This is a genomic window from Acinetobacter sp. TGL-Y2 (assembly GCF_001612555.1).
Classification (GTDB): Bacteria; Pseudomonadota; Gammaproteobacteria; order Pseudomonadales; family Moraxellaceae; genus Acinetobacter.
Genome location: NZ_CP015110.1, coordinates 2,881,149 through 3,342,521, shown reverse-complemented (window position 1 = coordinate 3,342,521; position 461,373 = coordinate 2,881,149). Strand labels below are relative to the sequence as shown.

At 40.8% G+C, this 461,373-nt stretch carries 419 protein-coding genes, 9 tRNA genes, 24 pseudogenes and 1 riboswitch (2 of these 453 running past the window's edge); of the genes and pseudogenes, 236 read left to right on the top strand and 216 right to left on the bottom strand.

Translation table 11 applies throughout. The annotated features are described in order from the left end of the window. From AMD27_RS15970 to AMD27_RS15915, 12 genes are all read left to right on the top strand, one after another. On the top strand, positions 1–571 hold the 3' portion of the coding sequence (locus tag AMD27_RS15970; RefSeq protein WP_228140683.1) for a hypothetical protein. 92 nt of this gene lie to the left of the window's left edge; 571 of the gene's 663 nt are visible here — the last part of the coding sequence; the start codon falls outside the window, past its left edge; its stop codon occupies positions 569–571. Between the two features lie 30 nt (positions 572–601). Beyond that, on the top strand, positions 602–1,114 hold the full coding sequence (gene tssB / locus AMD27_RS15965) for a type VI secretion system contractile sheath small subunit (protein WP_067662501.1): 513 nt from the start codon (positions 602–604) through the stop codon (positions 1,112–1,114). Continuing rightward, positions 1,107–2,588 (top strand): type VI secretion system contractile sheath large subunit, encoded by a 1,482-nt coding sequence (gene tssC, locus AMD27_RS15960; RefSeq protein WP_067662498.1) that lies wholly within the window; start codon positions 1,107–1,109, stop codon positions 2,586–2,588. Before tssB ends, tssC begins: the two co-directional genes overlap by 8 nt. Positions 2,589–2,634: 46 nt before the next feature. Continuing rightward, a complete protein-coding gene (locus AMD27_RS15955; RefSeq protein WP_067662494.1) occupies positions 2,635–3,138 on the top strand; it encodes an Hcp family type VI secretion system effector in 504 nt (167 codons plus the stop codon). A 76-nt stretch (positions 3,139–3,214) separates the two neighbouring features. After that, complete coding sequence (gene tssE / locus AMD27_RS15950; RefSeq protein ID WP_067662491.1) at positions 3,215–3,688, top strand: type VI secretion system baseplate subunit TssE; 474 nt, start codon at positions 3,215–3,217, stop codon at positions 3,686–3,688. A 15-nt stretch (positions 3,689–3,703) separates the two neighbouring features. After that, a complete protein-coding gene (gene tssF / locus AMD27_RS15945; RefSeq protein WP_067662487.1) occupies positions 3,704–5,512 on the top strand; it encodes a type VI secretion system baseplate subunit TssF in 1,809 nt (602 codons plus the stop codon). Next, entirely contained in the window at positions 5,476–6,471 is a 996-nt protein-coding gene (gene tssG, locus AMD27_RS15940) for a type VI secretion system baseplate subunit TssG (protein WP_067662484.1), read from the top strand. The genes tssF and tssG overlap by 37 nt, the downstream gene beginning before the upstream one ends. After that, positions 6,468–7,883, top strand: a complete 1,416-nt coding sequence (locus AMD27_RS15935) for a hypothetical protein (protein WP_067662481.1) — start codon at positions 6,468–6,470, stop codon at positions 7,881–7,883. Before tssG ends, AMD27_RS15935 begins: the two co-directional genes overlap by 4 nt. A 42-nt stretch (positions 7,884–7,925) precedes the next feature. Continuing rightward, positions 7,926–11,786: a type VI secretion system membrane subunit TssM gene (gene tssM, locus AMD27_RS15930; RefSeq protein WP_067662478.1), complete on the top strand. Its 3,861-nt coding sequence runs from the start codon at positions 7,926–7,928 to the stop codon at positions 11,784–11,786. Positions 11,787–11,835: 49 nt separating this feature from the next. Then, on the top strand, positions 11,836–12,798 hold the full coding sequence (tagF, locus tag AMD27_RS15925) for a type VI secretion system-associated protein TagF (RefSeq protein WP_067662475.1): 963 nt from the start codon (positions 11,836–11,838) through the stop codon (positions 12,796–12,798). Then, a complete protein-coding gene (locus AMD27_RS15920; RefSeq protein ID WP_067662472.1) occupies positions 12,798–13,568 on the top strand; it encodes an OmpA family protein in 771 nt (256 codons plus the stop codon). The genes tagF and AMD27_RS15920 overlap by 1 nt, the downstream gene beginning before the upstream one ends. A 34-nt stretch (positions 13,569–13,602) precedes the next feature. Beyond that, positions 13,603–13,869: a PAAR domain-containing protein gene (locus AMD27_RS15915; RefSeq protein ID WP_067662469.1), complete on the top strand. Its 267-nt coding sequence runs from the start codon at positions 13,603–13,605 to the stop codon at positions 13,867–13,869. 151 nt (positions 13,870–14,020) lie between these two features. On the opposite strand, the gene AMD27_RS15910 is transcribed toward AMD27_RS15915, so the two are convergent. Further along, positions 14,021–14,968, bottom strand: a complete 948-nt coding sequence (locus AMD27_RS15910; protein WP_067656902.1) for an IS30 family transposase — start codon at positions 14,966–14,968, stop codon at positions 14,021–14,023. A 128-nt stretch (positions 14,969–15,096) separates the two neighbouring features. On the opposite strand from AMD27_RS15910, the gene AMD27_RS15905 reads away from it, so the two are divergent. Beyond that, positions 15,097–16,395, top strand: a complete 1,299-nt coding sequence (locus AMD27_RS15905; protein ID WP_228140682.1) for a glutamate carboxypeptidase — start codon at positions 15,097–15,099, stop codon at positions 16,393–16,395. 314 nt (positions 16,396–16,709) lie between these two features. On the opposite strand, the gene AMD27_RS15900 is transcribed toward AMD27_RS15905, so the two are convergent. The 5 genes from AMD27_RS15900 to ribF all read right to left on the bottom strand — a co-directional run bounded on the left by AMD27_RS15900 (position 16,710) and on the right by ribF (position 22,296). Then, a complete protein-coding gene (locus AMD27_RS15900; protein WP_067662463.1) occupies positions 16,710–17,252 on the bottom strand; it encodes an NADPH-dependent FMN reductase in 543 nt (180 codons plus the stop codon). A gap of 125 nt (positions 17,253–17,377) precedes the next feature. Beyond that, positions 17,378–17,860, bottom strand: a complete 483-nt coding sequence (locus tag AMD27_RS15895; RefSeq protein ID WP_067662460.1) for an FKBP-type peptidyl-prolyl cis-trans isomerase — start codon at positions 17,858–17,860, stop codon at positions 17,378–17,380. Then, positions 17,853–18,392, bottom strand: a complete 540-nt coding sequence (gene lspA, locus AMD27_RS15890; protein WP_067662457.1) for a signal peptidase II — start codon at positions 18,390–18,392, stop codon at positions 17,853–17,855. Before lspA ends, AMD27_RS15895 begins: the two co-directional genes overlap by 8 nt. Next, positions 18,385–21,231, bottom strand: coding sequence for an isoleucine--tRNA ligase (gene ileS, locus AMD27_RS15885; protein ID WP_067662454.1), 2,847 nt, complete (start codon positions 21,229–21,231; stop codon positions 18,385–18,387). The genes lspA and ileS overlap by 8 nt, the downstream gene beginning before the upstream one ends. Positions 21,232–21,294: 63 nt before the next feature. Further along, positions 21,295–22,296, bottom strand: coding sequence for a riboflavin biosynthesis protein RibF (ribF, locus tag AMD27_RS15880; protein WP_067662451.1), 1,002 nt, complete (start codon positions 22,294–22,296; stop codon positions 21,295–21,297). Positions 22,297–22,504: 208 nt separating this feature from the next. On the opposite strand from ribF, the pseudogene AMD27_RS15875 reads away from it, so the two are divergent. Then, positions 22,505–23,630: pseudogene (locus AMD27_RS15875) on the top strand (TDT family transporter). A gap of 12 nt (positions 23,631–23,642) precedes the next feature. Next, positions 23,643–23,848, top strand: a pseudogene (locus AMD27_RS18350) (5'-nucleosidase); the annotation flags it as partial. Positions 23,849–23,979: 131 nt separating this feature from the next. Here AMD27_RS18350 and AMD27_RS15870 read toward each other — a convergent pair. From AMD27_RS15870 to AMD27_RS18805, 10 genes are all read right to left on the bottom strand, one after another. Continuing rightward, positions 23,980–24,597: a TetR/AcrR family transcriptional regulator gene (locus AMD27_RS15870; RefSeq protein WP_067662448.1), complete on the bottom strand. Its 618-nt coding sequence runs from the start codon at positions 24,595–24,597 to the stop codon at positions 23,980–23,982. A 361-nt stretch (positions 24,598–24,958) separates the two neighbouring features. After that, positions 24,959–25,768 (bottom strand): ABC transporter ATP-binding protein, encoded by an 810-nt coding sequence (locus AMD27_RS15865; RefSeq protein ID WP_067662445.1) that lies wholly within the window; start codon positions 25,766–25,768, stop codon positions 24,959–24,961. A 9-nt stretch (positions 25,769–25,777) separates the two neighbouring features. Continuing rightward, entirely contained in the window at positions 25,778–26,632 is an 855-nt protein-coding gene (gene ssuC / locus AMD27_RS15860) for an aliphatic sulfonate ABC transporter permease SsuC (RefSeq protein WP_416202798.1), read from the bottom strand. After that, positions 26,629–27,804 carry an FMNH2-dependent alkanesulfonate monooxygenase gene (gene ssuD, locus AMD27_RS15855; RefSeq protein WP_067662442.1) on the bottom strand — a complete coding sequence of 392 codons (1,176 nt, stop codon included), beginning with the start codon at positions 27,802–27,804 and terminating at the stop codon, positions 26,629–26,631. The genes ssuC and ssuD overlap by 4 nt, the downstream gene beginning before the upstream one ends. A gap of 30 nt (positions 27,805–27,834) precedes the next feature. Then, complete coding sequence (locus AMD27_RS15850; protein ID WP_067663098.1) at positions 27,835–28,833, bottom strand: aliphatic sulfonate ABC transporter substrate-binding protein; 999 nt, start codon at positions 28,831–28,833, stop codon at positions 27,835–27,837. Between the two features lie 24 nt (positions 28,834–28,857). Next, complete coding sequence (locus tag AMD27_RS15845; protein WP_067662439.1) at positions 28,858–29,832, bottom strand: sulfonate ABC transporter substrate-binding protein; 975 nt, start codon at positions 29,830–29,832, stop codon at positions 28,858–28,860. Between the two features lie 343 nt (positions 29,833–30,175). Next, complete coding sequence (argA, locus tag AMD27_RS15840; protein ID WP_067662436.1) at positions 30,176–31,528, bottom strand: amino-acid N-acetyltransferase; 1,353 nt, start codon at positions 31,526–31,528, stop codon at positions 30,176–30,178. Positions 31,529–31,662: 134 nt separating this feature from the next. After that, complete coding sequence (locus AMD27_RS15835; RefSeq protein WP_067662433.1) at positions 31,663–32,058, bottom strand: RcnB family protein; 396 nt, start codon at positions 32,056–32,058, stop codon at positions 31,663–31,665. Between the two features lie 244 nt (positions 32,059–32,302). Beyond that, on the bottom strand, positions 32,303–32,701 hold the full coding sequence (locus AMD27_RS15830) for an RcnB family protein (protein WP_067662430.1): 399 nt from the start codon (positions 32,699–32,701) through the stop codon (positions 32,303–32,305). A gap of 333 nt (positions 32,702–33,034) precedes the next feature. Beyond that, positions 33,035–33,190 carry a hypothetical protein gene (locus AMD27_RS18805; protein WP_171254815.1) on the bottom strand — a complete coding sequence of 52 codons (156 nt, stop codon included), beginning with the start codon at positions 33,188–33,190 and terminating at the stop codon, positions 33,035–33,037. Between the two features lie 237 nt (positions 33,191–33,427). On the opposite strand from AMD27_RS18805, the gene dapB reads away from it, so the two are divergent. Together dapB and AMD27_RS15820 are read left to right on the top strand one after the other, a co-directional pair. After that, entirely contained in the window at positions 33,428–34,249 is an 822-nt protein-coding gene (dapB, locus tag AMD27_RS15825) for a 4-hydroxy-tetrahydrodipicolinate reductase (protein ID WP_067662426.1), read from the top strand. Positions 34,250–34,345: 96 nt separating this feature from the next. Further along, on the top strand, positions 34,346–35,002 hold the full coding sequence (locus AMD27_RS15820; protein ID WP_067662423.1) for an START domain-containing protein: 657 nt from the start codon (positions 34,346–34,348) through the stop codon (positions 35,000–35,002). An 88-nt stretch (positions 35,003–35,090) separates the two neighbouring features. Here AMD27_RS15820 and AMD27_RS15815 read toward each other — a convergent pair whose 3' ends face one another. Continuing rightward, on the bottom strand, positions 35,091–36,251 hold the full coding sequence (locus AMD27_RS15815) for an MFS transporter (RefSeq protein WP_067662420.1): 1,161 nt from the start codon (positions 36,249–36,251) through the stop codon (positions 35,091–35,093). A 146-nt stretch (positions 36,252–36,397) separates the two neighbouring features. Between AMD27_RS15815 and AMD27_RS15810 the strand changes: the two genes are divergently transcribed. Then, entirely contained in the window at positions 36,398–37,288 is an 891-nt protein-coding gene (locus tag AMD27_RS15810) for a LysR family transcriptional regulator (RefSeq protein ID WP_067662417.1), read from the top strand. Here AMD27_RS15810 and AMD27_RS15805 read toward each other — a convergent pair. Further along, entirely contained in the window at positions 37,248–37,700 is a 453-nt protein-coding gene (locus tag AMD27_RS15805; RefSeq protein WP_067662413.1) for a hypothetical protein, read from the bottom strand. The two genes, AMD27_RS15810 and AMD27_RS15805, sit on opposite strands and share 41 nt — an antisense overlap. Positions 37,701–37,792: 92 nt before the next feature. On the opposite strand from AMD27_RS15805, the gene AMD27_RS15800 reads away from it, so the two are divergent. Further along, positions 37,793–39,220 (top strand): PLP-dependent aminotransferase family protein, encoded by a 1,428-nt coding sequence (locus tag AMD27_RS15800; protein WP_067662410.1) that lies wholly within the window; start codon positions 37,793–37,795, stop codon positions 39,218–39,220. 161 nt (positions 39,221–39,381) lie between these two features. On the opposite strand, the gene AMD27_RS15795 is transcribed toward AMD27_RS15800, so the two are convergent. The 7 genes from AMD27_RS15795 to AMD27_RS18345 form a co-directional block, all read right to left on the bottom strand. After that, the gene (locus tag AMD27_RS15795; protein ID WP_067662407.1) at positions 39,382–39,936 is read right to left on the bottom strand and encodes a DNA-3-methyladenine glycosylase I; all 555 of its coding nucleotides are present in this window, start codon (positions 39,934–39,936) and stop codon (positions 39,382–39,384) included. 39 nt (positions 39,937–39,975) lie between these two features. Beyond that, positions 39,976–40,221: a hypothetical protein gene (locus AMD27_RS15790; protein WP_067662404.1), complete on the bottom strand. Its 246-nt coding sequence runs from the start codon at positions 40,219–40,221 to the stop codon at positions 39,976–39,978. Positions 40,222–40,259: 38 nt separating this feature from the next. After that, entirely contained in the window at positions 40,260–40,790 is a 531-nt protein-coding gene (locus AMD27_RS15785) for a M23 family metallopeptidase (RefSeq protein WP_067662401.1), read from the bottom strand. 55 nt (positions 40,791–40,845) lie between these two features. Continuing rightward, entirely contained in the window at positions 40,846–41,883 is a 1,038-nt protein-coding gene (gene mutY, locus AMD27_RS15780; RefSeq protein ID WP_067662398.1) for an A/G-specific adenine glycosylase, read from the bottom strand. Positions 41,884–42,023: 140 nt separating this feature from the next. Further along, positions 42,024–42,389: an HIT family protein gene (locus tag AMD27_RS15775; protein ID WP_067662395.1), complete on the bottom strand. Its 366-nt coding sequence runs from the start codon at positions 42,387–42,389 to the stop codon at positions 42,024–42,026. A gap of 67 nt (positions 42,390–42,456) precedes the next feature. Continuing rightward, complete coding sequence (locus AMD27_RS15770) at positions 42,457–43,194, bottom strand: dienelactone hydrolase family protein (protein WP_067662391.1); 738 nt, start codon at positions 43,192–43,194, stop codon at positions 42,457–42,459. A 246-nt stretch (positions 43,195–43,440) separates the two neighbouring features. After that, positions 43,441–43,599 (bottom strand): DUF1328 domain-containing protein, encoded by a 159-nt coding sequence (locus AMD27_RS18345; RefSeq protein ID WP_081405992.1) that lies wholly within the window; start codon positions 43,597–43,599, stop codon positions 43,441–43,443. 190 nt (positions 43,600–43,789) lie between these two features. Between AMD27_RS18345 and AMD27_RS15765 the strand changes: the two genes are divergently transcribed. The 3 genes from AMD27_RS15765 to AMD27_RS15755 all read left to right on the top strand — a co-directional run bounded on the left by AMD27_RS15765 (position 43,790) and on the right by AMD27_RS15755 (position 47,016). Further along, on the top strand, positions 43,790–44,242 hold the full coding sequence (locus AMD27_RS15765; RefSeq protein ID WP_067663095.1) for a YcgN family cysteine cluster protein: 453 nt from the start codon (positions 43,790–43,792) through the stop codon (positions 44,240–44,242). A 174-nt stretch (positions 44,243–44,416) separates the two neighbouring features. Then, entirely contained in the window at positions 44,417–45,619 is a 1,203-nt protein-coding gene (locus AMD27_RS15760) for a PQQ-dependent sugar dehydrogenase (protein ID WP_067662388.1), read from the top strand. Between the two features lie 122 nt (positions 45,620–45,741). Beyond that, positions 45,742–47,016, top strand: coding sequence for a replication-associated recombination protein A (locus tag AMD27_RS15755; protein WP_067662385.1), 1,275 nt, complete (start codon positions 45,742–45,744; stop codon positions 47,014–47,016). 551 nt (positions 47,017–47,567) lie between these two features. Here the strand turns inward: AMD27_RS15755 and purC are convergent. The 3 genes from purC to dapA are packed head-to-tail and all read right to left on the bottom strand — an operon-like array spanning position 47,568 to position 49,843. Beyond that, positions 47,568–48,287: a phosphoribosylaminoimidazolesuccinocarboxamide synthase gene (gene purC, locus AMD27_RS15750; RefSeq protein ID WP_067662382.1), complete on the bottom strand. Its 720-nt coding sequence runs from the start codon at positions 48,285–48,287 to the stop codon at positions 47,568–47,570. Positions 48,288–48,324: 37 nt separating this feature from the next. Continuing rightward, positions 48,325–48,930 carry a lipoprotein-34 precursor (NlpB) gene (locus tag AMD27_RS15745; RefSeq protein WP_067662379.1) on the bottom strand — a complete coding sequence of 202 codons (606 nt, stop codon included), beginning with the start codon at positions 48,928–48,930 and terminating at the stop codon, positions 48,325–48,327. A gap of 16 nt (positions 48,931–48,946) precedes the next feature. Beyond that, the gene (gene dapA, locus AMD27_RS15740) at positions 48,947–49,843 is read right to left on the bottom strand and encodes a 4-hydroxy-tetrahydrodipicolinate synthase (RefSeq protein WP_067663092.1); all 897 of its coding nucleotides are present in this window, start codon (positions 49,841–49,843) and stop codon (positions 48,947–48,949) included. 435 nt (positions 49,844–50,278) lie between these two features. Between dapA and pncA the strand changes: the two genes are divergently transcribed. Then, on the top strand, positions 50,279–50,956 hold the full coding sequence (gene pncA / locus AMD27_RS15735; RefSeq protein ID WP_067662376.1) for a bifunctional nicotinamidase/pyrazinamidase: 678 nt from the start codon (positions 50,279–50,281) through the stop codon (positions 50,954–50,956). A gap of 41 nt (positions 50,957–50,997) precedes the next feature. Continuing rightward, positions 50,998–51,951 (top strand): bile acid:sodium symporter family protein, encoded by a 954-nt coding sequence (locus AMD27_RS15730; RefSeq protein ID WP_067662373.1) that lies wholly within the window; start codon positions 50,998–51,000, stop codon positions 51,949–51,951. A 353-nt stretch (positions 51,952–52,304) separates the two neighbouring features. On the opposite strand, the gene AMD27_RS15725 is transcribed toward AMD27_RS15730, so the two are convergent. The 3 genes from AMD27_RS15725 to AMD27_RS15715 are packed head-to-tail and all read right to left on the bottom strand — an operon-like array spanning position 52,305 to position 54,900. Continuing rightward, complete coding sequence (locus AMD27_RS15725; protein ID WP_067662370.1) at positions 52,305–53,582, bottom strand: type VI immunity family protein; 1,278 nt, start codon at positions 53,580–53,582, stop codon at positions 52,305–52,307. Positions 53,583–53,594: 12 nt separating this feature from the next. Further along, positions 53,595–54,506 (bottom strand): VRR-NUC domain-containing protein, encoded by a 912-nt coding sequence (locus AMD27_RS15720; RefSeq protein WP_067662367.1) that lies wholly within the window; start codon positions 54,504–54,506, stop codon positions 53,595–53,597. Then, positions 54,499–54,900 carry a hypothetical protein gene (locus tag AMD27_RS15715; protein ID WP_067662364.1) on the bottom strand — a complete coding sequence of 134 codons (402 nt, stop codon included), beginning with the start codon at positions 54,898–54,900 and terminating at the stop codon, positions 54,499–54,501. Before AMD27_RS15715 ends, AMD27_RS15720 begins: the two co-directional genes overlap by 8 nt. Before the next feature lie 95 nt (positions 54,901–54,995). Between AMD27_RS15715 and AMD27_RS15710 the strand changes: the two genes are divergently transcribed. After that, entirely contained in the window at positions 54,996–55,625 is a 630-nt protein-coding gene (locus AMD27_RS15710; RefSeq protein WP_067662361.1) for a hypothetical protein, read from the top strand. A gap of 110 nt (positions 55,626–55,735) precedes the next feature. On the opposite strand, the gene AMD27_RS18340 is transcribed toward AMD27_RS15710, so the two are convergent. From AMD27_RS18340 to AMD27_RS15695, 3 genes are read right to left on the bottom strand one after another with little or no spacing between them, the layout of a single operon-like run. Further along, positions 55,736–56,284, bottom strand: coding sequence for an IS630 family transposase (locus tag AMD27_RS18340; protein ID WP_081405901.1), 549 nt, complete (start codon positions 56,282–56,284; stop codon positions 55,736–55,738). Beyond that, positions 56,281–56,655, bottom strand: coding sequence for an IS630 transposase-related protein (locus tag AMD27_RS15700; protein ID WP_067655598.1), 375 nt, complete (start codon positions 56,653–56,655; stop codon positions 56,281–56,283). Before AMD27_RS15700 ends, AMD27_RS18340 begins: the two co-directional genes overlap by 4 nt. A gap of 51 nt (positions 56,656–56,706) precedes the next feature. After that, positions 56,707–57,147, bottom strand: a complete 441-nt coding sequence (locus AMD27_RS15695) for a hypothetical protein (RefSeq protein ID WP_067662358.1) — start codon at positions 57,145–57,147, stop codon at positions 56,707–56,709. Positions 57,148–57,236: 89 nt separating this feature from the next. Here AMD27_RS15695 and AMD27_RS15690 point away from each other — a divergent pair, with 89 nt between their 5' ends. From AMD27_RS15690 to AMD27_RS15665, 6 genes are all read left to right on the top strand, one after another. After that, complete coding sequence (locus AMD27_RS15690) at positions 57,237–57,458, top strand: helix-turn-helix domain-containing protein (RefSeq protein ID WP_067662355.1); 222 nt, start codon at positions 57,237–57,239, stop codon at positions 57,456–57,458. Positions 57,459–57,493: 35 nt separating this feature from the next. Then, positions 57,494–60,553 carry a type I restriction endonuclease subunit R gene (locus tag AMD27_RS15685; protein WP_067662352.1) on the top strand — a complete coding sequence of 1,020 codons (3,060 nt, stop codon included), beginning with the start codon at positions 57,494–57,496 and terminating at the stop codon, positions 60,551–60,553. Further along, positions 60,547–62,184 (top strand): HsdM family class I SAM-dependent methyltransferase, encoded by a 1,638-nt coding sequence (locus AMD27_RS15680; protein WP_067662349.1) that lies wholly within the window; start codon positions 60,547–60,549, stop codon positions 62,182–62,184. Before AMD27_RS15685 ends, AMD27_RS15680 begins: the two co-directional genes overlap by 7 nt. Further along, the gene (locus AMD27_RS18335) at positions 62,174–63,523 is read left to right on the top strand and encodes a restriction endonuclease subunit S (RefSeq protein WP_171254814.1); all 1,350 of its coding nucleotides are present in this window, start codon (positions 62,174–62,176) and stop codon (positions 63,521–63,523) included. The genes AMD27_RS15680 and AMD27_RS18335 overlap by 11 nt, the downstream gene beginning before the upstream one ends. Positions 63,524–63,618: 95 nt before the next feature. Continuing rightward, the gene (locus AMD27_RS15670; protein ID WP_067662346.1) at positions 63,619–64,245 is read left to right on the top strand and encodes a hypothetical protein; all 627 of its coding nucleotides are present in this window, start codon (positions 63,619–63,621) and stop codon (positions 64,243–64,245) included. A 9-nt stretch (positions 64,246–64,254) separates the two neighbouring features. Continuing rightward, entirely contained in the window at positions 64,255–65,079 is an 825-nt protein-coding gene (locus tag AMD27_RS15665) for a hypothetical protein (RefSeq protein WP_067662343.1), read from the top strand. A 12-nt stretch (positions 65,080–65,091) separates the two neighbouring features. Here AMD27_RS15665 and AMD27_RS15660 read toward each other — a convergent pair whose 3' ends face one another. From AMD27_RS15660 to AMD27_RS15600, 14 genes are all read right to left on the bottom strand, one after another. After that, positions 65,092–66,405 carry a Tn7-like element transposition protein TnsE gene (locus tag AMD27_RS15660; protein ID WP_228140680.1) on the bottom strand — a complete coding sequence of 438 codons (1,314 nt, stop codon included), beginning with the start codon at positions 66,403–66,405 and terminating at the stop codon, positions 65,092–65,094. A gap of 11 nt (positions 66,406–66,416) precedes the next feature. After that, positions 66,417–66,707: a hypothetical protein gene (locus tag AMD27_RS19230; protein ID WP_228140679.1), complete on the bottom strand. Its 291-nt coding sequence runs from the start codon at positions 66,705–66,707 to the stop codon at positions 66,417–66,419. Beyond that, positions 66,700–68,223: a TnsD family Tn7-like transposition protein gene (locus tag AMD27_RS15655; RefSeq protein WP_067662340.1), complete on the bottom strand. Its 1,524-nt coding sequence runs from the start codon at positions 68,221–68,223 to the stop codon at positions 66,700–66,702. Before AMD27_RS15655 ends, AMD27_RS19230 begins: the two co-directional genes overlap by 8 nt. 12 nt (positions 68,224–68,235) lie before the next feature. After that, a complete protein-coding gene (locus AMD27_RS15650; RefSeq protein WP_067663085.1) occupies positions 68,236–69,894 on the bottom strand; it encodes an AAA family ATPase in 1,659 nt (552 codons plus the stop codon). Between the two features lies 1 nt (position 69,895). Further along, positions 69,896–71,983: a DDE-type integrase/transposase/recombinase gene (locus AMD27_RS15645; RefSeq protein WP_067662337.1), complete on the bottom strand. Its 2,088-nt coding sequence runs from the start codon at positions 71,981–71,983 to the stop codon at positions 69,896–69,898. Beyond that, positions 71,967–72,800: a heteromeric transposase endonuclease subunit TnsA gene (locus tag AMD27_RS15640; protein WP_067662334.1), complete on the bottom strand. Its 834-nt coding sequence runs from the start codon at positions 72,798–72,800 to the stop codon at positions 71,967–71,969. Before AMD27_RS15640 ends, AMD27_RS15645 begins: the two co-directional genes overlap by 17 nt. Before the next feature lie 152 nt (positions 72,801–72,952). Beyond that, positions 72,953–74,791 carry a glutamine--fructose-6-phosphate transaminase (isomerizing) gene (gene glmS / locus AMD27_RS15635; protein ID WP_067662331.1) on the bottom strand — a complete coding sequence of 613 codons (1,839 nt, stop codon included), beginning with the start codon at positions 74,789–74,791 and terminating at the stop codon, positions 72,953–72,955. Positions 74,792–74,803: 12 nt separating this feature from the next. Next, positions 74,804–76,168 (bottom strand): bifunctional UDP-N-acetylglucosamine diphosphorylase/glucosamine-1-phosphate N-acetyltransferase GlmU, encoded by a 1,365-nt coding sequence (gene glmU, locus AMD27_RS15630; protein ID WP_067662328.1) that lies wholly within the window; start codon positions 76,166–76,168, stop codon positions 74,804–74,806. A gap of 20 nt (positions 76,169–76,188) precedes the next feature. Then, entirely contained in the window at positions 76,189–76,710 is a 522-nt protein-coding gene (locus AMD27_RS15625) for a phosphatidylglycerophosphatase A (RefSeq protein ID WP_067662325.1), read from the bottom strand. Further along, positions 76,688–77,605, bottom strand: a complete 918-nt coding sequence (gene thiL / locus AMD27_RS15620) for a thiamine-phosphate kinase (protein ID WP_067662322.1) — start codon at positions 77,603–77,605, stop codon at positions 76,688–76,690. The genes AMD27_RS15625 and thiL overlap by 23 nt, the downstream gene beginning before the upstream one ends. Before the next feature lie 9 nt (positions 77,606–77,614). After that, positions 77,615–78,064, bottom strand: coding sequence for a transcription antitermination factor NusB (gene nusB, locus AMD27_RS15615; protein WP_067662320.1), 450 nt, complete (start codon positions 78,062–78,064; stop codon positions 77,615–77,617). Between the two features lie 3 nt (positions 78,065–78,067). Then, entirely contained in the window at positions 78,068–78,538 is a 471-nt protein-coding gene (gene ribE, locus AMD27_RS15610; protein ID WP_067662316.1) for a 6,7-dimethyl-8-ribityllumazine synthase, read from the bottom strand. A gap of 24 nt (positions 78,539–78,562) precedes the next feature. Next, positions 78,563–79,684, bottom strand: coding sequence for a bifunctional 3,4-dihydroxy-2-butanone-4-phosphate synthase/GTP cyclohydrolase II (gene ribBA / locus AMD27_RS15605; RefSeq protein WP_067662313.1), 1,122 nt, complete (start codon positions 79,682–79,684; stop codon positions 78,563–78,565). A gap of 288 nt (positions 79,685–79,972) precedes the next feature. Continuing rightward, positions 79,973–81,268 (bottom strand): hypothetical protein, encoded by a 1,296-nt coding sequence (locus AMD27_RS15600; RefSeq protein ID WP_416202823.1) that lies wholly within the window; start codon positions 81,266–81,268, stop codon positions 79,973–79,975. A gap of 53 nt (positions 81,269–81,321) precedes the next feature. On the opposite strand from AMD27_RS15600, the gene serB reads away from it, so the two are divergent. The 3 genes from serB (at position 81,322) to AMD27_RS15580 (ending at position 83,944) form a co-directional block, all read left to right on the top strand. Then, positions 81,322–82,542 (top strand): phosphoserine phosphatase SerB, encoded by a 1,221-nt coding sequence (serB, locus tag AMD27_RS15595; protein ID WP_067662308.1) that lies wholly within the window; start codon positions 81,322–81,324, stop codon positions 82,540–82,542. Positions 82,543–82,960: 418 nt separating this feature from the next. After that, the gene (gene aciT, locus AMD27_RS15585; protein ID WP_067662302.1) at positions 82,961–83,275 is read left to right on the top strand and encodes a ciprofloxacin tolerance protein AciT; all 315 of its coding nucleotides are present in this window, start codon (positions 82,961–82,963) and stop codon (positions 83,273–83,275) included. A gap of 189 nt (positions 83,276–83,464) precedes the next feature. Beyond that, positions 83,465–83,944: an SCP-2 sterol transfer family protein gene (locus AMD27_RS15580; protein WP_067662299.1), complete on the top strand. Its 480-nt coding sequence runs from the start codon at positions 83,465–83,467 to the stop codon at positions 83,942–83,944. Between the two features lie 67 nt (positions 83,945–84,011). Here the strand turns inward: AMD27_RS15580 and dtd are convergent, their stop codons facing one another. After that, positions 84,012–84,452, bottom strand: coding sequence for a D-aminoacyl-tRNA deacylase (dtd, locus tag AMD27_RS15575; protein ID WP_067662297.1), 441 nt, complete (start codon positions 84,450–84,452; stop codon positions 84,012–84,014). A gap of 230 nt (positions 84,453–84,682) precedes the next feature. Between dtd and AMD27_RS15570 the strand changes: the two genes are divergently transcribed. From AMD27_RS15570 to asd, 5 genes are all read left to right on the top strand, one after another. Beyond that, on the top strand, positions 84,683–86,200 hold the full coding sequence (locus AMD27_RS15570; RefSeq protein ID WP_067662294.1) for a catalase: 1,518 nt from the start codon (positions 84,683–84,685) through the stop codon (positions 86,198–86,200). A gap of 174 nt (positions 86,201–86,374) precedes the next feature. After that, positions 86,375–86,887, top strand: coding sequence for an ankyrin repeat domain-containing protein (locus AMD27_RS15565; RefSeq protein ID WP_067662289.1), 513 nt, complete (start codon positions 86,375–86,377; stop codon positions 86,885–86,887). 143 nt (positions 86,888–87,030) lie between these two features. Further along, positions 87,031–88,239: a nicotinate phosphoribosyltransferase gene (gene pncB / locus AMD27_RS15560; RefSeq protein WP_067662286.1), complete on the top strand. Its 1,209-nt coding sequence runs from the start codon at positions 87,031–87,033 to the stop codon at positions 88,237–88,239. Positions 88,240–88,348: 109 nt separating this feature from the next. Continuing rightward, positions 88,349–89,197, top strand: coding sequence for a sulfurtransferase (locus AMD27_RS15555; protein WP_067663082.1), 849 nt, complete (start codon positions 88,349–88,351; stop codon positions 89,195–89,197). Further along, complete coding sequence (asd, locus tag AMD27_RS15550) at positions 89,194–90,042, top strand: archaetidylserine decarboxylase (protein ID WP_067662283.1); 849 nt, start codon at positions 89,194–89,196, stop codon at positions 90,040–90,042. The genes AMD27_RS15555 and asd overlap by 4 nt, the downstream gene beginning before the upstream one ends. A gap of 237 nt (positions 90,043–90,279) precedes the next feature. On the opposite strand, the gene phoR is transcribed toward asd, so the two are convergent. From phoR to AMD27_RS15535, 3 genes are all read right to left on the bottom strand, one after another. Continuing rightward, the gene (phoR, locus tag AMD27_RS15545; protein ID WP_067662280.1) at positions 90,280–91,638 is read right to left on the bottom strand and encodes a phosphate regulon sensor histidine kinase PhoR; all 1,359 of its coding nucleotides are present in this window, start codon (positions 91,636–91,638) and stop codon (positions 90,280–90,282) included. Between the two features lie 38 nt (positions 91,639–91,676). After that, entirely contained in the window at positions 91,677–92,387 is a 711-nt protein-coding gene (gene phoB / locus AMD27_RS15540) for a phosphate regulon transcriptional regulator PhoB (RefSeq protein ID WP_067662277.1), read from the bottom strand. A gap of 202 nt (positions 92,388–92,589) precedes the next feature. After that, positions 92,590–93,312, bottom strand: a complete 723-nt coding sequence (locus AMD27_RS15535; RefSeq protein ID WP_067662274.1) for a TetR/AcrR family transcriptional regulator — start codon at positions 93,310–93,312, stop codon at positions 92,590–92,592. Between the two features lie 199 nt (positions 93,313–93,511). On the opposite strand from AMD27_RS15535, the gene AMD27_RS15530 reads away from it, so the two are divergent. Further along, positions 93,512–94,357: an SDR family NAD(P)-dependent oxidoreductase gene (locus AMD27_RS15530; RefSeq protein ID WP_067662271.1), complete on the top strand. Its 846-nt coding sequence runs from the start codon at positions 93,512–93,514 to the stop codon at positions 94,355–94,357. A 318-nt stretch (positions 94,358–94,675) separates the two neighbouring features. On the opposite strand, the gene AMD27_RS15525 is transcribed toward AMD27_RS15530, so the two are convergent. The 3 genes from AMD27_RS15525 to AMD27_RS15515 all read right to left on the bottom strand — a co-directional run bounded on the left by AMD27_RS15525 (position 94,676) and on the right by AMD27_RS15515 (position 98,860). Next, complete coding sequence (locus AMD27_RS15525) at positions 94,676–96,043, bottom strand: MATE family efflux transporter (protein ID WP_067662268.1); 1,368 nt, start codon at positions 96,041–96,043, stop codon at positions 94,676–94,678. A gap of 139 nt (positions 96,044–96,182) precedes the next feature. Then, a complete protein-coding gene (locus AMD27_RS15520; RefSeq protein WP_067662265.1) occupies positions 96,183–97,337 on the bottom strand; it encodes a methionine aminotransferase in 1,155 nt (384 codons plus the stop codon). 791 nt (positions 97,338–98,128) lie between these two features. Then, the gene (locus AMD27_RS15515; RefSeq protein WP_067662262.1) at positions 98,129–98,860 is read right to left on the bottom strand and encodes a hypothetical protein; all 732 of its coding nucleotides are present in this window, start codon (positions 98,858–98,860) and stop codon (positions 98,129–98,131) included. Positions 98,861–98,932: 72 nt separating this feature from the next. Here AMD27_RS15515 and AMD27_RS18800 point away from each other — a divergent pair, with 72 nt between their 5' ends. Together AMD27_RS18800 and AMD27_RS15505 are read left to right on the top strand one after the other, a co-directional pair. Beyond that, entirely contained in the window at positions 98,933–99,409 is a 477-nt protein-coding gene (locus tag AMD27_RS18800; RefSeq protein WP_067662259.1) for a hypothetical protein, read from the top strand. An 8-nt stretch (positions 99,410–99,417) separates the two neighbouring features. After that, positions 99,418–100,386, top strand: coding sequence for a hypothetical protein (locus AMD27_RS15505; protein WP_067662256.1), 969 nt, complete (start codon positions 99,418–99,420; stop codon positions 100,384–100,386). A gap of 1 nt (position 100,387) precedes the next feature. Here AMD27_RS15505 and AMD27_RS18330 read toward each other — a convergent pair whose 3' ends face one another. Next, positions 100,388–100,936: an IS630 family transposase gene (locus AMD27_RS18330; protein WP_081405901.1), complete on the bottom strand. Its 549-nt coding sequence runs from the start codon at positions 100,934–100,936 to the stop codon at positions 100,388–100,390. After that, positions 100,933–101,307, bottom strand: a complete 375-nt coding sequence (locus AMD27_RS15495; protein ID WP_067655598.1) for an IS630 transposase-related protein — start codon at positions 101,305–101,307, stop codon at positions 100,933–100,935. The genes AMD27_RS18330 and AMD27_RS15495 overlap by 4 nt, the downstream gene beginning before the upstream one ends. 91 nt (positions 101,308–101,398) lie before the next feature. Between AMD27_RS15495 and AMD27_RS15490 the strand changes: the two genes are divergently transcribed. Next, positions 101,399–101,926, top strand: coding sequence for an N-acetylmuramidase family protein (locus AMD27_RS15490; protein WP_081405989.1), 528 nt, complete (start codon positions 101,399–101,401; stop codon positions 101,924–101,926). A gap of 12 nt (positions 101,927–101,938) precedes the next feature. Continuing rightward, positions 101,939–102,580, top strand: a complete 642-nt coding sequence (locus AMD27_RS15485; RefSeq protein WP_067662253.1) for a hypothetical protein — start codon at positions 101,939–101,941, stop codon at positions 102,578–102,580. A 73-nt stretch (positions 102,581–102,653) separates the two neighbouring features. On the opposite strand, the gene AMD27_RS19435 is transcribed toward AMD27_RS15485, so the two are convergent. From AMD27_RS19435 to AMD27_RS15465, 6 genes and pseudogenes are all read right to left on the bottom strand, one after another. Next, positions 102,654–102,962 carry an MbeD/MobD family mobilization/exclusion protein gene (locus AMD27_RS19435; RefSeq protein ID WP_416202797.1) on the bottom strand — a complete coding sequence of 103 codons (309 nt, stop codon included), beginning with the start codon at positions 102,960–102,962 and terminating at the stop codon, positions 102,654–102,656. A gap of 3 nt (positions 102,963–102,965) precedes the next feature. After that, positions 102,966–103,424, bottom strand: coding sequence for an MbeB family mobilization protein (locus AMD27_RS19430; protein ID WP_416202796.1), 459 nt, complete (start codon positions 103,422–103,424; stop codon positions 102,966–102,968). Positions 103,425–103,692: 268 nt separating this feature from the next. Further along, positions 103,693–103,995 (bottom strand): annotated as a pseudogene (locus AMD27_RS19425) (relaxase/mobilization nuclease domain-containing protein); the annotation flags it as partial. Between the two features lie 32 nt (positions 103,996–104,027). Further along, positions 104,028–105,335, bottom strand: coding sequence for a DUF445 domain-containing protein (locus tag AMD27_RS15475; protein ID WP_067662247.1), 1,308 nt, complete (start codon positions 105,333–105,335; stop codon positions 104,028–104,030). A 13-nt stretch (positions 105,336–105,348) separates the two neighbouring features. Further along, the gene (locus tag AMD27_RS15470; RefSeq protein ID WP_067662244.1) at positions 105,349–105,912 is read right to left on the bottom strand and encodes a CC0125/CC1285 family lipoprotein; all 564 of its coding nucleotides are present in this window, start codon (positions 105,910–105,912) and stop codon (positions 105,349–105,351) included. Positions 105,913–105,960: 48 nt separating this feature from the next. After that, entirely contained in the window at positions 105,961–106,500 is a 540-nt protein-coding gene (locus AMD27_RS15465) for a DUF924 family protein (RefSeq protein ID WP_067662241.1), read from the bottom strand. Positions 106,501–106,710: 210 nt separating this feature from the next. On the opposite strand from AMD27_RS15465, the gene gshA reads away from it, so the two are divergent. The 3 genes from gshA (at position 106,711) to AMD27_RS15450 (ending at position 109,463) form a co-directional block, all read left to right on the top strand. Continuing rightward, complete coding sequence (gshA, locus tag AMD27_RS15460; protein WP_067662238.1) at positions 106,711–108,288, top strand: glutamate--cysteine ligase; 1,578 nt, start codon at positions 106,711–106,713, stop codon at positions 108,286–108,288. A gap of 17 nt (positions 108,289–108,305) precedes the next feature. Next, positions 108,306–108,803: a disulfide bond formation protein B gene (locus tag AMD27_RS15455; protein WP_067662235.1), complete on the top strand. Its 498-nt coding sequence runs from the start codon at positions 108,306–108,308 to the stop codon at positions 108,801–108,803. 162 nt (positions 108,804–108,965) lie between these two features. After that, positions 108,966–109,463: a metal-dependent hydrolase gene (locus tag AMD27_RS15450; protein WP_067662232.1), complete on the top strand. Its 498-nt coding sequence runs from the start codon at positions 108,966–108,968 to the stop codon at positions 109,461–109,463. Positions 109,464–109,587: 124 nt separating this feature from the next. On the opposite strand, the gene AMD27_RS15445 is transcribed toward AMD27_RS15450, so the two are convergent. Further along, complete coding sequence (locus tag AMD27_RS15445; protein ID WP_067662229.1) at positions 109,588–110,919, bottom strand: hypothetical protein; 1,332 nt, start codon at positions 110,917–110,919, stop codon at positions 109,588–109,590. 250 nt (positions 110,920–111,169) lie between these two features. Here AMD27_RS15445 and AMD27_RS15440 point away from each other — a divergent pair, with 250 nt between their 5' ends. The 7 genes from AMD27_RS15440 (at position 111,170) to urtE (ending at position 119,663) form a co-directional block, all read left to right on the top strand. Further along, positions 111,170–111,754: a YqiA/YcfP family alpha/beta fold hydrolase gene (locus AMD27_RS15440; protein ID WP_067662226.1), complete on the top strand. Its 585-nt coding sequence runs from the start codon at positions 111,170–111,172 to the stop codon at positions 111,752–111,754. A 14-nt stretch (positions 111,755–111,768) separates the two neighbouring features. Next, positions 111,769–113,649: a DNA topoisomerase IV subunit B gene (gene parE / locus AMD27_RS15435; RefSeq protein ID WP_067662223.1), complete on the top strand. Its 1,881-nt coding sequence runs from the start codon at positions 111,769–111,771 to the stop codon at positions 113,647–113,649. A gap of 369 nt (positions 113,650–114,018) precedes the next feature. Then, a complete protein-coding gene (gene urtA / locus AMD27_RS15430) occupies positions 114,019–115,302 on the top strand; it encodes an urea ABC transporter substrate-binding protein (protein WP_067662220.1) in 1,284 nt (427 codons plus the stop codon). Between the two features lie 88 nt (positions 115,303–115,390). After that, positions 115,391–117,052 carry an urea ABC transporter permease subunit UrtB gene (urtB, locus tag AMD27_RS15425; protein ID WP_067662217.1) on the top strand — a complete coding sequence of 554 codons (1,662 nt, stop codon included), beginning with the start codon at positions 115,391–115,393 and terminating at the stop codon, positions 117,050–117,052. A gap of 4 nt (positions 117,053–117,056) precedes the next feature. Continuing rightward, positions 117,057–118,127, top strand: coding sequence for an urea ABC transporter permease subunit UrtC (urtC, locus tag AMD27_RS15420; RefSeq protein ID WP_067662214.1), 1,071 nt, complete (start codon positions 117,057–117,059; stop codon positions 118,125–118,127). Continuing rightward, positions 118,128–118,955 (top strand): urea ABC transporter ATP-binding protein UrtD, encoded by an 828-nt coding sequence (gene urtD, locus AMD27_RS15415; protein ID WP_067662211.1) that lies wholly within the window; start codon positions 118,128–118,130, stop codon positions 118,953–118,955. It abuts the gene before it with no gap. A 9-nt stretch (positions 118,956–118,964) separates the two neighbouring features. Further along, positions 118,965–119,663, top strand: coding sequence for an urea ABC transporter ATP-binding subunit UrtE (gene urtE / locus AMD27_RS15410; RefSeq protein ID WP_067662208.1), 699 nt, complete (start codon positions 118,965–118,967; stop codon positions 119,661–119,663). Positions 119,664–119,737: 74 nt separating this feature from the next. Here urtE and AMD27_RS15405 read toward each other — a convergent pair. After that, positions 119,738–120,115 (bottom strand): annotated as a pseudogene (locus AMD27_RS15405) (DNA repair protein); the annotation flags it as partial. 141 nt (positions 120,116–120,256) lie between these two features. On the opposite strand from AMD27_RS15405, the gene AMD27_RS15400 reads away from it, so the two are divergent. Next, on the top strand, positions 120,257–120,778 hold the full coding sequence (locus AMD27_RS15400) for a YfbM family protein (protein ID WP_067662202.1): 522 nt from the start codon (positions 120,257–120,259) through the stop codon (positions 120,776–120,778). Between the two features lie 37 nt (positions 120,779–120,815). Here AMD27_RS15400 and AMD27_RS15395 read toward each other — a convergent pair whose 3' ends face one another. The 4 genes and pseudogenes from AMD27_RS15395 to AMD27_RS18640 all read right to left on the bottom strand — a co-directional run. Continuing rightward, positions 120,816–121,334, bottom strand: coding sequence for a GNAT family N-acetyltransferase (locus AMD27_RS15395; RefSeq protein WP_067662199.1), 519 nt, complete (start codon positions 121,332–121,334; stop codon positions 120,816–120,818). Positions 121,335–121,422: 88 nt separating this feature from the next. Next, the gene (locus tag AMD27_RS15390; protein WP_067662196.1) at positions 121,423–122,154 is read right to left on the bottom strand and encodes an outer membrane protein OmpK; all 732 of its coding nucleotides are present in this window, start codon (positions 122,152–122,154) and stop codon (positions 121,423–121,425) included. A gap of 221 nt (positions 122,155–122,375) precedes the next feature. Next, positions 122,376–122,468 (bottom strand): annotated as a pseudogene (locus tag AMD27_RS19420) (hypothetical protein); the annotation flags it as partial. A 36-nt stretch (positions 122,469–122,504) separates the two neighbouring features. Beyond that, a pseudogene (locus AMD27_RS18640) lies at positions 122,505–122,641 on the bottom strand (allantoinase); the annotation flags it as partial. 337 nt (positions 122,642–122,978) lie between these two features. Between AMD27_RS18640 and AMD27_RS15380 the strand changes: the two are divergent. The 3 genes from AMD27_RS15380 to AMD27_RS15370 all read left to right on the top strand — a co-directional run bounded on the left by AMD27_RS15380 (position 122,979) and on the right by AMD27_RS15370 (position 124,857). Further along, positions 122,979–123,368, top strand: coding sequence for an HPF/RaiA family ribosome-associated protein (locus AMD27_RS15380; RefSeq protein WP_067662190.1), 390 nt, complete (start codon positions 122,979–122,981; stop codon positions 123,366–123,368). Positions 123,369–123,528: 160 nt separating this feature from the next. Then, entirely contained in the window at positions 123,529–124,071 is a 543-nt protein-coding gene (locus AMD27_RS15375; RefSeq protein WP_067662187.1) for an ankyrin repeat domain-containing protein, read from the top strand. Between the two features lie 12 nt (positions 124,072–124,083). Further along, on the top strand, positions 124,084–124,857 hold the full coding sequence (locus AMD27_RS15370) for a transporter (RefSeq protein ID WP_067662184.1): 774 nt from the start codon (positions 124,084–124,086) through the stop codon (positions 124,855–124,857). Positions 124,858–124,992: 135 nt separating this feature from the next. Here the strand turns inward: AMD27_RS15370 and AMD27_RS15365 are convergent, their stop codons facing one another. Next, positions 124,993–125,595, bottom strand: a complete 603-nt coding sequence (locus AMD27_RS15365) for a GGDEF domain-containing protein (protein ID WP_067662181.1) — start codon at positions 125,593–125,595, stop codon at positions 124,993–124,995. Between the two features lie 256 nt (positions 125,596–125,851). Continuing rightward, entirely contained in the window at positions 125,852–126,766 is a 915-nt protein-coding gene (locus AMD27_RS15360; RefSeq protein ID WP_067662177.1) for an alpha/beta hydrolase, read from the bottom strand. 144 nt (positions 126,767–126,910) lie between these two features. Here AMD27_RS15360 and AMD27_RS15355 point away from each other — a divergent pair, with 144 nt between their 5' ends. Then, positions 126,911–127,348 (top strand): DUF2147 domain-containing protein, encoded by a 438-nt coding sequence (locus tag AMD27_RS15355; protein WP_067662174.1) that lies wholly within the window; start codon positions 126,911–126,913, stop codon positions 127,346–127,348. A 100-nt stretch (positions 127,349–127,448) separates the two neighbouring features. Here AMD27_RS15355 and AMD27_RS15350 read toward each other — a convergent pair whose 3' ends face one another. Beyond that, the gene (locus tag AMD27_RS15350; RefSeq protein WP_067662171.1) at positions 127,449–127,796 is read right to left on the bottom strand and encodes a Spx/MgsR family RNA polymerase-binding regulatory protein; all 348 of its coding nucleotides are present in this window, start codon (positions 127,794–127,796) and stop codon (positions 127,449–127,451) included. A gap of 571 nt (positions 127,797–128,367) precedes the next feature. After that, on the bottom strand, positions 128,368–129,186 hold the full coding sequence (locus AMD27_RS15345; RefSeq protein ID WP_067662168.1) for an exodeoxyribonuclease III: 819 nt from the start codon (positions 129,184–129,186) through the stop codon (positions 128,368–128,370). Between the two features lie 40 nt (positions 129,187–129,226). Between AMD27_RS15345 and pyrE the strand changes: the two genes are divergently transcribed. Then, on the top strand, positions 129,227–129,877 hold the full coding sequence (gene pyrE, locus AMD27_RS15340; RefSeq protein WP_067662165.1) for an orotate phosphoribosyltransferase: 651 nt from the start codon (positions 129,227–129,229) through the stop codon (positions 129,875–129,877). Positions 129,878–130,642: 765 nt separating this feature from the next. Here pyrE and AMD27_RS15335 read toward each other — a convergent pair. Next, positions 130,643–130,831 (bottom strand): DUF3565 domain-containing protein, encoded by a 189-nt coding sequence (locus AMD27_RS15335; RefSeq protein WP_067662162.1) that lies wholly within the window; start codon positions 130,829–130,831, stop codon positions 130,643–130,645. Positions 130,832–130,963: 132 nt separating this feature from the next. On the opposite strand from AMD27_RS15335, the gene gshB reads away from it, so the two are divergent. From gshB to lpxC, 8 genes are all read left to right on the top strand, one after another. Continuing rightward, the gene (gene gshB / locus AMD27_RS15330; protein ID WP_067662157.1) at positions 130,964–131,908 is read left to right on the top strand and encodes a glutathione synthase; all 945 of its coding nucleotides are present in this window, start codon (positions 130,964–130,966) and stop codon (positions 131,906–131,908) included. Between the two features lie 321 nt (positions 131,909–132,229). Beyond that, positions 132,230–133,291 carry an undecaprenyldiphospho-muramoylpentapeptide beta-N-acetylglucosaminyltransferase gene (gene murG, locus AMD27_RS15325; RefSeq protein WP_067663080.1) on the top strand — a complete coding sequence of 354 codons (1,062 nt, stop codon included), beginning with the start codon at positions 132,230–132,232 and terminating at the stop codon, positions 133,289–133,291. 15 nt (positions 133,292–133,306) lie between these two features. Continuing rightward, a complete protein-coding gene (gene murC / locus AMD27_RS15320) occupies positions 133,307–134,755 on the top strand; it encodes a UDP-N-acetylmuramate--L-alanine ligase (protein WP_067662154.1) in 1,449 nt (482 codons plus the stop codon). 72 nt (positions 134,756–134,827) lie between these two features. Next, complete coding sequence (locus AMD27_RS15315; protein WP_067662152.1) at positions 134,828–135,757, top strand: D-alanine--D-alanine ligase; 930 nt, start codon at positions 134,828–134,830, stop codon at positions 135,755–135,757. A 3-nt stretch (positions 135,758–135,760) separates the two neighbouring features. Then, positions 135,761–136,615: a cell division protein FtsQ/DivIB gene (locus AMD27_RS15310; RefSeq protein ID WP_067662151.1), complete on the top strand. Its 855-nt coding sequence runs from the start codon at positions 135,761–135,763 to the stop codon at positions 136,613–136,615. 59 nt (positions 136,616–136,674) lie between these two features. Then, positions 136,675–137,940: a cell division protein FtsA gene (gene ftsA / locus AMD27_RS15305; RefSeq protein WP_171254812.1), complete on the top strand. Its 1,266-nt coding sequence runs from the start codon at positions 136,675–136,677 to the stop codon at positions 137,938–137,940. Positions 137,941–138,100: 160 nt separating this feature from the next. Then, complete coding sequence (ftsZ, locus tag AMD27_RS15300; RefSeq protein ID WP_067662148.1) at positions 138,101–139,285, top strand: cell division protein FtsZ; 1,185 nt, start codon at positions 138,101–138,103, stop codon at positions 139,283–139,285. A gap of 123 nt (positions 139,286–139,408) precedes the next feature. Continuing rightward, complete coding sequence (gene lpxC / locus AMD27_RS15295; protein WP_067662145.1) at positions 139,409–140,311, top strand: UDP-3-O-acyl-N-acetylglucosamine deacetylase; 903 nt, start codon at positions 139,409–139,411, stop codon at positions 140,309–140,311. A 98-nt stretch (positions 140,312–140,409) separates the two neighbouring features. On the opposite strand, the gene AMD27_RS15290 is transcribed toward lpxC, so the two are convergent. Beyond that, positions 140,410–140,850, bottom strand: coding sequence for a DciA family protein (locus AMD27_RS15290; protein ID WP_067662142.1), 441 nt, complete (start codon positions 140,848–140,850; stop codon positions 140,410–140,412). A 106-nt stretch (positions 140,851–140,956) separates the two neighbouring features. Here AMD27_RS15290 and AMD27_RS15285 point away from each other — a divergent pair, with 106 nt between their 5' ends. The 9 genes from AMD27_RS15285 to recJ all read left to right on the top strand — a co-directional run bounded on the left by AMD27_RS15285 (position 140,957) and on the right by recJ (position 153,924). Further along, positions 140,957–141,649, top strand: a complete 693-nt coding sequence (locus AMD27_RS15285; protein ID WP_067662139.1) for a M23 family metallopeptidase — start codon at positions 140,957–140,959, stop codon at positions 141,647–141,649. A gap of 240 nt (positions 141,650–141,889) precedes the next feature. Then, positions 141,890–144,592 (top strand): pyruvate dehydrogenase (acetyl-transferring), homodimeric type, encoded by a 2,703-nt coding sequence (gene aceE, locus AMD27_RS15280; RefSeq protein ID WP_067662136.1) that lies wholly within the window; start codon positions 141,890–141,892, stop codon positions 144,590–144,592. A 2-nt stretch (positions 144,593–144,594) separates the two neighbouring features. Continuing rightward, the gene (locus tag AMD27_RS15275; protein ID WP_067662132.1) at positions 144,595–146,577 is read left to right on the top strand and encodes a 2-oxo acid dehydrogenase subunit E2; all 1,983 of its coding nucleotides are present in this window, start codon (positions 144,595–144,597) and stop codon (positions 146,575–146,577) included. 124 nt (positions 146,578–146,701) lie between these two features. After that, a riboswitch (yybP-ykoY riboswitch) is annotated at positions 146,702–146,843 on the top strand. Between the two features lie 75 nt (positions 146,844–146,918). Next, entirely contained in the window at positions 146,919–147,494 is a 576-nt protein-coding gene (locus AMD27_RS15270) for a TMEM165/GDT1 family protein (RefSeq protein ID WP_067662129.1), read from the top strand. A gap of 332 nt (positions 147,495–147,826) precedes the next feature. Then, positions 147,827–148,192, top strand: coding sequence for a YkgJ family cysteine cluster protein (locus tag AMD27_RS15265; RefSeq protein WP_081405988.1), 366 nt, complete (start codon positions 147,827–147,829; stop codon positions 148,190–148,192). Between the two features lie 424 nt (positions 148,193–148,616). Continuing rightward, complete coding sequence (gene guaB / locus AMD27_RS15260; RefSeq protein ID WP_067662122.1) at positions 148,617–150,083, top strand: IMP dehydrogenase; 1,467 nt, start codon at positions 148,617–148,619, stop codon at positions 150,081–150,083. A gap of 139 nt (positions 150,084–150,222) precedes the next feature. Continuing rightward, entirely contained in the window at positions 150,223–151,554 is a 1,332-nt protein-coding gene (gene glmM, locus AMD27_RS15255; protein WP_067662120.1) for a phosphoglucosamine mutase, read from the top strand. 9 nt (positions 151,555–151,563) lie between these two features. Then, positions 151,564–152,220, top strand: coding sequence for a pyridoxamine 5'-phosphate oxidase (pdxH, locus tag AMD27_RS15250; protein ID WP_067662118.1), 657 nt, complete (start codon positions 151,564–151,566; stop codon positions 152,218–152,220). After that, entirely contained in the window at positions 152,221–153,924 is a 1,704-nt protein-coding gene (recJ, locus tag AMD27_RS15245) for a single-stranded-DNA-specific exonuclease RecJ (protein ID WP_067662116.1), read from the top strand. A gap of 47 nt (positions 153,925–153,971) precedes the next feature. Here recJ and AMD27_RS15240 read toward each other — a convergent pair whose 3' ends face one another. The 4 genes from AMD27_RS15240 to AMD27_RS15225 form a co-directional block, all read right to left on the bottom strand. Next, positions 153,972–154,733, bottom strand: a complete 762-nt coding sequence (locus tag AMD27_RS15240; protein ID WP_067662109.1) for a putative porin — start codon at positions 154,731–154,733, stop codon at positions 153,972–153,974. Positions 154,734–154,902: 169 nt separating this feature from the next. After that, positions 154,903–155,679 (bottom strand): putative porin, encoded by a 777-nt coding sequence (locus AMD27_RS15235; RefSeq protein ID WP_067662107.1) that lies wholly within the window; start codon positions 155,677–155,679, stop codon positions 154,903–154,905. Between the two features lie 394 nt (positions 155,680–156,073). Then, positions 156,074–156,544, bottom strand: coding sequence for a transposase family protein (locus AMD27_RS15230; RefSeq protein ID WP_067655823.1), 471 nt, complete (start codon positions 156,542–156,544; stop codon positions 156,074–156,076). After that, entirely contained in the window at positions 156,492–156,887 is a 396-nt protein-coding gene (locus AMD27_RS15225; RefSeq protein ID WP_067655826.1) for a transposase family protein, read from the bottom strand. The genes AMD27_RS15230 and AMD27_RS15225 overlap by 53 nt, the downstream gene beginning before the upstream one ends. A 377-nt stretch (positions 156,888–157,264) precedes the next feature. On the opposite strand from AMD27_RS15225, the gene prfB reads away from it, so the two are divergent. The 5 genes from prfB (at position 157,265) to AMD27_RS15200 (ending at position 162,328) form a co-directional block, all read left to right on the top strand. Next, a protein-coding gene (gene prfB / locus AMD27_RS15220) for a peptide chain release factor 2 (protein ID WP_150115789.1) occupies positions 157,265–158,360 on the top strand; the annotation gives its coding sequence in 2 pieces (ribosomal slippage) (positions 157,265–157,336 and positions 157,338–158,360; 1,095 coding nt in all). A 259-nt stretch (positions 158,361–158,619) separates the two neighbouring features. Next, the gene (locus tag AMD27_RS15215) at positions 158,620–158,922 is read left to right on the top strand and encodes an ArsR/SmtB family transcription factor (RefSeq protein ID WP_067662095.1); all 303 of its coding nucleotides are present in this window, start codon (positions 158,620–158,622) and stop codon (positions 158,920–158,922) included. 31 nt (positions 158,923–158,953) lie between these two features. Next, positions 158,954–160,033, top strand: a complete 1,080-nt coding sequence (locus AMD27_RS15210; protein WP_067662092.1) for an alkene reductase — start codon at positions 158,954–158,956, stop codon at positions 160,031–160,033. Between the two features lie 104 nt (positions 160,034–160,137). Then, complete coding sequence (locus AMD27_RS15205; protein ID WP_067662089.1) at positions 160,138–161,418, top strand: 3-deoxy-D-manno-octulosonic acid transferase; 1,281 nt, start codon at positions 160,138–160,140, stop codon at positions 161,416–161,418. Between the two features lie 193 nt (positions 161,419–161,611). Beyond that, positions 161,612–162,328: a 16S rRNA (uracil(1498)-N(3))-methyltransferase gene (locus AMD27_RS15200; protein WP_067662086.1), complete on the top strand. Its 717-nt coding sequence runs from the start codon at positions 161,612–161,614 to the stop codon at positions 162,326–162,328. 27 nt (positions 162,329–162,355) lie between these two features. On the opposite strand, the gene AMD27_RS15195 is transcribed toward AMD27_RS15200, so the two are convergent. Continuing rightward, positions 162,356–163,342 (bottom strand): mechanosensitive ion channel family protein, encoded by a 987-nt coding sequence (locus tag AMD27_RS15195; protein ID WP_067663074.1) that lies wholly within the window; start codon positions 163,340–163,342, stop codon positions 162,356–162,358. Between the two features lie 501 nt (positions 163,343–163,843). Here AMD27_RS15195 and acs point away from each other — a divergent pair. Next, on the top strand, positions 163,844–165,790 hold the full coding sequence (acs, locus tag AMD27_RS15190; protein WP_067662083.1) for an acetate--CoA ligase: 1,947 nt from the start codon (positions 163,844–163,846) through the stop codon (positions 165,788–165,790). A 140-nt stretch (positions 165,791–165,930) separates the two neighbouring features. Next, positions 165,931–167,112, top strand: coding sequence for an acyl-CoA dehydrogenase family protein (locus AMD27_RS15185; protein ID WP_067662080.1), 1,182 nt, complete (start codon positions 165,931–165,933; stop codon positions 167,110–167,112). Between the two features lie 63 nt (positions 167,113–167,175). Here AMD27_RS15185 and AMD27_RS15180 read toward each other — a convergent pair. Continuing rightward, a pseudogene (locus AMD27_RS15180) lies at positions 167,176–167,991 on the bottom strand (MFS transporter); the annotation flags it as partial. A 70-nt stretch (positions 167,992–168,061) separates the two neighbouring features. Between AMD27_RS15180 and AMD27_RS15175 the strand changes: the two are divergent. Together AMD27_RS15175 and AMD27_RS15170 are read left to right on the top strand one after the other, a co-directional pair. Further along, complete coding sequence (locus AMD27_RS15175; RefSeq protein ID WP_067661965.1) at positions 168,062–168,343, top strand: transposase-like zinc-binding domain-containing protein; 282 nt, start codon at positions 168,062–168,064, stop codon at positions 168,341–168,343. Further along, positions 168,336–168,764, top strand: coding sequence for an IS1 family transposase (locus AMD27_RS15170; protein WP_067662078.1), 429 nt, complete (start codon positions 168,336–168,338; stop codon positions 168,762–168,764). Before AMD27_RS15175 ends, AMD27_RS15170 begins: the two co-directional genes overlap by 8 nt. Positions 168,765–169,145: 381 nt before the next feature. Here the strand turns inward: AMD27_RS15170 and AMD27_RS18925 are convergent, their stop codons facing one another. The 8 genes from AMD27_RS18925 to AMD27_RS15130 form a co-directional block, all read right to left on the bottom strand. Next, positions 169,146–169,616 (bottom strand): transposase family protein, encoded by a 471-nt coding sequence (locus tag AMD27_RS18925; RefSeq protein WP_067662076.1) that lies wholly within the window; start codon positions 169,614–169,616, stop codon positions 169,146–169,148. Further along, positions 169,564–169,959 (bottom strand): transposase family protein, encoded by a 396-nt coding sequence (locus AMD27_RS18320; protein ID WP_081405987.1) that lies wholly within the window; start codon positions 169,957–169,959, stop codon positions 169,564–169,566. Before AMD27_RS18320 ends, AMD27_RS18925 begins: the two co-directional genes overlap by 53 nt. Before the next feature lie 363 nt (positions 169,960–170,322). Further along, the gene (locus AMD27_RS15160; RefSeq protein ID WP_067662072.1) at positions 170,323–171,063 is read right to left on the bottom strand and encodes a TSUP family transporter; all 741 of its coding nucleotides are present in this window, start codon (positions 171,061–171,063) and stop codon (positions 170,323–170,325) included. Between the two features lie 10 nt (positions 171,064–171,073). Then, on the bottom strand, positions 171,074–172,582 hold the full coding sequence (locus AMD27_RS15155; RefSeq protein ID WP_067662067.1) for an FAD/NAD(P)-binding protein: 1,509 nt from the start codon (positions 172,580–172,582) through the stop codon (positions 171,074–171,076). Between the two features lie 201 nt (positions 172,583–172,783). After that, positions 172,784–173,974: a CoA-transferase gene (locus tag AMD27_RS15145; RefSeq protein ID WP_067662063.1), complete on the bottom strand. Its 1,191-nt coding sequence runs from the start codon at positions 173,972–173,974 to the stop codon at positions 172,784–172,786. Positions 173,975–173,981: 7 nt separating this feature from the next. Then, positions 173,982–174,368 carry a cupin domain-containing protein gene (locus AMD27_RS15140; protein ID WP_067662059.1) on the bottom strand — a complete coding sequence of 129 codons (387 nt, stop codon included), beginning with the start codon at positions 174,366–174,368 and terminating at the stop codon, positions 173,982–173,984. Positions 174,369–174,375: 7 nt separating this feature from the next. Continuing rightward, positions 174,376–174,768, bottom strand: a complete 393-nt coding sequence (locus AMD27_RS15135) for a hypothetical protein (RefSeq protein WP_150115788.1) — start codon at positions 174,766–174,768, stop codon at positions 174,376–174,378. Positions 174,769–174,811: 43 nt separating this feature from the next. After that, positions 174,812–175,342: an HPP family protein gene (locus AMD27_RS15130; protein ID WP_067662055.1), complete on the bottom strand. Its 531-nt coding sequence runs from the start codon at positions 175,340–175,342 to the stop codon at positions 174,812–174,814. 75 nt (positions 175,343–175,417) lie between these two features. Here AMD27_RS15130 and AMD27_RS15125 point away from each other — a divergent pair, with 75 nt between their 5' ends. Then, on the top strand, positions 175,418–175,990 hold the full coding sequence (locus AMD27_RS15125; RefSeq protein ID WP_067662053.1) for a TetR/AcrR family transcriptional regulator: 573 nt from the start codon (positions 175,418–175,420) through the stop codon (positions 175,988–175,990). Between the two features lie 22 nt (positions 175,991–176,012). On the opposite strand, the pseudogene AMD27_RS15120 reads toward AMD27_RS15125, so the two are convergent. The 5 genes and pseudogenes from AMD27_RS15120 to AMD27_RS18310 form a co-directional block, all read right to left on the bottom strand. After that, positions 176,013–176,459: pseudogene (locus tag AMD27_RS15120) on the bottom strand (DNA helicase); the annotation flags it as partial. Between the two features lies 1 nt (position 176,460). Beyond that, a pseudogene (locus AMD27_RS19225) lies at positions 176,461–176,923 on the bottom strand (type IIL restriction-modification enzyme MmeI); the annotation flags it as partial. A gap of 227 nt (positions 176,924–177,150) precedes the next feature. Then, positions 177,151–177,621, bottom strand: a complete 471-nt coding sequence (locus AMD27_RS15105) for a transposase family protein (RefSeq protein WP_067662044.1) — start codon at positions 177,619–177,621, stop codon at positions 177,151–177,153. Next, a complete protein-coding gene (locus AMD27_RS15100) occupies positions 177,569–177,964 on the bottom strand; it encodes a transposase family protein (RefSeq protein ID WP_067662039.1) in 396 nt (131 codons plus the stop codon). The genes AMD27_RS15105 and AMD27_RS15100 overlap by 53 nt, the downstream gene beginning before the upstream one ends. An 87-nt stretch (positions 177,965–178,051) precedes the next feature. After that, positions 178,052–178,230, bottom strand: a pseudogene (locus AMD27_RS18310) (IS5/IS1182 family transposase); the annotation flags it as partial. A gap of 153 nt (positions 178,231–178,383) precedes the next feature. Between AMD27_RS18310 and AMD27_RS19340 the strand changes: the two are divergent. Then, positions 178,384–179,215 (top strand): annotated as a pseudogene (locus tag AMD27_RS19340) (KAP family P-loop NTPase fold protein); the annotation flags it as partial. Here AMD27_RS19340 and AMD27_RS15090 read toward each other — a convergent pair. From AMD27_RS15090 to msuE, 5 genes and pseudogenes are all read right to left on the bottom strand, one after another. Then, a pseudogene (locus AMD27_RS15090) lies at positions 179,211–179,977 on the bottom strand (IS982 family transposase); the annotation flags it as partial. The pseudogenes AMD27_RS19340 and AMD27_RS15090 sit on opposite strands and share 5 nt — an antisense overlap. 106 nt (positions 179,978–180,083) lie before the next feature. Next, a pseudogene (locus AMD27_RS15085) lies at positions 180,084–180,476 on the bottom strand (MFS transporter); the annotation flags it as partial. 170 nt (positions 180,477–180,646) lie between these two features. Continuing rightward, positions 180,647–181,264, bottom strand: a complete 618-nt coding sequence (locus tag AMD27_RS15080; RefSeq protein WP_067662032.1) for a riboflavin synthase — start codon at positions 181,262–181,264, stop codon at positions 180,647–180,649. 284 nt (positions 181,265–181,548) lie between these two features. Beyond that, entirely contained in the window at positions 181,549–182,658 is a 1,110-nt protein-coding gene (gene sfnG, locus AMD27_RS15075) for a dimethylsulfone monooxygenase SfnG (RefSeq protein WP_067662029.1), read from the bottom strand. Between the two features lie 24 nt (positions 182,659–182,682). After that, on the bottom strand, positions 182,683–183,417 hold the full coding sequence (msuE, locus tag AMD27_RS15070) for an FMN reductase (protein ID WP_067662027.1): 735 nt from the start codon (positions 183,415–183,417) through the stop codon (positions 182,683–182,685). Between the two features lie 377 nt (positions 183,418–183,794). On the opposite strand from msuE, the gene AMD27_RS15065 reads away from it, so the two are divergent. Further along, positions 183,795–184,445, top strand: coding sequence for a response regulator (locus tag AMD27_RS15065; protein WP_067662024.1), 651 nt, complete (start codon positions 183,795–183,797; stop codon positions 184,443–184,445). A gap of 84 nt (positions 184,446–184,529) precedes the next feature. Here AMD27_RS15065 and AMD27_RS15060 read toward each other — a convergent pair whose 3' ends face one another. Both AMD27_RS15060 and AMD27_RS15055 read right to left on the bottom strand, forming a co-directional pair. After that, positions 184,530–185,297, bottom strand: coding sequence for a hypothetical protein (locus AMD27_RS15060; RefSeq protein ID WP_067662022.1), 768 nt, complete (start codon positions 185,295–185,297; stop codon positions 184,530–184,532). Between the two features lie 485 nt (positions 185,298–185,782). Next, positions 185,783–189,277 (bottom strand): PAS domain-containing hybrid sensor histidine kinase/response regulator, encoded by a 3,495-nt coding sequence (locus AMD27_RS15055; RefSeq protein WP_067662014.1) that lies wholly within the window; start codon positions 189,275–189,277, stop codon positions 185,783–185,785. 180 nt (positions 189,278–189,457) lie between these two features. Between AMD27_RS15055 and AMD27_RS15050 the strand changes: the two genes are divergently transcribed. Continuing rightward, positions 189,458–189,790, top strand: coding sequence for a DUF485 domain-containing protein (locus tag AMD27_RS15050; RefSeq protein ID WP_067662012.1), 333 nt, complete (start codon positions 189,458–189,460; stop codon positions 189,788–189,790). 1 nt (position 189,791) lies between these two features. Then, positions 189,792–191,507 (top strand): cation acetate symporter, encoded by a 1,716-nt coding sequence (locus AMD27_RS15045; RefSeq protein ID WP_067662010.1) that lies wholly within the window; start codon positions 189,792–189,794, stop codon positions 191,505–191,507. 99 nt (positions 191,508–191,606) lie between these two features. Here the strand turns inward: AMD27_RS15045 and AMD27_RS15040 are convergent, their stop codons facing one another. The 3 genes from AMD27_RS15040 to AMD27_RS15035 are packed head-to-tail and all read right to left on the bottom strand — an operon-like array spanning position 191,607 to position 193,046. Beyond that, entirely contained in the window at positions 191,607–192,257 is a 651-nt protein-coding gene (locus AMD27_RS15040) for a hypothetical protein (protein WP_228140675.1), read from the bottom strand. Between the two features lie 6 nt (positions 192,258–192,263). After that, entirely contained in the window at positions 192,264–192,506 is a 243-nt protein-coding gene (locus AMD27_RS19205; protein WP_228140674.1) for a hypothetical protein, read from the bottom strand. A gap of 3 nt (positions 192,507–192,509) precedes the next feature. Beyond that, positions 192,510–193,046: a DUF697 domain-containing protein gene (locus AMD27_RS15035; protein WP_067662007.1), complete on the bottom strand. Its 537-nt coding sequence runs from the start codon at positions 193,044–193,046 to the stop codon at positions 192,510–192,512. 148 nt (positions 193,047–193,194) lie between these two features. Here AMD27_RS15035 and AMD27_RS15030 point away from each other — a divergent pair, with 148 nt between their 5' ends. Both AMD27_RS15030 and AMD27_RS15025 read left to right on the top strand, forming a co-directional pair. Continuing rightward, the gene (locus AMD27_RS15030) at positions 193,195–193,887 is read left to right on the top strand and encodes an ion channel (protein WP_067663071.1); all 693 of its coding nucleotides are present in this window, start codon (positions 193,195–193,197) and stop codon (positions 193,885–193,887) included. 173 nt (positions 193,888–194,060) lie between these two features. Then, positions 194,061–196,029: pseudogene (locus tag AMD27_RS15025) on the top strand (BCCT family transporter). A gap of 71 nt (positions 196,030–196,100) precedes the next feature. Here AMD27_RS15025 and omp33-36 read toward each other — a convergent pair. Beyond that, positions 196,101–196,976, bottom strand: coding sequence for a porin Omp33-36 (gene omp33-36, locus AMD27_RS15020; RefSeq protein WP_067662005.1), 876 nt, complete (start codon positions 196,974–196,976; stop codon positions 196,101–196,103). Between the two features lie 941 nt (positions 196,977–197,917). Here omp33-36 and blaOXA point away from each other — a divergent pair. Continuing rightward, on the top strand, positions 197,918–198,778 hold the full coding sequence (blaOXA, locus tag AMD27_RS15015; RefSeq protein WP_081405986.1) for a class D beta-lactamase: 861 nt from the start codon (positions 197,918–197,920) through the stop codon (positions 198,776–198,778). Between the two features lie 599 nt (positions 198,779–199,377). On the opposite strand, the gene AMD27_RS15010 is transcribed toward blaOXA, so the two are convergent. Beyond that, entirely contained in the window at positions 199,378–200,202 is an 825-nt protein-coding gene (locus AMD27_RS15010) for a toxin-antitoxin system YwqK family antitoxin (protein ID WP_067661999.1), read from the bottom strand. Positions 200,203–200,325: 123 nt separating this feature from the next. Between AMD27_RS15010 and AMD27_RS18625 the strand changes: the two are divergent. The 3 genes and pseudogenes from AMD27_RS18625 to AMD27_RS18305 all read left to right on the top strand — a co-directional run. Beyond that, positions 200,326–200,475 (top strand): annotated as a pseudogene (locus tag AMD27_RS18625) (IS982 family transposase); the annotation flags it as partial. Between the two features lie 95 nt (positions 200,476–200,570). Further along, a complete protein-coding gene (locus AMD27_RS15005; RefSeq protein ID WP_067661994.1) occupies positions 200,571–201,434 on the top strand; it encodes an IS982 family transposase in 864 nt (287 codons plus the stop codon). 29 nt (positions 201,435–201,463) lie between these two features. After that, a pseudogene (locus AMD27_RS18305) lies at positions 201,464–202,060 on the top strand (transposase); the annotation flags it as partial. On the opposite strand, the gene AMD27_RS14995 reads toward AMD27_RS18305, so the two are convergent. Then, positions 202,049–202,519 (bottom strand): winged helix-turn-helix transcriptional regulator, encoded by a 471-nt coding sequence (locus tag AMD27_RS14995; protein WP_067661987.1) that lies wholly within the window; start codon positions 202,517–202,519, stop codon positions 202,049–202,051. The pseudogene AMD27_RS18305 and the gene AMD27_RS14995 overlap by 12 nt on opposite strands. A 124-nt stretch (positions 202,520–202,643) precedes the next feature. Between AMD27_RS14995 and AMD27_RS14990 the strand changes: the two genes are divergently transcribed. From AMD27_RS14990 to AMD27_RS18300, 4 genes and pseudogenes are all read left to right on the top strand, one after another. Beyond that, entirely contained in the window at positions 202,644–203,942 is a 1,299-nt protein-coding gene (locus AMD27_RS14990; protein WP_067661985.1) for an MFS transporter, read from the top strand. Positions 203,943–204,211: 269 nt separating this feature from the next. Beyond that, positions 204,212–204,376 (top strand): 2Fe-2S iron-sulfur cluster-binding protein, encoded by a 165-nt coding sequence (locus AMD27_RS14985; protein WP_212846451.1) that lies wholly within the window; start codon positions 204,212–204,214, stop codon positions 204,374–204,376. Between the two features lie 455 nt (positions 204,377–204,831). Continuing rightward, complete coding sequence (locus AMD27_RS14980) at positions 204,832–205,737, top strand: EamA family transporter (RefSeq protein ID WP_067661983.1); 906 nt, start codon at positions 204,832–204,834, stop codon at positions 205,735–205,737. A gap of 31 nt (positions 205,738–205,768) precedes the next feature. After that, a pseudogene (locus tag AMD27_RS18300) lies at positions 205,769–206,064 on the top strand (transposase); the annotation flags it as partial. A 62-nt stretch (positions 206,065–206,126) separates the two neighbouring features. On the opposite strand, the gene AMD27_RS14975 reads toward AMD27_RS18300, so the two are convergent. Further along, positions 206,127–206,549 (bottom strand): hypothetical protein, encoded by a 423-nt coding sequence (locus AMD27_RS14975; protein ID WP_067661981.1) that lies wholly within the window; start codon positions 206,547–206,549, stop codon positions 206,127–206,129. A gap of 127 nt (positions 206,550–206,676) precedes the next feature. Beyond that, positions 206,677–209,508, bottom strand: a complete 2,832-nt coding sequence (gene uvrA, locus AMD27_RS14970) for an excinuclease ABC subunit UvrA (protein WP_067661980.1) — start codon at positions 209,506–209,508, stop codon at positions 206,677–206,679. A 336-nt stretch (positions 209,509–209,844) separates the two neighbouring features. On the opposite strand from uvrA, the gene AMD27_RS14965 reads away from it, so the two are divergent. Then, positions 209,845–210,198 (top strand): DUF1304 domain-containing protein, encoded by a 354-nt coding sequence (locus AMD27_RS14965; protein ID WP_067663068.1) that lies wholly within the window; start codon positions 209,845–209,847, stop codon positions 210,196–210,198. 41 nt (positions 210,199–210,239) lie between these two features. Here AMD27_RS14965 and AMD27_RS14960 read toward each other — a convergent pair whose 3' ends face one another. Further along, a complete protein-coding gene (locus AMD27_RS14960; protein ID WP_067661977.1) occupies positions 210,240–210,635 on the bottom strand; it encodes a hypothetical protein in 396 nt (131 codons plus the stop codon). Positions 210,636–210,862: 227 nt separating this feature from the next. Then, positions 210,863–211,531, bottom strand: a complete 669-nt coding sequence (gene tenA / locus AMD27_RS14955) for a thiaminase II (RefSeq protein WP_067661976.1) — start codon at positions 211,529–211,531, stop codon at positions 210,863–210,865. A 339-nt stretch (positions 211,532–211,870) separates the two neighbouring features. On the opposite strand from tenA, the gene AMD27_RS14950 reads away from it, so the two are divergent. The 4 genes from AMD27_RS14950 to ahpC all read left to right on the top strand — a co-directional run bounded on the left by AMD27_RS14950 (position 211,871) and on the right by ahpC (position 215,950). Then, positions 211,871–212,950: a DUF475 domain-containing protein gene (locus tag AMD27_RS14950; RefSeq protein ID WP_067663065.1), complete on the top strand. Its 1,080-nt coding sequence runs from the start codon at positions 211,871–211,873 to the stop codon at positions 212,948–212,950. 149 nt (positions 212,951–213,099) lie between these two features. Further along, positions 213,100–214,464 carry an MFS transporter gene (locus AMD27_RS14945; RefSeq protein WP_067661975.1) on the top strand — a complete coding sequence of 455 codons (1,365 nt, stop codon included), beginning with the start codon at positions 213,100–213,102 and terminating at the stop codon, positions 214,462–214,464. A gap of 51 nt (positions 214,465–214,515) precedes the next feature. Beyond that, entirely contained in the window at positions 214,516–215,103 is a 588-nt protein-coding gene (ssb, locus tag AMD27_RS14940) for a single-stranded DNA-binding protein (protein WP_067661973.1), read from the top strand. Between the two features lie 283 nt (positions 215,104–215,386). Continuing rightward, on the top strand, positions 215,387–215,950 hold the full coding sequence (gene ahpC, locus AMD27_RS14935; protein ID WP_067661971.1) for an alkyl hydroperoxide reductase subunit C: 564 nt from the start codon (positions 215,387–215,389) through the stop codon (positions 215,948–215,950). 140 nt (positions 215,951–216,090) lie between these two features. Here the strand turns inward: ahpC and AMD27_RS14930 are convergent. Beyond that, a pseudogene (locus AMD27_RS14930) lies at positions 216,091–216,408 on the bottom strand (LysR substrate-binding domain-containing protein); the annotation flags it as partial. Between the two features lie 3 nt (positions 216,409–216,411). Between AMD27_RS14930 and AMD27_RS18295 the strand changes: the two are divergent. The 3 genes and pseudogenes from AMD27_RS18295 to AMD27_RS14920 form a co-directional block, all read left to right on the top strand. Continuing rightward, positions 216,412–216,585: pseudogene (locus tag AMD27_RS18295) on the top strand (pirin-like C-terminal cupin domain-containing protein); the annotation flags it as partial. A gap of 545 nt (positions 216,586–217,130) precedes the next feature. After that, positions 217,131–218,429: an NAD(P)-binding protein gene (locus AMD27_RS14925; RefSeq protein ID WP_067661969.1), complete on the top strand. Its 1,299-nt coding sequence runs from the start codon at positions 217,131–217,133 to the stop codon at positions 218,427–218,429. Positions 218,430–218,432: 3 nt separating this feature from the next. Beyond that, positions 218,433–219,326: an SAM-dependent methyltransferase gene (locus tag AMD27_RS14920; protein ID WP_067661967.1), complete on the top strand. Its 894-nt coding sequence runs from the start codon at positions 218,433–218,435 to the stop codon at positions 219,324–219,326. Between the two features lie 21 nt (positions 219,327–219,347). Here the strand turns inward: AMD27_RS14920 and AMD27_RS14915 are convergent. After that, positions 219,348–219,423: transfer RNA gene (locus tag AMD27_RS14915), tRNA-Thr, on the bottom strand. A 195-nt stretch (positions 219,424–219,618) separates the two neighbouring features. Between AMD27_RS14915 and AMD27_RS14910 the strand changes: the two genes are divergently transcribed. Both AMD27_RS14910 and AMD27_RS14905 read left to right on the top strand, forming a co-directional pair. Beyond that, a complete protein-coding gene (locus AMD27_RS14910) occupies positions 219,619–219,900 on the top strand; it encodes a transposase-like zinc-binding domain-containing protein (RefSeq protein WP_067661965.1) in 282 nt (93 codons plus the stop codon). Continuing rightward, a complete protein-coding gene (locus AMD27_RS14905; protein ID WP_067661963.1) occupies positions 219,893–220,357 on the top strand; it encodes an IS1 family transposase in 465 nt (154 codons plus the stop codon). The genes AMD27_RS14910 and AMD27_RS14905 overlap by 8 nt, the downstream gene beginning before the upstream one ends. 48 nt (positions 220,358–220,405) lie before the next feature. Here the strand turns inward: AMD27_RS14905 and AMD27_RS18290 are convergent, their stop codons facing one another. Together AMD27_RS18290 and AMD27_RS14900 are read right to left on the bottom strand one after the other, a co-directional pair. Then, positions 220,406–220,669 (bottom strand): transposase, encoded by a 264-nt coding sequence (locus tag AMD27_RS18290; RefSeq protein ID WP_212846450.1) that lies wholly within the window; start codon positions 220,667–220,669, stop codon positions 220,406–220,408. Beyond that, positions 220,617–220,931 carry a transposase family protein gene (locus AMD27_RS14900; RefSeq protein WP_228140758.1) on the bottom strand — a complete coding sequence of 105 codons (315 nt, stop codon included), beginning with the start codon at positions 220,929–220,931 and terminating at the stop codon, positions 220,617–220,619. Before AMD27_RS14900 ends, AMD27_RS18290 begins: the two co-directional genes overlap by 53 nt. 470 nt (positions 220,932–221,401) lie before the next feature. Here AMD27_RS14900 and AMD27_RS18795 point away from each other — a divergent pair, with 470 nt between their 5' ends. Both AMD27_RS18795 and AMD27_RS14890 read left to right on the top strand, forming a co-directional pair. Continuing rightward, complete coding sequence (locus AMD27_RS18795) at positions 221,402–230,266, top strand: ESPR-type extended signal peptide-containing protein (protein ID WP_171254811.1); 8,865 nt, start codon at positions 221,402–221,404, stop codon at positions 230,264–230,266. A 63-nt stretch (positions 230,267–230,329) separates the two neighbouring features. Beyond that, complete coding sequence (locus tag AMD27_RS14890) at positions 230,330–231,118, top strand: OmpA family protein (protein WP_067661957.1); 789 nt, start codon at positions 230,330–230,332, stop codon at positions 231,116–231,118. Between the two features lie 150 nt (positions 231,119–231,268). Here the strand turns inward: AMD27_RS14890 and AMD27_RS14885 are convergent, their stop codons facing one another. Both AMD27_RS14885 and AMD27_RS14880 read right to left on the bottom strand, forming a co-directional pair. Further along, complete coding sequence (locus AMD27_RS14885; RefSeq protein ID WP_067661955.1) at positions 231,269–232,471, bottom strand: tyrosine-type recombinase/integrase; 1,203 nt, start codon at positions 232,469–232,471, stop codon at positions 231,269–231,271. A 184-nt stretch (positions 232,472–232,655) separates the two neighbouring features. Beyond that, positions 232,656–232,745: transfer RNA gene (locus AMD27_RS14880), tRNA-Ser, on the bottom strand. A gap of 124 nt (positions 232,746–232,869) precedes the next feature. On the opposite strand from AMD27_RS14880, the gene AMD27_RS14875 reads away from it, so the two are divergent. Next, the gene (locus AMD27_RS14875; RefSeq protein ID WP_067661951.1) at positions 232,870–234,750 is read left to right on the top strand and encodes a potassium transporter Kup; all 1,881 of its coding nucleotides are present in this window, start codon (positions 232,870–232,872) and stop codon (positions 234,748–234,750) included. Between the two features lie 141 nt (positions 234,751–234,891). Here the strand turns inward: AMD27_RS14875 and AMD27_RS14870 are convergent, their stop codons facing one another. After that, positions 234,892–235,227: a hypothetical protein gene (locus tag AMD27_RS14870; RefSeq protein ID WP_067661949.1), complete on the bottom strand. Its 336-nt coding sequence runs from the start codon at positions 235,225–235,227 to the stop codon at positions 234,892–234,894. 112 nt (positions 235,228–235,339) lie between these two features. Beyond that, positions 235,340–235,498 carry a hypothetical protein gene (locus AMD27_RS18790; protein ID WP_171254810.1) on the bottom strand — a complete coding sequence of 53 codons (159 nt, stop codon included), beginning with the start codon at positions 235,496–235,498 and terminating at the stop codon, positions 235,340–235,342. 4 nt (positions 235,499–235,502) lie between these two features. On the opposite strand from AMD27_RS18790, the gene AMD27_RS14865 reads away from it, so the two are divergent. Continuing rightward, positions 235,503–236,579: a DNA/RNA non-specific endonuclease gene (locus AMD27_RS14865; protein WP_416202795.1), complete on the top strand. Its 1,077-nt coding sequence runs from the start codon at positions 235,503–235,505 to the stop codon at positions 236,577–236,579. 71 nt (positions 236,580–236,650) lie between these two features. Further along, a complete protein-coding gene (locus AMD27_RS14860) occupies positions 236,651–236,896 on the top strand; it encodes a hypothetical protein (protein ID WP_067661946.1) in 246 nt (81 codons plus the stop codon). An 89-nt stretch (positions 236,897–236,985) separates the two neighbouring features. Here the strand turns inward: AMD27_RS14860 and aqpZ are convergent, their stop codons facing one another. Beyond that, positions 236,986–237,702: an aquaporin Z gene (gene aqpZ, locus AMD27_RS14855; protein WP_067661940.1), complete on the bottom strand. Its 717-nt coding sequence runs from the start codon at positions 237,700–237,702 to the stop codon at positions 236,986–236,988. Between the two features lie 474 nt (positions 237,703–238,176). On the opposite strand from aqpZ, the gene AMD27_RS14850 reads away from it, so the two are divergent. Next, complete coding sequence (locus AMD27_RS14850) at positions 238,177–238,776, top strand: sterol desaturase family protein (RefSeq protein ID WP_067661938.1); 600 nt, start codon at positions 238,177–238,179, stop codon at positions 238,774–238,776. 407 nt (positions 238,777–239,183) lie between these two features. Here AMD27_RS14850 and hisF read toward each other — a convergent pair whose 3' ends face one another. Next, the gene (gene hisF / locus AMD27_RS14845; RefSeq protein ID WP_322843242.1) at positions 239,184–239,945 is read right to left on the bottom strand and encodes an imidazole glycerol phosphate synthase subunit HisF; all 762 of its coding nucleotides are present in this window, start codon (positions 239,943–239,945) and stop codon (positions 239,184–239,186) included. Positions 239,946–240,055: 110 nt separating this feature from the next. On the opposite strand from hisF, the gene AMD27_RS14840 reads away from it, so the two are divergent. Genes AMD27_RS14840 through AMD27_RS14825 form a run of 4 tightly spaced genes read left to right on the top strand, consistent with a single transcriptional unit; the run spans position 240,056 to position 242,464 of the window. Then, positions 240,056–241,006 (top strand): homoserine kinase, encoded by a 951-nt coding sequence (locus AMD27_RS14840; protein WP_067661932.1) that lies wholly within the window; start codon positions 240,056–240,058, stop codon positions 241,004–241,006. A gap of 16 nt (positions 241,007–241,022) precedes the next feature. After that, on the top strand, positions 241,023–241,652 hold the full coding sequence (locus tag AMD27_RS14835; RefSeq protein WP_067661930.1) for a DUF1294 domain-containing protein: 630 nt from the start codon (positions 241,023–241,025) through the stop codon (positions 241,650–241,652). 55 nt (positions 241,653–241,707) lie between these two features. Beyond that, positions 241,708–242,100, top strand: a complete 393-nt coding sequence (locus tag AMD27_RS14830) for a DUF4870 family protein (RefSeq protein WP_067661928.1) — start codon at positions 241,708–241,710, stop codon at positions 242,098–242,100. A gap of 58 nt (positions 242,101–242,158) precedes the next feature. After that, entirely contained in the window at positions 242,159–242,464 is a 306-nt protein-coding gene (locus AMD27_RS14825; protein WP_067661926.1) for an antibiotic biosynthesis monooxygenase family protein, read from the top strand. A 30-nt stretch (positions 242,465–242,494) separates the two neighbouring features. Here the strand turns inward: AMD27_RS14825 and AMD27_RS14820 are convergent. From AMD27_RS14820 to AMD27_RS14810, 3 genes and pseudogenes are all read right to left on the bottom strand, one after another. After that, positions 242,495–243,376, bottom strand: a pseudogene (locus tag AMD27_RS14820) (DMT family transporter); the annotation flags it as partial. A gap of 131 nt (positions 243,377–243,507) precedes the next feature. Then, positions 243,508–244,239, bottom strand: coding sequence for a 1-(5-phosphoribosyl)-5-[(5-phosphoribosylamino)methylideneamino]imidazole-4-carboxamide isomerase (hisA, locus tag AMD27_RS14815; protein ID WP_067661924.1), 732 nt, complete (start codon positions 244,237–244,239; stop codon positions 243,508–243,510). Between the two features lie 498 nt (positions 244,240–244,737). Then, positions 244,738–245,409, bottom strand: coding sequence for a 3'-5' exonuclease (locus tag AMD27_RS14810; protein WP_228140672.1), 672 nt, complete (start codon positions 245,407–245,409; stop codon positions 244,738–244,740). Positions 245,410–245,509: 100 nt separating this feature from the next. Between AMD27_RS14810 and AMD27_RS14805 the strand changes: the two genes are divergently transcribed. Beyond that, on the top strand, positions 245,510–245,917 hold the full coding sequence (locus AMD27_RS14805) for a helix-turn-helix domain-containing protein (protein WP_067661921.1): 408 nt from the start codon (positions 245,510–245,512) through the stop codon (positions 245,915–245,917). Positions 245,918–245,948: 31 nt separating this feature from the next. Here AMD27_RS14805 and AMD27_RS14800 read toward each other — a convergent pair whose 3' ends face one another. The 3 genes from AMD27_RS14800 to hisB all read right to left on the bottom strand — a co-directional run bounded on the left by AMD27_RS14800 (position 245,949) and on the right by hisB (position 247,839). Then, a complete protein-coding gene (locus tag AMD27_RS14800; protein ID WP_067661919.1) occupies positions 245,949–246,497 on the bottom strand; it encodes a DUF805 domain-containing protein in 549 nt (182 codons plus the stop codon). Positions 246,498–246,628: 131 nt separating this feature from the next. Continuing rightward, positions 246,629–247,246, bottom strand: a complete 618-nt coding sequence (gene hisH / locus AMD27_RS14795) for an imidazole glycerol phosphate synthase subunit HisH (RefSeq protein ID WP_067661917.1) — start codon at positions 247,244–247,246, stop codon at positions 246,629–246,631. Beyond that, positions 247,246–247,839 (bottom strand): imidazoleglycerol-phosphate dehydratase HisB, encoded by a 594-nt coding sequence (gene hisB / locus AMD27_RS14790; protein ID WP_067661914.1) that lies wholly within the window; start codon positions 247,837–247,839, stop codon positions 247,246–247,248. Before hisB ends, hisH begins: the two co-directional genes overlap by 1 nt. Before the next feature lie 94 nt (positions 247,840–247,933). Between hisB and AMD27_RS14785 the strand changes: the two genes are divergently transcribed. The 4 genes from AMD27_RS14785 to AMD27_RS14770 all read left to right on the top strand — a co-directional run bounded on the left by AMD27_RS14785 (position 247,934) and on the right by AMD27_RS14770 (position 249,874). Then, positions 247,934–248,311, top strand: coding sequence for a GNAT family N-acetyltransferase (locus tag AMD27_RS14785; protein WP_067661912.1), 378 nt, complete (start codon positions 247,934–247,936; stop codon positions 248,309–248,311). A gap of 199 nt (positions 248,312–248,510) precedes the next feature. Next, positions 248,511–248,586, top strand: a tRNA-Phe gene (locus AMD27_RS14780). A 134-nt stretch (positions 248,587–248,720) separates the two neighbouring features. Further along, positions 248,721–248,796, top strand: a tRNA-Phe gene (locus AMD27_RS14775). A 232-nt stretch (positions 248,797–249,028) separates the two neighbouring features. Continuing rightward, positions 249,029–249,874: a class I SAM-dependent methyltransferase gene (locus AMD27_RS14770; RefSeq protein WP_081405983.1), complete on the top strand. Its 846-nt coding sequence runs from the start codon at positions 249,029–249,031 to the stop codon at positions 249,872–249,874. Positions 249,875–249,879: 5 nt separating this feature from the next. Here AMD27_RS14770 and AMD27_RS14765 read toward each other — a convergent pair whose 3' ends face one another. The 4 genes from AMD27_RS14765 to ompR all read right to left on the bottom strand — a co-directional run bounded on the left by AMD27_RS14765 (position 249,880) and on the right by ompR (position 254,764). Then, positions 249,880–250,305 carry a GNAT family acetyltransferase gene (locus tag AMD27_RS14765; RefSeq protein WP_067661910.1) on the bottom strand — a complete coding sequence of 142 codons (426 nt, stop codon included), beginning with the start codon at positions 250,303–250,305 and terminating at the stop codon, positions 249,880–249,882. 218 nt (positions 250,306–250,523) lie between these two features. Next, entirely contained in the window at positions 250,524–252,041 is a 1,518-nt protein-coding gene (locus AMD27_RS14760; protein WP_067661908.1) for an acetyl-CoA hydrolase/transferase family protein, read from the bottom strand. Between the two features lie 204 nt (positions 252,042–252,245). Further along, a complete protein-coding gene (locus AMD27_RS14755; protein WP_067661906.1) occupies positions 252,246–253,706 on the bottom strand; it encodes an ATP-binding protein in 1,461 nt (486 codons plus the stop codon). A gap of 293 nt (positions 253,707–253,999) precedes the next feature. Further along, entirely contained in the window at positions 254,000–254,764 is a 765-nt protein-coding gene (gene ompR / locus AMD27_RS14750) for a two-component system response regulator OmpR (RefSeq protein ID WP_067661904.1), read from the bottom strand. 532 nt (positions 254,765–255,296) lie between these two features. On the opposite strand from ompR, the gene AMD27_RS14745 reads away from it, so the two are divergent. Next, entirely contained in the window at positions 255,297–257,648 is a 2,352-nt protein-coding gene (locus tag AMD27_RS14745; protein ID WP_067661902.1) for a Tex family protein, read from the top strand. Positions 257,649–257,700: 52 nt separating this feature from the next. Here AMD27_RS14745 and AMD27_RS14740 read toward each other — a convergent pair whose 3' ends face one another. From AMD27_RS14740 to AMD27_RS14725, 4 genes are all read right to left on the bottom strand, one after another. Then, positions 257,701–258,015 carry a hypothetical protein gene (locus tag AMD27_RS14740; protein WP_067661901.1) on the bottom strand — a complete coding sequence of 105 codons (315 nt, stop codon included), beginning with the start codon at positions 258,013–258,015 and terminating at the stop codon, positions 257,701–257,703. A gap of 233 nt (positions 258,016–258,248) precedes the next feature. Beyond that, the gene (locus AMD27_RS14735; protein WP_067661900.1) at positions 258,249–258,482 is read right to left on the bottom strand and encodes a hypothetical protein; all 234 of its coding nucleotides are present in this window, start codon (positions 258,480–258,482) and stop codon (positions 258,249–258,251) included. A gap of 170 nt (positions 258,483–258,652) precedes the next feature. Next, positions 258,653–259,540: an SDR family NAD(P)-dependent oxidoreductase gene (locus tag AMD27_RS14730; protein ID WP_067661898.1), complete on the bottom strand. Its 888-nt coding sequence runs from the start codon at positions 259,538–259,540 to the stop codon at positions 258,653–258,655. A gap of 308 nt (positions 259,541–259,848) precedes the next feature. After that, the gene (locus AMD27_RS14725) at positions 259,849–261,126 is read right to left on the bottom strand and encodes an O-acetylhomoserine aminocarboxypropyltransferase/cysteine synthase family protein (RefSeq protein ID WP_067661896.1); all 1,278 of its coding nucleotides are present in this window, start codon (positions 261,124–261,126) and stop codon (positions 259,849–259,851) included. A gap of 293 nt (positions 261,127–261,419) precedes the next feature. Between AMD27_RS14725 and ettA the strand changes: the two genes are divergently transcribed. Beyond that, positions 261,420–263,081 carry an energy-dependent translational throttle protein EttA gene (gene ettA / locus AMD27_RS14720; protein WP_067661894.1) on the top strand — a complete coding sequence of 554 codons (1,662 nt, stop codon included), beginning with the start codon at positions 261,420–261,422 and terminating at the stop codon, positions 263,079–263,081. A gap of 95 nt (positions 263,082–263,176) precedes the next feature. On the opposite strand, the gene AMD27_RS19200 is transcribed toward ettA, so the two are convergent. From AMD27_RS19200 to AMD27_RS14695, 5 genes are all read right to left on the bottom strand, one after another. Next, on the bottom strand, positions 263,177–263,560 hold the full coding sequence (locus AMD27_RS19200; protein ID WP_081405982.1) for a tetratricopeptide repeat protein: 384 nt from the start codon (positions 263,558–263,560) through the stop codon (positions 263,177–263,179). Between the two features lie 335 nt (positions 263,561–263,895). Next, positions 263,896–264,237 carry a hypothetical protein gene (locus tag AMD27_RS14710; RefSeq protein ID WP_067661893.1) on the bottom strand — a complete coding sequence of 114 codons (342 nt, stop codon included), beginning with the start codon at positions 264,235–264,237 and terminating at the stop codon, positions 263,896–263,898. Between the two features lie 103 nt (positions 264,238–264,340). Continuing rightward, a tRNA-Glu gene (locus AMD27_RS14705) sits at positions 264,341–264,416 on the bottom strand. A gap of 114 nt (positions 264,417–264,530) precedes the next feature. Next, on the bottom strand, positions 264,531–266,039 hold the full coding sequence (gene gltX / locus AMD27_RS14700) for a glutamate--tRNA ligase (RefSeq protein ID WP_067661890.1): 1,509 nt from the start codon (positions 266,037–266,039) through the stop codon (positions 264,531–264,533). A gap of 213 nt (positions 266,040–266,252) precedes the next feature. Continuing rightward, entirely contained in the window at positions 266,253–266,558 is a 306-nt protein-coding gene (locus AMD27_RS14695; protein WP_067661888.1) for a hypothetical protein, read from the bottom strand. 384 nt (positions 266,559–266,942) lie between these two features. On the opposite strand from AMD27_RS14695, the gene AMD27_RS14690 reads away from it, so the two are divergent. The 9 genes and pseudogenes from AMD27_RS14690 to AMD27_RS14650 all read left to right on the top strand — a co-directional run bounded on the left by AMD27_RS14690 (position 266,943) and on the right by AMD27_RS14650 (position 277,352). After that, on the top strand, positions 266,943–267,932 hold the full coding sequence (locus AMD27_RS14690) for a sulfate ABC transporter substrate-binding protein (protein ID WP_416202822.1): 990 nt from the start codon (positions 266,943–266,945) through the stop codon (positions 267,930–267,932). A 223-nt stretch (positions 267,933–268,155) separates the two neighbouring features. After that, positions 268,156–269,151, top strand: coding sequence for a sulfate ABC transporter substrate-binding protein (locus AMD27_RS14685; protein ID WP_416202821.1), 996 nt, complete (start codon positions 268,156–268,158; stop codon positions 269,149–269,151). Positions 269,152–269,336: 185 nt separating this feature from the next. Next, the gene (rsmH, locus tag AMD27_RS14680; protein ID WP_067661882.1) at positions 269,337–270,263 is read left to right on the top strand and encodes a 16S rRNA (cytosine(1402)-N(4))-methyltransferase RsmH; all 927 of its coding nucleotides are present in this window, start codon (positions 269,337–269,339) and stop codon (positions 270,261–270,263) included. Then, positions 270,260–270,595: a cell division protein FtsL gene (gene ftsL, locus AMD27_RS14675; RefSeq protein WP_067661881.1), complete on the top strand. Its 336-nt coding sequence runs from the start codon at positions 270,260–270,262 to the stop codon at positions 270,593–270,595. The genes rsmH and ftsL overlap by 4 nt, the downstream gene beginning before the upstream one ends. A gap of 9 nt (positions 270,596–270,604) precedes the next feature. Further along, positions 270,605–272,439: pseudogene (ftsI, locus tag AMD27_RS14670) on the top strand (penicillin-binding protein PBP3). 3 nt (positions 272,440–272,442) lie between these two features. Further along, positions 272,443–273,939 carry a UDP-N-acetylmuramoyl-L-alanyl-D-glutamate--2,6-diaminopimelate ligase gene (locus AMD27_RS14665; protein WP_067661877.1) on the top strand — a complete coding sequence of 499 codons (1,497 nt, stop codon included), beginning with the start codon at positions 272,443–272,445 and terminating at the stop codon, positions 273,937–273,939. Between the two features lie 9 nt (positions 273,940–273,948). Continuing rightward, a complete protein-coding gene (locus tag AMD27_RS14660) occupies positions 273,949–275,358 on the top strand; it encodes a UDP-N-acetylmuramoyl-tripeptide--D-alanyl-D-alanine ligase (protein WP_067661876.1) in 1,410 nt (469 codons plus the stop codon). After that, on the top strand, positions 275,359–276,477 hold the full coding sequence (gene mraY, locus AMD27_RS14655) for a phospho-N-acetylmuramoyl-pentapeptide-transferase (protein ID WP_067661872.1): 1,119 nt from the start codon (positions 275,359–275,361) through the stop codon (positions 276,475–276,477). A 68-nt stretch (positions 276,478–276,545) separates the two neighbouring features. Further along, entirely contained in the window at positions 276,546–277,352 is an 807-nt protein-coding gene (locus tag AMD27_RS14650) for a putative RNA methyltransferase (protein WP_067661870.1), read from the top strand. A gap of 71 nt (positions 277,353–277,423) precedes the next feature. Here the strand turns inward: AMD27_RS14650 and ponA are convergent, their stop codons facing one another. Continuing rightward, complete coding sequence (ponA, locus tag AMD27_RS14645) at positions 277,424–279,979, bottom strand: penicillin-binding protein PBP1a (protein ID WP_067661867.1); 2,556 nt, start codon at positions 279,977–279,979, stop codon at positions 277,424–277,426. Between the two features lie 159 nt (positions 279,980–280,138). On the opposite strand from ponA, the gene AMD27_RS14640 reads away from it, so the two are divergent. From AMD27_RS14640 to AMD27_RS14590, 11 genes are all read left to right on the top strand, one after another. Further along, the gene (locus AMD27_RS14640; RefSeq protein WP_067661866.1) at positions 280,139–281,197 is read left to right on the top strand and encodes a pilus assembly protein PilM; all 1,059 of its coding nucleotides are present in this window, start codon (positions 280,139–280,141) and stop codon (positions 281,195–281,197) included. Continuing rightward, positions 281,197–281,820, top strand: a complete 624-nt coding sequence (locus tag AMD27_RS14635; protein WP_067661864.1) for a PilN domain-containing protein — start codon at positions 281,197–281,199, stop codon at positions 281,818–281,820. The genes AMD27_RS14640 and AMD27_RS14635 overlap by 1 nt, the downstream gene beginning before the upstream one ends. Next, positions 281,817–282,548, top strand: a complete 732-nt coding sequence (locus AMD27_RS14630; RefSeq protein WP_067661862.1) for a type 4a pilus biogenesis protein PilO — start codon at positions 281,817–281,819, stop codon at positions 282,546–282,548. Before AMD27_RS14635 ends, AMD27_RS14630 begins: the two co-directional genes overlap by 4 nt. 32 nt (positions 282,549–282,580) lie before the next feature. Further along, positions 282,581–283,075, top strand: coding sequence for a pilus assembly protein PilP (locus tag AMD27_RS14625; RefSeq protein WP_067661861.1), 495 nt, complete (start codon positions 282,581–282,583; stop codon positions 283,073–283,075). 19 nt (positions 283,076–283,094) lie between these two features. Then, a complete protein-coding gene (gene pilQ / locus AMD27_RS14620) occupies positions 283,095–285,272 on the top strand; it encodes a type IV pilus secretin PilQ (protein WP_067661859.1) in 2,178 nt (725 codons plus the stop codon). A gap of 36 nt (positions 285,273–285,308) precedes the next feature. After that, positions 285,309–285,851, top strand: coding sequence for a shikimate kinase AroK (aroK, locus tag AMD27_RS14615; RefSeq protein WP_067661857.1), 543 nt, complete (start codon positions 285,309–285,311; stop codon positions 285,849–285,851). Between the two features lie 25 nt (positions 285,852–285,876). Beyond that, a complete protein-coding gene (gene aroB / locus AMD27_RS14610; protein ID WP_067661855.1) occupies positions 285,877–286,956 on the top strand; it encodes a 3-dehydroquinate synthase in 1,080 nt (359 codons plus the stop codon). Positions 286,957–286,966: 10 nt separating this feature from the next. Then, complete coding sequence (locus tag AMD27_RS14605; RefSeq protein WP_067661853.1) at positions 286,967–287,824, top strand: hypothetical protein; 858 nt, start codon at positions 286,967–286,969, stop codon at positions 287,822–287,824. 429 nt (positions 287,825–288,253) lie between these two features. Further along, positions 288,254–292,729, top strand: coding sequence for a glutamate synthase large subunit (gene gltB, locus AMD27_RS14600; RefSeq protein WP_150115785.1), 4,476 nt, complete (start codon positions 288,254–288,256; stop codon positions 292,727–292,729). 70 nt (positions 292,730–292,799) lie between these two features. Beyond that, positions 292,800–294,221: an FAD-dependent oxidoreductase gene (locus AMD27_RS14595; protein WP_067661847.1), complete on the top strand. Its 1,422-nt coding sequence runs from the start codon at positions 292,800–292,802 to the stop codon at positions 294,219–294,221. 289 nt (positions 294,222–294,510) lie between these two features. Then, on the top strand, positions 294,511–295,398 hold the full coding sequence (locus AMD27_RS14590) for a metal-dependent hydrolase (protein WP_067661845.1): 888 nt from the start codon (positions 294,511–294,513) through the stop codon (positions 295,396–295,398). Between the two features lie 71 nt (positions 295,399–295,469). Here the strand turns inward: AMD27_RS14590 and AMD27_RS14585 are convergent, their stop codons facing one another. From AMD27_RS14585 to AMD27_RS14520, 14 genes are all read right to left on the bottom strand, one after another. Then, positions 295,470–295,856 (bottom strand): Na+/H+ antiporter subunit G, encoded by a 387-nt coding sequence (locus tag AMD27_RS14585; protein ID WP_067661843.1) that lies wholly within the window; start codon positions 295,854–295,856, stop codon positions 295,470–295,472. Positions 295,857–295,866: 10 nt separating this feature from the next. Then, positions 295,867–296,142: a monovalent cation/H+ antiporter subunit F gene (locus tag AMD27_RS14580; protein WP_067661841.1), complete on the bottom strand. Its 276-nt coding sequence runs from the start codon at positions 296,140–296,142 to the stop codon at positions 295,867–295,869. Then, complete coding sequence (locus AMD27_RS14575; RefSeq protein WP_067661839.1) at positions 296,139–296,663, bottom strand: Na+/H+ antiporter subunit E; 525 nt, start codon at positions 296,661–296,663, stop codon at positions 296,139–296,141. The genes AMD27_RS14580 and AMD27_RS14575 overlap by 4 nt, the downstream gene beginning before the upstream one ends. Beyond that, positions 296,664–298,469, bottom strand: coding sequence for a monovalent cation/H+ antiporter subunit D (locus AMD27_RS14570; RefSeq protein WP_416202794.1), 1,806 nt, complete (start codon positions 298,467–298,469; stop codon positions 296,664–296,666). 2 nt (positions 298,470–298,471) lie between these two features. Further along, a complete protein-coding gene (locus AMD27_RS14565; RefSeq protein WP_067661835.1) occupies positions 298,472–298,837 on the bottom strand; it encodes a Na+/H+ antiporter subunit C in 366 nt (121 codons plus the stop codon). 3 nt (positions 298,838–298,840) lie between these two features. Next, positions 298,841–301,678, bottom strand: coding sequence for a monovalent cation/H+ antiporter subunit A (locus AMD27_RS14560; protein WP_067661833.1), 2,838 nt, complete (start codon positions 301,676–301,678; stop codon positions 298,841–298,843). A gap of 325 nt (positions 301,679–302,003) precedes the next feature. Next, positions 302,004–303,383, bottom strand: a complete 1,380-nt coding sequence (locus AMD27_RS14555) for an AAA family ATPase (protein ID WP_067661831.1) — start codon at positions 303,381–303,383, stop codon at positions 302,004–302,006. A gap of 27 nt (positions 303,384–303,410) precedes the next feature. Next, positions 303,411–304,904 carry a UvrD-helicase domain-containing protein gene (locus AMD27_RS14550; protein ID WP_067661829.1) on the bottom strand — a complete coding sequence of 498 codons (1,494 nt, stop codon included), beginning with the start codon at positions 304,902–304,904 and terminating at the stop codon, positions 303,411–303,413. A gap of 219 nt (positions 304,905–305,123) precedes the next feature. Further along, positions 305,124–305,906, bottom strand: a complete 783-nt coding sequence (gene hisIE, locus AMD27_RS14545; RefSeq protein ID WP_067661827.1) for a bifunctional phosphoribosyl-AMP cyclohydrolase/phosphoribosyl-ATP diphosphatase HisIE — start codon at positions 305,904–305,906, stop codon at positions 305,124–305,126. Positions 305,907–306,086: 180 nt separating this feature from the next. After that, a complete protein-coding gene (locus tag AMD27_RS14540) occupies positions 306,087–307,361 on the bottom strand; it encodes an FAD-dependent oxidoreductase (protein WP_067661825.1) in 1,275 nt (424 codons plus the stop codon). A gap of 163 nt (positions 307,362–307,524) precedes the next feature. Next, positions 307,525–309,144: an ABC1 kinase family protein gene (locus AMD27_RS14535; protein ID WP_067661823.1), complete on the bottom strand. Its 1,620-nt coding sequence runs from the start codon at positions 309,142–309,144 to the stop codon at positions 307,525–307,527. Between the two features lie 20 nt (positions 309,145–309,164). Beyond that, positions 309,165–309,821 carry a ubiquinone biosynthesis accessory factor UbiJ gene (locus AMD27_RS14530; RefSeq protein WP_067661821.1) on the bottom strand — a complete coding sequence of 219 codons (657 nt, stop codon included), beginning with the start codon at positions 309,819–309,821 and terminating at the stop codon, positions 309,165–309,167. 21 nt (positions 309,822–309,842) lie between these two features. Beyond that, the gene (gene ubiE / locus AMD27_RS14525; protein ID WP_067661820.1) at positions 309,843–310,787 is read right to left on the bottom strand and encodes a bifunctional demethylmenaquinone methyltransferase/2-methoxy-6-polyprenyl-1,4-benzoquinol methylase UbiE; all 945 of its coding nucleotides are present in this window, start codon (positions 310,785–310,787) and stop codon (positions 309,843–309,845) included. A gap of 331 nt (positions 310,788–311,118) precedes the next feature. After that, positions 311,119–311,826 (bottom strand): FFLEELY motif protein, encoded by a 708-nt coding sequence (locus AMD27_RS14520; RefSeq protein ID WP_067661817.1) that lies wholly within the window; start codon positions 311,824–311,826, stop codon positions 311,119–311,121. 221 nt (positions 311,827–312,047) lie between these two features. On the opposite strand from AMD27_RS14520, the gene AMD27_RS14515 reads away from it, so the two are divergent. Next, positions 312,048–313,463, top strand: coding sequence for a phosphate--AMP phosphotransferase (locus tag AMD27_RS14515; protein WP_067661815.1), 1,416 nt, complete (start codon positions 312,048–312,050; stop codon positions 313,461–313,463). Between the two features lie 98 nt (positions 313,464–313,561). Here AMD27_RS14515 and AMD27_RS14510 read toward each other — a convergent pair whose 3' ends face one another. Then, a complete protein-coding gene (locus tag AMD27_RS14510) occupies positions 313,562–314,068 on the bottom strand; it encodes a hypothetical protein (RefSeq protein WP_067661813.1) in 507 nt (168 codons plus the stop codon). A gap of 185 nt (positions 314,069–314,253) precedes the next feature. Here AMD27_RS14510 and AMD27_RS14505 point away from each other — a divergent pair, with 185 nt between their 5' ends. The 3 genes from AMD27_RS14505 to recD all read left to right on the top strand — a co-directional run bounded on the left by AMD27_RS14505 (position 314,254) and on the right by recD (position 323,535). Then, on the top strand, positions 314,254–317,937 hold the full coding sequence (locus AMD27_RS14505) for an exodeoxyribonuclease V subunit gamma (RefSeq protein WP_067661812.1): 3,684 nt from the start codon (positions 314,254–314,256) through the stop codon (positions 317,935–317,937). Between the two features lie 3 nt (positions 317,938–317,940). Next, the gene (locus AMD27_RS14500) at positions 317,941–321,666 is read left to right on the top strand and encodes a UvrD-helicase domain-containing protein (RefSeq protein WP_067661810.1); all 3,726 of its coding nucleotides are present in this window, start codon (positions 317,941–317,943) and stop codon (positions 321,664–321,666) included. 87 nt (positions 321,667–321,753) lie between these two features. Further along, entirely contained in the window at positions 321,754–323,535 is a 1,782-nt protein-coding gene (recD, locus tag AMD27_RS14495) for an exodeoxyribonuclease V subunit alpha (protein ID WP_067661808.1), read from the top strand. 550 nt (positions 323,536–324,085) lie between these two features. Here recD and AMD27_RS14490 read toward each other — a convergent pair. Next, a complete protein-coding gene (locus tag AMD27_RS14490) occupies positions 324,086–325,399 on the bottom strand; it encodes a serine hydrolase domain-containing protein (RefSeq protein WP_067661806.1) in 1,314 nt (437 codons plus the stop codon). Positions 325,400–325,651: 252 nt separating this feature from the next. Here AMD27_RS14490 and rpsO point away from each other — a divergent pair, with 252 nt between their 5' ends. The 3 genes from rpsO (at position 325,652) to AMD27_RS14475 (ending at position 329,614) form a co-directional block, all read left to right on the top strand. Next, positions 325,652–325,921, top strand: coding sequence for a 30S ribosomal protein S15 (rpsO, locus tag AMD27_RS14485; protein ID WP_067661804.1), 270 nt, complete (start codon positions 325,652–325,654; stop codon positions 325,919–325,921). A 274-nt stretch (positions 325,922–326,195) separates the two neighbouring features. Further along, positions 326,196–328,289: a polyribonucleotide nucleotidyltransferase gene (gene pnp, locus AMD27_RS14480; RefSeq protein ID WP_171254869.1), complete on the top strand. Its 2,094-nt coding sequence runs from the start codon at positions 326,196–326,198 to the stop codon at positions 328,287–328,289. 89 nt (positions 328,290–328,378) lie between these two features. After that, positions 328,379–329,614, top strand: a complete 1,236-nt coding sequence (locus AMD27_RS14475; protein WP_067663056.1) for a magnesium transporter CorA family protein — start codon at positions 328,379–328,381, stop codon at positions 329,612–329,614. Between the two features lie 23 nt (positions 329,615–329,637). Here the strand turns inward: AMD27_RS14475 and AMD27_RS14470 are convergent, their stop codons facing one another. From AMD27_RS14470 to AMD27_RS14440, 7 genes are all read right to left on the bottom strand, one after another. Further along, positions 329,638–330,087, bottom strand: coding sequence for a DUF2147 domain-containing protein (locus AMD27_RS14470; protein ID WP_067661800.1), 450 nt, complete (start codon positions 330,085–330,087; stop codon positions 329,638–329,640). A 157-nt stretch (positions 330,088–330,244) separates the two neighbouring features. Beyond that, entirely contained in the window at positions 330,245–330,511 is a 267-nt protein-coding gene (locus AMD27_RS14465; protein ID WP_067661798.1) for a YdcH family protein, read from the bottom strand. A 112-nt stretch (positions 330,512–330,623) separates the two neighbouring features. Beyond that, entirely contained in the window at positions 330,624–330,962 is a 339-nt protein-coding gene (locus tag AMD27_RS14460) for a chaperone modulator CbpM (RefSeq protein ID WP_067661796.1), read from the bottom strand. A 12-nt stretch (positions 330,963–330,974) separates the two neighbouring features. Beyond that, entirely contained in the window at positions 330,975–331,943 is a 969-nt protein-coding gene (locus AMD27_RS14455; protein ID WP_067661794.1) for a DnaJ C-terminal domain-containing protein, read from the bottom strand. Positions 331,944–332,282: 339 nt separating this feature from the next. Further along, positions 332,283–333,158: an Hsp33 family molecular chaperone HslO gene (locus AMD27_RS14450; protein WP_067661792.1), complete on the bottom strand. Its 876-nt coding sequence runs from the start codon at positions 333,156–333,158 to the stop codon at positions 332,283–332,285. Between the two features lie 50 nt (positions 333,159–333,208). After that, complete coding sequence (locus tag AMD27_RS14445) at positions 333,209–335,089, bottom strand: monovalent cation:proton antiporter-2 (CPA2) family protein (protein WP_067661791.1); 1,881 nt, start codon at positions 335,087–335,089, stop codon at positions 333,209–333,211. 202 nt (positions 335,090–335,291) lie between these two features. Continuing rightward, positions 335,292–337,514 carry a primosomal protein N' gene (locus AMD27_RS14440; RefSeq protein ID WP_067661789.1) on the bottom strand — a complete coding sequence of 741 codons (2,223 nt, stop codon included), beginning with the start codon at positions 337,512–337,514 and terminating at the stop codon, positions 335,292–335,294. 152 nt (positions 337,515–337,666) lie between these two features. On the opposite strand from AMD27_RS14440, the gene gspF reads away from it, so the two are divergent. From gspF to AMD27_RS14425, 3 genes are all read left to right on the top strand, one after another. After that, on the top strand, positions 337,667–338,872 hold the full coding sequence (gene gspF / locus AMD27_RS14435) for a type II secretion system inner membrane protein GspF (RefSeq protein ID WP_067661787.1): 1,206 nt from the start codon (positions 337,667–337,669) through the stop codon (positions 338,870–338,872). A gap of 42 nt (positions 338,873–338,914) precedes the next feature. After that, entirely contained in the window at positions 338,915–339,352 is a 438-nt protein-coding gene (gene gspG / locus AMD27_RS14430; protein ID WP_067661784.1) for a type II secretion system major pseudopilin GspG, read from the top strand. Between the two features lie 292 nt (positions 339,353–339,644). Next, the gene (locus AMD27_RS14425) at positions 339,645–339,980 is read left to right on the top strand and encodes a hypothetical protein (RefSeq protein ID WP_067661782.1); all 336 of its coding nucleotides are present in this window, start codon (positions 339,645–339,647) and stop codon (positions 339,978–339,980) included. Between the two features lie 104 nt (positions 339,981–340,084). Here the strand turns inward: AMD27_RS14425 and lnt are convergent, their stop codons facing one another. Together lnt and AMD27_RS14415 are read right to left on the bottom strand one after the other, a co-directional pair. Next, the gene (gene lnt / locus AMD27_RS14420; RefSeq protein ID WP_067661780.1) at positions 340,085–341,644 is read right to left on the bottom strand and encodes an apolipoprotein N-acyltransferase; all 1,560 of its coding nucleotides are present in this window, start codon (positions 341,642–341,644) and stop codon (positions 340,085–340,087) included. Beyond that, entirely contained in the window at positions 341,641–342,480 is an 840-nt protein-coding gene (locus AMD27_RS14415; protein WP_067661778.1) for an HlyC/CorC family transporter, read from the bottom strand. The genes lnt and AMD27_RS14415 overlap by 4 nt, the downstream gene beginning before the upstream one ends. A gap of 224 nt (positions 342,481–342,704) precedes the next feature. Between AMD27_RS14415 and tusA the strand changes: the two genes are divergently transcribed. The 4 genes from tusA to AMD27_RS14395 all read left to right on the top strand — a co-directional run bounded on the left by tusA (position 342,705) and on the right by AMD27_RS14395 (position 347,231). Continuing rightward, positions 342,705–342,962 (top strand): sulfurtransferase TusA, encoded by a 258-nt coding sequence (gene tusA / locus AMD27_RS14410; RefSeq protein WP_067663053.1) that lies wholly within the window; start codon positions 342,705–342,707, stop codon positions 342,960–342,962. A 141-nt stretch (positions 342,963–343,103) separates the two neighbouring features. Beyond that, complete coding sequence (locus AMD27_RS14405; RefSeq protein ID WP_081405981.1) at positions 343,104–345,911, top strand: type VI secretion system Vgr family protein; 2,808 nt, start codon at positions 343,104–343,106, stop codon at positions 345,909–345,911. Between the two features lie 3 nt (positions 345,912–345,914). Further along, positions 345,915–346,811 (top strand): hypothetical protein, encoded by an 897-nt coding sequence (locus AMD27_RS14400; RefSeq protein ID WP_067661774.1) that lies wholly within the window; start codon positions 345,915–345,917, stop codon positions 346,809–346,811. Positions 346,812–346,814: 3 nt separating this feature from the next. Continuing rightward, complete coding sequence (locus AMD27_RS14395; RefSeq protein ID WP_067661772.1) at positions 346,815–347,231, top strand: hypothetical protein; 417 nt, start codon at positions 346,815–346,817, stop codon at positions 347,229–347,231. 277 nt (positions 347,232–347,508) lie between these two features. Here the strand turns inward: AMD27_RS14395 and AMD27_RS14390 are convergent, their stop codons facing one another. After that, on the bottom strand, positions 347,509–349,221 hold the full coding sequence (locus AMD27_RS14390; RefSeq protein WP_067661770.1) for an electron transfer flavoprotein-ubiquinone oxidoreductase: 1,713 nt from the start codon (positions 349,219–349,221) through the stop codon (positions 347,509–347,511). Between the two features lie 204 nt (positions 349,222–349,425). Here AMD27_RS14390 and AMD27_RS14385 point away from each other — a divergent pair, with 204 nt between their 5' ends. The 5 genes from AMD27_RS14385 to AMD27_RS14365 all read left to right on the top strand — a co-directional run bounded on the left by AMD27_RS14385 (position 349,426) and on the right by AMD27_RS14365 (position 353,778). Beyond that, positions 349,426–350,037: a DUF1285 domain-containing protein gene (locus AMD27_RS14385; protein WP_067661768.1), complete on the top strand. Its 612-nt coding sequence runs from the start codon at positions 349,426–349,428 to the stop codon at positions 350,035–350,037. A 47-nt stretch (positions 350,038–350,084) separates the two neighbouring features. Beyond that, the gene (gene murI, locus AMD27_RS14380) at positions 350,085–350,963 is read left to right on the top strand and encodes a glutamate racemase (RefSeq protein ID WP_067661766.1); all 879 of its coding nucleotides are present in this window, start codon (positions 350,085–350,087) and stop codon (positions 350,961–350,963) included. Positions 350,964–351,004: 41 nt separating this feature from the next. Beyond that, a complete protein-coding gene (locus AMD27_RS14375; protein ID WP_067661764.1) occupies positions 351,005–352,021 on the top strand; it encodes a DUF4062 domain-containing protein in 1,017 nt (338 codons plus the stop codon). Positions 352,022–352,103: 82 nt separating this feature from the next. After that, positions 352,104–353,123 (top strand): ferrochelatase, encoded by a 1,020-nt coding sequence (hemH, locus tag AMD27_RS14370; protein WP_067661762.1) that lies wholly within the window; start codon positions 352,104–352,106, stop codon positions 353,121–353,123. 10 nt (positions 353,124–353,133) lie between these two features. Further along, complete coding sequence (locus AMD27_RS14365) at positions 353,134–353,778, top strand: MBL fold metallo-hydrolase (protein WP_067661760.1); 645 nt, start codon at positions 353,134–353,136, stop codon at positions 353,776–353,778. Between the two features lie 357 nt (positions 353,779–354,135). On the opposite strand, the gene AMD27_RS14355 is transcribed toward AMD27_RS14365, so the two are convergent. After that, complete coding sequence (locus AMD27_RS14355; RefSeq protein WP_067661756.1) at positions 354,136–354,315, bottom strand: hypothetical protein; 180 nt, start codon at positions 354,313–354,315, stop codon at positions 354,136–354,138. Positions 354,316–354,440: 125 nt separating this feature from the next. Then, the gene (locus AMD27_RS14350; protein ID WP_067661754.1) at positions 354,441–354,620 is read right to left on the bottom strand and encodes a DNA gyrase inhibitor YacG; all 180 of its coding nucleotides are present in this window, start codon (positions 354,618–354,620) and stop codon (positions 354,441–354,443) included. An 83-nt stretch (positions 354,621–354,703) separates the two neighbouring features. Here AMD27_RS14350 and AMD27_RS14345 point away from each other — a divergent pair, with 83 nt between their 5' ends. From AMD27_RS14345 to AMD27_RS14335, 3 genes are all read left to right on the top strand, one after another. Further along, positions 354,704–355,372 (top strand): SAM-dependent methyltransferase, encoded by a 669-nt coding sequence (locus tag AMD27_RS14345; RefSeq protein ID WP_171254867.1) that lies wholly within the window; start codon positions 354,704–354,706, stop codon positions 355,370–355,372. A 34-nt stretch (positions 355,373–355,406) separates the two neighbouring features. Continuing rightward, positions 355,407–356,618, top strand: coding sequence for a TIGR03862 family flavoprotein (locus AMD27_RS14340; protein ID WP_067663050.1), 1,212 nt, complete (start codon positions 355,407–355,409; stop codon positions 356,616–356,618). A 73-nt stretch (positions 356,619–356,691) separates the two neighbouring features. Beyond that, entirely contained in the window at positions 356,692–357,099 is a 408-nt protein-coding gene (locus AMD27_RS14335) for a GFA family protein (RefSeq protein WP_067661749.1), read from the top strand. Positions 357,100–357,210: 111 nt separating this feature from the next. On the opposite strand, the gene AMD27_RS14330 is transcribed toward AMD27_RS14335, so the two are convergent. After that, on the bottom strand, positions 357,211–357,543 hold the full coding sequence (locus AMD27_RS14330) for a HopJ type III effector protein (protein WP_067661747.1): 333 nt from the start codon (positions 357,541–357,543) through the stop codon (positions 357,211–357,213). A gap of 156 nt (positions 357,544–357,699) precedes the next feature. Here AMD27_RS14330 and crcB point away from each other — a divergent pair, with 156 nt between their 5' ends. Next, the gene (gene crcB / locus AMD27_RS14325) at positions 357,700–358,080 is read left to right on the top strand and encodes a fluoride efflux transporter CrcB (protein ID WP_067661745.1); all 381 of its coding nucleotides are present in this window, start codon (positions 357,700–357,702) and stop codon (positions 358,078–358,080) included. A 116-nt stretch (positions 358,081–358,196) separates the two neighbouring features. Here the strand turns inward: crcB and AMD27_RS14320 are convergent, their stop codons facing one another. Further along, positions 358,197–358,445 (bottom strand): type B 50S ribosomal protein L31, encoded by a 249-nt coding sequence (locus AMD27_RS14320; protein ID WP_067661744.1) that lies wholly within the window; start codon positions 358,443–358,445, stop codon positions 358,197–358,199. A gap of 153 nt (positions 358,446–358,598) precedes the next feature. Beyond that, entirely contained in the window at positions 358,599–359,897 is a 1,299-nt protein-coding gene (locus AMD27_RS14315) for an ABC1 kinase family protein (protein WP_067661742.1), read from the bottom strand. A gap of 240 nt (positions 359,898–360,137) precedes the next feature. Between AMD27_RS14315 and AMD27_RS14310 the strand changes: the two genes are divergently transcribed. Both AMD27_RS14310 and AMD27_RS14305 read left to right on the top strand, forming a co-directional pair. Next, a complete protein-coding gene (locus AMD27_RS14310; RefSeq protein ID WP_067661740.1) occupies positions 360,138–361,394 on the top strand; it encodes an SfnB family sulfur acquisition oxidoreductase in 1,257 nt (418 codons plus the stop codon). Positions 361,395–361,505: 111 nt separating this feature from the next. Beyond that, positions 361,506–362,780, top strand: coding sequence for an acyl-CoA dehydrogenase family protein (locus AMD27_RS14305; protein WP_067661738.1), 1,275 nt, complete (start codon positions 361,506–361,508; stop codon positions 362,778–362,780). Positions 362,781–363,233: 453 nt separating this feature from the next. Here AMD27_RS14305 and AMD27_RS14300 read toward each other — a convergent pair whose 3' ends face one another. The 6 genes from AMD27_RS14300 to AMD27_RS14275 are packed head-to-tail and all read right to left on the bottom strand — an operon-like array spanning position 363,234 to position 369,517. Continuing rightward, positions 363,234–363,977: an ABC transporter ATP-binding protein gene (locus AMD27_RS14300; protein WP_067661736.1), complete on the bottom strand. Its 744-nt coding sequence runs from the start codon at positions 363,975–363,977 to the stop codon at positions 363,234–363,236. An 11-nt stretch (positions 363,978–363,988) separates the two neighbouring features. After that, positions 363,989–365,416: an ABC transporter substrate-binding protein gene (locus tag AMD27_RS14295; RefSeq protein WP_067661735.1), complete on the bottom strand. Its 1,428-nt coding sequence runs from the start codon at positions 365,414–365,416 to the stop codon at positions 363,989–363,991. Between the two features lie 26 nt (positions 365,417–365,442). Further along, a complete protein-coding gene (locus AMD27_RS14290) occupies positions 365,443–366,513 on the bottom strand; it encodes a branched-chain amino acid ABC transporter permease (protein WP_067661733.1) in 1,071 nt (356 codons plus the stop codon). A gap of 2 nt (positions 366,514–366,515) precedes the next feature. Further along, the gene (locus AMD27_RS14285) at positions 366,516–367,397 is read right to left on the bottom strand and encodes a branched-chain amino acid ABC transporter permease (RefSeq protein ID WP_067661731.1); all 882 of its coding nucleotides are present in this window, start codon (positions 367,395–367,397) and stop codon (positions 366,516–366,518) included. Positions 367,398–367,455: 58 nt separating this feature from the next. Then, complete coding sequence (locus AMD27_RS14280) at positions 367,456–368,253, bottom strand: ABC transporter ATP-binding protein (RefSeq protein WP_067661729.1); 798 nt, start codon at positions 368,251–368,253, stop codon at positions 367,456–367,458. Then, positions 368,231–369,517: a hypothetical protein gene (locus AMD27_RS14275; RefSeq protein ID WP_067661728.1), complete on the bottom strand. Its 1,287-nt coding sequence runs from the start codon at positions 369,515–369,517 to the stop codon at positions 368,231–368,233. Before AMD27_RS14275 ends, AMD27_RS14280 begins: the two co-directional genes overlap by 23 nt. Positions 369,518–370,067: 550 nt before the next feature. Between AMD27_RS14275 and AMD27_RS14270 the strand changes: the two genes are divergently transcribed. Then, positions 370,068–370,934 carry a transporter gene (locus tag AMD27_RS14270; RefSeq protein ID WP_067661726.1) on the top strand — a complete coding sequence of 289 codons (867 nt, stop codon included), beginning with the start codon at positions 370,068–370,070 and terminating at the stop codon, positions 370,932–370,934. Between the two features lie 111 nt (positions 370,935–371,045). Here the strand turns inward: AMD27_RS14270 and AMD27_RS14265 are convergent, their stop codons facing one another. The 3 genes from AMD27_RS14265 to AMD27_RS14255 all read right to left on the bottom strand — a co-directional run bounded on the left by AMD27_RS14265 (position 371,046) and on the right by AMD27_RS14255 (position 374,275). Then, the gene (locus tag AMD27_RS14265; protein ID WP_067661724.1) at positions 371,046–372,158 is read right to left on the bottom strand and encodes a sigma-54 interaction domain-containing protein; all 1,113 of its coding nucleotides are present in this window, start codon (positions 372,156–372,158) and stop codon (positions 371,046–371,048) included. Between the two features lie 256 nt (positions 372,159–372,414). Then, on the bottom strand, positions 372,415–373,788 hold the full coding sequence (locus AMD27_RS14260; RefSeq protein ID WP_067661722.1) for an MATE family efflux transporter: 1,374 nt from the start codon (positions 373,786–373,788) through the stop codon (positions 372,415–372,417). Between the two features lie 25 nt (positions 373,789–373,813). After that, entirely contained in the window at positions 373,814–374,275 is a 462-nt protein-coding gene (locus AMD27_RS14255) for a DMT family transporter (protein ID WP_067661720.1), read from the bottom strand. 113 nt (positions 374,276–374,388) lie between these two features. Here AMD27_RS14255 and hemW point away from each other — a divergent pair, with 113 nt between their 5' ends. After that, positions 374,389–375,543 carry a radical SAM family heme chaperone HemW gene (hemW, locus tag AMD27_RS14250; RefSeq protein WP_067661718.1) on the top strand — a complete coding sequence of 385 codons (1,155 nt, stop codon included), beginning with the start codon at positions 374,389–374,391 and terminating at the stop codon, positions 375,541–375,543. Positions 375,544–375,797: 254 nt separating this feature from the next. Then, positions 375,798–376,220 carry a hypothetical protein gene (locus tag AMD27_RS14245; protein WP_067661716.1) on the top strand — a complete coding sequence of 141 codons (423 nt, stop codon included), beginning with the start codon at positions 375,798–375,800 and terminating at the stop codon, positions 376,218–376,220. A gap of 91 nt (positions 376,221–376,311) precedes the next feature. Here AMD27_RS14245 and AMD27_RS14240 read toward each other — a convergent pair whose 3' ends face one another. Continuing rightward, on the bottom strand, positions 376,312–376,911 hold the full coding sequence (locus tag AMD27_RS14240) for an SRPBCC family protein (RefSeq protein WP_067661714.1): 600 nt from the start codon (positions 376,909–376,911) through the stop codon (positions 376,312–376,314). Positions 376,912–377,137: 226 nt separating this feature from the next. After that, positions 377,138–378,961, bottom strand: a complete 1,824-nt coding sequence (locus tag AMD27_RS14235; RefSeq protein WP_067661712.1) for an acyl-CoA dehydrogenase C-terminal domain-containing protein — start codon at positions 378,959–378,961, stop codon at positions 377,138–377,140. Positions 378,962–379,189: 228 nt separating this feature from the next. Here AMD27_RS14235 and AMD27_RS14230 point away from each other — a divergent pair, with 228 nt between their 5' ends. Continuing rightward, a complete protein-coding gene (locus AMD27_RS14230; protein WP_067661710.1) occupies positions 379,190–381,565 on the top strand; it encodes a hypothetical protein in 2,376 nt (791 codons plus the stop codon). A 50-nt stretch (positions 381,566–381,615) separates the two neighbouring features. On the opposite strand, the gene aroE is transcribed toward AMD27_RS14230, so the two are convergent. The 4 genes from aroE to ribA form a co-directional block, all read right to left on the bottom strand. Further along, positions 381,616–382,404, bottom strand: coding sequence for a shikimate dehydrogenase (gene aroE / locus AMD27_RS14225; protein ID WP_067661708.1), 789 nt, complete (start codon positions 382,402–382,404; stop codon positions 381,616–381,618). A 120-nt stretch (positions 382,405–382,524) separates the two neighbouring features. Next, positions 382,525–382,737 (bottom strand): hypothetical protein, encoded by a 213-nt coding sequence (locus AMD27_RS14220; RefSeq protein WP_067661706.1) that lies wholly within the window; start codon positions 382,735–382,737, stop codon positions 382,525–382,527. Between the two features lie 276 nt (positions 382,738–383,013). Next, entirely contained in the window at positions 383,014–383,961 is a 948-nt protein-coding gene (gene hemF, locus AMD27_RS14215; RefSeq protein ID WP_067661704.1) for an oxygen-dependent coproporphyrinogen oxidase, read from the bottom strand. A gap of 174 nt (positions 383,962–384,135) precedes the next feature. After that, positions 384,136–384,738, bottom strand: a complete 603-nt coding sequence (ribA, locus tag AMD27_RS14210; protein WP_067663047.1) for a GTP cyclohydrolase II — start codon at positions 384,736–384,738, stop codon at positions 384,136–384,138. A gap of 318 nt (positions 384,739–385,056) precedes the next feature. On the opposite strand from ribA, the gene dxs reads away from it, so the two are divergent. From dxs to AMD27_RS14170, 8 genes are all read left to right on the top strand, one after another. Beyond that, a complete protein-coding gene (gene dxs, locus AMD27_RS14205; RefSeq protein WP_067661702.1) occupies positions 385,057–386,961 on the top strand; it encodes a 1-deoxy-D-xylulose-5-phosphate synthase in 1,905 nt (634 codons plus the stop codon). A 121-nt stretch (positions 386,962–387,082) separates the two neighbouring features. Next, positions 387,083–387,913, top strand: a complete 831-nt coding sequence (locus tag AMD27_RS14200) for an inositol monophosphatase family protein (protein WP_067661700.1) — start codon at positions 387,083–387,085, stop codon at positions 387,911–387,913. A 415-nt stretch (positions 387,914–388,328) separates the two neighbouring features. Continuing rightward, the gene (locus AMD27_RS14195) at positions 388,329–390,260 is read left to right on the top strand and encodes a DEAD/DEAH box helicase (protein WP_067661697.1); all 1,932 of its coding nucleotides are present in this window, start codon (positions 388,329–388,331) and stop codon (positions 390,258–390,260) included. 440 nt (positions 390,261–390,700) lie between these two features. Further along, positions 390,701–391,519 carry an ABC transporter ATP-binding protein gene (locus tag AMD27_RS14190; RefSeq protein WP_067661695.1) on the top strand — a complete coding sequence of 273 codons (819 nt, stop codon included), beginning with the start codon at positions 390,701–390,703 and terminating at the stop codon, positions 391,517–391,519. Continuing rightward, positions 391,516–392,295: a lipid asymmetry maintenance ABC transporter permease subunit MlaE gene (gene mlaE, locus AMD27_RS14185; protein ID WP_067661693.1), complete on the top strand. Its 780-nt coding sequence runs from the start codon at positions 391,516–391,518 to the stop codon at positions 392,293–392,295. Before AMD27_RS14190 ends, mlaE begins: the two co-directional genes overlap by 4 nt. Beyond that, entirely contained in the window at positions 392,295–392,966 is a 672-nt protein-coding gene (locus AMD27_RS14180) for an outer membrane lipid asymmetry maintenance protein MlaD (protein WP_067661691.1), read from the top strand. Before mlaE ends, AMD27_RS14180 begins: the two co-directional genes overlap by 1 nt. 18 nt (positions 392,967–392,984) lie before the next feature. Further along, on the top strand, positions 392,985–393,617 hold the full coding sequence (locus AMD27_RS14175) for an MlaC/ttg2D family ABC transporter substrate-binding protein (protein WP_067661689.1): 633 nt from the start codon (positions 392,985–392,987) through the stop codon (positions 393,615–393,617). A gap of 17 nt (positions 393,618–393,634) precedes the next feature. Further along, the gene (locus tag AMD27_RS14170; protein WP_067661687.1) at positions 393,635–393,922 is read left to right on the top strand and encodes an STAS domain-containing protein; all 288 of its coding nucleotides are present in this window, start codon (positions 393,635–393,637) and stop codon (positions 393,920–393,922) included. Between the two features lie 140 nt (positions 393,923–394,062). Here the strand turns inward: AMD27_RS14170 and AMD27_RS14165 are convergent, their stop codons facing one another. Next, positions 394,063–395,076 carry a CorA family divalent cation transporter gene (locus AMD27_RS14165; RefSeq protein ID WP_067661685.1) on the bottom strand — a complete coding sequence of 338 codons (1,014 nt, stop codon included), beginning with the start codon at positions 395,074–395,076 and terminating at the stop codon, positions 394,063–394,065. A 158-nt stretch (positions 395,077–395,234) separates the two neighbouring features. Between AMD27_RS14165 and AMD27_RS14160 the strand changes: the two genes are divergently transcribed. Next, a complete protein-coding gene (locus tag AMD27_RS14160; protein WP_067661683.1) occupies positions 395,235–395,834 on the top strand; it encodes a TIGR00730 family Rossman fold protein in 600 nt (199 codons plus the stop codon). Then, the gene (locus tag AMD27_RS14155) at positions 395,831–396,256 is read left to right on the top strand and encodes an NUDIX hydrolase (RefSeq protein ID WP_067661681.1); all 426 of its coding nucleotides are present in this window, start codon (positions 395,831–395,833) and stop codon (positions 396,254–396,256) included. Before AMD27_RS14160 ends, AMD27_RS14155 begins: the two co-directional genes overlap by 4 nt. Positions 396,257–396,353: 97 nt before the next feature. Here AMD27_RS14155 and AMD27_RS14150 read toward each other — a convergent pair whose 3' ends face one another. Continuing rightward, positions 396,354–396,986, bottom strand: a complete 633-nt coding sequence (locus AMD27_RS14150; RefSeq protein WP_067661680.1) for a ComF family protein — start codon at positions 396,984–396,986, stop codon at positions 396,354–396,356. A gap of 244 nt (positions 396,987–397,230) precedes the next feature. After that, the gene (gene recG, locus AMD27_RS14145) at positions 397,231–399,276 is read right to left on the bottom strand and encodes an ATP-dependent DNA helicase RecG (RefSeq protein WP_067661678.1); all 2,046 of its coding nucleotides are present in this window, start codon (positions 399,274–399,276) and stop codon (positions 397,231–397,233) included. Between the two features lie 52 nt (positions 399,277–399,328). Between recG and AMD27_RS14140 the strand changes: the two genes are divergently transcribed. Then, the gene (locus tag AMD27_RS14140) at positions 399,329–400,114 is read left to right on the top strand and encodes an NAD-dependent epimerase/dehydratase family protein (protein ID WP_067661676.1); all 786 of its coding nucleotides are present in this window, start codon (positions 399,329–399,331) and stop codon (positions 400,112–400,114) included. A gap of 571 nt (positions 400,115–400,685) precedes the next feature. On the opposite strand, the gene plsB is transcribed toward AMD27_RS14140, so the two are convergent. Further along, positions 400,686–403,259: a glycerol-3-phosphate 1-O-acyltransferase PlsB gene (gene plsB / locus AMD27_RS14135; protein ID WP_067661674.1), complete on the bottom strand. Its 2,574-nt coding sequence runs from the start codon at positions 403,257–403,259 to the stop codon at positions 400,686–400,688. Between the two features lie 305 nt (positions 403,260–403,564). Between plsB and AMD27_RS14130 the strand changes: the two genes are divergently transcribed. Then, positions 403,565–404,440, top strand: coding sequence for an acyl-CoA thioesterase (locus AMD27_RS14130; RefSeq protein ID WP_067661672.1), 876 nt, complete (start codon positions 403,565–403,567; stop codon positions 404,438–404,440). Positions 404,441–404,513: 73 nt separating this feature from the next. Here AMD27_RS14130 and AMD27_RS19300 read toward each other — a convergent pair whose 3' ends face one another. Beyond that, on the bottom strand, positions 404,514–404,642 hold the full coding sequence (locus AMD27_RS19300) for a hypothetical protein (protein WP_265733170.1): 129 nt from the start codon (positions 404,640–404,642) through the stop codon (positions 404,514–404,516). A gap of 200 nt (positions 404,643–404,842) precedes the next feature. Between AMD27_RS19300 and AMD27_RS14125 the strand changes: the two genes are divergently transcribed. Next, on the top strand, positions 404,843–406,096 hold the full coding sequence (locus tag AMD27_RS14125) for a dicarboxylate/amino acid:cation symporter (RefSeq protein ID WP_067661670.1): 1,254 nt from the start codon (positions 404,843–404,845) through the stop codon (positions 406,094–406,096). A gap of 78 nt (positions 406,097–406,174) precedes the next feature. Here the strand turns inward: AMD27_RS14125 and AMD27_RS14120 are convergent, their stop codons facing one another. From AMD27_RS14120 to AMD27_RS14090, 7 genes are all read right to left on the bottom strand, one after another. Then, positions 406,175–406,711 (bottom strand): hemerythrin domain-containing protein, encoded by a 537-nt coding sequence (locus AMD27_RS14120; protein WP_067661668.1) that lies wholly within the window; start codon positions 406,709–406,711, stop codon positions 406,175–406,177. 115 nt (positions 406,712–406,826) lie between these two features. Next, positions 406,827–407,771 (bottom strand): metal-dependent hydrolase, encoded by a 945-nt coding sequence (locus AMD27_RS14115; protein WP_067661666.1) that lies wholly within the window; start codon positions 407,769–407,771, stop codon positions 406,827–406,829. Positions 407,772–407,894: 123 nt separating this feature from the next. Then, the gene (gene yihA, locus AMD27_RS14110) at positions 407,895–408,758 is read right to left on the bottom strand and encodes a ribosome biogenesis GTP-binding protein YihA/YsxC (RefSeq protein WP_067661664.1); all 864 of its coding nucleotides are present in this window, start codon (positions 408,756–408,758) and stop codon (positions 407,895–407,897) included. A gap of 111 nt (positions 408,759–408,869) precedes the next feature. Beyond that, positions 408,870–409,313, bottom strand: coding sequence for an RrF2 family transcriptional regulator (locus tag AMD27_RS14105; RefSeq protein WP_067661662.1), 444 nt, complete (start codon positions 409,311–409,313; stop codon positions 408,870–408,872). A gap of 93 nt (positions 409,314–409,406) precedes the next feature. Beyond that, positions 409,407–410,171, bottom strand: a complete 765-nt coding sequence (locus AMD27_RS14100; RefSeq protein WP_067661660.1) for a globin domain-containing protein — start codon at positions 410,169–410,171, stop codon at positions 409,407–409,409. A 150-nt stretch (positions 410,172–410,321) separates the two neighbouring features. Continuing rightward, the gene (locus AMD27_RS14095) at positions 410,322–411,905 is read right to left on the bottom strand and encodes a helicase HerA-like domain-containing protein (RefSeq protein WP_067661658.1); all 1,584 of its coding nucleotides are present in this window, start codon (positions 411,903–411,905) and stop codon (positions 410,322–410,324) included. A gap of 18 nt (positions 411,906–411,923) precedes the next feature. Continuing rightward, positions 411,924–413,126 carry a PLP-dependent transferase gene (locus AMD27_RS14090; RefSeq protein WP_067661656.1) on the bottom strand — a complete coding sequence of 401 codons (1,203 nt, stop codon included), beginning with the start codon at positions 413,124–413,126 and terminating at the stop codon, positions 411,924–411,926. Between the two features lie 152 nt (positions 413,127–413,278). Between AMD27_RS14090 and AMD27_RS14085 the strand changes: the two genes are divergently transcribed. The 30 genes and pseudogenes from AMD27_RS14085 (at position 413,279) to AMD27_RS13940 (ending at position 429,515) form a co-directional block, all read left to right on the top strand. Next, complete coding sequence (locus AMD27_RS14085; RefSeq protein WP_067661654.1) at positions 413,279–414,007, top strand: type 1 glutamine amidotransferase; 729 nt, start codon at positions 413,279–413,281, stop codon at positions 414,005–414,007. Between the two features lie 273 nt (positions 414,008–414,280). Further along, positions 414,281–414,592 carry a 30S ribosomal protein S10 gene (gene rpsJ / locus AMD27_RS14080; protein ID WP_004725677.1) on the top strand — a complete coding sequence of 104 codons (312 nt, stop codon included), beginning with the start codon at positions 414,281–414,283 and terminating at the stop codon, positions 414,590–414,592. Between the two features lie 62 nt (positions 414,593–414,654). Then, entirely contained in the window at positions 414,655–415,293 is a 639-nt protein-coding gene (gene rplC, locus AMD27_RS14075) for a 50S ribosomal protein L3 (RefSeq protein ID WP_067661652.1), read from the top strand. An 11-nt stretch (positions 415,294–415,304) separates the two neighbouring features. Beyond that, positions 415,305–415,907, top strand: a complete 603-nt coding sequence (gene rplD / locus AMD27_RS14070; RefSeq protein WP_067661650.1) for a 50S ribosomal protein L4 — start codon at positions 415,305–415,307, stop codon at positions 415,905–415,907. Then, complete coding sequence (gene rplW, locus AMD27_RS14065) at positions 415,904–416,224, top strand: 50S ribosomal protein L23 (RefSeq protein WP_067661648.1); 321 nt, start codon at positions 415,904–415,906, stop codon at positions 416,222–416,224. The genes rplD and rplW overlap by 4 nt, the downstream gene beginning before the upstream one ends. Before the next feature lie 11 nt (positions 416,225–416,235). Next, entirely contained in the window at positions 416,236–417,060 is an 825-nt protein-coding gene (gene rplB, locus AMD27_RS14060; RefSeq protein WP_067661646.1) for a 50S ribosomal protein L2, read from the top strand. Between the two features lie 19 nt (positions 417,061–417,079). Continuing rightward, positions 417,080–417,355 (top strand): 30S ribosomal protein S19, encoded by a 276-nt coding sequence (gene rpsS / locus AMD27_RS14055; RefSeq protein WP_004281508.1) that lies wholly within the window; start codon positions 417,080–417,082, stop codon positions 417,353–417,355. 9 nt (positions 417,356–417,364) lie between these two features. Further along, entirely contained in the window at positions 417,365–417,694 is a 330-nt protein-coding gene (gene rplV / locus AMD27_RS14050) for a 50S ribosomal protein L22 (RefSeq protein WP_067661644.1), read from the top strand. A 1-nt stretch (position 417,695) separates the two neighbouring features. Further along, positions 417,696–418,512: pseudogene (gene rpsC, locus AMD27_RS14045) on the top strand (30S ribosomal protein S3). Then, a complete protein-coding gene (gene rplP / locus AMD27_RS14040; protein WP_067661640.1) occupies positions 418,452–418,865 on the top strand; it encodes a 50S ribosomal protein L16 in 414 nt (137 codons plus the stop codon). The pseudogene rpsC and the gene rplP overlap by 61 nt, the downstream one beginning before the upstream one ends. Next, positions 418,865–419,062 carry a 50S ribosomal protein L29 gene (gene rpmC / locus AMD27_RS14035; protein ID WP_067661638.1) on the top strand — a complete coding sequence of 66 codons (198 nt, stop codon included), beginning with the start codon at positions 418,865–418,867 and terminating at the stop codon, positions 419,060–419,062. Before rplP ends, rpmC begins: the two co-directional genes overlap by 1 nt. Further along, entirely contained in the window at positions 419,059–419,316 is a 258-nt protein-coding gene (gene rpsQ / locus AMD27_RS14030) for a 30S ribosomal protein S17 (protein WP_067661636.1), read from the top strand. Before rpmC ends, rpsQ begins: the two co-directional genes overlap by 4 nt. A 92-nt stretch (positions 419,317–419,408) precedes the next feature. Continuing rightward, the gene (gene rplN, locus AMD27_RS14025; RefSeq protein WP_067661634.1) at positions 419,409–419,777 is read left to right on the top strand and encodes a 50S ribosomal protein L14; all 369 of its coding nucleotides are present in this window, start codon (positions 419,409–419,411) and stop codon (positions 419,775–419,777) included. Positions 419,778–419,788: 11 nt separating this feature from the next. Then, positions 419,789–420,106, top strand: a complete 318-nt coding sequence (gene rplX, locus AMD27_RS14020) for a 50S ribosomal protein L24 (RefSeq protein ID WP_067661632.1) — start codon at positions 419,789–419,791, stop codon at positions 420,104–420,106. 16 nt (positions 420,107–420,122) lie between these two features. Beyond that, on the top strand, positions 420,123–420,659 hold the full coding sequence (rplE, locus tag AMD27_RS14015) for a 50S ribosomal protein L5 (RefSeq protein WP_067661630.1): 537 nt from the start codon (positions 420,123–420,125) through the stop codon (positions 420,657–420,659). Positions 420,660–420,668: 9 nt separating this feature from the next. Further along, on the top strand, positions 420,669–420,974 hold the full coding sequence (rpsN, locus tag AMD27_RS14010; protein ID WP_067661628.1) for a 30S ribosomal protein S14: 306 nt from the start codon (positions 420,669–420,671) through the stop codon (positions 420,972–420,974). An 11-nt stretch (positions 420,975–420,985) separates the two neighbouring features. Continuing rightward, positions 420,986–421,381, top strand: a complete 396-nt coding sequence (gene rpsH, locus AMD27_RS14005; protein ID WP_067661626.1) for a 30S ribosomal protein S8 — start codon at positions 420,986–420,988, stop codon at positions 421,379–421,381. 13 nt (positions 421,382–421,394) lie between these two features. Next, on the top strand, positions 421,395–421,928 hold the full coding sequence (rplF, locus tag AMD27_RS14000) for a 50S ribosomal protein L6 (protein ID WP_067661624.1): 534 nt from the start codon (positions 421,395–421,397) through the stop codon (positions 421,926–421,928). Positions 421,929–421,942: 14 nt separating this feature from the next. Then, positions 421,943–422,293, top strand: coding sequence for a 50S ribosomal protein L18 (rplR, locus tag AMD27_RS13995; protein ID WP_067661622.1), 351 nt, complete (start codon positions 421,943–421,945; stop codon positions 422,291–422,293). Between the two features lie 2 nt (positions 422,294–422,295). After that, positions 422,296–422,793: a 30S ribosomal protein S5 gene (gene rpsE / locus AMD27_RS13990; RefSeq protein ID WP_067661617.1), complete on the top strand. Its 498-nt coding sequence runs from the start codon at positions 422,296–422,298 to the stop codon at positions 422,791–422,793. Between the two features lie 6 nt (positions 422,794–422,799). Next, positions 422,800–422,976, top strand: a complete 177-nt coding sequence (gene rpmD / locus AMD27_RS13985; RefSeq protein ID WP_067661615.1) for a 50S ribosomal protein L30 — start codon at positions 422,800–422,802, stop codon at positions 422,974–422,976. A 3-nt stretch (positions 422,977–422,979) separates the two neighbouring features. Further along, positions 422,980–423,420, top strand: a complete 441-nt coding sequence (gene rplO, locus AMD27_RS13980) for a 50S ribosomal protein L15 (protein WP_067661613.1) — start codon at positions 422,980–422,982, stop codon at positions 423,418–423,420. Between the two features lie 45 nt (positions 423,421–423,465). Then, positions 423,466–424,785 (top strand): preprotein translocase subunit SecY, encoded by a 1,320-nt coding sequence (secY, locus tag AMD27_RS13975; protein ID WP_171254865.1) that lies wholly within the window; start codon positions 423,466–423,468, stop codon positions 424,783–424,785. A gap of 20 nt (positions 424,786–424,805) precedes the next feature. Then, positions 424,806–424,922, top strand: a complete 117-nt coding sequence (rpmJ, locus tag AMD27_RS13970; protein ID WP_039619814.1) for a 50S ribosomal protein L36 — start codon at positions 424,806–424,808, stop codon at positions 424,920–424,922. 105 nt (positions 424,923–425,027) lie between these two features. Beyond that, positions 425,028–425,384: a 30S ribosomal protein S13 gene (rpsM, locus tag AMD27_RS13965; RefSeq protein WP_067661608.1), complete on the top strand. Its 357-nt coding sequence runs from the start codon at positions 425,028–425,030 to the stop codon at positions 425,382–425,384. A gap of 19 nt (positions 425,385–425,403) precedes the next feature. Continuing rightward, positions 425,404–425,790: a 30S ribosomal protein S11 gene (rpsK, locus tag AMD27_RS13960; protein ID WP_004281491.1), complete on the top strand. Its 387-nt coding sequence runs from the start codon at positions 425,404–425,406 to the stop codon at positions 425,788–425,790. A gap of 12 nt (positions 425,791–425,802) precedes the next feature. Further along, positions 425,803–426,429, top strand: coding sequence for a 30S ribosomal protein S4 (gene rpsD, locus AMD27_RS13955; RefSeq protein ID WP_067661606.1), 627 nt, complete (start codon positions 425,803–425,805; stop codon positions 426,427–426,429). Between the two features lie 17 nt (positions 426,430–426,446). Then, positions 426,447–427,454, top strand: a complete 1,008-nt coding sequence (locus AMD27_RS13950; RefSeq protein WP_067661604.1) for a DNA-directed RNA polymerase subunit alpha — start codon at positions 426,447–426,449, stop codon at positions 427,452–427,454. Positions 427,455–427,472: 18 nt separating this feature from the next. Next, on the top strand, positions 427,473–427,838 hold the full coding sequence (rplQ, locus tag AMD27_RS13945) for a 50S ribosomal protein L17 (RefSeq protein WP_067661602.1): 366 nt from the start codon (positions 427,473–427,475) through the stop codon (positions 427,836–427,838). Positions 427,839–428,024: 186 nt separating this feature from the next. After that, on the top strand, positions 428,025–429,515 hold the full coding sequence (locus tag AMD27_RS13940) for a flavin-containing monooxygenase (RefSeq protein WP_067661600.1): 1,491 nt from the start codon (positions 428,025–428,027) through the stop codon (positions 429,513–429,515). A gap of 106 nt (positions 429,516–429,621) precedes the next feature. Here AMD27_RS13940 and AMD27_RS13935 read toward each other — a convergent pair whose 3' ends face one another. After that, complete coding sequence (locus AMD27_RS13935) at positions 429,622–430,794, bottom strand: acyl-CoA dehydrogenase family protein (protein ID WP_067663044.1); 1,173 nt, start codon at positions 430,792–430,794, stop codon at positions 429,622–429,624. A 208-nt stretch (positions 430,795–431,002) separates the two neighbouring features. Between AMD27_RS13935 and AMD27_RS13930 the strand changes: the two genes are divergently transcribed. The 6 genes and pseudogenes from AMD27_RS13930 to AMD27_RS19415 form a co-directional block, all read left to right on the top strand. Continuing rightward, a complete protein-coding gene (locus AMD27_RS13930) occupies positions 431,003–431,263 on the top strand; it encodes a succinate dehydrogenase assembly factor 2 (RefSeq protein ID WP_067661598.1) in 261 nt (86 codons plus the stop codon). A 106-nt stretch (positions 431,264–431,369) separates the two neighbouring features. Next, positions 431,370–431,639 carry a hypothetical protein gene (locus AMD27_RS13925; RefSeq protein WP_150115784.1) on the top strand — a complete coding sequence of 90 codons (270 nt, stop codon included), beginning with the start codon at positions 431,370–431,372 and terminating at the stop codon, positions 431,637–431,639. Between the two features lie 954 nt (positions 431,640–432,593). Then, entirely contained in the window at positions 432,594–433,682 is a 1,089-nt protein-coding gene (locus AMD27_RS13920; protein ID WP_067661593.1) for a hypothetical protein, read from the top strand. Positions 433,683–433,809: 127 nt separating this feature from the next. Then, a complete protein-coding gene (rrtA, locus tag AMD27_RS13915) occupies positions 433,810–434,397 on the top strand; it encodes a rhombosortase (RefSeq protein ID WP_067661591.1) in 588 nt (195 codons plus the stop codon). 382 nt (positions 434,398–434,779) lie between these two features. Next, positions 434,780–436,378, top strand: a pseudogene (locus tag AMD27_RS13910) (hypothetical protein); the annotation flags it as partial. A 93-nt stretch (positions 436,379–436,471) separates the two neighbouring features. Further along, positions 436,472–437,023, top strand: a pseudogene (locus AMD27_RS19415) (TRAP transporter large permease subunit); the annotation flags it as partial. Positions 437,024–437,275: 252 nt separating this feature from the next. Here AMD27_RS19415 and AMD27_RS13905 read toward each other — a convergent pair. The 4 genes from AMD27_RS13905 to rnr all read right to left on the bottom strand — a co-directional run bounded on the left by AMD27_RS13905 (position 437,276) and on the right by rnr (position 442,728). Then, positions 437,276–437,725, bottom strand: a complete 450-nt coding sequence (locus AMD27_RS13905; protein ID WP_067661587.1) for a hypothetical protein — start codon at positions 437,723–437,725, stop codon at positions 437,276–437,278. A gap of 14 nt (positions 437,726–437,739) precedes the next feature. Then, positions 437,740–437,949, bottom strand: a complete 210-nt coding sequence (locus AMD27_RS13900; protein ID WP_171254864.1) for a YheV family putative zinc ribbon protein — start codon at positions 437,947–437,949, stop codon at positions 437,740–437,742. 38 nt (positions 437,950–437,987) lie between these two features. Further along, the gene (locus AMD27_RS13895; protein WP_171254863.1) at positions 437,988–440,042 is read right to left on the bottom strand and encodes a M3 family metallopeptidase; all 2,055 of its coding nucleotides are present in this window, start codon (positions 440,040–440,042) and stop codon (positions 437,988–437,990) included. Positions 440,043–440,280: 238 nt separating this feature from the next. After that, entirely contained in the window at positions 440,281–442,728 is a 2,448-nt protein-coding gene (gene rnr / locus AMD27_RS13890) for a ribonuclease R (RefSeq protein ID WP_212846470.1), read from the bottom strand. 263 nt (positions 442,729–442,991) lie between these two features. On the opposite strand from rnr, the gene AMD27_RS13885 reads away from it, so the two are divergent. The 3 genes from AMD27_RS13885 to AMD27_RS13875 all read left to right on the top strand — a co-directional run bounded on the left by AMD27_RS13885 (position 442,992) and on the right by AMD27_RS13875 (position 443,299). Further along, positions 442,992–443,083, top strand: a tRNA-Ser gene (locus tag AMD27_RS13885). 16 nt (positions 443,084–443,099) lie between these two features. Further along, a tRNA-Arg gene (locus tag AMD27_RS13880) sits at positions 443,100–443,176 on the top strand. Between the two features lie 46 nt (positions 443,177–443,222). Next, positions 443,223–443,299, top strand: a tRNA-Arg gene (locus AMD27_RS13875). Between the two features lie 135 nt (positions 443,300–443,434). Here AMD27_RS13875 and AMD27_RS13870 read toward each other — a convergent pair. Next, positions 443,435–443,989 carry a hypothetical protein gene (locus AMD27_RS13870; protein ID WP_150115783.1) on the bottom strand — a complete coding sequence of 185 codons (555 nt, stop codon included), beginning with the start codon at positions 443,987–443,989 and terminating at the stop codon, positions 443,435–443,437. 136 nt (positions 443,990–444,125) lie between these two features. On the opposite strand from AMD27_RS13870, the gene AMD27_RS13865 reads away from it, so the two are divergent. Next, a tRNA-Arg gene (locus AMD27_RS13865) sits at positions 444,126–444,202 on the top strand. A gap of 97 nt (positions 444,203–444,299) precedes the next feature. On the opposite strand, the gene AMD27_RS13860 is transcribed toward AMD27_RS13865, so the two are convergent. Further along, the gene (locus AMD27_RS13860) at positions 444,300–445,577 is read right to left on the bottom strand and encodes a hypothetical protein (protein ID WP_067661577.1); all 1,278 of its coding nucleotides are present in this window, start codon (positions 445,575–445,577) and stop codon (positions 444,300–444,302) included. 224 nt (positions 445,578–445,801) lie between these two features. On the opposite strand from AMD27_RS13860, the gene AMD27_RS13855 reads away from it, so the two are divergent. The 3 genes from AMD27_RS13855 (at position 445,802) to yddG (ending at position 448,133) form a co-directional block, all read left to right on the top strand. After that, positions 445,802–446,302 (top strand): YcxB family protein, encoded by a 501-nt coding sequence (locus tag AMD27_RS13855; RefSeq protein WP_067661575.1) that lies wholly within the window; start codon positions 445,802–445,804, stop codon positions 446,300–446,302. A gap of 66 nt (positions 446,303–446,368) precedes the next feature. Next, positions 446,369–447,010, top strand: coding sequence for a fumarylacetoacetate hydrolase family protein (locus tag AMD27_RS13850; protein ID WP_067661573.1), 642 nt, complete (start codon positions 446,369–446,371; stop codon positions 447,008–447,010). A gap of 238 nt (positions 447,011–447,248) precedes the next feature. Then, the gene (yddG, locus tag AMD27_RS13845; RefSeq protein ID WP_067661571.1) at positions 447,249–448,133 is read left to right on the top strand and encodes an aromatic amino acid DMT transporter YddG; all 885 of its coding nucleotides are present in this window, start codon (positions 447,249–447,251) and stop codon (positions 448,131–448,133) included. A gap of 73 nt (positions 448,134–448,206) precedes the next feature. Here yddG and AMD27_RS13840 read toward each other — a convergent pair whose 3' ends face one another. Beyond that, positions 448,207–449,451: a YihY family inner membrane protein gene (locus tag AMD27_RS13840; protein ID WP_067661569.1), complete on the bottom strand. Its 1,245-nt coding sequence runs from the start codon at positions 449,449–449,451 to the stop codon at positions 448,207–448,209. Between the two features lie 114 nt (positions 449,452–449,565). On the opposite strand from AMD27_RS13840, the gene wrbA reads away from it, so the two are divergent. Beyond that, on the top strand, positions 449,566–450,162 hold the full coding sequence (gene wrbA, locus AMD27_RS13835) for an NAD(P)H:quinone oxidoreductase (protein WP_067661567.1): 597 nt from the start codon (positions 449,566–449,568) through the stop codon (positions 450,160–450,162). 107 nt (positions 450,163–450,269) lie between these two features. On the opposite strand, the gene AMD27_RS13830 is transcribed toward wrbA, so the two are convergent. The 4 genes from AMD27_RS13830 to AMD27_RS13815 all read right to left on the bottom strand — a co-directional run bounded on the left by AMD27_RS13830 (position 450,270) and on the right by AMD27_RS13815 (position 453,141). Continuing rightward, positions 450,270–450,644, bottom strand: a complete 375-nt coding sequence (locus AMD27_RS13830) for a hypothetical protein (protein WP_067661565.1) — start codon at positions 450,642–450,644, stop codon at positions 450,270–450,272. 316 nt (positions 450,645–450,960) lie between these two features. Next, a complete protein-coding gene (locus AMD27_RS13825; RefSeq protein ID WP_067661563.1) occupies positions 450,961–451,536 on the bottom strand; it encodes a xanthine phosphoribosyltransferase in 576 nt (191 codons plus the stop codon). Positions 451,537–451,618: 82 nt separating this feature from the next. Next, the gene (locus AMD27_RS13820) at positions 451,619–452,332 is read right to left on the bottom strand and encodes a DUF3108 domain-containing protein (RefSeq protein WP_067661561.1); all 714 of its coding nucleotides are present in this window, start codon (positions 452,330–452,332) and stop codon (positions 451,619–451,621) included. Between the two features lie 128 nt (positions 452,333–452,460). Further along, complete coding sequence (locus AMD27_RS13815; RefSeq protein ID WP_067661559.1) at positions 452,461–453,141, bottom strand: hypothetical protein; 681 nt, start codon at positions 453,139–453,141, stop codon at positions 452,461–452,463. Positions 453,142–453,373: 232 nt separating this feature from the next. On the opposite strand from AMD27_RS13815, the gene AMD27_RS13810 reads away from it, so the two are divergent. Beyond that, positions 453,374–454,255, top strand: a complete 882-nt coding sequence (locus AMD27_RS13810) for an energy transducer TonB (RefSeq protein ID WP_067661557.1) — start codon at positions 453,374–453,376, stop codon at positions 454,253–454,255. A gap of 161 nt (positions 454,256–454,416) precedes the next feature. Here the strand turns inward: AMD27_RS13810 and AMD27_RS13805 are convergent, their stop codons facing one another. The 5 genes from AMD27_RS13805 to miaB form a co-directional block, all read right to left on the bottom strand. Continuing rightward, the gene (locus AMD27_RS13805; protein WP_067661555.1) at positions 454,417–454,719 is read right to left on the bottom strand and encodes an antibiotic biosynthesis monooxygenase family protein; all 303 of its coding nucleotides are present in this window, start codon (positions 454,717–454,719) and stop codon (positions 454,417–454,419) included. Beyond that, positions 454,719–455,822, bottom strand: a complete 1,104-nt coding sequence (locus AMD27_RS13800) for a mechanosensitive ion channel family protein (RefSeq protein ID WP_067661553.1) — start codon at positions 455,820–455,822, stop codon at positions 454,719–454,721. The genes AMD27_RS13805 and AMD27_RS13800 overlap by 1 nt, the downstream gene beginning before the upstream one ends. A 289-nt stretch (positions 455,823–456,111) precedes the next feature. Continuing rightward, positions 456,112–456,597 (bottom strand): rRNA maturation RNase YbeY, encoded by a 486-nt coding sequence (gene ybeY, locus AMD27_RS13795; RefSeq protein WP_067661551.1) that lies wholly within the window; start codon positions 456,595–456,597, stop codon positions 456,112–456,114. Positions 456,598–456,614: 17 nt separating this feature from the next. Beyond that, the gene (locus AMD27_RS13790) at positions 456,615–457,703 is read right to left on the bottom strand and encodes a PhoH family protein (protein ID WP_067661550.1); all 1,089 of its coding nucleotides are present in this window, start codon (positions 457,701–457,703) and stop codon (positions 456,615–456,617) included. 39 nt (positions 457,704–457,742) lie between these two features. Continuing rightward, complete coding sequence (gene miaB / locus AMD27_RS13785; RefSeq protein WP_067661548.1) at positions 457,743–459,200, bottom strand: tRNA (N6-isopentenyl adenosine(37)-C2)-methylthiotransferase MiaB; 1,458 nt, start codon at positions 459,198–459,200, stop codon at positions 457,743–457,745. Positions 459,201–459,561: 361 nt separating this feature from the next. On the opposite strand from miaB, the gene AMD27_RS13780 reads away from it, so the two are divergent. Beyond that, positions 459,562–461,373 carry the 5' portion of a lytic transglycosylase domain-containing protein gene (locus AMD27_RS13780; RefSeq protein ID WP_228140757.1) on the top strand. 102 nt of this gene lie beyond the right edge of the window, so only the first 1,812 of its 1,914 coding nucleotides appear in the window; its start codon is at positions 459,562–459,564; the stop codon falls past the right edge of the window.

Genomic DNA, 461,373 nt, shown 5'->3' with positions numbered 1-461,373 from the left:
TGTGAAAGATAATCCTTTGGTGGCTGGGGAAACAGACGCGACGCTGTTGCAAATTTATGCTCAAGTTTGTGATAAAAAAAATAAAGACAATAAAAATGGTTATTTGGCCCAAGCCGCACAGCAATTCCAAAAAATTGGCAGAAACGATAAAGCTCTTCGATTGGTCAATGAATTGAATGCTAATAATATTCAACACTCGACCTTAACGGATGTGAAATTTTTAGCGGGCATTGGTATTGCTAATGAGGCACTAACTCAAATGCGTGGTGCTGAAGTTCGTTATTTGACAGATGAAACCTATGCGCACGCGATTGCGCTCAATGATGCTGTGAAAAAAGCAAAACCATTAACGGTGATTGAAGCTAAAGTCGAAGAGCCGCCAAAGCCTGTCGAAGTGCGTAGAACACGGACAACACAACGTGCAGCAACAACGCAGCGCCGTAATATAGCAGCAACACGTACGCGTCAAACTCAGCGTAACACCACGCCTGTGCGTACTCAGGCTCCGGCAGCGAAACCAGCTACACAGCCTCAGCGTGCTAATCCATTTGGGTCTTTGTCACAGAAATAAGAAACGAATAATTTAATTTAGGAAAATATTATGGCTAAGCGTGAAAGTGTACAAAAAAAATTACAACGCATCCGACCACCGCGTGTGCAATTGACCTATGACGTTGAAATTGGCGACGGTAAAGAAGTGAAAGAGTTGCCATTTGTGGTCGGTGTTTTAGGGGATTTCTCTGCAGCATCCGAGCTTGAAAAAACCAAACTCAAAGACAAAAAATTTATCAATGTTGATTTAGAGAATATTGATGAAGTGATGGAGTCTTTAGCACCGCGAGCTTCATTTCAAGTTGAAAACACGATTTCTGAAGAAGGCGGTCGCATGGGGGTTGATTTAACGTTTAACTCTATGGCGGACTTCCGACCTGAAAATGTGGTTCAGCAGGTGGATCCACTGCGTAAACTCGTAGATGCACGTGAACGTTTATCGGATTTGCGTAACAAAATTTCGAATAGCGAACGTTTAGAAGATTTACTGGATGAAGTGCTTAAAAACACGGATCAAATTCGTAAAATGAGCGCTGAAGCAGGAGCAGATGATCATGAGTAATCTACAAGCTGCTACAGCATCTAATGTTGCTACTGAAGAATCGAGTTTATTAGACTCGATTGTGGAACAAAGTCGTATTGCACGTAATGATGATGAGCATGTTCGTGCCAAAAGCTTAATTGGTGAGCTTGCCAAAGAAGTCATGGCTGGAACCATTACGGTTTCTGAAAATATGACGGTGTCAATCGATAAGCGTATTGCTGAAATTGATGCCATGATTTCAGCTCAGCTTAGCAAAATCATGCACCATGAACAATTTCAAAAAATTGAGTCGACTTGGCGCGGTCTGTATTATTTCTGCCAAGAAACACCATCAAATCCGCTCATTAAAATTCGGATGTTAAATACAACAAAAAAAGAGTTGGTGAAAGATTTCCAGGGTGCAACGGACTTTGACCAAAGCACACTGTTCAAAAAAGTCTATGAAGAAGAATTTGGCTCATTCGGTGGTGCACCGTATGCCACCTTAATTGGTGACTTCGAGTTTGATCGTACCCCATCAGATATGTATTTGCTTGAGCAAATCTCACATGTAGCCGCTGCGTCACATGCGCCGTTTATTTCGGCTGCGAGTCCATCAATCTTGGGGCTTGAGTCTTTCACCGATATTGACCGTCCACGTGATGTGTCTAAGATTTTCGAGACTGCAGAATACGTGCAATGGCGCTCGTTCCGTGAAAGTGCTGATTCGCGCTATGTTGCATTGACATTGCCACGCGTACTCGGTCGTTTGCCTTATGATCCCAAAGAGGGCTGGGCAACTGAAGGCTTTAACTTTGTAGAGTCAGTGACCGGCGAAAATCATGATGAATATCTATGGATGAACGCAGCCTATGGTTTTGGTACACGCTTAACCAATGCATTTGATATGCATGGCTGGTGTGCTGCTATTCGTGGTGTCGAAGGTGGTGGATTGGTTGAAGGTTTACCAGTTCATACCTTTAAAACCAACGATGGTGAAGTCGTCTTCAAATGCCCAACAGAAGTTGCGATCACCGACCGCCGTGAAAAAGAATTAAGTGACCTTGGTTTTATTCCTTTGGTTCACTGTAAAAATACAGATTATGCAGCCTTCTTTGGTGCGCAATCTGCTCAAAAACCGAAGAAATACGACAGTGATACAGCCAATGCCAACTCTGCATTGTCGAGCCAAATTCAATACATTATGGCTGTTTCACGAATTGCGCATTATTTAAAAGCCATGATGCGTGACAAAGTCGGAAGCTTTGCTTCAGCAGGTAATGTGGAAACATTCTTAAATGAATGGTTATCACAATATGTGTTGCTGGATGATGGTGCTTCACAAGAAGCCAAAGCACAATACCCGCTTCGTGAAGCATCGGTAAAAGTTGTAGAAGACCCAGCACAACCGGGTCACTACAAATCGGTCGTTTTCTTAAGACCACACTTCCAGTTGGATGAGTTGTCTGTTTCTCTGCGACTTGTCACTGAGCTCCCTCAGTCCTCTACTTAAAATAGGGCAACTTTATAATAATGTTAAATAAAACAGGAAATCTTCAATGAAAGATATATATGTTCAATTTCGAGGAAAATACAAAGTTGATGGCGAATCTCGTGACACTGAGCACAAAGATTGGCTTGAAGTAAATTCTTGGTCTCACAACATTCGTCAGCCTAAATCAGCGACTTCTTCAAGCGTTGGTGGTCATACTGCGGAACGTGTTGAACATTCTGACATGATTTTTGTCAAAGATTTGGATGCAACAAGTCCTAAACTTTGGGAAGCATGTTCAGCAGGTTACACATTTGATGAAGTTCAGATTGATTACTACCGTGCAAACGGCGATAAGCGTATCAAGTATTTACAAATCAAATTGAAACACGTTCTTGTTTCAAGCGTAACACCGACTGTAAATGAAGAAGGCGTACCAACTGAAGCATTCGGTCTGAAGTATGCTGCGGTTGAGTGGACCTATAATCAACAAGATATTAACGGTACTGCAAAAGGTGCTGTTACTAAAAAATGGTCACTTTCGAATAACACAGCGTCTTACGCTGCGTAATTTTAGATTGTGGTTCGAGATAGAGGTTAACGTCAAGTTAGCCTCTATTTCTCATGAATTGATGTTTTAAAATAGAATGAATTTAGATCATTTATATCCTTTTGGTTTCAGGTCGACTTTATTTGATCGCTTGATTACCAATGATGACGAACAGCTCAAGGGTTTATCCATACAAGAGCTGCGAGAATCTGTCGCTCACGATTTAGAAGATTTACTCAATAGCCGGATGGCAAAATTAGAACAAATCGATGATTTTCCTTTGGTGAAGAAATCCATTTTACAGTTTGGCATTATTGATTTTGTGGGTCTTTCCACCGCCAACCCCGCCGATCGGGACAAAATCTGTCAATCGATTGAACAATCGATTGCCGCGCATGAACCTCGTTTAACCCAGATTAAAGTAGAGATGTTATTGGATGGACATAATATGGGGTCGTTATGTCTAAGCATTCAAGCCTATTTAAACATCCATCCCTTATATGAACCTGTTGTCTTTGATGCCTTATTAAAACCTACTACACAACAATATGTAATTTCTGCAAGATCTTAAACGATTGGGGATCCCGTGATAGAAGAACTTTTACCGTATTATGAGAAACAGTTACAAGAGTTTGGTCAGCAGTCCCGTGAGTTTGCACAAAAATATCCAAAAATAGCGCAGCGACTGTCACTGAACCAAGAGCAAATTGACGATCCTCATATCGAACGGTTGATTCAAGCATTTTCGCTCATTGCTGCACGAGTCGATAAAAAACTCGCAGACAGCTATGACGTGTTTACACGTGCTTTATTTGAAGTGATGTTTCCTCAGTATCTGCGCCATTTTCCTGGCTGTACGGTGGTGAGCTTTGAAGACCTGAATAAAGTCAAACAGCTGACAGAAGCGCATTTCATTCCGCAACAGACCACGTTGAAGTCGCGGAGTTTTAAGGGTGTGCAATGTGAATTTAACACCACGCAAGACGTCAAACTTTTACCCATTTCACTTAGTCATTTAAACTTTAAGACCAATCCTACGGCGCATATGCATTTGAATCAAAATGCAACTTTGGTTTTGGGTTTTGAAATTTTTAACCAAGCACAGACCTGGCTGGTCAATGAAAAATTGCCCATTTATCTAGATGCAATTTCAAATTTTCCACTGCAAGTTTTAGACAGTATTTTTAAATCCAGCACGGGCTTTTCAATTAAAGTCGGCAATCGTGCAGTTGAAATTAACAACCCATTTACAGTCATGGGTTTTGATGAAACACAAAGTCTATTACCCATTGATCAGCATACTCATCACGCTTATCGGTTATTGATGGAGTATTTCTGTTTTTCTGAAAAATATAATTTTTTAAATCTTGATTTGAGTGTGCTCAAAGGCATCATTAAAGAGCAATCAAACTTCGAAATTCAGATTCATTTTAAATTGAATTTAAATGATCAAGCAGTGATTCGAAACTATTCGGAACTCAACATTGCCAACTTTAAGCTGTTTAGCACACCCGCCATCAATTTATTTGAAAAAAGTGCAGAACCCCAGAAAATTAATCATAAACAGCTCGAATATCCGCTGTTAACAGACGCCCATCATCCTGAGTTTTATCAAGTCTATTCGATCATTGAGATGAACATGATCCGTGAGAAAACCAATCAGGATCAAGTGTTCTTTCCTATTTTGCCTTTTTTTGCGATGAGTCATTATCATGATGAAAAAGTGCAATTTTTTTATGCTTTGAATCCCGCACAATTGCACAGCAAATATGTCGAGACGGGTTATTCGATTATCTCAAAACATTTAACCCCGTATGACACCAAATCTGATTTTATCAGTACCAAATTACTCTGTTCTAACCGTAATCTGCCGCATGAAGCGTTGAGTCAATCCAATAATATTTTGAACTTAAATGACAGTAGCCTTGCGCGCCGTGCTTTGGTGCTTAAGCGTCCGAGCTTACCGCATCAGTTTGAACAAAATCAAAAAGAACAGTGGCGCATTATTTCACATCTATCGCTGAACACTTTGGCACTGATGAAAGGTGATGCGGTCAGTCACGTTAAAGAATTACTCGAGCTATATAACCTGCCTAAAACCAAAGAAAATCATTTGCTGATTGATGCGATTAAACAAGTCGAATTTGGCTTAACGCATAAATTGGTCGAAGCCAAACCTTTCCCGATGTTTGTCCGCGGGGTCAAAGTGAGCTTACATATTGATGAGCAGGTTTTCCGCGGTCACAGTTTATATATTTTTAGTCAGTTATTGAGCCATGTGTTTAATTTGAAAGTTCAAATGAACAGTTTTGTCGATGTGGTAATTTTTGATGTTCATTCTCAGCAGGAGTTATACCAATGCGTTCAGAACGTTGGTGGCAAGAAGCTTCTGTAACGGATGAGTTATTCAAAGTCCCGACAGCATTTGAGCTGGTTCAAAGTACGCGAGTTTTGCGTCATGTGCCTTATCAGCAGCATTTAAAATATTGGGCAGACGAATTTAGCTTTGAGTCCTCACTAGAGCTGAATTTTCCGAAAACTGAGATTGAATCGCTATCGATTGTAGATGAGCGAGTACATTTGACCAACTTAATGGTTGGTCTGACGGGTATGCAAGGTGCTTTACCTTATACCTATACCAACAAAGTCAAACAAGCCTCACGTATCCAGCGTAAAGAAACAGTCAAGTTTTTAGGTCTATTTAATCATAAGCTCACGGCGCAATATGTTGACTCGTGTATGACCTATAACTTGCCTGTTCGATATGAAATTGAAAATGAAAACCATTATTTAAATATTTTACATGCACTCAATGGCTATGTGAGCGAGCAACACCAGCAAGTTGAGTTAGATGATTATTTCGCCGAATTTGCAGGTTTAATGCAGGGACAAAACAATACCGCACATGCGTTGAAAACCATGTTAACCCGTGTATTTAATCAAAATGTGGCTGTGCAGGAGTTCATCGAAGAAAAGTTTAAGTTGGCAGACGAGCAGCGTACCGTTTTAGGCGGCAAAAATCCAAGTTTGCTGGGGATCAATACCTTCTGTGGGGAAAGCATTAAACAGATTGATGGCAAGATTGAAATTCAAATTGGACCCTTAAGCCGCAAAGCCTATTTGGATTTTCTGCCGAACCAAAAAGCCAGTAAAAAGTTGAAAAGTTTGTTGCAGAGCTGGTGTAGTCCAACACTCTTGGTTGATGTGCGTTTAATTTTAGATCAGAAAGAAGTTCAACCGATTTGTTTAAGTTCATCGCAATTCTTTGGTTTAAATCAAGGGGCTTTTTTAATGCTGGATACGCCAAAAGATAATGGTGAAACTCGTTATGCACTACTTGGGGTGGCATCATGATCAAAATTATTTTAGGCGTTTTTGCCACTGTTTTTATTTTAGTGTCCAGCATAGTGGTGTTGTATTGGCGTGATGTCAATTATGACCCCGCGACCCAAGATTTATTGATTTTTTTTGGTTTAATTCCTTTTGCACTGACCTTCCTCATGGTCATGCCATTTCTGATTAAAAAGTGGTATCAAGAACAACAAGAAAAGAAAAATAATCCGACACTGGCAAGTGAACAAGATGACACCGTGCAGCTTGCGCCAGAGCAAATTGAGTGGTTACATTTAAATGTGTTTTCCAGCGGTGCATTGAGTGCTTTAGGTGAGAATGACTCAATTTGGGATGAAATCAAAAACTTTAAAAGTGCTGAATTGGATCAAAAGCTACAAAACGGCTATGGTTTGCCTATTTTAAGTTATCGGATTGCAGATTTAGACGATTTACTGGGTGATGAGAACGAAGACGACTTTACATCGCTTAGCGCTCGTCAATGTCGCATCAGCGCGCTCATAAAACAGCAATTAGAACATCAGAGCCAAACCTTGTGGCAGGTGGCAGAACATCTAAAAAAATCTTCCCTATTTTATGAAGGTCAGTTGGTGCAAGAGTATCGTATGCATCCCGCTTGGATTGATCCTCATGCAGAAGTCGATGATGAGCCGACTTTAGACAGAAGGGCAGAGCAGGTTGCGCGCTTGAACCAGCTGCAGATTCATTTGATTTTAGCTGAAGATGTTTTACATACTTGGGATGAGAGTGATACCCAAGAGCAAATTGAGCAGTTCTTAATTAGCTTGGGTTATATTCCGCAGAAGTTCCACGTGGAGTTTCATTATTGGGGTAAAGAAACCGCCTATAAAAACTGGTTGGACTTGTTACAGCAGATTGAAAAGAGCCCAGATACGGTCAGCTTGATATTGGCGGTGGACTCAGAAATTGATCAAGACATAGTGGATGAAAAAACATGGGTGTCTGAGCATTATATTCCGTCTGAATTTATTGGAAGTTGTTGTCTAGCCGCGACATCAGTGTTAATAAATGAATTGTTGCCACAAAAAATGATAAAAATAGCGTTGAATGAAGCTCAGCTTTCCAATACGTTGCAACACCTAAATTATGAAAAGCTTGAACAATATCAACAAGAACAGCCTTTTGTGATGCAACTGGACGATATCACAGATTTAAAAGTGGTAAAGCATTTAGAGCACAATTTTGCACAAACCCCGATAGAACAGCACCATTATTTATTTATGAAGCAAAGTCTTGGTCAGACGGAAAATATCGCCAAAGTTTTTGGATTTATGCTCGCCCTGCAAGCCCCAGATGACCTCGTCACATTGGTGTATTGCTGTGAACAACAGCATACCCAAAGCTTCATTGAAAAAATAGAAGGTGACATAGAAGGTGACGAAGTTGCTGTTTGATCTAACCTATTTTGTAAAGTTTAATAAAAGAATGAGAAACTCATGTATATAATTTTAGGCTATGTATGGCAGTACGTGACCAATCCAAAGGCAATCATTGCATTGTCTTTGTTTGTTGCGTTGGTCTCTGCCTATAACACCATTCCAAGACAGTATTTTTGGCCTTTGGCGGCCGCTTATGTGATCGGTTTGATCGCTTATGGCATCTATTGGTTTATTCAACGTCGTCGTAATGAACAGCAAGGTGAAGAACTGGCTGAAGCCATTGAGAAAGATACCCAAGCTGAATACGGAAAACAAAAAGATAAAGATGAACTTTCATTAGTCAATCAACAAATGAAAGAATCAATTCAGCTGATTCGAAAGTCAAAACTGGGCGATAAAAAAGGCAACGCAGCCTTATATGAATTGCCATGGTATATGGTCATTGGTAACCCAGCTGCAGGTAAAAGTTCTGCCATTTATAACTCAGGTTTAAAATTCCCTTTTGAAGAGACGCATCAAAGCGCAGTATCTTCTGGTTTAAGTGGTACACGTAACTGTGACTGGTTTTTCTCCACGGAAGGTGTATTGCTGGATACTGCAGGGCGTTATTCTGTGTATTCAGAAGATCATTCAGAGTGGATCGGCTTTTTAAACTTATTGAAAAAAAATCGTTCTAAAGCACCGATTAACGGTTTAATTGTCACGGTCAGTATTGCTGAATTAATCAGTCAAAGTCCTGAAAAATCACTCAAGCTGGCAAAGAACTTACGCGCACGTATTCAAGATTTAACTGAACGCTTAGAGATTTTTGCACCGGTGTATTTGGTCTTTTCTAAAATGGACTTAATTGCAGGGTTCACCGAATTTTTTGACTGTTATGATCAAGACGAGTTTGATCAGGTGTGGGGCGCAACACTTCCTTATAATCCAGATTCATCCAACAATGCGGTAGAGCTGTTCGAGCAGCATTACAATATTTTATATGATGGCTTGAAGAGCGTCAGTACCACGCATTTAAGTCGTCGCCATGCACAAAATATCTCACCGAGTGTGATGACCTTTCCTTTAGAGTTTAAGACGCTTAAACCTGCGCTAAAAACCTTTATTGGGACTTTGTTTGAAGAAAATCCTTATCAGTTTAAACCGGTTTTCCGTGGCTTTTATTTTACCAGTGCACTGCAAGAAGGCGTGATTGAAAGTCCAATGACTGAGCAAATTGCTCAAGAGTTTAATTTAAATAAAATCCCGAACAGTGAACACGGCATCCCGAAAAATTCGGTATCGCAAAACCATGGTTATTTCTTAAAAGGTCTGTTTTCGGATGTGATCTTAAAAGACAAAAACTTGGTCAAGCAGCATATTAATCCGGGCAAAAAGCGTCAGCGTTATTTGAGCTTTATTGCAGCGTTATTGGGCGTGTCGGTGATTTTGGGACTGTGGGTATGGTCCTACCGAAATAACCAGCAACTGATTGCAGACGTTCAAGCAGATTTAAATAAAGTCGTACAAATGGAACAAGCATCGGGTCAAAATCTCTCGACTCAATTGGATGCATTGTTGGTGCTTCAGCAGCGTTTAGAGCAGCTCGATGGTTTTGATGAAAATCGTCCATTGAAATTTGGTTTTGGTTTATATCAAGGCAATGATTTACGCGAAAAATTAAAAACCGAATACTTAAATGGTATTCGTCAAATAGTTTTAGAGCCATCGCAACAAAATATAGCGCAGTTTTTACAACGCGTGAAAGGCAATGAAGCGACCTTAAGATCGAATCACGTGAATGTAGATGTACAACAGGTGGCAGGCGCACGTCCTGCGCAAACCAATCTTGAGCCTTCAGATGCCAATCCGCAAGATGCCTACAATGCTCTAAAAGCTTACTTGATGATGAGTAATCCTCAATATATGGAAGCAGGGCATTTAAGTGATCAAGTCACCCGTTTTTGGCGTTCATGGCTCGATGCCAATCGGGGTCAAATGCCACGCGGTGAAATGATTCAAAAAGCTGAGCAAGTGCTGACCTATGCGATGACCTTAGCCAATGATCAAAAATTCCCGAAACTAGACTCAGATTCGCAATTGGTCGACCAAAGCCGTCAAGTGTTACTTGCTGTGATGAAAGGGATGCCTGCGCGTGATCGTGTTTATAATGAAATTAAAATGCGTGCAGCAGTGCGTTACCCAGCGGTCACTACAGCGCAAATTGTGGGTGAGCCTAACCGCGCTGTGGTGCTGGGTTCATACGCTTTACCGGGCGTATTCACACAAAAAGCATGGAGTGAATACGTTGAAAAAGCGATTGATGAAGCAGCAAACAGCCCAACCGATTCACGTGATTGGGTACTGAACAGCAATCAATCGGATGACTTAACCTTCAGCGGCAGCCCTGATCAGATTCGTCGTCAATTGACCGATGTTTATAAAAAAGAATATATTGCTGAATGGCGTAAATTTTTAAATGGCATTTACTATGCCAAACAAGCTGATTTTGCGCAGCAGCATAAATCGATTGATTTGTTGGGTGAACCGCAAAATTCACCGATTCGTATTTTGATTGAACGCACAGCCAAAGAAACCAGTTGGGATAATCCTGTGGTGTTGGCAGAGCTGGCAGCGCCACAAACCGGCTTTGTGGCTTGGTTTAAGCGCAAAGTCCTGCGTCAAGATGCCGCCAATGTCGCCGAGCGTGCAGCAACCCAAGCGCAAGGTCCAATTTCGAAAGAATTTAATGTGTTCTATCAGTTGGTGCGTAAACGTGATGACCAAGAAAACAAATCACTATTAGATGAATACTTGGCAAGTTTGGCGCAAGTGCGTAGTAAGTTTAATGACTTACGTAATGCCGGTGATATTGGTCCAAATGCGATGGCATTGGTCAAGCAAACCATCAATGAACAAACCTCTGTATTTAATACCACGCAGAAATTGGTCGATGAAAAGTTATCTGTAGGTCTGAATAATATTGACAATAAAATGGTGCAAAAACTGTTGGTGAGCCCACTGACGGCATCTTTTGAAAGTCTCATTCCACCGACGCAAGACGAAATTAATAAATTGTGGACGATGCAAGCGTATCAACCCTTTACGCAAACGTTAAGCCAAAAAGTGCCGTTTAATTCGTCAGCAAGCATTCAAGCCACCAGTGGTGAAATTGGTCAAATCTTCGGTGAGGGCGGTAGCATTGCCAACTTTATTAAAGAGACACTGGATCCCTTTGTGATTCGTCGTGGTTATACCTTGACCTCTAAAACATGGAAAGAGCAAGGGATTATCTTAAATCCACAGTTTGTAATGAATTTTCAGCGCTATGTTGCACCACTCAATGGTGTGGCGACTGGAACATTGGGTCAAGGTACGACACCTGCACCAGCGGCTGCGAATCAGTCTAACTTCCAGTTCTATCCATTGCCTAACCCGCAATTACTGTCTTACACCATTGATATTGATGGACAGCGTTTGGTCTTTGAAAATGGGATTCAACAGTGGGTGAATTTTGTTTGGCCAAATGCAGGTGCAATTCCAGGTGCACGTATTACCGCCGTTGATTTAGAAGGTAAAACGCATACGATTTTTGATGCACCTGGTGAATACGGCATTAACCGCCTAATCGATTCTTCACAGCGCCGCGAGCAAGGTGGCGTGGTCGAGATGACATGGGCCAGTGCACAGCAGCCGTCCGTTGCAGTGAAGGTCAACTTCCGTCTGATCAGTGGCAATTCAGGTCAAGGTGGCACGGGTGTCGGTTCCAACCGTGATTTAAACGGCGTGCAATTGGTGGATAAAGTCACCACCAACAAAGCCACAGTACGTGTGGTATCGGCGCAGCAAGCACCGACCCCAACACCTGCGGCACCTGTTGCCAATCCAAATACAACCGCAGCGCTTCAAAATGCAACACGAGGAGCTGCGAACCCATGATTCAATACCCAGCAGTGACGCGAATGTTGAACCCCAATGGAGTAGCCCTATGCACGTGCTAAAAACCACGCCTTTATATTATGGCAAAAGCCCTGCACGAGGTGACTTCCTCAAAACCAAAGGTCAGTATGCACTGATTCAAGTGATTGATCAGTGGATTACGGAAGCCTTAGAACATGCCATGAAGCATCCTGAATTTGATCAGCGCTATCGTTCATTGGCATCTTTGGATTTCTTTATTGCTAATCCCAAAGAAAATATGTTCTTAACGGCAAACTTAATTACCAGTCAAGACAGCTCAGGTCGTCAATTTCCGATGGTGCTGAGCCACTTAATTGAAGTTAAGTCGCCGTTTCAAAACCTGTTGTTTGCACCTTATAGTTATAAACCTGTATTGATCGATTTATTTCAAAAAAATCGTATCCTTCGCACGGTCAGTGACCCAGATATTTTGCTGGATAAATTGGCCAAGCTCAAAGGTGAAATTCAGGTTTTAGATGCTCAAGAGACCAGTGGATTTTTTGAAAATCACACCATGCATTCTTTTGCGCAGCTGATGAAAATCAGTGTTTATGAGCTTGCCCAAAGCATGATTGGTTTGGGCTTACTGCTGCAACCTGTGCTTAAACATGGCACTGAAAAACTCAATAAAGTGCTGATTTTACCGATTAACAATCCAAGCTATTGTTATGAGTTGGCGGCCTTCTGGGTGAGCTTGATTTCTAGATTCTTGTCTAAACACAATACTGAAGTGTTGATCGGGATTTTGCATTCAGATAATCCCGTCCTGTTGTTTGGTTTTCAAGGTGCAGACATTGAAGCTTTGAGTGATATTTTTACCCAAAATATGCAAAATGAGCATTGGGTGTCTTTGGTTCAAGCACAGTGGATCGATCCGTATTTGGAGCAAAATGCAGGCTTGGCAGCGCTCGAACAAGGTCTGTGCGAACGACAACTCAGTCTGAATCAGGGCATGAAACTGTTTAGACAAACCTTTATAGAAGAATCATAATGAAGATAAATACAAAAATGATCACTGCTTTGAAGCTGAGCAGTCTATGTTTCGCCTTGAGTCTGAGCAGTTTAAGCTTTGCTAGAGATATCGTGGTTGAAGGGGTCGTGCCGAATGAAACCAGTAAACAAGCGATCTTGGTGAAAATGCGTTCGGTGTATAACGAAGACCAAATCATTGACAAGATTCAGGTCAGACCCGTTGCTGCGCCCAATGGTTGGAGTGATTCAGTCACGCGGGTGATTACACCAGATTTGAAAAAAGTGTCTCAAGGTAAACTCAGTGTGCGTGGTACGCAGGTAGATTTGTCTGGAAAAATGTTGAATCAAGCGGAGATTCAGCCCTTTACCAGCAATTTTCAAAGCTTGGTGACGGCGCCTTATCGTTTTAGTTCGCAACTGTCGGTCAACCAAGCTGAGCAGGCGGTGATTGATAATGCATTGAAGAATCGTATTATTGAATTTGAATCAGGCAGTGCTGTACTTTTACCTGCAGGCACACAAATCTTAGACGAGATGGTGGTTGCGTTAAATCGGGTTCAGGGCAAAAATGTCAAAATTATTGGGCATACCGACAGTCAAGGTAATCCTGATAAAAATAAAATGTTGAGTCAACAGCGTGCAGATGCAGTGAAACAATATTTAATTTCTAAAAGCATTGCAGCGACACGTTTGAGTACCGAAGGTTTAGGTGCAGATAAACCTGTTGCAGATAATGCAAGTCCTGAAGGACGTAAGAAAAATCGCCGTATTGAATTTGAGGTGTTATAAGCCCCAATTCATTTATAACAATAAGGAAAATTTGATGGCATTTCCGTATATTACGATGGGTTCGCCCACAACGGGTGGTGGCAAAGTAATTACCGCCAATCAATCTTTTTTGATTGAAGGTAAACCCGTGGCCTGTGTGGGTGATCAAGCTACTTGTCCAAAGCACAAGACCACAGCGACCATTGTAGCAGGTGACAACAAAATGGTCGTAATGGGCAAACCAGCTGCACAGCACAACTCTCCGCTGTCTTGTGGCTGTAAATGTATTGGTAATCAGTCCTTAACCGTTGGACAGAACTAAATAATTCCTAAATGGGTAAATTAAAACTCTAAGTTGAACTTGGAGTTTTTTTTGCACATTTTTTGCATGTTTCTTAACGATGACAGCTTTACATTAAAGTTGAGATTATTGGTTGATTCATACTGCTTTTTGCACGACATTAAATACAGACTTAGATTAGCACTTGAAGTGCAACACCATGTTCTTGGAGTAATACCTGACTCGGACTTTTAAATCCGAGTCTTTTTCTTGGGCGATGATTCAAACGCTTAGTAATCTCTGAAATATATTCATCCGTGTAGTTATTTAGATCACTTCCTTTTCTGATGTATTGCCTGATCAGACCATTCGTATTCTCATTTGTGCCTCTCTGCCATGCACTGTAAGGATCTGCAAAGTAGAATTCTATTTCCAGTTCATTCGCGATTTGTTCATGTAGGCTAAATTCCTTGCCATTATCAGCAGTAATCGTCTTTAACTTCTCTTTGATTGGAGCCAGCAAGTCAACAGTGGCTTCACAAACCGCCTGACTCTTGCGAGTGCTACATTTCTTTAACCAAAGATAGCCTGTTTTCCTATCTACAATTGAAACTAAAGACTGCTGCTGATTTTTGCCCACAATCGTATCTATTTCTAAATCACCAAAACGTGATCGCTTCTCAATGATGTGTGGCCTATCGTGAATGCTTTTACGGTTACTGAGCATCCCACGAGTTTCTGGTTGTCCATACTTTCTTTTTCGTTGATTTCTAAAACGTAAATGAAGATAAAGACTGCCTCCTTTGAGTTTATCTTGCTGAATATATCGATAGATTGAATGCATACTGATAGCTACGTGAGAAGCGATTTGTTCGGGACTCCATTGCAAAGCAAGATAGCTTTCGATCTGTTGCAATAGGGAGGAACTTACAGTTCTATGATTCGAGATATGGCGTCTTTTAGCCAGTTTATGAGCATGTTTAGCAAAGTAGCCATTTCTATTACGATTACGTTTGATCTCTCTACAAATTGTAGAGGGAGCACGAGCCAATCTGAGGGCAATATGACGCGTAGAAAAACCTTCGCGTAGTAATGTATAAATCTGATATCTTTCTTCTTGGGTAAGATGAGTATAGTTCATGATGCAACTTTGACTTTGGTCGGTCTGGAAGCAGAATGCTATCTCATTTTACTTCCTACCTAAAATTAATCTCTGTTGCACTTCGTTTGAGAATCTAAGAGAAATGAAAATAACAACAGGACGTTAGCATGATGAAAAAAGTACCGACCCATATTCAATTGAACAAGCCTTCACTACCACGATTCATTGCCCTGAGTTTGATCAGTGGTTTGTCATCTGTGAGCGTGATGGCTGCAGCCCCTGATCAAGTTAAAAAAGTCATTGAGGCGGAAAAGCCAATCTACTTAAACACCTTAAAAGACTTGGTTCAGATTGAATCAGGCAGTAAGGATATCGCAGGTTTAAACCAGATTGCTCAAATGGTTGCTACACGTTTAAAGCAGGCAGGTGCAGAGGTCAGCGTTAAAAATAGCGAAAATATTTATCGAATGGATGACACGCCAGAGCAGATGGGCCCCATGGTCAAAGCCGTGCTGAAAGGCAAGGGTAAAAGCAAAATCATGTTGATCGCACACATGGATACAGTCTATGAAAAAGGCATGTTAAAAGATCAACCTTTTAAAGTTGAAGGCGATAAAGCTTATGGTTTAGGTATTATTGACGACAAGCAAGGCGTGGCTGCAATCTTGCATGTCATCGATAGTTTAAAGAAATTGAACTATCAAAATTACGGTACGATTACCGTATTACTGAATTCCGATGAAGAAATTAGCTCACCTGCTTCACGTCAACTCATCACTGAGACTGGGCAAGATCAAGATATTGTGCTGTCATTTGAAGGGGGCGGTAAGGAGGGTCATTTAAGACTGGCGACCAGTGGAATCGGCGCGGCTTATTTAGACATTAAAGGCAAGGCTTCACATGCTGGAGTCAAGCCTGAGGCAGGGGTCAATGCATTGACTGAGCTGTCCCATCAAATTGCACAGCTACAAAATTTATCCAATCCTCAAACGGGTTTAAAGCTGAATTGGACGGTTGCACAAGCAGGGAAAACCCGTAATGTGATTCCAGATTCAGCCAGTGCGCAAGCAGACGTTCGTGCGATTCGCGTGGAAGATTTTACTGCTGTTGAGAAAACACTGATTGAAAAGGTCAAAAATAAAAAGCTTTCTGACAGTCAGGTGAACGTGAAATTTGAAGTCCGTCGTCCGCCACTCACGGCAAATGATGCTTCAAAGAAACTCGCAGAAAAGGCCCAACAAATTTATAAAAATGAGCTAAACATACCTTTGACTGTGTCAAGTCAACCAACAGGCGGTGGCACAGATGCAGCCTTTGCAGGTTTGAAGTCTAAGGCAGCCGTTTTAGAAGGTGTGGGACTCTCTGGCGATGGTGCGCATTCAAGCAATGCAGAATACATTTTAATCGACAGTATTGTGCCGCGGTTATATCTTGCAACGCGCTTAATTATTGAAGCCTCTAAGTAAGTAATCGTGATCGTATTTAAGTAGTCATGACCGTTGAGAAGCTGTATTAGACTTATGTTCAATACAGCTTCTTCATAGCGCGACTCAAAATACAATAGACAATAAAAAAAGCCCGAACATCCTGTTCGGGCTTTTTTAGATTCGTTATGTCGGTATAACTCCTGTTGTACCTATTTGCTTCCTGCAATTTTATTTTTTATTCGATGTTGAGACATCCTGTCTCTGTATGTCTTTACTATAGTTCGATCATTAAGTGCTGCATAGTCAATAAATGCACCATAGTGTGTACGCCAAAGCGTACATCGCCACTGAATTTAAGCACTCACATATTGAATCAGTTTTTTGAATGCACTTTCTAAGGCTTTTTCATCAAATTGATTGGCACTAAATTCAGGTTCAGCACAGCGTGTGAAAATATCCCGAATTTCAATCACAGCATTGGTATCCACCAAGCCAAGCTGAGTTGCCACTTGACGAATTTGATCAATCGAACGCGAACCATTGGTACCGCCATAACTGACATAAGCAGCAGGTTTACCATTCCACTCTTTACCTAAGTAATCCAAAGCATTTTTAAGCGCAGGGCTATAACCATGGTTATATTCAGGACTAATGAAAATAAAGGCATCGCCTTGTGCGATTTTATCTGCCCAATCTTGCTGTTTGGGTTGATCATAAATGTCGGTAAGGGGTGGATTTACTCCAGCAAAAATAGGCAAATCCCATGTTTTTAGATCGACAATTTCAACCTGTAGAGTGCTGAAATCATATTGTTTGATACTGCTTTCAATCCAACGTGCCACTTTAATGGCAGTACGACCTTCACGCACACTGCCGACAATAATGTGAATTTTCATTCTATGATCCTGATTTTTCTTGTGGTTTTAAATTAACACTGTAAAAATAATTGCATAGAGATAAATTGTATCTTGCATCAAAAAAGCTCCCGAAGGAGCTTTTAAAAATTCAATTTAAATCACATTTAGCGAAGTTGAATACCTTGCTGACCTGCTGGAGTTACCTTGAAGATTTCCACTTCAAAGGTAATGTTTTTACCTGCGAGTGGATGATTAAAGTCTACTTCAGTAATGTCATCACCCACAGTTTTAATCACACCAAATAAGCTCTGTTTAGCTTTGTCTTCAAACTCAATCATATGACCGACTACGGGTGCTGGGTCAAATTTAACAGTATCAAATTTTTGGACGTTCTCTTCGTTCCAAGGACCAAAAGCATCTTCAGGGGGAAGGCTGACCGTACGACGGTCGCCCGCACGTAGACCAAACAATGCTTTTTCAAAGCCGGGTAACAAACTACCATCACCCATCACAAGGCTGACAGGCTCTTCACGGCTACGGGTATTGTCAATTTCTACACCGTCTTCAATCGCAACAGAAAAGTGTAGATCAACTTTAGAACCCGCTTCAATACGAGTATCTTCATTTGGATTAATAAAATCAGTCATTTTGCGCTTCCGCACGTTGAATTCGACCTTTCTCTAAGAAAAAAGTATCGATAAGCATCAAGATAGTTCCGAGTGTAATGGCACTATCTGCAATATTAAATGCAGGAAAGTGACTGTTGTTGTAATACACATGAATAAAATCGACCACGTAGCCCAGTGCCACACGATCGATTAAATTCCCAATAGCACCGCCTAAGATGAGTGCAATTGCGAGCGGTAATACTTTGCTGTATTTCGGCATACGCATCAGCCAAAAGACAAAAATCACAGATACTAAACCTGCCAGTGCGGTAAAGAAATAACGTTGCCAACCACCAGCATCGGACAAGAAACTAAAGGCTGCGCCGTAGTTATGAAGTAATGTCCAATTTAAAAAGGGCAGCACCGGAACAGGATCTGCATAGTTCAGATGTGTCGTTGCAATCCATTTGGTCCATTGGTCGAGAATAATTGCCACAATGGAGAGTCCAAGCCACATTAAATTATGCGGATAGAACTGGAATAAACCCTTTTTAGCGTGTGGATTAGGCATATTTTCTCTCTTCGCCTTGACCTGTAGGAAGGTTAATAATACAACGAGAACAAAGACCTGGATGTGCAAGATGTGTATTTACATCTGGCAGCACATGCCAGCAGCGCGCACATTTATCACCGTCCGCTGCAGAGACTTTGACACGTAGACCATCTACATCTGTCGCTTCACCTTGGGTTTCATCCAATGCATTGACATACACAGTTGAGGTAATGAGAACGAAACGTAATTCATCGCTCAATTGATCAAGTACTGTTTTGAGTTCAGCATTCGCCCAGAGTTCAACTTTTGCAGACAAGTTTGAACCAATCAATTTCGCGTTACGAGCCGCTTCAATTTGCTTGTTAACTGCAGATTTAACCGAAATCATGGTTTGCCAGTCAGCTTCCGAGATCAAGTTGGCTTTTGATGCCACAGGAATGTCATACCACTCAGTGGTAAATACATATTTCTCAGTTTGACCTGGAATTAAAGGCCAAGCTTCTTGCGCAGTGAAGCTGAGGATTGGCGCCATCCAGCGAACGAAAGCTTGTACCAAATGATACAGCGCAGTCTGAGCCGAACGACGTGCTTGTGAGTCTGCCTTGGTGGTGTACTGACGATCTTTAATGATATCGAGGTAGAAGCCACCCAAGTCATTGATACAGAAGTTGGTCAATGAACTTGCCACAATATGGAAGTTCATATCTTCATAGGCTTGTTGAATGGTTTTTTGAACATCGCTTGCACGTTGTAAAATGTACTGATCCAGTGCAATCAAGTCATCAATCGCTAAGCAATCTGTTTCAGGTTTAAAGCCATTTAAGTTCGCAAGCAAGAAACGCAGCGTGTTACGAATACGGCGATAACCGTCGGACGCACGACTAAAGATTTCTTTACCCGCGGTCATTTCATAACGGTAATCTGCAGATGCGATCCAGAAACGTAAACCATCAGCCCCCATATCTTTAATGATATCTTGTGGCGTGATCACATTACCAATCGACTTCGACATCTTACGGCCTTTTTCATCGACCACGAAACCGTGAGTCAATAAGCCTTTATATGGCGCACGTTTGTTGATCGCGATAGAGGTCAAGAGTGATGATTGGAACCAACCACGATGTTGATCTGAACCTTCAAGGTACAAATCTGCAGGGTCAGTCAGGTCTTCACGTTCACGAAGCACTGCATAATGGGTTGTGCCTGAGTCGAACCACACATCAAGTGTGTCACGAACCGCATTGTAGTGTTCAGCATCCGCACCGATAAACTCAGATGCATCACGGTTATACCAACCATCAATGCCTTCTTGTTCAATCAGTTTCGCAACTTCTTCAATGAGTTCAGGTGTGCGCGGATGTAATTCGTTGCTGTCTTTGTGCACGAAGAATGGAATAGGTACACCCCAAGTACGTTGACGCGAAATACACCAGTCTGGACGACCTTCAATCATCGACTGAATACGGTTTTTACCCCAATCTGGGACAAAGCTGATGTCATTTTCAATCGCGTTTAATGCGTCTTGGCGTAAGCCTTTGGCATCCATGCTAATGAACCATTGTGGGGTTGCACGGAAAATGATCGGTGTTTTATGACGCCAGCAATGCGGGTAGCTATGTTTAATAGGGATGTGTGCCCAAAGCTTATTGTTGTCAGCCAACGCTGCAATAATTTTTGGATTGGCTTTATAAATGTGCTCGCCTGCAAATAGGGGCGAGGTAGGTAAATACACCCCATTACCACCGACAGGATTGTCGACTTTTAAGTTATAGAGTAAGCCAACTTTATAATCGTCTACACCATGGCCCGGTGCAGTATGTACTGCGCCTGTACCACTGGTTGCAATCACGTGCTCACCTAAAATCACAGGCACTTGGCGTTCAGTAATTAAAGGATGCTGTAATTGTAAATGTTCAAGCTTAGCGCCTGTAAACTCTGCCAAGACTTCAACCGTCGTAAATCCATAGCGTTCAATCGCAGATTCAACCAAATCTTTTGCAAGAATGAAGTTTTGATCGGCTTTTTCGTCGCCACGCGCTTTGACCAATTGATATTCGATATCGGTATGGACCGAAACCGCTTGGTTGGCAGGAATAGTCCAAGGGGTGGTAGTCCAAATCACGATATCGGTTGAATCTGTTACGCTGACGCCTAAACGTGCAGACAAATCTGCAAGGTCAATGACGTTGAAGCCAACATCAATCGCATCCGATTTTTTATCTTCATATTCAACTTCAGCTTCAGCAAGCGCTGAACCACAGTCTAAACACCAGTTCACAGGTTTAAGACCCGGCTCAATATGACCCGCTTTGGCAATTTCACCGAGTGAACGAACGATATTTGCTTCTTGAGCAAAGTTCATGGTCAGGTACGGATTGTCCCAATCCCCAAACACACCCATGCGCACGAAGTCTTTCTTTTGCAGTTCGACTTGGGTGTAGGCATATTCACGGCAATGTTTACGGAAAGTGGCAGCATCGACTTTAACGCCGACTTTACCGACTTTTTCTTCAACTTTAAGCTCAATAGGCAGACCGTGACAGTCCCAACCTGGAACATACGGTGCATCAAAACCATCCATCACCCGGCTTTTGATGATGATGTCTTTTAAGACTTTATTGACTGCATGACCCAAATGGATTTGTCCATTTGCATATGGAGGGCCGTCATGAAGTACATACTTTTTCTTGCCAATACGCGACGCACGAATCTGCTGATAAATGTTGTCGGCATACCACTCTTCTAACCATTTCGCTTCACGTACTGCCAAATTTGCTTTCATTGCAAATTCAGTACCGGGGAGGTTTAGCGTGGCTTTGTAATCCACTGCATTTTCAGGAGTTTGCTTATCGCTCATGCAAGTTTTCTTCCAATTTAATCAGTCTGATGCTGACGCGTTTTACGTTAAAATTCGGGATATTTAAAAGGGAAATTTGGGGGTGTTTTGACGAAACTCAAGCAGTTTCTCAACATCATCATCTATTCCCGCTTTGAGTGCTTCAAGCGAAGAATAGTTCTTTTCACCATGCAAATAGTTCAAGAATGTGACCCGCATTAACAGGCCATACAGATTAGCAGAAACATCGGGAAAATGTACTTCTAATCGCCACTCGGGATGATCTTGTTGAATGGCTGGGCGCGTCCCCACATGACCTGCACCAAATAGCCCCGTTGAGTCATAGGCCGCGATACCTGGTTGACCTGAAGCGCTTTGTTTCACTTTGTCTTTTAAAGATTCTGTTTCACAAATCACTTCGACGCCATAAATCCCATGTAAACACGGCTTATGACGACTCATACGCACATTAATAGTGGGGAAATTAATAGTTCGCCCAATTTGATCGCCGTATTGCACACGACCCGTAATACTATATGGACGACCCAATAATTGGGCAGCGCGCGCTAAATTTCCAGCTTGTAAGGTTTCACGAATCAAGGTGGAGCTGACCCGTTCACCATCAACTTCGATATTTTGTAAATCGGTCACATGAAAGCCATAATCCCGTAGAAATTGGCTGTTGCCCTGACGGTTTTTACCAAAGTGATGGTCTTCGCCCAACACTAAGCTTTTGGTGTTGAGTTTGTATTTTAAAATATCGGCAAAGGCTTCAGCGCTTAAGCTACGAAATGTATTATCAAACTTGGCAATCGCAATGTAATCGACGCCGAGCTCCGTTAAATATTCGACTTTTTCACGTAGTGAACTGATACGTGGAGGGGCATCGTAACTTTTGAAGAATTCCAGTGGTTGTGGCTCAAAAATCATCACCACTGTTTTTAGATTTTGTTCTGCAGCGAGATCTTTAAGCTGGTTAATCATCGCCTGATGACCCAAATGAACACCGTCAAAATTACCAATCGTGACAGCGGTTTCGGGCAATTTAAAATTTGGCGCTAAAGCATTCAGGCGGAGCAGCTTCATGGGCGATTTTGTGACTAAAATGAATTTGGGCTATATATTGCCATAATCTCGTCGTTACGTCTTGTTGTTGTGTTTTCAACCAAGTTTTTTTACAAATGAATCAATTTTAATATCATTTAAATTTATACTTAAAATAAATATTAATCAATTTTTCTGATTAATGGATTGGTTTATGATCATTTCACAGCCAATATATGAGCTATATGTGATGAATAGACCCTTTAAGCAGTTAGATCGTAAGCAAGACCTGATCCGTCATTTTACCCCAAACTGGTTTACCGTGACCATGGGAACTGGTGTAATTGCATTAATCTTGGCTGAGTTTGGGACTTTTTCATCGCTTTTTTGGCAATTGGGTGTGGGCTTATGGCTATTTAACACCGCACTATTTGTATTTTTCTGTGTGCTTTATAGCTTGAGATGGATGTTGTTTCCGCAAGAAGCCAAACAAATTTTTAGTCATCCCAGCATGTCTTTGTTCTTGGGTGCAATTCCCATGGCATTGGCGACCATTATTAATGGATGTCTCAAATTTGGTATTGAATTCAATGCTGATGTTTTCATTCAAGTTGCACAGATGCTTTGGTATGCCGATGTCCTATTGGCAGTGGGCATCACTTGGGCTGTTGCCCATTTGTATGTATAGCATCCAAAAGCATGCACTTAAAGATATGTCTGCACTGTGGCTACTACCGATTGTGGCCTGTGAAGTGGCAGCGAGTTCAGGTGGATTGCTATTACAGCACATTGCAATGGGGCAGCAGGCAGTGGGTATATTGTTCGGAAGTTATATGTTGCTGGGTATGTCTATTTTACCTGCCTTTGCCATTTTAACGATTTTGATGTTGCGTCTAGCTTTGCATCAGCTTTTACCCAAAGAGCTTGCCATCAGTTGTTGGTTGGCTTTGGGGCCCATTGGCACAGGTGCACTGGCGCTATTGGTTTTAGGTGCAGAAGCACCACAGGTTTTAGCCACTCTTGCCCTGCAAGATTTGGGTGTGTTTTTTTATCACACCGGTATTTTCGGAAGTCTGATTTTACTTGGCTTTGGACTCTGGTGGTGGGGCATCGCGGTTTTAAATACCTTAAAACATATCAAAGACTTACCTTTTAATTTAGGCTGGTGGGGCTTAACCTTTCCATTTGGGGTATTTACATTAGCATTTTTTAATCTTGCCCATCAGACTCACTTTGTAGGATTAAGCCATGTGGCGTTCGGTTTTGCCAGCATATTGATCATGCTGTGGATGCTGGTCATGAGCAAAACCATGCAAGGGTTTTATCAAGGGCACTTATTTTTTTCGCCTTGCCTAAAAGTCTATTTAGACAAGTAAATTTGCCTTTTTAAAGGGATTTTGGGCACAGGTGATCAGTTTGAGACAGGCATGCCCAAATTTCCGTGCAACTTAGTGAATACAGAAGATTATGCTCTCGCTAAAATATGCAAAAACTTAAGTTGAGGCTGATTTCTGTTCAATATATTACAGATAGTGCAAATGACACTGCATATTTGGATTGGGATGAAAACGGCGTATTGGGCGTTCAAAAATGATTGTCATTATAGAGAAGTATTTAATTTTTTTGGATATGATGTGATTTGAGGGTTGGCGACCATAGCATTCTATGGTCGTATGCCAAAATACATATTTAAATGAAAATATCTATTTATTAATGCAATGAGGTTTATTCAGGACGCGGCAAAATGCCATACAAAATCATATGGACTGTATGTTCAATCGTACGTTGGTACATACTGCGATTACGTAAAGTTTTGCCTGTGACCATTTCAATTTGCGTACTAAAGTCCGCATAGTTTTGGGTAATACCCCAAAGGTTAATGATCAGCACTTCAGCATCAATTTTATCTGAAAGCTTACCTTCTTCTTGCCATGTTGAAATCACTTTCGACTTGCGTTTAAAAAGCTTGCGCAGTGGACCTTTCAAAATAGGTAAAATGTGCGGTGCACCTTGAATAATCTCTAAAGCAAATAGCTTTGACGCTTTCGGTTGAGTACGTGACACTTCTATTTTTTGCATCAAATACTGAGTAATGGCTTCTGCAGGTTCAAGCTCTGCCTCCAGCATTTGCAAAGGGGCTAACCACTTTTGCATGACTGTCGTTAAAACTTCAACGTAAAGTGCTTCTTTATTTTCGTAATAATAGAAAATATTCGATTTGTGCATTTCTGCCAATTGCGCAATTTCATCTAGACTTGCACCACTGAATCCATACACAGAAAAAACATCGAGAGCGGCAGCCAAAAGTTGCTGTCGTTTTTGCGTACTTTTTTTCTGTTCCATCTGGTCATTTAACAATAAAAAGGATCTATAAATTGTACGGTAAAATGCATGATTTGTGCACAAGGATTGTCGGATTTCAAGAAGTTTATGAGGATTAATTGTGTTCTTAAGTGATTAAATTGATATAAGCGATTCAATTAAATGCTTTTTATAAACAAGGCTTCAGTTTTACCTGACAAAAAATATGCAGCAAATTTATTTCAATGTTTAATCTTTATACCATTTGAATGCGTGTCAGTCTCCATTACGTAATTTTGAAATATAAAAACTGGATAATTACCTGCAAAATGCTTTCAAAAAAGCACAGTAGGCAACAACTTTTCGATAGGCCATATATACCTTAAAAGTTGCTGCTTAGGATTTAGGTGGATAAAACTGCCTGCAATACTTGCTGTTCTAATGCTGCAAATTGACTATTTTTCTGACGTGGACGTGCAAGATCGACCTTGAATTGTTGTGCGATGCGACCTTTGTCCAGCAAAATAATACGATCTGCCAATTGCACTGCTTCGCTGACATCATGCGTCACCAAAATCGTAGTAAAGCCTTGTTCCAACCATAAACGCTCAATCAATGCCTGCATATCTAAACGCGTGAGCGCATCCAATGCACCTAAGGGTTCATCGAGTAATAAGATGCGCGGTGTATGCGATAATGCACGTGCTAAAGCTGCACGTTGACGCTGGCCACCAGAGAGTTGTGCAGGCCAAAGCTCGGCTTTTTCATCTAAACCCACTTTGCTCAGTAGGTTTTTGGCTTTGTCATGCTGTGAGTTGTCTAAACCCAATTGTACATTTTTCAGTACGCTTTTCCAAGGCAACAGGCGAGGATCTTGGAACATCACACGAATGTCATCTGAGGTAATGCCTTCACGGAAGTTCAGTGCAGACTTAAATTTGATTTCGCCATAACTGGGTTGCTCTAAATCGGCAATTAAACGCAGTAGGGTACTTTTACCACAGCCGCTACGCCCGACAATGGCGACAAATTCACCTGGCGCAATCTGTAAGTCTAAATCTTCAAGCACAGTGACTTTGTCATAAAATTTATACAGCTGCTCAATATTAATTTCCGCACCTATGATTGGGGTGTTGTCCACTGCATTCGATTCATTTATATGGTGATCTGGATACGGGTCTTTCGCGTATTGTTGAATACTTAAATCAGTCATGAGCAGCTCCTATTTTTGATAGCCGGGATGCCAGCGCAGTAAATATTTTTCGAGTGAAACGGCAAGTACGTCTGCGAGTTTTCCAAGCAAGGCATACAATAAAATACCGACCAGTACGACATCTGTTTGTAAAAATTCACGCGCATTCATGGTCATATAACCTATGCCTGCCTGTGCAGAAATGGTTTCAGCCACAATCAGCAGCACCCACACCAGACCCAGTGCAAAACGTAACCCCACCAAAATAGAGGGTAATGCGCCCGGTAAAATAATGTTTTTGTACAATTGCCAGCGGGTAAGTCCGTAGCTTTTTCCCATTTCAATCAATTGCGGATCAACTGAGCGAATCCCATGGTAGGTATTGATATAAATAGGAAAAAACACCCCAATTGCCACCAAGAATAATTTGGCAGTTTCATCTATCCCAAACCATAAAATCACCAATGGAATCAGTGCCAAGGCAGGTATATTACGAATCATCTGTAGGGTGGTGTCGAGTAGGGTCGAGGCAACTTTGGATGAACCATTCAGTAGTCCCAAGAACAGGCCCAGTCCCCCCCCAATCAATAATCCGATGAGGGCACGACCAGCACTGACCTGAACATGTTTCCACAGTTCACCACTCATCAGTAATCCCCAAAATGCCGTCACGACTGCGGTGGGCGCTGGCAGTACGCGACTTTCTAAAATACCCGTTGATGAAGCCATCTGCCAAAGCGCGATGAGAAAAATCGGCACCAACCAAGGCAGCAACTGCTGGCCGAGTTGTTTTGATCCACGTGAAACCAAACTTTGAGTGTGCTGAGTGTGGGTTTTGCTGATAACGATTGAAGTTCTCGTCGGTGTTTCTGAGCGCGTGGTCATGCTGGCTCCTGTTTTTTATCACCCTTTTTGTTCTCTTCTGGGGCGTAATTATTTGCGACGATTTCACCAAAAGGTCCAGTTAAATTGGGCTGCGCCAATTTTTGACGTGTCTCAAGCGGAAGAAGAGGGAACACCAATTCAGCGAAACGAATCGATTCTTCTAAATGTGGATAACCCGAGAAAATAAAGGTATCAATGCCCAAGTCAGCATATTCTTGAATCCGATCTGCCACCGTTTGTGGATCACCCACCAATGCTGTTCCTGCACCGCCACGGACTAGACCGACACCTGCCCAAAGGTTAGGCGACACTTCGAGTTTAGAGCGGTCGCCGTTATGCAGCTCAGCCATACGGCGCTGACCAATCGAATCCATGCTTTTAAACTTGGCTTGTGCAGCGGCAATGGTCGCATCGTCTACATATTGAATCAGCTCTTCAGCAGCGGCCCAAGCTTGTTCATGGGTTTCACGCACAATCACATGCAAACGAATACCATAACTTAAAGTACGACCGCGTGCGGCGGCTTTAACCCGGACATTTTCAAGTTTTTCTTTAACTGCTGCAGGTGGTTCACCCCAAGTCAGGTAGGTATCGACCTGTTCGGTGGCAAGCTCGACCGCATCATCTGATGAGCCGCCAAACCATAGCGGTGGATACGGTTTTTGAATCGGTGGATACAATAATTTTGCATCATCGACATGTAAGCGCTCGCCATGAAAGGTCACGCTTTCACCTGTATGTGAACGGGTTAAAATTTCACGCCAAATTTTGGTGTATTCAGCGGCAGTTTTATATCGCGTCGAGTGATCCTCATAAACCCCGTCACCTTTTAACTCTTCTTCATCTCCGCCAGTCACTAAGTTCAGCAAAACACGACCACCCGATAAACGGTCAAAAGTAGCCGCCATACGTGCTGCCAGTGCAGGTGTGGTCACCCCTGGGCGAAGTGCCACGAGGAATTTTAAGTTTTTGGTGGCATCAATTAAGCTTGCTGCGGTAATCCAAGGGTCTTCACATGAGCGACCCGTTGGAATGAGTACGCCTTCATAGCCTAAATTATCGACCGCTACCGCTATCTGCTTCATGTAGGCATGATCAACTTGGCGCGCGCCTTTACTGGTACCTAAATAGCGACTGTCACCGTGTGTCGGAATAAACCAAAAAATTTTCATCTCAAATGTCCTTGCTGAATAGCTCAAAAATTACTTATGAACGACTGTATGTGGGATGGCATCTTGAATATTGATTTTTTTGGGAATCAATTTCTCTGCATAAAATAAATCTGCAATTTTCTGCTGTGATTGAATATTTTCATCGCTTAATGCACGAATGGGTGAAGGTTTCAAACGACGATCAATCGCTGATTTTGCAACGTCCTTGGTTAACCCAGTACTACTCGAATACAGATCTACCGCTAAGCTTTGGTTGTTTACAATCCACGTGTCTGCCTGATTTAAGCTTTTTAAAATTTTGTCTAAAGCTTGCGGGTGAGCGGTGGTGAATTTTGGATTGGCAATGTAATACGAATAGGTTTTGGGGAAGTCATTTCCATCAATGAGCACATCCACTTTACCCGTCAGTTGTACTGCAGAGAGGTAAGGGTCCCAGATAGACCAAGCATCAATTGAGCCTTTATCCAGTGCCGCACGAGCATCTGCAGGCGGTAACCAAATCGGTTGGATGTCTTGCCAAGTCAAGCCAGCTTTTTGTAAAACTTTGGCTAAAAGTTCATGTGCGCTTGAACCTTTTTGTAGTGCAATACGCTTACCTTTTAAGTCTTCAATGCTTTTAATCTTAGAATGCTTCGGTAAAACCACAGCTAAGGCATGCGCAGGGTAAACTTCATAGCCTGCATAGCTGAGATCTTTGTCAGCTGCTTGTGCAAATATGGGCGGTGTATTGCCAACATAGCCAAGATCTACCGCACCGACTGCAAGTGCTTCTAACATTTGCGGGCCAGCAGGGAATTCGCGCCATTCAATTTTTGCTGTTGGAAATTCTTTTTCAATCAGTTTTTGTTCACGCGCTACCAACAGATTCAATGATGATTTTTGAAACCCAATTGAAATATTGTCGACCGCTTGCTCAGTCGTTTTAGCTTGGCTTTTCTCTGTATTCGTCTGTTCAGTTTTTTGACACGCTGTAAGTCCCAAAGTAAGGGCTGTGAATCCTGAAATAGCGATTGTTTTATAAGTGTTCAGTGTGGTTCTCATTGACTATTCTCATTATTTTTCAGAAGTTGTGCTGAGGATGGCAGCTTGAATATTGATTTGGTTTGGAATGAGTTTTTGCTGATAAAAGGCATCGGCAACGTATTGTTGCTCTTTAGCCACCTGTGCTGAAATTGGGCTCACGCCAAAGCCCATGCGTGAAATCGATGATTTAAGAACATTGAAAGATAAGCCGGTGGGTTTTTCTAAGAGTGTGCTGGCTTGATCTGGGTTTTTTGCCACCCATGCTGTGGTGCTGTTCAGTTCATTGACCACAGTTTTTAAGACTTGAGGATTTTGTTCAGCAAACTTACGATCCACCAAATAAAATTGATGGTTGCTGACTAGATTTTCACCTGTTGCAATTACACGTGCACCAATTTGATCTTCAGCCGCGGCAAAGAACGGATCCCAAATGACCCATGCATCGACTGCACCACGCTCAAAAGCTGCACGCGCATCAGCGGGCGGCAAATACACCGCTTCAATGTCACTCAGTTTTAAATTATTTTTCTCAAGTAATTTGAGCAGCAGATAATGAACGTTAGAGCCTTTATTTAAGGCAACCCGTTTGCCTTTTAAGTCTTGTACGGTTTGGATGTTTGAATCTTTTTGTACAATCAAGGCTTCTGCTTTTGGCGCTGCAGGTTGATTGGCAATGTAGACCAAATTGGAATTTGCTGCTTGCGCAAAAATAGGCGGTGCTTCACCAGCCTCACCAAACACCACACTGCCAACATTTAGACCTTCAAGCAACTGCGGCCCTGCGGGAAACTCCACCCAGCGGACATTGACACCTTGTTCTTTTAACGCAGTTTCAAGCGTACCGCGCTCTTTTACAATGGGCAAAACACCATATTTTTGAAAACCGATATTTAAGGTTAGTGTTTCGGCTTCTTTTTTGCTGCATCCTGAAAGCATCATCACACCAACAACCATTGAAGAGAGGATCAATGTGTTTTTTAAAGATTTTAAATGGCTGGTGTTCATGATTGGTCGCATCCCTAAAGAAAAACAAAATTAAAAAAAGTTGAACAAGTAGATGCATACGCTAATGAATTTTCTTTTGCGGAAAAAATAACAATTGAGGGATTCCTAATGAAGAAAAAAGATAAAATCAAAACAGAAAAGCTTGTCTGATTATCTGAAATAGTATTTGGAATGCTTTATAAATTTTATTTTTTTAAGTTATTGATTTTAAATATTTAAAATTTATTTTCACTGGAGTGTATATGCTTAGTCGATTTTTTGAAAAAGAAAAAAAGAGTAATTTTCTGAGTAGCGTGGAATAAGTTAATGCAAAATAAAGATATAGCCATAAAAAAGTCACGGTTTAAAGTGACTTTTTGCAGACCAAAGAATTTCTTTGAAAATTATACAGGGCTTGTCTCGCTTGAGGCAGATCATCGACACTGGCATGTTCAAAACCCTGTTCTAAGAACCAGTGCGCAGTGCGTGTGGTCAAAATAAACAATTGTTGAATACCTAAGCTTTTGGCTTTTTCTTCTAAATAATGCAGAATTTGACTGCCGCGATTGGACTTTCGATAACTTGGATGGACTGCAACACAAGCGATCTCAGCAGATTTTTGCTCATCTGATGAGGTCGGAATAGGGTAGAGCGCAGCACAAGCCAAAATCATTCCGTCCCGCTCAATCACAGCAAAGCGTTCAATTTCATTTTCTAAACGCTCACGAGACCGATAAACCAAAATCCCTTCTTGTTCCAAAGGACGCAGTAAGCTCATCAGTCCGCCCACGTCTTGAATATTGGCAGTACGTACGTCTTCATAATGCGCATCCGTGATCATGGTGCCATGACCATCACGGGTGAACAGTTCCTCAATCAAAGCACCGTCATGTGCATAAGAAATGAGATGCACCCGATTGACCCCTTTCAGTGAAGCCAATTTTGCATTCTGTAAATGAATCGACAGTTCAAAGTGTGTGTCTTGATATTTGGTAATATGTTGATCGAGTTGATGCGGGGTAATTTCACGCAGCAATTTGCCATATTCATTCAGTAGACCTTGCTGACTGCCCAAGAAAATCAATTTGTCCGCTTGTAAATCAATCGCGGTTTTGGTGGCCACTTCTTCTGCCAGTAAATTATACACTTCACCTGTGGTTGAATAGCCTGAAGGGCCAAGCAAGACAATATTGTGATTATCTAAATGTTTTTGAATCGCCTCGGTATCAATACTGCGCACTTCGCCAGTCAGTTGGTAGTCAATACCACTGCGAATCCCATACGGTTTTGCCGTGACGAAATTACCCGACACTACATCTATACGTGCGCCGTACATCGGTGAGTTGGCCAGGCCCATAGATAACAGGGCTTCAATTTGTAAACGAATAGCGCCGACGGCTTGCATGACAGAGGCTAGCGACTCGCGTGTGGTAATCCGGCGATGATTATGAAATGGCGTCTCTAGATTTTTTTCTTGTAAATTGACATTAATTTGAGGACGAGCACCATGCACCAAAATTAAGCGAATGCCCAAAGAGTGGAGGAGCGCAATGTCATGGATAATATGCTGAAAATTATCATCCAAAACCGCGTCGCCACTAAACATCAGCACGAAAGTTTTATTGCGATGAGCATTGATATAAGGCGCAGAGTTTCGAAACCAATGCACATATTGCTGAGCAGTGCCTTGTGTTGTTTCTTGTGAATCTGGTTGCATACGTCTACCAATGTCAGAAATCGTCTATGTAAAGTCGATTCTAAACAAAAAAAACCAATTCCACACCTTTGATCATGATGCAGCATAAAAAAAGCCCAAAGGAACTTTGGGCTTTGTGCAGGAAAGGTAGAATATTAGCCGATGATTTTCACGATACGATCGTTACGCTCATTGACGAGCACATAGTCACCGCCAACTTTGTACCACTGTTGGTTACGACCTGCTTTTGGCAGACGTTTGACTTGGTCACGATTTGCTTCGAAACGCGCTGAGCTGTATTGGCGAGGCAGGGTTTGTCCTGTGCGCCATTCACGACTTGGATTAATAGACGGTTTATTGCGGTCATTACGCTCGAAACGATCGTCACGATCGAAGCGATGATCCTGCTGTTTGTTGTTCCAATGCGGTGCAGGTTTAGACGATTGATAGCGGCTGTCACGATGCTCTTGATAATGTTGTGGAGCAGCCATGGCAGCAGTCGCCATCAAGGCACTCATAGAAATCGCAATTGCAGTGAATACTTTTTTCATGTCGGTTACCTCTAAGCTTTTATTGCTATATTTCGATAGTTCAAAGGTACGCAATCATTTGAGATAAACCGTGGAGAGATTTAGTTGATTTGTGAAATATGTGGAGACTCTATGGAGGTGAAATTTCAGCACACGCCAATATAGACAATGCTTTGGCTAGAAATTAATCAGGGCTTTACCGATGCATCATTGATATGACATAAAAAAGCCCAAATCGAGTTTGGGCTTTTTAAACAAAAGAATTTTAGTCTTCTTGGATTTTTAAAATGCTGTTGCTTTCAGAGTCGACCAAAATGTAATCATTGTTAATTTTGTACCACTGCTGATTACGAGAGGGTTTAGGCAAATTATGCTCTTTATACTCAGTTTTATAGCTGTTACCACGATAATGCTGCGGCATCACATAACCCGTTTGCCATTTATGCTCTTGTAGACGTTTTACACCGCGTTCTTCTCTGTATTTACGACGGTCTTGATGCTGTTGCTCCGAATCAAAATCACGTTGCGCACGTTTTTCATGGCCTTTACCACGCTCACGGTTGTCATTATTCTGATATTCATTTGAATGAGGTGCGGCGGCAGCAAAGTTTGCAGCAAACATTGTACTGAAAGATAATGTCACAACGGTCAAAATCTTTTTCATATTGCGCCCTCATTTACCTTTAGTGTTTTCATTTTCATACTTTACTGAAACAATGCAGAGAAACTGTGAAGATCAAATGTAAATTCGATTAAAAATGCAGAGATAATAAGAACATATTTTGATATAAAGATAAACCAAGTCAGTGCAAATGCCGTTGTCATCTATATTTCAGTGGTTTTAAGGCTCAGACAGCCCAAAGTAGAAAAGTGTAAATCTTTATTTAAAATACACCATTAAAGTAAAGTATTTTCCAAAGTGCCCTCCTTTAGCCAAGCTGAATGCTATCTAAACCCAAAGGTCTACCGCTCTTGAAGTGAACTGCTTAGTTCCAATTTAGTTCCAATGTTCAGCATAACGCATCAATTCATTGACTGCATTTTCAACAGAAGCCGCAGTTTTTGCATGATCGAGTGCTAAAATCAGTGCATTGGAGAGTTGAAGGTCTTGAATCGAGCGAATCATTGCATTTTTACGCTGTTGATCTGACATGAGAAATCCTTTTTTAATCTTACTTTAAAGATGCATAGATCATAGTCTAAATTTTGTAATCTGAAAAACCGAATAAAATAATAATTATAATTTGTATTTACGATTTATTGGTACTCACAAAGTGCTATATTCGATGAGATGAGGATATTTTATTTGAATTTTAAAGGCGGAAACTTAGCGTCTGATCTTAGTTTTGCTATAGTAAGGACAATTTTAAGGCAACATTAGGAATATGTTATGTCAGCAGCTCCACGCATTGGTGTACTAGGTGCAGGCGGTCGTATGGGACGCATCCTCATTCAAGCGGTTAAAGAAGCAGGATATCAACTGGCAGCAGCGGTTGAACGTCCAGAAAGCAGCTTGGTGGGTGCAGATGCAGGCGAACTTGCAGGCATTGGTCATGTTGGCGTAAAAGTGGTTGGCGACTTAAAAGAAGTTTTGAAAGATTGTGATGTGGTGATTGATTTCACGGCTCCAGAAGCAACACAGCAGCATTTAAAACTCTGCCGTGAAGCGGGTGTTGCGATTGTCATTGGTACAACGGGCATGAATGATGAACAAAAAGCCTTCCTCGATGAGTCTGCAACTGAAACGCCAGTGGTCTACGCTGCAAACTATTCGGTGGGTGTAAACGTTTCAATCAAACTGTTAGAGCTTGCGTCTAAAGTCTTTGGCGACACGGTGGATATTGAAGTGATTGAAGCGCATCACCGTCATAAAGTAGATGCGCCATCCGGTACAGCCTTAATGATGGGCGAGGCGATTGCAGATACTTTAGGTCGTGACTTAAAGAAAGTCGCGGTGTATAGCCGTGAAGGGCATACTGGTCCTCGTGAGCGTCAAAGTATTGGCTTTCAAACCATTCGTGGTGGTGACATTGTCGGTGAGCACACGGCGATGTTTATTGGTGAAGGCGAGCGCGTTGAAATTACCCATAAAGCCACCAACCGTATGAATTTTGCGTCTGGCGCTGTTCGTGCTGCGGCTTGGGTCGTCGGAAAAGAAGCAAAAAAATATGACATGAAAGATGTTTTAGGTTTTAATGATATTCAGATTTAATCTGTCCATCTAAACATGAGATGCGAGTATTCAGCCTCGGCATCTCGATCATGGTTATGATCATTGATAAAATAATTAAAAAAGCAGATTCAGTATATGGAAAATAAAAATACAGTGATGGCAATTGTTGTCAGTGGGTTATGCCTGACCACCGCTGCTATCGCAGCCGATACCGCTAAACTCCGTATCGATAAAAACAACATCAAAGTCTGGACGGTACAAGACCCACAAAATCCAGTTGTTTCCTATCGGGCAGAAACCACACTAAATACCAGCTTAGAACGTGCGGTTGGGATTGTCTTAGATGTGGAAAATGCCAAAACATGGATTCCCAACGTTGCATCGACCCAAGTGCTGTCTCAGGACTTAAGCAAAGGGGAGTTCAAATTGTATATGGTGCTTGATTTTCCATTTCCCTTAAAAGATCGAGATTTGATTATTCAAGGTACACTGCGTAAAGATGCCAATGGTCATATTCAAATTAAAAATAAAGCCATTCAACAAGGCAAAGCCAAAAATCCAACTTATATTCGTTTGCAAAAATACCAAGGAGATTGGGTATTTAGCCCAGTGGGTGAGGGAAAAGTCAAAGTGGTGACTACAGGCTATGCGGATCCTGAAGGGGTAATCCCGCAAAGTGTGACCAATATGTTTGTGCAACAACAGCCTTATCAAATGCTACAAAAAATGAAAGTGGAACTCGCAAAGCCCAGTAGAAAAAATCCTCAGTTACCTGCGATTTTGAAAGAATAATAAAACCAAGTATAGGCAAATAAAAAACCTGCAAATATGCAGGTTTTTTATTTTAAGATGGGAATAATGAATGATTCACAGCCAAGTCTTAAGCCACTTTAGTTACTGTACTCAGTTTAATTTGAATCAAAACCAAGATGAGTCCTAGTGCTGAGAGTACTGCACCTGTGATTGAGACTGCAGCATAAGTCATACCCATGCTCAAGACCGCACCACCGGCTGCTGCCCCTAAAGCATTGCCCAGATTAAATGCACCAATATTGACGGATGAAGCCAGTCCCGGCGCTTCATGTGCAACCGACATCACCCGCATCTGTAAGGGAGGCACTACAGCAAATGCTGCGGCGCCCCAGACCACTAACGCAATCCCTGCACCAAGTGCAGTTTTAGCCAAAATAGGGAACAGCAACATCATCAGCATCAGCAAGATTAAAAAACCGATTAGCGTTTTGTTTAAGGATAGATCGGCAAACTTGCCACCAAAATGATTACCGATGGAGAAACCAACACCAATCAAAACCAGCATGAAGGTAATCGTCGTCGGCGTGGCCTGTGTGATATTTTGCAAAGTCGGTGCAATATAAGTATAGAGCGTAAACATGGCGCCAGCGCTCATGACGGTGGTGAGTAAGGCTAAAACCACGGGCAAACGTGCCAAGACTTTGAGTTCAGCTCTAACATCAGGTTTTTGATTGAGCTTGTCTTCTGGAAGCGCTTTCCACAGTGAGAGCATGGTTATGATACCCAGCACCGCAATCAAAGCAAATGCCATACGCCAACCAATATTTTGTCCAATCCATGTCGCGAGAGGCACGCCACCAATATTGGCAAGGGTCAGTCCCATAAACATCATAGCAACTGCACTGGCTTGTTTATCTTTAGCGACCACACTGGTTGCAACAATTGAACCAATCCCAAAGAATGCACCGTGATTTAAACTGGTGATCACTCGCGCAGCCATCAACCCCCAGTAATTGGGCGCAATCGCAGCCAATAGATTTCCTAAGGTAAAAATTGCCATCAAAATAATGAGTGCTTTACGTCTTGAAAAACGTCCAAACCCTAATGTGATGAAGGGTGCGCCAATCATCACACCCAAAGCATAGGCAGTGATGAGCATGCCCGCAGTTGGAATTGAGATGGCTAAATTTTCTGCGATTTGGGGGAGAAACCCCATTGGAGAGAATTCTGTGGTACCAATGGCAAATGCACCGATAGCCAGTGCCAGTAATGGAAAATTTATTTTCATGATGGTGTCTCTTTTTGGGACATATCAGAGTCTTCGCTACTAAATGATGATTGGGGTTATTGTGTGTTTTTAAGGGTTGTCTAAACAGCCTAAAACTTGCAAAATATTATTGAATAAAAATCAAGAATTGCAGTGAGATAATAACTTTGAAATCAACATTTGACGAATTAAAAAATTTTGTCAGCATCGTAGATAGTGGTTCAATTGTTGCAGCAGCCGAGCATCTTTCTCAAACCAATTCAGCTATAAGTCGATCTTTAAGCCGTCTAGAAAGTAAGTTAAATGTGACCTTGCTTGAGCGGACTACACGTTCCTTGAAACTGACACAAGAAGGAGAACTGTTTTTAGACAAAACGCGTAAAATCTTAAATGATCTGAATGAAGCTGAAGAAAGTTTACTCAAATCGGATCGTGATCTTTCAGGAGTTATTCGGATAGATTCAGCCACGCCTTTCGTATTGCATGTGATTGCCCCATTAATGAAAGAATTCAATCAGCTTTATCCAAAGATTGAAATTGAATTAAACAGCCATGATCAGGTGATTGATCTGTTACAACATAAAACAGATATTGCGTTTCGTTTTGGTGAACTCACAGATTCAAGCCTACATGCTAAATTGATCTGTAAAAGCCGTCTTTATATCGTGGCAAGTCCAGATTATTTAGCCAACAATGGTCATCCTCAGCATCCGCAAGACATTCAAAATCATTGTGTCATTGGTTTTAGTAAGGTACAACACCTCAATACGTGGCCACTTCATATCGCTGATGAACCACTTAGGGTGCAACCAAAACTCAAGGCCTCAAATGGCGAAACGGTTCGGCGCTTGGCACTTGAGGGCTTAGGCATTACCTGTTTGTCTGCTTTTATGATTGCTCAAGATCTTAAAAAAAATCGTTTGGTTGCTTTGTTTGAGGATCAAATTGAGCACGATTACCAAAGTATTCATGCGGTGTACTATCAGCAAGAGCATCTACCCAAACGTGTTCGGATTTTTATTGATTTTTTAGCGCAAAAGCTGTCAGTGTTTGAATAGTGTTTTGCGTTGGAAGATCAAGACTGATCAAGTTTTCTGAGCGTTGATGTTCTGGGTTAAACAACTGCACTGTATAGCGTTGAGTACCCTCATATTGACAGTTAAACTTGAGCTTTTGCTGACGAGGAACGTTTAGTTTCATTAAGTAATCATCTGCTACAGCGTAGACATATGCTCGTTCTGTCGCTGTATCATTCAGTGTGGGTTGAATTTTTTGTAGCGTATAGTGTCCTAAATTTCCCGCTTTAAGAAACCCATCAATTAAAGACTTGCAAACAAAGTGCTGTTGTTGCGCTTGTTGATTCGTTTGCTGTACATCACAAGCACTCAGTAAACCGATCACCAGAACCAAAAATGTGCATAAAATTGTATTTGTTGGATATGCATTTTTTTCTTTAAAATCGTGTTGCATCGTATTCTCCTTATCTGTTTGATCGTGCCAAAGAGCATAAATCTGTTATGCTGATAGATACAGATACACAATATTTAAAAAAATGAGTACAGATGATGTTCCATTATCAAAGTTTGGCCGAATCGATAAAAGATAAAATCGTTCAAGGGGAGTTGAGTGCCGGTCAAAAACTGATTTCTTTACGTCAATTTGCCAAGCTCAATCACGTCAGTCTAAACACAGCAACACGTTGCTACGAATTACTCGAAGCACAAGGATTTGTTTCAGTAAAAAATAAATCAGGCTATTTCGTGAATCTGCTTAAGAAACATCAGCATGATGCTGATTTGCCACAGCATCCAGATTTTAATGCCTCACCCAGAGAAATTAGTAACTTAGAATTACAGATGGAAATTCAACAAGCGTCCATCAACAGCCGTCTGATTCATTTAGGCTCAGTCCAGATCTCGCCGAATCATGTACCTGTCCAGGCTATTCGAAAATCTATTCAACGTGCGTTAAAAAACAGTAAACCTGAGGATTTTTTATATAGTGATAAACAAGGACATTTGCATTTAAGACAGGCATTGTCGGATCATTGGGCGGAAGATGGTTTTTATCTGAGTCCTGAAGATATTTACATTAGCAATGGCTGTATGCCTGCATTGTCCGTTATGGTACAAACCTTGACGGAGGTGGGGGACAGTGTGATTGTCCCTACACCCAACTTTAATGGACAGTTGCAATTGCTGGGCAGTCTCAAGCGAAAAATTGTTGAAATTCCTGCTGATACTCAAGGGATTGATTTAGACAGTTTAGAGCGAGCGATGCAACAATCAGAAGCCAAAGCCTGCTTGATTACAGCGAATTTTCAGAATCCTTTGGGATTTTGTTTGAGCCATGCTGAAAAAGAAAAAATTGCGCAATTGGCTGCCAAATACCAATGTTATGTGATTGAAGATGATATTTATGCAGAATGTAGTTTTAGTTTACAACGCCCCTTACCCATTAAACATTGGGATCAAGACGGTTATGTGATTTTTTGTGGATCAGTGTCTAAGTCATTGTCTTCAGCATATCGGGTAGGATGGTTCTGTATACCCAAATCATTAAACGCCCTTAAAGCGCAGTTAATTTCTAAAAATGTCAGTGTCAATACACCCTTGCAACTTGGTTTGGCAGATTTGATATACAGCAGAGCCTATCGTGACCATTTGCTTAAATTGAAACCCAAGATCAGTCTTCAGGTTGAGCAGTATCGGGATTATTTATTTAAAGCATTTGAGGGCATTAAAATTGGCTTAAGCCAACCACAAGGGGGCTATGCACTTTGGATGCAAATGCCTACTCATATTGATGGCTTAGCGCTGTATTACTATGCGAAACAGCAGGGAATCAATATTGTGCCGGGTGAAGTGTTTGGTGAAGAAAGTCGCTACAAAAACTGTATTCGTTTAAATGCAGGTCATGAGCTTTCTGAGGAATTAAAAAAAGCCATTGATGTTTTGGCAGACTGGGTGAGGGCTCAATGCGTGGTTTAGATCAAACTGAGAGCGCTTTCATGCATCGCTTTTATTTCTCGCTTAAGAGGAGAATAAATAGGGGGTATATCATTATAAAAGAGCGCTATGAAAAATTAAAATTCTAGACCAAGCGCTTAAAAATATGAGCAGAGCATAATGTTAAAGATAGAGCATAATTTTTATTTTTGAGCGCAATGGTTTTCATGGTCATTGACCATACCCACGGCTTGCATAAATGAATAGACGGTGGTTGGACCGACAAATTTAAAGCCATTTTTTTTTAAGGTTTTGGAAAGCTTAAGGCTTAATTCGGTTTGAGCAGGGGCAGTTTTATAATCAGCTACATGATTACACATGGTTTTTTGTTCAACAAAATCCCAAAGCCAGTTGACTGGATGGATGCCTTGGCTTTTCATTGCTTCCCAAGCAATCGCATTGTCACGAATGGCTTTTAGTTTTCCGATATGACGGATCAAACCCGTATCTAAACATTTTTCAGCCAAATCTTCATCTGAAAAGCCTGCAATGTCCGCAATCGGATACTTAAAAAATTGCTTGCGATAAGCATCCCGTTTTTTTAATACCGTAATCCAAGACAATCCTGCTTGCTGACCTTCTAGGCAGAGCATTTCAAATAAGTGCTGTTCATCGAAACTCGGTTTGCCCCATTCCATATCATGGTAAGCGATATAAATCGGATCGTTGGAGCACCAACCGCAGCGCTGTATTGTCAAGTTAGTACTCCAGTATTTTCATGTTCATAGACAAAAAATCTATATTTTAAATTCAACCCATAGATCGTTCTGATTGTCCCAGAAATACAGTTCAGCTTGGGTTAAATCTTCAAATTTAAGCCATGCATCATGGCCTGATTTTTCTGCAAAGCCGGTACTGATCATGAGGGCTTCCTCACTAATTTCCATGATCCAGCCTTGATGGGTGACTCCATTGAGTACAATCCTTTGCTGATTGCCGGACTCTGCAAACTCAACGAGACGATTGATCAACGCTTCTGACATGAATATTTCCTAAAACTAAAAATGAATGAACGAACACATTAACGTAAATACGGGTAAGGATTGACTGCGCCGCGCCCCCGACCTGAGAGATAAAGACCATAGTGCAGATGAGGTGCAGTATGACGTGCATTTCCCGTATTGCCAACATAACCGATATGCGCGCCTTTTTTGACAAAATCGCCTTCTTTTAAGCCACGTTTGTGACCCTCTAAATGCGCATAATAATGCCAAGTGCCTGCAGGTCCCAAAATCCAAATGACTGTGCCACCCAGATTATTGTTTTTCATACTGCCAATCAGACCATCGGTTGTACTATAAACCTTTGTGCCTTTCGGTGCCAAAATATCAATGCCTTCATGAATACGACCACTGCTCCGAGACGCACCCCAGGTATCTTTCAGCTGTTTGTTTTTAACTTGATCTACAGGAATGGGTAAGCGAGCAGGTAATGGCATGCTTTTCAAGCGTTGCGTGATATTTGGATCTAGGGGCTGAGACTTTTTGGGTGCTGTGGTACACGCCGAGATCAAAAGTACAAAAAAACTGATGAAACAAAAGCGGAATAACATAGTCAGCACTCAATCCTTAAATTAGACAATACAAAAAATTTCTCACTTGAATATGTCACAGATCAACAGCTGAGATCAATTTTTTCATCGCGGTGGGAATCCCTAAATCTGCCGCATTTTGCGATGTAATCCATTCACCACCCAATTCGGTTTGAATAAATTCTTGTTCATCTGCATCAATGCTAAAAATATATACCTCTAAAATCCAGGTGAAATGGGTAAAGCTATGTGAGATTTGCACAGGTTTGAGCTGTGTTTTAAGTTTAAACTCTTGAACCTGACGCTCAAATTCTAGATCATTTTCGATAATAGGCAATGTCCACAAACCACCCCAAAGTCCCGAATGCGGTCGTTGTTGCCATAACCAGCTACGGTCTGGCGCTTGGATTAAAAGTACTTTCGCATGTTTGATTGGCACCGCTTTTTTGGGCTTCTTAAAAGGCAGCTCTAGCGTTAAACCCTGTTGAAAGGCTTTACAGTGCTGTTGCATAGGGCAATACAGACACAGCGGTTTTTTCGGGGTGCAAATGGTGGCACCCAAATCCATAATCGCTTGGGTATAGTCATGATTACGCAGGGTCGGGCAGAGCTGTTCTGCAAGTTGCCACATCACACGTTCATGTATCGGTTTACTTAAATCATCTTCAATGGCGAAAAAACGTGACAACACCCGTTTAACATTGCCATCCATAATCACGCCGTATTGGCGTAAACCGAGTGACATCAGCGCACCGCCTGTTGACGGGCCAATACCCGGCAGTTCTATCCATTCAGCCAGTGTTTGAGGAAATGCGCCTTTTTGGCTGACTAGGCCTGCCGCTTTATGCAGATTACGTGCGCGAGCGTAATAGCCTAAACCTGCCCAATAGGGTGCAACATCATCCCAACGAGCTTGACCCAAATCATGGACGGTTGGGAAGCGCTGAATAAATCGTTCATAATATTGCAGCACTGTTTTCACTTGAGTCTGTTGCAACATAATCTCTGAAACCCAAACCTTATACGGATCATCAGCAATTTGCCAAGGCAGATCATGGCGTCCGTGTTGATCAAACCAAGTTAAAAGCGCATCAGAAAAAGAAAATGGGGACATGAGAACTCAGGAAAATATGAAGGCGTCTAGTATAACCAATCCCATCTATGAGCATGGCAATAAAGTCGATACATAAAATGATGCAGATAAAAAAAGATGCCAAAGCATCTTTTTTTAACAAGTATTCGATTTGAATAAACTTATTCGCTGACCACGCCCCAACGCCCATCCAGCTTCAAGGTTTGGTTTTCATAGCGCGGAATAATGTGAATATGCAAGTGATCAGAACCCTCTTCACCAAACACATGACCATCATTAAATGAAACATGAAAACCCGCAGGTTGATGGCGAAGTTGCAATTCATTGCGTGCCAATTCCAGTAAAGACTGCAAACTCTTGCGTTCTTTATCGGTAATTTCGAAGAAAGAACTCACATGTCTGAGTGGAACAATGACAGAGTGTCCTTTAGTCAATGGTTTCTGCTCAGGCAAAATTACGCCAAAATCATTTTTATCAATGACATCATATTCATCATGATCGCAGTAGACACAAGTAGCTTCAGTCATTATCTTATCCTCATTATTTATTTATGTTTCTCAATTGATTTTAACCAATTTTTGTGTGAAAAGTATATTAGTCTAAATGACGAGCCAGTAATGCATACATTGCCGCCAAGCTGTGCTGTTCTGCTTCTGCGTTATAACCTAAATCAACGTCATTGGCTTTGGCACGTTCGTCAGCCAAAGGGTTGCTAAAGCCATGTTTGGCATCTTCAAAAACAATCACATCATGCTCGGCTTGAGCAGCAAACATTTCATCCTTAAAGCTTGCGACATCATCTAAACTGACCATCGTGTCCAGTTCACCATGTAAGACTAAAATTTCAGCTTTCACAGCCCCTACTTGGGCAGGCGCTTTAGGACTCAAGGTGGCATGAAAGGTCGCTACAGCTTTTAAGTCTGCACCAGAACGTGCCAAATCAAGCACCACTTTACCGCCATAGCAAAAGCCAATTGCGGCTAAACGGGTAGTATCTACCTCAGGCTGTGCTGCAAGGGTGGCTAAAGCTGCTTTAGAGCGGGTATCGATCGTTTCAGCATCTCCAAAAGTTTGCATCATCCATTCATAGGCTTGTTTGGCATCTGTGGTAACTCTTTTGTCGCCGTACATATCGATTGCAAGTGCCGCATAACCATGATCAGCAAGCTCACGTGCGCGCTGTTCAGTATATTCATTACGTCCCCACCATTCAGGCGCCACAATAACACCAGCAACCGCTTGCGAGTTTTCAGGCGCTGCAAAATAACCGATCAGGCTTGATCCATCTGCTGCAGTGTATTGAATCTCTCTGGTTTGAATTGCTTGAGTCATGTGTGGATTTCCCTTTATTAAATGAATGAACGTTTTTAAATGAATAAGATTTTTAATGTAAGGTGAGCAAAGATTAAAACATAAAAATTTAAACAAGGAGAATTTCAGTAAAATAAATGTCAATTGAAGTGTGAGGAATTATGAATACGTCAATCTATGTAATCGACGTAAAAGTACGAGACGTAAAAAAAAGAAGGACGTATCCTTCTTTTTAAGTATTTGGTTCATCTAGTTTTAAACTAGAATTTAAACTTTCCCGCGTGAAATAAAACCAATAATTGCCAAAATAACCGCAATTACCAATAATATCACTGCAAAGTCTTTAGACAAACCTGCCACACCACCAAAACCTAGTAAACTGGCAATAAGTGCGATCACCGCAAAGATAATAGCCCAACGGAACATTTTCATTCTCCAAGTGTTTTTATAAGTGTTGAATCAGTATAGAAAATAAAATAGCCGATTATGTATGCAATGAGTGTGGATAAGTTATGTATTGATAGTTTTAGGTAAATGCATTGTAACCTAATAATGCTTAAATTTTGTCATAAATATTAATGTTATAATGGACTATTGCCCTGTTGAAATTGTTGCTATGAGTCAGTCTTTACGTCCCCGTTTTTGGGAAAATTATTCACTTGAGCAAATGACTCCAGCAGAGTGGGAAGCAGTATGTGATGGCTGTGGGCTGTGTTGTTTAGTGAAACTTGAAGACGAAGATACTGGAGAAGTCTGCTATACCAAGGTGTCCTGCAAATTGTTAGACTGTGAAACAGCAGCGTGTTCAGATTATTCCAATCGAATGGTACATGTTCCAGATTGTATTCAACTGACCTATGAAAGCTTGCAAAAAATTAACTGGTTGCCTTCAAGCTGTGGCTATAAACGCTTGAACGAAGGCAAGAAATTGCCCACTTGGCATCATTTAAATACAGGATCACGTCGCAGTGTTCGTGAAGCGAGGAAATCAGCGGCAGGCAGATGTATTTCAGAACTTGAAGTCAATGAAGAAGAGATTGATGAATATGTGGTGCGCTGGGTGCGCTAATCGTCTTCATTTTATAGGCTGATATAGATAAATTATAAGTTGACGTGGATAAGCCCTCGCAACAATAACCAAATTCCTTGTCATATTTGGCAATAGAAAAATACAATTTAGCCAAGCTGTAATGCACAATTATGCCTATGATTAATGATATATCAGAATAATCATAGGCATAAAATGATCAATAAAACAGGGATGTTGAATCTTTGCTGTATTGCCCTGATGCAAATGGCGTGTTCTTCTAACTCAGCTCAGTCTGCAAAAGACAGTGAGCGAATAGCTGACTCTCATGCTAAGCCTCATGCATCTGCTTCATCGTCTGTTGCCAGACACGATCATAAAATTGATCAGCGTTACGAAGTAGAAAAAATAGCTCAGTTTGATGAGCCATGGGCATTGGCATCTTTAGCGGACGGGCGGTTATTAATTACTGAAAAATCAGGAAAGCTAAAGCTTTTTGATCCCAAATCTAAAAAAACCACATTGGTACAAGGTCTACCTACAGTTGCCTATGGCGGTCAAGGCGGTTTAGGAGATATTGTCTTACATCCTGATTATTCAAAGAATAAATGGATCTATTTAAGCTATGCTGAAAAAGGTCAAGGTGGAAATGGTGCTGTGGTGATTCGTGGCGAACTCGATTTGACACAGCCTGATCGCCCTCAGTTAAAAAATATCAAAAGAATCTGGGAGCAAGTGCCTAAAGTTTCGGGTGAGGGGCATTATGCACATCGAATTGTTTTTGATCAGCATAATAAGCTTTGGATCAGTTCAGGGGAAAGACAACAGTTTGACCCTGCACAGGACATGAATTCCAATTTAGGTAAAATCGTTCATCTCAATGATGACGGCACAGCATCTAAGGACAATCCTTTGTTTGACAAGGGAGGAGTAGCGGCGCAGATTTGGTCATTGGGACATCGTAATCCGCTGGGCTTAGCATTTGATGCAAGTCAAAAGCTCTGGGTGGTAGAAATGGGACCGAAGGGCGGAGATGAGCTTAATCTTGTGCTTAAAGGCCAAAACTATGGTTATCCACTGGTTTCAAATGGAGATCATTATGATGGTAAACCCATACCCGATCACGCCACTCGCCCTGAGTTTAAGTCACCTGAACTCGATTGGACACCAGTCATTTCCCCTTCAAGCATGATGATTTATCAATCTGATGTATTTCCTGCATGGAAACATAAAGCACTGATTGGCGGGCTTTCATCTCAAGCCATTATTGTAGTCGATCTTTCACAAAAGCCTGTGCGCGAAGTACAGCGCTTGCAGATGGGAAAACGGATTCGTGATCTGTTGCAGGCAGCAGATGGTACCATTTGGGTAATCGAAGATGAAAAAGGCGCCAATTTATTAAAATTAAAACCTGAATAAATAGACCGCAATTCTTGTTATTTTAAAATGCCACAAAATTCCATCTCACCCGCCTTAAAATAATTTGATTTGTGCTATTCCATAGTAGACTATGAAATAGCATTTTAAGACGCCCTAAGCCTATGTCCGAAACTCAAATTCCACTTCCTGAACGCTTACGTCCACGAGATTTGTCTGAGATTATAGGACAAGATCATCTGCTGGGTGAGCAAGCACCCTTACGTCAAATGATTGATCAGGGTCACCTGCCTTCTGTGATTTTTTGGGGGCCGCCAGGTGTGGGTAAAACCACGATTGCCTTATTGCTTGCACAAGCGGTAGATCGTCCTTTTATCAGTTTGTCTGCACTGAATACTGGCGTGAAAGAATTACGTGAAATTATTGCTGAAAGTGGGGATTTGATCGTTCCTGTGGTGTTTATTGACGAGATTCATCGCTTCAATAAATCGCAGCAAGATGCACTGCTCAATGCGGTTGAAAAAGGCAAAATTACTTTAATTGGCGCAACCACGGAAAACCCCTCTTTTGAGGTGAATAATGCACTGTTATCTCGCTGTCAGGTCTATACCTTAAATGGTTTAAATGAAGCGGACATTCAGCATTTGTTGCAGCGCGCGCTACGCCAAGATCATTTTCTACAAGAGCGAAATATCCTGATTCAAGACTATGATGCGATCATTCAGTTTGCAGCAGGGGATGCCCGTAAAGCGCTTAATTTATTGGATTTAATTGCCAGTACTTTTGAGACTGATGTTGAAAATATGATTACCAATGCCATTGTGGTTAAGGTTGCTCAGCAAAATATTGCCCGCTACGACAAGTCTGGTGAACAACATTACGATCTTGTGTCAGCATTTATCAAATCGATTCGCGGCAGTGATCCAGATGCAAGTTTGTACTGGATGGCAAGAATGCTTAAAGGTGGAGAAGATCCAGTCTTCATTGCACGTCGTATGCTGATCGCAGCCTCTGAAGATATTGGTAACTCGAATCCGAATGCTTTGCTTTTGGCAGGGGAATGCTTCCGTTCTGTACAAGCGGTGGGTATGCCTGAATGTCGAATTATTTTAGGGCAGTGCGCGGTGTATTTGGCAACCAGTGCCAAAAGTAACAGTACTTATTTGGCCATCAATAAGGCTTTAGATTTGGCCGATAAAACCTCGAATTTGCCTGTACCCTTACATTTAAGAAATGCACCGACCAAGCTGATGAAAGAGCAAGGCTATGGCGTAGATTATCTGTATCCGCACAATTATCCAGAGCATTTTGTGACTCAAGACTATTTGCCGCCTGAGTTAAAAGGCACCAAGTTGTATGAGTCTGCGCGCAATAAGCGAGAAGTTGAAGGGGAGCGCTTACAACAACGCCGTTGGCAACAGGAGCAACAGCAGCAGTAATCCAGACCCTAAGATGAATCGCCTGTAAAAATTAAAGCAAAAAAAAGCCCAATTCTATGTGTGTGAACTGGGTAGAAAAGGGTCTTGCAAATTTGGTCGGCAACTACAGTCTCTCTCTTGAGCCACCAACTCCTGTAGTTGCCTGGTATGGAGTAATCATAATCACAATTTTTATATATGTAAAAGTGATCATTTAAATAAGAATTATTCATAAAAGCGATTAAAATTAAAAAATCTAGAGCATTAAAATTAAGACATTGAAGTTATTTATATAATATTCATAGCACTAAAGCTCTATTTGAGAAAATTTAATCTGAAATAATGAAAAATTTTCAAATTAATGGCAATGGTGTCATAAAAGATTCATCTCGAATGCTTATATTGGGTCTATTGCCAAGCTTGAGAGCGCTTGCAATATCAAAATTAAAACAATGATATAAATAATAAATAACTCATAAATAGAAGCAGAATAAAAATAAATAAACAATATTGAAAATCATAACAATAAAAAAGCCGAGTCATTTTGACTCGGCTTTTTTTATGTAGACGGCTTAGATCTCAGACAGATCAACACCAATACGTGTTGCAACTTCTTCATAAGCTTCAACCACGCCACCTAAACCTTGGCGGAAACGGTCTTTGTCTAATTTTTTCTTGGTGTCCTTGTCCCATAAACGGCAACCATCTGGAGAGAATTCATCACCCAATACGATACGGTCGTGGAATACACCAAATTCTAGTTTGAAGTCGACCAAAAGCATGTTGCCTTCAGCAAACAAATCTTTCAGTACCACGTTCACTTGATGCGTTAATTCTTTCATACGTTGAAGTTGATCTGCAGTCGCCCAACCTAAAGCAATCGCTTGAGATTCGTTCACCATTGGATCACCCAGTGCATCGTCTTTATAGAACAATTCGAATGTTGGAGGCGTTAGCTCTAAGCCTTCTTCAACACCTAAACGGCGACATAATGAACCCGCAGCGTAGTTGCGAATCACACACTCAACAGGAATCATATTCAACTTTTTAACCAAAACTTCATTTTGATTGAGTAATTTTTCAAAATGCGTTTCGATGCCAGCTGCAGCAAGTTTTTCCATGATAAAGGCGTTAAAACGGTTGTTCACCTTCCCTTTACGATCTAGCTGTTCGATTTTTTCGCCATTGAATGCAGATGCATCATCACGAAAGACTAAAATCAGGTGGTCTGCACTATCGGTTTCATAAACGGATTTAGCTTTACCAGTATAGAGCAAGGTTTGTTTTAACATGGTGGAACCTTTTTCAGAGAGAATATGCCTAGAACAACTAGGCTGGCCAGTTTTGATAAATCTGGGATAACAATTCTGCAGCTTTTTCTTTGTCTGCAAAATTGCTATTGGTGTCGAACACAGCCAAGGTATGACTTGAACCAACTGATGTGAGCTTTAATACGAATGTCTGTCCATCCACTTTAAGGGTGGCTTCGGTCGCATTTTTTGCCTGACCCACGAGAGTATGATTTAAGCTACTCAGGGTTGCCATCGTATACTGCCAAATTGTAGCAGAATTTCCATCAATTTTAATCAGAGGATTGCCATTTCCATCTCTCAAAAGTTGTGGGCGTCCTGCTTGATTTGATTCAGTAACTTCTACGGTATTTGCTGAACTTTGAACAGCGGTTGGACGAGGCATCGCGAAACGATTTCCACGTTTATTTTCAAGTTTAGGTGCATGTTCAATCGCAAGCGGATCGATGGTAGGTGCAGGATACAATGGCGTTGCTGGTCTAACCATCGAACCTTCAGGATATTTAAGTGGTTCTTGCGCAGTTGAGTTCTGATAATCTAAAGAACCGTTGTCGATACCAATCGTATTACAACCCGCTAAACTTAAAGCTGAAAGGGCAAGGGTTAAACCAAAACGTAATTGCATAATTTTAAACTCTTATTTAAATGATACTCGCTGCTTTGAGTTCTTCACGCAGGGATGCTCGGTATTGTTCTGCAAGTGGCGTTAATGGTAGACGGATGCCCGTGCCAATTAAGCCCATTTCATGCAACGCCCATTTGACAGGAATTGGGTTAGATTCACAAAATAGAATATTGTGTAAATTTGCAACTTGATCGTTAGCAGCAATTGCTGCATTTGCATCACCTGCAATTGCTGCAGCACACACTTCACTCATTTGCTTTGGTGCGACATTGGCAGTCACAGAGATATTGCCTTTAGCGCCGTTTGCCATGAGCTGATAAGCGGTTGCATCATCACCTGAATAGACCACCATACTTTTGCCGTTTAACCCCGCGAGCAATTCTGCACCGCGTGGCACATCACCCGTGGCATCTTTAATACCGACAATTTGTGGAATATCTGCAAGACGAAGCACTGTTTCATTCAGCAAGTCTACTCCAGTACGCCCCGGAACATTATATAAAATTTGTGGTAGATCAACTGCTTCTGCAATGGCTTTATAGTGCTGGAACAGACCTTCTTGGGTCGGTTTATTGTAATACGGCGTCACCAAAAGTGCGGCATCTGCACCGAGCTCTTTAGCTTCTTTGGTGAGTTGAATCGCTTCGTGGGTGGAATTTGCCCCCGTACCAGCAATAATTGGAATACGTTTATTGGCAACACGAATGATTTCTTTGATCACTTGCGTGTGTTCAGTCATGCTCAAGGTAGAAGCTTCACCTGTCGTACCCACAGCCACAATACTGTTGGTCCCTTGTGCAATATGCCATTCAACAAGCTTCTCTAGACCCTTCCAATCTACAGCACCATCTTCGAACATGGGAGTAACGATTGCGACAATTGAGCCTTGAATAATCTGAGCTTGCTGAGTAATCATTTTAAAAAAAATCCTATTTTTCCATCCGATGAAGGTGAGGAATCTAGAGTGTGGATGGGTTTGTATTTTAATTTATAGCATGTCCAATATAACAAGCATATTGGATAGTGCGTATGCAAATTATGACCGAACAAACGATGAAGAACAATATGCTTTAGTCAAAGCTTAGAAAAAGTTTAGTTAAAACAACTGAGTTTTTTACAAGAAACAAGCAAGTGCAGCCATTTTGACAGAAAAGAATAGCGTTTCCTCCACGATCTAAAACGATAAATATGGATGAATTAAAATCAAGCCTATGATTTTGTATTTAAATCTAAAATATAGTTAAATTTGGACTTAACAAAAGCTGTGTAATTTAACCCATTGTGATGGCTCAATTCCTGTGTAATATACAAAGAAAATTTAAATCATTTTCAATTGGGAGTAGGGAAGATGTTCCAATCTGAACGTAGCGCACTAATTGTGGTTGATGTACAAAATGGATTTACCCCCGGCGGGAATTTAGCCGTTGCTGAGGCAGATCAAATCATTCCTCGCATCAATGAAATTGCGCAGTATTTTGATAATATTGTCCTGACGCAAGATTGGCATCCCGAGAATCATGTCTCTTTTGCGGATAACCACGCCAATGCAAAACCTTTTGATACGATTCAACTCAGCTATGGAAAACAAGTATTGTGGCCCGTTCACTGTGTACAAGGCACATCAGATGCAGCGCTGCATCCAGATTTAAATATTCCTCAAGCGCAGCTAGTGATTCGCAAAGGATTTCATCGTCATATTGATAGTTATTCTGCTTTTATGGAAGCTGATCATAAAACCACGACGGGTTTAGCGGGCTACTTAAAAGAGCGCGGAATTGATTCCGTTTTTGTGGTGGGCATTGCAACCGACTTCTGCGTCGCATGGACGGCCATAGACGCTGCAAAAATGGGCTTTAAAAGCTTTGTGATCTCGGATGCTACCAAAGGCATAGATTTGGATGGTTCTTTACAAAATGCCTGGCAAGACATGACCGCACATGGTGTGCAACGCATTTATGCCAAAGATGTATTACCCATTGAACAAGATATTTGCAGCAACCCAGTCGAATATCTGTTAAACCAATAATATAAACTTCTGGGTTTTTCAAAACCTCACATGTGATGCATATGCTTAATTTTTTAAGGTTTAGCCAGTTTATTCAAAAAACCTTTGCATTTTGGGTGGTGCTGTTTGCAGCCCTTGCAATGTGGGTGCCTGAAGCTTTTGTTTGGCTCAAAGTCTATATTACCTGGATGCTCGGGATCATCATGTTTGGTATGGGGATGACCATGAAAGTCAGTGACTTTAAAGGTGTGCTGAAAAGTCCCAAAGCGGTTTTAATTGGTGTAATTGCACAGTTTTTAGTCATGCCAGGTTTGGCTTATGCCCTGTGTAAATTGCTACAACTGCCAGCAGAGATTGCAATTGGAGTGATTTTAGTCGGTTGCTGTCCGGGAGGCACGGCCTCGAATGTGATTACTTATATGGCCAAAGGCAATGTTGCTTTGTCGGTTGCTTGTACATCGGTTTCGACGCTGATTGCGCCACTACTCACCCCAGCGATTTTTTATCTTTTAGCAAGTCAATGGATTGAAATCGATGCGCTATCGATGCTCAGTTCCATCTTACAAGTGGTGCTATTTCCAATTATTTTAGGTTTAATTGTACGTGCATTATTCAAAAACAAAGTCGAATCTTATATCACGCTCATGCCTTTCATTTCTGTGGTCGCGATTGTATTGATTGTTGCCGCGATTATTGGGGGCAGTAAGGCGCAAATTTTGGAATCGGGGTTACTCATTTTGGCGGTGGTGATTTTGCATAATGGGCTGGGTTATCTCATTGGTTTTTGGGCAGCGCGTTGGTTCCAGCTCCCTTATGCAGACAGTAAAGCGGTTGCAATTGAAGTGGGAATGCAAAATTCAGGTTTAGGTGTGGCATTGGCTGCGGTACATTTTGCAGCTTCGCCGATTACAGCAGTGCCAAGTGCAATTTTTAGCTTGTGGCACAATATTTCTGGACCTGCTTTGGCCACGTATTGGGCGTCTCGTAAAGATCCCGATCTAAGGAATAAAGATTAAGAACCCTAAAATCTAACTTTATAAAAGAGCAGTTCAGTTATAACCCGTGCTCCTGTATGGGGAGTGAACATTCACTTTATTCATCTTAAACGTTGAATATTTTCTTTAAATGCACATACAAAAAAAGCCGATCAGGAATGATCGGCTTTTAAATAATGAGATGATTTCACTCAGTATATTTTTATTACTCTCATGTACGAGAGTAATAAAGTTTCATACTGATCGAACCTTATCTCATTGATATTTGGACTTAACAATCAATGGAAGAAAAAATAAAGTTTCATACTCAGTTCTATCTTTTCTTCCATTTTTACTCTTTATCGAGTAATAAAGTTTCATACCCAAATAAGAGATCAATAGTTAAATTCTTCAAAGAGAGTCCATTCGATTTCCATTGTTTCTACAAGCTGGCCATGCTGACCTAATTTTAAATAATATGGTGCAATATCGCCTTTATTCAAAATAATGTAACTTCGGTGATCGTTTTCTCTACTGTCTGGCTCTTCAAAAGGCATAGGCTCATTTCGGACATAATCATAATCATCTTCATATCGATATCGGCCAGAAATCTCACATATGTGATTCGTGGATAGCTTTACTATGAATTTAGATTTTCTAGATTTAGCTGTTGACTCTAAATCATTCCATACTCGTTCATGGTCAAAGCGACGCATCCATAAATCAGTCAATGGAATATCAAAACTTTGGCTTCGATCATTATCGCCCAGATAAGTTGCGTCACCCATTGAACCATAATTACCATCTCGTAATGGTCTAAGAATATGATTTAGTTTTAAGTAGCTCTCAGGATCTGGTGTGCCATTAGGTATGAGTTCAGGGTAATCAGATGCTTGAACAAGTACACCATTATCAATAGTTTGAAATCGAAGTTTTGCTTTTCTTAGGGTATCTTGAAGCTTTAATACACCCCCAATTTTTTCTGAAAGATCATTACTCACGAAGGTAAGCCAATCAAAACTGCGTATACCGTATGGCATTCTCATAGTATCCCAAGAGTCTTCAATATAGATCCCTTTAAAGTCCCTAGCCTGAGATACAAGATCTATTTTTACGCCTTCATCACTAAAAGGTGTAGCAGCTTGCATCCCACTCACCATATACCACGGTCTAAGCTGTTGTATGCAGTATTGATTGAATCTTAAAATTTCCTCTTGTGTGGTTTGATTGAAAAAAAGATCCCTAGGTAACCTGAAATACAAAATATTTCCGTGTTGAATTTGCCAAGCTCGATTAGTCAAAAATGAAAATACGTATCTATTTGCATATTCAATTTCGACATCTTCAAAGCCCCCATCTGCGACATACCATTCAATAATGTCATCTGGATCCGCACGTTTAGTTATTACATCTTGAAGTGATGGAAGATTGCTTATTTTTTTTTGCTTCCAACCAGTTAATGGATCAAAGCCCCATGTGATATGACTTCCCCAGAGTTCTATATATTTCGTATAACAGTTTAGGATTGCTTGGCGGATTTCAGGAGTATGTCCATTCCAAAAGTAAAAACAAGATTGGAAATGCACTGAAAGTACAGTTTCTCCATGATCTCCATAGTCATAATTGATATATTCTGCATCATCTACAATTTTTTCAAATTCTAAACTGTTCATTATTCTCTCTAATCAAGAAGTAGCTAATACATATCCACCCAAAGCACCAGCACCTGCTACAGTCGCACTTACGGGAAGGAGAACGATCGAACCTACAACAACTACTGTAATCCCAACACCTACTGCAATTTCATACAAAGGTGCTTTATCTAAAAAATCTGCGATTGGGCTAGGCGTACTTAACGGGGGATGTTGTATACCTGGGTGCTGTTTAATTTTAATCGCCACTAACATGTTTTGAATATAAGTGTATTTAGAGCCAACAGTTGCAGAACTACCATTTGCATTATTGTCTCTAAGTTCACATGAGCAATCTATATCTTCAAGTAACTTGAAATTATTTCTGTTACCTGCAATTTGTATATAGGCATTTCTTTGTTCTCTAGATAACTTATCTTTGCCAAATTTGATTTCAATCACTTTAGAAATATTTTTTTGAACTGGGATAAGTTTACTCCAGTCCGCTTGTCCTTGAACTCTCATATTAATGAGTTCTTGATCAGTCACTTTTAAAACAATGACATCAGGGATTCTTAAACGGCCTTTAGCACTTTGTTCTAGTTCTGAAAGCTTAAACATTCCTTCACGTGCTGCTACTCCTAATGGAAAACGGCTTGCTCTCTGAGGTTGCTTTTCACTCATAATGGGTGTCGGAAAGCGATCTCTCATTCGGTAGCCCACTTCAGCTTTATAGCGCCAAATTAATTCATTCGCTTCTTCTTGTTTCCATATGGCGTATGTACATGCTCTTTGATTTAGAAACTGACCAGCTTTGCCTTTAATAGGATTTTTTTTTGCAAAACAAATGTGAGCACAGAGGTAATCTTTTTCTTTACCTGGTTCTAATTTAACAACTTTGCCATTTGTCTGAGGTTGAGTAGACGAGGAAGACGTCTGACCAGAACCCTTGGTAGCTTTAGCCATAAAAATCCTCCTTAAAGTTATGATATTGAGGATCATTGCGTTCTAGAAGTTCGATCTTTACAGCTTTAGGTTTCATAGATTTAAACGTTTTTGTATGACCATTTTTATCAGTATAGCCTTCAATTTTAGAACCATCTTCATCAGTCATAATATAGTGTTGATTGTGAATGGCTTTGCCATTTTCATCAGTAATCACAAAAAATTCTTGATGAGGTATCCAAGTGGGAAGACTAGGAAGATTCATTGGGATTTTTGCCCCACTTTTAAATATATGTTGTCCAGCTTTAACTTCAAACTTCGCTGGTGTGATAATAGTGATCCCATTTTTATTGATGATTACTTGAGAACCACCAGCACTAGCAATAGTATTTTTGGGATTGAGCTCTAAATTCATCTTTTATTAATATTATGAATAGTATTTTGCAAAATATATCACAGAATAAGATAGGTGATGTAACATTGAGACTTAAGTTTCTTTACTAATTTAACATGACTTTAATTATTGGAATCCAACTAAAAGATAGCGTAATTATTGCTGCGGATCAGCGATTAACCCAAGAGACAGATGATTTAAAATTTTCAATAATTTCCGATTCTTATAAAAAAATCACCTATCTGGAGCCTATTGTTTTCTCTGGTAGTGGAGATGCCTTAATTATCAGAAGATTGAAAGAAGAGCTTTTAGACAAAACTACATCTGAGATGCTGTCCAACAGTTTTTTTAAAGAAATTCAAAGAAGAAAAACAGAAATAGGTGAACATGAACAAATTGGAAAAACAAAGTTGTTTTTTTCTTCAAGGAAAAACAATCGTTTAATTTTAGAAATATTTTCAACTGATCAAGTCGGAAATATCTATTCAAATATCGTGGAACCTATGACCATTCAATTGACAATCAGATCTGAAAATATGAATAAATTAAGTAGCTTGTTAATTGATCTTCATGCGAATTTGAAGAATATGGATCAGTTCCAATCTAAAGAAGAATGGATGAATTTTTATATAAAAAAATTAAAAAAAATTTTTCATGTTTGTAATAGTTTTGATGAAACTGTTAGCTCTTCTTTTGATATATGTGCTCATACAACTTTTGGAATATTCTATGAATGCTGTGACTAAATTAGAATCTAAAACTGTATGAGCATATTTCTTTTAAAAGTTCGAAATCAGTCGGTTGATAAATGATGAGTAAGCTTCTAATTGCTCTATAGCTGGATTTAAATTTTAAGCTACATTGCCTTCAAGCCTAAATCGAGCGCTTCTTCTATGTTTTTGTCAAAACGGACAGCGATACTTTTAACTTTGGATTTTAGCACTGACCATGCTTTTTCAATTGGATTTAAATCTGGACTGTAAGCAGGCAAGTACATGATTCTACAGTTAAAGTCTTTGGCTAGTTTTTTGATATCTCCGTTCTTATGAATCGAAGCGTTATCTAGAATCAGCAGATGTCTTTTGGTCTTATCTTGATTATCTTTGGTTAAATTTTCAAGTAGATATCTCAACCATCCCGTGAACATTGCTCGATCGCATGAACCTTGAAAAATCAAAGGGTAAAGGAACTGATACGCTGAATTAGACCTCACAGCACTGATGATACTTAATCTTTTACCATGACCACCCAATTTTAAAGCAGCGCAACGACTGCCTAGTTTAGACCAACCATATTGCGCTGTATCTGTGGTGTTTATCCCAGACTCATCAATATAAAGAATCTGATCTTCCCCAAACTCCTCTTTCCATTGCGGAAGAAACCAGTTGAATACAGCCCTTGTTATTTTGTCGGCTTGCTTATAGAGAAAACTCTTTTTTTACGTGTCCAACCAAGTCTATGAATGGCTTTTAACAGGGTTGAGTAAAGGATTGGATACCCAAACTTTTGTTCAAATAAAGGGATGAGATCTTTCACTTGAGAAAATTCAGTAGTTTCAATAAAGTGTTTGAAAGCATCCATATCCTTGATTTTAGTGGGTCGACCTGCATTGATTTTAGGCTGTTTCAATTCTCCAGTGGTGTTTTGAAGAAGAATCCAATCATCCAAAGTGGTTCTAGATATTTTAAAGGTTTTACATGTATATGATTTGTGATTATTTTCTTCATAAAACTGCATGACTTTTTCACGTAAATCCACTGAATATACTTTAGGCATGATCTTGAACAAATTAATTTTTTATCATTGTATCCCAAAATAAGATTGCAGCTATACATCTTTTTGTAAATCTTTTCTTTTACGCAAAATTTCAGATTTCAATTCTGGAAAATCTTCAAGGGCTTGTTCAGAAGCTTTGATTTGGTTTTCGTAAATCTTTTGCTTTTCTTTTAATTCTTTAGTTTTTAATTCAAGTTTTTCTGAATCATGTGTCACGATATGATTTTCGAATTGTTTTTTGAAAGAATCCATACTTTTTGTTTCAACAAATGTAGAAAGTCTTCGATTGTCTAAGTGAATGTTTTTAATCAAGTAGCCTTGCTGTACAAGTTTTCTAAGGATCCTATAAAGCTGCTGTTGGTTGATACGTTGCCTTTCATCTTTAGAAAGATTCAAGTTGTTCCAAATTTTATTTGTTGTCCATCCATCAATTTGATTGTGGGAGAGAAGTACTAGAAAAGATTGAAAGATAGGCGAAGCAATTTGTTTCATGACGAAAGACTAGAAAATTTAAAAAGAGGATTATAATCCGTGGATATATAGTCCTCAAATAGTGATAGTTCTGTTTTTTAAGCATTTGAATGTTTATGTCAGAACTTACTATTCAATTTGGGCAATTGGTTCGCAAATATAGAAAAGAAAGAAATATGTCACAAGAACAATTGGCATTGCTCTGTAACATGGATCGGAGTTATTTAGGACGGATCGAAAGAGGTGAGGTGAATCCTACACTTGAAAAAATATATGAATTAGCTACTGCTTTAGGTGTAGCGGCAAAATATTTATTACCTAATAATATATGATAAACAAAAATTTATATTAATTTTATGAGGGTTCCATGAAGTTCAATGAAGATGCTCGTGTAAAAATTCCAACAATTCTTCATTTAACAAGGCTTGGTTATAAGTATCTTTCTTTAAAAGAACATATATGGGATATGGAGTCTAATATTTTCCCTGAAATATTCTTGGAATCAGTAAGACGAATTAATCCTTCATTTGAAAAAGATGATATTCAAAGAGAATTACAAGATTTAAAGCTAACTTTAGACAATGATGATTTAGGGAAAGTATTCTTCAGCAAGTTAGTCAATCGTTCTGGTATCAAACTCATTGATTTTGAAAATATCAATAACAATACATTCAATGTTGTTACGGAGCTTACTTGTCAAAATGGAGATGATGAATTCCGTCCTGATATTACGATCCTAGTCAATGGTATGCCTTTAGTTTTTATTGAGGTGAAGAAACCAAATAATAAAGATGGTGTCTTAGCAGAAAGAGACCGAATAAATAAGCGTTTCCAAAACTCTAAATTTAAAAGATTTATCAACATTACTCAGTTCATGATCTTCTCAAACAATATGGAATACGACGATGAGGCTATTCAGCCAATCATGGGCGCTTTTTATGCTACTCCGTCGTATCACAAGCCAAGTTTTAATTACTTCCGAGAAGAAGAAATTTTTAATCTAACTTATTTACTTAGTCCTTTAGCTGAATCAGAAGAAATTCGTATTCTTAAAGATAATAATTTTGAAGTGATTAGAAATAGCCCTGAATTTATTACCAATAAAGATCCTAATAGACCTACTAACCGAATTTGTACTTCTTTGTTAAGCCGAGAGCGTTTAGCATTTATGTTACGTTATTCAATTGCTTATGTGGAAACAGAAGATGGTGTGCAAAAACATATCATGCGCTATCCACAACTGTTTGCAACTAAGGCAATTGAAAGAAAGTTAGATGAAGGCATCCGTAAAGGAATTATTTGGCATACTCAAGGTAGTGGTAAAACAGCATTAACGTACTATAACGTCAAATTTTTGACGGATTATTATCAACGAAATAGTGTAATTCCTAAGTTTTATTTCATTGTGGATCGACTTGATTTACTACAGCAAGCACAGAGTGAATTTGCAAGCCGTGGCCTAGTTGTACATACGATTAACTCTAGAGATGAATTTACTAAAGATATTAAGGCAACTAAGGCCATCCACAATAACAGTGGCAAACCAGAGATTACTGTAATCAATATCCAGAAGTTCGCAGATGATCCAACCATTGTCTCAACAAAGGATTACAGTGTTGATATTCAGCGGGTTTACTTCTTAGATGAGGTACATCGTAGCTATAATCCTAAAGGTAGCTTTCTTGCAAATTTAGATGTTTCTGATCGTAATGCAATCAAAATTGGTCTGACAGGAACTCCGCTATTAGGAACAGACTACAATTCAAGATCACTGTTTGGAGATTACATTCATAAGTATTACTACAATGCTTCAATTGCTGATGGATATACATTACGTTTGATTCGAGAAGATATTCAAACCAACTATAAAATTGCTTTACAAGAGGCATTAGCACAAGCAGAGGTTAAGCAGGGAGATGTCGATAAAAAAATTATTTATGCACATCCAACTTTTGTAGAACCAATGCTGGATTACATTGTTCAAGATTTTGAAAATAGTCGTGGTGCTTGCAATGATTCGACTATAGGTGGAATGGTCATCTGTGATAGCTCAGAGCAAGCGAAACAGATGTTTGAAATTTTTAATGCAAAATATAAAAAAGACAATGATGTTACTAAGACAGATACATCTTATATAGAGCATTTAAAAGAAAAAAACAAAGTTAAATCTGCTGCACTCATTTTACATGATGTAGGTGACAAACAAGCGCGTAAAGGTTGGATTGATGCTTTTAAAGCAGGAAAAATTGATTTTCTCTTTGTTTATAACATGTTGCTGACTGGTTTTGATGCTCCTCGGTTAAAGAAGCTTTATATTGGCCGTGTGATTCGAGAGCATAACTTGCTTCAGGCATTAACTCGTGTGAACCGCACGTATAAAGATTTTAGGTATGGTTACGTTGTTGACTTTGCAGATATTCGAAAAGAATTTGATGCAACAAACAAAGCCTATTTTGAGGAATTGCAGGCAGAGTTAGGCGATGAGATGGATAGCTATTCTCATCTCTTCAAATCTAAAGAAGAAATTGATCAGGAAATTATTCAATTAAAAGATGTGTTATTCCGTTTTGATACGGACAACATGGAACATTTCTCAGAGCAAATCCAACAAATTGCTGACCGTAAAAAAGTATTGGAATTGAAGAAAAGCTTAGCTGATGCAAAAAGCTTATATAACCTCATGAGGTTACAGGGCGATTATGAGCAACTTCGATCTTTAGATTTTGTAAAGATCAACATTATGTTCCGAGAAATAAGCAATCATTTAGATATGCTGAATTTAAAGGAAAGTATTGAAAGTGGTGAAGACACTACAAATTTACTTAATTTAGCTCTTGAAGATGTAATTTTTAAATTTAAGAAAATTGCGGAAGAAGAATTAGTTCTAGCTGATCAACTCAAAGATACATTACGTAAAACGAGAGAGGCTCTAGCGAGTAATTTTGACCAGCAAGATGAGAAATTTATCAGCTTAAAAGAAGAGCTCGAACGTTTGTTCAAAAAGAAGAGATTGAGCGAAGTTAGTCAGCAAGAGATGGTTGCTAATATTGGTACTTTGCAACAAATTCATGAGCGGATAAAAGAATTGAATCGTGCGAATAAGCAACTCAGTGATAAGTATAAAGGGGATATTAAGTTCACGCGTGTGCATAAGAGACTGCATGAGCAAGGAGATATTTCAAAATCTGAGAGACAGATTTATGAAGCTTTGATCGGACTCAAACAGGATGCAGATGAGCGTGTGCTAGACAGTGAAAATGTATTAGATAACGAAGCTTACTTTGCTCGAGTGATGATGCCGAATATTATCAAACGCTTTAAAAATGAACAGAACATTGCATTAAATCCAACGACTACACGGTATATTAACCAGCTTGTGGTAAATGAGTACCTCAAAGAGTTCAATGGTGGTTCAGGGCAATGGTAGAAATTCAGTTTCAGCAAAAAGTAAGAGAACTTATTGATGGTTTAAAAGCTATCTGTGCTAACTATGGACTTGGTAATGATGGTAATGAATTTAAAATTATCACGCAGGCTTTTTTATATAAATTTTTGAATGATAAATTTGCTTATGAAGCAAAAAAAGTGGAACCAAGTTTAGCTGAAGCTGAAAAATGGGAAGATGTGCTCTCTAAAATGTCGGATGATGAGTTAGAGATGCTTGCTTTACAGATGCCAGCAGATACAGCAATTCTCAAACCACAGCACTTTATTAGTTACCTATTCAGCCAGCAAAATGAACCTGATTTTTCAAAACTTTTTGATGATACATTAAGAGATATTTCTATTCAGAATAATGAGATTTTTGCGGTTCAAACTGATGGCCATGCAAAAATTAAGCTATTTGATGAGCTTAGCCAGTTTATTAGTGATCCTTCTAAGCGAGATGAATTTTGTAAAGCGATCATTAATGAATTAGTAGAGTTTAGTTTTGAACGAATTTTTGATCAGAAATTCGATTTTTATGCTTCTATCTTTGAATATTTAGTTAAAGACTATAATTCGAATAGTGGAGGTAAATACGCAGAATATTATACACCACATGCCGTTGCACGTATTATGGCAGAGATCCTTGTACCCAAGGATCAACAGGGACAAGTAAAGAATGTAACTTGTTATGATCCTGCTGCGGGGTCAGGAACTCTGTTAATGAATGTGGCTCATGTTATTGGTGAAAAGCGTTGTGCTATCTACACACAAGATATTTCTCAAAAGTCATCAAATTTATTACGTTTGAACTTAATTCTGAATAACTTAGTTCACTCTATTCCGAATGTAGTACAAGGCAATACCATGCTTCATCCATACCATAAGGATGGGGCTGAGCTTAAAAAGTTTGACTATATTGTTTCCAACCCACCCTTTAAACTAGATTTTAGTGATTTTAGAGATGATTTGGACACAAAGGCGAACAAAGAGCGTTTCTTTGGCGGTATTCCAAAAATTAAGCCAAAAGAAAAGGACAAGATGGAAATTTACCAATTGTTCTTGCAACATATCATTTCTTCTTTAAAAGAGGATGGGAAAGCCGCGATAGTTGTCCCAACTGGCTTTATATCAGCAGCATCAGGTATTGATAAGAAAATTCGGCAACATTTAGTGGATAATAAAATTTTAGCAGGCGTAATTTCTATGCCTTCCAATATTTTTGCTACGACTGGAACAAGTGTTTCAATTATTTTTGTCGATGCTAATAATAAAGATAAAGTGATGCTAATCGATGCATCAGAACTTGGAGAAAAAATTAAAGATGGTAAAAATCAGAGAACTATCTTAAGTGACTCAGATGAGCAAAGAATAATTGAATGCTTTAACCAGAAGAGAGAAGAAAATAAATTTTCTATAGCTGTAGAGTATGAAGATCTTGTTAACAAGGATTATTCTTTTAATGCAGGGCAGTATTTTTTATCAAAAATAGAGCATATTGATTTAAGTACCGAAGACTTTACAACAATCATGTTGGATTATACTAATAGCTTATCTGATTTATTCCTTGAGTCTAGGAAATTAGAAACTGAAATTCAAAATTTATTAGGGGGATTAAATTTTGAAGAGTAATGATTGGAAACGGATAAAAATTTCAGAATTATGTGATCTCATTGTGGATTGTGTTAATAAAACAGCGCCGAATGTTGATTATGAAACTCCTTATAAGATGATTAGAACTCCTAACATTAAGAATGGGAGAGTAAATCTGTCTGGTTGTCGTTACGTAGAAGAAGCGACTTTTGAGGCTTGGACTAAAAGGGCTAAAGTTAAAAAAAATGATGTGTTATTAACACGAGAAGCTCCTCTAGGTGAGGCAGGTATTGTAGATTTTAAAGATACTGTATTTCTTGGACAACGCATTATGCAGTACAGACCAAACCCTCAAAAATTAGATAGTAATTTTTTACTATATTCTTTTCTTTCTCCTGACTTACAAGCTCAATTTAGAAGGTATGATAGTTCTGGATCTATTGTTAGTCATATACGAGTGCCAGATTGTTTGAATTTTGAAATACCTACACCGAGTTTAACTTTACAAAAGAGTATTGCTAGAGTTCTTAGAGCTTTAGATGAAAAAATAGATATTAATAATAAAATCCTTAATAAATACGAAGATATAGAAGGACTTCTCTTTGATAGATGGTTCCTTCAATATGATTTTCCTAATATAAATGGAAAACCATATAAAAATAACTGTGGAGTAATGGTCTATAATGAGATTCTTGCTAAAGATGTTCCTGAAGGTTGGAAAATTAGCAATTTAGTTTCTCTAATTGAATCTACAAAAACAGGTGATTGGGGTAAAGATACTCAACAAGATAAATATAATTTAGGTGTTAATTGTATTAGAGGTGCAGATATTAACGGATTGAATGGAAAGGGAAAAGTAGAAACTCCATTAAGGTTTATCAATAGTAAAAACAAAAATAAGATATTAAAACCTTTTGATATTATTATTGAAATCTCAGGTGGTAGTCCTATTCAATCAACTGGGCGCTTAACCTCTCTAATAGATGAATCGTTTAAAAGATTTAGTAATCCATTAATTTGCTCTAATTTTTGTAAGGCAATTTCTTTAGTGGATAATTCATATTTTTACTATTTTATTGGTTTATGGAATAAATTATATAAACATAATGTTTTCTTTGGATGGGAAGGGAAAACTAGTGGTATTAAAAACTTTTTATTTGATGCTTTCATAGGGAAGTATTATGTGGCTATTCCACCCAAAGTGGTAGTACAAGAGTTTTATAAAAAAATACATCCTCTCAACCGAAGTAAGCAAAATATTATGCTTCAAAATAGAAATTTACAGAGCCTGCGTGATTGGCTCTTGCCTATGCTGATGAATGGTCAGATTTCGATTCGAGATGCGGAAGAGCAGATAGCGAAAATTTTTGAGCAATAAGAATAAAATTTTATGCGTCAAGTTGTGTCTCTTTATGCTATGAAATGGGATGAAAATTAAGCACAATAGACTTTGATTGCAGATGGAGATTTAGCATGAAACATGCATTACATATAGTTTTGACTGCTATCTCCATCGCCTTAGCCGGATTAATTTTTCTTATTTCTCATGAAGAGACAGTTTGGTTGAGGTGGGAGTGGGTCAAGTACCTAATCTCACTTTTAATAAGCATTGAAAATTTTAGATTTAGTGAAAAATTTATCACTGAGTCAGTCACGTATGTTGCTTATGTGATTTATTTTATAGCTTTGCTGTTTCTTTCATTTTTTTCGATTAGATTTAGCTTAAAGTATTTAGATCAGGATGTTATAGAGAGAAAAAAAGTAAAAGAATTTGAGCAGGCAAATGACTTTTATCTTCCAATTTATTTAGGTTATGCATTTGTTGCCATTAGTTTACCTACATTGAAGTCATTCTTACTTTTCTTTGTATTAATGCTAATAGTCCTAGCTAGGACTCGATTTTTTTACTTTAATCCAATCTTTTTAGTATTGGGATATAGATTTTATTTTATAAAAAATATAGATGATTCAAAATTTTTGGTGATTTCTAAGAGGGAAATAAAAACTATTGATGAGCTTTTTGAAGATGGTAATGGTGATATGCGAAGTTATATTGCTCTTACAAAAGTGAATGAATATACATTTTTAATTTTAGACTAAGGGGTGGTAATGAATTTTCTGTATTCACGAAATAATGCAAAGTTTCATATCGTTTTGTCGGGTCAGAATTGTCCTGATTTTTATGCTGGTTTATTACCGACTACTTTAAATACTATTTCTTATACACCAACAGCAATAGCTCAAAATGGTGATTGGTTTAAAGTGGACTTAAACACGTTGACTGATATAACAAACCCTATTCTGGAATTAGAAAAAAAAGTAAATACTTCATTGCCTACGATCAATGGTACTCAGTACAAAGATATTAAGTATTTAATTTTCAAGCGTCAGACCGATGATTTTTACTATATCCAAAAAGTTTTACCTAGCGCAAAAATTTATAGAAAGACTCTAAGTTTTTCAAATCAGCCTGAAGTATTGGATAATCCTATTGTAGTTTTAGCAGACTCTCCAGATGCAATCTTTGATAAAAGCACAGGGTATTTATATTTTAAAAGCTTAAGTGCCATGAATAGTATTTTTAAAGGATTGAATACGCTTTATAGAGCTGCTACAACAGCGGAAGTAACACAGTTCTTTCAGTTAGGTGGTCTACTAGCTGTTGATCCTTCATATACCGTAGATAAAGTAGGCATTCCGAATCGGAAGAATATTGCTAAAGCATTAGATACTTACAATGCATATAGTACTCAAGTTCAAAAAAACTTACATATCTATATTCAAACCTTGGGCTTACCTATGGATGCAAATGGTAAATACACGATTACAGACGAAGAATCTTTAAAGAATTTTGTATATGCCACCCAAGAGCGTTTCTACACAACACAGGCTTCCACAGAAAAGCGTTTAGCTCAGGCTTATGTTCCTGTTTAAGTAGGATCGAGTCTAAATGGTTGTATCTGGGTACATTGTTCTAGATAAACGTGATGCCCACCCAATCAACTCTTGATTAGAAATTTGCTGGTTTTTAATGTCCATTCTAGGATGGTTTAATGCGCTATTTTTAAAGCTAATATGCTTAAAGATCCCTTTGGGCCAACGTAAACATTGAGTAACTACTAACTCAAGTACTTTTGCTCGATCAACGGTATTCCATTGATTTGTATCTTTAATCGATAAAACACGAGTTGAGAGAGGTTTCTTATTGTCAGAAGTATCTACTTCTAAGATCACAATATTTTGACCATTAAATTGAAAACTGACTTCTGCGACACATCTAGGATTACCATCAGTCTTTATATGTTTGGAGTGGCCTTGAATGTTAGGTAATTTGTGAAGTTGAAAGTTAAAATTTTTAATAGAGTTTTCTTTGCAAAACAAATCAATCATTTGTTGAAATGCAGAGAAACGATCAAGATAAAGATGAAGATCTTCAGTTTCATCCTCAACACCATTAAATTCAGCCGAGGGGACAGCGCCCTCAGAAATAGGTTCATTAGTGCTAACACCTGACGGTTCTTTGGTAGATGGTAATTCCTGATCTTTCGTACCATGGTTTCTATGCCTAGTTTTTTTAGATGTTTTCCTTGTTTCAATGGCTTCTAGGAAGTCGAAGTGTGTCGGTACAACATCAATGATTTGAACATCATCGCTATTGCCATCTTCCTCATCTTTGATGGTCGGTTCCTTTCCATTATTTTTAGTTCCTGAAGAGTTTTGACCTTTCCCACCTGATTTAGACTCAATTAATTTATCGCTATAGAACTCGACTTCTTTTGAAATACGACTTGAGATTCTTTTGAAACCTGATATTTCATTTACAAAAAATTCTGATGTTTCAGCTTTGTAATAGCCATATGTATCAAAGATCACTCCATTGAGTTGGGGCGGATTAAAACAAAAACTCCATATACGGTATTGGTCAGCGTCATAGCCATATTGCGTACAAAACTGACTAATACTTTCAAAAGATTGTCGAATATCAGGATCAAGAAGAATCCAAGATAAGATCCGTCGTATGCCTGCATCGTTGAAATGCGAAATTGGGTATGAGCAGGCTGGCAAAATATTGATGAGGAAGTGATCTCGATTTGAAACGATATCGAAATCAATACTCAAACTATTCTCTATTATTGCTGATCTTGCTAAATATGGAGTGTAGAAAAAAAGAGATCGAGCAAGTTCGAATTGTGGAAGTTTAATTTTGATGGTTTCGGACATAGGCTGACCGAATTGATCCACACGAACTGCATCAAACAAGAAATAATGTTCTACAAACTTTCCTTTGGGTAAGTTTGAATTATTGACAGAGGATAGCCAATCTTGAATTGAACTAATTTTAAAGCGTAAATTGTAGCCTTTAGGATATTCTTGGGTAGGGTTGATGTGACTTTTTTTCTTAATAACTTTGCATTAGAAAAGTTAGTGGAAGTTGTCTCAGGTACTTTATTTTCATCTTCCAAAGCTAGATTTATTGCCCAACTGCCTGAGTTATGTTTTTTAAACAAAGAGCCAATCTTTTTTATTTTCATATTCTTAGCGATGTGACTTATCTTAGCCATGATTAATCCTTTTAATTTGATTTAGGAATTTGAGTGCTTCATCTGTTAGTCTTTCTTCACTTAATCCTGAATGTCGTAATAATTGCCAACCAGCTTGGCATTGATTATTTTTTTCAAATTGAATAATCGTTCGAGTAATTCTACGGATTTGATAACTGCTAATATCTTCTGAAAAAGTGCTCAGAAATTTATGTGTTAAGGGAAGCTGATATAGATTTTTTTCTACGGTGGCGTGTTGCGGTAGTTGCCTTAGATACCAGTTTCTAGATTGCCTAGGTAAACTCAAATCGTCTAATGATTGATAGAATATTTTGAATAATCGCCTCACCATCAGCCAATCCCTCAGAGGCCAATCTACTTTCTTGGAAATGCTTGTGGGCAAAGCGTGAAAGCTTCTATTTTTTGTTAGTAACCAAGTTTTATCATTGCGATAAAGCCATGCATATAAAGCAGCATTTTTGACTCTAGACGGTTTTATTCCAAAATTTTGAATCAAACACAGCCATTCATTACGTTTTTCTTTGAGTATCAATATGTCTTTGTACTTAGTTCTTTGAATAGGTGTATCAGTATTAGTGGGCTTAGCAGGCAATTGATGAATTTCATCCAGAATGGCTACCCATGTCCAGCCTTTAGGGGAAAACGTCTCTAAGACAATAATATGTTCAAGATAACTGAATGACTTACGATGCTTTCTAAAGATAGCTCTAAGCCAACATGTTTCAGATTTCAGTTCATCTAGGTGATGTTGCTGTAACCATTTTAGATCCCATTTTTTTATAACTACTACATCAATTTTTGAATAATCAATGTGTTTAGAACCTTTGTTGAAACCTAATCGCTTTGCAATACGTTGATAAAATTGACTCCATTGATGGAACGTAGGTGATTTTGTGGGAGGAAGCTTTAACAGCTCATCAACACGCCTACTCACGATTAGATCTAATTCATGAGCAGGGTTATGAGGTTGCTTGCGATCCAGGATAAAACTTGCAGGAATAAATTGATGTCGTCCATTCAAATGGGCTGGTTGTAAAAATTCTGACAATTTAACTTTATGTTTGCTACAGCAATTTGCACCTTGAATGTACCAAAGTCTTGACCAAAAAAATTCTCCATATTGGTGATATTGTTCTTCTAAGCAATGGCGACAATATCGATGCGTTGTTATCTGCTTAACTTTGGATGCCGCAACTCCTAATGCTAAATGAATAGAACCTTTTGACTGGCTCCCCATCCATTTAAGGCAACGCAGACGTGTACTTTCTGAAGAGAACAGTGCATATATTGGAAAAAGGGTGTTTTCGTAAATTAGTTCTTCAAGTGTATAGCTAGGGGATAGATGTTTCAAAATGCATAAAAGATGGTTCGGTAGATCGATCGTGGCTATGACTTTTCGATTATTAAATACTTCATCAAGTAGTTGTTTAGGACTTGTAATGGCATGGTGAACTCCAGCTCTTGCAATGGTGCTGTACATGAGTTCATTCGGATAGGGATTAGGAAAGTTCAACATGCAAGTCTTCTACTACATTGACTGTAACCAAGTTTGAGTATCAAAAATTAGATTGCTTGATTCCAGAATGTCATAAAGATCTTGTCCTTTTTCTTTTTGAGAAAATTTAAACCTCAAGTCATCTGAGGGTAAGCTCATCCATTCATCTTGTTTTAATCTCTTACGAGTGTTTGTTGCAGGTGAGGTATTGCTAAGGCTGTTATCTAATTTTATTTCCATAAGCCAATTAGACACAATCGGCATCAATTCTTGCATGTTTAAATGAGGAAAATCATTAAAAGCTTTTTTGATTGAAGCAATAACTTTTTGTTCTGTATAACCTGTAGCAACAAGCAAGTGATGCAGCCTTTGCGCTTGCTGGTTACCGCTATATGTTTCAATTTTTTCTTGTTCTTCTTCTATTTTTTGCTGTAATAAAAGTAAGGTTTTATCAACATGAGGAATCGTTAAATCTGAGTAGAGTGCAATTCGATTGGGATCTCCTGATTTAAGTGCTTCAATCATAGGATGGACAAATTTGAGTTCATCCTCATAGACTTGTCTAAGTAAACTTGGGGTAATTCTTTCCAATCGTGTCATGATCGTTCGACCTTGAGCTAAAACAAAAAGTTTGACCACAATATCAAGCACACCTTGAGATAGCTCATACCAACAGTTTCTAATTTCATCACTTAGATGCTGTTCTTTGTTGGTCAGCCATTGGTATTTCCAAAGAGCATTGGTAAAGGCTGTCCATTCTGCTCTGTTCGAAGTATTTGAAGAAGGAACGGTATTCTTCATTGGTTCCCATATATCAGCTCCAAATCCTGCTCCACGACGAGCTGAGCGTAAATCACCGTCAAAGATAAATTTGGCTTTAGGTGTACCCACCATGACTACGGGTAGACCTACTACATTGATTAAAGTGACAAAAAAATTAAGCATTTTCTCTGCACCACCCGAATTCTTGACACTTAAATGCTGGATTTCATCAATGACGAGTACCCCAATCGCATAGGTATTTGTAATTTGACGCATATAATTTAAAAGAGCTTCGATTCCTAATCTTTTTAGAGCAACTTTTCTTTCAAAATCTGTTCCTAATGCAACATCAATCGCTTTGAAGAAATGTAAACATAGATTTTTAAGTGAACCATCATGAGGGCAGTCTATTTTGAGATAAACGAGCTGTGTAAAATTATATTTTTCATGATAAATCACTTGAGGGTAAAGGTTCAAAATGCGGTGTAGCGTTGTACTTTTACCACTTCCAGAACATCCAATGAGAGAGTAACTTAAAGCTGTTGACTGAGGTGCTTCAAAGCGAAAAGCATTAATCTCACCAGACATGATACGTTCATAGCCGTTTTGCAAATGTTGATGTAATTTCCCATCAGCAATGTTACGTCCTATATAGCCCTTGCGTATCAATATAGATATTTTTGATTCTAAAGAGATATGTCGTGTTATTGGCTGAAAAAATTGATGAAGGAGTTGGGCTGTAAGATGAATCCTTTCATTTTTAGATCTAAGAATATCTTCAGGATCATAATCCACTTTTCCAATCAGATTTTCTTTGATATCTGAAACTTCCTGCATAATTGGTGGAAGTGCTTCGATAAATGGATTTCCCTCATATTCGCCAAAGCTAGGGGTGTAAGTTGCTCTAATAAAATTCAACGGTAAATTCATTTTAGTCATCTTCACCAAATAATTCATCTGTAAGATCGGGGTAGTGAACAGCTTCAGTGTCTTGTGGGATGCTAGATATTTTTGCTTTAGGCATTGGAATAATGTTCGTATTTATTATTTTTTGCTGTTGTACTTTACCTTTACGCTCAATACTTTTTTCTTTTGCTTTATTTATAGATATTTCAGAAATACGTTGAGAAGGTTTAAGTGGACTTTTCGCAGTCTTGGTTTTAAGTTTCGTGCTTATAACTGTTTCAAGTTCCCTTCGCTTTTTCGATGCTTCGAGCTCATATTCGACTAGATTTTCTTTTTGAGCTTTTTGTTTTTCTTTGATTTCCCAAAAAGAACAATCTATAAATTCTCGTGATCGAGAAGAAATACTGCCTATCCAGTACTCAAGGCTATTGCTATGCGGAAAAATATAAATTTTGTTCATAGAGTAAGGGTCATATGCTGCTTCGAGGTTTTGAGGACGAGAACGCTCTGTTTTTCGATGTAACCAACCAAGGTCAAGTATTTCTTTGGCTAGATAAAAAACTCCAAATGCTTTGATACCTAAATCAGATATTGTAATTTTAGTCCGTGGTAACAATGCAATTTTGAGAGCTTCTTCAGAAACACTTCGTAATTTCCCAGTTCTATTTTGAATGCCCCAATTCCATAAATGTAAGGGAATAGTTGGTACACTATTTGGAATATCTGCTTCACGATCATATGTTTTTAAAACATGAAATTGATTATGCGAGATGATGCAGGCAAGAATAATTTCAGTAAATTCATGGATGTTTAGCGTTGCATCTTGACGGTAATCTCTACCACCTGTCTTTTTTACGATAGTACCTTCGACTACACCTTTTCCTTTACCTTCTTTTTTAAAATAAGCCTGATAAGTATTGAATGCTTGTTCTACGATGCCTTTTGCATCTCCTCGTCTTGCAGGTGCATTCTCAATCCTTACAGCAAATGTTTTTTCTAAAGCTTCAACCTGATAGCCAAGTAATTCACCTCGATCAGCAAGTAGTGCATCAGGTAAACCAATTGCTGGCCAGTCTTCTGACTGAATGTTGATACCATATTCAGCACAATATTTAACTTTATCGGTCATCGCCAGATTAAGTGCTTGAATGGCTGCTAAGTAAGATGGAGATTCAAAACCAATGTAAAAACCAGTAACGAGGCGGCTAAATACATCGATAACAAAATAAATAGTGGGTCTTCCAACAATACTATTGGGATTGGTATTAGAAACGAGGTAAATATCTGCGATCGTTGCATCAATTTCATAACGAGAACCAGGTCCTAAGGCCTGAGAAGTTGATGTCGATTGTAATGGACGATGGTCTTTACGATAGTTAGAAGTGCTAATACGAGCCTTAATGCTCTCAATTTTTTTAAATTCCTTTTCGTAATAATATTTAAATTGCCATATGGTAGGAATATCTGCCTCAATTGTATCGGGATACAGATTTTTATATGTGGTTTGAAATTTTCGATAAACAAAGGGGAGTGAATGCTGATTGTCTTTCAAGAAGAATAATTTAATTGTGCGATAAAAGAGCTTTTCAATATCTTCAGTGACATTAATGCCTTGTTCATTATTATAGATACGTGGTCGTCCTAGTTTTTTGTCTTTAGGTGTTCTTTTTTGCCCTTTAGCGCCACTATTCCTATAGTCTGGAAGCAGAGCATTAGGCGTTTGTCCTCTTTGCCAATATCTTCGAATTAAGCGATAAATTGTTTGTTTAGTTACTCGATGCTGAGACATAATTTCATCAATTATTTTGCCTCTTTGAGCTGGGATAAAAAATAATTCATGAGAAATTAAAGGATGAATAAGAGCATAGTTTTGGTCACGTTTAGTTTCTTGTATTGATCCCTTCTCTGATTGAATAAAAGCAATTGATTGGTGCGGGTCAGATTCTCTTTGAATACTTAAATCTTCTAAGCCTTTCAGTATCTCAGTTTTACTTACTTCGATAGGAAAAGCATTCTCTAGGTCGAGATTAATCCAAATCACAGAATGGGGTAGAATAGTTAAAACTCTAAATGACGATTCCTCAAAGCTTAATACTTCATTGATTTTCAGCATGAAGCACCTCATTCCAAATATTGATCTGGCCTGATTGAATGTGATCAGTTTTCAAATCTTTAAAAGAAATATTAAGATCAAATGTGAAATAACGTTGAGCGAGTAAATCTCTAATTTCTCTTAGAGATCGCCCCATTTCAAATTGATATTTTTGATCAATAAATCTTGCCAATTCATTAATTTTTTTAGACTTATTATTTTTGAAAATATCAGAATAGAAGTTAAGTTTATGTAATGTATCTTGACCACTAAGTTCTAAAGTACTTAGAGAACTGTACAACCATTGAATATTTTGACTGACAATTAAAGGGACTTGATGTTCAGTGAAAATATAAAAGGGAACATTTTGTTGTTTCCAATACTGTCGTTCAATTTCTATTTTTTCGATTGTGCGTGGGTCATTGAGAGCATTTGAATATTTTACTTGGACTGCAAATTTAGGAGATTTTGAATTATTTGTATCTACCAAGAAATCACTAGTCATTATTTGATAGTGTTTTCCAAGTTTAGGATGGGGGATTCTAATTGATTCAGCAATTTCTAAGGTATGTTCAAGGTCTAAAGGATACTGCTCCCTAATATCGATAGTACTGAAATGCCATTCTAGTAATAAAAAAGCAGAAAGTTCTAAATCAGATAACAGATGATGAGTTCTTTGGCTCTTATGACCAAAAACTCGGTGAGATCGTCCTTCTGAACTCACATCTCGAATTGTGATCCAAGGCTTATAGTTATTTCCAAAACCCTGTCCTCGTCCTTCTTTAATCCACTTTTGAATTTTGAGTTCATGATTTTGTATGTTCTTAAAGTTAGCCATAAAAAAATCCACACATCATGCTGTTTAGAGCATAGCTTGTGTGGATTTTTTGAGCAATTCAGTATTACACTTTATTACTCAGTATGAGACTTTATTACTTAGTATGAAACTTTATTACTCTCATACAAAAATAAATTAATAAAAACAATAACTTATTCAACTGTCACCGATTTTGCGAGGTTTCTTGGTTGGTCTACATCCGTACCACGTAACACCGCCACGTGGTAAGACAACAGCTGTACTGGAATGCTGTACACGATTGGCGCAAGCAGAGCACCCACATTCGGCACTAATACCACGTGTTGGCGGTCTTTTTCTTTAATGCCACTGGTTTCATCTGCAAAGACAAACAGTTCACCGCCACGTGCTTGAACTTCTTCCATGTTCGATTTAAGTTTATCGAGCATATCGTCTTTTGGCGCAAGAATGACCACTGGCATATCGTTATCCACCAATGCCAATGGGCCATGTTTAAGTTCACCCGCAGCATAACCTTCAGCATGGATGTATGAGATTTCTTTAAGTTTCAATGCGCCTTCAAGTGCGATTGGGAACTCAGTACCACGACCTAAGAATAAGCAATGGTTCTTTTCAACAAATAACTCAGACAAACGCAGAATTTCTTTGTCTTTTTGCAATGTATCTAAAATAACCTTAGGGAGATGCCACAAGTCAGAAATAATTTCAGAAACTGTTGTTTCAAAAATACTTTGCTTGACCTGACCCACTTTAAGGACCAATAGCATCAGTGCTGCAAGCTGCGTGGTAAAGGCTTTGGTTGATGCTACACCAATTTCAGGACCTGCCAATGTCAAGAGACTGTGGTTGGTTTCACGGACCATTGACGAGGTTGCAACGTTACAAATGGTCAATGTTGTAATATTAATGTTTTTAGCAAGCGCACGTTTTTGTGTATCCCGTAAAGCCGCTAAAGTGTCCGCTGTTTCACCTGATTGAGAGATACATACATAAAGCGTATTGTTCACAATTACAGGGGTACGGTAGCGGAATTCACTCGCAATTTCGACTTGGCAAGGCAAATTGATCAGCTGTTCAAACCAATATTTTGCAATCATGCCGGCATGGTAACTGGTACCGCAGGCAATGATTTGCACATTTTGGATTTGACTGAAATCTGCATCGGCATTTTTTAAGAAGTCATCGCGCAGTTGATTGCCATTTAATGCTTGAGAAATTGTTTGCTGAATCGCTTCAGGTTGCTCATAGATTTCTTTGAGCATGTAATGCTTATATTCACCTTTTGAGGCATTGCTGACCGTTGCATCGAGTTCTTTTACAGGACGATCAACCCTTTTTCCACCGACAAAGACTTCAATCGAATCACGGGTTAAACGTGCAATATCGCCTTCTTCAAGGTAAATAAAGCGATTGGTAATAGGCAGTAAAGCCAATTGATCTGAACTGATAAAGTTCTCGCCAATACCGACCCCAATCACCAAAGGCGAACCTTCACGCACCGTGATCAACTCATTTGGATAATCAGTATGTACGATACCCAGAGCATAAGCACCTTTAAGCTGAGGAACCACTTGTTCAACAGCGTGCATCAAATCGGGGCTTGATTTCAGCGCATCATTGACCAAATGCGCCACCACTTCAGTGTCTGTCTGCGAGGTAAAGACATAGCCCAAAGCTTCGAGGTCATCTTTGAGCTCTTGGTAGTTTTCAATAATACCGTTATGTACCACGGCCACCTGACCTGAAATATGCGGATGCGCATTGTCTTCAGTTGGTTTGCCATGTGTTGCCCAGCGCGTATGTGCAATGCCCAAAGAACCGATCAGTTCTGCGCCATTCACCGCTTCTTCAAGGTTTACAACCTTACCGACACGACGTTCACGTAACACTTGACCTTGATTGATCAGGGCAAGTCCTGCAGAGTCATAACCACGATATTCAAGGCGTTTTAGACCTTCAATTAAAATATTTGTAATGCTTCGTTCAGCAACGCCACCAACAATACCGCACATAGTAATAACCTCTTAATTCTTAGTCTTTTGGGGACGTTGATAATTTTCTTTAGAAATTTGTTTAGCACGCTCAACAGCTAGACTGTTGTTTGCAACATCATGGGTAATGACAGAACCTGCACCTGTGGTCGCACCATGCCCAATTTTTACTGGCGCAACCAATGAGTTGTTGGTGCCAATAAAGGCGTTATCACCAATCACTGTTTTATGCTTATTTGCGCCGTCATAGTTACAGGTAATTGTACCTGCACCAATATTTGACCCAGCACCGATTTCAGCATCACCTAAATAACTAAAGTGATTGGCTTTAGAGCCGAGTCCAATGCTTGAGTTTTTGACTTCAACAAAGTTGCCAATATGAACGTCAGCCGCTAAGTTTGCACCTGGACGCAAACGCGCAAAAGGGCCAATCTGAACATTTTCACCAATCACTGCATTGTCAAAAATGCTATAGGCTTGAACTTTGGTTCCTGCCGCAATATGGGTATTTTTAATGATACAACCTGCGCCAATGTCGACATTATCACCGAAGCTACATTCACCTTCAATGATCACATTGATATCGATACGGACATCTTGACCGACCTGAAGCTGACCACGTAAATCAAAACGTGCAGGGTCAATCAGGTGTACACCTTGTTTCATCAATTCTTTGGCTTGATAACTTTGAAATTCACGTTCCAGTGCTGCAAGTTGTACGCGATCATTGACGCCTTCTACTTCAAAAGCCATTTCAGGTTGGATCGACGCGATCTCTAAACCATCTTCTAACGCCATCGCAATGATGTCAGTCAGGTAATATTCACCTTGTGCATTGTTATTATTCAGTTTAGGTAGCCATTCATGCAATTTGGCATTACTGACACAGTAAATTCCAGTATTGATTTCTTTAATTTGATGTTGTTCAGGGGTTGCATCTTTGTGTTCAACAATCGCTTGGATTTTATTGTTGCTACGTACAATACGACCATAGCCGGTTGAATCAGCTAGAGTTAAGGTGACGATTCCAATCCCTGTTTCTGTTGAAACCTCAACCAAACGTTGCAAGGTACTCTGTTGAACACAAGGCACGTCGCCAGACAAAATAAGTGACATACCGTCTTTGGGCAATACAGGCAACGTTACTTTAACGGCATGACCTGTACCGAGCTGTTCAGTTTGTTCAACCCATTGAATATCTTCATGAGAAAAGGCGTTTTGAACTAAATGGCCTCCGTGACCAAAAATGGTAATAATATTTTGAGCGTGTATTTTTTTTGCGGTTTCAATTACATGACCAAGAAGTGGTCGTCCTGCTAATGGCTGCAACACTTTCGGTAGCTTTGAACGCATGCGCGTTCCTTTGCCTGCAGCAAGAATGACGACAGTGGTTGACATAAAACACCCTGAAACTTGGCTTAAGCCATATCAATATATAAGTAAATTATAATGCAAATTGCTGCCCATAAGCCGGCAATTAAATCATCAAACATAATCCCAAAGCCACCATCAACCTGACGATCAATGACACGAATCGGCCAAGGTTTCCACACATCAAACAGACGAAATAAACCAAAACCCACCAATAACCAGACCCAATTCATGAGTCCCAAATAAATGAGGGGTAAGAAGGTAATCGATTGTCCTGCAAATTCATCCCAGACAATTCGTCCATCGTCATGCACACCCATAATATCGGCGGTACGACCGCAAATATAAATACCCATAAGTGACATAATCATGATTGCGATCACGCTTGCGTTAAAACCTATCGCCATAAACACAGGCACAAACAAAAGTGCAAAGGCTGAACCAAAAGTACCTGGCGCTTTAGGCAGTAATCCAGAACCAAAACCCACGCCACAGAACACAATACAGCGCTCTGACACTGTCATGTTTTTAAAATTAATAGGCGGTTTAGACAAAGTGTTGGTATCCATGGAAATGAAGGGCGTGGTCTAAGCCATCTTTTTGCAAACGCAAACCTAATTCTGGTTGAATATGCCCGATGATTGTAGTTGGCGTATGAGGATTATTCTGCAACAACGTCGCGTAGTTTTGAGGACTTATTGTAAAACATAACTCGTAGTCATCACCACCTGCCAAAGCGTATTGCCATTTTTGCTCATTTTGTAGCGATTGCAAGGTCTTACTTAAAGGTAGCTGATCCAGCTCGAGTGTGGCACCTATTTTCGATGCTTTTAAAATATGCCCTAAATCTTGGGCTAAACCGTCAGAGACATCAATCATACTTGAGGCAAGATTTTTTAGCGCTTGACCCAATTCACAGCGCGGTGTGGGATAATCCAAACGTGTCTGTAAGGGATGCCCTAAATGTTGTAAAGCAAAAGCTGCATCACCTACTGTGCCACTGACCACCACTAAGTCACCCACTTGAGCACCTGAGCGTGGAATGGCTTTACCGTGTTCAATCCAACCTAAAGCGGTGACTGACAAGGTGAGATGCGGGCTTTGGGTGGTATCTCCACCAATTAAACTCACGCCAAATTGATCGCAACAATCATATAAACCCTGACTAAAGCCTTTTAGCCAGTCATGATCAATTTGGGGTAAGCTTAAGGCGAGTAAAATACTATGTGGCTTTGCGCCCATAGCAGCAATATCAGATAAGTTTACGGCAACACATTTCCAACCAATTGCATGGGGAGATGTATCAAGCGGAAAATGTCGTCCTGCAACAAGGGTATCTGCACAAATGACCAATTGTTGGTTTGAAGGGGGGGTGAGCAGGGCTGAGTCATCACCGACACCTAAATCGACTGAATTTAAACTCGGTCGGTTGAAATAGGAATCAATGATAGAAAACTCAGCCATATTCGCAACTTACTTCGCTTGTTGCTTTTCTGCTTCACGTAGGCTTTGCGCTAAACGGTCTAATACACCATTGATGTATTTGTGACTGTCGGCTCCACCAAAGTGTTTCGCTAATTCAATAGCTTCGTCCAATACAACACGATACGGAATTTCAAGATGCTCTTTCAATTCGTATGCGCCAAGGCGCAAGGTTGCAAGTTCAACACCGTCCAGTGCACTGATCTCGCGATCAAGTACTGGCATTAATAACGCATCCAATGCTTCATGATCTGCAATCACTTGCGTGAGCAATTCATGATAATAGCTTAGATCCACTTTATGCATGGCATTTTCAGCACGCGTGCGGGCTTCGATTTCGTGCATCGGGTTGTGGCTCATTTGCCATTCATAAATCCCTTGTACAGCAAAACGACGTGCTTTGCGTTTAGCTGCATAAGTAGCTTGGAGTGTCTGCGACATGCTTTAGATCGCCTTTAGCAAATTAACCATTTCAATTGCAGTAAGGGCAGCTTCACCACCTTTATTGCCTGCTTTTGTACCAGAGCGTTCAATCGCCTGTTCAATACTGTCCGTAGTCAATACACCATTGATTACCGGTAAGCCAGTATCTAAACCAACTACACCTAAACCTTTGGCACATTCGCCTGCAACGAAGTCAAAGTGTGGAGTGCTTCCACGAATGACTGCGCCTAGAGCGATGACGGCATCGAAGTTGCCTGAATTTGCGAGTTTCTTTGCAACTACAGGAAGCTCCCATGCGCCTGGTGCATGAACGACAGTGATATTATCGTCGGATACACCATGACGATGCAACGTATCAATTGCACCTTCTAATAAATGTTCTACAACAAAGCTGTTAAAACGACCAACTAAAATCGCGTAACGATCTTCGCTCGCGAGATGTAGTAAACCTTCAATACGGCGAATTGCCATAGCAACCTCAATATGTAATAAGAGTTATAGAACAGAACTTTGATCAGCAGTGATATATTCCACCACTTCTAAGTTAAAACCAGACAATGCATTAAAACGTAATGGAGAGCTTAACAGCTTCATTTTTTCAACACCCAGATCACGCAAGATCTGTGCGCCTACACCAATCGTTTGATATTGCTGTGACAGTGCCGAGTTTGATTTGGTTGGTTTTGGTGTGGTCAGTGCTTCAAGTGCAGTACCCAAGTCATTTAAGTGACGTTGACCAATCCAAACCAGAACGCCACGGTCGCTGTTGGCAATGGTTTTAAGTGCTTTGTCCAAATTCCATGCCGCTTCGCCGTCTACTTTATTCAGTTTGAGCAAATCACGGGTCGGATTAAAACCATGTACGCGAACAGTCGTAATGCCATCTTTCGGCTGACCTTTGACCAAGGCCAAATGAATATCTGGGTTACCCAGTTCACGGTAGCGATACAAATCGAAACGACCATATTCGGTATCGATACTTTGCTGATCAATACGTTCAACGGTTTGTTCATTGGTCATACGGTAATGAATCAGGTCTGCAATGGTGCCAATTTTCAAACCATGTTTTTCTGCAAAGACTTCAAGGTCTGGACGACGTGCCATGCTGCCGTCTTCGTTAATGATTTCACAGATCACCGATGCAGGTTCTAAACCTGCCAGGCGGGATAAATCACAGCCTGCTTCAGTGTGACCGGCACGGTGCAATACGCCACCGGGCTGCGCCATCAATGGGAAAATATGACCTGGTTGAACAATATCAGCAGGTTTAGCATGTGCTGCAACCGCAGTTTGAATCGTGTGTGCACGTTCAGCAGGTGAAATGCCTGTGGTAATACCGTTGGTTGCTTCAATCGAAAGCGTGAAATTTGTGCCGTGCTGTGCACCATTTGCATCGACCATCAGCGGTAAATTCAACTGTTGGCAACGCTCACGACTCAACGTTAAGCAGACCAAACCGCGCGCATGGGTAATCATAAAGTTGATGTCTTCAGGGCGCACGTGCGTGGCAGCGATCACTAAATCGCCTTCATTTTCGCGGTCTTCATCATCCATTAGGATAACCATTTTACCTGCACGGATATCTGCTACAAGCTCTTCAACTGTATTGAGCGGCATCAACCTTCACCTTCTTGTTCTGTCAGTGATGACATTTTCATTGAATTCATTTGTGGCATAGTCTAACGCTTTTTTACGCGTTTTGCCTATGCTTATCACGTTCCCTTTGCCTAGACTGTTATACACACTTTATGAAGGTATTGAAAAGCCATCAAAAATTGAAAAATTCAAATTTAGATTAAGTTGTGATCAATTACCTCAAATAATCAATCAAAAAAAAGTCTCGAACATAAAAAACCAGACTTAATAGTGAATTAAATCTGGTTTGATTCAGCAGTTAAATGCGAGTTAGGACGCAGGCGCTACTGGATCTGCTGTTTTAACTTTACCTTTGAGAATTTCAGTACGAATCCGCTGAGCCAAGTCAGCACAACTTTCATTCATGCCATTAATCATAAAGGCATGACGCGTTAATACACTACTTGGATTTGGCATCGGCACCAGCTGGTAACAATCACCAATCTGTTTGAGTTGTTCATTGTTCAAATACAATGCCATTTCTTTGGCAATTAAGTGATGCGTCAAGCGTTCAGCGGCTTGTAGCGCATCAAGTTGCATCGCTTCAACAGCTGAGCTGACCGAGCAGCGGGTTTGCAATACAAAACGCTTGTCTTCACGATAACGCTTATACAGCACGTCCGACAGCAACTGGAACACGGAACCAATCATCAATAAACACTGTGAGGCATTGTTTTGTAGCGCTGAGGTACTCACCACAGCGCCTTGCTGATCAAACTCACGATTGATCACAAAATCTTCTGTGTCCAATTGATAATGCTGAGCACACAGCTGAATGCTTTTGTTCAAAAAAATCTGACACAAATTAAAATACGGTAAGGATACCGACTGATTGACCGTACTGATCAATTGTTTTGGATCATAAAATTGGATATTGAGAGCCAAGCTATCGTCACTCAATGTCAGTGGACGTTTCACCTTAGTCGTCTCGACAGGCTTAGCCGCTTGCTTGGCTTGATCTTGAGCAAGTTTAGCATTGGCTTTTTCAAGCTCTAAGGCGTCAGTCAGCAACTGAATCTCATGTTTTAAACGCGATTCGTTGTTCAAGCGCGCCAAATACTCGGTGCGTGTTGGACGGGCAATCGCGCGATAAGCCAACCACAATAAACTGTGGATGATCAGAGAAACTAGAGTCGCTAACCACTGCGTTCTTAAAATTTCACCAATACTGGGTTTAACCAAAGTGATCTCAATACTGCCGACTTTCTTTTCATTTTGCAGTGCATCACGGACAAAGACTTCGCCTTGACGTGTTTTAGAAAGCCCTGCAGTTGCCAAGACTTGATTGCTTGAACTCAAAATTCGAATATAGGCCACGCTTGGATTGGTCGCATAACGATTGGCCAACAGTGCAAGAGATACCGTATTCGCAGGTTCAAGTTCAGACAAACTGTCTGCCACCAATTGACTGGTCATCAGTTGACCTTGGCTGGCACGGTTTTCATTGAGTTGATGGGTCGTTGCAATTACCAATAAAAAGGTATGCAAGGCAAAACTAACTATAAGTAGGCTAGCAAATAGCCCTTGTCTAGGCGCATTCAACGTAAACTTCCAAAGAAAATATATTCAATTTCGATTATGATTCTTCCAATTGTTGTAGCTCAGAACCGAGTCAATTCATGCGAGAAATCATTCTTATTTCATTTTTAGGTCCTGACCAACCGAATCAGTTTACTCGATTGATGCAGGTGTTGTCCGTACATTCTTTGCAAATTTTAGATGTAGGACAAGCGGTTATTCATAATCAGTTGACTTTGGGGATTGTAGTTGCGTCAGATGACCAAACTGCAACCGCTTTAGCCATGAAAGATATCTTGATTTTAGCCCATGATATTGGACTAACTGTGCGCTTTAAACCCATCGCGGCAAGTGATTATGAGCAGTGGGTGACTGAAGGGGGGCGTACCCGTTATATCGTAACGGCATTGGCCCCAGAGTTGACCCCTGCACATTTGCAAGCAGTGACACATATTGTTTCAAATCAAGGTTTTAATATTGAAACCGTGACTCGTCTGTCGGGTCGCCCACAGCTTGATGGGAACAAAAATGAACCGAAACGCGCCTGTGTGGAGTTTGGTTTAAAAGGTCAGATGCTTGATGCCGCTGCCATGCGTGCAGCGTGCTTAAAGCTTTCTAGTGAGCTGAATGTCGATGTTGCGGTTCAAGAAGACAATGCTTATCGACGTAACCGCCGTTTGGTGTGTTTCGATATGGACTCGACCCTGATCGAACAAGAAGTGATTGATGAACTTGCGATTGAAGCTGGTGTTGGCGAGCAAGTGGCTGAAATTACCGAACGTGCGATGCAAGGTGAACTCGATTTTCAAGCAAGTTTCCGTGCGCGCGTCGCATTACTGAAAGGTTTAGATGCCGCTGTACTGCCTAAAATTGCAGAACGTCTGACAGTCACCGAAGGGGCGGAGCGTTTAATCTCCACTTTAAAAGCATTGGGCTATCGCACAGCGATTCTATCGGGTGGATTTCAGTATTTTGCCGAATATCTACAAGAAAAACTCGGCATTGATGAAGTCCATGCCAATGTTCTGGATGTGCAAGACGGCCTAGTCACAGGTGAAGTCAAAGGGCATATTGTTGATGGTGCTCGCAAAGCTTTGTTGTTGGGGCAAATAGCCGATGAAATGGGTATTTCGCTTGAACAAGCCATTGCAGTGGGGGATGGTGCAAATGACTTACCTATGCTCTCTATAGCAGGTTTAGGGGTCGCATTTCGGGCCAAACCGTTAGTTCGTCAAAATGCAAATCAAGCGATTTCAAGTGTCGGTTTAGATGGTGTGTTGTATCTTTTAGGTGTACACGACAAGGATTTAAATCGCGCTTAATTGTGTCAAAAATGTGACAAAAAAAGCGATCATGAGGTCGCTTTTTTTAGTTGTAAATGAATCATAATTAAGCAGTTTTTTCAATAAAGAAAATCGATTTAAAAAGAGATGCTCAGCATCGAAAAAAAGATAAATTTGCAAAAAAACACGACGTATTTTTTTGTAATGACACGCCATGATCGGTCATGATTAGATTCCACTAAGAACGGATAAAAGAAAAGCTGTAATGACAAAAGAGTGTTGCGACAATGTGTGTCGCTTAGAAAAGCATATGGTCTTTTTTTCTGAGAAAAAAACACCATAATGCATCCATAGGCTCCAATAAAATGACTCGAAAACAATTTGAGGGCCTTATTTTTTTGTTCTGGAAACACCCTTGGGCGGTAATTGAAACATTCATATTTTGACGGAGGTTTTTATGGTCACAGCAACTTTTGCAACGATAATCGGATTTGTTCTGATCGCTGTAGCGTTGGCGACTGTTTTCTTTTCCCCTTACCGTCACTGGTTAGGTTTCATGTTGGCGGGTATGGCTTTTTGGGGATTGTTAGAAACCCTTCGTTTTGGTGTACAAAACATCTTTGATATGTCTGTGGCTTACAGTTACTTAACGGCGATCAGCTTAGCCATGGTTGCGCTGACTGGGTTTTTACTACGTGAAGATCATCGTGCTCAAAAAGCACTAGAAAATCGTCAATATATTGAGCATACGCCTGTTTATGAAGAAGAATAAACCTGTGTAAGATGTGTTCGACGGCGTCAGAAAACTGCTCAGTTATATTTAAATATTTAAAGGTGTATCAAAATGATATACCTTTTTTTTATCTTATACTTTTGTTATACAAAGCTCGCCTCTGTTTGAAATAAGGTATGCTAGGATGAACAAATTCTCTTTGAAATTAAAACAACAGGCTTAAATGTCATGAAATTTTCTTCAATTCCAGTCGTGAAACTTCCGATTGTCGACGCTAGTACAGATCCGCTAGATCTCCTTGTTTTAGGTCTTTCATTTCGTATGAAGCAGCTTGCACGTACCAGTCCTAAATTTATTGAGCTGATTCATGACCGTGAATTCCGTATCCAAATTGGTACGGATTTGGGTGTGGCACGTCAGATTATTGTTAATCATGGACAAATCGACACCGTGTCTGGAGATGCTGAAAAAGCAGACTTCATTTTGCAGTTTGCAGACAGCGAGCAAGGCGTGAAAACCTTAATAAAGGGTGATCCCACTGCTTTTATGACGGGTATGCAAAATGGCACCATTAAAATGGAAGGTGATTTTAGTCTGCTGGTGTGGTTTAACCAAGTGGCGCGTTTAATTCCACCGAAAGTGCCAAAATCGGTCAAAGATAAATTTAAAATTGCACGCCAGTTTTTAAAAGATAAAACAGGCAAGTAAATTAAAAGTTATGAATGTATGTTTAAAAAGCCCTGATCTCAGGGCTTTTTATGATCTCAACTTCTGATTATTCTATTTCTAAGTTAAAGGTCACGGGACCGTCATTGACCAAATGCACTTTCATATCTGCTGCAAAAATGCCTGTTTGCACATGGTCAAATTGGGATTTGGCATACTCCACCAATTGCTCATACAGTACTTTTGCTTCACTTGGCGGCATAGCAGGTCCAAAATCTGGACGTAGACCCTTTTGTGTTTGAGCCATCAGGGTAAACTGAGAAACCAATAAAATTCCACCGTTTGCTTGACGGATATTCCAGCCCATTTTGCCTTGTTCATCATCAAAGAAACGGTATTTTAAAATTTTATCAATCAGCTTTTTGCCTTTTTCAAGGGTGTCTTCCTTAGCGAGGCCAATGAAAACCAAAATACCAGTTCCAATCTCACCGGCGATGTCGCCATCTACCACCACTTTTGCCTCTAACACCCGTTGCAACAACGCACGCATAACTCAACCAAATTTGTCGTTTATTAAATCAAATAGATTGTAACAAAAATGTAGATTGATAAATTTCAATTTTGATCAATTAAACTAAATTATTATAATTCAAATAATTAAGTCTAAATCAACCTTTTAATTCAATAAAACGATTAAAATGATAAAAATTATCCGTTTTAACCATTAAGTCAAAGCCGTTATCTTAGCGCGTGCAGGAAAGGTAAATTAGAGAGATCATCATGTTTAAGCGTTCATTACTTGTTGCAATGCTTGCAACAGTCACAGCAGCGACTCAAGCTGCTGCTTTAACAAAAGACAATGGTGCACCTGTAGGTGACAACCAGAACTCGATCACAGCAGGTGAGCACGGTTCAGTTTTATTACAAGACGTTCAGTTGGTACAAAAATTACAACGTTTCGGTCGTGAGCGTATTCCTGAGCGTGTGGTTCATGCGCGTGGTACAGGGGCATATGGTGAGTTCGTAACAACGAAAGATTTATCTGATCTTACTGTTGCATCTATGTTCAAAGCAGGGACGAAAACGCCAGTATTCTTACGTTTTTCAACTGTCATTCACGGTAAACATTCTCCAGAAACTTTACGTGACCCGCATGGTTTCGCGATCAAGTTCTATACTCAAGAAGGGAACTGGGATTTAGTCGGTAACCAAACACCAGTATTCTTTATTCGTGATGCGATTAAGTTCCCTGACTTCATTCATGCAATGAAGCCAAGCCCAATTGACAACGTTCAAGACGCGAATCGTGTATTTGATTTCTTGTCTAGCCAACCATGGTCAACCAATATGTTGACTTATGTGTATGCTAACCAAGGTGTTCCAACCAGCTACCGCGAACAAGACGGTTTCGGTGTACACGCATTCAAGTTGTACAACGACAAAGGCGAATACAAATACGTTAAATTTAACTTCCGCTCTAAACAAGGTGTGAAGGGTCTTAACGTTAAACAAGCAGCTGAGCAACAGGCTAAAGACTTCAACCACTTAACCAATGATCTTTACAAAAACATCAATGCAGGTAACTTCCCTAAATGGGATCTTTACATCCAAGTCTTGGATCCAAAAGATCTAAACAGCTTCGATTTCGACCCGCTTGATCCAACGAAAATCTGGCCGACAGATTTAGTGAAAGAAACCAAAGTGGGTACTTTGACACTGAACCGTATGCCGAATAACTTCTTCCAAGAAACGGAACAAGTGGCATTGGCTCCAGGTAACTTAGTCCCAGGGATCGAGCCATCAGAAGATCGTCTATTACAAGGTCGTATCTTCTCTTACTCAGATACGCAAATGTACCGTTTGGGTGCAAACCACCAACAGATCCCAGTAAACCGTCCACTCGTTGCTGTGAATAACAACAACCAAGATGGTTATATGAACGTTGGTGGTACGTCATCTAATGTGAACTACGAACCAAGTCGTATGGAGCCAAAACCAGCAACTGCGAAAGCACGTGCGGTCGAAACGCCACTTTCTGGCACAGTTCAACAACGTGCTGTGAAAGAGCAAAACTTCAAGCAAGCGGGTGAACTTTACCGTTCATACTCTGCGAAAGAGAAAGACGATTTAATCATGAACTTGGCGGCTGATCTTGGTAACGTGAAAGATTCAGAAACCAAACACATCATGTTGTCTTACTTCTATAAAGCAGATGCGGATTACGGTACACGCATGACGCAAGCGGTAAATGGCAACATCGCAACTGTGAAAGCAAAAGCTGCTCAGTTAAAAGACTAATTCTTTTAGATGAGATGATGTTTGTAGGATCAATTGTGATTGATCTGCTGAAATGGGTGGCTAGGGCAACAGGAGTCACCTCAAAAAAGTCCTGTAAAACTCAATTCCTTTCCTGCAACCCTAGGCGAGTTTTACAGGCATTTTTTAAATGCGTTCATATTCAGGAGCGGCAAGATGAAAATTTTAGTAAAGAGTTTGATGATTGCTGTCATGAGTCTGGGTTCATTCTCTGTATATGCACAGACATCAGCGCAAATGACTAAAGCAGAGAGTTCAAATGCCCAACAAGATGCGCAAAAAGAACTGACTGATTTGTTTTTCGCGGCTGCACGTACAGGCAATGATGAAGTGATTCGTGAATTTTTAAAACATGGTTTCCCAGTCAATATTAAAAACCATGCAGGTTTTACGCCCTTAATGATGGCAACTTATTATGGTCATCAAAATGTCGTCAGCACCTTACTTGAACAAGGTGCAGATCGCTGTGCACGTGACAATAAAGGCAATACGGCACTCATGGGTGCAATCTTTAAATTGGAGTGGTCAATTGCCAAACAACTGCGTAAAGTAGATTGTGACGCCAATGCCAAACATACCGGTCAAAAGACCACAGCAGAATTTGCCAAAATCATTGGTCAAGATGAGAAGTTTAATCAAATGTTAATCGAGCAAGCTCAAAAGCAATGATACGGGCTCGGACGTGAGAATTTGAGTAAAAATGGTCATTTTTGATGAATTAGTCGAATAGTCTACGCAATTACCAAAACATGACTTTGAAATGTGACAAAATATGCTTTAATGCAATAAGTTACTAAAAACCGAAAAATAATATGTCTGCCATCATTCATTCTTTATTAGATACTGATCTGTACAAATTTACGATGCTTCAGGTCGTATTGCATAAGTTTCCTCAAACCGACAGTGTTTATCAATTCCGTTGTCGTAATTTAGACGACACGGTCTATCCACTGGTCGAGATCTTGGATGATTTAAATCAACAGCTGGACTATTTATGCCAGCTCAACTTTAAAGAAGACGAACTGCAGTATTTGCGTAGCTTACGTTTTATCAAAAGTGATTTTGTTGATTATCTAGAGTTATTTCAACTCAAACGTCGTTTTATTAAAGCCAGCGTTGATGAGCAAGGTCGTTTGGACATTCGCATTGAAGGTCCGATGGTTCAAGCCATGATGTTTGAAATCTTTGTACTTGCGATTGTGAATGAGCTGTACTTCCGCCGTATTCGTAGTGACGAAGTGTATGTCGAAGGTGAACGCCGTTTAAGTGCCAAAGTGGAACTGCTGAAAAAATACCAGCAACAACAACACCCAAATGATCCGCCATTTTTAGTTTCTGATTTTGGTACACGTCGCCGTTATAGTTTTGCGTGGCAAAAGCATGTGATTCAAGAGTTTCATAAAGCCGCGCCGCATATTTTCCGCGGAACCAGTAATGTACTGATTGCCAAACAATTGGGGATTACCCCTATTGGAACGATGGCACATGAATTTTTACAAGCCTTCCAAGCACTCGATGTTCGTTTAAGTGACTTCCAAAAGTCTGCGCTAGAAACATGGGTTCAAGAGTACCGCGGTGACCTCGGTATTGCCTTGACCGATGTGGTTGGCATGGATGCATTCTTGCGTGATTTCGACTTGTACTTTGCTAAGCTGTTTGATGGTTTACGTCATGACAGTGGTGATCCCTATGTGTGGGGGGACAAAGCTTATGCACATTATAAAAAACTGAAAATTGACAGCAAAACCAAAATGTTGACCTTTAGCGATGGTTTGAACTTGGAAAAAGCATGGGATCTACATCAATACTTTAAAGATCGGTTCCAAGTCAGTTTTGGTATAGGCACCAACTTAACCAATGATATGGGACAAACGCCGTTAAATATCGTGTTGAAATTAGTCGAGTGCAATGGTCAGTCTGTGGCAAAACTCTCCGATAGTCCGGGTAAAACCATGACAGACAATGACACTTACTTGGCGTATTTACGTCAGGTGTTTAAAGTGGAAGAGCTAAAATCTTAATCAATTGACTTATCTGATTTTTTGCTAATACCATGCAAAAAATCAGAATAATATTGAAAAAGTCTTATGCTAAGATCAATGTCAATATTCAAAATAAAACATGAAAATGATGACTACAGATCGATTGAATCTTGACTTACTGATTGAGGCCGAGCAACTTGTACCGCATTTGGGCAATGACAAATTGCGTATTGTGGACTTGACCCGTAGTTCGGTGTATGAGCAGTTGCACATCCCACATGCGATTCATGTTAAACCCAAGTACTTGGTTCGTCAGGAAGAAGAGGCTTCAGGTCTATTGCCCGATGAAGCAGGTTTAAAACAACTGATTGAGATACTGAATATCTCTGCCGATCATCACGTGGTGGTCTATGACGATGAAGGTGGGGCATGGGCTGGGCGTCTGATTTGGAATTTACATTGTTTAGGGTTTTATAACACCAGTTTACTCAATGGTGGGATTCATGCTTGGCTCGGGGCAAATTTCCCCACTTCATCTGAGGTTGAAGAAATTGTGCGTGTAGAGAATCTTTTAACAGTGGAAACAGAAAATATTCAGCAACCTCGGATTGAATATTCAAAACTTTTGCAACAAGTCAAAGCAGATCAGGTGCAAATTTGGGACTGTAGAACGGCGGAAGAGTATACAGGGCAACGCTTGGCGGCACGTCGCGGTGGTCATATTCCGGCAGCACGCCATTTTGAGTGGAGTACTGCACTTAATCGTCAAAATCATTTAAAATTACATCCCTTAGAACGCACTCAAAAACGTTTAGAACAATTGGGCTTTCAATTCGACCAACCTGTCGTGGTGTACTGTCAATCGCATCATCGTTCAGGTCTTGCTTATATTATTGGTCGGTTACTCGGTTGGGATATCCAAGCTTATGATGGTGCGTGGAGCGAATGGGGCAACCGCCTCGACAGTCCAATCATTACTGGAGAATCACCTTCGTGAGTCTGACAAATTTAAAAAAGAAAATATTTATTCAAGCTCAACGTGTCGTGCCGCAACAAAAACTAAGCCGTGTGGTGGGCAAAGTTGCAGCCAGTGAAAATCCACTTTTAAAAAATATTGTCATTCAAGCATTCAAAGCTAAATATGGCATTGATATGTCGATTGCCGAACAACAAAATGCCTTGAAATTTAAATCGTTTAACGAATTTTTTACCCGCTCACTCAAAGATGGGGTACGGGCCATTGATTCAAACCCAAACAGTATCGTTTCACCTGCGGATGGGGCAATTTCGCAGTTGGGTAAAATTAACGACGGCGATATTTTCCAAGCCAAAGGTCAAAGCTTCTCAGTTGAAAAACTCATTGGCGACCCACAGTTGGCTGAACCGTTTAAACAGGGTGAATTTGCCACGGTTTATTTGTCCCCTAAAGATTATCACCGTGTGCATATGCCGTATGCAGGTACTTTGACTGAAACTTTGTATATTCCGGGTGAACTGTTCTCTGTGAATCAAATCACGGCTGAAAATATTCCAGGTTTGTTTGCACGCAATGAACGTATGGTGTGCTTATTTGATACTGATCTTGGTCGTATGGCAGTTGTGCTTGTGGGTGCGATGATTGTGGCGGGAATTGAAACGGTTGCAACAGGCAAAGTAAAACCGACTGGACGTTTAGAGCTAAATCATCATGATTTGAAGATTGAAAAAGGCGCTGAACTGGGTCGTTTCTATCTGGGTTCAACCGCCGTGGTTTTATTTGAAAAAGACAAAATGCAGTGGGATACCGCATTTAAAGCCAATTCTTTGGTGGTGATGGGCGAAGCTTTGGGTCAAACGATTTAATGACTGATTCCCTCATCCTCGCTTTCTCCTAAAGGTAGAAGGTAATTCCTCCTTTTCGAAATTGACTGTATTTTAAGCATGAGAAGCGCCTCTGTTTTTAAAGTAAAGAGGGATTAAAGTGCGCTTTGCCTTCACTCTTGAAATTACGTCTTAAAACTGCTTCTTAAAATAGTGTTGATAGTTAAAAAGAGAAAATTAAAAAAAGCGCCATCAGGCGCTTTATTAATATGTGAATATTTAATGCATTCGATATAAACGTTCTTTTGGAAAGACTGCAATAAAGGTTGAACCTTGATTTTCTTTAGAATCAATTTCAATATGTGCGCCGTGTTGCATCAAGACATGCTTCACAATCGCAAGTCCTAAACCCGTCCCGCCTGTCGCACGGCTTCGCGCACTATCTACACGGTAAAAACGTTCGGTCAAACGAGGTAAATGTTTAAGGTCAATTCCAATCCCCGTATCTTGTACTGAAAAATAACCTTGTTCGCCGTCATCATGCCAACCTATAGTAATCGTACCGCCTTTGGGGGTGTATTTAATGGCATTGGTGATTAAGTTGCTAAACGCGCTTGCCAGCTCCATGTCAGAGCCAATCAAGTCACAATGACTGTCAATATCCAAATTTAAGGTATGACCATAATCAATATTGTAGGCCTGCGCATCATCAAATAAATGATTCATTAAATTCGGCATTTCAATGATTTGATTTTTGGCAATTTGCTTTTCATTTTCCAAACGTGAAAGGAGCAGTAAATCATTGACCAAGGCATTCATACGCTTGGTTTGAGATTGCATTTGATCGAATGCGCGTTTCCAACGTGGATTAATATCTTCTTGATCTTTAAAGGTTTCTATATAACCGCTGAGTACAGTCAGCGGTGTACGTAACTCATGCGAAATATTGTCGACAAAGTCAGAACGCATTTGTTCTAAATTCTTCATCCGTGTGATGTCATGTGCGACCAAGAGACGACTTTCATTGCCAAAACGAGTCAGTTTAATCTGTGCATATTTATTTTCATCTGCGGTAAGTTTGATCTTAATCCCATCTTGTGCCGCATGAATATTATGAAAGTACTCAACAAAATCAGGCTGACGAATAATGGTCAATACATTACGCCCACGATCCACTGTTTGAATCCCAAAAAGTGCTTCCGCAGCTGGGTTCCACCATTCAATTTGATGTAAGTCATCCGTTAAAATAATCGCTTCAGAGAGTGCAACCAGAGAGGATTGGGTACGGTCGATAAGCCCCACCATTTCGGATTGAACAATACGTTCTTGGCGCTGTGCACGGTAAACATTGAACAGCAATGCGCCCCAAATCCCATTCAAATTGGGTGGAACATCATAGGGACGGTTTGAGATCCAGTCATTGACCAAATACAGAGATCTGAGCTGTAGGGCAAAAAAAATAGCACTGGCAATGCCCAAACAGATCCATAAATAACCAATCCCTAACCCAATTAAACCGCCAATAATGATTAAGAATGCCAGAATTCGTAAGTCTTGTTTGGCAAATGTCCATAAACTGCTATAGAGGAATTTTTTATGTTCACGGGCGAGTTTAGGAACGGGATAAGGTTCATACATAAAGATTTAATTTACCTAAAAACATAGGCTAAACAGGATTAGCCTAGAGCGACATCTGCACGGGTAGAGAAACGATAACCTGTTCCACGAACGGTTTGTACATATCGGTCAGCTCCATAAGGTTCTAAGACTTTACGGAGACGTCGAATATGTACGTCAATGGTACGATCTTCAATATACACGTTGCCACCCCAGACTTGGTCAAGAAGCTGCGCACGTGTATATGCGCGTTCGGGATGTGTCATAAAGAATGCCAATAAACGGTATTCTGTTGGGCCCATCTCCAAAATGCTTTGATTATAACTGACGCGCTGACTGACAGGGTCTAAAACAAGACCATTTGCATCAATGGTTTTTTCACCGTTCAAGGCATTGGCACGTCTGAGCACCGCTTTGATGCGCGAAACCAATTCACGGGTGGAAAATGGCTTGGTCATATAGTCATCGGCACCCGCGTCGAGACCTTGAACTTTATGATCTTCTTCACCACGTGCGGTCAACATAATTACTGGAATTTCAGACAGCGTTTCATCACGTTTAAGACGGCGACATAAATCTACGCCACTGACGCCACCCGGCAACATCCAATCGAGCAAGACCAGTATAGGCCGTTGATCCACAATCATTTGATGTGCTTGTTTAGCATCTTCCGCTTCTAAGCATTGAAAACCTGCCATATCTAATGAGGTATGGATCATTTCGCGAATGGGTAGCTCGTCGTCGACAATTAAAATGTAGTCATCTTTCACAACGCAATATCCTATGATGAACGGTGAACCGTTTTATATTTATGACAGGCTTATTACAAAGATTAATTATGACAGTATCATTGCAGAAGGGCAGAACAACTTCAAGAGAGCAATGTTTTGTGACAAAATGATGATGCTTGTATGATTATTTAACGACCTCTTTGTTTTAATTAAGTTAATAAAATCAATATATTAAAAATTATTAATCATCATTCGCATGGTGTTTAAAATATATCGGATTATTTTTTGTCATGTCACTTAATAAAGCTAAAAACACAGTTTTACAGGCATGTACCACATCTGCACGCGGTAATTTGAAGCCACCGACCACCCAGCGCACCGCTACTTGTGTGACATAACCATTTAAACCAGTGGCAATCAGTGAAATTTCTTTTTCAGTCCAATGTGTTTGCGGCATCATTAAGGTCACAAAAGCATGAATCATGCGGTCAAAACGCCCCATGGTTTCTTGAATGGTGGCATGGTTATGTAGTTCTTGAACCAACATGGCATCAATATAAATAATTCGAGCCGTTCTTGGATCATCTTCAAGCATGGCAAAAAATGCATTTAGACCTGAGTCGATCATGTTCAGTGGGTCAGGAGAGGCTTGCAGAATCGCTTGCATTAAGGTTTGCTGAAGCTGCTCAATTAACTTTAAAAAGATGGTTTGAAACAGGTTTTCGCTTTTTTTAAAGGATTCGTAAAAATAACGCTCAGTTAGCTTGGCTTCATTACAGACATCTTTGACCGTAACCGAAAAAAAGCCCTGTGTGCCGTAGGTTTCTATGCCTGCCTGAATTAGTTTTTCACGGCGTGCAAGTTTACGTTCAGACAGTGACATTCCTTTAAACTGACGCTCTTTCACGACGTTTTTAACGGCTTTTTTTTCTAGAGTTTGCGCGTGCTCTACAGGATCAGTCATAAGTAATACGGGTCTAGTCGTGTGTGTAATTTTCAACATCTTAACAATAAAATGCACATAAACCTATGTCGAGATGATTGAGCATTTTGTCTTACAAATGATGATGATCAATATTGACAATATTAATTGTCAAATTTATAGTGGGTATTGAGCGGCACACCAACACGCTGTTGTGCAGAAAAATCATAAAGGATACACAATGAAAAATTTTAAAAATAAAGTGGCTGCCATTACGGGTGCAGGGTCAGGTATGGGACAACAGCTGGCTATATTGTTAGCAAAGGCGGGATGCCATGTCTCAATTAGTGACGTAAATGAAAAAGGATTAGCTGAAACTGCTGCATTGCTCAAAGCCTATGACGTGCGTGTTACCACCAAGAAAGTTGATGTGTCAAAGCAAGATCAAGTCAAAGCTTGGGCAGCAGAGACTGTGCAAAATCATGGGTCAGTGAACATGATTTTCAACAACGCAGGCGTAGCTTTAGGTTCAACGGTTGAAGGTGCAAGCTATGAAGACCTTGAATGGATTATGGGGATCAACTTTTGGGGCGTGGTATATGGCACCAAAGAGTTTCTTCCCTTCATTAAAAAATCAGGCGAAGGGCATATTATCAATACCTCAAGTTTGTTTGGTTTAACCGCTCAGCCGACACAATCTGCTTATAACTCTTCTAAATTTGCAGTGCGTGGTTTTACCGAGTCACTTCGTCAAGAATTAGATATTGAAAATAAAGGCGTAAGCGCACTTTGCGTACATCCGGGTGGTATTCGTACCAACATTGCCAATGATGCACGTATGAATGACAGTTTAAGATCTTTAGGAATGAATCCTGAAAAGTCAGCACAGGCATTTAATAAATTTTTACGTATGCCAGCCGAAGATGCTGCACAAGAAATTTTAGATGCTGTTTTACAAAATAAACGTCGTCTACTGATTGGTAATGATGCGAAAGCAATTGATATTATGCAACGCATTTTGCCCGCAAGTTATCAAAAAGTGACGGCATTTGCGACCCAATTGAGCAAGCGTTTCGAGCCTAAATAAGGCGGGCAAGACAGGTCTACGCAGAACCTCACATCCTTAAAAAATTGACATTTAAAACTCGCTCATGCGGGTTTTTTTTAGCTGTATTTTTTTTACTCTGAAAGGCTTAAATAAATCGCAACACAGCTAATCAGGCTAAAAAATAAGATAAAACAAACCTGATTAGGAGGGTGGGAAAGGTTATGGAATAACACTATCTAAGTGGGTTTTTTTAAGAACTTTGTACAATCAACAGTCTTAAATGGGATTTGATTCAATTCATCAGAAACGCTCCATGCCGTGATATAAAACGCTCAGATGGACTGATTTTTTTACAAACTAAATCAACACTTCGACGGTTTTTTTCTTCCACACAAACTGATAATACAGTCCTTGCATCATGCATAAGCACACAAAGGCAAGCGCATAGGCATACCAAATGCCTTCTAAGCCCCACCAATCGCTAAACAGATATGCACATGGCAGTTCAATCAAAAGAATCGCAATAATGTTGATAATCATGGGTACAGTCACTGTACCACTGGCGCGCATAATAGAAGCAAATATGGCACTCGCACCAAAGAAGAGAATGGCCCACAGCACAATAAACAAAAGTTGTTGACCCAAAACCACCACAGCTGGATCTGTAATAAACAGTGCCATTAAATATTTAGAGAATAAATACGCCAAGATGACCAAGCTACCCGTAATCAAAATATTCATGCTCAAAGCGGTTTTGGTTACTTTAGACAGTGAATCTGCTTTACCCGCACCAATGGCTTGTGCCGCAAATATCGAGGCTGCAATACCAATCGAAAGCGCAGGGAATTGAATATAATTGAGCACCTGATTGACTGCGCCATAGGCAGCGGTAGCATCTGAGCCATAACGGTTGACCAGACCTACGATGACCAAACCTGCAACAGATGTGGTGACCATTTGAATGCCTGTTGGAATACCCAAGCGAAGAATCACTTTGCTGATTTCAGGGTCATAGCGAATAAATTTACACAGGGCACGATCTGGTTTTAACGGATGATTCTTTTTATTTAAGTACACAAACAGGAAAATCAGCACCGCCAAATAACCCACAATGGTGGCAATGGCAGGCGCGATAATACCCATTTTAGGAAAGCCAAAATATCCGGCAATCAGCACAGGGGTAATAAACAGTCCAATCAAGCTGGTCATGCCCAGTGCAATCAGCGGGGTAATACTGTCACCCACACCACGTAAAATAGAGGTATAAATAATATAGATAAATAATAGCGGGCTGCCGGCGAGCATCCACTGTACATAGGGCAATGATAAGTGCATCACAGCAGGATCTGTGCCCAATGCCAGCAATATAGATTTAGCAGCCAATACCCCAAAAATGGCAATAATACTGCCGCCAATCAGGGTCATAAATAAGGTTGAACCGACCACAGCACGGACTTTTTCAATATTCTGTGCGCCCCACGCTTGACCGACCAGAACGGTAGAACCCGCAGATAAACCAATCACAAAAGCCATCAGACAAAACAAGATAGGAAAGAACACGGCAACCGCTGCTATGGCGTCTACGCCCATCATTTGACCGACAAAAACCGTGTTAATCGTGCCCGATAAATTTTGTAAGATATTGGTCGCAATCAGTGGCAGTAGAAAGACTAAAAAGACTTTCCAAAAATCGGGTTCATCAATCGGGCTGAGATGCGGCTGCATTTTATTTTGGTGTCCATTATTATCTTAAACTTCAGTGTATTGACCTTAGCATTATCATTTTTGAATTACTTTAGTAATCGAGTAACGTATGTATAAAACTGACGCTACCCAATTTCAGTGAGAACCTTAACGCAAAATATCATACCTTCGACAGAATCTGCCCAGCTTGTCTTAGGGTTTCATCTTTTTTAGCGAAGCAAAAACGGATTTGTTTTAACTCTTTTGGCGGATTTGTATAAAAAACCGAAACTGGAATAGCCACGATTTTATGTTCTTCCGCCAAATATTGGCACATGTCGAGATCATTTAAATCAGATCGTATGTCACTATAATCCAGATTTTGAAAATACGTGCCCTGTGAGGGCGTAAATTTAAAACGTGAGCCCTGAATACTTTGATTAAACAGATCGCGTTTAGTCTGATAAAAGCTTGCTAACTGCTGAATATGCTCAGGATGTTGCTGCATAAATTGAGCAAATGCCACTTGAATAGGAGTGACACCGCAGAAATTGGCAAATTGATATACCTGACGAAACACATTCATCAGCTTCGGTGTTGCAATGCAGTAACCCGTTTTCCAACCCGTGACGTGAAAAGTTTTACCAAAAGAGCCGACGACAATGCTGCGTTCTCGCAGTTCGGGAAATGAAAGTGCTGAATAGTGCTGTTGTCCATCAAAAATCAGATGTTCATAAACTTCATCTGAAAGAACCACGATGTTTTTATCTTGAATCAGCTCGATTAAACACAACCAATCTGATCTAGACCAAATTGTTCCTGTCGGATTATGTGGCGTATTGACGATAATCATCCGGGTACGATCTGAAATGGCATGCTTCACCCTATTCCAATCGACTGAAAAATTTTGACCACCTAATGGAATATGAATGGCTTTACCACCGACCAACTGTACGCTGGGTGCATAACTGTCATAACTAGGATCAAAAATAATCACTTCATCACCCGCGTGAATGAGGGCTTGAATGGCACTAAAAATGCCAATCGTGGCACCTGGGGTAATGGTGATTTCAGTTGTAGGATCTATTTTTATTTGATCACGCTTTAAAAAAAGCTGCGCCACTTGTTCTCTAAGCGACATTAAACCATCGCCCGCAGCGTATTGATTGTGCCCAGTTAAGGTGGCTTGACTCAGTGCTTCAAGCAAAGCAGGGGGTGCGTCAAAATCTGGAAATCCTTGCGAGAGATTTAAAGCACCGAGGCGCTGCGCCAAGGCTGACATGACACTAAAAATAGTTACGCCTTGTGCAGGAAGTTTGGAATGGATTTCGATCATGGTTTTGATTACGCAATTATTTTTTGAGGTCTCTATGCAACATAGCATGTGTGCTTGAATTGATTAATGAATTTTTTTGATGTTACCTATCTATTTTGTTGCACAAAAAACTTAAATGATGCTTTTTTTATAATTAAAAAGCCTATAAAGGGCGGTCATTTCAAAAAATGACACATCCCTTAAGTATTGCCGATGTTCCGTATATATCTTGGCTTCGGAGCCACGTATATCGGTCGTATCCGCACATAGCTTTATTACTATGCAGACAAGGACTCAAAGTCTTATACCTTGCTCCACACGCTCCTTGTCGCTATATGGCTGTATCTCTCGAGGGTTTCCCCAACATACAATCTTAACAGTCCTATATAACTACTCCCAACGCTCCGCCTTTGTGAAGTTCCCCTGTAAGCGGTTTAGCCTTCCGACTATTGCCATATAACGCCAGTGACACTTATTCCTACCACACGTTATACGTGTCTAGCCGTAAAAACGGGCGCACAGGAGTAGACAAAGCTCGACCTAGAGGGGTTTATTTGATGGTTTAAACAACTGAATTAACGAAGAGTTTCAAATTAGGGGCTTGTGTAACTTTTCTATTTCTTTAAAATAGTAACTGGTACTAGCCTTTAAGGTGAATATCAGTATGAGTTGGTAGCTCTGCCGATCATTCGTTAATTGATGCTCTAACATCAAATAACTGTACCCACTGAATTTAAAGAAAAACCCCTGCTAAGTTGCAAGACTTAACAGGGGTTTTTCTTTGATTTAAGAAGTGTTTTAACGAAAAAACATCATTTTCGATCCCAATAATTTAACTTTTTAGGGAATGGTGAGGCTAAAACAGGATTTTCAATGTGCAGTGCTATGCTATGTCCTGTAGCACATATTTGAATATACAGATCAAAAGATGTTGTGATACTAGGATCTATTGAGGCTTGTACCGCAAAAACTTTTTTCAGTTGTTGGATGTGATATTCAAGAAAAGTTGATTCATTATCAAAGCTCGATAGACTTCTTAAGTGCCGTTGGAAGTTTTGTAGGCTACTCATATCAGGTGGTAAGTTAAAACAGGTGACATCGACTATCCAAGGATAGATTTCATGGACATAGGGATGAATAACCTTAACGCCATCTTTTCGTTCAATCTCTTTAAAAAACGGTTCTATCGGAATGGAATACAGATGGCTTTGCTCACCATCAAACATTGAAAATATCAATGTATTATTGATCAGCATTTCTTTTGGGACACCTTCCATTAAACGCTTTTCAATTTCTTCATAAATCACATCCATTTGTTTGAGTTGCTGTTCTTTTGCTTGAAAGTGAGAAAAATAGTCCATGATTCGATTTAAAAAGACCGTTTCGCCTGTCCCTGCAATTGCACCTAAACTCCATAACTTAATTTTAGCTTCATCATCATGAGATAGAAGCATTTCCCCTGTCTCTACATCACACACCATTGCTCGATTATCTGCTGCAATTAGTAAGCAACCTTCTAGATGAGCTGAAATGATCATCGTCATGTAAGAATTTTCTTAATTTGAAAAAGTTATGTTATTTTAGTCACATAATTAAGTATTAGAGAAATAATAAAAATGGCAGGTGGTTCTCGTATTGTGATCAGTGATGATGGGATTACTATCTCTACAGGCGGAAAAATTATTTATAAAGCTGGACAACATAAGTTTGAAGGTGGGATGAATGTTGTTTCGGAAGAGAAAGTACTTCCTCATCTACCAACGAGTTACAGCTTGAAATTTAAATATAAGTCCAATCTTCCGGATCAAAAAGATAGCAACAATATAGATTTATCTTTAAATAAAGAACTATTTATTGTTTCTAATAAAGATAATCGTTTAATTAGTAAATCTATATTAAAAAGTAAAAATGATGATTCATTTTCAAATGCTCAAAGGTTCTATACAGAAGACTCAGAAGAAGTTCGTTCAATTCTATGCATGAGTGATAATCCATTCCTATTTTTTGAAAATAACTTAGAGAATAATGAAGAAAAATTAGAATCTCTAGAAGATGACAATGAATCTGATATCGCAGAAGCAGATAAAGAATAAGGTAAAGTATGTCTAATTTTATAAAAATTGATCTTTTAATATTAGATTCAAAAGATGTACCAATAAAGAATATTAATGTTAGAACAAACTACGTTAAGCAAACGTCTTTTTATGAAGAAAGGACTAATAATTTTGGTCATAGAATAGTTAACGTTTCAGAGAATAGGGATTTTGAAATACATGTTGAAAGCCCTCTGGGGAAGATGGAATACTATAAAACATTGAATTCTACTTCTGCACGAAATCAAATACAAAAAATCCCAATTAAATACCCTATCAGTGCATATTCAAAAAAAGCTGATAGTGGTTTAAATAAGTTAAAACTAAAATTAGTAGATTCTGATGGATCTATACTAATGAATTTTCCTATAAGGACTGGATATACTAATTCATCAAAGTTTGCAGAATGGACAACTGATGATCATGGAATAGTTGAATTTCAATCATCCAAGAATAGAACAGTAGAGTTTAAGTCATTAAATTTAGATGATAATTTTATTCCAATTGGCTATGCCAACTCTAATGAAAGTCGATTAATTATAGTAAAACATAAATACAAAAAATCACAATTCTTATCAAAGACAACTGCAAAAATACTTGATATTGATGGAAGTCATATCTATCCAAATGCAAAAATTCAAATCACTTACAATAATAGCTCAGCGACAAAAGTTGTAAAAAATGGAGAGCTAAATATACAAACACTTATAGGTCATCCACTTCAATTAACCATCTATAAACCTGATAATACTCCTTTTCAAACTAAAACTTATGTTGCTTCTAGAATGAAACCAAAATCAGGTTTTGAAATTAGAGTACCTGTAGACTTAAAAAAAGGAATAACAAATACAGAAAAACCCCAGAGCACTCAAAATGCACCATCTGGCATAAATAAATTTATTAGTTCATGTATTCCACTATATACAGGAAATAAACTTACAGAAGATGACTATGTTATAGCTGGATTTAAATTTTAAGCTACATTGCCTTCAAGCCTAAATCGAGCGCTTCTTCTATGTTTTTGTCAAAACGGACAGCGATACTTTTAACTTTGGATTTTAGCACTGACCATGCTTTTTCAATTGGATTTAAATCTGGACTGTAAGCAGGCAAGTACATGATTCTACAGTTAAAGTCTTTGGCTAGTTTTTTGATATCTCCGTTCTTATGAATCGAAGCGTTATCTAGAATCAGCAGATGTCTTTTGGTCTTATCTTGATTATCTTTGGTTAAATTTTCAAGTAGATATCTCAACCATCCCGTGAACATTGCTCGATCGCATGAACCTTGAAAAATCAAAGGGTAAAGGAACTGATACGCTGAATTAGACCTCACAGCACTGATGATACTTAATCTTTTACCATGACCACCCAATTTTAAAGCAGCGCAACGACTGCCTAGTTTAGACCAACCATATTGCGCTGTATCTGTGGTGTTTATCCCAGACTCATCAATATAAAGAATCTGATCTTCCCCAAACTCCTCTTTCCATTGCGGAAGAAACCAGTTGAATACAGCCCTTGTTATTTTGTCGGCTTGCTTATAGAGAAAACTCTTTTTTTACGTGTCCAACCAAGTCTATGAATGGCTTTTAACAGGGTTGAGTAAAGGATTGGATACCCAAACTTTTGTTCAAATAAAGGGATGAGATCTTTCACTTGAGAAAATTCAGTAGTTTCAATAAAGTGTTTGAAAGCATCCATATCCTTGATTTTAGTGGGTCGACCTGCATTGATTTTAGGCTGTTTCAATTCTCCAGTGGTGTTTTGAAGAAGAATCCAATCATCCAAAGTGGTTCTAGATATTTTAAAGGTTTTACATGTATATGATTTGTGATTATTTTCTTCATAAAACTGCATGACTTTTTCACGTAAATCCACTGAATATACTTTAGGCATGATCTTGAACAAATTAATTTTTTATCATTGTATCCCAAAATAAGATTGCAGCTATAATGCAGCCAGAAGCCTAAAATGTGAGGTAGCTGCGATAAAAGCTGTGGCTAAAGTAGAAAGTTCTACTCGTGGTGCATTTCAAGATTATCTAGGAAAAAAAGTACCAACAATCCTATTTGAAAGACACTATTTTCGAAATTTTACTGGTGGGAAATATAATAAAAGTCATCAGTTAATATCTGGACCATATGATCCTTCAAAATATGGAAAATATAGTGCTCAATATCCAAAATTATTAGAAGCCATGGGGTTGAATGAAGATGCAGGATTGAAAAGTTGCTCTTGGGGTAAATTTCAGATCATGGGTGCAAATTTTAAAAATTGTGGTCATGCAAATGTAAAAGAGATGATAACGGATGCATTTACGAGTGAAAAAGAACAGTTAAAACAATTTGTAAACTTTGTTATATACGATAAAAATTTGCTTAGTGCTATTCAAGGCAAAAAATGGGATAATTTTGCTAGAGGTTATAATGGCCCTAGGTATGCTGATAATAAATATGATGTAAAAATGAAAGAGGCGTATGATTTTTTTGTTAACAATACAGGTAGTCTGCCATAGGTTTTGAGTTATATGAATATTTTAAAATTGTGCTTCGTTGTTGCTCTAGCTAGCTTAAATATCCTCTTTATAAATAAAAATGTAGCAAATACAGATTTTTCTTATTCAGTAGATGATAAAAAAAATGAATGTATCTTTTCTAGAGGGAATCAAAAAATTTTGCTGGCAGGAGGGCAAGAAAAAACGTATTTTTTCTTTCCATGTTTCAGTTTTAAAGATACATATGAGGTAAAAACTCCTAGTAAAAATTATTTTATATCTGAATTGTTGTTAGCTCCTACACCTAGAAATAATGCTATTTTTTTAAGATCTATTGAGAAGATTGGTAATAATTTTACTGATAATACAGATTTATCCTACTTGCTAATGTCATGTATTCCTTTAAAAAAAGAACACAATAGGCAACTAGTTTCTTACTTGCTTAACAATCTAGAAAGTTATAAAAAAACATGTAATATGGATAATGGATATATAACACTTGATAAAAAAACCTTCCTCTATGAAAGAAAAAATAATCATTTTTTGATTAGAAAATCTTATTTAATTAAAGGAGATAAAGTTACAGTATCAGATTATATCTTTGAAAATAATGCACTTTGGCTTTTTATAACTTATAACGACTCAACAAAAAAGTGGATTAAATTTAAAGGTTAGTAGGATCTGTTTTAATATTATAAAAAACTCAACTACACGCCAAACCCACGACTATAACTTTGTCGTGGTTTGTTCATTTCTTTAACTTGCTGACTTGCATTTCTAATGCCTGTAATTGCTTGGTCAAGGCTTCGTTTTGTGTCTTGAAGTCCTGTAACTGATCGCTCAAGTTGCTTACATGCCGTACTAATTTGTTCAAATTGGCGTTTCGGGTCTCGTCTGTTGCGCTGATGCTCTCTAACAAGCTCTTGAAGGCTTCCTTGACGCTCTGATTGTCCTGCCGTGTATGTTCGAACATCTTGCGTAAATCGGCTTCCTTCTGCTGTTGTTGTGCCTGTGCTTGTTCCAAAGCTTCGAGCAAGTGCCTTTCTAATTCTGTCATCGTTTAATACCCCATTGGAACCATTAGACTGCCATTGCTCCAAGTCCCTGCGTCCTTGTTCACTAAAACGCATAGTCTCTTGCGGTTCTTGGTGTCGATACAGTCCTGTAATTTCACGTTGCCCCCCTTGTTTGCTAACTCTTGGATAGCTAGGTTCTGTTGAGCGATAATCTCTGCGTTCTTGCTGATTTTGTGGCTTTGGTACATCAAAATACCCCATGCTAGGGCGATCGCTGTCACTATACCGATGGATACGATTATCCATGTTTTTAATATAATCGGGCGTATGCGTTGGTTCTGCTCGATGATAGCGGAGCTGATTGCTTTCTCGTTTTCGTTCAGCAAGGCGATCAAGCGTTTTTCGTGCTTCTTGAACTCGGTTGCTACGATCTGCTCGGTATCCTTCGCTTGCTCGCTCGATTTCTCCTCGAAGCTCTTTGCCAAATCTAAAATCTTGCTCATATATTTTGCCTTTTAATCGTATATTCCGACCGCCATCAGGATCTTTAATACTGATACTTTTTGCTGTGGATCTCGCTATCTCAAAGCCTGCACCCTCAAGGGTTTTAATCACATCAGTACGGCTTTTTATATTTCCGTTTTCAGCGACTTTTAATAGCCCATCAGTAATGGCTTTTGAGGCTTCTTCTTTCTGTTTGGGTAGGCTGTTCGGCGTACATAGCTCACGTTTGTTGATTGGGTCATTCGGATCATGCAACTGGTACTGATCGTTGATTAAATCTTTCCATGCGTTTAATCGTGGGCGGTCGGCTGGATCATAGTAAGGCTGTAGGCGTTTACCACTTTGAAGTTCAACATTGGCCACAACGAAATTAAGCTCTAGTCGATCTTTATCTTGGTGCTGCACCCAAAGAATACTGTATTGATCTCTATCAAGACCGGGGAGCAAGATTCTTTCAAAGCTATCCATGATCTGTTGCTTTTGAAATTCCTCTAAATCACGTTCAGCAAAGGATAAAGCACCAGACGTATATTTTTGTGCAAAGTAGGTACTGTCAATCAATTGAACCATTTGTTCAGGATCACCACGGTCTAAAAAATCCACTAAAAAGCCACATCCACCAAAGCGCGGATAATCCCCAACACCAAACCAATAAATGCACCTACCACCACGCCATTGACGCGAATCATGTGTAGGTCACCACCGACTTCATTTTCAATTTTATCGATCATTTCACGTGAATCCCACTCATGAATCCGTTCGCTAATAAACAGAATCACTTTTTCACTGTATTGGTCACTCAAATTAATCGCAATTCCACTTAATTTTTCATTGAGCAAGCGACGAATGTCTTGGTTCGAGACAATATTTTGCCCCAGCTGTTGTATTGCAACTCTTAAATTTTCCGCAATGCCAGAATCAGTTTTGAGCAAATCCTCACGAATTGCATTGCATAAAATCACCACCGCACCACTGATAAAATTTAACACCTGAGGGCTATCCAGCAGTGCATCCTTGGTAGAATTTAAGCGTGCACTGGCGTCACTGTCCGCATCTGCCAGTTGTAGCATCAAGTCATGAGCTACGCTTTCAATTTTTTGGCGCCACGGATGTTCAGGATCTGCCAGCATCGATTCCACCCGCTCAATCAGTGAATCGATGGTCCGTTTTTGTACATCAATTCCAATCCAACTTGCACCTTTTGCCAGTTTCCACACTCCCAATTCTTTAAATAAGGTTTGGGTCAGGGCTTGGGTTTGCTCAGGATGCTGCGTCATCCAGTCATGGGCTAAATCCAGTCCACGCTGTAAAACATCTTGATGAAAATCATTGTCCAACACAGCACGAATCATCTCGCTGGCAAGGGTATTGATTTGGGTATTACGGACCCATTGCACGCTGTTGGCTTGTATAAAGCGACCCACTTGTTCTTGGCTCACAAACTCGAAAATTTTAGGTACGGTTTGTTGAATCACTTGCGTGACTTGTGAATTATTCGTGGGATTTGCTAGCCACTGACCAACAGCAAGGCTTAAGTCAGTACTGGATAATGTTCGCTCGACCACTTGCGGAGAGAAAAAGTTTTCCTGAACAAAACGCCCCATCGATTCAGCGATACGCGCTTTGTTACGCGGAATAATTTCCGTATGATCTTTTAGAAACTTCGGAATTGGAATTTTACCAAACGGGTTACGGAACAACACCGTAATTGCATACCAATCTGCCAAACCACCCACGACACCTGCTTCAGCCGACAACATTAAAATATGAATCAGCCAGACATATTCAGGTAAAAGCTTGGCTGCCACCATTAACGCCAACCACGCCAAAACCGCCATCATTAAAGCAATCATGGCATAACGTTTACTGCGGTTTAGATTGGGTGAGGTATGTTCTTCGGCAGGGATCATGGTTTATCCTAAATTAGGGACGCACAGCAGTTTCAGGTTGTGGTACGAGCACTTGTCCTGTTGGACTTAAGCCGTACTTTTGCCCGAGTGACTGTAAAATTAATCGCGCATCGAAGGCATCATTCGGTGCAGATTTTTTGTCTTTAAAAAATTGAATGGTATAGGACACTTGAACAGGCTCAATATTGACGACCTGGGGCATGTCATAAAACGGATCATAATAGGCCGGATGTCTGCGGTAGCCATAACCATAGCCGTACCCATACATAGGCGTCGAATAAACCACCGCCTGACGTGGCGGTTGCTGATTACGATTGCTTGGGTCATCCATTACTTTAAAGAATGAAAAGTCATTTAGAACCGAGGTTTGTGCCGCTTTGAGCAGGGTAATTTCTTCAGCAGTGCCAAAGTTCATATTGGATGAGCCTTGAAAGCCAATTCGGTAGGTCTGCGTATTTAAAGGCGTGCTACTGAAATTTCCCAACTGATCAAAAGTACGTGGTTTAGATGGCGTTGTCGCACAACCCGACAGCACCAATACTGCCAGTAGCGATAGACTCATCAATGACCTTTTCATATTTTTCTCCCAAGGCTCAGCAGTATGGTTTGTCGTGATCATAACAGTTTAGAAGCTGCTATTGGGTTGCTTCAAAAAGCTGATTTCATCTAGGGTAGATTCACGTTCTAAAATGACATTGCGGTGTGGGTAGCGCCCAAAACGGTCAATAATCACTTTATGTTTTTTTTCAAAATCTAAGTTCACAGGATTTGCCAACGCTTCAAATAAACTTAAAGCTTGCTGATGAATGATTTTAGATTCGCTATGCATAAACGGCATATACATGAACGAGCGCTGTTCAGGGCTTAAATTTAGATCTAAGCCCAAACCAATCGCTTCTTGCGCCAAAGACAGTGCCAATGGATCTTGGGCAAATGCAGCAGGATGGTCACGAAACAAATTACGAGAAAATTGATCCAGTACAATAATTTCAGCTAAACGACCTTCGGCTGTTTCACGCCAAGTCCAAAGTTCACATTGCATGGCTTGTTGTACTGTATGACCAAATTTTTCTTCAATTTCTAAGTCAAAATCATCGCTTTTGGCAAACCAAAATTCTTTATTTTCTTCATCAAACCAAAAGTCGAGTACTTGCTGATAATTCATAATCTTAACAATTCATTAGAGGTCATGATGTCATAAAATCACAAATAAGCGATGTCTTAAAGTCTAAGTTTGTGATAAATATTTGCCAAAATAAAAGCTTTGTTGGTTTCAAATACAGATGCAATCTGCATTTGCGCCAATAAATCACGTTATACTTGATATAAATCAACAATTTTATTTAAGTCGTTCTTTAAGATAAGCGAGTAAGTAATGAGTCAACCTGAAGTGAACGCACCATCAGTATTACCAAGTTGGGTGGATTCTGCATTATTTAAAGGTATGTTGCGCGGCATTGAGCGTGAAAGTTTGCGTATGCAAAGCAATGGTTTTTTGTCTCAGAAAGATCATCCTCGCGCTTTAGGTTCGGCACTGACTCATCCACATATTACGACAGATTATTCTGAAGCTTTGATGGAGTTTATTACGCCGCCACAGCCAAGTATTCCAGAAGCACTCAATTATTTAAAAGATATTCATGCAGTGGCACATCAACACTTAGAAGACGGTGAAAAACTGTGGCCCTTGTCTATGCCTTGCATGTTGGATGACGAAGAAGAGAGCATTCGTTTAGCAGAATATGGTACGTCGAATGTAGGTCGCTTTAAAACACTGTATCGCCACGGTTTAGGTGTGCGTTATGGTCGCCGTATGCAGACCATTTCAGGGGTGCATTATAATGTATCTTTCCCTGATGAATTGTTTGAAGCTTTACAACAACACGAAACCGATGAAGCTTTAAAAGCACTCTCTTTACAAGACTATCGCAGTCATCGTTATTTTGGCTTAATCCGTAACTTTATTCGGTTAACGCCCTTGGTGATGTTCCTCATTGGCGCAAGTCCTTCTGTATGCAAATGCTTTATGACTGGTCGTGAACATCATTTGTTGCCTTTAGTCAGTGGAACTTTGCACCTCCCGTATGCGACTGCACTACGTATGGGACGTTTCGGTTATCAAAATTCAGCACAAAAAGAATTGGGCATTCACTACAACCATTTAAGCGGTTACTTAGAAGGTCTACAAAAGGCCGTACATACACCTTATAACGCATTTAGCCGTTTAGGGCTGAATGATGAACAAGGCGAGCCGATTCAGATCAATGATCATGTTTTGCAAATTGAAAATGAATACTACAGCTTGGTACGTCCTAAACAGGTGCCACAGTCAGGGGAAACCCCGTCTGATGCGCTGGCAAATCGCGGTGTAGGCTATGTTGAACTGCGCGCAGTTGATGTTGACCCATATAGCTCGATTGGCATTACAGAAGACACAGCGGGCTTCCTTGAAGTGCTGGCTTTGTACTGTTTATTGCAAGACAGCCCAGCTTTGTATGCTGCGGAAGTGGATGTGATTGAACAGAACCAAGCCGAAGTGGTGAATCGTGGTCGTGCGCCAAATGCCATGATTTTCGAACATGATCAGCAAATTGAAATTGAGACGTGGGCAAATTATTATCTAGCAGAGATGCAACCTCTGGCTGAAGCGCTGAATCAAGGCTTAGCAACGCAACTCTATACAGATGCATTGCTTCGTATGCAAAAGCGCATTGATGAAGTGGATGAGACGCTCTCTGCACAAGTGATTCAAGATACTCTGACCCACAATGGGACTTGGTCTTTTGGTAGTATGATGGCGCAGCAACATGCTCAAAGCTATGAAAAACATATTTTAAGCCCAGAGAAATCAGCTTATTTTGATGAGCTCGCAAAGCGTTCATTAGAACAACAACAGCAACTTGAGCAAGAATGTACGCAGAGTTTTGATGCGTATCTTACTGCATACAGATAAAACGAAGAGGGTATTCCATGTACTGGAATAATTATCGCGTGATCAGTGGTTTGTTATTTTTAGCCAGTGTCACTGGCATGGCGTTTGCGTTGTATCTTGAACATGTGCAAGGTTTAGATCCTTGTCCATTGTGTATTTTTCAACGGGTCGGATTGATGGGACTGGGGATCATTTCACTGATTGCCTTTTTACATAATCCGATTGGCAATGGCTTTAAACGTGGCTATGCATTTTTAGGTACGCTTTCAATATTGTGGTCAGTGGGTGTGGCCGCACGTCATGTGTGGTTACAGAACTTGCCACCAGATCAAGTTCCGAGTTGTGGTCCTGGTTTGGATTATTGGCTCGATACTTTGCCGATGAAATCTGTATTTGAACAAGTGCTGAAAGGTTCGGGTGAGTGTGCAGTCGTAGATTGGACTTTATTCGGTCAATCACTTCCTGTTTGGTCATTGGCTTTCTTTGCTGTGTTAACAGTGATTAGCCTGTGGCAAATGTTGCGTAAATATCCTTAAGCTTTCGCAGAAATTAAAGATAAAAGGACCAGCATTGATGCTGGTTTTTTATATCGTTTTACACTTGAGGATATAATCAATTTATAATGCCTAGGTTAATGATTTGAAAAATTTAAATTCACTACGCTTTAACTATAAAAATAAGCGAGCAGAGAAAATAAAATGTTTATTGCACATTTACCATCAGGCTATATTTTAGCGAAATTATTAGAAAAAAAATTTAGACACAACCTGCTCAGTAAAAAAGTCTTTTTCATCGTTGTGATGATGGGAGCAGTATTCCCAGATATTGATCTGTTCTATTTCTATCTTTTTGACAATAGATCCGTACATCATCATAAATACTTTTTACATTGGTTTTCTTTTTGGATTCCCATATTTTTAATTTCTTATTTTTGTTTTAAACGATCAGTTTACGCTAGTCAGTTTGCATTGATGACAATGCTATTTTCTGGCGCAGCGCTTTTACATATATGCCTCGATACATTTGTAGGTGATGTTTGGCTGTTTGCACCGTTTATTGATAGAGCTTATGTTTTTTTTGAGGTGACTTCACGTTACCAACCTTGGTGGTTAAACTTTATTTTACATTGGTCTTTTGTTGTTGAATTGCTGATCGGTTTAATCGCCATTTGGATGTATTGGAAAGATCGAGAATAGTTTGACTTGATGTCCTTTAATTTTTCAATTCTCTGATTTATTTATTGGGTATTTTGTTTAGGCGAATCATGAATGAGATTGAAGCCAATCTCATCAAGTTTATGAAATTGGCTCTCAACAAAACTCAAGTTTCAACAATATCCTGCATTGTTTCCAATTTACTTAAATATTTTTGAATCTGTGCCTCTGCAATATCATCATGGTGCGGATAAAACCATTTGGCAATTTGTTCAGCCACATTGGCATGATATTGAATTTCCATATGATTCAAACCGAAAAATACTGCCTTATGTGACTCAGGCAGTTTCAGTTGAAAACGAGGGTTAGGATGCTCACCTAGAGCACTTTTCACACTGACCAAATAATCCCCAATCACTTTTAAAGTCCGGTTTTTACGGTTCTCAAATTCAATGGTTCCTGCCACTAAAAAAGTATTGATGTGTGAAGGCAATGGCGCAGGTTTACGGTTGTCGTCAATCATGCCTATACGCGCATCATTGTGTTCCCAGTCATCATCTCGAACACTGCCATGACGCAAATCTAAAATACCGTTACTGCGAATATTGACCAAATGCCCTGCAAGTCGCACCAAAGGAAAGCGTCCAACTTTTTCTTGTATCGCAAAACCCATACGCTCGAGGACAGCCCCATGATGCGGTGAACCCAGACAAACCAAGTTTTCAGTCATATGAAACCATTGGTACATGTTTTGTTTGCCATAAAACAGCGCGCTTCTGGAGACCAACCCACCCATGCTGTGTCCAATCAAATCGATACTGGTAATGCGTGGATTACGTTTGACCAAGTCTTCTAACATATTGGACAAGCTACGCCCATTTGCAGAAATGCGTCGACCAGTGTTGTAGTGCAAGTACAACATGGTGTTGTGATCCCGTTGTGCCAGCAATTTTTCACCTATGCCACCATAACCATGATTGGTCCAATCCAGATGATTCATGCAGAGACCATGACAGAACACTACCACGCGACCCGACAAATCACCATTTTGCACTGCACCATAATGGTCGTAAAGCATGCTTGAGAGTGCCAAAGGATTATGGTTTTTAAGCAAATAATCCCCAATAATGCCGTTTAATGCACTGACCAAAAAAATCATATTCGGTGTTAAGGGCTTATCATGCAAATTGGGAAATTGATCGATAATTTTACGTAAAGTCGGTGCTAAAAAATAACTGCCATAGTTGAATAACGTGTCATATGAAAATTGATAAAACTTTTTCATATATGATTTTTTTTGAATTTCTTGCGATTTTTTCTTACTCATACCAAAAAGGCTGAGTAACATTTCACGCTGTAAAGACTGAATTAAATTTTGTACAACATTGCTGAGCGGTGTACTCACCAGCTGCGCCATCCCTTCCAAAACATCAGCTTGGCTCGGTGGCGATCGGTCCCATTTACAATAGGTTTCGTGTAGAGGGGTTAAACTCGGCATGCGTTTTTATCCTAATACTGAATGATCATGTCGAAACACTTTATTTTTGGCATTGATCATTGTATAAAATCCCTTGTATTTATCTTATGTTGTTCATCCCGAACTCATTTTAAGTAAGATAACCATGATTGTGAGTCTGTCTCTTTTTTTTGTCGGACAAGATCGGTTTAAGTACAAAACGTCCACAAATATGTGATTAAGTTCGCATTAAAAGTTAAAGCACTTTACTGGGAATTGCAATTAAAAATTGATGAATATTATCTATCTACATGGCTTTCAAAGTAGTGCTTTATCGATTAAAGGACAACAACTAAAACAATATTTCGCAGAAAATACAGCGGTCACTGTCCATCTACCGGATTTAAATCAAGCACCCAGTCAAGTGATGCAGCAAATGTCAGGCTTGATTGAATCACTTGAAGACGTCATGTTGGTGGGAAGTAGTTTAGGTGGATTCTACGCGACGCAATTGGTCGCGAAATATGGGGTTCCTGCTGTTTTAATTAATCCAGCTATGCGACCATGGCAGCTATTTCGTCAGTTGTTTGCAGAAGTCGAGATGCCGTATCAAGTGACACCAAATTGGTCGTTGGATGATACACAACTTGATCAGTTAGCGCAGATGGCGCTGCCATTTGTGCAAGATGCAGACAAAATTTTGGTTCTACTGCAACAAGGTGACGAAGTTTTAGATTATCGTGAAGCGCAGCGTTATTATAGTGCTGGATTGCATCGGGCTTTGGTGATCACAGATTCACAAGGCAACCATGCGATGGAAAATTTCGTGGAAAAAATACCGATGTCATTTCGGTTTTTATCGGACTGCATAAAATAAGGAAACAGTACAACGTGTCTCAATATACGGCTCAATCACTTGAAGTTTTATCTGGTTTAGATCCGGTACGTCGCCGTCCCGGCATGTATACAGATACCACTCGCCCAAACCATTTGGCGCAAGAGGTTATTGATAACTCGGTCGATGAAGCACTGGCTGGACACGCCAACAAAATTACCGTGACAGTCTATAAAGATGGCTCATTGTCTGTGGAAGACAATGGTCGTGGTATGCCGGTTGATATTCACCCTGAATATGGTCAGAGTGGTATTGAAATCATTATGACTAAACTGCATGCCGGTGGTAAATTTAGCACTGATAACTACCAATTTTCGGGTGGTTTGCATGGTGTGGGCATTTCGGTGGTCAACGCCCTGTCGAACCGTGTTGAGGTTGAAGTTCAGCGTCAAGGCAACCTGTACAAAATGGCTTTTGAGCATGGTGAGGCGGTTTCTGGACTTGAAGTGTTTGAAGGCAAAGCACCAAAACGTGCTTCGGGTACAATGGTTCACTTTTGGCCCGATGTAAAATATTTTGATTCTCCAAAATTTGCCTTAAAAGCCTTAAAACATAATTTAAAAGCCAAAGCTGTGTTAGCAGCAGGCTTGCAAATCAATTATATTGACCAAATTAACGATGAAAAAATCGTATGGCAGTTTGAAAATGGTCTGGTCGATTATTTGATGGATGAACTGGAAGATCGTGAGATTATTCCAGCGCCTGCTTTTGTGGCAACGGGAAATGCAGAGCGTGCCAGTGCTGAATTTGCGATTTGTTGGAATGCGGAAGGCGGCGAACAAATTCAGGAAAGTTATGTGAACCTGATTCCAACAGCGCAAGGCGGTACGCATGTGAACGGCTTACGTTCAGGTGTCACCGATGCGATGCGTGAGTTTTGTGAGCTGCGCAATCTGTTGCCACGTAACTTAAAGCTTGCAGCAGAAGATGTTTGGGATGGTGTGAACTATATTCTGTCGCTTAAGTTCCAAGAGCCACAGTTTTCGGGTCAAACCAAAGAGCGACTTTCGAGCCGTGAAGCGTCTGGTGTGGTGCTCAATATTGCCAAAGATGCCTTTGCGCTGTGGCTGAACCAAAACTCTGAAACTGCGATGCAACTTGCGGAACTGGTGATTGCTAAGGCAGGTCGCCGTTTAAAAGCTGCGAAAAAAGTTGAACGTAAGAAGATTGTGGCAGGTCCGACTTTGCCGGGTAAATTGTCAGACTGCGTCGGACATGACCTAGATCAGTCTGAATTGTTTATTGTGGAAGGGGATTCTGCGGGTGGTTCAGCCAAACAGGCGCGTGATAAGAACTTTCAAGCGATTATGCCAATTCGCGGTAAAATTTTAAATACCTGGGAGGTGTCGTCAGACGAAGTCTTGGCCTCTCAAGAAGTACACAACATCGCGATTGCGATTGGGGTTGATCCAGGTTCAGATGACTTGTCTGAACTGCGTTATGGTAAGGTTTGTATCCTTGCCGATGCGGACTCTGACGGTCTACATATTGCGACTTTGCTCTGTGCACTGTTCGTTAAGCATTTCCCGACCTTGGTTGAGGCTGGACATTTGTATGTGGCGATGCCGCCTTTATATCGTATCGATGACAATAAAGATGTGCACTATGCGCTGGATGATGCCGAACTTGAAGGAATTCTAAAGAAAGTCAAAAGCAAATCTCCGCAAATTACCCGATTTAAAGGTTTGGGTGAGATGAACGCCAGTCAACTTCGTGAAACGACCTTAGATCCGAATACACGTCGTTTAGTGCAATTGGATTTAGATGATAGCCACTTTACGGCGGGACTATTGGATAAATTATTGGCCAAAAAACGTTCAGGTGACCGGAAAGAATGGTTAGAACAAAAAGGGAATTTGGCAGATATTATTGTCTAATTCTTTTCTTCAATCATCACGTTTTTAAAAAGTCCGCTCTTGCGGGCTTTTTTTATTTTCGCGTTTTGATTGTGCATTTTTGTATAAATTTTCTGCATCTTTTCCGCACTTTGTGCATCAAAAGTATTCACTTATCGTTCACATAATCATCACTGTAAAGCATCAATGGCGTATATGAACTGTAAATATATTTGCAGATTTAATATTTGATTTTAAATTATTAAATTATTGATTTATTTGGATAATAATAAAAAATTCCCCAGTATAAAATTAAACCTGTAAATGATTGGCACAGAAATTGAATAACGAGTCCAGATCCATAAAACACTCATGCATGTTTCATACACCAAAAGGTTTGGAGAAATTATGATGTTTCAACAAAAATTATTCTCAAAAACATTACTCTTAGCAGCAATGATGGGGAGCCTTGTATTGACAGGCTGTTCAAAGCCAGCCGAAAAAACAGCAGAAACCCAATCTGAAACTAAGGCGGCAGCGAATGATGGCGATACCATTAAAGTGGGTATTCTGCATTCGCTTTCTGGAACAATGGCCATTTCTGAAACATCATTAAAAGATACAGCTTTAATGACGATCAATGAAATCAATGCCAATGGCGGTGTTTTGGGTAAGAAACTTGAACCTGTCGTGGTCGATCCCGCATCGGATTGGCCTTTATTTGCTGAAAAAGCACGACAACTCATTACCCAAGAAAAAGTCGCGGTGATTTTTGGTGCATGGACATCGGTATCACGTAAATCTGTGCTGCCTGTAGTAGAAGAGCTTAATGGGCTCTTATTCTATCCTGTGCAATACGAAGGTCAGGAACAGTCTAAAAATATTTTCTATACAGGTGCTGCACCGAACCAACAAGCCATTCCTGCAGTTGAATATTTAATGAGCGAAGAAGGCGGTAAAGCACAGCGCTTTGTGCTCCTTGGAACAGATTACGTTTACCCGCGGACTACCAATAAAATTTTGCGTGCTTTTTTAAAGTCGAAAGGCATTGCAGATGCAGACATTTTGGAAGAGTACACGCCCTTTGGGCACAGCAACTATCAAACCATTGTAGGCAACATCAAGAAATTCTCTGCGGGTAAAAAGACTGCGGTGATCTCGACCATCAATGGTGATTCAAACGTGCCGTTCTACCGTGAACTCGGTAATCAAGGGATTAAAGCTGCTGATCTTCCAGTCATGGCATTTTCTGTGGGTGAAGAAGAGCTACGCGGCATTGACACCAAACCACTGGTGGGACATTTGGCGGCATGGAACTACTTCATGTCAGTGAAGAATCCGACAAACACTAAATTTATCGAAAAATATAAACAGTTTGCCGTGGAATACAAACTTCCAAATGCAGATAAAGTTGTGACCAATGACCCAATGGAAGCGACCTATGTCGGCATTAACATGTGGAAGCAAGCCGTTGAAAAAGCCGGCACAACGGATGTCGACAAAGTACGTGCAGCGATGGCTGGTCAAACTTTCACTGCACCATCGGGTTATACCTTGAAAATGGATGAAAGCAATCATCATTTACATAAGCCCGTCATGATTGGTGAAATCCGTGCTGATGGTCAGTTTGATGTGGTTTATAAAACGCCAAATGTGATTAAAGCGGAGCCGTGGAGCCCGTATATCCCGAAATAATAATACTGTGCCTGTTGCTAGGTGAATCGCAACAGGCTTTTTTGATTTTTCCTACTCTCTTTCAATACTCTCCGCAGGGAGGTTTGTAATGCTTTTTCGAACGCAATTTGCTGTTTTTATCTTGATCTTGTCTCAACTTTTTCTCGTGAATGCTGCTCAAGCGCAGTCTTCAGAAAATACTTTAACACCATCGGCAGTTGCTCATGAACAACCCCTCACATCTGCTGTTGGTTCAGGAGATGCGATTCAACAATTCGTTCGAGCAGACTTTGCCCAGCGTCGAGATATGCTAAACAACTGGCCAGCCAGCATTGAAGACTTAGACAAGTTGGTGGCTTATATCGATCAGAACCAGCTCTATACCGATGGCTCAGGCCAGACGTATATTTTAAAAGGCGAAGATCAATTGCTTAGCTATCCAAATGAGCAAGCCATTGCCACTTGGCCAGCAGATTTGTCTCAAGTGACCTTGGTCAATACGCTACGTAAGGCACTCAGCTTTGGTCAAGCAAAAATAAAATTAAAATCTGAAGAAGCTTCGCAGCGTTTAGAAGCGATTGATATTTTAGAAAATAATCTGACCGAAATTGATGTAAATATGGTTAATCAACTGTATGTCAAAGAAACACATAATAAAGTGAAAGCACGTTTAGCACAGTTAAAAGCGTGTTTAGATTACGAAAGCTCAGACCTTGCAACCAAAATTCAGGCTGCACAGATTTTAAAAGAATCCAATCGTCCTGAAGTATTGGCTTTGGTGGAACAAGAACTGACACAGCCGAATTTAAATCCAGAATTAAAAGCCATTTTAGTGGAAGCAAAAGGCAGCATTAAAACCAAGCTTCAAGCCAGCGAATGGACAGGGCATGTGTTTTCAGGATTCAGTACCGCGAGTATTTTACTGCTTGCTGCGCTGGGTCTTGCGATTACCTATGGTTTGCTGGGAGTCATTAATATGGCGCATGGCGAACTGATCATGATAGGTGCTTACACCACTTACGTCATTCAAAGTTTATTTAAAACGCATCTAGCAGCTTATGTCGATTGGTACTTAATTATTGCCATTCCTGCAGCATTTTTGGTCAGTGCCTTAATTGGCATGTTGATTGAACGCACTATTATTCGCCCGCTTTATGGTCGTCAGCTTGAAACGCTTTTAGCCACATTTGGTGTCAGTTTGATTTTGATGCAATTGGTTCGCATGGTGTTTGGGGCACAAAATGTAGAAGTATCGAATATCTCTTGGTTGTCGGGTGGGATTTCACTGACCCCAAGCTTGATGCTGCCGTATAACCGAATTGCAATCATTGGCTTCACCATTGCTGTTCTGCTTTTACTGGTTTATTTACTGAATAAAACCCGTTTTGGTTTGTTTGTCCGTGCAGTCACGCAAAACCGTCAAATGGCGCGTGCTGTCGGCATCCGTTCTAGTCGTATTGATATGCTGGCATTTGGCTTAGGTTCTGGTCTTGCCGGTCTTGCAGGCTGTGCTTTGGCGCAGGTGGGTAATGTCGGACCAGATTTGGGTCAAAACTACATTATTGATGCATTCCTTGTGGTCGTCGTAGGTGGTGTTGGTCAAGTGTGGGGTGCCGTTCTTGCAGCACTCGGTTTAGGCATTAGTGGCACAGTGCTTGAAATTGGCATGGGTGCAGTCCTTGCCAAAATTATTCTGTTGGTTCTTGTGATTTTGTTTATTCAAAAACGCCCACAAGGTTTGTTTGCCATCAAAGGCCGTTTTGTGGAGTAAGACTATGAAAATCACATCATTACTATCCGATAAGCCTTCTAGCGCGATTGCCATTGCGGCATGTTTCGTCGTCATGCTGATCTTACCGTGGTTTCATTTACTGCCAAGTGATTCAAGTCTGCATTTATCTGCGTATTGGGTGACTTTAATTGGCAAGATCATGTGTTTGGCACTGGTGGCTTTAGCACTGGATTTGGTTTGGGGTTATGCCGGGATTTTAAGTCTAGGGCATGGCTTGTACTTTGCTTTAGGCGGTTATGCCTTTGGTATGTACCTGATGCGTGAATCAGCAGGCGATGCCCTACCTGACTTTATGCGCTTTTTAAGCTGGACGGAACTGCCGTGGTATTGGGTCGGCACCGAATATATTTTATGGGCCATGGCATTAGTGATTTTGGTTCCCGGAATCATTGCATTTATCTTTGGATATTTTGCATTTCGTTCAAAAATTAAAGGCGTATATTTTTCGATCATTACCCAAGCCATGACTTTTGCCGCAGCACTTTTGTTCTTCCGTAATGAAACAGGCTTTGGCGGTAACAATGGTTTTACAGGCTTTAAAACCATTTTAGGCATGGATATTACCTCTGCCTCAATGCGTGCAACGCTTTGCTTTATTACAGCTGTGGCATTGCTTGCCTGTTTTATTGGATTACGTCATTTAATGAATAAACCCTATGGGCGTGTGCTCGGTGCGATTCGTGATAGTGAAAACCGTTTGCAATATTTGGGTTATCGCACGCTGTGGTACAAGCTCTCAGCATGGGTGTTATCTGCGGTGATTGCAGGCATTGCAGGGGCACTTTATGTGCCACAAGCTGGGATTATTAACCCGAGCGAGATGAACCCTGTGAACTCGATTGAAATGGCGGTTTGGGTGGCAGCAGGGGGGCGTGGCACACTCATTGGCCCGATTCTGGGTGCAGGTTTAATTAATGGTGTAAAAACCTACTTTACGGTGGCATATCCAGAAGTGTGGTTATTGATCCTAGGGGCATTGTTTATTGTGGTGACCATTTTCTTACCAAAAGGGGTGATTGGGTTATTCGATCGCTTTAAAAAGGAGAAAAACTAAATGTCAGATGTCGTTTTAAACACACAACAACATGGCGGTCAAATGGGTGAAGGTTATGGTCGTTTAAAAGTAGCCGGCCCTGATTTTAGTCATGGTATTGCGCTGTATTTAGAAAAAGTCAGTGTTTGGTTTGACTCATTTCGTGCTTTAAATGATTTATCACTGTACATCGAAGAGGGTGAATTACGCTGCATTATTGGACCTAATGGTGCGGGTAAAACTACACTCATGGATGTGATCACAGGTAAAACACGTCCAACGGAAGGTACGGCATTTTTTGGTCAAAACTATGATTTAGCCAAGATGAGCACCGAGCAAATCGCTGAAGCAGGCATTGGGCGTAAATTTCAAAAACCGACTGTGTTTGAAAATTTTACCGTGATGGAAAATCTACTGCTGGCAGCACCCAAAGATAAACGGGTTAAAAAAAGCTTCTTTTCGCGCCTTGAGCCTGATGCACAAAACGCGTTGGAGGAATCTTTGGCACAAATTCGATTAGAAGAGTTCGTGCATAAGCCCGCAGGTTTACTGTCACATGGTCAAAAACAGTGGCTTGAGATTGGCATGCTACTCATGCAACGCCCAAAACTCATTTTACTCGATGAACCTGTGGCAGGCATGACCGATGCAGAAACAGAGCGTACTGCTGAGCTATGTCTAGAACTTAATAAAAATCACACGTTGATCGTGGTGGAACACGACATGAGTTTTATCGACACCATTAGTGAAAAAGTCACGGTACTCGCACAAGGTGCAATATTGGCAGAAGGCACGTTGGCAGAAGTACAAGCCAATGAAGACGTGATTGAAAAGTATTTGGGACGTTAAGGAGAGACCATGTTAGAAGTTAAAAACGTCAATCAGTTCTATGGTGGCAGTCATATTTTAAGAGATGTGTCTTTGAGCGCACCTATAGGTGCGTGTTCAGTAGTATTGGGTCGAAATGGTGTCGGTAAAACCACGCTACTTAAATGCCTGATGGGAATCTTACCGATCAAGTCAGGACAGATTCTTTTAAATGGTAAAGATATTTCGAAACTCAGTCCTGAGCAGCGAGTAAGAGAAGGCTTGGCTTATGTGCCCCAAGGGCGAGATATTTTTTCTACCTTAACGGTTGAGGAAAACATCTTGATTGGGATGGCGAAATTTTCAGGTGCGAAAACTCGAAAAGTGCCTGAGCATCTGTATGAAATTTTCCCTGTCTTGGACGAAATGAAGCATCGCCGTGGCGGAGATTTATCGGGTGGTCAGCAGCAACAACTAGCGATTGCGCGTGCCTTGGCTTCTGAACCCAAAGTGTTGATTTTGGATGAACCGACAGAGGGCATTCAACCCTCGATTATTAAAGATATTGGCAAAGTGATTCGTAAACTTGCCGATGCAGGCGAGATGTCGATTGTGCTGGTTGAGCAATTTTATGATTTTGCAGAAGAGCTGGCAGATGGATATACCGTGATGGCGCGTGGGCAAGTGGTTGCACAAGGCGTTGGTGCTGAAATGCCAGAGAAAGGAATCAGGGAGTTGGTGGCGATTTAAGCTTTTAAAGCCTCCCTGAGCGAGATATAAGCACTGCTTTATATCGAAACGCAAGAAGGGAGGTTTGGAGGGAATTAAATTTCAGTACTTTCATTCCACAGAAAATACATTCCATATTGTCCTGTTCTAGATTCACCACCGATTGCTTTGCCCGAATCCGTTAAAAAATGTTTACCATTGTCAGTCAATGTTAAATCACCTTTTGCGATTAATTTTTCAAAAGTTTCAGGTGTTTTTAATCCTAATTTTGTTCCCAGTTTTGCAGTGGTGAGCTTCGTAAATTTACTATTTTCTGTATCCATATTTGAGTCGATTTCTTTATCTACTGCTATAGACTCTTTTGGAGTAACTTCAGTCTTAATTTCATCCAAAGTGATTCTTACTTCATCACTAATACGAATAATACGCTGAGCTTCTTCATAGGCATCTTTAAACACATCATTGTCTTCATATGAAATTGAATCATTATTTTTAACACTGGGTGAAAACCCTGCTTTTTTTACATTTTGTAATGTTGTCAGCACAGATTCGCTGATTTATCATGTTCAGCTTTAGGTTAAGCTGTGAGCAATACATAACAAGAAGCAAAAAAAATGGAAGCACTGCTGCTGACAATTCATCCTTATGATTTAGAACAATTGATTATTCGCGCAACCACCCTTGAGGATGTCAAAGCCTCATCCAGTATTCAAACCAAACTCTCCTTGGGTAAAACTTGGCATGCATTGCATTTTCTATTAACGGGGCAAGATGTAGCAGGCGAACCGCCATTATCGTATAACATTAGTGCGCAGCATCCAGTGTTCCAACATCCACCCTTTCATGATGCTGCCCAGCAAAGCCCTGTCAGATATAACACCGTGGTTTTGGTCTCAGAGATAGAGCATCAGTTAAGCAGATTGACCACAGGTGACTTTAGAAAGCGTTACAAAGCTGATGAACTTCGAGCATCCAAGGTGTATCCACATTATTGGGGTGAACATGCGGACAGTGAAGTGGAAGAACTGATTTTGGCTTTTACCCAGCTCCAAGATTTTTATCAATATGCTAAAAAGAGTAATCTTGCGGTCATTAGTATGTTGTCCAGCGAAATTGGCAACGAAAAACTGATTTAGTCAGGCATTTTAACTCAAGCTTTGATGAAGTACTTGATCAAGAATTTGATTCATCGGAAAGCATGAGTTGCATCAAAACCAGATCACGCCATTGGTTAAATTTTTGACCGACTTGTGGTAAATAGCCTGTGTGCTTAAAGCCCAGCTTTTCATGCAATTTAATAGAACCTACATTTTCATGATCAATGGCCGCTACCATGACATGTAGCTGCTGTGTTTTAGCGTGCGCAATTAAATGCTCAAGTAAGCGTAAACCTAAGCCCAATCGGGCATAGTGGGGATCGATAAAAACAGAATGTTCAACGGTATGACGAAACCCCGCGATTTTTCTAAAACTTGAATAATCAGCATAGCCCGCAATCGTCTGTTGAGTCATATCCTCAATGACAAACAAAGGAAATTGCTGCTCATTTAACTGTATAAACCAGTTGTGAAAATGCTCTAGGTCAAAGGGCTGATCATTCCAATTCGCCAGTCCTTGGCTCACTTCATGATTATATATTTTTTGAATATGAATCAGGTCTTGGGGCATTGCAGGTCGAATAATAAAGTGCATGAGCATATCGTCTTATTGGAGTGAATGGTTGGGTCCAAAAAAAGCAAGACCGAAGTCTTGCTTTAATATTCATCGATTTAAAAATAAATTAGAAGTGGTATTTAACCAATGCGCTGACATCGTTCTGATTAACGCCTTTATAACCATATTTGTTATTCCACACGGAATGCTCAATACCGACATAAAGCTTAGTTTCTGGTGAAATATGTTTACCTACATTCCACTTGTATTGGCTTGTCCAGTTGAGTTCGCTGGCATGGGTTTTTTCAGCGGTAGACCAGTCTAAAAATGCATCGACTAAGAAGTCTTCTGAACCCAGTTTAAATGGCACTGCATAGGTAATGGTTAATTGATAGTCATCGTCAGTATTGTCATTTTCAGCTTTATAAAAGTTGATGTTGGCATATTGGGTATAAGGGATATCTAATGAGAAACCAATACCGTAAAGGTAGTTGTTAAAACCTTCACCACCTTCCCAAGTTGTCGCCACTAAAACATCTTTAATGGGGCCGACTTCAAGTTTCTTGCCCGTGACTGCCCCCAGGCTTAAACGTGGTGCAACTTCAAAATAAGTTTCATTCCCATCTGGATCGTTATTTGAACGATCAGCAAAGGCAAAGAAATCACCATATTTTAAACCCGCTGCATATTCAGCAGTAATAGTGCTTTGTTCAACTTTTTCATTTTGAGTAACAAAAGGTGATTTGTAGTTTTCACCATATAAACCCGTAATGCTAAAGTCTTGCCAGATAGGTGCTGCTTGAGTGAATGCAGCAGCTGAAGTCAATGCACAGGATGCAACGATTTGAGTCAGTTTCATAAAATAAATCCCCAGAGAAAGCGGTTACAGAATAACGATTCTTTAGCAAAAATAAAGCCAAAAATGATCAAAAAATCAAAAAAAGCCCAAGCTTCTGGCTGAAGCCTGAGGATAAGCTAAAATTAACAATATAAATCAATGGTCTAGTTGTATTTCGCGCGGATTTTAGGATGCTGTATATTCAGGTGATTGAATAACGTATCTAGAATGATTGCTATTCAACATATTGAGTTGATATCCGAATGGCACGAGGTATGCAACCATTTTGGAAAGTCTGCATAAAACGAGTGATTAATAATCGGAATCAGGCCCGCAATAATCAGTAACCCAATGTCCATACGCATCTTCCCATGAGCTGCAATATCGCCACGACGATACATCCAAACTTGATCATGAGCCTGAACATAATCTAGAAATTTTTGCAATGCTTTAAAGCGTACAGGTCTCCCAACAGATGACAATGTATACCAATGAACATCCTTTTAGGTGTAGCGGCTGACCATGATCATCAGTGAGATCTCTTGAATAGGGTGTAGTTTGAATCGCATCAATATGTTGCTGTCCAAGTAAGTAAGCGCTTGTCACAATCAGTTATCCTTTTGATAAATTTTTAAAATAGCACTTGCATAATTTTCAGATACATCCGATATTCGAAGTATAAGGACTCAGATCTGCAGACTCTGAAAGTGTTCATTATTCAACTAGGGAGGTTCTATTCCAAACTAAAATTGAAGATGTGCCATGAGCTTTAAATAACAAGTGACAAACGTGCCAAGATTAAAATAGTTGCACGAAAATGATTTGAAAAAGTGAGGATGATATTTATGAACATTGAAATCCGTACAGATAAAAATATTCAAAATAGTGAACGTTTAATAGATTATGTACGCGAAGAGCTCACTGCAGAGTTTCAACGCCATACCGAGAAAATCACCCATTTTTCAGTGCACTTTAGCGATGAAAATGGGCCTAAAGGTGGCGCAGAAGATATTCGTTGTATGATTGAAGCAAGACCTGCAGGATTTAAACCTGTGGTGGTCAATCATAAAGGACACAATATAGATACCGCAGTACATGGTGCCATTGACCGCCTTAAACGCAGTTTAGAACATGTATTTGAGAAAAAAGAAAATCCACGCGGTGGTCCGATTGCATTAAAAGATGATGATCAAGATGATCAAGATGATCTGGCTTTGGATGAAGATGAAGTCTAAGACAAAAAGCCCTACGGGGCTTTTTTTATCAGTCAGTATTTTTATTTTTAGTCCATCTTTTCAGATCAAACTCATCTAAATTCGCCAGTGATCATTTATATCAAACAAAGTTAAACATTATTGGGCATAATATTCCTTCAAATTGATATGAGACTCAGACATGCTAACTGCGCAACAACAAGTATTTGTACAGGCTTTGGAAGAACTTGACCTGGAGCAGGTTCAGCACCTGTTGGCAGAAGGTCTTAATCCAAATTTTATTATTGAAGACAAAGGCCCTGCAGTGTCAGTTTGGTCAGACACATTATTTCATTGGTGGGAAGCAATTTGTGAAGCACACGAAGCGGGCGAACCGATGTGCGCAGAGCAAAAACAATTGAGCTTACAAGTGCATTTAGATATATTGGAAGCCTTAATTCAAGCCAAAGCCAACTTCCATTTGTGGGATGCTGAAGAATGCTACGGTCCACTTTGGGACGCAGCAAGTGCAGCTTGTGTGCCTGCGGTAAAACGCTTGCTTGAACATAAAGTTGATCCAAACAGCAAAGATGAAGAAGGCAATACCATTTTGTCTTCAATCAGTGATTTATTTTTCGACTGCGATTTTGATAAAATCGATTGGTCACAAGCATTGCCTGAAGAAAAAGAAACTTTAGAACTGCTGCGCAATAATGGCGCAAAAACCACCAAAGAATTAGCCTAACTGAGTGCTCTCATGACCAAATTAAAACAACTTAGCTTTATTATTTCCCTCTCAAGCCTTGGAATGAGTGCCATGGCATCAGACTTTTCGTTTGATCGCCCAGGGACTGGTTTTGGGACAGGCATTACCCCTGTAGGGAACTTGGCATGGGAGCAAGGTTTACCCGCTGCAAAATATGTTGAATCTAAAGATGCATCTGGCATTAAAACCAAGACTCTAAGCTTGAATGCAGACATGTTGTTACGTACAGGTTTGGCGGAAAATACAGAGCTGCAATTGGGCTGGTTGGGACCTGCTTGGACACAAGCCAAGTCACAAGGTCAAACTGTAGAGGACGATGGTTTAGGGGATGTCAGCATTGCAGTTAAACATCGCGTCGATCTAGATGATGACAAGCTGTCTATGGCTGTGCTTGCTCAAGCTTTAATTGCAACAGGTAATGATGGCTTTAGTGCAGAAGAAGATATTTATACACTGGGTACTTCAGTGCAATATCAATACAACGCGCTTGTTAACACCAGCATGAGTATGTTCTATGAAGTTCAAGACGGTGATTGGTCAGTGACTGCAATTCCAAGCATTGGCTATAAAATTGCTGGCGATTGGTCTGGATATTCAGAGCTGGTGTACCGTAAAAAAGAAAGCCTTGATAACGAATATGCTTTGGGTACGGGCTTAATTTATGCACTCAATGAGCGTACTCAGTTTGATGCCAGTGTTGGTGTTGATTTAGACGGGCAGGCGCGCAGTTACAATGCAGGTTTAGGCATTTCCTACTTGTTCTAAAGCCTGAGCAACAAAGGTTAATGTTGATCTTAAAAGAGTAGCCTCGTGCTACTCTTTTTATTGTATTTTAAAATTGTGAAAAGAATAGCGTTAAAGTTCGCATCTTTATCTTCATCAACTTAAAGTAAACCTGAATTAACCCAATACCGCACGCTGATCACGAAGCTGATTAAAACCGCTGATTTTGGCAAGATATAAAGCACGATCTGCATATTGTAAAATTTTGTCACTCACGGCATCTTCATCTGAAACCGACACGCCACAGCTGGCATGTAAATCAATGTGTTGTGCATTGTAGCGAATGGGAGTGTTTTGAATCACGTTCAAGCAGCGCTGCGCCACATCATTGGCATCATCGAGCTCAATATCACAGAGAATTAAAATAAATTCATGTTCACCATATCTGCCGACCAAATCCGTATCACGTATATTTTGAGTGAGTAGTCGAGCGGTTTTCACCAGTGCTTTTTCAGCTGCTTTAAGCCCAAAACTGTGTTGAATATCTTTAAAGTTATCCAGATTAAGTAACACAATCGCATAATTTTGCTTCGGGCTGTGACGCAACTCTTTTAAGTAAACGTTAATACCAAATTGATTATAAATACCAGTCAAAGGGTCAGTTTCTAATGCGCTTATGTTTTTCGGATTGAGCCATGAGGATAGTCCCAATTTTTTGAAGATATTTCTAACAACGATATGAATCTTACGGCGACGTTCTGAATAAACTGTTTTTCTCATTGTGAGCCTGCCTGTTCAATATGATGCGTTGAAGTGGTTTTTCAAGAGTTTTAATATAGCAAACGTCTAAACTATGTACAATTTTGGAATATACTTAAAATGTTGAAAGAATAGGTTTTATTTTAAATTATTGTCGGCTGTATCACGCTTATTCATTCACTTCGTCGGATACTGATGCAAAGCAGAATAATGATTGAATATAAGAGGTAAAAAAGACAAAAGGAGCACGTAGCTCCTTTAAGTTTTGAGTATATATTTAGTTTCTATCGAGCTTATGCGCGAATTCCGCAATATCTGCCAAGGCCTGTTTGGCTTCGTCAAACCATGCGCTAAACATTTGAAAGTTATGCCACATACCGGTATACAATTTGTATTCGACTTTAACGCCAGCGGCTTTGGCTTTTTCTTCAAAACGCTTTGCATCATCCATTAAAATTTCTTTCGAACCAATTTGCACCAAGGTAGGCGGTAAACCTTTTAAATCTGCAAAAATTGGCGACAGTGCAGGGTCGGATCGATCTATACCTTTGGGCACATAATGACTCATTCCTGTTTCAAGAACTTCTATAGAAAGCAGTGCGTCATGTTTTTGGTTATAACGCAGCGATTCACTGGTTAAAGTTAAATCTAAAAAAGGAGACATCAGCATGAGACCGCTGGGCAGAAGTTTAGGGTCTTCATCTCTTAAGCGTAAAGCCAAACCGAGTGCTAAATTGGCCCCACAAGAATCTCCTGACACAATAATATCTTTTGTCAAAACACCTTGATCAAGCAACATTCGATACACATCGTAAATGGCCTCACCTACGTCAGGAAAACATTGTTCAGGTGACAAGGGATAATCCAGATGCAACACTTGCATTTGTGTGCGTAAAGCAATCTCGCTCATAAATGCACGGTGGGTGTTCATTGAACCCAAGAAAAATGCGCCGCCATGAATATGGAAAATCAGCTGGGTGGTTTCAGGTTGCGGTTTAATTTCTTCCGCTCGAATACCTGCAATTCTGAGTGCCTTGAACGCAACATTTTTGGGTTGAGGAAAGACTTTGCTCAGCTGTTCAAGTGCCACACGTAATACGGTAGGGGGAAGGTTCAATCGACTGGGGAAACGCAGAGTAGATTTTAAAATTGATTCTGTAATATATTGTTTCAATAGTGGATTTATCTTCATTTTTTTTCCATATTGCGGTGAAAATGCTTATTATTGGTAGGCTGCCTTTACAAGGCTACACTAAATAGTCACATTCAAAAATTGCTTAATTGTTATGAATTTTTAATAATATAAAAGTCAAGAAAGACAAGGGAAATGAATAAAATGAAAAAAATAGCTCTAGCATTAGGATTACTTGCAACCACGGTTTTCGCCAATGCAGCCGACCCATTAGATGGCACGGTTTGGAAAACGATAGATGACAAAACCAAACAAGCCAAAGCTGTTGTGAAATTCACTGAACAGTCGAATGGAACACTGACTGCAAGCATTCAAAGTGTTTTGACACCAGGTGAAGAAAACGCCTGCAAAAAATGCGAAGGAACATACAAAAATAAATCCCTCAAAGGTTTAACCATTGTACGTAACTTGAAAAATTCAGGTGGCACAAGCTATGAAGGTGGTTCAATTTTAGACCCACAATCTGGCAAAACTTACAAATTAAAAGGTAAGTTAGCTGCGGGTGGTAAAAAACTTGAGCTTCGTGGTTTCATTGGTGTCGCAGCCTTAGGTCGTAACCAAACTTGGGTGCGTGCGAACTAATTAGGCATCACTATATTCAAAGATATTAAAAAGCCGAGCAATAGCTCGGCTTTTTTGATTGAATGGCATTGGGCTCATTTTAAAAATATTGTTAAATCGCTTAATTTAGACCACGAATCATGGCTTCATCAAAACCCACGACGAAAGCGTTACCCGTTGCAATAATAGGGCGCTTGATCAAACTGTTATGTGTGGTTAAGGCTTGTATGAGACCTGCTTCAGTGCCTAAAGCAGCTTCTTGCTCAGCTGTGCTTAGCTTGCGCCATGTAGTACCTTTTTTATTGAGTACCACCTCAGTGCCAATTTGATCTAACCAGACTTTTACCGTATCTGCATCAATTCCTTGTTTTTTATAATCATGAAACTCATAAGCAAGCCCCAATTCGTTGAGTAAATCAAATGCCTTTTTCATCGAGCTACAATTTTTAATCCCATATACTTTAAGCATGTTTAAACCTGTATTTTAAATTATGGTTGAAAATCAATAGAGGTAGATTAGCCCAAATTAGCTTACGGCTCTAGAGTGGATTTGCAGGAGAATCAATTCATCAAATTGTCATGTTCAATTTATAAGATGATGTATAGAAATTTGAATATTTAAAAACTGAACTTTAAAAATGTGGATATTTAGAATGACGAATGAGCACTGGATTGTATTGGCATCGTATATTTTATGAAGTGATGAGTTTTATAAAAAAATGAAAAGTTAGTGATTTTTGGGGCTTGGAAATAGATCATTAAAAATAGTAGATACTTAGAAAAGAGAAAACCCGCATCGAATCATCCTGATTATGCGGGTCTCAATTCAACGTCCAATGTCGTTCATCCTTGAGAAATAAATAAATTTATTTCCTTTTCATCCTACAGCGTCCAATCCTTATTTGTCATCCTGACAAGTCCCTGTGCTGTGCGACAATAATGCACTTTGCATGATCAAATAAAAATAAGAGAATACGACAAATTCTGTGAGCCATTCGCGCACACTGAGTAAACAAGTGTTCACTCAGTGCTCGATTGATTTAAATGACATAGTCAATAATGACTGGGGCGTGGTCACTGTACCAATGGTCTCTATAAACCCAAGCATTTACCGTACGATTTTTCCAGTCGGGTGAACAAGCATGGTAGTCGATACGCCAGCCAACGTTCTTCGCGCGAGCTTGACCGCGGTTCGACCACCATGAGTAGACTTCAGCCTCTTTACGAACTTCACGGAAAGTATCGACATAACCGAGTTCATCATAAATATGATCAAGCCAAGCACGTTCATGGGGTAGGCAGCCAGATGCTTTTTGGTTGCCTGACCAATTTTTAATATCAATACGTTTATGTACAATATTGTAGTCACCGCAAACAATCACGGATTTATTCTCATCACGCCATTGTTTAAGAATCTGACCATATTGTTCCAAAAAGTGATCTTTACGTACTTGAGCTTCATCACCTGAAGAACCTGAAGGTAAGTAAAGCGAACAGATATATGCAGATTGACCCAAGCCTAAATCAAATTCTGCTGAAATAAAGCGACCTTGAGAGTCTGCCAGTTCAAAACCTAAACCGTTGGTGACCGATAGAAAAGGCAATCGGCTATAAATGGCGGTGCCTGCATAACCTGGACGTTCCGCAGGAAAAAGGTGCGTATACCAACCTTCAGGCTTAAATTTATCCGTCCACTGGGCATGCGTAATTCGACTTTCTTGCATACAAATCACATCTGCTTCAGATTGTTCCATCCATTCCAATAAACCCTTAGTCACAGATGAACGTAAGCCGTTAACGTTGATTGAAACGACTCTTAGAATTTTTTGATCACTCGGATAGCTACTCTTTGGTATCATGCGCAGTCATAACCTCTCTTTATGAATTTTGGAGCACCTCATGACAACGCCTGCGACTTTTCAGCCTCAAGCATTTATCGAATTAGCATTATCACGTGGTGTGCTTAAATTTGGTGAGTTTACTTTAAAATCAGGGCGTGTGAGTCCTTATTTTTTCAATGCTGGCTTGCTCAATGATGGTGAGGCTTTAACAGTTTTGGCCTCTGGGTATGCAGATAAACTGGTTCAATGTGATGATGTTGAAGTGGTTTTTGGTCCTGCTTATAAAGGGATTCCATTTGTAGCAGCGACTGCAGTGGCTTTGTCACAGAACCACGGTGTGAGTGTGCCTTGGGGCTTTAACCGTAAAGAAGCTAAAGATCACGGTGAAGGTGGTGTTTTGGTGGGGGCATCTGTTGAGGGTAAAAAAGTCTGGATCATTGATGACGTGATTACAGCCGGTACCGCCATTCGTGAAGTGGTGACGATTCTGAAAAATGCAGGGGCGAAAATCGCAGGTGTTTTGGTTGCCCTTGATCGTCAAGAGAAAGGTCAGGGCAGTTTATCTGCAATTCAGGAAGTTCAAAAAGAGTTAGAGATTCCAGTGCATGCACTCATTACCATGAAAGATTTAATGGATTATTTAGATGCGAAAGGTGATGCAGAGGCTTTGGCGAAAATGGAAGATTACCGTGTGAAGTATGGAATCTAAGTTTGCTTAAAATTTTAAAAAGGAAGCTGAGGCTTCCTTTTTTTTGATTTAACTTTTAATTTTATTTGTTCAAACATTAGCTTTCGAATTCTATGATTTATTTTTTACTTATATCTGAATTACTTTCTAAATGTGAATGTGAAGCAAAAATAAAATGCCTAGGTTCTTGGTATTGCATGATCAATGAGCGTAATACGCTTATAAACTCTTCCACTTCATTTTTATCAAGATTAATGCCGAATGAATAATTCTTTTTATGTGTGTGAAGATATATGTTTACAGCCATATAGTCTGGTAAATAGGGAGGATATGCTCCACCTCGCCAACGACTATAAGAAATTTCATTTATAGTTTGGGTGTTTATATCTATTGTTCGCAATGTTTGATTTTGGATTTTTTTTGAAATCGTTATACCATTTTTAGAAATATAAAAAAATTCTTCTGCGTGTGTTACCCATTTCCTATTTCTTCTATCATCATAATGAATTTTTATAAGAAGAATGAGTATTAAAAAAATGCCAAATATGATTCGTAGCCTTCTTTATTAGTGTAAGCCTCATAACTTAAATATAAAAATAATAGGTCAAAAAAGGTTAGCATAAAACAGCTTAGGGTGATTTGGCTTTTTAAAAGATTTCCTTTCATTTTTAGATGAATGACGGTTCCTGTGTCAGAATTATATGTCTTTATTTGATTGTTCATAAAAATTTACAATTAACGTTGTATTTCAAATGTTAGCAGTTAAAAATATTGATTCATCTTGAATCATAACTCATCACACAGCTTACATTCCAACATCATCCCTAACTTTCCATTACGTCTTTCTTCAGTCATGACCCAAGGTAGGTTTTGCCACGCTAGATCATGCCGAACATGCTGTGTATGACCACAGGCTAAATAATCGAACCAGTGGTTTTCATTATCCAAATCAAAGCTAACAATAGGCTGTTGCATAGCAGGACTCCTTAAAGATTAAACATAGCCTATGCATCTCTACAAAATAACTCATGCAAAAACAAGAATAAACAAAAGAATAATCTCGGCTATACTCATTCACAAATTCATTTTGAAAAAGAGCACAGACAGATGCGCGTACTTGTTGTGATGGATCCCATCGAAAATGTAAACCTTAAAAAAGACTCATCTATGGCCATGCTTTGGGCAGCGTCACGCCGTGGTCATGAACTTGGTTATGCATTACAACAAGACCTCTATATTGACCAAGGCAAAGCCTTCGGTTTGATCTCGCCCTTTAAAGTCTTTGAAGATTACGATCATTATTTCGAATTGGGTGAAAAACAAAAAGAATCGATTGCAGATTATGACGTCGTCTTAATGCGTAAAGATCCACCGTTCGACATGAATTTTGTCTATACCACCTACATTTTAGAGCAGGCAGAACGCGAAGGCGCGTGGATTATTAACAAACCGCAAAGCTTACGTGACTGCAATGAAAAACTCTTTGCAACGCAGTTCCCAGAACTCCAAGTGCCTACGCTGGTGACTTCACAACAAAGCTTGATTCGTGAGTTTATTCAGCAGCACCAAGACGTGATTGTAAAACCACTCGATGGTATGGGGGGGACGGGTATTTTCCGCCTTACAGCAGACGGCGTAAACATTGGTTCAACACTTGAGATGCTGACTGAATTGGGTCAACAACCGATCATGGCGCAGCGTTATATCCCTGAAATCGTCGATGGTGATAAACGCATTCTCATGATCAATGGTGAGCCTGTACCGTATTGCTTGGCACGTATTCCCCAAAATGGGGAAACACGTGGAAACTTAGCGGCGGGCGGTCGCGGTGAAGCACGACCACTGACTGAAAATGACAAAGCGATTGCCGCAAAAGTAGGTCCATTCCTGCGTGAAAAAGGTCTCATCTTTGTTGGACTCGATGTCATTGGAAACTATGTGACTGAAATTAACGTGACCAGTCCGACCTGTATCCGTGAAATTGATGATCAATTTGGAACGTCGATAGCAGATGACTTGTTTAACGTTTTAGAAGCAGGCTTGAAAGCATAAGCGGAATTTAAAATACAGTTAAAATGCGGCTTCAAAGGAGTCCTTCGGGGCTCTTTTTTATCATTTTGGAAAATAAAGTGAACCCGTTGACTAAATTGCAACTGAATAGCTGTTCATTTTTTCTCAGTTTATGACAAAACTAGTTTAAACTTTGGTTTCGGCAGAAAAAAACAATGAAATGATTGGTGAAAAAAAGTAAATAAACTTTTACCAATATGTGTTTGTGATTACAATTGCTTTTAGACAATACCTTAAATATTTATTTTGAATTGAAGAATTAAGATCGTGATCCAAACCTCGCAAAAAGTACCTAAACACATCATGATGATGGCAGCCGGAACCGGCGGTCATGTATTTCCAGCACTTGCTGTCGCAAAGCAATTGCAACAGGAAGGTTGTCAGGTATCGTGGTTAGCAACGCCAACAGGGATGGAAAATCGTTTATTACAACAACATGATATTCCCATTTACGCGATTGACATTCAAGGGGTGCGTGGTAATGGTATTGTGCGTAAATTGGCAGCACCGTTTAAAATCTTAAAAGCCACACTCAGTGCCATGCGCTATATGAAGAAACTCAAGGTGGATGCTGTGGCGGGTTTTGGCGGCTATGTGGCTGGACCAGGTGGTTTGGCGGCTCGTCTTTTAGGTATTCCCGTGATTGTGCATGAACAAAATGCGGTGGCAGGTTTTACCAATACACAGTTGGCACGTATTTCAAAAGTGGTCTGTGAAGCGTTTCCAAATACTTTTCCACGCTCAGATAAAGTGGTGACCACAGGTAACCCTGTACGCGCAGAAATTTCGGCTATTTATAATCCATCATTTCGCTATAAAGCGCGTATGGATACCCATCAGCCCCTAAATATTTTAATTGTGGGCGGATCACTCGGTGCGCAAGCTTTAAATGAAAATGTACCGTTGGCATTAAAACAGTTAGATGTACCTTTAAATGTGTATCATCAATGCGGTCAAAATAAACAAGACAGCACCCAAGCGCATTATGCAAATTCACCTGAGCATTTACAGGTTGAAGTAAAACCGTTTATTGACGATATGGCAAAAGCCTATAGCGATGCCGACTTGATTATTTGTCGGGCAGGTGCGCTTACAGTGACCGAAGTGGCGACGGCGGGTGTGGCTGCGGTATTTGTCCCATTGCCGAGCGCTGTAGATGATCATCAAACTGCCAATGCCAAGTTTTTAGCCAATATTGGTGCAGCCAAAATTTGCCCACAAAGCAGTATGACCCCAGATTCGTTAAAAGATGTATTAGCACCGTTGATGAACCGTCAGCTTCTTATGGAAATGGCGGTAAAGGCACGTCAACACGCCCAACCCGATGCGACACAACGCGTGGTTGGTTTAATTCAAGATTTGTAAGTTTTAGAGTAGATTATGTCTCCATCAAGTCCAGCTGATAAAGCAAAAAGCCTGATTAAAATTCCTGAAATGCGCCGTATCAAACACATTCATTTTGTGGGGATTGGCGGGGCAGGTATGTGTGGTATTGCAGAAGTGCTTAAAAACCAAGGCTATAAAGTGTCGGGTTCTGACATTAAAGCCTCTAAAACCACAGCGCAGCTGGAAGAAAATGGCATTAAAGTGCATATTGGTCATGCTGAAGAAAATATTAAAGGCGCCAATGTGCTGGTGGTTTCAACAGCGATTGATACTGAGAATTTAGAAATTAAAGCGGCCATTGAACATCGTATTCCTGTAGTTCGCCGTGCTGAAATGCTGGGTGAGCTGATGCGTTACCGTCACGGGATTGCGGTTGCAGGTACCCATGGTAAAACCACAACGACAAGTCTAGTGACCTGTATGTTGGCGGAAGAAAACATGGATCCAACCTATGTGATTGGTGGTTTACTAAATCGTACGGGCGTAAATGCTGCGCTAGGTGCGAGTCGTTATATCGTGGCGGAAGCAGATGAGTCTGATGCGTCATTCTTGTTCTTAGAGCCCATGGCGGCGATTGTCACCAATATTGATGCCGACCATATGGATACCTATGGCGGCAGCTTTGACATCTTAAAAGATACCTTTATTCAGTTCCTACAGAAACTACCATTTTATGGTTTGGCGGTGGTCTGTGGTGATGATGCCAATATTCGCGAAATTATGCCGCGTATTGGTCGACCTGTATTGACCTATGGTTTTGAAGAACACAACGATATTCGTGCGGTGGATGTTGAACAAGTGGGGATGCAATCGCACTTTACGGTATTGCGAAAAAATAAAGAGCCCTTACGTTTAACCATGAACATGCCAGGTGTGCATAATATTTTAAATGCCTTGGCTGCGATTGGTATTGCAACTGATGAAGGTGTCTCTGATGCGGCGATTTCACGTGCGCTTGAAAGTTTTAGTGGTGTAGGTCGTCGTTTCCAAATTCACGGTGAATTTGAGCATGATGACGGTACTGTTAAATTGGTCGATGATTATGGTCACCATCCGAAAGAAGTGGAAGCGACTATTAAAGCGGCTCGTGCCAGCCATCCAGACCGCCGTTTGGTGATGTTATTTCAGCCGCATCGTTACAGTCGTACCCGTGATTGTTTTGATGATTTTGTTGATGTGTTGTCGCAAGTCGATCAATTACTACTGCTTGAGGTTTATGCTGCTGGCGAAAAGCCAATTGTGGGCGCGGATAGTCGTTCGCTGGCGCGTAGTATTCGGCTGCGTGGTGAAGTAGAGCCGATTTTAGTTGATCCAGTGGAAGGCAACTTGCAAAATGTGATACAAAAAGTGTTACAAGCGAATGACTTGTTATTAACACAAGGTGCGGGTAACGTGGGAGCGATTTCAATTGAATTGGCTCAAAATCAGCTTTATTTAAAATAATGGATGTTTAAAAGAATCACGGAATTGTGGTTTCGTTAAATCGACCTACTTTATAAGTTTAAGGATATAAACGTGTCAAATGCTTCTAAATTCGGCAAAGTTGCTGTATTGCTTGGTGGTAAATCTGCAGAGCGTGAGGTTTCATTAGATAGTGGAAAGGCTGTACTTGAAGCATTGATTCGTTCAGGTGTGAATGCAGAAGGATTTGATCCGCAAGAGCGCAGTGTGACTGAACTTATAAATTACGATCGCGCATTTATTGTTTTGCATGGTCGTGGCGGTGAAGACGGTCAGATTCAAGGCGTATTAGAGTGGTTGAATGTACCGTATACTGGTACTGGTGTTCAAGGTTCTGCCATTGGTATGGATAAAGTCAAAACCAAGCAAATTTGGCAAGGTTCAGGATTGCCTACAGCACCACATCGAATTGTTTCACAAGACACCAATTTAGACGAAGTCATTGCGAGCTTGGGTTTACCTTTAATCATTAAGCCAGTACACGAAGGTTCAAGTGTCGGTATGAGTAAGGTTGAAAAAGCAGAAGATTTAGCCAGTGCAATTGCCAAAGCGGTTCAGCATGATGCTGTGGTTATGGCAGAACAGTGGATTACAGGGCGTGAATACACGATTTCGTTCTTAAATGGTCAACCACTTCCAGTGATTCGTTTACAACCCCCTGCGGATGTTGCATTTTACGATTATGACGCTAAATATATGCGGAATGATGTCGAATACGGCATTCCATCTGGCTTGTCGGATCATGATGAAAAGCAGCTTCAGGATCTGTGCTTACGTGCATTTCAAGCGGTGGGTGCATGTGGTTGGGGACGTATTGATGCCATGCAAGATGAGCAAGGTAATTTCTGGCTACTCGAAGTCAATACTGTACCCGGGATGACCAGTCATTCGTTGGTGCCTAAAGCGGCCAATGCGGTAGGTTATAGTTTTGATCAGCTATGTATCGCGATTCTTGAACAAACGCTTAGCAAAGAAACGCACTAAACCATGGCACAACTTCCAGCAGCAATGCGCCGAAAACGCGTAGCGATTACTTCAATCCATGAGAAGCCACCCACTCGCCGTGAAAAAATGATCAATGCGGGCGGCTGGCTGTTACTTGCTGTGGCGTTTTGTGTGCTCTTGCTCGGCTTTTATGGCTTATATAAAGTCATTACCGATGCAAAAGTTGCGACTTTGGAAGTGGTTGGTATACATTCGGAAGTAGAAAAGAAACACATTACGCAGCATTTATCTGCTGTACTGAAAGACAATTATTTTACCTCTGATTTAGAGGAAATACGTGATCGTACTTTAGAAATTTCTTGGGTTGATCGAGTCGTCGTCTCCCGTGCATGGCCCAATAGTATTCGGGTTCGTGTTATGCCAAGTCATGCAATTGCACGCTGGGGGACGGGGCGTTTGCTCAGTGATGAAGGTAACGTTTTTTCGGAAGCTGTTTCTCGAAACTATCCGAATTTGCCTTTATTACATGGTCCTTTAGATCAGTCTAAAGTCATGATGCGTCGTTATAATGAGATTAACCAACTATTTCATCCGGCGAATATGCGTTTGAAAGAGTTGTATTTAACAGATCGTCGAACGTGGTTTATGCAGTTCGACACAGGTTTACGCATTATTGTGGACCAAGATCAGACCATGAGTAAGTTACAACGTTTAAGTCATATGGCTCAAACCGACCTGAAACCCGTATGGTCTAAAGTATCTGCCATTGATTTACGCTATCGAAATGGATTGGCGATTCAATGGAAAAACTCTGCACCTCCTAAAATAGTAAATGGTCAGTTTGTTGTAACCATTGATGACATAAGCGTTGCAGATGCAAGAGTCGCAAAGCCATAATACATGGCTTTATAAATAGGCCTCGTGCCATACATAAACAATGAAGAAAGTGGTAGTAGATGATGAATGAAGCTGTTCCCTCAGTTGTTGCAATAGACATTGGGACACATAAAGTTTCAGTTCTAATTGGTAAAGTTCATGCCCCTGATAATATTCAGGTCATTGGTATGGCTAGCGCACGCAATAAAGGCATGAATAAAGGCAAAATTGTCAGCCTAGAAAAAGTCATCACTGCGATTAAAAATGCCGTTCAAGAAGCCGAAGATATGGCAGAGTGCCGCGTGCATTCTGCTTGGGTATCTATACCAAGTACTGAATTACAAAGTTTCTATGCCTCAGGTCGCACCCCAATTGCGAACCCTGAACGTACGATTACCACCACAGAAGTGGTACGAGCATTGGAACTTGCAAAAGCCAGTCATATGACTCCAGACCATTACTTGGCCAGTGCTGTGCCTTTGGGTTTTGAGCTAGATGACTCAGCAGAATGGGTTCATAACCCGATTAACTTGTCTGCCAACAGCATGACTGCGCATTATCAATTGATGATGTTGCCCATTAGCACTATGCAAAATCTTGACCGCGCTATGAAAGGTGCGAATATTTTTGTTGAGAAAATGGTGATCTCATGTCTTGCAACAGCAGAAGGCTCACTCCTTAAAGACGAGAAAGAATACGGTGTATGTTTACTCGATATTGGTGCAGGAACGACCAATATTGCCGTCTATATAGAAGGTCATTTGGTTCTTGCACATACGATTCAACGGGGTGGTGAAAATGTCACCCGTGATATTGCAGCCGTTTTGCAGACCACAACCGATGAAGCAGAGCGTTTAAAATTGCTTTATGGTTGTGTTGATATTCATCAAGTCAAACCTGATCATATGATTGAGTTTGAAGCCATCGATGGCCCACAGTCGATTAGTCGGATTGAGTTGTCTGAAATTATTATTGCGCGTTATGAAGAAATTCTTGGTATGGTGCGTGATGTATTGGTAAACCGCGGTGCATTACAAAGTTTGTATCATGGCGTGGTATTAAGTGGTGATGTCTGTCAAATCGAAGGCATGGTAACTTTATCTAGACGTATACTGGGTGTATCTGCACATTTGGGGAATCCACCTTTACAGGTCTATGCAGACGAGCAACATTTACCTGCATTACGTCGCTCAATGTATTCAACCGCAACAGGCTTATTGCTGTTTAGCCAGAGTGAATTACAAGAGTCGGTGGAAGAACCAGAAGAAACATCAAAACGTCCGATGTTAGAACGTATGATGAACGGCTGGAATGCACTGAATAACAAATTAAAAGGCATTTTTTAGGTTTAGTTTTTTGGGAATCTTGTTAGCAACTTGTAAGCAACTTGTCATGTGCTTGACAAGACTGTGAATGGGAAGCATCCTAAAAACAATTTTTATTATTGAAGATCAAGGCAGTATACGGGCTTAACTGACTGCCATTTTATTAGGAAATTTTAAGGTCATGGCTTCATTTGAATTTTTAGAAGATGAACAAACCGATAACAACGGTCAAGCCCGTTTTACTGTGTTTGGTGTAGGCGGCGGCGGCGGTAATGCTGTGCAACACATGGTTCAGTCTGACATCAAAGGTGTGAAATTTGTTTGTGCCAATACAGACAAGCAAGCACTTGATCGTATGAATGCACCATTTAAAATCCAATTGGGTCAGCAAAGCACTCGTGGTTTGGGCGCAGGTGCAAACCCAGATGTAGGTCAAATTGCCGCTGAAGAAAGCCGTGAACTGATTCGTCAACATCTTGAAGGTGCGGACATGGTCTTTGTCACTGCTGGTATGGGTGGTGGTACAGGTACAGGCGCAGCGCCAGTGGTTGCAGAAATTGCCCAAGAAATGGGGATTTTGACTGTTGGTGTCGTGACGACACCGTTTAACTTTGAAGGTCGTCGTCGTCAACGTTCGGCTGAAAAAGGCATTGAGGCGCTCGAGGCGCATGTAGATTCATTGATTATCATTCCAAACCAACGCTTACTCAGCGTTTATGGTGATATTTCAATGCAAGATGCGTATCGCAAAGCAGATGATGTATTGTTGAACGCCGTACGCAGTATCTTTGATCTGGTGGTGCGTCCTGGTCATATTAACCTTGACTTCGCCGATTTGAAAACTGCAATGAGTACACGCGGTTATGCAATGATGGGTGAAGGTAAGAGCAGTGGTGTTGATCGCGCTGAAGAAGCTGCACGTCTTGCTATTCGTAGCCCGCTGCTTGATAACGTGAATATCATGAATGCTAAAGGTGTTTTAATTAACATCACTGGTGGCGCAGATGTGACTTTACGTGAAACAGAAATCATCACGGATGTTGTGAACCAAATCGTCGATTTAGACGAAGGCGAAGTGTTCTTTGGCACCGTATTTGATCCAGATGCACGTGATGAAATTCGGGTGACTGTAATTGCCACAGGTTTAACCCGCAATGCCAACGATGCTGAAGTCAAGCGCCGTGCACCTGTGAGCGTTTCGAGCTCCTCATATCAACAACAAGCGACAAACCCTGTTGATGAGGATGATGTGCCTGCAATCAGTAAGCGTCAAAATCAGGATGCACCTGTGACAGAAAGCACTGCTGCACCGCGTTCTGCGCCAATGAGCATTCAAGATTATTTAAAGAATCAACAACGTAAATAATTTTAATCTGCTGTTTTAAAACGCATATTCAAAAAAGGTAGCGCCTCGGCGCTACCTTTTTGTTTTTTATCAAAGAGTAAATGTGCTAACGTATAGCGGATTTTGGATGAAGACCGAACGAATATGTTGAAACAGCGCACCCTGAAACGAGTCGTGAAAGCGAGTGGTATCGGACTACATAGCGGACAAAAAGTGTTAATCAATTTTGTACCTCATGTAGCTGATGGGGGCATTGTATTTCGCCGTATCGACTTAAATCCACCCATTGATATTCCTGCCAATGCATTTCTGATTCAAGAAGCTTTTATGTGCTCTAACTTGGTTCAAGAAAATGCCAAAGTCGGTACCATTGAACATGTGATGAGTGCGATTGCAGGACTTGGAATCGACAACCTTATTATCGAAGTATCTGCCTCTGAAGTGCCTATTATGGATGGTAGCGCAGGACCATTTATTTATTTACTCATGCAAGGTGAGTTGGTCGAGCAAGACGCGCCTAAAAAATTCGTTAAAATTTTAAAGTCTGTTGAGGCTTTAATAGAAGATAAGCGCGCAATTTTCTCACCGCATGATGGTTTCCAACTGAATTTTACCATCGATTTTGACCATCCTGCCTTTGCTAAAGAATACCAATCTGCCACCATTGACTTCTCAACTGAAACGTTTGTTTATGAAGTCAGCGAAGCGCGAACCTTTGGTTTTATGAAAGATTTAGACTACTTAAAGTCAAACAATTTGGCGCTGGGTGCAAGCTTAGACAATGCGATTGGCGTGGATGATACAGGCGTCGTTAACGAAGAAGGGTTACGTTTTGCCGATGAATTTGTACGTCATAAAATTTTGGATGCAGTAGGCGATTTATATTTGCTTGGGCATCAAATCATTGCGAAATTCGATGGTTACAAGTCAGGACATGCGCTCAATAACCAATTGCTACGTAATGTTAAAAGCGATCCAACGAATTATGAAATTGTAACATTTAATGACGAGAAATCGTGTCCGATTCAATTTGTTAATGTGACATAAGTCATTGTCTTTATGCAGCAATGTTATATTATATCGTTAGAATTTGATAAATTAGTCACAATTTAGGCGACTTTATAGCCAAATCTTTCAAGCGTTGGTTACTTTTTATTGCTTGCCAAACGTATTAAAGCTTGGCTAAGCTTAGGGTCGCTCACAAAGCTGGCAGCGTTATGTAACATTTCTTGGGTTGCTGGTGAGATTTGTTTAGGGATTTTGGTGTTTTTAGGTTCTGATTGTGTTTTCGGACGTAATCGAACTTGAATCTTCTGTAAATCACTTAACTCATATATTTGTGATAATTGAGAAATATACTGTTTTTGAAGGTAACCGAGTTGACTGATCAGGGCTTGATTCTCACCGGTAATAGTCAAAATACCGTATTGATAACAGACAACTTGCCATTGTTCGTTTTGCGGCAATAGCGGTTGAATTAATTTAGTGAGTTTTTGCCATTCGGCGACTTGCTTTGTAAGAAACGATAAGTTTCCTGTTTTTATGTGTTGTCTTGTTTGTTGAAAGACCTTTTTAAGTTCAGACATGCATTGTTCCTACATTGTTTTGTTTTAATCTTAAAGCGTTCTTTCGGTGAATATCAAGGAAGAGATCACGCAAAAGACTTAGTAAGAACAGTTTAATGAGGTTTTTATGCATTCGCGACGTATATTATTGGCGTTTTCTTTAGCAGCTTCGGCCGCTTCTGTTGCTTTCGCAGATTTAGTTCAATTAGATGCCACCCATGTTTCTTCACCTGACCGTTTAGAGCTATTAACGAAGACATTATCCCAAGGTTCTTACAGCCATCCGGATGATATGGATATTCCTGCCAATACGCAGTTGGATGTTAAAATTCGTAAAGCGGATCCAATCGAATTAAATAATGCCAGCCTTGCTGGGAAGTATGGTTCAAAATCAACTTCACGTTACTCAGCAAATTCAAACCACTCATGGTTAGTCACTCATCCACTTCCAGATATGAAACGTGTCAGTTCAAACTATGGTGGTCGTACCATGGGCGGACGCGCTGAAAATCATTCTGGTTTAGATATGTCAGCACCCACAGGTACTCCAATCTATGCAACAGGTTCTGGTGTCGTCACCAAGTCAGGTTGGGGAACAGGTTATGGTCAATACGTTGAGATTAACCATGGTAATGGTTACATCACGCGTTATGCCCATGCTTCACGTCTGATTGCACGTGTGGGTGAGCGTGTAGGCGCAGGCGAGCATATTGCTAACGTTGGTTGTACTGGTCGTTGTACAGGTCCACACTTACACTATGAAGTGGTAAAGGATGGCCAACGCAAGAACCCATCAACTTATTTAGCAATGCTACCATAAGACTTCAGAAGTCCTATGCGCTAAAGCATTCTAGCTCCACTGTATCATTGCTTTAAATAAGTATTGTTTAAAAAACCGCCATTATTGGCGGTTTTTTGTTTACTTGTGTGATTTATGGTCAATAACTATTTCACAACGAAATAGTAGTCGATTCCGTATTCAGATGTGACCATAACTGGACTAAGCTAATTCATGATACATATAAGATATAGAATTTAGGTTATTTGGAGTAGGGAAGAGATGGCGTATTACGGCGATACCGACGCACAAGAAACGCAAGAATGGCAAGAAGCATTCGACTCTGTTTTAAAACATATGGGTACAGATCGTGCAGCATTTTTGCTGGAGAAATTGTATCAACAAGCAATCGCTAAACACGTGCCTCTTCAACGTTTAAATACACCTTATATCAATACGATTTCAGTTGAAGAACAACCTGCGATGCCAGGCGACCAAGATATGGAGCGTCGTATTCGTGCGCTGATTCGTTGGAACGCATTGGCTATGGTACTTCGTGCAAACAAAACAGGTGATGACTTGGGTGGTCACTTGGCAAGTTTTGCGTCATCTGCAACCTTATATGACGTAGGTTTTAACCACTTCTTCCGTGCCAATAGCGACCATTTCGGTGGCGACATGATCTATTATCAAGGTCACTGTGCCCCAGGTATTTACGCGCGTTCATTCCTTGAAGGTCGCTTGACTGAAGAACACTTAAATAACTTCCGTCGCGAAGTAGATGGTGTCGGCTTGCCATCTTACCCACATCCATACTTGATGCCTGATTACTGGCAGTTCCCAACAGTATCTATGGGTCTTGGTCCAATCATGTCGATTTACCAAGCACATATTCAAAAATACCTCATGAACCGTGGTTTAATTAAAGAAGAAAACCGTAAGGTGTGGGCTTACCTTGGCGATGGTGAAATGGATGAGCCAGAAAGTACGGGTGCTATTTCGCTTGCGGGTCGTGAGAAGTTGGATAACCTGATTTGGGTTGTAAACTGTAACCTACAGCGCTTAGATGGTCCTGTACGTGGTAACGGTAAAATCATTCAAGAACTTGAATCATTATTCCGTGGTGCGGGTTGGCGTGTTATTAAAGTGGTTTGGGGTCGTCATTGGGATCCATTACTTGCAAAAGATGAATCTGGCGCACTTAAAGCGGTAATGGAAGAAACGGTTGATGGTGAATACCAACGTTACCAAGTAAAAGGTGGCGCATATACGCGCGAGAAATTCTTTGGTAAATACCCTGAAGCAGCTGAACTTATAAAAGATTTAAGTGATGAAGATATTGATAATCTCAATCGTGGGGGTCATGACCCGTACAAAGTATTTGCAGCTTATGCAGAGGCATGTACAGCGAAAGGTCAGCCAACAGTAATTCTTGCGAAAACAGTTAAGGGTTACGGTTTATCTGAAGAAATTGAAGCGGTTAATAAAACGCATCAAATCAAAAAGATGCAAATTGAATCTTTAAAATATGTACGTGATCGTTTCAACTTGCCCATTAGTGATGATGAGTTAGTTGATGTGCCTTTCTATCGTCCAAGTGAAAACTCGCCTGAATTGAAATATATGAAAGCACGCCGAGAAGCACTCGGTGGTTACTTACCTGCACGTCGTAAAGAAAGTGAACAGCTTACTATTCCTGAACTTTCTGTGTTTGACGCAGTATTGGCAGGTTCAAATGGTAAAGAGCAATCGACCACCATGGTGATGGTGCGTTTAATCGCTGCATTATTAAAAGAAAAAGCAATTAAAGACCGTGTTGTTCCAATTGTTCCAGATGAGGCACGTACTTTTGGTTTAGAGGGTATGTTTCGTCAATTGGGTATTTATGCGGCAAATGGTCAGCATTACACCCCTGAAGACCAAGAACAGCTCATGCATTACCGTGAAGCAAAAGATGGTCACATGCTTCAAGAAGGGATTAACGAAGCAGGTGCGATGAGCGCTTGGGCGGCATTGGGAACCAGTTATTCCACCAATAACTTGCCGATGATTCCGATGTATATGTACTACTCGATGTTTGGTTTCCAACGTATTGGGGACATTGCATGGGCAGCAGGCGATGCACAGGCACAAGGTTTCTTGCTTGGTGCAACAGCAGGCCGTACTACATTAAATGGTGAAGGCTTACAGCATCAAGACGGTCACTCACATATTCTGGCAAATACGATTCCAAACTGTGTGTCTTATGATCCATGTTTTGGTTATGAGTTGGCGGTCATTGTGCATGATGGTTTACAACGCATGTATGTAAATCAAGAGCGTGTGTTCTACTACTTAACGGTCATGAACGAAAACTATGAACATCCTGAAATGCCACAAGGCGTGGAAGAAGGCATTAAACGTGGGATGTATCTACTCGAAAAAGATGATAAAGCCACAGTTCAGTTGCTGGGTTCAGGTGTGATTCTTCGTGAAGTGATTAAAGCAGCACAGATTCTACGTGATGAATATCAAATTCATTCAAATGTATTTAGCGTAACAAGTTTTAACGAATTGGCACGTGACGGTATGGCATGTGAAGAATATAACCGCCTACATCCGATGGCTGAAATTGCTCAAGAAGCATGGGTATCTGAGCAACTGCGTGCAACCAAAGGTATTGTGGTTTCTGCAACAGATCATATGCGTGCTTACAGCGAACAAATTCGTGGTTATCTTCCAGACAACCGCCCATTCGTAGCACTCGGTACTGATGGTTATGGTCGTTCAGATTCACGCGCGAAACTACGCAGCTACTTTGGTGTAGATGCAGCTCATATTGTGGTTGCAACATTGAAGAAATTAGCAGACGAAGGTGAAGTGGATGCGCGTTTAGTCAAAGATGCGATCTCTAGCTTTGAGCTCGATACAGACCGTCCAGTGGCGTGGCTTCCACAAGCCACACCTTCTGTACAGGCTGTAGCTGACTACAAAGAGGAGAAATAAGCATGCAAATTACAACGCCTGATATTGGTGTAGATAAAGCGGTTGTGGCTGAAATCTTGGTCAAAGTAGGCGACAGCATTGCCGTTGACGACAGTATTGTATTGCTTGAATCTGATAAAGCCTCTGTTGAAGTGCCCAGCACTTCGGCAGGCGTGGTCAAAAGCATTTCAGTTGCATTGGGTGATGAGGTGGCTGAAGGTGCGGTTCTGATCGAAATTGAAGCTGAAAATGAAGCTGCATCAGCACCACAAGCTGAAGCAAAGGTTGACGTCGCTCAGGCTGAACCCGCACCTGTTGACGCGAAAGTAGAAGCTGCGCCAGCGGCTGCTACTGCGGTATCGACAGTGGTTGATGTGCAAGTACCAGATATTGGTGTAGAAAAAGCCATTGTAGGTGAAATTCTGGTGGCTGTAGGGGATGAGATCGAAATTGATCAAAGCATCGTAGTAGTTGAGTCGGATAAAGCCACGGTAGAAGTACCGAGTGTGGTTGCAGGTATTGTCGAATCCATTGAAATTAAAGAAGGCGATACCGTTAAAGAAGGTGTGGTGATTCTGAAAGTGAAAACTGCGGCTTCAGCATCTGAGACGAAAGCAGACGCTGCTTCTGCACAACCTGCCAAAACCGAAACGCCTGCTCAGACAGAAGCTGAACCTGTAGCACAAGGATCAGCAGGGCCTGTCGAAGTGGCTGTCCCTGATTTAGGTGTGGACAAAGCCGTGGTGGCAGAGATTTTGGTTGCTGTAGGTGATACGGTTGAAAAAGACCAAAGCATTATTGTGGTTGAATCTGACAAAGCCACCGTTGAAGTGCCAAGCTCGACTGCGGGTGTGATCAAAGCCATTCATGTGGAAATGGGTCAAAATGTCTCTGAAGGCATTGCACTGGTTACGATTGAAGCAGAAGGTCAAACCGCTGCTGCACCTGTGACAAAAGTCGAACCAGCACAAACATCACCGAAAACAACGGCTCCTCAAGCCGAAGCCAAAGCGCCAGTCGTTGAAGTCAAAGCCTCAGTCGCTGCAGCTAAGACAGCGCAAAATGGCGCAGATAAACTCAGCAAAGAGCAACATGCTGCAAATGCCAATGTTTATGCTGGCCCTGCGGTACGTAAGCTTGCGCGTGAATTGGGTGTGGTGTTGGCAGAAGTAAAAGCGTCTGGCCCACATGCACGGATCATGAAAGAAGATCTGGTGACGTATGTGAAGTCACGTCTGACCGCACCGCAAGCTGTACCTCAAGCAGTTGCGGCAGTTTCAGGCTTGCCAAAACTACCTGATTTTAGTGCCTTTGGTGGTGTTGAAGAAAAAGCCATGACCCGCTTACAACAAGTGTCTGTACCGCAGCTGTCATTGAATAACTTTATTCCGCAAGTGACGCAATTCGATGCAGCGGATATCACTGAACTTGAAGCATGGCGTAATGATCTTAAAGGCAACTTTAAGAAAGAAGGCATTAGCCTGACCATTATGGCATTCATCATTAAAGCGGTTGCGCATTTGCTCAAAGAAGAACGTGATTTTGCTGGGCACTTGTCAGATGATGCGAAATCGATTTTGCTTCGCAATGAAATTCACATGGGGATTGCCGTTGCAACCCCTGATGGTCTGACCGTTCCTGTACTGCGTCATCCAGATCAAAAATCAATTAAAGAGATTTCGATTGAACTGGGTGTGCTCGGTCAAAAAGCCCGTGATAAGAAATTGTCACCCAAAGATCTACAAGGCGCCAACTTTACCATTTCAAGCCTGGGTGCAATTGGTGGAACAGCGTTCACGCCACTGGTGAACTGGCCTCAAGTGGCGATCTTGGGCATTTCACCTGCCACCATGCAACCCGTATGGAACGGTCAAAGTTTTGATCCGAAACTGATGCTTCCATTATCATTATCGTATGATCACCGCGTGATTAATGGTGCAGATGCAGCACGTTTCACCAATAAGCTCACCAAGTTGTTAAAAGATATCCGTACATTACTGATCTAATCTAGCCGTTCATCATTTAATAAACCTCGCTCAAGCGGGGTTTATTTTTGGGACCACGTTTATGTTTAAAGTCACTTTTGAGTAAAAGAGAATTTGAAAATGCGACTCGATTTACCTATAATGGAGCCACTTCATTGGGGAGTAGCCGCCTTTTACGCAAGTTAAAAGGGTGATGGTCAACATATTTGCTCAACCGAGCATGGTCATCATAGCAAAGAACCAAATGAGCTTATTTAAAGCTTATTTTTGTTGGCAAGACCTTTGATTTACCACTCTGCACATTGGGCTAGCAGGAGGGGTAGGTCAATGGTATTTAAAATTGCTAGCCAGAGTAAGTGATCATGCAAGAGTTTCTCCTCTCTACCGCTATTGTGGCACTCGCTGAAATGGGCGATAAGACCCAACTTCTAGCGCTTTTACTTGCGGCACGTTATCAAAAACCTGTCCCTATTTTGATCGCAATTTTATTGGCAACGCTCATTAACCATGGTGTTTCAGCGATGGTGGGTCAATGGGTAACGACGGTACTCAGCCCTGAAATTCTACTTTGGATTGTATCGCTTGGTTTTATCGCTATGGCAGGTTGGATGCTGATTCCAGATGAGCTGGGCGATGAAGATGAAAACATCAATAAATGGCAAAAGTACGGTGTATTTGGGGCGACCTTTGTTCTGTTTTTCTTGGCTGAAATTGGGGACAAAACTCAAATTGCGACTGTGGCATTGGCAGCACGCTTTGACAGTATTTTTTGGGTCACAGCAGGTACAACACTTGGGATGATGTTAGCCAATGCACCCGCTGTTTTTATCGGACATAAATTGGCGGAAAAACTTCCGATTTCATTGATTCATAAAATTGGTGCTTTGATTTTCCTATTATTGGGTGTGGGCGCGTTGATTCAACATTATTTACTGTAGTAGTGAAATGAAAAAGCCGAACCATTGGTTCGGTTTTTTTTGAAAATAAAGCCACAATATTCTGATAAATATAAAATTTATAAATAAGATCTGCGGTATTGTTTGGTTTAATTCCCTATAGGTTGTCTGCTATTAAAAAATCATTTGCCATTTGTGGGTAAAGAGGTGATTGCTCAGTTTTTAAGTTAGATTGAAAAGTTACAATGCGGTATCGATTTAATGAATGAAACGGTTTTTCTTATCCGAAATATTAAAAAAACCTTGTATTAAGCGGCAACATTTTCTAGGATTCTCAAAAGTAAAATAATTATTTAACAACGAGAATTTGGATCATGTTGTCTCAAGTCATCGCGCAGGATGCGTGTACAAGTTGTGGGGCATGTTGCGCCTTTTTTAGAGTGTCATTTTATTGGGCAGAAGGAGAAATCATGCCCAATGATGTGGTAGAAGACTTATCGCCTGTTTATTCGTGTATGAAAGGCACCAATCAGAAAAATCCACGTTGTGTGATGTTGTCTGGTGAAATCGGGCAACAGGTCAGTTGTACAATGTACGAGCAACGTAGTTCTTCATGTAAAGAAGTTCAAGCGGGAGACAGTCAATGTCTAAAGGCACGTTCAGCGCATGGACTCATTCCTTTGATTGAGATTGACATACCTCATCCAGTAAATGATGAAGATTATGATCAAGTTGTTTAGGTGATTGATCATTCTTATTTCTATATTTCTATATTTCTATATTTCTATATTTCTATATTTCTATATTTCTCATATTCAGAGACTTTCATGCGACAAATCATAAAAAATGATCCATACCAAATGGACGTTAAGCGTCTCTCGTGATGAACAATTAAAAGGATGCTCTGATCTTTATAGACTTAGCCAAAAGCATAGGTCATGTCGTAATAGACAATGGACTGTAGAATATTATTACGATGATATCGTTTTGAAAATAAACCGTAAAATGCACAAAGTTAGTATCAATACTTGGCGAAGGGACATGATCAAAATTGAAATAAATATTAGAATAATCTAGCTGAGCTAAATAATTGCTCATAATTAAAATGAAATTTAAATAGAAATTTGTATATAATGGCTCACGGAAATTACCAGTGAGACTGTTATGTTGACCATCGTTCAAGACGCGTTAACTTTCGATGATGTTCTATTACTCCCTGCCTACTCAACTGTCCTCCCAAAAGATGTCTCTCTAAAGACACGCCTGACTCGTGGCATACAACTGAATATCCCCCTTGTTTCTGCAGCAATGGATACGGTGACTGAATCCCGTATGGCGATTGCGATGGCGCAAAATGGTGGTATTGGTATCCTACATAAAAATATGGATATCTTAGCGCAAGCCGCTGAAGTTCGCCGCGTGAAAAAATTTGAAGCAGGCATGGTGAAAGATCCTATTACAGTCACTCCTGAAACTACAGTTCGTGAGTTGATTGCAATCACTCAAGCGAACAATATCAGTGGTGTGCCTGTCGTAAAAGACGGCAAAGTTGTGGGTATCGTGACGGGTCGTGATACACGCTTTGAGACCAATCTTGAACAACCTGTGAGTAACATCATGACAGGTCAAGATCGCTTGGTCACGGTTCGTGAAAATGAATCAAAAGAACATATTCAAGCTTTATTGCAACAGCATCGTATTGAAAAAGTATTGGTGGTGGGTGCAAATAACGAGTTAAAAGGCTTAATTACAGTTACAGATTTCAATAAAGCTGAGCTTTATCCAAACAGCTGTAAGGATGACTTAGGTCGCTTACGTGTGGGCGCTGCAGTCGGTACGGGTTTAGAAACACCGAGCCGTGTTGAAGCATTGGTTGAAGCGGGTGTAGATGCGATTGTTGTTGATACTGCACATGGTCACTCTGCGGGCGTGATTGAACGTGTACGTTGGGTTAAAGCCAACTATCCACAAGTGCAAGTGATTGGCGGTAACATTGCCACAGGTGATGCTGCTTTGGCATTACTTGATGCAGGCGCAGATGCGGTAAAAGTCGGTATCGGTCCGGGTTCAATCTGTACCACGCGTATTGTTGCGGGTATTGGTATGCCACAAATGTCTGCGATTGACTCTGTAGCCAATGCTTTAAAAGAGCAAATTCCACTTATTGCTGATGGTGGTATTCGCTTCTCTGGCGATATGGCAAAAGCAATTGGTGCGGGTGCAAGCACGATTATGGTCGGTTCACTCATGGCAGGTACGGAAGAAGCACCGGGCGAAGTTGAATTTTTCCAAGGTCGTTACTACAAAGCTTACCGTGGTATGGGTTCATTGGGCGCAATGGCGGGTTCAACAGGTTCTGCTGACCGTTATTTCCAAGACTCAAAAGCGGGTGCTGAGAAGCTTGTTCCTGAAGGGATTGAAGGTCGTGTACCGTATAAAGGTCCAATGGGGAATATTGTGCATCAAATGATGGGCGGTTTACGTTCTTCTATGGGTTATACCGGTTCAGCAACGATTAAAGATCTACGTCAAAATGCAAAATTTGTTAAAATTACTGCAGCAGGTATGTCGGAATCGCATGTACATGATGTGACGATTACCAAAGAAGCGCCAAATTATCGTGTTGGTTAAATTAAAGCGTATGTTGGTTTAGTTTTAGCAGTATTTTTAGTACGAAAAGCCGTCAGTTTATGACGGCTTTTTTTATTTAGTGTAAAGTATATAAATGAAAAGCAAAGTGTAAAAATACACGATAATAAGTGGGATAAAAATGAGTTATTTTGGTACAGATGGTATTCGCGGTAAATTTGGTGAACTTCCGATTACACCAGAGTTTGCGCTTAAATTAGGCTTTGCCGCAGGTAAGGTTTTAAAACAAAATGCAAAGAAAAATAAACCGATTGTCGTACTGGGCAAAGATACTCGATTATCAGGTTATATTTTAGAAGCGGCATTACAAGCAGGCCTAAATGCTGCGGGTGTTTATGTCCATTTACTCGGTCCATTACCCACGCCTGCAATTGCACATCTGACCCGCGCATTGCATGCCAGTCTTGGTATTGTGATTTCAGCATCTCACAACCCTTATTTTGATAATGGTATTAAATTCTTCTCAAGTGAAGGTAAAAAGATCGCGGATACTTTTCAAGATGCAATTAATCAAGAACTCGAAAAAGACATTTTAATTGAAGACAATGCCAATTTAGGTAAAAGCGTTCGCGTGAAAGATGCCAATGGCCGATATATCGAATTTTGTAAGTCAACATTCCCGTATCATTTTGATCTGAATCACTTAAAAATCGTGGTGGATTGTGCCAATGGTGCAGCTTACAGCGTAGGACCATCGGTATTTCGTGAACTTGGCGCAAAAGTGATCGCCATTCACAATGAACCAGATGGTCTAAATATCAATGAAGGTTGTGGTTCAACGCATCCTGAAAAATTACAAGCTGCTGTACTTGAGCACCAAGCGGATCTCGGTATTGCTTTTGATGGTGATGCAGATCGCGTGGTAATGGTCGATAAAAAGGGCAACCTAATTGACGGCGATCATATTTTATATATTTTAGCAACGCAAAGCTCGAATAAACCTGCGGGTATTGTCGGGACAGTGATGAGCAACATGGCGTTAGAGTTGGCTTTACAGAAAGCTCAAGTGCCATTTGCACGTGCCAAAGTGGGCGATCGTTATGTATTTCAAACTTTAGCGGATCATGCATGGGTGATTGGTGGTGAGCCATCAGGACATATTTTGACGCTGGATAAAAGCACGACAGGTGATGCGATTATTGCTGCACTGCAAGTGTTAACCGTAATGGTCGAGCAGAAAAAAGCCTTACATGAATTGGTCGCTGGTTTTGACTTATTGCCTAATATCTTGGTCAATGTGCGCTTAGCAGAAATGTTCGATCCGTATTCTGTGCCTGCTTTAGTCACTGCGTTTGATCAAGCTGAAGCGCAGTTGAAAGGTCGTGGTCGTTTATTGATTCGTAAATCTGGGACTGAACCTGTGATTCGTGTCATGGTTGAAGGTGAAGATTTAGCAGAAGTCACTGCATTGGCAAATCAGCTGGCAGATGCGGTGCGTGCCAACGCAGCTTAAAGGATTTTTATGCCTGATTTAATTAAAGATTTAAGCGAACTTCGCTTAAATTATCAAAAAGGGGAGTTGCTGGAAACGCAGGTCAATGCGGATCCTCATCAGCAATTTTTAAATTGGTTTAATCATTCTCTCGAGCTGAAACTGCATGAACCGTACACGATGTCCCTTGCGACAGCCAATGCGCAAGGTCGTCCGCACGTTCGTACTGTGCTACTTCGCGGTGCGACAGAGGCAGGCTATGATTTTTATACCAATTATGACAGCCAAAAGGGATTAGATCTTGCATCGAATCCTTTTGCTGAATTGTTATTTTATTGGCCTGAGCTTGAGCGTCAAATTCGAATTGCGGGGCGTGTAGATAAAATTTCGGTGCAAGAGTCGACTGATTATTATCATAAGCGTCCGCGTGATAGTCAAATTGCAGCACATATTAGTACCCCACAAAGTGGTGTGGTCGAGAGCCGTCAAGCATTGCAAACGCGTTTTGAACAGTTACAAGAGCGTGTTACAGATCAGGCTGAGCTGTCAAAACCTGAATTTTGGGGTGGCTACCGTTTAGTGCCAGATTATTTTGAATTTTGGCAAGGGCGACCAAGTCGGTTACATGATCGTCTTATTTATGAAAAAGTAGATGCCAAATGGCAACTCAAACGACTCATGCCCTAGATGTCTTCTATGCTTATTCGTGAACGTCCGCTTTTAACCAGCCCTGAGCATTTTTCAGGTTTATCGCCTTTATTTGCAAAAATTTTGGCACGCCGTGGGGTTGAATCTGCTCAGCAGTTAGAGCTGAAACTTAAATATTTACTTGCTCCACGTATGAAAGGCTTAGACCAAGCCATTGCCATGATTGACAATGCGATTGATCAGCAGCAAAAAATCGTCATCGTGGGGGATTATGATGCCGATGGGGCGACCAGCACCACACTGATGATTTTGGCGCTACGTGAAATGGGCGCAGATGTTGAGTATTTAGTCCCTGATCGTTTTAAATATGGTTATGGTTTAACACCTGCGATCGCAGATTTGGTTTTTGTGACTTACACCCCTGATCTTTTGATCACTGTGGATAACGGTATTTCCAGTCATGCAGGGGTTGAGCAGGCGCAAGCGCATGGTATGCAAGTGATCATTACCGATCATCATTTGACGACCAAAGCAATCCCAAAAGCAGAAGCTGTAGTTAATCCGAATCAGTTAGGCTGTGATTTTGCAAGTAAGGCTTTGGCTGGAGTGGGCGTTGCCTTTTATGTGTTGGCAAATTTGAGCAGTCAGCGTGCTAAACAGCAAAAATCGACTGCAAAAATGACTCAATATTTAGACTTGGTTGCACTAGGTACCTATGCCGATGTTGCAAGTTTAGATTATAACAACCGCATCTTGGTGGATTCAGGTGTAAAGCGGATTCAAACTGGGCAATGTCGCGCTGGAATTCTTGCACTCTTGGATATTGCAGGACGTGATCCTGCACAGATCAAAGCACAAGATTTAGGTTTCGTGATTGGTCCGCGTATTAATGCAGCAGGGCGTATGGAAACCATGGACATTGGCATTGAATGTCTGTTGGCTGAAGATATGGCAACAGCATATCCGCTTGCACGGCAGTTAAATGAGCTTAATTTAGAACGCCGTCATGTCGAAGCTGAAATGAAACAAGATGCTTTGTCTGCGATGCAAAATCTAAAGATTGATCACGAAAATATGCCCTCGGCCCTGATTATGTTTGAAGAGCATTGGCACCAAGGGGTGATTGGCATTGTTGCCGGGCGTTTAAAAGAGCAGTTTCATCGACCAAGTATTGTCTTCGCTGCGGATAAAGACGGCATCCATATCAAAGGCTCTGCACGTTCCATTGAAGGCATTCATATCCGAGATTGTATTGAAAAAGTCGCAGAGCAATATCCACATTTGGTCAGCTTTTTTGGGGGGCATGCAGCAGCGGCAGGACTCACGATCAAACGTGAAAACTTTGCTGAATTTAAAGATATCTTTGAAAAACTGATTGCAGAAACAGATGCTGAGATTTTCCAAGAAAATCTATGGACAGATGGCGAATTAGACGCAGTCGACTTTCAAGTCAGTACGGTTCAGCAAATTGAGAAATTGGGTCCATGGGGGCAAAAATTTCCACAGCCCATTTTTCAAGGTTGTTTTAAAGTGTTAGAGCATCGTTGGCTCAAAGACGTGCATTTGAAGTTAAAACTCGCTTTAGATAATGGTCAAATGGTTGAAGGCATTGCATTTAATGCATTAGATAAGTTTAATTTTGATGGAAAAAAGACACATGTCAATCTGGTCTATGAACTGGATAAGAATGAGTTTAGAGGCAATGTCAGCATACAGCTTCGAGTGCTGCATTTAGCCCAATAAAAAACCGCTCATGAGAGCGGTTTTTTGATTTCTATCTCAAAAGGAGATTAGAAGCGGTATGCACCACGAACACCGAATACATTACCGGCATCTGCAAAGTTAACTGAACCTTCTAGGCTAATTTGCTGAGTAAAGAATTTTTTAGCACGAATATTAAATACGTCATCATCTACACCATCTGCATCACTACCTGAAAAACCAGCACCAACGCTAAACGTTTTATCTAGATAAAGATCTGCACCAAGGCCATATGCATTGATATCACCAAATGTAGCAGCACCCTCAAAATTCATATCATATGCGCCCACTTGAGTCACATATTTAGCACGTAAAGTTGGATCTACGTCATCGCCTAAATCATTATCAAAACCAGTCAGTCCTACTGCAACCAATAAACCTGGTGCAGGTAAATAACCGACTTCAGCGCTATAAGTCGTTGTATCGAAATCCTCTGAACCATCACTTCCTAGTTGAGTTTGTCCGATATTAGCGCTTACATAAAAGTCTGAATTCGGTACGAAGTATTCAACACCAGCACCAAAAGTAGTGATATCACTTAAGTCATAATCAATATATGAAATCGCGCCATTAACATTGCTTGCACGATCTAAAAATGCTGCTTCATTTAATGGGTTATTTTTGACTTGTACTGGATTAAAATAGTAAGTTCCATCAACTGCGAAACCTGCAGAGGTATCGCCTTGGTCTGGGTCTACTAAAGAAATGGTTCCGCCAACTTCTGCTTGATAAGCATGAGCTGTTCCTAGGCTAGCAATAATTGCTGTTGCAAGTACAATTTTCTTAAACATTATAAAATGCTCTCTTTGTTATAAAATTATGACTGTATTGTTACAGTTCGGTGACATTGTATAAAAAAAACTCAGAGAGTCAATGTATAAAAAATGACATTCTATTAAAACGGCACTAAAAAGCCCATCCGAAGATGGGCTTTTTATAGGGTGAAAACTAAAAGATGACTTAGAAACGATATTTAGCAGCTAAACCAAATTTATTGTAATCATTTGAAGCGACATCACCAAAACCAACACGACCTTCTACGCTAACTTGCTGATTAAAGAATTTACGTGCGCTGATGCCGAATTCACTATTGTCATTTAGGTCGTTGCTATAATAGTCAGCACCAACACTTAAAGATTGATCAATGAAGTAGTCAGCAGCTAAATTAAACTCATCTAGATCGCCAAATGCAGCGCCTGCTTCTAGGTTAATAGCTTTACCATTACTTAAAGTTGTTACGTATTTAGCACGTAATGTTGGATCAACACCATCGTCATAATCGTTATCATAACCTTTCAAACCTGCTGCAATGAGCAGGCCTGGTGCTGGTAGGTAACCAACTTCGGCACCGTACAACGTTGTGTCAAAGTCTGCGCCATTTGGATATTCAATATCTTGACGGGCAACATTACCACTGACATAGAAATCTGAATTTGGTACGTAGTATTCTGCACCTACACCGTATTTAGTTGCTTCAGCATCACCAACTTCATCGTAGTTGAATTGAGCATTCACATTGCTTGCACGGTCCAAGAACGCCGCTTCAGCTAAAGGTGAATTACGTGTCTGAACAGGATTGAAGTAATAAGTACCATCCACACCGAAAGAACCACTTGAACTACCATTATCTGGATCGATTAATCCAGCAGAAGCACCTACTTCAGCTTGGTATGCGTTTGCGGTTCCAGTTACAGCCAAAGCTGAAAGAAGAGCAGAAGCGATTGCTAACTTTTTCATGAAACTTCCCCTTGAAGATTAAATTCGGATACATTTTTTGTTACATCTTCGAGTCTAGAGCGTTTTAAAACTGCGTCAATCATTAGCATGTAACCCTAGTGTAATTAGCGTAAATTAATGTAATTTTCACACTTTAAGCTCATGAATATTAAAAGGTTTAAGGTGATGTTTTAATTTATTAAAATTGTAGAGAAACTGTGTATTTACAATATTTATACTTATTTTTAAATCAATTAATCAACCTTTGGTTGATTAAAATAAGAACTTTGATCATTAACTTTAGTGGTGTTTATTTTTTAAAATACGTGAATATAAAACCATTACAAATAATTTTTAACTTTTATTAAATCTCCTTCTTAAATTAAAAAATCATTAATTAGACTTCTTTCATAAGTCATTTTTTATTCAGCTCCATGTTGTAAATTCCAGCAATTAAATTGAATCTTAAGCCCAGTCTTTTTCCACGGTTACGATATCGCTCAGCAAGAATTTTGAAAGTTTTCAAACTACCAAATATATGCTCAATGCCAATTCTCCTTTTATTGATTTCTTGATTATACATTTTTAGCTCAGGATCCAGTTTGCAGCGCTTTTTTGCTTTTAATGGCAATAGGCTATTCGCATATACTGCATAAATCCCTTGATAGCCTTTATCTGCAAGAATGAAGGCACCTATAGGAATCTGATTCAAGTTACGTTTGAAGAGTTCAAAATCATGTACAGCACCACGACTCGTGCATAAACTTAGAATTTTCTGAGTCTTATAATGAATGATGGCTTGAACTTTGAAAGTATGTGCCTTCTTCTTCCCACTATAGCTTTTCTTCTGTTTTTTTAGGCCTTTGTATTGTAATTTCTGTGGCATCTACGATCACCACATTCCAATCAATGCCTTCGCCTTCTGGCAAATCCTTTGGTAAATTAAATAAATTCGACTTGATGAGGCAGTCCTCTACGTGGCGGACGATTCTTGAAGCTGTAGGCTCTGAAACACCATAACTTGTTGCGACATGGAACAATGTTCGGTATTCACGCCAATAACTTAAGCATAGAAGGATTTGATCTTCTATGCTCAATTTAGGTGGTCTGCCTTTGGCAGGAACATGCATATTAAGTTGCTCAACCATTAAATAAAAGGTTGACCATGAGATGCCTGTATATCGCTTGAACTGTGTTTCAGAAAGCTTTTTTGAATCGATGTATTTCATTCAAAGATTATGCATGATTATTGAAGAGGCTTTGGTACAAATAATCGGCAAAAGATTGATTATTTTTTGATTTATGAAAGAGATTTATTATTGAAATTTAAATTGATACTAAAATTTCGTTTTTAGGCGAAGGGCATAGCAGGAGAGTGTATTTAACAAAAAGTATCTCCTTTTACGAAGTCTCACGTTATATCTACTCGAAGGAGGGGCACTTCTATGGTGAATTTTTAGAGCTTGAAAATGACTGATGAGAAAATACGATTGTCTGATTATCATTTATGATTGGGTCATGAGCAGGCTGTATTCAATGCGTCCGAGCAGACTGTGATATAATTTGCCTCTTCAAAATCTATCTACTTTGATTGAGAGTAATTCGCGTGGAAATTAATCCTTATCTAATCCAATTAAAAGACTTAAACGACCGTGGTCAAACATTACGGGGGTATCTTTGACTACGATCTAAAGAAAGAGCGTTTAGAAGAGGTCCTCCGCGAATTAGAAGATCCAAATATTTGGAATGATCAAAGCCGTGCGCAAGCCATGGCAAAAGAAAAAGGTGAACTTGAAAACGTATTGAACGTTTTAGAAGGTTTAACCACGCAGCTTCAAGATGCGCAAGCATTATTGGATTTGGCTGTAGAAGTCGATGATGAAAGTTTACTGGAAGATGTCCAAGCAGAACTGACGGCCTCAGAATCAGAACTTGCCAAACTAGAATTCCGTCGTATGTTCAGTAACCCAATGGATCCGAATCCGTGTTATGTCGAGATTCAAGCAGGTTCTGGTGGTACAGAAGCACAAGACTGGGCATCGATGTTACTGCGCATGTATTTACGCTGGATCGAACGTCATGGCTTTAAGGCTGAATTGATGGAAGAATCTGACGGTGATGTGGCGGGTATTAAGTCTGCGACCATTCGTGTTGAAGGCGAATATGCTTACGGTTGGTTACGTACTGAATCTGGTGTACATCGCCTTGTTCGTAAGTCGCCATTTGACTCAGGTAACCGTCGTCATACCTCATTCTCAGCTGTTTTTGTATCGCCTGAAGTGGATGACAATATTGAAATTGATATTAATCCCGCCGATGTTCGTACAGATACCTACCGTGCATCAGGCGCGGGTGGTCAGCACATTAACAAAACCGATTCTGCGGTACGTTTAACGCATGCGCCAACAGGTATTGTGGTGGCGTGTCAGAACCAACGTTCACAACATGCCAACCGTGATCATGCATGGAAACAGTTACGTGCAAAACTGTATGAGCGTGAAATGCAAATCCGTAATGATGCGGCTAAAGCTTTAGAAGACACCAAGTCAGATATTGGGTGGGGCAGTCAAATTCGTTCATACGTCTTAGATGACTCACGCATTAAGGATTTACGTACCAGTGTAGAAAGCTCAAACACTGGGGCTGTACTGGATGGTGACCTAGATAAGTTCATTGAGGCAAGCTTGAAACAAGGTCTTTAAGGGGCAAATCTTAAGATTTAAAAAGCGGAGCTTCGGCTCTGTTTTTTTATCTCTGGGTTATGCTAAATGCAGAGATAAAATTTTTAATTGACTCAAACTGAAGTTCAGTTTTAGAACAATGTTAGAATCAAAATTACTTGCACCGTCAGCATTGAGATTGAATTAATTTGTATATATCGAGTTAAATCGATATTAATATCTAAAAAAATCGATATAATGATCTTGGCACAGTGCAGATCATGACTTTGAGTGAAATGAGATGGACACAGAAGCGATTTATAAAGCCCTATCTAACCCGATTAGACGACAGATTCTATTATGTTTAAAAGATCCTGAGCAATTTATTCCAAAAAATGAATGCGTTGAAGATTTTAGTCGTGGAGTTTGTGCAGGACAGATTGAAAAAATTGCAGATGTTTCTCAGTCTACGATGTCGAATCACTTGTCTGTTTTACAGCAAGCAGGTTTGATTCAGGCAACGAAGTATGGTCAATGGTCTTATTTTTCGCGTAATGAAGCACTGATTCAAAATTTTGTATCACATATTCAACAGTCGCTATAACGTAAAGACGTAGCGTGATGAGGTAAGGTAAATGGCGGATTTCAATACACCTATTCAATTTGGCGAATTAAAATTAAAAAACCGTGTGGTGATGGCGCCTTTGACGCGTAGCCGAGCAACAGCGGATCGTGTTCCGACTCCAATAATGGCTGAGTACTATGCACAGCGTGCAAGTTCAGGACTGATTATTGCTGAAGCGACGGTGATTTCTGAAGAAGCTAATGGCTATGAAAATACGCCAGGTTTGTTCACAGATGCACAGGTTGAAGGTTGGAAAATGGTCACTGAGGCAGTTCATGCCAAAGGGGGGCTCATTGTTTCTCAGCTTTGGCATGTCGGTCGTGTATCACATCCAGATTTATTAAACGGTGAAACGCCAGTTTCTGCAAGTAATGTTCAACAAGCAGGTCAGGTCAGTTTACTACGTCCAAAACGTGACTATGTTGTACCGCGTCCGCTTGAAATTTCAGAAATTCAGGCCATTACTGCGCAGTTTAAACAAGCTGCAATTTATGCTCAAGCTGCGGGTTTTGATGGTGTAGAATTACATGCTGCCAACGGTTATTTAATTGACCAATTCTTGCAAAGCAAAACCAATCAACGTGAAGACATCTACGGTGGTTCTGTTGAAAACCGCGCGCGCTTCCTATTGGAAGTTGTAGATGCGCTGATTGAAGTCTGGGGCGCAGGTCGTGTGGGTGTGCATTTGGCACCACGCGGCGATGAGCACGATATGGGTGATCACGATCCACGTGAAACTTTCGGCTATGTCTTAGAGCAACTAGGCAAACGTCAGATTGCTTTCTTCTTTACGCGTGAATATTTGGCTGACGACAGTATCAGTCAATATTTAAAAGAGCGTTCAAATGGCATCCCATATATTGCCAATATGAAATTAGATCGTGAAACTGCACTGGATTTATTGGTATCTGAAAAAGCCGATGCAGTCTCATTTGGTAAAGCCTATATTGCAAACCCAGATTTATATGAGCGCTTGATACAAGATGCGCCACTGAATGAATTGAAGTTTGAAAATATGATCGGCACCCATGTCCCTGAAGGTTATGTCGATTATCCATTTTTAGCAGAGAGTTTGGCACACGCTGAATAAGCGCTAAGCCTGTACATTTAAGTAGTCATAGGCAGAGCATGAGTGGTGAATCCACTTATGCTCTGTTATATTTTTAAACATTCATTTGATTTGAGGTCACTTTTTTGGCAACTCCATTTTGGTATAACGCAGCATTGGTGCTTCTTAAGCCCGTTTATCAATGGCGTATAAAAAAACGTGCCGAAAATGAACAGCAGTATCAACAAGAATATCTAGAACGCTTTGGACCTTTTCAGCCCCCTAAAAATCTGGATACCATTTGGTTTCATGTGGTCTCTGTAGGGGAAACCAATGCAGCACAGCCATTAATCGAGCATTATTTAAAATTAGGGCATCCCGTTTTAGTCACCAATACCACTAAAACAGGTCAGGCGCGTGCAAAGTCGTTATTTCTTAGAGCACCCTATGAAGCGCGCTTTCAAGCGGTATATTTACCTGCAGATCAAAAGCACTTAGTTCAGGCTTTCTTCCAAAAATATCAACCGAAAATGTTGATTTTGGTCGAAACTGAACTGTGGCCGAACTTGATTGATCAAGCCAAAATTGCCCATGTTCCGACGATATTGGTCAATGCACGTCTTTCTGAAAAATCAGCCCAAGGCTATGCCAAAGTGCCAAGTCTTACCCGGCCGATGTTATTGGGTATAGATCAGCTTTTGGCGCAAGATCAGGCATCTTTAGCGCGGTTTCAGCAGTTGGGTATGTCCCAGAGTCAAAGTCAGGTGGTGGGGAGTATTAAATTTGATATTCATGCACCGCAAGGCTTCATCGAACAAGCCAAAGAGTTAAAAAGCGAATGGCAACTGTCGAATCGTAAGATTGTCACCATTGCCAGTACCCATGCGCCAGAAGAGCAATTGCTGCTCGACGCATTTAAGGATCAACTACAACATGATCCAAGCTTATTATTAATCGTGGTTCCGCGTCATCCTGAACGCTTTGATGACGTCTATCAAATAACACAAAATTTAAATTTAAACACCCAGCGCCGCAGCCTAAATCAGGCGATTGAATCGGATACGCAAGTGTATTTGGCCGATAGCATGGGGGAAATGTGGCTGTGGTATGCCTTAAGTCAAGCCTGCTTTGTGGGAGGGTCTTTAAATTCACCGGGTGGTGGGCACAATATATTAGAGCCGATTGCACTACGTGTGCCGACAGTGATTGGACCCAACTATTTTAATTTTCAGATCATTGTGGATGAGTTCGTTGCAGCCTATGCAGTCGCAGTGGGACAAGATGCTCCGCAGATTGCCGCGATGCTGATGGATTTCATTGAAAATCCCGCTTTAGCAATGCAAATGAGTGAAAATGCGGACGCCATTATGCAAAAAAATGCAGGATCCTTAGCAAAACATATTGCGGTTTTGGATCGTTATTTATAATGGTTATGAATACTCATCGCCTCAATATTCTTCAAAATGACAGTGATTTTGTCTAGACATGATCTAATTTTGACGGGGCAAGAGTGAAAAAGCCTTTTTCTATCCGCTACGATGTTCTATAGCATAGAGAAACTGACGCCACCCTTGTCACCCATCGCCTATCTTTATTCAGTATTTTTTTATTTTGGATTTTATGAATATCGTCCTGCTTGATCCACGCCAAACTGAATCTGAACTTTGGTCGATTACCTCAAAACGTCAGCTTGAGCATTTAAAAACCCATGTCGATGTCAAAGTGGGGGATACGCTAAAAGTGGGTATCAAAGCAGGAAAAAGATATCTCACCGAAGTGGTAGATGTGTCTGAGCAAGCGATTCGTGTCAAAGCTTTGTATGAAGAAGTGATCCCGAAAAAGCTACCAGTTACCCTTATTTTAGCCATGCCAAGGCCCAAAGTTTTACGCCGTTTAATTCAAGATAGTGTGACTTTGGGGGTCGAAAAGATCATTTTATTGCACAGTTATCGGGTCGATAAAAGCTATTGGCAGACGCCATTTTTACAGCAGTTAGATCATTTTATAGATTTAGGTTTGGAGCAAGCGGGCGACACTGTGGCGCCTCAAATTGAAATATTCAAACGCTTTAAACCCTTTGTCGAAGATGTATTACCTACGCTGATTACTGTGGATACCCCTTGTTATGTGGCACATCCTTATGTTGAATCCAATATGCCTTATGCCATTGATCATGCATGTACCATTGTGATTGGTCCAGAAGGTGGCTTTATTCCTTTTGAAGTTGATCTGCTCATCAAAAACGGCTGCCAAGCACTGAGTCTGGGCAACCGTATTATTCGAACTGAGACTGTGATTCCCTATGTATTGGGCAGATTATTTAGTTCAAACATTTAAGCTGTTCAGTACATTAATTTATACTTTTTAATTTAGAATTTTTGCACGCGCAGACTCTTCCTCTTGCACAGAAGGGTCACCGCGGTAAACTTTCACTTCTTGAACTGGATAAGGAATCGAGACATCATTTTCCGCAAAAGCATGAATGACTTTTTCTTGTATCGAACTGATCGAATTTGAAGTGCCAGTTTCGCCCGTATCCACCCACCACTGAACTTTGAGATGGACTGAAAAGTCTGCCAATGCTGCGACGTTCACACTAAAACCTGGCTGACTCAAAATGCTGCTGTCACGATCTAAAATATCTAACACGATTTCTTTGGCTTTTTGCACGTCATCTTCATAGCCAATTCCCACAATAAATTCACAGCGTCGACGTTTATAGGCTGTATTGACGGTTACTGCACTGGTATACACCGTAGCATTTGGAATCACGATGCGACGCCCGTCAGGTGAGCGTAAGTAAGTCGCACGAATTTGAATATCTTCAACCGTACCTTCCATGCCTGAGACAATAATATCATCGCCAATTTTGAAGGGTTCACTGAGTAAGATCAAAACGCCAGACAACAAGTTTTGGAAAATATCTTTAAATGCAAAACCAATCGCCACCGAGCCGATACCCAAAGCACTCATGAGTTGGCCGGGTGTAAAGCCTGGAATGGCAATGACCATGGCAATCAGAAAACCAAAGAAAATAATGGCTGAAGCACCGACGCGATTTAACACCAACACCAAGTTTTGACGGGTATAGGTACGATCAGACAATGTTTTGCGCACGAAAAATTTGAAAACTTTGGACAATAGCCAAAAAATAGTAAATACCACCAGTGCAATACAGATATAGGGAATACGTTCCCAGAAACCATCCATAATTTTATCGATGGTGCTATAGGCATCGTTATATTTTGAAGTATGCGCAAGCACAGTTTGTGCAGTCTTTTCCGATGCCTCATGCAAAATTTGAGTGGTACCTTGTGTGACATCACTTAAGGTATTTTGTTGTTCAGCCACGAGCGTTCCGAATCTAAAGAATTGTGCTATTTTGCCTGAAAATACACAAAAATTAAAAGATTTGACGTATTCACTCTGCATATTTCATGTTAATGCTTAAACTGATTTGATCGAGTCCGTTGCAGAGATAAAACGATACACAGGTTTCGCAGTATTTCCGTATTGAGCGATAAAAAGACAAGATCACCACATTATGCAAAATGGTATGAAATGCCAACAAAATAAGTGAAAAATGTAGATTTTAGACAATCCTGATGTGCATAAAACATTAGATGATCTAACGATAGCCTTGCACGATCAATGCAAAAAATAACATCTCAGTTTTATTCTGAATGCGTGCGATCTATTTTAAAAGTGTATATAAATGAATCAATAATCTACGACCAAAGCATGATTGTTTGCATTTTTAAAGTATAGTCATACTGAGCATATAAGATAAAAAATGATCAATAGGGTCTGTACAAATCTCGAGATGAGATACATAACTCAAGGATGTGAATCATGAATGAACTTTATCCTGTTCCAGAGCACTTTAAAAAAACCGCACGTACCAGTGAAGAACAATATTTTGAACGCTATCAACAGTCGATTGAAAATCCTGATGAGTTTTGGGCGGAAGCTGCCAAAAAACTTGATTGGATTAAACCTTTCACGCAAGTCAAAAATACCAATTTCAGTCCAGATCAATACAAGGTTGAATGGTTTGCAGATGGTGAGTTAAATGTCAGTGAAAACTGTTTAGATCGTCATTTAAAGGAACATCCGCACAAGCCTGCGATTATTTGGGAAGGGGATCATCCCTCTCGACACAAAATTATTTCATTTGAAGAGTTGCATGATGAGGTCTGCCGTTTCGCTAACGTGCTCAAAAAGCGCGGCGTGACCAAAGGTGACCGTGTGGTGCTGTATATGCCAATGGTGCCGGAAGCTGCGATTGCGATGCTGGCATGTACACGTATAGGTGCTGTGCACTGTGTGGTCTTTGGCGGGTTCTCTCCTGACTCATTGGCCAGTCGTATTGATGACAGCCAAGCCAAAGTCATTATTACCGCAGACTCAGGCATGCGCGGTGGCAAGCCCATTCCACTGAAAGAAAATGTTGATGCAGCACTGGCTTTAGAGGGAACAGATTCAGTCAGTCATGTGATTGTGGTGCATCGCACAGGTAATCCAATCACGATGAAGGAAAATCGTGATTTGTGGTATCACATGGAAATTATGTCTGTGAACGACATTTGTCCACCTGAGCCGATGAAGGCCGAAGATCCACTTTTCATTTTGTACACCTCTGGTTCAACGGGGAAACCCAAAGGCGTCCTGCATACCACGGGCGGATATTTAACGTTTGTAAATACTTCCTTTCGTGAAGTGTTTGACTTAAAGCAGGATGATGTTTTTTGGTGTACCGCAGATGTGGGTTGGATTACAGGGCATTCATATGTGTTGTATGGTCCACTATCTAACGGCACGACTACGCTGATGTTTGAGGGTGTACCTCAGTATCCAACGTGGGCACGTACAGGGCATATTGTCGATAAGCACAACGTCACGATTTTATATACTGCGCCGACTGCCATCCGCGCCATGATGCGTGAGGGCGATGCCTTCATTCGTGAAAGTGACCGAAGCAGTTTACGTCTATTAGGGTCAGTAGGAGAGCCGATTAATCCTGAAGCTTGGAACTGGTATTACAGTGTTGTCGGTGAAAGTCGTTGTCCTATTGTCGACACTTGGTGGCAAACAGAAACTGGGGGCTTCATGATTACACCGCTGCCGGGTGCCACGGCGTTAAAACCAGGTTCTGCCACACGTCCTTTCTTTGGCGTGCAGCCGGCATTGGTCGATGCTGAAGGTCAAGAACTCGAAGGTGAAGCAGAAGGGAATCTGGTGATTAAAGACTCTTGGCCAGGTCAAATGCGCACCATTTGGGGAGATCCTGAACGTTTTATAGAAGCATATTTTGCAACTTATCCGGGCAGTTATTTCACAGGCGACGGGGCACGTCGTGATAAAGATGGCTATTACTGGATTACAGGTCGTGTTGATGATGTCTTAAATGTTTCAGGACATCGCTTGGGTACAGCTGAAATTGAGAGCGCATTGGTGGCGCATGAGCATGTTGCTGAAGCGGCAGTGGTCGGTATGCCACATGACATCAAAGGGCAAGGCGTGGCAGCCTATGTGACGCTGCAAGCGGATACTCTAGAGTCAGAAGAACTTCGCAAAGAACTTGTGGGGTGGGTGCGTAAAGTGCTTGGGCCTGTGGCGACGCCCGACGCGATCTATTGGGCGCCTGCATTACCCAAAACCCGCTCTGGTAAAATCATGCGCCGTATTTTAAGAAAAATTGCCGCGAATGAGTTAGACAGTCTTGGCGATACCTCGACTTTGGCAGATCCACAAGTGGTCGATCAACTGATTGCTGAGGTTAAATCACAGCACCCTTAGATCGCATGCGCGCTTTACTCGCATACCGCTAGATGGGCTAGCGGTATTTTTAATTTTGGCATAAGTACAGCAGGCATTTTGCTAAGGCGTATTGCCTGAATCTGCTAAGCTTTTTCGCATCTGTAAAATGGTTCAGTATCATGAATGTTTCCCCAAAAAAGACCCTGCACACACCGCTGGATATTGCAAAACAACTCGCACAGATTTTTGCGGACACTGCCGCTGAACGAGATAAGCAAGGCGGAAATCCCAAACGTGAACGCGACCTAATTCGTCAAAGTGGCTTATTGGGACTTTCAATTCCGGTCGAATTTGGCGGTCAGGGTGCAGATTGGGCGACCATTTTTAAAACCATTCAAACGCTTGCTCAAGTGGATAGTTCACTTGCGCATGTTTATGGGTTTCATCATTTACTCATTGCGACCGTGCAACTATTTGCTCAACCAGAACAATACCAAGAATGGTTTAAGCAGACTGCTCAACAGAACTTATTTTGGGGAAATACCTTAAACCCTTTAGATAAAAGAACGACAGCGACCCAAATTTCTGAACATGAATACATTTTCCATGGCGATAAAAGCTTCTGTTCTGGTTCAATTGATTCAGATATCTTGCTGTGTTCTGGTTTTAATGCGGCTAACCAATTACTGATTGGGGTGATTCCAACCGCACGAGAGGGGGTGAGCTTTTTAGGCGATTGGAACAATATGGGACAACGCCAAACCGACAGTGGAAGCAGTCATTTTGAACAGGTCAAAATTCATCAAAATGAACTGCTCTTAAATCCAGGCCCTTTAAGCACGCCGTATTCGAGTTTAAGACCTTTGATTGCACAACTGATTTTTGTACATTTGTTTTTAGGGGTAGCTGAAGGCGCCTTTGAGACAGCCCGACAAGCGGTACAAACTCAAAAAGCATGGTCAAAATCTTTGGCTGACAATGCAGTCAATGATCCCTTTACTCAAAAGCATTTTGCAGAATTTTATGTGCAACTCGAAAGTGTCCGTTTGCTGGCGCAGAAAGCAGTGGAAATACTTCAAAAGGCGTGGGATATTGGGGAAGGTTTAGATGCAGACCAGCGTGGAGAAGTCTCGATTGCTATTGCGACCGCCAAGATTGCTGCAACAAATACGTCACTGTTCATTACCCAAAATATTTTTCAGGTCATGGGTGCACGTGCTACCACAGCGCAATTAAATCTCGATCGATTCTGGCGTAACGTGCGTACCCAAACGTTGCATGACCCGATTGATTATAAATATCAAGAAGTGGGGGAGTGGGTATTAACTGGAAAAGTACCTGATCCAAGTTTTTACGCTTAATATTTTTGCAATAAAAAGCTCACATCACGTGAGCTTTTTCTGCATATATTTTTGAATGATAACTTAATTTTTGTGTGTGCGTAGATTTGGTAACAACATGGTCAAAACCCCAAGTAAGGGTAAGTATGAAGCAAAACTAAAGACCCATGCAATTCTCTGATGATCAGCAGCGGAGCCTAATGCTGCTGCCGCAATACCACTGACGCCAAACATTAAACCGAACATTAATCCAGAAATCATGCCCACTCGTCCTGGCACTGCTTCTTGCGCATAAACCACCATGGCAGCAAAAGCAGATGACATGATCAACCCAGCTAAAATCGCAAAGACACAGGTCCAGAATAAATTGGCATAAGGCATCAACAAAGCAAAAGGAGCCATGCCCAGAAATGAAATCCAAATGACTGCTTTACGTCCTATTTTGTCTCCAACAGGACCCCCTACAAAAGTACCAAAAGCAACGGCAGCTAAAAATGCAAATAAATACAGTTGAGCTTGTTGAATAGAGATATGAAACTTATCAATTAAATAGAAAATATAATAATTACTTATACTTGAAATATAAGTGAATTTAGCAAACATCAAAAAGCAGATAATGACCAAAGCACGAGTCAAAGTTGATTTACTCAGTTTTGCTTGAGTCATTTGAATGGGTTTTCCTTGGGAAGAAAGTGCAAAACTCACAGTCCAGCGACTAATTTTGAATAAGACGAAAATAGCGAAGATGGCGACCACCATGAACCATGCTGCAGATGCTTGACCATTGGGTACGATAATGGCGGCCGCTAATAATGGCCCGATAGCAGAACCACTATTCCCTCCGACTTAGAAGGCCGACTGTGCTGTACCAAATCTCCCTCCAGAGGCCATACGTGCAACGGTAGTGTTCAAAAACAACGTGTTTTAATCTAGAATAGACTTAAAAATACCTGAGTAATAGACCTTAAACATGATCATAGAAACGATAAGCTACTTATGTACTCGTTGCCAATCAGCAAATATTTATAAGAATGGGCATAATAAAAGCGGGAATGCGCAGTTCAGATGTAAAGATTGCGGTCGATCAAGTGTGCTCAAACCTAAAATCAAATATACCGAAGAGCAAAAAGAACTCATCATCAATACTTATCTTGAACGAGGCAGTTTAAGAGGCATGCAGCGTCTATTTGGTGTTGCACCTCAAACGCTCATGGGATGGATAGAAAAAAGTAAACAACAGGAAATTGAGTGACGAATTACTTGATGCTCATCCAACAGATGTTCTAGAACTGGATGAACTGTGGAGCTTTGTAAAAGCTCGTCGTCATAAGGTTTGGAGTTGGATTGCACTATGCCGTCGTACACGTCAGGTCATCGCTTATGTATGTGGTCGGCGCAATGATAAAACGTGTACAGATTTACGTTGCCGTATTCCCACAGCCTACTTTAATTTAGCAACATGTAGTGATTATTGGCCAAGTTATGCTGAGGTGTTTGATCCTAGTACCCATCGCTCTGTAGGTAAACATACAGGTTTAACGAACCATGTTGAGCGGTTTAATGCCACATTAAGAAATCGCTTGGGACGTTTTACACGGAAAACTTTAAGCTTTTCGAAGAAAAAAGCAAATCATGAAGCTGTCTTGCATATGTTTTTATTAAAATACAATTAAGACATGAAAGATAAGTGGTTAACACGTCATACTTAAACACTACCCGTGCAACACGAGATGCTTCAGGGTGAAATGCAAGTTTCCCTAATACCAATAAAATAAAAATCAATATTTAATCATATATATCAAAATATTAATATTATTTTTGATAACTTTAAATTTTGATAAAGTATAGATATTATAATATGGGAATTCTTAATGTAACTAGAAGTATGAGAAAGTATGATGCAATTAGAAAATATCAATCATTATTTTTCAAAATAAAAAAATAGAAATCGAACACTTTCTTGAAACTAAACATGATTTAAAAAATATAACTATTGCGCATCAAAGAAATCTTTATCTTTCATCAATTAAACTATATTAGAGCTCTTTCATAAATCATTTTTTGCTCAATTCAATGTTGTAAATTCTAGCAATTAAATTGAATCTCAAACCGAGTCTTTTGCCTCGGTTTCGATAACGTTCCGAAAAGATCTTGAATTTTTTTAAACAGCCGAATACATGCTCAATTCCGATTCTTCTTCTATTAATTTCACGATTATAGCATTTGAGTTCAGGATCTAATTTACATCCTTTCTTCGCTTTTAAAGGCAACAGACTATGAGCAGATACATTGTAAATCCCCTGTTGGCCTTTATTTGCAAGGATAAAAGCCCCCAAAGTTATCTGATTTAAATTTCGTTTGAGTAGCTCTAAATCATCCACTGCACCACGACTGCTACATAAACTCAGAATTTGCTGAGTTTTATAGTGAATTATCGCCTGTACTTTAAGGGTGTGCGTCTTTTTCTTACCGCTATAGCTTTTCTTCTGTTTTTTTGGGCCTTTGTATTGGAATTTCTGTGGCATCCATGATCACAACATTCCAGTCAATATCTTCGCCTTCGGATAAATCTTTGGGTAAATTAAACAGCTTAGACTGAGTCAGGCAGTCTTCAATATGACGTGCAATTCTTGAAGCTGTCAGCTCTGAAACTCCGTAACTCGTCGCAACGTGAAACAAAGTTCGGTATTCCCGCCAATAACTTAAGCAAAGCAGAACTTGATCTTCTAGGTTTAAATTGGGCGGTCTGCCTTTGGTAGGGACGTGCATTTTCAATTGCTCAACTATTAAATAGAAGGTTGACCATGAGATGCCTGTATATCGCTTGAACTGAGGATCAGAAAGCTTCTTCGAATCGATGGATTTCATCCGCAGATTATGCACGAATGCTTAAAAATTTGGAGTACAAATATTAATCAAAAGGATGGTTGTTTTTTGATTTATGAAAGAGGTCTAATATATATTATAATTTGGTCAATATCCTCCTAAAATAAATACGTTATAAAACTAGAATTCCTGTTTTAAAACCTAACCAGAAAACCATTAATAAAATATAAAATTTATTCGAAAATAAATTCTTAATATATTCCTGATACCTCAAAGCACTATTGGTATAAAAATTTGGTAGTGCATGAATACGACGTGATAAAAATAATAAGTTATTGATATTAAAATATATAAATGAATTATTACACGTTGGTATTTAGCACTACCAAAAATTTAAATCCATTGCTAATTAACTATAAGACTGTGATAAATTAGAATTAAACCTTGTAAAAGGACAATAAAATTAACCACTACTCGAACAGTGGAGAAATTAATTCTAAATTTTTTATGTTTGAACAATAAATTGGAGGTATAGATGGAGAAGATTAGTACTGCGAAATATAAATAGTTTATTTCAATCTGAAAATGGCTTAAATGAAATAGAGAAGATAAAAAAATAATTATCATATTGAAAAAAATCATTATACTGAAATATGACTCTTTACTGTAATTATTGAGAGTACACCATACAGAAGGAACCATTCCAAAACCTGCACCTAATATACCCATTCCTCCACCGATACTACCCACTAATAATTCGGCAAATTTATTCTCTTTATACTTTAGATAGGTTCTATATAAAAAAATATTTAGTAGAAAGAAAAGAACCATTAAAGTCCCCAAGCCAGTTTTTACATCCGTTAGATCTATATCAGAGAGAAAATAAAAACTAAGCAGCATTCCAAGAATGCCACCCAGTAAGAAAAATCTGGCTGATTTAATTTCCATGTTTCTATTGTTTTTGAAATTTACACATTGACCTAAGAACGCTCCAACCAAGGATAGCAATATAGCTGTATGAATTTCTATAAAGCTAATCCAGATTGTTAGGGAAATTAGACCATAAGCAAAGCCAACATATCTTTGTACAAAACAAGCCAAAGAGCTTCCCAAAAAAACAATAATTAAGTTTAGCCAATCTTCCATCTATGTATGACTAAGCACTAATTTTACTAAGTACTAATTCACTACATTTCGAACTATGGCTAACAATGATGTCTAATGCGCTATTGAATAAATGTGTGCCATTGGTGATTTCGCCTAAAGCAAATAATCCTTCATTAACGTGTCCGTTATTAGTAAGGACCTGGAATGTATTTTTGCATACAGAAATTCCACCGTATTCATTATTCCCTATGATTTCACTATCATTCAAGTTTCTAAATAAAATTGAATCTGAATGTGTTAAATCTCTTGGAGATCCTGTTGCATAAATTACTTTATCGTATACCTGTTCATTTCCATTGAGTGTACATTTGATTTCATTCGCAGCTGATGTTTCTACTACACAACTACCAGAGATAAATTCTAGGTTTCCTTCATCAATGTAATTAACAAGCTTTCTTGCATTGAGTTCTGGAATAGATACACGCATAGCCATTGCATGGCTTAGATGTGATTTCATAAATAACTTACGTTCATCATCTGCAAGTAAATTCCAGATATAACTCAAAATTAAATTCGTATCGTATAGGATTGCTTGCCATGGTCGTGGTTTAGATGCCATCTCTAATTCATTCAGCAAATATTCCTTGAAGCTGCCTACTACACAATTTTTAATTGCAAATGATTCATTGGCTAATTCAACATTTGAGTTTTCTTTAAGGTAATTCGCCATTTCCTTATCGAATAATGCCTTTAGGTTTTCAATGTTGATTTTGATATTGTTCTGTTCAATGTAATTAATATTCAAAAATTGGTTCAAATATCTATCCTGTGTACCACGGACACAAGGGAAAGTACTGCTTCTTGAGTGAACCGTAATTTTGCCTTTATGACCATTATCTTTAAGGGCCACAATCGTATCAATAGCACTTAACCTTGCACCGATAATTAGTACTGAATCATTTTGATCAATCTGACCAATACGTTTCTTCAGCGGATACGGCGAATTGAAAATATTATCATTGAGCTTACATACATCTTTGGTTAAAAAACTCGTACCTGTCGCTAATATCACGACATTTGATTCAAGTTTTAAACCACAAGATAGATGGGTTGTATATTTAAGGTTAGAGATCTTTTGTACATTTACGACTTCACCTTTAACCGTTGAGATTCTGACATTTTTTGCAAGAGAATCTTTGATCAACGTATCAAACTTATCACGCATGTATGCGCCAAATAATGGTCTTGGTAAATATGAATCTACGGTAATCTCTAAGTCAGAAAATTCAGATCGCCAATTACTTTCATTTTTTTTTAGCCAGTTAAAAAAATCGCCCTTTTGTTCTTTATCAATCGTGATATAACCAGCTTTTGTATTTAATAAATTTGTCGATACATCATCTTTATATGCATTGCCACAACCATAATCACGGTCTTTATCTATAACAATTATGTTGAAATGTTCATTTGGTTTTACCTTATTAACAAGGGAATGTAAAAAACTTAAACTTGATGCCCCTGCACCTACTACGATAATGTCATTAATTACTTTTTTCATTTCAATTGACCTTTAATTCGTAATTATTAATATTTAGGTTAAAAAAATTGTTATGTTCTTGAAGTAGCTTTTCATCTTTGATATTTAACGGCTTGAATCTGCCGTTTGCATATACAAAGGTACCTATTTCACAAGCGAGATATATTTCTTTCTTTGAAAATATTTCATGGTTTAAGTCCATAGTTATTTCATTTACTTTATCTACGAACTTTTACGGGTCCCTAAAATTCCGCAAAAAACGATGACTTTTGCTGAATATGCAATATTCAAAAAGCCACCTATCCCAGTCCATGAATTACCAATACGACTCGCGTTTACACGACCTTGTTTGTCAATTTCTACAAAACCAAGAAATGTCGTATCAATTCCTTGTGCTTCATACATTGAGAACAAGTTCAGTTGAGATAGTTCTATAAGAGGATTTTCTACATGCCCGAATGAAAGACCTTCTAATGGAAGTCCACTAATAAGTCCTGATTCAACACTAATATGTGATTCACCGAATTTAGCGACTCTTGGTATTAATGCCGAGATGCCAATACCAAAATTAACTGTCGATCCACTCTGATCAAATACTTCATAGGCTGTACGAGCTATATCAAGACGGTTTTCACTTATGGGAATATTTAACTTATTAAGATCATCACTATGCCCATAGGTTGGATATGTAATTTCTTCGTTGTTTACGATGATGTAATCAATTAATCCTGAAGGAATACTTACATCTTGAACTGAGGCTTTTTCTGAAATCTTTGCGACTTCAACAACAACCTTTCCACCCAATCGTTTTGTCGCAAGAATTTGCTCCATACTGGTAAAACTAGCCGACTCTTTAGACATAGATATGTTTCCTTCTACGTCTGCCTCGCTTGCACGAAATATAAAGAAATCAACATCTAGTTTTGGGTAGTGAATATGTTCTTCGTTATTGATCATTACAGCTTTAAGCAATGATTCAGCTGTGTTATTGATTACACCGCCTGAAAGGTTGGGATCAACAAAGCTTCCCAAACCTACTCTCGAATTTAATCCATTAGATCCATAGCTAATTTCTGAAAAATAACGAGGAAATATACCAAGGGGCCAGTTGTGTGCTTCTATCAACTTCTTATCAATAAGAGTTGAAAGTCTTGGACAAAATCCATAGAACCCACCTACCGTAGATTTGATTAATCCCTCAATAGCAATGTAGTTAATACCCTTTAGATCTTTATCACCTACTGCAGAAATAAACATAAGGTTCAAAGAATGAGGTGTATCGAATTGCAAATATGATTCTTTGATGGCTCTTAAAAGAAAATCTGGTGAACCGCAACAGCCAAACCCACCAATCAATAATGTGGATTCAGGCTGCACTAATTTAACGAAGTGTTCTTTTGATATTATTTTCATAATTCGCTTAGTTTGGCAGTTGTTGTACTGGTTTATAACGAGAAGCAAGAATTAGACAGCCTTCTTGTGATGCCATGCTATGACATGTACCGGGCGCTCGAACAATAAAAGATCCGGGACGATATTCAACTCCGTTTTCTATATATTGACCTTGTAAAACCAAAACAGTTTCATAACCAATGTGTACATGGCCAGGTACATAGGCACCGGGCTGATATTTTAAAAATGCAAGATCTGCCCCTGTCTTATCACCCACGTTTTCTGAAAATAGAACGCAAATATCGACACCTTCACGTATGCCCAATTGATACGGTTCAAACTCAAAATCTTCAGGAACAGGAATATCACGACCAAAATTGAAATCTATTGTTGTGTCATTGTCTGTGGTGGGCATGGAAAATTCATTTTTTATCTCCAGTTGTTGCTCTTTTTAATTGTGTTAAGCCGTTGTAACCCCATGCATTACTCTCTACTTCAGTGATAGAGATGTAATTGATGTTCTTTTCAATATTTGGAATATATTTTCTTAATATTTCCCAGACACACTTAATCCAATCGCCTTTCTCCGATTCAGAATTCGTATTTTTGGTGATTTTAATGTCAACACTTAGATATGACGCATCGATAGCGCCGTTATTGCCATGACAAGAATCTAAATTTAGAAAGTTAATGACGGTCTGATTAAGGCTTTTTGATAAGCTTTTATGTGTGACCGTGATCAGTTCTTTTGAAAGGGCTTGCTCATCTAAATGAGCTAAGCCCTTTTTGTTTCTTGATATCGCTATAAGAGGCATTTTTCTTTTCTGTACAAGTCTGTACATTTAGTTTGCTCTGTTTTTATTTCGTTTTTATTACAGCGAGCCAATAATTGGGCCATTTTTTTCCATCAAAAATATAATTTACTAATACAGCTACAAGAACCAATGAAATTGAACCTACTAATACTGGTGTAATCAGAAAGTGCCATCCGTAATGTACGGTACTCGCTGTTAATAGAATTACTAAAGGATTAGCGCCAGCTGGGGGGTGAATTGCTCTACCTAGTTGCATTAAGGCGATGCCTAATCCAACCGCTAAAGATATCGTTAAAATATTGATAATAAATAATTTTAAAAATAGTATTCCAACAAATGCTGTAATTAGATGACCAAAAATTACGTTTCTAGGTTGTGCTAGCGGCGATGCTGACGCTGCAAATAATAAAACGCATGTAGCGCCAAATGGAGCCATAATCCAAACATGTTGAGAATATTCTGACAATAAGAGCAGTATCATTATTCCAAGTGTTCCACCGACTAAACCTTTCAAAACTTCATTTTTAGGTGGTTTTGGAGCTAAATTTTCATTTCCGACAAGTAATCTTTTCACAAATTCACCCTCCTTTGGATGTGAGAGTATATAATAGACATAACTTTTAATAATTGTACAGGTCTGTATTGTTTTATGACTAGATCTTCTGAGAAAATATTGGACGTCGCAGAGAAGTTATTCAATGAGCATGGCTATACAGCTGTTGGTGTTGATTTGATCCGTGACATATCTGGCTCATCCAAAACGACTATGTACACTCATTTTAAATCCAAACAGTGCTTAATCACTGAGGTTTTAAAAAAGCGTGATGATCGCTTCAGATCTTCTTTGACCGAATTCGTTGCCAACGGTGACCAATCTGTGAGAGGTAAAATAACAAGCTTATTCCAATGGCATTTTAATTGGTTTAAATCTACTGATTATCATGGATGTATGTTTGTTAAGATTGCTGTAGATATGCCCCAAGAAAACCAAGAAGCTGTAAACATTGCGATGCAACATAAATTTTGGTTGGAACATTTTATTAATGGAAATCTACTCGAAATCAAGGAGAGTCGATTTTTGACTAATATTATTTTTAATATATTAGAGGGACTTATTAATAGATTTGTGGTTTTTGGGTATGATGAATGTATTGCTCAAAATTCACTATATTCAGTATTAAGAGTTTATGATTTTATAAACCAGGAAAATATCAGAGGCTAGTAAATTTTTCACACAGTTCTTTGGAAATGACGACAGTACCCAAAATAGTATCAGCATCTGCTGATACATGATGGAATTCATCAATTGCAACTAAGGTATTATCAAATACAATATCTTCTAGCTCTTCAAAAGCAAATCTTAATGTTGCATGAGTACACATTAAGATTTGATCAGAACTATCCATAAAATGTTTAACTGCTTTTACGTTGCTTTTATCACCACCCACAGTACATAAATTATTTTCAGGCTTAATACCCCAATCCGTAAAGAAACCATTTTCTGTGAGTTTTGTACTCGTAAATGAACCACCAATTGAACGCTGAGGCACAGCAATAATGACTTTTTAAATGTATTGATTGTGCGGTTTATCAAGTGCCAAAAATATTAAAGTACGAGACTTACATGAAGCAGGTGGAGCTTTAAGGAATAGATACTAAGAATTACGAGCTTCATAAGCACGAGCTTGCATTATTATTCAGTGCATCTTCATCAAAATTATCAGTTTTAATTTCATCAAAGAGTTCTGCTAATTTTTCAGCAACTTTAACGTCAGCAGGGTTTTCACCTTGGTAAACTGCTTTTTCAATACCAGCCCAAGGTAAAAAAAATTGAATTTCTTGGCCAAATCATTAAATGGAACATCCACTGTATCTTGTGTTTTTGTATCGATTGCTAAAAGTATTTTAAAGTCGCTCACGATCAAGAAACGAATCTTATTACTCTCAGTTCGCTTTTCCTTTTTCATTTGATCTATAAGACTGTGTAGGTCTTGTTGTTTTGCGATTTTAAAATAAAGCTAGCGCTTCCAAAAATGGAATTTTCTTTATTTAGGGCTAAATTTTGCTCACCCAAACGTACACGCGCCACAGACTGACTACGATGCCAATAGGATAGTAAAAAATCATAGATGAAATCTTTTTTAGTTAATTTCATTGCATTTGTAGACTGCTAAACAAAAGATATCTTTATATCGAAGATACACCGTTAGCAGATGAAGTGCATGCGGATGGTTTAAACCTACCATGCTAGTAAAAAGAACACTTCAAAGATAAAAGTTTGCGATCTGAAATTGATGGTCACTTTTATGAGAATGGGTGAGCAACTTAAGTAAAAACAGCTAATCATTTAATATAGTTTATTAGGTAGACTTCTTTCATAAATCATTTTTTACTCAGCTCAAAGTTATAAATTCCAGCAATTAAATTGAATCTCAAGCCCAATCTTTTGCCTCGGTTTCGATAACGTTCCGAAAGAATCTTAAACTTTTTTAAACTGCCGAATACAGGCTCAATTCCGATTCTTCTTTTATTGATTTCACGATTATAACGTTTGAGTTCAGGATCCAGTTTACAGCGCCTTTTGGCTTTGAACGGCAACAGGCTATTAGAATACACAGTATAAATCCCTTGATAGCCTTTATCTGCAAGGATGAAAGCCCCTAAAGGTATCTGCTTTAAATTTCGTTTGAATAGCTCGAAATCATGTACTGTACTGCGACTGCTACACAAACTCAGAATTTGCTGAGTTTTATAGTGAATTATGGCCTGTACTTTATAGGTGTGCGTCTTTTTCTTACCGCTATAGCTTTTCTTCTGTTTTTTTGGGTCTTTGTATTGGAATTTTTGTGGCATCCACGATCACAACATTCCAGTCAATGCCTCCGCCTTCGGGTAAAGCTTTGGGTAAATTAAACAATTTAGACTGAATCAGGCATTCTTCAACATGACGCACAATTCTTGAAGCTGTCGGCTCTGAAACCCCATAACTCGTCGCAACGTGAAATAAAGTTCGGTATTCCCGCCAATAACTCAGACAGAGCAGAACCTGATCTTCCAAGCTTAACTTGGGTGGTCTGCCCTTGGCAGGGATATTCATTTTCAATTGCTCAACCATTGAATAGAAGGTTGACCATGAGATGCCTGTATATCGCTTGAACTGAGAATCAGAAAGCTTTTTTGAATCGATGTATTTCATCCGTAGATTATGCACCAATGCCAAGAAATCCGGAGTGCAAATATTGACCAAAAGAATGGTCACTTTTTGATTTATGAAAGAGATCTAGTAGTTGAGTGTTAATAACAATTGATCCTCTAAATCTAAAGTATGAGGACGACCTGATTTCTTTTTGAGTGATTCTGGTTTTACTAAAACATCTAGCATTTCAGTAAAGACCTGTCGAGGTACGCCAACCAGGCGTTTGAATTCAGAATCTGAAAAAAGGTTTAATTCTGATATCTCATGACATTTATATGGAGGTAGTTTTTACTTTCGCAAGAGGGCTACTAGTCACAAATCAGATACATCTAAATTTCATTAAATGGATAATCGATAGTATCTAAAATTCAAAAAAACAAAGTAAATTTCTAAAAAATATAAATTTTTCGGTGGTTTTTATGTGGTCCGATGTAGAATCAAAGATAGATTTTTTAAACTATTCTGAAGCATCAGAAATTATTATCAATGTGCTTCAGAATCCTCAGATGTTGTCTATTTCAATAGGCGTATTTGGGTCATGGGGAACTGGTAAATCTACGATCTTAAATCTAATTGAAAAAAATCTTGAACATATGGAAAACAATGATGATTATATAATTATTAGATTTGATGCTTAGTTGTATCAGGGTTTTGATGATGCTAAAGCGTCACTATTAGAAGTTATTAATACTGAAATTTCTAAATTAGTAAAGCAAGACGAAAAATTATACGAAAAAGCATTAAGCATAGGAAAAAGAATCAATAAATTGAGAGCTCTAGGTTGGGTAGCTGAAGGTACTGCTTTAGCTTTTGGTGTTCTCACATTTGGTCTACTTTCAAAAGCTTGACTCTATTGGCAATGGAATCAATGGTAGTGCTGGGGAAGAAGATGCACAACACGTTACTGAAGCTATTAATAAAGGGAAAGAAAGCTTAAAAGATATTCTTAACGAGGAAAAAAGTTCAGCACCAAAAGAGATTACAGCATTAAAAAATGAATTTGAGGATTTATTGGAATCTTTAAACAAAAAAGTTATTGTTTTTGTTGATAATTCAGATCGATGTCTTCCAAAACAGACAATTGAGACACTGGAATCATTAAGACTATTTCTATTTATGAAGAATATAGCGTTTGTTATAGCCGCTGACGAAGAAATGGTGAGATTTGCTGTTAAAGATCATTTTAACGGAATCGATGAAAGGCATATAACCGACTACCTAGATAAACTTATTCAGTTGCCTGTATACGTGCTTTGCTTGTTACTAAATTGTATTGACCTTTCAATAAACTGAATAACGTTTCTATTTGATTGCGCTGTTTTAAGTGGTATTCATCTGGGGCACTGAGCTGAACAGATCGCATGTTCTTTCGATGATAGGTAATCAAATCAATACCTTGATCTTTTAATCTGCTTTTTAAGTCCTGACTGATATAGCCACGATCTGCGTACAGTTTTGCTTCTATACCTTTAACCAAATGCTCAACCATTTTGATGTCAGCCACATGCCATTAGATAAAGCAGAGCAAGCGATTTCACCACATTGATTCATCGCGATATGTAATTTACAGCCATAGAACCACCCCATCGAACTTTTACCACGAGATGCAATTTTGGCTAGAGATTTATGGCGTTGAATCCGCTGATTTTTACAGACTGGTAGCGTTGTTGAATCAAGCCATAAATATTGGCTGCTTTGACCTTTCGTTAAAGCTACATGTAAAGCATGTAATGCCAATTGATGTATATTGATCAGATAAATCATTCGTTGGTAACAGGGTAAGCTTTTAAATAAATGACTTTTATCGTGTTTCAACCATGTGAAAAATGCTTTGAAATTGTTGAAATGAGAACATTTATACCAGATAGCAATAAAGGTGATTTCTGAGATACTCAAGTGAGCTGTTCAAACTCTTGAGAAACGACGGCTTTGCTTAAGAAATTTCCAATACGTTGCTTCAAATTTAAGAAAGAAATCATCAATTACGCAGAATAATTCGGTACTATTAAACATCGGGACTAGAGTTGTGAGTTAGGTGTGGTAACTCAACTGATGGCTCTAGTCCTCTTATTTTTCAAGTCAGTTTCTTATCCGCGATTCAGGTTACTTAATATTAGGGAAATGTAGATGAGCCTACTCCGATCAATGCAGCGGCCACCAATAACATTGTAAAGCTGACCGAGAAGGCCAGTACACAAATTCCAATCAGTGTGATGCTCATGCCAATAGGAAGTAAATAAGGTCTAGGATATTTGTCTGTATAAAATCCGACCCAAGGTTGTAAGAGAGATGCAGTAATTTGATAAACCAGTGATATCAGTCCAATCTGAGTAAAACTAAGTGCAAAATTAGCTTTTAATAACGGATAAATGGCAGGTAGAGACGCTTGAATTAAATCATTCAAACAGTGTGCAAGTGCGATAGCAAACACAATATGCAAGGTCATTTTATTGATTGGTTTTGGATTCAGATTTTCATGCGGTGACGAATCTGATTGAAGTCGAGAATTCATATTGGATTAGCCCAATTTGTTGCTGTGGCGGTGTTCTGATCAAGATGCTGTGCAATGAAATTCTGAAATGAACATTAAAATGTTAAATAATCATTGATGAGATTTTGCATCCATCATCAATATCTTAATGCTGAAGACATGACCTCATCTAATGATCATAAAACAACATTTCATTGACGTTGATGTATGTTTTCCAAAGTATCTACCAGCGTACGCGTCATTTGATCAATTTCATAATTGACCTGATCGCCCACGCGTACATTTTTCCATGTGGTCAGCCTTAAAGTTTCCGGAATTAAATCGACTGAAATTTGCTGTGCGCTACGATCAACACGATTCACCGTCAAGCTACAACCATTCAATCCAATGAAACCTTTAAGAAAAAAGTATTTGATATTGCCATCAGGAATTTCAAGGTCCACATGCAGTGTTTCACCATGATGAATCACCTCAGTCACCGTTGCCGTTCCTTCAATATGTCCATATAAATTATGGCCGCCATTTTCCATACCGACTTTGGCAGAGCGTTCAATATTGACTTCATCACCTACGCTGAGGGTTTGGAGTGTGGTCAGTTTTAAGGTGAAATCCGAGACGTCAAAATGCACTTGGTTTGCATCTAAATCGATGTGTGTCGTGGTTAAGCACGTGCCATTGATGGCAACACTTGCACCCACAAAGACATCATGAAAAAAATGATGCTGATTTGAGACCACCAAGGTTGAAAATCCATCACCTTGACGAATATCGAGAATTTTTTCTAAACCTTGCACTATACCTGTATACATTGATTGATTTCCGTCGGGGGGAATGGGGTTGAGTTTAATTTTAAACGTGCCGTTAGGCTATATTTTTTCTTGATACAGGCATGATCTGGATTCGATTACTCGCTTGATTGCTTATTTTCATGCTTGTTTTGATTGTTTATTTCATTGAATCAACTCAATTCTTGATCGAACCCATAATCGTTGCTAAACAACTAAAAGCGCCTCTAAAAAAAATCCCTCAAACCGAGTTTTGAGGGGAATTTGCTATTGCACTGAAACTTATTATTTTTATCTTTAGCCAAAGCTTAAGCCGATTTGGCTGTGATTTGATGCAGTTGTGCTTGTTCAAGTTCACGAACAAGCGGAAGTACTTTTTCACCGAAGTATTCAACTTCTTCGATGAAATGTAGGAAACCAGAAAGGATCAAATCGACCCCTACCGCTTTTAGCTCAATAATACGTTCTGCAATTTGTTGTGGCGTTCCAATCAGATTGGTACGAAAGCCATCATTATATTGGACTAAATCTTCAAAGCTTGATTTTGCCCAGTTGCCTTCACCCTCAATCGTTGACGCGCCGGCTTCACGTGTTGCATCACCAAAGGCATTGACCGCTTCGATATTGGCACCATCAATGATGTCTTGCAAGACTTGTTTCGCTCCCTCTTCAGTGTCACGCGCAATGACAAACGCATTTACCCCAATTTTGACTTGATGGTTATTGGCTTGGGCTTTTTCACGAATATCATCAATTTGCTTTTTCAATTCTTCAGGGGTATTGCCGTTGGTAAAGTACCAATCGGAGACTCGGGATGCCATGTCACGGGCTGCACGTGAGCTGCCCCCTTGAAAGATCTCAATATGAGGGCTTTGCACGGGTTTAGGCTTGAGGGTGTAATCTTTAAATTGATAGAATTTACCGTCAAAACTAAAATTATCTTGAGTCCACACGCCTTTTAAAGCGCGAATAAATTCCTCGGAGCGCGCATAGCGCTGATCATGCTCAGGCCATTCTTCACCAATGGCATCAAATTCACCGCGAAACCAGCCACTGACCACATTAATCGCGATACGACCATTGCTCAAGTGATCAATGGTGGCCAATTGTTTAGCCGCCAGTGCTGGTTTCCAAGGACCCGGAAGAATGGCTGCAATCACTTTAAGCGTTTCAGTTTTTGCCAGCAAACCATGACTAAAGCTGACTGACTCGTGCTGGTTCTCAGCACCATAACCCGCCGTAAAACGAATTTGTGTGAGGGCATATTCAAAACCACTTTTTTCAGCAGCTTGCGCCAAACGGACGTTGTAGTCGTAGCTCCAATCGGTACGTTGTTCGATATTGCTGACCACCAATCCGCCACTCACATTGGGTACCCAATAGGCAAATTTGATTGCATCTTTATTTAATTGTGTCATGGCTTGGCTCCTGTCGAAGATGTATTAGGCCACTTGCGTTTTAGGTAAATTATTTTTTTGATGTAAACGTGATTCAGCAGCATCTAAGCTGGGAACAGCTGCAGAAGGAAGGACCTCATCTTGCTCAATCTGTTTGTTAATGCCCAAATTTTGATTGGCCTGTTGGGTTTTTTCTTTCACCACTTCTGCACGGATACCTTTGGCCGGGGCCCACTCTAAAATGGGTAAGGCTCTTGCTACAGCTAAAGTAATCCGATCACGTAAGAATTCACTGTGAATGGTATATTCAGGGGTGAAGTCTTTATCGGTGGCATAGACGCCAATCGGTAAGGTTTGCGCTTGAAAGAAGCTAAACAATGGACGCAATTGATGCTCAAGCACCAGTGCATGACGTTCACTTCCACCTGACGCGGCAAGGAGTACGGGAACATCCACCAGAGCAGTTTGCTCGACAAAATCAAAGAAATGTTTAAATAAACCTGTGAATGAAGCACGATAAACTGGTGTGCCCACAATCAAAGCATCTGCAGCTTCCACGGCAGCTAGGTCATCTTGAACGCGTTGCGGCAGTTGGTTGCGGTAAATTGCACCACCCAAAAGTGATCCAATCTCACTAAATTTAATAAAATGCACGTGGATGGGGGTTGCTTCGCCCAACTCATCCAAAATAGCTTGAACCAATGCTTCGGTTTTGGATGGATTGTTCAAGCCACCTGAGACAGCGACAATGTTGAGCGGTTTTTGCTGAGAAATAGACATGAAGACAAACCTAAAAAATAAATGGTGATCAGTTGTCATTCATTAATCGTGATTTATGCATAAGCTGTAAAATAACCAAATCCAAATTAATTATCAGATTTTCGTATAAACTGCAAAATCACACACTTTTGCAGTCATACTGAGTTTAAGTGGCTGAATTGATAAGATATCTTTGGAGTGGATAAGTAATTCTTTTTAGAGTATAAAATTTATATTTTAAATTGATGTACTTATCTTGATTTTCTCAATTACATAAATATCCGACAAATTCAGATTTAGCCCGACATTTTTCACTGAAATTCGTTAATATTTATATATCTTTAACAGCAATAGCACAGTTAGAATAATGATTGTGTTAGAGATCTCTCGCGTCGCTTATGAATATTTTAATCGTTGATGATCATCCACTGTTTCGCCATGCTTTAATTCAAGCAGTACGTTACAGTTTACCGCAAGCCCAAATTGGTGAAACTGCTGCTGTAAATGAATTTTATGAACGCTTAGAAAAAGGTCCAGAACCTGATTTGGTGTTACTGGATTTGAACCTGCCAGGTGCTTCAGGCTTTTCAGCATTGGTGCATGTCCGTGCACAATATCCTTCTTTACCTATTATTGTGGTGTCTGCACACGAAGAAGTCTCGATTATTCAGCGCGCAATCGCCCATGGTGCCATGGGTTATATTCCAAAATCTGCACATCCAAGCCATATTGGTGAAGCGATTCGTCATGTGCTTGAAGGTGAGATTTGGTTACCGCCAAATTTACCTGCCAATTTGAATTTTGATCCCCGTGCCGCAGATGAAACTGCTTTGGCTGAACGTATTCAGTCCTTAACTCCGCAACAGTTCCGTGTACTGATGATGGTGGCTGAAGGTTTATTAAATAAGCAAATTGCCTATGAACTAGACGTTTCAGAAGCCACCATTAAAGCGCATGTGACGGCGATCTTCCGTAAATTAGGTGTTCAAAACCGGACGCAAGCAGTGCTTGCAATTGGTGCATTAAATATTGAAGAAAAGCGCGTTTAATTCCTGATTGGACATTAAAATAAAAAGCCCTCAACTGAGGGCTTTTCTTATTTCAACTATACTGCCAAGAACGAGATAAAGCGCTTAAGCCAAACAATTTTGTTTTGGCGTAAGCTCATGACAAAATAGGGGATTAAGTGCGCACTGTAAATCATCAATTTGATCTTGGGTGACATAGCCACGGTGCATAAGGTAATTGGCTACGCGGTCATCACGTAAGCTTAAGAACGCCGCATCATAAACAGATAAGTCGACAAAAAGTGCTGCTGTTTCCAGTGTGTTGAAACGATCTAAAAACACTTCGTTGCCATACATTAAAAAGATATGATCATAGTCCGCTTGCGAATCTACGTTTAAACGTTGTGCTAGGGCATGTGGCTCAGTTTTAATAAACAATAAATCTGAGATTTCATCCAACTGAACCGTATCTAGCGTATTTTCGCCTGTTTTAACTTTGCCTAGCCACGCTTTGAAAACCAAAACAGCACCGCCACGCAATAACATGCTCCAAATTTGATGTCGAACGTGTTCAGTTAAGTTTTGGCTGTCCATTTCCAGTCGTTGGATCAGAGTGTTCTCTTGTTGAGCGAGCTTGTCGAATAGCCCTAAACCCTGAGGATGATACGCAGCGGGACTAAAGACATCGAATTTAAGCGCTTCGAAAACTTGTAATGCCAGTGGTACAGCACTTTGATAGATATGATCGAGTGCCTGTACATGCACATCTTTGAGCGGGGTTGCTGGAAAAATCTGTTGCCAGTTGATGTCAGGTAAAATCGCATTGGCACCGTATTGACGATGAAATTCTTGATTGCGATCTAAACCATGGGGTACAGCATTGGATATATTCATGATCACTCCTGACCGAAGTCGATTAAGCAGGTGCTCAGCATTCTTCACGATTCAGATTGATTCTTGATCAACATCTTCAATCAACCTGACTCAGAGATCTGTGAGAGATCTGCCTGAGACATATTTGTTGTTTTTTAGCGGTGTTAGATGTTATGGATTATGAGGGATGCAATAGGAATGCGACTAAAGTCTTATATGGGTTTTTTTGTTGATTTAAAGTGATTAAATACAAAGTTTTATAAAATGTGTAACGATTTATTTTGAAATTTTTCTTTGAAAATGATCATCTTTGCCATAGAAAAGCGACGAATGACGTTTTTGGTCAATGAACTTGAATGATTCGAGCATAAATTTGATCGTTCTTGCACAAAACAGCAAAAAAATTGCTAGAGCATGTGTATAAAGGTGGCTTTTTTGTTAGATGACCACCTCATTCAAGTGTCCAAATGTAGGTGGTCTATGTATCAAAATATGTATCGCCTAATTTACTCAGCCGAGATTTTAAGCCCCGATAACCAAGAACGTAAAGATGCAGGTTTGAGCGGTTTTCTCAACAATACAATATTCAAATCTTTTAACTTTTGTGGAAGTTCAGGATCTGAGTCTGCGGTAATTAAAGCAATCGGCACCTGGTCTTGACGGTGCTCCAAAATAAAATCTAAGCCGATTTTATTTTGGTTTAAATGCTGATCGATCAGCCAGACTTGAATATTTTCCTGTTGAATAATCTCAACGGCCTGCTCAGGTTCGGTGGCTTTGAACACTTGATAGCCCCATTTGGTCAGTAAAGTACTCATACCTTCCAAAATCGTTTCGTCGTTATCGAGGCACAGAATTTTATAAGCTTTGGTTTTCAATGGTACAGACTGCACAGGCGTTGCCACTACTTTAGGCGCCTGAACCACAGGGACTTCAATCATAAAGCAGGAACCACGACCTTGCTCTGAGTAGACATGAACAGGGTAGTTTAATAGGCTGGTCATGCGCTGAACAATGGCTAGACCCAGTCCCAGACCTTGCTCACCCCAAGGGGAGGTATGTCCGCAGCGTTCAAATTCTTGGAACAACTTGATCCGTTGCTGTTCAGCAATGCCTGGACCGGTATCCCAGACCCCTATACGAATATGCTGCGGCCGCTCTGCTGAGCGAAGTACACCGACCACCACACGACCTTTGGCGGTATAGCGCAGGGCATTACTGACAAAGTTTTGAATAATACGGCGAATCCACTGTGGATCTGTATCAATCCAAAACGTCACATCATGGACTTTAAATTGAATATTACGCTGCGCTGCAATCGACTTAAATTGTAGTTCCAAATCGCTGAGCAAGTCATGCAGTGGATAGGCTTGGCGCTGTGGCTGAATCGTTCCACCTTCAAGACGTGCAATGTCCAGTAGGGCAGAGAGCATGCTTTCTGCCCCATGTAAGGCACGATCAAGTTGTTGCAATGTTTTACGGTCTTCATCGGTTTGTACACTTTGTTCAAGTGCTGTGCTGAATAAACGTGCTGCATGCATCGGTTGCAGCAAATCATGACTGGCTGCCGCAATAAAGCGACTTTTTGACATATTGGCTTTATCGGCTTGTTCGCGTGCCACTTGTTGTTCAGTCAGGGCATTGGCCAGCTGTTGCGTACGATCTTGTACGCGACCTTCAAGTAAGGCTTCATTTTCACGGAATGCCGTAATATCGGCAAAGGTGGTGACGAATCCGCCGCCTTCAATCGGGTTGCCGCGCATTTGAATTACACGGCCATCCTTACGAATACGCTCAAACTCGTGTGCACTTCCCACCTTCATCCAGCGCAGACGTTTACGGACATGTTCTTCCACTGAACCCGGTCCACATTCACCACGTTCCGCGTTATAACGAATTAAGTCGGCAATCGGGCAACCGACATAGACCAAATCTTTAGGATAATCGAACAGTACCAGATATTGATTATTCCATGCCACCAAACACATATTTTCATCGACCACGCTCACGCCCTGAGTCATGTGATCAATCATGGTCATGATCAAGTTTTGATTAAAGCGTTGCCACTGTGAGGCTTGGTCTAAAATATTGGCCACTTGTCCCAGCGCTAAACCGTTGTTCACCATCGCGGTGGTCAGTAAGGTCCGTGCTGAGGCAGCACCAATTGTACCCGCCAAATACTGTTCGGTGAAACGCCACCACATGCCATTGGCACTGCTATTTTCATTTAAAATAACGTTATTGGATAAACAAAATTGATTGAAGGCATGCATAGTCGGGCCTTCGCCGGTAATACGTTTGGCCAATGCAATCAAATCACCGACTTTAAGCCTCGCCACATCCTGATGTAAATAATTAATTTCGTTCGATGTACTATGTGCAGGGAGTGGTTTAGTCTCATAATAAAAGAAGCTTTCAGCTTGAATCTGTTCAGCAATACTGGGACGGTAGATACGAGAAATCCAAATATATAAAATCACGTTTAAACCGAGCGCCCAGGTCACACCGTGGGTCAGCGGTGCAAAAGACTCAAAGCCAAGCAATGCTTCAGAACGTAACCACTCCATGCCGAATGGACCAAACATCATTAAATGCTGGCTAAATGCATAATACTCATCCGGCAAGCTGCGTAAAATCGTAGGGAACAGTAAGGTATAGGTCCACATGATAAAGCCGACAATCAGACCAGCATACACCCCTTGTTTACTGCCGCCACGCCAGTAGAGGCCACCAATCAAGGCTGGGGCGAACTGTGCCACAGCACTAAATGCCAATAAGCCAAATACAGACAGTTGATCAATATCATTAAAGAAATGGAAGAATAAAAAGCCCAATAGCATCACTGCTAAAATACAGATACGGCGCGTGAACTTGAGCACTTGAGGCAAACGTTTATCATGTCGTGACAGTAGCCCAAAACGCCATAGTGCAGGCATGATCAAATCATTACTCAGCATAATAGACAGGGCAACGGACGAGACCAAAAGCATGCCAGTTGATGCTGAAAAACCGCCTAAGAATGCCAATAAGGTCAGCCACCCTTGGTTATAACTGAGCGGAAGTGAGAGTACTGCAACATCTGGAATGGCAAGATATTCAGGTGCTGCATGTAGCGCCCAACTGGCAATAGGAATGATCGCAAGAACGGTTAAAATGAGGTAGCCTGCAAACCAACGACGTGCGCCACGAATATGTTTTTCATCCCTCAGTTCAACCACGGCGACATGGAACTGACGCGGTAAACAAATAATGGCTAAGGCGGCGAGTAAGGTTTGAACCCAAAACGTTTCAGGTACACCAAACAGTTGTACTTCGTGGAAGGTTGTACTGACATCTGCCGAAATTTGAACAATATTTTCAGGCGCATCAAAAATAAAAAATAACGCGACGCAAATCAGTGCAAATAGTTTGACGAAAGACTCGAATGCGACTGCGAGCATTAAGCCACCATGTTGCTCAGTATTGGCAATTTGCCGAGTACCGAACATCATTGCTAAAATCGCCAGCATCCCAGTCAGTACCAATACACCATTGGTGGTGGTCGAAACCACATCCATATTATGTTGCAGCATGACCGAAGCACTCAGTGCAATCGCGCGAAGCTGTAAAGCCAAATAAGGGATAATCGCAATGACGGCAAGAATGGTGACCAAAGACGCCAGAGGTCCACTTTTACCATAACGTGCAGCGACAAAATCAGCAATGGATGAAATCGCGTGGTGCTGTCGAACCCGACCGAGTCGTCGCCAAATGTCATAGCCTAGACCAACAAATAATAAGGGACCAAGATAAATGGGTAAGAAAATAATGCCCTCACGAACAGCCGCTCCTGTTGCCCCATAAAATGTCCATGATGAGCAATACACGCCCAAAGTAAGACTGAAAAGAATCATTCGACCGCGCGTGCTAAGTCGACTGGCATGCTTTTCACCAAAAAAGGCACAAACAAAGAGAATTAAGATGTAAAGGGCGAGCACCCCAATAATCAACCAACTGTTCATATGAAACACACATAGAAATCTAGCGCCATAATAACGTATCCATGAACTGACACGTTCAAATTGATCAAAATTTAACGACCAAAGTCTAATTACACCTGCGCCCGTAGATTGTTAATTTTGTAGAACTAAAAAACGATTAAAAAAATACGGCCACGGTTGGTTGTGATCAGGAGCAGGATTATGGATGAGAGAAAGGTAGAACAGATTCTACAAAATCCAAAGTTTAAAGAAATGGTGGCAAAAAAGAGTCGTTTGAGCTGGACTCTGACAGGCATCATGTTGTTTGCCTATGTTGGATTTATGCTGCTTGTTGGCTATAACAAAGAATTTTTACTCAGTTCATTGTCGGGTGGTGTGACGACGTGGGGTATTCCTCTGGGTCTGAGCATTATCGTGTTGTCATTTTTGTTGTGTGGTGTTTATTCCTATATTGCCAATAACAAATTGGATCAACTCACTGCTGAAGCGATGCGTGAAGTGGAAGCGATTGCACATGACAAAGGACCTTATTAATATGAAATGGACTTCATTCAAAAGCCAAGCGATGGCAATGTCAGCACTGCTTTATTCAGGTATCGCAGCGGCAGGACCTGACCTAGGTGTAGCTGAACAGCAAGCGACCAACTGGCCTGCGATCATCATGTTCATCATTTTTGTGGGTGCAACGCTTTTCATTACCAAATGGGCAGCCAAGCAAACCACAAATACCAATGATTTCTACACCGCAGGTGGTGGAATTTCAGGTTTCCAAAATGGACTTGCGATTGCGGGTGACTATATGTCAGCTGCATCTTTCCTCGGTATTTCCGCACTGGTGTTTATGTCAGGTTTTGACGGTTTACTTTACTCACTGGGCTTCATGGTGGGTTGGCCAATCGTACTTTTCCTGATTGCAGAGCGTTTACGTAATTTGGGTAAATACAATTTATCTGATGTAATCTCATTTCGCTTGGCTGAAAAACCAGTACGTACGTTGGCTGCGGTCAGCTCATTGGTGGTGGTTGCATTCTACCTGATTGCACAAATGGTCGGTGCAGGACAGTTGATCAAACTCCTCTTCGGTTTGAATTACAACATTGCCGTAGTGATTGTGGGCTTGCTCATGATGGCATACGTGATGTTTGGTGGAATGTTGGCAACGACTTGGGTACAGATCATTAAAGCTGTGATGCTACTGTCTGGTGCAACGTTCATGGCATTTATGGTCATGAAAGGCGTTGGTTTTAGTTTCTCAGAAATGTTCAACCAGTCGATTCAAGTTTTCTCTAAAGTACATGATGTCAGCTTAGAACAAGCAGGTGGCATTATGGGGCCAGGCAAATTGGCTGCAAACCCAATTGATGCAATCTCTTTAGGTTTGGCTCTGATGTTTGGTACAGCAGGTCTGCCCCACATTTTAATGCGTTTCTTCACGGTGAAAGATGCCAAAGAAGCACGTAAATCAGTTGTAGTTGCAACAGGCTTCATTGGTTACTTCTATCTATTGACCTTCATCATTGGTTTTGGTGCGATTCTTTATGTATCGAACAATCCACAGTTCCTTGATGTTGCAAAAATGGCTGTAACAGGCAAATTAGAGCTTATTGGTGGTAATAACATGGCTGCGGTTCACTTGTCTGATGCACTGGGCGGTGATTTGTTCATGGGCTTCATCTCTGCCGTGGCATTCGCAACGATTCTTGCGGTTGTAGCAGGTTTGACTTTGTCAGGTGCTTCAGCAATCTCTCATGATTTGTACGCAAACGTATTCAAAAAAGGTCAAACGACACCTGAATCTGAACTACGCATGTCTAAAATTGCAACTTTAGGTTTGGCTATTTTTGCCATGATTTTGGGTATTTTGTTCGAAAAACAAAACGTTGCTTTCATGGTAGGTCTTGCATTCTCTGTTGCTGCCTGTGCAAACTTCCCAGTACTGGTGCTGTCTATGTTCTGGAGAGGCTTAACTACACGTGGTGCGGTAATTGGCGGGCTTGTCGGTCTTATTTTAGCCGTGACGCTGATTATTTTATCTAAAGCAGTTTGGGTCGATACTTTAGGTATTTCTGATACACCAATTAATCCTCTAAATGGTCCTGCAATCATTGCTATGCCATTGGCGTTCATCTGCTGTTGGTTGTTCTCAGTAACAGACAACTCGTCACGTGCTCAAGCTGAGCGTAAAGCATTTGATGCACAGTTCGTACGTTCACAAACAGGTATTGGCATCTCGGGTGCTTCAGATCACTAAGATTGAACTTGCTAGATCAACAAGATGTTAAAAAAGCACCCTCGGGTGCTTTTTTTGATGAGGCTGACTTTGGTTTTGGATGTGGTCTTGGATGTGGTCTTAGGTTGGGTCAGTATGAGACTGGCCTAATTCTTTCGGTTTTAACTTCAAAGACAATGGGCTGTCAGGTTCGAACCATGTGGCTTTGGCATTGAGGAGTAACTTTGCGACCAAATACGCTCCTGTCACTTGCCCCACTACAGGTAAGCCTAAAAGAAGCCCAATAAACGCAATTTTAGAGACTTTGATGCCTGAAACTTTGGCTGCCATCCATTTAAATTCAGACCATGTGATTTGCTTTTTTTGATAGCGCTGAAATAAATCATAAATTGCAATAGACACGCTTGCCAAAGATATCGCAGGAAAATAATCCCAAAAGTGCTCGTCATTTGGATCTTGGGCGGTAACCAATAAATCCATGGCATCTTCAACACTTTGGCTTAAATTCTTTGAATTGAATGAGCTTTCATCAATAGGCACTTGCGCCATAAGTTCTTCACTAGCAATCAAATGATCTTCCAGATTTTTGTGCCAGTCATTGAGCTTGGGGGCTTGAGCTGTGCCAGTATTGATTTGAATCTTTGAGCTTTCGCCTGTTGTTGTATCTGCAAGCAGAACCTCAAACACATCTTGAGTTTGATGTTCAAAGTAGGAGGCGTATAAGCTGTCGCCATCTTCATTGTTTAAAAGAATCAGGCAAATTTCATGCAAGACTTTTTAAATTTGAGACACCACATGGACAATGCGATGTTCATCAAACATCTGCAAATAACGTTGTATATCTTCAAGAGGTGCGTCTACTAAATGTTGATTGCTGTGTCTAAGCGCTGCCAATACCGCTTGATCTTGCTCAGAAGGAATCAATGAATTGGATGGAAAAGCCCAATACACCAAGCTTTGAGTGATGCTCAAACCATCTAAACGGGTTTGAACATAATGAATCAAATGAGAATTCGTCATACGTTAATCATTCTCCACATGCTGCTGATCTTTTCCCCCTTTTTCTTTGCCTTTCGCCTGTTGCTTGCCTTGAGCGACGGCCTCTTTCCATACCGCTTTAATGCGTTCCTCGCTGAGTTTTTCATTTTTGGCTTTATGTGAAAAATATACGTCAGCAACTTTTAATACCGCATAGGTTAGTGCATATACTAGGGGAATACTCAGTAAACCACCAAAACCGAAGGTCACGGTTTTCCAAATCCCAAGCGCAATTTGCTGTGCTGCCATGCCCAATCCCACCAGTGCTATGATTTCTTTCACCCAATCGAGTGCTTCATTTTCAGACAGTTGAATACCATGAATCGCAGCAATACGACTGGCAAAATAACCTTGTAAGGGCGTTAAAATGAGAATATCTGCAAAAGGTAAGGGCTGAATGGCAACGCCTGCACAACTGGCACAACCCATATGAATAATATTCGAAATTTTTTTATCATTTGAGATGTCATCACGGAACTCAATTTGAGTGATTTCTTGGCGAATTTTTTCAGTGATTTTCATACAAATTTTACATCCATAAGCGGGCAAGTTCATGCTAAGTTAATTGCTGAAAAAAATAAAGATGAACGCTGTGTGCTTCATAACAACACTTAAAGCACTTTGAACTTAAAGCGCTTTGATTTAGAAATGATGAATGGGAAAAGAGGCAATGCAAGCATTTGTAGATTTATGGAAAGGTTTTCGTGCATTGCCGTCGGCATGGCTATTGTTATTACAAGCGATTATTTTAGTGCTGTCCGTCCTGACACGTGATGATGTAACCTATCGAACCCTGACTTGGATTTTGGGTGCTTTGGTTTTATTAATCATTGCCAAAGTGATTCGTAAAACCCCGATGTTTACCATTTTAGGACTCAGCTTTGTGGGAGGTGCATTAATCTTTTCCTTCTTGCTTATGCTGGGCGCAAAAGATCCAAATATTCAAATCATTGCGCACTGCTTTGAGGCTGCGGCCTATTTTAGTGCTGCCTATGGCTTACTTCGTTATATGTTTGCAGATCGTTATTTAACCAAAGATGAACTCTTTGCAGCGGGTGCAGTGTTTACCCTGATTGCTTGGGGATTTGCCTTTTTATACAGTGTTTGTCAGCTCTTGGTTGCAGACAGCTTTATCAAACCGGGTGTGGTGGGCATGCAGTCTTGGCTTGATTTACTGTTTCTGAGTTTTAGCTTGCAATCTGCGACAGGGCTTTCAGATATTTTACCGATTAGTCCTTTGGCTCGCATGTTTGCAATCTTACAAATGTTTTGTGGCGTGATGTATTTGGCTTTAATTGTGTCTCGCTTAATTGCTTTGCAATATATTGCCCATTTGCCTAAACATGACCAAGACCGTGATTAAGTAAAGTAAGTCTTTGGTTCGTTGAAATTAAGTTACAGGAAGTGAACTGCTTTATTTTTGGCCGTAAATTAAAATGCTGTCCGAGTGCAACGTTTTTCCGCAGCCCTCGTTCTTTATTCACGTCACGTGAATTCTTGTTAATCATTGATTATTAAAAATAAATCGGGGGGTGTATGCCTTCCAAAAATACATCTTGGTATTCCAATGTGAATCCAAATGTCTTTTTAAGCACTGTGGCGATTATTGCCATATTTCTTGCCTTAGTGGTCTTAGCACCCAATGCATTTGATTTACTCACCAAACAATTGAATCAGTGGATTACAGATTCCTTCAGTTGGTTCTATGTTTTATCGGTCGCAGTTTTCCTGATTTTACTGATTTATATTGCCTTGTCAGATATGGGTAAAATCAAACTCGGACCAGATCATAGTCAGCCCAGTTATAGCAACGGCTCGTGGTTTGCGATGCTCTTTACTGCGGGTATGGGTATTGGGCTGATGTTCTTTGGTGTGGCTGAACCAGTCATGCACTATGTTTCACCACCTATCGGTGAAGGCGAGACCATTCAAGCGGCTCAGCAGTCCATGCGCGTCACCTTTTTCCATTGGGGCTTTCATGCATGGGCAATTTATACCATCGTGGGTTTGGCACTTGCATATTTTGCCTATCGGCATAATTTACCCTTAAAAATTCGTTCTGCGCTGTATCCCATTATTGGTCAAAAGATTTATGGTCCTATGGGTGATGCTGTCGATACTTTTGCCACTATTGGTACTGTATTTGGTGTAGCAACGACTTTGGGTTTTGGTGTCACTCAAATCAACTCAGGGCTGAATTATTTATTGGGCATTGAGCAATCAGCGACTACTCAAATTATTTTGATCGTGGTGGTCAGTGCGATGGCATCACTTTCAGTTTTCCTTGGATTAGAGAAAGGCATTAAACGGCTGTCTGAGCTGAATTTGGTGCTGGCTTTGGTACTGTTATTGTTCGTATTTTTTGCCAGCTCCAGTATTTATTTACTGCAAACCACCATTCAAAATGCGGGACAATACGTCTCTAACCTGTTCAGTATGACCTTCAACCTGTATGCGTATCAGCCCAATGGTTGGATTGGGGGTTGGACCATTATGTACTGGGCATGGTGGATTTCATGGTCGCCATTTGTGGGAATGTTCATCGCGCGGGTGTCGCAAGGGCGAACAATTCGTGAATTCATTGTCGGCGTGCTGCTTATTCCAACAGGCTTTACCCTGATTTGGATGGGTTTCATGGGCTGCCGCACTGTATAGCATTTTGCATGAGGCCAATACGGGACTCGTCGCAGCAGTGCAACTTGATTCTTCAGTGGCTTTATTTGAGTTTCTAAAAAGCTTACCGTTTTCTACCGTCATGAGCTTTTTGGCGACATTCTTGATTATGCTGTTCTTTGTGACTTCAGCGGATTCGGGAGCTTTGGTCACAGATTATTTAACAGCGAAAGCTGAGGGTTCGCCTGTCTGGCAACGTCTATTTTGGACCGTGCTGATGGCTGTTTTGGCAATAATACTCTTGTTGGTCGGTGGTTTAGGTGCCTTGCAATCCGCCACCATGATGAGCGCTTTACCTTTTACCCTGATCATGCTGATGATCTGTTGGGGATTACTCAAAGCCTTACGCCTAGATGTAATTAAGATGAATGCACTACAAGAAGCACGTATTACTCCAAGGGCCATTCAAAATCCACGGAGTTGGCAGCAACGTTTGGGCTTAATTATGCATTATCCGCACAGTCAAGCTGAGGTGATTCATTTTATTGAATATGAGGTTAAAGCTGCATTTGAAAATGTGCAAGCCGAGCTGAAACGTCGTTATTTAACGGTGAAGATTAATCTCATTGAAGATGGACTTGAGCTTAGAGTGGATCATCAAGATGAGATCAACTTTATCTATCAAGTGGTCGCACGTGAGACTTTACCACCGAGCTTTATGGCTGAATCTGCTGAACAGAATATTCGCTACTTTCAAGCGGAAGTCTTTTTAAGAGAGGGTGGTCAAGGTTATGACGTGATGGATTGGACGCGTGAAGATCTGTTGCAAGACATGATTGATCAATACGAGCGTCATTTACATTTCCTCAGTTTGGTGCGTAGTCCTGAATAAAATTTTGGAATCGGAGGCACTAAAAAAGGACGCATAAAGCGTCCTTTTTTTATTCAATTTCTAAATCAAACTTAGAAACGGAATTTAGCGTTAACGCCAACAGTTTGCGTATCACGGCTAGTGCCTTCAGCATTCGCATTTACATATGTTGCGCCAACAGCGATTGCTGGAGTAACGAAGTAGTTTACATTCGCGCCCCAAGCTTTATCATTTGCGCTGTCAAAGCTAGATTCTGCATAAGAAACGCCCATGCTTAATGCAGGGTTTAAGAAAAGGTCAGTTTTCAATGCATAGGCAGTGTCACGACCATAAACTAAACCAGATTCGAAGCTGATAGACATGTTGGTGTCATCAATCGCGCCTACGTATTTAGTACGCGCAGTGATAGCATCTTCTTTATCGCCAATGGCTTGAGTTTCGATAGCAGCTTTAGCTACACCGTTAGACAAGATGTTGAATGCATCAAAAGAAGCTTGGTCAGCAACACTTGTATAACCTACAGCAACCAAAAAGTTTGGTGCAACAACAGCACCCAGTTCTAATGCATAACGGTCGCCTTGATCATCAGTTGCAGCATCATTTTTGCTGTCATTGATCGTGTGGCTGTAAGACGCGCTTGCATATACAGGAACCACTGAAGTTGGAACATAAGCTTCAGCTTTAGCGCCATAAGTATGAGATACGATATCTAAACCAGCTTCGTCATATTCGCCGTAGTTATACGCCAAAGACACATTAGATGCTTGGTTTACAAAAGCAGCTTCAGCTAAAGGGCCTTTAGTAGAGTCAACATCTTTAAAGTAGTAAGTACCTTGTACGGCACCCGTGTAGTTTTGTTCATTTACGGTATTGTCGATGAACTCAGACTGACCTTGTACTTCAAATTGATAAGCTTGAGCACCAGTCATGGCTAATAATAAAGCAGTGGCTAAACTGAGTTTTTTCATAATAGTTACCAAGTGTTGATCAGGAGTAAACAAAGTGCATTGTATTGTAACAATATATTAAGTCAATGATGTTTAAGGCAATCAAGTTGTTGAGAAAATGAACAATTTGTGATTTGGTTAAATTTTAATCATAGCAATTTGATATCCCGATTTATTGTTTTTTTTAAGCATAACAATTAGCTAAAGCACATTGGGGTGTTGGGAAGTCGTGGATTATCCTATGGATGAATAGCAGATTGATTGAAATATCAAATAAATATTTATTTTTTATTGATAGAAACTTTGAGCTTATTTGCCCCAAAAAATCGAAAATTATAGGTAAGAATGATGTTTTTAATGTATTACCCAGTTTAAATACGGCATCACTGTTTAAGAAAAACACAAATAAAATAAAGTAGTGTGATTCAGTTTACCTATTTTATTTATATTGTGATTTATCTTAAATCCTAGTAAATGAATCGGCTTTATCTCTTTGGCTAATTTTGACATACTATGTCTAGTACAAGACGATGTTCTTTTAGGTATTTAACTTAAAAAGATGATGTACAACAGTTTTATGTTTATATGCCCAGCTTTCCCCAAAGCTGGTTTTTTTTTGTAATTAATTTATCTGATGCAACAATTGATTTTGATTTAAACCATAGAGTTCAAGCGATTTGAATAAAATATTGCACCAATATAGTGCGTAAATTTAGTTTTTTGCTTTCTAAAAACCAAAAAAAAACCTGAAATTCTCAGAAAATCAGGTTTTTTTGCGCCAAAACTGGAGAGATTCTGCTGAGGAATTGCTCTATATCGCTCTAATTTGGTGCATTATGCATTATGGTGTTGCACCTGTAAATATTTTTTAGCGGTCGATTTAGAAATATACGAAAAAAAAAGCATGCTATTTTAGAGCTGTTACAACTAGAGCATGATGTAACTGAACGGAAGTCTTTCTCATGAATAAATCTAAATTTTTTTATATTGTTTGCGCCGTTCTATATCTGGCAGGGTGTAGTCATAGCCCTATGCAAACTCAGTCTCAAGCGCATCAGATGCAGCCTGTCCTGAACCTGAATTCAACATCTACATTACAAAAACAGATACAACAGCTCTTTGAACAGGCGCATGCACAGGCGGTCTTTGTGACCTATGACGGTGTGCAATATCAATCCTATGGGACTGACTTAAGTCGTGCTGAGACGAAATATATTCCAGCATCGACTTTTAAAATGCTCAATGCCTTAATTGGATTGCAGCACCAAAAAGCCACCACCACAGAAGTCTTTAAATGGGATGGACAGAAACGATCATTTGCTGCGTGGGAGAAAGACTTTAATTTAGGCAGTGCAATGCAAGCTTCGGCGGTACCTGTATATCAAACTTTGGCACAGCGCATTGGTTTGGATTTGATGCAAAAAGAAATAAAGCGCATAGGATATGGTAACCAGAATATAGGACAACAAGTCGATCAGTTTTGGTTAGTCGGACCGCTTAAAATTACACCGAAGCAGCAAACCCAATTTGTATATCAGCTCGCCAAACAACAACTTCCTTTTGATACTGTTGTACAGCAACAAGTCAAAGAGATGCTGTTTGTTGAAGCTCGTGGTGAGCATAAACTCTATGCAAAAAGTGGTTGGGGTATGGACGTTACACCACAAGTGGGTTGGTACAGCGGTTGGGTTGAACAGAGCAATGGCAAGGTTATTGCCTTCTCACTCAATATGCAGATGGACAGTCAAAAAGATATCGCTGAGCGTAAGCAGTTAACGCTGGATGTGTTGGATAAGCTTGGGATATTTCATTATTTAAGATAAAAGTAGTTGAATTCCAAGCAAAAAAAAACCCAACCGATTGGGGTTTGGTTGGGCAGAAAAGGATGTCATTGTGTGGGAAAAACATCCGAGGAATATCAAAAAATTCCGTTGCAAGGATTCAGAAAAAATCTCAATCACTTCGCTATGAGGTGATTATGGGATATTCAACGTGCCATGTGAAATGGATAAATTTCATTGTTTCTATCTGATCCTTCGATTAAGACTGTATATTTAAACTAATAAACTGATTTTTAAATTAAAATTGAGAAATTGCTCATCGTATAAAGTAAGAATGACTTAAAAATAAATTCAAATATATTTTATTTATTATTAGAAATAAGACCATTATTGCTGGGGTAGAGCAGAGAAATTTAATGACTGTATTGTGGGCACTCTGCTCATTGCTGTAGAAAAGAACTGAGCTAAATTAGATATGACTGTTAAAAGATGTAGATGTCGATCAGTCTTTGTTGAAGTTGAAAAATATTAAAAATAGGGTAGCTCTGACGAATTGGTTCAGTGTTGAATTTTTTTTAAATATGCCATGAAAGCCCTTTTCGCTGAGAAAAGAACTTTCAAGCGTGCTCTCTGTTTAGATTTTAATCCTCGCCTTTAAAGCGTTGGATACATGCTTTCTCTGAAATCTGAGCGCCATTTTTATTCCAGCACTGTGCAGTCGTAATTTGACCCACTTGATAGTTTAAAACGGCTTCGGGTTTACCATCTTCAAACCAAACTTTGTATTCACCATGACGGACACCATTTCGATAATGACCTAAGCGTTCTGGTTTACCGTTTCGAAACCATTGTTTGAGGGGGCCGACCATCTTGTCATTTTCAAAGCGGACTTCTGTCCAAGGTTCTCCATTTTCATACCAACGCTGACGTGTACCTGTTTGGACACCGTCTTTATAGCGCATAGACAAAGCGAGCTGCCCGTTTGGATGCCAAATTTTGTATTCACCTTGGCTTACCTCATCAATGAGGGTGTTTTCTTGTTCTTTTAAACCATTTGCAAACCAAAATTGCATTTTACCGTTGTAGACGCCATCTTTATAGTCGATTCGAGCACGTTGTTTGCCATTGGGAAAATAGCTCTCGAAGGTACCTGAGCCTGTAATTTCTTCAGGCAAATGGATGAAAGTTTGGCATTTGCCAGCCTTAGGTTTAATGGTGCTTAGGTATTCAGAGGTGAGTTTTGAGCCATTGGCATAGTGGTATTGCACATTCCAAATACCTTTTTGATGAGTGGCTTTTGTCGTTGGGGTGCATTTAGGGTTTTCTTTCCACGGATCATCTTCTGCATCCATAACAGATGTAAAGACCACGTAATATTCATTTAGATAGCCTTCTGCGAAGGTTGGAAAAGTAATTGTTGAAATTAAAAATAATAGAGCTAATTTGAACACATTTTTATTTTTCATATAGGCACCAACTGTTTATTTTTATTTAAATAAGCTGAATCGCGGATAAGAAACTGATTTGAAAAATAATAGAACTAGAACCATCAGTCGAGTTACCACACCAAACTCACAACTCTAGTCCCGATGTTTAATAGTACCGAATTATTCTGCGTAATTGATGATTTCTTTCTTAAATTTGAAGCAACGTATTGGAAATTCCTTAAGCAAAGCCGTCGTTTCTCAAGAGTCCGAAAAGCTCACTTGAGTATCAAAGAAATAACCTTTGTTGCTATCTAACCTGAGTTCGACATAAAAAAAGAATAGCAAAAAGCCTTGGCATCTGTAACATATTGGTTATCAAGACAAAACGTTTCAGAGCAAGGCTTTTCATGGATCATATTACCGAATTATTTTGTATTTTGGACGATTTCTGCAAAGAATTTAATCAATCTTTAGAAAAAGCACTCATTTCAGATCAAAAATCTAAGCCTCAAAAGTCAGCCCTCTGTTTGTCTGAAGCAATGACAATCGTCATTTTATTTCATCAATCTGGTTTTAGATTTTTCAAATATTTTTACTGCCAAATACTTATTCCTTTTTGGAAAACTGCTTTCCCCAAATTACTCAGCTATAACCGTTTTATTGAAATCATGCCACGTTGTTTAAGCGCTTTGACCAGTTTCTTTCATCAAGTCAAAGGAAAAGATACCGGTATTAGCATCATTGATTCAACTAAATTGGTTGTTTGCCATAATCTTAGAATAAAAAGAAATCGTGTATTTCAAGGTTTAGCTAGTCGAGGTAAAAGCAGTACAGGTTGGTTTTATGGGTTTAAATTACATATTCTGATCAATCACTTAGGTGAAGTAATCAATATTAAATTAACATCTGGAAGTATTCTTGATGTCGCTGTGCTTGGATCTTTAACACAAGAATTAAAAGGTATTTTGCTTGGAGATAAAGGGTATTTAAGTAAAGCAAAAGCTGAAGTTTTGGCAAGTCGAGGATTAAAAATATTAACCCCTTCACGTCGTAATATGAAAACCAAATCTATTCAAACAGAAGAGGAAAAAAAGTTACTTGGTCGTAGAGGCTTGATTGAAACAGTGAATGATCAACTCAAAAATCTGAATCAAATTGAACATTCACGTCATCGTTCAGTCAATAATTTTATGGTGAATATGAAGGCTGCTGTAGTGGCTTATTGCTTAAATCCGAATAAGCCCACATTCAGAAACTTGTTGCAAAAATGAGTTTGTTTTATCGAACTCAGGTTATCTAGTATAAATGTTCTCACTTTACTAATTTTAAAGCATTTTTCACATGGTTGAAACAGGATAAAAGTCATTTATTTAAAAGCTTATCCTATTACCAACGAATGATTCATCTCGTTAAGATACATCGATTAGCACTTTATGCTTTGCATATGGCTTTAATGAAAGATCAAAGCAGCCAATATTTATGGATTGATTCAACCACTTTACCAGTCTGTAAAAATCAGAGGATTCAACGCCATAAATTTTTAGCCAAAATTGCATCTCGTGGTAAAAGTATGGCAGCAAAACTGTACGCAGATCGTGGCGATGTCAGTGAGGACTTAAAAAGCAGGTTAAAAGATCAAGTTAAAAGTATTGATTTGATGACCTATCATCGAAAGGAAATGCGGTCTGTTCAGCTCAGTGTGCCAGATGAACATCACTTAAAACAGCGCAATAAAATAGAAATGCTATTCAGTTTATTGAAAGGTTAATACAATTTAGTGACGAGTAAAGCACGTAGTATTGCTGGATTTCTTATTGGAATTTACGCATCGTTATGTGCATATCAATTAACATATCGGGATAAGCCAAAAATTCAAATGATGGAATCATTGGCTTAAACAGGATTCGAGTTCAATAACTTTATATACAATAGTTTCCGTGTGATTCAAAATTCGATTTTCGTGTGTTTTTATTTCAATTTTCTGGATTAACTTGCCACTTTTACGTTCTACTAGTAAAGAGTGTTTTTCATGCTTTTTATATAATTGTACTTCGCCCCATTGCCTTAAAGTGACGATGATAGGAAAAAGATCTTCTCCTTTAGGTGTTAAGACATATTCTTGATATGCAGACCCATCTGATGCGGGAACAACTTTTAAAATATTATGTCGCGTTAACATTTTTAAGCGATCTGTAAGAATATTTTTGGCTATGCCTAAACTTTCTTGAAATTCACTAAATCTTTTCATGCCATCAAATGCATCTCGAATAATCAGTAATGACCATCTGTCACCAATAATATCTAGACTTCTAGCAACAGGACAGGGAGAGTCTTCAAAACTTTTACGCTTAGCCATAAATATTGCTCATGAAAGATTGAATAAAAATTATAACAGGTAATTATAAAATATATGGTTGTATTTTGAAACTTGTTTGATTAATCTTAACTAGTTTTAAAATAAAACTAAATTGGTGTCGATAATGAAATTAGAACAATCCACAACACTCATAAATCATGTAGTAGATCAATCCAATACAGCGAACAAACGCAATGATGTTGTTGAGAGAAAATTACCAAAAACAATTATTTTATTGCTAGCCATTTGCTGTGGTTTGAGTGTGGCAAATGTTTATTATGCACAACCTCTACTCGACTCGCTGGCTGAAACTTTTAATATTCAATACTCAGTAGTTGGTGGTGTGATCACAGCAACGCAAGTTGGTTGTGCTTTAGCGCTTTTTTTTGTCGTGCCTTTGGGGGATTTAGTTCGAAGAAAAAAATTAATAAAAATTCAATTGTTACTACTTTTTACAGTTCTTATTTTGGTTGCATTTTCACAAAATTTGGCTGTACTTCTGATTGGGATGTTGGGCGTAGGACTGTTAGGAACAGCTATGACACAAGGTCTGATAGCTTATTCTGCAACTTTAGCAAGTACAAGTGAAAGGGGGCATGTTGTTGGAATTGTTCAAAGTGGAGTCGTAGTAGGATTATTGTTGGCTCGGACTTTGGCAGGTGTGATTACAGATATAAGTGGATGGAGAAGTGTTTATATCTTATCAGCAGTTTTTTCAATATTAATGCTAGTCCTTATATGGCGAATACTTCCAGAACCCAAAAAAAGTGCAATAAATCTAAATTTTTTTCAATTGATTGGATCAATGTTTTCATTGTTAAAAAATGAGAAATTACTTCAGGTTAGGGGCTTTTTAGGTTTGTTGATGTTTGCTGCATTTAGCATTTTTTGGACAGCGCTCGTTTTACCTTTAAGTGTTACGCCTTTTGAAATGTCACATACAAAAATAGGCGCATTTGGGTTAATTGGGGTTGCTGGCGCACTTGCAGCAGCTGGTGTAGGTGGATTAAATGATAAAGGTTATGGGCAAAAAGCAACTGTAGTCGCATTGGTTATTTTAGTTCTCTCGTGGTTACCTATAGCAATGATGGCATATAGCATTTGGGCACTTGTCTTAGGCATTTTTTTATTAGATCTCGGTGGTCAAGCAATACATGTTATTAACCAAAGCATGATTTTAGAAATTGATCCTGAAGCATCGGGTCGTTTAATTGGCTGCTATATGTTGTTTTATTCTGTAGGAAGTGGTCTAGGAGCAATTGCCTCAACAACAACGTATGCTTTATATGGTTGGGTAGGTGTTTGCTTATTAGGATTTATTGTAAGTATAGCTGCATTTATTTTTTGGATAATCTCCTTGTCATGCAGTAAAGCAATTAAAAATAATTCAAAAAAAGGGCAGAGTGGAACACTCAAAAATTGATTAATCAATCATTGAATTAAACATATCTTCTTCATAAAAAGCGTTTTTTTGAAAGTAATTTGTATATATAATATATAACTAGTTTTAAATTAAAACTTATTTAGCCATGAAAATGCAATATTTATATTATATATCTATTTTAAATAAAAAATTTTATATGTATTTTAAAACTAGAAATTACGCTCAATAAGCATTTTTTGCGTGATTTCTTTGTGTAAAAAATTTCATCAGTGTATGAATTTTTTGTTCTTAATGAAGGAGATTATGTGGTGCATAAAATATTACTTATATCACAGAACATTGAGGTTTCAATTTCGCAAGATAGATCACTTTCAGATTTAGAATTTGAAGAACAAGGGCAAAATCCTATCCCATTTGGTTGTAAGGCAGGAGCCTGTGGAATTTGCGTAACTGAAATCTTAGAGGGTGCTTAAAACTTAAGTAAAAAAAATAAAGAAGAAACACATTTTCTTGAAATGCTTGGTTATGCAAGTAATGAATTTACACTAATTTGATAGTGTCGATCGAATAAACGGAACAGTAAAAATTCGTGCAGCATTTTTAAATGAAAACTAAAAATACTTTTAAATTGACGAAGTAGGTATAGGTTTATTGCAACAGGCATTAAAGCTCACAGCAGACTACTTTCATCCTAAACATGATGTTCTGACGCTTCTGGATTTTGGTTGGTAAATCAACCTCGCTGTATTTCAAAAATATCGAAAGATAATTGAGATTTTGCTGCGCAGGCATGCTTCTCATTTCACAAGAAAATTTTAGAACTTAATATCAACAAAATTGTGCATGTTTTGATAGAAAAATAGTTGTTGATATTTCCTGCTGAAGCATTCTCAAAGAATTCTAAATATGAACAAATAGGAACTTAATAATGAAGCTAAAACATACGCTGTTGGCTATATTCATAACAGCTATTTGGGGGCTAAATTTTTCAGTGATCAAGTTGGGGTTGGAATCAGTTGATCCTTATATTCTTGCAGGAATTCGATTCTTTTTATGTGCTATTCCCGCTGTATTCTTCATTAAAAAACCTGCAAGTGATATTAAATATTTAATTGTTTATGGATTGTTATTTGGTGTTGGATTATGGGGAATTGTGAACTTAGGAATCCAAGCAGGATTGTCGGCAGGCATTGCAGCTTTAGTTTTACAATTTAGTGCTTTTTTTACTATTGTTTTAGGAGCCTTCTTTTTTAAAGAAGCACTCAATAAATATCAAATTATTGGTATTGCTATTGCTTTAATAGGATTATTAAGTGTCATTCGACTAACAGATGGCTCAGTGACATTAGCAGGTGTAACGCTTGTTATTTTTGGTGCTATTTCTTGGAGTATAGCGAATATTATCATTAAAAAATCTGGTACTAAAGAAGCTCTAGCATTCTTAGTATGGTCTAGTTTATTTTCGCCAATTCCATTATTTTTAATGGCGTATATCCAGCATGGTGCTGACATATATTCATCTACATCCTCTCAAATTGACTTCAAAGCAGTGGGTTCAATTCTATTCCAAGTTTACCCAACAACCCTATTTGGTTATTGGATTTGGAATTCACTTCTCAGTAAATATCCTGTTAGTCAGGTTGCACCATTATCTTTACTAGTCCCTGTATTTGGTTTGATTAGCTCTGTTTTAATTTTTAGAGAGCAAATAGGTATCCAAAAAATATTATCTATATTAATTATTATTTTAGGTTTGATTTTAGGCTTGTATGGTAGACAACTAAAGTTTTATTTCAAATCTTTTTCAGCAATACGTCCAGAAAAAAAGAGTTAAGTTTTTAACAATAGATGTAGCTAAGTTAGTCCATATTAATGATATTAAAATGGTTGAACAGTTGGTTGCAGATTTACAAGCGAAGCTTTATGCTGATCGTGACTATATCAGCCAAGAATTAAAAATTAGGTTAAAAGATCATGTTTTGATTTAAAGACCTATCATCGTAAAAACCTGCAAGCTGTTCAATTATTTGCAACAAATTAGTATTACTTGAAGCAACACAATAGAATAGAGACCTTGTTCAACTTGTTGAAAGGGCAATACAATTTGGTGAAAAGTAAGTCGCGTATCATTACTGGCTTGTTAAGCGGGATCTATGCATCGTAATGTGCATATCAATTAAACTATCGGAATAAGCCAACAATTCAGATTATGAGACCATTGGCTTAAACAGGATTCAGGTTAATTAACTGAAGTAAATCAATTCTTAAATTAAAATGGTCACGAGTTCGACATTGTAATAGAATTAAATTAAGTGATTGTTTATCGAATGAATTTATGAGTAGCTTTTGGCCTTCTTCAATTTTATCTTCTAAACCGAGTTTGACTGAATTTTCAAGAATTACTTTACTTAGTCCTCCATAACAAATCCATCCATATTTAGAATATAAATCGTTAAACTGGTCAGGAAGATCTAAAATGTTGCTCATTTTTTCGATATTTAAATATTGATTTTTAATAGATTTAAGTTTGGGACTTAATTTGTAAATAAAGGAAACTTTATCTAAGACATTAAAAGTAAATTTACCGACTTGAAGCAATTCTACTAGTGGTTTTATAGATGGATTTTCTTTAATTCTTTTAGTCATATGATAGTAAAATAAAAAACGATGAATGAATCACCGTTTTAGCATGGAATCTAAATATTTAAAATCCTCACCTTTTTCTAAGGAGGGAGTTTTCCCCCTCTTTACCAAAGAGGGGCTAGGGGAGATTCTATTTCAACATCGCTTTCAAAAACTTACCTGTAAACGAAACTTTAGATTTCGCGACCTGTTCAGGTGTACCTTCAGTAATAATCATACCGCCACCTGCACCCCCTTCAGGACCCAAATCAATGACCCAATCCGCAGTCTTAATCACATCTAGATTATGCTCAATCACCACAATGGTATTACCCTTATTGCGAAGCTCATGCAAAATATCTAGAAGCTTAGCAATATCATGGAAATGTAGACCTGTGGTTGGTTCATCCAATACATAAATGGTTTTACCTGTATCACGCTTGGCAAGCTCACGTGCCAATTTCACACGCTGCGCTTCACCACCAGAGAGCGTAGTGGCAGACTGACCCAAACGAATATAGCCCAAGCCGACATGAAATAAGGTTTCTAAACGACGATGAATGACAGGAATGGCATCAAAAAAATGCATTGCATCTTCAACCGTCATACCCAGAACATCAGAAATATTCTTGCCTTTGTAGCTGACTTCCAAGGTTTCACGGTTATAACGGTCGCCATGACAATTATCACAAGGCACATACATATCCGGTAAGAAATGCATCGCGACTTTGATCATGCCGTCACCTTCACAGGCTTCACAGCGACCACCTTTAACGTTAAACGAGAAACGACCCGCTGCATAACCACGCGCTTTGGCTTCAGGCGTTTGCGCAAACAGCTCACGAATAGGGGTAAATAAACCCGTATACGTCGCTGGGTTCGAGCGCGGTGTACGTCCAATCGGACTTTGGTCAATGTCGACGACTTTATCGAGGAACTGTAAGCCATCAATCGAATCGAATTTTTCCGCGGTTAAAGTGGTTGCACCATTCAACTGCGTTGCAGCCAATGGTAAAAGTGTACGGTTAATCAAGGTCGATTTACCCGAACCGGATACGCCCGTGACACAGGTCATGACCCCAAGAGGAATGGTCAAATCTACATTTTGCAGGTTATGACCACATGCACCCATCAGCTTGATTTGTTCTTCAGGTTTCGGTGGCTTGGTTCTAGTCTTCGGCACTTCAATTTTTAACTTGCCAGATAAATACTGACCGGTCAGTGAATTAGGATTGGCCAGAATCTCTTCATAGGTGCCTTCAGCAATAATATGACCGCCATGCACACCTGCACCAGGACCAATATCAATAATATGATCCGCAGCACGAATGGCATCTTCATCATGCTCAACCACAAGTACTGTATTGCCAAGGTCGCGCAGACGCACCAAGGTTTCAAGCAAACGGTCGTTATCACGCTGATGCAAACCAATCGAAGGTTCATCCAACACGTACATCACGCCCATCAGACCTGCACCAATTTGAGAGGCCAAACGAATACGCTGTGCTTCACCGCCAGACAAGGTTTCTGCTGAACGAGACAAACTTAAATAATTCAGACCCACAGAGACCAAAAAGTGCAGACGTTCACGGATTTCTTTAAAAATCTTATCGCCAATTTCGCCTTTCGCACCTTCAAGTTTTAAATCTTGATAATACTGTTCAGCATCACCAATCGACATTTTGGTGATTTGCGCGATGGTCTTGTCTAAAATTTTGACGTTACGTGAGATTTCATTCAGACGTGAGCCATCGCACACATCACAGGCCGCATTAGACAAATACTGCGCCAAATCTTCACGCACATAATTGGATTCGGTTTCACGGTAACGACGTTCTAAATGCGGTAATACCCCTTCAAAGGCCATGACGCGATTGTGTTTACGCCCACGTTCATCCACATAACTTAAATCGACTTTCTCTTTGCCTGTACCGTAGAGAAATTTCTTTTGTGTTTCAGCATCGAGCTCATTCCACGGAGTATCCAGTGAAAAGCTGAAATGCGCTGCAACTTTTTCAATCATGCTGTAATAGTAAGGACGCTGACGATCCCAACCGCGTATCGCGCCTTGGCTAATTGAAACGTCTTTGCTTGGAATCAGTTTGTCTGCGCTAAAATGACTACGGGTACCCAAGCCATCACAGGTTGGGCAAGCCCCAAAGGGGTTGTTAAATGAAAACAAACGAGGCTCAAGTTCTGCCACTGCACGGTCACATTCAGGACAAGAGTGTTTCGCTGAAAAAGTACGCTCTGGTTGTTCTTCATTCATCCACGCCAAAACCGCAATATCGCTGCCTAAACGCAGTGCTGTCTCAAACGATTCTGCAATACGGTTGCCCAAATCATCACGGACTTTAAAACGATCCACCACCACTTCAATGGTGTGTTTTTTCTTTTTATCGAGTTCTGGCGGTGTATCAATGTCAATAATTTCGCCATCCACACGTGCCCGTACAAAACCTTGACTTTGTAGCTGCTCAAACAGATGGGTGTACTCGCCTTTACGTTCACGCACTACGGGTGCAAGTAGCATTAACGCTGTGCCTTCATCTAACTGTTTAACGGCATCGACCATTTCTGAAACTGTCTGCGCAACCATAGGCAAGTCATGTTCGGGACAGAAAGGCGTACCGACACGTGCATACAGCAGACGTAAATAATCGTAAATTTCAGTAATCGTCCCCACGGTCGAGCGTGGGTTATGGCTGGTCGACTTCTGTTCAATTGCAATTGCAGGGCTTAAACCTTCAATTGAGTCAACTTCGGGCTTTTCCATTTGGGATAAAAACTGACGCGCATAGGCAGACAGCGATTCCACATAACGGCGTTGACCTTCGGCATATAAGGTATCAAAAGCTAAGGATGATTTACCTGAGCCTGAGAGTCCCGTAATCACCACGAACTTATCGCGTGGTATATCAAGGTTCACATTTTTTAAGTTATGGGTTCGTGCGCCTCGAATACGGATGTGACTTTGACTCATAAAACATCTCGGTGTTAAGCAAATTGAAAGTTATATATGATAGCGTTTTAATTCTGTTCAAGTGCGATGTAATCATTTTTTAGCGACATTTTATGTCGGGGTAGTCGATATTTCTACTCAATCACTTTAAAGGGCTTTATCACGAGTCGCAAACAGGTTTTTTGTGAATGGAATGTGAGTATGAAAGATTAATTTTAATGCTATGGTGAGGTACCTTTAGTGTTTAGGCATCGGGTGAATCGTGAAAAAATGATTGCGATCTTGTCTAAAACATTTTAGTTTTAAGCATCCATTAAAATCACAACAAAATCAAAACTAGAAAGGACAACCATTATGTTGATTGGGAAAACACTCATTGTCATTATTGCACTATTACATATTTATTTTCTCATTTTAGAAATGTTCCTTTGGGATAAGCCCATAGGGATGAAAGCCTTTGGTAATAATCTTGAAAAAGCCAAATTAACCAAAGTTCTGGCTCAAAATCAGGGGTTATATAATGGCTTTTTAGCTGCGGGTCTACTTTGGTCAGTCTATGCTGCTGCACCTTTTTCACTGCAATTGGCAAGTTTCTTTTTGGGCTGTGTGGTGATTGCAGGTGTGTATGGTGCCATCACAGCCAGTCGGAAAATATTATATATTCAAGCTTTACCCGCAGTAATTGCTTTGGTTGTTATTCACTTTTTTTGAGAGCAAATATGGCGATAAAAAATGAGCGCTCAAGTGAGGGCTCATCGGTTATTTTGTATGGATACGCAAGCGTATGAATAAGAGCGCTCGAATATAGATTCCACTTGTTCAAAACGCAAGTGGCAGGGAATATCATGATGCTTGCGTGCATAGAAATTGACTTCTTTTTCGAGCACTTGTAAGAACGCGTTATAGTTATGCTCAAAATCAGGCACATTAAAAAAATCAACATTTGGTGAAGTCAGACAAGGATATTTGGCAATAAAATCCAGCATTAATTTTTGAATATGCGCGTGGGTAAAATACAGCAAATAGGTTGCCGCTGAACCACAATGTAGACAGCCTTTTTCTAAGTAAATTTCTTCATTGTTAAGCCAACAGCATTGCACAGTAAAATAAGCACGAATCGCTTCTGTACCTAAAGTATGTTGTTGCATGAGAAACCTCACAATTGAATGATAAAATCTAGTTATTAGATAATGATAATTGTTATCATTTATTGTGCGTGATTTTATCCATGCTGTCTACTCTAAATTACTTTCGATTTGAACGGAATTGAATTGAAATGATGAGCGTAGGCGCATATCTGTGACTAAATTCGTCCTGACAAAACCGCAATCTGCGTTGGCTCAGCGTCAAGACGAATGCCTAAACAATGAAGTGATTAATCGAGGCTGAACCATTGTCTTTGGTGATAAGCACTGTCCCAAAATAAATATTCAAGCTCTGCAGCTTTGGTATACGCTAAATGCATTTTTTCGACCGTTGCCGCATCAGATTGTGCTGCAACAGCATCCGTAATCGCGAGCACTTTACGCACTTCTTCATTGAAATGCTCACCTGCATACGTATCAATCCACGCTTGATAAGGATTATCTTTGACTGCCTGACGCACAATATCTTTACCCACTTCTGCATAAATCCAGTAACAAGGCAACAAGGATGCCAGTACCACGGGATAACTTTCAGACCACGCTGTCGCGGTTAAAAATGAGGTGTAATGATGACATGCTGCTGTCAAAGGGGTATTTTCAAAGTCGGTTTTGGTTATACCGAACGCCTGCATAAAACCATCATGCAGGCTACGTTCAATAATAATGGCTTCACGTGCGCCTTGGGTAAATTGAATCACCGCTTCAGCATCAAAGGCTTTAGCACCGCAGACCGCAAGCGCGCGCCCATATGCCAATAAATAATGGGCATCTTGAATGACATAATGACGGAAAATGTCTTGGCTCAGCGTACCCAAAGCCAGTTCTTGATTGAAGGGGAGCGCTAAGGTTTTTTGATACAGGGCTTGATTGCGCTGCCAGACATCGCGGGAAAAACACATAGTTCCATCCATTTTATTGAGGTCAAAGATTGAAGTGACTAAAGTGACTATAACAAGTGTGTCCTACACAAGACAGCCTGTCAGATGTAACAGATTCGTCAGGGAATGCGGCATTCAAAAAAATCATACGAAGTACTTTGGATTAATCATTAAAAACAGTCATAATTGTCGGATTCAAATTTGATCGATCCGTTTGAAGGAGGATTGATCACTCAAAGGTAGAAATTACACAAAGCAAAAAGTACAGACCAAATCCAGTTTGGTTGCACAATAATAGTCAATTTTTGTTCTGTATAGATTTTACCGTTTTTATTTTTAATGATTGAAGGTCGAATTATCATGTGGAAACATTTTGGTTTCTCAATCGTCTTTACGATCGTGTGTCTTGGTTTATCTGCATACTGGGGTTATTCCCACGGGCCAGATGCCGGTTTAAAGACCATGTTCACTGTACTGACGATTACTGCCATTCTTGCTGTAATGGAAATTTCATTGTCTTTTGACAATGCTGTGGTCAATGCGTCCGTATTACGTCATTGGGATCACTTCTGGAAAATGCTGTTCTTGACCGTTGGGATCGTGGTTGCCGTATTCGGTATGCGCTTGATTTTCCCAATCGTGATTGTTGCTGTGACTGCAGACATGGGCTTTGTTGAAGTGATTCAATTGGCACTGAATGATCCAAAAGAATACTCAGCACGTTTAATGAATCACCATCCTGAAATTGCAGCTTTTGGTGGCGCATTCCTCCTGATGGTGTTCTTGAACTTCTTCTTAGATGAGGGTAAAGACACGCACTGGTTCAAGTTCATTGAACGTCGTTTAGCCAATTTGGCAAGCGTTCCTGCGCTTTCTGTATTTATCGCATTGGTGGCACTTTTAATCATGGCAGCCAACGTAGACGAAGCAAAACGTCTGGTGGTGACCATGGCAGGTATTTGGGGCATCGTGATTTACATTGGTGTTCAAGTACTGAGCCACTTGTTGGGCGGTGAACCTGAAGTGGATGAAAATGGTGATGCAGTCAGTCATGACAGCAATGGCGTTCCAGCCGGTGTCGTTAAAGCAGGTATTGGTGGTTTCTTGTACCTTGAAGTGCTTGATGCATCGTTCAGTTTTGACGGCGTGATTGGCGCATTTGCGATTACGTCAGATGTGGTCGTGATTATGCTGGGTCTTGCCATTGGTGCAATCTTCGTTCGTTCGATTACCATTTACTTGGTTGAAAAGGGCACATTGGATGCTTACATCTACCTTGAACACGGTGCGCATTATGCCATTGGTGCGCTTGCATTCATTATGATTGCTAGTGGTACAGGCTTACATGTTCCTGAAGTTGTAACTGGTTTAATTGGTGTTGCCTTCATTGTTTGGGCAATCATTGCATCCATTCAGTACAAGAAACGACAAGCCGCTTAAATTTTCATTTTTAGCAGATTTAAAGCGTAACTTCGGTTACGCTTTTTTATTTTCAGATTATGACCATCTTTAATTCAAATAAAATAGATGCTGAGAATAGCGTCAAATGTCCTATAATCTTCGCCAAGATTAATGAGTTTTAGCCAGATATGATGAATGCCTTGGAGCGTCGCTCAACTTTTGCGTTAAGCAGCATCTTTGCACTACGGATGTTGGGTTTGTTCATGATCATCCCCGTGTTTGCGGTTGTGGGGCAGTCATATCAACATGCAACACCCGCATTGATTGGTTTGGCGGTCGGTGTCTATGGTTTAAGCCAAGCGTTATTACAAATTCCATTTAGCTTATTGGCAGATCGCTTCAACCGTAAACCTTTAATTGTATTTGGTTTGTTGCTGTTTGCTTTGGGCGGTGCCATTGCTGCCATGTCTGAAACCATTTATGGCGTGATTATCGGACGTGCCATCGCAGGTGCAGGTGCGGTCTCTGCTGTAGTGATGGCACTGCTTGCAGATGTTACCCGTGAAGAAGAGCGTACCAAAGCCATGGCCATTATGGGGATGAGTATTGGTGTGTCGTTCATGGTGGCATTTAGTTTAGGGCCGTGGCTGACCACATGGGTCGGAATCTCTGGATTGTTTTGGGTCACCACCTTAATGGGTCTTTTGGCGATATTGATGGTATTTATGGTGCCCAAGACCACACGTCACCATAAAAACTATAAGCAAGGCTATTTCAATCAGCTGAAACAAGTACTGAAAATGGGCGATCTCAACCGTCTGCATGTCTCTGTATTTGCCCTACATTTATTGTTGACCGCGATGTTTGTGTATGTGCCATCACAACTGATCGACTTTGCTGATATTCCGTTGTCTAAGCACGGTATTGTCTATTTACCGCTGCTGGTGATTAGCTTGTTTTTTGCTTTCCCCAGTATTATTTTGGCTGAAAAATATCGCAAAATGCGCGGCATTTTCTTAACCGCGATTGGCGGCATTATTGCGGGTTTAGCCGTGATGATTTTTGGCTATGAATCAAAATATATTCTGCTGCTGGGGCTGGGGCTGTTCTTCATTGCTTTTAATGTAATGGAAGCCTTATTGCCTTCATGGCTGTCAAAATCTGCACCGATTCAATCGAAAGCCACTGCTATGGGCGTGAATGCAACAGGGCAGTTCTTGGGTGCCTTTTGTGGGGGGATTTTGGGCGGTCAGTTGCTGATGTTAAACAACACGTCATTGGGCTGGGGTATTTTGTTGGTCATTGCGCTGTTGTGGTTAGTGCTGAGTTTTGGACTGACCCAACCGCGTTATTTATCCTCAATGATTTGGCGTTTGCCCGAGGGTAAACAAACAGATGAATGGACTTCTCAATTATTAGCAATTCGTGGTATTGAAGAAGTTGTGGTCATGCCCGATCAGCAAGTGGCATTCGTTAAGGTCGATAAGCAGCAAATAGATGATACTGCGCGACAACATTTAACGCACTTGTTGGGTAAAGAGGTAGCCATTTGAGCATAACTCTTATAAAGTAAAACATAGAATCGAATAGGAAGATAACAGCAAATGCGCGGCGTAAATAAAGTAATCTTAGTTGGTACTCTGGGTAAAGACCCTGAAACAAAAACCTTTCAAAATGGCGGTTCATTGACACAGTTTTCAATTGCCACCAGTGAATCTTGGACTGATAAAAGTTCAGGTGAGCGTAAAGAGCAAACTGAATGGCACCGTATTGTATTGCATAACCGTTTAGGTGAAATTGCACAGCAATATTTGCGTAAAGGATCTAAAGTATATATTGAAGGTTCACTGCGTACACGTCAGTGGACAGACCAAAGCGGTCAAGAGCGTTACACCACTGAAATCCGTGGCGAACAAATGCAAATGTTAGATTCAAACAATCGTCAGCAAACTGAAGGTAGCGGCGATAGCGGTTATAACCAACCGCGTTTTAACAACAATACAAATGCTCAGCCAGCGGCGGGCGGTTATGGGGCACAGCAAGGCGGCTATAACAATGCACCAGCGGCTGCACCACAAGGTAATTATGGTAACAACGTGAACCAAGGTTTCCAGTCTCCTAAACCACAGCAACAACCTGCCAAACCAATGGCAAATGCACCTGCTGATTTAGATGATGACTTACCGTTCTAAGCCAAATTCGCAGATGAATTAAAAGGGCAGATCATCGTCCGAATCAAACCCTTTGCATCAGCAGAGGGTTTTTTTATGTCTGAAATGATGGGTAGGCAGAGGATGTCTCTAGCAGCTAAAAAGTAAAACAGGCGCAATAGATCAAGAGTGATATTATGATCGTTTTTATTAATCTAATAATCCGATAGTTTTTATTAAAAACTTCTATTTTACCAATACTCAATGATTTCGTATTCTAGCTTCACAGATAAGCAATCCCAAAGATCTGATAGAGGACTATCAAATGAGTTTAATTAATACAGAAATCAAGCCCTTCAATGCAACTGCTTACCACAATGGTGACTTCATTGACGTATCCGAGCAACAGTTCAAAGGTAAATGGTCAGTTGTTTTCTTCTATCCTGCGGATTTTACCTTTGTTTGCCCAACAGAATTGGGCGACTTGGCAGATAATTATGCTGAATTTCAAAGTATGGGTGTAGAGATTTATTCAGTGTCTACCGATACTCATTTTACCCACAAAGCTTGGCATGATTCTTCTGAAGAAATTAAGAAAATCCAATACCCAATGATTGGTGACCCAACTTGGACTTTAGCTAAGAACTTTGAGGTTTTAATTGAAGCTGACGGTATGGCTGACCGTGGTACCTTTGTGATTGACCCTGAAGGAAAAATCCAAATTGTTGAAATCAATGCCGGTGGTATTGGTCGCGATGCATTTGAATTACTACGTAAAGTCAAAGCAGCGCAGTATGTATATGCTCACCCAGGTGAAGTTTGCCCAGCAAAATGGAAAGAAGGTGAAGCGACACTTGCGCCTTCAATTGATTTGGTCGGTAAAATCTAAGTCAGATATTTCTTGTATAAAGCTGATTTAAAAAAATCCAGAATTTCGATTCTGGATTTTTTTGTTCGGTCTGCAAAAGATTAACCAAATCTTCTTCGCTGTTGAAAATTTTAAATCCTATAACCTTGTTGGTCTGGGACTTAAGCGCGTAAGCCTTCAATCAAATGATCAATCAGTTTTTCCATCACCAAACCTTGTCCTTTACGCGAGGCATAGACCAACTGTACGGTGCCTAGATTGGAGCACCAATCCGGTAAAATATGAATTAAGCGACCCGCTTGAATGTCTTCACGCACGGTTAAAAAAGGCAAATCTGCAATGCCCAAACCGTCTAAAGCCGCATAATACGCCCCGGATAAATCACTGCTTTTAATCCGCGGTTGTGGCGGAATATCAATCTGATCTTGATGTTCAATATTGTGCAAATGCCATTGATAATACTGTTTTTGTGTTCCCAAAACGGTGAAGCCACCATTCAGCTTGAAGCGACACAGGATGCAAAATTTTTACCTTTGAATGAACCGATTCAAGGGCATGGTCCATTTGTGATGAATACTCAGCAAGAGATTATTCAAGCATTTCATGATTTCAACCAAGGCAAATTTGGTCAAATCGCTGCTGAAGAATTGAAATAAACGTTTAAAAAAGGTGGATTCAGATCCGCCTTTTTTGTGCTTAAACGAATCAATTTGAGATAGGGCTGTATATTTTGCCAATTGAAGATGAATGTATAGCGCTTGCAGTCATATAGAGCGACGAGAAAAAATTAAGAAGAATCAATATCAAAAAAAATAAAGAGTCTCTTTCCCACACGAAAGAGACTCTTTAACGCTGTAGTTCCTATTTATTTTCTTCCTCTATCACACGCTTATTATTGTTGTTTTTGTGATATAGTTCACGTTTTATGTGCGTATCATAGTTTAAAATATTGGCCTTGTAAATACTATTTTTTAATATTTGGTGAAAATATATCTATTGTTTTTAAAGGTTTTTTTTAAATATGTGAAAAAATTAGAGTTTTTATTTTATTTCTGAATCTGAATGCATATCTCTTTTAAGTTGATGCTGAATTACTTTGTAATGCTACTTTTGAAAATTAAAAATATGGCAGTTTTTAATACCGTGATTTGTAATCAATTACCGCATAATAAAAAAAATGATTAACTCTCGGATAATAATTTTGAAAATAGCAGTGATAGGAAGTGGTATGGCTGGGTTGGCGACCGCGAGAATTCTCAAAGATGCCGGACATCAAATCACTATTTTTGAAGCGCTCCCAGGCCGCGGCATGGACAGCTACAGTTTGGCTTATGAAGGTGGCAATATTGATTCACCACTGCGGGTGATGAACCCGATGCTGTGGAAAAACACCTTAAGCCTTGCGACACATTTGGGCATTAAAACGTTCCCTGTACGTACCTATATGTCGTGTAGTTGGTTATTTGAAGAAAAAATAGAAACGTGGTTAACCACGTCACGAACGCGTATTGGTAACTTTCCAATCATCAATAATCGTAAAGGCATTAAACAGTATGGCTGGCGTTTGGTGAAGGGCATGTTGCAACTCAAAACAGCCATTAAACAATTTTTTAAATCAGACACCCAAGACATTACTTTAGCTGAGTTTATGGCTTTAAATCAGATTGAAGAAGTGTTTTGGCATGGCGCGGTGATGCCTGTGCTGTATACCATTTGTACCTGTGATGAAAAATCTATAGGGGAGTGGCCTGCGAAGCCCCTGTTGGTATTTTTACGCCAATTGACCGATGGTGATGCGCTGCTGCGTTTACAAGGCGGCACACCGGCTTTTGTCGACAAACTCGTGGGCGATATTGAACTTCGCAGTGGCGTTGCCATTAGCAAAGTTGAAGAGCAGGGCGAACAGATTTTTGTTGAAAATGCTAAGGGCGAGTCTGAGTTGTTTGATCGTGTGGTCATTGCAACACCGACCAATAAAATTGATCAATTTTTAAATAATGAACAATTTGCAGATGACTTAGCATTGTTGAAACAGTTTAAGTTTGTTGATGGTGAGCTGGTGATTCATACCGATCCCGTGGTAATGCCGGTCAACCGCAAAGATTGGTGCGTACTGAGCTACATGATGGATCGTAAATTTACCAAACAGCATTTCACCGTTTGGCTAAACTCCATTGAACCAAGCCTTGTGGGTAAATCTCCAGTGTTCCAAACATGGAAACCTGTGGTGGATATTGATCCGAAGAAAATCATTTCAACAGTCAAGCTCACCCGCGCTGTGGTAGACAGTAAAACATTAATGCTCAGTCAAGAATTACAGATCCGTCATAAACAACCCAATCGTAAAGTGTTCTACTGTGGTTCTTGGTCATGCGAAGGCTTGCCTATTTTAGAATCTGCAGTGACTTCAGCGATGCATATTGGTGAAGTGTTCAATGCACCCTTGCCCTTTGTGGGATTAAAACCTACAGTTGAGGTCGCACCTGAACTCGGTTACTAAAGCATGCAATGGCTTCAAGCAATGTTTCAATCTAAACCCCAACATAAATATGCGATCAATTCGAAAATGTTGGGGGATGAGAATTTAATTGCTTGGAGCAATTTGGGCTATTGGGATGCTAAAACAACATCTTATCCACACGCATGCCGCCGTTTAGCATCACGCTTGGCAGATGCCGTACATTTAACTTCAAACGATCGAGTGCTGGATTTAGGCTGTGGACAAGGGGCAAGTCTGCAATTGTGGAATGAGCAATATCATGTCCGGCACATTGAGGCGGTTGAACTGCAAGCGCATTGTGTCAGCCTCATTCAGCACAATCTGGACTTTATCCACCGTATTCAGTGCACTTCCTTTTTTAATTTAAATGTACGGAACTTTGAATTTAAATTTGACGTGATTTTATGTATAGATGCAGCCTATCACTATAATTTAAATTCATTTCTGAACTCAGTCTCGAATATTTTAAATTCACAAGGACGTCTTGGTTTTCATAGCTTGAGTTTGACTGAAAAATTTGATGCTTTAAGTGCAGTACAGAAACTGAAATACCAAGCTCTGTTAAAGTGTGCAGATGTGTGTTTGTCTGATTTAAATACGGCGCAACAGATTGAGCAGTTACTTTGGCAACATGGCTATGATGAGATTCAAATTGAACAGTTAACTGAGCCAGTTTTGTCCGGTTTTTCTCATTATATTCAAAAACAACAACAAGCCACACCCAAAAAATCGCCAGTAGAACTTACTTTAAATAAGCATATGGATCGCTTTAAAATTGAAATGACAGCCAAGTTGTGTCAAAAATTATATACGGAAGGTTTGATCGACTATGTTCAAATCACAGCAAAAAAGCGTGATGAGAATCACCGAACGCCAGAAACAACAAAGCCCCACTAAAAAGCGAGGCTAAGTATAAAATGGTGCCGGCACACGGATTCGAACTGTGGACCTACTGATTACAAGTCAGTTGCTCTACCAACTGAGCTATGCCGGCAACGTGGAGAGAATAATAGCGTTTTTTGACCAAAACACAAGCCAAAAAACGACCAATCAACTTATTTTATGCTTTATTGTCGTGATGATCAGGTTTTAAGCCATGTTTAAGCATGATAAAAAAACGGTAGTGTGCAAAATTAACGTGGTTTAATCTAGAATAATCCAGAGAATACCTGAGTAACAGATATTAAATATGATCATAGAAACGATAAGCTACTTATGTACCCGTTGCCAATCAGCAAATATTTATAAGAATGGGCATAATAAAAGCGGGAATGCGCAGTTCAGATGTAAAGATTGCGGTCGATCAAGTGTGCTCAAACCTAAAATCAAATATACCGAAGAGCAAAAAGAACTCATCATCAATACTTATCTTGAACGAGGCAGTTTAAGAGGCATGCAGCGTCTATTTGGTGTTGCACCTCAAACGCTCATGGGATGGATAGAAAAAAGTAAACAACAGGAAATTGAGTGACGAATTACTTGATGCTCATCCAACAGATGTTCTAGAACTGGATGAACTGTGGAGCTTTGTAAAAGCTCGTCGTCATAAGGTTTGGAGTTGGATTGCACTATGCCGTCGTACACGTCAGGTCGTCGCTTATGTGTGTGGTCAGCGCAATGATAAAACGTGTACAGATTTATGTTGCCGTATTCCCACAGCCTACTTTAATTTAGCAACATGTAGTGATTATTGGTCAAGTTATGCTGAGGTGTTTGATCCGAATACCCATCGCTCTGTAGGTAAACATACAGGTTTAACAAACCATGTTGAGCGGTTCAATGCCACATTAAGAAATCGCTTGGGACGTTTTACACGGAAAACTTTAAGCTTTTCGAAGAAGAAAGAAAATCATGAAGCTGTCTTGCATATGTTTTTATTAAAATACAATCAAGACATGAAAGATAAGTGGTTAACACGTCATATTTAGACACTACCGATTTTTAGCTTAGGATCTAATTTACAGCGTTTTTTGCTTTTAATGGCAATAGGCTATTCTCGGCACTGCATAAATCCCTTGATAACCTTTATCTGCAAGAACAAATGAACCATTAGGAATCTGATTCAAGTTGTATTTAAACAGTTCAAAATCATGTACTGAACCGCGATCAGTGCATAAACTTAAAATTTTCTGAGTTTTATAATGAATAATGACCTGAACTTTGAAAGTATGAGCTTTTTTCTTGCCACTATAGCTTTTCTTCTGTTTTTTTAGGTCTTTGTATTGGAATTTCCGTGGCATCAACGATTACCATATTCCAATCTATACCTTCACCTTCAGGTAAGCTCTTCGGTAAGTGAAATAGATCCGACTTGATTAAGCAATCCTCCACATGGCGTATGACTCTTGGAGCAGTAGGCTCTGATACACCATAACTTATTGCGACATGGAACAATGTTCGGTATTCACGCCAATAATTTAAGCACAGGAGTATCTGATCCTTTATGCTCAATTTGGGTGGTCTGCTTTTCGTAGGAACATGCTTCTGCAATTGGTCAACCATTAAATAGAAGGTTGACCATGAGATGCCTGTATATCGCTTAAACTGTGATTCAGAAAGCTTCTTTGAGTCAATGTATTTCATTCAAAGATTATGCATGATTGTTCAAGATTCTTCGGCTCAAATAATAAGCAAAAGGTAGATCATTTTTTGATTTATGAAAGAGATCTAATCAAAAAAATACAGTTTTTTTATTACCTATATTATCTATTTTAATTAAAATTATTTTAACGAATGGTTAAATTTCACTTTGGAAGTGTATGAAAATTAATTAAATTTTCATACATTATAATAAGTTATATATAATACATATAATATATATATGTATATTAAATTTTGATATATATAATCCGCGATTCTTATAAAGACGGTTTAAAAGACTCATTACTTTTTCTAAAAAGTAAAGTTTTTTTTGGTTTTTTTGTGTACATTGTAGGTTTAAACAATGTGCCATTTTTAAAGTGGTATTTTTTGTGAATAAAGTATTTAGAGTAATTTGGAGTAAAGTTAAGGAACAATTTGTTGTTGTTTCTGAAGCGGCATCATTATCAAAAAATAAAGGTAGAACAACTAAAACGAAAGTTTTAACTCCTCTGAAAGCTAACGCATACCCTCAAACCGCTTTACATGTTTTGGCGGCTTCAATTTTAATCAGCATGTCTAATTTAGCGAACGCTACGATTAATATAGAAGTTCCAAATCCAGATCCAATAGGAACAGGATTTGTAACTGATAAAAATAAAGTGGTGAACAATAAAGCGAAAGATGACACTACAAAGGCAGGAAGTGTAGTCATCGGTGGTGGTAATACAGTAGGTATAGCCTATGCAGGTACAGCTGTTGGTTTCTTAAACGAAAGTAGTGGTGGTTCTTTTGATGGAAAAGAACAAATTGGCAATGTAATTTATACATATTTTACACCAGCTGGTACAGCTATTGGTTATGGTAACAAAGCTCTAGGTTCAGAATCCCATGCTTTTGGGGGCGGTAATGTTGCGTCTAAACTACAATCATTAGCATTTGGTTTTTCAAATAATGTTGAGGCAGCTCAAAGCTCGGCATTTGGTCACGAAAATAATGTAAACGCAGCTCAAAGCTCGGCCTTTGGTCATAAAAATACTGTATCAGGTCAACACTCTTCAGTATTAGGGACATCAAATAATATTCAAGGTTTTGAATCTGGAGCTTTTGGTATATCTAATAGTATAAGTTCCGTTAGTTCATCGTACATTTTAGGGAATCTTAGTAGTACGGTATCTGATAATACCTTTGTTGTTGGTAATAACTCTAAGGCATCGGGTAAAAATAGCATAGTGATCGGATCTAATGCCAAAACTATGGCTGATGATACGATTGCCATTGGTAATGGTTCTGTTGCTAATATTGCTGGGGGTGTTGCAGGATACAACCCATTTACGAAAACAAATAATGGGCTTGGCACGTCTTCAAATGGCAGTATTTCTGTTGGTGATGCTGCAAATAATGCAACTAGACAGATTACAAACTTAGCAGCAGGTACAAAAGATACAGATGCTGTAAATGTCGCACAATTAAAACAAACAGGTTGGATCGCAAAAACATCTGGAACAACAAGCGATATAAAATCTGGAGATACGTTTGAATTTGTAGCTGGAAAAAATATAAAGCTAGATCAAAATGGTAATAAACTGACGATTACTTCTATTGATCAAGGCTTAGACTTTGCTGGGAATGAAGGCGAGTTCCACCGCAATCTGGGTGAAAAAACCACGATCAAAGGTGAAGCGACGACAGCAGGAACATACAGCGGTCAAAACCTCAAAACCGTAGCAGATGAAAACGGCAACATCATGCTGCAAATGGCAGAACGTCCAGAATTCTCAGGACTGACTGTAACTGGCAAAGATGGCAAAGATGCATCAATTTCATTCAATGGTAAAGATGGCCTACCAGGCATGTCATTGGTGGGTAAAGATGGTGCTATTGGCGTTAAAGGCAAAGACGGCAAAGATGGCGTGAGCTTCCAAGAAGATGGACGCATCAGCAATCTAACTGCAGGCAAAGATGGCAAAGATGCGGTGAATAAAGACCAACTCGATGCATTAGATCAAGATCTCATCGCTAAAGGCTTAGACTTTGCTGGGAATGAAGGCGAGTTCCACCGCAATCTGGGTGAAAAAACCACGATCAAAGGTGAAGCGACGACAGCAGGAACATACAGCGGTCAAAACCTCAAAACCGTAGCAGATGAAAACGGCAACATCATGCTGCAAATGGCAGAACGTCCAGAATTCTCAGGACTGACTGTAACTGGCAAAGATGGCAAAGATGCATCAATTTCATTCAATGGTAAAGATGGCCTACCAGGCATGTCATTGGTGGGTAAAGATGGTGCTATTGGCGTTAAAGGCAAAGACGGCAAAGATGGCGTGAGCTTCCAAGAAGATGGACGCATCAGCAATCTAACTGCAGGCAAAGATGGCAAAGATGCGGTGAATAAAGACCAACTCGATGCATTAGATCAAGATCTCATCGCTAAAGGCTTAGACTTTGCTGGAAATGAAGGCGAGTTCCACCGCAATCTGGGTGAAAAAACCACGATCAAAGGTGAAGCGACGACAGCAGGAACATACAGCGGTCAAAACCTCAAAACCGTAGCAGATGAAAACGGCAACATCATGCTGCAAATGGCAGAACGTCCAGAATTCTCAGGACTGACTGTAACTGGCAAAGATGGCAAAGATGCATCAATTTCATTCAATGGTAAAGATGGCCTACCAGGCATGTCATTGGTGGGTAAAGATGGTGCTATTGGCGTTAAAGGCAAAGACGGCAAAGATGGCGTGAGCTTCCAAGAAGATGGACGCATCAGCAATCTAACTGCAGGCAAAGATGGCAAAGATGCGGTGAATAAAGACCAACTCGATGCATTAGATCAAGATCTCATCGCTAAAGGCTTAGACTTTGCTGGAAATGAAGGCGAGTTCCACCGCAATCTGGGTGAAAAAACCACGATCAAAGGTGAAGCGACGACAGCAGGAACATACAGCGGTCAAAACCTCAAAACCGTAGCAGATGAAAACGGCAACATCATGCTGCAAATGGCAGAACGTCCAGAATTCTCAGGACTGACTGTAACTGGCAAAGATGGCAAAGATGCATCAATTTCATTCAATGGTAAAGATGGCCTACCAGGCATGTCATTGGTGGGTAAAGATGGTGCTATTGGCGTTAAAGGCAAAGACGGCAAAGATGGCGTGAGCTTCCAAGAAGATGGACGCATCAGCAATCTAACTGCAGGCAAAGATGGCAAAGATGCGGTGAATAAAGACCAACTCGATGCATTAGATCAAGATCTCATCGCTAAAGGCTTAGACTTTGCTGGAAATGAAGGCGAGTTCCACCGCAATCTGGGTGAAAAAACCACGATCAAAGGTGAAGCGACGACAGCAGGAACATACAGCGGTCAAAACCTCAAAACCGTAGCAGATGAAAACGGCAACATCATGCTGCAAATGGCAGAACGTCCAGAATTCTCAGGACTGACTGTAACTGGCAAAGATGGCAAAGATGCATCAATTTCATTCAATGGTAAAGATGGCCTACCAGGCATGTCATTGGTGGGTAAAGATGGTGCTATTGGCGTTAAAGGCAAAGACGGCAAAGATGGCGTGAGCTTCCAAGAAGATGGACGCATCAGCAATCTAACTGCAGGCAAAGATGGCAAAGATGCGGTGAATAAAGACCAACTCGATGCATTAGATCAAGATCTCATCGCTAAAGGCTTAGACTTTGCTGGGAATGAAGGCGAGTTCCACCGCAATCTGGGTGAAAAAACCACGATCAAAGGTGAAGCGACGACAGCAGGAACATACAGCGGTCAAAACCTCAAAACCGTAGCAGATGAAAACGGCAACATCATGCTGCAAATGGCAGAACGTCCAGAATTCTCAGGACTGACTGTAACTGGCAAAGATGGCAAAGATGCATCAATTTCATTCAATGGTAAAGATGGCCTACCAGGCATGTCATTGGTGGGTAAAGATGGTGCTATTGGCGTTAAAGGCAAAGACGGCAAAGATGGCGTGAGCTTCCAAGAAGATGGACGCATCAGCAATCTAACTGCAGGCAAAGATGGCAAAGATGCGGTGAATAAAGACCAACTCGATGCATTAGATCAAGATCTCATCGCTAAAGGCTTAGACTTTGCTGGAAATGAAGGCGAGTTCCACCGCAATCTGGGTGAAAAAACCACGATCAAAGGTGAAGCGACGACAGCAGGAACATACAGCGGTCAAAACCTCAAAACCGTAGCAGATGAAAACGGCAACATCATGCTGCAAATGGCAGAACGTCCAGAATTCTCAGGACTGACTGTAACTGGCAAAGATGGCAAAGATGCATCAATTTCATTCAATGGTAAAGATGGCCTACCAGGCATGTCATTGGTGGGTAAAGATGGTGCTATTGGCGTTAAAGGCAAAGACGGCAAAGATGGCGTGAGCTTCCAAGAAGATGGACGCATCAGCAATCTAACTGCAGGCAAAGATGGCAAAGATGCGGTGAATAAAGACCAACTCGATGCATTAGATCAAGATCTCATCGCTAAAGGCTTAGACTTTGCTGGGAATGAAGGCGAGTTCCACCGCAATCTGGGTGAAAAAACCACGATCAAAGGTGAAGCGACGACAGCAGGAACATACAGCGGTCAAAACCTCAAAACCGTAGCAGATGAAAACGGCAACATCATGCTGCAAATGGCAGAACGTCCAGAATTCTCAGGACTGACTGTAACTGGCAAAGATGGCAAAGATGCATCAATTTCATTCAATGGTAAAGATGGCCTACCAGGCATGTCATTGGTGGGTAAAGATGGTGCTATTGGCGTTAAAGGCAAAGACGGCAAAGATGGCGTGAGCTTCCAAGAAGATGGACGCATCAGCAATCTAACTGCAGGCAAAGATGGCAAAGATGCGGTGAATAAAGACCAACTCGATGCATTAGATCAAGATCTCATCGCTAAAGGCTTAGACTTTGCTGGAAATGAAGGCGAGTTCCACCGCAATCTGGGTGAAAAAACCACGATCAAAGGTGAAGCGACGACAGCAGGAACATACAGCGGTCAAAACCTCAAAACCGTAGCAGATGAAAACGGCAACATCATGCTGCAAATGGCAGAACGTCCAGAATTCTCAGGACTGACTGTAACTGGCAAAGATGGCAAAGATGCATCAATTTCATTCAATGGTAAAGATGGCCTACCAGGCATGTCATTGGTGGGTAAAGATGGTGCTATTGGCGTTAAAGGCAAAGACGGCAAAGATGGCGTGAGCTTCCAAGAAGATGGACGCATCAGCAATCTAACTGCAGGCAAAGATGGCAAAGATGCGGTGAATAAAGACCAACTCGATGCATTAGATCAAGATCTCATCGCTAAAGGCTTAGACTTTGCTGGGAATGAAGGCGAGTTCCACCGCAATCTGGGTGAAAAAACCACGATCAAAGGTGAAGCGACGACAGCAGGAACATACAGCGGTCAAAACCTCAAAACCGTAGCAGATGAAAACGGCAACATCATGCTGCAAATGGCAGAACGTCCAGAATTCTCAGGACTGACTGTAACTGGCAAAGATGGCAAAGATGCATCAATTTCATTCAATGGTAAAGATGGCCTACCAGGCATGTCATTGGTGGGTAAAGATGGTGCTATTGGCGTTAAAGGCAAAGACGGCAAAGATGGCGTGAGCTTCCAAGAAGATGGACGCATCAGCAATCTAACTGCAGGCAAAGATGGCAAAGATGCGGTGAATAAAGACCAACTCGATGCATTAGATCAAGATCTCATCGCTAAAGGCTTAGACTTTGCTGGAAATGAAGGCGAGTTCCACCGCAATCTGGGTGAAAAAACCACGATCAAAGGTGAAGCGACGACAGCAGGAACATACAGCGGTCAAAACCTCAAAACCGTAGCAGATGAAAACGGCAACATCATGCTGCAAATGGCAGAACGTCCAGAATTCTCAGGACTGACTGTAACTGGCAAAGATGGCAAAGATGCATCAATTTCATTCAATGGTAAAGATGGCCTACCAGGCATGTCATTGGTGGGTAAAGATGGTGCTATTGGCGTTAAAGGCAAAGACGGCAAAGATGGCGTGAGCTTCCAAGAAGATGGACGCATCAGCAATCTAACTGCAGGCAAAGATGGCAAAGATGCGGTGAATAAAGACCAACTCGATGCATTAGATCAAGATCTCATCGCTAAAGGCTTAGACTTTGCTGGAAATGAAGGCGAGTTCCACCGCAATCTGGGTGAAAAAACCACGATCAAAGGTGAAGCGACGACAGCAGGAACATACAGCGGTCAAAACCTCAAAACCGTAGCAGATGAAAACGGCAACATCATGCTGCAAATGGCAGAACGTCCAGAATTCTCAGGACTGACTGTAACTGGCAAAGATGGCAAAGATGCATCAATTTCATTCAATGGTAAAGATGGCCTACCAGGCATGTCATTGGTGGGTAAAGATGGTGCTATTGGCGTTAAAGGCAAAGACGGCAAAGATGGCGTGAGCTTCCAAGAAGATGGACGCATCAGCAATCTAACTGCAGGCAAAGATGGCAAAGATGCGGTGAATAAAGACCAACTCGATGCATTAGATCAAGATCTCATCGCTAAAGGCTTAGACTTTGCTGGGAATGAAGGCGAGTTCCACCGCAATCTGGGTGAAAAAACCACGATCAAAGGTGAAGCGACGACAGCAGGAACATACAGCGGTCAAAACCTCAAAACCGTAGCAGATGAAAACGGCAACATCATGCTGCAAATGGCAGAACGTCCAGAATTCTCAGGACTGACTGTAACTGGCAAAGATGGCAAAGATGCATCAATTTCATTCAATGGTAAAGATGGCCTACCAGGCATGTCATTGGTGGGTAAAGATGGTGCTATTGGCGTTAAAGGCAAAGACGGCAAAGATGGCGTGAGCTTCCAAGAAGATGGACGCATCAGCAATCTAACTGCAGGCAAAGATGGCAAAGATGCGGTGAATAAAGACCAACTCGATGCATTAGATCAAGATCTCATCGCTAAAGGCTTAGACTTTGCTGGAAATGAAGGCGAGTTCCACCGCAATCTGGGTGAAAAAACCACGATCAAAGGTGAAGCGACGACAGCAGGAACATACAGCGGTCAAAACCTCAAAACCGTAGCAGATGAAAACGGCAACATCATGCTGCAAATGGCAGAACGTCCAGAATTCTCAGGACTGACTGTAACTGGCAAAGATGGCAAAGATGCATCAATTTCATTCAATGGTAAAGATGGCCTACCAGGCATGTCATTGGTGGGTAAAGATGGTGCTATTGGCGTTAAAGGCAAAGACGGCAAAGATGGCGTGAGCTTCCAAGAAGATGGACGCATCAGCAATCTAACTGCAGGCAAAGATGGCAAAGATGCGGTGAATAAAGACCAACTCGATGCATTAGATCAAGATCTCATCGCTAAAGGCTTAGACTTTGCTGGAAATGAAGGCGAGTTCCACCGCAATCTGGGTGAAAAAACCACGATCAAAGGTGAAGCGACGACAGCAGGAACATACAGCGGTCAAAACCTCAAAACCGTAGCAGATGAAAACGGCAACATCATGCTGCAAATGGCAGAACGTCCAGAATTCTCAGGACTGACTGTAACTGGCAAAGATGGCAAAGATGCATCAATTTCATTCAATGGTAAAGATGGCCTACCAGGCATGTCATTGGTGGGTAAAGATGGTGCTATTGGCGTTAAAGGCAAAGACGGCAAAGATGGCGTGAGCTTCCAAGAAGATGGACGCATCAGCAATCTAACTGCAGGCAAAGATGGCAAAGATGCGGTGAATAAAGACCAACTCGATGCATTAGATCAAGATCTCATCGCTAAAGGCTTAGACTTTGCTGGAAATGAAGGCGAGTTCCACCGCAATCTGGGTGAAAAAACCACGATCAAAGGTGAAGCGACGACAGCAGGAACATACAGCGGTCAAAACCTCAAAACCGTAGCAGATGAAAACGGCAACATCATGCTGCAAATGGCAGAACGTCCAGAATTCTCAGGACTGACTGTAACTGGCAAAGATGGCAAAGATGCATCAATTTCATTCAATGGTAAAGATGGCCTACCAGGCATGTCATTGGTGGGTAAAGATGGTGCTATTGGCGTTAAAGGCAAAGACGGCAAAGATGGCGTGAGCTTCCAAGAAGATGGACGCATCAGCAATCTAACTGCAGGCAAAGATGGCAAAGATGCGGTGAATATGGAGCAACTTCAGGAGCTGACAAATACCGTAAACAGTGGTTGGAATCTGAAAACAGGTGGTGATGCTGAGAAGGTTGCTTCTGGTGATACTGTTCAATTTAATGGTAATGGTGGAGTAAAAGTCACAAATAATGGATTAGAGGTACAAATTGCTTTAGAAGATAAGTTTACGGTTGGAGATAAAATACATATCGATGGCGTAAATGGATCTATTAATGTTGGGAAAGTTGATGTGAATGGTGATCAAGGTGTAATTGATGGTTTAACCAATACGACTTGGGATTCCGATGACATTACTTCAGGTCGTGCTGCTACAGAAGATCAATTGGCTCAAGTATCAAATAACTTGAGTAAAAATGTAGATTCTGCAAAAACAGAAGTAAAAAATGGTACAAATATAGTTGTCAATAAAGAAATTGATAGTAAAGACGGCCATGCCATTTATGTTGTTGCGACAGAGAAGGATGTTAGTTTTAATTCAGTAACATCTGAAAACATTAATGTTGGAGATGTTCATATTTCTGCTGATGGAATTAACGCAGGCGGGAATAAAATTTCTGGTATAGCCGATGGAGCTGTAAATCAAGACTCTACAGAAGCCATTAATGGGTCGCAGTTACATAATATTGGACAGGATATTGCAGACCATTTTGGTGGTAACTCGACAATAGACAATAATGGAAACATTTCTGCACCAACATATAACGTTGCGGATGGAAATTACAATAATGTGGGTGATGCTCTTGGTGCCATTGATGGCCGTGTTGCTAATTTATCTAACAATTTAGAGCAAGCATTTAGATATACAAATAACCGAATAGATAAATTGGAAGATAATTTATCTACAGGTATTGCTGCAACTGCTGCTCTAGAGCAAGCGCCATTTATTTCAGGTAAGTGGACTTATGCTGTGGGCGCAGCTCATTACAATGAGAAAACAGCAATAGGAGCAACGTTACGTCGTACTGCAGATAATGGCCGTTGGTCATTAACTGGTGGTGTGGCTGGCGGTACGGACGGCTCTCCACTAGTTCGTATAGGTGTTTCGAGTGTCATTAATTAAGTACTGAAAATGAGAGGGGGAAACCCCTCTATCAAATAATTTGTTATGTAAGATTTATTTATTATGCAAAAAAAAATAGTAGTATACGCTTGTATTATTTTAGGGTTGTTTACGCAAGTTTCTGAAGCAAAAACAGATATTTTAGTAGATAGCGAGAAGGAAATAACTTTCCCAAATCTTCAATCTAGTTATTTAAAACAAGTTCAACGATATGAATATGGAACAGTTGCCAATATCGCAACAGGCTTAACAAAAGACCATTATAGGCACTTATTGGGAAATCCACAGTTTAGTGAGGGGGTTTTTTTTATAAAAACTTGGAATTATGTTTTAGATATTAGAGTGCCAAATACTCAAACCTATAAAAGATGTCAATTACGCATTGATTTTGATAAAAACTATTTAGGTGAGAGTTTGTATTGGAAAGGAGAGGATTGCCAAGGCTTTATTGATTGGGGTGTTAATAATGAGGTTAAAGAGCAGCCTACTCAGGAGGATAGAAATGGTAGTCACATTCTCTTTGAGTTTGATCGTTTTGGTGTAGAGTCGATAATAAATAATCAAAGTGTCATTGATAATATTGTGAACAGTATTAAGCATGATAACGCTACGGAAATTACCATAACCGGATATACCGATGTCATTGGCGGTTATAGTTATAACCAAAAATTATCTTTAGAGCGTGCAAAAACGGTTGAAAACATTCTAATACGAGCAGGTATTGATTCATCTAAAATCAAAATAATTGCTGCCAATAAGACAGAACAGTTTCAACAGTGTTTAGATGATGGTCGTACTATTCAGAATATTACCTGTACTGCTCCGAATCGAAGAGTTACGCTAAAATGGTAATATGAATATATTTGTATGATGTAAGTCATTTACTAGAAAACCAGCTCAAGAGCTGGTTTTCTTTGTTAATAAACATTAATAAATTGAATTCTAAAATAAAGAGAGAAACCCTTCTTTTATCTTGAATATTTTTAAATTTATGTAAAAATATTATATACATGTAGTCTTAGATTTAGGAAATGGAATAATCTTATTCTTTAAACTATCAATAAAATCAGACCACTCTTGCATCATCCTAACCCGATAGTCTAAATGCTGTGCATGGTTATAAGCTTGAGATACAGCATTCCCAACCGTATGTGCTAACTGAATTTCAATCGCATCATGCATATAGCCTCTTTCATGAAGTGTTGTTGACGCAAGTCCACGAAAGCCATGGCCAGTCATCTTGCCGCTATAACCCATTGTACGGATTACACAGAGTAAAGCATTGCTACTCATAGGTTTTGCTGTGCTGTGATTATAAAAAACATACTGCTTATTGCCTGTAAGGGGTCTTAATCCTTCAATGAGTTTAATAGCCTGTTTTGATAATGGGACAATATGAGGCTGAGCCATTTTCATTTTTTCAGCAGGGATACGCCATAAATGATTATCAAAATCGATTTCATTCCACTCCATCATTCTCAGTTCAGCAGTACGCACAAAAGTTAAAGTCATCAGCTGAATGGCAGTCTTGATGATTGGATTGCCGTGATAGCGATCCATACGTTCAATAAAAGGTGGAAACTCAGAAATATCTAGGCGAGCCATATGCTTGGTTTTACGAGGTTTTAAGGCTTCGCCTAAGTGTGGTGTAGGGTCGACTTCAATCAGCCCTTTTCGGATTGCAAAACGAAAAATACGTCCAGCTAAAGGAATAGAACGCTTAGCCATTTCCTGTGCACCACGTGCTTCAATTTCCTTAGCACAGGCAAGTACATCCTTACCTTTGATTTGATCAATAGGCATGTTACCTAGAATAGGGAATAAGTCTTTTTCAAATACAGAAAGGTCACGTAAATAAGTTACTTCTTTGATGGTGGTTTTACGGTCGTTCATCCACTCCATAGCAAGCACTTTAAAAAGAGTATTTTCATCTGCTTGTTGTTTCTTTTGTTTTTTGGCTTCATTGGGATTAATCCCATCTTTTAATTTTAATCGTGCTTCATCTCGAATCCTTCTCGCTTGAGCAAGTGTAGTTTCGGGATATGAACCAATGCTGAAAATATTTTCTTTACCATTAAAGCGAAATTGCATACGCCAATGCATACCACCTGAAGGCGTAACCTCCAAATACATACTTTTTTCATCAGGATATTTGGTTTTCTTTTCTGATGGTTTGATCTTTCTGACCTTGGCATCTGTAAGCATTGCAACGTTCCCCGTATAAATTTGGGGGTATAAAAATAGGGGTAATTTATTATACCCCCAGTTATACCCCCAACCATATCGAGATTGCAATAGATGAAGTAGATAATATTAGACGTAAAAAAAAGCCTAAAACCTTTAGATTTAAGCTTTTAAAGACATCATAAGATATTGTAAGAATAGAAAATGGCGGTGAGAGAGGGATTCGAACCCTCGATACGCGCAAACGTATACACACTTTCCAGGCGTGCTCCTTAAGCCACTCGGACACCTCACCAAGGCGAGCGATGATAACCAAAAAATCAGGCTATGCCAAGATGAAACAATTGATTTAGAGAAAAAGATTTAAACGAGTGATATGATTGCCGAAAAATACTGTCTAATGACTTGAAGACAATTATATGCAAAGCACCGCAAAAAAAGCAGCTTTACCAGCGATCACCTTGGCTGCGCTGGGTGTGGTATTCGGTGATATCGGAACCAGCCCACTCTACGCACTCAGACAATGTTTCCTTACCGCACACATTGCCATCTCTAACGAAACGGTCCTGGGTATTTTATCACTGATTTTTTGGTGCATGATGTTAACCATCAGCTTCAAATACGTGTTGGTGATTATGAAAGCCGATAACAATGGAGAAGGGGGGATTATGTCCCTTTTGGCATTGAATCTGCGTTCAACGCGGATTGCGGACAATAAGAAAATTTATTTGATTGCTCTAGGCTTTATTGGTGCTTCGTTATTCTTTGGTGATGGCATCATTACCCCTGCAATCTCAATTTTGTCTGCCATAGAAGGTTTAAGCATTGCTACTCCCATGTTCAATCAATGGCTATTGCCACTTGCGATTGGTATTTTGGCAGGATTATTTTTGGTACAGCGTCATGGCACGGCCACAATGGGCAAGTTCTTTGGTCCATTGACCTTGGTGTGGTTCTTGTCGATTGGTCTGCTGGGGCTATGGAGCGTGATTCAAACGCCTTTCGTGTTGGCCATGGTCAGTCCGCACTGGGCATTTAATTTTGTCTATGAGCAGCCTTATGTGGCATTTTTGACCATGGGTGCTGTGATTTTAACCATGACTGGGGGTGAAGCCTTGTATGCCGATATGGGGCATTTCGGGCGTATGCCGATTAAACTGGCATGGTTTATTATTGTGTTGCCATGCTTGCTCATTAATTATGCAGGACAGGGCGCATTGTTGTTGCGCAATCCCAGTGCAATTGAAAACCCGTTTTATTTGCTGGTCCCAGAGTGGGCGCTTTTCCCGATGATTGGACTGGCAACGGCCGCGGCAGTCATTGCCTCACAAGCCGTCATTACCGGCGTTTTTTCCATGGTCAATCAAGCCATTCAACTGCGTTATTTGCCTCGCCTTTCGGTACAACATACCTCAGAGGTTGAGCAAGGTCAGATTTACGTTCCCTTTATCAATTGGGTGCTGTTTATTTCTGTGGTCATTCTGATTTTATTGTTTGAAAACAGTGCCAACTTAGCCAGTGCTTATGGCGTGGCTGTGACCATGACCATGCTATGTGGCACAATTCTGATTTCAATTTTGGCTTATGGTTTGTGGCGCTGGCCGATTTGGAAAGTGGCGCTGTTTGCTGTGCCATTACTGCTGATTGATTTGATTTTTGTGGCGTCAACATCGCTTAAAATTACAGATGGCGGTTGGGTGCCTATATTAATTGGTGCAGTGGTCTATACTTTGCTGATGACATGGAAAGATGGTCGTCAGATTGTATTGAACCGCCTTGAGTCAGATGCATTACCGATTGATTTGTTTATTCAAAGCGTCAGCATGAGCAATGAAACTATGATCGTTCCTGGGGATGCCATTTTTTTAACGGGTACACCGAATATTGTTCCACATGCTATGCTGCATAATATTAAACACAACAAAGTTTTGCATGAGCGTAATATTATGATTACGGTCATTACACGTGACGTGCCCTTTGTTGCACAGATCGAGCGTATCCAAGTTGAAAGACTTGATGAACGCTTCTTTAGAATATTTGTGTATTATGGTTTTAAGGATCAGCCCAATATTCCACGCGCTTTAGAGCAAGCCTATCATCAGCTGGGGATGGAATATAACATGATGCAAATCAGCTTCTTTATCTCACGTGATCGTTTGATTCACACGCTAGGCGATGGCATGGCGCCATGGCGTGAGAAGCTGTTTATTTCGATGCAACGTAACACCAGTGCGGTGAGCGATTTTTATCAAATCCCACCAAACAGAGTGGTGGAAATGGGCAGTCAAATCGAAATTTGATTTGAAAACATGTGTCTGATCAATCTTTATGATTAAATTGAATCATCATGAAAAAGCCAAGGTTTAAACCTTGGCTTTTTTTAATTCTCTATTTTGTTATTTTTGCATTACAGAAAAAGCGAAGAAATTGCTTAAAAAATATTAATTTGCAGCAGGTTCAGCTTGTGGTGCTTCTGTCTCAAGTTCAGGCGGTTGGGTCGCAGGGTCAGCCATAACTGGGCTTTGCTGGGTTGCATCTGCAGACGGTGTCTGTGTAGCTGTGGCAGCACTTGCTTCTGTGCCCGGCATAACGTTAATTTGACCACTTGCTAGTAATTCGTTGAGTGAGCCTGGTTGGCCATTCACCGTGGTAGTAACTTTGGCTTTAGATAAACTCTCTAAGGTTTCACCTGCTTGAACAGGAGGCTCTGCAAAGGCAGTCATGCTCGCAAATGTTAAACCAGTAACGATAGCTAAATGAACAATGTGTGAACGCATAACAGACTCCAATTCTTTTAACGTTTAAATAATATTCATCAATATTCTCATTTACCTTGTCACAGTTAGGTAGAGGTATTCAATAAAATATACGTAATATCATCCATTTTGTTCAAAAACTTACCCATAATAACAACAATTTGTTACGTGGATTGCTGTTTAATTCAGCAGGAATTGTAGAAGCTTTATTCACTTGAAAATTCACTTGATATACTTGAACCGTATAGCTTGCTAAGCTGTGCTTAATTCGGTTAATTTGCCAGCGAATCATGGTGATGCATAGCCGAAAACGGATTGAATTAGGGTGCGTGAGATTGAGTAATTTAGTGGTAAAAGCTGTACTTGGATTGGTGGCGGCAAGCAGTTTTGCTTTCGCATTCGGTCAAGAAAAAATTTCCCAATATCTTCCGTTTTCAGGCAGTGCGAGCAATGCTGCATGTTTAAATCAGTTTTATCGCGAAGAGCCTCCAATTCTTGTTAAAGACAGCTTAAGCAAGCACAGTTATCCGCTGTGTTTTAATGGCTTTAATACAATGTATTCTGGCGTGTCGAAAACGCCGCTATGGACAGCTGAGTACTTATCGACTTCACGTTTAAGCCAAAAAATTAAACGTGAAGACAGCTTCCATGAAGAAGATCGCGTGAGTGCAAGTCATCGAGCGATGCTGGCAGATTATCGTGGTTCGGGTTATGACCGTGGACATCTGGCACCGAATGCCGATATGCCCAATAAAGCGGCGCAATATGACAGTTTTTCTTTAGCCAATATGATTCCACAGGCGCCGAAAAATAATCAGCAGGTTTGGCGTGAACTTGAAGAAGCCACCCGTGCGATTGTCACCAAGCAAAAACAAGATGTCTATGTGATTACAGGTCCTGTATTTTCAGGCAAAAAGTTAAAGACTATTGGCAACGGCGTGATTGTCCCGACTGCGGTATATAAAGCGCTGTACATGCCTAAAGAGGGGATTATTGGGGTGTATTACGCACCCAATAATGATTCCTTACAGGTCAAAGTGATCAGTGTGTGTCAGTTAGAAGAACAAATCGGCATTAATTTATTTCCACAGCTGACTGCGGAACAAAAACGTAATACTTATAATTTGCCGTTAAAAGCCACCCAAGTCAAAGCCAATCAAAAAATTGCTTATTCATATTGGGATGCAGAGAGTCAGTGTGCTGAAGATATCAGCGCAGAGAAAATAAAAGCGCTGCAAAAAGAATTTACCCATCAAAAATCTAGTATCAATACTACGCTTGAAACACCGAAAATTGACGAGCAAACCCAAGATGCTTTGGTGAAAGAATTGGTACAGGCATTGTTGCAGTATTTATTACAATTCTTTAAGTAAATGTTGCTGCTTTCTGTCTTAAGTAGGATATATTTTTGAGTTAAAACAAACAAAATCGAAGAGAACGAAAAATGTTTAAACCTTTTGAACAAGGTACAGAGTCACATTCGATTCATGATTTAACCTTGGAAAATGATCTAGATCGGGTCAGTATTTATGGCAACTTACAACTGACCAAGGATCAAGCGGGTTTAGCAGCGGCGAAAGCCTTGCAAGCTTACTTGAATGCAATTGTGATGCAGTTGGAACAAGAACAACAGTTGCCTGAAAAGATTCAAAGCAGTTCCGAAAATGAGATCGAAAATCCATTTCTATAGTGTTTTGCACAGAAAATTTGAACACGTAAAAAAGCCTGCAGATGCAGGCTTTTTATATGAGTAATGGCTTAAATGTTCAATATTAAACCTTAAGGTTTAACTACAACTGAACTAGATTCATCGTGCTTACTTGTTATGCCTTTATAAATTAATGCGCCAATGACGGCACCAATAATGGGAGCAACCCAAAAGACCCACAACTGCGTTAATGCAGCGGTTTCTGCAAAGAAAGCCACGCCAGTACTACGGGCAGGGTTTACAGAAGTATTGGTCACAGGAATACTGATCAGATGGATTAAGGTTAAAGCTAAACCAATTGCAATGGGTGCAAAACCCGCAGGTGCCCGTTTGTCGGTTGCACCCATAATAATAATCAAGAAAAATGCAGTTAGCACAATTTCAATGGTAATGACAGCGCTTAGCGCATAACTGCCTGGTGATAGTTCAGCATAACCATTGGTCGCGAATCCTCCTGTACCAGTGAAGCTGGCTTGACCTTGTACAATCAGGTAAAGTACAAATGCTGCTGCTGTTGCACCCACGACTTGAGCCACAATATAGGGAATCAGGTCTTTAGCATCGAAGCGACCACCGACCCACAAGCCCACACTTACCGCAGGGTTAAAGTGTCCACCTGAAATATGTCCCAGTGCATAGGCTGCGGTGAGTACCGTTAAACCAAATGCCAGTGAAACACCAGCGAAACCAATACCTAATTCTGGAAATGCCGCGGCCAAGACAGCGCTACCACAGCCACCAAAGACCAGCCAGAATGTTCCTAAAAATTCTGCGAAATACTTATTCATTATATTTGTCCTATTTTTTTCTACACTCATTGATATAAAGTGATGTATTACAAAGGGGGGTATTTATTGTGTTGTGCGTAAATTTTAATCCATTTAAATAAAAAAAGTTAAAAAAATGACAAATTGCACAGATTATTTCTATGGCTCCTGTATGGAGCTATTTCATATCTGCATCCAGTATGCCTGAGCGATCCTATCCATTCATGTTAAAAGTATCTAAAATATAGTATGTTTTTAGATACTTAAAAGCTAGGCAGTAATTTTTTTAAAATCGGCTCTGACTCAAAAACGACGTAGATCTAGACACTGTATGGTTCAAATAAGTTGTAAAATTGGCTTTAAAAAAAAGAGAATTTGCATCCTTAAAAATGTCGCAATTATTTAAAAATAAAATGATTGAAGTCAATGATCAACCCGCAAGCGACGTTATAGTTAAAAACAGGAACAGAATTAAAAAATAGACGGAGTCTAAACATGATCAAAGGATTTGTAGCCGGTTTAATTGTTGCCAATGGATTTGAGTGGCTCGCGCATAAGTATGTGTTACACGGTACACATCGCGCGGGAAAGCCACGGTTTAGTCCCGTGCCCGACAGTATGAAGTCACATTGGGAACATCATAGAGAAGTACGTAAAACAGATTTTAGTGATTATGGTTATGTCGAAGGTGTTCGCAATTGGCGCACACGCAATGAAATTATGTCACTTGGCGTGACGGTGGTGGTTTTTGCACCGTTATTTTATCCTATCTCGAAGGGCATGAGCTTGGCGGTATTTTATAGTGCAGCTAATTATTACTATGTGCATCGCCGCGCACACTTAGAACCTGAATGGGCGAAGCGTAAAATCCCTTGGCATTATGATCATCATATGAATTCAAATCAGGATGCCAACTGGTGTGTAACCAAGCCATGGTTTGACTATCTATTGGGCACACGGGTGATTTCGTCAGTGGAACTGGAAGAGCAAAATCCGTTGGGCGTGACTCTGCCTAAGACCGTTTCAATTTGGCTGACAAAAACGGTGAATAGCTATTTCCCTGCAACGTGGGTGAAACCGCGCTTGTCTGTATAAATAGGCTCATATTGGTATTGAAAAATTGAGCTCAATATCGTCGAAATGCTATTGCCATACGAAGTGGTTTTTTTATAAATAGTTAAGGCTATTCGGTACATTTGCGCTAAAGCGCGAAGGCTTCGACTCAATTTTATCTGATCTAAGACATTGATTTTATTTTTAAATTATACTTCTTATGTTGAGGCTCATACCCGATATCGCGTTTTATATCTTGGACTGTTTAGTCTAGAAGTGCTGTCAGTGGTCTGGATTTTTTGCAGCTCTCCAATGGTTTTTTATCTGTTGTTATCTATGAAAGACCAGTGCCTGCGAGATTCGTCTTTATTTTTGGATATAAAAAAGAGTGTGATTGGCACACTCTTTTTTAGCATTCACACTTCAAACAGTCACGTAAAAATGATCCATTACAGACGCATTTCAATACCTTGATTCGCAAGGTATTCTTTGGCTTCTGGAATCGTATGCTGACCAAAGTGGAAAATAGAAGCTGCAAGTACCGCATCTGCACCCCCTTGTATAATGCCATCTGCCAAATGTTGTAAGCAGCCGACACCGCCAGATGCGATGGTTGGGATAGTCACGCGGGTATTAATTTGGCGCATCAGTTTAAGGTCATATCCCGCTTTGGTGCCATCGGCATCCATAGAGGTAATCAATAATTCGCCTGCGCCGTATTCGGCCATTTTTACTGCCCAATCAATCGCATCAATACCCGTGGCTTTACGACCACCGTGGGTAAAAATTTCCCATTTATTGTCGCGTGTTTTTTTTGCATCAATGGCCACCACAATACATTGTGCGCCAAAACGCTGAGAAGCTTCTTGCACAAACTCTGGGTTAAACACGGCTGCTGAGTTGATGCTGACTTTGTCTGCGCCCGCATTCAGCAGTAAACGAATATCTTCGACTTTACGAACACCACCGCCTACGGTTAATGGAACGAATACACTTTCAGCCATACGTTCAACAGTACGATAGGTGGTGTCACGACCATTTGAAGTGGCAGTAATGTCCAAAAAGGTAATTTCATCTGCACCTTGTTCATTATATCGGCGCGCTACTTCAACTGGATCGCCTGCATCACGAATATCAAGAAATTGAACGCCTTTCACCACTCGACCGTTATCTACGTCGAGGCAAGGAATAATACGTTTAGCAAGCATAATTTTTTCCAAAAATAACAGCCGATTATGAAACTTCGCCACGAAGATGCTACACCTTCATAGTAGGAGCGGGTATTCTATCAAAATTATGTAAGTTTTTTTGCAGGTTTTCTATGTCGGTTTATACCCCTTTGACTTTAAAGGAAGTTCAGGATTTTGCAGCACCTTATGGATTGGAGGTGATTGACCTGATTCCCATTCAAGGCGGTATTCAAAATACCAACTACTTTTTGGTTTGCGCGGATGCAAAACAGTTTGTATTGACTATTTTTGAAGAGATGGACGAGCAGGGCGCAGATGAACTGGTGCCTGTACTTGAGCATTTGGGTCAGCAAGGTGTGGCTGTGCCTGTACCCTTACGTTTAAACGGTCGTGCCATTCAAATTTTAAAGGATAAACCTGCACAAATTGCACCGCGTTTAATGGGGCATCATCCTATGCCGTCTACCCTTGAACAAGTGGCAGCCATAGGTGCAGCACAAGCGAAAATTCATGTGGCGCTGAAAGACTTTCCTCTAGAACGTGCCGAGTACCGTAATCATCGCTACTGGCGTAATGTGGCTACAGCCATTAAGCCGAGTTTAAACCCAGCCGATAGCGTGCTTTTAAATAACCTATTAGGCTTATATGATACGCTTACAGCCATGTATCCAGAGCGTCCAAAGGGTTTTATTCATTCAGATTTATTCCGTGATAACACCTTGTTTGAGGGCAATCAACTCAAAGGGATTCTGGATTTTTATGAGCTGAACAAAGATGAATGGTTATTTGATATTGCCATTAGCATCAATGACTTTTGTACCGAATATCCAGAAGTACATTTAAATGAAGCCAAAGCACATGCCTTTTTGGACGCGTATGAAGATATCCGCCCACTGACCTCAGATGAAAAATCGTGTTTAGAGCTGTATTTGGCAATGGCAGCAGGGCGTTTTTGGATGATGCGTTTACAAGTCGCGCAGAAAAATGCAGAACTGGGTCGTACAGGTGATGATATTTTGCAGAAAAATCCAGATGAGATGCGTAATATGCTGGTAGAACGTCTTAAGTTTGTTACAGCATAATTGAAAGGAAGTCAGGATGCGCGATCAAGGTCGGTTGGTAGAGTGGTTTGATGATAAAGGCTATGGCTTTATTCAACCTGAGGATGGATCGAAAGGTCGTGTATTTTTACATATCAAGGATTTTATCCGTCCTGGTCCGCGTCCCATTATTGGCTGTGCCTTAGAGTATCTGGTGCAATTGGATGGACAGGGACGTTATAAAGCCAAGCAAGTGACTTATTTAAAAGCATCACAAACGCAAAAAACCAAGCAACAATCTCATATTAGATCCAAAGCAGCAAACAAGACGGTAATGCAGCCCATGCAGATTGCGATTGTGATATACATTTTAGTGGTTGCTGGTCTGACTGTGGCAGGCGTACTCAATAGTATGCTTTTATTGCTGATCAGTGTGATGAATGCCATCACCTACTGGATGTATGCACAAGATAAAGAAGCGGCGCAAGCAGGAAATCGCCGTGTGCCTGAAAATACACTGCATATCTTGTCAGTCCTTGGTGGTTGGCCCGCAGCATGGCTTGCACAGCAAAAACTGCGTCATAAAACACAAAAGCAACCGTTTCGAAAGATCTATTTCTGTACCATCGTGTTTAATATTTTAATGCTTCTTTGGCTTATCTCTCCATTAAATTCAATGGTGTTTTGAATCCAAGGTGACATTTAAAAAGCAAATTTAAAGACATATTTGACAAGGCATAATCATGAATTATTCAATTGATCGAGATTCCAATCGAAGCTTAACTTTGATTTTATATGTGCTCTATATTATTGCCATTTTCTCAGCAGGGATTCTGGCGGTGATTGCACTGATTATTAACTATGTAAAACGAAGCAGTGTGCAAGGCTCAATTTTTGAAAGTCACTTTACCTGGCAAATTCGGACATTTTGGTGGTATCTGATTTGGAATATCATCGCATTTGTGCCGTTTCTTTTCTTATTCCTCACCGGTGAAAACTCCAATGCATTCGCAGGTGTTGCGCTAGGTGCAACCACGTTCTGTGTGACCGTCATCGGTTTGTCTTGGGTCTGGATTGTCTATCGTGCGATTCGAGGGATTATCCGTTTAAATGACAATCAACGCATGTATCAATAGGTTATTTCAGCATGTATGGTTTTCATTCTAATAAGCGGAATGTCGAGATAAGATCCTAATGATCATTGAACATGTGCATTTGAAAATTAAACCCCATCAAAGTGCAGATTTTGAAGCGGCATTTCAGACGGCAAAAACGCTGATTTCGCCGATGCAAGGTTTGAATGCAGTGCAACTGATCAAGCATATTGAACAGCCAGATGCGTATATTTTGATGATCTTTTGGGATCATCTCGAAGACCATACGGGAGGCTTCAGAACATCTGAAGCCTATCAGCACTGGAAAGCATTGTTACATCCATTTTATGCACCCATGCCAAAGGTTGAGTATTATCAACCGTGTATGATGTTGAAAATAAAATGAGTGTCTAAATAAGCCTAGAGAGGCGCTATTTTTTTGAAAAAACTTCGGTTTCCACTCACTTAAAATAACGCCAATCACCACACATAGTCCGCCAAGTAATGCCAGAGCAGGTGCGCTCACCTGCCATACGTCCAAACAGTGCTGCCCAAACAGGCTCAGCTGCATAAATAATAGCGGCTTGTGAAGGATCGACCTGACGCTGTGCCCAGTTCATCACCAATTGAATACAGGCACTGGCGACACCTAGACCGAGCAATACTAAATCAGTTGCCATTCAAAACGAGGTAAAGCTCGTTCTCCGAATATTGGTGCGAGCACAAAACAAAATAATGCTGCAAAAATCAGTTGTAACACCGTGACCCGCTGTAGATTGACCTGTGCTGCAAAATGGCTGATGAGAATAATTTCAAGTGCAATTGCAATAGAACCCAACAGCGTGATGGCTTGACCGAAATTCAGTTGAATGGCAGCGAGGCCATTTCCCGTTAAAAATAGCAAGCCGAAGAAGGCACACAATGCACCCATCCAAGTCATAAAATGGGGTCTTTTTCGAAATAATATCCATAACAGGATGGGAACCAGCGGGACATACAGCGCTGTCAAAAACGCTGACTCACTGCTGCTAATACTTTTTAAGCCAATGGTTTGCGTGCCATAGCCGATCGCAATCAAGGCGCCAATACATGCACCCGCCCCGATTTCTTTGAGGGTAAAACCTTTAAGATGAGGCATTGAAATCAGCATGACCGCAATCGCTGCTGCGGCAAAGCGAAATCCGACAAATAAAATTGGGCTACTAAAATTGAGTCCGTATTGAACGGTAATAAAGCTACCACCCCAAATGATGGTGATGAGTATGAGCGCAAGTTGTGGCACTTTGGCATGTTGAAAGTGAGCGGAGAGAGTAAACATCAAAAGATAACAGTGTGGAGAAAATGAAAGCGCTAGTGTAAAGCAAAGCCAAAAAAAGAGGTCATCAAGACCTCTTTTAAATGATAAGACTATTTTTAAATTTAAACCTGTTTTAAATCCTAAGCCATCGTTTAGATGGCTTGGTCATCCCATAAAGCTTGAGCTTCACGAAGGTTAAGTGTGCCTTCGTAAATTGCACGACCTGTAATCGCACCCAAGATGCCAGGCTGACCCTTAAGGTTGCGTACATCATCAAGGTTGGTGACACCGCCAGAGGCAATGACTGGAAGACCTGAGTAGGTCGCAAGATTCACGGTCTGTTCAATGTTCACGCCTTGCATCATGCCATCACGTGCAATATCGGTATATACGATGCTCGAAACACCGGCATCTGCAAAACGTTTTGCAAGATCAGTGGCTTTAACATCAGTGACATTTGCCCAGCCATCGGTTGCAACCATGCCATTTATGGCATCAATTCCAACAATGATATGACCTGCAAACTTACGACATGCTTCTTCAACAAAAGCAGGGTCTTGAACGGCTTTGGTGCCAATAATCACAAATGAAACACCTGCATCTAAATAATGCTCGATGGTTTCAAGTGAGCGAATACCACCACCAATTTGAATTGGAAGTTCGGGTTGTGCACGTGCAATTGCTTCCACCACAGGTTTGTGGATCGGCGTACCTGCGAAAGCACCATTAAGATCGACCAGATGTAAGCGACGTGCGCCTTCATTCACCCAATGCTGTGCTGTTGCCACTGGATCATCAGAAAATACGGTATCGTCTTCCATACGACCTTGTTTTAAACGGACACATTTACCATCTTTCAGGTCTATTGCAGGGATGATCAGCATGCTTTCGCTCCTTGCCTCATTCTCATTGAATTTAATGAATGTAATCTTAGCAAATAAAATCTGAATCGCTAAACGCAATTGTGCAAATTGCTCAAATTAAACCGCTGTATGGCTACGGCGGTTTAAAGGGCAAGAAGCGTGTTGTTATTCTATGCTATTCATCGCCCGATTCTATTCTTTATATTGTGTCTATCTCCATTTCATTGGGTTTTACCAAAGCATTTTTAGGGCATCTTCAAAGCGGCTTTCCCTTACACATAAGACTGGCTTCGATTGAAGGGAATTAACAAGCTGATTTGACTGATCTGCGCCTAAATCATCAATGTTTGGGTTCAATGAGAAAAGTATTCACTGGCTGGAACTAAACCGTGCTTAATTTCATATCTTTGGGTGCTGAGTTTTGATGCTCTTTTAAGCTTACTGAAGATTATATTTGCGTATTTCAAATTGCATAATGAATTTAAATGAGACGACGTATGACTACGTTTCTGTCTTATTTTAAGCATTATTTTTTTCGGACTCTATATTGAATTTACGCGAAATAGATGGATCCAAAAGCTGTAACTTCATCAGTTTGTTAAAGATCAGCACAGGCGCGTAAGCATCCGCGGCTGCATAGAAGATTTGTTCTACGCTTAAATTTTTCTTTGCCCAATTGGAGGTGCTGATTTTTTTATTTTTCTGAAAATGAACTTGAAACAATAATGCCATGGCATTTTTTACACCCAGTGGATTGTTGATGCCGAATGCAGAAAATGATTTTGCTAAATCGATACTGCCATTGAGTTCAATGCCTTTTTTACGAAATAAATGCGCATCATTTTTTAAACCAAAACCAACTTTGATTTGAGCAGGATTGCAGAGGATCGGTTTCAAAAATTCTAGCGTTTCAGTATTGACTTGAAATAAATAAGCTTTTTCAGCCGTCGCCAATTGAATCAGATGGGGTCCTGTAGAAATCTCGCCCTTAGTGAATGTGGGTTTAGACTCCGTATCGAAACCTAAAAGAACCGCGGCTTTAATGTCAGTTTCAATGCTTTGGCACTGTACTCGTGAAGAAATCAGCAGAATATGTTCAGGCGCGAGATTTCGAAAACGTGGGTAATGACGAATGTCTTCAAGACTGGGGAGGGTATATTCAATAAGCGGATGTTTATGAGGCGGCAGCACAGCAATACTTTTAAGTGATTTGAGATTTAATGTTATAGCAATAAACCCGCGTATAGTGATAGCTTTAATAGAACAACTTAACTCAGTGTTGGTGTAAAACATGGCAAATCAGGATGATGACTTATTTAGTGAAGGTGCAAAACGGATTAAGCAGTTAATCAAAGATAAAAATATCAAACCCACCGATATTGTGAATGCTTTAGGTGTTTCGAAAGACACGGTGTCTAAATGGGTGCAAGAGTCGGCGACACCGAATGCTCAAAGCTTAATTGAGCTGGCAAAATTACTTAGCGTCACTGAACGCTGGATTGCAGAGAGTAAAATTCCGAAAAAAAATGAAAACTCAAAAGACACCAAAACCGATATTTTGCTGACGGAAGCGAGTCCCGATCAATTGATTGCAGAATTAAAATCTCGTTATGCAGCTCTGAATTTGAAAGCTGAGATTAAAATTAATGTTGTGCCTATTGCGGGTGGTTTTGTCTCAAAGGATGGATTTGAAGACTAAAAAGCCCATCCTTTGATGGGCTTAGTTTAAATTATTCTTGAGGTGACTGTTGATATGATTCGCTATAGGGTTGCTGAAGCTGAGCCTGTTGGGCACTTTCAATATACCTTTGATACGCAGGTATTGAAATCGCGGCCAATACGCCTGCTAGAGGAATCATTAAAATATATAGCCAACCCACTATTTTTTCCCAACCTGGGGTAATTCGTGGTGCACCAAAATTATTGCTTCCCGCATCACCTTTAGCGAAAATTAAATATAACGCGAATACAATGTTCAATACGGGAACAAACATTAATAATGACAGCCAACCTGAATGATTACGATCATGTAAGCGGCGGATCATAAAAATAAAAGAAAAATAAATAAATGCAATATAAAGGATCGTTGCAATGATAATAGCGGGAATTGAGAAATTTTCAGGATTTTGTGGATCTATAACAGAGCCAAATATTGCGAACAAAACAACAGCAATGACCATGAAAATAATAGAGCTGATAAATAGCCATGCAAGATAAGATAAGCGACCAAAACGTCCTGATACACGGGTTGGCTTATCTATAGGAAATGCTTGATTCATTTTTAATTAACCTATTTTAAGTTTTAAGCGTTTTTTTAATGTATTGCGCTATGGATCATAGCAAACTTATTATTTTAAAAATACAGGCTGTTTTTACACCAGAAAAAACCCACCGAAGTGGGTTTTCATTATTAAATGTTCCATTCCACAAAGTTTTTCAGCAGTTGTAAGCCTGCGGTATGACTTTTTTCTGGGTGAAACTGTGTCGCAAATAAATTGTCTTGATGAATCGCGGCGCAGAAATCGATACCGTAAGCACACGTCGCTGCAACCAAGTCAGTATTTTTAGGTTCAACATAGAAGCTATGTACAAAGTAAAACCGCGCGTCTTGTTCAATGTCCTTCCACATGGGATGACTCGGATCAGCTTGATGCACTTGATTCCAACCCATATGCGGCACTTTTAAACCTGCCATTTCTGGAAAGTGTTTGACCGTTCCTTCAAAAATGCCTAAGGATTCTGCACCGCCATTTTCCTCAGAGCACTGCATTAAGGCTTGCATGCCGACACAGATGGCCAAAACAGGTTTGTTGAACACGGCGTTTCGCACAACCTCGTCAATACCAGCTTCATGCATACCTTGCATACAGTCACGCATTGCACCGACACCGGGAAATACAATCTTGTCTGCTTGAGCAATCAGTTTCGGATCATTGGTGACATCGACGGTTGCACCGACATGCTCTAATGCTTTCGCGGCAGAGTGCAAATTTCCCATGCCATAATCAAGAAGAGCAATACGGGTCATTACAATGTACCTTTGGTAGACGCCACTGTATTTTCAGCGCGCGGATCAATTTCACATGCCATACGTAGCGCACGTGCAAATGCTTTAAAGGTACATTCAATTTGGTGATGGCTGTTTTTGCCTTTCAAATTGTCAATGTGCAGGGTCATCAGTGAATGATTGACAAAACCTTGGAAGAATTCTGAAAATAAATCGACATCAAAAGTCCCAATACGTGCACGGGTAAACGGAATATCCATCCATAAACCTGGACGACCAGAAAGATCCACCACAACACGGCTGAGTGCTTCATCCAGCGGTGCATAAAAGTGACCGTAGCGCTTCAAACCTTTCTTGTCACCCAATGCTTGCGCGAACGCCTGACCCAATGTGATTCCACAGTCTTCTACTGTATGGTGATCATCAATGTCCAAATCGCCATCACAATGAATATCAATATCAAATAAGCCATGACGCTTGATTTGATCGATCATATGGTCTAAAAATGGAATACCTGTATTGAGGGTGCCTTGACCCGTACCATCAAGATTCACACGAACTCGAATTTTGGTTTCGTTAGTGTTTCTTACCACTTCACTGATACGTTGCGTCATAGACACGTTCCTCAAAAACGTTAAAAATGATGAATGTAGATACTTCGTTGTGACGAAAGCCACAGCATATTAGATTGCTCAGGAGGGTTAATCAATGCCTATTACCGTACATGCGAAAACTTCGATTCAAAATCAAGAAGTTCGTGAACAGCTTGAGCGTTTATATGATACCAGTCCCGAGTTTGGCGATGGTCAGGATGCTATAGAACAACTTGAGCAAAACCTTGCTCAGTATACAGTACTTTATACTGCAGAATTTAATACAAAAATCATTGGCGCAATCTGGGCCACAGGTCAGGGTGAAAGCCGAACGCTTGAAAATATCGTGGTGCACCCCGCAAATCGTGGGCGTGGTGTTGCTGAGCGATTGGTGGGTGAGGTCTGTCGCATGGAAGAAGATAAGGGCGTGAAAAGCTTTGAGCCAGGCTGTGGAGCGATTCACCGCTGTTTAATGAGCTTAGAGAAAATCTAAATCCTTATTGGCACATTGATCGGAGCTAAAACCAGTGGCGAACAGCGCTGGTTTTTTATGGGAAACATTCGAATCTGATCTACTTTTAAGCACTTGATCTTAATAAACTGCCAAAATTGATTTAAAACTAAGCATTTGCACGAAATTAAAGAAAACGGACTTGACGATATCTCGCTGAAACTGTTTAATACGCGTCATCGGCGTGATAGCTCAGTAGGTAGAGCAACGGATTGAAAATCCGTGTGTCCCCAGTTCGATCCTGGGTCTCGCCACCATATTCAAAATCTTTTAAAGATTTCAATCTCTGATCCCATCAGAGATTTTTTTTGGGTAAAATTTATCCGAACGAATAAAAAAGGCGTGAATGTTATTGACTAATAAGCGCAGTTACGGCTTAATACACGGCATCGGCGTGATAGCTCAGTAGGTAGAGCAACGGATTGAAAATCCGTGTGTCCCCAGTTCGATCCTGGGTCTCGCCACCATATTCAAAAAAACCTCAAACGTATGTTTGGGGTTTTTTTATGAGCGAACATTCAGTTGAATCCCAAAAAGACATTTTCCTTTTAAACAAATACTTTTTGTATGGGAAATGAGAGGAAAAATCCTGAAAATCTAGCCATACTTTTTGTATTGTTAGACACAATTAAGGTTTTGAAAATTTTAAAAGCTGTAAAGTGGGTATAAAATAATCGCTATAACAACAAGAATTAAAAAATGAAAGATTTATTCTCAGATTCAAGTGCGTTGTATCAGCAAGCTCGCCCGACCTATCCACATCAAGTGATTGAAGAAATATTAAAGCATGTGTCTTCACAGCAGTTTGCTTGGGATTGTGGTGCAGGCTCAGGTCAATTTACACAGTTGTTGGCGCCTTATTTTGAACAGATAGTGGCAACAGACTTAAGTTCGCAGCAACTACATCAAGCGCCTTATTTTGAAAATGTCAGTTATCAGGTACAACAGGCTGAACAGACTTCATTTGCAGATCAAAGCTTTGATTTGATTAGCGTTGCACAGGCAATTCACTGGTTTAACTTTGAAGAATTTTATAAAGAAGTTAAAAGAACCTTAAAAAAAGATGGCATCTTGGCGGTGATTGGCTATGGTTTGGTCAGAACAGAAGACCCTGAACTGAATATTTTGATTGAATACTTATATCGCAATGTTTTAGGTGAATACTGGGATGCTGAGCGCCAGCATGTGGATCAGTCTTATCAGCGTATTCCCTTTCCTTTTGAGGAGCTTGCAACACCTGAGCTTGATATGCAGCTCAGTTGGTCGACTGCGCAGTTTGTGGGGTATTTAAATACGTGGACAGGACTCAAACATCACCGCACTCAAAACGCTGCTGATGACTATGTCGATCCCTTAACAGCCATCATTGATTATTTAGAAAATAAAAATACTGATGTTGATATTCACTTTCCTGTTTTTTTAAGAATTGGAAAATTAAAGCCCAAACAGAATAAGCAAAGTTATGTGCGTAATCAAACCAAGACCATTTCGATCTTTAAACGAGTCTCTATGGGCTTAAAAGAATGCATGGTGGCCTATACTTAGTCTTTTCATTTTTGATCTTCAATGAGACGTTTACCTAAACACACCACATCAATTTCTTCATAGCCCAGCTGCTCATAAAAGCTATACACATCAATATTTTCTTTACGGATGAGTAGTTGTAGTTTGGGGCAACCTAAGGCAATCAAGCGCTTTTCCAGCTGTTGTATGAGCGCTGTTGCGGTGCCGTTACGTTGATGATGAGGATGCACCGCCAAATAGTTAACCCAACCACGGTGACCATCATAGCCACCCATAAGCGTGGCAATCAATTCTTGATCTTTGACAGCAACCAGGAATAAACCATCTTTCTGAGCAACTTTTCTAAAAATATCAATTTCAGGATTATTCCACGGGCGAGTTAAATCACAGAGCTCCCAAAGCGTAATAATGTCTTCTAAGTCAGAATCTAAATAAGCACGGATAATAAACATAATGGGTAGAATATTCTGGTTGTTGTTATTTTGAGATTAAACCAGTTTTGTATATTTGATAAGCAGATTTAGAGTGATTGAGTCTGCAGGGGAGAGGATGTAGATGTAACGGTGGAAAAGGTTAACTTTCTGATATTGATGTGTTTGCTATGGGACTTGTTTGAATATCATTTTATAAATCAAAAAACGTCCCGAAGGACGTTTTTTGATTGATTCAATTACGCCGTTTTAGCCACAGCTTGATTGGCAAGCATTTGACCTTGCGCTTCAAAGTTTGCATGCCAAGAAAGCGCTTCATTCAGAAGGTGAGGGGTTTGACCGCCACGTTCGCAAGCGCGTGTGAAGTAATCATTCAACGCATCACGGTACATAGGGTGAGCACAGTTATCAATGATTGCACGAGCACGTTCACGCGGTGCAAGACCACGTAAGTCCGCAAGACCTTGTTCTGTAACCAATACATCTACGTCATGACCTGTGTGGTCAATGTGAGAGGCGAATGGAACAACGGAAGAAATATCGCCGCCTTTTGCAATTGATTTGGTCACAAAGATTGCAATGTGGGCGTTACGCGCGAAGTCGCCTGAACCACCAATACCATTCATCATTTTGGTACCGCATACATGCGTTGAGTTTACATTACCGTAAATATCAAACTCAAGCGCAGTATTAATCCCAATAATACCTAAACGACGAACAATTTCAGGGTGGTTTGAAATTTCTTGTGGGCGAAGAACCAATTTGTCTTTGTACGCTTCAAGATTGTTAAATACTTTTTCGCCGTATTTAGCAGAAAGTGTAATTGAACTTCCTGAAGCAAACTTCATTTTACCTGCATCGATTAATTCAAAGGTACAGTCTTGAAGAACTTCGGAGTACATGATCAAGTCTTCAAAGTTTGAATCTTTAAGACCGGTCAAAACAGCATTGGCAATAGAACCAATACCTGCTTGTAATGGACCTAAGCTTCTTGGTAAACGCTCTTCTGCCACTTCTTTTTCAAAGAATGCGATCAAGTGATTGGCAATGCCTTGAGTCTCATCATCTGGTTCAGTGACAGTTGATGGTGAGTCATGGAATTCACTGTTGATCACGATACCGACAATTTTAGACGGATCGATGTTAATCGCTTGGGTACCAATACGCTGATCCACTTCAGTCAATGGAATAGGCTGACGTGTTGGGCGATACGACGGAATATAAATATCGTGTAAGCCTTCAAATGCAGGGCTTAAGTTGGTATTGATTTCAACAATTACTTTTTCAGCAAAAATTGCGAAGCTTGCAGAGTTGCCTACAGATGTGGTCGGAATAATGCCGCCATCTTCAGTGATCGCAATAGCTTCAATAATTGCGATATCTGGCTTTTTCAGTTGCTGGTTACGCATTTGTTCAACGGTTTCAGATAAATGCTGATCGATGAACATCACTTCGCCTTTGTTGATGGCTTTACGTAAAGTGTTGTCGACTTGAAATGGAAGACGACGTGCCAATACACCCGCTTCAACCAACTTCTTATCTAGGTCATTACCTAAAGATGCACCTGTAATTAAGGTGATTTTAAGTGGATTAGTTTGCGCACGTTTAACCAATGCCAACGGAACAGCTTTTGCTTCACCGGCACGAGTAAAACCACTCATACCTACAGTCATGCCATCTTCAATAAAAGCGGATGCATCTTCTGCGCTGATGACTTTACCGTGAAGTGATGCTAAACGGATACGATCTAATGACATGGTTTACTCTCTTGATATTCTGGATCTGGCACCGATTGTACCGATCACGAGGCACATTGTGCATACCTGTTAGGCTAAGGTCTAATTTTTTCATAAAATGTGGGTATAAGAGTTTTTGATGATTTTTAAGTATTTGATATTAAATATCTTAAATGGTGCTGAGCAATCATTAGACAAAATTAAATGTTCAATAATTACTCAAACTTAAAAGCGATCAGAGAGGGTTTGCTTGAGTTTGTTTAAGGGGCTATTGCTCGAAATTTCAACAGCTTGAGTGGGTATAAGCGGTAAGGAAATAATGGCTTCAAGTCCACCTTCAGCATGATTATGAATAATCAATTCACCTTGGTGTAGATCAACAATTCGTTTCACAATGGCTAAACCCAGTCCACTGCCTTGGATGGTTCTGGCTTCATTGCCCCGAACGAAGGGTTGCATCAAGGCTTCAATTTGATCTTCTGGAATGCCTTCACCATGATCAGCAACACTAATTTTGATGTGCTGATCTTCAATATGTGCGGAAATTTCAATCGGCTCTGCACCATAACGTTTAGAATTGTTGATTAAATTACCAATTAAGCGTTTTAAAGACAGTGTTCGCGCTGTAATCAGGGGGAGTTCTTGTGCGGTGAATCGAATATCGAGGGGCTTAAATTGAATCACCAGTTCTTGTAATACAGTATTAAGGTTGGTTTCTTGGGGTTCTTCGTCCGAACCATCCCGCATATAGGAGATGAACTGATTTAAAATCGCATCCATATCTTCGACATCATAAATCAAACCTTCTTTTAAAAAGTCATCATCGGGCATCATTTCTGCGCTCAATCGAATACGGGTGAGCGGTGTACGTAAATCATGTGAGATCCCAGCAAGCATGATCTGGCGGTCACGTTCCGTTTGCTCCAAGGTATAAATCATATGATTAAAGGCTTGGTTGACTTGACGAATTTCGAGTGGCCCGTGGTTGGTTTCTAAATACGGTGCTTTACCTGTTTTACTATAATTATTGGCAGCATTTTGTAGACGACGTAAGGGGCGATTGAGCTGGCGGACTAAAGTTAAAATAATGGCCGCTGAAATAAGAGGTACACCCAATAGCCATGCCAGAATCAGTTCAGGGCTATAGTTGGCATAGGTTTTTAACGGTTCTTGCACCCAATTACCCTTCATTTCAGGGGTTTGAATCCAAATGCGAGGGCTCGGTTTAAACTGGAAATAAACTGTAACATTGGGTACGTCTAATTCTTTAACCAGTTTTTCTTCGATTTGATTGGTAAAAAATTCTGCAATGAACTTTTCACGCTGATTCGGATATTCTTTCGGGTCAGTGACGTACTCTATGCCGACACGTTGTTTCAGCCATTCGTCTGTATCAAGTTCTTGGCCGCCATGAAATATTCTGAGTTCAGGGTTATTAATAATTTCGAGTTCAACTGCGAGGAAGCGCGCATGTTGCTGAATTTCAGGTAAGTACAGTGTTTTCCAAAAAAACCACAATGACATGAACAGGCTGAAAAACACGACAAAAAGAACCAATACCGTGGTACGCATGGCCGCAGAGCGCGGTTTAATTTTGTCTAGAAAGCGTTCCCACTTGGTCCGTTTCCTTTCGGAGTAGGTTTCAAAGTCATTGAATTTTTGTGGGTCAACCGGTTCTAGTTTCACACATGATTCCTGTGGCATTAATGTGATGAGATTTAAAAAAGAGATTACAAGAGTGAAATTTAAAATTATTTTATTTAATCAAAGTATGTTTAACCTTCGGTTCGACCTACTTTTGTTTTGGCAAAAGTAGGCAAAACCATTTTCATTCGCAAAACTCGGCATCTAGCAATAAATATAGATATTCATCGCAGAAACATTAATGTTTTTATTGCATTCTGCCTCAGACAGTTGCGAATGATTCTCCGCGAAATAAGAGAGGGTAAGCTCCTATTTTGGCTAAAGAATAAAAGGAATTATTCAGCACCATCTGGAACGAAGACATAACCCACGCCCCAAACTGTTTGGATATAACGTGCGCGTGCAGGATTTTCTTCAATCAAACGACGAAGACGAGACACTTGAACATCAATTGAACGCTCCATTGCGCCCCATTCACGACCGCGAGCTAAATTCATCAGCTTGTCGCGAGTGAGGGGTTCACGTGGATGCTGTACCAATGCTTTAAGTACCGCAAACTCACCTGTGGTTAAGGTGACGACTTGACCTTCACGAGTCAATGTACGCGTAGACAAATCTAGTGACCACGGACCAAAAGACACCACTTCCACATTTTGACTAGGTGCACCTGGTACTTCACGTACTTGACGACGAAGGACAGCGCGAATACGTGCCAACAATTCATTTGGATTAAATGGTTTTGGCAAATAATCATCTGCACCTGCTTCTAAACCCGCAATACGGTCAGAATCACTACCACGAGCGGTGAGCATGATAATCGGTGTATCAATATTGGAATTGCGTAAACGACGGCAAATGCTTAGACCATCTTCAACCGGTAACATAAAATCGAGCACGATCAAAGAGAACAACTCACGTTGTAATAAACGATCCATTTGTGTCGCGTCATGAGCCGTTTTAACCACAAAACCTTTATCTTCTAAAAAGCGCTGCAAAAGGGTACGTAAACGCACATCATCATCGACAACTAAAATGCGTTCGACGCGGTCAGTTTCATTGTGTACAACATCTGTATTTTCAGCAGGTACAACCAAACTCATGATGCACTCCCTTTAAAGTTGTATTTATAAATATTCGTTAGTCTCAGTATAAAGCCTAAGTTCTTGTTATGACTATGTATCAATTTGCTCAAAATTACAATTTTAACTGTGCTTTGAAACCAAATAACAACATCTTCAAAAGGGCTTTATATTCAATTATGTTGATAAAGAATCCTGAGCCAGTTTTATAATCTTGAAACCCTACAATATGTCTTTAAATAGATGTTTCTTTTTAATAATTGGTTTTTATGGTGATTAAAAGCACAACTTGAGTAGAGGTAACAAGATTTAAATTTTTTTCTTGAGTTTGTGAAAGAAATAAATGAATTTTAAATGACAAAAAATGATTTTATGCTTTTGCCATGAAACTGTGACAAATCAATGCTAAGTTGTAAATTTAGCGCTGAAAATGGCTTGAAAAAATAGTTTTATCAAAATTTTCATTGTAAATATTCAAAACAACTGTGGATTTTATGGTCTCGGTCTTTATAATCACTAACTTTTAGTCCTTATCCTTGTGGAATTTAACACGATGACTGACTTAGTTCAGCAGTTGGCAAGTGAACTTGCCGTACGTCCAAACCAAGTAGAAGCTGCCATTAAGCTGATTGATGAAGGTTCTAGTGTTCCATTTATCGCACGTTACCGTAAAGAAGTAACGCAGGGCTTGGACGATACGCAATTACGCCAGCTCGATACGCGCTTAACGTATTTACGTGATTTATTTGAACGCCGTGAGAAAGTTCTTGAATCACTTAAAGAACAAGATAAATTGTCAGATGACTTATTGGCACGCATTAATGCTGTTGAAACCAAAAATGCATTAGAAGAAATTTACGCACCGTACCGTCCAAAACGGACCAGTAAATCATTCAAGGCAAGAGAAGCGGGCCTAGGGCCAATAGCGACAACAATTCTTGCTGAAAATGTTGAGCCTGCTGAAGCGTTGGCAGGTTTTAGTCATGAAGACTATGCAGACCTTGAAAGCCAACTCGATGCCATTCAGCATATCATCATTGATGATTGGGCACAAAATATTGGTTTAACCACCGAATTAAAATCTACATTTGCAAAAACAGCGATGCTTAAAAGCTTGGTGGCAAGTGACGAGAAAAAAGAAGTCGGTAAAAAATTCCGTGATTACTTCGATTTCTCTGAAAACTTAAATAAAGTGCCTTCACATCGTTTACTTGCGATGTTACGTGGTCGTCAAGAAAACGTATTGGGTTTAAAAGTAGAAGGTCAAGACGATGCGCCACTTGCACGTATTGAAACTGAATACTCACTTGAAACAGTTCAGCCACAAGCACGCCAAGATTTCTTAAAGCAAACAGCAAAATTATTTTGGCTGGGTAAGGTTCGTCCGCAAATCGAACATTCTTTGCTGACTGAAAAGCGTTTAAATGCTGAAGCTGAAGCAATGGACGTCTTTGCAGAAAACTTACGTCATTTGCTGTTGTCTGCACCTGCAGGCGCGCGTACCACTTTGGGTGTTGACCCGGGTATCCGTACTGGCGTGAAATTGGCTGTTGTCAATGCATCGGGTGATGTACTTGCGCACAGCACAATCTATCCATTTGCACCGAAAGAAGACAAAGCCGGTTCACTGGCTGAGCTTGAGAGTTTATGCCGTGAATTCAATGTCGATTTAGTTGCCATTGGTAATGGAACTGCTAGCCGCGAAACTGAAAGCTTAGTGGCTGAAATGATGGCTACACATACAGATTTGAATTTAACCCGCGTTTCTGTATCTGAAGCGGGTGCATCTGTGTATTCGGCATCCGAACTTGCATCAAATGAGCTGCCTGATTTAGACGTGTCTATCCGTGGTGCAGTGTCTATTGCACGTCGTTTACAAGATCCACTGGCTGAACTTGTAAAAATTGATCCAAAATCGATTGGTGTAGGTCAATATCAACATGACGTCAACCAAACAGGTTTAGCGAAAATGCTTGAGACTGTGGTTGAAGACTGTGTGAACTCTGTGGGTGTTGATGTCAATACAGCATCATCTGCAATTTTGGGTTATATCGCAGGTTTGAACAAATCAATCGCACAGCAGATTGTTGAATTCCGTAAAGAAAATGGTCGTTTTGACAACCGTCAGGCACTTAAAAATGTACCGCGTTTAGGCGAGCGTACTTTTGAGCAAGCGGCTGGTTTCTTGCGTATTCAAGATGGCTCAGAGCCACTCGATGCCTCTGCGGTTCATCCTGAATCATATGCACTGGTCAGCAAAATTGTTGAAGCGAAAGCGACGACTGTAAAAGATATCATTGGCAATACTGAAATCATTCGTCAGGTGAATGCAGAAGAATTTGCAGATGACAAATTTGGTCTTCCCACCATCAAAGATGTTCTTTCTGAGCTTGAAAAACCGGGTCGTGATCCACGTCCTGAGTTCCGTACAGCGAAGTTCCGTGATGACATTAAAGATGTTGCGCAGTTAACTGAAGGCTTACAGCTTGAAGGTGTGATCACCAATGTCACTAACTTCGGTGCTTTTGTTGATATCGGTGTTCATCAAGATGGTTTGGTTCATATTTCTGAGCTTGCCAATGAATTTGTATCGGATCCACATAAAATTGTGAAACCCGGTCAAATTGTTCAAGTACGTGTATTGCAAGTCGATACTGAACGTAACCGTGTGAACTTGTCTATGCGTCCTGAAGGTTCTGAAGCACCGCGTCAGCCACGTCGTGAGCCTGTAAATGGTGAACAACGTACTGAACGTAAGCCACAAGCGAAACGTCCTCAGCAAGCACGCCCTCAAGGTGATCGTCCGCAACAGAATAAGAAGCCACAATCTACTAAACCTCAAGAGCAAAAAATTGGTGGTTTGGGTGCATTGTTACTTCAAGCAGGGATTAAAGGTTCGAAATAATCTTTAACTGCTCAATAAAAAACCTCCCCATTGGGAGGTTTTTTATACATGATTAATTGATCAGTGGAACAATCCAACTGGTAATAATCAGCAAGATTCCAAAATGTCCGAGCTTGCGAGAAACCTTAACGAAAATCGGTGCAGGTTGCTCCAATTTACTGGCGTAGTCCTGTAAGTTTTGAGCATTTGTACTGCGACTGTGCCAAAGAAAAACGGCCAAATCGATACAAACTAAAATAGTCCCGATATTTGCGACAATATCCATAATTTCATATTGTTGAAGGTAAACGCTCACTCCAACTTGATAGCAAAGATACAGTGCAAAAGTGATAGAAACATACTGCAGTATTAAAGCAAAAATTCGCATATTTCAATAAAGACAAAAAGAGATGGGTGTTTTATAACATAAAATTTCATCCCTTAAGTTATTAACAGCTGTTCAAGTGGGCATTTGAAAAAAGATCAACGTATTCAACCCTATGCTCAATTGACTAAAGGTAACCCATGGGTTTTGTGATTTTATTAATGGTTTATCAGCCAAGTTTAGATCCAAAAAACCTCCCAATTAGAAGGTTTTTTATTGATAACAATTAAAATGAATTAATACTGTGAGTGTTGAATCGCATTGGATTTACGGGCAGTTTTAAGGTGAATAGATTTGAATGCTACTGCTTCACGAATATTGAGACTGAGCCAAGTCGAGACTAAAGCTAAAGATAATTGGAACAATGTATCTACAGAATACTGTTGAGATTGAATCATTTGAAAGAAATTTATGCTAAATAAAACTGCACAGAGTATAAAAAAACCTTTAAACAGATATATTTGCTTCATGCACCATACCCTCGATTTTGCCCTATTATTGTCAGATTATTTTGGCGGTTAATTCTTAAAGAAAAATTAAAAAAAGCGCCTAAATTGTAACAGTTTTTATTGTTGGGAATGTAAGAGGCATAATAAAACCTCCTAAAGAGGAGGCTTTATTGAGAGCTGGCTAGTTTAAATTACCAGTGTTCACCTGGGAACAAACGTGCATACGCTTTTTGGATAATATTGAGTTTCTCTTGCTGACCTATAGATGCTGTTGAGCTTGGGAAGAGGTTATAACCAATCGACATAAGTTTATTGTTAATATCAGGCGCAATTGAATAGGTAATTGAGGCTAAACGGCCCAAACCTGTCGCAATCTTCTTCGGACGCTTGACCACAGCCAATGCAATTAAATCTGCTGCTTGCTCAGGCGTCAGGGCAGGGACGTATTTATACATTTTGGTCGGTGCAATCATTGGTGTTCTGACAAGTGGCATATACACCGAAGTAATCGCAATTTTATGAGAATGCACTTCTGCTGATAGACAGCGACTAAAAGCATCCAGTGCTGCTTTTGATGCCACATAAGCCGAAAAGCGTGTGGCATTGGCCAACACACCAATCGAGCTGATGTTGATGATTTGACCTGCTTTACGCTCCATCATTTGCGGGAGTATATTTAAAATTAAACGCACCGAACCGAAATAATTCAGCTGCATTGTACGTTCAAAGTCATGGAAGCGATCTGTCGATTCATGCACTGCACGGCGAATAGAGCGCCCCGCGTTATTAATTAAAATATCAATATGATCTACAGTGCTTAGAATTTTTTTCGACACATCATCAATGGCATACATGTCATTCAAATCACAAGGGAAAATAGTGGCTTTGCCACCTTTGGCTTCAATATCAAATTTGGCTTCAGCGAGTGCTTCTTCAGTACGTGCAACCAATAGAACATGCGCACCAGCATCTGCAAGTTTATGTGCCACCGTTAAGCCAATTCCACTTGATGCGCCAGTGATCAAAACCACTTTGCCATGTACTTTGCGTTGAAAAAGCTGTTCTAATTTTTTATTCATTCACGTTTCCCTTCCAGAGATGAAATCAAATTTTGCTCTATTTTTTGTATGATTTGGAGGTCTTTGACCAAGCAAGACAGGCATACACCATAGGCGGATAATAGCGAAAACCAAAAAAAATACTAGGAATAAGTCTATGAATTTACAAATTATTTTAGAGTAATTGCTCTAATTTATTGTTCTTAGATATGCTGTTTTGATCAATATATTCTAGTTATTGTCTAAAGTAAAATAATACAAAGCTTCATCTTGAAACTTTGTATTTGAGACTCTATTTTATTGGGGCTTATTAAGGCTGAGGTATTTAATTAAACCTGTGCCAACGCTTGCTCTAAATCTGCAATTAAATCATCTGCATGTTCAATCCCCACAGACAGGCGCACCATATCAATGCTGACACCTGCGGCTTTGAGTTCAGCTTCATTGAGTTGTCGATGCGTGGTGGTTGCAGGATGGCAGGCCAAGCTCTTCGCGTCGCCAATGTTTACAAGGCGAGTAAACAATTGCAGCGCATCAATAAAACGTGTGCCACCAGCAAGCCCATCTTGCACCCCGAAGGTTAAAATAGCTGAGGGTTTGCCTTTGACATATTTCTGTGCCAATGCATGCTCTGAATGGTCTTTAAGTCCTGCATAATTGACCCATTTTACTTTGGAATGGGCTTTTAAATAGGTCGCGACTTTGAGTGCATTTTCAGTATGGCGCTCCATACGCAAACTTAAAGTTTCTAAGCCTTGTAAGATCAAAAATACATTATGTGGGCTAATGGCTGCTCCCGTATTACGTAAAGGCACCACGCGGGCGCGTGCAATGAAAGCGGCCTCACCTAAAGCCTCGACATAGTTGACGCCGTGATAACTTGGATCTGGGGTATTCAGCACTTTGAAACGTTCAGGATATTTGCCCCAAGGGAACTTACCACTGTCGACGATAATGCCGCCAATGGAGTTGCCATGACCGCCAATATATTTGGTCAGTGAATGCACGATGATATCTGCACCAAACTCAAACGATTTTTGCAGTATCGGCGTGGCCACTGTATTGTCGACCACCACAGGAATCCCATACTCATGCGCAATTTTCGAGATCGCTTCTAAATCAATAATATTACCCAGTGGGTTACCAATCGATTCGACAAAAACTAATTTGGTTTTATCATCAATCAAGCCACGAAGGGCTTCAGGGTCTTGGTAGTCAAAAAAGCGTACTTCGATGCCTTGTTTGGGTAGGGTATGCGCAAATAAGTTGTAGGTGCCCCCGTAAAGCGTGGAGACAGACGCAATATTATCACCTGCCTCAGCAATGGTTTGAATGGTATAGGTAATCGCAGCCATGCCTGAAGCCAATGCTAACGCACCAATTCCACCCTCTAAGGCAGCCACACGTTGCTCAAGCACTGCAGTGGTCGGATTCATAATCCGTGTGTAAATATTGCCCTGAACTTTTAAATCGAACAGGTCCGCACCGTGCTGCGTGCTATCAAAAGAATAGGATGTAGTTTGATAAATCGGAACAGCCACGGCTTTGGTGGTGGGCTCTGGGCTATATCCTGCATGAATTGCAAGGGTTTCGTCTTTATACGTCATAATAGTGTCATTGTTTTCGGTTGATTATTGCTCAAATATAGCATTTCAATCGAAAAATGAAATTTATATATTATTGAAAAATTTATCTAATTTTTGAATATCGGTATTTTGAAGTCGGTGCTTTGAAAATGGAGCGTTGAAACAGCATTGTTTATTTTTTAAACATGTAAGATTGCATTGAAGATGCTGTTCATACCTTATGTTTTTAGCGTATTCATCGTATAATGCTCGGCAATTATTTGTTCGCTGCTGTATCTATTGCGAATGTTGGTTTTTCTATAGAGGAGTCCTACGTGGCCCAATATATTTACACGATGAACCGTGTGTCGAAGATGGTTCCGCCAAAGCGCGAAATCTTAAAAGACATATCTTTATCATTTTTCCCAGGCGCTAAAATTGGTGTTCTTGGTTTAAACGGTGCAGGTAAATCTACTCTGCTTCGTATTATGGCTGGCGTAGATAAAGATTTCTCAGGTGAAGCACGTGCTCAACCGGGTATTAAAATCGGTTATCTTGAGCAAGAGCCACCTTTAGATGAAACCAAAGACGTTCGTGGTAACGTTGAAGATGGTCTGCGTGAACCGCTTGATGCTTTGGCGCGTCTTGATGAGGTTTTCGCTGAATATGCCGCTGAAGATGCTGACTTTGATGCGCTTGCAAAAGAGCAAGAGAAGTTAGAGGCCATTATTCATGCTTGGGATGCGCACAATCTAACAAACCAAATGGATCAAGCTGCTGCTGCGCTGAATCTTCCAGCTTGGGATGCAGATGTTAAATTGCTTTCAGGTGGTGAACGCCGCCGTGTTGCGCTTTGCCGTTTATTGCTTTCTAAACCTGACATGTTGCTTCTTGATGAACCGACCAACCATTTAGATGCATCCTCTGTAGCTTGGTTAGAGCGTTTCTTGAAAGACTTCGCAGGTACCATCGTTGCGATTACGCATGACCGTTATTTCTTAGATAACGTGGCTGAATGGATTCTTGAGCTTGACCGTGGCATGGGTATTCCATACCAAGGTAACTATTCTTCTTGGTTGGAGCAGAAAAATGCTCGCTTAGAGCAAGAGAACAAGCAAGAAGAATCTTTTGCGAAAGCATTGAAGAAAGAACTTGAATGGGTTCGTTCAAATGCCAAAGGTCAGCAAAAGAAAAACAAAGCGCGTATGGAGCGTTTTGAAGAGCTGAACTCGCGTGAATTCCAACAGCGTAATGAAACCTCTGAAATCTACATTCCACCGGGTCCACGTTTAGGCAACAAGGTTGTAGAAGTTGAAGGCATCAGTAAATCGTTTGATGGCCGTACCTTGTATAAAGATTTATCCTTCGTTGTACCACCAACAGCGATTGTCGGCATCGTGGGGGAGAATGGTGCAGGTAAAACTACATTGTTCCGAATGATGACTGGCGAACTAGAACCAGATACAGGTTCTGTGGTTCTAGGTGACTCGGTTAAAGTGGCTTATGTCGGCCAAATCCGTGACACCTTAGACAATGATAAAACGGTTTGGGAAGAAGTTTCTGGCGGTTTAGATATTTTAAAGATTGGTGAATACGAAATCGCATCTCGTGCGTATATCGGTCGCTTTAACTTTAAAGGTCAAGATCAGCAAAAACGTGTAGGTCAACTCTCAGGGGGTGAGCGTAACCGTTTACAACTTGCGAAAATCCTACAACTTGGTGCAAACGTGATCTTACTCGATGAACCGTCGAATGACTTGGATATCGAAACCTTACGTGCGCTTGAGGATGCAATTTTAGTCTTCCCAGGTACTGTGATGGTGATCTCGCATGACCGTTGGTTCCTCGACCGTATTGCAACCCATATCTTGTCATTTGAAGGCCAGACGCCAGAATTCTTCGACGGTAACTATACTGAGTTTGAAGAATACCGTCGTAAGCGTGATGGTGATGATTTGGTGGCTAAGCGTCAAAAATATCGCAAAATTGGTGCTTAATCGCTCATTTTGATTGTTAAAAAAACCAGCCTCAGGGCTGGTTTTTTTATTTTGAGTCGATTTGCTAATATTTAGCTGCGACTCAGGAATATAATTTAAGAAATCACCAGATGATTAAGTGCTTTTTCAAGTACATGCTTAGCATCATGATGTCCTTGCTCCGCGGCTTGATCCAGCCATTTTTCTGCATGTATATAACTGCGGTCTAAACCCAATTGTCCATTTAAGTAACTAAGCCCCATTTTATACTGGGCCTCTTTATCGCCCCGCAGTGCGGCACGTAAATAAAACCAAACTGCATTGCGTGCATCATTTTTATCGCACTGTTGATGCATATGATCAGACAGACATTGATTAAAACGTGTCTCATAATCATGGGCTTTATTCAGCTCATTCAGTGTCTCTGAGTAACTTTGCGAATGCCCAAGAAAAATACGCTGAACAGCACCTTGAACACGCTTCGATACAACTGAAAACATACTTACCTCCTTGCAATCCTTGCAAATTAAGCCTTATTGTTTTTTAGTTCGGGTAGGGTAAAGGGAGTATCAATGATCCCATTTCTTACTAATATAACAGTAAAGGTTTTAGGTCAAGCTTATTTATTGAACTGCTAAGGATAGGATTAGAGCAGATCTAGAGCATGGCGCTTGAATGATCGAAAAAAGCAGCCTCTAATGCACTCGCATATAGTAGTTTAAGACTATATGTATTTTATTTTAGCGAAGGATTATTTGGATCAACAAGGCTCATTCACACCAACATGATATTCATGTGAATGAGTATAAAAATCAGATGTAATGAGGTTTGAAAATTAATTTTCCCATTCATTGTTACAGTCGCGACATTTCCATTTCTTTTGTGACTGCATAAAGGCTTGCATTGAAATTTTGAAATCAGGAAGATCACGCCAAAACAGTACACCAGCAATTAAAGATGCAATAAACACAGCCACCGTTGCGATCTGTAAATTTTGCCCTGCACCGTCACCAAAGATCATCATCACGAGGCTACTGACGATTAGAAGTAACAGCAGAAAGAGACTTGGAATAAGAAAAATAAGGCTTTTGGGCACATTTGGTCGTACAGAAGGTGCATTTGCACTTGCAAGTGGCATGATTTTACGACTTTGGCATTTGGGGCATTGGTATTGCATGTTCACTCCACAATTCTTTTGGTCGATTCTATAACATTGCTGATGAAATCTAAAATTTAGAGATAAAAAAAAGCCACTGAAAGGTCAGTGGCTTTTTAGAATTTGGCGTCCCTACGGGGATTCGAACCCCGGTTACCGCCGTGAAAGGGCGATGTCCTAGGCCTCTAGACGATAGGGACAATATCGAGGCAACACCGGTTAGCTTTGAAAGCTTAACCAACTTAAGTTGTTCACTTAGTCTGTGTGGTCGCTATATTAGGTGCATAGCGACCACACGTCAACACTAAATTCAATTATGCGTTATCAACTGACTCATTTTTCGGCAGTTTTAAACTTTCATTGAGTTTTTCCCAAACTTTCGCTTCTTTTTTACTCGGTCCGCCCACAATCTCAAGTGCATGACGTAAACGCGCGAAGGTTAAATCTGGGCCAATCGTCACCATAGATTGCATAACAGGAGTCGAGGCCGTAGAACCTGCAATCGAAATAAAGAACGCAGGCATGAAATCACGTAATTTGATGTCCATCTGGTTTGCAAGATCCATCAATGTTTGACTAACGGTATCTTGATTCCATGTAAATAAGCTTTCTAAACGCCAAATGGCGAACTGTAAGCTTTGACGAACTTGTTCCTCAGATAATTTTTTGTTTTCAAATTGCTCTTTAGATAGAGACGGGAATTGGTTGAAGTAAAAACCTGCCCAATTGACTGCTTCAGACAGTAGGTTAATACGCGGTTGGATAGCAGCCGCAATATCTTCCAGCATTTTACGGTCTGCTTTCCAAGCCAAAAGCGTATCGAGTAAATCACTTGGAGAAAGTGCTTTAATCCACTGACCGTTTAGCCAGTTCAGTTTTTCAACATCAAAAATTGGACCACCGAGTGATACCCGTTTGATGTCAAAATTTTCGATCATGGCAGCTAAAGTGAATTTTTCACTTTCATCTGGCATAGACCAGCCCATGCGACCCAAATAGTTAAGCAGCGCTTCAGGCAGCACACCAATGTCTTTGTAATAATTAATTGAGGTCGGATTCTTACGCTTAGACAATTTTGATTTGTCTGGGTTACGTAAAAGTGGCATATGACACAATACAGGCATATTCCATCCGAAGTATTGATACAACAACTGATGTTTCGGTGCAGATGGAATCCATTCTTCACCACGGATCACATGGGTGATTTCCATTAAATGGTCATCGACCACGTTGGCCAAATGGTAAGTGGGTAAGCCATCTGCTTTAAGTAGAATTTGCATGTCCACTTGCGCCCATGGAATTTCAACTTCACCACGCAGCATGTCGTTGAATTTGCAGATGCCTTCAGCAGGAATCTTCATGCGAATCACGTGCGCTTCGCCCGCAACCAAACGACGTTGCACTTCTTCTTCTGTTAAGAGTAGACCACGACCATCGTAACGAGGTGATTCGCCACGTGCTTGCTGTTCGGCGCGCATTTGATCAAGTTCTTCACTGGTGGCAAAGCAATAGAAGGCATGACCTTTTTCAACCAGTTCAAGTGCATATTGCTTATAAATGCCCATACGCTCAGATTGACGGTAGGGTGCATGAGGACCGCCGACATCTGGACCTTCAGACCAATTTAAACCTAACCAGCGCAGTGAATCTAAAATCATCTTTTCAGATTCAGGGGTTGAGCGAAGTTGATCTGTATCTTCAATACGAAGAATAAATTCACCACCGTGTTGTTTTGCAAAACATAAGTTAAACAAAGCGATATAAGCGGTGCCTACATGTGGGAATCCAGTTGGAGAAGGTGCAATACGCGTACGAACGGTCATAGTCGAAATAATTCAAATATATATTGAGACTATTATAACGAAAAAGCCTAGGCGCTTAATGATTAATTCATCAATTCGGGCCTAGGCACTTTGTGTTTTAGGAATATGAGCGGGAATTCACATCCTCTATAGCGCAGTCTCGTAGGGTTGAGACTTTAAAACATCAAATTCGTTAAAAGATATTAAACGTTAAAATCGGGTTTAAGAATTTTGCTACAAAAAAATCGCTTGTACAAAACGAGAAAAACGCTGGTTTTGAGAAGCAAAAAAGTTTTGTGTTGGTGCAACCGAAATAGAGGTGATCACCTTCATCTGGTCTTGTTCTGCCAAAAGCTTACTGTCACTACGATTACGCTTCTGCTGAGAGAGTGCTCTTTCAATAGGCGACTGATTTTTTTCAATCGACAACGGTGCGTGAACTGCTTTACTGGTTTTCTGTAGCGCAGCCGCTTGCGTGGTTTGTGCGACGAAGCCTAAAAACAGGCTAAAACAAATCGTTTGATACAATGATGTTTTCATTCCAATCTTCCCCTAATTGGTATTTTTGTAAAGATATAGATTTTACGTTTACATTTTAACCATAATTTTCACAAAAAACACAAATACGTCACACTTATTTACAAAATTATGTGATTTAACTCAAAAAATATTTTCATTTGACTCATTTTGGTTGGCGTGTTGCATTTTTAGCAAATAATGATGAACACAATATGAAGATTTTCGCCATAGAGACCTAAGCGGGGAGTGGTTTAGCAAAAATAAAACTAAATTTTGCATATTTTAGGATATGCCAAAAACAGATTTAATCATGCGAAATGGTTGTAACTTGATGATTGTTTAATCAAGAGAATAAAAATAAAGTACAGCCATTCATAACCAAAATAAGAGCATCGTATGAAAAAAATGATACTAGGTAGTTTAATGACGTTAGCGGTGGTAGGTAGTACACAGACTTATGCAGACAAGTCATTTTTAAATGTGTCTTACGATCCTACGCGTGAATTTTATCAAGAATACAACAGCAAGTTTGGTGAATTTTGGAAAAAAGGCACGGGTCAAGAGATCGCTTTTAAACAGTCACATGGGGGATCGGGTAAACAAGCGCGGGCAGTAGCAACGGGCCTACAGGCTGATGTCGTGACTCTTGCTTTGGCGAATGATATTGATGAAATTGTGAATGCTGGTTTCATTGATAAAAACTGGCAAAAAGAATTTCCGAATAATTCCGCACCTTATACATCGACCATTGTTTTCTTGGTTAAAAAGGGTAATCCCAAAAACATCAAAGATTGGAATGATTTGACCCAATCAGGTGTTGATATCATTACTCCAAACCCGAAAACGGGGGGTGCACCGCGCTGGATCTATTTATCTGCATGGGGGTATGCACTGAAACAACCGGGCGGGAATGATGCCAAAGCAAGAGAGCTGGTGAAAAAACTGTATAAAAATGTCAAAGTTTTAGATTCGGGTGCACGTGGATCACTCACAACGTTCGCAGAGCGTGGTATAGGCGATGTACTGTTATCTTGGGAAAATGAAGCTTTACTTGCTACCCAAGGTTTAGGTAAGGACAAATATGAGATTATTTACCCATCTATTTCAATTTTGGCTGAGCCGTCGGTGGCCATTGTTGATAAAACAGTCGATAAAAACGGCAATCGTAATTTGGCGAAAGGCTATTTAAATTATCTTTATTCACCTCAAGGGCAGGAGTTGGCTGCCAAACATAATTTCCGTCCGCGTAATGTTCAAGTGGCTACCAAATACAGCCAGAAATTTCCAAAGCAAAATACCTTTACTATTGATAAAGTTTTTGGCGGTTGGGCAAAAGCACAAAAAACACATTTCGCAAATGGCGCGATCTATGACCAAATTTCAGCTGAAAAATAAAGTAGAGGGTTTGAGCATTTAAGATGGGGCAAAGGATTGCATGGATGTGTGTGCAATCCTTTTTTATGAGCTGAAAATTAAAGAGGCTATAGCTATGAGAGGTGTTCTATTTTTGAGTAGGCTTGATCATTAGAATTGCGGTTTATAGGGGAATTTCATATATTGAATGCCTTATGGATGAAATTAAAATTGAGCGGTTATGAAATCCCACATAAAAACCCTAATGACCTCTTTGTCTTTGGTGATCGGACTGACGGCAGTCGTACCTGTAACCCAAGCTGCGGATAAGCAATTTTTAAACGTCTCTTATGATGCAACGCGTGAATTTTACGACGAATTTAACGCCTCATTTGGACAGTATTGGAGTAGCCGTACTGGAAAATCTGTGCATTTTAAACAGTCACATGGCGGTTCGGGCAAGCAAGCGCGTTCAGTGGTCGATGGTTTGAAAGGTGATGTTGTCACCTTGGCATTGGCCAATGATATTGAAGAAATTGTAAAGTCGGGTCAGATTAATGCGGGATGGCAAAAAGAGTTTCCCAATAACTCAGCACCTTATACCTCGACCATTGTATTTATGGTGCGTAAAGGTAACCCGAAAAAAATCAAAGATTGGTCGGATTTAACCAAGTCAGGTGTTGAAATCATCACGCCGAACCCGAAAACAGGCGGTTTGCCACGTTGGGTCTACTTGTCTGCTTGGGGTTATGCACTGAAACAACCTGCAGGCAATGAGGCCAAAGCCAAAGATTTTGTCGGCAAAATGTACCGTAATGTTAAAGTCATGGACTCAGCTGCGCGCGCATCAATGACCACTTTTGCTGAACGTGGTATAGGTGATGTGCTGTTGACTTGGGAAAATGAAGCACTGGTGACTCAGAAAGTATTGGGTAAAAAAGACTTTGAAATTGTTTATCCGTCGATGTCGATTTTGACTGAACCCTCGGTTGCGATTGTTGATAAGACTGTAGAGAAAAATGGCAATAAATGGTTGGCAACAGGCTATATCAATTATCTCTATTCACCGCTCGGTCAGGAAATGGCAGCCAAACATTTCTACCGCCCACGCAGTGAGCAAGTGTTAAAGAGATATTCGGCGCAATTTCCAAAACTGAAAACATTTACCATTGATGAGGTTTTTGGTGGCTGGTCTAAGGCACAGCAAACACATTTTGTGAATGGTGCAATCTTTGATCAAATCTATAGCAATCGTCGCTAATTTATTGAAGTTATTGAATTTAAATAAAAAAGTCTCAGTATGAGACTTTTTTATTGCATGAATTATGCATTAGGAACGGTTTTACCTATGAAAAGTAATATTTCCGTACAAAAAGTCGTTTGGAGCTTTGCCAAAACAAGGTAATAATGTGCAGTTAAATTTCCCCTGATTTTGATTAAATAATTATGTCGCATATTTCTGTATTACTTCATGAAACTGTTGATGCTCTAGTGGCGGATCGCAATACAGGAATTTATGTCGATGGCACATTTGGGCGAGGGGGTCATACTCGTTTGTTGTTATCGAAATTAGATGAAAATGCACGTGTTTATGGTTTTGATAAAGACCCGCAAGCTTTGGCTGTGGCTGCTGAGTTAGAGCAAGAAGATCCACGGTTTAAAATTATTCATGCCAGCTTTGCTGATATTAAACAAGAATTAAATCAACGTGGTATTCAAGAAGTTGATGGCATTATGGCGGATTTAGGGGTGTCATCTCCGCAGCTTGATCAAGCTGAACGCGGTTTTAGCTTTATGAAAGACGGCCCTCTGGACATGCGTATGGACAACTCGCAAGGTCCAACTGCAGCAGAGTGGTTACTCAGCGTTGATGAAGAGCATCTTGCCAATGTTATTTTCCAATATGGTGAAGAGCGTTATAGTCGTCGTATTGCCAAAGCGATTAAAGCTGCAGGTCAGATTGATACCACAGCACAATTGGCTGAAATTGTGAAAGTAGCCCATCCGAAATGGGAAAAAAACAAGCATGCTGCAACCCGTACTTTCCAAGCGATTCGTATTGAAATTAATAAAGAATTAGATGATGTACACACATTTTTACCGCAAGCACTTGAGTTGTTAAAGTCAGATGGTCGTTTAGCGGTGATTAGCTTCCATTCTTTGGAAGATCGTATTATTAAACAGTTTATTCAAAAAGAAGCGACATTCCCTGAAGATACAGGTTGGGGAATGCCACAGAAAATAGAAGATAAGCGTAGACTTAAAAAAATTGACCGTGTGCGGGCAAGTGAAGCCGAGGTGAAACAAAACCCGCGTTCACGCAGTGCTTGGTTACGTGTGGCAGAACGCTTCAATAAAATAGGCGAACAATGAAGTCGGAAAGTGTAGAACAAAAAAAACCTCAGCATTTGGGGCGAAAGAAACTATTGGTCTATACCATTTTAACGACGCTGGTGTTAATCAGCGCCTTTATGGTGGTGTATCAGGTGTATTTGTATCGTCATGATTTTCGTGAATTTAATACACATATGCGTGATCGAGAAGATATCAATGCAGAGTGGGGGCGTTTGCTGATTGAACAGCAAACCTTTGGCGCAACTGCGCAGATTGGAACGCGCGCAGTGACCCAATTAAGAATGTATTCACCGCCGACCGCGCAAACCGTCGTGATTTCTTTACCCACAGAACCTGAGCAAAAAAAATAGGCACGCTGAATGGCAGATAAAAGTAAAACCAAGCAACCTCGTAAAAAACAACAGTCAATCTCAGAAAAACCCAGTATTGCTGTCGATATGTGGCGCTTTTATTTGATGTGGGGCGTGGTCATCCTCTGCTTCATCTTATTGGTTTTTCGTGCCTTTTATGTGCAAGTGGTTAATAAAGACTTTTTGCAAAATAAAGCCAATGCCAAGATTTTAAGAACAGAAAAAATGAAGGCCATGCGTGGTGTGATCAGTGATCGCAACGGTGTACCTTTAGCCATCAGCACCCCGATTATGAAGGTGGTGATTGATCCACAAAATTATTATGAAACCAAAAAAACTTTTGATGAAGTAACAGCTCAGTTAAAAAATAGCCCAAATAGTTACAAACTTAAAAATCAACTGCCCAAAGAAAATCTGAATTTAGATGAATTGGCAGATGCGGTCGGTATTGAGCGTGAAGAATTAAAGCGCCGTGTGAAAGAGCGCGCACGTTCACGTTATGTGGTGCTGAAAAAAGAAGTCCCCCCCCCTCAAGCAGACCTTTTGGTGAAACGTAACTTTGCGGGTGTGTATGCGGAAAAATCCTATAAACGTTACTACCCACAGCCACAAGCCAATTCGCAAATTATTGGCTTAACCAATACCGAAGGTACGGGTATTGAAGGGCTGGAAATGCAGCTCAACAAGCGCTTGGCAGGTGTGGACGGTGAACAGAAAATTGTCCGTGATAAACATGGTAACCGTGTGCAAACGCCTGAAGTGGTTAAAGAAGTCGAGGCGGGTGAAAACATTACCTTAAGTATCGATTCGCGCCTGCAATACATTATGTACCGTGAGCTGACTGCGGTGGGTGTGGCCAATAATGCACGTTCTGCCACCGCCATAGCAGTAGATGTGAAGACCGGTGAAATCTTGGCGATGACCAGTTGGCCATCTTATAACCCGAATGATAAAAACAGCTTATCCAATAAAGATGCTATGCGTAATCGTGGCGCTGTCGATTCATTTGAGCCGGGTTCAACCATGAAGCCATTAACTGTGGCGATGGCACTGGAAAGTGGTAAATATACAGCGAATTCAGTCGTCAATACCACGCCGGGTTCTATGCGCGTGGGCAACCATACCATTCGGGATACCCATAACTATGGTGCATTAACGTTGGGGGGGATTATTCAAAAATCATCCAACGTGGGTGTAGCGAAAATTGCCTTGTCTCTGCCTTATCCAACCTTGCCGACATTTTACAAGCGTTTAGGTTTTGGTCAGCGTTCTGCGGTGAAATTTCCAGGCGAAAGTCCAGGTTTGATTTTGCCACCCAGTAAATGGAATGTCTCTGAAGTTGCGACCATGGCCTATGGTTATGGTCTCAATGCAACCGTACTTCAAATGGCAGATGCATATGCAATGCTTGCCAATAAAGGCGTTAAAGTTCCCTTAAGTTTATATAAGCTTGATGGAGAGCCAAAAGGTGAACAAATGATTGATCCTAAAATTGCGGATCAAGTGCTGTTAATGATGGAAACCGCCACTTTACCGGGCGGTACAGCAACACGCGCGACCATTCCAGGCTATCGCGTTGCAGGCAAAACAGGGACAGCACATAAACTTCGTCCAGACCGCAAAGGCTACTCGACCAATGAATACCGTGCCTTATTTGCAGGCGTAGCGCCCGTCAGTAATCCACGTTTAGCCATGGTGGTTGTGGTGGAAAACCCAAAAGGTACTTATTATGGCGGTACAGTGTCTGCACCTGTATTCTCACGCGTGATTCAAGAATCCTTACGCCTGCTGAATGTGCCTTTAGACAAGCCTTTAGATACTCCTAAAATCCAGTAAATAGGTGATCAATGTCCATTACATTTAAAGATCTCTACACCGCCCAAACTGCTGCTGATTGGATGAATACATCCTTTCAGGGCTTTCATCTGGATAGTCGTAAAGTCAGTTCAGGGCAAATTTTTATTGCCCTGAATAGTTTTTCACAGCCTGAAAAAACCGTAGAATTTGCTCAAAAAGCCCTAAATAATGGCGCAATTGCAGTGATTTCAGAGCAAGATCTTCAGCTTGAAAATAATCTGGTCGTGCCAAATGTCAGGCACTTAATGGGACAATGGCAGAAGCTCTATTTGCAAGCCACCCAGCCCAATATAGCTGCACGTATATTGGCCGTGACGGGAACCAATGGTAAAACCACAATTTCACGTCTGATTGCAGAACTGCTTACCCTGCAAGGCAAAAAATGTGCAGTCATGGGCACCACAGGTAACGGCATTTTACCGAACCTAGAAGCCTCATCACGCACCACACTAGACGCACTGCATTTACAAACAGCGCTGCATGACTATGCCAATCAAGGTGCCGAATTTGTGGCTTTGGAAGCAAGCTCACATGGTTTGGAGCAGGGACGTTTAAACGGATCTACGATTGAAATTGCTGCCTACTCAAATTTAAGTCGTGATCATCTAGATTATCACGGGACTTTAGAAGCTTATGCGGAAGCGAAATCGCGCTTATTTCAATTTGAGTCTTTGAAAGTTGCGATTATCAACATGGATGATGAGTTTGCATCAGTCATGCTGGCGGCGGCTCAAGCGAATCCGTCTCAGCCAAAAATATTAGGCTATTCAACTCAACATGCAGCAGATTATCAAGTACGTGATATTGCCTATAGCTTAGATGGTGCTAAATTTACATTAAGCAGTGCCCAAGGTGAATTCGAGGTTCAAAGCCCATTACTCGGTCATTTTAATATTGAAAATATTGTCGCGAGTCTGATTGCCGCTGAGCAAGCAGGTTTTGATCTAACAGCGTTGGTTGAAGTCGTGCCGCAGTTAAAAGGTGCGCCAGGTCGTATGCAGGTGATTCGAGATGATGCGCGTTTATTTGTGGTGGACTATGCACATACTCCAGATGCATTGATTCAAGTTCTGCAAACCTTAAAACGCCATGTATCGCAAAACTTATGGGCGGTATTTGGCTGCGGCGGTGACCGAGATCGTGGTAAACGTCCTTTAATGACACAAGCGGCACTCGATGGTGCTGATATTGTGTTATTGACCTCGGATAACCCACGCACAGAGAACCCAGACCAAATTTTTGCAGATATGAAAGCAGGATTAGATTTTGGTCCGCAAACCGTACATGAAATTCATGACCGCCGTGAAGCGATTAAGTTTGCTGTAAAACACGCCCAAGCTGGGGATATCGTCGTGATCGCAGGTAAGGGTCATGAGAACTATCAAGAAATTGATGGCGTTCGTCATTGGTTTGATGATGTGGTCGAAGTGCAATCTGCAATCAATACCATTCACAGTTCAGTTAAATCCGCGTATCCAGCGTCATAAGGAAAAGTTATGCATACCTCAACAACAAGTACTTCTCCTTTAGAAGCTTGGACAGCTGAGCAATTACAGCAAGCCACTCAAGGGCATTGGCATAATCAAAAAAAACCTCAAACAGCTGTTAAACGTATCTTGACCGACTCACGCCATGCTGAGCCAGGTGATGCCTTTTTGGCATTACAAGGCGAACGATTTGATGCGCATGATTTTATTGAACAAGTGTCGAAAAATGGTTGTGAAATCGCGATTGTGAGCCATCCTGTCGATGCTGATATTTGCCAACTGGTGGTTGCAGATACACGCTTAGCACTGGGGCATTTAGGTGCATATCGCCGTGCTCAAAATTCGCAATTAAAAGTCATCGCCTTGACAGGCAGTAGTGGCAAGACCACCACCAAAGAAATGCTGGGCAGTATTTTATCTCGCTTAGCACCCACACTGATTACGCGCGGTAATTTAAACAATGATTTAGGTGTACCCATGATGCTGCTGGAGCTGCGTGCTGAGCATCAATATGCGGTCATGGAGCTTGGGGCAAGTCATCAAGGTGAAATTGATTACACCTCACAGCTGGTTCAACCGCATGTGGCGGGTATTATTAATATTGGCACGGCGCACTTGGGTGAATTTGGTGGGCGTGACGGTATTTGCACCGCTAAATCTGAAATTTATGCGCATATCGCTGCGTCAGGTACAGCCATTATTCCAGCAGAAGATGATTTTGTGGATGTCATTGGGCAAGCCGTCAAAAGCGAACAGCGCTTAAGTTTTGGTACGGGCGGTGATGTATTTGCAACTGAGGTTGAGTTGTTGGCACAATCTGCGCACTTCACATTAAATACACCGCAAGGAACAGGTCAGGTTAATTTACCCTTTGCTGGTGCGCATAATGTCTCTAACGCGACTGCAGCTTGTGCATTTGCTTTGGCGCTGGGGATTGATTTAGATGATATTGTGCAAGGCTTACAACATGCACAAGGTGCTCAAGGTCGTCTGAACTTTATTCAGCACGACAAATATTTGTTTATAGATGATACCTACAATGCCAATCCGACCTCAATGCGTGCCGCAGGTGAAGTCCTTGCACAGCAGGACGGTGTGCGGGTGATGGTGATTGGTGATATTGGCGAATTGGGTGCAACCGCCGCACAGCAACATTATATGCTGGGTCGCGATTTGGTCTCGATCAAAGGTCTAAACTTTATCGTAGCGATTGGTGAGTTTGCACCTGCAACCCAAGAGGGTGCGCGTAGTACCCAATATGGCAAAAAATTACAGGCCTTTCTTACACAAGAACAGGCAATTCCTTTTTTAATTAGTCTAGTCGAAACACATCAACCTCAAACAATGAGTTTTTTGTTTAAAGGCTCACGTTATACCCATATGGAAACGTTGATGGCAGATTTGATGGAGAACCTCTAAATGCTGTTATGGTTATTTGAACAACTGGCGGGCTATAACAGCTCGTTTAATGTCGTTCGTTATTTAACATTACGCGCTTTGCTGAGTGTCTTAACGGCATTGACCATTGGTTTGGTGTTAGGCCCAGTGATGATTCGCAAGCTACAAGCGCTCAAATATGGCCAAGCAGTGAGTTCATTCGCGCCTGAAAACCATGCCAAAAAAATGGGTACACCGACCATGGGTGGCTTGTTGATTTTACTCTCCATTGGTATTTCAACGCTGCTTTGGGCGGATCTATCGAATCCCTATGTGTGGATTGTGCTGGGTGTGATGGTGGTGTTTGGTGCAGTGGGCTGGGCGGATGATTGGATTAAAATCCGCTATAAAGACAATGCTGGATTACCTGCACGTAAGAAGTTCTTTTGGACCTCTGTTGCATCACTCGGTGCCGGTATTGCGCTGTATGTGATTGCAAAACAGCAAGTCAATCCGATCCATACAGCAAATATGCTGGATTTATTGATTCCATTCTTTAAAGATTTATCCGTGCCTTTGTCTGCGATTCCGCTGGGTATTGGCTTTATTATCTTCACATATTTGGTGATTAATGGCGCATCAAATGCTGTGAATCTCACCGATGGTCTCGATGGTTTAGCGATTATGCCGGTGGTGCTGGTCGCTACAGGTTTGGGTGTATTTGCGTATCTGGCGGGTGATGTACGCTTTGCCGACTATTTGCATATTCCTTATGTCAAATACGCTTCTGAATTGGTGGTTATTTGTGCTGCAATGATTGGTGCGGGCTTGGCCTTTCTTTGGTACAACGCACATCCTGCACAAATTTTCATGGGTGATGTCGGTGCGTTATCACTCGGGGCGATGCTCGGCACAATTGCAGTCATGGTGCGTCAAGAAATCGTCTTTGCAATTATGGCGGGTGTGTTCGTGGTTGAAGCGGTCTCTGTATTTTTACAGATTGGTTCACTGCGTATGCGTAATAAACGTGTGTTCCTTATGGCACCTTTACATCATCACTATGAGAAAAAAGGCTGGCGTGAAACACAGGTGGTGATTCGTTTCTGGATTATCACAATTATGCTGGTAGTTTTAGGTCTAATGACTTTAAAATTGCGCTAAGCAAAAAATGAATCTGAAAAGTCGGCATTTGCCGGCTTTTTTTATGGCGCTTAGCTGTGGAGAAAATGATGAATCTGTTGATGTGTCCTGTTTGTCGCAAGGCATTGGTACTTGCAGAACGAACGTGGCGCTGTGCCAGCAATCATAGTTACGATGTCGCAAAGCAAGGCTATGTGAATTTACACGTGGTGCAGCATAAGCACAGTAAAAATCCAGGTGATACACCAGAGTCGGTGCAGGCACGCCGTGCATTTTTGAGTGCAGGCTTTTATGCGCCATTACAACACGCCGTGGTGGAGTTGATTCGTCATTTACATATAGAAAATTTGATAGATATTGGCTGCGGTGAAGGTTATTACACAGATGCAATGCAGACAGAAGTTCTGCAATGCGTGGGGGTAGATATTGCCAAAAATGCAGTACAAGTTGCTGCAAAACTCAATAAAAACGTGACTTGGGTCGTTGGAACCGGCGCAATATTGCCAGTGCTTGATCAATCGGTTGACTTATGTAGCAGTTTATTTAGCCCAATTCCAGAACAAGAAATTTTACGTGCTTTAAAGCAAAATGGTTATTTGTTGGTTGTGACACCTGCCACCGAACACTTATATGCAATGCGAGACGCTTTATTTGATGAAGTAAATCCACATGAGCCAAATAAATTTGTAGATCAGTTAAGTCAGAATTTTGAATTGATGCGTGATGTCGTGGTCGATGCTCCCATGACATTGCAGCAGCAAGATTTAAAAAATCTGATTGCCATGACGCCGTATGCTTACAAGGCCAAAGCAGAACTGAGAACAGCTTTGGAAGAAAAGGAGAATTTCGAGCTTAAAGCGCAGTTCCAGATTTATTTGTTTAAGAAAAAATCTTAATGCAATATAAAAAGCCCTCGGACGAGGGCTTTTTTACAGACTTGATTTAAAGCTTAAATTGTAATGATTGCTTATTGCACTTCATGGATCAGACTTTCCAAAGCATCTTGCTTAGGCGCTTCACGCTTTGCAGGAGTAGGAGATTGATTCATTGGTGGTGGTACAGCATTTGCGGGTTTCAATGCTTGTTCATCCCCTGGCAAATCATCAAAATCTTTACTTTGACTATTACTTGGACGAATTAAGGTTGGGCGATAAATCGGACGTGCCAGAGGTGGGCTACCTGCACTTTCTGACGTCGTGTCATCTAGTTCAACGGCTTTTCCACGCTGATCTCGGGTCAATGGTGCTTTGGCATTTTTATCTAAATTTACCCACGCATGCGGTGTACCTGCCAAAGATTTGGCCATGAAATTGCTCCAAATCGGTAGTGCTGCAATGCCCCCATACTCACGACGACCCAGGGTTGAAGGTTGGTCAAAACCGACCCAAGTCACAGCGACCAATTTGCCATTAAATCCTGCAAACCAAGCATCTTTAGCATCATTGGTGGTTCCTGTTTTACCACCCAAGTCACTACGACCAATTTTTAAAGCGGCGCGACCGGTACCACGGGCAATGACGTCATTCAAAATATTCGCCATATCAAATGCAGAACTGGATTTCAAAATACGCTGTGCTTGACGGAATTGACTTTTTTCTTCTTTGGTTAACGTTTTTTGAACTTTTTTAGCCTCAATGGTTTTATTCGTGAGCTCAATTACTTCATCATCAGGTGTCGTAGTTTCTGGTTGAACAGGCTCTTTTTCGTTCGCTATACAGCTAATACACGCATACTCAGGGTTGGCTTTATAAATCACATTTCCATAAGCGTCCTCAATTTTACTAATAAAATGTGGTTGCACACGGAAACCACCATTGGCAATCGCGGAATAACCGGTCGCCATTTGCACAGGCAAAACCTGCGGTGTCCCTAAAGCAATGGTGTAGTTACGTGGGATTTGATCTTCTTGTAAACCAAAATCTATAAACAATTGACGAGTACGTTCGATACCGACCGTTTGTAATAAACGTACTGACACTGTATTACGCGATAAATACAGCGCACGGCGTAAAGGAATCATACCCAAATAGCGACCATCAGAATTTCGAGGTGACCATTTGCCAATGGTGATCGGATTGTCATTGACCATAGTGTGCGGCGTCATGCCTCGTTCTAAAGCCAATGAATAAACAAAGGGTTTAATAATCGAACCGGGTTGGCGCCAACCTTGAATCGCACGGTTGAATTTCGATTGATAAAAATTATATCCGCCGACAATGGCTACAATTGAACCATCATTGGGATTTAAGGCAATCAATTGACCTTGTACTTTCGGCACTTGTACCAAAGCCCATGAGGTTTTATTTTCATTGGGTCTTAGGCGAACAATATCTTTAACTTTGACAATTTGAGATGCATGGCTCGGTGCTCCCCCCACACTGTTGGCATTGCGATAGGGACGAGCCCATGACATGCCTGACCACGGTACAGTCACACTTGTGCCATCTTGCATGGTGGCTTCAAAAGAGCTGCTATTCACCTTGGTGACTTCAACAGGATAGGTGTTAGCATAGGCCATGAAATTTTTCAGCGGTTGATCATGTCCTTCTGCCCCGCGCCAGCCATGACGGCGATCATAATCCTCTAAACCGCGGCGTACCGAATCTTCCGCGTATTCTTGGCGCTTATAATCAATGGTGGTATAGACTTTATAACCTGAGTCGATCGCAAGTTCGCCGAATTTATTCATCAGTTCTGAACGGACCATTTCACCGACATAAGGGAATTTGTTGCCGATACCGCGATCAGGCATATTGAGTACCACAGGTTCAGCCACGGCACTTTGATACTGTGCTTGTGTGATATACCCGAGCTGTAACATACGACCTAAAATCCAATTGCGACGTTCTAAAGCACGTTCTGGATTTGCCACAGGATTGTATTTAGAAGGGGCTTTAGGCAGGCCTGCAATCATCGCCATTTGGGCAATTGAAAGCTGATCTAAACTCTTGTCATAATAAATTTTTGCAGCAGCTGCAATACCATAGGCATTTTTGCCCAAGAAAATTTTATTCACATATAAGGTTAGAATATCTTCTTTGCTTAAGTTTTGTTCTATTTTTCGTGCCAGAAAAATTTCCGTCAGCTTACGCTTTAACGTGCGCTCGGGAGACAAATAATAATTCTTTGCCACTTGCATGGTGATGGTTGAACCGCCCGTTTGCACATCAGACCCAGTTACCGTTTCACTCACCGCACGCCCTAAGCCTTTAAAGCTGACACCACTATGGTCAAAAAATGATGAGTCTTCTGCTGCCAAAAAAGCATGAATAAAACTTTTAGGAATTTGTGCATAATCTACGGGCACAGAAAGTTTGCCACCATACTCAGCAATGAGTTGATTATCTGAGGTGTAGACCTGTAAAGGCTTTAATAAAGGTGCCTTTTTTAACGAACTCATTTGCGGAAGCGATGGTGCAATGTACAAGTACATGCCGTAAAACCCCATCGGAACCGCAATTAAGACGATAATAATCAGCAGAAAAAAAGGATGAATGTGTCCACAACGAGATAGCTTTTTCATAACAAGTAAGTTTTAATAGGTGCTAAAGGCAAACTAAGATGGTCAGTATAGCTTCTCATTTAACGGATTGTTAGTTTAGTTATTATATCCGCAAAAATAGACCAAATTTAGATTAGTTTGTATTGTTGTTGGGGATAAAAAAATAATAGGAAATACACTGTGCTTGGACTGTATCGTAAGCCAAAAAAGGGGTTAATAGGAGTAGACATTAGTTCTACTTCTGTAAAGTTATTGGAACTCTCTGTAAAAAATGGACGCTATTGGGTTGAAAGCTACGGCTTAAGCCCGCTGGTGGACGGAAGTGTCGTTGAAAAAAATATTTTAAATGTGGACAATGTTGCTGATGCTTTAGAGCGTGCAATGAACATTGCCAATCCACAATCGTCCAATGTAGCGATTGCAGTGCCAACCTCGATGGTGATTCATAAAACGATTGAGATGGACGCTGAGATGTCTGATGAAGAACGTGAAGTTCAAATTCGTATGGATGCTGAACAATATATCCCTTTCCCGCTCGATGAAGTTAGCCTTGATTTTGAAGTGCTCCCTGAAAAATTAGCCAATCCAAACCGTGTCAATGTTTTATTGGTGGCGACCCGAACCGAAAACGTTGACTCACGTATTGAAGTTCTAGATTTGGTCGGATTACATCCCCAAGTAGCAGATGTAGACAGTTATGCTTTAGAACGTAGTTTCGACGTGTTTTCAGACACTTTGCCAATTGGGGTAAATCTGGTGGGTGTGTTAGATATTGGTCATACCATGACCACTTTATCGGTTATGCAAAACGGTAAAATTATCTATACCCGTGAACAGGTCTTTGGCGGTAAGCAGCTGACACAAGATGTTCAAACTCGTTATGGCTTGTCATATGATGAAGCGGGGCGTGCTAAAAAAGATCGCACACTGCCAGATGATTATGAAACCGAAGTGTTATTACCTTTTTTAGATGCCGTGGTTCAACAAGCCGCACGTTCATTGCAATTCTTTTTCTCTTCATCTCAGTTCAATGAAATTGATCATATTTTGCTGGCAGGTGGTAATGCCAATATCCCAGGTCTATCAAAGCTCATGCAGCAAAAGCTTGGGTACCGCGTAACCATAGCCAACCCATTTTTACAAATGGGTTTTTCTCCTCAAATTGATCTTCGAAAAATAGAAAATGACGCACCCTCTTTATTGGTTGCCTGTGGATTAGCATTGAGGAGCTTTGATTAATGGCAAAGATTAACTTACTCCCTTGGCGAGAAGAGCGAAGAGAACAACGAAAAAAAGAATTTATTATAATTTGCATTGCAGTTGCTTTACTGGCCATTGCAACGGTATTGGCGAGTTGGTTCTTTCTCAATCAAAAACTCAATGATCAAGAGCAAGCCAATCAATTGGTGGTCAGTACCAATCAAAATTTGGACACCCAATTAAAGACCTTGGAAGGTTTACAAGAACGTCGTAAAGCGGTGATTGATCGCATGAAATTGATCCAAGGACTTGAAGGGCAGCGGCCCGTCACTGTACGTTTGGTTGATGAGTTAGTACGTGTTGTTCCAGCAAGCATGTATATCACCAAGTTTTCTCGTTCAGGTGATAAATTTACCATTGAAGGCAAGGCTGAAAGCCCGAATTCAGTTGCCGATTTATTGCGTGGTCTAGAAGCATCTGAGTGGTATCGCAATGCATTTATGAATTCCTTCCTTGCAGCGACTGAAAATAAAGAAAAAGCCCCCTCTTCTGTAATTCCAAGAGTTGAAGAATCATACGGTACGTTTGTGGTGACCGCAGATTTGGGTGCAATTGCATTACCTGCGCAAAATGAGACCAATACACAAGGGGCTGCGCAATGAGTCGTGAAGATTTAGATGAATTTGATGATGAGTTAGATACGGCTAAGAAAAAAAGCATGAGCGTTGATAAGTTTTTTCAACAGTTCAATACCTTAGATTCGAGTAATTTTGGCAGTTGGCCTCTTTCGGTCAAAATTACCTGTTGGATTTTTTTGTTTTTTCTGGTGTGCGCGATCGGCTACTTCTTGGCACTCAAGCCGAAACTCGATGCGATTGATCAGGCACATGCGCAAGAACAAAACTTACTGAATGAGTTTAAAGACAAAGATTCTAAACTGCGTAATTTGCAGCAGTATCAAGCTCAACTTCAGCAAATGGAAATGAACTTTAATCAGCAGTTGCAACAATTGCCAAAAGAAACTGAAATTCCAAATTTGGTTGAAGACATTAACTTGACCGGTGTGAATTCAGGCATGAAGTTTAAAAATATTCGTCTTGAACCTGAAGTAACACAAGAGTTTTTTATCGAGCAACCCATTGCAATTGAAGCCACTGGCGATTATCACTCTTTTGGAAGTTTTGTGAGTGGTATTGCAGCTCTACCACGTATTGTGACCTTGCATGATTTTGTGATTACCGCGACGCAAAGCCAAGATAAAAAGTCAGACATTCCAACGGTTGATTATTCATTAAAAGCCAAAACCTATCGTTATATCGCTACAGCCAATGATTTGCCGTCAGTGACGACAGCAGCCCCAATTCAACCAACAACAGGGGAGACACCGTGATAAAAAATTGGAAGATTTCATGTGGTTTACTCATGTTGGTGATCTTAACCGGCTGTGAGTCACGCATTGATGCAGTGAATCAGGAAATGGCGAATATTCGTAGTCAGGCTCCTTTGCCGATTGAGCCAGCACCAGTATTTAATCCAGTGCCGACCTTTAACTACTCAGCACATCAACTACGTAGCCCAGTGTTGCCAAATTCACTCGCGAAAGAGTTAAAGGTCATGTCTGGCAAACGCGTTTACCCAAACTTTGCTCGACCACCACAGCCTTTAGAAAGTTATGCCCTTGAAAGTTTAAACCTCAAAGGTAGTATGAAAAATGCGAACGGTCGAATTTTGGCGCTGATTCAAACGCCTGATGGTGAAATTGAGAAAGTCCAACGCGGCAGTTATATAGGCGTTAATCAAGGTCGTATTGTCAATATTACGCCGACACGTATTGATCTATTGGAAATCGTGCCAGATGGTAGAGATGGTTATATCGAAAGACCACGAAGTTTGGTTTTGATTGGTCCAGTGGATTAAGACGAAATAAGGAATAACAATGAAAAATAGTGTAGAAAATTTTTGGGGTAGGGATCATCAGTCTATGAACAGTATGTTACGTCAATTTGCCTTGGCAACCGTATCAATCGCTGTGATGCAAGTTGCATCTGCGCAAATGACCATGACCAATGTGATACCCATGCAAATTCCAGGACAAGGCACAGAGGTCCGTGTGATGTTCAATGGTTTACCTCCACAGCCTCAAGCTTACCAACTGGATAACCCGGCACGTTTAGTCTTGGATTTTAATCAAACACGTCAAGCCTTAAATCAAAGCAATATTCCCGTGTCGACCTCTGAAGCTTCATCGGTTGAAGTGGCGTCGGATGATCAGCGCTCGCGCTTAACTATCAATTTAAAACAAAAAGGTGATTACACCACGCGCGTTGAAGGCAACATGTTTATTTTGAAAATAAATAACCAGGCTTCGAGCACTTTAGCGAGTCTCGCAGTACCTGAATATAAACAAAGTCAAGGATTGACCGACATTGGTTTCCAGCGCGGCAGTGCGGGTGAAGGACAAGTTATTTTGAATTTGCAAGGTGCGAACACCCCTGTCGATGTCCAACAGCAAGGCAGTAAAGTCGTAGTGCGCTTTTTGGGCAATAAAATCCCAGCACACTTAATTCGCCGTTTAAACGTGAATGATTTCGCAACACCTGTATCTAATGTGGATGCCTATAACGATGGTGCCAATGGTGTGATTACCATTCAGTCTACGGGAAGCTATGAGTACATGGCGTTTCAAGCTGAAGATAAGTTGACCATCAGTTTAAAACGTCCTGAAGAGAAAAAAGGCATTAAAAACACTGTCGCATCGACGCGTTATGTGGGTAATAAAATTTCACTCGACTTCCAAGACATTGAAGTTCGACGTGTATTGCAGTTATTGGCAGATTTTACTGGCATTAATATGGTGGCATCAGACACTGTTCAAGGCAATATTACCTTGCGTTTGAAAGATGTGCCTTGGGATCAAGCTTTAGATATTGTTTTGAAGACCAAGAATTTAGACAAACGCCGTAACGGCAGTGTGATCTGGATTGCGCCTGTGACTGAGCTCATTAAAGTTGAGGAAGATGAAGCCAAAGCCATTGCACAAAGTGTGAAATTGTCACCCCTGCAAACTGAATATATCCAGCTAAACTACGCTAAGGTTACAGATATTGAAAAGCTGATTACCCAAGGTAAAAACAGCTCAAATTCTGGAAGTACAAATAATGCAGGTGGAGGCACTGATCCACTCGGTGATAGTGTGGGTTCGCTGTTGAGTCCACGGGGTACAGTTTCATTTGACCCACGTACCAACACCTTAATTGTGAATGACACAGCACAAAAAATTGACCAAATCCGTAAAATGATTGATTTACTGGATGTCTCTGTTAAACAGGTGATGATTGAAGCCCGTATTGTCCGTGCAACCACCGATTTCACCAAAGAGATGGGTGTGAAATGGGGTATTTTGTCTCAAGGCATTACGCGCAACAATGATCTGTTGGTCGGTGGAAGCGATCAAACCTTATGGGACTTAAAAAACCCAGATGATGATGGTAAATATGATATTCAGCGCCCAGATAATTTAAATGTGGACCTAGGTGTTGCCAATGCTGCGGGTAAAATTGCCTTTGGTCTGATCAATATGTCGGACTTTATGCTGGATTTAGAACTCTCTGCGCTACAAGCAGATGGCTATGGCGAAGTAATTTCAACGCCAAAAGTACTCACGGCAGATAAACAACAGGCTAGAGTTGCCTCGGGTCAACAAATTCCGTATCAAACCACGGAAACTGCAGGTGGGACAGCCACTGCAACCACATCATTTAAGGACGCGCTGCTCAGCTTAGACGTGACCCCAAGTATTACCCCAGATGGCAAGGTTCAAATGAAACTGAACATTACCAGTGACTCCCCCGCAGGCACTGCACCGAATGGTGAAATTATTCTGAACAAGAATGAAATTGACACCAATGTGTTGGTGGATAACGGCGAAACTGTGGTTTTGGGTGGGATTTTTGAACAAGAAACCCGTAACCAACAAACCAAAGTGCCTTTTTTAGGTGATTTGCCTGCAATTGGACGTTTATTCCGCCGTGATTCAAAATCTGAAAGTAAGCGTGAGTTATTAATCTTTGTGACACCAAGAATTGTTAATGACAGTCAATCTAGAAATCATTAATATACTTTCAATGAAAGCAATTCAATAGGTGACTCCTTGCCGAGCAAAGAGTTTGAATCTCTACCGAATATTTATTTGGTAGGGCCCATGGGAGCAGGGAAAACAACAGTTGGTCGACATCTAGCGGAATTACTCCATCGGGAATTTCTCGACAGTGATCACGAAATAGAAAGAAAAACTGGGGCGACCATCCCATGGATTTTTGAAAAAGAGGGTGAGCAAGGATTTCGTCATCGTGAATCTTTAGTGATTGATGATTTAACCTCCAAAAATAATTTAGTGATTGCTACTGGCGGCGGAGCAGTCACGCAAGTCGTCAATCGTGATTATTTAAAAGCACGCGGCATCGTTATTTATTTATATACACCTGTTGAAATTCAACTACAACGCACTTACCGCGATAAAAATAGACCTCTACTGCAAGTCGAAAACCCAGAAAAAAAATTAAGAGACTTACTGCAAGCTCGAGATCCACTGTATCGTGATGTTGCGCATCATATTATTGAAACCAATCAGGGTGCAGCGCGTGATCTTGCGCAGAAAATATTGCAGCTGATTGTGGCAAAAGAGTTGAACTAATCTTATTTAAATTGGCTTTAAAATCATGCAAACCTTACACGTAGAATTAGGCGATCGTCGTTATCCCATCTTTATTGGCAGTCATTTAAATCCAAAAGAATTGCTCGCGCCTTATATTCATGGTCAGCAGGTCATGATCGTGACCAATACCACGGTTAAACCCTTATATCTTGAGCATTATATTTCAGCTATTGAAACTTTAGGTAAAACCGTTAAAACCTGTGTGTTGCCTGATGGTGAGAAGTATAAAAATATCGAACATCTCAACCTGATTTTTGATGCCTTGCTTGAGCAAGGTTTTAACCGTGATTGTACAGTGCTTGCTTTAGGTGGCGGTGTGATTGGCGATATGGCAGGCTTTGCGTCAGCCTGTTTCCAGCGCGGTGTGTATTTCATTCAGGTACCGACCACGCTTTTATCTCAAGTGGATTCAAGCGTAGGCGGAAAAACCGGGATCAATCATCCGTTGGGTAAAAATATGTTGGGCGCGTTCCAACAGCCCCAAGTGGTGCTTGCCGATATGGCACAGCTCAGCACTTTGCCTGAGCGAGAACTGTCAGCAGGATTATCTGAAGTCATTAAATATGCTTTGCTGGGTGATGTGGATTTTCTGGTTTGGCTTGAAGATAATATGCAAGGCTTGGTGGGGGGTAATCCCGAATTACTGGCAGAAGCGGTATATCGCTCATGTGCACATAAAGCGCGAATTGTGGCCAATGATGAGAAAGAGCAGGGTGAACGTGCTTTATTAAATCTGGGACATACCTTTGGTCATGCGATCGAATCGTATTTGGGGTATGGTGAATGGCTGCATGGTGAAGCAGTTGCGACAGGCATGGTCATGGCGGCAGACTTGTCACATTTGATGGGATGGATTTCTGCGGCAGATCTCGAGCGTACAAAAAACATTATTGTCGCTGCAAAATTACCGATAAAATGTCCGAAAATTCCATTAGATGAATTTTTGGCTTATATGTCGCATGACAAAAAAGTGTTGAATGGTCAGTTGCGCTTGGTTTTAATGAAGTCATTGGGTCAAGCCATAATTACCAAAGATTTTGATGTTGAATTGATGAAACAAGCGATTTTGCGTAATCAGCAATAAGAGAAAAAGCATGATAGTAAAGCATTCGAATTGGCAAAATATTCAACAGTATATTTGGTTGGTGGGTGGTTTACTGTGTTTGATTTTTGCAGCAGTGTTTTGGATGATGACTGACACTAAGGCGCTTCTGACGCAATCTAAACATATCGAAGAAACCCAAGTGCTGATTCAGCCTGAAAAAGTGGCTGCAACTACGCATTTGGGTGGTTTAACCGAAGAAGTAAGACCATTGGCTTTGACTGCTCGAAAAGTCGCATCTGGAAATCACTTGGCTGAATTTCGTGGCACCAAATTTATTCAAGACAATCAGAAAAATTGGTTTGTCGAACTGTTTCGTGTCAGTAATGAAGATGTGATCAAAAGCTTTTTATTGAAACAAACCGATCGAAAAAATTTCATCTATTTCCGTTTAAGCGGTGAAGATCAGATTGAACAATATGTACTTGGGTTGGGCAATTTTAAAAATCAAAATCAAGCCAAAGATGAGATTATAAAGTTACCTTTTCAGTTTCCAGCCTCAGTTAAACCAGTGGCGAAGAAATTTGAAGAGTATAAAGCTTTAGTCAATGACCTGGGTTCTGAAGAACTGATTGGAAATAAGAAACTCTATCAAGTGAAATTAAAGTCTGCACCGCTGCCTTTAATTGATGAATCACTGATTGTACCACCTAAACCTGTGCTTAACGCGCCGATTGATCCCGCAAAAACGACGACAACGACCACCATCACACGTAAAGATCAGGTGGGTAATGTTGTTGATGTGAAACGCTCTCAATCTGTAGTCGATCAACCAGTTCAAAAAGAAGCACCAAAACCTGCGCCTGCAAATAAACCAGCAGATACTCAAATTAGTGATCCATTTAATTAAAATAGAATCAAAATAGCGCATTTCGATAAAATCAGGTTGTTGGATGCACATTAATAGTGCGATATTTGGGATCCAAATTGGTGCTTAAGCAGGATTCATATTGTGAACGCTGCTCAGCAAATCCAATAGAAATAAGAGTAATGAATTGGCATGTTTATTGCTTTAATAGTGCATCAGTCAAGCAAATTGTCCCTGTTTTGGCGCGAAGAACTTGCATTGGTGTGCGATTGGGAGTGGTGAATCTGCTTTAAATAAGTGCAAATACAGCCAAATATTTGTGGTGTTGAATCAGAGTATACTGCTTGGAACAAAGAAGAAAAAATGATCTCTTTGTTTTGAAGAATACAATCGTCAGTTATATCGTCAATTATAAATTTGAATACGTTTTGCCCCATCAGGGCCATGTCGAAAGAAGGGTACGCTATGCACATGCCATCGCCTAATACTGTAGCTCCCGCTAAAGGTTTATACCAACCGGATGAGTTCAAAGATAACTGTGGTTTCGGATTAATCGCCCATATGCAAGGCGATGCAAGTCATGACTTGGTCAAGACCGCGATTCATAGTTTAAGTTGCATGACGCACCGTGGTGGTATTGCAGCTGATGGCAAAACTGGCGATGGTTGTGGTCTACTTTTGGCGATGCCAAAACAATTCTTCCGTAATGAAGCCAAAAAAATCAGTGATATCACTTTAAGTGAGATTTTTGCTGTCGGTACAGTATTTTTAAATCTAGATCCTGCCATTGCCGCACATTCAAAACAAGTTTTAAGCAAAGAAATTGAATCTGAAGGCTTGAAAGTCTTGGCTTGGCGTGTCGTACCGACCAATGTCGATGCTCTGGGTGAAATCGCCCTACGTTCAATGCCTGCTTTTGAGCAGATCATTGTCAACTGCCCAATGGGTCTGACTGAGGTTGAGTTTAACCGTAAATTGTTCTTGGCGCGTCGCCGTGCAGAACAGCTGTTGGTTAATGACAGCTCATTTTATGTCACTACACTCTGTTCGACCGTCATCACCTATAAAGGCTTGATGATGCCTGAGGCGATTGCAGACTTTTATACAGATCTTGCCAATCCCGAGCTTGCATCGCATATTGTGGTGTTCCATCAGCGCTTCTCAACCAATACCTTACCGCGTTGGCCTTTGGCTCAGCCGTTTCGTTATTTGGCACACAATGGTGAAATTAATACCATTACTGCAAACCGTAACTGGGCGATGGCACGTGTACCTAAATTTGAAAATCCGCTGTTACCGGGTCTGACCGAGTTCAATCCGATTGTGAACCGTACTGGTTCAGATTCTTCAAGTTTAGACAATATGCTTGAAATCTTGGTGGGTGGGGGCATGGATCTGTTCCGTGCACTGCGTATGCTGGTTCCACCTGCATGGCAAAACGTGGAAACTTTAGATGCAGATCTACGTGCATTTTACGAATTTAACTCAAAGCATATGGAAGCTTGGGATGGGCCTGCGGGACTTGTAATTCAAGATGGTCGTCATGCGATTTGTATGCTGGACCGTAATGGTTTACGTCCTGCGCGTTGGGTGATTACCAAAAATGGGTATATTACTTTAGCTTCAGAAATTGGCGTTTGGGGCTATCAGCCTGAAGACGTGGTGTCTAAAGGTCGCGTCGGTCCCGGTCAGATTTTGGTCATTGATACCTTTACCGGCAAAATGCTCGATACCCAAGATGTTAGCAATCATTTGAAAAAAATGCGTCCATATCGTGAATGGTTACGCGAAAATTCTGTGCGTGTACACGGCAGTCCAGAGCTTGAAGAGTATTTATGTGATCAAGGCTTAAAAGGGGATGACCTCAAAGCTGCCCAAAAAATGTTTATGGTGACCTTTGAAGAGCGTGATCAACTGCTTCGCCCAATCGCAGAAAGCGGTCAAGAAGCTGTAGGCTCAATGGGTGATGACACGCCAATGGCAGTCCTGTCACGTCAAGTTCGTCATGTGTCGGACTATTTCCGTCAGCAATTTGCGCAAGTGACCAACCCACCGATTGATCCATTACGTGAATCGATCGTGATGTCACTTGAGACCTGTCTCGGTCGTGAGCAAAACGTGTTTGAGCAAAGCCCAGAACATGCAGATCGCTTGATTATTTCAAGCCCCGTGCTTTCAAATTCAAAAATGCACCAAATTCGTACACTGGGTCGTAAAGGTTATGAAATCGCTGATATTGATTTAAACTATCCAGAAGCTGAAGGTTCAGAAGCTGCGATCTCACGGATTTGTGAGGAAGCGGCACAAGCGATTCGTCAGGGTAAAACCTTACTGGTGATTTCGGATCGCAAAATTCGTCGAGGCTTTTTACCTGCCAATGCTGCAATGGTGACCGGTGCGATTCATCACCATCTTATTCAGGTGGGTTTACGTACCGATGCCAATATTATTGTCGAAACAGCACTGGCACGTGATGCGCATCAATTTGCCGTGATTTTAGGCTTTGGTGCAACTGCGATTTATCCTTACCTTGCTTATGATGTGATTAATGATTTGATTGCAAAAGGTGAGTTATTGGGTGATCCCATTCATGCTCAATCTAACTTCCGTAAAGGTATTGAAAAAGGTTTACTTAAAGTCCTGTCTAAAATGGGGATTTCAACGGTTGCTTCTTACCGCGGTGGTCAGTTGTTTGAAGCCGTGGGACTTTCTGAAGAAGTCGTGAATAAATGCTTCATTGGTGTGCCAAGTCGAATTAAAGGCGCAACCTTCGTTGACCTTGAAAATGACTTAAAAAAATTGGCAGATTTGGCATGGAAAGCGCGTAAGCCGATTGAACAAGGTGGACTGCTTAAATTTGTTTATGATAAGGAATATCACGCCTTTAATCCCGATGTGATTAACGCTTTACATAAGTCAGTTCGTTCGGGTCAATATGCTGACTTTAAAGAATATGCAGAACTGGTGAATAGCCGTCCTGTAGCAACGATTCGCGATTTACTCAAACTTAAAACAGACAACTCCATTCCGCTTGATCAAGTTGAAGCAGTTGCAGAGATTTTACCGCGCTTTGATTCAGCAGGCATGTCACTTGGGGCGTTGTCACCTGAGGCACATGAAGCGATTGCGATTGCTATGAACACGATTGGTGGTCGTTCAAACTCTGGTGAGGGCGGTGAAGATCCGGCGCGTTATGGCACCATTCGTAATTCGAAAATTAAACAAATTGCTTCAGGTCGTTTTGGTGTAACACCAGCGTACTTAACTTCTGCTGAAGTGCTGCAAATTAAAGTCGCACAAGGCGCAAAACCAGGTGAAGGCGGTCAGTTACCCGGTGGTAAAGTGAATGGCTTAATTGCACGTTTACGTTATTCAGTGCCGGGTGTGACCTTAATTTCTCCACCGCCGCATCATGATATTTATTCAATTGAAGATTTATCACAGCTGATCTTTGACTTAAAACAAGTCAATCCGCAAGCGATGGTTTCAGTCAAATTAGTATCTGAGCCGGGTGTAGGTACAATTGCGGCAGGTGTGGCAAAAGCTTATGCCGACTTCATTACCATTTCGGGTTATGACGGTGGTACGGCGGCATCCCCATTGTCTTCAATCCACCATGCTGGTTCTCCATGGGAATTGGGTCTTTCGGAAGCGCATCAAGCTCTTCGCGTCAATGACTTACGTGGCAAAGTCCGTGTACAAACTGATGGTGGTTTAAAAACGGGTCTGGACGTAGTGAAAGCGGCGATTTTAGGTGCAGAAAGCTTTGGCTTTGGTTCAACACCAATGATTGCACTCGGTTGTAAATACCTCCGTATTTGCCACCTGAATAACTGTGCGACTGGCGTTGCGACTCAGCAAGATCATTTACGTCAGGAACATTATATTGGTGAGCCTGAAATGCTGATTAATTTCTTCCATTTTATGGCTGAAGAAACCCGTGAATGGCTCGCAGCTCTCGGTGTGTCTCGTTTAAAAGATTTGATTGGACGCACTGATTTATTAGAGATGCTTCCAGGTGAAACAGAGAAACAAGGACACTTAGATTTGAGTGCACTGCTCGAATCACATCCTTCTGCGGAAGGTAAGGCACAGTATTGTCAAGTTGAAGGCAATGCACCGTTTGATAAAGGTATTCTTGCAGAGAAGATGGTTGCGGAAATGCTGCCTGCAATTGAAGCAGGTACAGGCGGCGAATACAGTTTCAAGATTGGTAACTGTGACCGTTCAATTGGTGCACGTATTTCTGGTGAAATTGCACGTCGCTATGGCAACTTAAGTATGGAAGCACATCCAGTTAAAATGAACTTAACCGGTACTGCGGGTCAATCTTTAGGTGTATGGAATGCGGGTGGCCTTCATATTAAACTTGAAGGTGATGCCAATGACTATGTCGGTAAAGGGATGGCGGGCGGTCGTATCTCAATCTTCCCACCCAAAGGTTCACCATTTCAGACTCAAGAAACCGCGATCATTGGTAACACGTGTTTGTACGGTGCAACAGGCGGTAAAGTCTTTGCAGCAGGTACGGCAGGTGAGCGTTTTGCAGTGCGTAACTCAGGTGCATTTGCGGTCATTGAAGGTGCAGGTGATCACTGCTGCGAATATATGACGGGTGGTATCGTAACTGTGCTGGGTAAAGTCGGACACAACTTCGGTGCAGGGATGACCGGTGGTTTTGCTTATGTATTGGATTTAGAAAATGACTTTGTCGATCACTATAATCATGAACTAATCGAGCTAAACCGTATTTCAACCGAAGCGATGGAAGAACATCAAGGATTCTTGCTTCGCATTTTGGATGAGCATATTCAAGAAACTGGAAGTGCTTGGGCCTATAAGATCCGCAACGAGTTTGATTTCTACAGCCGTAAATTTTGGCTGGTGAAACCCAAAGCTGCAAACTTGCAGACTTTGTTAAAAACCACTCAAGCTGATCCACAATAATTCCACGACTGCAGATATATAGGCAGGTGTAGCAGGATAAAACTGACCACACCTACCCACGGAGATAGACATGGCAGAGCGCCTAAACAATGATTTTCAATTTCTGGATGTCGCACGCCAAGATCCTGAGAAAAAAGATGTTAACGTCCGCAAAGCTGAGTTTGTGGAAATTTATAAGCCCTATACCACCGAAGTGGCGGCCAATCAGTCGCATCGTTGTCTGGGCTGTGGTAACCCGTACTGTGAATGGAAATGCCCAGTGCATAATTACATTCCAAACTGGCTCAAACTGATTGCTGAAGGTCGTATTTTCCAAGCTGCTGAGCTTTGTCACCAAACCAATACCTTGCCTGAAGTCTGTGGTCGCGTATGTCCGCAAGATCGTTTATGTGAAGGGGCATGTACTTTAAATGACGGTTTTGGGGCTGTGACCATTGGTAATGCAGAGAAATATATTAACGACACTGCATTTGCACTGGGCTGGCGTCCAGATATGTCCTCTGTCAAATGGACCAATAAAAAAGTCGCGATTATTGGTGCAGGCCCTGCTGGCCTTGGCTGTGCGGATATTTTGGTCCGTAATGGGGTGAAACCTGTGGTGTTTGATAAGCGTCCAGAAATTGGTGGCTTACTGACCTTTGGTATTCCAGAATTTAAAATGGAAAAAGACGTGATGAAACGTCGCCGTGAAATTTTCACTGGCATGGGCGTTGAATTCCGTCTGAATACCGATATTGGTACCGACATCAGCATTGATCAGCTGCTTGCAGATTATGATGCCGTGTTTATGGGCATGGGCACATATACCTATATGAAAGGGGGGTTTGCCGGCGAAGATCTTGAAGGTGTACATGATGCGCTAGATTTCCTGATTGCCAATGTCAATCGTACCCAAGGCTGGGAAAAAGATCCGTCGGAATACATTTCAGTTGAAGGTAAAAAAGTGATTGTACTGGGCGGTGGAGATACCGCAATGGACTGTAACCGGACCTCAATTCGTCAAGGCGCTGAATCCGTCACTTGTGCGTATCGTCGTGATGAAGAAAATATGCCGGGTTCACGCCGCGAAGTACAAAATGCGCGTGAAGAAGGGGTTGAATTTGCCTTTAACCGTCAACCGATTGAAATTGTCGGTGAAAACGGCAAAGTGACAGGCGTTAAAGTGGTGACCACACAATTGAGTGAACCGGATAGTCGTGGCCGTCGTAGCCCAGAACCGATTCCGGGTTCAGAAGAAATTTTGGCAGCGGATGCAGTCCTTCTTGCCTTTGGTTTCCGTACCAGCCCTGCGGATTGGTTCACGGGTGCCAATATCAATCTCGATGGTTCAGGTCGTGTGGTGGCTGCAGAACAGCAAGACTACAAATTCCAAACCTCAAATCCGAAAATCTTTGCCGGTGGCGATATGGTGCGTGGATCAGATTTAGTGGTCACGGCGATTTGGGAAGGTCGTCAGGCGGCTGAAGGAATTTTGGATTATTTAGACATTTAATTTTCTAAGTAGAAGCCATCTATTCAATTAAACCCACTTCGGTGGGTTTTTTAGTATCGCTCGGCTAAATTGATCGAGTTTTGTCTGACAAATCCTGAAAATACAAGCCTCAATTGGATTTTGAAAAATCATTGATTTTTATCAATTAAAATAAAATCAAACGCCGCTATAATGTGTTCAGGTTGGCAAAATGTCTAATCGGCCGTTTATCGTGTCGATTTTTGCAATGTACAAAAATAAAGCATCTGAGAAGATAAGGATAAATTCCAACAAATGTAGGGTTTAGACCATGACAATAACGCATGTGGCGACAGAAAAATCATATTTAAACCGCCCAAAAGCATTGGGTATTAAGGTACGTCGACTAAGCTATAACCCGAAAGCCATTCGCAGACATTTTTTTGCAAACTCTCCCGTGATGTCGCATTTACTCACAGCATTGTCATCTACTTTTCCTATTGGGGAACAGTTTTTTGTACACAGCGTCCGAAACGTGCGTGATAAAGTGAAAAGTGAACATCTGCAGGCGCAAGTCGCTGCTTTTATTGGGCAAGAGGCGATGCACTCTAAAGCCCATGCTGAGTTTAACGATGCTTGGCGCAGAGACGATTATCAGCTGGACAGTTTCCAAGCATGGTTGGCGCGTCGTGATGAATTTATTCGTACCGTGCATCCCAAGTTTCAGCTTGCCATTACCTGTGCCTTTGAGCATTTTACGGCGCTGTTAGGTGGTTATATACTGAGACATCCTGAGATTTTAAGTACTTTAGATGAAGATGCGACCAAGCTTTGGGTCTGGCATGCCATTGAAGAAATTGAGCATCGCGCTGTGGCATTCGATGTCTATCAAGCCGTGTATAAAGATGACAAAGTACGCCGTACGATCATGCGTAGTGTAACCACGGGTTTTGCCAGTCTTACTTTTTATTCAGCCAGTCGTTTGTTTATGCAAGATTATAAAAAGAGCCTGCCTAAAGTATCAGGTAACTTATATGGTGTGTATCTGGTCTCAAAAATGTTGATTGAATTGATCCCTGAATATTTATCCTATTATAAAAAAGATTTTCATCCATCTGAAATTGACTATAGCGATCTGGTTGAACATTGGAAAAATAAACTGGCGAATGAATACCAAATGGACAGTTTCCAAGAAGAGCAGCCTGTTTTATACAGCTAATTCAAATTTAAGAAACCCAGCAAATTTGCTGGGTTTCTTGCTTTTCTAGATGCTCAAATGCACATGTAAGATTAACGGTTTCGATCTTCATCCAGCGATTTGGTACGACGCTGTCTTTGCCAAGGCAAAGGACGATCCAAAGTTTCAGGTACTTCACCTGAGGTTGAGCGTAAACGTAAATGGATAGCGGCTTGTGCAATCAAGTTTGCAGAAACAGGTGCTGTAATAAAAGCCAACAAAGTAATTAGTAATTCAGCAAAGCCTAGGCGACTATGAAAAGCAGCATAAATCATTGCAGCGATTAAAAAACTGCCGAGTCCAAGCGTGCTGGATTTAGTCGGTGCATGCAGTCGCATAAACAAATCGGGCAGTTTTACCATACCCACGGCACCGACCACGGTAAAAAATGCGCCAATCATTAAAAATATTGAGACCAGGATTTCCATTAAAAGTTGCATCAAAAAGCTCCTAGTCGATCACATGGCCAGTGGTGAAGTAACGTGCCAGTGCTGCTGTTGAAACAAAGCCCAGCATGGCGACCAAGAGTGCGCCTTCAAATAATGAGGTGCTTGCCCAATAGATGCCTAAAATGACCACCAGACACGTGGCATTTAAAAATAACGTATCGAGCGCCAAAAGTCGGTCAACAATCGAAGGTCCCAAAACCAAACGGAATAAGCAGAGGAACATGGAGAAGGTAATTACGCTTAAGCAGATGCTCAATGCATACGGTAAAATGATCATGCATCCTCTCCTGATTTAACGTCAAAAATTAACATCAGCGTTGCTTCATAACGGTTCTTGATTTCTAAGATATCTGCATCCGTGTCGTCTGAACTGAGTGAATGTACTAAAATATCGCCTCGCTCTTGGTCTATCCCTGCACTGACTGTTCCGGGCGTGGTGGTAATGATCATTGCAAGCAGCGTATTGACATGCTCATGATCGGTATCTAAAGGCACTCGAAACCATTTGGGATGTAAGTTTTTGGTCGGACCTAAGACTTGCTTTGCCACTTTAATATTACAAATGATAATGTCCCATATAACAGTCAAAGTCAGTTTTATCGCCAAATCCCAATGGATATTGGGCGTACGTACAATAAAGGGCTGAATGAGTTTTGGAATCATTAAACCCAAAATAATGGCCACGATAAAATCAAATAATTCTGCACTATGACCTAACATGAGCCAGCTGACTGCCACAATCACTGAAACAAAAGGATGGGGCAGTAATCGGTCAATGAAAGCGCTTTTCTGAGTCATTTATGGCTCCATTGGCTTGAGCTTAGCGTCATCGCTAGGATGTTGTTGGCTTTGCTCTTGTTGTTCAATTTGACGGTTTTTATATTCAGAAATATGTTCGCCTTGCAAGGTTTTAGGGCTAATCACATACGGAATATAATGTGCATTTGGATCGACTGCTTCACCGCCATATTTGGTTTCGGGTAAATAATTTGGATCGAAAGGCTGTACGCTAATGACATCCCCTAGCTCATCTGATTTAAGAATCGTTTGAGAATACACTGCCGCATCATCTAATTGTAATGCCGTTTTTTCAATGTACTGCATAATCGGATTGGCAAAAACCACATAAGCTATTAGCCCAACCATTAAAATATAGAAGGCATAATCATTTCTTGCAGGTGCAGTCGTAGGCAGGCTCTGATAATCCTTAAAAGCTTGCTCATTGGGGTTGTCTTCAGGTGTAGTGGCTCGCCAGAACAGCACAAAACCTGCGCGGGTAAACGCCATAATGCTGAGTAAACTCACCAAAAGTACTGTAATCACAATCAATAATTGATAGGGTGAAGTCGAGGTCGCTTGTAAGAGGAAAACTTTTCCAAAGAAACCACTAAAGGGCGGTAAACCTGCCATCATTAACGCCACAACAAAAAAGCAAATCGAGACTAAAGTTTGCTGTTTCATTTTCGGTGCGATCTTCAAATGATCTTTAAATGCACCGCGTTGAGAGGTAATCCAGCCGCATAACAAATAGAACATCGCCGCGATTAGGGTACTGTGTACCAAATAATACAGCGCTGCTGCCCAAGCCTGTGTGGTCATTAAGGACAGTGCAATGATAATGGTGCCAATAGAAGATAAAATCATGAAACCCACAAAACGGCGTAAACGTTCTGCAGCAATTGCACCAATCACGCCATATACAGAAGTGATTAGACCAATGGGCAACAACCAGTTCGATAAAATTTCACGGCTTAACTCATCATTAAAAACGGTGCTGTTGACACGTAAAATGGCATAGAGACCGACTTTGGTCATGATGGTGAAAATGGCAGCAATGGGCGTCGTCGCGACAGCATAGGTTTTAGGGAGCCAGAAACCGACCGGCAATATTGCGGCTTTAATCCCAAACACCACAAATAACAGCAAACCACCCGCCACAGCAAGTCTATGCTGATCACCTTCAAGCTGCGGCAAAATACGACTCACATCGGCCATATTTAAACTACCGACACTGCCATAAATCATGCCTAGACCAATCAAAAATAGAGCAGAGGCAAGCAGGTTAATGGTGACGTAATGAATCCCGAGTTGAAAGCGAACTTTGCCTTGACCATGCAGCAGCAAGACATATGATGCCATGAGCAAAATTTCAAAAAATACGAACAGGTTAAATAGATCGCCTGTGAGGAAAGCGCCACATAATCCCATCAATAAAAAATGAAACATGGCATGGAAGTAGCGACCACGCTCATCCCATTCTTTACTGGCGAACCAAATAATGGGTACGGTCAGCGCATAAGTCAGCACCAACATAAATGCAGCGAGTCGGTCTAAAATCAAAACAATACCAAAAGGTGCAGTCCATTCACTGAGTTGATAGACAAAAATCTGCCCACTATTGGCTTGAATAAGGTAACTAATGGCCGTAGCTAAACCTAAAAACACTGAAATTAAGCTGATACCGCGTCGCCAAGGTTGACGCCAGTCCTGAGACAAAGCGCCCGAACCTGGATTGCCTAGGAGCACCAAGATAAAAGCAGTAAAGGCCGGAATCAGAATGCTGAGGACTGGAGAGTGATGAAGCCAAAATTCAAAGAAGTTCATGATTAAGGCTCATCCTCACGTGGGTCGGTATTAATAGCTTCCTCTTTGGAGTCAACATGATCTGTACCAGACTCATAACGACTGCGTAGCGCCAATTGCACAATGAAAGCGGTCGTTGCAAAACCAATTACAATCGCGGTTAACACCAGTGCTTGAGGCAAAGGGTCAGTCACTTGGTTGGCATCGGTTAAAATTGCAGGTGCGCTGAGTTGTAGTCGCCCCATGGCAAATAAAAACAGATTGACGGCATAGCCAATCATGGCCAGTCCGAGCACCACAGGAAATGTACGCGCACGCAAAATCAAATAAATACCGGTGGCAACCAGCATTCCAATGGCAGAAGCAAGTAAAAATTCTAAACTAATCATGCATTACCCCTTGGGAACTGGACCAGTAATACTGGTATTACGGGAGTCACTCAGTACAGAAATCATCAACATGGCTGCGCCAACGACCGTCACATATACGCCAACATCAAAGGCTGCAGCAGAAGCCAAATGCATTTTGCCAAGCAGAACAGGTTCAACATAAATGTGTGCACTGGTTAAGAACGGACGTCCCCAGAGCCATGCAGCAATACCGGTGAGGCCTGCAATCATTAAGCCGACACCAATCCAAATTTCGTATAAGCGCCCAGATTTGGCTCTAAGCATATTTTCCGCTTGCTCTTGACCGAGTGCAATGTACTGAATCACCAGTGCCATGGAGGTGATTAAGCCTGCAATGAATCCACCGCCAGGCAAGTTGTGCCCACGTAAGAAAATATACAAGCTCACGACAAGGGCGATGGGTAAAACCCACGATGCAGTCATACGGAACATGAGCGGGGAGGGGTTAAAACGATAGGTCAAACCTTGGGTAATGGTTGTACCATGGGCACGCATACCATCCATCATACATAACGCACCAATGGCAGCGATGCCCAGTACGGTGATTTCACCAAAGGTATCAAAACCACGGAAATCGACCAAGATCACGTTGACCACGTTCGATCCACCGCCTAAAGGCAATGACTGCTGTAAGAAGAACCATGAAATAGAATTGTGATCACGGGTTAAAATCAGCCATGCAATCCAGCCAATACCTAGTCCACCAATAATCGCAATTGCTGCATCGCGCCAACGACGTGAACGTGACGATTCATAAGGTGTGAGCTGTGGAAGCAGCGATAAACTCATGAGCAGTAGCACAGTCGTGACCACATCTACCGTGATTTGGGTTAATGCTAAATCAGGTGCAGACAAGGTTACAAAAACCAAAGTAACCACCAAACCGACAGCACCACTGATCAGCACGGCTTTAATTCGTTCGTGATGGAACCACAGCATCATCCAGCAGGCTGAGAACAACAGTAACCACAGCACTATAGCCACTATAGGTGCATGGGTCAGCTCCCGCGTACCTGTGCTTATGCCTTGTCCAAGTAAAGGCATTGCCACAAGCGCAATTGCAAACACCACAATCCATAATAAATAATGCTGCAGCGAACCCGTTTCGGTTGCACGTTTTAATTTTCGAGAATTGAGTAAAAGGTGTTTTAAGAAACTTTCAAATAAAACTTTACCTTGAAGCTTACCTAAAGATGGGTCTAGGTCAATCTCACGAATACGGCTGCCTTTGGCCAAGGCAAAGTAGAATATTAAACCGCCCACGAGTGCAATCGCACTCATCAACAGCGGCAGATTAAACCCATGCCAAATCGCAAGGTGAACCCCTTCAAATGTCGCTTGATTAATACTGGCACGCGCACCTGCATTCACAATAGGCTCAAGAAGGAGAGCCGGTAAAATTCCGACAGCAATACATAAAGCTGCTAAAATCATGGCGGGAGCGCGCATACCCATATGCGGCTCATGCGCATCTTTATTGGGTACACCTTTACCTACATCGCCATCAAAAAACACGCCATGAACCAAACGTGCTGAGTACGCCACTGCAAATAAACCCGCCAGTGTCGCAACTATGGCAGCAAGTACCGCAATACCCCCCGATAAATTCGCTAAAAGTTCAGTGAAGAACATCTCTTTAGACAAGAAACCATTGGTTAGTGGCACACCTGCCATGGCTGCGGCAGTAATCATAGTCAGCGTTGCAGTAAAGGGCAATAGCTGCCAGATACCACTGAGTTTACGAATATCACGTGTACCCGTTTCATGATCAATAATGCCTGCGATCATGAACAATGCGGCTTTAAAGGTTGCATGGTTAATAATATGAAATACAGCTGCCGCGACAGCCAAAGGTGAACCGATCCCCAGTAAGCAGACAATTAAACCCAAATGACTGATGGTCGAATATGCCAATAAGCCTTTTAAATCTTCTTTGAAAATGGCGAAAAATGCCGCCATACACAGTGTAAATAAACCCACTGTGGTTACCAAATTGTGATACAGCGCTGAGCCGACAAAAATCGGCATTAAGCGTGCCAATAAAAATATGCCGGCTTTGACCATGGTGGCAGAGTGTAAATACGCCGACACAGGCGTCGGTGCTGCCATGGCATTGGGGAGCCAAAAATGGAAAGGGAATTGCGCACTTTTAGTAAAAGCACCCAATAAAATCAGCAGAAGTGTAGGGACAAACAAGGAGCTGGCTTGAATGGTCGAGGTCATCGTAATGATTTGATCGATCTGATAGGTACCGGTGATTTGCCCCAGTAAAATAAAGCCACCGAGCATGGCCAAACCACCCAGCCCTGTAATGGTCAGCGCCATACGTGAGCCACGCTGTGCAGCGTCGTAATTACTCCAATAACCCACCAACAGGAAAGATGAAATACTGGTCATTTCCCAAAAAACAAGCAAAATCATTAGGTTGTTTGATAGCGAAATGCCGAGCATGGCCGCCATAAACAACATGAGTAAGGCATAGAGCTTACTTAATGAATTTTTAGGATTTAAATAATAATAAGCATAAATATAAATGAGAGTGCCAATGCCTGAAATCAGCAGAGCAAAAATCAGGGAAAGTGCATCTAAGCGAAAACTTAAATCAATGCCCAGTTGCGGTAACCATGACCAATGCTCAACGACAGCATGGCCATTCAAGACATTTTTTGCTTGAGTCAGAAGTAAAATAAAGCTGCTTAAACTGACGCCAATCGCCCCTAAAGCTGTCGCCCCGCGAGAGAATTTTTTCAGCCATAGGACAAAGAAGGTGCCAAGTATTAACGGTAACAATATAATAATCGGTAGCACACTCGTATCCATAGTGTTGGGTAGGTTGTAGTAACCTATCATGAGTTTTATCTTTCAAATATTTGAGGACAGCAAAGAACCATCCAACTGCTTAAATTTTGAAAGCCGAACGAATTTTAAAAAAACAGAAACAAGTTGTGTTGCGCAACCTGAAAAAAACAGAGTTAAAAATAAACATTTTGATAAAAATGAATGCGATGATTTTATTACATGAGCAAAATAACATCAAACCTTTTTGCCTATGCAGGCAAAGATTATAGGCAAATCATTAACATTTTTCCGTGTTAAATTCGTTTCAGACCACATTTAATCGACGCTAGAAAGCAGATTTTGCGATTTAAATCTTCGCTGGCTTATAAGCGTCGCCGTCTTGAATCAGTTGCAAAAATTCAAGCTGTTGTTCTGGACTTAAATCTTGGAATTTTTCAAACATCTGTTGAGGTGCATTCGAATTTATTTCGGCACTCAATAAAGCGTCATCTTGATTGGGTTCAAGCGTATGCAATACATTTTGATAGAGCGTATCGAGATTATTTTTGTGTGAGGACAGATCCACCTCATACAGTTTTTTCTGATCAAGTTTGAAATACTGATACTGTTCAGCATGTTCAAGCAAATCTTGGCTACAGCCCGTGGCAATAATTTGCAGCTGTGGAAAAGCCTGATGTAACCTCTTTAAAATATTTTGCGTGGTGTCTTGATCTAATTGTGCGTCAATATTGTCAATCAGCAAGATGCCATCGCCTTCCATGCAGGGATAAAGCTGATTAGGGTTGAGTAAACATAAGCGACGTACCACATCACCAATGAGCGCAATCCAATTTTTCATTGAGTTGGACAGTTGGCTAAAGGACATCAGTTGTCCTTGATAATTTACCATCAGTTGAAGCTTGGGTAAGTACTCGAGATAAAGATCGGTTAAATCTGGAAAAACTGTGTTCAATGCTGTTTTTAACGCCACCATGCTCGGTGCATGCATTTGTGCATGGGCTTGAAACAGTTTTTGGTTCAAATTAACGGTTTCATCATCAAAGGCGGTACTGTCTTTGCCTTGGGTGGTCTGCAAGATTTTTTGAAAAAGCTGTGCCATTTGTGCATTTTCAATATCATTGATTTCACGAAACCATTCAAAAAAACGAGCAAAAGTGGTGTAGGGCAGTGGCGCAAGCTCATAAGCAGAATGATGCTGAAAAACGGCAGGATTATTTTTACTGATCAGATTCATTTCATTGACGAAACGATCCGAAGGGTAATACGCAATCAGCGGTAAGCCTTGCAAGGGGTCTTGTAGAATCGCTTTATTGTATAAATCTGTCAGTTGTTCAAGTTGCTGGGTATCAACTTTGCTATGCCCCAAACCTTGCGCATTTAAGGTCTTATATAAAATCCATGAGCAAGTGGAAACGTCTTTATCTTGTGAAGAAAAGCTCTCGGACAAACTGCCAATCTCATCTGGAATCTGAATATTCATTTGAATTCTAGACTGCACACGATTTTGGGTAATATCTGAATCAAGCATGACCACACCCGCAGTACGAGCATCTTTAAGTCGTGCTGGAAACCAAGTTAGTGCTTGATAAATATTTTTGATAATCGCGGTTTTACCTGAAGATTGATTACCTAAAATGAGAGTAATTGGCTTATTTGAATATTTGAACTCGATATTTAAGTCAGAAAAATGAGAACAATGGCGTAACTTGATCGAATGGATTTTCATATTTCACCTGCAACTTATCTTTAGGATTCATGCTGTTGCTTTGTTTTGAGTATTTGTTTTTAGTTTGAGCTGTTGCACCAAATCATAAATATGGTGAATGTTTAAGCTGAGTTTAGCACGAGTACAGGCGACATAGAGTAACCGTAACTCTTCATCACTAATTTTATGTTCTAAACCATTTATCTTAAATTGGTAATCATCTTCAATATGTACTCGATTCCATTCTAAACCTTTGGCTTTATGCGCCGTTGAAATCACATAGTCTGCATGTTCAATCGGAGTGATTTTAGCCAAAGCTTTTTTCAGTGGATCTGTCCCATGGTCATCGACCAATTTGACCAGCGGTTTAATGTCACTGCCGTCATTGGTCTCACAGTATTCATGAACATCGTGCCATGAATTAAACCAAGCCAGTTCGGGTACATCGACCACGCGTTTGCCCTGTTTCAGTAGGCTTGCAGCATCGACAAAACGGTTTAGTTTGACATGATCGGCTTGTAAGCTCACTTTGTCACCTTGAACCAAACCCGCCAGTAATAATTCCATCGCACGCGCATTGGTACGACACAAAATGGCGTCTCGCATTTTGGTGTGTGGTTTATTGACCACAGATGATCTGACATCTGGGTTGCCAATCAGGGGGACAGTTTCATTGAGCGCACCCAACAGTCGATTCGCCACATCTGCGATTGCATCGCCAAAACGAAAAGAGGTGGTTAAGCGAGATTCAGGCAGTGGCATTTGCTGCATGGCATTCACCGCACCGCGCCATGCATAAATTTGTTGATGGGCATCCCCGACATAAATCACTTGAGTGCTGCGCTGCTTAAGTAAAATGCCGAGCATGAGAGGGTCAGCATCTTGTGCTTCGTCAAACAACACATAGTCAGCAGGGATAAAGGGATCAGACAATGCCCACAGTTTTAAATAAATATCATGTCCAATGCCTGCTTGATGGTTCTGATCAATGGACTCCAGCCAGCGCCGTTCAACCGCAGGGTATAAATGCTTTTGCAAGGATTCGATATCATCTGCATGCAACCAGCTTGGTGCTTGAATATGCCGTGGTGCTGGGTACTGCGAGCTTGTGGAGCAGAAATAGCTGACGGCGTTAGCAACAAGACTGGCCAAACGACTCGGTAAAAGGGCATATTTTTCATAGCGACCGCCCATTAAACGGCGTAATGTAATGGGCTCTAAGCGATATTCTTTGGCAATAAAACTGGGGCTTAGTCGGGGTAAACGCAGTTTATCGGTCACTCCACGTGGAACGCTTCGAAAAGCCAAGGAGTGAAAAGTACGACAGTCGACATTGCCATGAAATTTATTTTGCGCTTCAGTGGCAATCGCTTTGTTAAACGCCAAATACATGCCACGGCGATGCTGCATCGAATCACTGATCAATTTTAAAGTGGTGGTTTTACCTGTACCTGCATAGGCAATCACCTTAAAAGACTCACCTTTGTGTGCTTGCTCAATCGCAAATTGCTGTTCTAATGTCGCTTTTAAAATATCTGGCACAGTGGTATCGAGTCTTCAAAAATGAATTAAAATTGAGCGATGAGTATAGCAAGAAAGTCATCAGATTAGGCAGATCAATTTGCAGGACAGCACAAGATACGACAACGTACGACAAGATATGACAGATTGGATCAAGCCAGATGAGGTAATGAAAAATCAGCTATTGATCAGATAAAAAAGCCATGCAATGGCATGGCTTTTAGAATGAACTTTCAATACTTAGTGACTACGATTGGCTTTTTCCACCAAACCTGATAAACCTTGACGACGAGCCAATTCGTTTAACACCAGTTGAATATCTAGATCGAAATATCCAAGCATGACTATGGTATGAAACCAAACATCTGCAACTTCATAGATCAAGTCATTCTTATTGTCTTCACTGGCTTGTGCTTGAAACTCTTTGGCTGCGATGACCGTTTCAAAGCTTTCTTCACCCATTTTCTCTAAAATTTTGTTGAGACCTTTATGGTAAAGCTTAGCCACATATGATGAATCTGGATCTGCAGCTTTACGTTCCGTCATCATTTGCCCTAAGTAACTCAGCACATCGACTTGCTCAGCTTGGGCGGTAGATGCATTCATGGCTTGGGTATGGGCATTCGCCGATTTATCACCATAAATGGTATTCGGATCTTTCAGCTGTGCATCCACAATTTCCCAACCGTTTGGCGTGAGCTTTCTGTAAAAACATGACTCACGACCCGTATGGCAGGCAATACCGCCGTGTTGTTCAATTTGCAGCACAATCACATCGGCATCACAGTCTAAACGAATTTCATGCACGGTTTGAAAGTGACCTGACTCTTCGCCTTTATGCCATAATTTTTGACGTGAACGAGAAAAATATACCGCTTGGTTTTTCTCAGCGGTCATGCTCAAGGCTTCACGGTTCATCCATGCAACCATCAGAATACGACCGGTATGGTGATGTTGAGCAATAGCAGGAATCAGTCCTTGTTCGTTAAATTTTACTTCATCGAGCCATTGCACATTGTTCATGAGAGTTTCACCAAAATAGAGAGTTAAAAGAGGGCTATAAAATTGTTATAGCGTTTTAGTTTAAGCGATTTGATTGGTTTTGAGGAAAAATTTCATGCTTTTTACATGGTGCTATTTTAAAACAGTAATTGAAAAGGAGATATCAAAAGTGGCATTTCAAACACACCCATTTAGCGCATTTCAATTATTATCTTTGCGCTGAGCGATATCGGCATAATTCATTTGAGAGAACATCCCAGATTTTAAACCTGAAATCGTAATCGCCATTTCTTTACGAAAATAGGGGATTTGATACATCCATGCGAAGCTTAAATCTCTTAAACCGCCTGCCCACCAGTGATCGGACTGATACAGCGGCGTCAGCAATCGGCTTAGAAATTGATAAAATTGGGTCGAGGACTGTCGGTGCTGATGGTAGTTCTGCCAAAGTGTTGACCAATTTAGAGTCCTCCCATCACGAGCGACCTGAACCGCTTGGCCCAAAGCCCAAGCATCCAGTAATGCCATGTTGGCGCCTTGACCCAATTGCGGGCTCATTGCATGGGCTGCATCTCCAATCACCCCGACACGGCCTTGTCCAAATTTTGACATCACCACATCACGATAATGCGCTGCTAACCATTGCTGATCTTGCTGGGGGGCATTCATGACCGTGTTGAGCCATGTAGATGCTTCGGGCCAGCGCTGATCAATTTGATTTAACCAAGCCTCACGGTCTTCAGTTCGTCTTAAAAAATGCGGAAGCAGAGGTGTGGGCATACTCCAAAATACACTGGAGAGGCGTTTATCAGGCTGCTCAGGTGTGGCCCCTGTGGGTAAAATCCCGAGCATGATTTGAGCGCGATCATGAAACTGGTGCAGAATTTCTGGGTCTAAATCTAGACATTCAGGAACAATGGTCCACTTTGCCCCCCAAGGATAAGCCTGATCAATATTAACCCATGCTTTGGGTCTGAGTTCACTGCGCGCGCCATTGGCAATCAACATGGCATCAAATCGTTCACTATAGTTTTGCTTTGCCACCAAGCCTTCAACACGCACTTCATTTTGATTTTCTTCATAGCGTGTAATGTCTGCATCCATACACCAATGGATCAAGTCTGGATAGCTGCGAGCTTTACTTTCCAAGATATGACATAAACTTGCACGATGAATACCAATACCATAAAAATCAGGGTGGGCTTGTTGGTACTGGCTATTTACCAACAGTTTTTGATTGGGCAGACGACCTTCTAAACCGGTGACCTTGGCGCCCAGTTCGAGTGCGTGATCTAAAATCCCAAGATGTTCAAAAACGGCTAAACCTGAAGGTTGTAATAATAGTCCTGCACCGACTGGCACAAGCGCTGGGACTTTCTCAAAAATGGTGACCTGTAGACCTTGCTGCGCCAATACAATAGCTGAGGCCAATCCCGCAGTGCCTGAACCAATAATCGCCACATGTATATTTTTCATTATTTTCAAGGATCTTTATTCTTCGGCATCAATTTAATAAAAAAGCACTGAAGGCGATAGAGGTATTGATTTCAATAAAAAAGACCCTGATGTGTCAGGGGCTTTTTTATACAGGCATTCGGTAGGGGCATTTAGAGCGATAGACTCAAGTGAGATATTTAAATCACTTCGCCACACGCCAAATCGCAATCAAACTGGCCAAAACAATAAGAATCACAGAAATATACCACGGCGCAATCATTGCAATCGACAATAAAATCGCAATCAAACTTCCAAAAATCCAACTGCGTTTTTGCTGATGTTCCATTTGCAAGCGCATGCTTTGAAGTTCATTTAATTGCTTAGCATGCCATGCGGATTGATTTTTTAAGCCATTTAAGCTGTCAATGAAAAGCGTGGGTAAATCCTGTGCACCCAGCAATAAATCAGGAATTTTCTGTCCCAATTCTTTGATATTTTTTTGTGGATTCATTTGCGCTTTGATCCAGTCACTCAAGATCGGTTTCGCAAGCTTCCAAATATCAAGTTCTGGATAAAGATCTGTACCTAAGCCTTCAACATGGACTAAGGTTTTCAGTAACAGCATCAATTGCGGTGGAATTTCTAAATGGAAACGGCGTGCAATATCCATGACTTGCAGCAAGATTCCCGCGAAATCAAGCTCATGCATGGGTTTAGACACCATGGGGCCAACAGTGCGACGCATTTCTCGCGCCAATGCATCTTGATCGGTGCCCGGTGGAATCCAACCGGCTTGATGCACAATCAAAATCAGTTGCATGAAGTCGCTGTTCATGACCGCCAAAAGCATACGCGCAATGGTCATTTGGTCGTGTTTGGACAGCTCACCCATAATCGCGCAGTCCAGAGCGATAAAACGCGGATTGGCGGGATGAATCGTTTCTACGAAGACATTTCCGGGATGCATGTCTGCATGGAAAAAGTTATCGCGAAAGACTTGGGTGAAGAAAATGGTTAAGCCTTTTTCAGCCAAATCCTGACGATCCATGCCCAAGCGATCAAAGGTTGCAATATCTGAAATTGGAACACCGGTAATCCGCTCAGCCACCATCACGTCTTTACTGTCCATATATACTTCAGGCACATACATCATGCTTGAGCCAGTAAAGTAATGACGCATACGACGGGTATTTTCAGCTTCTAAAGTCAAATCCAATTCATTTAAAATAATTTGACGATAGTTTTGAATAATCTCAGAGAGATGCAGTGCGCGTGCAGCTTCTAGGCGTTTTTCAAGAAAAGCCCCAAGCCATTCTAAGATTTCAAAATCTTGGATAATCTGCACACGAATATTCGGGCGCGTCACTTTGACAACCACTTCACGACCATCATGCAGTGCGGCAGTATGTACTTGTGCAATGGATGCTGCGGCAAGCGGCTGCGTATCAAAGCGTGCAAATAATGTATTGACGTCGGCTTTGAGTGATTCCTGAATACGCATTTTCGCGACATCATTGTCAAAGGGTTTGACTCGATCTTGAAGTAAAACCAATTGTTGCAACAGTTCAGGTGGAATCAAATCACGACGTGTAGACAGCAGTTGTCCCAATTTAATCGCCAGCGGCCCCATTTCTTCTAAAGCTTCTTTGAGCTTCAGTGGGTTTTTTCGCTCTCGACTTGACCATGCAGCAGGGTGCATGTGAATCAGTTTCAGTAAGGGACGGGCTTTTGCAGGTATATCTTCCGCAGCAACCAACGTGTCGAGTCTATAGTGCGCGGCAATGCGCCAAAGTTCGATTAAACGTCTAATATGCGGAATCATAAATGCACTTACCTAATATTTTAATGGGAATTAAATTGAGATTGAAGCTGCTGAATTTTGGCGTCTAAACGGTCAATATTTTGGGTCAACTGACGCGTGTCTTGATTTAGGTCATCCATTTGCCAGCGCGGCGCAAACAGACCGCTGTCTTCTTTTAAAAAGTCTTCGACCACAAACAATTGACTGTCGAAAGAGCGAAATAGATGTTTGGGTACGGCTTGAATTTTACCCACTTGACTGGCGAGGTTTGGACCAATCCAGTCACTGAGTTTAGCGGCAAGATCTGGCTCAGCCTGTTGAATAATCCGCTGGATATTTTGCAACAGATGGTAATCCCCTTGTAGTGGAATATTGCCCACATCCTCTGCCAATAAAAGCTTAAGCAGTGCTACCACATTTTCAACGTGTAAGGTGGCAGTCGCCTCAGTGATGGTTTTGATTTCATCAAAAGGACGCTGTTCAAAAATAGATGGCTTGATACTTTGACCCGTGACAGTGGGTTCTAAACGCACTTTTTCAGTATCAAAAAATACATCGACAGACAGCTGTGGTGAATCAATCACCACCCGCAGTATTTTGCCCTGAAGCGCATTGAGCTGAATGCGACTAATCGCATCCAAATTGATACATTGATGAATCAAACGTTCAGCTGCACCCAGTGCAAGAATCGACCACATAATGAACCCTATTGCTTAAACTTAGAGTTTAAAGCCACGGTGAACCGCCACAATACCTGCGGTTAAGTTGTGATAATCACAGTTTTGGAAGCCTACATTTTCCATCATGCCTTTTAGGGTACGTTGGTCTGGATGCATACGAATGGATTCCGCCAAATATTTATAACTTTCTGCGTCATTGGCAATGATTTTACCCATGATTGGAAGGGCAGTAAACGAATACAAATCGTAAAGCTTAGAAAATGGCTCAAACACAGGTTTAGAAAATTCTAAAATCAATAAACGACCACCTGGCTTAAGGACGCGGTACATCGAAGCCAATGCTGCATCTTTATCGGTCACATTACGTAAACCAAAAGAGATAGTTAAAAGATCGAAACTGTTGTCTGCAAATGGCTCTAAAGTTTCAGCATTGGCCAAGACGAAATCGACATTGCTACAGCCCGCATCGAGTAAACGATCACGACCGACATTGAGCATCGATTCGTTAATATCAGACAGAACCACATGACCTGTGGGACCGACTTCACGGCTAAATACTTTGGCAAGATCACCTGTACCGCCTGCAATATCCAGCACATGCTGACCACGGCGTACGCCTGACATATTAATCGCAAAGCGTTTCCATAAACGATGAATACCAAATGACATGATGTCATTCATGATGTCGTATTTACTGGCAACAGAATGAAATACTTCAGCCACTTTTTGTGCTTTTTCTTCACTATTTACCGTTTGGAAACCAAAATGGGTGGTCTCACCGACATTGCCGGTATTTGCACCACGTGGCAAATTGTATTTTGGGACTGAACCTGTCACTGGGGTATCGGTCAGTTTTTGTTGTAATGATTGCTGCTGACCTTGTGCAGTACCTGTGGGTAATGGCTCGGTTAAAAAAGGACTGACTGTGTCTGTATTATTGGCCAGCTCAGTTTGAGCAGTTGGCTGTTGGTTTTCATTAGACATTCGAGTCACTCCTGAACACAAATAATAGTAAATCTGGTTGAACTTGCATGATGACAGATTCTTTAATTTTTTACAGTGTAGATCATGCAATTGATATGAATAATATACAGAAATAAAAAAAATTAGCAGTGTTAAGTTTTTGTGAGGTGTTTTAGGAAAATAATATTTGTTCGCTTTCACCTAATATATACAGCTGAACATGATTTAGTTTTAAGCCGTATATATGAAGTATGAAACTCAAGCTAAAATCCTGTTATCGACTTGAGCCATGTTCATTTAGATATAAAAAATCAGTCGAAATTTAGCACGTCAAATTTTAACATATAGGCGGTTAAAGTTTAAATGGATGCGCTTTCAATGAATGAACATTCTCTATGATTAAACGCTCTTTTTCAGTAAAGCGCGCAATGAAATTTGCCGCAGATTTCATGGGTTTCATGGCCAAGAAACCTTCACCTATAAAGTCATACATCAATTCAAATTTGTATTTGCTGGCCGTACCTTTGCACATTTTAAAGGCCGTATGCATAATGAATGAACGCATATATTTGTCTAAGCTGGTGCCTAAATCATCCAGCATATTCAGCTGTTGCTGACGTGCCTCTGCTTGATCGACTTTGATTAAGGTCAAGCGCATCATTTCATCATCAATCGGTTGATCTACGGGGTAATCTTTTAATAATTGCTTTGCCACTTGTTCATCAAGTTGCATGGCAAGTACCGCAAGTCCAACCGATTTTAAACCAGTCTTAATGGCATTTTCAGGAATAATTTTTTCAGCTTTATGGGCATATTTCAGTAAACGTTCGATTTGCACTGCTAAATCATCAAACTCAGCACCGCCATAGAGTCGGTTAATAAAATACTGTGCCATGAGCTGATGTTTTGGCTCATTAAAGAGCAGGTGATGAGTATCTTGAATACGGTTTTTAAGCCAAGCTTGAGCTTCATTCAAACGCTGCTTTAAGATCGGATCTGAATGATAATTTAATTGTTTATATTGTTCTAAAAGTTGATCTAGTTCAGCAAGTTTAGACATGTTAATGCTCAGTGATGTTCGGCATGTAAAAGCATAATCTGCTTAAATCAAAACTACTATGACAAATTCAAAGGCAAACGTTTTAATAAAAGTCAGTGCATGGCATTTTTGAGGCAAAATACATTTCAAACGCGGACATTTGCAATAAATTGTACCGCGATATTTAAGAGAACCAGGAGAGTTGAGTATACTGATTAAAACACAATAAATTCGAGCCCTCTATGCATGATACTGAAACAGAATTAGAACTTAAATCAGAAGACCTCACTCTTAAACTCATTGAAGCACAATATGCGTTAAAAGATACCCGAGCTAAGAAGAATGCCAAAAGTCTAGTGGTTTTGGTCAGTGGCATTGAGCTTGCAGGCAAAGGCGAGTCGGTCAAACAGCTGCGTGAATGGGTTGATCCACGTTATTTAAGAGTCAAAGCCGATCCACCGCATTTGATGAACACCACCACACCTTTTTGGCAGCCTTATACGCGTTTTATTCCGGCAGAAGGGCAGATGATTATACTGTTTGGCAATTGGTATAGTGACCTCTTGGCGACCACATTGCATGTGTCAAAACCCTTTGATGAAACGTTATTTGAAGCGTATACGCAGCAGATGCAAGCCTTCGAGCAAGACTTAAAAAATAACCATGTTGATGTAGTCAAAGTCTGGTTTGATTTGTCGTGGAAGTCTTTGCAAAAACGCCTCGATAAAATGGATGTATCAGAGCAGCGCTGGCATAAGTTGCATGGACTGGATTGGCGTAATAAAAAACAATACGACAGCCTACAACGTTTACGTCGTAAATTTACCGATGATTGGTTGATTATTGATTGTGAAGATGAACAGCAGCGTGATCATCTCTTTGCTGAACATGTCTTAAAACATTTAACAAATTTACCCAATCATGCCTTAAAAGTACGAAGCAAATGGCACCAAGCACCTGTGCCTGAAGTGCTGTTACAACCGAGCACAGAGGTGTTGGTTGAGGAAGATTATAAAGCTGAACTGAAAAAGCTCACCAAACAAGTTGCAGCGGCGCTTCGGGTTGAAGGTCGAAAAACCGTGATTGTGTTTGAAGGCATGGATGCAGCAGGCAAGGGCGGCGCAATTAAACGTATTGTGAAAAAACTCGATCCACGTGAATACGGGATTTACAACATTTCCGCACCTGAAAAATATGAACTGGCACGTCCTTATTTATGGCGTTTTTGGAACAAACTGTTAGATGAGGAAAACATCTCAATTTTTGACCGCTCATGGTATGGCAGAGTGTTGGTCGAACGTGTTGAAGGTTTTGCCTCGGATGTCCAGTGGAAACGTGCTTATGATGAAATTAATCGTTTTGAAAAAGATTTATCAGATACGCAGACCGTGGTGGTGAAGTTTTGGTTAGCCATTAGTAAAGATGAACAAGAAGCAAGATTTAAAGCCCGCGAACAAACACCACACAAACGTTTTAAAATCACAAATGAGGACTGGCGTAACCGTGAACGTTGGGATGATTATTTAGAAGCAGCAGCAGATATGTTGCACAGAACCAACACGGCGTATGCGCCGTGGTATGTGATTGCCACCAATGATAAATATTCAGCGCGCATTCAGATTTTAAGAGCGTTGTTAACGCAGTTAAAAGCGGAGTAAGGCGTATGGGTTATATTTAATAGCGCTTTATTTTACTTCATTGAGCTAAAAAAATAGTCAAAAAAGCGGATGAATCATCCGCTTTTTTTGTTTATGAATTAACTCACAATATTGGCTTTTTGTTTCTGTTGTACGCTTTTTGCCAATTTGTAGCTTTCTTCGACATGCGCTTCAGCGACTTTTTTCATGACGATATAACCCAAACTTGCGGCAATAATTGAGCCACCTAAAGGAATGAATTTAGTCACTTGCTTGGTCAGGACTTTAGCTGCAATATTATTGAGTGAACTTTTTGCTGCTGTACGTGCCACCACTAAACCTGAAAATTCAAAGCCACGTTTGCGCAGTTCATTCCAATGCACTTTTTTGGTTGTAGGATCATACACACTGATTTGTTCAGGGGACAATCCAAAACGGGTGTTGATTTCAGGGATCAGCATAGACAGCATACCCACATCAATCACGACATCTAAAAAAGGTACAGGAATCATAGCCACGCCCGCGGATACATAAGAGCGCTTTTTAACTAATTCTAGACATTCCTCACGGATTTGTTCTAAATCTAAATTTGGATCGATAGAGTCTGGAAGTTTATCGATTTTCATAACAAGTCACCTAAGAGATCGATTTGATTTTTGTGTTAAAAACGCGTGCTTGAGCACGGTTTTATGAAGTTTTATGAAGTCTTTGCAACAAAAGTGACATACTCAGTTTAAGATGTATAGTAATTTATGTTTATGATTTTGTGCATTTATGAATGCTTTGGTTTAAGCACAGAAAAAGAGGGACTATGGGGATTCATGTTATTCAAAGCCAGCAAATTGATGTGTTGGTGCAAGGCGTATTGCTGCGTATTCAGCAGCCGTCCAAGAATCCTTTTGCTGTCCTGGGCACTGAACATTTTGTGGTTCCAAGCCCCGCTATTCAAGAGTGGCTGACCCAAACCATTGCAGAACAACAAGGCATAAGTGCCAACAGTCAATTTCATCAGCGTATTCGCGGCTTTCAATGGTTTTGTTATCAGCAGGTGTTAGACGACAAAGACCATGTGCGTAAGGCGAACATTCCACGTTTGATGATGAAGTGGCGTATTTATCAAACCTTAAAAACCTTTATTGATAGTGATGACAATCCGCTCAACGCTGATCATCCTTTATTTGCAATTGTGCAGCGGATTTATGACAGTGCTTCAAGGCTTGAACAAAGTGTCGAAAAACAACTCAAAAAACAAAGCATGTTGTATTGGGTGTCTGAGCAAGTCTCTAAACTGTTCAGTAATTACATGCAGTACCGCGGGGACTGTCAAAGAAATTGTGAAGCGCTATGTACTTGCCCGACCAACTGGTTGAGCCAGTGGGGTGCAAACCAAGCCTTAGATATTGAACAGTTATTTCCACAAAATAAAGAACAAGATGTTAGTTTTAAATTCAACCAAGCACAAGAGTTAGAGCAGTGGCAGCGCTGGTTATGGCAGCATACGTTTCATGATGATTTTGTTGAAATGCAAAGTATTGATGTTGAATTTTGGAAGGTCATGGATGATAAAACTTCACGATTCGAAGCACTAAAAAATTTACCAGAACAGGTGATTATTTTTACCTTGTTGGATTTAGCGCCCTCCCAATTGCAGTTTTTACGGCGCTTGGGTCAGTATCTGGATGTGCTGATTTTGCACTACAACCCTTCGCAAGAATACTGGGCAGACAGTGTCGATCCAAATTGGAAAAAACGTTATGACTTAAGTGTCAAAGAGCGATTTATTGCGAAAAATCCCAAAGCGTCCGATGATGACATTGCGCGTTTTTTTGATGCCTTTACCTTAAATTTCAATGCCGAAGTGCGCGAATCACGCCATCCCTTATTGACCCGTTTTGGTAAACAAGCCCGTGATCATTTTTCGATCTTATCCAATCTGTCTTCAGGTGAAGAGGGGCAGTGGATTGATGCCTTTGTGGATGAATATCCGAGCCATCTGTTAGGCAAATTACAATCCGATATTTTGTATCTGGTGGAGCCTGAACAGCAAGCTTATGTGCTAGCGGAAGATGATGATTCGATTCAAATTCATGTTTGTCATTCGAGCCTAAGACAATTAGAAGTATTAAAAGAACAATTGATTCATTGGTTGGCACAAGGCACGCCTGAACATCCACGACGTCCCAGTGATATTTTGGTTTTAGCACCCGATTTAAAACAAATGGAACCGCTGATTCGGAGTGTTTTTCCGCAAAGCAGTTTCCAAGACGGCGTGTTCTTGCCTGTGAAAATTGCAGGGGTGACTCAAATTGATGTCAACAATGCTTGGCGCGCTATACTGGGACGCATTCAACTGGTCACGGGACGCTTTAGCTTAGAAGACTTTGCGGATTGGCTTAGCCTTAGTGCCACACAGATTCGTTATGCGCTGGATATTGACAGCACTGAGCGCATGGTGGAGCTATTGGTAAACGCAGGCTTTAAACGTGGACTAGACGCTGAACATTTACAACAAAGTTTAAGCGCAGATGATCAAGATTATCGCTTTAGTTTCAAATTTGCATTGGATCGTTTGGCACTCGGTGTTGCAATCCCTGAACATACGATATTTGATGAGACTTTAAGCTTTGCGCATGTACTGAGTAGTGATTTTGAATTGATTGCTCAGCTGATTGAAATTTATCAAGACTTTGCTGTGCGCCGTGATTGGATGCTCATGCATGAGCAAGGTTTGCGTAAACCGGTTGAGCAGTGGCTTGATATTTTAAAACAAGAGATTGAAGAGTTTCAAAATTCAGGGGTTGAAACCCTACAAGCCGTGCATAAAATCGTGAAAAAGCAGTACACCATGCTGACTCTGTCTTATAATTATGAAAAAGACAAACCGCAGCAGCATGAGTTGTATCATATTCAATTGCCCTTGCCGTATTTACTTGAAGAAATTCAAAGCACTCTAGACAGTCAACTTGAACAGGCACTTCCTACAGGACAAATCACCTTTAGTCAGATTGGGCATATTCGTCCGCTACCTTATAAGTTGATGGTGGTGCTGAATTTGGACAGCGGAAAATTTCCAAACCGAAATACTCAAGTGCCCTTTGATTTGATGAGTTTACTCAAACCCCAACTCGGTGATCGTTCACGCTTAGAAGATGATCAGGGTGCATTTTTAGATGCCGTTTTGTTGGCACAGCAAAATTTATGGCTGTTTTATAATGGTTTTGATGTGAGCGATAGTGAAGTGCGTGAGCCTTCAAGTGTCTTGCAAGAGTTGATCAGCCATTTGGCTTTCATTACTCGCGCAGCAAATACCACACTTGATGCCGAAACTTCTGAGGTCAAGACTGATTCAGCTTCGACTCTTTATTTAAATGAGATTGAGGTGGCGACCCATATTCAACAGCTGTATCAGGTTCATCCTTTACAGCCTTTTGATCCGATGGGGTTTGATGGCAGATCTATCCGCCGTTATCAAGATCAATGGTTTGAGGTGGCAAAACAACTGGGGCAGGCAACCCACAAGCGCGAACCATGGGTCAATGAGATCTATGTCAGACCCGCTGAAAACGGCACAGTGATTGATGCCGGGCAATGGATTCAAGATATCACTTTCCCCGCACGTTTATATTTGAAAACTTTGGGCGTGGAAAATTTAAAACCGCAAGATATACCTGCACAACACGAGCCTTTGGTGTTGGATGGTTTAGGACGCTATGCGATACGGGATTTCCTACAGCAACAAGCCAGTCATGACGCAGGCTTGGATCTACGGATTCTGCAAGATCAGTTGCCTGTGGGTAAAGTCCAGCACAGTGTTTTAAACATGAGCTTGGCAGAGCAAGACAGCCTAAAACAAAGACTGCATCAGTATGCAACTGAAGTGACCCAAACCACGCAGCGCCAATGGCGTATTCGACCTGATTTCACCATGAGCATTACCGTCCCTAAAAATGCAGTCAGCACGTGGGTCAGCTTAGATGCATCGAGTGGGCGTGCCAAACGCCGGGCCAAAGTCTGGCTTGAATATTTATTATGGTTAACTTTTTTAAACTTAGACGATCAGCGTTCAGCAAAATTCGAACGTATTGCAGTGTTGAGTGATGTCACTATTGTGAATAGTGGTTTAACCACTACGCAAGCGAAAACGTATTTAAAGGCTTGGCTAGATGCTTATGACTACGCCCAGCAACAGCCCTTGGTATTGCCTGCGGCACTGTTGCTGTTATTGGCTGAAAAAGGCAAAGCGCTGGAATGGCAAAGCGATGAATTTGGCAAATCCACCATTGCCAACTTTAAAGACCTACAAAAAGAATGGGACAAGAGCGATTCATTTTTGCCTTTTGCTTTGGCCGATATGGAATGGAGTAAAAAGCATCGTGACTGGCAATTTATTTTGCAAGAGCAGGACACCACCGCCTTACTTCAAGATGCCTGCGATAGCTACGCTTATGATTTATATCAGCCAATTTATCTACATCAAACGGTGGTTGAGAAATAAGACATGAACACACAAAAGGTCTCAACTCAACCGATACAGGATATGCAATTTAGTGGTCTACACTGGATTGAAGCCTCAGCAGGAACCGGTAAAACCTATACGCTATCGAGTCTGATGGTACGGATTTTATTGGAAAAATATTTACCCAATCAGGTGATTGCCACTACTTTTACCCGAAAGGCTGCTGCAGAATTAAAAACACGAGTACGCGCACGTTTGGTTGAAACCCAAAAGTATTTTGAGGGCTGTAGAGAACTGACAGAACAGCAGGTCTTGGTTCACGCTGAACAAGCCACTGATCCCTTGTTTCACGTCTTGCTCAAGACATTTTCAAATCGAATTGGCTATGCCTGTGAGCGAATTAAATTGGTCATTGATCAGTTGGATGAGCTTTTTGTGGGGACGCTGGACAGTTTTAGTCAAAAGTTGCTGCGTGAATTTGCTTTTGAAAGTGGCAAAATCGAATATGCGACTATTACCGATGATGCCAAACAGTATAGTTATCAGCTGATTCATGATGTCTTGCGTGAATGGATTCAGTTACAGCCCCAGCCTACGATTGATTATTTACTGTTAAATAAAAAACTAAAATCGCAAGATGCCTATGTCGCTGTGGTTGAAAATAGTTTGAACTTTGCCTCTGCGCATTTTCAAGCTGTTTTACCACCTGTCATGGATCTTGAAGCGTTTCAGCAACAGATTGACGCTGTCTTGGCAGTGGATTTAAAGCAACTGGAAAGCTTGTCTGAATATTATTCAGCTGAAGGTCAATACATTAAAATATTGGCAAAAAAATGGCGTGAACAGGCCAAAATGCAGCAGTTTTTTCAACAGGAATTGCCTGAATTTTTTGATGCGTTAAAACAGCAAGGCGCGTATGCGCTGTTCGCTGCGCAATATGCCAACACTTTAAAGCTGATCACGGAACTCACCACGAAGAAACCCTTAAACAAATGTCCTGAAGATGTACTGAATACCTTTCAACAACATTCGGTGATTGTGGCTTTAAAGGCTTTTATTGAAGCGCTCGCCAAGCTAAATTTGGATTTAGATCAGCTAGACAGTTATTTAAAATATCATCTTGCCAGTGAAGTGAAAAAACGCTTACCGCAAGTACTACAGCAAAAGGGTGAAACCACCTTTGCACAGCAAATCCGCACCCTTGCTGAGTCTTTATACGGTGAGCAAGGGCAACGCTTTGCCAGCTACGTCCATGCACGATATCCACTCATTTTGGTCGATGAATTTCAAGACACCAATCAGGATCAGGACGACATGCTGGCGCAGATTTGGCGTCATTCAAAGCGGGTTGATCAGGGCTGTATGATCATGGTCGGAGATCGTAAACAAGCAATTTACGGTTTCCGCGGTGGTGACATGCTGACTTTCTTAAAAGCGCATCAGGATGTTTTTGGAAAAAACGGTCATGCTTATCATTTGATTCATAATCACCGTTCGGTTCAGCCCTTGGTTGAAGTGGTCGATGCATTGTTTCAACGTCAAATTGATTTTGGCGAAGAGGTCAGTTATACCCCGGTGCAAGCGGGTAGTCGTCCACATCCTGCATTGATGGATCAGCAAGACATCAATCCATCGCCACTGCGCTGGATTCAACTTGAAGATAAAGATACTGAAGCCGAACAAGTCGCTTGGAACATTCGACAGCTCTTAAATCAATCTATTCAAGGCCAGTTAAGCATTGACGGTAGTCCTGCACGTGGTTTAGATGAAAATGATATTGCAGTGTTGTCTAAAAACCATGATGGCTTAGATAAAGTTCAATCTGCGCTTGAGTATTTAGGCATAGCGGTTAATCGACCTTCTAAAAAAAGCGTGTTTGAAAGCCAAGTGGCACGGGATGTGGGCGCGGTGCTCAGTGCCATCATGCACCCCTTTGATGAAGCCAAAATTAAACGTGCGCTACTCAGTCGGCTGTTGGGTTTTAATTTACATAAGTTGATCCAACTTGAGATGCAGCCCGATGGCTTAAGTCGCTACATTGAGCGATTTGATCAGATTCGTGAAGTGTGGCTGAATCAAGGCTTTCTTACTGCATGGCAATTGTGTCTGAATCAATTTCAGGTCTGGATGCTGTTGGTTGAAAAGCAAAGCCGAGACAATGAACGTGCGGTGGTGAACCTGCGTCATTTGACTGAAACGCTGAGTCAGCACAGTGAAACCTATCAAGGTGCGCAGAATCTATATCATTGGTATTTAAAGCAGCTTACCGCACCGATGCAACGTGAATGGGAAATGGAACGTAAGCTCTCCAATGACGCAGGTGTACAGCTCATGACCATTCACCAATCTAAAGGCTTAGAGTTTAAAATCGTCTTTTTATTGGGGGCAGATAAGTCCGTTACCGAAATCAATAAAACCCTCAATTTTTCTAAAGCAGAGCGGATTCATCCCCAGACTGGCAAAGTTGAAGAGCATCGTGTGGTCGCCATTCATGATAAAAATAGCCTAGATGAAGTCGCGATTGCACAGCATGAAGAGCGTAATTTAGCCGAGCATCGGCGCTTATGGTACGTGGCATTGACGCGTGCAAGTCACCGCGTGTATGCCATGTTGAGTGATAGTAAAGGCACTTCCACCACTGGTTTGGCTTTTTGGCGGGGACATGGCGCGGACGTATTTACCCATCCTTATAGTGTTAGCGAGCCGTTACTCACTGAAAAACCACCAAAATTAAAATCGAATTCGACAGCGGTGAACGCTGAGCTACAGGCAGATCCTTTTCCGCTACAACGGTTTTATCCACGTGCAAAAACAAGTTTTAGTTATTTGGCACAGCATCTGACCCGAAAGCAAATTCAAGATGCTTTGGCCGTCATGGACACTGAACAAAGCAGTGCAGAGGATGAAGTGCATCAGCCTTTAACTCAGGTCGACACGAGTCAGACGCTGAGTCAAGAATTGAGTCATCAGCCAATTGCATGGATCAAAGCCAATTTCCCCATGGGCACGCTGGCAGGCAATTTCTTGCATGAGATTTTTGAGCATATTGATTTTCAAAATTCAGCGTATTGGGCACTGGAGCTCAAACGCCGTTTAAAAAATGATTATTCAATTTTATGGCGTGAGTTACTGGAAAAGGTGGCCAAAGCATTTCCACAAGCATCTGAACCTGAAGCTTTATTGATGGATTTAATGGTGACTTGGCTGGCTGAGATTTTAAGCACACCCATTTTAAATCAGTTCAAACTGAGTCAATTAAATCCAGATCAGCATTTGGCTGAATTTCCATTTTATTTGGCGCTTTCAGATCGTATCTTAGCAATTCCCCGTATTCATCAATTGTTCCAAGAATACGGCATTGTGATGCCTGAGTTTAAAGATGCACATTCAGCGCGTTATCTCAAAGGTGAGATTGACTTGGTGTTCTTCGATGGTCAGCGATACCATATTGCGGATTATAAAAGTAATTTTTTAGGTTTGAGTCAAGAAAGCTATCAAGTCAGTGCAATTCAAGAGAGCATGAGCCATGCCAGTTATTGGTTGCAGGCCGGATTATATTTGGTGGCACTACATCGTTATCTAAAAATTCAGTTGCGGGATTATCACATTGAACGAGATTTGGGCGGTGCAAGCTATTTGTATTTACGCGGTATGAATGGTCACGCGGAACAAGGTTATGTCTACTGGAAACCAGAGGATGAATTTATTTTAAGACTTGATGCAATTTTGGGTCATTTTACTGATGATAAAAACATCAAAACAGCGTGATATATTGTGGTAATTAAATATTAAACATTAGGTTACATTGTGGATAATAGTGTTTAGAACCATGTTGATAACTTTGAGGATAACTGTGTGGAAAATAAACAGCAACGTGAGAGTCAAGCACCGCAATGGGTGAGGACTTGGGCTGAATTCATTCTAAAACAGGCTTCAAATGATATAAAACAAAATGAACAATCCATTAATTTGATTGAGCAGATCCTGCTTGCCACTACGCAAGGCGACAGTTGTATTGAAAAACCAGAGTCAGCGCTTGAACAGCTGCATCATTTGATGGTGACAGATGAGCAAGCCAGCCACCAGCAGGTTGCGCCTTTTGTATCTGATGAGCAGTATCTGTATCTATATCGCTACTGGAGTTTAGAGCAGCGCTTGGCACTACAAGTTAAGCGTCTAAAACAGCAGAACATTGACCCTGTCGATGTACAGGCCTTTGAACATTTACTCCAAGACGTTCATCAAAAAAGTGCCCTAAGCATGGTCGCCAAAAATGCCTTAAATATCATCACGGGTGGTCCAGGCACAGGGAAGACTTATACTTTGGCGCGCATTATTGCGGTGCTCAGTCAAGCCATGCCCGATATTCGAATTGCCATGGCAGCGCCAACAGGTAAAGCTGCACAGCGCATGAAAGAAGCCATGCAAAGTTCATTTGCAGATGAAAAGCTGAATGCCTTGGGCTTGGTCTCAGCGCGTTTAAAACAACAAGACACATTCACCTTGCATCGACTTTTGGGTTTAGGCACGCAGTTCAAAGCCAGATTCAATCTGAAACAGCCGCTGCCGTATGATGTAATCGTGATTGATGAAGCGTCTATGCTGGATCTAAATTTGGCAACGCTACTATTTGAAGCCGTACCTGATCATTGTCGACTGATTTTATTGGGCGATGCCAATCAGTTGGCGTCTGTGGATGTCGGTTCTGTGTTGGCAGATTTACAAAATGTAGATGCGCTCGCAGAAAATTGCGTTAACTTGATCACCACGCGCCGATTTAAAGCAGGCGCACGCATTGGTGAAACTGCACAATTTATACAGTCCGCAAAGTATCAAACTGATTCTGCACAGATGCTCCATGCATTTGAAAAGCAAATTGTGACAGCGGGAGAGCTTCAGCCGATCCCTTTAAAGCAGGGGATGAATGATGTGGTGCAACTTGAGTACATCACAGATCAGAGCACAGACCAGATCAGTGCAGTTGCCTTAACTCAATATTATGAAAAACTCAGCTCAGGCTATCAAGATTACTTTCATGCATTAGATGCCTATATGCAAAATGGCTATACTGAGGAAAATGTGCCTAAGGTCATAGATGCTTTTGATCGCTACCGCATTTTAACGGCGATTCGCTATGGTGAATTGGGCTTAGATCGCTTAAATGGTGAAATGCAAAAAGCTTTACTTAAGGCACTGCCTCGAATTGTAAAGCAGGGCGATTGGTATATTGGACGTCCCGTAATGATGAGCTACAACGACTATCAGTTGGGGGTGTCAAATGGCGATATTGGTTTGTGTTTTAAGCACCGTACGCAAGCTGACCTGTTTGAAGTTTATTTTCCCAGTTTAGACAAATGGTTACCCGCAACACGCTTGCCGAAATCCATTCAAACGGCTTTTGCCTTAACCATTCATAAATCGCAAGGTTCTGAGTTTATGCATACGACTGTGGTTTTGGATGAATCTGCAACAAAACTCTTAAGCCAAGAGCTGATTTATACCGCAATAACCCGTGCAAAATCAGTCGTCAGTCTGCTGGTTAGTCCAAATGCGTTGCGACAAGCATTGACCATAAAAACCACGAGGCGCAGCGGTTTGGTCAATAAAATGAATAAGATAGTTTTATCAAACATTTAAAAATGTTAACGCATTTTGTAAGCAATGGCGTACACAGATTCGAGAAATTAGCGCATAGAGGTTCTTGTTCTTTTTTGCGATGATTGCATACATAAAGTGTTCAACACGGAAAGTTGAATAATATCGCTCAATAATAATAACTTAAAGTCGAGAGACTGCGACCTTACAAGACGTAAGTGATAAAAGAGGAAACTTACAGCCGCTAAGCCTTGTAGTTTTGGGAGAGACTACAGGGCTTTTTTATGTCTATAAAATAAGCAATTTTGATACATTGCTTACACGCTGTACGAATTTACTTACACAAAGATGCGAAAAGTGTGACTTGAGTGTCATTTTTATTCTGCCATAATGCAAAGCATAAGGAATAGAAACTCTTGAGAACATGGAACGTATGCATTAGAAAAGTGAAAGAATCACTTTGAATAAAAATATAAATAATATAATGATAATTAAAATATAAGAATCTACAGCGCACGGAAAAGCCCTAAGGTTACTTAGGGCTTTTCTCATATCAAACGTCTAATATTTTATAAACTTGATTACGCAGGGTTTAAACAATGTTGGATTCCATTTGATCTGAGCCAAACAAGGAGCGTCTTTGCTCTTTTGGAATTTTTGGACATTGCTTTGAAATTTGATAAAGCACATTGGCAAGTGCAGGTAAATGCGTACCGACCACAGATTTTCCCGTATTTAAAAATGAGATACTGATATCACGTTCAGGATCGGCCCAACATAAAATGTTAGAAAAACCCAAATGACCAAAGGCTTGACCCGTATTTGGGCCAAAAATTCCAATCGGGTTGCTGCCCAGCATGGGACCGAGTGCATAACGCATCGGCGCAAGGAGACTTCGGTCAATGGTGACATTTGAGGTCGGAAGCGTTGCTCGGAATACTGTTTCTGGGCTTAAAATCTTTTTACCTTGATACCTTCCGCCATTGAGCAGCATTTCAAAAAAACGATTGGCTTGTTCTGCGGAAGTATAAATATTGCCAGCAGGGCAGACGGTATCCATAAATCTTGTGTCGTTGGTAACATCCACCGCCAGTTGTAAGCCACCACCCAAAACGCGATTCAAATATAGATCTGTACCCAGTTTAGGGTGTATTCCTGTCGGATAATTCAATGCAGCTTGATCACGATATTCAGCTTTTAAGCCATAATTAAAGAAGGGCATGCCCATAGGTTTTTCAATATGTTCATGCAAAAACTCACGAATATCTTGTCCTGACACGCGCTCAACCAACTCTCCCAATATATAGCCTGCCGTCACGGCATGATAAGACAGTTGTGATCCTGCACGGCTAATCGGTTTCGCCGCATAAAGATGCTGTAAAATTTGTTCGCGGTCAAATAATAGCTCAGGCGTCACCTCAGTTTCAATTTTGGGAATACCACCCCGATGTGACAATAAATGAAAGATTGTGGCACGACGTTTTCCGTTGGCTGCAAATTCAGGAATGTAATGGCTGACGGGATCGAGCAAATTAATTTTGCCCTGTTCATTCAGTAAATGAACCAACATGGCATTGACGATTTTTGATGCAGAAAATAAACATACGGGCGTATCAGGCGTTGCAATCACATGATGCTGGTCTTGAACCTGTTCTGATTTTTTATGTTGAACATCAATTCGGCTATAACCCAGGCTGCGATTCAGTAAGATCTGTCCATGACGTCTTAGACACATACTGATCATGGGATGATTTCCAGTTCTGTATAGGCTTTCGACACTGTGCCAAATTTTATCAATTTGCGTTTGTGTCATGCCGCCCAGCTCAGGTGCAACTTCATGCTGTATGGCTGTAATGCTGTGTAAGTCAGCAGGGACGTGATGGGTATTGGTCGAAAATAATTTCACGTGTCATCCATTTCTTATCTGTTGTTATTAAAATTCAGTGTGCAACGATCTTGATTTAAAGTCAGTGTCTGATGTGCCCTAAAATTTGACTTAAATATGTAAGTAGAATTAAAGGCGGATAACTTTGCAATTTGAGGGTCGTTCCTTTAAAATAGTCCACTGCTGTAGTGATGCACGGCAGTCAGCCGAGTTTTGAAGAACGAAGTTGATTTGTATCAAACACTTATCTTATAAGCATCTCGGAGAAATCGAATGGCTTTAACAAATGCAGACCGCGCAGAGATCATCGCTAAATTTGCTCGCGCAGAAAATGACACTGGTTCACCAGAAGTACAAGTAGCTCTATTGACTGCACAAATCAATGATTTGCAAGGTCACTTTAAAGAACACAAACACGACCATCATAGCCGTCGCGGTCTAATCCGTATGGTTAACCAACGTCGTAAGCTTCTTGATTACCTTAAAGGTAAAGACACTACTCGTTATGCTGCATTGATTGCTGCTTTAGGTTTACGTCGTTAATTCGATTAAACTTTTATTTTCGGATTATTGCATGTTAAGTGCCGTATTACTGAAAGCTAAAGTCTGTCTAGATTTGTCTAGATAAAAGAGAAGGGGCGATGTTTCGCTCCTTCTTTGTGTCTCAAATTCGTATTTTACTCATTGTGAGTATGTTCATTGTCTGGTGAGGTCGGCTTCTAAGCTTTGTCATTTAAAACCCAAGTTGTGAATGTCAAACCTTAGGGGTCTCCACTAGAAAAACTGTTCAAAAGAACTAGGAAAATAAAACATGTCGATGTTTAATATTATTCGTAAAGAATTTCAATACGGTCAACATACCGTTGTTTTAGAAACAGGTCGTGTTGCGCGTCAAGCCAATACGGTTGTGATCACTATGGGCGGCGTGACGGTTCTGGTTGCAATTGTTGCACAGCCGAAAGCAAAAGCGGGTCAAGATTTCTTCCCGCTCACTGTAAACTACCAAGAAAAGCAATATGCAGCAGGTCGTATCCCTGGTGGTTATGGCAAACGTGAAGGTCGTCAATCTGAAGCTGAAACTTTAATTTCACGTCTTATTGACCGTCCAATTCGTCCGTTGTTCCCAGAAGGTTTCTACAACGAAATCCAAGTGACAGCGACTGTCGTGTCTTCTGATAAAACGATGGATGCTGATATTGCAGCAATGATTGGTACTTCAGCTGCAATGTCAATTGCGGGTGTTCCATTTGCAGGTCCAATTGCAGGGGCACGTGTAGGTCTGATCAACGGCGAATATATCCTTAACCCGAACCACGAACAGTTAAAAGAATCTGATCTTGATTTGGTGGTTGCAGGTACTGAAGCTGCGGTACTGATGGTTGAATCTGAAGCGAAAGAACTTTCAGAAGACCAAATGCTCGGTGCTGTACTTTTCGGTCATGACGAAATGCAAATCGTGATTCAAGCGATTAAAGAATTTGCGGCTGCTGCAGGCGCGGTTGCATCAACTTGGCTTGCTCCAACGAAGAATGAAGAGCTTCTGGGTAAACTTAAAAACGCATTCGAAGCGAAAATCTCTGAAGCCTACACCATTGCTGTGAAACAAGATCGTTATACAGCGCTTGATGCGTTATATGCTGAAGCGGTTGCTCAGTTCGTTCCAGAAAATGACGAATCAGGTATTGCTGACGAAGTTAACGAATTGTTCGAAGATTTAAAATACCGTACAGTACGCGACAATATTTTGTCTGGTAAACCACGTATTGATGGTCGTGATACGAAAACTGTTCGTGGCATCGATGTTCAAGTCGGCGTATTAGGCCGTGCACACGGTTCAGCATTATTCACACGCGGTGAAACTCAAGCGCTCGTGACCACGACTTTGGGTAATACACGTGATGCATTAATGGTAGACACGTTGTCTGGTACAAAAACTGACAACTTTATGTTGCACTACAACTTCCCTGCATACTCTGTAGGTGAAACAGGTCGTGAATCTGGTCCTAAACGTCGTGAAATCGGTCATGGCCGTTTGGCGCGTCGTGGTGTTCAAGCCGTACTTCCACCAGCTGATCGCTTCCCGTATGTAATCCGTATCGTATCTGATATTACTGAATCAAATGGTTCATCTTCAATGGCTTCTGTTTGTGGTGCGTCATTATCACTGATGGATGCGGGTGTTCCACTGAAAGCGCCTGTTGCAGGTATTGCAATGGGTCTAGTGAAAGAAGGCGAGCGTTTCGCTGTTCTTTCTGACATCTTGGGTGATGAAGATCACTTAGGTGATATGGACTTTAAAGTTGCGGGTTCTGCAAACGGTATTACTGCCCTTCAAATGGATATCAAGATTGAAGGTATTACTGAAGAGATCATGGAAGCTGCTCTCAACCAAGCGTATGCGGGTCGTATGCACATCTTGAACGAGATGAACCAAGTAATTTCACGCGCACGTCCTGAAATTTCTATGCACGCACCAACCTTCCAAGTGATCAACATCAATCCAGATAAAATCCGTGATGTGATTGGTAAAGGCGGCGCAACTATCCGTGCGATCACTGAAGAAACTAAAGCTGCAATCGATATCGAAGATAACGGTACAGTTCGCGTATTTGGTGAAACGAAAGCGGCTGCAGCGGCTGCAGTTGCCAAGATCCAAGCGCTGACGGCTGAAATCGAACCAGGCACAATCTATATGGGTAAAGTCATCCGTATTGTTGAATTTGGTGCATTCGTGAATATCCTTCCAGGTACTGACGGTCTTCTTCATATCTCACAAATCTCGAATGAGCGCATTGCGAACGTGTCAGATGTGTTGACTGAAGGTCAAGAAATTAAAGTCCAAGTGGCTGATGTCGACAACCGTGGTCGTATCAAGTTAACGATGAAAGATATCGAACAAGTTCAAGCTTAATCGATTTACTTTCAGCTAAAAAAGTCCGCTTAATGCGGACTTTTTTATGGCATGATCAAACGACACATTCACCTCATGATTCATTATTCATGCAAACGTATTATTTTTATTTAAATTCCGCTGAAGCCTATACCTATGTGACAAAAGCGCCACTGTTAGACAAAGAACCTGAATTTATATGGGTTGATTGTACGCGTGCAGATGTGATTCATCGCGCGGAAGCGTGGCAAAAAGAAATGTTGGAACTTACTCAAATCACGCTGAATGAATATCATGTTCGAGATATTTTAAACGTGGAACATCCCTGTATTTTTGATGCTATGGATGATTATAACTTGCTGATTTTTAGAAAATTAATTACGCCTGATGACAAGATTAACGCAGGTGAATCTGCCTTAGAAAAACATGAAAGTGTATTTGGTCTCGCCACAACACCGATTAATTTTATTTTAAGCTCACAGGTATTAATTACAGTGAGAGAGGCGGGGAATCGTGCCGTTGAAGCGTATGTTGAGCGAACTGAAACTATTTTATGTCGTCCGATTGAAGAACAAAACAAACCGAGAAAATTAGCGCTGAATCCACTTGATCTTAGCCTAAGACTGTTAAATAGCATGGTGGATGGTTATTTGGATTTGCGTATACCTTTAACCCGCCGAGTTGAATTTTGGCAACAAGAATTGCTGCAAGGGCATAGACGCTTTACCCAGTGGAATCAATTGCTTCAGGAAAATATGGCATTTCAACAAATGGAAAATTTGTGTGAAGAGCAAATTGAAGCGCTACTTGAGCTTCGTGATGAAATCGTTGAAAACTACTCGCATATCAAAGGCAAAAAAAGAGCCGAAAAGCAAGACATTATGTTGGTTCGGGTGGATGACTTATCTAGTCATGTTGAGCGGATTCAAAAACACACCACACGACTACGTGGCGCAATACAAGCTGCCATGGATTTGCATTTCTCAGCCATTGCCAATCAGACCAATGAAAATATGCGGATTTTGGCGATTATCACGGCCATCTTTGCACCTTTAACACTCCTGACAGGCATTTATGGAATGAACTTTGACATCATTCCAGGGCTTAAAGATCCAATGGGCTTTTGGATCATGATGGCGGCAATGCTGATCTGTACTGTCGTATTGATCATTTTCTTTTACCGCCGTCATTTGGTGGGACGTGGTGAACGCAGTGTGATGGATATGTTGGCACAGCAGCACAAGGATCAACACGTCAATCTTTTCTGGTTTTTGGATTATGAACCGTTGAAGCAAACCGTGAAAGGCACATTAAAAGAAGTGGAAAAACTGACGAAGTTAAAATAACTATCGTCAGTGATATCCTGAATTTAATCTGCACGAATCCATGTGGTGTTACGACCTAAGGCAGAAATACCAACATAACCACGCAAAGTTAGGTGTTTTCCTGTTGTGCTTATTTTGGCTTTACCTTTGTATATATTGCCAGAAAGTGGGTCAAGAATCTGACCATCGGTGTACTCGTTCGGATTGGTTTTAGATTGTTTAAAGCCTTTTACAATTGCAAGACCAAGATAAGGTGCATTTTTCAAAGCTCCTTTGCATTTTGTGCAAATTTCAACCAATGGTTTATAAGGTAATGGTCGAATTGCGCTGATTTTTCCAGAGTAAGTACCATCACTGTTTTTTGTGATAATGACATCTGCCCGAGAGTATCCCGTTTGATCATCTAGAGTTTTCCATTTTCCAACAATATCATTGGCAAATGTAGCGCTACTAAAACAAAGTAAGCTACTGAGTAACAGAGTCTTTTTTCTCATAGTTAATTATCCAATATTTGTCATTATTAGGTGTATTCGGCATGAATATAGAGTAATAATCATCCTTTTACTTAGAATATCCATATTCTATTTTTTTGATAAATATAAAATTAGACTAATAGCAGTATAAAAAGCAACATTTTTTTTTAAAACTTAATTAAAATGCGAGCTTATCCTCATTTTTTTTCTTAAGTAAGAGATATATCTCATCTTTTAGCTTTAGTTTTTTCCGTTTTAAACATTCAATGTCCTCATTGATCAAATTCACCAGATCTTGTTCAAGCTGGGTAATCTGTCGATCTAACTCGTCATGGTCCAGCATCATTTTGGCAAAATGTGGATCCTCCAGTAACAGGATTTGCATTAAATCTCGGTGTTCAGGAAACATGTTTTTCAGTTTTTTATTCATAGTTTTTGTGTTCATGGTCGATGTATCTACCTCATGTTGGAAATAAAGAGGGGGAGAGAAGATTAGTCAGTGTGAAAAATCTTCATCGTGCTGTAAATGAATAAAACATGATTAGGTTTTCATTAAATCAACTTTTACTGATCTGCGGATGTTTGACTTGCTTGCGCAGCTGCTGCACTTCATCAATCAAATCCAGCATCATGGCAACGGCTGAAAAACTTGCTTCAAAATCACGTTGTAAGCGATAGGCACGCCTTGCTCGGGTCAATTCCTCTCCAAAGAATTGATGAATTCGGGTATCGCTACGTGCGGGTAAAATTTCGTATTCTAGAAGTTGCAAGACCCATTCAGGGCTTTGCCCACAGGCTTGGGCAAAATGATGCAAATCAAAAATATAATGCTCATCGACAATTTCAGCTTCTAAACATCCATTTTGAATGATTTCACGATATTGGATCGTCGTCATCTCAGCTCTCCTTTAGTTGGATCGAGGATTAAAGTGCGAAAATGCTTTGGCAAAGTCCTCATACGCATGCAGGTGTTGTTCGGTTTCCGCTTTGGGGTAAACAATATTTAAAATCAGGTATAAGTGTCCTGGTATTTTGGCAGGAATGCCTTTTTTTTTAAGGCGCAGTTGTTTGCCATAGACTGTATTTTTGGGGATAGAGACATTGATCCTTCCTGCGGGTGTCATCACTTCAATATTTTGACCCAGTGCTGCTTCCCATGGACTAATGTCAATGCTGTAATAAATATCTGCATCTTCAACGCGGGTGTTTGGGCTATGTTTATAGTGAATTTCAATGTATAAATCGCCAGCTTCACCGCCATTGATACCCGCTTGACCTTGCTGGCTTAACCTGATCTGTTGACCTTGTTTCATGCCTTTTGGAATTTTAACTTCAAGGGTTTTACGCTGAACTTCAGCTTCACCATAGGCATTGAAGCTCGGAATCTGTAGAGTAATATTTTGAGTTGTACCGTGAAATGCCACATCTAAATCAACTTCTAAGCTGGCGTGCTGATCTTCACCGCGAAAGGGGCGATTTGAATGGGAAGCACGACTTTGATTTGAATTTTGACTAGAATAATGCTTCCCACCACCAAAACCTTGTCCAAAGCGACCAAACAAATCTTCAAAACCATTAAATTGAGCTGATTGCTGTTGATTTGAATGAGCTTGATAACCACCAAAATCATCCGTACCTGTGCCACCAAATGCGTCTGCAACTTGTGGATGGTCGATTTCGAAATCGTATTTTTTTTTCTTTTCCGCATCACTTAAAGTGTCATAAGCCACATTAATCCTTTGCATCATCTCTTCTGCATTGGATTCTTTGCTGACATCAGGATGGTATTTCCGGGCTAATTTTCGGTATGCTTTTTTGATGTCATCTATGGTGACATCACGTTTTAAATCCAGTTCTTCATAATAGTTTTTTTCCATTGCAATAAATAACCATTGATTGCGTTTTAACCATTATGGACAGAGTTTTCGTGACTACAATATGTCTCGTTGGTGATTAATTGTTTCTAAACTTTACCAAGGCGCGTTTATTCGCATTAGACTTAGCATTTAAGTGAACTGCGTCACTTAGTTGATATATTTCAATTATTTTTAATTGTATTCAGTTGGATTAAATTTAAGCTTAGATTTGAATTTTTTTACAATTTCGAAACGCATAGATCTAGACATAAAAACGAGACATAAAACGAGACATAAAAAAGAGTGGGGGAATGCCCACTCCTTAATTTTAGCGATGATCGAGTCATGAAAGTTGAAGAATTAACTTAAGTGCTCACCAAACAATGCCAAGGCTTCTTCTGCACTAAAGCTGTACTGCGTGCTACAGAACTGGCAATCCATATTGATTGGATTTTGAACTTCAAGCGTTTCACGTACAGACTCAACGCCAATCTGTTCAAGTGCAGTAGCACAGCGTTCACGTGAACAGGTACAACCAAACTGAAGTTTTTCAGCTTCAGGTAAGCGCACCTCTTCTTCGTTGTATAAACGATATAAAATTTCTTGGGCATCAAGCTGAGTTAATTCTTCAGTTTTCAGTGTTTCTGTCAACAAGGTCAAACGTGGCCAAATATCTTCATCGACCAATTGCTGTTCTTCTTCATTATTACGCGGTAACAATTGAATCAGTAAACCGCCAGAACGTTGGTTAGAGCTTGCAAGTACAATACGCGTTGGAATTTGTGCGGACAAATCATAGTATTGCATCAGGCATTTGGCTAAAGTCGGTTTATCGAGTGGCACGATACCTTGATAACGTTCCCCAAACTCAGGTTCGATATTGATAAATAAAACGGGACTAAGCAAGCTTGAAAGTACTGTGCTACTGTCTTCTGCCTGATTGAAATGTGGATCTTCTTCATAATCCGCCAAGGCCCGTAATTCACCCAAGTGATTACATTCTGCCATCGCCCATTTTAAAGTGCCGCTGGCTTGAATTTGGAGGCTAATACGTCCTTTAATTTTGAGTGTACTTGCCAGCAAAGCGGTTGCGCTAAGCATTTCACCCAGCAGGACTTGAATGGCAGGTGCATAGGTTCTTTGAGATAAAATGGTTTGCAAGGCATCTTCAAGATGAACCACTTCACCGCGAACAGGGCTATTTTCAATAAAAAAACGTTGACGTAAATCAGACATAAAATTCTCCAAATCCCTGCTTAGATGGTGACTATATTGTAAATCACAAGTTAATTTTCTTCATCACGACAAACATTAATCTGATCGGGTGTATGTTGTGCTTTATGTAAACTGGAGTGACGCAGCAGATCAATTCTATCGCGTTGTGCTTCAGCTTCATTCTTTTCCAGGTTCTTGGCATCACTTTCAAAGATATGCTCAAGCTCACCCAAGAAGTTACGGTAACTCTCATAGACTTTTTGTTCGTCGGTATAGATGCGCTGTTGTTCTGCAATGAGCTTTTCATCATAATCACGGAAGATTTCAATGCTATTTTTAGCATCTTCCTCTGAAACACCAACAATACACATCGCACGATACGCCATGCCCAGCGATGACAAATACGTTTCACGCCAAATATATTCAATGCCTAAGTCTTTGAGTAAATGCATGTGGTAACGGTCACGCGCACGCACCACCAAAAGTAGCGTAGGATAATTCAATCGGATATGCCGTGCCACATTCATTGACACTTCAACGTCATCAATCGCGAGCACAAAAACTTTGGCATGTTGAATGCCCGCAGAGCGTAACATTTCAGGCTGGGTTGCATCGCCATAATACAGTTTACCGCCATATTTACGCACAAAATCAATCCGATCAATATTGTTGTCTATGGCAGTAAAAGCAATGCGCTGCATGTGAGCCAAGCGCGCGACAATCTGTCCAACACGTCCAAAGCCCGCAATAATCATCGGCGCATGTGCATCTGGGATATCATCGTATTCAGGCACATCTTTTTGCTCAAATACAGGCACCAACCATTTTTGCACCATCCAAAAGAAAATAGGCGTAAGTGCCATAGAAAGCGTCACGATCAGCGTCACTGGATCTATGAGTGCTTGGCTCATCACGTTTTCACTTCGCGCTACCGCCAAAACGACATAAGCAAACTCACCGCCTTGCGCCAGACACACCGCGATTAAAATACTTTGCTTCCATTCGTATTGGTAATACCGCGCAATAGCGAGCATCAATATGGCTTTGATGAAAATGAGTAACAATGCTCCGCCAATAATCAACAGAGGCATTTCAACAATCAGCCCAAGCGGTGTGCTCATGCCCACGGTCATGAAAAATAAACCCAGCAGCAGACCTTTAAAAGGGTTAATGCTGGCTTCAAGTTCATGACGAAATTCTGAATCAGCCAGTAAAACACCTGTTAAAAATGCGCCCAAAGTGGTACTGATCCCGAGCACATCCATGAGCACGACGACTGCAATCACAATGAACAGTCCTGCTGCGGTAATCAGCTCCGTGGCACCACTTTTTACGATAAACCGGAAAAATGGACGCATTACATAACGGCTGAACAAAAACAAACCTGTAAAGGTGGCAATCACGGCAGCGAAATAGGCAATGCCATGATGACTGGATTGGCTTCCAGCGAGTAAAGGAATCAGTGCAATCAGTGGAATTGCAGCGATGTCTTGAAACAGTAAAATCGAAAAGGATTGCTGACCATGTGTGGTATTGAGCTGCTGCTGTTCAGATAAAAGCTGTAACACAAAAGCGGTAGAAGACAGAGCCAATGCAAAACCAATGACAAAACTGGCTGATAGGGATTGTTGGAACAAGAGCCAAGCTGTTCCCATCAAGACAACCCCAGTAATGAACACTTGAGCCGAGCCTAACACAAAGATAGATCGACGCATTTGCCAAAGACGCTGTGGACGTAGCTCTAAACCAATGAGGAACATCAGTAAAATCACACCAAACTCTGCCAAATGCATAATGGCATCTGCATCGCGTGCAATGTTCAGCACACTTGGACCGAGCAAAATGCCAGTCAATAAATAGCCCAAAACTGTCGCAATCCCCAAGCGCTTTCCAAGCGGCACGAGAATGAGTGCAGCGGCAAGGAAAATGGTAATTTGTAACAGTAATGACATGGGCGTTTCCTGAATTGTTGTTATTTAAATGATTGAGTTTTATTTAAGGTCATATAGATTTCTGTTGAGTTTTTGAACGATTTAATCCATTCCCCAAGCGGGTTTGCTCTATAGGGCTGAATATTAAACTTCAAAAATTATAATCTTCTCAGTTTAAATGTTATATGAAAATTTGTGTACGGAACTGGCTGGGGAAAAATCACTAGCTGAGCTCTTGTGGGTCTACATCAATGGTCAGCTTCATGCCAGAGGGTTTGTAATGCAAAACCTGTTGCCACCATTCACGTAGATAAAAATGCAACTTTGCGCGCTCTAAAGACAATAACACCACATGCGCTTGATAGCGTCCTGCCTTACGTTCCATAGGCGCAGGAATTGGTCCCCAAATATCAATCAAATCTCCAGCATGTTGTCTGAGTAACTCAGTCATTTCTGTCAGGAACTTTTGGTTGTCTTCTTGATTCTTGGATTCACAGCGCAGTAAAACCGCATAACGACACGGTGGAAGCAGTGCCATTTGACGGTCTTTTAATGTCTCTTTGGCAAAAGCCCGATAATCTTTTTGTATTAAAGTGTTCAGCAGTGGATGATCTGGGCGTAAGGTTTGTAAATACACTTCACCTTTTTTCTCGCCTCGTCCTGCACGTCCCGCCACTTGAATGATGAGCTGCGCCGTACGTTCAGTGGCACGGAAGTCCACACTGAGTAAACCTGAGTCTATATCTAAAATCGCCACCAGCGTGACATAAGGGAAGTGATGTCCCTTGGCCAGCATTTGTGTGCCCAATAAAATCATGGGTTCACTTTTATGAATCTGATCGTAAATTTTTTGCCAACTGCCGACACGACTGGTCGAATCACGATCTACTCGAATGATTTTATGTTCTGGAAATAACTCATTTAAACTTTCTTCGACTTTTGCCGTACCCATACCAATGGGTTTTAATGTATTTTGATGACACTGCGGACAGGCATCAGGTAGGCGGTTAATGGTGCCACAGTGATGACAGTGTAAATGCTCGTAGGGTTTTTTATGTAAAGTAAAATGCGCATCACAGTGTGGACAATTGGCTTGCCAAGCACAACTTTCACAAATCAGCACAGGGGCATAACCCCGACGGTTTAAAAAAATCAGCACCTGTTCTTTATTATCTAAACGCGTTTGAACTTCCTTAATCAGCGCTTCACTGATCCCATGTTGTTTTTTGGCAATTTTTAAATCAATCAAATGTATTTTCGGCATGCTTGCCCCACCTGCACGATGATTTAACTCCATACGTGTCAGTTTGCCTTGTTCAGCCAAATGAAAACTGTCAATGCTGGGTGTGGCTGAGCCTAAAATGATCGGACACTTTTCCAAAAAAGCACGGTACATGGCAACATCACGCGCGTGATAACGAAACCCTTCTTGTTGTTTAAACGATAAATCATGTTCTTCATCTAAAATAATCAAGCCTAAATTCGGCATGGGGGTATAGATGGCAGAGCGCGTTCCCAAAATAATAGAGGCTTTACCCGTTTGGGCATATTGCCAAGCTTGTAAGCGCTTAGCGTCATTTAAACCCGAATGCATCAGGACTATGTTGCAGTGAAAGCGTGATTGAAAACGGCTGATGGTTTGTGGAGTCAAACCAATTTCAGGCACCAAAACCAGCACCTGTTTGCCTTGCTTTAACACCTCATGCATCACCTGCAAATACACTTCAGTTTTACCACTACCGGTGAGACCGTCGAGCAAGAACGCATGATAATTTTTCTGATCTTTTAAAATACGTTGAATAGCTTTCTTTTGTTCATCATTTGCGGTTAAAGGCATTTGTGCCAATTGCACAGGTTCAGGCTCAAAATTTTGTGCCTCGAGTTGACACTGAATGAGTCCTTTTTTTTCAATCGCTTTTAAGGTCGCCGTTTCCACACCACTCAAATTTAAAATAGTCTCTAAAGTGCCTTGTGGATGCAATTTTAAAATTTTATAAGCTTCAAGTTGCTTTAAGGAGCGCTTCACGCGTGGCTCTGCATCGAGATCCAACACTTTCCAGGTGCGTGCCAATAAGTTATAAGGTTTGCCTTGGCGCAGTAAAGTGGGAAGCGTAATATGCATGACCTCGCCAATGGGAAATTGGTAATACTGCGCTGACCATGTGGCAAGTTTTAACACAGTATCATTAATGAGGGGCTGATCATCTAAAAGTTCAGTGATGTTTTTCAGTTTAAAGCGCGGGTCAATCGGAGACTCAGCACTGAGTTTTTCGGTCACGATACCCACTACATTTTGCCTGCCAAATGACACTGCAACACGTGAACCCATTTTTATTTGTGAATATTCTTCGGCTGACACTTGATAATCAAAACAATCATACAGGTGTACAGGTACAGCAACCCGCACGCGGTAAATGGCTTGGCTTAATTCTGTAATATTTGTCATATAGAGTATTCGGCTCGACAATATGAAATTTTATCGTGGTTGGTTCAGGCTTATGCTAAAGTGAATCGTCATTGATTCAATCGAATATGAATGATTTTATGGGTGTTAAGCAACACTCAAGACTCAATATTTAGGAAAACTAGAGCATTATAATGCCTGCATATCAATATACTGCCATAGATGCTTCAGGGAAGCAGCAAAAGGGCGTGCTCGAGGGTGATTCGGCACGTCAAATTCGACAACAACTTCGAGATAAGCAATGGATTCCAGTTCAGGTTGATGCGGTAGAGCAAAAAGATAAAAATCAAAACTCAAGTTGGTTTCAAAAGAAATTCACCGCCTATGAGTTGGCACTCATGACGCGACAGCTGTCGGTACTGGTTGCTGCTGGTATTCCTTTAGAGGAATGTTTACGCGCCGTTTCCAAGCAAAGTGAAAAAGCCCATGTACGCAATTTAATGTCTTCAGTGCGCTCTAAAGTTATGGAAGGGCATTCATTGGCGCAAGGCATGCAACAATCGGGACGTTTCCCAGATTTATATATTGCCACCATTGCCGCAGGCGAGCGCTCAGGTCATTTGGATCTGATTTTAGACCAACTTGCAGACTACACTGAAAACCGTTTTGCCATGCAAAAGAAAATTCAAGCCGCGATGATTTATCCCATCATTTTAATGCTGATGTCCTTTGCCATTGTGATGGGCCTGATGACCTATGTGGTGCCAGATATCGTTAAAACCTTTGATCAAACGAAAGATGCATTGCCTTGGATTACGGTTGCACTGATGAAAGCCAGTGATTTTATACGGTTGGCGTGGCCTTTCGTGTTAGCAGCGTCAGCTTTGGGTATTTTCTTGTTGATTCGTTTTTTAAACACCAAAGCAGGGCATTATGCATTTGATCGCTTGACCCTAAAACTGCCTTTATTTGGTAAGCTTTCCAAGGGCATTAACGCGGCGCGCTTTTCCAGTACCCTGTCTATTTTGACGCAATCTGGTGTGCCTTTGGTCGATGCATTAAAAATTGGTGCAGCGGTGAGTAGCAATTGGGTCATTCGTGATGCGGTCAATGTGGCAGCAGAGCGTGTCACAGAAGGTGGGAACTTGGCCACTCAGCTAGAACGCTGTGGTTATTTTCCGCCAATGATGGTGCAAATGATCAAAAGTGGTGAGGCCTCAGGTGAGCTAGATCGGATGCTACAACGTGCATCAGTCATGCAAGATCGAGAGGTCACCACCTTGATTTCGACACTGTTAGCACTGCTAGAGCCGCTGATGTTGGTGCTCATGGCTGGTATTGTTTTGGTGATTGTGATTGCGGTGATGTTGCCAATTGTCAATATGAACAATATGATTTAAACACTCACCTATACTTGAACAAATAATCGAGAGAGAATTGGAATGCAAAGCAAGAATAAACGGATGCAACAATCAGGTTTTACCTTAATCGAAGTCATGGTCGTGATTGTGATTTTAGGCGTGCTTGCAGCACTCATCGTTCCGAATGTCATGGGACGGGGTGAGAAAGCCAAAGTGGACACCACCAGCATTACCTTGAAAGGTGTTGCAGGTGCTTTAGATCAATATAAGTTAGACAATAACCAATACCCATCGATGCAAGATGGTGGTTTAGATGCGTTGGTCACTCAGCCTGCAACGGCTAAAAACTGGTTGCCAGGGGGGTATGTGAAAGGTGGCTATCCAAAAGACAGCTGGGACAATGATTTGCAATATGTGATTCCGGGTTCAGAAGGTCGTGCATTTGATCTATATTCTTTTGGCGCTGACGGTAAGCAAGGTGGTGAAGGCAATGACGCGGATCTGTTCTACACCCCCTAAATGAAAACCATTCTGAATAAGTCTGAATAAGCCTGCATGGTATTAATCACTTCACTTGATCGAATTAATAAATATTGAGTGAAGTGATAATATGTCCCATTTATAAAAATAATCGTAAGTTTATAAAAAATATAGTTATATTAAATTTAAACTATTTGAGAGTTATAATAAGAATTATTCCCATAGTTAATAGTTACAAGAAATCTCAAATATGAATTAATTAAGACTATTTATTTTACCCAAAGCTTGCATAATAGACTTCATAACAAAGGTTGAGTATAGGAGGCGTAAGATGAAAGCATTATTATTATCAGATCAAATTAACCATTTTCATTGGTCAATGCTCAAATCGGTCCTTCTTGTACTCAGCCTTTTGCCACTGAGTCATTTTTTTATGCAGCTTTGGGCGAGCACTGAAGGCAGTAGTCAAATTGTGGTGGGCTTTATGGCGATCAGTGTATTTAGTGCCTGTGCCATTTTGAGTTTTCACAGCGCGCTAAATGCAACGCTACAGCAACTTCAAGATCAGGATAGCTCATCACTGGAGCAACGTTTAGTCAAAGCCTATCGCTATGTACCCATGTTCAGTTTGACCGTGATGATGTCTTATTTGGCCACTCAGTTTTAAATTTTTAAAGCTTCATTCAAAGCCTAAAAAAACCGAGAATATGTCTCGGTTTTTTTTATCTTAACGAATATTTCTTGGATAGAATAATTTTAATACATGTGAATTTAGCGACGTGATTTAAAGCTGACATCCACTTTACGGGGGCGATAGAACCAGCCTAAAAGCAACAGCAGCAAAGACACGCCGAGTATCGGCCAATCACTGAAACGGTTATACCAAGTTTGACCTTGCATCGCAGGTAATTCACCGCGCAATACTGCTTTTTTGTCTATAGGTGCTTGAGACACGATATGACCATGATGGTCAATAAACGCCGTAACCCCAGTATTGGTGGCGCGAATAAACCAACGACCATTTTCTTTGGCGCGCATTTGCACCATCTGTAAATGCTGTAATGGACCTGCTGTGCCTTTAAACCATGCATCGTTAGAGACCGTTACTAAAAAGTCACTGTTCGTTGCATTACGTCGAGTCAAATTGGGGTAAGCCACTTCGTAGCAGATTGCAGCAGCGAGTGCATGACCTTGTATGGAAAATGGTTTTTGATCATGGTCACCGCGCGAGAAACCACTCATAGAGGGGTCATTTTGTAGCGCAGGAAGCACCCATCCCAAAACACCTGAAAGGGGAATATATTCACCAAAAGGCACTAAACGCTGCTTTTTATAGAGGCCAGAAGCATCTGAGCCTGATGCCATCATTGCATTATAATAAAGCGGATAACCCTGTGCTTTTGACTCGGCTAAATCCCAATAAGGAATACCGGTTACCCACGCCGTGTTGGTGCTCTTGGCTTGTTCATCCATGGCCTTGAGAAAAGGCTCGATATCAGTTTGAAATAAAGGAATAGAGGACTCAGGCCAAACAATTAAGTCACGGCCCCATTCAGTACGACTGAGCTGAGCGTAAATCTCTAGGGTTTTCCCTTGATATTCGGTGAGCCATTTTAAATCTTGTGGAATATTGCCTTGAATCAACGAGACTGATAAAGGCTTGCTCGGTTTAGGCTCGACGAAGCTCACAAATGAAACCGCCCAAGCACCCAAAATAACAACAGCTGATGGAATGATCCAGAAGAAACGTTTTCTTAAAATCTCGACCAAGGCGCAGGCAAGTAAAATCACCACAAAAGAGACGGCAAATACCCCAAATAAAGGAGCATAGCTATCTAAGAAACGTTCAGTGAACGCGTACCCTGCAAACAGCCATGGGAAGCCGGTAAACACCCAAGTTTTGGCCCATTCGAAGACCACCCAAAGCGGTGCGAAGGTCAGAGGGGTCTCTGGGAAAAAACGTCGATATACCCACGCTTGTACAGCAGAAAACAAACCCATGATCAATGCCATGATCGCAATCATGAGCACGCTTAAGGGAGCGCTGGTGTCTCCATATTCATGTATAGAGGTATACAGCCAAAAAGCACCGACAAACCATAAGCCAAAACCATAGGCGAGACCTAAGGAAAAAGCTTGTTTGGTCGAACGTTGGCTTAGAGTGGCATACAGCAGTGCTGGAGACAGAATCGCTAACCACCACCAATGAAAAGGCGCGAGGGCAAAACTGAAAATTGCGCCAGACGCCAATGCAATCATTAAGGGGTAGATAAATGGCAGCTGCTTTTGTTGTTGTGACGAATTAAACAGCTTGTCAAAGTGTGCTCTCATTTGCGGACGGCTCGAATCAGATGAATAGTACGGGCATCTGCTTCAATGATGGTCAACTCCCAATCGCCAAGTTCAATCACTTGACCTTGTAAATCACTCACTAAGCCAATTTCTTGAAGCAAAAGACCGCCCATAGTTTCTACTTCATCGTCAGAAAAATCAGCACTTAAAACATTGTTGAAGTGTTCAATTGGTGTAAGTGCTTGCACTAGCCATGTATTGGCGGTGTTGCTCGACTGATCAGGTAGAATATAATTGGCTTCTTCATCTTGATTGTCGTGTTCGTCTTCAATTTCACCAACAATTTCTTCCAAAATATCTTCTAAAGTCACCAGTCCTGAGGTTGAACCGTACTCATCAATCACAATTGCAATATGGGTTTGCGTATTTTTAAGCATACGCAAAACTTGATCAGAGCGTGCACTTTCTGGCACAAAAATCGGCTGGCGCATTAAAGCGTGAACCGTAATTTTTGAATCTCGATTTTTTAAAAAGGGTAGTAAATCTTTGGCAAGCAAAATCCCGACTACATTGTCGGGTTGATCTGAAGAGAACACTGGAAAACGTGAGTGAGCAGAGTCAATCAGTACATCTAGGATTTCAAGTAGCTCATCATCTTCTTGTAGGCTAATCATGGCAGTACGTGGGGTCATGACCTCACGAATTTTGGTGGCTGGAAGTTCAAAAATGCCTTCAAGCATAGCCACTGTATCGGGTTCAAGTAATCGACGTGAGTCTTGGACTAATTTGAGCAGCTCATCTCGGGTTTCTGGTGCTGTACCTAACCATTTGCGTAAACCACGCATACCCCATGATGGACCTGATTCCTCGTGCATGACCTTTCCTGCGGACGCTATCTTAAAAAATTTAATTTTAATCATACCGTAGAAAATTCAGATGTCTATCTGTATCAATCAAGAGCGGGTTTTAAAAAATGAATCAGTTCAGTTATGAAATGATCATTGCACGCTGTATCCATGCATATGGTCGTATTTTCAATTCAAGCCATGTCTTGAAGCTTATGTTAAAATGTGCCGATCTATGTAAATTGAGTCCGAGTATGTCTGAATTATCTACAACACCCTCTATACTGTTAAATACACGTGGTTTGCGTTGTCCGGAGCCTGTGATGATGTTGCATCAAGCTATTCGTAAGTCAAAATCGGGTGATGTGGTTGAGGTTTTTGCAACAGACAATTCAACCTCTTGGGACATTCCAAAATTTTGTATGCATTTGGGTCATGAACTCCTTTTACAAGAAGAAGTTTTGGGCGAAAACGGAGAAAAGGAATTTCATTACTTGGTGAAAAAAGGGTAAATCTAAATTGCATTGATGACCCTTGTTTCATTGAAATGATCCGTATACAAAAAGTCACAAAATACAGTTGAGAATTTTTTTCACTCCTCATTTTTTGTTTATACTGTCTACAAAGTATCTAAATAATAATTAATTTCGCTGATGAATAGTTTTTTTAGAAATATTTACAATGTATTAGAGCAATTGGGGCTTACCGCTCAAAAACGTGCCATTCACGTACAATTTTCTAATCCTGCATTAAACACTGAGGTGTTTTTACAACGCATCGATGGACAGCATGCATTGAACCAAGGTTCAACTGCCGAACTGATCTGTCTATCCACCAATGCCACGATTTCTCTGAAGCAATTTATTGGCTGTCAAGTCGCAGTCGACCAAGTGACGGACAAAGGCACACTGTTTCGTAGCACCGGCATCATCACTGAAGCCGCTCAAGGGCAAAGTGATGGATCTCTCACGCTTTACAAACTAACGCTGTCAGATCCCACTGCACTGTGGCATAAACGCCGTAACAGCCGCGTGTTTATGAACAAGTCTGCGGTTGAAGTGCTCGAAACCCTGTTCCAGGAATGGCAAAACAAAAGTCCACTGTTTGCATCGAGCTTAAGTCTAGACCTCAGTGGTCTGCAGCAACACTACGATGTCCGTCCCTTCATCATGCAAAGCAATGAAACGGATTATGATTTTATTACGCGATTGCTCCGAAGCGAGGGTATCAATTGGCTTATTGACGAAGCCCAAGCCATCGTTGCCACATCAGCAAGCCCGATTGAAGCGCAGAAACTCCGCCTAATTGACGACAACAGCCAATACCAAGCGCTTGAACGTAGAAACATCCGCTTCCACCGCAGCAGTGCCACAGAACAACAAGACAGCATCACCAGCTTTATCGGACAACGGACACTACAACCAACAGCTGTACACGTGCAACGCTGGCAAGCCGATGTTTTGGAACAAGAAGAAGGCGCAGGCACCGTCCAAAGCAAACACAAACATAGCAACAACCAAGACAATGCAAGTTTAGGTTTAGAACAAGCATGGCACGTCAGTCCAGCCTGGATGCAAGACCTGAAAGGTGAAGACCAAGCCACAGCTTCAAACAACAGTCAAATTGAAAAGCTGAACCAAAACCTCAGCAACTACTACGATGCGCAAAGTAAACAATTTATTGCCCACTCAACGGTACGCGATACCCAAGTCGGCTACTGGTTTGAACTGAGCGAACACCCAGAGATTGATCAACATAGTGGTTCAGACAAAGAGTTTCTGATTACAGCGAAGCACTACTACAACCAAAACAACCTGCCCAAAGACTTGAATGAACAGATCAACCAACTGATCAGCCAAAGCCACTGGAACAGCAACTTCAAACGCGAACACCACCAAGCAGAACGCCAAGCCAACAGCTTAACCCTGCAACGTCGCAACATCGCCACTGTTCCAGAATATAACCCACTCGAGCACCGCCCAGCAGCGCATCCACAACGCGCCAAAGTGGTGGGGCCAAGTGGCGAAGAAATTCATGTAGATGAATGGGGGCGCATTAAAGTCCGCTTCCTGTTCTCACGATCTGAGGATAACCAAGCCGATGGTGGCGCAGGTTCCAATAACAATGACACTGATTCAGCGTGGGTGGATGTCTTAACCCCATGGGCGGGTGAAGGTTATGGCGCACGCTTCCTCCCACGTATTGATGAAATTGTGGTGATTGACTTCTTTGATGGCAACATTGACCGTCCCTTTGTGGTGGGACGCATTCATGAAGCGCAGCGCAGTCCAACGAAGTTTGACATCAAAGGACAGCTACCTGACACCAAAAAGTTAGCAGGCATTCGTTCCAAAGAAGTCGGGGGCGCAGGCTTTGGACAGCTTAGATTCGATGACACGACAGCGCAAATCTCGACACAACTGCAAAGCAGTCATGGCGCAAGTCAGCTTAATCTGGGTAACTTAAGTCACCCCAAAGAGACCGAGACCAGTGAAGGACGAGGCGAAGGCTTTGAACTGAGAACTGATCAGTGGGGAGCAGTGAGAGCTGGGCAAGGATTACTGCTCTCAACCCACAGTCAAGGCGAAGCCAGTGGCCATCATTTGGATGCCAATGAAGCAAAAAGTCAGATCGAAAGTAGCTTAAACAACACCAAAGCCTTAAGTGAAGTGGCGAAGAATCAGCAGACGGATCCTTTAGAGAACCTAGATCAACTAAAAGCCTTCGTTTCTCAGCTTGAATCTGATTCATCAGAGGGCGGTAAGAGCAAGGCTGATGCTTTTAAATCTGCGCTGATGTTATTGGCATCGCCAAATAGTATTGCATTGGCATCTAATGAAGACATTCATTTATCGGCAGATCGTCACTTAAATTTAAATGCGAGTGACAGTATTAATCTCAGTACGCAAAAGTCTTTGATTGGACATGCACAATCTAAAATCAGTTTATTTGCCGCCCAAGAAGGGGCAAGGTTTTATGCAGGCAAAGGTAAGATTGAGATACAGGCGCAGGGTGATGGTGCTGATCTAATTGCTCGTAAAGGGATTCAAATCATCTCTACAGAAGATAAGATTGAGATTAAAGCGAGTAAAAAAATTGTTTTGATTGCGGGTGGGTCGCAGATTGAAATTAGTGGTGCTGGAGTCCTACCAACGACTGCTGGTAAGTTTGAAGTCAAAGCTGGGCAGCATAATTTTACATCAGGAAAGCAAGCTAATCTAACAAATTTGAATTTACCATTATTGGTTGATAAATCAAATAAATACTCATTAAAATTTAAATTAGTGGGAGATAAAATTGCTACTAAAGAAAAGCAATATATTATATTTGATAAAGAATTTAATGTGGTTGAAAACGGATTAATGCCTAAAGATAATCAGGTTTACTTAGAATCATTAGAGAAATCTGAAAAATTTTATATTCATGTTGTAGATGATGAAATTATTAAGGGGGATGATTAAATCATGTCATATGTAACAATGTTAAAATTTCAAGTTGAAAATTCAAAAATATTGAAAAAAAGTAAATATATATTTTTAAATCAAACGAAAAATATTAAAAGAAGTGGTTTTTTTGATGATGATGGATGTTCTTTGAAATTTGATGTTGATTATTTGGATATAACTTTTTTTGAAATCTTTATAGATAATGTGAAAGTTAAAAAAATGGTTAGAACATATCCACAGGAAAAATCAAAAGCAACTTATAGTAATAGTATTTATGTTTTTAAAACCACAGGTGGTGATACTAAACCTGAAACTGAAGAAAAGGAAGTCGAGGATAAACATGATCATTGTAGAAAATTAACAAAGGGCGAAATTTCTTTGTCAAAAATAATATTTAAGGATTCAATTAACTACAATAAGGTTATGGTACATAAGCATGGTCTTCCATTATTTGCAGGTTTGCAAGATGATCAAACGGCTGTTACACCAGATAATAATATATATTTTACGAAAAATAAATTTAAAACAGATTTTAGTCAAGATAAAGATTTTATACAAAGACATTGGATTGTTCATGAAATGGTTCATGTTTGGCAGTATCAGTTAGGATATAATATAATTAGACATGCATTCGACAGAACATATGATTATAATTTAGTAAATACAAATGATATTAGTGAATTTTATATGGAACAACAAGGAGATATTATTGCAGATTATTGTATGCTTTTAGCTGGATATTCAGCTGAAGGTCTAAGGCAACTGCAAATAAGTAAGAAAAAACCTCGTGATTTTTTAGAGCGTTATCAAGATGACATATTAAGAACAGGGAGGTATGATTTACCTGATCATCAAAGGATATTAAGTCGATTTTTAAAAAATCCCAAAAATAAAGATTTATTGCCTAAGGTGTAATATATGAGTTATAAAATTATGCTGATTTCTTTCTTTCTTAATTTTGGTTTAATAGCCTGTGGGAATAAATCTTACAGTGAGGAAGATATTACTCCAGATGATATTTTTTACAAAATGCAGGATAATAAATCATGCTTATATATTGAAAAAAAAATTAATGAAAGTGATGTAGAAATAAGGTCTATATCTATTGCCGAAAAATATTTAGATAAAAAGTTTTTATATCAAAAAATTAGTGAAGGTCAAAGACTAACGGATCAAAGTTGTATTAATTTTAGCAATTCCTTAGATGCTTTAAAGAATAAAATGAAGAAAGGAGAAAATTATTATTTTTCAATTCAAACAAACTATACGAATATTAGTTTTTTTCAATGTTTTGAATTTGATGGTAAAAATTTAGATAGATGTGAGAACAATTAATTTGATCTAATAAAATGAAATCAATATTTATAAGTTACCCCTAAAAATTAAACATGTGTTTATTTCCAAATTCATTTGATAAGGTTGAAATTAATTGTAAAAAAGTAAATTATAGTAATTTGTATTCACAGGGTTATTCAAGTGGTTCTGTTTTTGATAAAATTAATAAAAACAATGAAGCGAAAGATATAGTTACAAATACGTCCGTTTACTTTATCTATAGAAGTGCTTGTAATATAAACAAACCCGCCTAAGCGGGTTTGTTTATTTAAATTAATTACATATTCGGATAATTTGGACCACCCGCACCCTCAGGCGTTACCCAAGTAATGTTTTGTGATGGATCTTTGATATCACAGGTTTTACAGTGCACACAGTTCGCTGCATTGATTTGGAAACGCTTCGAACCATCATCATTTTCCATGATCTCATAGACACCCGCAGGGCAGTAACGCTGAGCAGGCTCATCCCATTTTGGTAAGTTCACATTGACTGGAATCGATGGATCCGTCAGCTTCAAATGCGCAGGCTGATTTTCTTCATGCACCGTATTGGATACAAATACTGAAGACAAACGGTCAAAAGTCAGTTTATTGTCTGGTTTTGGATAGTTTGGCTTGAAGGTTTCAAGATCTTGGGTTTTTAAAGCTTCATGGTCACGTACTAAATCATGAAGTGTGAATGGTACTTTAAAGACATTCTGGTCGATGAAGTTAAATGCACCCCCCATCCATTGACCAAATTTGTGCATGGCCGGGCCAAAGTTACGCGAGTTGTATAACTCTTCTTTCAACCAGCTGTTATTAAATTTATCAGTATAAGCGGTGAGCTCTTTCACAAAGAAATCTTCGCCTTCAGTCACACGAGCAATAGCGATATCACCGCCTTTTTCAATACCTGATGCAATCGCTTCAAATACAGCTTCACCGGCCAACATACCTGACTTCATTGCCGTATGAGAGCCTTTGATTTTGGCAAAGTTTAAGAAACCTGCATCATCACCAATTAAACAACCCCCTGGGAACGTCAGTTTAGGTAAGGAGTTAAAGCCACCTTTGGTGACCGCACGTGCACCATAAGAAAGACGCTTACCACCTTCAAGGAATTGCTTGATCAGAGGATGAGTTTTCCAACGTTGCATTTCCATGAATGGATACATATGTGGGTTGGTATAAGACAAGTCCACAATCATACCCAAAGTGACTTGGTTGTTTTCAGCATGGTACAGCCACCAACCGCCAGAAGAACCTGTTTCACTTAAAGGCCAACCTGCACCGTGCATCACAGTACCCGCTTTATGTTTCGTAGGATCAATTTCCCACAATTCTTTAATCCCAATCCCATAATGCTGTGGATCTGCATCTTGATCTAGGTTGAACTGAGAAATGAGACGTTTACCTAAGTGACCACGACAGCCTTCAGCAAAAATCGTGTACTTGGCATGTAGTTCATAACCTGGGGTAAAGTTGTGCGTCGGTTCGCCATCTTTACCAATGCCCATGTCACCGGTTTGAATGCCTTTCACGGTACCATCTGTATGGTATAGGATTTCTGAAGCTGCAAAACCAGGGAAAATTGAAACTTCTAATTCTTCTGCCTTAGTCCCTAACCAACGAACCACATTACCCAGTGAAATGACATAGTTACCGTCATTGTGCATGGTTTTAGGGACCATCCAATGCGGTGCTTCTTGTGATTTGGTGTCTGAAAGTAAGAAGAAGGTTTTATCTTCAGTCACAGGTACATTTAAAGGTGCACCTTGATCGACCCAATCGGGAAAAAGTTCGTTCATGGCACGTGGTTCAAGCACAGCACCAGACAGAATATGCGCACCGACTTCAGAGCCTTTTTCAACGACACAAACGGACAAATCGTTTAGGTTATTCTCAATTGCAAGTTGACGAATTTTGATCGCAGCAGATAAACCCGCAGGGCCTGCGCCTACAATCACCACGTCAAATTCCATCGATTCACGTTCGATGTGTTCCATAAAGGACTCCTCATACTGTTAAAGGTGGCAACCGTATCCCTTTGTTAATCAGCATAACAAAACTCGGTGCTGCCATGAGTGCTCTTAATTCTTAGATACGAATTAATGATCGAATCTTTAATATATTTTGCGCTAGTATAGTTTTAATCCGTGATCAAGCCAATTGGCTGAGTCGTTATATTTTTCGTCAGCAGGGCATAAACCATGGTAAAACAAAATGATTCTAAAAAAGAAGCAGCAGCTACTGTTGTACCTGATGATAAAAAATTACACAATATCGCACAATATCTAAAAGATGCACAGCCCGGTCACAAAAGGTCAATTCCACCTTTGGAGCAGTGGCATCCAAAGCATTGTGGCACAATGGATTTGTGCATTAAAGCCAATGGAGAATGGTGGCACGAAGGTCAATTGATTAAACGACAACGTATGATTGATCTATTTTCATCGGTACTATGGAAAGAACAAGGTAAATTCTATCTAAAAACCCCTGTCGAACAGATTGAAATAGAAGTGGAAGATGAACCTTTATTGGTGAACCAAGTCGATCAAATTGAATTGAAGGGTGTTTCCTATATTCAAATGACGACCACCAATGAGGATATTGTGATTGTCGATCAAAAACATCCTATTTTCATGCGTGAATACCAAGGCGAGTTAAGGCCTTATATTCATGTCAGATTCGGGATCAACGCACTCATTCAACGTGCGACATTTTTCCATTTGGTTGAGATGGGTGAGCTGTCTGAAAATCAACAAGGTGAATCGGTTTTAGTATTAAAAAGTGGAAATTTTGACTTGCAATTGGGGACTTGAGGTTTAAGCTTTGTTTATCGAATTCAACGCACGAAGACCCAGCTGAGATGTCTGCCATTTTACCGCTTTTGCCTTTATCAAATCCGATGCCTCATGCAGGGCAAGATGCGCCGATTGGTATTTTTGATTCTGGCATAGGTGGCTTATCTGTTGCCTTGGAAATTGCGCGTCATTTACCGAATGAGCGTATCGTTTATTATGCCGACACTGCGCATGTGCCTTATGGATCACGTCAAGATCATGAAATTCGTGAACTCACTGCACAGGCGGTGGAGTGGTTGTACCGCAAAGGTTGTAAAGCAGCCGTCGTGGCATGTAACACGGCCTCAGCATTTAGTTTGGACTATTTGCGTGAGCATTATGGGGCGCATTTTCCCATCGTCGGTTTGGTTCCTGCATTAAAACCAGCCGTTTTGCAGACCCAGTCCAAAGTGGTGGCTGTACTTGCAACACCAGCGACCTTTCGTGGGCAACTCATTAAAGATGTGATTCGACACTTCGCTGAGCCAGTAGGGGTCAACGTACTGGCCGTGACCTGCCTTGAGCTGGTGCCTTTTGTAGAGGCGGGGCTACAAAATAGTCCTGAGTGCAAAGCCACCTTAAAAATGATACTCGATCCAATACTTGCGCAGTCTGCAGATTATTTGGTGCTGGGATGTACGCATTACCCATTTTTAAGGCAAAGCATTGAACAGCTTTACCCAAATCAACTGACCTTGGTGGATTCAGGCTTGGCAGTTGCACGACAAACCTCCCGAATTTTAATCAAACACCAATTATTGTCGAATATAAAATCTTCGCATCCCTGTCAACTTGAATGTGTGGTCAGTGGGCAAAATGCAGAGGAATTAAAACTAATTATCAATCGCTTAATTGATGATGAAATCTCATGGTCAGTTGGAAGTATAGTTGATAATCTACGCTAATTCGTTTAGCAATAAAGTTATAAAAAGGAACGGGTTTAGCCATGCTTGACAAGCGTTACCAAGTTTTCATCACAACTTCTGGTAAGGAGATGCAGCCCGAACGTATGGTTGTATCTCAAACTTTAATCGGTATGGGCTATTTTTCTTGGGGCTTAGAGCAAAGGACGCCTTTAAGTACCGCTTTTGCACGACGCCAAATCGATGATTGTGATTATGTTCTTTTGCTTTTAGGTAGCCAATACGGTGAACAATCTGTTCCTGGTGTCAGTTATATGCACCTCGAATATATCTACGCGGTGACCAAGCAAAAACCGATTATTGTGCTGATGCATGACAACCCTGAGTCTCGTGACCCATCACTTCAAGAAGCTAAACCAGAATTAAGAAATCGTTTTTACGAGTTTAGACAGAAGCTTCAAAAAGAAGTTGAACAAGTGGTGAGCTTTAAAACGCTTCGTGAATTAGAACTGGCTATACGCTCATATATGCCACAAATGTTAGAGCGCTATCCTGTCGTAGGCTGGGTACGTCCGCAAAGCATTCAAAGTTTGCAAGATGAAATTGATCGTCTAAAATCAAAGTTAACCCAAGCCCAGCTGGGACAGGGCAAGCTTGAAGCTGATCCATTCTTGTCACTGCCACGCGTCACACTAAATGATACCTTCAGTTTTGATTACCGAATGCATGCTTATCAAGATGGTAACTTTCAAGAGTTGATGCCTATTCGTGAAATGACTTGGGCTGAGATTCTTAAAATTCTATCTGCTGCATTCGAGCAAGCATTACCAGAAGAATATTTCTCGAAAGTACTCAATCATTATTTAAATGAGACAGCTTTAGTCGATGCGCAAAAGCAAATGCCTCGTGCGCATGCAGTTTCTCGATCACAAATTAATGTACGTTCATTACATACCATTAAACAGCAAATGCGTCAGAATGATTGGATCGTCCCTGTAGGACGAGATGACCGTCAGCGTTTACTGTGGAAATTGACCGATAAGTCTGCAGCCGCCATTCGTAGTACTACACTGTTAGATCGTCATTCTAAAATTATTTAAATAGGCATAATTTAAAACAGCGTTTTACTCAGATTCTGCTAAAGTAATTCAAGTTTAAATATCGAATAATGATGTGGTAAAAATGTCCGAATCCAAACCGAAAGTGACCGTCATTCTTGCAAATCTTGGGACACCGGATGCACCTACGGTTCCGGCAGTTCGTGCTTTTCTAAAACAATTTTTATCTGATCAACGTGTAATCGAGATTCCACCCCTGTTGTGGAAAATTATTCTCCACTGTTTTGTGCTTCCATTTCGCCCGAAATACGTATCTAAGGCCTATGCTGAAGTTTGGAATACAGACTCACCCATGCGTGAGATTTTATTTAAACAAGTCGCTCTAGTCCAAAAAAAATTACAGCCCTATCAATCGGATTTTGATCTGAACATCGTGTCTGCCATGACCTATGGAAATCCTGGCATTACTTCAGTGCTTGAGATGCTGACTCAGAACCCACAAGATCATATCGTGCTCATACCACTGTTTCCCCAGTATTCAGCGACCTCGACTGCGCCTTTATATGATGCTGTTTCAAAATGGATACTGAAACAACGTAATCTGCCTGGTCTAAGCATTCAGCGCGATTATTACCAGCATCCGCAGTTTATTCAAGCGCTTAAACACAGTGTTTTACAATATCAAACGATACATGGGAAACCTGAAAAATTATTAATGTCTTTTCACGGCATTCCACAGCCTTATGCAGACAAAGGTGATCCCTATGCAGATCGTTGTCATGTTACTGCGCAAAAGGTTGCCCAAGCTTTGGGCTTAAATGACGATGAATGGGCAATCAGCTTTCAGTCCAGATTTGGTAAACAAGAGTGGATTAAACCCTATACAGATGTGTTATTAACAGAATGGGGTAAACAGGGGGTTAAATCAGTTCAAGTTTTGAGTCCTGCATTTTCAGCGGACTGTTTGGAAACGCTGGAAGAGTTGGCTGTGGAAAATGCAGAAACCTTCAAGGCTGCTGGCGGTCAAGACTATACTTATATTCCAGCTTTAAATACCGATGAACTGCATATTCAATTGCTCACTCAATTGATTCAAGTCCAACTTGATGCTTTAAAATTTACGCTTCAATCAGCTCAGCACTAAGGTACTCATTATGCTTCAAGTTAAAATTGTTCCGGTTACTGCCTTTGCGCAAAATTGTTCTATTGTTTGGGATAATGAAACGAAAGAAGCGATATTAATCGATGCCGGTGGTGAGCCTGAAAAATTAAAAAAGCACATTGATGAGCTGGGTTTAAAAGTGAAGGCATTGTGGCTGACCCATGGACATTTAGATCATGCGGGTGCTGTGGGTGCATTGGTAAAAGAATGGAATGTACCTGTTATTGGACCACATAAAGAAGATGCTTTCTGGCTCGATATGATTCAAGAGGTATCAGCACGTTATGGTTTTCCGATACCGGAACCTGTCATTGTCAATCAATGGCTAGAAGGTGGTGAGGTGTTAAGTTTAGGAAGTGAGCAGTTTGAGGTTCGCTTTGCACCCGGACATACCCCAGGGCATGTGATGTTCTACAATCAAAATTATGGCTTACTTTGGACAGGGGATGTTCTGTTTAAGGGTTCGATTGGTCGTACCGATTTTCCAAAAGGAAACCACGAGCAGCTTCTTGATTCAATTCGAAGAGAATGTTTTACTTTACCTGATGAAACTCAATTTATCTCCGGACATGGACCGATCAGTACCATTGGTCACGAAAAGCAATTTAATCCTTTTGTGGCTAGTCGAGCAGGCTAAATTTTAGTTCGAATGTTTAATCTGTAAACGGGTTTAACCAGTATTCCCGCATTTCAAGTTGAAACAATAAACCTGCCAGAGCAAATAAAGCAGCAATAATCATGAGTACAAGATCAGTTGAGTAAACACCCCATCCTACAAAATATAGACTCAATAAGAAAAAAACAGTCGTGAGTGAGAAAAGTGCTGTAACTGTATAGGAGAACATAATCATTATTTTTATTTTAATATGATACATATCACACTATCGTAAAATAAATAAACACAAATCACTATTTTTTGGGTTATTTATAACAATTTATAAATTGCTTGGCACACGTTACTAAAATAGATAAACCGTCCAGCGAAAATAGATGATTACTTACGAAAAGGATTTTGTAATTGTTGTTTATTTTCTAGTCCAATCAGTACTGCGCAAATTGCAAATAACACTGCAATACTCAGTAGCATAGCATCAACGTTAGATACGCCTAGTACAATGAAAACAAGGCTTAATCCAATAAAGCTAAAAAAAAGCACATGGAATAAAATATTCATTAACTTTCTCACAATTGATCAGCAGATCAAACAATTATGGTCAATATTCATGATCACATGATGTCATATTTGTAAGACTTCATTGTATTAGATACATTTTTTGTAACTTTATGTGCGAAGAACGACTAATACTGGTCGGGCATCTCATTTTCATGCGGAGAGTCTTCAGTCGGCAAGGTATATTCATCGTTTGCCCAAGCACCTAGGTCAATCAGTTTGCATCGCTCAGAACAAAATGGTCGAAATTCATTATCAGTCCATGTACTTGGAAGACCACATCGTGGACAAGGAAAATTTTTAGACATCGTAGAATCCAATTTTAAGCAAAGAACAAAATAGGCAAACCAATCTAGAGTTGCTAGACTTGTGCCGATTTTCTTAGTTTGATCTGATTATGCCGATTCGTCAATTTCAAGCGCAGCGTATGCACGCTCCTCGTGATTTCAAAAAAATAGCCAATACGCCTGTTTGCATCGAAATTGGGGCTGGAAAAGGGAAACATGCGCTGTTATTTAGTGCTCAAAATCCGAAATCTCAATTGATTGCCATTGAGCGGACGCGTGAAAAGTTTTTGGCGATGCAAAAACAGCATCAAATTGAAGGTCAAACGAATTTAATCCCGGTGCATGCGGATGCACTGCCTTGGGTGGTGCATGCCCTACATCCGCAGCAAGTGGAACAGTTTTTTATTCTTTATCCTAATCCTGAGCCGCACAATCCGGCGCAGCGCTGGCTAAATATGCCTTTTTTTGAGTTTCTCATCTCTAGGCTTCAAATGAATGGCACAGTCATCTTGGCCAGTAATATTCCCTCTTATATTGATGAAGCAGAACAGCAGCTTCTGAATGTTTGGAAGCTGCCTTATAACAAGCAAGTCATTGCTGTTGACTCTGCACGTACCCATTTTGAAGTGAAATATTTAGAGCGCGGTGAGCTGTGTCAGCAATTGGTGATTCGGAAACCTGAGGGTTATATCACGCGTTTTGATGACTTTTTGCCTTTGCAAGGCATTAACGCAGCACCTCAAGTTGAAACAGAACCGCAATATGCAAAATAAAGTTGTACTGAATAAAAGCATGTCGAGTAAAACAATGGCCCGTAAAACAACGCCCCGTGTTGCGATCATTGGGGCAGGGCCTGCAGGTCTAATGGCAGCCGAAGTTTTAAGTGCGCAGCATATTGAAGTACACGTCTTTGAACAAAAGCCGTCAGCTGCGCGTAAATTCTTGATGGCGGGTAAGACGGGACTGAATATTTCACATGCTGAAGATATTGAGACCTTTATTGCCCGTTATGATCAAAGTGCATGGCTTGAACCGTGGATTCGACAGTGGGATGCAGCATGGATCAAAGCATGGATGCAAGATTTAGGCATCGAATCCTATGTAGGCTCGTCTGGCCGCATTTTCCCCATGGAGATGAAAGCCGCACCTTTGCTTCGTGCCTGGTTAAAGCGCTTAGTTGAGCATCAAGTTGAATTTCATTATCGTCATCAAGTGCTGAGTCTTGAGGATAATGCGCTCAAAATTCAAAATCTACGTTCCAATGAGATTGAGTCACTCAATTTTGATGCAATTGTATTGGCATGCGGCGCAGTGTCTTGGTCACAGCTGGGCAGTGATGGTCAGTGGCAACAGTGGTTACAGCCACATTCAATCGAGCCGTTTCAAGCGAGTAATGCTGGGGTTGAGCGCGCTTGGTCTACGTTCATGCAGCCCATGTTTGGTGAGCCACTGAAACGAGTAGAGGCTTGGGTGAAGGGTGAGCCAAAATCATCTGGAGATATTGTCATTAGCCATTATGGGTTGGAAAGTGGACTGATTTATAAACAGGGACGCGCTTTAAGACGCTTGCTGAAACAGCAACAGCCGATGCAACTGTATTTGGACTTATTGCCCGATATCAGTGTAGAACAGCTGACTGAAAAATTAAAATCTGCAAAAAAACAGAGCTTAAGTAATATTTGGCGTAAAGCAGGCTTAGATCAGGTTAAAGCCAGTCTAGTCCGTGAAATGGTAGAAAAAAGTATTTGGAATGACGCTGATACTTTGGCACAGCGCATTAAAAATTTATGTGTAGATTTACAAGGTTTTCGTCCGATAGAAGAGGCGATCAGTTGTGCAGGTGGGATTAAGCAAGAGGCTCTAAATGAAAATTTACGGATAAAATCAAATCCATACGTCTTTTGCTGTGGCGAAATGTTGGACTGGGATGCACCGACAGGCGGCTATTTACTGACTGCATGCTTTGCAACAGGCCGTGCTGCAGCAGAAGGTGTACATCAGTTTTTAATGCAAAAATAATTCCTAAAGTGTATTAAAAATGAACATATTGTTGTGTTAGTCTTATTCAAATTGGTCATGCTAGAACAATAAAATGACACAGCAAAAATACTCAGGACGTTGTTTATGTGGTGCTATTCGCTATGAGATTCATGGTGAGATTGGAGAGATTCTGCATTGCCACTGTCAGCGGTGCCGTAAAGCAAATGGAACAGCTTTTGCCACCAATGCACCTGTGCGAATCAAAGACTTTAAATTCACTCAAGGTGAGCATTTATTAAAAACGTATCAATCCTCTGAAACAACGCAACGATGTTTTTGTCAGGAATGTGGTTCTCCAATCATTGGCATTAAGGCCTCAGCCCCTGAGTTTTATCGTTTAAGGTTAGGTACTTTAGATTCGATGATTACGCAAAAACCAACTCGGCATATATTTGTCGCAGATAAAGCCAGTTGGGAAATGATTTGTGATGGTCTACCGCAACATGATCAGTGGCCTTAAAAGCATTCAATCGAATGCTTTTAAGGCGTGATTTTTACAGTTTAAGGTTTTGAAAATTTGTCAATTATCTAAAGAAAAAGTATCTAAAGAAAAAGATAAATATTTGATCAATTACTTTGCTGTTAAAGCAGTTCCATCAAATTGAATACCACCCCAGCCATTGATCATAAATTGGCGAATATTTTGATGATCTGAAGCTTCTGGCGTATTGAGTACAGAAGTGTAGTGCTCAGCAAACAATGAAAGGGTTTGTTCTTCATCTAAGCCATTGAGTTGTGCAAATGAAAAGACTTTAGCACTGCCTTGGTTTTCAGTCGAAGCATTGATGTGTTGTCCGTTTTTAAAAGCGGTGGGGTGGTGTTCAAAACGCGCTTCAATAAATGCGATTACATCTGCGAATTCTACTTTGCCTGCTTTTAATTGTGCCAATAATTCTTGTGCCATGGGTGATATCCTGTCCTCTAAATTGACTCCATCTTAACCAAAATGATCCTTGATCCAAAACCTCTTTTTACCGGCTGGATCATTTAAATTGACAAACATCAATCAAAAAGATTTAAAGTCTAAATTTCCAATATTCATTTAAATTGAAGTATGTCTATGCAATGGCTTTTCGTGGCATGTGGTGGCGCAATAGGGGCGAGCCTCAGATATGGCATGAGTCTATGGTTTGCTCAGCCTAATCAAGTTTTCCCATGGGTGACGTGGTCGATCAACCTCCTCGGTTGTTTACTGGCGGGAATTTTCTTTGCCTATAGTTTGAAATACCCTGTACTGCAACAGGAAACACGATTATTTTTAATGGTGGGGGTTTTGGGCGGATTTACGACATTTTCAAGTTTTGGACTGGAAGCCTTTCAACTTATTCGCGCTGAGCAACTTGTTTTAGCACTGCTTTATGCTGTTTCAAGTTTGATTGTAGGGGTTTTGGTGTTGATTATTGGTTTTTACATCACACAATATCTACTGAGTCTCAAATAAAAAAGAAGTCTAAGCTGGAGGAGAGCACTTAGACTTCAACTTAAAACACTTAACTTAAACACTGTGATTTTGAAAATCAGTTGAATATTCAAATCCTTTGAATGCTCAACACTACATTAACGTTTAAAGCGCGCAAAACGGTTATTAAAGCTTGCTACCCGTCCTTCATTGCTGGCTTGACGTATTTCACCGGTATAAAACGGATGAGATACGCTTGAGATATCCAAAGTCACGTAAGGATAAACCTTACCCTGATATTCTTTGGTTTGCTTGGACTGCATAGTACTACCAATAATGAAGTATGCATCTGCATTGGTGTCATGGAAAAGCACATCTTGATATTGGGGATGAATGTCAGTACGCATGAAATTCTACCTGTCTATAACTATGAATTGTTATGTTATATTATAACAATTAAGTAAAATCGATGTTAAATTCTTGTAACTGGACTTTTTAGTTCAACCAATCAAAATTTGCCCACCTTTGGCTTCAAGGCCTGAAAGCTTTATTCAAGTCATTCAAGAAAGCGACGGTACCAATTCTTCAAATAAATCATTCAAGTTATCATCGACTTTAAGATGAATCAAATTCCAGTAATGCCCAGAAATAGTACGATTCACCATCAGTGTATCTGGTGAGGGTTTAAAGGTATCCCAATATTTCAGCGATTTTTTCACCAAGATAACGCCGTCATGATGTGCAGAATTTTCAGCAAAATCATACTGTGTGGTGAGTGGGCGAAGTAAAACCTCTAGCCATTTTTGATAAAGTTCGACTGGGAATTTGCCTTGTTCAGCCAAAGCATCCAGTGCCATCAAGTGCTGTTCAATCACTGGAATATCATGCTGACGGCCCGCGCGAACCAGTGACTTAAAGCGTTCAACCAAATCTGTCGATAAGGTTTTGACTCCGCCAAAGTCATAAATGATCACGCTACCATCGGGTCTAAAAGCAAAATTCCCCGGATGTGGATCGCAATGAAAGCGTTTTAGGAAAAACATTTGCTGCCCTAATGCGCGGACCAAACGACGACCCATCGCATTTCGAGTCGCCACATCCCATGTACTAGCGGTTTCTATGCTTTCGCCTTTTTCTAAGCTCAAGGTAAGAACACGGCGACTGGAATAATCTGGAAAAACTTGTGGAATGATAATTTGAGGATCTAAATTTTGATGAAAGGTTCGGAAGACATCCAAATTTTGTGCTTCAATTTCGTAGTTTAATTCTTCATGCAGACTGTCTTGAATTTCTTGAAATAAACGATCTTGGAGTTTTTTATCAACTTTCAGTACGCCCATTAATCGCAGTGCAAGACGAACTTGCTTTAAATCACTTTCACAAGCTTCGTCCACACCCGGATATTGGACTTTAACCACGACCTCCTTGCCATCAGGTAAGGTCGCTTTGTGTACTTGCCCAATCGAGGCTGCTGCAAAAGGCTGTTCCTCAAAATGCTGAAAAATTTGAGCAAGCGGTTTACCGAGTTCTTTTTCAACTTGTTTTTTAATATCAGCAAAGGGCATCGGTGGGGCTTGACGTTGCAGTTTTGCAATCGCTTTGGCCACTTCAGGGGGAAAAATATCTTTATATTGTGAGGCGATCTGACCAACTTTCATCACCGCACCTTTCATTTCGCCTAAGGTGTCCGCAATTTGTAAACCAATGTCTTGGAACATTTTACTGCGTGATTCATTTTTTTGATCTTCATCGGCATTAAAATTGCGAATGGAATTTGAAACGGTTTTAGTCGCAATGCTTGCAGTCATGCCTGCGAGTTTCATAAAGCGGCGACCGGGACTGCTCGCATTTTTCGCCATGAGTTTTGATCCTCAAATTTAATTATCGTTCGATAATTTGATCATAGGCGACAAATGTGAATATGCCTATTTGAAATTGTAAATGAGATTTAAATAAATAGAAAATAGCCTTAAGACTAAATCATTTTTTATGCATTACAAATCAAAAGATATTTCATAATTAATGCAATTTTATGTATAAAAAAGCATCAAATTTAGTGCTAGTTTGATTGCAACTTATATAATTTTGAGCAGCATTCCATGAGTAATTTAAATCAAAGTCATTCCAGTTTTTCTAATAGAGATGCCATTCCACTTTCTGTTTTTAATCAAGAAAAACATGCCAATATTCTTCGAACAGATGAGGAAGCGATTGAAGCCGCAAAACTTTTAGCAATTGAGTTTGCCAAAGAAGCATCATTGAGAGATCAAGAACGCCGCTTGCCCTTAGAGCAAATTCAGCAATATTCACAAAGTGGACTCTGGGCGATTAATGTTCCAAAGGAATATGGTGGACTCCAAGCCAAATATCGTACTTTGGCAGAGGTGGTTAAAACGATTTCCAGTGTAGATCCATCTTTGGGGCAAATTGCACAAAATCACTGGGTCTTTGTCGAGCATATTCGCCTAGATGCCAGTCCTGCTCAGAAAAGTTTTTTCTTTGACTTATTATTGAAAGGCATTCGTTTTGGCAATGCATTTTCAGAAAAGGGCAGTAAAAATGTGGCAGATTTGAAAACTACAATTACGAAGACTGAGCATGGTTATGAACTTAATGGAGAAAAGTTCTTCGCAACAGGTGCTTTACTCGCACATTGGATTCCTACAGTTGCAGTGGATGATGCTGGTTTAGTCTATGCAGGTCTTGTTCCTCGTGATACAGAAGGTCTAACCATCATTAATGATTGGTCTGGCTTTGGACAGCGAACGACAGCGAGCGGTACTGTTCAATTGAATAAAGTGTTGGTACGTGAGGAATATGTTGTTCCGATCTATAAGGCATTTGAGCGACCAACACCAGCAGGTGCTATCTCACAGTTTATTCAAGCAGCCGTCGATGCAGGCATTGCACGAGGTGCAATTCAAGAAACCATCGATTATGTTAAAAATCATGCCCGACCTTGGATTGATTCAGGGATTGAAAAGGCAACAGATGATCCGTACACCATTGCCAGTATTGGTGAGTTAAAAATTAAATTACGTGCGGCAGAAGCAGTTTTGGATTTGGCAGGGGATGCTATTGATACTGCTATTGTTAATACGACAGAAGAACAAGTGGCTGAAGCAACACTCTTGGTAGCCGAAGCCAAAGTATTGACTACTGAGATTGCAATCTTAGCTTCAAATAAGTTATTTGAACTTTCTGGTGCGCGCTCAACCTTACAAGAATTAAATTTAGATCGTCATTGGCGTAATGCGCGTACGCATACTCTACATGATCCTGTACGTTGGAAATTTAATATTGTGGGGAATTATTATTTAAATGGTGTACTTCCACCACGTCATCCGTGGAGCTAATTTTAAGATATTCAAAACGGTTCAAGTCGTAAAAATGATTCAAATCGACAAAGCTATTTAAATCAAAAAACATCGAAATATAAGATTGAGACAATGATTTAGGAAATAAAAATGTCAAATACTCAAATTGATTATTTAGAATTATCAACTTCAGCGAACTATGAATTGGTTGCTGAAAAATATCGTCCAATTTTTGACAAGATCGCTGAGGGTACGCTGCAACGTGAGACAGAGATTATTTTACCGTTTGAGCCGATTCAGTGGCTCAAAAAAGTGGGCTTTGGGGCAGTCCGTATCCCTGTAAAATATGGTGGTGATGGTTTATCTCTACCGCAGTTATTTCAATTACTGACTGAGTTAGCGAAAGCAGATTCCAATGTAATTCAAGCTTTACGTGGACATTTTGCTTTTGTGGAAGATCGTTTAATCGCACATAGAGATCATAATCAACAAGTTTGGTTTAATCGCTTTGTAGCGGGTGATTTGGTAGGAAATGCATGGACGGAAGTCGGTTCGGTCAAAATTGGTGATGTTCTTACGCGGGTGACGCGTGGTGCTCAAGGTCAACTCGAAGTGAATGGATCTAAGTACTATTCTACAGGGAGTATTTTTGCTGATTGGATCGATTTATATGCCTATGATGATGTGAATCAGCGTCCTGTGATTGCTGCGGTGAATCGTCATGATCGTGGTGTAAGTGTGCTTGACGACTGGGATGGTTTCGGACAGAAAACCACGGGGAGTGGAACGCTTACATTAAATAAAGTACCTGTGGAAGAATCTCATTTAATTGCATTTGAGGATCGTTTCAAGTATCAAACGGCATATTATCAACAGTTTCATTTAGCGACTTTAACGGGGATTGCACAGTCGGCTGTTGAGTCATTTAGCCATGAAGTGCGTGAACGTAAGCGTATTTTTAGTCATGGAAATGCAGATTTAGCACGTCATGATTCACAGGTATTGCAAGTCATTGGTCAAGCCTCTGCACAAGCCTATGCGAGTGAAGCCATTACGCAAAAAGTTGCAGCCAGTTTACAACAAGCTTATTTAAGTCACTTTGAATCTACAGAGGTTTTAGAGCATCAGGCGAATGTCGCTGCTGAACTGGAATCTGCGCAAGGACAAGTGGTGGTGTCTAAGCTGGTTTTGGATTTGACCAGTAATTTGTTTAATGCGTTAAGTGCTTCAGCAAGTAGTCGTGCAAAACAGCTTGATCGCTTCTGGCGTAATGCGCGAACAGTGTCTTCACATAATCCAATTATTTATAAAGAAAAAGCGATTGGTGACTGGGAGGTGAATGGTGCTGACTTACCCTTTGTTTGGCAGATCGGAGCCAGTCCTGTTGCAGATACTACGAATCATGTTTCTACAAAATCTGCTTAAAAGCTAAAATTGCATAAAGCTAGAATTGTGTGAAAACTAACTCTGCTTAGAAACCATCCATAAAAAACCAATTGATGAAAGTCGGTTTTTTATGGATTTATTTCATCATTTATTTATTACATCTCTTTCAAAAATCAAAAAATGATTATTCATCGGTATGTACACCTGTGCTGAAATTTCCTTTTACCTCTAGGATTGAGAGTTTTTTTGCATAAAAAACTTCTTCTAAAGAGATGGCATTTTGAGTCGTTATTTAAACCGCTCTTTTTATCATGACTGCTATTGATGGCACTTCTATCGGAAGCGTTGTAAATAACATCTATGCAAGGGACAGTGTTGAATGAGCTACTATAAAAAAAGGATTTAAAATTAAATCCTTTTTACTTGATATCTATCCTCAGCATTTAAGACTAAGGTTATTGGGGCGAGCAGCTATCGCTTTAATACCCATGATCAAGCAATTTCTCCTAAGTAAGCACGTTGAATTTCACCTGATTCATAGAGTGCTTGAGTATTTCCAGAGATGCGGATTGTTCCATTTTCAATGACATAGGCAGTATCTGCATAATCCAAAGCCAACTGAATATTTTGTTCTGCAATCAAAAAACTCAGTCCTTCATTTTTTTGTAAATGACGAATTAACTGAAATATTTCATGTGTGATCTTTGGTGCTAGACCCATTGAGGGCTCGTCCAATAAAATTAATTTGGGTTGTGTCATTAAGGCGCGGCCAATCGCTAACATTTGTTGTTCACCTCCCGATGTATATCCTGCAAGTGTATTTTTCTTATCTGCAAGGCGAGGGAAGTATTGATATATTTTTTCAAGTTGTTGTCTCAGTTTTTGGGTAGAAGGTCGGTGTAGAAATGCCCCTGTTTTTAAGTTTTCTTCAACAGTTAAATGTGTAAAACAATGTCGACCTTCTAAGACCTGAACTAAACCTTGTTTGACTAAATCGCTCGGGTCGGTATGCACAATGGACTTGCCATCATAACGAATTTCTCCATGAGAAATGGTTCCATTCTCTGAACCAATCAATTGTGAAATTGCTTTAAGTGTTGTACTTTTTCCTGCGCCATTCGCCCCAAGAAGGGCCACAACGGAATGTTGTGGCACGATCAAGTCGACATGCTTTACTGCAAGAATACTTTGGTTATAAACAACTTCGAGTTTTTCAACTTCCAGTAAAGCCGTCATGATGTTTCCTCTTAGCTTTGTTCTGATGCACAGTCACGGATTTGAATGCCTTGTTCTTTGGCATATTTCTGTGATGACTCTTCAATAATTGGGCGTAAGAAAGTACGATCGGCTTGAACCCAATCACTGATGACATTCCACTTTGAACCATCCCATTGTTGAAAACGAACTGCGCCACCACCCTCATGATCCTCGCATGACAGCTTCAAAGGTTGAACCAATCCAGTTGCGCCAAGTTCTTTTAAGCGTTGATCATTTAAGTTCAGATTTTCAAAACCCCAGCGAACTTCTTCACCTGTTAAAGGGCGTTGACCGAATTTGGCTTGTGCGACACGAACCGCTTCAACATTGAGAATGCCATTGACCACACCCAAGTTGTAATACACCGTACCAAAGCGTGTGACATCGCTTAGATCAGACTGTCCTTGATCTATGACGAGTTGCTTGATGTCTTGAAGAACTTTGAAGTTTGTTCCAGAAGGATGCGTTGTAATCGAGATAAACCCTTTTGCAGCATTGCCTGCAGGAGCCGCATCTTCTTCTGAGTTACTCCAAATATTACCAATCACTTTGTCGACCGGGTAACCGACTTTTTGTGCAGTTTTGAGTGCGACAGGATTCATGACACCCCAACCACGTAGAATCACCCAATCGGGTTGAATTCGACGAATGTTAAGCCATTGTGATTGTTGTTCATTACCTGGATGAGGGACTTCAATCTGGTGTACTTTAAAACCATATTTTTTAGACAAAGCATCAATGACAGGAATGGTTTCTTTACCGTATGGAGAGCCGTGATAAAGCACCGCAATGCTCTTACCTTTTAAATTCGCAACACCGCCACTTTTTTCGCCCAAATAGTTAATAATCGCAGAAACTTCACTATACGGATTTAACTGTAATGGAAATACATAGGGGAAAACTCGACCATCAGTAGAGTCGGTACGACCATGGTTGATGGTAATAAGAGGGAGTTTGTCTTTGGTCGAGCGTTCGAGTGTCGCGTAGGCGATTCCGACTGAAAGTGGGTTGGTCGCAGCGGCAGGTACTCCATTTAGGCCCTTTTTCAGGCGTTCATAGCATTCAACACCTTTCTCGACCACATATTCGGTTTCACATTCAGACCAAACCAATTTCACGCCATTAATACCGCCTTGTGCATTAATCGACTTCATATAGTCAATAAAGCCGCCATAGAAACCTGTTCCACCTGCTGCATAAGGTCCTACGCGATAGCTTTGCAAAGGGAAATATTGCGCTTTAGTGTCTGAAAGTTCACTGGTCTGATTGGCTCGCGCTGTTTCAGTGGTTGGGTTTTTAGCTTTATGATGAGTTGTACTTTGCACATCTGTTTTCTTATTGGATGTAAGAAAAACAATAATCGCCAAGATGACGGCAATGCTAATCAACCAAAACCACAATGATTTAAATATTTTCATTTTGATTCTCTTATTTAATCGTATTGTTAATGACGTAAAGGCCATACTCTTAACCGTCTATACAAACGTGTGTATAGACGAGCAATTCCTTCAGGTTCCTTAATCAGAAAATAAATAATTAAGACCCCGAATATAATTTTTTGAATATTTTGTAATAGTGCTTGGTCGAAGGTTTGCCCAAAAAAGCTACTGCCAATTAAGCTCAAAACGATAGGTAAAAGCACAATAAACGCTGCCCCAAAAAAACTCCCTGCCAAGCTGCCTAAACCACCAATAATGATGATGAATAAAATCTGAAATGAGCGATTAAGGTCTAAGCCATCAGCTTCAACGGTTCCTAAGTAGGCAAAAGCCCACAGTGAGCCGGCAATACCGAGATAAAAGGAGCTCATAGCGAAAGCCAAAAGTTTTGTTTTTGCGACAGGCACACCTATACTGATCGCAGCAGTTTTCATATCACGAACCGCTTGAAAGTTACGTCCGTGTTGGCTGTTGAGTAAATTTCTCGCTAAAAAAGTGAGACCTACCACTATGCCTAGTGTGAGTAGATAGTGTCCGACAGGTGAGTTGAGTGAAATGCCCAATATTTCCAAGTGAGGTGTAGTAATCACACCTGAAGCGTTGTAATTGGTAAACCATCCATATTGGGTAAAAAGCCAAGGCACAAAAAACTGTGCTGCAAGCGTAGAGACAATTAAATAAAAGCCTTTGATTCTTAAACTGGGTAAGCCCACCAGAATGCCGAAAACCGCAGCGATCAGTCCACCCAAAAATATACTGATCAGTAAAGGCAGTTGGGGAATACGCAATTCTAAGTTATAGGTTGCAAATGCCCCGACCGCCATAAAAGCCGCTGAACCTAAAGAGAGCTGTCCGGTATAGCCAGTTAAAATGTTCAGTCCTAATCCAGCCAATGCTAAAACCAAATAAGGCACTAAAATCGCATTAAATACGTAGTCATTTCCTACAAAAGGAATGAATAGAAATGCAACTGCCAATGCAAACCAGAACAAAATGCGATGTTGTCGTATATTAAAGATGTGTTTTTCATCTTGATAATTGAGAGCGAACTGACGTGCTTGTGAAAATAAAAACATGTCTAGACCCTCGCGACTTGTTGTTGCCCAAATAAACCTGTTGGACGTACCAATAAGAAAGCAATTGCAAGCAGATAGGGAAACCAGTTTTCAATACCCGAACCGATGATTGCACCCAAATAAATTTCCGCGAGCTTCTCTGTTGCCCCAATGATCAGCCCACCCACAATTGCGCCTGATATGGATGTAAACCCCCCAATAATGAGTACGGGTAATGCCTTAAGTACAATGAGTGATAAGGAGAACTGAACGCCCACGCGCGCGCCCCAAAGTAAGCCTGCAATCAATGCAACAAAGCCTGCAACCGTCCAAACCATAATCCAAACATGATTGAGCTTGATGCCCACCGACTGTGCCGCTTGCGGATCATCGGCAACAGCACGAAGAGAAATACCAAAACGAGTTTTGCTAAAGAGTAGTGACAAAATAATGACCAAAGTACCTGCGATTGCGGTCGCAAATAAATCAAATTTGCTGAGCATGATGCCGTGAAAATCAATAGGGATATCTGCAATGCCGAGATCTAAACCATGTACTTGAGTCCCCCAAACTGTTTGTGCAACCCCTTCAAGCACATAGCTTAAACCGAGTGTTGCCATGAACAGGGTAATGACTGAACGATTAATCAAATGCCTTAGAATCAAAGTATCAATGAGCAGCACAATAATAAAAATCACGAATAATGTGACGATAAAAGCCACGGCAAAAGGGACACCTCGTTCCGTTAAATTAACAAAAGTGAGTGCTGCAAAAAGTACCATGGCACCTTGAGCAAAATTGAAAACGCCAGATGCCCGATAAATGAGAACAAAGCCGATGGCAACCAGTGAATACATCACCCCAGCTAAGGTGCCACCGAGTAAAACTTCCAAGAAAAATGACATTGAATAAATCTCTATTTTTAAATCAAATATGAATCATGAATGTAAGGGCTAGGCATGCTTAACTGGCTTGAGCCTGAGCGACACCCAAATAGGCACTTAATACTTCTGGGTTCGCTTGAATTTCAGCCGGTGTACTGTCCGCAATTTTCTTCCCATAATCTAAAACAATGACGTGATCTGAAATATTCATGACCACAGATAAGTCATGTTCAATCATCAAAATGGTGATGCCGAATTGTTGATTAATACGTTTTACAAATTTTGCAATATCTTGTTTTTCATCATGGTTCATCCCAGCCATAGGTTCATCTAGAAGTAGTAACGTGGGTTCTGACACTAAAGCACGCGCTAATTCGACACGCTTTTGTACGCCATAAGACAATGTAGAAACGATACTGTCGCGATGCAGTTGAAGATCAAGTAGAGCGAGAATTTTTTCAACGGCTAAACGTTGCAAATTTTCATCTTGTTTGATCGATGGAACGCGCAATAAAGCCCCAATCAGTGAATAATTACTCTGTAAAATCCGACCTGTTAAAACATTATCTAAGACGGACATTTGCTTAAATAATGCAAGATTTTGAAATGTACGTGCGATACCGAAATGAGGTGAGTACTTCGCTTTGTAACGCTGAAGTAATTTTCCTTGAAATGAAACTTGTCCCTGTTGAGGATGATAAATCCCATTAATAATGTTAATGACGGAGCTTTTCCCCGCGCCATTCGGACCAATCAAGGCACAAATTTCACCTTGTTTTACTTTAAGACTGAGATCTTTTAAAACGTCGGATGCACCAAAAGACAAATGTATATGTTCAAGGATTAATATATCTTCATGGGTGGTGGGGATGGACATGCGACTCTCCAGAAGATGAGTGATAATTGAATGTTTTTAAGTCGCTCGATGGATCACCCTTGGGATCAAACTGCTTGTTTTTCCAATAGGTTTGAGACTGCCAAGAAGAAAGTTTGATGCCTAAACGTTGATAAAATTGACGCGTTCGCTCTGAGCTTGATTCACCGACAACAATCGCAGTACGCAAATTTGAAAAACCTAATGAAGCCAAAATAGATTGTTTAAAAAATGCATTGAATAATGTTTCAAATAGCCCAGAAGTATTAGACTGTTGATTTGAAAAACTGCTATGCCAGTTTTTTAAGTTTGGAAAGATTTTAAACAACCAGCTGTTTAGGTTAGGCAGCTTCTGCTGAACGATGTTTTCAGCCCGCGCATAGGTCGATGATGTCCCAATGATCAATGTCGGAGAAATAATCTGACGGTCTTGATCACGAGTCTCGAAATTTTCAGGAATATTCAGACAAAAGCCAGCGATTAGCCAACTCGTAAACAAATAGCGAATATGATCATGACTGGCAAAACCACGTGTAATAAATGCTTGTTCGTCATGATTGAGATGATGTGTTTCAATCAAATTTTCTGCTTCTTCAATCAAGCTTTGAGCGTGATAAAATGCATAAAAATGTTGACCACTTTTAATTTTGTGAAAAATGAATGCGATTTGCTTTTCATCAAATTCATTTGGTTCGGCTGAATTTTTAAGAGCTTTGTTATTTGGGTGATTAAATTCAAGACCATTAAATTCAAGATCATCAAATTGATTTATTCTATCTAAAATTGAATAAGTATGATTGAGCTGTTTGGGATTTAAACGGTTATCTTGCAAATAAAAAATGATGCTATTTAAGTTGAGCGTTGGATTCAGCCCAAGTGTTGTGCGGTCATCGAGTTGTTTCAAATCTTCAATGAAAATCAAATCAGGTTGTATGATCTGGAGTGATGGAAATAGATTTGAATCGTGTTGCTGTTGTTGTGATTCAATCAACTGAACAGAGATCCCTAATATCTGTGACGCTATGCTGAATGCGAAAAAATGCACATTCGGAGAACTTGAAATCAGAAGGCTTAGATTTTTCTCGCTTTCAAAGTTAATTTTAAATTCATTTAAAACCGCGACATATTTTTGAACGACGTGAGCTAAATCTAGCCATGTCCATTCCTGCCAAATCCCGAGTTGCTTATGGCGTAATGCAACCTTTTGCGCTTTGGATTGAACATTTTCAGCAAAAATAGAAACTAAGCTTTGTGTAGAAGCAGACATAAACTGAATAACTCTAAAAATAGTGATCTTTTTTAAAATGCCTCATTCAAAAATGCGACAACATGGATTTACCATTTCATTTTTTATGCCAGTTTTTTTATTTAAATAACTTCAATGGCTTAGTGTTTATTTTTATTTTAAGTGTTGATTTATCAACATATTTTTCTCAACCAAATGTTGCTTTTTCAACAGTTGTTTATGGCTAGATTGAATAAGTTTAAGATTTTTTGATATGAGGCTGTGACTGTCAGAATTTAATTTTACTTTGAAAATCACTTTGAACATGATCAAAAGAATACGTCCTTTTTTCAAAAAACGCTGTGTTGGTGAATTTTAAATGGATTGTTGGAATATCAACAATTGCGGATCAATATGTTGTTCTAAATTCAACATTTTATTTTTTAAAATTTTATTTAAGTTAAATATATCAATCATTTATTGTTTTATTTTGTGTTGGTATGCTGTTTGCAAAGAACATCCCAAGTCATTTTTAATCTTTAAAAAATCAAGGCTTAAAACATTTAAATAAATTATGGGATTTTAAAATTTTATGAATAAGTTTAGAACTTTATCAGCAGCATTGCTTATTTCAACATTCTCCATTTCAAGTTATGCTGTCGACTTAGATTCAGGTGATTATGATGCGGCACCTGCTGGAACCAATTTGGCATTGTTGTATTTACAACATGCAAATCGTGACAAGCTGTATAGCGGTAGTCATAAGGTTGCGGGGGAGAATGAGCTGACGTCCAATGTGGGGATTGCTCGTTTTGTTCACTACACCGATATTGCAGGATATCGGGTTGCACCACAGATATTAATTCCCTTTGGTCAATTAGAAGCGGATAAAGACATATCGAGCTGGGGTTCTTCGAGTGGCTTAGGTGATCTTATTTTAGCGGCACCGATTTGGTTGTTAAATGATACCGACAAGAAGCAATATTTTGGGATTAGCCCTTATTTGTATCTTCCAACGGGTGAATACTCCAAACATGATGCATTAAATTTGGGTGAAAATCGATACAAGCTCAATCTTCAAGCTGCATTTTCGACTCGGATCATCCCCCAATTTGCATGGGATGTTGCTGCGGATGCAACCATTTATGGCGATAATGATGACTTAGCGGGTGGTGGCAAATTAAAGCAAGATCTTGGTTACCAATTACAAACCAGTGGTCGATATTTCCTCAATGAAAAAGCAGACCTACGTGCAGGACTTTCCTATAGTGATGCAGGTGATACCGAAGTGAGAGGTGTGGATGCAGATAGCACGACACAATCCAAATTTTGGTTAGGTGGGGCATATTCTCCTACTGCGACAACCAATCTATTGCTGACGTATGGACGTGATATTGATGTGGAAAATGGTTTTAAAGAAGACAATCGCGTGAATTTTAGATTTTTAAAGGTATTTTGATTTAAACAAGTTCTCTGACTTGAAAGTACGTTTAGGACGATGCAGTACAAAGGCGGTATTTGAACGAAAAGACCGCCTTTTTTAGCATTGAAAATGAAGTGAAATAAAAATTTAGGCGTCTTGTTCAATATTAAAATGTCGTCCTTCATGTAACAGGTGATGTCGTTTTAATAAAGTTCGAATGACATTGCGGCTAATGCCTAACAGTTCGGCAGTTTTGACTTGATTTTGATAGCAATATTCGTAAGCAGTCGCAATAATGGTACTTTCCAAACGATCCCAAATGTTCTCAGGAATGTGCGAAGAAGAAAATATTTTTTCTAACTGTACTTCAATAATGTCATAAGGGCTCAGGTCACATTGATCCAATTTTGCTGATGATGATGGAATATGTTCAAAATTTTCAAAAATTTTATTGAACTTTAAATGTTCTTTTTGAATGGTATTTCCTTCGGCAATCAACACCGCATAGTGCGCGATGTTTTCAAGTTCACGAATATTACCTGGCCAAGGATAACGATATAACAGTGCGATTGCCATTGATGATATTTTGAGCGGCTCAATGCGTTGTGCTTTTTTGCTATAGAGATCAATAAAGTGTTGAAATAAAGGTAAAATGTCACCTTGTCGTTCTCGCAGAGGTGTCAATTCTAGTTGAGCAATATTGATTCGAAACAATAAGTCTTGTCTAAACCTTTCCGCTTTGACTGCTTCTTCTAAGTCGACATTGGTTGCTGTCAGTAAACGGACATGAATAGGAATTGCCTGTCTTGAACCCACCCGAACCACTTCCTTTTCTTGAAGTACACGCAGTAATTTAACTTGCAATTTCAGTGGTAAATCACCAATTTCGTCTAAAAAAAGCGTTCCACCTTCAGCGGACTCAAACCAACCTTTACGTTGTCCAACTGCACCCGTAAATGAACCCACTTCATGCCCAAAAAATTCACTTTCAGCCAATTGATCATTGATCGCGCTGCAATTTACCGCCAAGAAAGGACCTTTTCGACCACTGAGTGAATGGATGTGGCGTGCCACCAACTCTTTACCTGTGCCTGTTTCACCTCGGATTAAAATCGGTGCATCACTCGGTGCTAAGCGCTCAATTAAATGCAGTAACTGTTGCGAGATCGGGTCATGGAATACAAATGCTTTTGCGCGAATTGTCAGTGACTGTGCATTATTGCCATCTAAAGATAAGATGCGAGTGGTCGCACTATTCATGATTCAACCCAATTTATGAGTGATAATTTGGATTAAATATTAAGCGATAGTTGAAGTATAATTTATCTCAATTTTTCGTATGATTATATCTTTTGCTTATGATAAAACGCATATTTGCTTATGCCTCGCCCCATGACACAGGGGCTTGGGCTTGATCCGATTGAATTGAAAAAAATAAAGCCTGATTTTTCAGGCTTTATTTTTATAAATTATATTTTTCAATAGGTTGATCTAAAATTACCCTTATAAGAATCTGTTATTCAGGCTGAGCGGAGGACGTTTCCAGTCGCTTATTGTTCATATATAAGCGTGTCAGTAACAGTACACAAGCAATGCTCAGACCCACAATCAGTCCAATCCAAACGCCTGCAGCACCGAAGTCGGTATAGCGCGCTAAATATAAACCGACAGGGAAGGCAATGATCCAGTAGGCAAGCATAGTGATCCACATCGGACCTTGGGTGTCTTGCATCCCACGTAAACAACCTGCTGCACTAATTTGCCATGCATCCATAATCTGGTACGCCATAGCAAATAACAGTAAATAGATCGCAACTTGAGCTACATCCAGATCTGTACTGTAGAGAGCAACAATCTCAGGTCGGAAAAACCAGATCAATGCCATAGTGGCAAATGCAAAGACTGTACCTGAAATTAAACCTAAACACTGTACTCGGCGCATAGCAGCCCAGTTTTGTTGTCCATAATAAAAGCCAATACGAATGGTCAACGCAATCGCCAGTGACATCGGAATCATAAACAGTTGTGAAGTCACCGACATTGCAATTTGGTGGGCAGCCACGGTCGTTTCACCGAGTGGACTAATCACAATGGCTGCGGTACTAAAAATACTGACCTCAAAGAAAATCGCGAGACCAATGGGTAAGCCCAACACCAAGATTCGCTTAATCCAGTAGGCATCTAAAGCTTCCCATCGAGTGAAAATTTGTGTTTTTTGATAAGAACGGCTTTTATAAATATAAGTGGCCAAAGTCAACAACATCAGCCATTGTAAAATTGCGGTCGCAAAACCGCAGCCAGCACTACCCAGTTCTGGAATAGGACCCCAGCCATACATAAAAATGATATTTAAGGGAATCAGTGCGAGCAAAGACAGCAGGCTAATGACGGTCACAGGTCTTGGATAACCTAATGCTTCGGAATAGCCGCGTAAGGCTGCATACATGGTCACAGCGGGCATACCAAATCCAATCGAGTGTAAAAACAAACTGGCTTTAGGAATCAGATTTTCAGGCACGCCAAATAAGGGCAATAACGCAGGCATAAACTGTAAAATCACGCCCGCAAGTACACCTAAAATCAGTGCAACCCATAAAGACTGGCGGGCAATGGTGGCAATTTTTTCAGGGGTTCTGGCACCATGGGCCTCTGCAACCAGCGGCGTAGTGGCAATCATGATGCCACTAAACAGCAGCACAATTGGTAACCACAGACCGACACCGACGGCAATCGCTGCCAAATCAATAGCCGACAAATGTCCTGCCATGATGGTGTCGACCAGCCCTAAGCCTGCTTGAGAAAATTGTGTGATCAAAATCGGAATCATCAAATGAAAAAGATGTTTTAACTCAAAGCGGGTACTCACGACTGTTGACACAAAAATACTCATTTTAATAAGAATGGAAGACAAAACATTAGCGTTGCAAGGTTAGCATCACACCGACAAAAATAATCATACCACCCAAAAGGCGTTGCCAGTTTACAGGTGTTTTTTCAGTGCCGAGTAATCCAAATTGATCCACGATCATCGACATCACAATTTGACCAAAAACAATCAAACCGGACAAGGTTAAAAAACCAATTTTTGGGGCAGCATAAATACTGATACTAATGGCATATACCCCAAGAATCCCCCCTAACCATAAATGCCAAGGAATTTGACCTAAGCTACTTATGTTGGGTTTTGGGCCAGATTGGAACATGACCATGAGTCCAAGCAGGATTGTACCAGTTAAAAATGATAAAAATGCAGCTTGAATAGGAGAATGAAGGTATTCTCTGAGTTGAGTATTAATGGCAGTTTGAAAGGTCATCGCCACACCAATACCAAACACAAGCGGTAGAAAGATAAGCAAATGACTGGATATTTTAATCATAAATTTTATTCACTTATGGTCTTAAAATGAGTCTAAAGCAAATTAAATACAATAACGCAGAGTTATGATGTAGACATGTTAAAATGCCTTTTTTAAGTGTTTGAGCTTTTTCCTTGGCTGATTTAAATCCTGCAAATATCCCGATGTCGTTATATGTTCATATGCCTTGGTGTGTGCGTAAATGTCCGTATTGCGACTTCAACTCGCATGCAGTTCCCAACGGCGCATTGTCTTTAGACTTAGAGCAGGAATATTTAAAAGCCTTGGTTGAAGACTTTAAAACGCAAGTCGATTTTGCACAAGGGCGAAAAGTACATAGCGTATTTATTGGCGGGGGAACGCCATCGCTGATTTCCGCAAAAGGTTATCAAGGCTTGTTTGACCAATTACGTACGATGATCCCTTTTGAAGAGAGCTGTGAAATTACGTTAGAGGCCAATCCAGGCACAGTGGAACATGATCCGTTTGCGGGGTATTTAGAGGCAGGCATCAATCGTCTATCTATAGGCGTACAGAGTTTTAACAGCGAGCATTTAAACAAACTCGGGCGTATTCACTCTAATGCAGATGCCATTTCTGCGATTGGTCTAGCACGTGAAGCAGGTTTTGATCGTATTAATGTTGATTTGATGCATGGCTTACCAGAGCAGACTTTGGAACAAGCATTGTTAGATTTGAAATTGGCAGTTGAGCATGGTGCAACCCATATTTCATGGTATCAACTGACCATTGAGCCGAATACCGTATTTTTTAGAACACAACCCGTTTTACCAGTCGATGACGTTTTAGAAGATATTCAAGAACAGGGTGAAGCCTATTTAAAGGCACAAGGTTTCATCAATTATGAAGTGTCGGCATGGCGCAAAGAATTGCCCTCGAATCATAATTTGAATTATTGGCAATTTGGGGATTATTTAGCCATCGGTGCTGGTGCACATGGAAAAGTGAGCATGAGTGATGGTGTATACCGCTTTCAAAAAACACGCTTGCCGAAAGATTATTTAGCCAAGGTGCCTGCTGAAAATTTACAGTTCAAGAAAATTGAAGCAGCGGAAATGCCGTTTGAGTTTATGATGAATGCTCTGCGTTTAAATCAAGGTGTAACAGCAGAGTATTATGCTGAGCGTACAGGTTTAGCGCTGTCTACACTAGATGATAGCTTAACGTCATTGCGTGCTCGAAAGCTGATGGTCGATAATCAAAGTCGTATTGCGTGTACTGCACAAGGGCATGTGTTCCTCAACTCAGTTTTGGAAGCGTTTTTGTAAATTCGAGTTAGATTCACATTTTAATCAAAATGTACTCTTCATAGGCTTTGCTAAATAAAAGAGATGAATCCGTTCTATTTGAAATGCATCTCATGCGTAATGTTTTAGACCATTCCTGTAAATATCCCTTATCAAGCCTTCATTGAGCTGAGAAAATTAAGTTCTTGGTGATTTTCTCATTTTTCTGAGTGGCTTTTGAGAGCTTTCTGAGTGACGTTCTGAATGGTTTTTTAACAATATAGGATGATAACAATATGAAATACATTTTAACTGCGGCAATCCTGACATTGGCTTTAACCGCCTGTACCGACAAAAATCCTGAGACGCAAACCGCGATGACTCAAGACAACGCGTCGATGACACAAACCACAACAACAGATATGACAGCCAATGCGCCTGTAGATCAGGTGGCTGATGCAGTCAAAACAATCAATTTTACAGGCCCCCAAGATCTGACCATTGCGTTAAAAACCACGGATGATTTTGAAACGGCACAGCTCACCGATAATTCAGGTAAAACTCATGATTTAAAACGTGTCGTTTCAGGCAGTGGCATTAAACTTGCCAATGACAATGGCGTGTCGATCCATTTCAAAGATTTTAATGGCGTGATGGAAGGTACCGTTGAATTGGTGAAAGACAAAGGCATTGAAATTAAAGAATTCAAAGCCAGTTAAAATCACTATAGTCGGACTTAATCGGCTGACGATTTATCCTCTCTAAATTTAGCCCTAAACTACCCAGCAGCTTAGGGCTAAATCTTATGTGCTATTTTGGCTGTGCTTCCACATAATGTTTTAAATGATTGGCCATTTCCCATTGAGAGCCAATGAAACGATATAAAGCTTCAACTTCAGCAGGGGCTGCGCCCTTGATAAATTGTTCATTCAGTGTGACTTCAATCGTACGCTCAAATTCTGTGGTCTGATGATCTTTTGCGTTAAACTCATAGGTGATTTTCGAATGAATAGGGACTTGAGCAAACTCTTCGATGCCTGAAATGACAAATTTCTTATTTTTTTCAAATTCAACAACAGTCCATTCATTGCTCCAGTCTTGAATCCCGGGGATTGGGCTCGCGATAGATTCCCTGAATTTGGTTCCTTTTTGCATAGTCACTTTTTCAGGTGCAATGGCTTTGGTTACCCCTTTGTTGATTTTTGGCCAAGTATTTACATTGGTGAGGATGTTGAAAACTTCATTGACTGGACGATTAATGCTGACTTCTGCCGATCCACTTGCGCTGTAATCTAAGCTTTGATATGCATTTTGAGCCGTAAGTGGCAATTGCTTGCTGGTTGAAGAATCAGCCCATAATGTTGTCGTGGCTAAGGTGAGACAACTTAAAGCAAGTATGATTTTTTTCATTTCTCTCTCTTTTATTTAATGATGAATTGAAAGGGCATTTAATACAATTGCAACCTGTATAAAACCATTCGATCATAAGAGCACACATTGGATGAGTGAAGTCTTAAAATTGCGTAAAAATGTATCTGTAGCGCATATTCAGCCGAACTTTTACAATAAGAAAGAGCGCCGTAGCGCTCTTCGATTCAAATGATTTTAAATAAATTCAAGTCTCAAGTCTCAAAATTTAATAATCAAAACTAAAATTTTCAGCACCAAGAGACATCATTGTTTTAGATGGATTAACCATGGATTCAGCATGACCTTGAGTGCGGGGCAACAAACGTTCAAAGTAGAAATCTGCCACTTTAATTTTAGCTTTATAGAACTCAGGGGTTTCTGCGCCATCACCATTGGCAAGTTTTGCAGATGCAACCGCAGCTTGTTGTGCCCAGTAGTACGCCATCATCACATAACCTGAGAACATCAGGAAATCGACAGATGCAGAAGACACGATGTCACGGTCCTTGCGTGCAGCCAGCATGATACGCACTGTTAGGGCATTCCACTGTGCACAAGCCTTGGTTAAGTCCCATGCGAAACGGCGCATGTATTTATTGCGGGCATGTTGACCACAGAATTTTAAAATTTCAGCAGTATAGTCGCGGACCACTTTACCTTTAGAAGACAAAAGCACTTTACGACCGATTAAATCCAGTGCTTGAACCCCTGTTGTGCCTTCATACAAGGTTGAGATGCGTGCATCACGCACGATTTGTTCCATGCCATGTTCTTTAATATAGCCATGCCCACCGAAGATTTGCATACCGTGATTGGCAGCCTCTAAACCAAGTTCAGTTAAGAAACCCTTTAAAATCGGCGTATAGAAACCCAGTTTGTCGTCATATTCATCAAACTTGGCTTGATCACCTTGAATGAGTGCATCGGTCATTTTATCTGCCAGCTGTGCTGCATGATAAATCATTGAACGACCACCTTCAGCAATGGCTTTTTGGGTTAACAACATGCGACGAACATCGGCATGATGAATAATGGCATCGGCCACTTTTTCAGGATCTTTTTTGCCAGAAAGCGCGCGCATAGACATACGTTCTTTGGCATAAGGCAGTGAACCTTGGAATGCCAATTCTGCATGCGCTAAACCTTGAACAGCTGTACCAATACGTGCGGTATTCATAAAGGTAAACATCGCATGTAAACCTCGATGTTTCTCACCTATCAAATAACCGATTGCGCCATCAAAATTCAGTACCGCAGTTGCAGAGGCGCGAATTCCCATTTTGTGTTCAATCGAACCACAGGTCACTGGGTTACGCTCGCCTACTGTACCTTCTGCTGTCGGCAGGAATTTAGGCACGATAAACAGTGAAATTCCCTTGGTGCCCGCAGGAGCATCGGGTAGACGCGCAAGCACGATATGAATGATATTTTCAGTCAGATCATGTTCACCCGCCGAAATAAAGATCTTGGTACCTGTGATTTTATAAGTGCCTTCAGCAGTGGGTTCTGCTTTGGTTTTGACCTGACCTAAGTCAGTACCACACTGTGGCTCAGTCAAGCACATTGTGCCTGCCCATGTACCTGCGGTCAGATGTGGCATATAAGTATTTTTTTGCTCATCTGTACCAAACTGCATGATGGTGTTCATACAACCCATGCTTAAACCAGGGTACATGGTAAATGACCAGTTCGCCGTTCCCATCATTTCAGACTTTACCAAGTTCAAAGACATTGGCAGACCTTGACCGCCGAACTCTTCAGGATAAGACAGACCTTGCCACCCACCTTGAACAAATTGGTCATAAGCTTCTTTAAAGCCTTTAGGTGTAGTGACTTCACCATCTTTAAAATGACAGCCTTCTTCATCGCCTGTTTGGTTTAAAGGGGACAAGATATTTTCACAAAAATCGGCAGCACCGTCGATAATCATATCAATGGTGTCTGAATCAGCAGCTTCGCCGTTGCTTAAAGTTTTGTAGTGCGCTGGATAGTCAAAGACCTCATTCATCAAGAAACGAATGTCACGGACAGGCGCTTTATATGCTGGCATTTTATAATTCCTAAATCTGTAAATATTAAAAATATTCAATTGTTAATCAGAGTATGAGCTGAATTGCCAAAAAAACATTGATAGCGCCGAATTAAAAAAATGTCAGAAAGGCGAATTGGTAGATTAAATCATCTATTTTAAAAGCAACTTTTGCTAGAATCACGCGATGAAGGTTCTATCTTCATTATTCTTAAATAAACTATAAATAATCTGGGTTTTAAAAAAATTATGCGTTTAAAGTATTTATCACTTTGTCTTTTAGGGTTGAGTCTAAGCGGGTGTGCTCAACATGTCACAAAATCCAATTCCATTGCTCAAAATCAGAGTACGGCACAGCGTGCGATTCAAGGCATCAATGCCATTTATGAATACCCCAACTTTGATTACCGTGGTGGGGTGAAATTAAACATTGAGCAAAATTCGACTCAGGGGAAAAATAACGCGAAAAAAACGCTCAAGCCGATAGATCGCGCTTTGGAACAAAAGCTAAACCAGTATTTAAAACAACAAAATATTCAGTTGAGTCATGCTCAAAAACAAGCCGTATTGCAAGAGGCTTCAAAAAATGAGCATTATTCACTCAATGAAGTCTTTGGCAAAGGAGCGGGCTATTTTGAAAGTATCTTGAAAGATTTACAGTTTAATTATGATGGCACTGTGAATTATCGTCAGAAAATTGCAACATTTAATGTGGATGCCAAATATCAGAAACCCAATTTATTGGTACACGCACGTATTCCATCGGTCATTGATTTTAAAGAATCGAAGTTTTATAGCAACATTTTTTCATTGATGCCTTATTTGGCAAACCCGCAAGATCAAAACCAATTTGCCTTCTATGATTTTTCTAAATATAAAAACGATATTGCCAATGTTGATGTCAAAGCCTTTGTGGAATTTTTGAAGCAATCTGGGGCGACCACTTATGTATTGGCTCCTGAAAACCAAGTGAAGACCATTGCTTTAACTGCAGATGACAAAGCTAAGGGTGCAGTTGAGAAAATTAGAATCCAATCGACAGTGGATGAATTAATGTTACAGGCAGAGCTGTATGCATTAGTTAACCGTACATATTTAGTCGATTCAGTTTTGAAAGTGGATACCTCTAAAGTTGCGAAAGTCCTCAGTGATGAATATGAGGCTGAAGAAGATGCGAGTGCAGAGATTACGGATGAAGCGGTAAATGCTGCAGCAGCAGAAGCAGTAGATGCTGATCCTGCGCAGCGTGCAATGTATGAGCTCCATGAAGCCATTACAAATCATTTGAATGATCAAGGACATGAGGCTTCTGATACCGAATATGCAGCAGATGCGACTGCAGAAAGCGCTTCAGATGACGCATATTCTCAAGATGATGAACATTCAGCTGCTGTAGACACTGCACAAGAAGAATCGAGTGAAGGTGAATATTCAGAAGAGGCTTCTAGCCGAATCTTATCTGAAGAGCAGTGTAGCGCATTAGAAAAGAATGTGGTTGAGGCTCGAATGGGCGATGTTGCTTATTGCGATTATCATTATGATATTGATGTGATTGCAGCGGATACGCCATCTGATGCGCAACTTGCTAAAAGCAATCAGGCGAAGCAGAAAGAAAAATTGAATGACACGTTTGCTGATTATGATCAAAATCAGTTGGTGACTGCAGAACAATTTAAACAGTTATGGTCTGCGCATAAGTCTGAAATTGAAGCGTCAATGCCTCCACCTTCTAAACGTACGCCATTAGTGATGGACGTTGTTTTGGATGCACAAGGCCGTGCTATTCATATGGATTATGATTTAGCCTTCGATTACGAGCTTTTGCAGCGTAAACTGAATGTGAAATTTGACATGGAAATTTTAAATTATGGCAATGCCACTAAAATAGACCGTCAGGCATTAAGCCAAGCGAAATCGTTTCAAGAAGCATTCAAAGGAAGTTTGATTGAAACTTTTACAGGTAAAAGTGAAACACCATCATCAGAAGGCGAATCTGAAGCCAATACACTCAGTTGGGATGAGCAACTAGAAGATTTGGCAAGCAAGGTTTATTTGCAAACAGATTCTTATGATAAAACCTATAAAGCAGTCTTCATTGCCAAATTGACCCAAGAAAAACCAGCGCTTGTGAAGCAATATTCAGCAAAAGACTTACAAGAAATTGCGTCTGTGTATGCGTATATTTTTTCAGATGAAGATATTTATAGCTTAGAAGGTCAGCCACTTGAAAAAGTACAAGCTTTACAAGAAAAGCATCATTTAAATGAGGATTCACAGTTTGATCAAAGCCTAGGAAATGATGTTGATCGTATAGTGGAAGGCGTATTAGATACCCATCAGAGCACGGTAGAAGTGCAAAAACTGAGTAAGCAATATAAGTCAGCCGAAGCTATTTTTGCACGATATTATGTGCAGAAATTTACAGTAGAAAACACTGTAGAAAAGAGCGAGCTTGCTGAATTGCACAAGACAGCGAAAGTACTAGCCAAAGCTTATGTCGCATTGAAAGCAGAAAATTTTAAACCTGCTTTGATTCAAAGTCTAGATGATAATGCAGCCCAATTTATTGATTATGCTATTTTTAAAGAGAGCTACCAAGCATTACTGGATGCAAATATAAAATAAATAGGTTGAATTAAAAAGAACCTCAATTGAGGTTCTTTTTTTATTTTCTTTCATAGAAAATCTTTTAAAGTAGGCTTGATACCATGCCAGATTCCAAACGCCTCAATCGCTTGACCAACCAACATACCATACCCCTCAGAAGTCGGAACGCCGCGTGCTTTGGCTTGCTCAATGAAACTCGAGGGTTTGCCATACGCCATTTCATAAGCGTGATTGAACATGAGGTTCTCAGGTAGGATTAGCGCATCACCACTTAAGCTTGCGGAGGTTGCATTGATCACAATGTCAAACTGACCCTCGAGTTGATCCAAACCGCATGCCTTAAGCTCTGCCTCTGGTACAGCATCTTTTAAATCATCAACTAAATTTTCAGCTTTTAAGCGGGTTCGATTTGCAATCACAATTTTTTTAGCACCCGCTTGAACCAATGGGTAAATCACACCACGCGTTGCACCACCTGCGCCAATCATTAAAATATCGGTATTTTTTAAAGACCAGTCTAAGGCATTCATCGCTTCAACCAAACCTTGTCCATCGGTATTGTCGCCATGCAATTTTCCGTCCTGCATCCATAAAGTATTCACGGCTTTGGCAATTTTGGCACGTTCGCTAAAGTGCTCACATAAAGCAAAAGCACGTTCCTTAAAGGGAACGGTAACGTTCATGCCCGAACCATCATGCCGAAAAAAATCAGCGACGCTGGCTTCAAACGCGTCAATCTCAGCAAAGCGTTTCACATAATGGAGTTTGATTCCGGTTTTTTCTGCAAAGGCATGGTGTAATTCAGGAGAGCGTGATTGTTCAATCGGATTACCAATCACGGCAAATTGTTTAAGCATTAAGCATGTTCCTTCTGCTGAAATGCTCAACAATATACGCCAAAGTGCGGCGTTGCTAAAGAGGCTTGTGTAGGCAGGGCATCTTGGTTTTTTTAAAGCTGAATAGTTTTAATGATTGGTTTAATGACTGGGATTACAAATTGCCAAAAGCGTATGCAATACCATATGGGTGATATTAAGGCATAGACCTACAATGGCGATGGCCATCAAAGCAAAACCAAAACGATCATTCAATAATGTTTCAGAAAAAATAGTGGTACTGATGGCGCTGAACAGAGCAATCAGAAGCATCCAGAAAATGATTGCAGTCGGACTTATGGTTTTAGTGTGCATGGGTGTTCCTTAAACATAAATCCACGCTTGATGCATCGCAGATTTAAACAATTAACTTTGAATATAGGATTCAGTGTACGCCATTTACGGTTAAAAATATCTGAAAAGCTGTCGTACAAGTGTGACAATTTATATTGTCTTGAAAGGCATTGAGGTTTTAGTAATGATTTATGTGGGTTCAGATTGATTCTAGAGAAGCGCTATTCCCTGAAGCACTAAAGCGAAAAAAACCCAAAGCAGGGCTTTGGGTTGCATTATTTTGAAAAAAGCTGAAATTTAAGCCTTTTTAAGTTCAGCCAACCAATCTTGCGGCTTTAAATAATAATCGGTGAGACGTTTCTCAGCAGAATCAGCATCCCATTCAGGACGATACGACCAACCTGCCAGATTCGGTAAGCTGACCAAAATGGATTCAATTCTTCCACCTGTTTGCAAGCCAAATAACGTCCCGCGGTCATAGACCAAATTGTATTCAACATAGCGACCACGACGATAAATTTGGAAATTACGCTGTGTTTCAGTAAAGGCTTTATCTTGATTGCGTTTGAAAATAGGCAAAATCGCTTCAAGATATCCATTGCCGACCGCTTGAATGTATTTGAAACAGGTTTCGAAATCCCATTGATTTAAATCATCAAAAAACAGCCCGCCCACGCCACGTTGTTCATCACGATGTTTTAAATAAAAATAGTCATCACACCATTTTTTATGTTCTGCATACACCGTTTCACCAAAAGGTGCACATAGATCATGCGCAGTCTGATGCCATGCCAATACATCTTCATCATTTGGATAAAACGGGGTCAAGTCAAAACCTCCGCCAAACCACCAAATCGGATCTTGTCCTTCAGGCTCAGCCACAAATAAGCGTACATTGGCATGTGAGGTAGGAACGTTGGGATTATTGGGATGAATCACCAGTGACACGCCCATGGCTTGGGCTTTTGCACCTGCAATTTGGGGGTGACGTTCAGTTGCTGAAGCGGGTAATTTGGAGATATTAATATGCGAGAACATAACCCCACCTTTTTCAATCACTGTGCCATTTTGCAGCACACGTGATCTGCCACCGCCACCTTCAGGGCGCTGCCAATCATCGATTTCAAAACGTGCGGTTCCACCACCGGCAAGTTCTTGTTGCTCTAATCCTGCGCATATACGCGCTTGTAAATCGAGGAGAAATTCGCGTACACGTTGAATATCAGCTGAAGTTGGATTCTGCATGATGACCCTCTTAAAGAAGATGTAAAAATATAATATGTCAGATGAGGACTATCGATAACTATCAAAACACAAATCCATATAAAAAGTAAGGGATTGTGTTGATTCTTTTGCAGTAATTGAAATCATGATCCATTTAAAGATAAACAATCCTCAATCCTGTATCTAATAACGGACTTAAAAGTCTTCTTTTTGGTACATGTGCGACATACGCTCATGTTTGGTTTTTAAGTAATCTTCGTTAAATGGATTTAAGCCCACGGTTAGTGGCACGCGGTCAACCACTTGAATACCTTGTTCACGCAGGGCTTCAATTTTAAGTGGATTATTGGTGATGAGCTTCACTTCTTTGACGTGTAAGTGATCAAGCATGATGCTGCACATGTCATAACGACGCGCATCTGCGGGCAGGTTCAGCATAAGATTGGCATCAACCGTGTCATGTCCTTGATCTTGCAAGGCATAGGCACGAATTTTATTGGTCAGTCCAATACCTCGACCTTCTTGACGTAAATATAAAATCACCCCTTGACCTGCATCATTGATCAATTTTTGTGTGGCATGCAGCTGTGGGCCGCAGTCACATTTTAAGGATGCAAAAGCATCGCCAGTTAAACATTCCGAATGCACACGCACCAAAACAGGCTGGGTCGGCGGGGTTTCTAAACCTTTAGACAGAGCAACATGTTCTTCACCCGTTTTTGGATCTTGGAAAACTGTAATTTTGAAATCACCAAAAGCGGTCGGTAAATCAGACGTAGCGACAAATTCTATAGGCACAGATGGATCCATACATGTTCATAAATTGGCTAAAGTATAGCTCAATGATCAGACATTGGTTGTATATCCTCATGCAAAATTAGCGAGAACATTTTCTTTTTTGTATAAAGCACACGATAATAGTTGATAAGTACTAAGGTTATTCAGGATAATCTAGTTACCCAACAACGCCCGATTAAGCAGTTGCTTAATAATGCACCAATATAAATGTGGTTGATTGACGGTGATTTTTTTCGATTCTTGATGAATATCTCTGAATCGAGCTAACCCATTTTACCTAGCTTAGGATTTGCCAGGCTTGAGAAGGCATTGCCACATATGTTGTATACCGAGATACCGAATCAACGTCCAGTTACGCCATTGTTGGATACCATCGATCATCCAAAGCAATTGCGAGAACTTGCGAAACACCAATTGGCTCAAGTCGCAGATGAACTGCGTCAATTTATTTTGTATGCTGCGGGTCAAAGTGGCGGACATTTCGGTGCCAATTTGGGTGTAGTCGAATTAACGGTCGCACTGCATTATTGTTTCAACACGCCTCAAGATCGCTTAATTTGGGATGTGGGTCATCAAGCTTATCCGCATAAAGCCTTGACGGGTCGCCGTGAGCAGCTCACCACTATTCGTGCGAAAAACGGTTTAGCCGCTTTTCCTACACGTGAAGAATCTGAATTTGATACCTTCGGCGTTGGGCATTCATCCACTGCAATTTCAGCTGGTTTGGGTATGTCCTTGGCACGCCGCTATCTAAAAGATCCCTGCAATGTGGTGGCGATTATTGGCGATGGTGCGATGACTGCTGGCATGGCATTTGAAGCCATGAATGATGCTGTTGCGCATCAAGCAGACTTAATGGTTGTACTTAACGACAACGATATGTCAATTTCATGCAGTACCGGTGGTTTTGCAAAACACTTGGCTGCGATTTGGGAAAAAGGGCAATCTGTTTGTATTAATGAGCAGGGCGAAGCCTATTTACAAGATTATCCAGCGTGGGATTACACCTCTCGTTTGCACTCTTCAGCCACAGATGCTGCAGATAATTTATTTAAAGCCATCGGCTTTGATTATTTTGGTCCTTTCGACGGACATGACGTGGAGCATTTGGTACAAGCTTTAAACGCGATTAAAAAGCGTAAAGGGCCAAGACTGATTCATGTCTATACAAAAAAAGGCAAAGGCTTTGCACCAGCCGAAGCAGAACAAATTAAATATCATGCCATTTCAAAAATAGATGCAGCAGCCTCATCAACGTCTGCGCCTAAATATTCGGATGTTTTTGGTCAATGGCTCTGTGATGAAGCTGCGCAGGACGAGCGTCTGCTCGCGATTACACCTGCGATGTGCGAAGGCTCTGGCATGGTTGAATTTGCCAAAAAATTCCCCGAGCGTTATTTCGATGTTGCCATTGCGGAGCAACATGCAGTGACATTGGCTGCGGGTATGGCCTGTGAAGGCTTAAAACCTGTGGTTGCGATTTACTCGACCTTCTTACAGCGTGGTTATGATCAACTGATACATGACGTGGCTTTACAGAATTTAGATGTCACTTTTGCCCTAGACCGTGCAGGTTTGGTGGGTGAAGATGGTCCAACCCATGCAGGTGCCTATGATTATGCCTTTATGCGTACCGTACCGAATATGGTGATCATGGCACCAAAAGATGAAAATGAATGCCGTCAAATGTTGCATACGGCTTATCATTACCCAGGTCCAACGGCTGTGCGTTATCCACGTGGAGCAGGCTTAGGTGTCGTGATTCAAAAAGAATGGACATCGCTTGAAATTGGTCAGGCTGAACAGGTTTTAGCGTTAAATACACAACATGATGAAGGCATCAGTATTTTGGCCTTTGGTAGCCGTGTCAGTGTTGCTGTTGCGGCTGCTGAAAAACTGGCTCAACAAGTTGAGGTGGTTGTGCGTGTAATTAACATGCGATTTGTTAAACCTCTAGATGAAAATATCATCCGTGCATTGGCGGATCAAACGCAAATGTTTGTGACGGTTGAAGAACATGCAGTCATGGCCGGTGCGGGCAGTGCAGTGAATGAGTTCTTGGCGCATGCGCAAATTGTGAAGCCTGTATTGAATTTGGGCCTACCTGATCAATTCTTGGCACAAGCCACACATGGTGAAATGCTCAAGGACTGCGGACTTGATGCCAAAGGGATTGAAAAATCAATTGTTCAGGCTTGGACCAAGCTGGTGCAGTTGGTTTAAAGCGACTGCAATAAAATTTTAGCAACATTTTTTCCCTAAAAGCGTCGGTATTTGATAGAATGCCGGCGCTTTTATGCATTATTCTTTATCAGTTTCTTCAAATTTGTAGTGGGTATGTTCAATGGAACCTATGGTGGTGATGGCTGCGCGTGCGGCTCAAACAGTTGGTCAAGAGCTTTTAAAAGCGCATCAGAATCGTCATAAGCTTGATCTGCAAGTTGAAGAAAAAGGCATTGATGGTCCAGTGACGCGTGTTGATCGTTATTTAGAAGAATTAACCATTGCAACACTGAAAAAAAGTTATAAAAATCACAGCTTCCATGGTGAAGAATTCGGTCTACAAGAAGGTGTCGGTCACGATGCTGATTGGTGCTGGGTGATCGATCCGCTAGATGGTACTTTGAACTTCATCAATGGCGTTCCCCATTTCTGTATTTCTATTGCAGTTCAGCACAAAGGCATTACTCAGCACGGTGTGATTTATGACCCTGTGAAAGATGAGCTATTCTCTGCAAGTCGTGGTCGTGGTGCCATGATGAACCAGCGCCGTATTCGTGTAAATGTAAAAGACAGCTTAGCCAACACTTTCTTATCTGTAGGTCATGCTTACCGTGCAATGCGCAATGGTGAAGTCGTCTCTTATGCGAAAAATCATTTCGATTCATTGCTTGCTGTCACTGAACAAGGCGCTCAATACCGTCGTACAGGTTCAGCAGCACTTGATTTGGCGTATGTGGCTGCAGGTCGTTTCGATGGTTATTTCGAACTAGGTCTTAAGCCGTGGGATATCGCAGCAGGCGAATTAATGGTAAAAGAAGCGGGCGGTACGGTTGTTGATGCACGCGGTGGTTCAGATTCGATGAGCAATGGTCAAGTATTGGCATGTTCAATGAAAACACTGAAGCCACTCATGCAAGCTGTTGTTCCAGCATGGGGCGATGCTGCGAAATAAGCAGATCAAATGTACAAGATTTAAAAAAGCTCTCAGATTGAGAGCTTTTTTAAATTTTAAATCTATTAAAAACAGCGTCATATTAAAGCTTAAGCGAGAAAATAAATAAACTTAATGACTTTATAAAATAACCTGCTATAATCCGCAAACGCACTTAATTTTCGTTCATTACCTGAACACTATCTTCTAATCATTGTATGCGCGTGTTGTCCATAGAGAGGACATATCCTTCGCGCCCCAATCGCTTAAGCGATTCCTTCAGGTTTGCGGCCGTCATCATACGTGCGTCACTACATCGTCGTTATTCGGATCGCTGCTGAATTCATTTTTCAGCTCTATTTGCTGTGCCGCTTTTTGCCGATGTCCATATTGTAATTTATTAAATGGAGCACCCACTTCAGGGTGAACACTCTCTATGAGCAAAACTTTTGCTGATTTTCAACTACACGAATCACTTCAAGAAGCACTTCAGACTCTAGGCTTTACTGCGCCTACGACTGTTCAAGAACAGGCCATTCCTGCTGCTTTAGAAGGCAAAGATCTTTTAGTATCAAGCCAAACTGGTTCTGGTAAGACTGCTGCATTCTTACTTCCTACATTGAACGCTTTAGCGACTAACGAAGATACATTATTGTCTTTCAAAGATCGTATGCGTGCAGTGACTTCTCCTGACATCCTTGTTCTTTGTCCGACACGTGAATTGGCTCAACAAGTAAGCCAAGATGCGATCACTTTTGTTCGCCACATGAAAGGCGTGCGTATTGCTGCTGTTATGGGCGGTATGCCTTTTGGTAAACAAATCCAACAGTTAAAAGGTGCGCAAGTTGTTGTGGCGACTCCAGGTCGTTTACTTGACTTGGTAAACCGTCGTCAAATCAAACTTGACCAAGTTCGTTCATTGATCGTCGATGAAGCGGATCGTATGCTTGACCTAGGTTTCTCTGAAGACCTAGAAGCAATCAGCGATTTAGCGAACAACCGTAAGCAAACCTTAATGTTCTCTGCTACTTTCGCTGGTCGTATCATTACGCTTGCTGAACGTATGATGAATGATCCTGTACGTATTGCGATCGAAACTGGTCACTCTACAAACATGGACATTACTCAGACTTTGCACTGGACTGATGGCTTTGAACACAAGAAAAAATTACTAACACATTGGTTAAGCGCTGAAGACGTTGATCAAGCAGTTGTATTTGCGTCAACTCAAGAAGATACAGATATGCTTGCTGAAGAGCTAGCTGAAGCGGGTCTTTCAGTTGTAGCGCTTCATGGTGCTATGCCACAAACGGTTCGTAACCGCCGTCTACGCAGTATCCGTGAAGGTCGTGCAAAAATCCTAGTTGCAACTGACGTTGCTGCTCGTGGTCTTGACGTACCAACAATTTCTCACGTGATTAACTTCGGTCTTCCAATGAAGAACGAAGATTATGTACACCGTATCGGTCGTACAGGTCGTGCGGGTCGTACCGGTAAAGCCATCACTTTAGCGACTTACCGTGAACGCGGTAAAATCCGTTCATTAGAAGAATTCCTAGAAGCACGTTTGAATGTTTCTGAAATTGAAGGCCTTGAGCCATCTCCACCTCCTGCACGCGGTAGTCGTGATGGCGGCGGTCGTGATGGCGGTGGTCGTGGTCGTGGCGGTTTCGGCGGTGGTCGTGGTCGTGATGGCGGCGGTCGTAGCGGCGGCGGTTTCAGCGGTGGTCGTGATGGCGGCCGTGGCGGTGATCGTCCACAGCGTTCATTCGATGACAAACCGCGTGGCGATCGTCCACAACGTTCATTCGATGACAAACCACGTGGCGAACGTCCTGCTTATGGAGATGATCGTCCTAAGCGTGATTTCGGTGATCGTCCAGCGCCACGTCGTGAAGGCGGTTTCGGTGATCGTCCAGCTCCAGCACGTCGTGAAGGTGGTTTCGGTGATCGTCCACAACGCTCGTTTGATGACCGTCCTAAACGTGATTTCGGCGATCGTCCAGCTCCAGCGCGTCGTGAAGGTGGTTTTGCTGATCGTCCACGTTCGAACGATGACAACCGTGGTAACCGCGTAGATTATAAAGCGCCTCGTGAAGGTGGTTTTGCTGATCGTCCAAAGCGTGACTTTGGTGATCGTCCAGCGCCACGTCGTGAAGGTGGTTTTGGCGACCGTCCACAACGTACTTTTGATGATCGTCCTAAACGTACTTTTGGTACAGATGAGCGTCCTAAGCGTACTTTTGGTACAGATGAGCGTCCTAAGCGTACTTTTGGTACTGACGAACGTCCTAAGCGCGAATTTAATTCAGATCGTCCACGCCGTGAAGGTGGTGAAGATCGTCCACGTCGCAAATTTAATGACTAATTAATTTGTATTTAAAAAAACCAGTCGCTTGACTGGTTTTTTTATTGCCAACTTTTTGAATTATGCTAGTATTAGTGTTAACCACGTCATGTTTTAAAAATAAAAAGTAAATTATGAACAATGCCCATCTATCCAAAGCCCCAGCCAGAGATCATGTAGGAGTGGCGATGATTTACGTCTTCTCGATTCTATTGATTGCCAATCTTGCTTATTATCTGTTTAGTATCACCTTTTAATTTCAGCATGTGATTTTTTCATTCGCTTTTGATGTCCGCCTAGACCATATATTTGATAAAAATAATTAAAAGCACTCAGCATGCTTAAAAATGTATATTAATGCTACAATCATGCCCAGCACTTGTTGTAAACAAATAACATCAGAATTCAGCTATTTCAGAGTATAGTATGCGAGCTGATAATCTGCAGGAACACGCTCAGCTATGAATAATCAAAGTCATCCCGATGAGCAAGCTTTCATTGAAGTTAAAAATTTGAGCTTTAATCGCGGAGAACGTATCATTTATGATCAAGTTAATTTAAAAATTCGTCGCGGACAAATTACCGCAATTATGGGTCCTTCTGGTACCGGTAAAACTACACTATTGCGCTTAATTGGCGGTCAACTGACGCCTGACACAGGTCAAGTCTTACTTGATGGTAAAAATATCGCGGATATGTCACGGCAGGATCTTTTTGCAGCACGCGCGCGTATGGGCATGCTCTTTCAAAGTGGTGCGCTTTTTACCGACATGTCGGTTTATGAAAATGTCGCTTTTCCCATTCGTGCCCACACCAAACTGTCTGAGCATTTAATTGCTGAATTGGTGGCACTCAAATTAGAATCCGTGGGACTGCGCGGCGCTGAGCAAATGATGCCATCGGAATTATCGGGCGGTATGAATCGTCGCGTGGCTTTAGCGAGAGCGATAGCCTTAGATCCTGAGCTGATCATGTATGACGAGCCTTTTGCAGGACAAGATCCGATTGTGATGGGCGTGTTATCACGTCTAATTCGTTCTTTACGTGAAGCGTTGGATCTCACCACGATTATTGTGTCGCATGATGTTGCAGAAACCTTATCTATTGCAGATTACATTTATGTGGTGGCCGAAGGCAAAGTGCAAGGCGAAGGGACAGCTGACCAATTAAGAAATCATCAGTCTGCCTTCGTGCGGCAATTCCTGACAGGTTCTGTCGAAGGTCCAGTCGATTATCAATTTAGTCATCAAGCTTATTTAGGTGGAGAGGTACGTTCATGAATGCTATTGCCTTATTAGGTAGACGCGTTATTGAACGTGTTCGTGGAATTGGTGTTGCAGCGCTGATGCTGATGCAAATTCTATTTTCAATGCCGACATGGTTGGGAGTGAAGTTATTCATTTACCAAATGTACCGTGTGGGTGTGATGTCGCTGTTGATTATTGTGGTGTCTGGTCTGTTTATTGGTGCTGTGCTGGGTTTACAGATGTATAGCATCTTGGTCACTTTTGGTAGTGAAGCCATGCTTGGCGCTGCTGTGTCACTAACCTTGCTGCGTGAACTTGCACCGGTGGTTGCGGCGTTATTGTTCGCGGGTCGTGCAGGGTCTGCTTTGACCGCTGAAATTGGCTTGATGAAAGCCACGGAACAGCTGTCCAGTATGGAAATGATTGGTGTTGATCCACTCAAACGGATTATTTCCCCACGTCTTTGGGCGGGTATTTTTAGCCTGCCTATGCTTGCCGTAATTTTTGCTGCGGTTGGGATTATGGGGGGTAAAATGGTGGGGGTTGATTTTTTAGGTGCAGATGAAGGTTCTTATTGGAGTGGCATGGAAAACACTGTGCAATTTTATAAAGATGTCTTGAATGGCACCATTATTAAAAGTTTTGTATTTGCCTTGTTGTGTACCTGGATTGCAGTCTATCAAGGTTATTCATGTGAGCCGACCTCAGAAGGTATTGCCACATCCACAACGCGTACAGTGGTGTATTCATCACTTTGTGTTTTAGGTTTTGATTTTGTTTTGACTGCGGTCATGTTCGGAGGTGTTTAATGAAATCACGTACTAGTGAGCTAGCAGTCGGAATTTTCGTTATTGTGTTTGGTATAGCGTTATTTTTCTTGGCCATGAAAGTCAGTGGCTTGGTCGGCACGAATCTTAAAGACAGCTACAGCATGACAGCGACCTTTGACAATGTAAATGGCATTAAGCCTCGCGCTAAAGTGGCATTAAGTGGTGTCAAAGTGGGTGAGGTTGAGTCAGTGACTTTAGATCCATTGACGCGTCTTGCAACTGTCAAAATTAATTTGGATGGTGAGCTGACCTCGTTTAATGCTGAACAGCTTAAAACAGTGCAAACTGGTGCTGTCGAAGAGCTGCGTTATAGTACGGATTATGAAGCTGCTACACCTGAAGAACAAAAAGCAATGGAAAAGCAACTGATCAATAACATGAAATCCATCACAAATATTGATGAAGATGCTTATATTATGGTTGCAACCAATGGTTTACTGGGTGAGAAATATTTAAAAATCGTACCAGGTGGTGGTTTGAGCTATTTAAAACGCGGTGAGCAAATTACCAACACCCAAAGTACCATGGAAATAGAAGACTTGGTTTCTAAGTTCGTGACTGGTGGCGCAGGCGATAGCAAAAAAGATGCAGGTGAAGCGACTACAGCAGCCCCTGAAACAACGGATGCTCAAACCGCATTTGTTGAATAATGAATTGAGGAAATTGAAATGAATATATTAGTAAAACAAACACTTTCTGTGGGTATTTTGTCTGCAATGATGGCAACTTCAGCATTTGCAGCGCCGACTGAAACACCACCAGCTTTTGTAAAAAAGGTTGCAGATAATCTGATTTCTCGTTTAAAAACAGATCAGGCAAAATTACAAAATAATCCTGCTGCTGTTAAGGCGATTGTGCGCCAAAACCTTGATCCATATATCGATTCGCAGTCTTTTACCCGTATTGTAATGGGAACCTATGCGACCAATCAATATAGTAATGCTGCACAGCGTGCGCAGTTTGAAAAGAACTTCCGTGAAACCTTAATTGAAAATTATGGCAGCGCGTTCTCTAAGTTTAGTAATCAAACCTATACTCTTCGTCCGTATAAGGCGAGCGCAAGCAAAAACCCTGTGGTGACGATTGATTTTACCCACAAAGGTGAAAAAATTCCCGTATCTTTCCAATTGGCGGATAAAGGCAGCCAGTGGAAAATCCGTAACATCAACGTTTCAGGCATTGATTTAGGTCTACAGTTCCGTAATCAGTTTGCTGCAACAGTTAAACGTAATGGCGGAGATATTGACAAAGCCATTGCTAACTTTAAGCCGGATGCTGAAGCTGCAGTTGATAAAAAATAATTGAGACGAGTTTTAATATGATACGTTTCGATCAGCAAGAATTATGGGTGTCAGGTAAAATTGATTACGATAATGCTGAGCAATATTATCAAGAAGGCTTAACTCAGATTCGCAAGCACAATCACTTCCCTTTGGTGGTGAATTTGGCTGAGCTCGAACAGGGCAGTACATTGGCTTTGGCTGTTTTGGTGCGCTGGTTACGTCAAACTCCAGATACTCAAGCCTTAAGGTTCAAAGCTGTACCGGATAAAATGCTTAAAATTATTCAGTCCTGTCATCTTGAACATGATTTAAATCTTATTTAAACATTCGATATAAAAAAAGCACCTGAGGGTGCTTTTTTTATGAGTAGTTTGAGATCAAATTAAAATGCATACCGTATAGGTAATTTGCCAAATAGGTGTGTTTCTTGCGCATTGCTTTGAAGCAGTGCTTCAAAGCTCGCTCAGATCCATTTTTTCCAGCGGAAATAAATCAGTGGACCGACCAAGAACGCAATTAAAATCAGACTGACAACCACAAAACTCGCTGTGCCTTTGGAATAGGGTAAGACATCGGTATTCATACCATAAATACTGGCAATCAGCATCGGTGGCGCAAGCATGCTCGGCAAGATTGAGAATCGACGAATGGTATCATTCTGTTCCGTGTTAATAAATCCAGAGGTGGTATCGAGTAAGAAACGCACCTTTTGGAATAAGAAGGCATCATGTTCAACCAGTGAACGTACATCCTCACTCAGTTCTCGAATATCGGCATCATAAATATGACTGCCCAATGCACGTGGACGTGACAAGAAGGTCAATACACGGCGCAAGTCAATCAGACACAATTGCGCTTTTCCGAGCATATCCTCTTTTTGGGCAAGACGGGTAATCATATCGTCTAAGTCAAGGATTTGTTCACGATGACGTACATTGAGTACTTCTGTTGAGTATAACTCTAAATCTTTGTGGATATCTTCTAAGATATCCGCAAGTTCATCCAGTTTAGCTTCGAGCAATCCCAGCAAAATCCACGTTGGATCTTTATATTCAATGTCATAATCATTACGACGGGCACGTGCGCGAAAGGCACGAAAAGCCACCAGCTTTTCACCGCGTAGCGTAAATAGGCGGTCTTTGTGTAAAATAAAGGCAACGGTTTGGATGGTGCCGAGCATATTGGATGAATCATCAGACTCATCTTCAACTTGATAGTTTTTATTTTTCGTTAAAAAATACGTACTAATGTGTAAAATGCCGTCGTCATCACGGTAAAATCGTGCCGAAGATGAAATGTCTTCAAGCGATTTTAAAGTCGGTAAATTTTGTTTATAGGCATCGAGTACCCATTCTTGTTCATCTTGAGAAGGTGCAATCAAATCGACCCAAACCAATTCTGGGTGAAGGTCGAAGCCGCCATTGATGGTTGCATCTTCTAAACTACCGCGCTCTGTGGCATAAAAGGCTTCAAGCATTTGATCTTTTCTCCTTAGCGCAGTGTGTAATTATTTCGATGGGTGTATTTTAGACAAGGATGCCATGAAAAAAAACTGATTACTTCACTAAATCGTTTAAACACGCTCATATTGTCTAATTTTAAGACAAGCCAGAATGAAAATAAGGTTAATAGTCTATGAAATCTATCGCAATATTTTGTGGTTCAACTCTAGGTTCAGATGCAATTTTCGCAGAAACAGCACGTCAGACCGGTCAATTGGTCGCTGAGCAAGGCAAAACCTTGGTTTATGGCGGCGGTCGTTCAGGCTTGATGGGCATTGTTGCAGACAGTGCGTTAAATGCAGGCGGGCAGGTGATTGGGGTCATTCCACAAGGTTTGGTGGATCGTGAATTGGCGCATCCGCATTTAACTGAGCTGCATATCGTGAAAAATATGCATGAGCGTAAAACCATGATGGCAGATTTATCTGACGGTTTTATTGCACTGCCGGGTGGGGCAGGTACGATTGAAGAGATTTTTGAACAATGGACCTGGGCGCAGTTGGGTATTCATTTGAAACCTTGTGCATTTTTAAATGTCGAAGGTTTTTATGATCATTTACTTCAGTTTATTCAGCTTACAACTGAGAAAGGATTTACCCGCAGTCGTTTTACAGATGCCTTGATCCATTCCGAGTCGATTGAATCCATCTTAGATACATTTGAAAACTTTAAAGCGCCTGAACCCAAATGGGGCGTCAAAGATCGTGAGCAATTGGTGAAAATAGATTCATGAAAACCATTACTGTCGCAGCGGCGATTATTCAAAATGAACAGCATCAATTATTGTTGGTGCGTAAGCAAAATACGGCATTTTTTATGCAGGTCGGCGGTAAGCTCGAGGCAAATGAATTGCCTGAGCACACCATGCTGCGTGAAATCGAAGAAGAAATTGGCGCGAAAGCTACAATTCAGCAATTCATTGGGCGTTTTGAAACGCCTGCTGCCAATGAAGCCGATCATCTATTGGTCAGCTATGTCTATCAAGTCAAACTTGCACAAGCACCTCAAATTCATGCCGAAATCGCTGAAATGAAATGGATTGATCTCGATGCTGAGCATACTTTATTAGCGCCTTTAACCACTCAAGTGGTGATTCCTTGGTGCCAACAGGCATTGCAAAAATCAAGTCCAGATGAAGAGAAAGCAGCAGTTTGAGCCAATATTTAAATCATTAAAATGTTGACGCATGGTAAACATCACGTCAAAGCAAGACAAGATGGTTGCTTAAGATGAGCGCATTCCGACTTATAAACTATTGCTCAGCTGCTGCAATACACGCCATTTCAATCTGTTGACAACCCAGTTTTTCTAAAGCTTGTGCCAAGGCGTGCATGGAGCTTCCTGTAGTCACGACGTCATCAATCATCAGTACCTTTTTGAACTTGCGTCGCTCAGCCCGAATAATTTGAAATTGCGTTTCAATCGTCGCCATGCGCTCAACCCGAGAGAGTCCTTTTTGTGAATGTTGTGCGGCACGAATCACTGGTTGCCAAACGGGAATGCCCAGTTGTTTAGACACTAGCTTCGCAATAATCAACATTTGGTTGTAACCCCGCTCAGCCAAGCGTTCATTTGAGATAGGCATTGGGACAATGGCTTGAACTTTTGAGAAGCGGAGCGTCAGTAAGCTCTGGGCTAGAAGGGTTTGATAATGCAAGTCTTGTTCATATTTATATTTCTGAATGATTCGGTCGATGGGGAAGTCATAATGTAAGGCAATTTGAATGGATCGCTCATGCCGAACAATACGTGCTTTGAGCCAAGGGAGTTGATTCCAGCAATCTGCGCAGAGTGAATGTGATTGCGCATGATCGATGCCGCAGAGCTGGCAGGGAAATAAGTGTTGCACGCTGCTCTGACACATTTCTTTTAATATTTTTAGCATAGGTGATCTGGCACTTTTTTATTATTTCTATTTTATATCGTTTCACAGCCTCAAATGAATCGAAAATTTTTATTCAATTTCGCAGGGTTAATCTTAATTTTAAAAGTTCTAAAAATTTTTAAAGATAAAAAGTAACAAACATTTTTAATGATGTTGAAGGGATAGCCCTAAGCCTCAACCTAACGGTGACATCCATGTCAGCGCCCACCTACCATTTTGAGGTGTTTATTGTCTTGATGTACTATCACACATAGGCATAGCGGGGTGCTTCAGGTAACCAACGCTTCAAGAGTGCATCGGCTTGCTCTGGGTGCGCTCTAAGGACTTCACCTGCGACATAGTGTGCTTGTGCGAGTAAATGGTCGTCCCGCTCCAGTTTAGCGACTCTAAAGCCCATATCACCAGTTTGCTTCGTGCCCAGTAACTCACCCGGACCGCGGATTTCTAGATCTTTTTCTGCGATCAAGAAGCCATCATTGGTTTCACGCATGATGCGTAAGCGCTCTTGTCCATTTTGCGACAGTGGATTTTTATATAACAATGCACAGAAGCTTGCGGTTGAACCTCGACCGACACGTCCGCGTAGTTGATGTAACTGTGAAAGCCCTAAGCGCTCTGCATTTTCAATGACCATAAGGGATGCATTCGGTACGTCCACACCGACTTCAATCACTGTCGTGGCAATTAACAGTTGCAATTGATTGTCCTTAAACTGTTGCATGACGGATTGTTTTTCATCGGACTTCATTTTGCCATGTACCAGTCCAATATGAATCTCAGGAAAACGTTCTTTAATTTCCGCATAGGTGGCTTCGGCAGCTTGTGCATCTAAGCTTTCAGATTGCTCCACCAAGGTACAGACCCAATAGGCTTGTTTACCCTCTAAGCAATTACTGACAATACGCTGCAACACTTGTTCACGCCGATCCAGTGGAATGGTCACGGTTTGAATGGGGGTACGACCAGGCGGAAGTTCATCAATCACCGAGGTGTCTAAGTCACCATACGCGGACATGGCCAAGGTACGTGGAATCGGGGTTGCGGTCATCACCAACTGATGCGGGGTAGTATTATCCACACCCTTGTTGCGGAGCGCTAAACGTTGATCGACGCCAAAACGGTGCTGTTCATCAATAATCACCAGTCCAAGTTTGGCAAATGCCACATTGTCTTGAAAAAGTGCATGTGTACCCACCACCAGCTGAGCAAATCCATTTTGAATGCTTTGCTCAGCTGCAGCACGTGCTTTGCCTTTTTGTTTGCCTGACAGCCATGAGACGCTAATCCCCAAAGGCTCAAACCACTGTTTAAAATTTAAATAATGCTGTTCAGCTAAAATTTCAGTCGGTGCCATCAGTGCCACTTGCCAACCTTCTTCAAGCGCATGGCAAGCTGCAACACCGGCCACCAATGTTTTACCTGCACCAACGTCGCCTTGAACGAGACGCAGCATCGGCTTATTTTGTTTTAAGTCTTTGGTAATTTCATTAGAGACACGTTTTTGTGCGCCTGTCATCTCAAAAGGGAGGCTAGCCAATAATTGCTTGGCATAGTTCTGACTGGGTGCAAAAGCCGGTGCGGAAATTTTCTGAATATAGGCTCTGCGCGTCAGCAAACTGACTTGATGTGCCACCAACTCTTCAAAGATCAAGCGCTGCTGAGCAGGGTGTGCACCCTGTGCCAGTTGCAGCATATTGGCATTGGTGGGGGGGTGATGAATGTAGTCTAGGGCTTGTTTGAGTGCATAACCATTGGTGAACTGCTTGGGTAGTAGTTCTGGCAAATCATGGCTGTGTTGTTCTAGAGTTTGTTTGACATAGTCACGTAATTTGGGTTGGGTCAAACCGTCTGTGCTTGGATAAATCGCAGTGAGTTCAGTATGAGGGAGTGGTGTGTGCTCAGTGATCAATTGCATTTCTGGATGATACATCTCTAAACCACGCGCGCCCACACGTACTTCACCAAAGATACGTAAACGATTGCCTGCTTTGGCACGATCCATTAAGGCTTTATAAATATGATAAAAACGTAAAGTGATTTTACCGAAATCATCTTGGAGTAGGACTGCCATCGATTTACGTTTGCCGGGTGGCATATCCATAGACACCACGGTACCTTCAAGCAAATAACTTCGACCCACGGTGAGTTGGTTCATCGGAATGATCGTGCTACGATCTTCATAATCACGCGGTAAATGAAACAATAAATCGTCTGTCGTGAAAATATTGAGCTTTTCAAGTAATGCAGCAGAGGCGTTGCCAACCCCTTGCAATTGGTGGACTGCAGCCATGTCCCCTCAACTTATATTTCAATGTTTGAATGGATAATCATCGGGTGATTTGATGCATATTTTATTTGTGGGCTATGGTAAAACATCCCAACGTGTTGCTAAATCATTATTTCAGCAACAGCACCAAATTACCACAATTAGTCGCAGTCCCAAAACGGATGATTTTGCGACACATTTGATTCAGGATGTTCATCAAATGGACTTATCTCAAGTCGCACAGATTGATGTGGTGTATGTGTTACTTGCACATCAATATAGTATGACTCAAAATTCAATCGATTTATATCGGCATACCTATATCGATTCAGTCCAGCCGATTGTTCAAGCATTAAAAAGCCATCCTATTCAGCGAGTTATTGTGCTGTCTTCTACACGTGTTTATGGGGAAGATCAGGGTGAGTGGATTGATGATAAGTCAATAGCGATTCCATGCGATGAGCAGGGGCGGTCGTTACTTGAAATGGAGAAACGTTGGCAACAGGCTTATCCGTATGAGTGTGTGATTGTCAGACCGACAGGGATTTATGGCACTTCAACGACTCGGATGATAAAGCTTGCTGAAACCACAAAAACTTACCCCAATATTCATTGGTCGAATCGAATTCATATAGATGACCTAGCAAGGTTTTTAGTTCATTTGATTCACGTGGAACGTCTTGAAAAATCGTATATTTGTAGCGATAACATGCCAACGCCGTTACATGAAAGAATTTTAAATATTCAACGAGAATGGGGTTTACCTGAATTGATTTTGGAAAGTCAGGTGGAATCTGGGAAAAGGATTTTTGCGGAGAGAATGTTGGGGAGTGAGTTTGAATTGAAAACTGATGATTCTTGATCATTCAATGGAATAGTATTAATTTAAATTTACCTATTAAATTTTTGAATCAGACTTTTTATATGATGAATAATATTTTGGTAGTGCTAAAAACCAACGTGTAATAATTCATTTATATATTATTAATATCAATAACTTATTATTTTTATCACGTCGTATTCATGCACTACCAAAAAATTTAATAAGTATCAATTCAATCTTTTCGGCAGGTCGAGACTGGAGTCCTGAAGAACTATTAGGTTTTTATAAAGAGCAAGGGATTTTAAATGAGTCTTATAAGGTCATTTTTTGCAAAGATAGAGATCGTTATGAAATAAGGATTATTGAACAATAGACCTAAATTTTTCTATTGAACATAATTTAGCTTATAGAAACGCTACACTAACTATTATTTTAAAATCAAAAGCTTAAATATTTTGCATGATATTAAAAATACAAAAGAGCCGACTTCGAAAGTAAGTGGGCTCTTTTATGAGTAACTTTGAAATTTTCTACCAACAATGTTTAATAAAATAATTGAAACTAAACTGTTTATTACTCCTCTCCCAGAGGGAAAGGAGTAAGTATGAAATTACTGCTTCTTACGCTTTAAACGTCTTTTGGCTTGTTGTGCAGCCATCGCGTCTAAAGCCTGTTTCAGTTCTTCATCTGTGAACGTCGTAATGTGTTGCAACATTTGTAAGGTCACATCATCGAGTACCAAATTGGCATATTGAGCGACGTTTTTGAAGTTATCATCAAATACAATCGCGCCATCTTCATTGGTGCTGATATAGCCTTGTTGGGTCAATACACGGATGAAACTTTGGAACAATGCTTTGTCGAAAAATTCAGGTGAGTTGAACTCATACAGCACCGATAGGCGCTGACCCAACAAGTGACTTAAATCTTCAACTTGTTTGGCTGAAATATTGCCTGAACCACGCTGAGTAATCAGTGCCAACGTCATGTAGTAACGTTCGATACTTTGCATCACTGGAGCGGCAAGAACCACCAGCTGATTATGATCTTCCGAATTTGGTGCAGGACTATATAGCGTACCTTCACCATCAATTGAAATCAGATTGGCCTCTGCCAGCGCCTGAACATATTGACAAATTTGATCTTTTAGTTCGTCATCTTGCCATTTTAAGAATAGCTCTGCTTTTAAGAATGGGTAAAGCGTACGAATGACATTGATCAAATCGTTAGAGCTGATTTTACCATTGTGCTCTACCATCGCGGCAATCAGCGAGGGTAAAACAAAAGCATGCAAAATATTGTTTCTGAAATAGGTCAGCAACACGGCTTGATTGTCTGCAATCGCAATGATATCGCCCAAGACATGCTTGACACGTTTGATCAATTTCAATTTTAAACCGTAGGCAATGATTTCTTTACCTGAAAGCGGGGTCACTTGCATGCGTTGATCATAAGGAAGTGCGGTTAACAGATTGCGATAAGTATCGAGCTGTTTAATGCAAATCTCTTCATCCAGCGTGTGTTTATTGGTGGCCAATAAAATCAGCGACAGTAAAGACACCGGATTGATCACGGCAGCACGGTTAATATTCTCTAAAATGGCTTTGGCAGAGCTATTGACTGCATCCGATACGGCTTGAGGAATTGGATCATCATTTTTTTCAATTTTGATGTGCTCAGCGCCGTGCTGTTTAAGCATGTCATCCAAGAAAACGGGTTCACCAAAGTTCACATAGACCTTACCGAAAATACGTTCGATTTTGCGTAAAGTTTGTAAAATTCCAAAAATCGATTCGGATTCTTTCGGTTTACCATTCATCTCGCCGACATAGGTTGCGCCTTCCATCAAGCGTTCATAACCGAAATAAGTCGGAACGAAAGCAATCGGTTTAGCGCGACCACGCAAATGGCTGTGAACCGTCATGGCCAACATACCGGTTTTCGGCGGCAATAGACGTCCTGTACGTGAACGTCCACCTTCAATGAAATACTCTAAAGGGGTGTTACGCGACAAAATGCTATACAGATATTCTTTAAACACCGTGGTGTACAGGGCATTGCCACGGAAGGTACGGCGAATAAAGAACGCACCACCGCCACGCAGCAACTGGCCGACAAACGGCATATTGAGGTTATCGCCTGCCGCAATGTACGGCACCATCATGCCGCGCTTATAAATCACATAAGACAACAGCAAATAGTCAATGTGACTGCGGTGGCATGGCGTATAAATAATCTCGTAGTCTTTGGCGAGCTCACGAACGGTATTGAAATTATGCACCTCTACACCGTCATACAGCTGTGTCCATAAACGCGTGAGTGATTGCTCAGCAAAACGAACCGCAGAGTGGGAGTAATCAGAGGCAATTTCATTGACATAACTAATCGCACGGCGCTCAGAATCCACCAAACTGATTTTTGAGCGAATGCTTTCTTTACGAATCGCATCTTGAACGTCATTGGATTTAATTAACGACTGCATGACATTGCGGCGATCAGACAAATCGGGTCCTAGAACCACTTCGCGCTGACGATCCAACAAATCATTCAGTTGATTGACAATATATGTGGCAGGCGACAGATTCGGATGGGTTACTTTGGCATAATTCACCAAAGCACGTAACGATTGCGGCGGATGAAATTCTAAAAATGACTGACGACCATGCAAACCAATGTTCATCAATTGTTTAACGGTACTTGGGGTTGCCCATGTATCGGTAAACAGCAGTTTAAACCATGAATCTTCTTTGTCTGGTGAACGTCCCCACAACACGGTGACAGGAACCAGTTCAATGTCATAGTCAGAATGTTTGTCTAAGAGTTCTATAAAACGCAATAAACGAGGAGGGAAGGCATGCGGCGGTGGATTGAGTAAATTGGTCTCATCCTGATGTTGTAAAAACAGCACCGCGGCTTTTTCTTTATGATCACCCACAATCAGAGGGTCTAAAGCTGGGGCAAGTTTTAGACGGCGAGTTTCACCATCAACCACCAAGGCATTACTGCGCGAGTAGTTTTGTAAAACATAACAGACCACTTTTGGGGTGGTTTCAGCTGATGTTTCTTGACGGTCTGAAGATGGGGTTTCTGTAGGCACCTCTCCAAGAACATGCGGTGTTACTACTAGGTCAAGCAGCTTACTAGAAAGCCGACGATACATTTGACCAAAGCCACTCTTGGACATAAATACTCCTAGCCAATGACGAATTACGCATTTAAGCGAACGAGGGCAATTATCTTCTTAAATCTAAGCATAAAACAATATGTCATTTTCTAACAAATTGCATAAAATTTGGTAGATTTTATCGTTAATAATCGTATTTTTAGTGATTATATCAAATATTGAATATGACAATACAGTCAGTCAAAGTTTCATTATTTAAACTGCATTTGTGGCACTATAGTGCAGTTCAACAAATATGAATGCTGAATCTGACATGCAAATATATTTGGCTTCAGTCATGAAACACCGAAAACGATAGGTTTGATATGAATGATTTAACTCAAGACTTGGTTGATTTATTAACGCTAGAGAAACTTGAAGAGCATATTTTTCGTGGGCAAAGCCGTAATTTGGTCGGAAAACGTGTTTTTGGTGGTCAAGTCTTAGGTCAAGCACTTCGTGCAGCATCGTATACCGCAGACCGTCCAGTTCACTCATTACATGCCTACTTTTTATTTGGCGGTGATATCAATACACCGATCATTTATGAGGTTGAAAAACTGCGAGATGGTAAGAGCTTTTTAAGTCGTCAAGTCCGTGCCATTCAACACGGTCGAATTATTTTTTCAGCCATGGTGTCATTTGCATCACCTGAAGAAGGGCTTGAATATCAAATTGCTGAACCTGAGTATCCTGCACCTGAAGAACTGAAATCTGAGCAAGATCTTAAACTGAACTTAATTAGTTTTATTCCTGAAAACATTCGTACGGCATTTATGCGGCCACGTCAGGTTGAGATCAAACCTGTGAGTTTAACCAACCCCTTTCAGCCACAACCAGAAGCGCCGTCCAATGCGTTTTATATGAAAACTTATGACAAATTTGATCAAGCATTGTCAGAGGATATTTCTTTAAATCAAGCCATTGTTGCGTTTTATTCCGACTATTCATTTATGACCACGGCTCTGCGACCACACGGCGTAAATTATCTGACACCAAGTGTGCAATGTGCCAGCATTGATCATGCGATTTATTTCCACAAGCCGGTGAAAGCAGATGAATGGATGCTGTATGACATGGATGCAACCGTCACAGCAAGCTCACGTGGTTTGAACTTTGGACGCATGTGGCAAAATGGTCAGCTGGTATGTAGTACAGTACAAGAAGGCTTAATTCGGATTCGTGAAATCGAAACCCAGTAAGGTTTCAAATTTAAAGATTTGAAAAAAATCCGAATACAGTATTCGGATTTTTTTTGTCACTAAGCTTACTGACTTAGTGACAGTGCGGTACATCTTGAGGACTGTGTTTGTGACAGCCTTGTTTGCTACCTGTGCCTGATGAATGGGCAAAAGCAACGCCTATGCTACATAATAGTGCAGCGCCTAAGATCAATGTTTTCATAAAAGTGCTCGTATGCTGATAAAAATATTTGAGTTGCACTGATTAAGCACGTTTTATGCCAGCTTCAATACCGTTCTTGATCCGATATTATCTGAAGCCAGTTTGCATCAATCATGCAGAGCTTGTGACAAATTCATATCGATTCTGAACAGGGCTCATGGCATAGTAGCGCTAAGAATTTAACGATAAAAGCACACCCAATGAGCTTAAATACACAAATTTTAATTGCCGCCATTTTAGGCGTAGCTTTTGGTTTCTTGTTGAATGTATTTCCAGACACTTCATTTTTCAATGGCAGTCTGTATGGTTTAAGCATTGCCAGCAGTATTTTTATTGGCTTACTGAAATTACTGCTAATCCCGCTGATTTTTAGCTCGATTGTGGTAGGTGTATCCAACTTACAAACGGGAGGTCAGTTGGGGCGAACTTGGAAAATTACCCTTGTATGTTGTGTAACCACCACCACCTTGGCACTTATTTTAGGCTTGACCTGTGCGCATTTGTTTGATGTCGGCAAAGGCATTGATATCGCTTTATTTAAAGACACGATCCAGCAGCATCAATCACCCGATACCTTAACGGCGTCTTCATTTTTCACCAACTTTATTCAAAACACTTTAATCAATCCTTTTAAAGCCTTTGCAGAAGGCAATGTGCTTGCTGTGGTCGTGTTTGCCCTCATGCTGGGTGTGGCATTGGTGAAAGGCGGCGAGCGATTTAATACAGTCAAAAAATTGAGTCAGCAATTTTTTGAAATCATGATGATCATGATTGGCTGGGTCATGAAAATTGCTCCACTCGGCATCTTTGCGTTATTGGCCAAACTCATTGCAACAGAAGATTTGTCTGTCCTTAGTCGTTTGGCCGAATTTGCTGCAGTGGTCACTGGCACGACTATTTTTCATGGTGTAGTAGTCTTGCCGCTTTTGCTGTGGGTTTTTGGAAAAATGAATCCACTGACCTTTTTTAGAGGTGCTCGTACCGCACTGATTACTGCATTTGCTACTAGTTCTAGTTCTGCCACCATGCCACTGTCTTTAAAATGTGCCCAAGAAAACTTAGGGGTACGTCCGCAAACGGCAGGTTTTGTGATTCCACTTGGTACCCAGTTGAATATGGATGGAACGGCACTTTATGAAGCTGCGGCAGCCTTATTTATTGCAAATTTAATGGGACTTGATTTGAGCATTGGACAGCAATTAATTGTTTGTGCAACGGCCATGATTGCCTCCCTCGGTGCCCCAGGTATTCCAAGTGCAGGCATGGTCACCATGATTATGGTGCTTCAGTCTGTGGGGCTACCCGCTGAGGCGATTGCGATCTTACTGCCAATTGACCGTTTGCTTGATACCGTACGTACCGTGGTCAATGTCCAAGGCGATATGATGATTAGTGTGGTGGTGGATCGTTATACCAAAGATGCAGATGTGCAAGAGAGCGTAGTTAAGAGCTAAAGTTTAAATAGGTCACCTGCATAGAAAAAAGCCTCCGCATTCGGAGGCTTTTTTCTATCGTTATTCGGTTTTTTTGAATTAATGCTGATACAAAGGGTAGAGATGTTGTTCTTCGTGATTTAAATGTCGAGTTAATAAATCACCCATAGCATTGTATTCAGTTTGAAACTGCTGAATATTTTGATCATTGAGCAGTTGGTTTTGCCACTTATCAATAAATTTATTGAAGCGGTTAGAGACTGAACTGATCTGTTTGCGGTAGCTTTGAATCATATTGATTTGTTCGGATTGATCGGCAAATTTCCGTTCAATATAACCATAAAAAAGCAGATCTTCTTGCATCAGGTGGCGATGGAACTCGCGTTTCAGATGTCCTAGCTGATGGGGGATGCTTTGAAATTCTGAACGCTTTACACTGATTGCAACTTTGCGATATAGCTCAACTACCTGACGATGTTCAGCTTGTAAGCTCGAAATAAGCTGTGCTGAAAAAGAAATCGGTGCTTGATCAAGAATGTTATTATTTTGATGATCAGTCAGTTCTGAACCCATGTTGGAGTCAGGCTGAAAGAGCTGAATCATGCTTTTAAACGGTTTTATGATTTGAGGGAACATGGTAGAACTACTTTAAATTGAATCAATAATGTGACTTATGTCTCATAATAAATTAAATAAGCGACACAAACAATGATTTGTGTCGCTTTTAAAGTAGACTTTCAGAATCGCTATGTTATGCAACCTTCAGTGCAGCACGTTTAGCAGCAGGAGATTTGTCCAAATAAGCAAGCGCATCTTCTGTTTTGGCCTCATGCACTGGATCGTACCACGGCATTAAGTAGCCCAGTTGCTGAGAAACCAACCACATCGGGTTCGGCAGTAAACGATTGTTTTGCTGAGACAAACGATACCACTCACGCCAAATCCACGGTTTAAACAAGCTCGGTTGAATAGATTGATAACGTGGGTCTTGACGCATTAAGCCCGCCGCACCATCCACCCAAAGCCCAAGTACTGCTATAATTACAATCACACTTTGATAATAACGCGCAATATAACCACCGCCTAGATGTCGATATAAATCAAATGCAACAGTACGATGTTCAATTTCCTCTGCACCATGCCACTTAATTAAATCCAGCATATTGGGATCTGCACCCAGTTCTTCCCAATGGGTGTTGTACAACGCATACTTGCCCATCACACACGTCATATGCTCAACTGTTGCCACAATACCTAAGCGAAATAAATCCCATTGATGTATCAGAACTTTTGGCACATTTAAACCAAAAGGTTGATCTGCCAACGCCTTGGTAAACAAAAAATCCATAATTTTCAGATTACGCTGCACATCGATATCACGTTTGCTCAAATATTCATTGTTCGCGGAGACGTGTGCCTGAGCATGCATCGCTTCTTGACGAATAAAGGCTTTAACGTCTTCTTTTAATTTTTCATCAGTAATTTGAGGCAGAACTTTGTTATACAGACGGCAAAACCAAAATTCACCCGCAGGTAAAATGGTATTAATTTCATTGATAAAATAGCTGGCAAAAGGCTGATTTGGAATCCAGTCCACAGGGGTTTCTTGCCATTCAAACTTCACTTTACGCGGCTTAATGTGATAACTGATTGAAGATCCAATTCTACTGTTTTTTAATTTAGATAATAGATTCATCACACTTTCCTGAATTATTGTTGTGCTATTTAATATTTAGTATAAAAAAATGTCCTCAATTGTTATTAGCATTTGAGGACATTCGTTTATCAATAAGTGTAAGTTTTTGTCAAACAATCGAAATTAGTGATCTGTTTGCGTTTTTAGTTCATCAAAATTTTCTACATCTACATCTACATCTACATCTACATCTACATCTACATCTACATCTACATCTACATCTGAGTCAGAGGCTTCAGGAATAGCATCAATATCAAATTCGTTGGTCTGCTCAAGCGTATAATTCAAACGACCACCCATCACACTTGCTAATTCTTCTAAACCCTGTTTATTGAGCGAAGAGAATAATTGAATTGAGAAGTTTAGTTTCATTTTTCTCAAGGTCTGTTGTACTTCTTGTAAGACTTTCGAGGCAGGACCACGATTTAATTTATCAGACTTAGTCAAAAGTACATGTACAAACAATTGGCGAGAATATGCCCATTCAAGCATCATCACATCGAAGTGTTGTAGCGGATGGCGAATATCCATGAGTAAGACTAAGCCCTGTAAGCTCTGACGATGAATCAGATAGTTCTCAAGCTCTTTTTGCCATACAATTTTCATGGCCTCAGGTACGGCTGCATAACCATAACCGGGCAAATCGACCAAACGCTGATCAGGATTTCCTAAGCTAAAGAAGTTGATCATCTGGGTGCGACCCGGACGTTTCGATGCACGCGCCAGTTGCTTTTGGTTGGTTAGCGCATTAATCGCACTTGATTTTCCTGCATTTGAACGTCCTGCAAAAGCCACTTCATAACCTGTATCCTCAACGCAGATATCAAGTTTAGGCGCACTCATGAGAAATTCTGCACGGCGTAACCAATTTAAAGCTGAGATACCATAGGCTGTAATCGCAGGATCAGCCTGTTTTTCATAGCTAATCTTTTGTTTAGGCGCGTTTGATGTCTTGGTATTCTTAGACTTTCCACTACTGCGATGCATAACTCAACTTCAATAAAATGATCAACAACAGTCATTATAAAGGAAGTCGTCAAGTCAAGCGAACTTTGTACAAATGAAGTTTGAGCGAATGAGGTAAGTATGTTCGGTTAATTAGAGTTGAAGCAAGGAAATTGGTGAGGACAATGAGCGTGTTGGGAGGGCAGGTCGGTTCAACACATCTTGTAGGGTATATTGATTTAAGCTTTGATAAAACTGATCAACTGCCTGATCCAAAATATTTTTTAAACCACAATGTGAACGCATGACGCAAGGTGGCGTTGCACAATTAACAATTTGATCATCACCCTCAAGTGTTCTTAAAATATCCCCCAGTTTTAAACTTAAGGTCTCAGGGCTGAGTCGAATCCCCCCACCTTTACCGCGCGTGGTTATAATCCACTGTTGTTTTGCCATAAAATGAACCACTTTAATCAAATGGTTTTCAGACACCATCAAATTTTCCGCAATTTCTGCAATGGTATACGGTACATCTCTAGGTCTAGAGACATACATCAAAACGCGAAGAGCATAGTCAGAAAATTTATTGAGCTGCATGAATCGTCAGGGCAGAAAGTGGATGAAAATCTTAGCCCGATCACATCATAAATGAAAGATTTCAGACTAAGATTCGCCACAATTCAATCCAGATTAACGCTTCACTGGTGCAGAGACCTGAACAACATCATTGACTTGATAAGTATTCAGTAAAATATTCGCCACTGAAAATTCAGTTGCTGTTTCTTCAGCTTTCACTACAAAACTGTATTCTTGTGCGATCTGATCTTCCGTAAAGCTAAACTGTTGAGGCTGTTCGATTGACTGATTTGGCACTTTAACTTTTACAGAAATAAAACTACCTGCATCAGCGGGTACGATCGCTTGAGCATCTTGTGGAACTAAGCTAAAGCGTTTTCCTGAATCTAAAGATTCAATATTTTTGACGATAAATGTACGCCATCCCGCCCAACCACCATTTTGAGCAGCCAAGTTGTCATACTTTTGCTTTTCAACGCCAATTAAAATATCCGCCAGTTGCAGATAAGCAACTTTCCATGCGGCAATCAATTCTGATTCCATTGGAACGTCTAAAACTTCACTGATCGAATGCAGTAAATTATCACCCACAATGGCATATTGTTCAGGTCGGATATCTAAGCTGACATGCTTGGTGGTGATGTGCTCAATCGCTTTGGCAAGCACACTCGGATTTTCTATATTATCCGCATAAGCCAATACTGCAGCAGCCAATGCACGCGGCTGACGGCCACTACTTTGATGGTCTAAATTGAAAACATTATTGAGCTCAGGGTGGTTTTTTAACATCCGTGCATAGAAATAACTGGTGAGTGCAACCCCACTTTCACGAAGGACAGGGACAGTATTTTTAACGAGTTCAATTTGCTGTGGATTCATGGCGATGAAATCATTTTTTCTGTAAGGTGTATTTAAAATATACCTTTAAATAAAAGAGATCAATAGTAGATACAAATAAAACCATAAAAAAAATAGGGGATAATTGCATATCCCCTATTTTAATGGTGTGCTTTATGGGTTGAGCAGGACCTATTTTTTACCGAACAAGGAGCCGAGCAGACCGCGAACAATTTTTTGACCGGTTGACCCGCCCAAACTTCGCGCGGCACTTTTGGCAAAAGTTCCGACAATATCTTGAGTGATCTTTTCACGCTTTTTGGCAGAGCGTTCAGCTTCATTTTGCTGTTCACGCGCTAGGCGGTCTTGTTCTTTCAGTTGTTGCTTGGCAAAAGCCTCTTGTTGTTTGGCATACTCTTTCGCAAGTATTTCTTGTTCTTTGGCTGCGACTTTTGCTTGCTCGTCTGCAACAGCTTGTTGTTGGCGCTGTTCAACTTTGAGTTGCAACATTTCATAAGCGCTTTCATGGTCCAAAGGCTGCTCGTAAATACCCGCCATCAGGCTTTGAGCCATGAGCGTTTTACGCTCATCTAGCGTGATGGGGCTAAAAGACGAATGCGGTGGCATGACCCATGCACGTTCTACAATTTGTGGTATGCCTTGCTCATCAAGGCAGCTAATCAGTGCCTCGCCCACACCCAGTTCTGTTATGGCTTGATCGACATTAAACTCAGGATTAGCGCGAAAAGTTTCCGCTGCGGTTTTCACTGCCTTTTGGTCTTTAGGTGTAAAAGCGCGTAAGGCATGTTGTACACGATTACCCAATTGTCCTAGCACGCTTTCAGGTAAATCCAGTGGATTTTGGGTGACAAAATAAATACCGACGCCTTTAGATCGAATCAAGCGAACCACTTGCTCAATTTTTTGTTGTAGCGCATCGCTGGCATTATCAAATAACAAATGTGCCTCATCAAAGAAGAACACCAGTTTCGGTTTATCCATATCGCCTACTTCAGGCAATTGCTCAAATAACTCGGATAACATCCATAGTAAAAAAGTTGCATAAAGTTTTGGTGTGTTCATCAGTTTATCTGCAGCCAAGATATTGATATTGCCGTGACCTTGGCTGTCGGTTTGAATGAAATCTAAAATATTTAAACTGGGTTCACCAAAGAACTGATCACCGCCTTGATCTGCCAATGCCAGTAAGTTACGTTGAATTGCACCTAAGCTTGCAGGGGAGAGATTGCCATATTCGGCTTTGTATTCAGATGCATGTTCACTGACATGGGTCAGCATCGCTTTCAGATCTTTAAAATCGATCAACAATAAACCTTGATCATCGGCAATCCGAAACACGGCGGACAATACACCTTCTTGCGTTTCATTCAAATTTAGCATTTGCGACAATAATAATGGACCAATCTCAGAAATAGTGGTGCGAATGGGATGGCCTTGTTCTGCGAATAAATCCCAAAACACCACAGGTGATGCGGCAAAAGGAATTGACTCGATGTTAAGACTTTTAATTCGTTCTTCAAACTTAGGGTTCGATTCACCCATTTTAGCAAGACTTGAAACATCACCCTTAGCATCAGCTAAAAATACTGGGACGCCAATCCTTGAAAAACTTTCAGCCAATACTTTTAAAGTGACCGTTTTACCTGTACCTGTCGCACCCGCAATTAATCCATGACGATTGGCAAACTGAGCATGTAAAACGATGTCCTGACTGACGTTGGTGGTTTTTTTTGCAATAACGATTGGTGTACCCATAATGAGACCTATTTTGTTTTATTTGTGATGTTGCTTCGGCAACTGTTTTAATGCATTTTCTATATCTTGAATTAAATCGTCTGGATGTTCTAGTCCTATACAAAAACGAACCAATAATCCCGCTTGCAAATGTGCATTCTCAAGCTGACGCATGTCTTTTAAATCATAAAGCATTACCAGACTCAATGGGCCGCCCCAACTAAAACCCAGTTTAAATAATTTTAAACTATCACAAAAAGTTCGAATATCTGCAAGTTCATAATCTGATTTAAAAATCACACTGATCAGCCCTGCGCTGTGTCCATTTTGACACACTTGATTCCAGTACAAATGACCTGCTGAATCAGATAAAGCAGGATGCAACACTTGAGCAAACTCATTTTGCAGTTTTAACCAGTTAAGCAGTTGAATCGCGCTTTGTGATTGATGCTTATATCGCAGTTCCATTGAGGCTAGACTGCGTTGCACCTGTGCAGCATCATCACCAGATACACAGACACCTTGTAAGGCATGCATGCGATAAAGTTGATGATGTAATTTTTGATCTCGTGTAACCACTGAACCCATTAAAATGTCACCGCCACCGCTTGGGTATTTAGTCAGGGCATGGACTGTCATATCCACACCTAAATGCTGATCATTTAAATCGAACGCGTTGAAGGCAAGTCCCGCACCCCAAGTATTATCCAAGGCAGTTAAGACATTGGCTTGTTGTGCTTTTTCAATCAGTCGAATCAAATCTGGAAATTCTAAAGTCACTGAACCAGCAGCCTCTAGCCAAATCAGCTTGGCTTTACCTGTGGGTTTAAAACTATCTGCGTCAATACTGTTGTAAATTTTGACTGCTATCCCATATCTGTGCTCTAAATTGCGCAAATGCTCCATATTTGGACCATAAATATTGTCAGAGACCCAAACTTCATCGCCTTGGCTTAAAAAACATGAATTCACCAAGTTAATCGCAGATAAGCCACTCGGTGTAAGCAAGCAATATTTGCCGCCTTCAATTTGTGCAATTTGATCCCCCAGTGTAAAAGTTGTTGGTGTGCCATGTGTGCCATAACTATAATCATAATCATCTGTCCAATGACGATTAAATAAGGCGTCAGTGTCTTTAAATAGAATGGTTGAAGCACGAAAAACAGGAGGCTGAATACTGGAAATATACTGTGGTGCTTGTCGTGGTGCGTGGATTAAAGTGGTTTGCGGTTTGTTTTTCACGGCAGACTCGAAATTTTAAATACTCCCATAAGAGAGCATAATATCCAGCCGATTCAAAGCAATGATTTGTTTAAAATGAGCAATCAATAATGACTCTTGGCTTCATTCTTGCAAGTACAGCACCAGTATCATAAAAGAGTGGAATAATTGAGATGAAGAATCTAAAAGTTCATTATTTTCAGCATATTGCAGGTGAAGGATTCGGCAGTTGTTATGAGTATTTAAAAGCAAAAAGTGCGCAAATCAGTGCCACTGAATTTTTTGCATTACCCCTTGATTTGAATCTTGAAATTGAAGCGCTACCTCAGGTTCAAGATGTTGACTTGCTCATCATTATGGGCGGTACAATGAGTGTCAATGATGAAGCAAATTTTCCTTGGCTCAAAATTGAAAAAAGATGGATTAGGCGTTACTTATCTGAGGGTAAGCCTGCGATTGGGCTATGCTTAGGCGGACAGTTGATCGCCCACGCACTTGGTGCAAATGTCAGTCGAAATCCACAACAAGAGTTGGGTTGGACGGCCGTTAAGCAAAGCGCTCCGGTGGCGTCATGCTATTTTCAACCGCCGAGTGAGATTGAAGTGATGCAGTGGCATAGTGAAACCTTTGAAATTCCCAAAGGCGCGGTTCGCTTGGCAGAAAATAACACCTGTACTAATCAAATGTACCAAATTGGGGAGAATGTGTTGGGCTTTCAATTTCATCCCGAAATTACCCCCAAGGTACTCAAAGATTTTATTAAAAATGAAGAACACGAGAAGCAATTTTCAGAACAGTTTAAACCCCAAATTGAAATTCTCAAAAAATCAAAAAAGGAGCAATTTGAAGCAGGGAATATGCTTTTAAACTCAGCCATAGACTACGTTTTAAGGGGGGAATAACAGTGGCTAAAATTTAAACTATCGCTTTCTAAATAATTTGTCATTAATAGAATAAAAACCACAAATAGGTTTGCTTAACTGTTAAACAATCGCTATAATGAGCGACCCTTAAATATTAGGGGCTAAACAACTAAGTTGTGTTGTTTAGATCGTTACAGTCGTGGCATCGATCACGACCTTAGTGATTTTCACTGCCTTTGACACTTGCCTCATTTTGTGGGGGGAGATGCGTCAGAGGTGATTCTTTATATATTTGGCTTGGAGTTTACTGGTATGTCTAACCAGAGAATCCGTATCCGTTTGAAGTCTTTTGATCATCGTCTAATTGATCAATCTTCTCAAGAGATCGTAGAAACAGCAAAACGTACTGGCGCACAAGTTTGTGGTCCTATTCCGATGCCTACTCGCATCGAACGTTTTAACGTTCTAACTTCACCGCATGTAAACAAAGATGCGCGTGATCAGTATGAAATCCGCACTTACAAGCGTTTGATCGATATCGTTCAACCTACAGATAAAACTGTAGATGCATTGATGAAATTGGATCTTGCTGCTGGTGTTGATGTTCAGATCGCTTTGGGTTAAGGCTTTCGGGTTAATTAACATTTCATAAGTTAATTAAGTCGCTTTTTTAGAGGTTTATGCACATGGCTATTGGTTTAGTCGGTCGCAAGTGCGGTATGACACGTATCTTTACAGATGCTGGTGTTTCTGTGCCTGTTACAGTGATTGAGGTTGATCCAAACCGCATCACTCAAATCAAAACGCTTGAAACTGATGGTTATCAAGCGATTCAAATCACTACTGGTGAACGTCGTGAATCTCGCGTAACTAACCCGCTTAAAGGTCACTTCGCGAAAGCGGGTGTTGCTGCAGGTCGTTTAGTTCAAGAATTCCGCGCTACAGAAGCTGATCTTGAAGGTCGTGAAGTTGGTGGTACGCTTACAGTTGAATTGTTCCAGGTTGGTCAAGTTGTTGACGTAACTGGTCAGTCTAAAGGTAAGGGTTTCCAAGGTGGTGTTAAGCGTTGGAATTTCCGTACGCAAGACGCTACTCACGGTAACTCACTATCTCACCGTTCATTAGGTTCTACTGGTCAAAACCAGACACCTGGTCGCGTATTCAAAGGCAAAAAAATGGCTGGCCATTTAGGTGCTGAACGCGTAACTACACAGGGTCTTGAAATCATTGCTATCGACGTTGAACGTTCAGTTCTTGTTGTTAAAGGCGCGATTCCTGGTGCTACCGGTGGTGACGTAACTGTTCGTCCTACGATCAAGGCCTGAGGGGAAATAACGTGAATTTAAATACTGTTTCCGGCTCTGCTGTTGAATTGTCTGAAGTTGCTTTCGGACGTGAGTTTAACGAAGCTCTTGTACACCAAGTTGTTACCGCTTATTTAGCGGGTGGTCGTCAAGGTTCTAAAGCTCAAAAATCACGTGGTGAAGTATCTGGTGGTGGTCGTAAGCCATTCCGTCAAAAAGGTACTGGCCGTGCGCGTGCTGGTTCTATTCGTAGCCCAATCTGGGTTGGCGGTGGTAAAACTTTTGCTGCTCGTCCACAAGACTGGTCTCAAAAAGTAAACCGTAAAATGTACCGCGGTGCTATGCAATGCATCCTAGCTGAACTTGTTCGTCAAGATCGCTTAGTTTTAGTTGAAGAGTTCTCTGTTGAAGCTCCAAAAACTAAAGAATTGCTTGCAAAACTTAACGACTTAAATGCAACTCGTGCGTTGATCGTTACAGATGCTGTTGATGAGAACTTGTATCTTGCTGCACGCAACATTCCACATGTAGATGTGGTTGATGCTGCTGCAATCGATCCTGTTAGCTTGATTGCGTTTGACAAAGTTGTTATGTCTGTAGCTGCTGCTAAGAAAATTGAGGTAGAACTCGGATGAACAACGAACGTATCTATCAAGTCCTACAAGGACCTGTATTCTCAGAAAAAGCTCAAGCTTTAGGTGAGGCTGCTGGTGTTCAAGTGTTTAAAGTTGCGATTAACGCAAACAAGCTTGAAATCAAAAAAGCAGTTGAGCAATTGTTTGGTGTGGAAGTTGTTAAAGTTAACACGACCATCACTAAAGGTAAGACTAAGCGCTTTGGTAAAACATTAGGACGCCGTTCTGATGTTAAAAAAGCATACGTCACCCTGAAAGCTGGCCAAGATGTTGAAATGGCTGACTTGGGCGATACCGCTGAAAGCACAGCGGAATAAGGACGAGAATTATGCCTATTCAAAAATGTAAGCCAACGTCTCCAGGACGTCGCTTTGTAGAGAAAGTCGTTCACGACCATCTTCACAAAGGCGCGCCTTATGCACCGTTGGTTGAAGCAAAAAAACGTACTGGTGGTCGTAATAACAACGGTCACATTACTACACGTCATGTTGGTGGTGGTCATAAACAAAACTACCGTATCGTTGACTTTAAACGTAATAAAGACGGTATTCCTGCGACTGTAGAGCGTATCGAATACGATCCTAACCGTACTGCACACATTGCTTTAGTTTTGTATGCTGACGGCGAACGTCGTTATATTATTGCGCCTAAAGGCCTACGTGCTGGTGATAAAGTTCAATCTGGTAACGATGCTCCAATTCGTCCAGGTAACTGCTTACCACTTCGTAACATGCCAATCGGTTCTACTCTTCACAACATCGAACTTAAAATCGGTAAAGGCGCGCAACTCGCTCGTTCTGCTGGTACTTCAGTTCAGTTGTTGGGTCGTGACGGTTCTTACGCAATTGTTCGTCTACGTTCAGGCGAAATGCGTAAAATTCACGTTGAATGCCGTGCAGTTCTTGGTGAAGTTTCTAACCAAGAAAGCAACCTTCGTTCACTCGGTAAAGCTGGTGCAGCTCGCTGGCGTGGTGTTCGTCCTACCGTTCGTGGTATGGCGATGAACCCAGTTGACCATCCACATGGTGGTGGTGAAGGGCGTAACAAAGGTATTCAACCTGTAAGCCCATGGGGTCAAAAAGCTAAAGGGTACAAAACACGTACCAATAAGCGTACGACTAAGATGATCATTCGCGACCGTCGCGTTAAGTAACAAGTAAAGGAATCTGACAATGCCTCGTTCTCTGAAAAAAGGCCCATTCGTCGATGCGCACTTGTTCGCTAAGGTTGAAGCGGCTATCGCGGCTAATAACCGTAAGCCGATCAAAACTTGGTCGCGTCGTTCGATGATCCTCCCAGATTTTGTTGGTCTAACAATTTCTGTTCATAATGGTCGTAACCATGTTCCAGTGATTGTATCTGAACATATGGTTGGTCATAAACTCGGTGAATTCGCGCCAACTCGTACCTATCGTGGTCACGGTGTTGACAAGAAATCTAAACGTTAAGGTGCTATGATGGAAGTTACTGCTAAATTACGCGGTGCCGCTATCTCGGCACAAAAAGCTCGTTTGGTTGCAGATCTAATCCGCGGCAAATCTGTTGCGCATGCTTTAAACGTTCTTGCTTTCAGCAACAAGAAAGCTGCAGGAATTGTTAAAAAAGCATTGGAATCTGCAATTGCAAACGCTGAACATAATAACAGTTTAGATGTAGACGACCTTAAAGTTTCTACGATTTACGTTGATGAAGGCACTAGCCTTAAACGTATTTTGCCACGTGCTAAAGGCCGTGCAGATCGTATTACTAAGCGTACTTGTCACATCACCGTTAAGGTAGGGGTTTGATATGGGTCAGAAGGTTCATCCAATCGGTATCCGCCTGGGTGTTGTGAAACGTCATAACGCTAATTGGTATGCGAGTCCGAAACAATATGCTGAATATTTGCTTAAAGATCTTCAAGTTCGTGAGTTTTTGAACAAAAAACTTAAGAATGCGATGGTCAGCCATATTCTTATCGAACGTCCTACAGGCGCTGCTAAAGTAACTATTAGCACTGCGCGTCCTGGTATCGTTATCGGTAAAAAAGGCGAAGACATTGAGAGACTACAACGCGAATTAACATCTATTATGGGTGTTCCTGCGCAAGTAAGCATCAACGAAATCGACCGCCCAGATTTAGACGCTCGTCTAGTTGCTGAAGCAATTGCTTCTCAGTTAGAAAAACGTGTAATGTTCCGTCGTGCTATGAAGCGTGCGGTACAGAACTCTATGCGTTCTGGTGCAAAAGGTATCAAAGTTGAAGTTTCTGGTCGTCTAGGTGGTGCTGAGATTGCTCGTACTGAGTGGTATCGTGAAGGTCGTGTACCTTTGCATACACTTCGTGCTGACATCGACTACTCATCTGTACGTGCTGAAACTACTTACGGTACGATTGGCGTTAAAGTATGGGTTTTCCGTGGTGAGATTCTAGGTGGCATGAAACAAGTCATGAATCCAGCTCCTGCTGAAGAACGTCCAGCTAAACGTGGTCGCGGCCGTGGTGAAGGTCAGGAGCGTCGTGGTCGTCGCAATGATCGTTCTGCTGAAAAAGGAGAATAATCCATGTTGCAACCTAAACGTACAAAATTCCGTAAAGTGCAAAAAGGCCGTAACACTGGTCTAGCGCATCGCGGTAGCACTGTATCTTTTGGTACAATCGCTCTTAAAGCAATTAGTCGTGGTCGTATGACTGCACGTCAAATTGAAGCAGCGCGTCGTACTATTAGCCGTCGTGTTAAGCGTGGTGGTAAAATCTTTATCCGTGTGTTCCCAGACAAACCAATTACTGAAAAACCATTAGAAGTTCGTATGGGTAAAGGTAAGGGTTCAGTGGAATACTGGGTTTGCGAAATCAAGCCAGGTAAGATCCTTTACGAAATGGATGGTGTTAACGAAGAATTGGCTCGCGAAGCGTTCACGCTTGCGGCTGCTAAACTTCCGTTCAAAACCGCTATCGTGACTCGGACGGTAATGTAATGAATATTAAAGATCTACGTGAAAAGTCGGTAGAAGAATTGACAGCTTTGCTTGATGAGCAACAGCTTAACCAATTCCGTCTTCGTATGGCTAAAGCAACTGGTCAATTGGGTAAATCGCACGAAGTTGCTGTTACTCGTAAGACAATTGCTCGTATCAAGACCCTCCTTACCGAAAAACAGGGGAGCGCACAATGAGTGAGCAAACAGTTCGCACGTTAACAGGTAAAGTAGTAAGTGACAAAATGGAGAAATCTATTGTTGTTCTTATCGAACGCCGCGTTCAACATCCGTTGTATGGCAAATCAATCCGCCGTTCAACAAAATTACACGCTCATGATGAAAACAACACAGCTAAAACTGGCGATGTTGTAACAATCAAAGAAAGCCGCCCAATCTCTAAAACTAAGTCTTGGACATTAGTTGAAGTAATTGAAGCAGCTGCTGAGTAATTAGACGTTTCTGTTGCATCATCGGTCAATTTCGAGTACTCTTTGAGCCTTTCGAAATTTCGACCGGTGTTGCTCGGTTTTGGAGTAGGGCAATGATTCAAACCGAAAGTATGCTCGACGTAGCAGACAACAGTGGTGCTCGCCGCGTACAATGTATTAAAGTACTTGGTGGCTCACATCGTCGTTATGCTTCTGTTGGCGACATTATTAAAGTTACTGTAAAAGAAGCTATTCCGCGTGGCCGTGTTAAAAAAGGCGACGTGATGAATGCAGTTGTGGTTCGTACGAAATTCGGTATTCGTCGTTCAGATGGTTCTGTGATCCGTTTTGATGATAATGCTGCTGTTATCTTGAACACCAACAAAGCACCGATTGCAACTCGTATTTTCGGACCAGTGACTCGTGAACTTCGTACTGAACAGTTCATGAAAATCATTTCATTGGCTCCTGAAGTTCTATAATAGAGGCAATCATGGCTAAGATTAAAAAAGGCGATCAAGTAATTGTGATCGCAGGTAAAGAAAAAGGCAAACAGGGTACTGTTTTGTCTGTTTCTACTGACCGTGTTCTTGTTGAAGGCTTGAACTTGGTGAAGAAGCATCAGAAGCCGAATCGTGCAACGGGTGCTGAAGGCGCTATCGTTACACAAGAAGCGACGCTTCATATCTCAAACGTGGCAATCTTTAATGCTGCAACCCAAAAGGCTGACCGTGTTGGTTACCAAGTAACTGAAGGCGTGAAAACTCGCATCTTTAAGTCAACTGGTGAATCAGTGGCGGTAGCGAAGTAATAGGTTGAATTAGGCTATGGCCAGACTTAAAACACGTTATAACGACGAACTTAAAGCTCAGTTACTTGAAACTTTGGGCGTTAAGAATGTGATGGAAATTCCACGCATTACAAAAATTACCATCAACATGGGTGTTGGTGCTGCATCAGCTGACAAGAAATTGTTAGATGGCGCTCTTGCGGACATGCAAGCAATTGCTGGTCAAAAACCAGTTCTTACTTTAGCTCGCAAATCTATTGCTGGTTTCAAAATCCGTGATGGTTGGCCGATTGGTTGTAAAGTGACTTTACGCGGCGAACGTATGTACGAATTCTTAGACCGTTTGATCTCTATCGCGATCCCTCGTATTCGTGACTTCCGCGGTTTTTCTGCGAAATCATTCGATGGCCGTGGTAACTATTCAATGGGTTTAAAGGAACAGATCATGTTCCCTGAAATCGACTTTGATAAGATTGATCGTATTCGTGGTATGGATATTACCGTTACTACGACTGCTCGCACCGATGACGAAGGCCGTGCGCTAATGCGTGCATTCGGCTTCCCGTTTAAATAAGAGGTCGATATGGCTAAGAAAGGTATGATTAATCGCGAATTGAAACGCGAAGCTACTGTTGCTAAATACGCTGCAAAACGCGCTGAATTAAAAGCGATTATTGCAAACGTAAATGCTTCAGACGAAGAACGTTTCGAAGCGATGATGAAATTTCAAGCATTACCACGTAATGCGTCTCCAGTACGTCTTCGTAACCGTTGTGGTTTAACTGGTCGTCCTCATGGTTACTTCCGTAAGTTCGGCTTAGGTCGTAACAAATTACGTGAAAAAGTAATGCAAGGTGATGTACCGGGCGTTGTTAAGGCAAGCTGGTAAGGAGCGACTAGATGAGTATGCAAGATACCGTTGCCGACATGTTAACACGTGTTCGTAACGCACAAATGGCGAAGAAACAAACTGTTTCTATGCCTAACTCGAAGTTGAAAGTAGCTATCGCTAGCGTACTTCAATCTGAAGGTTATGTTTCAAATGTAGAGGTCGCTGCAAATGACGGCAAACCTACTTTGACAATTACTTTAAAGTATTTCGAAGGCAAACCAGTTATTGAAACTGTGAAACGCGTAAGCCGTCCAGGTCTACGTCAGTATCGCGGTAAAGATGCACTTCCAAGCGTTAAGCAAGGTTTAGGTATTGCAATTGTTTCTACAAGCAAAGGCATCATGACTGATCGCGCTGCACGTGCTGCGGGCATCGGTGGTGAAGTTATTGCTTTTGTTTCTTAATAGGTGATTCCTCATGTCTCGTGTGGCTAAAGCCCCAGTAACTGTACCTAACGGTGTAACAGTTACTCAGAACGGCCGGCAGGTCGAAGTGAAAGGCACTAAAGGTACATTGTCTTTCAGCCTGCATGCGCTGGTCGAGTTAAAACAGGAAGAAGGTACACTTCAGATTGCTCCAGTAAAAGAGTCGAAAGACGCTTGGATGCAAGCTGGTACCGCTCGCGCTGTTCTTAATAACCTTGTAAAAGGTGTTAGTGAAGGCTTCGAACGTAAGTTACAACTAATCGGTGTTGGTTATAAAGCTGCAGTTAAAGGTGATGTTGTTCACCTTAACCTAGGTTATTCACATCCAATCGATTATAAACTTCCTGAAGGTGTAACTGCTGAAACTCCAACTGCTACTGAAATCGTATTGAAATCAGCAAGCAAACATTTGTTGGGTCAGGCAGCTGCAAATATCCGTTCTTATCGTGAGCCAGAGCCGTATAAAGGTAAAGGTGTTCGTTATTCGGATGAAGTTGTTCTTCGTAAAGAAGCTAAGAAGAAATAAGGCGCGAGGTTCTTATGAACGAAAAGAAACAAACCCGTTTGCGTCGTGCGAAAAGCACACGCTTGCACATCCGTGCATTGGGTGCGACTCGTTTGTGTGTAAACCGCACTCCGCGTCACATCTATGCTCAAGTAATATCAGCAGATGGTGGCAAAGTATTAGCGCAAGCTTCTACTTTAGATGCATCTTTACGTAGCGGTTCGACCGGTAACGTAGACGCAGCTACTAAAGTTGGTGCTTTAATCGCAGAGCGTGCGGTAGCAGCTGGCGTAACTAAAGTTGCTTTTGACCGTTCTGGTTTTAAATATCATGGTCGTATCAAAGCCTTGGCTGATGCTGCTCGTGAAAACGGCTTGGAGTTCTAATCATGGCTAAAGTTGAACAAAACGAAGGTCTTGTTGAAAAGCTGGTTGCCGTTGATCGTGTAGCCAAAGTTGTTAAGGGTGGTCGTATCTTCTCTTTCACAGCATTAACTGTTGTGGGTGATGGTAATGGTCGCGTCGGTTTTGGTCGTGGTAAAGCGCGTGAAGTTCCAGCTGCTATTGCTAAAGCACTTGAAGCTGCTCGTCGTAACATGATTACTGTTGATCTTGTTAACGGTACTGTACAACACCCTATTAATGCTCGTCACGGTGCAAGCCGCGTTTACATGCAGCCTGCTTCTGAAGGTACTGGTGTAATTGCTGGTGGTGCTATGCGTGCAGTTCTAGAAGCTGTTGGCGTACATAACGTATTGACAAAATGCTATGGTTCTACAAACGCTGCTAACGTAGTTAACGCAACTTTTAAAGGTTTGCGTGATATGACTTCTCCAGAGAAAGTCGCTGCGAAACGCGGGTTGTCTGTAGCACAAATTCAAGGGTAATCAATCATGAAAACGATTAAAGTTACCCAGACTAAATCTTCTGCTCATCGTTTGAAAAATCATAAACTGAGCTTGAAAGGTTTAGGTCTGCGTCGTATTGGTCATACAGTAGAAGTGCTAGATACACCTTCTAACCGTGGTATGATCAACCAAGTCTACTATATGGTTAGTGTAGAGGAGTAAGCCATGACTCTGCGTTTAAATGAACTAGCGCCTGCTGAAGGTGCTAAACGTGATAATCTTCGTCTCGGCCGTGGTATTGGTTCTGGCGTTGGTAAGACAGGTGGCCGTGGTCACAAAGGTCAAAAATCACGTAAAAGTGGTGGTACACGTCCAGGCTTCGAAGGCGGTCAAACTGCGTTATATCGTCGTTTACCTAAATTCGGTTTCACTAGCCAATTGGCTTTGAAAACTGCTGAAGTACGTTTGTCAGAACTTTCTAAAGTTGAAGGCGATATAGTTTCTCTTGAAACTTTAAAAGCTGCTAACGTTGTACGTAAAGATATGATTCGTGCGCGTATCGTTCTTTCTGGTGAAATCACTCGTGCATTCACTGTTCAAGGTGTTGCATTGACTAAAGGCGCTAAAGTTGCTCTAGAAGCAGCTGGCGGTAAAGTCGAGGAGTAATTGCGAGTGTCTATGTCTCCTAGTTCTACAGGTCATGTTAACATGATGAAAGGTCAGCCATTTCATGTGAAATACCGTGAAATAATTCGTCGATTAATGTTCTTAGTTGGCGCATTGGTTGTCTTTCGACTAGGAGCGCATATTCCGCTGCCAGGTATTGATAATGTCGCTTTAGAACGTTTTTTTAATGCAAACGAAGGAACTTTCCTTGGTTTGTTTAATATGTTCTCTGGCGGGGCATTGGAACGAATGTCCATTCTTGCGTTAGGGATTATGCCGTATATCTCTGCTTCGATTATCGTGCAGTTGATGTCTACGGTGGTTCCTTCGCTGGAAGCATTAAAGAAAGAAGGCGAGCAGGGTAAACGTAAGATTAACCAATACACGCGCTACGGCACGTTGTTTCTTGCAATTGTGCAAGGTATCGGAATGTGTGCGGGTCTGATCAGTCAAGGGATTACCTTTACTTCAGGTTTAGCATTTTTCATTCCAGCACTAACCTCGTTAGTTGCAGGTACCATGTTTTTAATGTGGTTAGGCGAGCAAATTACCGAACGTGGTGTTGGTAATGGGATCTCGATGATCATTTTTGCAGGAATCGTGGCGGGCTTACCAGGCATGGTTGTACAATCATTTACCCTTGTGGAAAATGGTCAGTCTAGCCTGATTGGAATCGCTATATTTGGATTATTATCTTTGGCTGTTTTAGCAGCTATTGTGTTTATTGAAAAGGCACAACGTCGCATACCTGTTAACTATGCTCAAAAGCAGCAAGGTCGCCGAGTATTCACTGCACAACAAACTCACTTGCCATTGAAAATTAACATGGCAGGGGTAATTCCAGCAATTTTCGCAAGTTCATTGCTTTTATTCCCTGCAAGTTTAGGTCAATGGTTGGGCAGTTCTGATCCAAGTGCAGGAATTGTAAAGCGTACACTACAAGATTTGGCATTAGTTTTATCGCCTGGACAACCGTTGTATTTGGTGCTCTTTGGTGCGTTAATTATTTTCTTCTGTTATTTCTATACGGCACTGGTTTTCAGTCCTAAAGAAGTTTCAGAAAACTTAAAACGCAGTGGAGCTTATGTACCTGGTATTCGCCCAGGTGAGCAAACTGCTCGTTATTTAGATCATATTCTTAGTCGTTTGACTTTTATTGGCGCGATTTATATTACAGTCGTATGTTTGATGCCGATGGTACTGCAAAGTTCTTTTGGTATTCCATTCCACTTGGGTGGAACATCATTATTGATTGTGGTTGTTGTTGTGATGGACTTTATGGCTCAGCTACAAGCCCATCTGACCTCTCGTCAATATGATAATCAAACGCTAATGAGTAAAACGACTGCTCATCCGAAGGGATAAGCGCACTTAGAGGTTTCATCATGAAAGTTCAAGCTTCTGTTAAGAAAATTTGTGGTAACTGTAAAGTTATCCGTCGTAATGGGGTTATCCGCGTGATTTGTAGCGCTGAACCTCGTCATAAGCAGCGTCAAGGTTAATCTGATCAAGACCTGTTGATTTCAGTAGGCTAATTAGGTTATTATCCGCCCCTCAAGATTTTGTCGGGCGGTTGATTATCTCTACCGCCTTTTTGGAGAAAGTGAATGGCTCGTATTGCCGGTGTAAACATTCCGGATAACAAGCATGCTGTTATCTCTCTTACGTATATCTTTGGTATCGGTCGTCATACTGCTAAGAACGTTTTAGCAGCTGTTGGTATCGCTACAACAACAAAGATTCGTGAATTGGATGACGCTCAGCTTGATGCGATTCGTGCAGAAATTGCTAAGGTTCCGACCGAAGGTGATTTACGTCGCGAAATTTCCATGAACATTAAACGTTTAATGGATTTAGGCTGCTATCGTGGTCTTCGTCATCGTCGCAGCTTGCCTGTCCGCGGACAACGCACCAAAACTAACGCACGTACCCGTAAAGGTCCGCGCAAACCTATTAAGAAATAAGATTTCTGGAAGCTAAAAGATGGCTAAAGATACTCGCGCACGCAAGAAGGTCACTCGTACCGTCTCTGAAGGTGTTGCACACATTCACGCTTCTTTTAATAACACCATTGTGACTATTACCGATCGTCAAGGTAATGCACTGGCTTGGGCTACCTCTGGTGGACAAGGCTTCCGTGGATCACGTAAATCAACTCCGTTTGCTGCTCAGGTAGCTGCTGAAGTTGCTGGTAAAGCTGCTTTAGACTACGGTTTGAAAAACTTGGACGTCCTTGTAAAAGGTCCTGGTCCTGGTCGTGAATCTGCGGTTCGTGCTTTAGGTGCAGTGGGTTATAAAATTAACAGCATTACCGATGTGACGCCAATCCCGCACAACGGTTGCCGTCCACCTAAAAAACGTCGCGTCTAAGGAGAATCATTCATGGCTCGTTATATTGGTCCAAAATGCAAACTCTCTCGCCGCGAAGGGACAGACCTGCAACTTAAATCAGGCGTTAAACCGTTTGATGTTAAGACAAAAAAACATGCGAAAGCTCCTGGCCAACACGGTGGAGCTCGTGGTAGTAAACAATCTGAGTACTCACTACAATTACGTGAAAAACAAAAAGTACGTCGTATGTACGGTGTGTTAGAACGTCAATTTAGTAACTACTACAAAGAAGCTGCTCGTGTTAAAGGCGCAACAGGTGAAAACTTGTTGAAATTGCTTGAAAGCCGTATTGATAACGTTGTTTATCGCATGGGCTTTGGTTCTACACGTGCAGAAGCTCGTCAGCTTGTATCTCACCGTAGCATTACTTTGAATGGTCGTCGTGTTAACATCGCGTCTATTCAAGTTAAAGCGGGCGATGTGATTGCAGTACATGAGAGCTCTAAATCTCAATTACGTATTAAAAACGCAATTGAATTAGCTGCTCAGCGTGGAACTCCTGCTTGGATGGAAATTGACCATACTAAGTTGGAAGGTACATTCAAATCTGCACCAGATCGTTCTGATTTACCTGCTGAAATCAACGAAAGCTTGATTGTTGAATTGTATTCTAAATAATCCTTGAGGTAGCAATAATGACGCGTACTGCAAACGAGTTTCTCACTCCGCAAGCGATCAAGGTCGAAGCGGCAAGCGGGACCTCGGCAAAAGTGATTCTAGAACCATTAGAGCGTGGCTTTGGTCATACTCTAGGTAATGCTTTACGTCGCATTCTTCTTTCATCTTTACCTGGCGCTGCTGTGGTTGAAGTTGAGATTGAAGGCGTCGAGCACGAGTACAGTACTTTAGAAGGCTTGCAGCAGGACATCGTCGAGCTCTTGCTGAACCTTAAAGGATTGTCTATTAAGCTGTTCGATCAAAATGAAGCATATTTGACGTTGGAAAAACAAGGGGCAGGTGACGTAACAGCAGCTGACCTTCGTTTACCGCATAACGTTGAAGTGATTAACCCTGAACATTTGATCGGCACGTTAAGTGCATCAGGCTCATTAAAAATGCGCTTGAAAGTTGTTCAAGGCCGTGGTTACGAGACTTCTGACTCACGCTTCCCAGAAGGCGAAACTCGCCCAGTGGGTCGTTTACAGTTAGATGCATCTTATAGCCCAATCAAACGTGTGTCTTACACAGTGGAAAACGCTCGTGTAGAACAGCGTACGGATCTTGACAAGTTGGTCATTGATCTTGAAACAAATGGTACTGTAGATCCAGAAGAAGCAATCCGTAAAGCGGCAACAATCTTGCAACAACAAATTGCAATTTTTGTTGATCTTCAGAAAGATCAAGCGCCAGTTGCTCAAGAACCTCGTGAAGAAGTTGATCCAATCTTGCTTCGTCCAGTAGATGATCTAGAGCTTACTGTTCGTTCTGCTAACTGTTTGAAAGCAGAAAATATTTACTACATCGGTGATCTTGTACAACGTACTGAAGTTGAGTTGTTAAAAACTCCTAACTTAGGTAAAAAATCGTTGACTGAGATTAAAGATGTTCTGGCATCGAAAGGCTTGCAATTGGGCATGCGTTTAGAGAACTGGCCACCGGCTAGCCTCCGCATGGACGATCGCTTTGCTTATCGTAGTCGTTAATTAAGTAGGACTATCACCATGCGTCATCGTAATAGTGGTGTGAAATTAGGCCGTACAAGCAGTCATCGTAAAGCGATGTTCCAAAACATGGCTAATTCTTTGTTCGAACATGAGTTAATTAAAACAACTGTTCCTAAAGCAAAAGAATTACGTCGTGTTGCTGAGCCTTTAATCACTTTAGCTAAAGTCGATTCTGTAGCAAACCGTCGTTTGGCGTTTGCTCGTACTCGTTCAGCTGTAACTGTAGGTAAATTATTTACAGTTCTAGGCCCTCGTTATAAAGAACGTAACGGCGGCTATCTACGTGTTCTTAAAGCGGGCTTCCGTGCAGGTGATGCTGCACCGATGGCTTACGTTGAGCTAGTAGATCGCGAAGTTAAATAATTCGCAAGAACAGCTTCAGTTGTTCATAAAAGGTCGGTTATTTTAACCGACCTTTTTTATTGTCTGACAAAAATGCAATATGACCCGAAATGATATAAAAAAAACAGGAAATTTTGAAACTTGACATTGTGTATTGTCAGAAATGTGCTTAAATAAAATGGTACAAATAACAGGTTATAAAAAGAAATGGAAAAGCACGTTGATATTCTCATTGTTGGTGCAGGTATCTCAGGAATAGGTATTGCTGCGCATTTATCTAAAAATAATCCAAATCGTCAATTCGAGATTATTGAACGTCGTAAGAGTTATGGCGGTACTTGGGATTTCTTTAAATACCCCGGTATACGCTCAGATTCTGACATGTCGACCTTTGGTTATAATTTTAAACCTTGGCAAAAAGCCAATGTACTGGCTGATGGCGCCTCGATTAAAGGTTATCTAGGTGAAGTAGTCGACCAATATAAAATAAAAGACAAGATTCATTTTGAACACCGTGTACTCTCTGCAAACTACGATTCATCTATAAAAAAATGGGTTGTGCAAATTGAAAATGCGGAGCAGAAGGCACAGACCTGGATTGCAAATTTTGTCGTAGGTTGTACGGGTTACTATAATTATGATCAAGGTTTCCAGCCAGATTTCCCCAATCAAGATGCCTTTAAAGGTCAAATCATTCATCCACAATTTTGGCCTGAAAATTTAGATTATGCAGGCAAGAAAGTCGTGATTATTGGCAGTGGTGCGACTGCAATTACGTTGGTGCCAGCATTGGCAAAAAGTGGTGTAGGGCATGTGACGATGTTACAACGCTCTCCAACCTATATTGCTTCTGTGCCTTCAATTGACTTTGTTTATAATAAGACCCGTAAATTTATGTCTGAAGACATGGCCTATAAATTTACCCGCGCTCGAAACATTGGGATGCAACGTGCGATTTTTGCGTTGTCGAAAAGTCAGCCAAAGTTAGTGCGACGTTTGTTGCTCAAGTCTGTAGAAGTGCAATTGAAGGGTAAAGTGGATATGAAGCACTTTACTCCAAGTTATGATCCATGGGATCAGCGTTTGTGTGTCGTTCCAGATGGGGACTTATTTAAAACTTTGCGCTCTGGTCAAGCCAGTATTGAAACTGATCATATTGAAAAATTTACGGAAACAGGTATTCAGCTTAAATCGGGCCAGCATTTGGATGCGGATATTATTGTTTCTGCAACGGGTCTTGAAATTCAGATCATGGGTGGAATTAAAGCATCTGTAGATGGGAAGCCTTTAAAAACCTCTGAGCACATGTTGTATAACGGCGTGATGGTCAGTGACGTGCCCAACATGGCGATGGTTATAGGTTACGTCAATGCATCTTGGACACTGAAAGTCGATGTTGTTGCAGATTATATTTGTCGTTTGTTCAAATATATGGACAAAAATGGTTTTGATGAAGTGATTGCACCAACTGATCATTCCGCTATTTTAAATGAAACAGTCATGGGTGAAATGAGCTCGGGCTATATTGCTCGTGCTGCTGATCAATTGCCTAAACAGGGCAGTAAAGCCCCTTGGATGGCAACCCATAATTATCTAACAGATCGTAAAGACCTTAAAAATGCTAAATTTAGTGATGGGGTTTTAAAGTTTTCTAAACTAGAAAAGCACGCAGAGCGTAAACCGAAACTGGTTTCTTAATCTATTTTCTATCTCTATAAAAAAGGAGCTTTTCGCTCCTTTTTTATGTCTTTGATATCATGAATCTAAACTGCGTTAAATCAAGTTTTAGACCATTTAATGAATGCTAGAGTGAACGTGAAATCAACTCTTTCATAATTTCATTGGTGCCTGCATAAATACGATTCGCGCGGTTATCAATATAGGCACGTGCAATTGGATATTCGAGCATGTAGCCATAGCCACCATGTAGCTGTAAGCATTCATCAACGACTTTTGAGAACATTTCAGAAATTTTATATTTAGCAGCGGCAGCAGCATCAACACCCAAATTCCCTTCGAGTTGCAATTCCATACATCGGTCTAAGTAGGTTCTACAGAAATCAATTTCGGTACGCATTTCTGCCAGTTTAAAGCGTGTATTTTGAAAACCACTAATGGCTTTACCGAAGGCTTTACGGTCTTTGGTATATTGCACGGTATGTGCAAATGCAGCTTCTGCGCCGGCTTGACAAATAATGGCAACCAACATGCGTTCCCAAGCCAATTCTTTCATCAGCATGATAAAACCCATCCCTTCCATACCGATTAAATTCTCTTTGGGAATGCGCACATTATCAAAGAAGAGTTCACAGGTATCTTGACCTTTCATCCCAATTTTATTCAGCGGTTTCCCTTTGGAAAAGCCAGCACGGCTCGCTTCAACAATAAACAGTGATAAATTGGCAGAGCCTTTTTCACTGTTACCGGTTTTGCACACCACAATCACCATGTCACATAAGTAACCATTGGTGATAAAGATCTTAGAACCATTAATCACATATTCATCACCCTCAAGCACTGCTGAAGTCCTTACTGCCTGTAGATCTGATCCAGTACCCGGTTCAGTCATCGCAATCGCAGTCACGACTTCACCACTTGCCATTTTAGGTAACCAATACTTTTTCTGCTCTTCATTGGCAAAATTGTTTAAGTAATTCGCCACAATGTCAGAATGCAATGAAAAGCCCGTTGATGAGTCCATCGCATAAGCTTGTTCTTCAATCAAAATCATGCTGTAGAGTCGATCTACCCCATAACCTCCATATTCTTCAGGCATGGTGGTACAGAGTAAGCCCATTTCACCAGCTTTGTTCCATAAGTCGCGATCAACATGTTGTTGTGTTTCATATTTTTCAATATTGGGAACGACTTCCTTTTGATAAAATTTTTGTACGGTTTCACGAAAAGCATTATGTTCAGCATTGAATAATTTACGAGGTAACATATTGGCTAAAGGGCGAATATTTGCTGATTGCATGGTGTTCAGATCCATTTGCGTTATTAGAATAGGTTGAAAATAAGCGATCTTTGCTAGGGCTTCAATGCGATGAATGCTCATTTGTGACTTGTAAATGATGTGTTTGGTCAGTCGCCAATTGTGATGCCTATAAATGGATTTCAAACACAACAGACTGTGCTTCGGTTAAACTAGGTCGAATATAAGCTTTGAAGATTAGGGGATAACAATGTTCGATGAATTAACACTTGAAGAACGCAAAGTGATCTATCGTGCGCGACGTGGTTTAAAAGAAATTGATGTCTATTTTGATCCCTATGTGAAGCACTATTATTTTCAAGCAGATGAACATGAAAAAGCCATGTTTGCAGAATTGGTAGAGCAAGAAGATCCTGATTTATTGGATTGGTTTATGGAAGTATCTGAACCACCACGCCCTGAACTGCGTGATTTCATCCATAAACTAAAAAACTATGTTCATGGTGAATGAGTGCTATAGCTTGAAACACAGTCGACTTTCGACTGTGTTTCAGTTATCGGTGTTAACATTAATTTCAGTTGTTCTTTTTTCCATATTACATTTAGCGGTCAGTATCTTGAGTGTAATATGTATGTCAGTGGTGTGGCTCTGGTTTAAACGCACAGCAAGATTGCGCTATTTACAGCACCTAGATCAGTCTGAATGGTCACTCAAATTTCAAAATCAAAGCACGGCCCAAAGGGTTCATTTGGAAAAAATGATTCAACATCATTTTTATGTGGTGATTTATTTTCAGAATAAAAAGCACAAATCAGTGCTGATTTGGAAAGATCAACTGGATGTGATCTCATGGAAAAGATTATTAACGCATTGTCATTTACATTAATAACACAATAAAAAATGGTTGAGATATTAGATCTGTTGCTTAAGTTGCAATGGCAGATTTATTCGCTTAACCAGTGCAGTAGTTAAGTTGATGCATAAACCGAATATTTTGCGTCTATTTAGCTAGCGCTCATTCAATATTTTGAATACTTTAATTTATGGATATTGTTCGATTTCACTTCGTAATTTTCTAATCACGCTATGGTCATTTTTTTTAACATCACATTGAGTGCTGTATTTTTTATGTAATAAAGCGTTCATAACAATTGATCCTCTAGAGCTAAATCATGACGATGGCCTGATTTCTTTTTTACTGATTTCGCTTTTGTTTAAATCGTAATCATTTCAGTAAAGATTTGCCGAGGCATGCTAATCAAGGGTTTCAATTCAGCATTTGAAAGGCAGTTTAATTTTCGATAACTCATAAAACTTATATGCAGGTGGTTTTGCTTTGATAAGGACTGTAGTGGTCAATACTGAATTTTTATAGTTTTTTAAAAAATATCAAAAAAAATGCAAAATAGTTTTTGATTGTCTGACAATTAAATCCATTTTTAAATTTTATTCCCGTACATTAAATATACCAACAGCGAATGAGAAATTTCAAATGAGCGAAATTCAAACGTGGTTGTTTCTAGTGGTTGCCGCAATTCTGGCGATTATAATAGGGAGACTAGGAACCGTGCTGAGGGAACGAATTGAACATAGAAAGAACACCCCAAATAAACTCTCCTGAGAGTTTACCTTTTAATAAGTAGCATGTGTCGAACCGTCGCAATGCTACTTTTTTTTGCTTAAAATTTGGATAATTTGATAATTGGGTCAATCTTTTATGATCCGATCAATGACAGACTCAAGACATGGAAATACAGGGAAGTCCTCTTTTATTCAGATATCGCATCTGATATTTTAATCGAAAAGGAAGCCACACAATTATTATTAGAGGACAGGAATCATGTCTAAAGTCCAAAAAATGGGTCAATTTATTTTTACTGTAGCACTTTCATCATCTGTTTTATCGGGTTGCTCCTATGTTGTAAAGTCTGGAGCGAACGTGGCGATAGGTTTTAGTGAAAAGCATATCGTACCCCCTATTCTTGCAATGGGCGATACAGACATGGCGTGTAATCAAGGGACGGCACTGACCCCTGCGATCATGGCCACCAAGGATATGGGTGCAGATCCCACACGTATGGCAGTTTTACTGTATTCGGCAGCTGGGATGTGTGCAGAAAACAATGCCTTAAATGCTGAGCTTCGTTATTTAAGAGCTTCGAAAGCAGGACAAGTCTCTGAAGCACAAGATGCACGCATTGAACAAAAACGCTGGGCAGCGATTGCATCTGAACGACAATATGCCGGTTATCAGCTTTTTGCAGAACGCTGGCAAGCCAAATATAAGTATACATTAGGAGATTCATGTCCGACCATGCGTAAAGACCTTGATCAAACGGTCTATATGTTGGGTATGCTCAGTGGTCTACAAGCCATGACCAATGACATTAATTCTGGCGGGCAGGTTAATGTGCCTAAAGATATTGCTGCGATCGTTGAACGCGGCATGGCGTGTTTAGACAACACCAAATTTTGGGGTGCACCAAATGCAACTCGCGCTGTAATTTGGACGTTGTTACCAGGTGCAGATGAAGGGAAACCAGACCCATACCAAACCCTCAAACAGTCTATGCAAATTGGTGAGCAAAAAGGTGTACGCTTATCTCATGCGCTGTATGCTGTGGCTGCACAAGCCAGTGGTGATGATGCAAAAATTAGGGATGCATTGCGCTCATATGCTGCATCTAGAGCAGAAGATAAACCTGTAAATCCTGAATTTCGTTTAATTGATGGTATGGCGGGACAAATGATTCAAGGTATAGCTGATCGTTATTGGACTGAAAATACCGGTGTTCGCGCCGCAGATGATGGGATGAGCCAGTTCTGGGATGAGCAAGGTGCGACGGGCGATGATGATTTGTTTCAAGATCTACCCGCAGCTGAAGCGCCTGCAGAAGAAGAGGCTGTCACTGAAGAGGCGGATAAGTAAGCTTTTTCTGACATCATTTATGAGTAGAATGATTGAATAAGAATAAACATACAAGCCAATGATAGATTATTAGTAGGTAAAAAATGAGTATTAACTGGCTCTTTTTTACCTCAACAAGGAGGCTTGAATGAAAGATCAGACTGTGGTGAAAAAAATACTCTTCATTGCTATTTGTATGAGTCTTTCTGCGAGCCTACAAGTTTTTCAAGAACTATTTATTTACTGGCGTTCGAGTTTCTTTGAAGAATTTTGGCGAGGATGGACGGCCCACTGGGTGCATGTGGGCTGGATTCACTATTTACTCAATATGATTGCATTTGCCTGTCTTCCATTCATCTTTTCGCATGCTCAAAACCGATATTTGGTCGCACTGCTTTTATTGCTACCGCCTTTAGTCAGCTTAAGTTTTTATTATTTTTATCCAAATGTTGAAGCATACGCAGGACTTTCTGGAATACTGCATGGACTGTATATTGCTGTATCGATCTATTTTGTACAGTTCAATAAAGAACGTAAATTCGCTTTACTGGTGATTGCATTGGCATGCGCCAAAATTGCTTGGGAAAATGTATTTGGTTCACTTGAAACTAGCCAGTTAATTGGTAGCCCAGTATTGGTTGAAGCGCACTTATTAGGTTCAATCTGGGGGGCAATATTGGCGCTAAGCTATCTTTGTTATCGTTTTCTTAAACAAAAGTCGTTGTTCAAAGTCTAAATCCTCTTTTTCCTATCTTTGTCCGCTTAAAAGTAAATCTGCTGTAACTCAAATTAAAACTCAATAAATGATATGTTGTTGCCTCTGCATTTTGGCAAATCACAGTGTGTATATCATTTAAATTTTAAAAAAAATTAAAGCCATCAAAATAAACTTTCAAAAAACGTGTACTTGCATTATCTTCAAACTTGAATTGAAAGTAGTTGAATTGGCATAATTTTCAAAAAAAACCAAAAATCAGTCATTTTCATTTAAAAAAAAATACGGCACATTGAATTGCGTCGAACAAATAATAGAATTAAGCAAAGGATTTTGCTGGAATTCAACATAAATACTGAGCTATCCCGTTGATGTATAGCGAAAATAAGACAATGGAATAACAATGCAAAAGCCAACACAAAAACGATCTGGATTAGGTCTGCTGAGTTATATATGGACTGAGTGGATTTCCGCATTTACGATTTTACTCCTCCTGCTTCTGACATTGATCATTGGCACAGGTGAAATGATCCATGGGCAGATGTTGCGCTTGGGTGAAAACTTGTATGGCGATCCAAAAACGGGTATGCAATATTCATTTTTGCGTGCAGAACCTCAAAAACCGACCTGTGACCGCAATCCAAACATCGATGTATTGGTACAAAATCAAATGCAGTCGAATGCCAATGATGAGTTTGCTGATATTTTCGGTACCACTTCTGAGGAGGATGTTCGTAAATCTGTGTTGGCGGGACAGCAATTGTGCGAAGAAAAATTCGCCTTTTATGATAAGTCGATGAAGTATTTGGATGAACATCCAAGTATTCGTCCTTATCGTGCTGTAGAAACCACGTTTTTTGGTATTTTCCAGTTCGGTTCAGACAATAAAGCCGTACTGCTGATTATTATGGTGGTTTTGGCCGCGATTACCGCGACCTTAAAGATTCATCATATTGGTCTGCGTGGTCCAAGCAGTCGATTGGATTATCGGGTTTATTCCATCTTTATGATTGTGGCAAATGGTTTTCTGACCAGTTCCGCCATCAGTCAATATCGTTCAGTTTTAAACTCAGGTGTTCCACCAACCCATGAGATGAACATTATTTATTGGCTATGGATGATCTTATTTTCAATCTTGACCTTGATCAGCTTGTATCAATTATTTGTTATCCCTAAGGAAGCCAAAGCAGAAGGAAAAATTGGTCTGGCATTATTGGCTGTACCTCTATATGCCTATATGGCAATTATCACGGGTTTTAATTTTACTTTCCTGATGGATTATCCAATGGGACAGGGGATTTACTTGGGGCAATTGGTCGAGTTTTCTTCCATCTTCTTGAATCTTGCCTTGTTTATTTGGGCCGGTATGTTGATGAAGCAGACCTTAATTGTTGACAAATTCCTGAATATTTTAAGACCTTGGAATTTAGCACCTGAAACGCTGACGTGGTTGATTCTTTTGGCTGCGGCTTTACCGACAGCATATACTGGGGCTTCAGGTATCTTCGTGATTGCAGCCGGTGCAATTATTTATAAGGAAGTCTGGAATGCTGGTGGTCGCCGTCAGTTTGCTTTAGCGACTGCCGCAATGTCAGGTTCATTGGGTGTGGTATTACGCCCATGCTTGTTGATTGTCGTGGTTGCATCACTAAATAAAGAAGTAACAACGGATTTACTCTATGAATATGGTTTGTATGTATTTTTAATCACATCGACCTTATTCTTGGTGGTGTCTTTATTCTTTGCTGAGCAAAAGTTCCGCATCGCATCACCTGCTGAAGCAATTCCAAATTCGTGGCGAGCATTATTGGCGGTGGTTCCTTATGTGATCGTATTCTTAATCGTATGGCTGTTTTATAAGTATGCGCTGAATACCAATTTAAACGAATTTACTGCACCCGTCATGATGCCGATTATTCTATTAATCATGGTGCTCTATGAAAAGTTACGTCATGAGCCTGCACCTTTGGCTGCTGTCGGGCATTGGGATACCCAGTTAAACCCTAAAAATCATGGTGCTGTAGAGCAGAGCATACTGGAAAAAGAAGCTGCACGAGCACATGTGACGCCGGCGCAGATAATAGCGCAAGACAGTCCTGAAAATCCTGAACGCAAAGTGAGTTTTTGGAAATCCATACATGTATCTGCCAGTGAAACAGTCGGTCATATCGGTGCTTTAGTGATTCTGATGGCATTGTCCGTCAGTGTCGGGGGGTTCCTTGAACGTATTGAGCTGATGGAGATGTTCCCAACCGATATTAGTAACATCTATATCGTGATTAGCTTGATTGTCGTGGTGATGATCTTTGTGGGAATGATCATGGATCCATTTGGCGCCGTCATCTTAATTTCTGCAACCGTTGCACCTGTGGCCTATGGCTATGGTATCGACCCAGTGCATTTCTGGATGATTGCCCTGATTGGATTTGAGCTTGGCTATGTGTCGCCACCAGTCGCGCTGAACCACTTACTGGCCAGACAGTCGATTGGTGATGAAGAAGTGGCAGCAGCAGATGCTGAAGTCAAACATATGTCTTTCTATTATCGCTATGAACGCTGGATTCTACCGCTGATTGTGATGTTCCCAGCTATGCTGATCATCGCTTACTTGCCTTATGTGTTTAAACTCTTCGGTTGGTATCACTAGTGGGTATTAGACAGTAATGAACCATAAAAGAACACCTTCGGGTGTTTTTTTATGGTTCTAAATTTTTGTAGTATTGACCGGGTTTGAGTGTGATGCTAAATGGAAAACGTAAGCATATCTGTCTATCTATACACTGATGCTAAATAGCTTTAAAAGTGGCACAGATCTACACGACCAAAAAAGCCAACTCAGAGAAGTTGGCTTTGATGATTCATTTATTTGAACAAATAAATAATCAAACTTTGAAGAAAATTAATTTCGAACGCTAAGCTGCTCTTCTAAGAGTTTGATCTGTTCTTCTTTCAGCGCAATCAACTGATCCGCATCAGACTGCTGAGCTTCGAGTATTTCATGTTGTGCTTGTAGTTGTTGCTGTAAATCATTCAGTTTGACAATTTCCTCTTTAGCGAAAGTCGCATTGTGAGGAATTTCATCTTTTAAGAGGTTGTCAGACACTAAAGCATTGGCATCAGTTAGCGTATCCAGCGCTATTGTAGCTTCCGAAGCTGATTCAAGTGCAACGTTTGGTAAAGTCGAAGACACTGTACCACTTACTGGTTCGGACGTTTCAATACTTGCTGTCTCTCTAGAATGATCTTTGGAACTCATCCATAGAAATACCACAGCCAAAGTCACAATAATGACCAAGCCTGCAACAATGATCCACATCAGTTTTGAATTATTGCTGTGATCCAACACCATACGATTTTCCTAAATTATTTAGGCTGACGCGGTTTGAATTGAATGACCCCAACCTCATCAGGTACAGCAGGTTCTGTAGGCTCTTCGACATGCGTCGGACGGTTTTCAGAATAACTGCACTCGATGCATTCAATCCATTCGGCATCACCAGAGGTGAGCATGACGATTCGATCCATAGTTTCACATTTAGGACATTTTGCACCTGCAATGAAACGACGCTTCATGGTCATAAACTCACTCTAAATCAATTAATGGCGTTAGTTTAAGCGCTTTTATTGGTGTTCGTCCAACCTTGATGACGTAACAATGCATCTATTTTTGGCTCGCGACCACGGAAATTGATAAATGCATCAAGTGCTGTATCTTTTCCGCCAACTGCTAGAATAAATTGACGAAACTCTTTTCCAGTCTCTGCATTAAAAATACCTTCATTTTCAAAGCGATCAAATGCATCACTGGCCAAAACTTCTGCCCATTTATAGGAATAATATCCAGCGGCATAACCGCCCGCGAAGATATGACTAAAACTGTTTTGGAAACGGTTGTAGGACGTGGTCGGAACAACAGCATATTGTTTGCGAATATCATTCAGCATGTGTTGAATTTGATCTGCATTGAGCGCTGGATTTTGTTCATGAATATTAAGGTCAAACAAGGCAAATTCAATTTGTCTTAAGGTTTGCATGCCTGATTGGAAGAAGCGGGCATCGAGTAATGCTTGGAGTAGATCTTCAGGAAGTGACTGTTTTGTTTCGATATGTTCACTAATTAACGCCAAGCTTTCATGATCCCAAGCCCAGAACTCCATAAATTGACTTGGCAGTTCCACAGCATCCCATGCAACGCCGTGTGTACCTGCAACCGAGATGTTATCGACCTCAGTTAACATATGGTGTAAGCCATGACCAAACTCATGAAAGAGTGTCACGACTTCATCATGAGTAAGTAATGCCAGCTGATCACCCACAGGTGGTGTGAAATTACCCACCATATAGCAAATCGGTTTTTGTAGACCGTCATTGGTTTGCATACGAGAGCGGAAACCACTCATCCATGCGCCACCCCGTTTTCCGCTACGTGCATACAAGTCAAAGTAAAAACCACCGATCACAATACCTTGGTCTTCTAACTCATAATAATGCGCATCTTTATGCCAAAGCGGTGCTTCACGTTCAATCACTTCAATGCCATAAATACGCTTCACGATACTGAATAAACCTTGAATCACTTTAGGCGTCGGGAAGTAAGGTTTGAGAGCCTCTTGAGATAAATTGAACTGTTGAACTTTTAATTTTTCCGAATAATACGTCGTATCCCAAGGTTTCAGCTCAGAAATGCCGTGGTCTGCCGCCATAGTTTTGAGTTGTTCAATTTCTTGTGTAGCAGGTGTCCGTGCATGTTCTGCTAAATCGACCAAAAATTGATTTACTGCAGCAACATTCGGCGCCATTTTACTCGCCAGTGAATAAGCAGAGAAATTATCGAAGCCCAAAAGCTGTGACATTTCTTGACGTAAGCTCAGAATTTCTTCCATCACAGGCGTATTGTCAAACTCAGGTTGCGCTGATTGATCTGAGGCACGAGTGGTATAGGTTTTATAGAGTTCTTCACGTAATGCACGATCTTCCGCATAGGTCATGATCGCGATATAAGATGGCATATCTAAAGTGGCAACAGCTTGGTCAAGTTCGCGTTGCTGACCATATTGTTTTAACAGCTCAATACTGCTGTTTGGTAAACCTTTGAGTTGACCTTCATTTAAAGGTTTAAAGTAAGCTTGTGTGGCATCTAACACATGGTTTGAAAAGTCAGAACGGAGCTGTGACAAACGTGCCGAAATCTCTGCATAGCGTTTTTTCGCATCACCTTCTAACGCCACCCCTGAAAGTTTGAAATCACGCAGTGCCAGTTTAATCGCACTTTGCTGCTCTGCTGGAAGCGTAGAAAAAAGGGTAGCATCATGCACATGTTGATAAGTTTGATACAGCGCCGTGTGCTGACCGAGCTGGGTATAATACTCGCTTAAACTCGGTAACAGTGCTTGGTAAACTTCACGTGTCTCAAGATTGTTCATCACAGCATTTAAATGTGATAACACGCCCCAAGATTCACTCATTTGGTTTTCTAGGGTATCAATCTGTTCTAAAACTTGAAGTTGCTGTTGAATGCTGTCTGGCACGTGTTGTAATTCAGCAATAAAGGTTTGACCATTTTCAATGGCTTTTTGAATGTCTGATTTGAGTTGATCTAAAGTGACTTGATCAAATTGTGGAACGGGCAAGGTTGCCTTTTCTAAAGTCATGGATATATGCCAAATCGTATTGTGTATTAATACTAGATGTAGGGGTATTGGCTGACGAAATCAAGCTTATTTGAGTTTTTAAGACATGTTTTTATCAAATCCATTATTGATTGGATTGTTTCTTGGCTGAGTATCTAATTGAACCTTTTGATTTGAACGTAGAGACTATTAATATGTTTTAAAACTAAGCCTTGAGCACATACATAAAAAAGAGCGCCGAAGCGCTCTTTTAACTACTTACGACTCTAAAACCTTAATCGATTTTCGCCTTTGCATTGGCTTTTTTTTTCTTCGCCTTTGCTTTTTTCTTGGCTTTGTCTTTGGCTTTTTGCTCAGCAGATTTCACCACAGACTTTTTCTCAGTTTTTTTTGAAAGCTCAGTCGACTTTACTTTCGGTTTCTTTTTGCGAACAGGACGTTCACCCGTTTCAGTTTCAACAGCTTTGGGGCGTTCATCAAAAAGCTTGTTAAAGACTTCTTCTTTGGTGATTGGTCGCGGCTGAGCGACACGGGGCGCACGGCTACGAATTGCACGTCCAGCATGTGATAGTTGCTGAACCAATTCGAAATCGATCTTACGGTCGTCTAGATTGACTCCAGCTACCTTGATTCGAACTTGATCGCCTAAACTAAAGCTTTGTCCACGATTTTGACCGACTAAGCTTTGGCTGGCTTGGTCAAATACGAAAAAGTCATCGCCAAGTTGGCTGACATGCACCATACCATCGACATACAAGTCTTTGAGGGTGACAAACAAACCAAATTCAGCAGTGGCACTTACAATACCGACAAACTCCTCACCAATATGCTGCTGCATATAGTGACATTTCAGCCAGGTAGTGACTGAGCGTGAGGCTTCATCTGCACGGCGTTCTGTGGCAGAGAAATGTGTGCCAGCCTCTTCTAAAGCACCGCCAGACAGTGGAGATGGCTTTTGTTGTAAATGTGCTTTAATGGCACGGTGCAACAACAAGTCAGGATAACGACGAATAGGGGAGGTGAAATGCGTATACGCATCATATGCCAAACCAAAGTGACCTGCGTTGTTCGGACCATAATACGCTTGCATCATGGAACGCAATAAAACAGCATGGATGCTTGGCGCATCAATACGATCTTTGGTTGCTTCAATCACCGCTTGGTAATCTTTTTGCGTTGGTTGCTCGGGGAATGGTAAGCCCAATAACTTGACATAATCACGGACTTTTAGAATACGTGAAAACTCAGGTGGCTCATGCACACGGTACAGCATCGGAATTTCATTTTTCAATGCATATTCAGCAGCGGCCACGTTGGCAAGTAACATACATTCTTCAATGAGCTTATGTGCTTCGTTACGACTACGCGGCAGAATTTCTTTAATGCCGCCCAAGTCATCAAACGTCATATAGGTTTCAACGGTTTCAAATTCCATGGCATGACGTTCAGCACGTAAGCCTTTCAGCACTTGATACAGTTGGAATAAGGTATTTACAGACTTACGAACCGCACGATCTTCTGGAATCGCATTGCTGTCACCATCAAGATATTCAGCCACTTGAGTATAGGTCAAACGGGCTTTTGAATGCATTACAGACGGGTAGAATTGATAGCTGGTCACTTTGCCTGAACGGGATAAATTCAAATCGCAGACCATGCATAAACGGTCAACATGCGGATTGAGTGAACATAATCCGTTAGACAGTGCTTCAGGCAGCATTGGCAGTACAAAATGCGGGAAATAAACTGAGGTACCACGTTCTTTGGCTTCTTCATCTAGCGGTTTATCAACCCGGACATAATGACTCACGTCAGCAATTGCAACGACCACACGGTAACCACCGCCAGAACGTTTTTCTGCATAGACAGCATCATCAAAATCGCGGGCATCTTCGCCGTCAATGGTGACCAGTGCTAAATCACGTAAATCGATACGACCTTCGCGGTCTTTTTCATTCGGTTCTTTAAAGCTTTCAGCATCCTTAATCACGTCATCTGGAAACTCAAACGGTAAACCATATTCTAAAATGGTTTGAGGAATGATGATTTCCGTGTTGGCTTTGTCTGCCATCGACTGAATGATATGACCTGTTGCGAATTCTTCACGGGTAGGGAAGTCATCAATTTCAACACGGATTGAGTCACCTACTTTGACTTTGGCATGCTCAATCAGTTCTTTTTCTAAAGTAATCGGTTGATGTGCATTGGGATTTGCAGGTTGAATAAAGTATTCACCTTCATATTCAGCCAATTTACCAATGATTTGCTTGATACGGCGCTGGGTCACTTGAGTAACAAAACCCCAAGCTTTACCTTTGCGGTCAATTGAGGTTTGTTGCACTTTAACGCGGTCACCGTGAAACACTTGGCGTAATTCGCGTTCAGGCAACAACATTTCTTCTTTTTTGCCATCGAGACTGGCAACACCTAGACCTTTATTGTTGATATAGATTGTTGCATCATGTACGGGTTGATCTGTCATGAGCTGGAATTTGTAACCATCTTTCATGAGCTGACCATCACGTACCATTGCGCTTAAGCGATGGCTTAAGGCTTCAATACTTTTTTGATCGGTAATTTCAAAATGTTCCACTAGATCAGCATGAGATAGTGGCTGTTTTTTATTCTCAATCGTTTCTGTAATGAGAATACGACTCGGAATAGGATTATCGTAACGTTCAGCTTCCGCTTTAGCTTCAGGATCGACCCAATTTTTCATAATGTCTTTGGCTTCATGTAGAAGATAGGATTAGCATAAGTCATGCAGCGCCAGACTGCACGTAAATGATTGCAATAATGTGTTTAAGCCAAGATTTTAACCGATGCCAGCGCATAACGATGCCTTAGAAGTCATTTTTTTGAACTGAAAAAACTTAAAAAAGCCGGAAATCGTATAAAAAATAGATGATTGATCAAATTTGCCAGTTTTTTTCCAATTCTGACTTGAACAGTAGGGGCGAAGTTTGTATTATGGCGACTCGTTACGGTGAGGTGGCCGAGTGGCTGAAGGTACTCCCCTGCTAAGGGAGCGTGGGTCTTAAAGCCCACCGAGGGTTCGAATCCCTCCCTCACCGCCAACGAATAATTTGAAATGCGCTCATAGCTCAGCTGGATAGAGCACTTGGCTACGAACTAAGGGGTCGGGAGTTCGAATCTCTCTGAGCGCACCAATCAAATTAATCGTGATGTAACGACAGTCGAAAGACACTCAAGTACGCGCTCATAGCTCAGCTGGATAGAGCACTTGGCTACGAACTAAGGGGTCGGGAGTTCGAATCTCTCTGAGCGCACCAACTTGAACATCGCGAGATGTAAAATTAAATTAAACCGCACATGTTGCGGTTTTTTTGTGTTTTAGATTTAGTGTTTATTTTAAAGTGATGACCATTGCATAAAACACAATAAATAAATTCAAGTAAATAGTGGTTTTAATAATGAATGATTTTAGTTGATTGGCGCTTTGCGTAAATTTGAAATGCCATAATAAAAAAAATAACAATCAATACGCTGATAAATATCAATAGCAGCCCTTCATCCTTGTTTCTGTAGGATCGATTAGGCGGCACATAATAGTCCTGAAACAATTGTGATTGCTGATTTTCATCGACGTATTCAATGTGTTTTAATTTAATCGCGCGAATGTCGAGGTGTGGAAGATGTCTTGCAACATAAAGAACAACACGTCGAACTTCGATCTGCTGATGTGCAAGCTTCAAGCAGAGTGATTCGAGCCGAGAATTACATTGAAAACTTGCAAGAGGTGTTTGAGATTCGTCAGCATAAACTTGAAGTAGCCATTCAGTCTTCCCTTGTAAAACCTTGAGTTCCGCTTCGGTTTGATCAAGCTGAAGTTCAGACCACTCGGCATTCATAAGTGCATTCACTTCCTGTTGTTGTATGTAAAAGGCATAATGCAAGCAAGCCCAAAGCATAAACATCAATAAATAGTCTGTGAAAATATGCGATGTGGGAGTAAGGCTCATATTTTGAAGTCAAATCGCTATTTTTTTAATAGTTTAAAACGATAAGTGATTAATTACTATCCGCTTGAAGGGTTTTAGCGAAATTAGCACTTAACAAAAAATAATATTCATATATAATGCAGCACATCAAGACGTCGCGCTCATAGCTCAGCTGGATAGAGCACTTGGCTACGAACTAAGGGGTCGGGAGTTCGAATCTCTCTGAGCGCACCAACTTGATCATCGAAAGATGTAAAATTGACAAAAAAACCGCTTCATTGCGGTTTTTTTGTGCCTGAAATTTATAATAATAAATAATTAATCCAATCACTTACTTTGCGGTCGAAAGTTTAGTCATAAAAACAGCATTCGCACCCACCGTTGGCAAGACTTCGTGATAAGGCAAGCTTCGAGCAATTCTCAATAAAAAGGGGGCTTGAGCGTCTATTTTCATGGCTGTGCTCATCTTGAGCAATGTGCCTTGAGCATGTGGATTGAACTGCATTTGTCCCTTTAAATATTTTAAATCACCACCATTGGCATAAAACAAATTCTCGGTGGGTTTAGGGAAGCTAAAATTCATTTTAAAATGAAATGGAATGGTAATCACGCCAAGTCCCACACTGGCTTTAATGTCTGCACTTTGGGTTTTATTATCCAAAGTTGTGGTCTGTATACTTTTGATTTGTCTTGGAAACAATGTTTGATATGCCTTAGGTTGAGTCCACTTTTGTAGGGCTTGAGGCTTTTGCGCGTTATATTGATAGGTGGTTACAAAGCGCATAGTTTCTGGACCATGTTGATAGGGCACCGCGCTTGGAAGATGAATGAGCGTAAACGGTCGATTGGAACTTTGACTGATTTGTGCAATTTTATCCAGTTGAGCTTTGCTGAGTGCTTCATTCGGAAACTGACCGGGTTTTAAAGCTGTGACTTTATCGGAACTAAAGCGTTTACGCAGTGATTCCAAGATAAAGGCATTGGTACCTGCTGGAATACCCATTTTCACTTCAGGCAGGGCATTTAAGATTTTACTGATTAAAAAACCTTTAGGCTGATTTAAATCGCCCCATTGGGTCAGGGTCAGTAGGGTTTTATTTTCACCCAAGCTAAACCATTCAAACTTTCCGATGGCATAAGGAATAGGCGCATCAATCACGATACTTGCTAAGCTGTTTTTGCCTAATTGATGCTGAAAAATAATATCTTCATTAAAATTAAGCACGGGAACGGGCGTAGGGATGGACACTCGATATTTGACTTGTGTGGCTTGCGCATTTTTAGAGAGGATTTTGGCAGATTTAAGCTGTGGAAACAGTCCAACATACTGCTCATAATGCGTTAAGGTTTTCTCAATATTTGCAGCGCTTACTGGTAGAACAATCGCGGATGAATGAAAACTCACCGAAGGATTGGGGTTTTTAGAGGTCGGTACAGCGGTGCGCCGAGTAGGGTGTGCATAAATGACAATTCGATTCTGAGCTAAACTCGCCAATAGCTGGGGATTATTTTGAAAAGGTTGTAGGCTGTTCGGAATATCTTCTTTCCATGGGATGATTTCGGCATGTGCGAAACTGTATAAGCTGAGCAAACTGATCCAAATCAGCATATATATTGTTTTCAATCTTCATATCCTTATTTTTTATTTTTAGGTAAATACTTCAATTCAATCTTCTTTATAGATAAAGGGTAAAAAGTCTAATCTGAGCATGGATTTGATGAACAGTGTGCTTGTGTAAATTCCGATAAGAAAAAGCGGTCAACACCGTAATGAAAAGGCACAATCTAGTGTAATATCTGAGGCAACTTGTATAAAAATCTGTTGAATTTGCTATGTCAGACACCAAGCCTGCCTTATCTGTGCGTTATTTCTTGAGCTTAGAAGAGTCCCAAGATGGTTTTGCTTTGGCCACTTTTGGTAAGAAACAATTTACCCGCTTTTTGACCCCTTTGGTCAGTGTGGCCATTGTGATTTGGGGTCTATATTTAGGCTTAGAGGGTGTGGGACGCTACTATGTTGCGCTCGGTGTATTTTTTATTGTTTTGCAACTGCTGATGCGCTATTGGTTTTTACCGATGATGTTTAAACGCCAATTTATTAAGTACCAATTTGGCAAAAGCGAACAAGGTATCGATTTATTTCAAGATTCAGCAGAGCTAATTTCCAGTGGTCGTCCCAATCAAGCCTTTCATTATCAAGATGTCCAAAATTTCGTAATGGGTAAACTCACCTATATGCTTGAATTGAAAAATCATACCGTGGTGATTGTTCCCAAACGTGCATTTGAAAACACAGCAGACCAGACATTATTTGAAAATACATTTAAAAAATAAACACGAAACACGAAACACGAAACACGAAACACGATTCAAGATGTCATAAAACAGAAGAGGGAAGAGATGAGTCAAGGTCCATCAAAAATTGTATGTGTCGGTCGTAGCTATGCAGACCATGCAAAAGAGTTAGGAAATGCTGTTCCGGATCAGCCTGTTTTATTTATTAAGCCACCAAGCAGTCTAATTTCATTGAGTCAAGCCATTTCATGGAACCCAGCTTGGGGCAATTGTCATCATGAATGCGAACTGAGTTTGCGTATTGATCGACCATTAAAAGGAGAGACTGACCCTGTTAAAGCCATTGAAGCGATTGGCGCGGTGACTTTAGGTTTAGATTTAACTTTGCGTGATTTACAAGATGCACTTAAAAATAAAGGTCAGCCTTGGGAACGTGCTAAAGCCTTTGATGGGTCTTGCGTGTTGGCGGATTGGGTGGATGTTAGTGAAGTCTCCGACTGGAACAATATTCATTACAGCTTAGAGGTGAATGATGTGGTGCGTCAAAAAGGTGATACTGCATTACTGATCTTTGAGATTGGTGCATTACTGGCAGAGATTAGCCAAGTGTTTAGTTTAGACGTAGGTGATGTGGTGATGACAGGTACGCCAGCGGGTGTGGCTGCATTGAACGCAGGGGATCAACTGAAAATGACGCTTAAAGGTCAGACGCAAGATTTTGTGTGGCATACCTCGGTACAAGCTTAGTTTCAATTTGGTTTTTAAGCTTCAACCCTGCAGGATTCATTTATAGATGAACCATTGAACTGAACTGAAAAAGGGTTACATGAGTAGCCCTTTTTAATGTCACTTTTATTAATATGGTCAATAGATTTTGTTTAAACTCAGGTTAATAAAAAATTTAAACAGTAAAATTGCGAATCAAAACCTCTGCGTCATAGCAAAAATCAGAATCAGAAGAATAAACAATAGGGTGCCAATACATATGCAATGGGGAAATCATTACACCTGGCTCGGCCTCTCATCGATTCTGATTTGGGCAAGTTTGGTCGGTATAGTCAAACTCGTGACTGAAGTGTTAAGCCCTGTGCAAGGCGTGGCTTTGATTTATACCTTTAGTGCAGTGTTTATTCTGGTAGTCACGGGATTGCCTCGAATTGCTCAAATGTCAAAAGTCTATCTGCTGGGCTGTGGCGCTTTATTTGTTGCCTACGAAATTCTGTTTTTGGTGTCGATTGCACTGTCTCAAAACCGAGATCAAGTCATGGTGATTGCCATGATCAATTATCTATGGCCCCCCCTGATGATTGTGTTTTCTATTCTGCTTAAACAATTGAATTTTCACTGGTGTGTCGGCATTGGATTTCTCTTGGCAATTTTGGGCCTTATGTTGGTGGTAAACCCCGATATTTTAAATTCAGATCAATTGATCTTGATTTTAAAGCAAAACCCGATTGCCTATCTTTTTGCATTGGTAGGGGCTTTGCTTTGGCCCATTTACAGTATTTTGACTAAAAAATATGCACAAGGTCAAAATGGCGTTCCACTCTTCTTTACTGTCACTGTGGTTTTGCTGTGGCTGGTACATGGCGTGTTAAATGAACCCTTTGTGATGCCTAGTCTGCAACTCTGGCTCACAGTGGCGGTGCTCGGAGGACTGATTGGGATTGCTTACAGCAATTGGAACCAAAGTATGCAATATGGCCATATGAAGATCTTGATTGTGGCGACTTATTTTATGCCAATTCTCTCGACCGTCATGTCAATGTTGATTCTTGGAGTTTATCCTCAATTGAGTTTTTGGCTGGGCACGGGCTTGGTGAGCTTAGGCGCAATCATTTGTTGGAAATCGACAGCTTCAATTGAATGATATTTTCATCATCTCTAAACTTTTCATCATGCGAAAAAAAGACCTCAAGGCGAGGTCTTTTTTAATGCGCTAATTATTTCTGATCCAAAATAGTCGATAGCGGAATCGATAGTTTGGCCGCTAAGTAGTCATCAGATTCAACCAGTGCTGGGCCAATACGCTGCATCCAGACATCATCTTCATGAATATGTCCGACATCTTCTTTGTTGGGCAAAGTATAAGGCAGGGATTTATAAAATGACCAAAAATCCAGATGATCTAAATTTCTCACTAATACATATTGATCACTTTCAGTCCGCTTAATAATATTTTGCTGTTCGAGTAAACGTACATAGGCCGGCCAGCGTCCAATTTCGCCGCGTCCTAAAATATTTAAGGCTTCTTCATCGGTCACGGATTTGCCGTCTTTTTGCTTTTGATAAAACAGCTCTAGCATATCAAGCAGCATTAACACAGGATGGCGGGTTTGGGTTTTGCCGGTATGAAAAGCGGTCAATGCATAGCTAATTTCAACACCTAAAAGCACCACGTTCCAAGACAGAAAAATCCACAGAAGGAATATGGGAACTGCGGCAAACGCGCCATACACCAGCTGATAACTGGTGAAGTTGGTCATGACAAAACCAAACAAATTTTTGAGCAATTCAAAGGTCACGGCACTAAAGACCGCAGCTATTATGGCTGAACGTATAGGCACTGATCGGTTAGGAATTGTCCAATATAAGGTGAAAAATCCAAACACGGTTAAACCCAAAGAAATCACCCATAACAGCGCAGCGCCGTTGACCTCATAGCCTGCGAAATTATTGCTCAATACATTTAATGATGCCAGGGTTGACGAAATCACAAACGCACTACCGAGCAAAATAGGACCGAGTGAGATAATAGTCCAATAACGCATAAAGCCCACAATGCCATTTCGCGTTTCCTTGACGCGCCAGATTTTATTAAAGGCGGTTTCAATACTGGTCAGCATCATCACCGTAGTGACAAATAAGAACAGCACACCAATAATGGTTAAATTACTCGAATTATCGGTAAAGGCATTTAAAGCTTTGTCAAAAGCGATACTGGTTTTCGGCAAAAAATTACTGTAAATCAGCTGCTGTAATTGTTGACGTGCAGGCTCTAAGGCTTTGATTGACGAGATAATTACTAAAAAAACCGTCAGCATGGGGACGACCGCGAACAACGTGGTGTAGGTCAATGATCCCGCTTGCTCTCTACAACTGTTCGCTTCAAAACGTCTAATGACGAAAATAATGAATTGAAACCAAGTTTTATTATAGAAAGGGAGCTTTTTGAGTAATTGCATCATAAAGTATCTGTTCCCATTGTTATTCGTTAACTTTATTGCTGTTTCCTTTACAGCTTAACCAAAAATGCTGAGAATTACCGTATAGTTTTCTTTTTTTCATTTGATGATTAACGTATGCAACCTTATGTTCTTGTTCTCTATTACAGTAAATATGGCGCGACTAAAAAAATGGCGCATTTGATTGCAGATGGAATTGAAGCATCAGGTATGCAAGCTAAAATTCGCACTGTACCGAATCTCACCACCGTGGTGACTCAGGCAGAAGCCAGTATTCCTGAAGAGGGGGATATTTATTGCACTTTGGAAGACTTACAGCACTGTTCAGGCTTGGCACTCGGTTCACCAACTCGATTTGGCAATATGGCATCTGAGATGAAGTATTTCTTAGATCAGACCACCAGTCTTTGGCTTAATGGCGCTTTACATCATAAGCCTGCATGTGTGTTCAGTTCATCTGGTTCAATGCATGGCGGTCAAGAAAGCACCTTGCTGACCATGTTACCGCCTCTGTTTCATCATGGCATGATGATTTTGGGGTTAACCAATGCACATCCTGCATTGTCGAATACCAAAACAGGCGGGACGCCGTATGGGGCAACGCATGTCAGTGGTCCACGTCATGATTTAGGCTTAAGTGCAGATGAAAAAATGCTGTGTATAGAGCAAGGGAAGCGTTTAGGCACTATTGCGCAACAGCTACAAGTCAAATAATTCAATCAAGCAAACACTGATCAAAAACCAAAAAAGAGCCCATTTAGGCTCTTTTTTATTTCATAAGTCTGTAACTTTTCGAAATTCTGAATATTTAAGGTATTCAATCATGCTTCAGTTTTAAGCTGTTTTTCTTCAAAGCGATGTTTACATTTTTGGCATTGGTAATCTAAAAACATATTTTTATCGACCACTTCGCCGGCTTTTTTACCAAAACGATGACCCAAGAAACCACCCGTAATCCCGACACTAATGGCGCCTACGAATGTCCCAATGGTTCCGCCCATAATCACACCTAAGGGTCCAGCAACAGTTCCAATGGCAGCACCTATAGAAGCACCAGAAGCAGCACCGCCGACTGTGCCTGCTGTTGTACCTGCGGCAGAGAGCAATACACCACCTGTTTTTTGCAGCAGTTGTTCATGGTTACGTTTTTCAACTTCGGTCGAACCACATTTTGGACAGTTTATGCTTTGTTCCATCAATTTAATTCCATGGCTTAATGTATGGGTGATGTCGTGCTTAAACGCTTTTCATCAATCACATTCTAGGCTTCGTGGGCAATTGTTTTTGTCAATTTTCAGTTTCAGTATAGTCATGAAGATATATGGAAATAAAATCTTCAATCGGACCTTATAAATTGATTTTAACTGAATTGTTTAGATAAATATTGATATGGCTTGTAACGTGAAACTCGCTTTGAAAATGAATAGGCTATGCAGGCATTATTTTCTCAAGCCCTTTATTTGAGGCATAAAAAAGAGCGCCAAAGTACGCTCTCTTTTATAGTGTGTAAGCTTAGTCGCGAACGAATTCTACAGTACTGTTTGCCAAAGACTTGACGCGAGCCAAAGACTCTACGCGGTAGCCTTTTTCAAGCAACAGATCACGACCTGGTTGAAATGCTTTTTCAATCACGATACCAATACCGACGACTGAGGCATCCGCTTGATGAATTAAATCCGCTAAACCTAGGGCAGCTTGACCATTGGCCAAGAAGTCATCAATCACAAGGACTTTATCTTGCGCAGAGATGTGCTTTTTAGAAATCGCAATCGTGCTTTCAATTTGTTTGGTGAACGAGAACACTTTTGAACGGTAAAGATCATCTTTTAAGGTTAAAGACTGATACTTACGCGCAAAAATAACAGGAACGCCAAGTTCTAAGCCTGCCATGACTGCAGGAGCAATACCTGACGCTTCGATCGTAATAATTTTGGTGATGCCCGCATCTTTAAATAAACGTGCAAATTCTTGTCCAATTTGCTGCATCATGACGGGGTCAATTTGGTGGTTTAAAAAAGAATCAACTTTTAAAACCTGATCAGATAGAACGATACCTTCGTTTAAGATTTTCTGTTCTAGTGCGTGCACGGGAGAATCCTCTAAGGGCAGATGCCTTTTAAGCAAAGACGTATTTTAAAAAGCATCTGCAAAAAAGCAAGTAATAATTGCCTTATTTACTCATTCCCTTGTAGCTGGTCAACAATAATCCATAAGAAGACTTCTTATCTTGATGGGTGACCTTGACTGGCAGATAGTCCAGTTTAGGCGCTAACCAGAAAATGGTTTCCCGACCCGGCTTATCATGTTTCATGACCACTTTAACGGTATCAAAGGTGCCGTAGTTGGTTTTGATTTTTTCTGAGCCTTGTTTGATGAACTTACGTGACTCAATTTCATTGGCATCTGCCAATAAATAATTAGATTTTAAACCTGAGCCTTTTAGATCTTCACGGATTTGTAATTCTGCGTTTAATTCATCCAACACCCCAGCTTTCCAAGCAAAGGATCTATTCTCTTTATCTTTACTGGTGGTGATGGTTTTCGCCGCAGGGTTGAATTTAATGCTCATGGTGTTGTTATGCACCAAGACTTTGCTGGTACGGCTAAAACTACTCGACACAATTTGATTGTTATTCATGCTGAATTTACTGGTTTCAGTGGCAGAGGCAAGCCCCCCGGCTTTTGCCACAAACACATAAGACCAATTGTTGCCAGATTGAGACAGTGTACGCGTCGCAGAACCTAGGTTTTTACCATTGTAGGCAAATTGATAGCTGGCTTGGAATGGACTCATGGCAAGCGTTTGACTTGAATAGCCCGTCAGTAATACAGCGCTAGTCACGCCTGCAATAAGACTTAAGGTTTTCAACTGCAGAACTGCCATAGAATATGTCCTTTGGAAAATGTTGCTTTAGAGCGTTAAAAGAATTATGCCGTCAAATATGGGAGGAAAAATCAAGATTTGCACAGATTATGTGAATTTATGTATCACAAGGTGGATGGAAAAAATGATTAGGCTTCTTTTTGTTTGATCGGACTGACTTTATCGTCAAGTGCTTCTTCATCTTTAGCATCAAAATCAGATTGATTGACTTTTTTGAACAACGCCATCAAATTGACATTGCCCATGACCACCAATTCGGTTTCACGAAGTTCAGCATGATTGATATGGACTTTATTCAATGTGTCGGTAATTGAGCGATTGTCACCTAACCAACGATTTAAATCCAAATGCAGCAATTCATCTTTGACCGTCAGAACTTCAAATTTTTGCAGTAGCATGCCCAGAGGGTCTTTACGCAAAACTTTTTGATAGAAAAATAAAGCCGAATTAAAGGCAATTTTCATCCACCAGGTTTGGAATTTTGCTTCAATCACTTGGGTATTGCTAATTTGTTCAAAGACAATCAATTGGATGTCTTTGTTTAATTCCATTTGAATCAGCTTTAAATCCACAGAAACCGTGGTATACAGACCTTTGACATTAATGGTGGCATATAGACGCAGCCAATCGTCATGTACGTCTGCGTGGAGATCTTCAAGGAGTTGCACGTTATCTGTGACAAAACGCTTAAATGTTGCATTGAGGAATACTTGAGAAATGGGAAATTCACGCTCTTCCTCAATAAATCCCTCGGCCTTTTGATAGACCTTACGGAACTGTTTAGCGATATTTGAAAATAACGTTGGCATAAGAAGAATTCCCTAATATCTGAATTTAATTCAGCAGTTATCTTGTCTATTTATTTTAAAATTACAAGCTTAAAGATTGCAGTTTAGCAAAATTCAATGCACCATTTTCATAGATCTAAAATTATGATTCTTAATGTATTAAGTACATCACTAAAAACTTGCTAAATGTAAGAGTCGACCTATTTTAGCGTATTTTAAAATTTCGCTCGGGGTGTTTTGTCGGATTAATGTCATGATTAAAAAAATGATTGCTGTTCCAAAGCAGTTTCATCAGTGGTGGCAAGATCCACTGTTTGTGATGGCGGTTTCAACTGCGGTTATTGTGCACCTGATCTTTTTGTCATTGCAATTCGCGATGCCTCAAGAACACGATACCGCTAGTAAAGACATTGCAGTGACTTTACGTCCAAGCACGGAAAAAATTCAAGCGGCTGACTTTTTGGCGCAAGATGACCAGAAAGGAAGTGGTACTTTTCGAGAAGCGCATCGTATGTCATCGGATATGCCCGCGCAAGCCGATGATCTCAGTGCAGGGGAGCAGCAGCTTCAAGCACTGGAGCAAATTCAGCAAAAGCGTGAACTGAAGTTTGAAGAGAAGGTTTTAATGACAGTGCTCAGCTGGCAAAAGCAGACGGAACTGAGTGAACGTAAAAAAGCCATGGAAGAACTCAACAGTCAATTCCAAGCCAAAGCAGCCATGGTGGCAAGTTTAGAGGCACAATATTTAAAGAAGCAGCAAAACTTTAGTCGCCAACAAAAAATTAAAACGGTGGATGGAGTACACGCCAAGCAAGATGCCTCGGCAGGCTACCTCGATAAATTTCGTGAAAAAGTTGAAGTCTATGGCAATCGTTATTATCCAGAACAAGCCAAGCAACAGCGTTTGGCAGGCGAAGTACGCTTGATGGTGATTTTAAATCAAAATGGGGGTATTCGTGCGATTCGTTTGATTGAAAGTTCAGGATATTCTATTTTGGATGAAGCAGCGAAAAACTCCGTGCGTAAAGGTGCGCCGTTTGGTGTATTTGATACTAAGATGAAAGATATTTCAGAGCTTCGTATTATTCGAACATGGAAGTTTGATCCTGCGGATGCAGAGTTTGAAGTTCGCTAGTCTGATATTCATTAGCCAGATGAATAGCTATGGTTGCTCACTCGGATGAACTAAGCTTGATATACATGCAGTAGTAAATTCCTCTGAATAACTAAGCTTATTATTATCCTGGTTTTGAAAATAAGCGTGTGCAAATGAGCCGGTGAATAAATCTGTGCCGATTAGCTGCTGTAAGATTTTTGAATTTCACAAATCTCTACGCTAAAGCTCTGATACCATTTTACTTTTCCAATTGCTTGAGCCACTTTATGATCAGCATCCTGATGCCAAGCTTGAATGTCCTCGAATGAATGCCAATAAGACAGCGCTACTTCAAAACCATTTTCTGAAATAGCTTCGAATTTTTGACAGTTAAATTGGCTCAAGGCTTTTTCTCTTAGACTTTGAGCCATTTGAAAATAACTTGGATCTAAGGCTTTTATTTTGGCTTTAAAAATCACCACGAATCGTGCAGACAGAAGCATTATTTAACCTCATTTCTAAATTGATCGGTCAATAATTTAATATGTGGGAAAGGCACATCAATCTCAGCATCTCGAAGTGCTTCTTTGACGTGTTCCAGAAGTTTTTCTTGAATGCGTGGTAAGCGTTCCATCTGATAAGGTTCAAGCCAATAGCGTACGATCAATACAATACCAGACTCAGCAAACTGACTGACATCCACACTCGGTGCAGGTTGTTTTAAATATTCCTCTTCTAAATCTAAGCGTGCCAAAATGGCTTGGCGAGCTTTTTCTACATCTTCTTGTAATGAAATACGGCAATAACTCTCAAATCGCATGCGCTCATGCGCGGTCAAATTGGTGACTTCCGCATTGGCAACAGTCGAGTTGGGGATGATGATCAGCAAGTTGTCACGGTTACGGATATGCGTGGTTCGCAGTAAAATTTGGGTGATTTTACCTTCGAATTTATTGATCCGCACCCAGTCGCCAATATGAAAAGGGCGCTCGATCAAAATGGTAATCCCAGCGATAAAATTGGACAGGGTCGACTGAGCAGCAAAACTGACCGCAATCCCGACAATCCCAAGACCTGCCATGATCGAAATAATATTAAAGCCAAACTGCGCCATGATGGCAGCGATGCCAAAGATCACCAGCAACACCGAAATAATATTACGTAGCAATTGCTTGAGTGAGTCATCAATATAGAACTGATCCAAAAAGCGCATGGTCAGTTTGGTAAAGAGCATCCAAATCACATAAAAAATTAGTGAAACAATGGCTGCCCTAGACACCGCTTGAAGATATTTTTCAGACAGGCCAAATTGCGAAAGTACGGTAATGCTCGACGCCAATAGCCAGAAGAAATGAATCGAATTGTTAAGCACATTAATGATAATTGGATTGGCATGAATGCGTTTGGCAATCAATTGGATCAGCTTACGTAGTCCACGGCTGAGCAACCAAAACAGCACAATCAAAACCACAATAATGACGAGCTTACTCAGTAGTTTCGCTGCCAACACATCCCAATTTAAATCATGATTTTCAGGCGCACCGATGCTCAGAAATATACTGCGTCTTAAGGCTTCTAAAAACTCGGTCAATAGGCGATCAAACATGATGTCTTTGTTATTGCTTTTATGGGGTGGAGGTTTTAAGTATAGGTAAATCTAATCAAGCTGGATAGTTGAGATTTTTTAAAACGAAAGTATTTGCCAATTTTGAGATACTTCCCATTTTTAGAATAGGTGATTTTCAAGAACAGATACTTTAAATCACAGGAACTTTGAACCCTACGACTTTAAAGTGAGAACAACCTAAACATGAAAATTTGATCAAAGATTGTCTGGCTGTCATTGCAAATCAATCAGGAAATCTAATCAGATTTCCTGAAGGTTTATCTCTTGGCTAATGTTCTTGAACCGTATATGGATTATCTAATCCAAGCTTGGCTAAAATCTCAATTTCAATGGCTTCCATCTCTTCCGCATCTTCATCTGAAGTTTCATGATCGTAGCCCATGAGATGCAACGTGCCATGGACCAGCATATGCGTGAAGTGAGTCAGAGGAACTTTGCCTTGTTCTTCAGCTTCTTGTAATACGACAGGAATACAAATCACCAGATCACCGAGTGGAAAAGATTCTAAAACTGCCGCCATTTCATCGGGGATTTCACTGGGGAACGACAGCACATTGGTGGGTTTATCTTTGCCACGATATTCCAAATTCAGTTTATGACTTTCGTTTATATCCACGCAGGCAATACCGACTTCACAGTCACTTTGTGTGTCTATATGGCGTAAAGTGGTTTCAACAACTTTTTTAACATAAGCACGTTTGAGCACCAAAGAAGGTGCTTCAAACGATTGTTGCAACGAGAGGCTAAGTTTCAAGACTTGTCCTTAAATATTTACTGGGTTTCTGCTTGATGCTGTGCATCGGCTGCAGAGTCATTTTCATGAATCAGCGCATCTTGTCGTGCTTTACGCTCTGCACGACCTTCAGCACTCAAACGGTGATGTTCGCTATCCCATCCTTCGTAGGCTTCGACAATTTTCTGTACCAGCTGATGTCTGACCACATCACGAGAATGGAAGCGGGTAATATGAATTTCTTTGATTTTCTCAATCACACGCAAAGCATGCGCAAGACCAGATTGTTGACCACGGGGTAAATCGACCTGTGTCACGTCCCCAGTGATTACGGCACGTGAACCAAAACCTAAACGAGTCAGGAACATCTTCATCTGTTCAGGTGTGGTGTTTTGGGCTTCATCTAAAATCACAAAAGAATGATTGAGAGTACGACCACGCATATAGGCAAGGGGCGCAACTTCAATCACTTGACGCTCAATCAGTTTGGCGACTTTTTCAAAGCCGAGCATTTCATACAAAGCATCATAAAGCGGTCTGAGATAAGGATCAATTTTTTGGCTTAAGTCACCCGGCAAGAAACCGAGTTTCTCACCGGCTTCAACCGCAGGTCGAACCAGTAAAATCCGCTGAATTTCATTACGTTCAAGCATATCAACGGCAGCGGCCACAGCAAGATAGGTTTTACCCGTTCCTGCAGGACCAATGCCGAATGAAATATCACTGTTTAAAATATGTTGTACATAACGCTTTTGGTTTGCGCCACGTGGGTTAATACGGCCTTTGCGTGTTTGCAGCCAAACATCCTCTAAGCCCGTATGTTCTTGATCAGGATCCGTTTGAAGTTCGCGGTCAGTTTGACTGCCTTGAATCATTAAATGAATCACATCTGCACTGATTTGTTGAGAGACTTCTGCTTCAGCATGGAGCTGTTGCAGCAGAATTTCTGCACGCTCAACTTCATCTATTCCACCATCGATATAAAAACTATCGCCACGGTGGTCTATTTTTACATCTAAACGTTGTTCAATTTGTTTCAAGTGACCGTTATAAGCACCGAGCATGCTTTGTAAACGGTCCATTGAAATGCCTGGAAAAGCCACTGTACGTCTAATCGCTGCAGTCAAGAGATATCCTTTTGTAAAAGTAAAATCTATACCCTTACATTACGCCACGTCAGGCTCAAGATTCAAGAGTTCTCCATAAACTAAATTGAGGGTCTTAATCTCTGTAATCTCAATCTCTGCAAAGCGTCCAACCCAAGACGCGTCACCAATAAATGTTACATAACGTGTATTGTCTGCTGTACCGACCAATAAATTCGGATCTTTGTCCGAAACTTTCTCAATCAAGACACGTTGAATGGTACCGAGCATTGCGTCTGTTTTATCGATACTTGAGCGTTTAATCCATTTTTGAACTTTGGCCAAACGTTCTTTTTTCACCTCTTCAGGTGTGGTATCTGGTAATTCAGAGGCAGGTGTCCCTGGACGTTTTGAATAGATAAAACTGTAGGAATGATCAAAGTCTAAATCTTGAATAAACTGATAGGTTTCTTCAAAGTGCGCATCGGTTTCACCGGGGAAACCAATAATGAAATCTGAAGACAAATGCATATCTGGACGGACTTGACGTAAACGTGCAATTTTATCGATATACACATCAATGGTGTGGTTACGCTTCATGGCCTGAAGGACGTCATTTGAGCCACTTTGCACTGGCAAATGCAGGTGTGAGACCATTTGCGGTAGGTCACGGTAGCACTGAATCAAATCATCATTAAATTCAAGCGGATGAGAGGTGGTATAGCGCAGACGACCAATACCCGGAATTTCTGCCACCAAACGAAGTAAGTCTGCAAAAGTACAGATTTCACCTTCAAAGGTTTCACCGCGGTAACCATTGACGTTTTGACCTAAAAGCGCAATTTCACGCACGCCTTTCTCTGCCAAGCCTGCAATTTCAGCCAAGACATCATCTAAAGGACGGGAGACTTCTTCACCGCGGGTGTAAGGCACTACGCAGAAAGAACAGTATTTGGAACAACCTTCCATGATCGAAACAAAGGCTTTATAACCTTCAACACGCGGTTCAGGTAAAAAATCGAATTTTTCAATATCAGGGAAAGAAATATCCACCAATTTGATTTTGTCTTTTTTCGGTTTTTCAATTTGTTCAGAATGCTGATCGAGCATTTGTGGTAAACGATGCAGGGTCTGCGGACCAAAAACCATGTCGACATAAGGTGCGCGTTTTTGAATGTTATCGCCTTCTTGCGATGCCACACAACCACCAACACCAATCACCAAATCTGGATTTTTTTCTTTCAGCTTACGCCAGCGACCCAGTTCAGAGAATACTTTTTCTTGAGCTTTTTCACGAATAGAGCAGGTATTCATCAGGAGAATATCTGCTTCTTTGGGATCTTTGGTCAGCACATAGCCATGTGAGTCACCCAAAAGATCGGCCATACGATGACTGTCATACTCATTCATCTGACACCCTTGCGTTTCAATGTACAGTTTTTTGACTGTGCCATCGATGGCTGGGGTGTGCTGTGGCTGGGTAACAGTGTTTTCTGAGGCAGCTTGGGCACTATTTGGAATGAAGGTTTGAACCGTCATGAAGGCTCCTATCCTATTAAAGGGGGAATATAAAGCGAATGAGCAGAGCCAAAAATGAAACTTGACTCAGTAAAAGCCACACATTTTACAGCATTTAGGGCGTGACAATGAAGAAATAAATCACATAGAAATGCTCAAGATAATCATGAGAAAAGTGCTTTAAAATAATAGAGATGAATCAGCAATTTACATAACAGAACAGAACCTGTGCATTAGACTAATTAGAATGCAATTAAATATTGCAACGCTCTTAAAAACAGAGAAAGATGCAGATTAATTGTACTAGCGATAGACAAAAAGAGTTGAGAGTAAACGCGTGTTAAAAAAAACCTTGAAGCAAACGCAAGCAAAACCCTTTTTAGTGGCCATCTTGGCTTTGGTCGGCTGGCCTACGGCTTATGCTGCCGAAGAGCAATTTCATGATGCTTTACGCGTTGCAAATAGCGGAAATGTGTCACAACTAGAACAATATCGCGTGGCCATGCAAAATGATGCTTTGGGCTACTACCCTGAATATTGGGGACTTAACAATAATTTAGGTTTTCAACCAGTAAGCAGCATTACGGCGTTCGCGCAGCGCTATCCACAATCGGCAATGGCAGAAAAACTGTCGGCAGATTATGTCGAAGAAAAAGTCAAACAAGCAGATTTTGCAAATGCACAACCGGTACTTCAATATGTGACCAATGCTGATGAAGCGGAAAGCTGTGCTGTCGCACAAGTGCGTGCCAAAACAGGCGATACCCTGGTCTATGCAGAGTATAAAGATGTGTGGCTCAAAACCGATGCTCAGCCAGAGTCATGTAGCGGTCTAGGGCGTCTTATGCTATCGAGTCCGCTTTTGACCACCACGGACCGTCAACAACGCATGTATGCTCAGCTTCGTGCAGGGCAGTCAGGTCAAGCGCTTGCTACGGCACAAACCATTGGGATCAATCTATCTTTGGCGCAGCTCAATCAGATTCAAGCCAATCCTCTAAATTACTTATGGTCTGCACCCAAGAATAATACCGTCGATTATGCGTATTTGATTTTTGCACTCGGACGCGCAGCAGACACAGATCTCACTTCAGCATTACAAACTGTACCCAAGCTTGCACAGGGTGTACCTGCAGATGTAGTGAAATACTTATACCGTACCGTGGGTTATATTGGTGGTACCACGGTGATGAAGAATAACTTTAACCGCGAAGTGTTAAATAGTTTTGATGCCAGTTATGGGGTGCCTTTTAGTCCTGAAGAAGCTGAAATCTATGCCCGTCAAGCGGTACGTTTTGGCAGTTGGGAAAGCGTGATTCGTGCCATAGACAGTATGAGCGTGACCCAAAAGCAAGAAGACCGCTGGCAATATTGGTTGGCGCGTGCTTCAGAAAAGCGTGCAGATCACGCCTCTAAGCAAGCAGCCAAAAGTATTTATCAGCGTTTGGCTGCCTCAGGAGATGAATACCACAACTTGTTGGCCAAAGATCATTTAGGCATTCGTTATAACGAAGCACAAGATCGCTCAGAGCCAAGCTCGAATGATTTGCAACGTTTAAATCAAGACATTCATTTTCGCCGTGCATTTGCTTTAAAAAATATTAATGCGTCCGACAGCTATATCAATCGTGAATGGAACTGGGCTGTGCGCCAAGCGTATTTAAAAAAAGATGATGGTCTACTGCTTGCAGCGGCCAAACGTGCCACAGATATGGGGTGGTATGATCGTGCTATTTATGCAGCTGAACGCACCACCAATAAACACAACTATGCCTACCGCTATGCGACCCCACATCAAAGTCTGGTGGTGAGTCACAGTCGTAATGTCGGCATCGATCCTTCTTGGGCCTACGGTTTAATGCGCCAAGAAAGCCGATTTGTCAGTGCAGCGCGTTCGCATGTAGGTGCTGGCGGTTTAATGCAGATTATGCCCAACACCGCAAAACTTGTGGCGCAGAAAATGGGGGAAACCTATAATCCAGCCGCGCTGACCAATACCAATATGAATATTCGCTACGGCACGTATTATTTGTCTATGATTCAAAATCAACTCAGTGGAAATCCGGTTTTAGCGACGGCTGGCTATAATGCAGGGCCAAATCGTGCACGCCGTTGGCAACCTGAGTTTCAAAGTATTGCATCCGATCAATACACTGAATCTATTCCATTGCATGAAACACGAGATTATGTCAAA

Bases quoted from the DNA above. Each gene is read 5' to 3' on its own strand.
- AMD27_RS14175 (WP_067661689.1), top strand. From the start codon at position 392,985: ATGAATATATTAGTAAAACAAACACTTTCTGTGGGTATTTTGTCTGCA.
- AMD27_RS14385 (WP_067661768.1), top strand. From the start codon at position 349,426: ATGGTAAAACAAAATGATTCTAAAAAAGAAGCAGCAGCTACTGTTGTA.
- rplF (WP_067661624.1), top strand. From the start codon at position 421,395: ATGTCTCGTGTGGCTAAAGCCCCAGTAACTGTACCTAACGGTGTAACA.
- pilQ (WP_067661859.1), top strand. From the start codon at position 283,095: ATGAAAAATAGTGTAGAAAATTTTTGGGGTAGGGATCATCAGTCTATG.
- AMD27_RS18800 (WP_067662259.1), top strand. From the start codon at position 98,933: ATGGCAGGTGGTTCTCGTATTGTGATCAGTGATGATGGGATTACTATC.
- AMD27_RS14405 (WP_081405981.1), top strand. From the start codon at position 343,104: ATGAATAGTTTTTTTAGAAATATTTACAATGTATTAGAGCAATTGGGG.
- rpmJ (WP_039619814.1), top strand. From the start codon at position 424,806: ATGAAAGTTCAAGCTTCTGTTAAGAAAATTTGTGGTAACTGTAAAGTT.
- tenA (WP_067661976.1), bottom strand. From the start codon at position 211,531: ATGTGTTTTTCCCGCGATGTCTGGCAGCGCAATCAAGCCCTGTATCAA.
- AMD27_RS13935 (WP_067663044.1), bottom strand. From the start codon at position 430,794: ATGCAATCAGCAAATATTCGCCCTTTAGCCAATATGTTACCTCGTAAA.
- AMD27_RS19205 (WP_228140674.1), bottom strand. From the start codon at position 192,506: ATGACGAATTCTCATTTGATTCATTATGTTCAAACCCGTTTAGATGGT.
- AMD27_RS14580 (WP_067661841.1), bottom strand. From the start codon at position 296,142: ATGATCATTTTACCGTATGCATTGAGCATCTGCTTAAGCGTAATTACC.
- guaB (WP_067662122.1), top strand. From the start codon at position 148,617: ATGTTGACCATCGTTCAAGACGCGTTAACTTTCGATGATGTTCTATTA.
- AMD27_RS15005 (WP_067661994.1), top strand. From the start codon at position 200,571: ATGGATCATATTACCGAATTATTTTGTATTTTGGACGATTTCTGCAAA.
- ileS (WP_067662454.1), bottom strand. From the start codon at position 21,231: ATGAGCGATAAGCAAACTCCTGAAAATGCAGTGGATTACAAAGCCACG.
- rplC (WP_067661652.1), top strand. From the start codon at position 414,655: ATGGCTATTGGTTTAGTCGGTCGCAAGTGCGGTATGACACGTATCTTT.
- AMD27_RS15045 (WP_067662010.1), top strand. From the start codon at position 189,792: ATGAAATGGACTTCATTCAAAAGCCAAGCGATGGCAATGTCAGCACTG.
- lpxC (WP_067662145.1), top strand. From the start codon at position 139,409: ATGTTGAAACAGCGCACCCTGAAACGAGTCGTGAAAGCGAGTGGTATC.
- tssM (WP_067662478.1), top strand. From the start codon at position 7,926: ATGTATATAATTTTAGGCTATGTATGGCAGTACGTGACCAATCCAAAG.
- AMD27_RS15470 (WP_067662244.1), bottom strand. From the start codon at position 105,912: ATGAAAAGGTCATTGATGAGTCTATCGCTACTGGCAGTATTGGTGCTG.
- AMD27_RS13855 (WP_067661575.1), top strand. From the start codon at position 445,802: ATGTCAGACACCAAGCCTGCCTTATCTGTGCGTTATTTCTTGAGCTTA.
- AMD27_RS15905 (WP_228140682.1), top strand. From the start codon at position 15,097: ATGATGAAAAAAGTACCGACCCATATTCAATTGAACAAGCCTTCACTA.
- AMD27_RS14240 (WP_067661714.1), bottom strand. From the start codon at position 376,911: ATGAAAAAAATCATACTTGCTTTAAGTTGTCTCACCTTAGCCACGACA.
- ftsZ (WP_067662148.1), top strand. From the start codon at position 138,101: ATGGCTTCATTTGAATTTTTAGAAGATGAACAAACCGATAACAACGGT.
- yihA (WP_067661664.1), bottom strand. From the start codon at position 408,758: ATGCATCGCAGTAGTGGAAAGTCTAAGAATACCAAGACATCAAACGCG.
- aroB (WP_067661855.1), top strand. From the start codon at position 285,877: ATGCAAACCTTACACGTAGAATTAGGCGATCGTCGTTATCCCATCTTT.
- AMD27_RS15645 (WP_067662337.1), bottom strand. From the start codon at position 71,983: ATGCTGAAAATCAATGAAGTATTAAGCTTTGAGGAATCGTCATTTAGA.
- AMD27_RS14840 (WP_067661932.1), top strand. From the start codon at position 240,056: ATGTCGGTTTATACCCCTTTGACTTTAAAGGAAGTTCAGGATTTTGCA.
- AMD27_RS15050 (WP_067662012.1), top strand. From the start codon at position 189,458: ATGGATGAGAGAAAGGTAGAACAGATTCTACAAAATCCAAAGTTTAAA.
- AMD27_RS14875 (WP_067661951.1), top strand. From the start codon at position 232,870: ATGCAAAGCACCGCAAAAAAAGCAGCTTTACCAGCGATCACCTTGGCT.
- AMD27_RS15665 (WP_067662343.1), top strand. From the start codon at position 64,255: ATGAATTTTCTGTATTCACGAAATAATGCAAAGTTTCATATCGTTTTG.
- AMD27_RS14115 (WP_067661666.1), bottom strand. From the start codon at position 407,771: ATGAATCTATTATCTAAATTAAAAAACAGTAGAATTGGATCTTCAATC.
- AMD27_RS14315 (WP_067661742.1), bottom strand. From the start codon at position 359,897: ATGGCGAAAAATGCGAGCAGTCCCGGTCGCCGCTTTATGAAACTCGCA.
- AMD27_RS15770 (WP_067662391.1), bottom strand. From the start codon at position 43,194: ATGACTCAAGCAATTCAAACCAGAGAGATTCAATACACTGCAGCAGAT.
- AMD27_RS14425 (WP_067661782.1), top strand. From the start codon at position 339,645: ATGAAAGCATTATTATTATCAGATCAAATTAACCATTTTCATTGGTCA.
- mraY (WP_067661872.1), top strand. From the start codon at position 275,359: ATGCTGTTATGGTTATTTGAACAACTGGCGGGCTATAACAGCTCGTTT.
- tssG (WP_067662484.1), top strand. From the start codon at position 5,476: ATGCGTTCAGAACGTTGGTGGCAAGAAGCTTCTGTAACGGATGAGTTA.
- AMD27_RS15485 (WP_067662253.1), top strand. From the start codon at position 101,939: ATGAATATTTTAAAATTGTGCTTCGTTGTTGCTCTAGCTAGCTTAAAT.
- AMD27_RS19300 (WP_265733170.1), bottom strand. From the start codon at position 404,642: ATGAAAACATTGATCTTAGGCGCTGCACTATTATGTAGCATAGGCGTT.
- AMD27_RS14260 (WP_067661722.1), bottom strand. From the start codon at position 373,788: ATGAGTATTTTTGTGTCAACAGTCGTGAGTACCCGCTTTGAGTTAAAA.
- urtE (WP_067662208.1), top strand. From the start codon at position 118,965: ATGTTAGAAGTTAAAAACGTCAATCAGTTCTATGGTGGCAGTCATATT.
- AMD27_RS14710 (WP_067661893.1), bottom strand. From the start codon at position 264,237: ATGCAATACCAATGCCCCAAATGCCAAAGTCGTAAAATCATGCCACTT.
- AMD27_RS14160 (WP_067661683.1), top strand. From the start codon at position 395,235: ATGAAATCTATCGCAATATTTTGTGGTTCAACTCTAGGTTCAGATGCA.
- AMD27_RS14415 (WP_067661778.1), bottom strand. From the start codon at position 342,480: ATGCACGAGGAATCAGGTCCATCATGGGGTATGCGTGGTTTACGCAAA.
- rplP (WP_067661640.1), top strand. From the start codon at position 418,452: ATGTTGCAACCTAAACGTACAAAATTCCGTAAAGTGCAAAAAGGCCGT.
- yddG (WP_067661571.1), top strand. From the start codon at position 447,249: ATGCAATGGGGAAATCATTACACCTGGCTCGGCCTCTCATCGATTCTG.
- AMD27_RS14155 (WP_067661681.1), top strand. From the start codon at position 395,831: ATGAAAACCATTACTGTCGCAGCGGCGATTATTCAAAATGAACAGCAT.
- AMD27_RS14585 (WP_067661843.1), bottom strand. From the start codon at position 295,856: ATGCAACTTTTAATGGAAATCCTGGTCTCAATATTTTTAATGATTGGC.
- AMD27_RS15900 (WP_067662463.1), bottom strand. From the start codon at position 17,252: ATGAAAATTCACATTATTGTCGGCAGTGTGCGTGAAGGTCGTACTGCC.
- AMD27_RS15215 (WP_067662095.1), top strand. From the start codon at position 158,620: ATGGACACAGAAGCGATTTATAAAGCCCTATCTAACCCGATTAGACGA.
- dxs (WP_067661702.1), top strand. From the start codon at position 385,057: ATGTTGTATACCGAGATACCGAATCAACGTCCAGTTACGCCATTGTTG.
- AMD27_RS15030 (WP_067663071.1), top strand. From the start codon at position 193,195: ATGCAAGCATTTGTAGATTTATGGAAAGGTTTTCGTGCATTGCCGTCG.
- AMD27_RS15285 (WP_067662139.1), top strand. From the start codon at position 140,957: ATGCATTCGCGACGTATATTATTGGCGTTTTCTTTAGCAGCTTCGGCC.
- AMD27_RS14745 (WP_067661902.1), top strand. From the start codon at position 255,297: ATGACTGACTTAGTTCAGCAGTTGGCAAGTGAACTTGCCGTACGTCCA.
- AMD27_RS13830 (WP_067661565.1), bottom strand. From the start codon at position 450,644: ATGGAACAAAGCATAAACTGTCCAAAATGTGGTTCGACCGAAGTTGAA.
- AMD27_RS14245 (WP_067661716.1), top strand. From the start codon at position 375,798: ATGAAATACATTTTAACTGCGGCAATCCTGACATTGGCTTTAACCGCC.
- hisIE (WP_067661827.1), bottom strand. From the start codon at position 305,906: ATGAACAATGTGCAATGGCTCGATGAAGTAAAATTTAACGAACAAGGA.
- AMD27_RS15655 (WP_067662340.1), bottom strand. From the start codon at position 68,223: ATGTTGAACTTTCCTAATCCCTATCCGAATGAACTCATGTACAGCACC.
- AMD27_RS14835 (WP_067661930.1), top strand. From the start codon at position 241,023: ATGCGCGATCAAGGTCGGTTGGTAGAGTGGTTTGATGATAAAGGCTAT.
- mutY (WP_067662398.1), bottom strand. From the start codon at position 41,883: ATGTCCCCATTTTCTTTTTCTGATGCGCTTTTAACTTGGTTTGATCAA.
- AMD27_RS13850 (WP_067661573.1), top strand. From the start codon at position 446,369: ATGAGTCAAGGTCCATCAAAAATTGTATGTGTCGGTCGTAGCTATGCA.
- AMD27_RS14980 (WP_067661983.1), top strand. From the start codon at position 204,832: ATGAAGCTAAAACATACGCTGTTGGCTATATTCATAACAGCTATTTGG.
- AMD27_RS15055 (WP_067662014.1), bottom strand. From the start codon at position 189,277: ATGAACAGTTGGTTGATTATTGGGGTGCTCGCCCTTTACATCTTAATT.
- AMD27_RS15445 (WP_067662229.1), bottom strand. From the start codon at position 110,919: ATGCCGAGTTTAACCCCTCTACACGAAACCTATTGTAAATGGGACCGA.
- AMD27_RS15895 (WP_067662460.1), bottom strand. From the start codon at position 17,860: ATGACTGATTTTATTAATCCAAATGAAGATACTCGTATTGAAGCGGGT.
- AMD27_RS14765 (WP_067661910.1), bottom strand. From the start codon at position 250,305: ATGTTTATTATCCGTGCTTATTTAGATTCTGACTTAGAAGACATTATT.
- AMD27_RS14230 (WP_067661710.1), top strand. From the start codon at position 379,190: ATGCGTTTAAAGTATTTATCACTTTGTCTTTTAGGGTTGAGTCTAAGC.
- AMD27_RS18290 (WP_212846450.1), bottom strand. From the start codon at position 220,669: ATGCCACGGAAATTCCAATACAAAGACCTAAAAAAACAGAAGAAAAGC.
- gshB (WP_067662157.1), top strand. From the start codon at position 130,964: ATGCGCGTACTTGTTGTGATGGATCCCATCGAAAATGTAAACCTTAAA.
- AMD27_RS15365 (WP_067662181.1), bottom strand. From the start codon at position 125,595: ATGAGAAAAACAGTTTATTCAGAACGTCGCCGTAAGATTCATATCGTT.
- AMD27_RS14190 (WP_067661695.1), top strand. From the start codon at position 390,701: ATGAATAATCAAAGTCATCCCGATGAGCAAGCTTTCATTGAAGTTAAA.
- hemF (WP_067661704.1), bottom strand. From the start codon at position 383,961: ATGCAGAATCCAACTTCAGCTGATATTCAACGTGTACGCGAATTTCTC.
- AMD27_RS14690 (WP_416202822.1), top strand. From the start codon at position 266,943: ATGATACTAGGTAGTTTAATGACGTTAGCGGTGGTAGGTAGTACACAG.
- AMD27_RS15270 (WP_067662129.1), top strand. From the start codon at position 146,919: ATGCAAGAGTTTCTCCTCTCTACCGCTATTGTGGCACTCGCTGAAATG.
- murG (WP_067663080.1), top strand. From the start codon at position 132,230: ATGATGATGGCAGCCGGAACCGGCGGTCATGTATTTCCAGCACTTGCT.
- AMD27_RS14950 (WP_067663065.1), top strand. From the start codon at position 211,871: ATGTGGAAACATTTTGGTTTCTCAATCGTCTTTACGATCGTGTGTCTT.
- AMD27_RS15375 (WP_067662187.1), top strand. From the start codon at position 123,529: ATGCTAACTGCGCAACAACAAGTATTTGTACAGGCTTTGGAAGAACTT.
- AMD27_RS13870 (WP_150115783.1), bottom strand. From the start codon at position 443,989: ATGAGCCTTACTCCCACATCGCATATTTTCACAGACTATTTATTGATG.
- blaOXA (WP_081405986.1), top strand. From the start codon at position 197,918: ATGAATAAATCTAAATTTTTTTATATTGTTTGCGCCGTTCTATATCTG.
- AMD27_RS15035 (WP_067662007.1), bottom strand. From the start codon at position 193,046: ATGAAAATCACTGAAAAAATTCGCCAAGAAATCACTCAAATTGAGTTC.
- AMD27_RS15755 (WP_067662385.1), top strand. From the start codon at position 45,742: ATGTCCGAAACTCAAATTCCACTTCCTGAACGCTTACGTCCACGAGAT.
- AMD27_RS14575 (WP_067661839.1), bottom strand. From the start codon at position 296,663: ATGACTCAGAAAAGCGCTTTCATTGACCGATTACTGCCCCATCCTTTT.
- AMD27_RS15785 (WP_067662401.1), bottom strand. From the start codon at position 40,790: ATGTTATTCCGCTTTTGTTTCATCAGTTTTTTTGTACTTTTGATCTCG.
- AMD27_RS15830 (WP_067662430.1), bottom strand. From the start codon at position 32,701: ATGAAAAAGATTTTGACCGTTGTGACATTATCTTTCAGTACAATGTTT.
- ssuC (WP_416202798.1), bottom strand. From the start codon at position 26,632: ATGACCACGCGCTCAGAAACACCGACGAGAACTTCAATCGTTATCAGC.
- AMD27_RS14735 (WP_067661900.1), bottom strand. From the start codon at position 258,482: ATGAAGCAAATATATCTGTTTAAAGGTTTTTTTATACTCTGTGCAGTT.
- AMD27_RS15475 (WP_067662247.1), bottom strand. From the start codon at position 105,335: ATGATCCCTGCCGAAGAACATACCTCACCCAATCTAAACCGCAGTAAA.
- AMD27_RS15765 (WP_067663095.1), top strand. From the start codon at position 43,790: ATGAGTCAGTCTTTACGTCCCCGTTTTTGGGAAAATTATTCACTTGAG.
- AMD27_RS14920 (WP_067661967.1), top strand. From the start codon at position 218,433: ATGCAATGGCTTCAAGCAATGTTTCAATCTAAACCCCAACATAAATAT.
- rplV (WP_067661644.1), top strand. From the start codon at position 417,365: ATGGAAGTTACTGCTAAATTACGCGGTGCCGCTATCTCGGCACAAAAA.
- AMD27_RS13805 (WP_067661555.1), bottom strand. From the start codon at position 454,719: ATGCTTCTGTCTGCACGATTCGTGGTGATTTTTAAAGCCAAAATAAAA.
- AMD27_RS15495 (WP_067655598.1), bottom strand. From the start codon at position 101,307: ATGCCTAAAGTATATTCAGTGGATTTACGTGAAAAAGTCATGCAGTTT.
- aciT (WP_067662302.1), top strand. From the start codon at position 82,961: ATGGTCACAGCAACTTTTGCAACGATAATCGGATTTGTTCTGATCGCT.
- purC (WP_067662382.1), bottom strand. From the start codon at position 48,287: ATGTTAAAACAAACCTTGCTCTATACTGGTAAAGCTAAATCCGTTTAT.
- ompR (WP_067661904.1), bottom strand. From the start codon at position 254,764: ATGAGTTTGGTTGTACCTGCTGAAAATACAGATGTTGTACACAATGAA.
- AMD27_RS13810 (WP_067661557.1), top strand. From the start codon at position 453,374: ATGATTAAAAAAATGATTGCTGTTCCAAAGCAGTTTCATCAGTGGTGG.
- rpmD (WP_067661615.1), top strand. From the start codon at position 422,800: ATGAAAACGATTAAAGTTACCCAGACTAAATCTTCTGCTCATCGTTTG.
- AMD27_RS14340 (WP_067663050.1), top strand. From the start codon at position 355,407: ATGGCCCGTAAAACAACGCCCCGTGTTGCGATCATTGGGGCAGGGCCT.
- AMD27_RS15700 (WP_067655598.1), bottom strand. From the start codon at position 56,655: ATGCCTAAAGTATATTCAGTGGATTTACGTGAAAAAGTCATGCAGTTT.
- AMD27_RS14520 (WP_067661817.1), bottom strand. From the start codon at position 311,826: ATGTCTAAACTTGCTGAACTAGATCAACTTTTAGAACAATATAAACAA.
- AMD27_RS15805 (WP_067662413.1), bottom strand. From the start codon at position 37,700: ATGCAACACGATTTTAAAGAAAAAAATGCATATCCAACAAATACAATT.
- AMD27_RS15530 (WP_067662271.1), top strand. From the start codon at position 93,512: ATGAAAAATTTTAAAAATAAAGTGGCTGCCATTACGGGTGCAGGGTCA.
- AMD27_RS13820 (WP_067661561.1), bottom strand. From the start codon at position 452,332: ATGGCAGTTCTGCAGTTGAAAACCTTAAGTCTTATTGCAGGCGTGACT.
- AMD27_RS15125 (WP_067662053.1), top strand. From the start codon at position 175,418: ATGACTAGATCTTCTGAGAAAATATTGGACGTCGCAGAGAAGTTATTC.
- AMD27_RS14685 (WP_416202821.1), top strand. From the start codon at position 268,156: ATGACCTCTTTGTCTTTGGTGATCGGACTGACGGCAGTCGTACCTGTA.
- AMD27_RS14625 (WP_067661861.1), top strand. From the start codon at position 282,581: ATGTTGGTGATCTTAACCGGCTGTGAGTCACGCATTGATGCAGTGAAT.
- AMD27_RS14455 (WP_067661794.1), bottom strand. From the start codon at position 331,943: ATGGAAAAAAACTATTATGAAGAACTGGATTTAAAACGTGATGTCACC.
- AMD27_RS15240 (WP_067662109.1), bottom strand. From the start codon at position 154,733: ATGTTTAAGAAAATTGTACTTGCAACAGCAATTATTGCTAGCCTAGGA.
- AMD27_RS14105 (WP_067661662.1), bottom strand. From the start codon at position 409,313: ATGCAGCTCAATAAATTTTCTGACTATGCTCTTCGCGTTTTGATGTAT.
- AMD27_RS14440 (WP_067661789.1), bottom strand. From the start codon at position 337,514: ATGACAAATATTACAGAATTAAGCCAAGCCATTTACCGCGTGCGGGTT.
- rpsS (WP_004281508.1), top strand. From the start codon at position 417,080: ATGCCTCGTTCTCTGAAAAAAGGCCCATTCGTCGATGCGCACTTGTTC.
- tagF (WP_067662475.1), top strand. From the start codon at position 11,836: ATGCACGTGCTAAAAACCACGCCTTTATATTATGGCAAAAGCCCTGCA.
- AMD27_RS15380 (WP_067662190.1), top strand. From the start codon at position 122,979: ATGAACATTGAAATCCGTACAGATAAAAATATTCAAAATAGTGAACGT.
- gshA (WP_067662238.1), top strand. From the start codon at position 106,711: ATGAGTCAACCTGAAGTGAACGCACCATCAGTATTACCAAGTTGGGTG.
- rplX (WP_067661632.1), top strand. From the start codon at position 419,789: ATGGCTAAGATTAAAAAAGGCGATCAAGTAATTGTGATCGCAGGTAAA.
- AMD27_RS15570 (WP_067662294.1), top strand. From the start codon at position 84,683: ATGTTTAAGCGTTCATTACTTGTTGCAATGCTTGCAACAGTCACAGCA.
- AMD27_RS15105 (WP_067662044.1), bottom strand. From the start codon at position 177,621: ATGCCACAAAAATTCCAATACAAAGACCCAAAAAAACAGAAGAAAAGC.
- AMD27_RS15520 (WP_067662265.1), bottom strand. From the start codon at position 97,337: ATGATCGAAATCCATTCCAAACTTCCTGCACAAGGCGTAACTATTTTT.
- uvrA (WP_067661980.1), bottom strand. From the start codon at position 209,508: ATGAGTCAAAGTCACATCCGTATTCGAGGCGCACGAACCCATAACTTA.
- AMD27_RS14850 (WP_067661938.1), top strand. From the start codon at position 238,177: ATGATCAAAGGATTTGTAGCCGGTTTAATTGTTGCCAATGGATTTGAG.
- secY (WP_171254865.1), top strand. From the start codon at position 423,466: ATGAAAGGTCAGCCATTTCATGTGAAATACCGTGAAATAATTCGTCGA.
- AMD27_RS14450 (WP_067661792.1), bottom strand. From the start codon at position 333,158: ATGTCTGATTTACGTCAACGTTTTTTTATTGAAAATAGCCCTGTTCGC.
- AMD27_RS14860 (WP_067661946.1), top strand. From the start codon at position 236,651: ATGTTTAAACCTTTTGAACAAGGTACAGAGTCACATTCGATTCATGAT.
- AMD27_RS15080 (WP_067662032.1), bottom strand. From the start codon at position 181,264: ATGTATACAGGTATAGTGCAAGGTTTAGAAAAAATTCTCGATATTCGT.
- AMD27_RS15135 (WP_150115788.1), bottom strand. From the start codon at position 174,768: ATGCCTCTTATAGCGATATCAAGAAACAAAAAGGGCTTAGCTCATTTA.
- rplN (WP_067661634.1), top strand. From the start codon at position 419,409: ATGATTCAAACCGAAAGTATGCTCGACGTAGCAGACAACAGTGGTGCT.
- AMD27_RS14505 (WP_067661812.1), top strand. From the start codon at position 314,254: ATGGGGATTCATGTTATTCAAAGCCAGCAAATTGATGTGTTGGTGCAA.
- AMD27_RS15555 (WP_067663082.1), top strand. From the start codon at position 88,349: ATGACTACAGATCGATTGAATCTTGACTTACTGATTGAGGCCGAGCAA.
- AMD27_RS14330 (WP_067661747.1), bottom strand. From the start codon at position 357,543: ATGGCACAAGAATTATTGGCACAATTAAAAGCAGGCAAAGTAGAATTC.
- AMD27_RS15715 (WP_067662364.1), bottom strand. From the start codon at position 54,900: ATGAATTTAGAGCTCAATCCCAAAAATACTATTGCTAGTGCTGGTGGT.
- AMD27_RS14785 (WP_067661912.1), top strand. From the start codon at position 247,934: ATGCCTATTACCGTACATGCGAAAACTTCGATTCAAAATCAAGAAGTT.
- thiL (WP_067662322.1), bottom strand. From the start codon at position 77,605: ATGGCTGAGTTTTCTATCATTGATTCCTATTTCAACCGACCGAGTTTA.
- nusB (WP_067662320.1), bottom strand. From the start codon at position 78,064: ATGTCGCAGACACTCCAAGCTACTTATGCAGCTAAACGCAAAGCACGT.
- AMD27_RS14395 (WP_067661772.1), top strand. From the start codon at position 346,815: ATGAGTTATAAAATTATGCTGATTTCTTTCTTTCTTAATTTTGGTTTA.
- AMD27_RS14095 (WP_067661658.1), bottom strand. From the start codon at position 411,905: ATGGGTACACCAATCGTTATTGCAAAAAAAACCACCAACGTCAGTCAG.
- AMD27_RS14800 (WP_067661919.1), bottom strand. From the start codon at position 246,497: ATGAATCAAGCATTTCCTATAGATAAGCCAACCCGTGTATCAGGACGT.
- AMD27_RS14335 (WP_067661749.1), top strand. From the start codon at position 356,692: ATGACACAGCAAAAATACTCAGGACGTTGTTTATGTGGTGCTATTCGC.
- rplQ (WP_067661602.1), top strand. From the start codon at position 427,473: ATGCGTCATCGTAATAGTGGTGTGAAATTAGGCCGTACAAGCAGTCAT.
- AMD27_RS14570 (WP_416202794.1), bottom strand. From the start codon at position 298,469: ATGAACTTCTTTGAATTTTGGCTTCATCACTCTCCAGTCCTCAGCATT.
- AMD27_RS14310 (WP_067661740.1), top strand. From the start codon at position 360,138: ATGAGTAATTTAAATCAAAGTCATTCCAGTTTTTCTAATAGAGATGCC.
- ftsL (WP_067661881.1), top strand. From the start codon at position 270,260: ATGAAGTCGGAAAGTGTAGAACAAAAAAAACCTCAGCATTTGGGGCGA.
- pncA (WP_067662376.1), top strand. From the start codon at position 50,279: ATGTTCCAATCTGAACGTAGCGCACTAATTGTGGTTGATGTACAAAAT.
- AMD27_RS15350 (WP_067662171.1), bottom strand. From the start codon at position 127,796: ATGCTTAAAGTATATGGGATTAAAAATTGTAGCTCGATGAAAAAGGCA.
- ubiE (WP_067661820.1), bottom strand. From the start codon at position 310,787: ATGTCTAATGAAAACCAACAGCCAACTGCTCAAACTGAGCTGGCCAAT.
- rplO (WP_067661613.1), top strand. From the start codon at position 422,980: ATGACTCTGCGTTTAAATGAACTAGCGCCTGCTGAAGGTGCTAAACGT.
- AMD27_RS14290 (WP_067661733.1), bottom strand. From the start codon at position 366,513: ATGTTTTTATTTTCACAAGCACGTCAGTTCGCTCTCAATTATCAAGAT.
- AMD27_RS15210 (WP_067662092.1), top strand. From the start codon at position 158,954: ATGGCGGATTTCAATACACCTATTCAATTTGGCGAATTAAAATTAAAA.
- aroE (WP_067661708.1), bottom strand. From the start codon at position 382,404: ATGCTTAAACAATTTGCCGTGATTGGTAATCCGATTGAACAATCACGC.
- AMD27_RS14375 (WP_067661764.1), top strand. From the start codon at position 351,005: ATGCTTGACAAGCGTTACCAAGTTTTCATCACAACTTCTGGTAAGGAG.
- AMD27_RS14170 (WP_067661687.1), top strand. From the start codon at position 393,635: ATGATACGTTTCGATCAGCAAGAATTATGGGTGTCAGGTAAAATTGAT.
- hisH (WP_067661917.1), bottom strand. From the start codon at position 247,246: ATGACCCGTATTGCTCTTCTTGATTATGGCATGGGAAATTTGCACTCT.
- ftsA (WP_171254812.1), top strand. From the start codon at position 136,675: ATGATGAATGAAGCTGTTCCCTCAGTTGTTGCAATAGACATTGGGACA.
- pyrE (WP_067662165.1), top strand. From the start codon at position 129,227: ATGACAACGCCTGCGACTTTTCAGCCTCAAGCATTTATCGAATTAGCA.
- AMD27_RS15290 (WP_067662142.1), bottom strand. From the start codon at position 140,850: ATGTCTGAACTTAAAAAGGTCTTTCAACAAACAAGACAACACATAAAA.
- AMD27_RS15820 (WP_067662423.1), top strand. From the start codon at position 34,346: ATGGAAAATAAAAATACAGTGATGGCAATTGTTGTCAGTGGGTTATGC.
- rpsQ (WP_067661636.1), top strand. From the start codon at position 419,059: ATGAGTGAGCAAACAGTTCGCACGTTAACAGGTAAAGTAGTAAGTGAC.
- AMD27_RS15440 (WP_067662226.1), top strand. From the start codon at position 111,170: ATGAATATTATCTATCTACATGGCTTTCAAAGTAGTGCTTTATCGATT.
- AMD27_RS15565 (WP_067662289.1), top strand. From the start codon at position 86,375: ATGAAAATTTTAGTAAAGAGTTTGATGATTGCTGTCATGAGTCTGGGT.
- AMD27_RS14660 (WP_067661876.1), top strand. From the start codon at position 273,949: ATGCATACCTCAACAACAAGTACTTCTCCTTTAGAAGCTTGGACAGCT.
- AMD27_RS14120 (WP_067661668.1), bottom strand. From the start codon at position 406,711: ATGTTCCCTCAAATCATAAAACCGTTTAAAAGCATGATTCAGCTCTTT.
- phoR (WP_067662280.1), bottom strand. From the start codon at position 91,638: ATGTATGAACCTTATCCCGTTCCTAAACTCGCCCGTGAACATAAAAAA.
- ssb (WP_067661973.1), top strand. From the start codon at position 214,516: ATGCGCGGCGTAAATAAAGTAATCTTAGTTGGTACTCTGGGTAAAGAC.
- AMD27_RS14665 (WP_067661877.1), top strand. From the start codon at position 272,443: ATGTCCATTACATTTAAAGATCTCTACACCGCCCAAACTGCTGCTGAT.
- aqpZ (WP_067661940.1), bottom strand. From the start codon at position 237,702: ATGAATAAGTATTTCGCAGAATTTTTAGGAACATTCTGGCTGGTCTTT.
- AMD27_RS15730 (WP_067662373.1), top strand. From the start codon at position 50,998: ATGCTTAATTTTTTAAGGTTTAGCCAGTTTATTCAAAAAACCTTTGCA.
- AMD27_RS14945 (WP_067661975.1), top strand. From the start codon at position 213,100: ATGATGAATGCCTTGGAGCGTCGCTCAACTTTTGCGTTAAGCAGCATC.
- rsmH (WP_067661882.1), top strand. From the start codon at position 269,337: ATGTCGCATATTTCTGTATTACTTCATGAAACTGTTGATGCTCTAGTG.
- glmM (WP_067662120.1), top strand. From the start codon at position 150,223: ATGAGTTATTTTGGTACAGATGGTATTCGCGGTAAATTTGGTGAACTT.
- AMD27_RS14635 (WP_067661864.1), top strand. From the start codon at position 281,197: ATGGCAAAGATTAACTTACTCCCTTGGCGAGAAGAGCGAAGAGAACAA.
- rpsD (WP_067661606.1), top strand. From the start codon at position 425,803: ATGGCTCGTTATATTGGTCCAAAATGCAAACTCTCTCGCCGCGAAGGG.
- AMD27_RS15685 (WP_067662352.1), top strand. From the start codon at position 57,494: ATGAAGTTCAATGAAGATGCTCGTGTAAAAATTCCAACAATTCTTCAT.
- pnp (WP_171254869.1), top strand. From the start codon at position 326,196: ATGTTTAATATTATTCGTAAAGAATTTCAATACGGTCAACATACCGTT.
- AMD27_RS15155 (WP_067662067.1), bottom strand. From the start codon at position 172,582: ATGAAAAAAGTAATTAATGACATTATCGTAGTAGGTGCAGGGGCATCA.
- AMD27_RS13900 (WP_171254864.1), bottom strand. From the start codon at position 437,949: ATGAAGCGTCGTTTCATTGCAGGTGCAAAATGTCCTAAATGTGAAACT.
- AMD27_RS15505 (WP_067662256.1), top strand. From the start codon at position 99,418: ATGTCTAATTTTATAAAAATTGATCTTTTAATATTAGATTCAAAAGAT.
- sfnG (WP_067662029.1), bottom strand. From the start codon at position 182,658: ATGACACAATTAAATAAAGATGCAATCAAATTTGCCTATTGGGTACCC.
- rpsO (WP_067661804.1), top strand. From the start codon at position 325,652: ATGGCTTTAACAAATGCAGACCGCGCAGAGATCATCGCTAAATTTGCT.
- AMD27_RS15370 (WP_067662184.1), top strand. From the start codon at position 124,084: ATGACCAAATTAAAACAACTTAGCTTTATTATTTCCCTCTCAAGCCTT.
- AMD27_RS15910 (WP_067656902.1), bottom strand. From the start codon at position 14,968: ATGAACTATACTCATCTTACCCAAGAAGAAAGATATCAGATTTATACA.
- AMD27_RS15400 (WP_067662202.1), top strand. From the start codon at position 120,257: ATGGAAGCACTGCTGCTGACAATTCATCCTTATGATTTAGAACAATTG.
- gspF (WP_067661787.1), top strand. From the start codon at position 337,667: ATGCCTGCATATCAATATACTGCCATAGATGCTTCAGGGAAGCAGCAA.
- AMD27_RS14200 (WP_067661700.1), top strand. From the start codon at position 387,083: ATGGAACCTATGGTGGTGATGGCTGCGCGTGCGGCTCAAACAGTTGGT.
- AMD27_RS14465 (WP_067661798.1), bottom strand. From the start codon at position 330,511: ATGAACACAAAAACTATGAATAAAAAACTGAAAAACATGTTTCCTGAA.
- AMD27_RS14305 (WP_067661738.1), top strand. From the start codon at position 361,506: ATGTCAAATACTCAAATTGATTATTTAGAATTATCAACTTCAGCGAAC.
- urtD (WP_067662211.1), top strand. From the start codon at position 118,128: ATGTCAGATGTCGTTTTAAACACACAACAACATGGCGGTCAAATGGGT.
- rpsN (WP_067661628.1), top strand. From the start codon at position 420,669: ATGGCTAAGAAAGGTATGATTAATCGCGAATTGAAACGCGAAGCTACT.
- acs (WP_067662083.1), top strand. From the start codon at position 163,844: ATGAATGAACTTTATCCTGTTCCAGAGCACTTTAAAAAAACCGCACGT.
- AMD27_RS14740 (WP_067661901.1), bottom strand. From the start codon at position 258,015: ATGCGAATTTTTGCTTTAATACTGCAGTATGTTTCTATCACTTTTGCA.
- AMD27_RS14220 (WP_067661706.1), bottom strand. From the start codon at position 382,737: ATGCACACTAAAACCATAAGTCCGACTGCAATCATTTTCTGGATGCTT.
- AMD27_RS14125 (WP_067661670.1), top strand. From the start codon at position 404,843: ATGAGCTTAAATACACAAATTTTAATTGCCGCCATTTTAGGCGTAGCT.
- AMD27_RS15065 (WP_067662024.1), top strand. From the start codon at position 183,795: ATGAATATTTTAATCGTTGATGATCATCCACTGTTTCGCCATGCTTTA.
- AMD27_RS15845 (WP_067662439.1), bottom strand. From the start codon at position 29,832: ATGAACACCAGCCATTTAAAATCTTTAAAAAACACATTGATCCTCTCT.
- AMD27_RS14460 (WP_067661796.1), bottom strand. From the start codon at position 330,962: ATGACGACGATCCAATATCGTGAAATCATTCAAAATGGATGTTTAGAA.
- rpsE (WP_067661617.1), top strand. From the start codon at position 422,296: ATGGCTAAAGTTGAACAAAACGAAGGTCTTGTTGAAAAGCTGGTTGCC.
- AMD27_RS14560 (WP_067661833.1), bottom strand. From the start codon at position 301,678: ATGGATACGAGTGTGCTACCGATTATTATATTGTTACCGTTAATACTT.
- AMD27_RS14100 (WP_067661660.1), bottom strand. From the start codon at position 410,171: ATGAATCCACAGCAAATTGAACTCGTTAAAAATACTGTCCCTGTCCTT.
- tssB (WP_067662501.1), top strand. From the start codon at position 602: ATGGCTAAGCGTGAAAGTGTACAAAAAAAATTACAACGCATCCGACCA.
- AMD27_RS15625 (WP_067662325.1), bottom strand. From the start codon at position 76,710: ATGGATACCAACACTTTGTCTAAACCGCCTATTAATTTTAAAAACATG.
- mlaE (WP_067661693.1), top strand. From the start codon at position 391,516: ATGAATGCTATTGCCTTATTAGGTAGACGCGTTATTGAACGTGTTCGT.
- AMD27_RS15390 (WP_067662196.1), bottom strand. From the start codon at position 122,154: ATGAAACTGACTCAAATCGTTGCATCCTGTGCATTGACTTCAGCTGCT.
- AMD27_RS19435 (WP_416202797.1), bottom strand. From the start codon at position 102,962: ATGACAGAATTAGAAAGGCACTTGCTCGAAGCTTTGGAACAAGCACAG.
- ribBA (WP_067662313.1), bottom strand. From the start codon at position 79,684: ATGCCGCTCAATACAGTTGAAGAGCTTGTAGCAGATATCCGTGCAGGT.
- AMD27_RS15145 (WP_067662063.1), bottom strand. From the start codon at position 173,974: ATGAAAATAATATCAAAAGAACACTTCGTTAAATTAGTGCAGCCTGAA.
- AMD27_RS15680 (WP_067662349.1), top strand. From the start codon at position 60,547: ATGGTAGAAATTCAGTTTCAGCAAAAAGTAAGAGAACTTATTGATGGT.
- AMD27_RS14085 (WP_067661654.1), top strand. From the start codon at position 413,279: ATGAAGAATCTAAAAGTTCATTATTTTCAGCATATTGCAGGTGAAGGA.
- AMD27_RS14320 (WP_067661744.1), bottom strand. From the start codon at position 358,445: ATGCGTACTGACATTCATCCCCAATATCAAGATGTGCTTTTCCATGAC.
- gltB (WP_150115785.1), top strand. From the start codon at position 288,254: ATGCCATCGCCTAATACTGTAGCTCCCGCTAAAGGTTTATACCAACCG.
- tssC (WP_067662498.1), top strand. From the start codon at position 1,107: ATGAGTAATCTACAAGCTGCTACAGCATCTAATGTTGCTACTGAAGAA.
- AMD27_RS15225 (WP_067655826.1), bottom strand. From the start codon at position 156,887: ATGAAATACATCGATTCAAAAAAGCTTTCTGAAACACAGTTCAAGCGA.
- AMD27_RS15010 (WP_067661999.1), bottom strand. From the start codon at position 200,202: ATGAAAAATAAAAATGTGTTCAAATTAGCTCTATTATTTTTAATTTCA.
- urtC (WP_067662214.1), top strand. From the start codon at position 117,057: ATGAAAATCACATCATTACTATCCGATAAGCCTTCTAGCGCGATTGCC.
- AMD27_RS14650 (WP_067661870.1), top strand. From the start codon at position 276,546: ATGAATCTGTTGATGTGTCCTGTTTGTCGCAAGGCATTGGTACTTGCA.
- rpsH (WP_067661626.1), top strand. From the start codon at position 420,986: ATGAGTATGCAAGATACCGTTGCCGACATGTTAACACGTGTTCGTAAC.
- AMD27_RS15535 (WP_067662274.1), bottom strand. From the start codon at position 93,312: ATGACTGATCCTGTAGAGCACGCGCAAACTCTAGAAAAAAAAGCCGTT.
- hemH (WP_067661762.1), top strand. From the start codon at position 352,104: ATGTCCGAATCCAAACCGAAAGTGACCGTCATTCTTGCAAATCTTGGG.
- AMD27_RS14275 (WP_067661728.1), bottom strand. From the start codon at position 369,517: ATGTCTGCTTCTACACAAAGCTTAGTTTCTATTTTTGCTGAAAATGTT.
- AMD27_RS14300 (WP_067661736.1), bottom strand. From the start codon at position 363,977: ATGACGGCTTTACTGGAAGTTGAAAAACTCGAAGTTGTTTATAACCAA.
- AMD27_RS15355 (WP_067662174.1), top strand. From the start codon at position 126,911: ATGAAAAAAATAGCTCTAGCATTAGGATTACTTGCAACCACGGTTTTC.
- AMD27_RS15775 (WP_067662395.1), bottom strand. From the start codon at position 42,389: ATGACTGAAGCTACTTGTGTCTACTGCGATCATGATGAATATGATGTC.
- AMD27_RS15935 (WP_067662481.1), top strand. From the start codon at position 6,468: ATGATCAAAATTATTTTAGGCGTTTTTGCCACTGTTTTTATTTTAGTG.
- AMD27_RS15800 (WP_067662410.1), top strand. From the start codon at position 37,793: ATGATGTTCCATTATCAAAGTTTGGCCGAATCGATAAAAGATAAAATC.
- AMD27_RS14280 (WP_067661729.1), bottom strand. From the start codon at position 368,253: ATGTCCATCCCCACCACCCATGAAGATATATTAATCCTTGAACATATA.
- AMD27_RS18345 (WP_081405992.1), bottom strand. From the start codon at position 43,599: ATGTTCCGTTGGGCTATTATCTTTGCGGTGATCGCACTTATTGCCAGT.
- AMD27_RS15465 (WP_067662241.1), bottom strand. From the start codon at position 106,500: ATGAATTATCAGCAAGTACTCGACTTTTGGTTTGATGAAGAAAATAAA.
- recJ (WP_067662116.1), top strand. From the start codon at position 152,221: ATGTCTTCTATGCTTATTCGTGAACGTCCGCTTTTAACCAGCCCTGAG.
- aceE (WP_067662136.1), top strand. From the start codon at position 141,890: ATGGCGTATTACGGCGATACCGACGCACAAGAAACGCAAGAATGGCAA.
- glmU (WP_067662328.1), bottom strand. From the start codon at position 76,168: ATGTCAACCACTGTCGTCATTCTTGCTGCAGGCAAAGGAACGCGCATG.
- AMD27_RS15515 (WP_067662262.1), bottom strand. From the start codon at position 98,860: ATGACGATGATCATTTCAGCTCATCTAGAAGGTTGCTTACTAATTGCA.
- glmS (WP_067662331.1), bottom strand. From the start codon at position 74,791: ATGTGCGGTATTGTTGGTGGCGTTGCTGAACGAAGCATTACAAATATT.
- dapB (WP_067662426.1), top strand. From the start codon at position 33,428: ATGTCAGCAGCTCCACGCATTGGTGTACTAGGTGCAGGCGGTCGTATG.
- gltX (WP_067661890.1), bottom strand. From the start codon at position 266,039: ATGACCGTTCGTACGCGTATTGCACCTTCTCCAACTGGATTCCCACAT.
- AMD27_RS14150 (WP_067661680.1), bottom strand. From the start codon at position 396,986: ATGCTAAAAATATTAAAAGAAATGTGTCAGAGCAGCGTGCAACACTTA.
- AMD27_RS14510 (WP_067661813.1), bottom strand. From the start codon at position 314,068: ATGAAAATCGATAAACTTCCAGACTCTATCGATCCAAATTTAGATTTA.
- AMD27_RS15525 (WP_067662268.1), bottom strand. From the start codon at position 96,043: ATGCAGCCGCATCTCAGCCCGATTGATGAACCCGATTTTTGGAAAGTC.
- AMD27_RS14285 (WP_067661731.1), bottom strand. From the start codon at position 367,397: ATGTCATTTTTCTTGGAAGTTTTACTCGGTGGCACCTTAGCTGGGGTG.
- AMD27_RS14870 (WP_067661949.1), bottom strand. From the start codon at position 235,227: ATGCGTTCACACATTGTTCATTTAGCTATCGTTACTGGTTTAACATTT.
- AMD27_RS13950 (WP_067661604.1), top strand. From the start codon at position 426,447: ATGACGCGTACTGCAAACGAGTTTCTCACTCCGCAAGCGATCAAGGTC.
- rpmC (WP_067661638.1), top strand. From the start codon at position 418,865: ATGAATATTAAAGATCTACGTGAAAAGTCGGTAGAAGAATTGACAGCT.
- AMD27_RS15265 (WP_081405988.1), top strand. From the start codon at position 147,827: ATGTTGTCTCAAGTCATCGCGCAGGATGCGTGTACAAGTTGTGGGGCA.
- tusA (WP_067663053.1), top strand. From the start codon at position 342,705: ATGTCTGAATTATCTACAACACCCTCTATACTGTTAAATACACGTGGT.
- AMD27_RS15580 (WP_067662299.1), top strand. From the start codon at position 83,465: ATGAAATTTTCTTCAATTCCAGTCGTGAAACTTCCGATTGTCGACGCT.
- AMD27_RS15745 (WP_067662379.1), bottom strand. From the start codon at position 48,930: ATGCAATTACGTTTTGGTTTAACCCTTGCCCTTTCAGCTTTAAGTTTA.
- hisA (WP_067661924.1), bottom strand. From the start codon at position 244,239: ATGCTGATCATCCCTGCAATAGACCTGAAAGATGGTAAATGTGTCCGT.
- AMD27_RS14475 (WP_067663056.1), top strand. From the start codon at position 328,379: ATGCAAACGTATTATTTTTATTTAAATTCCGCTGAAGCCTATACCTAT.
- AMD27_RS14295 (WP_067661735.1), bottom strand. From the start codon at position 365,416: ATGAAAATATTTAAATCATTGTGGTTTTGGTTGATTAGCATTGCCGTC.
- rpsK (WP_004281491.1), top strand. From the start codon at position 425,404: ATGGCTAAAGATACTCGCGCACGCAAGAAGGTCACTCGTACCGTCTCT.
- ponA (WP_067661867.1), bottom strand. From the start codon at position 279,979: ATGAAAAAGCTATCTCGTTGTGGACACATTCATCCTTTTTTTCTGCTG.
- AMD27_RS14530 (WP_067661821.1), bottom strand. From the start codon at position 309,821: ATGTGGTCGATTCTTGCACTGGGTGCAGCTGAACGTTTGATTCATCAA.
- AMD27_RS15360 (WP_067662177.1), bottom strand. From the start codon at position 126,766: ATGAAGATAAATCCACTATTGAAACAATATATTACAGAATCAATTTTA.
- AMD27_RS13905 (WP_067661587.1), bottom strand. From the start codon at position 437,725: ATGGTGTTGGATCACAGCAATAATTCAAAACTGATGTGGATCATTGTT.
- dtd (WP_067662297.1), bottom strand. From the start codon at position 84,452: ATGCGTGCGTTGTTGCAACGGGTGTTAGAGGCAAAAGTGGTGGTAGAT.
- AMD27_RS14255 (WP_067661720.1), bottom strand. From the start codon at position 374,275: ATGATTAAAATATCCAGTCATTTGCTTATCTTTCTACCGCTTGTGTTT.
- ribE (WP_067662316.1), bottom strand. From the start codon at position 78,538: ATGGCAATTCGCCGTATTGAAGGTTTACTACATCTCGCGAGCGAAGAT.
- rpsM (WP_067661608.1), top strand. From the start codon at position 425,028: ATGGCTCGTATTGCCGGTGTAAACATTCCGGATAACAAGCATGCTGTT.
- AMD27_RS14960 (WP_067661977.1), bottom strand. From the start codon at position 210,635: ATGCAACAACATACTTTAGGTACAGAAGCGATTCGTGCTTATTTTACT.
- tssE (WP_067662491.1), top strand. From the start codon at position 3,215: ATGAATTTAGATCATTTATATCCTTTTGGTTTCAGGTCGACTTTATTT.
- AMD27_RS18805 (WP_171254815.1), bottom strand. From the start codon at position 33,190: ATGTCAGATCAACAGCGTAAAAATGCAATGATTCGCTCGATTCAAGAC.
- AMD27_RS14390 (WP_067661770.1), bottom strand. From the start codon at position 349,221: ATGGAACACATCGAACGTGAATCGATGGAATTTGACGTGGTGATTGTA.
- AMD27_RS14470 (WP_067661800.1), bottom strand. From the start codon at position 330,087: ATGAGAAAAAAGACTCTGTTACTCAGTAGCTTACTTTGTTTTAGTAGC.
- urtB (WP_067662217.1), top strand. From the start codon at position 115,391: ATGCTTTTTCGAACGCAATTTGCTGTTTTTATCTTGATCTTGTCTCAA.
- hisB (WP_067661914.1), bottom strand. From the start codon at position 247,839: ATGACGCAACGTATCAGTGAAGTGGTAAGAAACACTAACGAAACCAAA.
- AMD27_RS15140 (WP_067662059.1), bottom strand. From the start codon at position 174,368: ATGCCCACCACAGACAATGACACAACAATAGATTTCAATTTTGGTCGT.
- AMD27_RS13840 (WP_067661569.1), bottom strand. From the start codon at position 449,451: ATGATGCAATTACTCAAAAAGCTCCCTTTCTATAATAAAACTTGGTTT.
- murI (WP_067661766.1), top strand. From the start codon at position 350,085: ATGTCTGCCATTTTACCGCTTTTGCCTTTATCAAATCCGATGCCTCAT.
- rpsJ (WP_004725677.1), top strand. From the start codon at position 414,281: ATGTCTAACCAGAGAATCCGTATCCGTTTGAAGTCTTTTGATCATCGT.
- AMD27_RS14555 (WP_067661831.1), bottom strand. From the start codon at position 303,383: ATGAAAATCCATTCGATCAAGTTACGCCATTGTTCTCATTTTTCTGAC.
- AMD27_RS13940 (WP_067661600.1), top strand. From the start codon at position 428,025: ATGGAAAAGCACGTTGATATTCTCATTGTTGGTGCAGGTATCTCAGGA.
- AMD27_RS15760 (WP_067662388.1), top strand. From the start codon at position 44,417: ATGATCAATAAAACAGGGATGTTGAATCTTTGCTGTATTGCCCTGATG.
- AMD27_RS15670 (WP_067662346.1), top strand. From the start codon at position 63,619: ATGAAACATGCATTACATATAGTTTTGACTGCTATCTCCATCGCCTTA.
- AMD27_RS14445 (WP_067661791.1), bottom strand. From the start codon at position 335,089: ATGTCATTACTGTTACAAATTACCATTTTCCTTGCCGCTGCACTCATT.
- AMD27_RS18320 (WP_081405987.1), bottom strand. From the start codon at position 169,959: ATGAAATCCATCGATTCGAAGAAGCTTTCTGATCCTCAGTTCAAGCGA.
- AMD27_RS15920 (WP_067662472.1), top strand. From the start codon at position 12,798: ATGAAGATAAATACAAAAATGATCACTGCTTTGAAGCTGAGCAGTCTA.
- urtA (WP_067662220.1), top strand. From the start codon at position 114,019: ATGTTTCAACAAAAATTATTCTCAAAAACATTACTCTTAGCAGCAATG.
- AMD27_RS15790 (WP_067662404.1), bottom strand. From the start codon at position 40,221: ATGTCAGAAGCGTTGATCAATCGTCTCGTTGAGTTTGCAGAGTCCGGC.
- AMD27_RS15450 (WP_067662232.1), top strand. From the start codon at position 108,966: ATGTTTATTGCACATTTACCATCAGGCTATATTTTAGCGAAATTATTA.
- AMD27_RS15275 (WP_067662132.1), top strand. From the start codon at position 144,595: ATGCAAATTACAACGCCTGATATTGGTGTAGATAAAGCGGTTGTGGCT.
- AMD27_RS18790 (WP_171254810.1), bottom strand. From the start codon at position 235,498: ATGATTCGCTGGCAAATTAACCGAATTAAGCACAGCTTAGCAAGCTAT.
- AMD27_RS14990 (WP_067661985.1), top strand. From the start codon at position 202,644: ATGAAATTAGAACAATCCACAACACTCATAAATCATGTAGTAGATCAA.
- AMD27_RS14730 (WP_067661898.1), bottom strand. From the start codon at position 259,540: ATGAATAAAAAATTAGAACAGCTTTTTCAACGCAAAGTACATGGCAAA.
- AMD27_RS15835 (WP_067662433.1), bottom strand. From the start codon at position 32,058: ATGAAAAAAGTATTCACTGCAATTGCGATTTCTATGAGTGCCTTGATG.
- AMD27_RS14365 (WP_067661760.1), top strand. From the start codon at position 353,134: ATGCTTCAAGTTAAAATTGTTCCGGTTACTGCCTTTGCGCAAAATTGT.
- AMD27_RS13800 (WP_067661553.1), bottom strand. From the start codon at position 455,822: ATGTTTGATCGCCTATTGACCGAGTTTTTAGAAGCCTTAAGACGCAGT.
- pncB (WP_067662286.1), top strand. From the start codon at position 87,031: ATGTCTGCCATCATTCATTCTTTATTAGATACTGATCTGTACAAATTT.
- pdxH (WP_067662118.1), top strand. From the start codon at position 151,564: ATGCCTGATTTAATTAAAGATTTAAGCGAACTTCGCTTAAATTATCAA.
- AMD27_RS14825 (WP_067661926.1), top strand. From the start codon at position 242,159: ATGATCATTGAACATGTGCATTTGAAAATTAAACCCCATCAAAGTGCA.
- AMD27_RS14535 (WP_067661823.1), bottom strand. From the start codon at position 309,144: ATGATTCCGCATATTAGACGTTTAATCGAACTTTGGCGCATTGCCGCG.
- AMD27_RS14515 (WP_067661815.1), top strand. From the start codon at position 312,048: ATGCATGATACTGAAACAGAATTAGAACTTAAATCAGAAGACCTCACT.
- AMD27_RS15310 (WP_067662151.1), top strand. From the start codon at position 135,761: ATGGCACAACTTCCAGCAGCAATGCGCCGAAAACGCGTAGCGATTACT.
- AMD27_RS14760 (WP_067661908.1), bottom strand. From the start codon at position 252,041: ATGTCATTAGATCGTATCCGTTTAGCATCACTTCACGGTAAAGTCATC.
- argA (WP_067662436.1), bottom strand. From the start codon at position 31,528: ATGCAACCAGATTCACAAGAAACAACACAAGGCACTGCTCAGCAATAT.
- AMD27_RS14500 (WP_067661810.1), top strand. From the start codon at position 317,941: ATGAACACACAAAAGGTCTCAACTCAACCGATACAGGATATGCAATTT.
- AMD27_RS14130 (WP_067661672.1), top strand. From the start codon at position 403,565: ATGAATGATTTAACTCAAGACTTGGTTGATTTATTAACGCTAGAGAAA.
- rplW (WP_067661648.1), top strand. From the start codon at position 415,904: ATGAACAACGAACGTATCTATCAAGTCCTACAAGGACCTGTATTCTCA.
- recG (WP_067661678.1), bottom strand. From the start codon at position 399,276: ATGGCTGCAGTCCACCAATTGCAAGGGGTTGGCAACGCCTCTGCTGCA.
- AMD27_RS15720 (WP_067662367.1), bottom strand. From the start codon at position 54,506: ATGGCTAAAGCTACCAAGGGTTCTGGTCAGACGTCTTCCTCGTCTACT.
- AMD27_RS18925 (WP_067662076.1), bottom strand. From the start codon at position 169,616: ATGCCACAGAAATTCCAATACAAAGGCCCAAAAAAACAGAAGAAAAGC.
- omp33-36 (WP_067662005.1), bottom strand. From the start codon at position 196,976: ATGAAAAAACTCAGTTTAGCCACTGCTTTATTATTAGCCATGACTGGT.
- AMD27_RS14590 (WP_067661845.1), top strand. From the start codon at position 294,511: ATGACAATAACGCATGTGGCGACAGAAAAATCATATTTAAACCGCCCA.
- AMD27_RS14265 (WP_067661724.1), bottom strand. From the start codon at position 372,158: ATGAATAGTGCGACCACTCGCATCTTATCTTTAGATGGCAATAATGCA.
- AMD27_RS14270 (WP_067661726.1), top strand. From the start codon at position 370,068: ATGAATAAGTTTAGAACTTTATCAGCAGCATTGCTTATTTCAACATTC.
- AMD27_RS14865 (WP_416202795.1), top strand. From the start codon at position 235,503: ATGCATAGCCGAAAACGGATTGAATTAGGGTGCGTGAGATTGAGTAAT.
- AMD27_RS14975 (WP_067661981.1), bottom strand. From the start codon at position 206,549: ATGACTAAAAGAATTAAAGAAAATCCATCTATAAAACCACTAGTAGAA.
- AMD27_RS14995 (WP_067661987.1), bottom strand. From the start codon at position 202,519: ATGGCTAAGCGTAAAAGTTTTGAAGACTCTCCCTGTCCTGTTGCTAGA.
- AMD27_RS15865 (WP_067662445.1), bottom strand. From the start codon at position 25,768: ATGACTGATTTAAGTATTCAACAATACGCGAAAGACCCGTATCCAGAT.
- AMD27_RS15640 (WP_067662334.1), bottom strand. From the start codon at position 72,800: ATGGCTAACTTTAAGAACATACAAAATCATGAACTCAAAATTCAAAAG.
- AMD27_RS14350 (WP_067661754.1), bottom strand. From the start codon at position 354,620: ATGTCTAAAAATTTTCCTTGTCCACGATGTGGTCTTCCAAGTACATGG.
- AMD27_RS14890 (WP_067661957.1), top strand. From the start codon at position 230,330: ATGCAAAAAAAAATAGTAGTATACGCTTGTATTATTTTAGGGTTGTTT.
- serB (WP_067662308.1), top strand. From the start codon at position 81,322: ATGCGAGAAATCATTCTTATTTCATTTTTAGGTCCTGACCAACCGAAT.
- AMD27_RS15815 (WP_067662420.1), bottom strand. From the start codon at position 36,251: ATGAAAATAAATTTTCCATTACTGGCACTGGCTATCGGTGCATTTGCC.
- gspG (WP_067661784.1), top strand. From the start codon at position 338,915: ATGCAAAGCAAGAATAAACGGATGCAACAATCAGGTTTTACCTTAATC.
- AMD27_RS15185 (WP_067662080.1), top strand. From the start codon at position 165,931: ATGAATGTTTCCCCAAAAAAGACCCTGCACACACCGCTGGATATTGCA.
- AMD27_RS15235 (WP_067662107.1), bottom strand. From the start codon at position 155,679: ATGAAAAAGTTAGCAATCGCTTCTGCTCTTCTTTCAGCTTTGGCTGTA.
- AMD27_RS15695 (WP_067662358.1), bottom strand. From the start codon at position 57,147: ATGAAACAAATTGCTTCGCCTATCTTTCAATCTTTTCTAGTACTTCTC.
- ribF (WP_067662451.1), bottom strand. From the start codon at position 22,296: ATGAAGCTGCTCCGCCTGAATGCTTTAGCGCCAAATTTTAAATTGCCC.
- AMD27_RS14805 (WP_067661921.1), top strand. From the start codon at position 245,510: ATGGCAAATCAGGATGATGACTTATTTAGTGAAGGTGCAAAACGGATT.
- plsB (WP_067661674.1), bottom strand. From the start codon at position 403,259: ATGTCCAAGAGTGGCTTTGGTCAAATGTATCGTCGGCTTTCTAGTAAG.
- rplE (WP_067661630.1), top strand. From the start codon at position 420,123: ATGGCCAGACTTAAAACACGTTATAACGACGAACTTAAAGCTCAGTTA.
- AMD27_RS14540 (WP_067661825.1), bottom strand. From the start codon at position 307,361: ATGAAAAATATACATGTGGCGATTATTGGTTCAGGCACTGCGGGATTG.
- AMD27_RS19230 (WP_228140679.1), bottom strand. From the start codon at position 66,707: ATGGCTAAGATAAGTCACATCGCTAAGAATATGAAAATAAAAAAGATT.
- AMD27_RS19200 (WP_081405982.1), bottom strand. From the start codon at position 263,560: ATGTTTTCAGTTGTATCGAAGCGTGTTCAAGGTGCTGTTCAGCGTATT.
- AMD27_RS14180 (WP_067661691.1), top strand. From the start codon at position 392,295: ATGAAATCACGTACTAGTGAGCTAGCAGTCGGAATTTTCGTTATTGTG.
- AMD27_RS13860 (WP_067661577.1), bottom strand. From the start codon at position 445,577: ATGCTGATTTGGATCAGTTTGCTCAGCTTATACAGTTTCGCACATGCC.
- AMD27_RS14630 (WP_067661862.1), top strand. From the start codon at position 281,817: ATGAGTCGTGAAGATTTAGATGAATTTGATGATGAGTTAGATACGGCT.
- AMD27_RS14910 (WP_067661965.1), top strand. From the start codon at position 219,619: ATGATCATAGAAACGATAAGCTACTTATGTACCCGTTGCCAATCAGCA.
- AMD27_RS14900 (WP_228140758.1), bottom strand. From the start codon at position 220,931: ATGGTTGACCAATTGCAGAAGCATGTTCCTACGAAAAGCAGACCACCC.
- AMD27_RS13920 (WP_067661593.1), top strand. From the start codon at position 432,594: ATGTCTAAAGTCCAAAAAATGGGTCAATTTATTTTTACTGTAGCACTT.
- AMD27_RS14770 (WP_081405983.1), top strand. From the start codon at position 249,029: ATGAAAGATTTATTCTCAGATTCAAGTGCGTTGTATCAGCAAGCTCGC.
- AMD27_RS15395 (WP_067662199.1), bottom strand. From the start codon at position 121,334: ATGCACTTTATTATTCGACCTGCAATGCCCCAAGACCTGATTCATATT.
- AMD27_RS15915 (WP_067662469.1), top strand. From the start codon at position 13,603: ATGGCATTTCCGTATATTACGATGGGTTCGCCCACAACGGGTGGTGGC.
- ssuD (WP_067662442.1), bottom strand. From the start codon at position 27,804: ATGAAAATTTTTTGGTTTATTCCGACACACGGTGACAGTCGCTATTTA.
- AMD27_RS14355 (WP_067661756.1), bottom strand. From the start codon at position 354,315: ATGAATATTTTATTCCATGTGCTTTTTTTTAGCTTTATTGGATTAAGC.
- AMD27_RS15710 (WP_067662361.1), top strand. From the start codon at position 54,996: ATGACTTTAATTATTGGAATCCAACTAAAAGATAGCGTAATTATTGCT.
- lnt (WP_067661780.1), bottom strand. From the start codon at position 341,644: ATGAGAGCACACTTTGACAAGCTGTTTAATTCGTCACAACAACAAAAG.
- AMD27_RS14400 (WP_067661774.1), top strand. From the start codon at position 345,915: ATGTCATATGTAACAATGTTAAAATTTCAAGTTGAAAATTCAAAAATA.
- lspA (WP_067662457.1), bottom strand. From the start codon at position 18,392: ATGCCTAATCCACACGCTAAAAAGGGTTTATTCCAGTTCTATCCGCAT.
- AMD27_RS15230 (WP_067655823.1), bottom strand. From the start codon at position 156,544: ATGCCACAGAAATTACAATACAAAGGCCTAAAAAAACAGAAGAAAAGC.
- rrtA (WP_067661591.1), top strand. From the start codon at position 433,810: ATGAAAGATCAGACTGTGGTGAAAAAAATACTCTTCATTGCTATTTGT.
- AMD27_RS15345 (WP_067662168.1), bottom strand. From the start codon at position 129,186: ATGATACCAAAGAGTAGCTATCCGAGTGATCAAAAAATTCTAAGAGTC.
- AMD27_RS15335 (WP_067662162.1), bottom strand. From the start codon at position 130,831: ATGCAACAGCCTATTGTTAGCTTTGATTTGGATAATGAAAACCACTGG.
- AMD27_RS14695 (WP_067661888.1), bottom strand. From the start codon at position 266,558: ATGAAAACATCATTGTATCAAACGATTTGTTTTAGCCTGTTTTTAGGC.
- AMD27_RS14885 (WP_067661955.1), bottom strand. From the start codon at position 232,471: ATGCTTACAGATGCCAAGGTCAGAAAGATCAAACCATCAGAAAAGAAA.
- msuE (WP_067662027.1), bottom strand. From the start codon at position 183,417: ATGTCTATTTCTCAGCAAAAACCGCTCAACATTGTCGCTGTCTCAGGT.
- AMD27_RS15455 (WP_067662235.1), top strand. From the start codon at position 108,306: ATGTACTGGAATAATTATCGCGTGATCAGTGGTTTGTTATTTTTAGCC.
- crcB (WP_067661745.1), top strand. From the start codon at position 357,700: ATGCAATGGCTTTTCGTGGCATGTGGTGGCGCAATAGGGGCGAGCCTC.
- AMD27_RS19430 (WP_416202796.1), bottom strand. From the start codon at position 103,424: ATGAGCAAGATTTTAGATTTGGCAAAGAGCTTCGAGGAGAAATCGAGC.
- AMD27_RS15650 (WP_067663085.1), bottom strand. From the start codon at position 69,894: ATGAATTTACCGTTGAATTTTATTAGAGCAACTTACACCCCTAGCTTT.
- AMD27_RS15175 (WP_067661965.1), top strand. From the start codon at position 168,062: ATGATCATAGAAACGATAAGCTACTTATGTACTCGTTGCCAATCAGCA.
- AMD27_RS14725 (WP_067661896.1), bottom strand. From the start codon at position 261,126: ATGACGTATAAAGACGAAACCCTTGCAATTCATGCAGGATATAGCCCA.
- AMD27_RS15955 (WP_067662494.1), top strand. From the start codon at position 2,635: ATGAAAGATATATATGTTCAATTTCGAGGAAAATACAAAGTTGATGGC.
- AMD27_RS15725 (WP_067662370.1), bottom strand. From the start codon at position 53,582: ATGAACAGTTTAGAATTTGAAAAAATTGTAGATGATGCAGAATATATC.
- rplR (WP_067661622.1), top strand. From the start codon at position 421,943: ATGAACGAAAAGAAACAAACCCGTTTGCGTCGTGCGAAAAGCACACGC.
- AMD27_RS14235 (WP_067661712.1), bottom strand. From the start codon at position 378,961: ATGCCAGCATATAAAGCGCCTGTCCGTGACATTCGTTTCTTGATGAAT.
- miaB (WP_067661548.1), bottom strand. From the start codon at position 459,200: ATGACGGTTCAAACCTTCATTCCAAATAGTGCCCAAGCTGCCTCAGAA.
- ahpC (WP_067661971.1), top strand. From the start codon at position 215,387: ATGAGTTTAATTAATACAGAAATCAAGCCCTTCAATGCAACTGCTTAC.
- rplB (WP_067661646.1), top strand. From the start codon at position 416,236: ATGCCTATTCAAAAATGTAAGCCAACGTCTCCAGGACGTCGCTTTGTA.
- AMD27_RS14140 (WP_067661676.1), top strand. From the start codon at position 399,329: ATGCATATTTTATTTGTGGGCTATGGTAAAACATCCCAACGTGTTGCT.
- AMD27_RS14565 (WP_067661835.1), bottom strand. From the start codon at position 298,837: ATGATTAGTTTAGAATTTTTACTTGCTTCTGCCATTGGAATGCTGGTT.
- wrbA (WP_067661567.1), top strand. From the start codon at position 449,566: ATGCAACCTTATGTTCTTGTTCTCTATTACAGTAAATATGGCGCGACT.
- AMD27_RS14605 (WP_067661853.1), top strand. From the start codon at position 286,967: ATGATAGTAAAGCATTCGAATTGGCAAAATATTCAACAGTATATTTGG.
- murC (WP_067662154.1), top strand. From the start codon at position 133,307: ATGTCTCCATCAAGTCCAGCTGATAAAGCAAAAAGCCTGATTAAAATT.
- AMD27_RS13930 (WP_067661598.1), top strand. From the start codon at position 431,003: ATGTTCGATGAATTAACACTTGAAGAACGCAAAGTGATCTATCGTGCG.
- AMD27_RS15200 (WP_067662086.1), top strand. From the start codon at position 161,612: ATGAATATCGTCCTGCTTGATCCACGCCAAACTGAATCTGAACTTTGG.
- AMD27_RS14595 (WP_067661847.1), top strand. From the start codon at position 292,800: ATGGCAGAGCGCCTAAACAATGATTTTCAATTTCTGGATGTCGCACGC.
- AMD27_RS15060 (WP_067662022.1), bottom strand. From the start codon at position 185,297: ATGAATATATCCAATGCTGTACCCCATGGTTTAGATCGCAATCAAGAA.
- AMD27_RS15870 (WP_067662448.1), bottom strand. From the start codon at position 24,597: ATGGAACAGAAAAAAAGTACGCAAAAACGACAGCAACTTTTGGCTGCC.
- AMD27_RS13815 (WP_067661559.1), bottom strand. From the start codon at position 453,141: ATGCCAACGTTATTTTCAAATATCGCTAAACAGTTCCGTAAGGTCTAT.
- AMD27_RS14830 (WP_067661928.1), top strand. From the start codon at position 241,708: ATGAATTATTCAATTGATCGAGATTCCAATCGAAGCTTAACTTTGATT.
- AMD27_RS15690 (WP_067662355.1), top strand. From the start codon at position 57,237: ATGTTTATGTCAGAACTTACTATTCAATTTGGGCAATTGGTTCGCAAA.
- AMD27_RS14195 (WP_067661697.1), top strand. From the start codon at position 388,329: ATGAGCAAAACTTTTGCTGATTTTCAACTACACGAATCACTTCAAGAA.
- AMD27_RS14165 (WP_067661685.1), bottom strand. From the start codon at position 395,076: ATGCTTGAAGCCTTTTATGCCACAGAGCGCGGTAGTTTAGAAGATGCA.
- AMD27_RS15160 (WP_067662072.1), bottom strand. From the start codon at position 171,063: ATGGAAGATTGGCTAAACTTAATTATTGTTTTTTTGGGAAGCTCTTTG.
- AMD27_RS15100 (WP_067662039.1), bottom strand. From the start codon at position 177,964: ATGAAATACATCGATTCAAAAAAGCTTTCTGATTCTCAGTTCAAGCGA.